The sequence below is a fragment of the Agrobacterium tumefaciens genome (assembly GCF_013337285.1).
Classification (GTDB): Bacteria; Pseudomonadota; Alphaproteobacteria; order Rhizobiales; family Rhizobiaceae; genus Agrobacterium; species Agrobacterium burrii.
Genome location: NZ_SUPW01000004.1, coordinates 1 through 382,199 on the forward strand (window position 1 = coordinate 1; position 382,199 = coordinate 382,199).

Here is a 382,199-nt window from a genome sequence, read left to right on the forward strand (position 1 = left end):
TGCGCGCGCATTGTGACTCAACCCCGTAGAGGCACGGTGAGCATAATGTCCAATTCCCAATCGTGTTTCTGCGGGAATTCCAGCTTTCGACATTGCGATGAAGCTGGATTTGGCCATGATGCGCAAACCGCTCAGTTCAGAAGAAGGCCGCCGTGACCGCCGACCCTTTGCAGATACTCAAGACCATTTATGGCTATGATACATTCCGTGGACGGCAGGGCGAGATCATCCAGCATGTCATGGCGGGAAACAATGCTTTTGTCCTCATGCCGACGGGCGGCGGGAAGTCGCTTTGTTATCAGATTCCAGCGCTTGCCCGTGCGGGAATGGGACTGATCGTATCGCCGCTCATAGCGCTGATGGTCGATCAGGTGGCTGCCCTGCGTCAGGCCGGTGTGCGGGCCGAGGCGCTCAATTCCGATCTCTCTCCGGAACAGCGCCGCGCCCTCTGGCAGGATATGCGGGCCGGCAATGTCGATATTCTCTATGCTGCGCCGGAGACCCTTCTCAAGCCGGATGTTCTAGACGCGCTTCAATGCATTGACCTGTCGCTGATTGCGGTCGACGAGGCACATTGCCTGTCGCAATGGGGGCACGATTTCCGTCCGCCTTACCGCCAGCTCGACACACTGATCGAGCGTTTCCCCGATACACCGCGCATGGCGCTGACGGCGACTGCGGACGAGCCTACCCGTGCCGAGATAATCGGCCATCTGGGCATTGATGAAAAAGATGCTTTCATCGCCGGGTTCGACCGTCCCAACATCCGCTACGCGATCATGGAAAAGGACAATCCGCGCTCCCAGCTCAAACGTTTTCTCAACGGCCGGGAAAATGAAAGCGGCATCGTTTATTGCCTGTCGAAACGCAAGGTGGATGAAACGGCTGCGTGGCTGCGGGAAGAGGGGCGGGATGCGCTGCCCTATCATGCCGGCATGGATAAGGCTGCGCGCGAGAACAACCAGACCCGCTTCCAGCACGGTGAGGCAGTCATCATTGTCGCGACCGTCGCTTTCGGCATGGGCATCGACAAGCCGGATGTGCGTTTCGTGGTCCATATCGATCTGCCCGGCAGCATCGAGGCCTATTATCAGGAGACCGGCCGTGCCGGTCGTGATGGCCTGCCGTCCGACGTACTTATGCTCTACGGCTATGAAGACATCGCCCTGCGCAACCGCTTCATTGAAGAATCGGATGCCGCGGACCAACGCAAATATATGGAGCGCCAGAAGCTTGATTCACTGCTCGGCCTTGCGGAAACAGCCGGTTGCCGTCGGCAGGTGCTGCTCTCCTATTTCGGTGACCGGTGCGAGCCCTGTGGTAATTGTGATACCTGTGCGGAGCCGCCTGATCTGTTTGACGGCGCGATAGCCGCGCAAAAGCTGCTCTCCTGCATTTACCGCACCGGGGAACGTTTCGGTCAAGCCTATGTTATCCGCGTCTTGCTGGGAGTTGAGGATGAGCGGATCTCGCGTTTCGGGCATGATCAGATCACTACCTACGGGATCGGCAAAGAGCATGATAATCGCACCTGGCGCGCCATCTTGCGGCAGCTGGTTGCGCTGCGTCTGATCGAGGTGGATCTGTCCGGGCATGGCGGATTGTCGATTTCCGAAGAGGGAAGGCGGTTCCTGCGCGAAAAGCAGTCTCTGATGTTGAGAATTCCATCCGCGCCGCGTTCGGCCCGGCAGCAGACGCCGCGCAAGGCCGCTTCCACAGCTTTGCCGGAGGCCGATCGTGGTCTCTTTGAGGCACTGCGTGCAAAGCGCATGGAAATTGCCCGCGCGCAGAACGTTCCGCCCTATGTGATTTTCCACGACAAGACCCTCATTGAACTGGCTGCTGCAAAACCGGCCTCGGCGAGGGAGATGGCACAGATCCCCGGCGTCGGGGACACCAAGCTGGAGCGCTACGGCCCCGCCTTTCTGGAGGCGATCATGCAGCACGCCGCTGGCGAGTGACTGACAGATAAATTCCGCGAAGAGTTACTTCAGGATAGTAAGGTGAAGCGTAAAAGCTCAGCCTGTCGTGTCCTTGAACAGAACGTTCTGATCGATGAGATAGCGGGAAAACAGGGGCAGACTTGCCCCGCCAATCGCCCGGGCCTGGCTGCCGACCGCGCCCTCGATGATCTCCGGCAGCGTGACGCCCTGAAGATCGTGGTGTTTGAGGGCAAGCCGGGTGGCGACGACGATCCTCGTTCTGACCCATTCGGGAAAACCGCCATCGATGATGACGCTTGAAAAATCGATGATGGAGGCGGCGGCGATGACGGCCTGCGCCAAGGCGGCGGCCGTCTTGTTGATCCAGCTTTCCAGCGGTTCGCCGAAATCGATCCATTCGTCGGGTGAGAACCACAGGGGACGTGGATCTATACCTTTTTCGCGGAGCATATTTTCCAGAACGAAGATCGATGCGATTTTCAGAAGCTGAACCGTATTGCCATCCTGCCCCTGTACCGGCAGGGGGCCGATAGCACCGGCAGTACCCGTTTTTCCGGAAAACAGCGCTGAATTCAAAACGACGCCGCCGCCGATGAAGGAGCCGATAAAGATATAGAGAAAATCGGCGTAGTTCTGGCCGGCGCCAAAAACCAGTTCTGCACCGCAGGCACTGGTCGCATCATTCTGCAAAAAGACCGGGTAGCTGACGCTTTCGGCAATTTTGGAGCGGATATCAACATCCCGCCACCGTTCCATTTCGGCCTGCGGGGCGCCCACTTCCTGGGCCCAGTTCCACAACTCGAATGGGGCGGCAATGCCAACTCCGGTGATTTTTTGCCGTTCCTCGGGGGACAATTTCGATTCAATCTCGGTTATGCCGTCGATCACGAACGGCAATATCCATTCCGGCATGGGGTAGGGGTAAGTCTTGCGAAGCTTCAGTCTTATCCGGCCGACAAAATCCATCAGCACAAGATCGACACTACGCCGGCCGATTTTCACGCCGAAAGAGAAGACGGCGTCGGGATTGAGGCGCATCGGCGTCGATGGTTGCCCGACTTTTCCGCGCAACCTTTCACCACGAATGAGAAGTCCGTCTTTTTCCAGCGAACGCATGATGACCGAGACTGTCTGCGCCGACAGGCCGCAAAGTCTGGATATTTCGGCTTTCGACAATCCGCCATGGCGGCGAACGAGCGACAGTACCAGCCGCTCATTATAAGCGCGGACCCCGATCTGGTTGGCGCCGCCGCTCATATCCATAATGGTGGACGGCGCAGGCGGCGCCGTCTCGACAGACTGTCTCATAATGTCATCCTCCCGCCCGCTATATCCCTCACGACCGATACCTGCAGGCTTTATGGCAATCTTGCTATCGCAACGTAAACAGCGGTGGCGATATTCCTCCTTGCCACATATTAGAATGCCATATGGAATTAATAATTCAATCGGATTTATTTATTGACAGACGTTTCCTTTGGTGGTTCCATCTGGCCAACGATCATTTGTTCTCGGAGGAGACTAGATCGTCGGGTAACCGTCACGGTGCTCAAATATCCATTGGGAGGATCTCATGAAGACCACTGTTTCCGCTCTTCTGGGCGCGCTTGCGCTTGGCGTTTCTTTCGCTTCCGTCGCATCCGCGGCAGACACATCGGTTTGCCTCATTACCAAAACCGACACCAATCCCTTCTTCGTCAAGATGAAGGAAGGCGCGACCGCCAAAGCGAAAGAACTTGGCGTGACGCTGAAATCCTATGCCGGCAAGATCGACGGTGATTCCGAAAGCCAGGTTGCCGCGATCGAGACCTGCATCGCCGATGGCGCCAAGGGTATCCTGATTACCGCATCGGACACCAAGGGCATTGTTCCGGCCGTGCAGAAGGCACGTGATGCTGGCCTTCTGGTGATCGCTCTCGATACTCCTCTGGAGCCCGTCGATGCCGCCGATTCCACCTTCGCCACCGACAATCTTCTGGCTGGTGAGCTGATCGGCAAATGGGCCGCGGGCACCCTCGGCGACAAGGCCAAGGACGCGAAAATCGCCTTCCTCAACCTCACCCCCTCCCAGCCGACGGTGGATGTGCTGCGCAACCAGGGCTTCATGAAGGGCTTTGGCATCGACGTGAAGGACATCAACAAGATCGGTGATGAAACCGATCCGCGCATCGTTGGCCATGATGTCACCAATGGCAACGAAGAAGGTGGCCGCTCGGCCATGGAAAACCTGCTGCAGAAGGATCCGACCATCAACGTCGTTCACACCATCAATGAGCCTGCGGCTGCCGGCGCTTACGAGGCGCTGAAAGCGGTTGGCCGTGAGAAGGACGTTCTGATCGTTTCCGTCGATGGCGGTTGCCCGGGTGTCAAGAACGTCGCGGAAGGTGTGATCGGTGCAACCTCGCAGCAATATCCGCTGCTGATGGCGGCTCTCGGCGTCGAAGCCGTCAAGAAGTTTGCCGACACCGGCGAAAAGCCGAAGCCGACCGAAGGCAAGAACTTCGTCGACACCGGCGTGACGCTGGTAACCGACAAGCCGGTCAAGGGTCTCGACTCGATCGACACGAAGGAAGGTCTCAACAAGTGCTGGGGCTAAGGCTTTAGCGTTGAAACTCGCGGGGGCATTTTTGCCCCCGCCATTGGACCGGAATAATTTCAGGGACGATCCGGGGGATCGGACAAAGGAACAAACGAGCGCGCCGCGCGTCCCGCAGACACGAGATTGGCCCGCTTCACAACACTTTGAATCTGCGCATCATTCTCTTTGGAGATAGACCCGGTTTCAGGGCGGATGCGATAGAGCGATCGGGAGGAAAATCCATGAGCGATCAGCCGGTGCGGGCTCAGCCGCACAATGAATTCGAAAAAGTGCTGTCGGATAGTTCGACACAGGTCGCTGCTTTCGATACGCACGACAAAAGTATTCTGGAAAAATTCCAGTACTTTCTGCATTCCAGCCCGGCGGCCGTGCCGCTGATCGTGTTGGTTCTGTCATTGACTGTCTTCGGCATTACCCTTGGCGGCAAGTTTTTCTCGGCCTTCACGCTGACCCTTATCCTGCAGCAGGTCGCGATCGTCGGTATCGTCGGTGCAGCGCAGTCACTGGTCATTCTGACGGCAGGTATCGATCTTTCGGTCGGCGCGATCATGGTTCTGTCCTCAGTGATCATGGGACAATTTACTTTCCGCTATGGTCTGCCGGCGGAACTTTCCATTCTCTGTGGTCTCGCCGTCGGCGCATTTTGTGGCTTTATCAACGGCATACTTGTGTCGCGCATGCGTTTGCCGCCCTTCATCGTCACGCTCGGTATGTGGCAGATCGTGCTGGCGACGAATTTCCTCTATTCCGCAAACGAAACGATCCGCGCGCAGGATATCGCCCAGCAGGCACCCATCCTGCAATTCTTCGGCTATAATCTCCGTATCGGTAGCGCCGTTTTCACCTATGGTGTCATCGCCATGGTTCTGCTTGTTGCTCTGCTCTGGTATGTGCTCAACCGCACCGCCTGGGGCCGCCATCTTTATGCGGTGGGCGATGACCCGGATGCCGCCGAACTGGCCGGCGTTAACGTCAAGCGCATGCTGACGACCGTCTACACGCTGTCCGGCCTCATCTGTGCCTTCGCGGGCTGGGCGCTGATCGGCCGCATCGGTTCGGTTTCGCCGACCGCCGGTCAATTTGCCAATATCGAATCCATCACGGCTGTGGTCATTGGCGGCCTGTCGCTATTCGGCGGACGCGGCTCCATCATGGGCATGATCTTTGGCGCCTTGATCGTCGGTGTCTTTTCGCTCGGCCTCAGGCTCATCGGAACCGACCCACAATGGACCTATCTGTTGATCGGCGTCCTCATCATCATGGCTGTCGCAATCGACCAGTGGATCAGAAAGGTAGCAGGCTGATGACAAAAGAACCCATTCTCACAGCACGCAATCTCGTCAAACGCTATGGTCGTGTGACCGCGCTCGACCGTGCCGATTTCGACCTCTATCCGGGTGAAATTCTGGCCGTGATCGGTGACAATGGCGCCGGCAAATCCTCTCTCATCAAGGCTATCTCCGGTGCGGTAACGCCCGATGAGGGAGAGATAAAGCTTGAAGGCCAGACCGTGCAGTTCCGCTCACCGATCGAGGCGCGCAAGGCAGGTATCGAAACCGTCTATCAGAACCTTGCGCTGTCGCCGGCGCTTTCCATAGCCGACAATATGTTTCTCGGCCGGGAACTTCGCAAACCCGGCATTCAGGGCAGCCTGTTCCGGGCGCTGGACCGTCCGGCCATGGAGAAGTTCGCCCGCGATAAACTGTCGGAACTCGGCCTGATGACCATCCAGAACATCAATCAGGCCGTGGAAACCCTCTCCGGTGGCCAGCGCCAGGGTGTGGCGGTGGCACGTGCTGCGGCCTTCGGCTCCAAGGTCGTCATCCTCGACGAACCAACGGCCGCACTTGGTGTCAAGGAGAGCCGCCGCGTTCTTGAACTCATTCTCGATGTGCGCTCGCGAGGGATGCCGATCGTGCTTATCTCACACAACATGCCGCATGTGTTCGAGGTTGCGGACCGCATCCACATTCACCGGCTGGGCAAGCGCCTGTGCGTCATCAATCCGAAGGACTATTCCATGTCCGACGCCGTCGCTTTCATGACCGGTGCAAAGGAAGCGCCGAAGGAAACGCTTGCCGCATGACGCTGAAGCTTGAGACGATCGCCGAAGACGTTCTTCGGCGGGCAGACGGTAAATTCCGTTTTATCATTGCCATTGCCGGTCCCCCTGGGGCCGGCAAATCCACGCTGGCGGATGCGCTTTGTGATGCTTTGCTGGCGCGGGGCGAAACGGCCGCCGTGCTGCCCATGGATGGCTTCCATATGGACAACGGCATCCTTGAAGAGCGAGGGCTGCTGTCGCGCAAGGGCGCGCCCGAAACCTTCGATGTGCGTGGCTTCCTCGATATCGTCTCCGCCGTCCGCAAGGGCGGGCAGGAGGTGCTTGTTCCGGTTTTTGACCGCTCCCGGGAAATCGCCATTGCGTCCGCCCGCGCTATCGTACCTGAGACACGCTTCATCCTGGCTGAAGGCAATTATCTGCTACTGAACGAGGCGCCGTGGACGAGGCTTTCCGAGAGCTTCGACCTCACCATTTTCGTCGGGCCGTCTGTCGCAGTCCTTGAAGAGAGGCTGCGGAAGAGATGGCAGGGTTACGGTCTCGATGCGGCTGCGATCCACGCCAAACTGTTTGAAAACGATCTTCCGAACGGCAAAAGGGTGATCGAGAACACCCGCCCCGCTGATATTCACATCGATATCTGGGAATAGATTAACGCTTTTCCGTCCTTCAGCGGCAAGGCGCATTTGCCGTTAAGCCTTTGTTGACCATGTGTTGAATCTTTTTGATCCACAGGGTGGGGCTTTTGTGTGTCTATTCATTGACGCAAAAATTTCCTCATATACTATATGTGGTGTTCAAGGTTCTTCCGATTCGCAAGGATTGGGAGCTAAGACGGGAATTCGGTGCGCAACGCCATCATGGTGGAGCAATGCCGAAACTGCCCCCGCAACTGTAAGCGGTGAGCATCGTTCCGATTTGAGCCACTGGAGTCAAAAACTCCGGGAAGGCCGGGATAGATGTTGTGACCCGCAAGTCAGGAGACCTGCCTTGAGCGCAAACGTCCACGGGCGGGGTGTCCGGAAGGAAGGTATGGCGCAAATGAATTGCGTTCGCCCTTTTCTGCCCCCTCCAGAACAAGCTTCGGGGTGAAGTCATGCCAGTGCATTTTTTTGAATTCCTGCGCTCGTCGGCGTAGAGAGTGATTTTTTGCGGCTGAGTTACAGGCCGTTCGCCTCACCTGAATGACAGACCCGTCGCCAGCCGATTGCGACTGCAATCGGCAATGTTGAGCCGTGCGTGAAAGCGGCTTCGAAAGAGGAAATTATGACCGTCACCGTTTACAGCAAGCCCGCCTGCGTCCAATGCACCGCCACCTATCGTGCGCTGGACCGCATCGGCGTCCCCTATGAAATCGTCGATATTTCCGAAGATGCGGATGCGCTCGATCATGTCCGGGGTCTCGGTTACATGCAGGTTCCCGTGGTCGTCGCCGGCGAACGCCATTGGGCGGGTTTCCGGCCGGATATGATCGGCGCGATCAGCTAAGGCGGCAGCGTGATGGGGCTGATCGTTTATTATTCCAGCCGCTCTGAAAACACGCATCGTTTCCTTCTGAAACTGGGGCGGCGATTGTTTCGCCTGCCGCTCGGCGCCGAGGAGGACGTGCCTCATGTGTCTGAGCCATATGTGCTGGTCACCCCCACCTATGGGGGCGGCGGCACCAAAGGGGCCGTGCCGAAGCCGGTCATCCGGTTTTTGAACGAGCCCTCCAACCGAAATCTCATTCGCGGCGTCATCGCGGCGGGAAATACGAATTTTGGCGCAGCCTTCGCATCCGCCGGAGATATCGTCGCGCGCAAATGCGCCGTGCCGTTTCTCTACCGTTTCGAGCTTCTCGGCACGGAGGAAGATGTCGCCAACGTCAAACATGGATTGGAACGATTTTGGACACGCTGACCTCGAGCGCCGCGCTCAACAAGGACGCCAAACAGCCGGCAGCCATAACCCAGAAACCGCTGGATGCGGGCCTGGACTACCACGCGCTGAACGCGATGCTGAACCTCTATGACGAGAACGGAAAGATCCAGCTCGACAAGGATCGCCTTGCGGCCAAACAATACTTCCTCCAGCACGTCAACCAGAATACCGTCTTCTTTCATAACCTACGGGAAAAGATCGATTATCTGGTGACGGAGGGATATTACGAACAGGAGGTGCTGGATCAGTATTCCTTCAATTTCGTCCGCGATCTATACGACGAGGCCTATACCCGGAAATTCCGCTTTCCGACTTTTCTCGGGGCGTTCAAATATTACACCTCCTATACGCTCAAGACCTTCGACGGAAAGCGTTATCTAGAGCGCTACGAGGACCGCGTCTGCATGGTGGCGCTGGCTCTGGCGCGCGGCGACGAACAGCTTGCCCGCGATCTGATGGACGAGATCATTTCCGGCCGCTTCCAGCCGGCGACCCCCACTTTCCTGAACGCCGGCAAAAAAAGCCGTGGCGAACTGGTTTCGTGTTTTCTGCTGCGCGTGGAAGACAATATGGAAAGCATCGGCCGCTCCATCAATTCGGCCCTGCAGCTTTCCAAGCGCGGTGGCGGCGTGGCGCTGTCCCTGACCAATATTCGCGAGTTCGGAGCGCCGATCAAGCAGATCGAAAACCAGTCTTCCGGCGTCATTCCCGTCATGAAGCTATTGGAAGACAGCTTTTCCTATGCCAACCAGCTTGGTGCGCGTCAGGGTGCGGGCGCGGTCTATCTGCATGCCCACCACCCGGATATCATGCGTTTCCTCGATACCAAGCGCGAAAACGCCGACGAAAAAATCCGTATCAAGACCCTGTCGCTCGGCGTGGTAATCCCTGACATCACCTTCGAACTCGCCCGCAACAACGAGGATATGTACCTGTTCTCGCCCTATGATGTGGAGCGGGTTTACGGCGTGCCGTTGACCGAGATTTCGGTCAGCGAAAAATATCATGAGATGGTCGCGGATAGTCGCATCCGCAAGAAGAAGATCAAGGCGCGCGAATTCTTCCAGGTGATCGCCGAAATCCAGTTCGAGAGCGGTTATCCCTACATCATGTTCGAAGATACGGTGAACCGCGCCAATCCGATCGCCGGCCGCATCAGCATGAGCAATCTCTGCTCGGAAATCCTGCAGGTCAGCGAGGCGAGCGAGTTCAATGCCGATCTTTCCTACAGCCATATGGGCAAGGATATTTCCTGCAATCTTGGCTCGCTCAACATAGCCTCGGCGATGGATTCGGCCGATTTCGGCAAGACGATCGAGACCTCCATCCGGGCGCTGACGGCAGTATCGGACATGAGCCACATTTCCTCCGTCCCCTCGGTGGAAAAGGGCAATGACGCCAGCCACGCCATCGGGCTGGGCCAGATGAACCTGCACGGTTATCTGGCACGCGAACGCATCTTTTATGGTTCCGAAGAGGGCGTCGATTTCACCAATATCTATTTCTACACCGTGACCTATCACGCCATCCGCGCCAGCAATCGTATTGCTGCGGAAAGGGGCGAAAGCTTCAAGGGCTTTGAAAATTCAAAATATGCCTCCGGCGACTATTTCGACAAATATACCGACCGGGAATGGCTGCCTGCGACGGAAAAGGTCCGAGAGCTGTTCGAAAAAGCCGGCATTGCCATTCCGACGCAGGAGGACTGGACGGCGTTGAAGCAGGATGTGATGGCATCCGGTCTTTATAACCAAAACCTTCAGGCCGTACCGCCTACTGGCTCGATCTCCTATATCAACCACTCCACCTCTTCCATTCATCCGATCGTCTCGAAGATTGAAATCCGTAAAGAGGGCAAGATTGGCCGCGTTTATTACCCGGCTTCCTACCTCTCGAACGACAATCTCGAATATTATCAGGACGCCTACGAGATCGGTCCTGACAAGATCATCGATACCTATGCGGCAGCCACCCAGCATGTCGATCAGGGCCTGTCGCTGACGCTGTTCTTCCGCGATACGGCGACGACACGCGATATCAACCGGGCGCAGATCTACGCCTGGAAGAAGGGCATCAAGACCATCTATTACATCCGTTTGCGCCAGATGGCGCTGGAAGGCACGCAGGTTCAGGGCTGCGTCTCCTGCACGCTCTGAATTGAGGGACTAAACAATGAACATTGCCGTAAAACCCGCGTCCCGCATTCGCGCGGTCAACTGGAACCGCATTGAGGATGACAAGGATCTTGAAGTCTGGAACCGCCTGACCTCGAATTTCTGGCTTCCGGAAAAAGTGCCGCTTTCCAACGACATTCCCTCATGGGGAACGTTGAAACCGGAAGAGCAGAAGCTGACGATCCGTGTCTTCACCGGGCTGACCTTGCTCGACACCATCCAGAACGGTGTCGGCGCCGTGCGGCTGATGGCGGATTCGGCAACACCGCATGAGGAGGCGGTGCTTTCCAACATCTCCTTCATGGAGGCCGTGCATGCTCGCTCTTACTCTTCGATTTTCTCGACGCTTTGCTCCACGCCTGACGTCGATGATGCCTATCGTTGGTCGGAGGAAAACGAGTTCCTGCAACGCAAATCCGCGCTCATCATGCGGGAATATGACAGCGGTGATCCGCTGAAAAAGAAGATCGCCAGCGTGTTTCTGGAAAGCTTCCTGTTCTATTCCGGCTTCTACCTGCCGATGTTCTGGTCAAGCCGCGCCAAGCTCACCAACACGGCGGATCTGATCCGTCTGATCATCCGCGACGAGGCCGTGCACGGCTATTATATCGGCTACAAGTTCCAGCGGGCGCTGGATCGTCTGGGCGAGGCACAAAGACAGGAGATCAAGGACTTCGCCTTCGATTTCTTGCTCGAGCTTTACGACAACGAAGCGAAATATACCGAAGACCTCTATGACGGCGTCGGTCTGACCGAGGACGTCAAGCAGTTCCTGCATTACAATGCCAACAAGGCCTTGATGAATCTGGGTTACGAAGCGCTGTTTCCGGCCGAGGCCTGCCGGGTCAACCCGGCGATCCTCTCGGCACTCTCACCCAATGCCGATGAAAACCACGACTTCTTCTCCGGTTCCGGCTCGTCCTATGTCATCGGCAAGGCTGTTGCCACCGAAGACGAAGACTGGGATTTCTGAAACCAGAGGCCGGGAAGAACCCGCAGAAGCTACTGCGGGTTCACCACCTGGCTTGCAAGGCGGAAGGGGCTGGACACGGTTGCGCCGATCGCATCGAAAACGAAGGCACCCGCACTGTTGATATCGCCCCCGCGCCTGCTGGATTCCAGCTGCGGCACCATTGACGCCAGCGCGGCATAGCGGTCGTGATTGAGCGGGTCCGACGCCTCCAGATTGGAAATGTCGATGAACTGTACGCCCTCCTTCAGGGCGGCTTCCTGTACCTGTGGGTCGGTCACATCCAGCGCGCCGATGCGGGTAACATCCGCGCCCAAAATGGAGGATGCCTTCAGGGCGCGGTCGTCCTTGGAGACGAGAACGGTGAGCGGCGGGTTGAGCCGGCCGACCACCTCGATCTGTTTGCGAAACACATCGGCGTCGATGTCAGGTGCTGCCAGCACCACCTGCAGCTTGGCGAGCACGTCGTTCCTGCCCTGCAAGCGCAACTGTCGCAGCGCCTCCATGACCAGCCAGCCACCCATGCTGTGGCCAAACACAACAACGCTTTTTCGCGGGGTCTGCCGGGTAAGGTCGATCAGCACACCCGCCAGCGCATCACGCGAGAAGGTCGCCGATTCCTTGTCGGCCACGTAACCGGTGACGTTGGCCTGCGATGGCCAGGAGAACACCAGCGGCACGCCATCCATCTTGGCATCGGCAGCCATTTGCGCGGCGCGGAACAGGGCTTCCTGATAGCTGTAATTATAACCATGCACAAAAAGCGCGATCTGCTTGCCGGACCGGGCGACGTCGCCAAGATCGGCATTGAAGCTCGGCTTCGTCAGCATATCGGCGCGGGTAACGACAAAATCCTTGTTCGGATCCGGCTTGCCGCTGGCCCACTCGATTTTTCCACTTTTATGAGTAGGAGGAATAGAAATGTCGAAGCTTGCATAATTCGGCTCCATTGCCCGCTCCGTGCCAAACCCCTTTTTCGCGTCGGTGTTTTTCTCCCGCGTGCTCACCACATAGGCCGTCACGATTTTCGTGCCGTGAGCCTTGGTGTTTACGGCCTGCAGCACGTCCGCCCCCGGCCTGCCCGCACAGGATGAAAGAAGACCGAGAGTGAGAAGCAGCGAAAAGATCAGGCGCATGAATGGGCTACCGATGATAAGGAACGGCTCATAAATAACCGGCCGTCCGAAAAGTTGCTACTGGAGAATGAATTGCCTTGCTGTGACGGTCTTCGACGCGGATGGACATTCCACTGCTTGCCATCCGGCCATGTTCGTTTTAGGCCGTACAGATGACGAACAAGGTGTCGCTTTTACGGCTGAAACTCACGGACTTCCGCAACTATACGGCGGCGTCGCTCACACTTGATGATCGCCATGTTGTGCTGACCGGCGATAATGGCTCAGGCAAGACCAATCTGCTGGAGGCCGTCTCGTTTCTTTCACCCGGCAGGGGCCTTCGCCGGGCCACCTTGTCCGATGTTACCCGCGTCGGCGCGGACGCCGGGTTCTCGATCTTCGCCGATGTCGAAGGCATGGATGGCGAAGTGGCCATCGGCACCGGGATTGAAGGTGATGGCGACGTGGTGTCGCGTCGCTTGCGGCTGAACGGCACATCGGTAAAATCCGTCGACGAACTGACCGATCATCTGCGCGTGCTGTGGCTGACGCCCGCCATGGACGGCCTCTTCACCGGCTCGTCATCGGACCGCCGGCGTTTTCTCGACCGGCTGGTGCTGTCGCTCGATCCCGCCCATGGCAGGCGGGCAAGCGATTTCGAAAAGGCCATGCGCGGCCGCAATCGCCTGCTGTCGGAAGGCCGTTTTGATCCGGTCTGGCTGGACGGCATCGAAAAACAGATGGCCGAACTCGGCATTTCCATGGCGGTTGCCCGTTATGAAATGCTTGGCCTGTTGAAGACCCTGATTGAGGGCCGGGCCGGCAACGCAGCTTTCCCCTCTGCGGCGCTTTCGCTCTCCGGCTTCATGGATGACGGGCTTCATCGGCCGGCCGTCGATCTGGAAGACGAATATGGTCTAATGCTGCGGGAGGGCCGGTATCGGGACGCGGCGGCAGGCCGCACGTTGGACGGCCCGCATCGCGTCGATCTCTTCGTGCGCCATGCGGAAAAGAATATGGAAGCCGAACGCTGTTCAACGGGGGAGCAGAAGGCGCTTCTTGTCGGGCTGGTGCTTGCCCATGCGCAGCTGACCGCGAATATGACCGGACATGCGCCCATTCTGCTCCTGGACGAAATCGCCGCCCATCTGGACGAGGGCAGGCGGGCCGCTTTGTTCGATCTCATCCACGCGCTCGGCGGCCAGAGTTTCATGACCGGAACGGATGCGGCCATGTTCTCCGCCCTTGGTGAGCGGGCGCAGTTCTTCAATGTTTCCCACGGGAGCGTCACAGTATGACGGCTAAGAGATGGAGGACGACATGGACCCGCTGAGCCCGGAAGAAATCGAACGCTACAAACGCCACATCCTGTTGCCCGAAATCGGCGGTGCCGGTCAGCAGCGGCTGAAGGCAGCGCGCGTGCTGGTCATTGGAGCAGGTGGGCTCGGAGCGCCCGTCCTTCATTATCTTGCCGCCGCGGGTGTCGGCACGCTCGGCATGATCGACGACGATGTGGTCTCCCTGTCCAACCTCCAGCGGCAGGTGATCCACGATACCGGCACGATCGGTGAGCTGAAAACGCAAAGCGCCCGCAAGGCCATTGCCCGGCTCAACCCGCAGGTCCGCACGCTGGCTTATGAGGAACGTTTTTCGCAGGTCTGGGCGCATGACCACCTGCCATCCTTCGATCTCCTGATCGACGGCTCGGACAATTTTGAAACGCGTTATGCCGCCGCCGATGCGGCGGAAGCTGCGAAAAGGCCGCTGGTGACGGGCGCGGTCGGTCGTTTCGATGGGTCGGTCACGGTGCTGAAGCCCTATGAGACCAATGCGGAAGGCACTCTGTTGCCGGGTTACCGCGATCTGTTTCCGGAACCGCCGCCGCAGGGTCTCATTCCCAATTGCGCGGAAACCGGCATCGTCGGCGCGCTGACCGGGGTTATCGGCACCCTCATGGCCATGGAGGCGATCAAGGTGATCACCGGTGCCGGTGAGCCGCTGATCGGTCGCCTGCTGCTCTATGACGCACTGTCGGCCCGTTTTGAAACCGTGCGTTACAAGCGCCGGCCAGCCGGAAAGAAGTTATGATCGAGATCGCAAAAGTTGGGGAAGAATTCGATCGCTGGCGGGAATTGCTGGCGCTCATCATGGCGTCCTTTGCCTATATGGATGGCGTCATCGACCCGCCATCCTCGGCCCATCGCCTGACACTGGAAAATCTTGCCGAAAAAGCGAGGGCGGAGATTGCTTTCGTGGCGCTTGATGGTGATGAACTGTTGGGCTGCCTGTTTTGCCGGCCGGAGCCGCCGGCCTGTCTTTATGTCGGCAAGCTGTGTGTTTCCCCGAAAGCGCAGGGAAAGGGCATCGGCAGGATGCTGCTTGAAAGAGCTGAAGCATTGGCCAGCGAATTGGCACTGCCGACGCTACGCTTGGAAACACGCATCGAACTTGGTGCCAATCATGCCAAATTCGCCGCCTGGGGTTTCGTCAGGACCGCTGAAAATGCCCATGCCGGTTATGATCGAATAACTTCGATTGAAATGACGAAATTTCTTGGCTGAGGCTGCCTAATTCTGCCCTGCGCTAATCCGGTCCGGGACGGCCGAAAAAGCCCGTGGATAGAGGCATGACGCCCCTATCGTAAAAGGCCGGACTGAAGCATCTGCGAGAGAAAGACAGAAGAGACGCGGTCAGCGCCGGTCTGTGGCTGGACTTCGGTTGACCCCACCCGCCAGATGCCTTTATCCGGCCCACTGAAGAGCTGCATTTCCGTCGTGACCTTGTAGGTGAGTGGAGCCGCCTTCGTGGCCTCGACCATCTGCTTCATAAGTTTCGCGGAAGGCATGCGGGTTTTATCGCCAATATCGTCCGCATTTGCGTTGGCCTTCAGCCGCTGGAACGCAGGCCCGACATCCGGCAGGGAGCAGTTCATCTTTATCCGCGCTACAAAGAGGCCCGAGGGCGATTGGGAACCGATACGCGCAGGCTCGGCCTCACAGCGCACCCGCTCCGTGCTCGCCACCCAGAGCCGTGCAAACTGGTCGGACTGCTCGTTTGTGGTTCCCTTGGGAGCGTGCATGCCCTTGTATTTGCGCTGCCACGCGACCGGATTGGTAACCAGATCCATGTTGATGTAGCGCGGGCCATTGCCCGAAGCTCCCCATTCCTTGTTCAGGCGAACCATGCTGGCGCGATCAAAATTCAGCCAGGCGCGATAATAGAGTTCCGCGGTTTCTTCGGGTGAGGGCGAAGCCGCCTGGGCCGGGCCGCTGACCAGAACGAGCATGACGGATATGAGCAGCAAAAACTTCGCCTGAATTCTCATGGAATTCTCCCTCACACGTGAAAATCGGACAACGCTTGCCTTGGCCAGCTCAGCTCCGCCCCGGCAGCACCCGGTTCGGCGGGCGGTGCCCGTCGAAGAGCGTGCGGATGTTGATGATGACCTTGTCGCCCATCTCGATGCGGCCTTCGATGGTCGCGGAGCCCATATGCGGCAGCAATACGACCCTGCCTTCCTTGGCGAGCTTGATGAGCTTGGGGTTCACCGCAGGCTCGTTCTCATAGACATCGAGGCCGGCGCCGGCGATCTTTCCCTCGCGCAGGCATTGGATCATCGCCGCTTCGTCGATGATATCGCCACGCGCGGTATTAACGATGTAGCTGGTCGGCTGCATCAACGCCAGGCGCCGCGCCGAGATCAGGTGATAGGTCGCAGGTGTCGAGGGGCAATTGACGGAAACGATATCCACCCGCGCCAGCATCTGGTCGAGGCTGTCCCAATAGGTTGCCTCAAGCTCCGCCTCCGTCGCCGGGCTGACGCGTTTGCGGTTGTGATAATGAATGGAAAGCCCAAAGGCCTTGGCGCGCCGCGCAACCGCGGTTCCGATCCGGCCCATGCCGACAATGCCGATACGTTTTCCGGAAATGCGCCGCCCGAGCATCCAGGTCGGCGACCAGCCCAGCCATTCGTCCGAGCCATTGGCAAGCACGCGCGTGCCTTCGATCATGCGGCGCGGCACGGCCAGCACCAGCGCCATGGTGATGTCGGCGCTATCCTCGGTCAGCACATTCGGCGTATTGGTGACAGTGATACCTTTTCTGGCGGCGGCATCGACATCCACATGGTCTATGCCGTTGGAAAAGCTGGCGATCAGCTTCAGTTGCGGCCCGGCCTTCTCGATCATGGCGGCAGTGATGCGGTCGGTCACGGTCGGCACCAGCACATCGACCCGCTGCATGGCGGCGACAAGCTCTTCCTCGTTGCGCTGCGTATCGTCGATATTCAGTTCGGCATCGAAGAGTTCGCGCATTCTGGTTTCGACGACGTCAGGCAATTTGCGGGTGATATAAACTGTCGGTCTCTTCTTGTGGGTCATCGTTTGCCGCTGCCTTGTTCAGAAGTCATTAACCAGAAAGAGCGATAATTTCTCTCAATCAGGGCGTTTCTACCAGACCCGCCGGCGAAGACAAACAAAACTCGCCGAGGCTCGAGGCATGTGGAAACGAGCCTCCTCGAATATCATCCGGTTTGCAGAAGGCGGGAAACGGAAATGGGCATGCGCAGTGTGGTTTTTATCGTTTGCATTGCATTGTCTTTGGGCCTCTTTGGTACGGCAACCGAAGCCATGGCGCAGGGTGCCGCCAAGGGCGCAAGCGGCTTGCCCTTGCCGCGTTTTGTCAGCCTGAAATCCAGGCGCGTCAATATGCGCATCGGCCCCAGCACGGATTATGCCGTGTCGTGGATGTATATGAAATCGGGAATGCCGGTCGAAATCATCCAGGAATATGAAAACTGGCGGCGCATCCGTGACGCCGATGGCACGGAAGGCTGGGTCAACCAGGCGCTGCTGTCGGGCGAGCGCACGGCCGTTGCCGCGCCGTGGATGCGCGGCAAGGGCAAGGACGTTTACGTCAACATGCGCCGCGATGCGCAGTCGGGCGCTTCGGTCATTGCCCGGCTGGAGCCGGGCGTCGTCTTCAGGATCGGCGAATGCAATGGCGACTGGTGCCGTGCCGAGGCCGGTCAGGCCTCGGGCTGGGTATCACAGGGCGAAATCTGGGGTGCTTATCCCGGAGAGGCCTTTAAATAAGGCCGTGCTTTGCGCCAAGCGCCTTGAGCGATGACATCGGGCGCGGCCCGACCTGCTGAATGACGGCGGCGGCCGCAAGGCAGCCGAGCTTGCCGCAATCTTCGAGCGAGCGGTCCTGCGTATAACCGAACAGGAAGCCGGCGGCGAAAAGATCACCTGCACCTGTCGTATCGACCACATCATGCACGGGATAGGCCTCTACCTTCACACGCTCAGTGCCGCGCAGGATAACAGCACCTTCTTCGCTCATCGTCACCGCCGCGATCTTGCAATCGGCGGCGATTTTCGTCAGCGCCAGCTCGAAATCGTCGGTTTCGTAAAGCGAAAGCGCTTCCTGCTTGTTGGCGAAAACGATGTCCACCGTGCCGGAGCGCATCAGGTCGAGAAATTCCTCGCGGTAACGGCCGACGCAGAAACTGTCGGACAGCGTCATGGAAACTTCGCGGCCATTTTCATGCGCAATGCGGGCGCATTCGCGAATGGCGTCCTTGGCGCGCGGCGGATCCCACAGGTAACCTTCGAAATAGGTGACCTTGGTCTGCGCCACGACGTCGTCTTCGACGTCTTCAGGGCCAAGATCGACGCAAGCGCCAAGATAGGTGTTCATCGAACGCTCGCCGTCTTCGGTGACGAAGATCATCGAACGGGCGGTCGGCGGAAACGTGCCTTCCGGCTTCGTTTCGAAATAGACGCCCTGCGCGCGGATATCGTGCTGGAAGATTTCTCCGAGCTGGTCTTCGGCGACCTTGCCGAAATAGGCGGCCTTGCCGCCGAAATTCGCAACGCCCGCGGCCGTGTTGCCGGCACTTCCGCCAGAGGCTTCGAGAGCCGGCCCCATCAGCGAATAAAGCAGCTCGGCCCGTTCCGCATCGATGAGGTTCATCGCGCCTTTGGTAATGGCATTGTCGTTGAGAAAGCGATCATCGCAGCGAGAGATGATGTCGACGATGGCATTGCCGACAGTCAGTACGTCGAATTTCGTCATAGGCCCTATCCGGTTCGCACGAGGTGTGTGCGTATTTTTTAAACGGTCTTAAACATTTCTGGCGGCAAGAAAAGCCCAAAGGGAAAATATGCGGTTCTCCCCCCAAGAAGACGAAACACGTCATTTGCCTGTAATGTGGTTAAGCTATTGCTCCTTTCAGAGCAAAAGGTGTGTGAATGCGTACCGGAATGGAAGACATGATGGTCTTCTGGCTCAACCGTTATCTCCGCCACGGATGTACTGGCGGCGTATAACGGACATAAAAGGCGGGGGAAACCCCGCTTTTTCTTTTGGTGTGACACCACGGAATGCGGTTTGCACGCAGCGGCGAGCCCTCTCGGTGAAGGCACTCAATCGGTCTGTCTCCTGCGTTGCAGGCAATCCGCAATTGGGCGAAAACAAGGAAGTGCCGCGTTTTCGCGATTCCATTTCGGTGGAAAACGCTCTAAAGCGGGGTATCTCCCGAAAAGCCGCGAAAGCTTTCCCTCCATGTCTGCCGTTGCCGCTAACGTCGCTCCAATTTTCATTCTCATCCTGATCGGCTGGCTCACCGTCAAGGCCGGTCTGTTCCGGGCCGATGCCGGTGAGATTCTCAGCGATTTCGTGTTCAAGATCGCCGTGCCGACTTTGATCTTTCGCACGCTCGCGGAAGCGAATTTTCACGGTGCATCGCCTTTCCGGCTCTGGATCACCTATTTCGCCGGCGTGGCCGTGACCTGGACAATCGGACATATCGTCACCCGTTACGCCTTCAAGCAGGATGTGCGTATCGCTGTGATTGCCGGGATTTCCTCGGCCTTTGCCAACAATATCTTCATCGGTCTGCCGCTCGTCGGTCGGTCCGTGGGGGATGAGGGGCTGGTGGCTCTCTCCATCCTGCTGGCCATCCACCTGCCGGTCATGATGATCGCCGGCACGATCTTGATGGAGAACGCCACGCACAAGGCGGTCGGCGGCGAAAAGCGAAGCATGGCTGCGGTCTTCAAACAGGTAGGTCGTAATCTCGTCACCAATCCGCTGGTGATCGGCCTGGCGATCGGGCTTTCGACCAATGTTTCAGGTGTGACGCTGACGCCCATCCTCAAAACCGTGGTCGATCAGATTGCTTCGATGGCAGGGCCAGCGGCACTCATCTCGCTTGGCATGGCGCTGACGAAATATACCATTCGCGGCAATTTGGGCATTGCCGTCACCATGACGGTGTTCAAACTGCTGCTTCTGCCCGCCTGCGTGTGGGCCATGGGTCATGCTCTCGGCCTCAGCCACGAATGGACGGCGGCACTTGTGCTCACCTCGTCGGTGCCGACGGGGGTGAATGCGTGGTTGATCGCCAACCGCTTCGGCATCGGCCACAGCGTTGCGGCCTCCACCATCAGCATTTCCACGGCGACCGGCGTTCTTTCCGTGTCGCTGTGGGCATGGCTGCTGAGCTGATGACTCTGCCGAATTGATTATTTCTGGGCGCTGAGGATCTTGAAGCGGGCGTTACGGCACACCTCGGCGCTGGTGCGGAATTCCGCTGCCAGCACCGGCTCATAGGGCATGCCGCGATTGGCGACCATCAGCAGCTTTCCGCCACTGCGTAGCGCGCCTGCAGCCGTCTTGATGAAGGCCTGACCGAGTGCAGGCTCCGCCGCCTGTCCCGCCGCATGGAAAGGCGGATTCATGATGATGAGGTCATATTTTTCCTTCGGCGGCTCGTTTGCCAGATCCTGCCAGAAGAAACGTGCCGTCAGTCGCGGCGTGTTTTCAAGAAGATTGGTTTTCGCAAATTCCAGCGCGTTCCAGTCGGCTTCGAAAAGGTCGATACGGGCCGTGCGCGGCGATTTTTCCGCCAGCATGACCGAGAGATAACCCCAGCCCGCGCCGAAATCGGCAGCATTGCCGTCAAAATCGGTCGGCAGGCGCGATGCCAGAAGCTCCGAACCGTCATCGACGCGGTCATGTGAGAACATACCGGGCAGGGCGGTGAAACGCCCTTCAACCGTTACGGGCTTTTGGGCAAGTTTGGAGACTGCAAGGGCCACATCGTCGGGGCGTCGGAACCAGAGTGCAACGCCGTGGTATTTAGGTGTGGAGTCGGCCTCGATGCCAAGCTTCGCAAGCGTCTTGCGCAGCGTCACGATACCGTCTTCCTTCGATCCCGCTGCGACGATCAGGCCGCCGGCTTTCACGCGCGACAGCGCTTCGGCAACACGGTTTTCGTTCTCGCCACGATGTTTGCCGCACAGCAACAGCGCCGCATCGTAGTCTTCGCCTGAAATGTCCGGGGTGACCTGCGCGCCTTGCGCCTGCAGAGCCCGGTAAAGCGGCCGAAGGTGTTGGACGGCAATAATCTCCGCGTCAAAACCATCCAGCTTCGGGCCGGCCTCCGCTCCCAGAAACAGAACGCGTTCGCCCTCTTTCGGCATGTCGAGCATTTCTGCGGCAAAGGGGTGGAACAGGGTTTTAACAGCGTCGCGGCTCATGGGAGCGTCCTTAAGATGAAATAGAAAAAAGGCGCGGGCAAAACCCGCGCCTCGATAGGGTCTGGCGACGCTGCCTTATTCGGCAGCGGCTTCGCCATCTTCCTTCTTCTTGTCGGCAGCGACTTCCTGACCGGTTGCCTGATCGACAACCTTCATGGACAGGCGAACCTTGCCACGCTCGTCGAAGCCCATCAGCTTGACCCAGACCTTGTCGCCTTCCTTGACGACGTCGGAGGTCTTGGCAACGCGATCAGATGCAAGCTGCGAGATGTGAACGAGGCCGTCACGCGCGCCGAAGAAGTTGACGAATGCGCCGAAGTCGGCGGTCTTGACGACCGTGCCTTCGTAGATTGCGCCGACTTCCGGTTCAGCAACGATCGAGTGGATCCACTTGCGGGCCGCTTCGATTTCCTTGCCGGAAGCAGAAGCGATCTTGACGGTGCCGTCATCCTCGATGTTGATCTTCGCGCCGGTCTTTTCGACGATTTCGCGAATGACCTTGCCGCCGGAGCCGATGACTTCACGGATCTTGTCGACCGGAATGTTCATGACTTCGATGCGCGGTGCGAATTCGCCGAGCTGACCACGGCTCTCGGTGATGGCGTTGGCCATTTCGCCGAGAATGTGCTTGCGGCCACCCTGTGCCTGCTCCAGAGCGATCTTCATGATCTCTTCGGTGATACCGGCGATCTTGATGTCCATCTGCAGCGAGGTGATGCCGTCGGCCGTACCCGCAACCTTGAAGTCCATGTCGCCGAGGTGGTCTTCGTCACCGAGGATGTCGGAGAGAACCGCAAAGCGCTCGCCTTCGAGGATGAGACCCATGGCGATACCGGCAACCGGCTTAGCCAGCGGAACGCCAGCGTCCATCAGGGCGAGCGAGGTGCCGCAAACCGTTGCCATCGACGAAGAGCCGTTGGACTCGGTGATTTCGGAAACGACGCGCAGCGTGTAGGGGAACTGTTCCGCCGTCGGCAGCATCGGGCGAATAGCGCGCCATGCGAGCTTGCCGTGACCGATTTCGCGGCGGCCCGGGGAGCCCATGCGGCCTGTTTCACCGACCGAGTAGGGCGGGAAGTTGTAATGCAGCAGGAAGCGTTCCTTGTACATGCCGGTCAGGCTGTCGACATACTGTTCGTCTTCGCCGGTGCCGAGGGTGGCAACAACGATCGCCTGCGTTTCACCGCGAGTGAACAGTGCCGAACCATGCGTGCGCGGCAGAATGCCGACTTCAGAGACGATCGGACGAACGGTCGACAGATCGCGGCCGTCGATACGGCTCTTGGTGTCGAGAACGTTCCAGCGAACGATCTTGGCCTGGAGGTGCTTGAAGACAGCGCCGATTTCTTCAGGGCTGTACTTGGCTTCGCCTTCTTCCGGCAGGAAGTGAGCCTTGACCTTTGCCTTCACGGCATCGACGGCGGCGTAACGGGCAGCCTTTTCGGTGATCTTATAGGCAGTGCGCAGTTCGGTTTCGGCAAGGCCAAGCATTTCGTTTTCGAGCGCGGAGAAATCTTCCGGTTCGAATTCGCGCGGTTCCTTGGCGGCAACTTCGGCGAGCTTGATGATCGCGTCGATAACCGGCTGGAAGCCGCGATGGCCGAACATGACGGCGCCGAGCATGATGTCTTCGTTGAGTTCCTTGGCTTCCGATTCAACCATCAGGACGGCGTCCTGCGTGCCGGCGACAACCAGATCCAGAACCGACTCGTCCATCTCATCAAGATGCGGGTTCAGAACGTATTCGCCGTTGATGTAACCAACGCGCGCGCCGCCGACCGGGCCCATGAAGGGAATGCCGGACAGTGTGAGGGCTGCGGATGCGGCAACCATCGACAGAACGTCCGGGTCATTTTCCAGATCGTGCTGAATGACGGTGACGACAACCTGTGTGTCGTTCTTGTAGCCTTCAGGAAACAGCGGGCGGATCGGACGGTCGATCAGGCGGGAAACCAGTGTTTCCTTTTCGGAAGGACGACCTTCGCGCTTGAAATAACCGCCGGGGATCTTGCCGGCTGCGTAGGTCTTTTCCTGATAGTTGACCGTCAGCGGAAAGAAGTCCTGTCCCGGCTTCGGAGACTTTGCGGAAACCACGGTCGCGAGAACCATCGTCTCGCCGTAGGTTGCGATGACGGCGCCGTCAGCCTGACGGGCAACCTTGCCGGTCTCGAGCTTCAGCGGGCGGCCTGCCCATTCGATTTCCACGGAGTGTTTATTGAACATATCTTGTCCTTGTTTGTACTTGCCCGCCTTATGGGGGCAAAGAACGACGCGATCACGGGCAAGACAGCGGGAGGCTTTCGAGGTGCAAGCATCCGGCAATCCTGCCCCATGACAGGTCTGCGGTTGAAAAGGCGACACCGGCCCATCCGGTTCTACCTTATCGCCCGGTGGGCCGCATTTGCAGCAACCGCCCGGAAATTCGTGGGCTTCATAAGGCCCGATATAAAAACCGGCGGGTATCGTTGTGAAACCCGCCGGATAAAATTTTAGCGGCGGATGCCGAGAGCACCGATCAGCTTGGTATAACGGCCTTCGTCCTTCTTCTTCAGATAGTCGAGAAGCGAACGGCGGGTCGAAACCAGCGTCAGAAGACCACGACGGGAGTGGTTGTCCTTCTTGTGGTCCTTGAAGTGACCGGTCAGGTTGTTGATCCGCTCGGTCAGGATTGCGACCTGAACTTCCGGAGAACCAGTGTCACCTTCCTTGGTGGCATATTCCGTGATGAGGGCGGCTTTGCGCTCTACAGTAATCGACATCGTGCGATCCTTTCTTGTTTTAAGGAAAAACGGGGACGCCTAGAGCCGGGATGTCGTCCAGCTCTGGCCATTCAGTAGCATAGGCAAAGCCCAAGCTGGCGCTGCCTATAAACTATTCCGGGTACAATTGAAAGAGGCGATTGACTGCGCCGTTTCAGCCAAAAACCCGCTTCGGCCGAAACTCTCCTTCGCCGATCTCGCCAATGGCGACGAGCTTGCCCTGCACGGTGGCATAGGCTTCCGGATGATTGGCTGGCGCATCGCGCCCGCGCAGCAGGATCGGATTGCCCATCTTCAGCCGATGTGCCTGATCGTCGTTGATGATCAAATGAGGAAGTGACGAAAGCGCCTCCGCCGTGTCGATCAGATAGACATCCAGCGCCTCGAGCCGCTCGTCGCGGTCTTCGATGGCCTCTAGCGCCGTCAACGTCTCAAGCGGCACCATCATGTCTTCGCCGAAGGGGGCGACCATGGTGCGGCGCAACTGCGAAATATGGCCGAAACAGCCCAGGTCTTGACCCATGTCGCGCGCCAGTGCCCGCACATAGGTTCCCTTGCCGCATTCCACTTCGAAATGCGCGGTATCGGCGTCGGGGCAAGCGAGCAGCGTCAGGCGATGAATCTCCACCTCGCGTGCCGGGATTTCCACCGTCTCGCCTTCGCGCGCCAGATCATAGGCGCGCTCGCCGGCGATCTTGATGGCTGAAAATTGCGGCGGTATCTGCTCGATTACACCGGTGTAGTTGGGCAGAATATCGCGGATTGCCTGTTCATCCGGACGCTGGTCGGAGGAGTTGATCACCTCGCCTTCCAGATCGTCGGTCGCGCGTTGTTCGCCCCAGGTCACGGTAAATTCGTAGATTTTTCGGCCGTCCATGACGTAAGGCACGGTCTTGGTGGCGTCACCGAGCGCAATCGGCAGCATGCCGGAAGCCAGCGGATCGAGCGTGCCGGCGTGGCCCGCCTTCTGGGCATTGAACAGCCACTTGATCTTGGAAACGGCTTCGGTGGAACCGAAATCGAGCGGCTTGTCGAGAATGAGCCAGCCCGAGATCGGGCGGCCCTTGGGTTTGCGGTGCTGCTGTTTGCGTGGTTTGGACATGCTTCAGTTCTGTTCGTCGTCTTTTTCGTTTGAAGGTCCAAGATCGCGCTGCACCTCCGGTGACCGCAGGAGTGCGTCGATCTTCTGGTAGTTGTCGAAACTGGTATCGTCGCGAAAGCGCAGTTCCGGCATGTATTTCATTTGCCGCAGTTGCGGGCCGAGGCGGCCCCGCATGAATTTCGCGTGGCGGTTCAGCGCGCTGATGATGTCGGTGTGATCGGCAACGCCAAGCGGCGTCACATAGGCAGTCGCGATCTTGAGATCGGGCGACATGCGCACTTCCGAGATGGAAATAACGGCGCTTTCGATCAGATCGTCGCGGACTTCGCCGCGCTGGAGAATTTGCGTCAGTGCGGCGCGCACCTGTTCGCCAACGCGCAGCATGCGTTGCGAAGGGGCCGATGATGTTGCTTTTGCCATGGGTAATGCCTCAAACAAAGCGAGCGCCGGTTAAGCCGGCGCCCGACAGTAAAGTCCTGTTTTGCGACGAGACGCTTAGAGCGTTCTCGTGATGTGCTCGACGCGGAAGCACTCGATGGTGTCGCCGGCGCGGATGTCTTCGTAGTTTTCGAATGCCATACCGCACTCCTGACCAACAGGCACTTCGTTGACTTCGTCCTTGAAGCGCTTGAGGGTCTTGAGCTTGCCTTCGTGGATGACGACGTTGTCGCGTACCAGACGCACACCCGCACCACGTTCCACCTTGCCTTCGACGACGCGGCAACCCGCGACCTTGCCGACCTTGGTGATGTTGAACACCTCGAGGATTTCGGCATTGCCGAGGAAGGTCTCGCGACGTTCCGGCGAAAGAAGACCCGACATGGCCGCCTTAACGTCATCCACCAGATCGTAGATGATGTTGTAGTAGCGGATTTCGATACCGGCGCGCTCAGCCGCCTGACGGGCCTGCACATTGGCACGCACGTTGAAGCCGATGATCGCGGCGTTGGATGCTTCGGCAAGCGAAATATCCGATTCCGTGATACCGCCGGCGCCCGAATGGACGATGCGGGCACGAACTTCGTCGGTGCCGAGCTTGTCGAGTGCGCCGGCAATGGCTTCGATCGAGCCCTGCACGTCGCCCTTGATCAGCAGCGGGAATTCCTTCATCCCCGAAGACTGTAGCTGGCTCATCATCTGTTCCAGCGAACCGCGCTGGCCCGTCTGGCGGGCGACAGCCTTGTCGCGTGTCAGACGCTGGCGATACTCGGAAATCTCGCGGGCGCGGCTTTCGTTTTCGACGACCGCAAAACGGTCACCGGCCGAAGGCGTGCCGGAAAGGCCGAGGACCTCGACCGGCATGGCCGGACCGGCTTCCTTGACGTGTTCGCCCTTGTCGTTGACGAGCGCGCGCACGCGGCCCCACTGATCACCGGCAACGATGATCTGACCGGGCTTCAGCGTACCCTTCTGAACCAGAACGGTGGCAACCGAGCCACGGCCACGGTCGAGTTCGGCTTCGATGACCGTGCCTTCTGCGGTACGGCTCGGATCCGCCTTCAGATCGAGGATTTCGGCCTGGAGCAGGATCGCTTCGAGCAGCTTGTCGAGGTTGAGCTTGTTCTTGGCCGAAACCTCGACATCAAGAACTTCACCCCCCATCGATTCCACGAAAACTTCGTGCTGCAGCAGCTGCTGGCGAACCTTTTCAGGGTTTGCCTCGTGCTTGTCGATCTTGTTGATTGCAACGACGATCGGAACACCGGCCGCCTTGGCGTGATTGATGGACTCGATCGTCTGCGGCATCACGCTATCGTCTGCGGCAACAACCAGCACGGCAATATCGGTCGCCTGTGCGCCACGGGCACGCATGGCCGTAAAGGCGGCGTGGCCGGGGGTGTCGATGAAGGTGATCTTGTGACCGTTCTTCTCGACCTGATAGGCGCCGATATGCTGGGTGATGCCACCGGCTTCACCGGAAACGACATTCGCCTGACGGATGGCGTCGAGCAGCGAGGTCTTGCCGTGGTCGACGTGACCCATGATCGTGACGACCGGCGGACGGGAAACCATTTCGCCTGCGTCATCCGCCTGGTTGAAGATGCCTTCTTCCACATCGGATTCGGAAACGCGCTTGACGGTGTGGCCGAATTCGACGGCGATCAGTTCCGCCAGATCGGCGTCGATCACGTCGCCCGGCTTCATCATCTGGCCTTCCTTCATCAGGAACTTGATGACGTCGACGGCGCGTTCGGACATGCGCTGCGACAGTTCCTGAATGGTGATGGTTTCCGGCAGGATGACTTCGCGCATAACCTTTTCGCGGGTTTCCTGCATCTGGCTGCGACGGAACTTCTCCTGGCGGCGGCGCATGGATGCCATGGAGCGGCCGCGCTGGGTGCCGTCTTCTTCCAGATTGGATGTGACGGTGAGCTTGCCGCGACGACGCTCTTCTTCTGTCTTGAGGCGGGCAGCGGGCTTGGCCGGAACCGGAGCCGTGACCTTGCCGCGAGCCGGAAGGCTGCTACTGCGACGCACGGCACCACGATCTTCCTCTTCGTCACCACCGGTACGACGTCCGCGCGGAGCAGCGGCGTCAGGCGTGGCGGGAGCGGAACGGGGAGCAGCCGTGGCAGACTGAGGACGGGCGTCGGTGCGTGGCGCCGGCGTAAAGGCCGCAGCCGGCCTTTCGCCGGTCGGTTCGGATTTCGCCGCAACAGCAGGCTGGCTTGCCGCTACCTTGGCAGCCGCAGCCTCTTCGGCAGCGCGGTTTGCGGCCTCGACCTTTTCGGCCGCGATGCGCTGTTCTTCCTCGACCTTGCGGCGGGCTTCGTCTTCGGCGCGCTGCTTGGCTTCCACCACGTCACGAGCCTGCGCTTCCATCAGCGCACGGCGACGGGCTTCCATCTCACCTGCGGAAAGATCGTGCAGAACGTTGCCGCGCGGACGGTCAGGCTGGCGCTGCTGGGGTGCGGACGAGCCGGGACGCTGCTGCGACTGGGAAGAACCCGGACGCTGCTGCTGGCCGCCTGGCTGATGAATGCGCGGCTGGGGAGCCTGCGGACGCGCTGCCACGGGGGCAGGGGCAGGTGCCGCGGGCTTCGGCGCTGGTGCTGCTGCCACGACGGGCTGAACCGGCTTCTCGTCTTCGGGACGTAGGGGGCGGCGCTTGCGTGTTTCCACGACAACCGCATTTGTGCGACCTCGACCCATATCCTGCCGCACGGTACCCTGATTCATCCCGCCCGGCTTGAGGGTGAGAGTCTTCTTGGCCGGCGCGTTAAGTGTCTTGTCGTCGTTGTTGTCGGTCATTCGTTCCCGTTCCTTCGGACGAGAACCGGATGACGTCCATCAGGTCTCGTCGTTCAATTGCTGCATCGGAACGCGGCGACCGTTCATGTCGGTTAACCGCGTCATTGTTCTGTCCGGGCAGCGTCGCGTTCCGCCTGAGATCGACCGCCAAGGCGGTACTGCTCAAGCATCGTTGCGCGCTTCACTACACCCTCACCCGCCTGCCCCGCAAGCGCGCAAGCATGGATAAAAGCATTCTGGCCCATCAACTCGTCCATTTCGGCGCTACTGAAGAGCCGGAAGGACGGAATTTCATTGCCGGCATCGCTGCCGAACGCCCAGGCCCTGCGGGCCTGGTCCAGTTTTCGAACGCCGTCTGCCGCGGCATCGGTTGCGTGGAACACGGCAATCGCGTTCCCGGACCGGACGGCGGCATCGACCTTCGTTGCGCCGCTGATGAACTGGCCCGCCTTGCGCGCCATGTTCATCATTCCGGCAAGCTGCTGCGCCATCAGCCGGTCGAGCAAAGCAAGAAGCTCCGGTCCGGCCTTGACGTCGCGTTTGAGTGCCCGTGCGAAGATCTTCTTCGCAATGGCTTTCTCGATCAGGGCGCGCTCGGGTGTTACCCAGCAGCCGCGCCCCGGCAATTGGCGTTTCAGATCCGGAACGACGCTGCCGTCCGGGCCTGCGACGAAGCGGATCAGCTCATCCGGCGATCCGCTTTGCCGTGTCACAATGCACATACGTCCATTGACGTTGCCTTCCAGCCGCCCGTCCTCATCGGTTTCGGGCAACTCGTCCGGCTCATGCGCCTGCGATGTCATTCCTGTTCGGCGGTATCCGCCTCCTCGGTAGCTTCGGCATCGGCTTCCTCTTCGGAAGCGAGATCTTCGGCCGTGATCCAGCCAGCCAGAAGACGGGCCTGTACCACCATGTTCTCAGCCTCGACGCGCGAAACGTCGAGCTTGGAGAAGATGCCTTCGAACTTCTTCGTCTCGCCGTCCTTGCGCTCGCTCCAGCCGACCAGATCGTCCGCCGCACAACCGGCAAAGTCTTCGATCGTCTTGATGCCGTCTTCACCCAGCGCGACCATCATCTGCGATGTCAGGCCGTCGATCTGGCGCAGCTCGTCGGCAACGCCGAGTTCCTTGCGCTTGGCGTCCATTTCGGCTTCCAGACGTTCCAGATATTCGCGGGCGCGGGTCTGGATTTCATCGGCGGTGTCTTCGTCGAAACCGTCGATCGAGGAAATTTCGCCAAGATCGACATAGGCAAGTTCTTCAACCTGCGCGAAGCCTTCGGAGGCCAGAACCTGGCCGACCATCTCGTCGACGTCGAGAGCATCCATGAACAGCGCCGTGCGCTCGTTGAATTCCTTCTGGCGGCGCTCGGACTCTTCCTGCTCGGTCATGATGTCGATATCCCAGCCGGTCAGCTGCGATGCCAGACGCACGTTCTGGCCACGACGGCCGATGGCAAGCGACAGCTGCTCGTCGGGAACCACCACTTCGATACGCTCGGACTCTTCATCCAGAACGACCTTGGCCACTTCAGCGGGCTGCAGGGCGTTGACGATGAAGGAAGCCGGATCCTGGCTCCACGGAATGATGTCGATCTTCTCACCCTGCAATTCGCCGACGACGGCCTGAACGCGCGAACCGCGCATACCGACGCAGGCGCCGACCGGATCGATGGAGCTATCGTTCGAGATAACGGCGATCTTGGCGCGCGAACCGGGGTCACGGGCAACCGACTTGATCTGGATGATGCCGTCGTAGATTTCCGGAACTTCCATGGTGAACAGCTTCACCATGAACTGCGGATGGGTACGCGACAGGAAAATCTGCGGGCCGCGCTGTTCGCGGCGAACGTCGTAAACGTAAGCGCGCACGCGATCACCGTAACGCATGTTTTCGCGCGGGATCATTTCGTCACGACGGATGATGCCTTCGCCACGGCCGAGATCGACGATGACATTGCCGTATTCGACACGCTTGACGGTGCCGTTGACGATTTCGCCGATGCGATCCTTGAATTCGTCATACTGACGGTCACGCTCGGCTTCACGAACCTTCTGCACGATCACCTGCTTGGCGGACTGTGCGGCGATACGGCCAAAATCCATTGGTGGCAGCGGATCGGCGATGAAATCGCCGAGCTTGGCGTCCGGGTTGCGGTCGCGGGCCAGTTCGAGCGGAATCTGGGTCGAATAGTCTTCGGCTGCTTCCACCACTTCCAGAAGACGCTGCAGGCGGATTTCGCCGGTCTTGGAGTTGATGTCGGCGCGAATGTTGGTTTCCGAACCATAGCGCGAGCGGGCGGCTTTCTGGATAGCGTCGGCCATTGCGGCAAGCACGATTTCGCGGTCGATGACCTTTTCGCGCGCCACAGCATCGGCGATCTGTAGAAGCTCAAGCCGGTTAGCACTCACTGCCATTTTTATGTCTCCGTAAGTCGCATAATTGCGGGGATGCCCGTTTTCGGGCCTTTTTACGTTTCAATTAGTCTTCGTCTGCTTCGTTTTCGTCGTTCTGGTTTGCGGCGGCGGCCTTTGCCGCCTTGTCTGCCCGCAACGCATCACGAATAAGATCGTCCGTCAGAATGAGCTTCGCATCGGAAAGCGCGCTGAACGGAACGGTGACTGTCGGTTCTTCGCCATAGGCGATCTGGTCACGTTCCAGCTTGAAGCCGTCCGCATCGACCTCGACGATCTTGCCGCGAAACCGCTTGCGGTTCTCGACCAGAATGGAGGTTTCGACCTTCACCAGATGACCTTGCCAGCGGGTGAAATCCAGTTTGCGAACCATCGGCCGATCGATGCCGGGCGAGGAAACTTCGAGATGATACGCTTTTTCGACTGGATCTTCCACATCAAGAACCGGTGAAATCGCCATCGAGATGGCTTCACAGTCCTGAACGTTCATCGTTCCGTCTTCGCGCTCGGCCATCACCTGCAACGTCATGCCGTTCTGGTTGGAGAGCCGCACGCGCACCAGAAGATATCCCATGCCCGTCAAAACAGGCTCGATGATCTCGGCGATGCGCTGGTCGATGCCCGTTTCGGTTATCAGTCGCGGTTCGTGTGCGGTGTCTGCCATCTGGCCTTCCGGTCTTTGATTTTCACCGGGCTCCTGGCCCGTGGTTTCCGGTTCGCCTAACGAAAAAGAGCGGAGCCTTGCGGCCCCACTCTTCATCAAGCGATCAAGAATTTCAGGGGTCATATAGACCCATCGGGGCAGGATTGCAAGGTTTTCGCGGCGCTCCTGCTTCAATGGCGATGGTAGCCACATTTTCACCTTCCCCGTGTCGGAAAGGCTGGCATGATTTCCGGCACTGTCTATAGTTGCCGTTTGATAGATCGCAGTTGCATCAAGTGGACTGATCGTGCCTGACCGTAAATCGCCGCTCGCGCCTTTAAGGCATTTGACTTACAGACGAATCTGGATCGCCAGCCTTGCCTCGAATTTCGGCGGGCTGATCCAGGCGGTGGGTGCGGCATGGATGATGACCTCGCTGTCGAGTTCGGAAAACATGATAGCGCTGGTGCAGGCTTCCACCTCGCTGCCGATCATGCTGTTCTCGCTGATTTCAGGCGCGCTGGCCGATAGTTTCGACCGTCGACGCATCATGATTTCCGCGCAACTCCTGATGCTGACGGCCTCCGTGCTGCTGACGGTTTTTGCCTGGTGCGGCTGGCTTACCCCCTGGCTGTTGCTGTTCTTCACTTTCATGATCGGCTGCGGCACGGCGCTCAACAATCCGTCCTGGCAGGCTTCCGTCGGCGAAATGGTGCCGCGCGAGGATTTGCCCGCCGCCGTGACGCTGAACAGCGTCGGCTTCAACATTACCCGCAGCGTCGGCCCCGCCATCGGCGGCATCATCGTCGCCGCCGCAGGGGCTGCCGCCGCGTTTTTCGTCAACGCGCTGAGCTATTTCACCCTGCTTTACGCCCTGTTTCGCTGGCAGCCGCCCAAACACGCCTCGACCTTGCCGCGCGAGCAGCTTCTTGCCGCCATATCGGCCGGAATGCGCTATGTGGCCATGTCGCCCAATATCGGCAAGGTGCTGGTGCGCGGCTTTCTCTTCGGCCTTTCCGCCAGTGCCATCCTGGCCTTGATGCCGGTCGTTGCCCGCGATCTGGTCGAGGGCGGCCCGCTGACCTATGGCGTCATGCTGGGTGCATTCGGCGTTGGCGCCATTGGTGGTGCGTTGATCAGCGCCCGGCTGCGGGAAGTCATGTCCAGCGAATGGATCGTGCGTGTCGCCTTTTTAGGTTTCGCCTTCAGTTCCGGCATAACGGCAATCAGCACGAGTGCGATCATCACCTCGCTTGTTTTGACGGTCGCCGGCGCCTGCTGGGTTCTGGCGCTTTCCCTGTTCAACACCATCGTCCAGCTTTCCACGCCGCGCTGGGTGGTGGGCCGGGCGCTGTCGCTTTACCAGACACTGACCTTCGGCGGCATCGCGGTCGGCAGCTGGCTGTGGGGCGAACTGGCCGAAGACTATGGCATTTCCTATTCGCTTCTCTGTTCCTGCGTGCTGATGCTGCTCGGCGTCGTCGTTGGCCTCAAGCTCGCCATGCCTGCTTTCGCCTCGCTCAATCTCGATCCGCTCAACCGCTTCGTCGAACCGCCGCTGAGGTTGGATATCAAGCCACGCAGCGGCCCGATCGCCATTCTCATCGACTATGAAATTCATGACGAGGATCTCGGTGAATTCCTGCCGCTGATGGCCGAACGCCGTCGCATCCGCATCCGGGATGGCGCGCGCAACTGGAACCTGATGCGCGACCTCGAAAACCCTGACATCTGGACCGAAAGCTACCATGTGCCGACATGGGTGGAATATGTCCGCCATAACCACCGCCGCACCCAGGCGGATGCGGAGGCCTGGGACCGGTTGCTCGAGCTTCATCGTGGCAAGACACGGCCGCGTGTGCACCGGATGATCGAGCGGCAGACAATTCCACCGACCGACGATATCTTCCACAAGCCGCATACCGACCAGCATTGAGAGGCTGGGGGGAGGAGAGTGGTGGCAACATTTGCCAAGCGCTGCCCGTCATCCTCGGGCCTGTCCCGAGGATCCAATCACGTATCGTAAAATCAATAGGTTGCAGATGCTCGGCACAGGTCCGACCATGACGGAAGAGAGTTTAGCGCTTCGCCGTCAACCTGCTATTTCAGCTTCGCCTTCAGTGTGGCGTCAGGAAAGCACGTCGGGGCCAGCCCATTTTTCGCCTGCCAGTCGCCGAGCGAACGGCGCGTTTTGAAGCCGGCCAAACCGTCCGCCTTGCCGACGTCGTAACCCTTGGCGACGAGCGCCTTCTGCATGGCCAGAACATCCGATCGCAGCATCGATCCGACACTGCCCCATTCCGCCTTGAACGGCCCCGCCCCATGGGCGATGCGATCGGCGAGATTACCGATGAACAGGGCGTAGAGGTCGGAATTGTTATATTCCTTGATGACGTAGAAATTCGGCGTCACCACGAATTCCGGCCCGTGCCGTCCGGCCGGCACCAGCATCATGCCATCGGCAGTAAGGTCATTGGCCGGAAAGGCTTTTCCGGAAATGCGGGTAATGCCCATCTTCGCCCAGTCGGCCACCGGCCTCGCAAGGTCCGGGCCTTCCTGCGCGCAGGAGACATTGGCCGGGATCGAGGCTTCGAAACCCCAGTCGCGGTTGCGCTGCCAGCCGCGCTGAGAAAGATAGTTCGCTATGGATGCCAGCGCGTCCGGTACGGAATTCCAGATATCACGCCGGCCGTCGCCATCGAAATCCACCGCATATTTGAGGTAGCTCGACGGCATGAATTGCGGCTGGCCGAGCGCGCCGGCCCAGGAGCCCATCATGCGCGAGGCTGCAATATCGCCGCTCTCGATGATCTTTAGCGCATCAATCAGCTCGGTGCGGAACATCTCCTTGCGAGTTGATATATAGGCCTTCGTGGCCAGCACATCGACTACGGAATGCGGCAGTTTCGCACGGCCGAAACCGGATTCGCGGCCCCAGATCGCCACGATGATATCGCCGGGTACGCCATATTTCGCTTCGATGCGGCGAAGGGTGGCGGCATGTGTTGCTGCAAGCGACCGACCGGTGCCGGCAAGCCCCTGCAATCGCTTCTCGGAGAAATAGGCGCCCGGTGAAGAGAATTCCGCCTGGCTCTGGCTTTGTTCCTTCGGCGGTTTCTGGCCGGGGATGATGAGATCAGGCAGCTTCCAGTTGATGGAGAGACCGCTGAGAGCCGCCTCGAGCGTCTTTTGCGAAATGCCCGCCTTGCGCGCTTCCGACCAGATTTCCTTTTTCAGCCACGTATTGAATTCGGCGTCGTATCGGGCAGCAGTCGCCCCTGTCGGCACGGATTGCGCCAAGGCCGCCGTCGCTGAAAATACGGAAAGAATGGCGGCCAGCGCCGTGGGTGCAAATCGGTTTCGCATTCGGTCTCCTCTTTGGGTCGTGCGGAGTGAGGGAAGGCGTCAGATCGTCGTGCGGGCTCGAAGCGCTGCCGTCAATGTGCCTTCGTCCAGATAGTCCAACTCGCCGCCCACCGGCACGCCATGCGCAAGCCGGGTGATCTTGACGCCGAGATCGGAGAGGCGGTCGGTGATATAGTGGGCGGTTGCCTGCCCCTCCACCGTGGCATTGACGGCGATGATAAGCTCACGAATACCACCGGCACTGACGCGGTCGATCAATCCCTTGATATTCAAATCTTCCGGCCCGACGCCATCCAGCGGCGACAGCGTGCCGCCCAGCACATGATAGGCGGTGTTCATGGCGCTCGCCCGCTCCAGCGCCCAAAGATCAGACACGTCTTCCACCACGATGATGATAGACTGATCACGCCTGTCGTCGGCGCAGACGGTGCAGGGGTCGATGGTATCGACATTGCCGCAGCAGGAGCAGATCTTCACCTTGTCATAGGCTTCACCCATGGCATGTCCGAGAGGACCCAGAAGCTGCTCCTTCTTCTTGATGAGATGCAGCGCCGCCCGCCGCGCCGAGCGAGGGCCAAGCCCCGGCACTTTTGCGAGAAGCTGGATCAGTTTTTCGATTTCGGGGCCGGTGACTCGTTTTGCCATGAGCGCTTTCTACTGCATAAATCGAGAAACGGGAATCATGAAGCGCGAAGGGCAGTCCATGAAAATACGGGCGGTGTGCCGCGGTGAGGCAAAGTCTTTGCCGGGAAAGACAACGAAGACGGGTATTTTCAAATATGCCGTGCAAGGCCCGGTCATGGTGGATGGGGAAGGCATCGTCAGTGATGCCGTCTGCAATCGCAAACATCACGGCGGGCCGGATCAGGCGATTTACGTCATGGGCACGGTCGATCTGGATTTCTGGTCCCGCACACTCGGTTTTGTCATCGACCCCGGGTTTTTCGGGGAAAATCTGGTTCTGGAGGGTGTCGACAGCGCCAAATTGCATGTGGGCGACAGGTTTTTGGCAAAGGAAGTGGTGCTGGAGGTCACCGCCGCCCGCATTCCCTGCGCCACCCTGTCAGCCCGGCTCGGCGACCCCGGCTTCGCACCGCGTTTTCGCCAGGCCGGTCATCCGGGTTTTTATTGCAGGGTGCTGAAAGGCGGAATGCTCGCCGCCGGTGAGGGCATCGCCTTCGAACCCTATGAGGGAACGAAACTGCCCATACCGGTTATTTTGCAGCGCTTCCGCCCCATGCAATTGACGCGGGAGGAACGCGCTGCCTATCTCGACACACCGCTTGCAAGCCGCTTCCGCGCCATGCTGGAGGTATGAGCGCCAATATCAGAACGGCAGCTTCATGCCGGGCGGAATCGGCAGGCCGGCTGTGATTTCTTTGGTCTTTTCGGCAGTGATGGCCTCGGCACGTTCCTTGGCGTCATTATGGGCGGCAACGATCAGATCTTCGAGAATTTCGACGTCGTCTTCCCTAAACAGCGACGGGTCGATCTTCAGGCCCAGCAGGCTGCCCTTGCCGTTCAACTTCACGGTCACGAGCCCGCCGCCGGATTTGCCTTCGACTTCAAGCGCGGCGATATCCGCCTGCATCTTTTCCATCTTAGCCTGCATTTCCTTGACCTTGCCCATCATACCCATGATGTCACGCATGTGCCAAACTCCTGTTTTTGTTATATATTAGAATTCTATGTCGTCGCCGGGAAGGATGTCGCCGTCGCTCGATTCGGCGACCGATGGTGGGGCGATCTCGTCTGCCTCGTCCTGCTCAACAACGCGGATGCGAACGTCGGTGATCTTTGCGCCGGGAAATTGCTGGAGAATGGCGACGACATCCGGGTCCTGTCTTGCATCAACAAGGCGGGCGTCGCGGGCATTGCCCTCGGCCTCCACCAGCGTCGGCTGGCCCTCTTCCTTGCTGAGGCTGACGATCCAGTGGATACCGGTCCACTCCTTCAACCTCACACCAAGCTCACCCGGCAAGGAGCCGGGAGCGCCATCGCCGAGGCGCATATCGAGCCGGCCCGGTTCCAGCCGAACCAGCCGTACGAAATTGCGCACCTTCGCCCGCATGACGGGGTCGCGGTTTTTCTGGCAAAGGTCGGCAATATCCTGCAGGGAGTTGACCGGAACCTTTGGCTCGGGCCGCTCTTCGGTCTTCGGCGTGACGACCTGCATGTCGTGCGGGCGGCTGTCGGGAACGGCGCGCAGTATGGCAGACGTTTGCGGCGTCGCCGGGCGCTGGGCCGGAAGATCGACAGGTCTTGTGGCCGCCACGGTCTGCGCTGACGAATAGGCTCGTGCGCCGCCGCCATTGCCGCCGCCCGAAGGCGCGCCGTTGGCATAGCCACCATCGCCGGCAGAAAGTTCGAGCAGGCGCCGTGCCGCATCCTCCGGTGCCGGAAGATTGGCGGCATGCGAAAGGCGGATCAGCACCATTTCGGCAGCACCTGCCGGACGCGAGGCATTTTCCGTTTCCGGTATGCCCTTCAGCAACATCTGCCAGATGCGTGATAGCGCCGTCACCGCAATCGTCTCGGCAAATTCCGCACCACGCACGCGTTCGACCTCGGAAAGCGAAGGGTCTTCCGCCGCATCAGGTACATATTTCATGCGGGTAACGAGATGGGTAAAATCGGCAAGGTCGTTCAGCACCACGACAGGGTTTGCGCCCGCCTCATATTGCCCGTTGAATTCTGAAAGCGCGGCGGCGACATCGCCTTTGATAACGTGTTGGAAGAGATCGACGATGCGCGCGCGGTCGGCAAGGCCGAGCATGCCGCGCACCGCTTCTGCCTCCACGCGGCCGCCGCCATGGGCAATCGCCTGATCGAGCAGGGAAAGGCCATCACGGGCCGAACCCTCGGCCGCACGGGCGATCATCGACAGCGCCTGTGGCTCAGCCTCAAAACCTTCCTTGCCGGCAATAGCCGTGAACAGGCCAACGAGATCGGCGGCGCTGATGCGGCGCAGATCGAAGCGCTGGCACCGCGACAGCACGGTAATCGGCACCTTGCGGATTTCGGTGGTTGCGAAGATGAATTTCACATGCTCCGGCGGCTCTTCCAACGTCTTCAAAAGACCGTTGAAGGCCTGCGTCGAAAGCATGTGCACTTCGTCGATGATATAGACCTTGTAGCGCGCCGAGACCGGACGATAACGCACCTGCTCGATAATCTCGCGAATGTCGTCGATACCGGTGTGGGAGGCGGCGTCCATCTCGATGACATCGACATGTCGGCCTTCCATGATCGCCTGGCAATGCTCGCCGGGAATGCGCAGGTCGATGGTCGGCTTGTCGATCAGGTCGGTCTTGTAATTCAGCGCCCGGGCGAGAATGCGCGCCGTCGTCGTCTTGCCCACGCCGCGAACGCCGGTCAGCATATAGGCCTGCGCGATGCGTCCGGTCTCGAACGCGTTGGTCAGCGTGCGAACCATCGGCTCCTGGCCGACCATCAGATCGGAAAAATCCTTCGGGCGATATTTGCGTGCCAGTACCCGGTAGCCGGTCCCGCTCTGGGATTCGCTTGTTGTGGTGGGTACGGTATCGCTCATCGCCTCGCCAGTTTGTTTTGCCAGTTTGTTTCGGGGCTGAACTGGCCCGGCGAAAGCTGAGCGGCATTTTGAAAAAGGTGGGAGGCTGGCACGGCGACCCGTGCCTGGCTCGTTAGGGCTGCTTCCTTCCGGACCTGACCCGGTTGGCGAGTGGCTCGTCCACCACCAACCTCCCGGGGCCACATATCGGCAATATCGACAGCAAATGCAAGCCAAGCCTTCAAAAAACTGCTATCACGATGAAAACAAACAGGGAGGACACCTTGGAGACATTCCGGCTGGACGACAGGCTGGCGCGCGATAGTGTGCTTGTAACGCGTTTGGGACTATGTGAATTGCGTTTGCAGAACGATAACCGCTGGCCTTGGCTGGTGCTGGTGCCCCAGCGAGACGATGTCAGCGAATTGTTTGATCTGACCCCGCTCGATCAGGCTATGCTGACATTTGAGACCAATCTCGTCGCCGCCGCGCTAAAGGATGTCACGGGGGCCACCAAGATCAATGTCGGTGCGCTGGGCAACATCGTCCGGCAACTTCACGTCCATATTATCGCCCGCAATGAAGGTGACACCTGCTGGCCCGGCCCCATCTGGGGTCACGGAACGGCGGTGCCCTATGCGGTGGGCGAAAAGGAAACTTTCATGAAAAAAATCTCCGGCGCGCTCTGATGATGTCAATGACAATTTTTGAAACCAACGCTCCCCATCCCGAAGCAAGCCTGCTGACAGCCTTTTCAAAAAATGCCCTCGACCGTTTCGCCGAAAAGCGGACGGAAGAGTGCGTTGCCGATGCGCTGAAAATCGACGGCACCCATATTTTTGCCTTCTCGGGTAACCGGCTTGTGCTGAAGCACGATGATCAGGTCATCGATCCCCTGTTCTCCGCCTATGAGTTGGCCGAATTGCAGCCGGATTTCGACAATGCCGTGTTGCTCGGATACCGTGAAACCGGCGAACCGAGAATCGCCGTGCCGGTTGCCGTCGCCGAAGACCATCTGGCGAGCCATTACAAGCTCGCCGACGCCCGCACGCTTTACCGCGATCATCTGCTCGATGAGGAGTTACTCAGCGAGGTTGCCCAGGCTGTCAGCCTGACGCACTGGAATGCCGACAACCGGTTTTGCGGAAAATGCGGCGGGAGCATGGAGCTGCGGATCGGCGGTTACAAGCGGATCTGCGCTGCCTGCAATCACACTATTTTTCCGCGAACCGATCCTGTCGTCATCATGATGACGATCGATATCGAGCGTGATCTTTGCCTGCTTGGTCGTGGCGCCCATTTTGCGCCGGGCATGTATTCCTGCCTTGCCGGCTTCGTTGAGCCGGGTGAAACCATCGAGCAGGCCGTCCGCCGCGAAACGCATGAGGAATCCGGTGTCGACATCGGCCGCGTGCGTTATCACGCCTCTCAGCCGTGGCCGATGCCGCACACGCTGATGATCGGCTGTTACGCTGAAGCGCTCTCTTTCGATATCGCCCGTGACGAGATCGAACTGGAGGATTGCCGGTGGTTTACGCGCACTGAGGTGGCCACGATGCTGGAGACAGCGACGGGCGACGGCTTTTCCGCCCCTCCGGGCGGCGCCATCGCGCACCGGCTGATGCGCGACTGGGTGGAATGGACGAAATGAAACGCGTTGCGGCAGGCTCAGCTCTGGTTGAGCTTGCCGCGCATTGCATGGCCCTTGTAGACGCCGAGAATGCGGACTTTTTCTGAGAAGAAGCGCAACTCGTCGAGCGCATGCCGTACCGGCTCGTCATCCGGATGGCCTTCGATATCGGCGTAAAACTGCGTCGCCACGAATTTTCCGCCCAGCTGGTAGCTTTCCAGCTTCGTCATGTTGATGCCGTTGGTGGCAAAGCCGCCCATGGCTTTAAAGAGGGCTGCCGGAATATTGCGCACGTTGAATACGAAGGTCGTGACGACGACTTCGTCGGGAGATTCGTCGACAGGCTGGCGCTTGGTCCAGTTTTCATCGCGCGACAGCACGACGAAACGCGTGACGTTATTTTCCGAATCCTCGACATTTTCGGCGAGAATATCGAGACCATAGAGATCGGCCGCAAGGCGCGGTGCCAATGCCGCCATGCTGCGGTCGCCCTTTTCCGAAACCTGCTTGGCAGCGCCTGCGGTATCGCCGGCGATAACCGGTTTCCAGCCGTTGGAGCGGATGATCTTGCGGCACTGGCCAAGCGCATGAATGTGGCTATGGACGGTGCGGATCTCGTCTTTTTTCACACCCGGCATCACCATCAGCTGGAAGCGGATCGGCATGAAATATTCACCGATGATATGCAGGCGCGATTCCGGCAGCAGATGGTGAATATCGGCGACGCGGCCGGCCAGCGTGTTCTCGATCGGGATCATGCCGAGATCGGCTTCACCATTTTCAATGGCGTTGAACGCATCCTCAAAAGTGGGGCATGGCAGAGGCTCCATATCCGGGAACATGTCGCGGCAGGCCATGTCGGAATTCGCGCCGAATTCGCCCTGAAAGGCAATGCGATTTGTGCTCAAGGTCATGAAATTTTCCGTTAAAAGGTTCTGCTTGCAAGAATGGTGCGGGCTTTTTCGAGATCATGCGGTGTGTCGACGCCGAGCGGCACGGAGCGAACGATTTCCGCATCGATGCGCATGCCGGCTTCCAGCGCGCGCAACTGTTCCAGCCGTTCGCGTTTCTCCAGCGGCGAGGGCGGAAGGCTCACGAATGTCTCAAGTGCGGCGCGGCGATAGGTGTAAAGCCCGATATGGTGATAAAGCGGGCCGTCACCAGAAGGTGCGGTCGCACGCGTAAAATAAAGGGCGCGCAGCCGAGTTTCGGAGAGCGGGCTGCCCACGACTTTCACGACGTTCGGATTGATTTTTTCGTCTTCGTCAGTGATTTCCACCGTTAGAGTGGCGATGTCGACGGCGGGGTTCTCGAGCGGGCGCAGAGAGGCGCGGATCGTCTCCGCCTCGATGGTCGGGAGATCACCCTGCACATTGATGACGTATTCGGCGTTGCCGTAAGGATCGGCCTTTTGCAGCGCTTCGAAAATGCGGTCCGAGCCGGACTGGTGGTCGTCCCGCGTCATCATCACGTCGAAACCGGCGGTTTGAACAGCCGAAAAAACCTGTTCGTCATCCACCGCAACGACGATTCGTTCCGCACCTGCTTCTCGTGCACGCAACGCCACCTGAACGATCATCGGCTTGCCGCCAATATCCGCAAGCGGCTTGCCCGGCAGGCGTGTGGATGCCATCCGTGCCGGTATGAGGACGACAGCTTTCTCGAAATCCCGATTCTTCATCCGACACCCTTCAAATCCCCTCCGAAAAGTGTCAAAACGTCACGGAGTGGGGACCATTATTCAAGTTGCGCAGGCTGTGCAAAAGCCATAGCTTTCGAGTAATTTCAAGATGCCCGGTTATATGGAGCGGATGCGAGGGAGCGCATATAGATGAATTCTTATGTAAATATGGGCGTTGGGGCGTTGCTGGGTACGGTTTTTGTCCTGATGTCGGTGTCAATTGCGTCTGAGGGCATTTTTCATGCGCCCACGCCCGAGAAGGAAGGTTATGCTATTGCTGCTGCAGAAAGCGGCGGTGAAGCAGCCGGCGGAGAAGCCGCTGCCGCAGCGACACCAATCGCGCAATTGCTTGCGAGCGCCGACGCTGCCAAGGGCGAAACGGTCTTCAAGAAGTGTACGAGCTGTCATACCGGAGAGAGTGGTGGTGCAAACAAGGTCGGCCCCAATCTCTTCGATATCGTCAACCGGCCGATCGCCAGCCATGCAGGTTTCAGCTATTCCGCGGGCATGAAGGATTTCTCCAAGGGCGGTTCCGTGAATTGGGATTACGATCATCTCAGCTTCTTCCTCGAATCTCCCAAGAAACACGTTCCCGGAACGGCCATGGGCTTTGCGGGTGTGAAGAAAGAAACGGAAAGAGCCGATCTGATCGCTTATCTGCGCACGCTGTCGGCGAACCCTGCGCCGCTGCCGGATCCGGCAGCTGCTCCCGCGCCGACGAACTGAAGAAAAAATCTGATTCATGAAAAAGCCCGGCAGTGATGCCGGGCTTTTTCATTCTACGGCATGTCCGCTCTTAAAAGATCAGAAGCCCTTGCCGCCGCGCAATTCGGAAATCACGGTTCCGACCATGATCCTGATATCCAGCCAGACCGAGAAATTGTCGACGTAATAAAGATCGGAGACAATCCGCGCCCGCGCCTTGTCACTACGATCCGTCGGGCCGCGCAGCCCTCGCATCTGTGCAAGGCCGGTAATACCCGGCCGCATCTGGTGCCGCATATGATAATGAGGAACCAGCTCTTCGTAAGGGCGGCCGGCCGCCAGCATGCCGATGGCATGGCAGCGCGGGCCGACAAGCGACATGTCGCCCTTCAGTACATTGATAAGCTGTGGCAATTCATCGATGTTCGTGCGGCGCAGAACTGCGCCGATACGGGTTATGCGCGGGTCGTTCTTCACTGTTTGCGCCACGCCGGTGGCGTCGCCCAGTTCGGTCTGCATGGAGCGAAATTTATAGACGCGGATTTTACGCCCGTTCATGCCCCAGCGGACCTGCGAGAACAGGACTGGCCCCTTGCTATCGAATTTGACCAGCGCCGCAACCGTCAGCAATACGGGAGCGAGCGCGACAAGGGCGATGGACGCCCCTGCAATGTCGATTGTTCTTTTGAGCGCGAACTGGCCGCGCTGCAGCGTTGATGGGCTTTTTTCCGAAATGGAAGTTTGCATTTCCGCCGGTTCGAAACTGGCGGTCGCAGGATAGGGAGCACCGTAAAAAACGGCATGCGATGAGCCTTTAGTACCCAGCATAATATGGAACCCTGAAAAGTTATTATGAAACAAGAAAATTAATTTATATGATCGATTAATAATTCATTTACCGTAAAAGTCATCTGAAATTTAGCTATCACTGCGCAAATAGCAATCTACGGTTAATGCAGATGCACGCATATGTTGCGGAGCCAACGCCACGTCGGCTGCCGGCTGTGGTCGCAGATGATTAAGCTGCTGGAAAACGGATGGCGTCGTGGAGAAGATAGCAGGATCGACGCGCTTTACCGTTCGCCACCTAACTGGTCGGACGGCTACCAAAAAGGCGATTAATTACCCATCAGAATATCAAGCAGGGTCGTCTGTTTTGGCCTGGAATTCGGAGACGCCTCACCACCGATATCGGCAGGCGGAACGGGCCCATTGCCGGCCGCATAGCCGGGTTCGATGTCGCGGGACGGGATATTTGCGGGCGGCATAGCGACACCCGGCTGAGCAGGGTTCGGTGAAACCGGCGCTTCGGGATAGGCTCGGGTGTTCGTTGCGCCGCCGCCGAGCGCATTGGATATGATGTCGCCGATGGAGGAAGGTGCGTTTTCGGGCGCCGGTTGCTGCATTTCCCCAAGCGGCGGCACGGCACCCGCGCCAAGGCCGAAGAGCGGCGAAGGCGAAAGCCCGGAATGGGCGGCGGTCATGAAATCTTTCCAGGCCCTTGCCGGAAGCCCGCCGCCGGTCACCTTTTTCATCGAGGTGCCGTCGTCATTGCCGAACCAGACGCCTGTGGTGAGATTGCTTGTATAGCCGACAAAAAGTGCGTCGCGGAAGGATTGGGTGGTGCCGGATTTTCCCGCCGCCTGCCAGCCTTGCAGGCGTGCGGCCTTGCCCGTGCCTTCGGTGATGACGCGCGACAGCATGCCGTTCATCGTCGCGGCGATTTCCTCACTCAGCACACGTGGCGGATTGTCGTATTTGTTTTCGTAAAGCACCTTCCCGTCGGCGTCTGTAATACGCTTGACGATATGCGGCGTCGCCTTGTAGCCGCCATTCATGAAGGGTGCGTAGGAAGCGGTCAGCTCCATCAGCGACACTTCCGAGGTGCCGAGAGCGATGGAGGCGTTGTTCTGCAACTCCGATTCGATGCCCATGCGATGCGCCACCTGCGTCACACGGTCGGGGCCAACTTCCATAACCAGTTGCGCGGCGATCGTGTTCAGAGAGTTGGCAAGCGCGGTGGCAAGCGTGACTTCGCCGCGATATTTCTTCTCGTAGTTTTCCGGGGTCCAGTTTCCGATGCGGACCGGCCCGTCATTGCGAATGGTGTAGGGGGTAAGCCCCGATTCAAGCGCGGCCACGTATACGAAGGGCTTGAATGCCGAGCCGGGTTGACGTTTCGCCTTGGCGGCGCGGTTGAACTGGCTTTCGGCATAATCCGCCCCGCCCACCACGGCCCGGATCGCGCCCGTGCCATCGATGGAAACCAGCGCCGCCTGCGAAGCGCCCTGCTTCTTGCCGTCACCCTGTAACACATGGGTAAGCGCCTTTTCGGCGTCACGCTCGAGATTGGGGTCGATGGTCGTATCGACAACGATATCCTGCTTGACATCGCCAACCAGGCTGCGCACTTCCTCCAGAACCATATCGGCAGCGTAATGTTCGGCGCCGGACCAGAAACGTTTGGCTTTGGTCGGCGGCTGCGACATGGCCGTCTTGATTTCATCGTCGGTGATGAAGCCGACATCGCGCATGGATTGCAGCACCACCTGCGCCCGCTCTTCCGCCGCCTGCGGATCCCGTGCCGGTGAAAGGCGCGAGGGCGCTTTAAGAAGCCCGGCAAGCATCGCCGCTTCGCCCAGATTGACGTCGCGCGCGGATTTGTTGAAGTAACGCCGGGAAGCCGCCTCGACGCCATAGGCGTTGGACCCGAAATAGACGCGATTGAGATACATCGCGAGAATCTGGTCCTTGGTGAATTCATGTTCCAGCCAGAAGGACAAAAGCACTTCCTGAACCTTGCGCTCCAGCGTCCGGTCGGGAGAGAGGAACAGGTTTTTCGCCAGCTGCTGCGTCAGCGTCGAGCCGCCCTGCACGGTTCGCCCCGTCAGCACATTCGTCACGATCGCACGGCCGAGACCGAGCGGATCGATGCCGAAATGCGAATAAAACCGCCGGTCCTCGATCGCCATGACGGCCTGCGGAATATAAGGCGACATGTCTTCCAGCGCGAGCGCCTCGCCGCCTGTCGTGCCGCGATTGGCAAGCACGCTGCCATTGACCGAAACGATCTTCACATTCGGCGGGCGTTCGGGAATGGACCAGCTGCTGGCGCTGGGCATGCGTGCGCCATAATAGAGGACAAGGCCGGCAACGCCGATACCGCCCCAGATCCCGAGTACGACGCACCAGTAAACCAACGAACGGACAATGCCCGTCGCGCCGCGGCCGGAGGAATTGCGGATGCGCTTTTCTTTTTTCTGCGATTTGGCGCGACCGGTGGTGGCCTTCGGTTTTCTGGCGGGCTGCTTTGCGGTCCCGCTGATGCGCTCGCTGGCGTCGAGGCGCAGATCATCACCGGACTCGTGGAAATCCCCGAAGGAAGGTTCTACCCGATCGCGTGATTTGCCCTTGCCTGCCATTCAGCCGAAATTGCTCCTTAATTCACGACGCCGCGCACCCATATGACTTTCAGGCTTCTATGCCGGCGCGATCCTTAATCCAGGATGAAGAGTTTAAATGCGGCAATTTAAGGCGGGGTTAAGTTCAGACGGGATCAAATCGCCGTCATTGGCAGACGTCGACCCATTTCGCTCCCGTCAATTCAGCCATGGCATCGGGCGAAATCCGCACCGCCGCATTGGTGGCGCCGGCCGCCGGCACCACTTCATCATAATTTTTCAGCGATATGTCGCAAAATACCGGAAGAGGTGAGGGCAGCCCGAAAGGGCATACGCCGCCGACGGGATGGCTGGTCACCGTAACGACCTCTTCCGGCCCCAGCATGCGCGGCTTGGTGCCGAAATGATCGCGGAATTTCCGGTTGTCGAGCCGCTTCGTACCCGCGGCGACGACGAGAAGAATGGTGTCGCCAGCCTTCAGGCATATAGTTTTGGCGATCTGGTCGGGGGCGACGCCATGTGCTTCGGCGGCCAGCGAGACGGTTGCCGAACTGGCTTCCGTTTCGATAACGGTCACTTCCGGCAATTTCTCGGTGAAGAAGGCTCTCACGGATTCGATAGTCATGCGTATTTATTAGGCGGTAACCGAGCGAGCTTCAAGACACCAGGAGATAGCTATGCATTTTATGCAATGCTGCGCTGCGATGAAGTGTCTGTTTTTTGAGCTGATATCCTGTATGTTCAAACCATCGAAGCGACGCACTCCTCCTCCCAGCGTCGCCCGATTGGACTGACAATACTCCTCCTCCCAATTGTCAGTCAGTTTCAAGAACCCGGCGCACCTCCTCCCGCGCCGGGTTTTTGCTGTTTCAGGCCCTGTTTTCAGCGGCTTCGGTTTGCTCGTGCTTCATAAAGATCACGCTGTTTTCAAAGAAACTTGACTTTTAGCCCTTGCCAACCTAGGTGTTCGCCCATCGATATTTGTTTGACGACCAGAGCTTCGGCGCCTTTTCGGGTGCACACGACGATCTTTCCTTCAAATTCGACCCAAGACCGCACTGCTTGCAGTGCAAATACAATTTGCCAACGGAAGGAAATCGTTATGGCGACTGGTACAGTAAAGTGGTTCAACGCAACCAAGGGCTACGGCTTCATTCAGCCTGACGACGGTTCGCAGGACGTATTCGTGCACATCTCCGCTGTTGAGCGCGCTGGTCTGACCGCCCTCAACGACGGTCAGAAGCTCTCCTACGAGCTGATGCAGGATCGCCGCTCGGGCAAGATGTCCGCAAGCGATCTCGTCGTTTCCTGATAAGCGCTCTGGCCCCCACGGGCCACTGACATGAATGGAAAGGCCGGATTCTTCCGGCCTTTTTCTTTTGAAAGATGGTCCTGAACGGGCCGACCTTGAATAGAACGGATCGCATACCAATATAGGGTTCAACAGTGTTTCGGATGAAAACTGTCAGGCGGGCATTTTAATAGTGCCGTTGTTGTCGTGTTAACCAAAGATTAACCGAAACAGCTGATCCTGATCGTGAAAGCAGCGTCGACATGATCGACGCGCTCTGAAGCATCAGACCGTTGAACGCTTTGACCACGGATGTACTGGCATTGACGAAAACGGATGGAAAGGTCGGGCTTGCCCCGGCCTTTTTGTTTTTGAGCACCAAACAAAAAGGGGGGAGGAGCCGGGTAGCCGACGCCTCCTCTTTTTTTGATTATTTCGCCGCCAGCGCGTCGAGGATGCGGACCCAGGAGCGGATGCCCTTGTGGAAGGACTGCAGGTCGTATTTTTCATTGGGCGAATGAATGCGGTCGTCGGTAAGGCCGAAGCCGACAAGCAGCGAATCCATGCCCAGCATCTTCTGGAAATCACCGACGATCGGGATCGAGCCGCCCATGCCGATGACGACCGCGGGTTTTGGCCACTCGTCCGAAAGCGCGTTTTTGGCCTTGGTCAGTACGGGTGAATCATAGGAAAGCTGGATGGCCGGCGATGCGCCATGCTCATGAAACTCCACCGAGCAATCCGCCGGGATTTTCGAGCGCACATAAGCCCGGAAGTTCTCACGAATGGCCGCTGGGTTTTGTTCGCCAACCAGACGGAAAGACACCTTGGCGGAAGCTTTTGCGGCGATTACGGTTTTGAAGCCGTCGCCGGTATAGCCGCCGATGATGCCGTTGACTTCCGCCGTCGGCCGCGCCCAGGTCTGCTCCAGCACGGTGCGGCCCTTTTCGCCTGAGGGAACCGAAAGGCCGACCTCACCGAGGAAGGCTTCCGCCGTGCGCCCCAGCGTCTCCCAGGAGGCCTTGATGTTGGCAGGAGTTTCCTCCACGCCGTCATAAAAGCCGGAAAGTGTGACGCGGCCGGTCTCGTCATGCAGGCCAGCCAAAATATCCGTCAGAATGTGGATCGGATTTGCGGCCGCACCCCCGAAAAGACCCGAATGCAGATCGCGGTCGGCTGCGGTGATGACAATTTCTTCACCGACGAGGCCGCGCAGCGCAGCTGCGATGGCGGGCGTATCGCGGTCCCACATGCCGGTATCGCAGACCAGCGCATAATCGGCCTTCAGCTCATCCGCATTGGCTTCGAGGAACGGCTTCAGCGAGGGTGAGCCGGATTCCTCTTCGCCCTCAAAGAGAATGGTGACGCGCAGCGGCAGGCCGCCATTGACGCCCTTGTAAGCCCGGCACGCTTCCACGAAGGTCATCAGCTGGCCCTTATCGTCAGCCGTTCCGCGTCCGGTAATCACCTGACGACCGGCACCGATATCTTTCACGGTCGGCTCAAACGGGTCGTTTTCCCAGAGATTGAGCGGATCAACGGGCTGCACATCGTAGTGGCCGTAAAAAAGCACATGTGGTGCGTCTTTGGTGGCTGCATCGTGATGCGCCACCACCATCGGATGACCGGCCGTATCGCGAACGGAAGCCTCAAATCCCAGTGAGGAGAGCGTTCTGACCAGCCATTCCGCCGCCTTGCGGCACTCCGCCTTATAGGCCGGATCCGTGGAAATCGACGGAATGCGCACCAGTTCGAACAGCCGCTCGAGGCTGGATGTAAGATTGTCGTCGGCGGTGGAAAGAATGGGGGAAAGGTCTGTCATCGCTGATCCTGTCATGTCTGTCGTGACCCGGCGATGGACGAGGCATCCGGGCATCGCGCATCGCGTGGGAACAAGGGGCCGACGTGTCGTGAATCGCCAAACGTGCAGCCGCCGGAACGATAGAGCAGTTCAGGAAAACTGCGAAGCGGTTTTACATCCGAAATTACGCATAAACAAAACCCGGAGCCCTCAGCAATGACAGGTCGCGGACCAAATAAGCAGCGGTTTCAAAGTGCAAATGCTATTTCGCTTTTTTCGCGCTTTCGATCGCCCGGCGCATATATTCCAGCAGGAGCTGTCTTTCGAAACGACGGAAATCCTTAAGCAGCGTGTCTTCGGTGGCCTCGGACGCTGCAATGGCATTCGCCTCCAGATCCCTGCCGCGCTGGGTCAGTTCAATGATCTGGGCGCGGCGGTCGCTGGGATGGGATTTGCGGATGATCAGCCCGTCACGCTCCATACGTGAGAGGGTATTGGCAAGCGTTGCCTGTTCGACGTCGATTCTATCAAGCAATTGCCGCTGCGTCAGGCCTTCCTCATGCCATAGCTCGATGAGAATGGGGAATTGCCCGGGGGAAAAACCCAAGGCAGCGGCTCTTTTTTGCAGCGCCATGGTGAATTCCCGCGCCATTTTCGTGGCGAGATAAATTGCCGATTCGTCCCGGGAAAATCCCATTCTACCGTCCGTAGAGCATTTCCGCCGGCACATTCCGGCAATTCGATAGCGCGATATATATCGTATGATATGTTTATGCCAGCCCGGCACCCCGCACAAAATAAAACCGCCATGGCCGGGAGGGATCGGCCATGGCGGTCATATTGGAGGACAAAGGCCCGGAGAGGGGGAAAGGCCTTTGTCCGGTCTGATGCGGCGGGGGACGAGCCGGCAATCAGACTACGGCGTGATCAGGCGCCGTCCCTTATGAAATGTGTCTGCAAATGCGGCTTTTCAAGGGAAGGGCTGATTACAAATCGGTAACGTTCAGGTGAATTTTCCGGCCGATTCGCGCCGCCTCGTTTCCAGTGCTTTGCGGTGTGTTGTGCGAAGTTTCGGTGGACGCCAAAACGGCCCCGCGCTATCCATATCGCCATGAAAAAAGGCGATCATCTCTTCCTCGTTGACGGTTCCGGTTTCATTTTCCGGGCCTTCCATGCCATTCCGCCGCTGAACCGCAAGTCGGACGGGCTGCCGGTCAACGCCGTCTCCGGCTTCTGCAACATGTTGTGGAAGCTGTTGAAGGATGCGCGCAACACCGATGTCGGCGTCACGCCCACGCATTTCGCCGTGATTTTCGACTATTCGTCGAAAACATTTCGCAACGAGCTTTATGATCTCTACAAGGCCAACCGTTCTGCACCGCCGGAAGATCTGGTTCCGCAGTTTGGCCTGATCCGCGAGGCGACACGCGCCTTCAACCTTCCCTGCATCGAGACGGAAGGTTTCGAGGCGGATGACATCATCGCCACTTACGCCCGGCAGGCGGAGGCGATCGGCGCTGACGTCACCATCATCTCTTCCGACAAGGATCTGATGCAGCTCGTCACGGCCAATGTGCATATGTACGACGCCATGAAGGACAAGCAGATCGGCGTTCCTGATGTCATCGAAAAATGGGGCGTCGGCCCGGAAAAGATGATCGACCTGCAGGCGATGACCGGCGATTCCACCGATAATGTTCCCGGCATTCCCGGCATCGGGCCGAAGACGGCGGCGCAATTGCTGGAGGAATATGGCGATCTCGATACGCTGCTGGAACGGGCGGGCGAAATCAAGCAACAGAAGCGTCGGGAAAACATCATCGCCAATGCGGAGCTTGCCCGCCTTTCCAGACAGCTCGTGGCGCTCAGAACCGATGTGCCGCTGGAGCAATCTCTCGAGGCGCTGGTGCTCGAACCGCAGAACGGCCCGAAGCTCATCGCTTTTCTGAAGGCGATGGAATTCACGACGCTGACCCGCCGCGTTGCCGAAGCGACCGACAGCGACGCCTCTGCCATCGACCCCGCCAATGTGCCGGTGCAATGGGGCGCCGATGCCCATGGTCCTGATCTCGATGCGCCCGCTGCCGCCGTTAGGGCGGGTGACGTAGCCGCTGGCGCAACTGCCGCCTCGACCTCGCCCGCTGCTCCGGCGAGAAAGCTGACCGGGGAAGGCAGCGCGCCTGCCGACCTCACCGCCGCGCGCCAGGCGCTTTTTTCAGCCGCCAAAATCGATACGACCGCTTATACGACGATCAGAGACCTTGCAGAACTGGACCGCTGGGTTGCTGCGGCCCGTGAGACCGGCGTCGTCGCATTCGACACCGAAACGACCTCGCTCGATCCGATGCAGGCGGAACTCGTCGGGTTTTCGCTGGCCATTGCCGATAATGGCAAGGACGCCTCGGGCACCGATATCCGCGCTGCCTATGTTCCCTTGACGCACAAGACCGGTTCCGGCGGCGATCTTTTCAGCGATGGTATTAAGCTTGCCGAAGGGCAGGTGCCGTTTGCCGAGGCGCTGGCGCGTTTGAAAAACCTCCTTGAGGACCCGGCGGTTCTGAAAATCGCCCAGAACCTCAAATATGACTATCTGCTGATGAAACGCCATGGCGTCGTCATGCAGAGCTTCGACGATACGATGCTGATTTCTTATGTCCTCGAGGCCGGCAAGGCCACGCATGGCATGGATTCGCTGTCTGAACGCTGGCTGGGCCACACACCTATTGCTTACAAGGACGTGGCAGGTTCGGGCAAGTCGAGCATCACCTTTGATTTCGTCGACATCGACAAGGCGACGGCGTATGCAGCGGAAGACGCGGATGTCACCCTGCGCCTCTGGATGGTGCTGAAGCCGCAGCTTGCCGCAGCTCGCCTCACCAGCGTCTACGAGCGGTTGGAGCGCCCATTGGTGCCGGTCCTCGCGCATATGGAGGAGCGAGGCATCACGGTGGACCGACAGATCCTGTCGCGTCTTTCCGGTGAACTGGCGCAGAAAGCGGGGGCCTTCGAAGAGGAAGTCTACCAGCTGGCGGGCGAACGCTTTAATATCGGATCACCAAAGCAGCTTGGTGATATTCTGTTTGGCCGGATGGGCTTGCCCGGTGGCTCGAAAACCAAGACCGGCCAATGGTCGACATCGGCGCAGGTCCTGGAAGATCTGGCGGCGGAAGGTGCCGAACTACCGCGCAAGATTGTTGACTGGCGGCAGCTGACCAAGCTGAAATCGACCTATACGGATGCGCTGCCGGGATATATCCATCCTGAAACGAAACGCGTGCACACCTCCTACGCGCTCGCGTCGACCACGACGGGGCGTCTGTCATCCTCGGAGCCTAATCTTCAGAACATCCCGGTGCGCACAGCCGAAGGCCGCAAAATCCGCACGGCCTTCATCTCCACGCTCGGCCACAAGCTACTGTCCGCTGACTACAGCCAGATCGAGCTGCGCGTGCTGGCCCATGTCGCCGATATTCCGCAGCTGCGCAACGCCTTCGAAAACGGCATCGACATCCATGCGATGACCGCATCGGAAATGTTCGGCGTGCCGGTGGAGGGCATGCCCTCGGAAGTGCGCCGCCGTGCAAAGGCCATCAACTTCGGCATCATCTACGGTATTTCCGCTTTCGGTCTTGCCAACCAGCTCAGCATCGCCCGCTCGGAGGCCGGTGAATATATCAAGAAATATTTCGAACGTTTTCCCGGCATTCGTGACTACATGGAGGCGACCAAAGCTTTCGCCCGCGAAAACGGCTATGTCGAAACGATTTTCGGCCGCCGCGCGCATTATCCGGAAATCCGCTCCTCCAATCCTTCGGTGAAAGCCTTCAACGAACGTGCGGCCATCAATGCCCCGATCCAGGGTTCTGCCGCCGATATCATTCGCCGTGCGATGGTCCGTATCGAGCCGGTACTGGAAGAGCAAAAGCTCTCCGCCCGCATGCTCTTGCAGGTGCATGACGAACTCATCTTCGAAGTCGAAGAAGCGGAAATCGAAAAGACCCTGCCCGTCGTCGTCTCGGTGATGGAAAATGCCGCGATGCCTGCAATTTCCATGAAGGTGCCGTTGCAGGTGGATGCGCGTGCTGCGGAGAATTGGGACGAGGCGCATTGACCGGCCATCTGATCGGTCAATGTCATTGATTTGTTGCGTGCGCGGACTAGGGGAAACCTCTCACAAGGAGTTCCCCGATGCACGCCCCGCTCGTCTCGAAAGATCTGGAATATTTCTCCGCCAACAGCCACGATAAGCCACCGCGCCATCTCGGCAGCCGTTATAATTTGGATGGCGAATTTCTGCCCGAGCCGGGCAATACGGTAGTTTGCCATTTGCTCGAAGCATCGCAGAGCGAAAGCGCTATCATCAAGACGCGCCAGCGTTTCCTGGATATGCCCGAGGCATCGCAGCTTGCCTTCACGCCGGTTTCCAGCCTGCATATGACGGTATTTCAGGGCATCATCGAGTTCCGGCGCGCGCTGCCCTATTGGCCGGAGAACATGCCGCTCGATACGCCGATCGACACGATGACGGACCATTATCGCGACCGTCTTTCGGCCTTTCCCGCCCTTCCGGTTTTCAACATGCAGGTGACTGGCCTCAAGCCCACAGGGCTGGTGATGCAGGGTGTTACAGCCGAAGACGACCGGATCGTTGCATTGTGGCGGGATGCATTTGCCCAAGCCTTCGGTTACCGGCATCCCAACCATGAAAGTTATGAGTTCCACATTACGCTGTCTTACGTCACACGCTGGTTCGATCCGGAATGCCTGCAGCGCTGGCAGGCGATGCTTGATGAAGAACTGGAAGAACTGCGGGCGGCAGCGCCGGTCATTGAGATGCGCCCACCGGCTTTCTGTGAATTCAAGGATATGAACCACTTCAAGGAGCTTGTTGTTTTCGATAAGAGGTGAGGCACGATTTGCTACGCCTGACGGCGGCCCTTCGCACCAATTCCGCTGAATCGGAAAAAATGCGTGTCAGGGCTGGTCAAAGCCCGTTTGGGCATGTATAAGCGCGCCAAATTTCCGATATCGAGACACCCGACATTCGGCCTTTGGTTCTGGCCGGTTACGTTGTTTCGCCGCTAAAGTGGAGTAACAAAAATGGCTGTACCTAAAAGAAAAACAAGCCCGTCCAAGCGCGGCATGCGTCGCTCGGCTGATGGTCTCAAGTCTGCAACCTACGTTGAAGACAAGAACTCCGGCGAACTGCGCCGTCCGCACCATATCGATCTGAAGACCGGTATGTATCGCGGCCGTCAGGTTCTGACGCCGAAGGAAAGCGCATAAGCTTTTCTGAAATCTTATTTGCAAAAAACCGGCCCTCGTGGCCGGTTTTTTGTTTTCTGAAGGTGGCGTCAGTCAAAGGCGGGTCACTTGGAAAATAAGATAACACCTCTTACACTCTCTGTGGGAGTTAGCGGGAGCCTGATGTGGGAGAGGAGCTTCGGTGAAATATCGCTGGATTTTGCTGATATTTCTCAGCCTCGGCCTCGGTTATGGCGCCGTTACAAGGGGCGGCGGCATCATCGCGGAAAGCTATTTCGGCGAAGTCTCCGATCAGGGCCGCACCACTCTGCGGCTGGCCGTCTCGGCCCTCGGCGGGCTTTTGAGCCGTTATGAGCCGCTGCCGGCTTTGATTGCTGACCACGACGACATTGAAGAGCTGGTTGCGCATCCGAAGGATGAGACGCTGCGCCAGCGTGCCAATGTCTACCTCAAATCCATCAACACCCTGCTGGAATCCTCCGATATCTACATCATCACGCTGGATGGCGAGACTATCGCGGCCAGCAACTATGATGGACCCACGAGCTTCGTCGGCGAGAATTTCAGCTATCGTCCCTATTTTCAGGATGCGGCCAAAGGCTTCAAGTCACGCTTCTTCGCGCTCGGCACCACCTCTCACAAACGCGGCTATTATTTTTCTGCGCCGATCCTCTTTAATCAGGAGATCAAGGGCGTCATCGTCTTCAAGGTCGATATTGAAGGCATAGAGGCCTCCTTCGGTGATGGTGAAAACCGTATTCTGGTCTCCGATCCGGAAGGCATCATCTTCATGACCGGAACGCCGCAATGGCTTTATTCCGGCCTGATGCCGCTGACCCCTGAAAGGTTGGCGCGCACGGAGACATCGCGCCGTTACGCAAACGCCGGCTTGAAGGAACTGCCGCTGAAAAACGGCAATTTCGGCTCCCATCAACTGATGACGATCGCCCAGAATGACGGTGAGAGGGAATATATGGTCCTGTCGCAGCCGATGGCGGATGCCGGCTGGACTGTCAGCGTGCTGATGGATACGGGTTCAGTCAGAACACAGGTCAAGACGGCGATGATCGCGATCATCCTTTGTCTGTGCCTCGCTGCTGCCCTCATTGCCGCCATGCTACAGAGACGGCGGCGTCTGCGTGAGCGACTGACCCATCAGGCGGAGGCGCAGGCGGAACTGGAGCGCCGGGTGGAGGAGCGCACGGCTGATCTGGCGCGGGTCAACCAGGAGATCAAGCACGAGATCGCCGAACGCCGCCAGACCGAGAAACAATTGCGCAAGATGCAGAATGATCTGGTGCAGGCGGGCAAGCTTGCCGCACTCGGTCAGATGTCGGCCGCGCTGTCGCATGAGTTCAACCAGCCGCTTGCTGCTGCCAAGAACTATGCGGAAAACGCCTCGCTTCTGGTGGAGCGCGGGCGTCTGGACGACGTGACGGAAAATCTCAGACGCATTTCGGGCCTCATCGATCGCATGGCGTCCATCAGCAAACACCTGAGAAATTTCGCCCGCAAGCCCAACGAAAAAATGGCGGCGGTCGGTCTGGAGGCCGTGCTTCGCGATACGCTGGAAATCGTCGGTGCGCGGCTGAATGCCGCCAATGCGGTGCTGGAGGTCGATCTCGGCCCGGTGCCGCTTGCGGTGAAGGCAGGCTCAGTGCGGCTGCAGCAGGTACTCGTCAACATCATTTCCAATGCCGCCGATGCCGTGGAAGGGCGAGAGGATCGCCGCATTGCCCTCAAGGCTGTGCAGCATGACCAGACGGTGTCGATCTTCATTCGCGACCGTGGCCCCGGCGTGCCGCCGGCGATTTCCGAACGCATCTTCGATCCCTTCTTCACCACCAAGGGGGTAGGGCGCGGCCTCGGCCTTGGCCTTTCCATCTCCTACAACATCATCAAGGATTTCGGCGGCCAGTTGCGTGTCCGAAACCATGAAGAGGGCGGGGCGGAATTCGAGATCGAATTGCCGGCAGCCGTCTGGCGTATGGAGGCGGCTGCGGAATGACCATGTCGCGGGTTCTGTTGATCGATGACGAGGAGGAGTTGCGCTTTTCCACCGCACAGGCGCTGGAGCTTTCCGGTTTCGCCGTCACCATGCTGGCGAGTGCCGAACATGCGCTCGAACTCATCGGTTACAGCTTTGATGGGGTCGTGGTCAGCGATATCCGCATGCCCGGCATGGATGGCATGACGCTGCTGCAGAAGGTGCGGGAGCTTGATGCGGAAATACCTGTGATCCTTATGACGGGCCATGGCGATGTGCAATTGGCTGTCAACGCCATGCGCAACGGCGCCTATGATTTCATCGAAAAGCCATTCACGCCGCAATATCTCGCCGGGATCATCAAAAGGGCCAATGATCGACGCGCGCTGGTACTGGAAAACCGCCGCCTGAAGGCGGTTGCGGGCAAACATGACGATCTCGAAACGCGTCTGCCCGGCCGAACCCAGGTCATGGTCGATCTGCGGTATCGTATCCGCGCCATCGGCGCGACGGATGCCGATACGCTGATCGTCGGCGATACCGGGGCGGGCAAGGAGGTGGTGGCGCGGGCGCTGCATGATATCAGCGCCAGAGCCAACCGGCCCTTCGTGGCGATCAATTGCGCCGCCCTTCCGCAGACGCTGATCGAAAGCGAACTCTTTGGCCATGAGGCCGGTGCTTTTCCGGGTGCGCTGCGCCCGCGCTACGGTAAGTTCGAGCATGCCCGCGGCGGCACGATCCTGTTGGATGAGATCGGCTCCATGCCGTTCGAATTGCAGGGCCGGTTTCTGCGTGTTTTGCAGGAGCGGGTGATTACCCGCCTCGGCTCCAATGAAACCGTTGAACTCGACGTCCGTTTCATCGCCACCAGCAAGGTCGATCTGGAACAGGAAGTTGCCGCAGGCCGGTTCCGCGCCGATCTTCTTTATCGCCTGAACGTCGCGACAATCCTCGTGCCCTCCCTGTCGCAGCGCAGCGCCGATATACCGCTGCTGTTCCTGCATCTGGTGCGGGAGGCTGCCGCCCGTTACGGGCGGGAGGACATGGACGTGCCGCAACAACTGCTCTCAGTCGTTTCCCTTCGCGAGTGGCCCGGTAACGTGCGTGAACTGCGCAATGCGGCGGACCGCTTCGTCCTTGGCCTGGAAAGCGATGCTTCCGAAGCCTCGCCGCCGTTTCAGGATGATGGCAGGGAAGGGCTTGCCACGAGGGTCGCAGCCTATGAAAAAAGCCTGATTGCGCGCGCGATAGCCGTCCATGGCGGCAATCTGAAATCCGTCTATGAGAGCCTCGGCATTTCCCGCAAAACGCTTTACGAAAAAATGCAGAAATACGAGCTGCACCGGCATATGACAGAGGTGTGATGGGTGGATTTCCACCCACGGATGAACCCCTATGGGTAGAAATCCACCCATTACCGTTTGTGACGGCGATAAAAGCGCATCTCTCGGCAAGACCGCCGTTGCTGAACGACAATCCCGGATCGCAAATAGCTCACCCCGGCCGCCATAGAGGAGTATGCGCGGCTGAAGTGGCGAAAATTTTCATCCGGGAGGAATCGATGAAAATACTGAAGACAGTCACCGGCCTTGCTGCCGCCGCTGCCGTATCCCTTTTTGCGCTATCCGCATCCGCTCAGAATTATCCCGAGCGTAACATCACCATGGTCGTGCCTTTTGCTGCCGGTGGCCCGACGGATACGGTTGCGCGCCTTGTTGCCGAATCCATGTCGAAGGATCTCGGTCAGCAGATCATCGTCGAAAATGTCGGCGGCGCGGGCGGCACGCTCGGCGCTGGCCGCGTGGCGGCGGCGGACCCGGACGGTTACACCGTTCTCTTGCACCATATCGGCATGGCGACGAGCGCCACGCTCTATCGCAAGCTCGCTTATGATACGACAAACGCATTCGAATATGTCGGTCTGGTCACCGAAGTGCCGATGACCATCCTGTCGCGCAAGACCCTCGAGACCAAGGACCTTAAGGGTTTGATCGACTATGCCAAGGCGAACAAGGACAAGGTGACCGTTGCCAATGCCGGCATCGGTGCCGCCTCGCACCTCTGCGGCATGCTGTTCATGAGCGCCATCGAAACACCGCTCGTCACCGTCCCTTACAAGGGCACCGGCCCGGCCATGACCGACCTGCTCGGCGGCCAGGTGGATATCATGTGTGACCAGACCACCAACACCACCAAGCAGATCCAGGGCGGAACCGTGAAAGCCTATGCCGTGACCTCGGCCAAGCGGCTCGACGTGCTTCCGAACGTGCCGACGGTCGCCGAAGAAGGTCTGCCGAAACTCGAAGTTGGCATCTGGCACGGCATCTATACGCCGAAGGGCACGCCTGCCGAAATCAACGAAAAGCTCTCCAAGTCGCTGCAGGTCGCGCTGAAGGACAAGAACGTCGCGGCTCGTTTTGCCGAACTCGGCACGACGCCTTCTTCTGAAAGCGATGCGACGCCGGCGGCACTCAAGGCCAAGCTCGAAAGCGAAATCGCCCGCTGGAAGCCGGTGATCGAAACCGCCGGCCAATATGCCGACTGATGATCAGGACGTGACCGGCGGCACCTTGCCGCCGGTTTCCTGCTATCATTTTAACGCGCGGAACGGTGTGTTACCGGCCGCAGTGGAGGGGCATCTTTCATGAAGTCGTTTTTCATTGACCCTGCCGAAGCAGCCTGCGGGGCGATATTCATCGGTTTTGGCGCTTTTTTCGCGCTGCAGTCTTTCGGGCTGGATTTAGGAACCACATTTCGCATGGGGCCGGGGTATTTTCCGCTTGTGCTGGCCATCGTGCTGATCCTGCTGGGCAGCGTCATATTCTTTCGCGCCACCCGCGTGCAGGGTGATGTCATCGGGGCCATCGCCTGGCGAGGGATTTTTTTCATTCTGCCCGCGCCGATCTTTTTCGGCTTCACGGTGCGGGGCCTGGGTTTTGTCCCGGCACTGTTTTTCAGCGCGCTTATCGCAGCCTTCGCCTCGCACAAGATGAGCCCACTGATGGCCGTCGTAATTTCCGCCGCCATCACGGTCTTTTCCGTTGCTGTGTTCAATTATGGTCTCGGCCTGCCGTTCCAGCGCTTCGGCCCCTGGCTTAAATTTTGAGGCGCCCCGATGGATTTGCTTAATAATCTCGCTCTCGGTTTCGTCACCGCTTCGTCGCTGGCAAACCTTTTTTTCTGCCTGATCGGCGTGCTGCTCGGCACCCTCATCGGCGTGTTGCCGGGCATCGGCGCAACGGCGACCATCGCCATGCTGCTGCCGATCACCTTTCAGCTTGAGCCCGTGTCGTCGCTGATCATGCTCGCCGGCATTTATTACGGCGCGCAATATGGCGGTTCCACCACAGCCATCCTCATCAACATGCCGGGGGAGTCCTCCTCCGCCGTCACCGCCATCGATGGTTACCAGATGGCGCGCAAGGGCAAGGCTGGTGCTGCACTTGCAATCGCCGCCATCGGCTCGTTTTTCGCGGGTACGGTTTCCACCTTCCTGGTGGCGATCTTCGCACCGCCTTTGACGGCGATCGCGCTGGAATTCGGTGCCGCTGAATATTTCTCGCTGATGGTCGTCGGCCTTGTCTCGTCCATAGCGCTTGCCAATGGCTCCATCGTCAAGGCGCTGGCTATGGTCGTGCTCGGCCTGTTGCTCGGTCTGGTCGGCACGGATATCTACAGCGGCACGCCGCGCTTCACCCTCGGCATCCGCGAATATGCCGACGGGCTCAATTTCGTGGCGGTTGCTGTGGGCGTCTTCGGTATCGCGGAAATCCTGCGCAATCTCGAGAACGAACGCACCCGGTCGGTGCTGATCGCCAAGGTCAGCAGCCTGATGCCGTCGAAGGAAGATTTCAAGGCCATGATCGGCCCGGTGCTGCGCGGCACGGCCATCGGTTCGGCTCTCGGCATCCTGCCGGGTGGCGGAGCGATCCTTGCGGCTTTTGCCTCCTACACGGTGGAAAAACGCGTCTCCAAGAACCCGGAAGAATTCGGGCATGGCGCGGTGGCCGGTGTTGCCGGTCCGGAATCGGCCAATAACGCCGGCGCGCAGACCTCCTTCATCCCGCTGCTGACGCTCGGCATTCCGGCCAACCCGGTCATGGCGCTGATGATCGGCGCGATGATCATTCAGGGCATCGTGCCGGGTCCAAACGTAGCGACCGAACAGCCGGCGCTGTTCTGGGGCATCATCGCCTCCATGTGGATCGGCAACCTGATGCTCGTCATCCTTAACCTGCCGCTGATCGGGCTGTGGGTGAAGCTGCTGACGGTGCCCTATTATGTGCTGTTCCCCATCATCATGGCCTTCTGCGCCATCGGGGTCTACAGCGTCAATTCCAACGTCTTTGATCTTTACGCCGTCGCCTTCTTCGGTTTCATCGGTTACGTGTTGGTGAAACTGCGCTGCGAGCCGGCCCCGCTGCTTCTGGGCTTTGTGCTTGGGCCTCTGCTGGAAGAAAACCTGCGCCGCGCCATGATCCTGTCGCGCGGCGATCCGACCACCTTCGTCACCCGCCCGATCAGCGCCACCCTGCTTTTCATTGCTCTGGCCGTGCTGATCATCGTCTTCCTGCCCAGCGTGAAGAAGAAGCGTGAAGAGGTTTTCGTGGAAGAAGACTGAGCAATATCAAAACGTCATAAGCCGGCGATGGAAACATCGCCGGTTTTTTTGTGTTTGGATCGATCGGAACGAATTCGCTTCACGAAAGCGACATATGGTTGACTCACGCGCTTTTAAGCCCAAGGAAGGGCGGGAAAGAGAGGTCGATATGACGTCGGAAACCGAAAAACGGATCATTGCGCTCGAGGAAACGATCGCGCATCAGGCAAAGACCATCGAGGAACTGTCCGACCAACTGACGGAACAGTGGAAGGTGGTGGAGCAGACGCGCGCCAAGCTCGACCGGTTGACGGAAAGGTTCCTGAGCCTCGAGGAGCAATCGCTGGATGCGCCTGCCATCACCCGGCCACCGCATTACTGACAGGGAGTACCCGATGAAAAACGACACAGCCGCACTTGCCGCCGAAATCACCAATTTCTGGAAAAAGGCCGGCCCGGACAAATGGTTCGACAAGGACGCCGCCTTCGACAATCACTTTCATGACCGTTTTCGCGACGCCCATTTCGCTGCCGCAAGGCGCGAGCTGGACGGCTGGCTCGCGGGTGCGGAAAGCAGTCTTGCGCTGATGCTTCTGCTGGATCAGTTCCCGCGCAATTGCTTTCGCGGCACCGCCCATATGTATGCCACCGATCCGCTGGCACGCCTGTTCGCCGATGAGGCCATCCGCCGTGGCCACGATCAGGCGGTGAGTGAGGATTTGCGCGTTTTCTTCTACCTGCCTTTTTCCCATGCGGAGGATATCGCGGCCCAGCGGCGTGCCTGCGACCTCAATCAGCCGCTTGGCGGGCTTTATCTCCATCATGCCGAAGAACATCGCGATATCGTCGAGCAATTCGGCCGCTTTCCGCATCGCAATGACATATTGCTGCGGGAGACGACGCCGGAAGAACTGCAATATCTGGAGGAAGGCGGCTTTTCCGGCTGAGCGCGAAATGAAAACGCCGCCAGTCCCGAAGGATGGCGGCGTTATTAATGGACGTAATCGGTGGCAATCAGCCGTCGAAGAATTCTTTCATCCGGGCAAAGAAGCCGGTTGATTCCGGATTGTTCTCCTTGGAGGAGAGCTGTTCGAATTCCTGCAACAGCTCGCGCTGACGCTTGCTGAGCTTCTGCGGCGTCTCGATCTGGATCTGGATATAGAGATCACCGGTCTGCGCCGAACGCAGCACCGGCATGCCCTTGCCCTTCAGACGGAACTGCTTGCCCGGCTGGGTGCCTTCCGGAACCGTGACGCGTGACTTCGTACCGTCGAGCGTCGTGACATCAAAGGTGCCGCCAAGCGCTGCCGTCGTCATCGAAATCGGCACGGAGCAATAAAGGTCGGCACCGTCGCGCTGGAAGAACTCATGCGGTCGCACAGACAGGAAGATATAAAGATCGCCCGCCGGGCCGCCACGCATGCCGGCTTCGCCTTCGCCCTGCAGGCGAATGCGGGTGCCGTCCTCAATGCCCGAGGGAATGTTGACCGAAAGCGAACGCTCTTCCGTCACGCGGCCCTGACCGTGGCACTTGCCGCAGGGATCGGAAATCGTCTGTCCGCGTCCGTGGCAGGTGGGGCAGGTGCGCTCCACCGAAAAGAAGCCCTGTGCCGCGCGCACACGGCCGGAACCCTGGCAGGTGCCGCAGGTCTTGGGCTGCGTGCCGGGTTTGGCGCCAGAGCCGGAACAGACGTCGCAGGTGATCGATGTCGGAACCCTGATCTGCGCCGTCTTGCCGGCGAAGGCTTCCTCCAGCGTGATTTCCATATTGTAGCGAAGGTCGGCCCCGCGCTCCCGCCCGCCCGAAGAGCGGCGCGCCCGTCCACCGCCCATCATCTCGCCGAAGATGTCTTCGAAGATATCGGAGAAGCCGCCATTGGCGAAACCGCCGCCACCGCCACCGCCGCCCATGCCGCCATTTTCAAACGCGGCGTGGCCGAAACGGTCATAGGCCGCGCGCTTCTGCGGATCCTTCAGCGTTTCATAGGCTTCGTTGATTTCCTTGAACTTCCCTTCGGAATCGGCATCATCAGGGTTTTTGTCCGGATGGTATTTCATCGCGAGTTTGCGGAAGGCGCTTTTCAGCTCTTTTTCGTCCGCGGTCTTGCTGACGCCAAGTGTTTCGTAAAAGTCTGCTTTCGCCATTAAGATAACAAGCCTCGCAAATGGATTTCCGGCTGCACGTCGGCAGCCGGATGTCTTGCATATATAGACAGGAGACTAGAAGTCACGCGATTAGGCGGACTTCTTGTCGTCCTTGATTTCCTCATAGTCGGCGTCGACGACGTCGTCCTTACCGTCTTCGCCAGCATCGCCGGCTTCGGCCTGCTGCGCTTCGTAGATCGCCTGCCCGAGCTTCATGGACACTTCCATGAGGGTCTGGGTCTTCGCCTGAATGTCATCGGCGTCAGGCTCGGAAGCCTCAACCGATGTCTTCAGGCTGGCAATGGCGTCTTCGATGGCCTTACGGTCGGTCTCGGAAACCTTGTCGCCATATTCCTTCACCGACTTCTCGGTGGAGTGGATAAGGCTTTCGGCCTGGTTCTTGGCTTCTACACCGGCGCGACGCTTCTTGTCTGCTTCGGCATTGGCTTCGGCGTCCTTGACCATCTTCTCGATGTCGGCGTCGGACAGACCACCGGAGGCCTGGATGCGGATCTGCTGCTCTTTGCCGGTGCCCTTGTCCTTGGCGGAAACCTGCACGATGCCGTTGGCGTCGATGTCGAAGGTCACTTCGATCTGCGGAACGCCGCGCGGCGATGGCGGCAGGCCGACGAGGTCGAACTGGCCGAGCAGCTTGTTATCCTGCGCCATTTCACGCTCGCCCTGCGAAACGCGGATGGTCACGGCCGACTGGCTGTCTTCGGCGGTCGAGAAGGTCTGGCTCTTCTTCGTCGGGATCGTCGTGTTGCGATCGATCAGACGGGTGAAGACGCCACCCAGCGTTTCGATGCCGAGCGACAGCGGGGTCACATCAAGCAACAGAACGTCCTTGACATCGCCCTGCAGAACGCCCGCCTGAATGGCGGCGCCCATGGCAACCACTTCATCAGGGTTCACGCCCTTGTGCGGCTCCTTGCCGAACAGCTGCTTGACGACTTCCTGCACCTTCGGCATGCGGCTCATGCCGCCAACCAGAACGACTTCGTCGATCTCGGCTGCGGTAACGCCGGCATCCTTGAGCGCAGCCTTGCACGGTGCAACGGTGCGCTGCACCAGATCGTCAACCAGGCTTTCGAACTTGGCGCGGGTCAGCTTCAGCGTCAGATGCTTCGGACCGGTGGCGTCAGCCGTGATGAACGGCAGGTTGATTTCGGTCTGCTGCGAAGACGAAAGTTCGATCTTCGCCTTTTCGGCAGCTTCCTTGAGGCGCTGCAGAGCCAGCTTGTCGCCCTTCAGGTCAATGCCCTGATCCTTCTTGAACTCGCCGGCCAGATATTCGACCAGACGCATGTCGAAGTCTTCACCGCCGAGGAAAGTGTCGCCGTTCGTCGATTTCACTTCGAAGACGCCGTCGCCGATTTCCAGAACGGAAATATCGAAGGTGCCGCCGCCAAGGTCGTAAACGGCAATCGTCTTGCCGTCCTTCTTGTCGAGACCGTAGGCGAGTGCGGCAGCAGTCGGCTCGTTGATGATACGCAGAACATCAAGACCGGCGATGCGGCCCGCATCCTTGGTTGCCTGGCGCTGGGCGTCGTTGAAGTAGGCCGGAACGGTGATGACGGCCTTCTCGACCTTCTCGCCGAGATAGGATTCAGCCGTTTCCTTCATCTTCTGAAGGATCATCGCGGAAATTTGCGAAGGGGAATAATTCTTGTCCTGTGCCTTCACCCATGCGTCGCCATTGTCGCCATTGACGATTTCGAAGGGGACGAGGTGCTTGTCCTTTTCGACGGTCGGGTCTTCGTAACGACGACCGATGAGGCGCTTGACCGCAAACAGGGTGTTGGTCGGGTTGGTGACCGCCTGCCGCTTGGCCGGCTGGCCGACAAGGCGTTCGCCATCGTCGGAAAATGCCACCATGGACGGCGTGGTGCGTGCGCCTTCCGCGTTTTCAATGACTTTGATGTCCTTGCCGTCCATCACTGCGACGCAGGAATTGGTCGTGCCAAGGTCGATACCGATTACTTTTGCCATGCTCTTCTCTCCTTGAAGCGAGCTGCCGGAACCCCGTGAGGCATTCTTGTGGCAACTCCTTGACTTGGATTTGCAACATTCGCTGCAGTTCTGCGGCGTATATAAGGAGCGATTTTTCCTGCTGCAAGGCGCAAGAGAGGGGGAAGCGCAGCAAAAAGCGCAGGAAACCTCAGTATGTGCAGAAGCATAGGCGTCAACGCTTGCGGAAGCGGGAAAACGCGACTTTGACGTTACGCGTGGCCGGATATCCTGAAGATAGATCCGGTAATGGCTTGGAGCAACGCCGGCGGCTAAAGATGAGGTGAAATGGCGGACAGGGTGGGATTCGAACCCACGGTACGCTTTCACGCACACACGCGTTCCAGGCGTGCGCCTTAAACCACTCGGCCACCTGTCCTTTTTTCAAATCTGCATGTTTTGAAGAATGCAAATCACTGGAACGGCGCGATATATACCGATGAATTCGCAGGGATCAACACGAATCTGACAGTTTTTTGAAATGTCGGCAATTTCCTGCATTTAGATGCGGTTGCAAACGGGTTTTACCACCTTTATCGATGCGCTATATGTTTCAAAACATGTTCGTTGAAGAGGCGGACCATAACCGAGGTGTCCCGATGAAAGCTTTTTTGCGGTTTTTGAGCTTTCTTCTCCTTCTCGCGGCGGTTTTTCTGGGTGTGCTTGATTCGATCCGCTCGGTTTCCACATCCTCGGTCAATATTACCGGCATCCTGTCCGTCTGGAATTATTTTCTTCCTGCCTCGCGCACCATGGTGGAAGCCGCCGTGGGTCACTATATTCACCCTGAAGCGTGGCGCTTCATTGAAAATGCGCTGTCGGCGCTGCCCGCATTTGCTTTTTTCCTCGTCCTGTCGCTGCTTTGCTGGATGGCCGGTTACAGGAAGCACAAGGTGATGAGGCGCTTGCCGGTCTGATTTGTCAGCCTGAACGACGTTGGCGCCCGCAGATGTGAACCATGAGAAGCGGCGATATTGGCCGCACGGAGGTCCCGATGTTCCTGTTCGATACGCTTTCAAAAAAGACGACGATGCCGACCGAAGAGACTGCTTTGCCGGGTCGTGAAGAGGCGCTTGTCGTGCCGGAGAACCATTTCGTCAATGGTCGGCCGTTGAAGGGGCCTTATCCCGACGGTCTGGAAATCATCTATCTCGGTATGGGTTGTTTCTGGGGCGCGGAACGGTTGTTCTGGCAGACGCCGGGCGTGTGGGTAACGGCGGTGGGTTATGCCGGCGGCTTTACCGAGAATCCGACCTATCAGGAGACGACGACCGGCCAGACAGGCCATGCTGAAGTCGTCAAGGTCGTCTATGATCCGGCTGTGATCTCTTTGTCGGGCCTGCTCAGGATATTCTTCGAGGAGCATGATCCGACCCAGGGGATGCGGCAGGGCAACGATGTGGGTACGACCTATCGTTCGACCATTTATGCAACGACCGAAGGCCAGCTGCAGCAGGCGCAAAAGGCGCGCGACGCTTTTCAGCAGGCTCTGGAGGCGGCAGGCCATGGCCGGGCCATTACCACCGAAATCGGGCCGCTTGAAACATTTTATTATGCTGAGGACTATCATCAGCAATATCTTGCCAAGAACCCGGGTGGTTACTGCGGCCTGCGCGGAACCGGCGTAAGTTGCAATATCGACTAGATTTTTTGCAGATTGACCCGGTGGAAAGACCAAAAAAGCGCCAGATAAAAGTTTTTCCACCGGGTCAAAAAAACCGGATGAATTTTTCATTGAGCCATGCAAGGATATGAGGCAAGCACAGCCGGTATAACGGCTGGCGGTTCCGCAGACATTCCCGGTAAACGGGTTTGCGGGAGGACCCTTATAATATCAATTGCAACAACAGGGCTGCACAATGAAAAAATCCCTTCTGACGCTTTTTGCGCTTGCCGCAATGTCGGCTTCTGCGCTCGCTGCGGATGTCAAGCCGGCGCTGGTCTATGGCACGGGCGGCAAGTTCGACAAGTCGTTCAATGAAGCCGCTGCGGCCGGCGCTGAAAAGTTCAAGGCGGAAACGGGCATCGAGTACCGTGACTTTGAGCCGACCAGCGACACGCAGGGTGAACAGGCCATCCGCAACTTCGCCAGCAAGGGCTTCAACCCCGTCATCGCCGTGTCCTTCGCTTGGACCTCGGCCATGGAAAAGGTTGCAGCCGAATTCCCAGACACCAAATTCGTGATTGTCGATTCCGTTGTCGAGCTGCCGAATGTCCGCTCCGTCGTCTACAAGGAGCATGAAGGTTCCTACCTCGTCGGTCTTCTGGCGGGAATGGCTTCCAAGACCGGCAAGGTCGGCTTCATCGGCGGTATGGATATTCCGCTGATCCGTAAATTCGCCTGTGGTTATGCACAGGGCGCCAAGGCGGCCAACGACAAGATCGAAGTCTTCCAGAACATGACCGGCACCACGGGTGCTGCCTGGAACGATCCGGTGCGCGGCGGCGAACTCACCAAAAACCAGATCGACCAGGGTGCGGACGTGATCTACGCGGCAGCCGGTGCGACCGGTATCGGTGTGCTGCAGACCGCCGCCGACAACAAGAAGTTCTCGATCGGCGTCGATTCCAACCAGAACCACCTGCATCCGGGTTCCGTTCTGACATCCATGGTCAAGCGTGTCGATCTGGCCGTCTATAATGCCTATAAGGATACCAAGGACGATAAGTTCACCCCCGGTATCGTGGCGCTCGGCGTCAAGGAAGACGGCGTGGCCTATGCTTTGGACGACAACAACAAGGCGCTGATCACGCCTGAGATGATTGCCGCCGTGGACAAGGCGAAGGCCGACATTATCTCCGGCGCAGTCAAGGTCCACGACTATATGGCGGACAATTCCTGCCCGAAATGATATGATATGCAACTGGGGCGCATGATGAATTTTCATCTTGCGCCCTTTTCATATCCAGCCTTCGGAGAGGTTTCGGTTTGAATATGGACCCAGCAATTGAACTCGTGGGCATCGACAAGAAATTCGGTGCCGTTCACGCCAACAAGAATATCAATCTGACCGTTGCCAAGGGCACGATCCACGGCATCATCGGGGAAAATGGCGCCGGAAAATCGACCTTGATGTCGATCCTCTATGGTTTTTACCAGGCAGATGCCGGCGAAATCCGCGTGAACGGCGCACCCGTTACGATCCGTGACAGTCAGGCCGCGATCAGTGCCGGTATCGGCATGGTCCATCAGCATTTCATGCTGGTGGAAAATTTCACCGTGCTTGAAAATGTGATGCTGGGTGCTGAGGGCGGCGCATTGCTGGCCAAAGGCCGGGCCGGTGCACGCAAGGAGCTGAAGCGCCTGGAGGATGATTACGGGCTGGAAGTCGATCCGGATGCGGTGATCGAGGAATTGCCCGTTGGTCTGCAGCAGCGCGTCGAAATCCTCAAGGCCATGTATCGTGGCGCTGAAATCCTGATCCTCGACGAGCCGACCGGCGTTCTGACGCCGGCTGAGGCCGATCACCTTTTCAAGATCCTCGGTGTTCTGCGTGAGCAGGGTAAGACCATCATCCTCATCACCCACAAGCTGCGCGAAATCATGGCGATCACGGACTCCGTCTCCGTCATGCGCCGCGGTGAAATGGTGGCAACCCGCAAGACCTCCGAAACCAGCGTCGAGGAGCTGGCCGAACTGATGGTTGGCCGCCGGGTGCTGCTGCGGGTGGAAAAGGGCGAGACGACGCCGGGCGAGGTTCTCCTCTCCATCCGCAATCTCACAGTAAAGGACAGCCGCGGCGTCACCATGGTGGACGATGTTTCGCTGGATGTCCGCGCCGGTGAAATCGTCGGCATCGCCGGGGTCGCCGGCAATGGACAATCGGAACTGCTGGAAGCCATCGCCGGCATACGCAAGCCCTCTTCGGGCGAGATATGGGTGGATGGCCAGAAGGTGGATCGTCCCGATCCGGCGATCCTGCGCAAGCTCGGCCTCGCGCATATCCCGGAAGACCGCCATCATATGGGGCTGGTGCTGAAATTCGAGGAATATGAAAACTCCATCCTCGGTTATCACCATGACGAGCGTTACGGCAGGGGGCTGTTCCTGAACCCCGAGGCCATCCGCAAGGATGCGATCGAAAAGATCGAGAAATACGATATCCGCCCGCCGAACCCCCATTTGAAGACCGCAAATTTTTCAGGCGGTAATCAGCAGAAGATCGTCGTCGCCCGTGAAATCGAGCGCGATCCGAAGATGCTGATCATCGGCCAGCCGACGCGCGGTGTGGATATCGGCGCCATCGAATTCATCCATCGGCGCATCATCGAAATGCGTGATGCCGGCAAGGCGATTTTACTGGTTTCGGTCGAACTCGATGAAATCCGTTCCCTTTCGGACCGGATCATGGTCATGTTCGCCGGCCGGGTCGTTGGAGAAAAAACGGCGGAAGCCGAAGAACAGACGCTGGGCCTGATGATGGCCGGCATCGCCGCATGAGGCATGAATGAGCACCGCTTCCGCACCCCTACCAAACTGGATCAGCTACGGCCTGTTGCCGCTGCTGAATGTCATAACCGCCTTTCTGATTTCCGGGCTCGTCGTCTGGTCCATCGGCGAAAACCCGCTGGCAGCACTTCGTCTGCTGATCGAAGGCGCGCTCGGCCGCGGCGATGCCATCGGTTTCACGCTGTTTTACACGACGAGCTTCATTTTCACCGGCCTCTCTGTTGCGGTCGCCTTTCATGCCGGCCTGTTCAACATCGGCTCCGAAGGTCAGGCCTATATTGGCGGGCTGGGTGCGGCGCTGGTGGCGCTGGCGCTTGATCGGTATGTACCGTGGTATGTGACGATGCCCTTCGCCGTCATCGGCGCTGCGGTTTTCGGCGCGGCCTGGGCCTTTATTCCGGCCTGGCTGCAGGCCAAACGCGGCAGTCACGTCGTCATCACCACCATCATGTTCAACTTCATCGCTGCGGCCTTAATGGTTTACCTGTTGGTGAATGTGCTGATCGTGCCGGGCAAGATGGCGCCGGAAACGCGCACCTTCCTGCCCGGTGGCCAACTGCCGAAGCTGGACTGGCTGATGGCGTGGTTCGGCCTCAAGCTCGGGCCGGCGCCGTTCAACGTCTCCTTCCTTATCGCGCTGGTCATGTGTTTTCTCGTCTGGGTGCTGATCTGGCGCACCAAGCTCGGTTATGAGATGCGCACGCTCGGCGTCAGCCCTTCCGCCGCCATTTATGCCGGCATTCCCTATGCGCGCACCGTCATCATCGCCATGCTCATTTCCGGTGGTCTGGCGGGCATGATGGCCCTGAACCCGGTCATGGGCGCTTCAGCGCGCCTGCAGGTGGAATTCGTCGGCGGTGCGGGCTTCGTCGGCATCGCCGTATCGCTGATGGGGCGAAGCCATCCTCTCGGCATCATCTTCTCGGCATTACTGTTCGGCATCCTCTATCAGGGCGGTGCGGATCTTTCCTTCGAAATGCCGAACATTACCCGCGAGATGATCGTGGTCATCCAGGGTCTGGTGATCCTGTTCGCCGGTGCGCTGGAATATATGTACCGGCCGACGATCGTCCACATCTACCAGCGTTTGGCAAAGGGGTGAGCTGATATGGATTTTTTCGATATGCTGGTCAGCATTCTCGGCTCGACCGTCCGTCTCACCATCCCGCTTCTGTTCACCGCACTTGCCGGGCTGTTTTCCGAACGCGCCGGCGTGTTCGATATCGGTCTTGAAGGCAAGATGCTGGCGGCGGCCTTTGCGTCCGCCTGTGTTGCCTATCTTACCGCAAACCCGTGGGCCGGTCTTCTGGCGGGCATTGGCGTCTCCATCGCGTTTTCGCTGATCCACGGCTTTGCCGTGATCACCAATCGCGGCAACCAGATCGTGTCTGGCGTCGCGCTCAATTTCATTGCCGCCGGTCTGACGGTGGTGCTGGGCCAGGCGTGGTTCGGGCAGGGCGGCCGCACGCCGCAATTGCCGGGCGAGGGCCGTTTTACACCGATTATTCTGCCCGGCGCGGATGCGATGCGCGAAGTGCCGTTCATCGGCCCGCTTTATGCCAATGTCATTTCCGGCAATAATATCCTTACCTATCTTGCCTTCCTGGCGGTGCCGCTCTCCTGGTGGGTGCTTTACCGCACTCGCTTCGGCCTGCGGCTGCGCGCCGTCGGTGAAAATCCGGGTGCTGTCGATACGGCTGGCATTTCGGTGACGTGGATGCGTTACCGCGCCGTCATCGTCGCGGGTTTCCTCTGCGGTTTCTCAGGCGCCTATCTGGCTGTCGCGCAGTCGGCAGCCTTCATCGCTAACATGTCGGCAGGCAAGGGTTATATCGCGCTTGCCGCCTTGATTTTCGCGAAATGGAAGCCGGTGCCGGTCATGTTCGCCTGCCTGCTGTTCGGTTTCCTCGATGCCTTCGCCAATTTCATGCAGGGCAAATCCGTGCCGGGTATTGGGGAAGTACCGGTGCAGATTTTCCAGGCCATGCCCTATATCCTGACCTGCATCCTGCTTGCCGGTTTCATCGGCGTCGCCAAGCCTCCCAAGGCCGGTGGCGTTGCCTATGCGAAGGAGCGTTAAACTCATGTCCTCCGACCCGAAATCCCATGCCCTGTTCGAGGCTGCGGTGGAGGCCATGGCCTTCGCTTATGCGCCCTATTCGAAATTTCCGGTCGGCGCGGCGATCCGCGCCGAAGATGGAAAAATCTACAAGGGTGCCAATATCGAGAATATCTCCTTCCCACAGGGCTGGTGCGCGGAACCATCAGCCATCAGCGCCATGATCATGGGCGGGGCGAAAAAGATCAGCGAAGTCGCCGTCATCGCGGAAAAGCTGCCGCTCTGCTCGCCCTGTGGCGGCTGCCGCCAGAAGATCGCCGAATTCGCCACGCCGGAGACGAAGATCTATCTTTGCGACGAAACCGGCGTCCAGAAGGTCATGACCATGGAAGAGCTGTTGCCCTCCGTCTTCAAGACCGAGCTGCCCTGATGACGGATGGTTTGATCGATATTCTGGTGGAGCGCCTGAACGGCCTGATGCCACGCGTCGCCATCGTTCTCGGCTCCGGCCTGGGGTCACTTGTGGAAGAGGTGAGCGACCCCGTCCGCGTGCCCTATGCCGATCTTCCCGGGTTTCCCGCCGGTGGCGTTTCCGGCCATGCTGGAGAACTGGTCGCCGGTTATCTCGGTGGCGAGCCGGTCATGATGCTGTCCGGTCGGGTGCATTTCTACGAAAAGGGCGATGCGGCGGCGATGCGTCCGGTCATCGAGGCACTCGCCGGTCTCGGCGTGCAGTCGCTCATCCTCACCAATTCGGCAGGGTCGGTCAGGCAGGATATGCCGCCCGGCTCCGTCATGCAGATCACTGACCATATCAATTATTCCGGCATGAACCCGCTGATTGGCGAGGAAAGCGACCGCCGCTTCGTCGGCATGACCACGGCCTACGATCCGGACTTGATGCTGGCCATGCGCAATGCCGCGATCCGGGCGACGGTGCCTTTGTTCGGCGGCGTCTATATGTGGTTCTCCGGCCCGAGCTTCGAAACGCCCGCGGAAATTCGCATGGCGCGGCTTCTCGGGGCGGATGCCGTCGGCATGTCCACGGTCCCGGAAGTCATCCTTGCGCGCTTTTTCGGGATGCGCGTTGCCGCCGCATCGGTTATTACCAATTACGGTGCCGGCATGACTGGCGCGGAACTGAGCCATGAAGAAACCAAGGACATGGCTCCCGTGGGCGGCAAGCGACTTGCCGCTATTCTGAAGGAAATGATCGCAGGAGGAGCGTGACCATGGAACTCCAGCGTCCGCGCGAAGCGGCTGCCCTCACTCTGTCCTTGCTGGACTTGACCAATCTTAGGGAAGACTGCACGCCGCAGCAGATTGCCGCTTTGTGCCAGCGGGCGCATACGGACTATGGCAACACGGCCGCGATCTGCATCTGGCCGCGTTTCGTGGCGCAGGCACGCGCTGCTTTCGGAAAAGAACACGCGATCCGAATTGCCACTGTCGTCAACTTTCCCTCTGGCGATCTGGATGTCGCCACTGTCGTGGCGGAAACCGAGTCTGCGATCCGCGACGGTGCCGACGAAATCGATCTGGTTATTCCCTACCGCAAATTCATAGACGGCGATGAAAAGGCAGTTTCAGAGATGGTAGCGGCCGTGCGTCAAGCCTGTGCCGCGCCCGTATTGCTCAAAGTCATTCTGGAAACGGGTGAGTTGAAAGACAAAGCCCTGATCCGCCGCGCCTCCGAACTCGCCATTGCCGAAGGGGCCGATTTCATCAAGACCTCGACCGGCAAGGTTGCAATAAACGCCACGCTGGAAGCCGCCGACATCATGTTGCAGGCCATCCGTGACAGCCGCCAAAAAGTGGGCTTCAAGCCCGCCGGCGGCATCGGTACGGTGGAAGACGCCACGCTTTACCTGCGGCTGGCGGAAACCATCATGGCACCCAACTGGGCCATGCCATCAACCTTCCGTTTCGGCGCTTCGGGCGTTCTTGACGATGTGCTGAACGTGCTGGCTGGCGGCGAACCGGCCAAGGCCGCCAGCGGGTATTGAGCTTGATCCCGCAGGAGATCATCCGCCGCAAACGCGATGGCCTGTCACTGGCGCCGCAGGAGATTGCGGCTTTCATCGCAGCGCTGTCGAAAGATGGCATATCGGAAGGGCAGGCGGCCGCCTTTGCCATGGCGGTGTTTTTCCGCGGCATGAACCGCGACGAAATGGTAGCGCTGACGCTCGCCATGCGCGATAGCGGCGATGTCCTCTCATGGAGCGATATTGGCAGGCCGGTGGCGGACAAGCACTCGACCGGTGGTGTTGGTGATAACGTCTCCCTGATGCTCGCGCCGATCGTCGCCGCCTGCGGTCTCGCCGTGCCGATGATTTCCGGCAGGGGCCTCGGCCACACCGGCGGCACGCTCGACAAGCTGGAAGCCATCTCCGGCTACAATGTCATGCCTGACGAGGCTTTGTTCCGCCGGACGGTGAAGGCGGTCGGTTGCGCCATCATCGGCCAGACGGGTGATCTCGCACCCGCCGATAAGCGCCTTTATGCCATTCGCGATGTGACCGCGACCGTCGATTCCATCCCGCTGATCACTGCCTCCATCCTTTCGAAGAAACTTGCGGCGGGGCTTGAGACGCTGGTTCTCGACGTGAAGGTCGGCAACGGTGCTTTCATGCAGAGCGTGGAGGATGCCCGCAATCTGGCCCGTGCGCTGGTCGATGTGGCGAATGGTGCAGGTCTTCCGACGACGGCCCTGATAACCGACATGAACCAGCCGCTTGGCGATGCCGCCGGCAATGCGGTCGAAATCGTCAACTGCCTTGATTTTCTGGCCGGTCGCAAGACCGGAACCCGTCTTGAAAAGGTCGTCCTGTCCTTCGCCGCAGAAATGCTGGTACAGGCTCAAAAGGCTGCCACGCTGGAGGAAGGCGAGGCGCTGGCTGCGGTCGCTCTGTCCTCCGGTCGGGCTATGGAAATCTTTGCGCGGATGGTTTCAGCACTGGGCGGGCCTTCGGATTTCGTTGAGGATCCAACCCGTTATCTGCCGTCCGCGCCGGTCGTTCTCACGGTTCCGGCTGCGCGAAGCGGCTGGCTTGCATCCTGCAATACGCGTGATCTTGGCATGGTTGTCGTCGAGCTTGGTGGGGGAAGGAGAAAGCCGTCGGATATGATCGATCCGGCAGTCGGTATTTCGAACATCCTGCCACTTGGCGTTAAGGTGGAAAAGGGCGAGCCGATTGCCATTGTCCATGCGGCTTCAAAGGAAGAGGCGGAACGTGCCGTCAAAAGCATAGCTGCCTATTTTGAGATCGCTGACAGCGCACCGGAAACCAGCGCGCCGATCCTCGAGCGGATCACCTGACAAGCCGCAATTCGCCGCCCGATACCTTGAAGGACGACAATTGTTTCAGAAAGCTCATGCCGATCAGCATGTTGCTCAACGCATTGTCTTTCAGAACCATGGCATCGACATTCTGAACGCGGATCGGGCCGATTTCCACGCGGTCCAGCTTCACATGCGCCGCCATGGTCTGGCCGTTCGCCGTTGAGATCGCATATTTGAAATCGAGGCTGTTGACGCCAAAACCCAGACGCCTCGCGATCGTCTCGTTGATGGCGACCATGGAAGCGCCGGTATCGACAAGGCCGTCGAAAGACTTGCCGTTGATGCGGAAGGCAGCGTTGAAATGGCCGCGGGAATCTGCCTTCAAATTAACGCCGCCCAGCGAAATCGGCTCCGGCTTGGCGGGTTCGGGTGTGGCTTCCGATTTTTCCACGCTGGTTTCGGGGCGCGGCTGAAACTTTTCCACCAGCGCCGGAATTTGCGTGGCGCTGACCGAAAGACCGATAAGCAGAAAAATCGTGCGCGCCAGCAAGTCGTTGCTCCTCAAAGTCCAAGGTTATCCTCGGACAGAATAGGCGCAAAACATGCTGAAATCTTAAAAGAAAAAGCCATTCGCCGCGTATCGGACGGCGAATGGCTCAAACGGTTAAGCGAAGATGAACGGCGTTATTTGGTGCCGTACATGCGGTCGCCGGCGTCACCGAGGCCGGGGACGATATAACCCTTCTCGTTCAGATGTCTGTCGATTGCGGCGGTATAGATCGGCACATCGGGATGCGCCTCGCGGAAATTCTTGATGCCTTCCGGTGCTGCCAGCAGACACAGGAAGCGGATGTTCTTTGCGCCGCGTTCCTTCAGCTTTTCGACAGCGGCAATCGAGGAATTGCCGGTCGCCAGCATCGGGTCCACAACGATGACCAGACGAGCGTCGAGACTTTCGGGAGCCTTGAAGTAATATTCGACGGCCTCCAGCGTATCGTGGTCACGATACACACCGACATGGGCAACGCGCGCCGAGGGCACCAGTTCGAGCATGCCTTCCAGAAGGCCGTTGCCAGCGCGCAGGATAGAGGCGAAAACCAGCTTCTTGCCTTCCAGAACCGGAGCCTGAATGGTTTCGAGCGGCGTGTCGATGGTTTCCATCGTCATTTCAAGGTCGCGCGTCACTTCATAGCAGAGCAGCGTCGAAATTTCCCTGAGCAGGCGACGGAAGCCGGCCGTGGACGTTTCCTTCTTGCGCATGATGGTAAGTTTGTGCCGCACCAGCGGATGTTCGATGACTGTGACGCCGTCCATGAAACTGGCCTTCCTTTTTGATCTTGTGCCCCTGTCATTCACCGAAAGTGGGCTTTTCGCAAGCCTTCTTCGCGGTTTTACCCCGCCAACCGCCGCGTCAGGCGCGATCCAGTCTCGATAGCAGCTGCTCGCGCGTCGTCTCGTCCACGAAGGCGCTTTCCAGCGCGGTTCGGGTCATGCGGTTGATCTCGGCATCGCTGCAACCGAACGTGTCTGCGGCCAGCTCGTATTCCCGCACAAGCGAGGTGAAGAAGAACGGCGGGTCGTCGGAATTGATGCAGACGCGCACCCCGGCGTCACGCAACGCCTTCAGCGGATGGCTGGCGAAATCCGGATAAACACTGAGCGCGATATTCGACCCGGGGCAGACTTCCAGAACCGTGCCCGTTTCGACAAGCCGGGCCACCAGAGCGGCATCTTCGATGGCGCGCACGCCATGGCCGATGCGGGCCGGTTTAACGAGATCGAGTGCATCGGCAACGCTTTCCGGCCCGCAGACCTCGCCCGCATGGATGGTGAGCCCGAGGCCCGCATCACGGGCGATATCGAAGGCACGCGCATAATCGGCAACCCGACCCATACGCTCTTCGCCTGCCATGTTGAAGCCGGTCACCAGCGGATGTTGCGCACGCGCCGCATATTCGGCCGCTGCGATAACCCGTTCAGGACCGAAGTGCCGCTCGCCTGTGACGATGATGCGCGTTTCAATGCCGGTCTTTTCCTTTGCGATCCGGATGCCTTCGGCAATACCGGCGAGATAGGCGTCTGCACCAAGTCCGATACGGTCGCCATGGTCGGGCGAGATGATCAGCTCGCTATAGATCGTGTTGGCTTGCGCCAGTTCGGTCAGATAGGTCTCGGTCAGGACCGCATAGTCCTCATCCGTCTTGAACACCTGCGCCACCGCATCGTAGCACTGGATGAACTCGGCGAAATCCGACCAGACATATTGGCCGTCACGCAGGAAGCGGCTGGTGTCTATGCCGTATTTCTCCGCCTGTTTCGCGACGAGGGCAGGCGGTGCCGCACCTTCAAGATGGCAGTGGATTTCCGCTTTCAGCAAATGCGATGTCAAATGAAGCTCCTGCCGTGTGAACCGGCCTCGATGCCAAGATGGTGGGCGATGCTTTCGCCGATATCGGCGTAGCTTGAACGGATGCCGACATCGCGGGAACGGATGCCCGGCCCAAAAACCATGATCGGCACCCGTTCGCGTGTATGGTCCGTGCCCCGCCAGGTGGGGTCGCAACCATGGTCGGCGGTGAGAATGGCGATGTCTCCCGGTTTCATCTTGCGATGAATTTCCGGGATGCGCGCATCAAAAGCCTCAAGGGCAGCCGCATAACCGGCAACGTCACGACGGTGGCCATAAAGCATGTCGAAATCGACGAAATTGGTAAAGACGAGATCGCCATTTTCGGCCTCGTCGATGGCCTGCAATGTCGCATCCATCAGGGCGGCGTTGCCATTGGCCTTGATGATGCGCGAGACGCCCTGATGCGCATAGATATCGCCGATCTTGCCGATCGCGTGCACCTTGCGCTCCGCCTCTACCAACCGGTCGAGCAGCGTCGGTTCGGGCGGTGGCACGGAGAAGTCGCGGCGGTTGCCGGTGCGTTCGAAGGAGGCGACTGTCTCGCCGATGAACGGGCGGGCGATGACGCGGCCGATATTCAGCGGATCGAGCAGTTTCCGCACGGTCTCACAGAGCGCGATGAGGCGTTGTAACCCGAAATGGGTTTCATGCGCGGCGATCTGAAACACGGAATCGGAAGAGGTGTAGCAGATTGGTTTGCCGCTCCTGATATGTTCTTCGCCGAATTGCGCGATGATGTCAGTGCCGGAAGCATGGCAATTGCCGAGAATACCGGGAATATCGGCTTGCTTGCAGATGGCCTCAACCAGTTCCGGGGAAAAGGCGTCGCCCTCCGTGGGGAAATAACCCCAGTCGAAGGTCACAGGCGTACCGGCAATCTCCCAATGACCTGATGGTGTGTCCTTGCCCTTCGAGACTTCGCTGGCTGAGCCATGCAGGCCGAAAATACGTTCCGGGGGCTCCATGCCGGCGGGAATGTCGCCACTTGCCTGACGCGCGATCTCCAGAAGGCCAAGCGAGCACATGTTAGGCAGCTTCAGCGGCCCGGATCGAAGCCCCGCCCTGTCGGCAGCACCTGCGGCACAGAACTCGGCGATGTGACCGAGTGTGTTCGCGCCGAGATCGCCATAGTGCTCTGCGTCAGGCGCACCGCCGACACCGAAGGAATCCAGAACGAGAAGAAATGCTCTTGCCATAACTCACCGAAACAAAATGCGCCGACGGGCAATGTCAGGCCGAACTATCGTTATAGATCAGCAAAACGTGAAGAAGGAAGCGCTTTTATGAACCATCCGGTAAAACCAGTGGTTCAATCAGCATCCCGTTTCGATTTCGGTGCGTTGAGGTTGCGCAGCACGTACCAGCCGGCCGCAACCACCATGGCGGCGAGAATATACCAGGTGACGGCATAGGAGAGGTGGCTGTTCGGGAAGGTGAGCATGGTTTTGCCACCAACCGGCAGGCCGCCGGGATTGGGCGTGGCATCCGCATCGACGTAAAACGGCGCCACGTCAGAGACGCCGGATGCCTGCGTGATCTGGGGAATATTGCGGGAATACCACCGGCCATTTGCAGGATCGTTGGTTCGAAGGAAAAGCCCGCCGGTTTCCGGCGCGCGCATCAGCCCGACGATCTCGACGTTTCCGGCCGCTTCACCTTCCGGCCGCAAGGACGGATCGCGCCTGTCGGAGGGTACGACGCCGCGATTGACGATGATGCTTGAGCCATCGGCCCGCCGTAGCGGGGTCATGACCCAGTAACCGGGGCCAAGATCCGTGACCGTGTAGACCTGAACCTCCTTGTCGTTGAGAAACGTGCCGGACAGTTTCACACGGCGATATTCATAATCGGCGGGATCGGTGAGGGCCGGCCATTCACTGGGGGCAGGCGCATCGACAGGCTCGGCATGGGCGCGGGCCTCGACACGCTCAATCAGGTCGAGCTTCCAGAAAAGGCGCTGGACCTGCCATGTTCCAAGTGCCAGCAGGCAGCCCGTCAGGACAACGGTCAAAAACAGAACGACGATTGCCGCAGGGCGGATACGCCGGTTTTGGGGTGCGATTTCGCTCATCTCATGGTCCTTGCGAAGCGCCTCTGGCAGCAGGATCGTCGGCTCCGGCGGGCGCTTGGCACCCGCATGCGCTTCCTCCAGCAAATAACCCCATAAATCGCGCCAGGATTCATGGGGTTATGTGTTGGCGCGGAACGGCCTGTCGGAGGTCCGGCAGGCCGCTGATTATGGCTGCTCAGGGCAGGTTTTTCACATCCTCGATGTGCAGCGGCATCATGTTCTTGTTCATGTTGTACATGACCCAGAGCGAACCCGAGAGCGTGATCAGCAGCACCACAACGGTGAAGATCAGCGCCATGAAGGTCCATCCGCCTTCTGACTTGGTGTCCATGTGCAGGAAGTAGATCATGTGCACGAAGATCTGGATGACGCCGAGACCCATGATCGCGATGACCAGAAGCGTCTTGTTTTCCAGAGCGTCGCCCATGACCAGCCAGAACGGGATCGCCGTCAGGATGACCGACAGGACGAAGCCGATCATGTAGCTTTTGAACGTGCCGTGGCTTGCGCCATCATGATGATGGTCGTCGTCGCCATGCGCGTCGTGATGTGCGTGTGCTTCGGAACTCATCAAAGAACTCCCATGAGGTAAACGAAGGAGAAGACGCCGATCCAGATGACGTCAAGGAAGTGCCAGAACATCGACAGGCACATCAGACGGCGCTTGTTCGCCGGGATGAGGCCGTGTTTGCCGACCTGAACCATCAGCGTGACGAGCCAGATGACGCCGAAGGTGACGTGCAGACCGTGCGTGCCGACCAGCGCGAAGAACGCGGACAGGAAGGCCGAACGCTGCGGGCCGGCGCCTTCCGCGATCAGGTGATGGAACTCGTAAATTTCGACCGCGAGGAAGGCGAGGCCGAAGAGGCCGGTAACGCCGAGCCATATCAGCGTCGTCTTCACCTTCTTCTTTTCCATTTCCAACATGGCAAAGCCATAGGTGATGGAGGAAAAAAGCAGGAAGCCGGTGTTGATGGCAACGAGCTTCAGGTCGAACAGGTCGGCACCCGAAGGGCCGGCCGCATAGTTGCGGCCGACAACGGCATAGGTGGCAAACAGCGTCGCGAAGATGAGGCAGTCGCTCATCAGGTAGAGCCAGAAGCCCAGCGACGTGCCGTTCTCCGGGTGGTGGTCTTCCTTCAGGTAGAAGACCGGTGGTTCAGCGCCATCGACGCTTTGTGCAGGTGCATGAGCCATATTCGTTACGCCTGTTCCGCAAGCAGCTTGCTACGTTCAGTCTCGACGATCGAAACGTCGGAGGCGGGAATGTAGTATTCGCGGTTGTAGTTGAAGGTGTGGGCAATCGAGACTGCGATGATGGCGAGCATCGAAAGAGCCGCAAGCCACCAGATATGCCACACCAGAGCGAAGCCAAGGACGACGCTGATGGCGCTGATGATGACGCCCGTGCCGGTATTCTTCGGCATATGGATAGGGATGTAACCTTCCAGAGGACGGCTGTAACCGCGCTTCTTCATGTCCGCCCAGGCATCCACGTCATGAATGACCGGCGTGAAGGCGAAGTTGTAGGCGGGCGGCGGCGATGATGTCGACCATTCCAGCGTGCGGCCATTATAGGGATCGCCGGTCACGTCGCGCAGCTGATCGCGCTTCAGGTAGCTGACGATGAGCTGGATGACAAAGGAGGCGATGCCGAGCGCGATCAGGAAGGCGCCGAAGGCGGCAATCAGGAACCAGATCTGCAGCGAATTGTCCTCGAACTGGCTGATACGGCGGGTGATGCCCATCAGGCCGAGAATATAGAGCGGCATGAAGGCGAAGTAGAAGCCGATGAACCAGAACCAGAAGGACAGCTTGCCCCAGAACGGATCGAGACGGTAACCGAAGGCCTTCGGGAACCAGTAGACGATACCCGCGAGCACACCGAACACCACGCCACCGATGATGGTGTTGTGGAAGTGGGCGATGAGGAACAGCGAGTTGTGCAGCACGAAATCCGCAGGCGGAACAGCAAGAAGAACGCCGGTCATGCCGCCGATGACGAAGGTGATCATGAAACCGATCGTCCACAGCATCGGAACGTCAAAATTGATACGGCCCTTATACATGGTGAAGAGCCAGTTGAAGATTTTTGCGCCCGTCGGGATCGAGATAATCATCGTGGTGATGCCGAAGAAGGCGTTGACGCTCGCACCCGAACCCATGGTGAAGAAGTGGTGCAGCCACACGATATAGGCGAGGATGGTGATGACACCAGTTGCATAAACCATCGAGGCATAACCGAAGAGACGCTTGCGGGAGAACGTCGCAACGATTTCCGAGAAGACGCCGAATGCCGGCAGCACCAGAATGTAAACTTCGGGATGGCCCCAGATCCAGATGAGGTTGACGTACATCATCGGGTTGCCGCCGAGATCGTTGGTGAAGAAATTGGTGCCAACGTAACGGTCGAGGGTGAGAAGCGCGAGCGTGCCGGTCAGGATCGGGAAGGACGCCACGATCAGGATGTTCGAACACAGCGATGTCCAGACGAAGATCGGTAGGCGCATCATGGTCATGCCAGGCGCGCGCATCTTGATGATCGTCACGATCAGGTTGATGCCTGAGAGTGTCGTTCCCACACCGGCGATCTGCAGACCCCAGATGTAATAATCCACCCCGACGCCCGGACTGCCATCGATGCCGGAAAGCGGCGGATAGGCGAGCCAGCCGGTCTGCGCATATTCACCCACGAACAGCGAGATCATGGTGATGACGGCGCCAGCCGTGGTCATCCAGAAGGAGAAGTTGTTGAGGAAGGGGAACGAAACGTCGCGGGCGCCGATTTGCAGCGGCACAACGAAGTTCATCAGACCCGTGATCATCGGCATGGCCATGAAGAAAATCATGATGACGCCGTGGGCCGTGAAGATCTGGTCGTAATGGTGCGGCGGAAGATACCCTTCCGATCCGCCCGACGCGATCGCCTGCTGGACACGCATCATGACGGCGTCGGCGAAACCGCGCAGCAACATGATGAGCGCCAGAATGATGTACATGATACCGATCTTCTTATGATCGATGCTCGTGAACCATTCGTTCCAGAGATAACCCCACAGCCGGAAATAGGTGAGGGCGCCGACGACGGCGATGCCGCCCAGAGCCACAGCCGCGAAGGTGGCGACAAGAATGGGCTCGTGAAGCGGGATGGACTCCCATGTCAGCTTCCCGAACAGGAACGACGTTTGATCGGAATTGACGATCATTTTCAGCCTCTTGCGATTCTAAGACGTAAGGTCGGCGCAGCCAGGCCGCGCCGAAGAATGCCGGGACGTATCGTCAGCCAGCGACTTGTTTCGTTTCAGGCAGCGCCGCAGGTTCGAAAATCTGACCCTTGATGGCAGCCGGAGTGGATTGCGGGCCGCTGGCCATGCCATAAGGCGCAAGCGGCGTGCAGATGACGGAGTTCAGCGCCTTGGCGATGTCGATGCCTTCCTTGCCGCCGCCGCCGTTGGCGTCGATATGCATCATGTCGCGCATGCAAAGCTTGTTGGGCTCGACACAGCGGTTGAGGATGGCGCTGTAAAGCTGCGGATCGACCGAGGCGAAATATTGCACCGGCTCACGTTCCGAAGGCTTGGCGAATTCCAGATACTCCTGACGGCCGAAGCCCTTGCCGCCTTCCTTCGCCTTGGCAACCCACTGGTCGAAGCCCTGTTGGCTGAGGCCATGGAACTTGAAGCGCATGTGCGAGAAGCCGGGGCCGGAGAAGTTGGCCGAGAAGCCGTCATAGACGCCTTCCTTGTTGATGACGGCGTGCAGCTTGGTCTGCATGCCGCCCATGGCGTAGATCTGGCCGGCGAGTGCGGGAACGAAGAAGGAGTTCATCGCGGTCGTGCCGGTGATCTTGAAATTGATGGGCACATCGACCGGGGCTGCGAATTCATTGACGCTGCCGATGCCGAGTTCGGGATAGAAGAACAGCCACTTCCAGTCCATGGCCACCACTTCCACCGTGATCGGCTTGATATCGGCGGAAACCTGACGGTTCTCGTCGATGCGCTCCAGCGGACGATAGGGGTCGAGACGGTGGGTGGCAATCCAGGTCACGGTGCCGAGCATCAGGATGATGGCGACCGGGGCCGACCAGATCACCATTTCAAGGCGCGTGGAGTGGTGCCACTCGGGATCGTAATCCTCGGCTTTCGCCGATTCACGGTACTTCCATGCGAAGAACAGCGTCAGGACGATCACCGGGACGATGATCAGCAGCATCAGCACCGTGGACGTGATGATGAGGTCGCGCTGCTGGATGGCGACGTCACCTGAAGGGTTCATCACCACGAGGTTACAGCCGCTGAGCAGCAGCAGTACCGGGATTGCCAGAAGGGCAGACGGGAATTTTTTGATCATGCGCACGTTCTCTGAACTCGTACAGTTTGGATTATGCTGCGATTAATTGCCGAACATCATTTTTTGAATGAGGTATATTGTCGCGGTGCAGCGAAATTTTCGCGATGCACCATGTGCGGGGCAGAGCTGCGTTCGTAGGCGGAGCGGGTGCATTATCGCATAGCGCGCTTGCGGGGCAAGCCTTTCTTATCAAACTTCAATTGACGTTACGGAGGGTGCGTGTGACAATCCGTCGCATCGTAACGCAACGGAAGAGGAGCCGGAGCGTTACAGGGAATGGTTCGTCCATGACGCAGGAGGAATATTATGAGTTATACCAATGCTGCCCCATCTTTTGGGCAGGCGCCGGAAGCGAACAGAAATGGAACCGATCCGGTCAAGGTCGATCCGGATCGCATCACCATTGCGGTCATTCTTGCGAGAATGACGGAGTTTTTCGACTTTTTCATCTATGCCATCGCCTCCGCGCTCGTTTTTCCGCATGTCTTCTTTTCCTTCGTCGATCCGCTGACCGCGACGCTTTATTCCTTTGCGGTGTTTTCTCTGGCCTTTATCGCAAGACCGATCGGCTCGTTGATCTTCCTCCAGATCGACCGCAAGTTCGGCCGCGTCGTCAAGCTGATGGCGGCTCTGTTCACGCTCTGTGGCTCCACGATGGCGATCAGCTTCCTGCCGTCCTATGCGGAAGCCGGCATGCTCGCTCCCGTCCTTCTGGCGGTTTTCCGCATCGGTCAGGGTCTCGGCCTTGGTGGTGCCTGGGATGGTCTCGTTTCGCTGCTCGCCATGAACGCCCCGCAGAAGCAGCGCGGCTGGTATGCGATGATGCCGCAGATTGGCGCAGCCATGGGCTTCGGTCTCGCCAGCGCCTTCTTCATCGTTTTCGTTACACAGCTTTCCAATGCGGAATTCCTCGCTTGGGGCTGGCGTTTCCCCTTCTTCGTGGCGCTGGCGCTCAATGTTCTCGCGCTTTTTGCCCGCCTGCGCATGATCGTCACGCCGGAATTCCAGGCCATGCTGGAACAGCATGAGCTGGAACCGCGCCCGATGTTCAAGATGCTGCGCTCGCAGTTTCCGGTGGTGGTCACGGGTGCCTTCGTGCCGCTTGCAAGCTTTGCGCTCTTCCACCTCGTCACGGTATTCCCGCTGAGCTGGGTCTCCCTCAACACCAATCAGCGCGTTTCGGACTTCCTGTTTGTGCAATTCGTCAGCGCCATCATTGCTGGCGGCATGATTGTCGTGTCGGGCATTCTGGCCGACAGGATCGGCCGGCGGAAGCTTCTGGCCATTGCGGCCGTCCTTATCGGTCTTTTCAGCCTCGTGGCGCCCGTTCTTCTCGGCTCGGGCGATATCGGCCGCTATTTCTTTGTTCTGATCGGCTTCGCGTTGCTTGGCCTCTCCTTCGGTCAGGCGGGCGGCGCACTCGCATCCCGCTTCAGCCGCGAATACCGTTATACCGGCGCGTCGCTTACCTCGGATATTTCCTGGCTAATCGGCGCGGGTTTCGCGCCGCTCGTCGCGCTTGGATTTTCGTCCAAATTCGGACTGATCGCGGTCGGAATTTACCTGATGTCGGGCGCGCTCTGTACGTTGGTTGCCCTATGGTTCAGCCGAACGCTGGAGATGCCTTCGGAGTGAACCGGGCAATTTAACAATCCCTGCAGCCATCGCGCCGCGGAATCCTGTCGGATTTCGCGGCGTTTTTGTTTTTTTATTGCGCGCGGCCGATTTTAATCTTGACTCGACCCATCATGAAATATTATGTAAGCAATGCTGACGTAATTCAGTGTGTCTCATTGCCGGAAATGCCGGTCACCAGGGAACGCGATGCGAACGACGACGATCATTATTTGCGAAAAAGCGGCCATTGCCGCCACGCCGTTTGACGGCCGCAAAACGACCGTTCGCGCCATTAAACGCCGATAGCCAAAAAAAGAGGAGCAGCCAGGTCGCCTGCGGCTCCGCCCGCAGAGTGCCGGCTGACGCGCCGGGTTTCGGGAAAAGAGGGCGATGCCGCGCGGAATGCGCAACGAGAGGAGAGTGCCTTGAGTGTGACGGAGCAAAAATTCGGCCTTTACGATGCGGCTTTTGAAAAAAGCAGCTGTGGCGTCGGTTTCATCACCCGCAAGGACGGCGTGCAGACGCATGATGTGCTCAAGCGTGGTCATGAAGCGCTCTGTGCCGTGCCGCATCGCGGCGGCATGTCGGCGGAAGGTGTGGGGGATGGTGCGGGCGTGTCGCTCGATCTGTCGCTCTCATTTTTCCGCGAGCTGACGGGGTACGATACGCTGCAGGCCGGCCGCTTCGGCGTCGGCAATTTTTTCCTGCCGCAGAACCCCGCTTTCCACGATGAGGCCGTCGGTATCATCGGCAGCGCTCTGAAAGAGCAGGGCTTTTCGGTCCTGCTGGTGCGCGATGTGCCGGTGAATGATACGGCGATCCGTCCCGCCGCTATTCCTTATCAGTTGCCGATCCGCCAATGGGTCTTTTCGGCACCAGTGGAATGCGCAACCCTTGCAGAATTCGACTGGCGCATCCACAAGGCGCTGCTCGCCATCGAAGCGCTCGCTTACACCGTGCCGGAGCTTGCCGGTTTTTACCCGCTGTCGCTCAGCGCGCGCACGCAGGTTCTGAAAGGCCGTCTGAACGCCCAGGAGGTCATGCCCTATTTCTGCGACCTGACCGACCCGCGTCATGAAGTGCATACAATGTATTTCCACACGCGGTTCTCTACCAATACCGATCCGCACCCTTCCATGGCGCAGCCCTTCCGCCTGATGGCGCATAATGGCGAACTCAACACCGACAAGAAGAACCGATTGTCTGAAGCGGCCGTGGCGCTGGCGAAAAATGCCAGCATCGTCAGGCCCAAGGGCCAGTCGGATAGCTGCCGTCTGGACCAGACATTGCAGGCGCGGGTGATGGAGGATGGTCTTGACCTCGTGACCGCCGTGGTCTCGATGATGCCGCCGGCCTGGGAAAATGACGACACGCTGTCGCCGGACGTCAAGGCGATGCTGGAATATTTCTCGCTCTATGAGGAAAAGAACGACGGCCCGGCCGCGCTGATCTTCGGCAACGGCAGCATCATCGGCGCGCGTCTCGATCGCCTCGGCCTGCGCCCGCTGCGCACCGTCGAGACGGAAGAGTATCTCTGTGTCATGTCTGAGGCCGGGCAGATCGCCTTTCCGGCTGAAAGCGTCATCCGCCGTGGTCGTATCGAGGCCGGCGGGATGCTTTATTACGACCACGCCGAACGTCGCGCCTTTTCCACCGTCGAGGCGCTGGAGCTTCTGGCGTCGCGGCGGGACTATTCGTCGCTGCTATCTGAAGCGCGCGTGATGCTTGGCGATCTGCCGGAGGTGCCCGCCGACAAGCAGGGCTCACCACTTCGCTACAATGGCGATCTGGAACGACATCAGCGTTATGTCGCCTATTCGCACAATCAGGAGAGCTTCAAGTTCCTGATGGATCCGATGCTGGCATCCGGCGCGGAAAAGATTTCGGCGATGGGTTACGGCAATGCCATCAATGCGCTTTCCGATCAGGAAGGTGGCGTCGCGAAGTATTTCTCGCAACGTTTCGCACAGGTCACCAATCCGCCGCTCGACAGCATCCGCGAGGCTGACGGCATGACGCTGCGTGTGGCCCTCGGCGCGAAGCCGAACAGCGGCGCGGCCAAGGCCCGCCAGATCGTCGTGCGGTCCCCGATCCTCACCCACCTCGATATGCTGCGCCTTCGCGAACAGCCCGAGACACCCGTTCTTCGTTTCGAGATGCTCTATACGCCGGTCTTCGATGCACCGGACGCCAATGAAGCGGCCTTGCGGCAGGCAATAGATGGCGTCTGCGACAAGGTTGCAGCTTTCGCAGCTGAGGAGGGCGGCATTGCCGTCATCACCGACCGCCATGTTTCGGCAAGCCGCGCCGCTCTGCCGATGATCATGGTCGTTTCCGCCATCAACCAGCGGCTGATCGAGGAAGGTCTGCGACTGCGCGTGTCCCTGATCGTCGAAAGCGGGCAGTTCTCCTCCTCGCATCACATCGCGGCAGGCCTCGGTTTTGGTGCTTCGGCTGTCTATCCGCTCGGCGTGCAATTCCGTGCAGAGGAGAAATTCGGCGCCGATGCCGACAAGGCGTTTAAGCGTTTCGCCAAGGCGGCTGAAAAGTCGCTGATGAAGACCATGGGCAAGGTGGGCCTGTGCACCGCGGAAAGTTATATCGGCGGCGAATTCTTCGAGCCGAACTTCCTCGATACCAGCGATCCGGTGCTGAACCGTTATTTCCCGAATGTGAAAACGCCGGTCGGCGGCGTCAACTTCGCCGTCATCGCACAGGCGGTGGCCGACTGGCATCGCAAGGCGCTGTCGGTGAAGGGTGAAAACGACATTCCGCTGCTCGGTCTCTTCAAGGAGCGCGCCGAAGGTGCTGGCCATTCCTATGGCACGACGGCCGTTCGCGGCTTCGTTGATATGACCGAGGAAAAGATCGCTTTTGACAAGGGAACCGAAAACGAGGAGGCGCTGCGCCTCCTGCCGCTCAACCGGCTGGAAGATGCCTTCGGGCTTACCGATTCTGCCTATTATCACAACAGCTTCGACCGGCTGACCCCGGAGGCGATCGATAAATTCGAGGTCACGCCCGGCTACCGCGCCTTCGCCCGCATGATGGCGGAAGAACGGGCGCGCCGCCCCGCCGCCCTGCGCGATGTTCTAGAACTGCCGGCCGATGTGACCTTTGCCGGTTCGGCCGAAGAATTCCGCCGGGAAATGGGCCGTTTTTCCAGGCATGGCAATAACAGCTTCATGGTGCGCGGATTGCGCTGCGAAGAGGCGGGCGACGGCTCGTTCCGGGTGCAGCTGACCGGCCCGCACGGTCATGAACTTGCCCGCCTCGCCGCACTAGGCCAGTCGCTGCTCGACCGCTTCGGTGGTGATATCCCGGGCCATTGGCTGGAAGGCGGCGCGCTGCTGGTTCAGACGCAGGGTGAGGCATTCGCCTATCTGTCGCTGATGCGCACCGCACCGGACAGCATTCCGCTTGATGCCGTTCAAAAGGCAAGCGAGATCACCAAGACGCTGGCATCGGGCGCAATGAGCCATGGCGCACTGGTCGCTGCCGCCCATGAGGCGGTGGCCCACGGGACCAACATGGTCGGCGGCATGTCGAATTCGGGCGAGGGCGGCGAGCATATTTCCCGTTACGGCACCATCCGCGCCTCGCGCATCAAGCAATTCGCCTCCGGCCGCTTCGGTGTCTGGGCCGGGTATCTTGCCGATCCGATGCTGGAAGAAATCGAGATCAAGATCGGCCAGGGCGCAAAGCCGGGCGAGGGCGGGCAATTGCCGTCTCCCAAGGTGACGGTGGAAATTGCGGCGGCACGCGGCGGCACGCCGGGCGTCGAGTTGGTCTCACCGCCACCTCATCACGATACCTATTCGATCGAGGATCTGGCCCAGCTTATCCATGATGCCAAGGCGGCGCGGGTGCGCGTCATCGTCAAGCTGGTCTCGTCGGAAGGCATAGGCACGATTGCGGTTGGCGTCGCCAAGGCGGGGGCAGATGTCATCAACGTCGCCGGTAATACCGGCGGCACCGGTGCCGCAGCCGTCACCAGCCTCAAATATACCGGCCGCGCTGCGGAAATCGGCATCGCAGAGGTGCATCAGGCGCTCTGCGCCACCGGCCTGCGCGCCAAAGTGCTGTTGCGCTGCTCCGGCGCGCACCAGACGGCAAGCGACGTGGTGAAATCAGCGCTTCTCGGCGGTGACAGTTTCGAATTCGGCACGACGGCGCTGATGATGCTGAAATGCGTCATGGCGAAGAATTGCAACATCAAATGCCCGGCCGGTCTCACCACCAATCAGGAAGCCTTCAACGGCGATCCGCGCGCTCTGGCGCAATACCTCATGAACATCGCCCATGAAACGCGCGAGATTCTGGCAGGGCTTGGGGTCGCTTCGCTGCGGGAAGCGCGGGGCCGTTCCGATCTTCTTCACCTCCTCGATCATCCGGCGAGCGTCGGCCAGCTTGACCTGCGTGCAATGCTTGCCGTGGTCGAAGAGGTGAAGATCGACAGCCCGGTCTATATGGAAAAGGACTTCGCGCTGGACGATGCCTTCATCGATCTCGTGCGTTCGGCTCTGGTCGATAGCCGCCGCGAGAACATCGAGCTTGGCGGCAATCGTTTCCTCAACAATTGCAACAAGAGCGTCGGCGGTCAGCTTGCCGTCGATATCGAACGCATGTTGAACCACGAGCTTTCCGACGAGCAGCTGGATGCGCTTCCGGCTGTGAAGCGCGATGCGCGTGGTCGCCGGTTCCTGGAGGCGGGTTCGGTGCGCATCGATACATCAGGCTCCGCCGGACAGTCCTTCGGCGCTTTCTGCAATGACGGCATGGTTATGGTCCATACCGGCACCTGCAATGATGGCGTCGGCAAAAGTGCCTGCGGCGGCACCATCGTCGTGCGCTCGCCCGGCGGCGGCTCGCAAGAGGCTGGCGGCAATGTGCTGGTCGGTAATTTCGCGCTGTTCGGCGCAACCGGCGGCCGCAGCTTTGTAGAAGGGCAGGCGGGTGACCGTTTTGCCGTGCGTAACTCCGGTGCGACCGCCGTGGTCGAAGGTGTGGGCGATTTCGCCTGCGAATACATGACCAACGGCGCGGTTCTCAACCTCGGCAGTTTCGGCAAGGGGTTCGGCAACGGCATGAGCGGCGGCTTCGTTTATCAGTACGATCCCTATGGCGATCTGCCGAAGAAGGTCAGCCACGATTCCATCCTGCTCGGCTCAATCACCGGTGAAGATGAACAGGCAGCGATCCACAATCTGGCCGTTCACCAGCTTCTGACCTTGCATGTCGCGGAAACCGGCTCGGCCAAGGCCGCATGGCTGCTGGAAAACTGGGAGAGCGAAAAGCATAATTTCGTCTACGGCATGCCGCGCGCTTTGCTGCTTTATCAGGACAGCGACGAAATTCTGAAAGCCAAGCCCCGCAAGGAACTGCTGGAGGAACTGGCCTCTGCGCTTGCCGCCCATCAACTGCGCAAGTTCAAGCTCGCCTATCGCGACCGCAAGGCCGTGTTGAACGGAACGGTGCCGGGTCATAGTGAGACCGACACGGAAGACATGTATGCGCTCATCAACAATTACACAGTGTTGAGCATGGCGCAGACCATCGCCCTGCAACGGCTGCCGATGGCATCCGGCCCCTCTGATCCGGCAGTAGAAAAAGCCGTGCGCAATCTCATCCTCACGGAAGATTACGCGCTGATGCAGCGGCTGCTGAAATATGCCCGCGAGGCGCTTTCCGACCACAGTGACGAACAGCTTGCGGTGATGATCGCCGCCAAGCGGCTCGATGATTATAAGCAGGCGCTGGCGCGCCGGAACATCTGGTCGGTGGACAGCCCCGGCACCTATGGCTGGATCATTCAGCAGAACCGCAAAAACATCGAGAAGATCGGCCGACTGCCGGGCTTCGAGGAGCTTTTCGCCGCCCGCGCCATTCCGGACCTCGCCACCGCATCCAGCCAGAACAGGGCAGCATGATGAAGATACCTTACATTCCACAGGATGCGCCCTTCAATGGCGACCAGCGCGTCTGGCTCGCCGGCTTTTTGGCCGGGCTCCACTCCCGCGCGGCCATGGGTCTGGAGACATCGGTGGCCGCTGCTACCCCCAAAGCGGCGGCCAGCGTGCTGAACATCCTTGTCGGCACTCAAACCGGCAATGCCGAGGCCTTGGCGATGGATATCGCCGCCGCCGCTCGTGTGCAGGCAATGCAGCCCGTTGTAACGGCGCTGGACGACGTTTCCATGGATAGTCTCAGCTCCATGAAGCGCGTCATCGTCGTCACATCGACCTATGGCGAAGGCGAGATGCCGGATAATGCCCAGCTGTTCTGGGAGGCGCTTGCCACTGACGCCGCGCCGCGTCTCGACGAGATGAATTTCGCTGTTCTTGCGCTCGGTGATACCGGTTATGACGGCTTCTGCCAGGCGGGCAAGCTCATCGATACGCGTTTCGAGCAACTCGGCGGCAGGCGCATGAAGACGCGTATCGATTGCGATATCGATTTTGAGGATGCGTCCGCCGCCTGGATCGGCGAGACGCTGCCGCTTGCCCTCGCCATCGGTGGGGACAATGCAGCCATTGCCGCGCCTGTGGTCGCCGAGCCGCCCGCGCGGGCAAAACAGGGCTGGGGTCGCAAGAATCCCTATTCGTCACGGGTGAGCGTCAATCGCCTTCTTTCCAGCCCGGCCTCGTCCAAGGAGATTCGCCACTACGAATTCGAACTTGGGGCAAGCGGCCTCGACTATGAGGCCGGTGACGCCCTTGGTGTCGTCCCTCTTAACGACCCAAAACTGGTCGGCGCTCTGCTCGAATGCTTTGGAGCGAGTGCGGATGGCGAGGTCGCCGGGCTCGACCGGCCGATCGGCGATGCACTTCTGAACATGTTCGAGATATCGACGCCTTCGCGTGAGTTGGTGGCCGAAATCGGCAAGCGTGCAGGACATGACGAGTTGAGCTATATCCTTGCCAATGGAGACAGGGAGCAGCTTGCCGCCTTTCTCTGGAGCAAGGACATTCTCGACCTGCTCAATCTCGGCGGAAAACCCGTATTCAACATCGCCGAATTCGTGACCTTCCTGAAGCCGCTGCAGCATCGCGCTTACTCCATCTCATCCAGCCCGCTGGTCGCGGAAAACAGCGTTCATCTGACGATCGCCAGCGTGCGTTATCGTGCCGAGGGCCGCGAGCGTGGTGGCGTATGCTCCACCTATCTGGCGGACCGGGTGGAGGCGGGTCAGAATGCCGGTATTTTCGTTTCACCCAACAAGGCGTTTCGTGTACCGCAGGACAATGATGCACCTGCTATCATGGTTGGACCGGGCACCGGCATCGCACCTTTCCGGGCATTCTTGCAGGAACGGCAGGCAAGGGGTGCTGCCGGCAAGAACTGGCTGTTTTTCGGCGATCAGCACCGGCAGTCGGATTTCATCTACGAAAGCGAGCTTGGTGAAATGAGCCGTGATGGCGTGCTGACGCGCCTTGATCTCGCTTTTTCGCGGGATCAGGCAGAAAAAATCTATGTCCAGACCCGCATGCGGCAGAATGGCAAGGCGCTTTATCAATGGCTTGAAGAGGGCGGCTATTTCTACGTCTGCGGTGATGCGACCCGCATGGCGAAGGATGTCGATGACGCCCTGCATCAGATTGTCGCCGACGAAGCCGGCATTTCTGCCGAAGCGGCAGCCGATTATGTGAACCGCCTGAAGCGCGAAAAGCGTTATCTGCGTGACGTTTATTAGAAACGGATTATGCGGGTGGTCACCCTTGCCGCGCCTTATGGCTCAGCAATTGGTACAGGTGACCTCCGCATCGCGCTGCTTGAAGAAATAATCACGGCCGATGGTGATCGATCTTACGCCTGACGAAGCGATGTCGGGCATGAACATCAGCAATTCATGCGGAATTGAAAGTTCGACGTGAATGAGAAAGCTGTTTTCGATGAGCAGGCGGTTAGGAACCGTCACTGCCGATCCCACCGCATATGGTCTCTGGTCTTTCTCATCCCAGGACCAGGCAATTTTTGCCTGTTTCTGCTTGTCGATCGTTATGCCGCTGATCTTTAGCTTCAAACCGGTGGTGCTGTAAGGCGCGAAGACAGCCGCCGCAACATTCTGCATGTTTTTGAGGTAGGCCTTGTCGACGGAGCCCGTTTTGGAGATCAGGTCGTTGATCGTCGCCGAAGCGCTGCTTGCCCGCTTATAGGTATTGTAGCCTATGGTGAGTTCGAAGGATGTCACATAAAGGGCGAGCAATATCGGGAAGAGAATTGCGAATTCCACGGCGCCCACACCACGGCGATCTTTTACGAAGCGTGTGACGAGCGCGGTAAAATGAAGTCTGCCGTTCGCCACGGCGGCTATCAGCCCTGCCATCATGAGCCCCCGCTTGTAGTATATTTCTCGTTCACGAAAGCGTCGGTCGCGACAATAAGGAAATGCGAGGGCATGGACCCGTCAGCTGGACGTATTTTTGTGAGATACGGGCGGATGATATCGGCGATGACACGCCAGCGATAATAAACGCGCAGCATATTGATTGTTTCCGGCCCGCCCGGCTTGAAGCCGAATTGCGCCGTATCGAGATCGTAATATTCACCATAAGCTTTCAGGGGTACCGTGGTCGGAATATCCTTGAAGGCGGTGAAGGAGCGAAGGTCGATATAAAGTTTCTGTTCGGTTTTGATCTCATCCAGCGAGCAGGTGATCATGACCGAAACTTCGTCGCAGAAGCTCTTGCGAAAATCCTCTTTCGAAATCGAACTGCTGATTTGTCCGGTGCGCAGACGCCGCGCCATGGTTTCCGTAGCATTCACGACGACCTGTTCCGCCATCAGGGCGATGAAGGTCTCGATAATCGCAAAAACGACGAGGAAATAGGGAATGGCGAGGATCGCGAATTCAATAGCCGCTGTCCCTTCGCGCGAGACCCCGAGTTTTTTCAGCAATGGCGTCAGTCTGGCCAGTCGCATATGTGTCGATCTCTAGAATATGCGGCAAGCGCAACCGTTGAATTTGTTGCAGACCATAACCAGCCGGTGTTTAAATTCAGTTACCCGGACAGTTTCTACTTTAGCAATTCACGAAAATGACACAGGCTCCAAATGTAAAAAAGCCCGGCATATTGCCGGGCTTTTTCGAAGGGAAGAAACGGGTTATTATTCCGCGTCAGCTTTTGACAGAACCTCGAGTGTAGGTGTCGAGGTGATATTGAAGCCGCAATCCACATAGTGGCACTCGCCGGTTACACCGCGCGACAGGTTGGATAGCAGGTAAAGCGCCGATCCGCCGATATCCTCGATATCCGCCGTCCGTCTCAGCGGCGCGTTCTTCTGGTTCCACGCGTAAATCGCACGTGCATCAGAAATACCGGCACCCGCCAGCGTGCGGACCGGACCGGCCGAGATGGCGTTGACGCGAATATCGCGCGGGCCGTAGTCGGCAGCGAGATAACGCACGGACGCTTCGAGTGCCGCCTTGGCGACGCCCATGACGTTGTAGTTCGGGATGACGCGTTGCGAACCATTATAGGTCAGCGTCAGCATCGAGCCACCATTCGTCATCAGTTCTGCGGCGCGCTTGGCAATTTCCGTAAATGAGAAGCAGGAAATGACCATGGTGCGGCTGAAATTGTCGCGGGTCGTGTTTGCGTAAAGACCCTTCAGCTCGTTCTTGTCGGAAAAGCCGATGGCGTGCACGACGAAATCCAGCGAGCCCCATTTTTCGCGGATCGCCGCAAACAGCGCGTCGACCGAGGCGATATCCTCGACATCGCAAGGCACGATGAAGTCAGACCCCAGTTCTGCGGCGAGCGGCTTTACGCGCTTGCCGAGCGCTTCGCCCTGATAGGTGAAGGCCAGTTCTGCGCCCTGCGCCGCAAGTGCCTTGGAAATACCCCAGGCGATAGAGTGATTGTTTGCGACGCCCATGATGAGGCCGCGTTTACCCTGCATGATGCCGTTCATTGGCAATTATCCGTTGTGACGCTGGAAGACCAGCGTGGCGTTGGTGCCGCCGAAGCCGAAGGAATTGGAAAGGATGGTGTCGATCTTGGCGTTGTCGATGCGGCTGCGCACGATCGGAACGCCAGCAAATTCCGGGTCTAGCTCGGAAATATGCGCGCTTTCGCCGATGAAACGTTCCTGCATCATCAAGAGGCCATAGATCGATTCCTGCACGCCGGCAGCGCCCAGCGAGTGGCCCGTGAGGGACTTGGTCGACTGGATATGCGGGATTTTGTCGCCGAAGACTTCGCGGATGGCGCCGATTTCCTTGCTGTCGCCAACCGGCGTCGAGGTGCCGTGGGTATTGATGTAGTCGATATCGCCCTTAACGGTGGCAAGCGCCTGCCGCATGCAGCGGATCGCACCTTCGCCTGATGGAGCCACCATGTCGTAACCGTCGGAGGTTGCACCGTAACCGACGATCTCGGCGTAAATCTTGGCGCCGCGTGCCTTTGCATGCTCCAGCTCTTCGAGAACCAGCACGCCCGCACCGCCGGCGATGACGAAACCGTCGCGGTTGACGTCATAGGCCCGCGAAGCGAGAGAAGGTGTTTCGTTATATTTGGACGACATTGCGCCCATGGCGTCGAAGAGGTTGGACATCGACCAGTCTAGGTCTTCGTGGCCGCCTGCAAACATCACATCCTGTTTGCCCCACTGGATCATCTCGGCGGCGTTGCCGATGCAATGCGCCGAGGTGGAGCAGGCCGACGAGATCGAATAGTTGACGCCGTGGATCTTGAACCAGGTGGCGAGCGTTGCAGACGCGGTGGACGACATGGCTTTCGGCACGGCGAAGGGGCCGATGCGCTTCGGGCTGTTGTTCTTCAGCGTGATATCGGCAGCTTCGACGATGGTGCGGGTGGAGGGACCGCCCGAACCCATGATGATGCCGGTGCGCTCATTGCCGCTGATGTCGCTCTCTTCGAGACCGGAATCGGCGATCGCCTGCTTCATGGCGACATGGTTCCACGCACCGCCCTGTGACAGGAAGCGCATGGCGCGGCGGTCGACCAGCTCGGTCGGGTCGAGAGACGGCTTGCCCCATACCTGGCACTTGAAACCGTGTTCAGCAAAATCCGGCGAAAATGAAATGCCGGATTTGGCATCGCGCAACGATGCGGTGACTTCGGCGGCATCACCGCCGATGGAAGAAACAATACCGAGGCCGGTGACAACAACTCGTCTCATGAAAGGGACCTTTTCTTAAGATTTCGGCTGGACGACCGAAGCCGCCCAGCCTTGCCAAGACTTATTCCGTCTGTTTCAGGCGGTCTTTTCTTTCGACAGTCCTACACGAAGGTCTGTCGCCTGATAAATGGTTTCTCCGTCGGCTTTCAGCCATCCATCGGCGGTGCCGAGGACGAGACGTCCGCGCATCACGCGTTTGAAATCGATGCCGTATTGGAGGAGCTTGGTCTCGGGGCGAACCATGCCCTTGAATTTCACTTCGCCGGTGGAAAGCGCCATGCCGCGGCCTTCCTCACCCAGCCAGCCGAGGAAGAAGCCGGTCAGCTGCCACATGCCGTCAAGGCCCAGGCACCCCGGCATGATCGGGTTGCCCTGGAAATGGCAGGGGAAATACCAGTCGTCGGGGCTGACATCGTATTCCGCACGGATGAAACCCTTGTCGAACGCGCCGCCGGTCTCGGAAATTTCGGTGATGCGGTGAACCATGAGCATGGGGGGCAATGGGAGCTGGGCATTTCCCGGGCCGAACAATTCGCCGCGACCGCAGGACAGGATCTCCTCGTAATTGTAACTTGATTGCCTCGTTGCCATACCGCTTTCACTTCCCCAGTTACTGGTGTTGATTGACTCCACTAGAGCAAGTTAGGTTCAAAATGAAGCGCTGCAAGGGCAAAGGCCGTTTCGCCCCCATTCTTTGTCTTCAGAACCTTCTTTGCAGAAGTCATTACCTCAATGTGCCGTCCGCATACAGGAACCATCGGGAAGGAACCAGAGGAAATTTGCAAGAATGGCCGGTTTGCAGCCATTTGCGACACTCGGCGACGCTGAAACTATTGAAAGCATTCGCTGCAAAAGATATATGCTAATGCAATTGGTGAATTTCACCCCTGTGCTTGGAATGGGATTGCATGGCATTTGACGCCACATTGGATATCGGAACAAGGCTGCGGCGCTCGGGGCTGCGGCCCACGCGCCAGCGTGTGGCTCTGGGCGATCTTCTTTTCGCAAAGGGTGATCGTCACCTGACGGTTGAGGAACTGCATGACGAGGCGGTTACCGCTGGCGTGCCCGTTTCTCTGGCCACGGTTTACAATACCCTGCATCAGTTCACAGAAGCCGGTCTGATCCGCGTTCTGGCCGTAGAAGGTGCCCGCACCTATTTCGACACCAACGTGTCCGATCACCACCATTTCTTCGTTGAAGGTGAGAACGAGGTTCTCGACATTCCCGTCAATAATCTCCACATCGGCAATCTGCCGGAAGCGCCCGAAGGCATGGAAATCGCCCATGTGGACGTGGTCATCCGCCTTCGTCGCAAGCGCGGTTGAGGTTTCGGCAGAGACTGGAAATGAGAATGGCGCCCACGGGCGCCATTTCTGTTTCAGAGGTTTTGGTAGCTTACTTCATTATATCTTCCGGCCGTCTGCCGGGCTTGCCCTTGTAGGGCGGGAAAGTCCATCCGAATATCAGCGCCCCGGACCGAACGCCGAAAGCCGTCAATACACCGACGGCTGACGCGGCATAAAGCGGTGCGCCGAGGAAATAGACGACAATGAAGGTGGAAGACCCCAGAAGTGCGCAGGTGATGTAGATTTCCGGTCGTAGAAGCACGGAAGGTTCTCCGGCGAGAATATCGCGCAGCACGCCGCCGAATGTGGCCGTCAGAACACCGGTGACGATGGCAACGGTTGCGGAGCCGCTGGCGGCCAGACCCTTGGCCGCCCCCATCACGCAATAGGCTGAAAGGCCGAGGGCATCGAGCCAAAGCAGCACCCGGTAACGGGATTCGAAAAGATGAGCTGTAAAGAACAGCAGGACCGCGACCGATACGCAGACCAGAATATAGGTTGGGTTCACCACCCAGAATACCGGCGCCCTGCCCAGCACGAGGTCACGCACCGTGCCGCCGCCGATCCCGGTCGCGGCTGCGAAAAACAGGAAGCCGATCAGGTCGAGCTGCTTGCGGGAGGCGGCCAGAGCGCCGGTTGCGGCAAAGATGGCGACACCGGCATAGTCGAGAAAACCCAGAAGTGTCATGAAAAGGTTCCCCCCGGAACAACGGGCCGCGAACACGTCAGTGTCGCGCAAGCACTAAACTCTAGGCTGGCCGCCCGGATGATCGCAACATCCATAACCGAAACGGATGCAAAGGAAAATGCCGTGCGAATCGCTATCGTTGTCGCTCTTCAGACACTGGTGCTCCTGATGTTTCCGGTGGCGCTGGCAGCACAGCAGCAGCTGGTGAACGATCCCGAGATTTATGAAAAGGACCATTTCCGCAAGGAGTGCAAGGTGGCTGCCTTCGGCGATGATTTCGTCACACGGCTGGATATCAATAATGACGGCTTGATGGATGCCGTCGTCAATCACGGAGTTCTGGATTGCGACGGCGAAAAAGGCCGCGCCTGTGACGACGAGGGATGCCCCTACAATTTCTACGTCCAGGTAAAAGAGGGCGGCTATCTGATGATCGCCACGGCCCGGATTTACGGCTACGATTTCATCAAGCGTTTCGGCAACATGGTCTTCGTGCTGAAAATGCATCCGCGTTATTGCGAACGCACCGACAAGGAGCCCTGCCTGATGACGGTGCGCGTGCGCGGCACGAAATTCGTCACCATTTCGCGAAAGTAATGGTGGGAGCCTTTACGGCGCAATCCGCCGGATTTTGACCCTCTGATTATAGCGTTGGCGAAGCGAGCGCGGAATGACGAGGGTAGCGCAGGCTATGGCGAAAACCGAAGCCGCAACCACCCATAGCGCATCCGAATGCAACGTGGCGCCTAACACGGCGCCGCAGATTGCGCCGGTGATCATGCCGAGCCATGGCACGATCTGGATGCCCCAGTCGAGGCTGCGTTCGCCAAGAAGAAAACGCCCAATGCCGCGACCAAAACGGGAAAGGGCGCCGGTCACATAGGTGAGGCCGATCGGCAGGCCTTCAATATGCTCCACGGCGGCATTGACCATGCCCATGGCGAAAACGACGAGATAAAATTGCACGAGACCGGAAGCCTCGTCGCGCAGCAGTGCCGCAATCGCCACCAGCCCGCCCACCGCCATAAGAACCGCAAAGATGCGCCGGTCGAATTTATGCGCCACCACGATGCCGCCGGCGTTGCCCGCCACGAAGGCGACGATGGCGAAAAGCAGTTTGACGGCGTGGGAGTATATGCCTGACTCCATCGAGACTGCGGCGCGCGTCGTGTTGCCGGTCATGAAGGAAACGAAATCTCCAGAAACGTAAAGACCCACCGCATCCGTCATGCCGGCGATGAAGGAAATGGCGGCAACCAGCGCAATGCCGGTTCCGGTGCGCCTTGCCTTGATGATGTTACGACGTCTTTGTCTGGTCATGGAAAGCTCGAGAGGAAAATAGCGGGCCAATGCGGTTCCGTATCATTCTATGTGTAGGATGGCGGACGACCTTTTTGCAATCCTTCCGCAAGCGCCCAAGTGCCTCTACTTTGTCTAGACAAATCTAAAAACCCTGCCTACGATGCCTCAAATAAAGCGATAAAAAATGTCGCACAAAAATAAATCAAAAGGGGTCAGATCATGAAAAATACCTGGGTTATCGCCGCAATTGCAGCGCTTGTCTCATCCGCTTCCGCCCATGCGGAAACATCGGTGACCATCGGCATGTCCGGCTGGACTGGTTTTGCGCCGCTGACACTTGCCAAGCAGGCGGGCATTTTCGAAAAGAATGGCCTGAAGGTCGATATCAAGAAGATACCGCAGGCGAGCCGCCATCTGGCTCTCGCATCAGGTGATATCCAGTGCGCCGCCACCACGGTGGAAACATGGATCGCCTGGAACGCCAATGGCGTGAAGTCCACCCAGATTTTCCAGATGGATAAATCGCACGGTGCCGATGGTATCGCGGTGCGCAGCGACGTCTCAAAGGTCGCCGACCTCAAGGGCAAGACGATTGCTGCTTCCACACCGGGCACGTCCCCCTATTTCTTCCTTGCCTGGATCCTCAAGGAAAACGGCATGACATTGAAAGATGTGAAGGTCGTCAACCTTGAGCCGGGTCCGGCCGCGCAGGCATTCGTCGCCGGCCAGAACGATGCGGCCATGACCTATGAGCCATATCTCTCCACCGTGCGCGCCGCGCCCGACAAGGGTAAAATCCTTGCCACGACGCTGGATTATCCCGCCGTCATGGACACGTTCGGTTGCACGCCGGATTTCCTGAAGGATAATCCGCAGGCGGCGAAAGCACTGGCGGACAGCTATTTCCAGGCGCTCGACCTCATCAAGGCAGACCCCGAGAAATCCTATGCGACGATGGGCGCGGATGTGAAGCAGGCAGGCGAGGCCTTTGCGGCTTCGGCAAAGTTCCTGGAATGGCAGGACAAGGCTGCTAATCAAAAATTCTTCGAGGGTGAATTCAAGACCTTCTCTGAAAAATCGGCCGATCTGCTTCTGGAAATCGGCGTGATCAAGTCGAAGCCCGATCTTTCGACGCTCGCGGATACGACCTTCATCAAGTAACGCGCCCAGGCGGCTGCGCTCCTTGCCGGGAGTGTTGCCGCCAATGACAAACACGTATCTTCTACGTCATGAAAGGCGTGAAGGCGCTTTGAGGGCGCGGCGCAGTTGCCGCGCCAATTCTCCCAGACAGGCGACAGAATGCAACCTCTTCAACCCATCAGGAACAGTACGAGAATTGCCCTCGGCATTCTGTTCTTCGTGCTGTTTTTCTCCGCCTGGGGCCTTGCCACGCTGGGCGGCTTCGTATCGCCGACCTTTCTGGCCGACCCCATCACCATGCTGAAAGACGGCATCTATCTGCTGACCGATCAGGGCTTTGCCGGCGATATCGGCATGACGATCTGGCGTGTCGTTGGCGGTTTTGTGCTGGCATCGCTCGTCGCCGTGCCGCTTGGCATCGCCATGGGGGCGTATAAGCCGATCGAAGCGTTGCTCGAGCCCTTCGTATCCTTCGCACGCTACCTTCCCGCGTCCGCCTTCATACCGCTGCTTATTCTCTGGGCCGGTATCGGCGAAATGCAGAAACTGCTGGTGATCTTCATCGGCGCGGTCTTCCAGATCATCCTGATGGTGGCCGTGGCGGTTGCCGGCACGCGGCGTGATCTGGTGGAGGCCGCCTATACACTCGGCGCAAAAGACCGGGGTGTCGTTCGCCGTGTCCTCATTCCCGCCAATGCGCCTGACATTGCCGAAATTCTCCGCCTCGTTCTTGGCTGGGCCTGGACCTATGTCATCGTCGCCGAACTCATCGGTGCTTCCTCTGGCATCGGTTATATGATCATCAACAGTCAGGCGCTGATGGCGACCGGGCAGATCATCTTCGGCATCATCGTCATCGGTGTTATCGGCCTCATTTCCGATTTCGCGTTCAAATCGCTGAACCGGAAGCTTTTCGCCTGGAGGCTTGCCTGATGAAAGAACTCGTTATCAAGGGCGTCAGCCGCACCTTTCCGGGCGTGCAGGGCGGGCAGCCGACGCTGGCTTTGCAGCCGACCAATCTGGAAATCCCGCGCAACGATTTTGTTACCATTCTCGGCCCGTCGGGCTGCGGAAAATCGACTTTGCTGCGCATCATCGCCGGGCTTGATCGTCCGACGACCGGCGAGGTTCTGCTGTCGGGCCGGGCGGTGACCGGACCGGGAGCGGATCGCGGTATGGTATTCCAGTCCTACACGCTGTTTCCCTGGCTGACGATCCGCCAAAACGTCGCCTTCGGCCTTCGCGAACGTGGCGTGGCCGAAAAGGAAAAATGGGAGATCGTTGATAGTTATATCGATAAGGTCGGCCTCAACGGTTTCGAGAACCATTGGCCGAAACAGCTGTCCGGCGGCATGCAGCAGAGAACGGCGATTGCCCGCGCCCTGGCGAACGGCCCGAAAATCCTGCTGCTCGATGAGCCTTTCGGCGCGCTCGACAATCAGACGCGCGGGCTGATGCAGGAATTGCTGCTCGGCATCTGGGAGCGTGAGCAGAAGACCGTCATTTTCGTCACCCATGACATCGAAGAAGCGGTCTTCATGGCGTCGCGTGTGGTGACCATGTCCGCAAGGCCGGGCCGCATCAAGTCGATCACGACGGTCGACCTGCCGCATCCGCGTCACTACACCGTCAAGGCCAGCCCGGAATTTTCGCAGCTGCGCGCGAAGCTGACGGAGGAAATTCGCAGCGAGGCGATCGCCGCCGCTGCTCATGGATAGTTGATCCAGCGAACCGGGAGGAGAGAAGCATCGGGATGAGGAGTACAGGTGCCGATCTTCAGGAGAAATCACTGCACGAGCGCATCCGCAACGATGTCGAGCGCCACATCATGTCGGGCGAATGGCCGCCGGGATACCGTATTCCCTTCGAACACGAGATGACCCGGCAATATGCCTGTTCGCGCATGACGGTGAACAAGGCGTTGGGTGAGTTGGTGCAGCGTGGCCTGATCGAAAGACGCCGACGCCTCGGCACCTTCGTTCGCCAGCCCCATGCGCAATCGGCCGTGCTGGAAATCCATGATATCGAGCGGGAAGTTCAGGCGCTCGGCCTCGTTTACGGATACCGTCTCGACAAGCGACGTCTGCGCCCCGCGGGTGAAAAAGACGGTGCGGCAATGGCGCTTGCCGCCGATGCCCGTGTGCTGGAACTCACCTGCACGCATTTTGCCGGCGGCGTTCCCTTTTGCCTTGAAGAACGCATTATAAATGTCACTGCCGTCCCGGAGGGGGAAGTTGCGGATTTTTCGCAGACCGGTCCGGGCACCTGGCTGTTGAAGATGGTGCCCTGGAGTGCTGCCGAACATCGCATCAGTGCTGTCTCCGCCGATCGCAAGAATGCGGTGGCGCTGGGCATCGCATCCGGTGCGGCCTGTCTGGTCATAGATCGCCGCACCTGGCACGGGACGGACTATGTTACGAGCGTTAGGGTGACCTATCCCGGCGACCGGCATGCCCTAGTGGCGCAATTTTCGCCTTCGCAAAACACCTGAAGCCACCCGAGCGGTCACTTTTTTGTAAAGAAGAGTTTACGGGTCGTCTTTTGATAATATAATAGTTGTCAAAAGAACTCAGGTTTATTATCGGAACGTCAAGCTTTCACGACGGCATCCGTTCATGACCCCGGCTTTCAGGAACCGGCCAATCTGCGGATGAGTTCATCGACGGAATCCGGGATAAAAATTATGTCAGCTGAGACCTTCACTTCTTCCGCATCCTTCAACAGGGCAAACAAAACACGGCACGTTTCCCTTGCTGCGGCAGTTACCCTGCTGGCCGGGCTGAGTGCCGGCGCGGTTTTAGCTCAGACAGTATCCGAACCCCAGGCCCAGCCTGCACCTCAGGTGGAAACGGTTCAGCCCGCCCAGCCGCCGGTGGAAACGCCCGCGACGCCAAGCGCTCCGGCACTCCAGTCTGTCACGCCGCCGTCCGCAACCGCACCGGAACAGCCGGCTGCCGCACCCGCCCAATCACCATCGAACCAGCCCGCGCCTCTTCAGTCCGCAACTGAAGGTGCTGCGCCGCAGCCGACGCAGACCGAGCAGCCGCCTCAGGCGAACGGAACACTTGCGCCGAACGAAGTCTCCACTCCGGTAGAGCCGGTCAGCCCCGAGCCCACCAGCGCCCAACCCGCTAGTGCCCAACCCACCAGCGCCGAACATCGTGCGGATATCCCGCACAACCTGTCGCCATGGGGCATGTTCATGGCTGCAGACTGGGTCGTGAAGGGCGTGATGATCGGCCTTGCCTTTGCGTCGCTCGTCACCTGGACGGTCTGGGTGGCGAAGTCTATCGAGCTTGCGGGTGCGCGGGTGCGCGCCGGTGCAACGCTCAAGGTCATTCGCCGGGCAAAAACCCTGACTGAAGCGACCGATGCCGTCGAAAACAAGGGCGGACCGGCTGCACTCATGCTGCGCATGGCAACCCATGAAATGCAGCTTTCCGATGCGGTGGTCGAACACACGGACGGCGGTGGCATCAAGGAGCGTGTCTCCTCGGCGCTGTCGCGTATTGAAACCCACGCGGGTCGCCGCATGTCGCGCGGAACCGGTGCTCTGGCGACGATCGGTTCCACCGCTCCTTTCGTCGGCCTGTTCGGTACGGTCTGGGGCATCATGAACTCCTTCATCAGCATTTCGGAATCGCAGACCACAAACCTCGCCGTCGTGGCGCCGGGCATTGCCGAGGCGCTGCTCGCCACCGCCATCGGCCTCGTTGCCGCTATTCCGGCGGTGGTGATCTACAACGTCTTTGCCCGCTCCATCACCGGTTACCGTCATCTGCTGGCGGATGCCGCCGCTGGCGTGGAGCGCCTCGTCAGCCGCGATCTCGATTTTCGCCGCATTCCGCCGGGCAGCACCAGCAAGCCCGCAGTGTCGCTGGTAGGACGGTGATCGGTCATGGCTGGCGGTATTCGCGAAAATAGCGGAGACGATCTCTCCGAAAACCACGAAATCAACGTTACGCCCTTCATCGACGTGATGCTGGTTCTGCTCATCATCTTCATGGTGGCTGCGCCGTTGGCCACGGTGGATGTGAATGTCGATCTCCCCGCATCCACCGCCAAGCCGGCGGAGCGTCCGGAAGAACCGCTTTATCTGACGGTCAAGGACGATCTTTCACTCAACCTCGGCAATGATGTCGTTGCCCGGGAAGCGCTGGCAGCCGCAATCGACAGGCAGACGGGCGGCAAGAAGGATACGCGCATTTTCCTGCGCGCCGACAAGGCCGTTGACTACGGTCACTTCATGGAAATCATGAACCTGCTCAGGGATGCCGGTTACCTGAAGATCGCCCTGGTGGGTCTGGAAAATGTCGGTGCGGCGTCGTCGCCCGCCAATGCCGCCCAACCTGCCGCGCCGACGGCGCCAGGAACCGCGCCATGACTGAAAACGGCTACCCGCAGTCCCGACATTCCCGTCTGGGGGAAGTGACGCTGTGGTCCGCCGCGGCGCTGCTCATGCTGAGCGTTCATGCCGGTTTTGCCTATTATCTGATGCAGGAACCGGAAGAACTCGATGCCGGCGGGCCGCCGCCAGCCGCGATCATGATCGAAATGGCGGCGATACCGGAAGCCGTCAACACCGAAGAAACGACGCCGGCGCAGGATGTCGAGGACGCCGAAGAGGTAAAAAGCGACAACAGCCAGCCGATGGAGGAACCTACTCCGGAGGAGCTGCCGCCACCGGAGCCGGTTGCGGAAACGCCGCCGCCGGAACCCGTGCAGCCGCCGGAACCGCCGGTTGAGGAGATTGTCGAGCCGCAGGAAATTCCTGAGCCGGTGGAGCAGATCGACCCCGTGCAGGAACAGATGATGGCGGAACTCGAAAATATCGAGGTTCCCTTGCCTGTCATTCGGCCGCCACCGCCGCCCGTTGAAAAGAAGGTCGAAAAGAAAGAACCGGAAGAGAAAAAGAAGGTCGAGCGCCAACGCCCCAAACCGCAGCAGGCATCGGAATTGCGCGAAACGGCGAAGGCCGAGGCGCAGCAGTCCGACAGGACAGCGGCATCGCGCAACAACGCCGGTTTCTTTTCTTCGTCTTCCGCCTCACCGGCGAAGTGGGGATCGAAGGTTCGTTCCCATATCCAGCGGCGCAAGCCACGTTCGCTTCGCAGTGATGCAATGACGGCAACGGTGCGATTCAGGGTCAATGATGCAGGCGCGATCAGCGGGGTCAGCGTGGTCCAGTCCACCGGCGATTCCTCAATCGACCAGCAGATTGCGGCCTGGATCCAGAGCGCGTCACCCGTGCCTGCTCCGCCTCCGGACGCAAGCAAGACGATCACGCTGCCGATCAGCATCCGCTAGAACCCGCTTAAATCAAATGGACATGTCCACTATTCCTCACGCGCCGATCCGTTTGCGCGTGAATAAGATTTCGCGAATGTTTTCGATGGTGTAGGTCTTTGTCGACGTTACCAAGCAGAGGCATTCCGGAATGAAATTCTCAATCGCAGAGGCGGAGGATCTCGTCTCCTCTATCTTTGAGCGCAACGGCGTTCTGCCGCAGAACGCCCGCTCAGTGGCGAAGGCGCTCGTCGCATCCGAAGCGGCAGGCCAGAGCGGCCACGGTTTTCGCCGTATCCCCGTTTATGTCCGCCAGGCGCGGGTGGGAAAAGTTGATGGCAAGGCGCGGCCGGTGGCGACACGCGTCAAGCCGGGTGTCCTGTCCATCGACGCCAACCACGGCTATGCCTATCCGGCGATTGATTGCGCGCTGGAGCAGTTGCCTGAAATGGCCCGACAGCAGGGCATTGCACTTGCCGCCATCCATCGTTCCCATCACGCCGGCGTCATGGCATTAACTGTCGAACGTTTTGCCGAGATGGGTCTTGTCGCGCTGATGTTCGCCAACGCGCCGGCATCCATGGCCCCGTGGGGTGGCAACAAACCCCTCTATGGCACCAATCCGATCGCATTCGCTACCCCGGTTGGCAACGCCGATCCACTGGTGATCGATCTGGCTCTGTCCAAGGTCGCGCGCGGAAAGATCATGGCGGCCCGTCAGAAGGGCGAGACCATACCGGGGGACTGGGCGCTTGACAGGAACGGCCGGCCAACGACCGACCCTGAAGAAGCCATCGAGGGAACCATGGTGCCCGCAGGCGAGGCGAAAGGTGCCGCACTGGCGCTGATGGTGGAGATCATGGCTGCCGCGCTGACCGGCGGAAATTTCGCGTTCGAAGCCTCTTCCCTTCTGGATGACAAGGGGGCACCACCGTCACTTGGCCACACGATTATCGCCATCGATCCCGTATCCTCGGGTGGTGCAGTCTTTACTGAACGACTGGCGCTCATCGCCGGCGAGATAGAAAAGCAGGAGAATGTGCGTTTGCCCGGCCGCCGTAGCCAGGGCGTTCGCCGGCAGGCGCTGGAAAGCGGCATCGTCGTCGAAAGCGATATTCTCGCTGAAATCCAGTCGCTTTAAACAGTTGTAAAATGAAAAACCCGGCGGACCTGATGATCCGCCGGGCAAACCGTTTATGGCCGCTTTGCATTTGCGTCGATATGGACCGGAAATCATTTCCGGTCCGCTTTTGGTCCGCCATCCCGCCATCGAAATGAGGGGATTTTGACGCATAAAGCCGCTCATCCGGTTTCGGCTTACGGGAAGGGGACGTTTCCACATAAGCCTCTGGAGCGAAAAAGCCTTAGATATCCTGCTCGATCAGGCCGCGCAGCAGGGCAATGCTGACGGCATTCAGCAGATTGGTGGCACCCAGCCGGTTGCGCACCACTTCCAGCGCGTCCTTCACCTCTGCCTCGGTCGCTCCGGTCACAAGGGCGATGTGGGAGGGGTGTTTACCCCGCGCCACCAGTCCCAGATAGTGCCGTTCCCGGTCCGATAGGGCGATCTCGCGCGTCTGGCGATGTTCATGCGGCGTTTTTAAAGACATGTTCTTTTTGCCTCAAAAGAGATTGACCTTCCCGGCGGTGCGATCAGGTAATAATTTCGTTCCCTGAGGGCCGCCCGCGAACGTTCTGTCTGCACGCGAACGGAAACGTCAGTTTCGCCAATAGGTTTCATCTGGCATCAGGAATATGCAATAACGGCTACTTTCGCAGCCAGTCGGCCCCGCATCGACGTTGTTCCTGGGCATGACGCTGCCACACTGATATTCGCAAAACCGGGCTCGGTTCTGGATCAGAACAATGTGCAGATTCAAAGCTTTGGAATGTTTTCCGTCACACCCGAAGGGCCACGCGGCGCTCTAATAGGCGATATACTGCGCCGATAGAATAACATCTCGCGCCAAGTTTTACGTTTTTAGTGTTATGTTTCGGCACAGGAGCCGGAAAAAGCCGACATAATTCTGAATTTTAATGTGTAATTTCGAAATATTGGTGCTGCAAATCTGTCTTATTCGGCGGAATGATGCGCGTGTTTCTTGCGAATATCCGTCGGCGTTGCCCCAAACCAGCGCGAAACGGAACGCGAAAACGCACCGGGCGTCGAATAGCCCAAGCGATAGCTTATGTCGGAAACCGAAAGGTCGCTTTCCACCAGCAACTTGAAGCCGGCATTTTTGCGTATGGCGTCTTTTATCTCGTTGAGATTGGTGCCAAGTTCGGCAAGCCGTCGCTGAAAACTCCGTTCGGAAAGATTGAAGTAGGGTGCGATTTCGCCAAGCGAAAGCTCCGCATCCGACAGCCGCATCTGCATATACCGTTTTACCTGATCGATGAAATGTGTTGCATCCGCTGATGTTTCCGGTCGCAGCATCCGGCATTGCAGGTTCATCAGTTCGAACAGCCGCTCATCTGCGTTTGGATTGGCCACGTCGAGGAGCGATACAGGAAGACGCATCGTGTGGATCGCCTGGGAGAAGCTGATCCGCTTGGTCATTCTTTCTTTAAATAGCTGAATATTATTCGGTTTCTGCCGCTCCAGACCGATTTCGACCTGATTGATGCGCTCACCCAGAATATCGCGAAGGCGCTGGATCAGAACTGTCAGGGATAGATCCACATATTGATCACGCTTGGCGATAACAGGCGCGAAGGACCACGAAAGCGTTACATGCGCGGTATCCGCAACCATGGTGAAATTGCTGTTGTTGGTCGCGTAATAAACGTGGTCCTGAAGAAACCGCAGGAAAGCCCGCACCGTCGGCGCGCTGATCAGGCCGTAACCAAATGCGCCGGATGCGCCGGCCGGAAAGGCGGAGGCGCATTGCAGACCAAAGGCATCGTCACCGGAAATCAAGGCGCAGGTTTCGAGCAATCGGCATAATCTGTCGAGGCTGATGCGTTCTGTCAGACTGTCGAAAGTGGCGGGATCAATATCGAGAGCCTTACAGATGGGGACGATATCGATGCCCCGCGACCGCGCATAGTTGCTGACGCCGGCGGCCAGACCAGCCACCACAGTTATCTCGTCACTGACCCTCTTTTCGGGCATCCCTCGCCTTGGCGTACCATGTTTGGAAATTGTCGCCTGATGGTAAGCTTTGCGCGGCCATTTGTCGAGCAGTCCAAGCCGGGGATTTTAAGATCGGTCGGGGCCGGCGCTTTGTTCCAGCACCCGCATGATGGTCTTGCCCGCATCTTCGATCGCGCCGCTATTATCGACCGTCGTCACGTCAAAGTCTCCGACGACGGTAAGCGAGCTGCGTTCCAGGCGCCGCAGAATATCCTCGCGGCTTTCCCGACCGCGCTGTTCCAGCCGCCGCGCCAGCACCTCCGGTCGGGCGACGATGTTCACCACCCTGAGGCGGGAAAAGGCGGAGCTGAACTCAGGCAAGGCCGAGCGGGAGCCGTTGGCGATGACCACGTCTCCCGCCTCAAGCTGGCGATAGACCGCAGCCGGAATGCCATATTTCAGCCCATGCGCCTGCCAGGAGACGGCGAATGCGCCCTCTTCCTGCAGCCGGTTGAACTCCTGCATCGAAACGGCATCGTGATTTTCGCCGCCCGCATCACCGCTGCGGGTAATGACCCGGCGGGTGAAGTGGAAGCCGGGCCGCCCGGACAATTGCGTTGCCGCATAGTCCATCAGCGTATCCTTGCCGGCCCCGCTCGGGCCGACAACCACGATCATCGTGCCAGGCGTTTTCTCGCGCCGGCTGTCTTCTCCGTTGCCGGTCATGCCACGCGCTTGCCCTGACGCCAGACCGAGCGGGTGACGGGCACGCCATCTTCGCGGTGAACCCGAACCAGATCGGCCCGCAATCCCGTCGCGATACGGCCGCGATCAAGAAGACCAACCGTCCGAGCTGGCGTCACAGTGACCATACGGAGCGCTTCCGGCAGGGTGATGGCTTCCACCTGATCAGCGAGCAGGAACGGTGCGAAAAGCAGGCTGAACGGCACGTAATCGGAAGAAAGAACATCCAGCACGCCGATTTCGGCGAGATCGCGGGCGGCGATGTTGCCGGAGTGGGACTTGCCGCGAACGATGTTCGGAGCGCCCATCAAGACACTCATGCCGGCGCTGTGCGAGGCTTTTGCAGCCTCGACGCTGGTGGGGAATTCCGCCAGTTTCACGCCGTGGCCGATGGCTTCGCCCACATGTGCTTCGGTGGCGTCGTCATGGCTTGCGACGGTGATGCCGCGCTTGGCGCAGCTGGCGGCCAGATAATCACGGTGCTTGGCGGAATATTCAGCCGATGCGGCCTGCCGCCGGCGCACGAACTCGGCAAAAGCCTCGTCGCTCAATCCGCGTTTCTTCTGATAATAGAAGATATATTGGTCCATCGACTGGAACTGGCGCTGACCCGGGGAGTGATCCATCAGCGAAATCAGCCGCACGCGCGGATCGGTTTCGAAGTCTTCGAAATGTTCCAGCACATCGGCGGAAGCGACCTCACAGCGCAGATGCAGCAGGTGATCGGCGCGCAGACGGTTCTGATCCGCCGCCGCTTCGATGGCATCAGCCATTTCCCGCATCTCGCCCTTTTTGAAGCCGCCATCCTCGTCCGAGCCGAGCCGCAGGCAATCGAACACGGTGGTGATGCCTGATGACGCAACCTGTGCATCATGGGCCTGAATGGCGGCGATCTTATCCCAGATCACGCCGGGGCGCGGTGAGTAGTGCTGTTCCAGATGGTCGGTATGCAGTTCCACCAGACCCGGGATCAGAAAATCGCCTTCGAGATCTTCTCCGGTTTTGGAGGCTCCTTCGCTGATATCAGCAATCTTGCCGTCACGGATCAGAACGGATCCCAGAATAATATCGTCTTCCAAAACGATACGGGCATTGGACAGGGCGTGCTCGGTCATGGGTTCGCATCTTTCTTTGGGTGCTGGCCAAGCGGGTGCCAGCGGTGAACGGTAAAGGGCGCGCCGCGCGTTTCTTCAATGAACAAAGCGAGGCCGGAAATGGTGAGAGGCTGATCGACGAATTCGGCAAAACGCGCCGAAAGCACCTCATGCATGGCGGGCTGGTCGCCCTCGTTGATACGGCCGGTCAGCGTCATGTGAAAACGGAAGTCGTCCATGACATGCGGATAACCCCAGAGCGACAGATTCTGCCGCTGGCTTTCCGTCAGCATTTGTGGCCGCCGGCGGGCAATATCGGTCTCGGAAAGAGGCGCGCGAAACCGGTCGAAATGGTCGACGATCTCGGCGGCAAAATCCTGCAGCGGCTGGTAGGTCCGGTCTGGAATCAGCGCGAAAAACGGCCCGAGAGCGCCAACGACGACACGCGGAATATCGAAGGCCGACTGGCTTGCGGCAAAACCTTCGACAGCGGCGAGAAGCTCGGCCTCGCTGTATTTTTCGGCAAGCTCGAAAGGGGCTTTCAGGGTTGCGTGGAAACCGTAACGGCGGGGTTCTTCCGTCGTTTCCGCATAGGCGTCATGGTCATCATGCAGCGTACCGGAAAATGCATTGCGCCCAAGCCAGCGCGACGCTGCTTCAGTCAGCGGATGATCTTTAGCCGGAGAAAAATAGATGGCGTAGCGCACGGCAAGCACTCTTCAGTGTCATGGAAACCAAGGATGAGAAGCTATTTGGCGTGACTCGCCCGCTTCCCGCAAGGTCAGGAGTGCGAGGTAATCGCTTTCCGTGACAGAATGATGATGCATACGGAAAAATGCACATCCGAAATGTGGTTAAACTCCCGAGTGCACCTTGGGGGCCGACATCTGGGCGAATGCGTCAGAGATAAAATCCGTCTTTGGGCTGGTGGTTTAGCGGGCGGGGAAAGGAAAGCCGTTACGGCCTTCGCACACAATCCAGCCCCTCTTAATGTCCTAGTGTTGCGTTTTTCCGATCAGGCGCGAACGCAGCGAATTGGAGATATGGTCGAACAGGAAAACGACGAAGAGGATGAGCAAAACCATATAGGCAACCTTGTCCCAGTCGGCATTGGTACCCATCGCTTCCAGCAGCTTCAGGCCGATACCGCCCGCACCCACCGCACCGATGATCGTGGCGGAGCGGGTGTTGCTTTCCCAGAAATAAAGCGACTGGGAAATGAAGACCGGCAGGACCTGCGGAAGCACGCCGAAACGATTGACGGCAATCGGGGATGCACCGACCGATTTGACGCCCTCGCGCTGCTTGTCATCGACATTCTCCAGCGCCTCGGCATAGACCTTGCCGAGCGCTCCGGTATCGGTGAAGAAGATCGCGGCGATGCCGGGGATCGGTCCGGGACCGAAGCTGCGGGTGAAGAACAATGCCCAGATCAACATGTCGATCGAACGCAGGAAGTCGAACAGGCGTTTCATGCCCCAGTTGGCGGCCCTGTTGGCTGTGATATTGCGGGCGGCGATGAAGGCGAGCGGCAGGGCAACGAGCGTGCCGAACAGCGTGCCAACAAAGGCCATGACCAGCGTCTGCATCAGCTTGGAAAGAATATCGGCATGCTGCCAGACGCTGTTATCGAGGAAATCATCGCCCATATGGCTGATATTGGAGCGCTCGGGATCGAGCCTTTCTCCCCATAGCGCCAGAGCCGCGAGTTCCCCATAGCCTTTGCCCCAGAATTCCGACTTGGTGTCGAACAGGAAGTTTGCCCATCCGAGGAAACGGCGCTGTACATAGACCTGACTGGTGCGGATTTCCGCCTGTCCGGCAAAACCATAATGGACGAGAACCTTGTTGCCGTCCTGCTGAATTTCTTCCGGTAGTTCCTCAGGCGCCCGCGCCTGCTCGCCATTGATGATGACGGGATAGTTCTTGCCGTCGACATAGACATCCACCCGGGTCGGCGTCACGTCGAGGCGGTTTTCCATGCCCGCATAAACCACGCTGTAGCCGCCATCCGGAAGAGGCTGCAGCCAGTCGATCTTTGAGTCGACCGGATATTGACCGCGGCTCGACCATTGCGGCGCTACTTTGCCATCTTCGAAGCGCAGGCGCGGCTGGGCACGCCAGGAATACCAGTCCTGAATATAGCTTGAGGCACGATCCCAGCGGCCTTGCATGAAAGCCGGCCCGACGTTGAAGAAGAAAAAGCAGCTGATGAGATAAATGATGGCAGCGAGAATACCGACCAGCAGACCATAACGCTGCATGAAGCCGCGTTTGAAAATCGCGGGATGCGCGGCCGTCAGCCTTTCGCGCTCGGCAGTGTTGAGAATGAAGCTGGAGGACATCAGGCCGCTCCCCGTCCGAATTCGAAGGATTGATGGCCGATCAGTCTGCGGCGCAGCCAGCTGGAAAACTGGTCGACGGCGATGATGGTGATCAGCAGCAGGATGATGATGGCATAGGTCTTGGAGGCGTGATCGTTGCCGATCGACAGCCGGAACACCTCGCCGATGCCGCCGCCGCCGACCGCACCGATGATGGTGGAGGCGCGCACGTTGATTTCGGCGCGCAGCAGCGCGTAGGAGACGAAATTGGGCAGAACCTGCGGCACGATGGCGAAGCGAACGCGCTCCAGCCAGTTGGCGCCAGACGCGCGAAGGCCTTCATCCGGCTTCATGTCGGCATTTTCCACCACTTCGAAGAACAGCTTGCCCAGAGCGCCGATCGTGTGGACTGAAATCGCGATGATCGCGGCGATCGGACCGATCGAGAGAATGGCGGTCAGCAACCCGGCAACGACGATTTCCGGAAAGGCCCGCAGGACTTCCATGACCCGGCGCACGACCCAGCGCACGATACCGGCGCCGACGAGGTTGGTGGAGGCGAAGAAGCAGAGCACGAAGGCAAAGCTGGTGCCGATGATTGTCGAGACCAGCGCAATATTGAGCGTGATGATCAGCTGATAGATGAAGTGCGGGATGTAAAAGCTGTCGGTGATGTAAACACGATCCGCGACGTAGTTATATTTCAGCGAACCATTCGCATAGGGCGACGGCAGGTCGAACATCGCCCGGAAGATTTCAAGCGGACTGTCCGGCACGAAGGTTTTCATGAAGTCGAAGAAATAGGGCAGGCGCTCGAAAAACTTGCCTGAATTGGCCGCGTTGGCGAAATTCAGTGAAGCGGCGAGGATGACGAGGAAGATCACGAGCGAAATGACGGTATAAATCCGCCTTGTCGCAAGCTGCTGTTGATAATGACGCATGACCGTTTGGGACGATGCGCTCAATCCCTTGGTCGATGGGGTGCCATGATGCAGTGTGGTCGCCATGCCGCTTTTCCTTTATTGGCAAAAGCGGCGGCGCCGCAAGGCACCGCCGCTTCCGGGTATGATCGCAGGGATCAGCCGCCGATAACGGACTTACGGGCGTCGATGATCGTCTGGTAGAAGGACGGGTCGACCTTGATGTAAGCGGTGTTCTTGCCCTGGGTGAAACCCTGGAAGCAGGCGAGGTCCTTCTTCGGCAGTTCCATGAAGAAGTCTTCCACCTTCTGCTTCATGGCGTCGCCGAGCTTGTTGGTGACCATGAGCGGGCCGTTCGGGATTAGCGGCGACTTCCAGACTTCGACGATATCGTCCATGTCGAGGTTGCCCTTCTTGACCATCTGGTAGAGGTTGCCGGCCGTGTAGCCTTCTTCCCACTTGCCGACGCCCGAACCGAAGGTCGTGCCAACGTCGAACTTCTTGTCGAGAACGGCGAGAACGAGGTTTTCATGACCGCCACCGAAGCCGGTTTCGGAGAAGTATTCCTTCACCGGAGTGCCGGTTTCCTTCGGGATAGCCACGTTCGGGACGAGGAAGCCAGAGGTGGAGTCAGGATCGGCAAAGCCGATCTTCTTGCCCTTGGCGTCTGCCAGCGTCTTGATGCCGCTGTCTTTGCGGGCAACCATGATCGTGTAATAACCGGTCGAACCGTCAGCGCCGGCCGTTGTCAGGATCGGGTCAACGGCCTTCGGATCGGCAAGAGCGATCTTGGCGTAGGAGGAAGCGCCCATGGAAGCGATGTCGATGGTGCCGCCGAGCAGACCCTGGATGACGCCGTTATAGTCCGGCGACGGGAAAACCTGAACTTCGGAAACGCCGGTCGCAGCCTTGAGGCCATCGGCAACGCACTTCGTGTTGCGGATCTGGTCGGCTTCGTTTTCCGAACCGTCGAGACCGATACGCAGGACCTTGACGTCCTGAGCCATGGCGGAACCGGCCAGAACGCCAAGGGCGACTGCCGAAAGAAGGATTTTCTTCAACATGGACTTTCTCCTGTTTCCCGGCGAGCCGGAGTTTGTTGTGAAGTACCGGCCCTTGACGCGGGCACAAACGATGCTGAGCGGTTCCTCAGAGCCCGGCGAGAGCGAGCGGTTCGGGACCGGCAGATTGCTGTACCGGACGTGCGGCAAGCTGCGCGCCGGGAATGTTGATGCTGGTCGAGGTCATGGTCTCGTCAATGCCGGAGCCTTGAGAATCGGTTCCGTAAATCTCCGTGACGGCCGCAGCGGTCAGCTCCGCCGGCGTTCCGTCGAAGACGACACGGCCCTGAGACATGCCGATGATGCGTTCGCAATAATTGCGCGCCGTATCCAGCGTGTGCAGATTGGTGAGGACGGTGATGCCTTCCCGCTCGTTGATGTCGCGCAGCGCGTCCATCACGATCTTGGCATTAAGGGGATCGAGCGAGGCGATCGGCTCGTCGGCCAGAACCATCTTCGGAGACTGCATCAGGGCGCGAGCGATGGCGACGCGCTGCTGCTGGCCACCGGAAAGCGTGCCCGCAGCCTGCATGGCCACATGTTCGATGCCGAGCCGCTCAAGGGCGGCGATCGCCATCAGACGCTCATCATTGGTGAAGATATTAAACAGGCTGAGTGCCGTCGAACGGTGGTTGAGACGGCCGAGCATGACATTGGTGAGCACGTCAAGGCGCGGCACCAGATTGAACTGCTGGAAGATCATGGCGCAGTCGCGCTGCCAGTTGCGCAGCGCCGCACCCTTCAGCGACGAAACTTCCATGTCGTTGAAATGGATAGAACCCGAGGAGGGATCGACGAGGCGGTTGATCATGCGCAGCAGCGTCGATTTGCCGGCGCCCGAGCGTCCGATCACGCCGACCATCTGCCCCTGCGGTATCTCGACATTCACGGCATCGACCGCAGTGTGGTTGCCGAAACGGCGCGTGACTTGCTTCAGGTGAAAGCTCATTTCCCCGTCCAATCTTCTTATGACGGGGTTCGACCTAACAGCGGTCCATGAACTGTGAGTGTCAGTTTAATGAAGAAAATATTACAGAATTCGCAGATACGACATCCTGGGGTTCGCCGACAAACCTTTCGTCAGGCATGTCATCAGCCGGGCATATCTGGAGCCGACAAACAGAAATCCCGGGACGTGGCCCCGGGATTTGCAATCGCTTCGGTATGAGCGGAGTTCATCCACCATATTTCGCCACGAAATCCTCGGCGGCGAGCGCGCGGAAATCATCGAGTGCGCCGCGCAGTCTGGCATGGTCCCAATCCCACCAATTCAGATCGTCCATGCGCCGGCCAAGCTCCGCCGGAAAACGCTCTCGGATCAGCCGGGCGGGCACGCCACCGACGATGGTATAGGGCGCGACATCTTTCGATACGACCGCGCCAGCCCCGATTACCGCACCGTTTCCAACCGTCACACCGGGCAGGATGGTTGCGCCATGGCCGATCCACACGTCGTGGCCGATCACCACGCGCTTGGCGCGGCGGGCAGCGAAGAAGTCCGTTTCATCCTCGGCGTCGTCCCAGTAGCTGCGGGCGCGGTAGGTGAAATGGTGCAACGTCGCCCGCTGCATCGGGTGATTGGTGGCGTTGATGCGGACGGAGGCGGCGATATTGACGAATTTGCCGATGGTGGCGCACCAGATCGCGCCGTCCTGCATGACATAGGAGTAATCGCCCATCTCGACCTCCTCAAGGCGGCAGCGCTCCGAAACCTCGGTATAGCGGCCGATCGAGGAATTGGTGACACGGGCGGTGTCGTGAATGACAGGTTCGAGACCGACCTTGACACTCATGCCGCTGCCTTCCGGGGAGAGAATTGCGAGACGTCGAGAATGCGGTCGGCAACGGCTTCCCGCACTTCCTCGTCGTGGAAGATACCCAGCAACGCCGTGCCTTTCGCTTTTTTCTCGATGATCATGTCAACGACCACCCGCCGGTTGGCGGCATCCAGCGATGCCGTTGGCTCATCGAGAAGCAGGATCGCATGATCGGTGATGAAGCCGCGCGCAATGTTGACGCGCTGCTGCTCGCCGCCCGAAAAGGTCGCCGGCGGCAGGGACCACAGTTCGCGCGGCAGGTTGAGTTTCGACAGCAGCATGGCCGCCTGCTCGCGCGCCTCCTCGGCGGCAACCTTGCGCGCGAAGAGCGGTTCGGCGACGACGTCGATTGCCGGAACACGCGGCACGGTGCGCAGGAACTGGCTGACATAACCGATGGTGCGATGGCGAATTTCGAGGATCGTGCGCGGCGAGGCATTGCCGATATCAACGACTTGATCCTGGTGGCGGATGAGAATCTGCCCGCTGTCGATGGCGTAGTTGCCATAGAGCATTTTCAGGATCGAGCTTTTGCCGATACCCGAAGGGCCGCCGAGCACGACGCATTCGCCGCCGGAAACGGAGAAATTGACATCGCGCACGACCGGCAACTCGATGCCGTCGCGCAGATGCATGGTGAAGCTTTTGAAAACTTCCGAAACGATAAGGGGCGTCGCCATGGCGTCAAACCTGCAAAATGGAGGAAACAAGCAACTGCGTGTAGGGCTCGCGCGGATCGTCCAGCACCCGGTCGGTGAGACCATGCTCAATGACGTCGCCGCCCTTCATCACCATCATGCGATGAGACAGCAGTCGTGCCACCGCCAGATCATGGGTGACGACGACGACGGCAAGCCCGAGATCGTTGACGAGACCGCGCACCAGATCGAGCAGGCGCGCCTGCACGGAAACATCGAGGCCGCCCGTCGGTTCGTCCATGAAGACGAGGCGCGGCGAGGTGACGAGATTGCGGGCGATCTGCAGGCGCTGGCGCATGCCGCCGGAAAAGGCGCGCGGCTGATCGTCGATACGGTCGGTGCCGATTTCCACCCGTTCCAGCCACTCGCTGGCCGATTGGCGAATGTTACCGTAATGCCGGTTGCCCACAGCCATCAGCCGCTCGCCGACATTGGCGCCGGCCGAAACCGCCATCCGCAACCCGTCCGCCGGGTTCTGGTGTACGAAGCCCCAGTCGGTGCGCATCAGGAAACGACGTTCGGCCTCGCCCATGTGGTAAAGGTCGCGTACCGAGCCGTCGCGCATGCGATATTCCACGCTGCCCGCCGTTGGCATCAGCCGGGTGGAAATGCAGTTGAGGAGGGTGGTCTTGCCCGAACCGGATTCACCGACAATGGCCAGAACCTCGCCCGGGTAGAGTTCAAAGGAAACGTTGCGGCAACCGGCGCGGTCGCCGTAATATTTGGAAACGTCCCGGACTTTCAAAAGCGGTGCGTCGCTCATTCTGCGGCCTCCTTCACATCCGCAAGCATGTGGCCCTTGTGGCCATGGGCGCGGCGATCCTCGCAATGGTCGGTATCGGAGCAGACGAACATTCGTCCGCCCTTGTCATCAAGCACCACCTCGTCCAAGTAGACGTTCTCGCCGCCACACAGCGCGCAGGGCTTGTCGAAGCGCTGGATTTCAAACGGATGGTCCTCGAAATCGAGGCTCACGACGTCAGTATAGGGCGGTACGGCGTAAATGCGTTTTTCGCGTCCTGCGCCGAACAGTTGCAGGGCGTCCGACATATTCATTTTCGGATTGTCGAATTTCGGTGTCGGCGAGGGGTCCATTACATAACGCCCGGCAACCTTTACCGGATAGGCATAGGTGGTGGAGATGCGGCCGTTGCGGGCGATGTCCTCGTAAAGCTTGACGTGCATCAGGCCGTATTCCTCCAGCGCATGCATGACGCGGGTTTCGGTCTCGCGCGGCTCGAGGAAGCGTAACGGTTCGGGGATGGGAACCTGATAGACCAGAACCTGTCCCGAATGCAGCTCTTCTTCGGGAATGCGGTGCCGCGTCTGGATGATGGTCGCGTCCCCGGTGCGGGTGGTGACGGCAACATTCGCCACCTTCTGGAAAAAGGCACGAATGGACACCGCATTGGTGGTGTCGTCGGCTCCCTGATCGATGACCTTCAGGACATCATTGGGACCGAGGATGGAGGCCGTCACTTGCACGCCGCCGGTGCCCCAGCCATAGGGCATGGGCATTTCACGGGAAGCGAAGGGAACCTGATAACCGGGAATGGCAATGGCCTTCAGGATCACCCGGCGGATCATCCGCTTGGTCTGTTCGTCCAGATAGGCGAAGTTGTAGGCAGCCAGCCCGTCGTCAAATGAAACTTCTTTAAGCATTGCGCGTTAACCTTGCGAAAAAAGGAGTACAAGCTCATGGAGATTGGAATTCTTGCAGCCGTGTTTTTTGCTGTGTTTGCAGCATCGACCGTCTTTTGCGCTTACTGGTTTGGGGAGCAGCACAGCCGCTGAGCTATTCGGCTGCATCGCCCATCCATTCCGCGCCATCAGTATTGATCGCCTCGAAATCGGCGCGCATCTTCCTGACCAGACCGAGTTCGGCCTGAAAATCCACATAATGCGGCAGCTTCAGATGTTCGACGAAACCCGTCGCCTGCACATTGTCTGCATGTGAGATGACGAATTCCTCATCCTGCGCCGGGGCGACGACATCTTCGCCGAATTCACCGGCGCGAAGCGCGCGATCCACCAGCGACATGGCCATCGCCTTGCGTTCGCTCTGGCCGAACACCAGCCCGTAACCGCGGGTGAATTGCGGTGGCGCCTTGGCAGAACCCTTGAACTGGTTGACCATCTGGCATTCGGTGACCTTGATATCGCCAAGCGAGACGGCAAAGCCGAGTTCGGGAACATCCAGCTCCACTTCAACATCACCGATGCGGATTTCACCGACGAAGGGATGCGTGCGGCCGTAACCGCGTTGCGTCGAATAGGCGAGTGCGAGAAGAAAGCCCTCGTCACCGCGCGCCAGCGATTGCAGGCGCAGGTCGCGTGGCATCGGAAACTCCATCGGCTCGCGCGTCAGATCGCCGGCAACATGATCGTCAGGCATATCGCCATCGCTTTCGATCAGCCCTTCTTCCGCCAGAATGTCGGAAACCCGCATGACATAATCCGGTTCGCCTTCACGAATGGCAGCGGTTTCGACAACCTCGTCCTCGAGGAGCGAGGGATCGAGCAGACGATGGGTATAATCGAAGGTCGGCCCCAGCAATTGCCCGCCCGGCAAATCCTTGTAGGTCGCGGAAACGCGTCGCTGCACCGTCATGTCAGCCGTATTGACCGGCAGCGAATAGCCGAACCGCGGCAACGTGGTGCGATAGGCGCGCAGCAGGAAGATGGCCTCGATCATGTCACCGCGCGCCTGCTTGACGGCAAGGGCTGCAAGCGACTGGTCGTAAAGCGAGGCTTCCGCCATGACGCGGTCGACCGCGAGTGAAAGCTGCGAAACGATCTGCGCCACGGTCATGGTGGGCAGGCCACGGTCTCCGCGCCTTTTGTCGGCCAGAAGTCGGTGGGCGTTGGCGATGGCGGTTTCGCCGCCTTTGACAGCAACATACATCTTATGCCTCCACGGATTTAATGCGCGTCGTGCGCGGCAGGCAGACGAATTTGTCGGCGCAGGTCAAAATGACATCAACGCCGCGCGGGAAAATGGCGTTGTTCTCCGCCCAGAGCCTCGGAAATATCTCCGGCAGGCCGGAAGGGCTGATGATATTGATGTGGCGGATGCCGGGGCCGGACAGTGACAACTCCTGTCCGCCATCAAGATCGGGCAATTCGATGATGACCGTCGTCGAACGGTCGGGATATTCCTGGCTTCCCTGAGCGAAGAGGCCGAAGGAGGCGATGGTGCTGCCCGCCTCGATCACGGCGAACTGCGCAGCACCCTTTTCTTCCGTCGCAATCGCGCCGGTGTGAAACCCAACCCAACCCGGCACGGCAGTTTTTCGCAGCGTGCTGCTCAGCCAGACCGGCGTGTCGTGGTCGCAAAGCGCCAGCAGAACCGCACCCGTTGCAGTGGCAAGCGGCGCCGGCGGGGCGACTGCGGTTTCGATCGTCTGCGGTGTGCCCGGACGGGCCATGCCGTCCATCAGCTTTTTAAAAACCCGTTGGGAATCGAAGACGGCGTCGGAAAAGCCGCCCGTCAATGCTTCGGCTTTGACACCCATCAATCTTCTCCTCGAACCATGGTGAAGAAATCGACCCGCGTGGCGGCGGTCTCTTTTGTTTTCCGCTGCTTTTCTTCGGCCAGTCTTTTTTCGACCGGCGAGAGAAGCTCGGCTTCGATGAAGTCGCGGGTGGGGTTTTCCTGCCAGAGCGCGTCGAAAACGGCCGCGTACCAGGCCTTCTTGCGGCCGGTACCGAGAACATGCGCATGGCCGACAGTGCCGGAAGCAAGCTTGATCGTCGCGCGGGTAACAGTGGTTTCACCCAGGTTGAAAGGCGCGCCGCCACCGCCGATACGGCCCTTGACCATGACGAGGCCGGTTTCCGGTCCGCGCACATTTTCCGTCTGCGGGCTGGCGTCCTGCCGGTTCCAGACCGTTTCGAGTTCCTGAACGGTGGCGCGGGCAAGAAGTGCCGCCACCCGCTTCCTTTCCGTCTGTATATTCGCAGCTTCGTTATTCATCGCTTGACCTCTAATGTCTATTGATATAGACAACTATACAATATAAGCTACAATTAACGTCGATGAATGACAAGCGTGTGACATGAGCCCTGCAGCAGCAATGAAAAGAAAGAACGGCGTAGCGCTCTGGCGGCAAATCGCCGACCGGATCAGAGGCGAGATTGCAGCGGGCGATCACGATGAAACCGGCATGTTGCCGCCTGAAATGACGCTGGCCGAAAAATTCGGCGTCAACCGCCACACCGTCAGAAGCGCCATTGCCGCATTGGCGAGTGAAGGCATCCTTGAGCCGAGGCAAGGGCGTGGCACGATGATCGCCCGCAAGGAACGACTGAGTTTTCCGATTTCACTGCGCACGCGGTTCACGGCAGGCATCGGCGATCAGGTGAAGGAAATGGAAGCGCTGCTTCTTTCCCATACGACCGAGCCGGCAACTGCCGATCTGGCGGCGCGGTTGCAACTCCAGACCGGTGCACCGCTCGTGCGTCTGGAGACCCTGCGCAAGGCTGATACCCGGCCGGTGTCCCGTTCGACCACATGGTTTCCGGCGGATCGTTTTGCCGGAATAGGCGAGGCCTATCAGAAAAGCGGCTCGATCACGGCTGCTTTCAAGGCGCTCGGTGTGGCGGACTACGTGCGCATCTCGACCGTTATTTCAGCCAGCCACGCCGATACGCAGGATCTGGCCGATCTCGAATTGTCGCCGGGTGCCATCCTGCTCGTCACTCAGGCGCTGAATGCCGATATGGATGGCGTGCCGGTGCAATATGCCGTCAGCCGATTTTCGGCCGATACCGTCGAATTCACGGTCGAAAATTAGGGTACGGGCTTATTCCGCCTGCGAAAGACCGAGCACATCCAGCATGGAATAGAAGCCCGGCTTCTTGTCGAAGGCCCAGACAGCCGCCGTAATCGCACCGCGTGCGAAAATAGAGCGGTCGCCGGCGTAGTGGGAAAGCTCGACGCGCTCACCCTCGCCGGCAAAGATCACCGAATGTTCACCGATCACCGAACCGCCGCGCAGTGTGGCGAAACCGATGGTGCCGGTCTCCCGAGCACCCGTATGGCCGTCGCGTACGCGCACCGAAGAGGTGGTGAGATCGACCCTGCGGCCGGCTGCCGCCGCCTCACCGAGCAGAAGTGCCGTGCCAGACGGCGCATCCACCTTGTGCTTGTGGTGCATTTCCAGAATTTCGATATCCCAGTTCTGCGCGTCCAGCGCCTGCGCCGCCTGCTGCGTCAAAACGCTGAGCAGGTTGACGCCGAGGCTCATATTGCCCGACTTGACGATGCGCGCATGGCGCGATGCCGCCTTGAATTTGTCCTCATCTTCCGGCGAGCAGCCGGTGGTGCCGATGACATGCACGATGCGGGCCTGCGCGGCGAGACCGGCAAAGGTGACGCTGGTTGCCGGTGAGGTGAAATCGATTACCCCTTCGGCATGCAGGAAGGCCTGCAACGGATCGCTGGTGATTTCGATACCGATCGGGCCGAGACCGGCAATCTCGCCGGCATCGCGGCCGACAAAGGCGGAGCCCTCGCGTGCGACGGCGGCATGCAGCATCACGCCGGGTGTCTGGTGAATGAGGCGGATCAGTGCCTGTCCCATGCGGCCCGCCGCGCCGACCACCACCAGTTTCATGTCGCTGCTGCCCATGTTTTCACTCACTTTTCATGTCGGGCGGATCGAAACCCGCCGGTATCGGACGTTTGATGTTTGCAGCGGCGACGTTAAAGACCGCCCGCCCGCTTCGCAAGCATCACATGGGAAGGGCTGATCAGGCTCTCCAGCGCCGACCATCCAGCGCCAGGCCGAAATCGGCAGGTGTTCTCGCATAGGTGGCAAGACCGGAAAGCGCTGCCTGTGGGTGGGTGACGACGAAGGTCGGAATGGTCCGCATCAGCGCGCTGTGTGGCGCCTTGTCTTCAAAGGCGGCCCGGAATTCCGGGCTCTTCAGCGCCGGGATGATCTTCTGCGAAATGCCGCCGGCGAGATAAACGCCGCCCTTGGCCATGAAGATCAGCGCGAGATCGCCAGCCACACGGCCGAGATAGGCGCTGAAAAGCGAAAGTGTTTCTTTTGCCTGCGCATTCTGGCCCGAAAGCCCCTGCGAGGTGATATCGGCCGGATCGGAAAAAACGGGTTCGATGCCATCGGTCTTGCAGACGGCGCGGTAAAGATTCACCAGTCCGCGTCCGCACAGGATCTGTTCGCCGGCAACACGGCCCTCAATGGTTTCGATATGCGGGAAAACCGCATAGTCACGTGCACTTCTTGGGCCGACATCGATATGGCCGCCTTCGCCGGGCACCGGGAACCACATATGGCGGGCGTAAACCAGACCGGCGACCCCGAGGCCCGTGCCCGGCCCAAGAACGACGCGCGACGCCAGCATGTCTTTCTTGCCGGCGCCGATAGGTTCGCGGTTGTCGTCGTCAAGCGCTGCAATCGCCAGAGCCTGCGCTTCGAAATCATTGATGACGATGACATCCTTGAGGCCGAGTTTGGCCAGCATGTCCTTCGGCTTGACGACCCAATGGCAGTTGGTCAGCGGAATCTCGTCGCCTTCGATAGGGCCGGCAATCGCAAGGATGGTCGAGACCGGCTGAAGCGAGGTCTTGTCCAGAACCGCCTGCTGGATGGCGTCGTCGATCGTCGGATATTCCGCTGTCTTCACGGTGGTGAGGTGCACGGGTTCCGCAAAGGAATCGATCAGAATGGAAAAGCGGGCATTGGTGCCGCCGATGTCGCCAAGAAGGATCGGAAAGGACAGATATTCGGTATCGGACGTCTTCGGCATTGCCTGTTCCATATTGGTGGGTGCGGGTCAGTCGGCGGAATTGAAGTCGATCAGGTTTTCTGCGGTGGCGCGGTTGAGCGCCATGGGAATGTCATAGACCGTGGCCAGCCGGGTCAGCGCCTTCACATCCACATCATGCGGCATTGCCGTGAGCGGGTCGGTGAAGAAGATCAGCATGTCTACCGCGCCGGTCGCGATCATCGCGCCGATCTGCTGGTCGCCGCCAAGCGGGCCGCTCTTGAGGCGAATGACGTCGAGCCCCAGACAGGCTTCCTGGACGCGGCCGCCGGTCGTGCCGGTGGCGACGATCTTGAAACTGGAGAGCGCTTTTTGATGCTGACGGGCGAAATCCGCCATATCGTCTTTTTTCTCGTCGTGAGCGATGAGCGCGATACAGCGTTGCCCTTCCATGGTCCCAGCCCGTCCCCGTAAAGAATTAAATCGATTTGAAGCCTTCTATAACAGCTTGCCGCCATTTGAAAAGGGAAGCTGTTGAATGCCTCATTTCTGTATCAGTTCAATGTCGGGCGCTGGGTCGGCAGTGGAATATCCGAAGGCGGCTGGAGGGTCGGAGCGTTCTGAATAACCTGTTCCACGCTTTGCTGGCGCACTGCCTGAACCGGCGCGGGGGAATAGGCCTGCGCCGCAATACCCTCGGGGTTGACGGAAGGGGCGGCAGCCACGGCGGCGCAGGCGGCGGGCAGGTCGGAGACCATGACGGGGCGCGGTTTCACCGGTTTGGCATTGGGGTCTTTTTTCGGCGGCGCCCATGGTTCTTTGGTAAACCACCAGGCTAGCGACTTGTCGCAGCCATCGCCCTTGCCCACGGCCGCCTGCGGTTTGCAGTTCGGCGCGCCGGGCGGGCATTCGAGGCGAATGTGGAAATGTTCGTCATGCCCGTAGATCGGCCTGATCTTGCCCATGAAGGTGCGGTCGCCGGTCCATGTCTGGCAGAGTTTCTGCTTGATGGCCGGGTTGACGAAGACGCGTTCCACCTGCGGATAGCTCGCTGCCATCATCACCAGCCGGGCATTGAGCGGCGACCATTTGCGATCATCGACTGTCAGGAATTTGCCCTTGTCCAGCATGGAGATGAACGGCACGGTTTCGCGCTGCTCCACGCTCAGCCGGGGGTTAGGCATTGGCCGCCACCAGACATCGACATCCAAGCCGATTTGGTGCGAGGCATGGCCGGTCAGCATCGGCCCGCCGCGCGGCTGGGAAATATCGCCGAGCAACAGACCCGGCCAGCCGATTTTCTGGGCATCCTGCGAAAAGCGCTCGAGGAAGGAAATCAGCTGCGGCTGGCCCCAGCGCCGGTTGCGCGAAAGCCGCATGGCCTGCCAGCCGGGACCGTCGGTCGGCATGGCGATCGCGCCGGACTGGCAGCCCTTGGCATAGGAGCCGATGGGCTGCGAGGCCGCTGCGGAAGGCAGGGCCGTATGGCCAAACACTTCCTTCGCGGGCCTGTCCTCGGCCGATGCGGTTTCCATCTGCAACTGCAGCGCGGAGACGACCGAAATCGCCAGCATGGCCGCCTTGAAAACTCTCGATGATCCCGCCGTCATATAGCCGTGCCCGTCCGATCAGATGATTCTCTTCCCCTTAGAGTAAACTGGAACGGGATTTTGTTGAAACCATGTTTCGCCCGGTTTGTGCAAAGCAGACAGATTAAGGGTGCCGATAAAGAGCTTGTGAGCCGAAGCATCTGTTTTTTGCCAATCTTTGTTTTATGCTCTCTCCAACAAACACGAAAACAGGGACATTCCCCCGATGATATTGGCACCACTGAAATCCCGCCTTCTGATCGCCCTTGCGGCATCCGCCATGCTGATGCCGGCAGCGGCCTCCGCCCAGTCGGGCGGTGTCTGGCGAAAGGGGATTTCGACGGTCGGGGAACTGAAACATCCTGATGGCTTCGATCATTTCGACTATGTGAACACCAAGGCGCCGAAAGGCGGTGCGCTGCGCATGTCGACGACGGGAACTTTCGACACGCTCAACCCGCTGCTCGCCAAGGGCGAGGCGGCGACAGGACTTTCGCTGGTCTTCGACACGCTGATGAAATCAACGGAAGAGGAACTCTCGGCATCCTACGGGCTTCTGGCTGAGGGCGTCAGCTATCCCGACGATATTTCGAAGGCAACATTCCGGCTGCGGGCGGAGGCCAAATGGGCTGATGGCAAACCGGTGACGCCGGAGGATGTGGTTTTCAGCTTCGAAAAGGCCAAGGATCTGAGCCCGCAGCTTGCTACCTATTACACCCACGTCACCAAGGCGGAGGTGAGTGGCGAAAGGGACATCACCTTCACCTTCGATGAAAAGAACAATCGCGAATTGCCGCAGATCGTCGGGCAATTGCTGATCGTTCCGAAGCACTGGTGGGAGGCTGCAGGTCCAGACGGCAAGCCGCGCGACATTTCCCGTGGCACGCTGGAGCCGGTGATGGGCTCTGGGGCCTACAAGATCGCCTCGCTGTCTCCCGGTTCCACGATGACCTATGAGCGTCGCGACGACTATTGGGGCAAGGACGTCAATGTGAATGTCGGGATGAACAATTTCAAAACCATCACCTACAGCTTCTTTTCCGATCAGGATGTGGAATTCCAGGCCTTCAAGTCCGGCACCGTCGATTTCCGCCAGGAAGCCTCATCCAGCCGCTGGGTCACGGGTTATGATTTTCCGGCAGTCAAGGAAGGCCGCGTCAAGAAAGAGGAACTGCCGAATATCTATCGCTCCGTCGGCATCATGCAGGCCTTTGTGCCGAACATGCGCCGCGAAAAGTTCCAGAACCCCAACCTGCGCAAGGCGCTCAATTACGCCTTCGATTTCGAGGAGCTGAACCGCACGCTGGCTTACGGCCAGTTCCAGCGTATCAACAGCTTCTTCATGGGTAGTGAGCTGGCCTCTTCCGGCCTGCCGACCGGGCGCGAGCTGGAACTGCTGCAGGAGCTGAAAGATCAGGTGCCGCCGGAAGTCTTCACTACTGAATACCGCAACCCGGTGGCAGGCGATCCTGCCAAGCAGCGCGACAATCTGCGTGAGGCGGTGAAGCTGATGAAGGAGGCCGGATACGAGCTGCGCGGCAACCGCATGGTCAACGCGGCAACCGGGCAGCAGCTTGATATGGAATTCCTGATCGATTCCTCCGGCATGGAGAGAACCATCCTGCCCTATGTCCAGAACCTCAAGAAGATCGGCATCAACGCCACCATCCGCACGGTCGATGCCTCGCAATATACCAACCGCACCCGCAGCTTCGATTTCGACGTTGCGGTCAAGCTCTGGGCGACATCGGCCAACCCCGGCAATGAACAGGCAGATTTCTGGGGCTCTGCCGCGGCCGACCGGCAGGGGTCCAACAATCTCGCCGGCATCAAGAACCCCGCCGTCGATGCTCTTGTCAGGAAGGTCATATTTGCGCCCAACCGGGATGAACAGGTGGCTGCGGCGCGCGCACTCGACCGGGTGCTTCTGGCAAACAGCTACGTCATTCCGCAATTTTACCGCGGCGAGATGTTCATCGCCTACTGGAACACACTCACCCGCCCTGAAAACCTGCCTGAATATGGCATCGGTTTTCCGGATGCATGGTGGTCCAGCCAGGCCGGAAACTGACGCCGGCCTTGCTTTCGCGGCGAAGGCTTGATTCACATAGGGCGAAACGAATCGCTTGGAGCGCGCGGGCCGCGCTTTCATGAAAGGACCGGGTTTGACTGAAACGAAAACCGCTGACGTATCTCCCGGGAGCAGAGGCTGATGGGCGCCTATATCCTCAGACGTCTGGCGCTGATGATCCCGACCATCATCGGCATCATGGGCATTTCGTTTCTCGTCATCCAGTTTGCGCCGGGCGGGCCGGTGGAGCAGGTCGTCGCGCAGCTGACGGGGCAGGGCGACAGCGCTTCCGACCGGCTTTCGGGCGGCGGCGATCTTATGGGCCAGTCCGGCGGTTTTGATGAAAGCGGCTCGAAATATCGCGGTGCGCAGGGTCTCGACCCGGAGCTGATCGCCAAGCTCGAGAAGCAGTTCGGTTTCGACAAGCCGCCGCTCACCCGTTTTCTCGAAATGATGTGGAATTACATCCGCTTCGATTTCGGCGACAGCTTCTTCCGCAATTCCTCGGTCATCGATCTCATCATCGACAAGCTGCCGGTGTCGATGTCGCTTGGTTTCTGGATCCTGATCATCTCCTACATCATCTCCATTCCCCTCGGCATCAAGAAAGCCGTCTCCGATGGCTCGACTTTCGATGTCTGGACATCAGGCATCATCATCATTGGTTATGCGGTGCCGAGCTTCCTGTTCGGTATCCTGCTCATCGTGCTTTTCGCCGGCGGATCGTTCTTCGACTGGTTCCCGCTTCGCGGTCTGGTGTCGGATAATTTTGACCAGCTGAACTGGTGGCAGAAGATCATCGACTACTTCTGGCATCTGACGCTGCCATTGATTGCGCTGTCGCTCTCGGCTTTCGCAACAACGACGCTTCTGACGAAAAATTCCTTCATCGACGAGATCAAGAAGCAATATGTCGTTACCGCCCGCGCCAAGGGTCTCTCCGAACGCAAGGTTCTCTATGGCCACGTCTTCCGCAATGCGATGCTGATCGTGATTGCCGGTTTTCCGGGCGCCTTCATCTCGGCCTTCTTCACCGGCTCGCTGCTGATCGAGAACATCTTCTCGCTGGATGGTCTCGGCCGCCTCGGCTATCTCTCGGTCGTCAATCGTGATTACCCGATCGTGTTCGGCACGCTGTTCATCTTCTCGCTGATGGGCCTTGTGGTCGGTCTCCTTTCCGACCTTATCTATACATGGATCGATCCGCGTATCGACTTCGAGCGGAGGGACGTGTGATGACGCTCGCCAACACCGCCGCTGCCGAGACACTGGTAAAGCCGAAGCGCCCGTGGTTTTCGCCGACGACCAAGCGCCGCTGGCAGAATTTCAAGGCGAACCGGCGCGGTTACTGGTCCTTCTGGCTGTTCCTGATCCTGTTTTTCCTGAGCCTGATCGCGGAATTCATCGCCAATGACAAACCCATTCTCGCTTCCTACAAAGGCGAGATACTGGTGCCGGTCATGGTCGATTATCCGGAAGAGAAGTTCGGCGGCTTCCTTGCCCAGACCGACTACAAATCCTCCTTCATCCAGGACGAGATCAACGCCAATGGCTGGATGATCTGGCCGCCGATCCGTTATTCCTACCAGACGGTCAACTCCAATATTCCGCATTCGGCACCCACCGCGCCCTTCTGGCTGATGGATGAAAAAGACCGCTGCTCCGCCTATCCGCAGGGTAATGCCGATCCCGGTTGCACGCTTGGTAATCTCAACTGGCTCGGAACCGACAATCAGGCACGCGATGTCACGGCGCGGATGATCTATGGTTTTCGCATCTCCGTGCTGTTCGGCCTGACGCTGACCATCGCGTCGGCTCTGGTCGGCGTCACCGCCGGCGCCATTCAGGGCTATTTCGGCGGCTGGACTGACCTGCTTCTGCAGCGTTTCATCGAAATCTGGTCATCCATGCCGGTGCTCTATATCCTGCTCATCATCGCGGCCATTATGCCACCCGGCTTCTTCGTGTTGCTCGGCATCATGCTGCTGTTCTCATGGGTCGGCTTTGTCGGCATCGTGCGGGCGGAATTCCTGCGCGCCAGAAACTTCGAATATGTCCGCGCTGCCCGTGCGCTCGGCGTCGGCAACTGGACGATCATGTTCCGGCATCTTCTGCCCAACGCCATGGTGGCGACGCTGACCTTCCTGCCGTTCATCCTCTCGGGTTCGATCACGACGCTCACCTCGCTCGATTTCCTCGGCTTCGGCATGCCGCCGGGCTCACCGTCGCTGGGCGAGATGATCGCGCAGGGCAAGAACAACCTTCAGGCCCCCTGGCTTGGCCTCACCGCGTTTTTCACCATGTCCATCATGCTCTCGCTGTTGATTTTCGTCGGTGAAGCGGTGCGCGACGCCTTCGATCCACGCAAGACGTTCCGGTGATCGCCATGACGGAAAAAACCATCCAGCCACTTCTCTCCGTCCGTGACCTTTCGGTTGCCTTTCATCAGGGTGGGGCGACCAGCGTCGCCGTGGATCACGTCTCCTTCGACCTGATGCCGGGCGAAGTCGTTGCTCTCGTTGGCGAGTCCGGTTCCGGCAAGTCCGTGACCGCGAATTCCATTCTCAAATTGCTGCCCTATCCGGCAGCAAGCCATCCGTCGGGGAAAATCCTGTTCGACGGCAAGGACATGCTCACCCTTCCGGAACGGGCGTTGCGCGCGGTGCGGGGCAACGACATCACCATGATTTTCCAGGAGCCGATGACCTCGCTCAATCCGCTCCACACCATCGAGCGGCAGATCGGCGAGATCCTCGAACTGCACCAGGCAATCACCGGGGCTGAGGCGCGGGCGCGCACGCTGGAACTATTGTTGCAGGTCGGCATCCGCGAACCGGAAAAGCGCCTCAAAGCCTATCCGCATGAATTGTCCGGCGGCCAGCGGCAGCGTGTGATGATCGCCATGGCGCTTGCCAACCGGCCGAAACTGCTGATCGCCGATGAGCCGACCACGGCGCTCGACGTGACGGTGCAGGCGCAGATCCTTGAGCTTCTGAGTGATCTGAAGACGAAACACGGCATGTCCATGCTGTTCATCACCCACGACCTCGGCATCGTCCGCAAATTTGCCGACCGCGTCTGCGTCATGACCAAGGGTAAGATCGTCGAGACCGGCACCGTGGAGCAGGTGTTTACCGATCCGCAGCACGCCTACACGCGCCATCTCCTTGCAGCAGAGCCGAAGGGCGAGCCCCCGCATTCCGATGCGAGCAAACCCGTGGTCATGCAGGGCGACGACATCAAGGTCTGGTTCCCGATCAAGGCGGGGCTGATGCGCCGGGTTGTCGACCATGTGAAGGCGGTGGACGGCATTGATATTACCCTTCGCGCCGGGCAGACTGTGGGCGTGGTGGGCGAATCCGGTTCCGGCAAGACCACGCTTGGTCTGGCGCTCTCCCGGCTGATCGCATCTGAGGGGCGGATCAGCTTCATCGGTCAGTCGATCGACCACTATTCCTATGAGATGATGAAGCCGCTCAGAAACCGGCTCCAGGTGGTGTTTCAAGATCCTTACGGTTCACTCAGCCCGCGCATGTCGGTGGGCGAAATCGTCGCCGAGGGCCTGAAGGTGCACGAGCGGTCTCTATCCGCCGACGAGCGCGATACGCGTGTCGCCACCGCGCTGGAAGAGGTCGGCCTCGACCCGGCCACCCGCTGGCGGTATCCACATGAATTTTCCGGCGGCCAGCGTCAGCGCATCGCCATCGCCCGTGCCATGGTGCTGAAACCGCGTTTCGTCATGCTGGATGAGCCGACATCCGCGCTCGACATGAGCGTGCAGGCGCAGGTGGTCGATCTGCTGCGCGATCTCCAGGCCAAGCACGAACTCGCATACCTCTTCATCAGTCACGATCTGAAGGTGGTGAAGGCGCTCGCCAACGACCTGATCGTCATGCGCCACGGCAAGGTGGTGGAGAGCGGTGCAGCGGCGGAGATTTTCGCCAGCCCGCAGCAGGACTATACCAAGGCGCTGCTGGCTGCGGCCTTCAATATCGAGGCTGTCGAAACCAAAGCGGTGAGCCAGTAGGCGCATCGCTGTTTCTATTAAGGTGATGATTTTTCTGTTGCTTCGCGGAAAATGCCGACCCATGTTGCGAGAGACGTGATGCGGAAACGGATTGATTGCCATGGCAGCGGATGTGATTGTTCTGGGAGCGGGGATCATCGGGGTCTCCGTCGCTTTGCAACTGGCCCGAAGGGGCAAATCGGTGGTGCTGGTTGACCGGCGCGGACCGGGCGAGGAGACCTCCTTCGGCAATGCCGGACTGATCCAGAGAGAAGGTGTCGTGCCTTACGCCTTTCCGCAGGACCTTGCACTGCTGCTCCGCTATTCCCTGAACAACAGCATCGATGCCCGTTATCACCTTTCTGCCCTGCCAAAGATCGCGCCTTTTCTCGGCCGTTACTGGTATAATTCCGCAGCCACGCGCCACGCGGCGATTGCGCGCGCCTATGCGCCGCTGATTGAGCATTCGGTTTCCGAACACAGTATTTTGATCGACGAGGCGAAGGCCGGCGATCTGATCGTCAAGAACGGCTGGATGGAGGCTTACAGGACTGCCGCAAGGCGGGATGCCGACTATGCCTTCGCTGAGCGGCTTACGCGTGACCACGGCATTTCCCACACGAAACTCGACGCCGAAGAACTCGCAACGGCCGAACCGCATCTCAGCCGTGATTTCGTCGGCGGCCTGAAATGGAACGATCCCTGGTCGGTGCTCGATCCGCACGCGCTGACGCTCGCCTATCTCAAACTGTTCGAAAACCTCGGCGGCACCTTTATCCGGGGCGATGCATCGACGCTTAGCCAGACAGTAAGTGGCTGGACGGTGCGCACCGAAACCGGCGCGGTCGAGGCCGAACATGCCGTCGTGGCGCTTGGTCCGTGGGCAGATACGGTGACAGAGAGGCTGGGTTATCGTTTCCCGCTCGGGGTGAAGCGTGGCTATCACATGCATTATGCGCCGCAGGAGGGGACAAAGCTCAACAGCTGGCTGATCGATGCCGAGCGCGGTTATTTCCTGGCACCGATGCGCAAGGGCATCCGCCTCACGACAGGTGCTGAATTTGCCGAACGCGATGCGCCGAAATCCCCCGTGCAGATCGAGCGGGCGGAACGGGTGGCCCGCACCGTCTTTCCTCTGGGTGGCCGGTTGGATGCCGAACCGTGGATGGGCGCACGTCCCTGCACGCCGGATATGATGCCGATCATCGGCAAGGCGCCGCGCCACAGAACCCTGTGGTTCTCGTTCGGGCATGCCCATCACGGTCTCACGCTGGGGCCGATCACCGGCCGCGTTCTGGCGGAAACGATGCTGGGAGAAACACCTGTTATCGCCATTGACGCCTATCGCCCGGAAAGGTTCAATCCCTGATAGCCGAATCCACTGGCCTTCCTGCGGCCGCCCACGTAACATGGGCTTATCAAGAGGGAAAAGGGGCAAACGTCATCATGGTGGCGAGGTTTCTCATCTATCAGCAGCAGGATGATTTTCGTTAGCGAAGCGCTTCCGCGCGCGACACAGAAGAGAAACGGCCTGCTGGTGCACGATGTATGATATTGAAAACGCAAAGAAATTTTTCGCCGATAACCCCGATATCGAAATTCTCGAAGCCTTCGTCATAGACGCGAACGGCGTTCCGCGCGGCAAATGGATTCCGCGGGAGAGGGCAATCGACGTGCTCGAAAAGGGAATGGCAATCCCCCGTTCCGTTTATGCGCTGGATATCTGGGGCCGGGATGTGCATGCCGCAGGTCTCGCCGAAGGCACGGGTGATCCGGATGGGTTCTGCTTTCCCGTTCCCGGTACGTTATCGCGGGTAACATGGCTTGGCCGTCCGACAGCTCAAGTCCTGCTCGCGATGAAAAACCCGGATGGAACCGGCTTTTACGGCGATCCGCGCAATGTGCTGGCGCGGGTTCTGGAAACATACAAAAAGGCCGGCCTCACGCCGGTGGTCGCCACGGAACTGGAGTTTTACCTGATTGATCCAGTCCGCTCTGCACTTGATCCCGTGCGCCCGCCGCACAGCCGTGAGGGACGCTGGCACACGGGCCAGACCCAGGTTCTGTCGATTTCCGAATTGCAGGATTTCGAGGATGTCTTCCACGATATCGCCACGGCCTGCCGGGCGCAGGGTGTGCTTGCCGATACGACGCTGCGGGAAAACGGCCCCGGCCAATATGAAATCAACCTCAACCATGTGCCGGACGCGCTGCAGGCCGCTGATTTCGCCGTCTTCCTGAAACGCATCGTCAAGGGCGTGGCGCGTCGGCATGAACTCGACGCTACCTTCATGGCAAAGCCTTATGGGTTGCAGGCCGGCAACGGTATGCATGTGCATTTTTCCGTTCTCGATAAGGACGGCAGGAATATCTATGCTGGCGAAAACGGCCCGTCGGATGCGCTGATGCATTCGGTCGGCGGCCTGTTGGAAAATATGGGGGAAAGCATGGCGATCTTCGCCCCCCATGCCAATTCCTACCGCCGTCTGACGCCGAGTGAACATGCGCCGACCTACGCCTCCTGGGGCATCGACAACCGTTCGGCGGCGGTGCGCGTCATCGTTGCCAGCAAGGCCGCAACGCGTATCGAACATCGTGTCGCCGGTGCCGATACCAATCCCTATCTCGTCGTGGCGATGATCCTGAGTGCGGCACTTGCCGGCATGAAAGAGAAGCGCCAGCCCGGCGGCGCGATTGCGGGTGACAGCCATGCCATCAATCACGAACCGCTGCCTACCAACTGGGATTATGCCCTGCAGCGCTTCTCGCGCTCCAGCTTTGCCTATGCCACGCTCGGCCAGCGTTATCGCACGCTGTTTTCCGCCTGCAAGCAGCAGGAGCTTTCCGAATTTTCCCTGCGTGTAACTGACGTCGAATATGACGCCTATATCAGGACGGTGTGAGATGGCTGAGGTAACGACTATTCCCAATCCCGGCCACACATCGTCGTGGTATGCGGCCTCCGCCAATGTCAAATCCGTGCGGCCGACGCTCGAGGGTGCGCTGGAAGCCGATATCTGCATCATCGGCGGCGGGTTCACCGGCATTTCCGCGGCACTTGAACTCAGTGAACGCGGTTATTCGGTCATCGTGCTGGAAGGTGTGCGGGTTGGCTTCGGCGCTTCGGGGCGCAATGGCGGCCAGATCGTCAACGGCTACAGCCGCGACCTCGAAACCATCGCCGGGCGTTACGGTAACGAAAAGGCAGTGAAACTCGGGGAAATGTCGCTGGAAGGCGGCGCGATCATCCGCGAGCGCATCGCCAAATATGCCATCGATTGCGATCTCGTCGATGGCGGCTTTTTCGCGGCCTTCACACCAAAACAGATCCGCGAAATGGAGGCTCACAAGGCCCATTGGGAAAAACACGGCCATGGCGGGCTTGAGATGGTCGCCAAGGGCGATGTTGGAAAATATGTAAAGACTGAGCGTTATGCCGGCGGCATGATCGACCGGTTCGGTGGTCACATTCACCCGCTCAATCTGGTGCAAGGCGAAGCGGCGGCGGCGGAAAGCCTTGGTGCCCGCATATTCGAAAATTCGCGGGTCATTTCGCTGGAGCAGGGTTCAAACCCCATCGTGCGCACGGCAACGGGCAGCGTCAAGGCGAAATACGTCCTCGTCTGCGGTAATGCCTATCTCGGCACATTGCTGCCGGAAATCGGCGAGCGGATGATGCCGGTGTCAAGTCAGGTCATGGCGACGGAGCCGCTCGATGTCGATCTGATCGAGGCGCTTTTGCCCGCCGATTATTGCGTCGAGGATGCCAATTACATTCTCGACTATTATCGTCGCACCTCGGATAACCGCCTGCTTTATGGCGGCGGCATCGGTTATGGCGGCAGCGATCCGGCCGACCTGACCGGTGTGATCCGCCCGAACATGCTGAAGACCTTTCCGCAACTGGAAAAGACCAAGATCGACTTCGCCTGGAGTGGCAACTTCGCGCTGACGCTGACACGCATCCCGCATGTGGGCAAACTGTCCGACAATGTCTATTTTTCGCATGGCGACAGCGGCCACGGCGTCACCACCACGCATTTGCTCGGCAAGATATTGGGTGAGGCCGTTGCCGGCCACGCCGAACGTTTTGATATCTGGAGTTCGTTGCCGAACTATCCGTTCCCCGGCGGAAAGACGTTCCGTGTACCGCTGACCATGCTTGGTGCATGGTGGTACGGCATGCGGGACAAGCTCGGGTTTTAGAACGTCACCGTCTTCAAACCGGAAAGCGCATTTTTCGCGATTTCTTCCGGTGTGGTGTCGATGCTGACGGTCACGACGCCCGGTTCGCCGGTTGGCACTTCCAGCGTGGCGAGCTGGGTCTGAAGCAACGAGAGCGGCATGAAATGGCCCTTGCGTTCACCCATGCGCCGGCTGAGAAGTTCCAGGCTGCCATCCAGATAAACGAAAACAAGCGGCCCGCCGGTAGCCGTGCGAAGGCGGTCGCGATAGATTTTCTTGAGTGCGGAGCAGGAAACGACGACACCGTTGTTTTCGCTGCCCTTACGCAGTTCCGCGCCGATCAGGTCAAGCCAGGGCCAGCGATCATCGTCGGTCAGGGGAATGCCCTCGGACATTTTATCGACGTTGGATTTCGGGTGAAGCTTGTCGCCCTCTATGAAGGCAATGCCCAGTTTTTCGGCCAGTTCCTCTGCGACCGTGGACTTGCCCGAGCCGCTCACTCCCATCACGACGATTGCCTGTGTCACCCGAACCTCTGATGTTTCTGTTTCGACGGTCAGCCCCTAACATGTGTGGCAGGTATCGGGAATATAAAAATGCGGAGCTTGCCCGTGTCAGTGCCCGGTTTTGCGGGCTGCGGTCCTTTCCAGCGCGGAAAAGGCAGCGTGGATCAGGATTGCCAGTGCGGCGACAATCAAGCCGCCCTGCAGGATGAAGGCGAGATTGTTGGATTGAAGGCCGGCGATGATCACTTCGCCAAGCGTGCGCGCGGCGACGGTGGAGCCGATGGTGGCGGTTGAAAGGCTGATGACTGCCGACAGCCGTATACCTGCAAGAATGGCCGGCAGAGCAAGCGGTAGTTCCACTTTGACAAGCCGCTGCCAGCCGGTCATGCCGCTCCCCCTGGCGGCATCCATCACCGTGGCGGGCAGGGTCGTAAGCCCCGTCAGCGTATTTTCGAACACGGGCAGCAGCGCGTATAAAAACAGCGCAATAAGCGTCGGTTTCTCTCCAAAACCGATCATCGGCACCGCCAGCGCCAGCACCGCCACGGGCGGGAAGGTCTGGCCAATATTGACGATGCTACGCGACAGCGGCAGGAAATCCGCCCCGAAAGGCCGGGTGACGAGAACTGCGAGCGCGCCCGCTACCAATGTGGCCAGCCCCGTGGCGATCGCCACGGTGGTCAGATGCGAGAGAGTGAGGGAGAGCAGATTGGCCTGCGTGTAGATCGCCGGTGCATTGGCCTGCACGAGAGGGCGGAATATCGGCGCGAAGATTTGCGGCGCTGCAAGAAAGACGATCAGCACCAGCACCAGAAATCCGATTGCAAGGAAAGAGGCCGCGTTTTTCATGAGGCTCCGGCAGCACGCTGGAGGAGAACGTCCCGCCGCACCCGGCCGGCGATTTGGCCATCGTCTTTAACGACCGGCAAGACATCACAGCCCGCCCATAACATCGCTGACAGGGCATCGCGCTGGCTTGTATGTTCGGTGAGCGGTTCTCCCTTGGCGCTTCCCGGCTCCACGATGTCAGCAATGGAGAGAACCGAAAGCAGTTTCAGCGCGCGTTCGTTTTCGCCGATCATGGTGCGCACGAAATCAGTTGCCGGTTTCAGCACCAGTTCGGCCGGTGGGCAGTCCTGCACGATGCGGCCCTTGTCCATCACGGCAATACGGTCCGCCAGATGAAAGGCCTCGTCCATATCATGGGTGACGAGGACCACGGTAACGCCGAGCTTTTTCTGAATATCGAGAAGATCATTCTGCGCTTTGGCGCGGATCACCGGGTCGAGTGCGCCGAAGGGTTCGTCCATCAACAAAATGTTCGGCTCTGCGGCGAGCGCCCGCGCCACACCGACACGCTGCTGCTGGCCGCCGGAAAGCTCATGCGGAAAACGGTCGGCATAAAGCGCAGGATCAAGCTGAAAGAGGTGCATCAGCGCATCGATTTTCGCCTCGATACGTTTGCGGTCCCAGCCGACCAACTGCGGAACGGTGGCGATATTCTCCGCCACGGTCCTGTGTGGAAACAGGCCATGGCCTTGAATGGCATAGCCGATCTGTCGGCGCAGTTTGTAACCCGGCATCGTGCTGACATCCTCGCCGTCGATCCGGATCGTGCCGGAGGTCGGTTCCACCAGCCGGTTTATCATCCGCAGCAGCGTGGTTTTTCCCGATCCTGATGTGCCGACGATGACGGTGACGGTGCGCGGCGCAACCGTCAGCGATACCTGATCAACTACGGCTGCATCGCCATATCGTTTCGTGATGGTGTCGATCTCGATCATGACTGTTGCCTTCCGCCTGCGCTGAAGAGATTACTGTCGATGAGGGCGTCGAGCGTGATCGCGGCGGCAAAGCCGAGGAGAACGGTCGGCACGGTGCCGAGCAGCACGAGGTCCATGGCCGTCTGTCCGATGCCCTGAAATACGAAAACGCCAAAACCGCCGCCGCCGATCAGTGCGGCGATCGTCGCCAGCCCGATATTCTGCACCAGCACGATGCGAATGCCGGTAAGGATGACCGGCATGGCGAGCGGAAACTCCACCCGCAGCAGCCTTTGCACCGGCGTCATGCCAAGCCCGCGCGCCGCTTCCCGGACCGCCTGCGAGACGCCGGAAAGGCCGACAACCGTGTTGGAAACGACCGGCAGCAGCGAATACAGAAACAGCGCCACAAAGGCGGGCGCCATGCCGATGCCGGCAATGCCGATCTTTGCCGCGCCCGGCACAGTGGCGGCGATCCATCCGAGCGGCGCGATCAGAAGGCCGAAAAGAGCGATGGACGGGATGGTCTGGATGATGTTGAGGCTGTTCAGCAGGCCGGCACGCAACCGTTCGACCTTGTAACAGAGTATTCCCAGCGGAATTCCCGCGACGGTCGCCGCGATCAGCGAACCGATGGCCAGCTCCACATGCCGTAGCGCCTCTGTCCAGAATATGTCGGCCCGGCCGGTATATTCCTTGATGATGGAGAGATCGCTCCAGAGACCGCTGGTTAAGATCCCTGCAAGCGAGGCAATCGCCAGCAGCAACAGCAAAATGCGCAAGGCGGGTTTCGGCTGGAGACGGGCAATGCAGTCCGTCGCAAGCAATGACAGCCCGGCAAACATCAGCCAGAAACCGCTGGCAGGCGAAACGCGGGCAAAGCTGTTGCCTTCAGGTGTCAGGACGGACGCGGCCTGCCCGACGAAGATCGCCAGCGCCGCAAGGCCAACCAGTGCGGCTGCGAGTTTCAGCAGCACCGGAAAGCGGAAAAAGGCGACGAAGGTGGCGAGAAGGATGAGGGCGACGAGGAGCATTGAGGCCGTAGCCGGAAGCGCCTCGAAAATCGTCCGTGTTTCACCCTGAACGATCCGGTTGGCGCGGAATATCATGAAGGGCGACGCGAAAAGCGCATAAAGGAGAAGGCAAGAAATCAGCACGCCCACCTTGTCAGGCCATTTCGACAAATTTCGCTCCCCTTGGATATTAAGTGCGAGCGGGATGACGAAAGCGACATATGTTCTCGTCATCCCGATCTACCATTTCACAAGCTATTACTTGAGGAAACCGTTCTTTGTCAGGAAGTCGGTTGCCACGGCCTTGGCTTGTTCGCCGCCCACCTGCACACGGGCATTCAGATCCTGCAGCGTTGCCAGATCAAGTTTTTCGAACACGGGTTTCAGCAATTCCTCGATATTGGGGTTCTTTTTCAGAACCTCTTCGCGAATGATCGGCGCGGGCTGATAGACCGGCTGCACGTGCTTGTCGTCTTCCAGAACGACAAGCCCCGAAGGCGCGATGCCCCCATCGGTGCCGTAAACCATGGCGGCATTGGCGTTGTTGGTCTGATTGGCGGCAGCGGCGATCGTGGCGGCCGTGTCGCCGCCGGACAGCGTGATCAGCTGCTCCGATTTCAGGGTGAAGCCATAGGTCGTCTGAAACGCCGGCAAGGCGGCGGCGGAATTGACGAATTCGGAGGAAGCGGCAAGAACCACCTCGCCGCCACCGGCGACATATTTGCCGAAATCCGAAAGCGACTTCAGATTGTTCTTGTCGGCGACATCCTTGCGCAGTGCGATAGCCCAGGTGTTGTTTGCCGGCGAGGGTTGCAGCCAGACGATCTTGTTGGCGTCGTAATCGAGCGTTTTAGCCTCTTCATAGCCCTTTGCGGCATCCTTCCACAGCGGATCATCTGCCTTGGAGAAAAAGAAGGCGGCATTGCCGGTATATTCCGGGTAGATATCGATTTCGCCCGCCGTGATCGCCTTCCTCACCACCGGGGTGGCGCCAAGCTGGATGCGATCGGTTGTCTCGATATTATTCTTGTTCAGCACGGCAAGGATGATGTTGCCGAGAACACCGCCCTCGGTGTCGATCTTCGACGACACCACCACCTGCGCCTGAGCGATGGAAACAGAAAAGGCAAGCGCAAGTCCGGCGCCCGTCAACGTCATCAAGCGATTCATGAATGTTCCTCCGGTGGGTCAGCCTGCCGAACAGGCGAAAGATCGCCGCCGCAATTGCGGCCAAACAGGAACGGCCGGGAGGAGAAATGGTTGCATGCCCTCCGGATTTTTCGCGCTGGTCATCCGGTCTGCTGCCGTCAGGTCCTGTCGTTCCGTTTGCGGGCGTCCTTGCCCATGACGAGCGGCATGAGAACGGAGAGGAACAGAAGCCTTATGACGTGGTGGGAGCCGACATAGGCGGTATCGGCATGCATCATCACCGCCATGGCCGCCATGGTTTCGAGGCCGCCCGGCGCATAGGCGATCATCACGGCATTGAGCGGAACGCCGGTGACGCTGGAAATCATCCAGGCGATGCTGCCGGCGATCACCATTACGGCGATGGTGACGACGAAGCCGGCCAGAAAACCCTTGCGCACTTCCATCAGCGATACGTTGGAAAAACGCGTGCCGATGAGACAGCCGATCAGCACATAGACCGGCAGGCTGAGCCAGGTGGGAACACCGCCCTGCGTGAGGCCGGTAATGTGCGTTCCGATGGAAACGGCCACGCCGCCGAGCAGCAGGGCTGCCGGAAATCTCCAGCGCAGGAAAAGCCAGCCGGTCAGAAGCGATGCGGCGATGGTTAGCGCCAGCGTTAGCAGACCCATTGGCGGATTGGTGATCAGCGGTTCGGTGCTGACCAGATCGAAATATTCGACGATCAGCGGCACGGAAAGCGTCAGCGCCAGCACTCTGACACTTTGCACGATGCTGACGGTCGCAAGGTCGCTTTTCGTTTCCGCCCCAAGGCTGATGATATAACTGAGGTGACCGGGGGAGGCGCCCAGCATCGCCGTCGTCCGGTCGTATCCGAAGCCGTAATGCAGAATCCAGTAGGCGACATAGAGCATGATGACGACGGCGACGAGCACCACGACGAAGCTCAGTGGCCATGTCTTTGCCGCATCGATGACCGAGGGCGTTACGCTCGTTCCCATCGATATGCCGACGACGACGAAACAGGCGTTGCGTATGAAGGAGGGAACTCCAAGCCTTACGCCCGCCAGTCCGGTGATAGTTACGGCAAGCGCCGGCCCGGAAAGGAAGGGGGCGGGAACATGGAGAAGGCTGGCAAGCAGTGCGCCCATGCTGCCGACAAGGGCGGTAAGCGCAAATGTATGGAATTCAGGCTTGATGATCATTGCGACGCTGATTGTTTGCTTCAAAAAAGCTCGCGACCAAATGCGCCGCTTCGTCTGGCGGCGTCAACCTGCCTCGCCAAAAATATTATATTTCAAGAGTAGTTTATAAAAGAAAAGCCCGCGACCTGTGGGCACGGGCTTTGGCTTTCGCTGTTCTGCTATTCGCGTGATCAGGCGGCGGGAAGGGTCATGGCCTTCGGCATTTCCGTATCGATTCCGAGCAGGAAATTGATCTGCGGGCGCGCCTTGACGAGATCGTCGATCGAATATTCCGCGAGAACATCGAAGAAGGCATTGAGCGCCTTGCGCAGCGCCGAGTTCAGGCCGCAGCTATCCACAAGCGGACACTCAACGGCGCCGTCCTCGAAGCATTCTGCCATGGCAAAGCTGTCTTCGGTCACGCGCACCACGTCGAACAGGCTGATCTTTTCGGCAGGCTTGCCGAGCCGCACGCCGCCATTGCGGCCACGCACGGTTTCCACGAGGCCCGCCTTGTTGAGCGGCTGCAGGATTTTGAAAAGGAACAGCTCAGATACGCCGTAAGCTCTGGCGATCTCTGGAATGCGGCTCAGCTTGCCTTCATTCGCAGCGCAATACATCAACATGCGAACGGCATAGTTGGTCTGTTTGGTCAAACGCATGCTGGTCTCCTAACTCTCAATGTGGAGTTATATAGTCTCTTTTTCAGTTTAGAACAATTCCAGAAACCGAAAAAACTGGCGGCCATTCGATATTTCTCGAACAGCCTTGTTGACCGCCTCAATGATTCATGAACAAACAAGTCAAGAATCTGAATGTAATGGAGGCATTCGTAATGGCAAGCTTGAAATCGTATTTTTCCGCTGCCGTTTTTTCAGGGCTGACGATCTTTTCCGGTGCGCCCGCAGCTTTTGCGGAAGGCGAGGTGAATGTCTATTCCTACCGCCAGCCTGAGCTGATCCAGCCGCTGCTCGATGCCTTCACGAAAGAAACGGGCATAGAGGCCAATGTTCTTTTCCTCGATAAGGGGCTGGTGGAGCGCATCCAGGCCGAGGGTGTCAATTCGCCCGCCGATCTGTTGCTGACGGTTGATATCGCCCGTCTCGTCGAGGCGAAAGAAGGCGGCGTCACGCAGTCGGTTCTGAACGATCCAGTGATCGAAAAGGACATCCCCGCCAATCTGCGCGATCCGCAGGGCGAATGGTTCGGCCTGACGACGCGCGGCCGGGTGGTCTATGCCTCGAAGGAGCGGGTGACCCAGAAGGACATCACCTATGAGGAGCTTGCCGACCCGAAATGGAAGGGCAAGATCTGCATTCGTGACGGCCAGCATTCCTACAATATTGCCCTGATCGCCTCGATGATCGCCCATCATGGCGTTGATTACACCCGCACATGGCTGACCGGGCTGAAGAACAATCTCGCGCGCAAGCCGGATGGAACCGACCGCAGCCAGGCGAAATCGATCTTTTCCGGCGAATGCGACATCGCGCTCGGCAACACCTATTATGTCGGCCTGATGCTGACCAATGATCAGGAGCCGGAAGAAAAAGTGTGGGCGGGATCGGTGCGGGTGATCTTCCCCAATGCCGGCGACCGCGGCACGCATGTGAATATTTCCGGCATGGCGCTAACGAAATATGCGCCCAACAAGGACAATGCGCTGAAGCTGATGGAATTCCTGGCGTCCCGCGAGGCGCAGGAAATCTACGCCAAGCAGGTCTTTGAATATCCGGTGCTGCCGGGTGCCGAGCCGTCCGATGTCGTCAAGGGCTTTGGCCCCATCAATCCGGACAAGCTGCCGCTGACGGACATTGCCGCTCATCGCAAGCAGGCGTCCGAACTGGTGGACGAAGTGGGTTTCAACGACGGTCCGACCAACTGACGCCATTCTCAAGGCATTCAACTCAAGTACCGGGATTATCGGGGGGTCAGTTGCCCGCCGGTTTGTTATCGAGTGAAGCGTTGTAATCGAGGATTGCTTTACGCCTTTCCGGTGTTCCCGGATGGGTGGAGACGATGCTGGTGCCGCCCTTGTCGCCCAGTTTTTCCTCAAGCAACGCGAAGAAGCGCTCGATGGCGGTGGGGTCGAGCCCGGCCTTGCGCATCAGTTCCACCGAGCGCTCGTCCGCCTGCCGCTCGGCATCGCGCGAATGGGATAGCGCCAGAAGACCGCCACCCTGTGTGAGAATATCTTCCATGGCTGAACCCACATCGCCGGCAATCAGCATGACGAGACCGGCGACACCGGCTGCGCGGTAAAGCTGTCGCAGGCTGTGCTCATATTCCACATGGCCGATTTCATGCGCGAGAACGCCGGTGATCATCTGCCTGTCGTCACCTGCCAGCTCCACCAGCTCATCCGTCAGTACCAGCGTTCCATCCGGCAGCGCGAAGGCATTGGGGCCGATATAACCGCCCTTGCGGAAATTCAGCTTGTAGTCCTCGGGCGAACCCTGCGCATGGGCGACGATCCGGGCAAATTCCGCGCGGATGGCATCCTGCTCCTCCTGCGGTAGTTCGCTTGCGGAGAAGACTGTCTGGTCGAAGGCCTGCATGGTACTGGCAGACATGATCTGCGGAACGATCGGCGGGGTGACCGCGACTGCCAGTTCGACGAGCGCGGGAAGCGCCAGCTTGTAGGTGCCATAGGCCAGAAGAACGGCGGTGGCGGTGATGCCGATCAATCGCGGGCGGAACTGTTCCAGCCAGTGCACGACGCCGGTACGTCTGGCGATATGCGCGTGCAGCAATCTGTCCACGCCGTCATTGTCACGTGTTTCGAACAGCGAACCATCGGGAAAATGCAACTCCCGGGGAATGGCGCCGACCCGGTGGCTGATCTCGACCGTTTTTATCTCGGCCTGGGTTCTGACGTGTTTGTCCTTCGCGTCGAGCACGAGAAGGACCGTGCCGCCAAGTTTTAGCCTGGCGGCGCTGGAAAGGCTGGAGCGAGCGGCATGCCACTCGCCCGAAACGGTCTCTCCGGTATCAGAAACCAAATTCGAAACCTTCCATATCCATATATTCGGCGCTGACGGCGGCCCCCGTCGCTTCCATCGAAGAAAGGACCTCGCCCACATCGCCGTTGAAGCGGATCGCGGTGCGCTCCACGGTGTAACGCGCTTCGCGCACCGCCGCCCATGGCCGCATCAGGCCGAGTGTGAAAACGGTGACAACAAGGTTGGAGATGACGATCCAGAGGTAGCGCCCGCGATGCAGGTCGCTGTGCAGGTCGTGCTTTCCATCCAGCAGCATGGACGAAATAACGACGTTGCGAACGCCGGTGCGATAGACGACGCCCGCGAGGCCATAAACCAAAAATGCGCCGAAAAGGCCGACATAGAGGGAGGCAAGCGCGGTAACCATGGCGGCCGTCTCGTCTTCGAGGATCGCACTATTGGCCGCAAAGGCGGCAATGCCGAAGAAACCGACCACGATGCTGCCAATCACCACCATGATCGCAGGAATGATCCAGACCCGGTAAAGCGCGCTGAGCTTCGGATCGGCACTGAAAGGCCGGTCACCGTAACGCAGGTTGCTGAAAATGTAGCGGTTTGCCCAGCGGCTGGACAGTGGCGCCAGAATGCCGAAGGAGAAAAGCGCGACGAGGCTGCCGAGCAGAATGGAGACGAAGGCGCCTCCCGCAGTGCCGACGAAATCGAAACGGACATTGCGATAGCTCGTCACCCGCGCATTGAAACGAATGCTGCGCGTGATTAGCCAGGGAAAGAAGATCATCAGCAGGATCGCCGGCACGAAGACCAGAAACGGATGGATGAGGCCAACAAGCTGCGAGACGACGATGAAGGCAAATGCAATCAACCGACCCTTGAAGATTTGCCCGCCGGTGGCGTGATAACCGAAAGCGCGGCCGGCCAGCACGGTATTGCCATTGAAATAACGCTTGCGGCGTACCTTTGCCCAGGCGGAGTAGATGCCGATCGTGACGATCGTCAGCAGTATATTGACGATCCAGATTCCAAAATATTCCTTGGCATTTCCACTGAACGAGCCACGTTCGAGTGCACGCTGATCCGCGCTGACTGAGATTTCACTCATAGTAGTCCCTCATGACATGCCCCTCTCCGGGCAGATTGAGTTTGCAGGCTTCCCCGTAGTCGTCGATTGGCAGCGTCCCCACGCCGCAACGGCTCTCTTACGCGATAACAGCTTTAAGTGGAATTATTTTGACGAAAGAAACTTGATTTTTTTAGTAATCTTTTTAATCAAAAAAGCCCCGCTGTTTTCGCAGCGGGGCTTTTTGTTTTGGTTACAGGCTTTTCGGCTTATTTCATTGTCGGCATGACGAATTCCGCACCCGACTTGATGCCGGAGGGCCAGCGTGAGGTGATCGTCTTGGTTTTGGTCCAGAACTTGATCGAATCCGTACCGTGCTGGTTAAGGTCACCGAAGCTCGAGGCTTTCCAGCCGCCGAAGGAGTGGTAGGCAAGCGGAACCGGGATCGGAACGTTGATGCCGATCATGCCGATGTTGATGCGGCTTGCGAAATCGCGGGCGGCATCGCCGTCACGGGTGTAGATCGCGACGCCGTTGCCATATTCATGCTTCATCGGCAGTTCCAGCGCATCTTCGTAATTCTTGGCGCGCACGACGGACAGAACCGGTCCGAAGATTTCCGTCTTGTAGATGTCCATATCAGGCGTGACGTGGTCGAACAGGCAGCCGCCGACGAAGTAGCCGTCTTCATAGCCCTGCAGCTTGAAGTCGCGGCCATCGACCAGAAGCTTCGCACCCTGCTCGACGCCGCTGTTGATCAGTCCCTGAACGCGTGCCTGCGCTTCCTTGGTGATAAGAGGACCCATATCGGCCTTGTCGTCGGTATAGGGGCCGATCTTCAGCGCTTCGATCTGCGGGATGAGCTTCTCAATGAGACGGTTGGCCGTCTCTTCGCCGACCGGAACCGCAACGGAAACGGCCATGCAGCGCTCGCCGGCCGAACCGTAACCCGCACCCATCAGTGCGTTCACCGCCTGATCGAGATCGGCATCCGGCATGATGATCATGTGGTTCTTCGCGCCGCCGAAGCACTGCGCGCGCTTGCCGTTCATCGCGGCAGTGCCATAGACATAGCGGGCGATCGGCGTCGAGCCGACGAAGGAAACCGCGCCGATATCGGGATCGGTGAGGATGGCATCGACAGCGCCCTTGTCACCATTGACGACGTTGAGGATACCGGCGGGAAGACCGGCTTCGATCATCAGTTCGGCAAGGCGGATCGGCAGCGACGGATCGCGCTCGGAAGGCTTGAGGATGAAGGCGTTGCCGCAGGCGATCGCCGGTGCGAACATCCACATCGGGATCATGCCGGGGAAGTTGAACGGCGTGATGCCGGCACCGATGCCGACTGGCTGGCGGATCGAATACATGTCGATGGCTGGGCCAGCGCCCTCGGTGAATTCACCCTTCTGCAGATGCGGAATGCCGCAGACAAATTCGCAGACTTCAAGGCCGCGAATGATATCGCCCTTGGAATCCTCAACAGTCTTGCCATGTTCGCTGGAAAGCAGCACAGCCAGCTCGTTCAAGTCCCGGTTCAGAAGTTCGACGAATTTGAAAAAGACGCGGGCGCGGCGCTGCGGGTTGGTGGCAGCCCATTTCGGCTGTGCAGCCTTGGCGCTTTCAACGGCGGCGCGCAGTTCGGCGTCGCTCGCAAGCGCAACGGTTGCCTGCACTTCGCCGGTCGCCGGGTTGTAGACATCAGATGTGCGGCCGCTGGTGCCGGGCACATGCTTGCCGTTAATGAAATGACCGATTTCCTTCATGGGTAATCCTCCGCGATTTTTTGATGGGTGCAGCATTGCACTTGAATTTGTACAAAGCAATGAACTCGGATAAGAAACCGTTGTGCGTAAATTAAAGCCCGATGAGCATTTTGAGGCGTTTCCTGATCCGGCATGGCGAGTTCGCCAGTCAAAAAAGAAAGTCAAAAGATGGCAAGCGATGAACCTGTCGTGAGGATGGCTGAAATAGAAATCGATCCGACCCATCTGGAAGCCTATCGCAGATTGCTTGCAGAGGAGATCGAGGTTTCTGTCCGTCTTGAAAATGGCGTGCTTGCATTAAATGCGGTGGCGATCAAAGGCAGCCCGGAAAAGATTCGCATCCTCGAAATCTATGCGAACCAGGCGGCATATGAGGCGCATCTGCAGACGCCGCATTTCCTGAAATATAAAGAGGGGGTGGCGGGAATGGTGACATCGCTGACTTTGATCGAAGTTGAACCCGTAATGATGCGCAGCAAGCCATGAATTGGGATGACGTCCGCATATTCCTTGCCGTTGCCCGCTCCGGGCAGATTCTAGCCGCATCGAAACGGCTCGGTCTGAACCATGCGACGCTTTCTCGGCGGCTGACGCTGTTGGAGCAGGCGCTGAAGACCCAGTTGTTTATCCGCCGGACGAATGGCTGCGAAATGACCGAGGAGGGTCAGCGATTTTTGGGCGCTGCCGAGCGCATGGAAACCGAAATGCTGAATGCGCAGGCCAATCTCGGCCGTGTCGACACAGCGGTGGCTGGAACGGTGCGCATCGGCGCGCCGGATGGTCTTGGTGTCTCCTTTCTCGCGCCACGGCTTGGTCGCCTGACGGCCCGTTATCCAGACCTGAAAATCCAGCTTGTACCGGTGCCGCGCTCCTTCTCTTTGTCGCAGCGCGAGGCCGATATCGCGATCACCATCGAGCGGCCGGAGCAGGGCAGGCTGATGTTTTCGAAGCTCACCGATTATTCGCTCGGGCTTTATGCTTCCGCGGATTATCTGGCCGAATATGGAACGCCGGCGGATGTCGAAGCGCTCAAGCGCCATCGTCGGATCGGTTACGTGGAGGACTTAATCTTCTCGCCTTCCCTGAACTTCACTGGTGAGATCATGCGCGACTGGGATGCCGCCTTTGAAATCTCCAGCGCCACCGGCCAGACGGAAGCGGTCCGGTCGGGGGCGGGCATCGGCATTCTGCACAATTACATTGCCGGGCAGTATCCTGAACTTCTGCGGATCATGCCGCATCTCGGTATCATCAGGTCCTACTGGACAGCCTATCACGAATCCGCCCGCCAATTGGTTCGTGTCCGCACCGTCGTGGATTTTCTTCAGGAACTCGTTGCCGAAGAGCGAGGAATCTTCACCTGAGGTCGATAGGCCGATCTATTAGTAATATTATTGCTCACGGCAGGCGCTCCGGGCTTGACAAATGATGGCCGGCTGGACGACCAATGCAGCCAATGGGAGAGGACGGAACCTGACATGCCGAATATGATACGAAAGCTTTCGCCGACTGGCCTCGGCGTGGCCGTCATGCTGCTTGGAATGCTGCTTTTTGCGCTGAACGACGCCATGGGAAAATGGCTGGTATCGACCTATAGCCAGGGGCAGGTCATCCTGATCCGAAGTGCTGCGGCCCTTGTCATCCTCGTTCCCATCGTCTGGCGAGCAGGCCTTTCCGGCCTCGTAAAGGTCGAGCGGCCCGGACTGCAGGTGGCGCGTGTCTTCTTCTCCACCGCAGAGCTTTTCTGTTTCTATTTCGCGGTTGCCAGCCTGCCGCTGGCAGATGTCATGACCTACTGGCTGGCAGCGCCGATTTATGTAGCGGCTCTGGCACCATTTCTGCTCGGGGAAAAGGTTGGCTGGCGCCGGTGGACGGCCATCGCCATCGGTTTCGTCGGCGTTCTCATCGCGCTGAAACCCAGTTCGGCAAGCCTGACCTCCGCCGCGCTGTTCTCCATTCTCGGCAGTGCGGCCTTCGCTTTCATGATGTTGTCCGGACGCCAGCTACGCAACACGCCCGATACCGTGCTCGCCTTCTGGCAGATCATCGGCGCGGCCATTGCGGGGATTGTCGCGGTTTTCCTGACGCCGTCTGGATGGTTGCCGGTGCAGTCCAGCTTCGATCTGGCGTTCCTCAGCCTGCTTGGCGTTGTCGCCATGGCGGCGCACGTGCTGGTCAACCGGGCTCTGAAGCTTGCCGATGCTGCGACCGTCGCGCCGCTGCAATATACCTTGCTGCTCTGGGCGGTTATCTTCGGCTGGCTGTTCTTCGGCGACGTACCGCAGGCGAGCATCGTCGTCGGCGCAGGCCTGATCGTTCTATCCGGTCTCTATATTTTCTTTCGCGAAAATACCATCAAGCGCCGCCGCGAAATCGCTGAAAGACTGGCTGCAGAGCAGGTCTGATCCTGTTTTGTCTGCCGCGGCAATCATCACAGGACTTGACGAAGACGTGATCTTCAGGGAGTAAGAGAAGGTCCTGCGATCATATGTCTCGCATGGACAGAGGAAACAAAGGTGCCGGGCCCCTCTGGCGAGAGTTTTACGGCGCTCTCGCGATGTCGGTACCGCCTGCAAAATTGGCCGGCGGATTAAAAACTATGAAAAACCTGAATGTGCTTCGCGCGCGTGCTTTCTGCGTGCGGGCTGATGCTCTGCATCTGCCCGTGAACGTCCTCGTTATCGGAGGTGACCGGACATGAGCGCCGCCCAGAAAACCACGCTTTCCTACTTCAAGTGGGCTTTTATCGTCACCATCGTCGGTTTGATCCTCGGCGGTTATCTCGGCTGGGAAATGACCGGAACGGTCAGTGGCACAGCGACGATCTTTTTCATCTGCGCGGTGCTTGCCGTGCTGGAAATTTCGCTGTCCTTCGACAATGCCATCGTTAATGCCAATAAGCTCAAGGATATGACGCCGGTGTGGCAGCACCGCTTCCTGACCTGGGGTATCCTGATTGCCGTTTTCGGCATGCGTATCGTCTTCCCGCTGTTGATCGTGGTCGTTGCCGCCAATGTCGGCCCCTGGACGGCAATCGTCATGGCGGCGACGCAACCGGAACGTTATGCGGAAATCATGCGTGACGCCCATCTGCCGATTGCGGCTTTTGGCGGCACCTTCCTGATGATGGTCGGTCTCAACTTCTTCTTCGACCATGAAAAGGACGTGCACTGGGTGCGTTGGATCGAGGAAAAGGCTGCGACCTATTCCTCCGTCAAGGGTATCGAAATCGCCTTCGTGCTGGTCGTCATGCTGGTCTTCTCCCGCATCATCGGCGCCAGTGACAATCCGGAACTCGGTCCGGTCGCGGCCAACACCTTCTTCCATTCGGCGGTTTGGGGTCTCTTGACCTTCCTCCTGGTGGAAGTCGTCGGCGGTATTCTCGACCGTAGCCAGGAAGTGCTGCAAGGGGCTGCAAAAGGTGGCTTCGGTGCGTTTCTTTACCTCGAAGTGCTGGATGCCAGCTTCTCCTTCGACGGCGTGATCGGTGCTTTCGCACTGACCCAGAACCTCTTCATCATCGCCATCGGCCTCGGCATCGGCGCCATGTATGTGCGCTCGATGACGATCATGCTGGTTGAGAAGGGAACGCTTGCCGAATACCGCTATCTGGAACACGGCGCTTTTTACGCGATCCTTATCCTGTCGGTCATCATGTATGTGCAGACCATGTTCCATATACCGGAGGTCATCACCGGTCTTGGCGGTGCGACCCTGATCGGTATTTCGCTCTGGTCGTCGATCCGGCATAACCGGCAGCAAGGTGCGAATGCCGCTGATGCGGCCCGTGGGGCGGAAATCTGATCCCGAACGATCCTTGCCTTCCGCTGTTGCGGCGGAAGGCAGTTTTTAAGCACTGAATTCCTGTTTGCTTATTTCTATTGCAAATCGTCGTTTGCAGAAAATCTAGCCATGGCACCGCTATTGCACGGCAAGTGGTTGTTTTTTCTCGTATTTGTGCGCCGCAATAAAACTGGCACGCTTCCTGCTTCTCTTGTTTTAAGTCCAGAGGGGACGTGGGAAGCCCGAAAAACGGGTCCAAAAACACCGCCGCGCTGTTCGACCTGTCAGGTCCACAACAGCGCGGCGGTTTTGTTTGTGGCCGTATGGTTCTTGAGTTTTGCCTTCCGTTGCTGGAAAACGATAGGACAACGACTGGAAGGTTGACCGGCTTGCCTGCAGAACTTTCGCCCACGGAGGCCCTGGGGCTTTGGCATCGCCTCTCCATGGCGCAGGTCAAAGCCGATGCGCCGGATTTGACCTTGCGTCAGACCGCCATTCTGCTGCAGATTTATCTTGTGCCGCCGCCGCACACCGTTCGCGGTCTCGCAGCAATGCTGGGCGTGACCAAGCCGGTCATCACCCGCGCACTTGATAGTCTCGGTGCGCTCGGGCTGGTCGACAGGGTGAGGGATGAGCGGGACAGACGCAATGTTGTGATAAAACGCACCGTCACAGGTGCGCTCTATCTGGAAAAATTCGGCGATCTGATTATTGATCAGGCGCGTAAGATCTAACTTTGGACGTGAAACCCATGATGCTTGACCGCCGCCTGAATGTCTTCCGCTCTGACCTCGCCGATGAAAAACTGCAAGGTGTGGTGCAGGCCGACCGTTTCGTCAGTGGTTCTCCCGCGCAAGTCGCCGTTCCCGTCATTGGCCTGCGACCGACGCCAGACTTAGCCTCCGGTATCGATACGGAGCTTTTGTTTGGCGAAACTGTTCGTGTTTTCGACAAAGCGAACGGCTGGGCATGGGTGCAGGCGGATGCCGATGGTTACGCGGGTTACCTGCCGGAAACCGCTATCGGGGATGTCGTTGCCGCCACCCATCGTGTCGTCGCGCCGCGCACCTTTCTCTATCCTGCCGCTGAACTGCGCAAGCCGCCGGTCGCGGCGCTTTCCATGGGCAGCCTTGTTCGCATCGTCGGCGAGGCCGAGACGCGCGGTACCCGCTATCTGATGACTGAAAAAGGTGAGGGCATCATCGCCGCCCATTGCCGTGCAGTCGGTGATGCTCTCGAAGAGGATTATGTGGCGATAGCACTGCGCTTTATCGAGACACCCTATCTGTGGGGCGGACGCTCCGGCCATGGCATCGATTGTTCCGGCCTCGTGCAGCTTTCCATGGCAATGGCGGGCCGGCGGGTTCTGCGCGATACCGACATGCAGGTGAAGTCGCTCGGCGTGGAGATAGAGCGCGACGAATTGCGCCGCGGTGATCTTGTTTTCTGGAAGGGCCATGTCGGCCTCATGGAAAACGAGGAAACGCTGTTACACGCCAATGGCCATACGATGAATGTCGCACGCGAAAATCTCGATGCGGCCATCGAGCGTATCGGCTGGCTTTATGAAAAGCCGACGGCTTTTCGGCGTCTGGAAGGCTGAGAAAGCCGTTTTCACGAAATCGTGCCCGCCCCGCCCTTTGTAGGAAGGCCGTCAACGGCCTACATCGGATGAAGGATGGTACGGGATCGGCATCGATGAAGACAAAAACGGCGACAAAATTGGCAGCGTTTCTGACGGCGGTTCTATTGAGCGCCTCGGCGCAGGCGCAGACCGTTTTCCAGAATGGCTTTGCCCCGGCGCCCGATGCCTATGCGAACCTGCCCGGCGTCAAAGACCCACGCACGCTGCAGCCCAAGGTCCGTTATACCTGCCACAGCGAACTTGGAAGAACCGGATATTCCCGCGGCGCCTACCGCGATGTTTTCGGCAGCCGGGGACTTCCCGTTCAGGGTTATCGCTGCACGGATGAAAACGGCATTTCCAGCTTCGGTGGCAGAAATCCGGTCTCGAAGGACTGGTATCCCGGCATCAATCCCGTCGACCCGACCTTCTGAGGCAAAGGGATTGAGCGCCTCTGCTCGAAAAGTGCAGTACGCTTTTCGAAAAATCTGATGCGCGAGCAAAACTAAGGCCCTCTGCCGTCGGTGCTCTGGACTTGTTGTCGCTTTTTCAGATAAGTCTTTGCCATGACAGGTTGAGACCTGCCGAGGTACGGGGTGACGTCGGGTCTCGGCCGATGTTGGGGAATGCGAGCATGACGAAGACCGATATAGCCACCCGTGTCCACAATCACACCTGGAAGCTCGATCCGATCGTCCGCAGCCTGATCGATACGGATTTCTACAAGCTATTGATGTTGCAGATGATCTGGAAACTCTATCCGGAAGTCGACGCGACATTTTCCTTGATCAACCGCACAAAGACGGTGCGGCTGGCCGAAGAGATCGATGAGATGGAACTGCGCGAGCAGCTCGATCACGCGCGCACCCTGCGTCTCTCCAAGAAGGAAAATATCTGGCTCGCGGGTAACTCCTTTTACGGTCGTTCGCAGATTTTCGAGCCGGAATTCCTCTCCTGGCTTTCGAGCTATCAATTGCCGGAATATGAGCTTTTCAAGCGTGACGGGCAGTATGAGCTGAACTTCCATGGCCGCTGGATGGATACGACGCTCTGGGAAATTCCGGCGCTGGCGATCATCAATGAACTACGCTCACGCAGCGCCATGCGCTCACTCGGTTATTTCACGCTGGATGTCCTTTATGCCCGCGCAAAGGCCAAGATGTGGGAAAAGGTCGAACGGCTGCGGGAGCTGCCGGGCCTGCGCATTTCCGATTTCGGCACCCGCCGTCGCCACAGCTTCCTGTGGCAGCGCTGGTGCGTCGAGGCGCTGAAGGAAGGCATTGGACCGGCTTTCACGGGTACGAGCAATGTCCTGCTCGCCATGGATTCCGATCTCGAAGCCGTGGGTACCAACGCGCATGAATTGCCGATGGTCGTTGCAGCACTTGCCCAGACGAACGAGGAACTGGCCGCCGCCCCCTATCAGGTTCTGAAGGACTGGAACCGGCTTTATGGCGGCAACCTGCTGATCGTGTTGCCTGATGCCTTCGGTACGGCAGCGTTTCTGCGCAATGCGCCGGAATGGGTGGCTGACTGGACTGGTTTCCGTCCAGACAGCGCGCCGCCCATCGAAGGCGGCGAAAAGATCATCGAGTGGTGGCAGAAGATGGGCCGCGATCCGCGCAAGAAGATGTTGATCTTCTCCGACGGTCTCGACGTCAACGCCATTATCGACACCTACCGGCATTTCGAAGGCCGGGTGCGCATGAGTTTCGGCTGGGGCACCAATCTGACCAATGATTTTGCCGGCTGCGCACCGAAGACCATCGCCAGCCTCAAGCCGATCTCCATCGTCTGCAAGGTCAGCGACGCCAATGGCCGGCCGGCGGTCAAGCTTTCGGATAATCCGCAAAAGGCGACGGGCGAACCGGCCGAAGTGGAGCGTTACCTGAAGTTCTTCGGCGAGGAAGACCATAAGGAACAGAAGGTTCTGGTTTAATCGAGACTGGGCGGTCCGGTGAACGAAGCGCCCGTGGAAGCAAATTACTTCGCGAATTGATGGGCGATGTAATGGAACAGCGCCCGGATACCCTGCGCCTCGCCGCCGATCGACGAGTGATGCCTCTCGCTCAACGACCAGCCGTAAATATCGAAATGCGCCCAGCGCTTGGTATTGGTCACGAAACGCTTGAGAAACAGGGCTGCGGTGATCGAACCGGCCATGCCGCCTGACGGCGCGTTGGTGATGTCGGCTGCGCGCGAGCGGATATCCTTGTCATATCCCATATAGAGCGGCATCCGCCACAGCGGGTCGTCGATATCGATGCTGGCTTCCGCGATGTCATGGGCCAGGTCTTCGTCATCGGTATAGAAAGGCGGCAAATCCGGGCCGAGAGCAACACGGGCGGCACCCGTCAGCGTCGCCATGTCGATCATCAGGTCTGGCGCGTCTTCATCGGCATAGGCTAGAGCATCCGCTAGAACGAGACGTCCCTCCGCATCGGTGTTGTCGATCTGCACCGTCAGTCCTTTGCGGCTTTTGTAGATGTCGCCGGGGCGGAAGGCATTGGAAGAGATGGAGTTTTCGACGGCTGGTACAAGCACACGAAGATCGACCGGCAGCTTCGCATCCATGATCATCAGTGCAAGACCGAGAACATTGGCCGCTCCGCCCATATCCTTCTTCATCAAAGCCATGGAGGCAGCGGGTTTGATATCGAGACCGCCGGTATCAAAGCAGACACCCTTGCCGACGAGGGTAAGACGCGGATTGCCCTTCTTGCCCCAGTTCATCTCAAGGAGGCGCGGCGCGCTTTCGCTGGCGCGGCCAACGGCGTGGATCAGCGGGAAGTTTTCCTTCAATAGATCGTCGCCGGTGGTGACGCTGACCTTTGCCTTATAGTGAGCGGCAAGGGCACGGAAGGCGATTTCAAGCTCATCCGGTCCCATGTCATTGGCTGGTATATTGATGAGATCGCGCGCAAGGAAAACGCCGGCCAGAATGCGCTTGATCTCACCGTCTTCCGCATCCTGCGGAATGAGAAGCTTTGCCCCATTGGTCTTGTTGGTTCTGTATTTGTCGAAGCGATAGCTGCCGAGGCCGAAGCCGAGCGCCAGGCGGTTGGCGGTCAAGGGCGCGGTTTCGATGTGCCATTCGCCTTCCGGCAGTTCACGGGCGAGTTTCCCGGTTATGAAGGGAATTTCGGATGGATTGCCGCCAAGCCCAAGAAGCGCGCCACCCAGCGAACCGTCGGCGGAAGGCACGAGCAGGATGGCGCCTGCTTCTGCCTTGAACCCCGCCTTTTTCGCCCAGTCCAGAGCGACAGGATCGATGGCGCCCTGTTCGATATGGGCTGGCGTGACGGCGAAAACCGGCAAGGTGTTACCGGCTTTTGAACTGAAGGGGGTGGGGCGTTCGATGAACTGATAGGGCGCCATTGTATGCTTCCGTTGGTGCATCGGCCCGAAAATCGGAATGATTTTCGACAGGAACGATGCGCAGTTTCAAAGTGCCGGAGCGGCCTTTTACGCCCTCTCGGACGCGGCGCTCCAGTGTCGTGAATCGGTGCGATTAACGCTCTGTTAGGGTTAACAGATTATTGCTTTAGTGAAAGTTGCGTCATGTGAGTCTGTCGTATGTCGGGCGCAAGATCGATCATTTTTGGGCGGGGGCGCTGCCATGACTGCTTTTTCTTTGGGCGAAACAGGACGGACCGGGTTGCTGCGGGGAACGTGTCTGGTAGCGCTGGTATTGGCCGTTTCCGGATGTGCGAGCACCAACAAGCCTGATCGCATGTCGACCGGCTCAATTCCCACGGCCACGCGTTCCTACGACCATTTGAACATGGACCAGCTGCGGCAGGCGGAAGAGACCGCCGGCAAAGCCTATGAACGCAGCCCCAAGGACAAGTCAGTTGGCATGAACTATGCCAGCGTTCTGATGATGACGGGCAAGAACACGCAGGCGCTTGCCGTCATGCAACAGATCGCCATCGCCAACCCGGCGGATCGCGATGTACTTGCCGCCTATGGCAAGGCGCAGGCGGCTGCAGGCCAGCTGGAGCAGGCGTTGTCGACCATACAGCGGGCGCAGACCCCCGACCGACCCGATTGGCGCCTTTATTCCGCCGAAGGCGCGGTGCTTGACCAACTGGGCCGCTCGAACGAGGCCCGCTCGAGATACCGTCAGGCGCTCGACCTCAAGCCGAACGATCCAAGCGTGCTTTCGAACCTCGGCATGTCCTATGTCCTGTCGAGCGATCCCCGCACCGCCGAGACATATCTGCAATCCGCCATCTCGCAGCCCGGCGCCGATAGCCGCGTTCGCCAGAACCTCGCGCTTGTTGTGGGTCTTCAGGGACGTTTCGCCGAAGCCGAGCGTATCGCGGTTCAGGAGCTTTCCCCGCAGCAGGCGCAGGCAAATCTCACCTATCTGCGTGCGATGCTCTCGCAGCAGAATTCCTGGCAGCAACTGGCGAAAAAAGACGCAAAGCCTGCAGGCTGATAGGGTTAGGTATGGCCGCCGGTATGAGCGGACCTGCGATCTTGCCAGCAGGGATCGGAATATACCGCCGCGCAAAATGCCGGCGGTTTTTCTTTATTTGAATGTATCCATAACCCGGATGATGGCTGGCCCGAGAATGACGGCGATGAGCACCGGCAGGAAGAATATGATCATCGGCACGGTCAGTTTCGGTGGCAGCGCGGCGGCTTTCTTTTCGGCCTCGTTCATGCGCTCGTCACGGCCTTCCTGCGCCAGAACGCGTAGCGCCTGAGCCAGCGGCGTGCCATAGCGCTCCGCCTGGATAAGCGCCTGCACCACGCTTTTGACACCATCCAGCTGTGTGCGCATACCGAAATTCTCGAGCGCAATGCGCCTGTCCTGAAGGAAGGAGAGCTCCGCTGTCGTCAGCATCATTTCCTCCGCCAGTTCAGGTGACTGCTCGCCCACTTCTTCCGCAACACGGCGCATCGCGGCTTCCATCGAGACACCGGATTCTATGCAGATCAGCATCAGATCCAGCGCATCCGGCCACGCACGCTTGATCGACCCCTGCCGCTTTGTCATGGCGTTGGAAACGTAGATATTCGGCGCGTAAAACCCGATATAACCGAAAAGCAGAACCGCCATCAGCCTGACGACAAAGGCCTTGTCGGCAAGGTTTCCCAGAATGAAAACCCAGGTAACGGCAATGGCAAGAAAGGCGAATGGCAGGACGAACCGCGCGGCGAGAAATGTGTTGAGCGCATTCTGTGAACGAAAACCCGCTGCACGCAGCTTGTTCATCGTATTCGCGTCCGCAAGTGCTTCCTGGAGATTGAACCTTTCGACAATGCGGCGCGCGGATTTGTTGTTATTGCCGCGCAACGAGGTTTTTCCGTCTCTGGAGGTCGTTGCGAGGCGCTCGCGTTCGCGGCTGCGGATAACATCGCGTTCCGTCGACACCGCTTTCATGCGCTTGTTGAAGTCCTTTCGCTCGAAGAACGGCATGATGAGGGTGTAAAGGGTGGCAAAAACCGCAAGCGTGACCAGAATGGCAATGATCGTCTGCGGATCCGTCAGGCGGGAAACGAGATTTCCTGTCATGGCCCCGCCCTCAAATATCGAAATTGATCATTTGACGCATGATGAAAATGCCAATCAGCATCCAGATGCCGGATGCTCCGAGAATGATGTGCCCGCGCAAGTCGGTGAAAAGCACAGACAGGTAATCGGGCGACGTGAAGTGCACCAGCGTCATGACGATGAAGGGCAGCGCCCCAATGATGACCGCGGAGGCTTTCGCCTCCATTGAGAGCGCATTCACCTTGGCGCGCATCTTCTTGCGGTCACGCAGGACTTTGGAAAGATTGGACAGCGCTTCGGAAAGATTGCCGCCCGCCTGGGCCTGAATGGTGATGACGGTGCCGAAGAAACTAACCTCGAACAGCGGCATGGTCAGCATCATACGCTCGATTGCCTGCGGAATGGAAATGCCGACCTGTTGTGCATCGACGACCCGCTGAAATTCCGTTTTCACCGGCTCCTGGCCATCCGATGCGATCAATCGCACGGCGTCGTTCAACGGAAGTCCGGATTTGATCGACCGGCACATGACGTCCAGCGAATTGGGGAATTCCTCCAGGAATTTCTTCTGCCGCCGCTTGAGAAGAAACCCCAATACCCATCGTGGCAGGCCCAATCCCGCGACCACTGCTATAAGCAGAGCGATAAGCGGCGACAGACCATAGAGAATTGCGACGAAACCAGAGGCAACCGCCGCACCTGCGCTCAGAAGGTAGAACTGGCGGATCGAAAGCTGCAGGCCAGCCTGAACCAGTTTGTCGCGCAAACCGACATTCTTTGCCTTTTTTGCCTTTTCACTCTGTTTTTTTTCCATTTCCCGCAGGCTGTCCTGCATGGATTTACGGCGTTTGCCGAGTTCCTGGACACGGTCGCGTGCGGCTTTGATATTGGCGTGATCCGTTTCGGCGGCCTTGACCCGCTTGAAGCGGCTGGTGGTCTTTTTTTCGACCTCTATCTGCTGGAAAAGGAAGGCATAAGCCAGCGCTCCTGCCGAAATGGCGACAAGCACGGCCAGTAACAGGATTGTAGAGTCCATGGCAGTCGCTTTCCCTTAGGCTGTCTTTTCCATTTCATCGAGCGCTGCCGCAAGACGTTTCTCTTCGCCGTAGTAGCGTGCGCGATCCCAGAAATGCGGTTTGCTGATGCCCGTCGAAACATGTCTGCCGATCAGCTTGCCCTGCGCATCTTCGCCTTCGATTTCATATCGCATCAGATCCTGGGTAACGATGACATCGCCTTCCATGCCAATCACTTCGGTGATCTGCGTTATCCGGCGGGAGCCATCACGCAGGCGCGCCGCCTGAACGACGATATCGATCGATCCGGAGATAATTTCGCGCACCGTCTTGGCCGGCAGGGTAAAGCCGCCCATGGCGATCATCGACTCGATACGGCTGAGGCATTCGCGCGGCGTGTTGGCGTGGAGCGTCCCCATCGAGCCGTCGTGACCGGTATTCATGGCCTGAAGCAGGTCGAAAACCTCAGGTCCGCGCACTTCGCCGACGATGATGCGTTCTGGGCGCATACGAAGGCAGTTCTTGACCAGATCGCGCATCGTGATCTCGCCTTCACCTTCGATGTTCGGCGGGCGTGTTTCCAGCCTCACCACATGCGGCTGCTGCAATTGCAGTTCAGCCGTGTCCTCACAGGTGATGACTCGTTCGTCCCTGTCGATGAAACTTGTCAGGCAGTTGAGCAACGTGGTCTTGCCGGAGCCGGTGCCCCCGGAGATAACGATATTGCAGCGGACGCGTCCGATGATCTTGAGCAAGGTCGCGCCCTCGGGCGTGATTGCGCCAAAACGCACCAGCTGGTCGAGCGTCAACTTGTCCTTCTTGAATTTTCGGATCGTCAGCGCCGGCCCGTCGATGGCGAGCGGTGGCGCGATGACGTTGACGCGCGATCCGTCCGGCAGGCGGGCGTCGCATATCGGGCTCGATTCGTCCACGCGTCGGCCGACCTGGCTGACGATACGCTGGCAGATGGACAACAGCTGACCATTGTCACGAAAGCGGATGTCGGATTCGATGGTCTTGCCGCCGACTTCGATGAAGGTCTGGCCGGATCCGTTGACCATGATATCGGCAATATCGTCGCGGGCGAGAAGCGGCTCCAGCGGGCCGTAACCGAGAACGTCATTGCAGATATCTTCGAGCAGTTCTTCCTGCTCGGCAATCGACATGGCGAAATTCTTGATCGTGATGATATCGTTGACGATATCGCGAATTTCCTCGCGAGCGCTCTCCGCGTCGAGCTTGGCGAGCTGCGAAAGGTCGATCGTATCGATGAGCGCGGAGAAAACCTGGCTCTTGGTATTGTAATAATCTTCCGTGCGGGCACGTTTTTTCTGCGGCGATTGCGATGCCGCGTTGACCTGTCGCGCTGCGGGCGACTGGCCGGGCTCCAGCGTGTCGATCGCAAGAGGCCGAGTTTCGGCCGCCACCGCCGCCTGCATGGGTACAGCTGCGGCCAGATCCGGCTTTGTGCTTCTGGCTGGGCCTTCAGACCCGCGTTTTCCGAACATCGGCGTTTCCGTCTAAAGGCGCAGGGGCACACCCTATTTGCGCTTGAGAATATTCTTGAGTTTGTCCAGGCCGCCGCGTCTGCTTTTGCGCAGCACGGTGCGGCCCGTAATCGTATGGGCGATCTGTGAGAAGGTTTCCGCGATTTGGGATTTTTCATCCATCTCGCTGATCATGCGTCCGCTGTTGGCGGCATTGCCGAACAGCTGGGTATCGAATGGTATGATTGCGATGGGCTCGATTCCCAGCGGCTCAAAGAAGTCCGTCGGGGCGATCTCCGGGCGCTTTGGCACACCCACCTGATTGAGAATGAGGTGTGGCAACTTGTCGTTGGGCCGCAGTTTTAGCAGTGCGTCGAACAGGTTCTTCGTGTTGCGCAGATTTGCGAGATCCGGAACGGCCGTAATCACCACCTCGTCTGCTTCCGCAAGGACTGCCCGCGTCCAATCGCACCATTGGTGGGGAAGGTCGAGGACTGCAACTGGGGCACTACGCTGTAGAACCTCGAGTATAGGCAGAAAAGCCTGACGATCGAGATCATAGGTCCTGTCGAGAAGCGAAGGCGCCGCCAGGAGCGACAGATGGTCGGAACATTTCGTCAAAAGGCGGTCGAGAAACACCTCGTCCAGCCTCTCCGGCGAAAACACGGCTTCCGCCATGCCTTGGGCAGGGTCCTGATCGAAATCGATATTGGCGGTGCCATAGGCAAGATCCATATCGGCCAGAATTGTTTCCGTAGCGAACAGCGTGGAAATGCCGAAGGCGCAATTGTGCGCGATCGTTGACGAGCCAACCCCGCCTTTGGCGCCGATGAAGGCGATGTTGCGGCCGAGCGGTTCCGCCTCCGGATCGACGAAGATCGTCGCGATCGAGGCAAGCAGATCGGCCATGGTGACGGGGGCGACAAGATATTCAGAAATACCGTTACGGATGAGATCGCGATAAAGCGTGATGTCATTGTGTCGGCCGATGATGATGACACGGGTGGTGGGGTCACAAACTTCCGCCAGGGGGGCGAGATCATCCAGCAGCGAAGCGGGTGCGCTTGCCGTCTCCAGAATGATGAGATTGGGTGTGGGTGAGGCGGAAAACATCGTGGCTGCCGCGTTGATATCCCCCTTGGTCACCCGAAGGGTCACCTTGCTCATGCGCCTGTCACCGGACAATGCGTCCATGACGCCTTGCATATTGTCGCTGACACAGAAGGCATGGACGGAAATGCGGGGCAGGGGCCGCAGGCGATCCATATCGCCGGCGCGAACGGGCGCTTCGGCGTCAGTGCCGCTGTTTGACTTGATATCGTATTCTACAGCGCTCATCGTCTATCCTGCCGTAACAAATGTTGGAACCGCATCAGTCCGTCGCCGCCGTCGTGCTCTTGCCGCGGTAGGCGTCAATGACCACCGCGCGGCGCTCGGCATCGATCGGACTCATGCCCCGCGGGCCGACCAGATCCATGGGATTGGCAATCTGCGCGGCGAGATTACTCTGCGAAGCGCATCCGAAATTGTACCAGTTCTTGTTGGCAAAGGTGTTGTCCGAAAGGTCTTCGGGCCACTGACCGCATTGCCCGGTCATGGCGGTGACGGCGACATAACTCAGACGGATGGGCGCGGCGTCGCCATTCGGGGATGCCGCATAACGCGTTTCCATGATTTTGCCCGAGGGTACGCCAGCACCGGAAAGCGTAGAGCGGATCTGCTTCGCCATTCTTGAGGCCGCCGCCGAATTGGCCGATCCCGACGGTGTCTGAATATTGATGATACCGGTCGACATGGAGGCATAATTCTGGGCGAAACCACGGACGTTATCCGCCACTGCGGTGGTCAGCCGGTTGTCGCCCGCCGAAACCGGAATATCCAGCGAATGCTCCGCTTCCGACAGGGTGATCGGATGGCGAGTGCGATAATCATCGGGAATGGCATTGGTCGTCAGCGGATCGCGTGCGCAGCCTTGCAGCAGGCCGGCGGCGAGCGCAACCATGGAGACGAGACCGGCCCGTCTGAGAGAAGAAGAGGGGGTTATTTCCGGCATGACGTTTCCTGCCCTGATCGGGCTTGCTCTGAAGAGGAGATTTCGCGCGCGTGTCGTCATTTGTAGATGAACCCCACTGATCCCTGATAGGGCGCTGCCTGGACCTGGTCTTTTCGGCCATAGACCTTGTTGACGCGGTTCATGAAATACATGGCGGCATCGTTTTCCGGGTTGAAGTTGTCATCCGGCCGGGCAATCTGGTTGCGCGCAACAGGCCGCACCAGATAAGGCGTGGCGATGATGACAAGCTCCGTTTCGTTGCGGATAAAGTCCTTACTGCGGAAAAGCGTGCCGAAAATCGGGATTTTCGACATGCCCGGAAGTCCGGACATGGCCTGACGGACGTTGTCCTGAACAAGACCCGCGATCACGATCGATCCGCCGGACGGAAGTTCGACGGTTGTGGAGGTTTCGCGCTTGCGGACCGACATATAGGTCGAGCCGGGAATGTTCCGCCCATAGTTGCCGGTTACCACGTTGCCTTCATAGGTCGGCTCGGAGACATTGGTCTCAATTTTGAGACTTATTCTTCCCGGTGAAAGCACCACGGGTTTGAAATTCAGGGTGATGCCGTAGTCGACTGTTTCCGTTTCGCGGGTGATGGTCGGAGTATTTGTATCCTTGTCGAGCGTAACTTCCTGGGTTCCGGCGATCCGGAAATCTCCCCCCACATAGAACTTGGCCTGTTCACCGGAGATGGCGGTGAGACTAGGTTCCGCAAGGGTACGCACGACACCGGCCTGCTCCATGGCGTTGAGATAGCTGGCAAAGTTCAGAGAGCCGGAACCTATTGAACCGCTGGCTATTCGCGAGGCAGTGCTAATTGCATTCCCAAGATTGGACGGATTTGAGAACTCAAATCCGTTATTGCTTGTCGAGCTGCCGATGGAACCATTGAAGCCGAGCTGTTTCAACACCTGCCGGCTGACTTCGGCGACAGTCACCTTCAGTGTTACCTGATCCTCGCCCTCGATCGTCAACATGTTGACGATTTGCGATAATTGGCGTCGTTCGGCAAAAATAGCCGCATCGCCGCCATTGTCACCGCCGGTGAGTGATATGTTGCGGGTGGTGGCTTCCCCGCCCTTCAGAAACGCGTCGGCGAGCTGCACGGCACGCGCAGAATCCTGCGGCGTGCGCACAGATCCGGTAAGGACGATGTTGTCCGAAACGATTTCCACCTTGATATCCGACTCGGGAATAAAACGGCGGATATTCGCCTCAAGACCGGAGATGTCGCGCTCTACTTCAAGATCGAGGCTGACGATTTCGCGACCGCCCTCACCGAAAATGAAAATATTGGTCTGTCCCACCGTTTTTCCGAAGAGGTAAATACGGCGCGAAGTGCGTGTTACGGCATCGGCAAGGCTTGGGTCCGCAACGAGAATGTCGTGGGCATCCTCAGGCAGATCAATGACCAGCGCCTTGTTGAGGCCGAGCTTCAGGCGTTTGCGGATGCCTGACCCACTCTCGGTAATCCGCACGATACTTGCACTTTGTGCCGCAGCTTCGCCAAGGCGCAGAAATTCAGGCGAATGCGGGCCTGGAATGCCTGAAAAAGCTACGCAGAATGCAAGCCCGCCCAGCATCGATGAACGCAGGTGTTTTTTAACACGCCTTGTCATGAACCCCCCGGTCATTGTGATGCTCCTTGACTGCCCTTGACGATCGATCCGGACTTGATCACCTGAATTTCCGGCTGACCGGAGCCGCCGTTGAGAAGATAGCCCGCTGAAAGCGTATCGTTTTCCTGCGCGTCGGCGATCGAGCGCAGAGCAAGAGTGAGGCGATCCGCCATCTGCTGCGCCACCGTTATGATTTTCGCCTGTTCTGGGGTCAGTTCCAGAGTTGCAGTCGCACCGACGACGGCGGAAATGCCGTCCTCGCCTTCCTTTATCTGTTGGTCGATTGCGAGAACCCGGACATTGTTCAAAACATTCTCAGTGAGGAAATTGCCGTTATCGCCCTTGCGAACCATGATGACATCGACCCGGTCATTCGGAAGCACGAAACCGCCGGCGCCGGTGGAGACGGAAATTTCCGTGGCGACGGCGCGTTTTCCAGCCGGCAGAAGCGAAGACATGATGCGGGTGCTGGAATCGACGACTTTTTCCGGTCGTACCGGTTCACCCTCGAACAGGGGCAACCGCACAACAGCGCCGGTGAGTTCGGTGATCGCATTCGGGTTTTTTGCTTCGGTTATGAAATTATCGACGACATTGCCCTGCGGCCATGGTGTCCAGCGCATTGAACTATCGTTCAGGCGGCTGCCGACGGGCAAGTTGACGGAGGAAACGAGAACATTGACCGTCGGTTCCTTCTGGATAATCGTCTCCGCTTTTTCGATGACCTGCTTTGCGCCGGAAATCTGCATGGCGACGAGACCGGCAAGACCGGCAGCGACCAGGGCAACGGATAGAATGACGATACGCGACGGTTTCATGCTCGATCCTTGAGGGAATCAGGTTGCTCTCCCCTCAGGATGGCGTGTGATTGGTATAATTATGGTTAATATTATGCTTGGATTTGTGGTTAATGGGCCTTTAATCCGTGAACACTGTAACTCGTTCAGGAAAGACTGGCGATGGCGGCCTTTACAAGCGGCGCCTCACCATAGGTCAGAAGGCCGGCAATGGCGATGCCGATGCCATAAGGGATTTTTTTTGCCACCAGCAGGGAATCCGGAATGGGAATGCCGATCGCCATGATTTCCTGCGAGCGTGATCGCAAAAGCAGGATACCAAGCGTTAATACGCCACCTATGACGGTAACCCCGAGCAGGAATTCGATAAGCGAAGAGTTGAATCCATACCAGACCGTAGCTGCGGTCAACAATTTGGCGTCCCCACCGCCCATCACATTGGCCGCGAAGAGCGTAAAACAGGCAAAAAAAACAGCCGCCGCCGCTGCAATGCTCATTGCGAAAGTTTGCCATTCCATGCCCGTAAACGGTGCGATCACAAGGAAGCAAACTAGCAAGATGAGCGGTATTCTGTTCGGTATGGTCATGCTGAATAGATCGTTCAGCGCAGCAAAAGCGAGGCACAAAGGCAAGGTCAGAAAAATTGCTGCTACGACCATCGGATTAATCCTACAGAGGATTTGGTAAAAGAGTGGCAACAACGCAGGGAGGTTGCCTGAAAATACCAAGATGGCCGCCCTTTTTTAGGGGCGGCCATCTACAAAATTATGCGGAAATTACTTTCCAGATGCAGTGGCGGCAGTCGTCATCTTCGTCCCAATGTTCTTGAAAAGTGTACCGATTTGGCTGCCGACGGTCGTTGCGCCACCGATGATTGCAACGGAAATAAGCGCGGCGATCAGGCCATATTCAATTGCCGTGGCGCCGGATTCGTCCTTGAGGAAACGAGCGAAAATCTTGGTCATGAGTATCTCCTAACTCTTGTTTGGTTCAGCACGCCGACAACTGTTTTCCGTTGTTCGGTTGCGTTCAAACTACATCCGAGCGATTTCCAAGCACTTAAAAAAAAGGCTTAATCTAAAGTAAACGGCATGATGAGTTTCTCTTGGTAAACAAAGATAAAAAGTATTGCCCGTATTTTTATATTTGCTGATAAACAAATATATTCCGCTGCGAGGGAATTCCCATTTTTGGAAAGCTACTCCCTCAATGGAACATATATGTCCAATTTTGATGCAGACCGGTTGGGGCGAAAAATGACTTCAACTGTGCATGGTTACTGCCCACATCGTGTACTCTCGCCATTTAACGCTTCATTCACTAAAACCGCGCATTCTGCGACGCAGTGAAGTGCAGTTTATGAACAAGGGCCAAAAGCGTGTCATCCGGAAAACTGGCGAAAATTGTGGTCGGCTTGTCCGTCATTATGGGAGGCTCGTCGCAATCTGTTTTCGCCCAGGAAGACATATTGCGCGTTTCGATGAACCACGCCCGTGTTCTCCGTCTCGATCGTCCCGTCAGCAAGGTTATTGTTGGGAATTCGAAAGTTGCTGATGCCACGGTCGCCGATGCCACAACCATTGTGCTGACCGGCCGCAGTTTCGGAACGACAAATCTCGTGCTTCTTGATGCCGACGGCAATCCGATCGTCGATGAGCGCATTCTCGTCTCCATCGATGAAGGCAATACGGTTCGCGTTTTCCGCCAGACGGAACGAACCGTGCTTTCCTGTACGCCGAATTGCGAACAACACTCGCAAAACAGTGGCGACAAAGACTCCCAGCCGTAAACTCGGCGAGGCCAGACGAGGCTTTCAAATACAATGATTTTGCATGAAGGAACGGCAGGCATTTTGTCGGCGTGACAAATGTTGCGTTCCCGCAGGCGGCAATCGTTTTTTTGGGGAAACGGGAGCCAGGAGTTGATCAGATCGAAAAAACACAACATGCGCCCCTGCGTTTCGCGGGAGGCCTGCATGTTGCTGTTTTTTCGTCTAAGTCATTGATCTGGCTAAGATCAAAAAAGGAATGGTGCCCAGAAGAGGACTCGAACCTCCACACCCTTTCGAGTACCAGCACCTGAAGCTGGCGCGTCTACCAATTCCGCCATCTGGGCGACGGAGAGCGATGTACGAGGGCAGCCGCCCGGTGTCAACAGGCTTTTTGAACTTTTATGACGATCATTGATTTTAAAGGGAAAAAACTTGGTTAGAGGCTGTTGAAACATGTCGCCGGGTCAGGTGTCGAGTCCGTCATGCTTCGTTCTGTCCACATGGCCGAGATCGCGGTCCGGATCGATGATATCGCGGATTCTCTGTTTGAGCTCTTTTGGGCTGGGAAAACCGCCATCGCGCTTGCGTTCCCATATGATGGCTCCGTCCACAGTGATCTCAAACAGGCCGCCGGTTGAGGGAATGAGGCTGACTTCGCCGATATCAGAAGCGAAGGTTTGCAAAATCTCCTGTGCCATCCAGCCCGCGCGCAGCAGCCAGTTGCATTGCGTGCAATAGCGAATGGTTATGTGAGGCTTGGTGTCACTCATGGTTACGTCTCCTTCAAGGTCCGGTCACGATAATGTCAACTATAACACTCATGTTTTTACCCGGCGCGTTCTTGTTCTTATCACGGAGCTTTGCGAACAGATAAGCCATCGAAGGCTGAAACGTGGAGATCCTATGGCCCAGTTCGACAATAACCGTCAGCGTCTTTTCGTTCCTGCTGTCGCACCGCTTTACAATTCGACGCATGATCTGGTGGAGACCATTCTGCGCGTCGCGGCGGGTGTTCTTCTTGTCACCCATGGTTTCGGCAAGATCGCCAACCCTTTCGGGGCGGTCGGCATGGTAGAAAGCCTTGGCTTTTATCCAGGCGTGTTCTGGTCGCCGCTTCTGGCCGCCACAGAGTTTTTCGGCGGCATTCTGGTGGCGATCGGTCTCTTCACGCGGCCTGCGTCCTTCGCGGCGATGATCGTCCTTTTGGTGACGGTCTATTTTCACGGCATCGTAAAGGCGGAGGGTCTGGGCGGCGCAGAAAAGTCGATCCTCTGGGCAGCAATCTTCCTGTTTTTCGCCGTTCGTGGCGGCAATCTGCATTCCGTCGACGCAAAACTGTCTCGGGAATTTTAAGGATTACCGGCGGGGCTTGCCTAACATCGCCCCGCCGTCGTTTCATGCCTCTTGAAAATCCGTTTTTCTCGTGGTGAAGCTTGGATTTGATCGGCAACTTCGCCGATTGGGTTTCCGCCATCATCAAGAGGCTGCATGCGCGTTGTAATTATCGAAAATATGGCGGGCACACCGCACGGACAACTCGGCGTCGCACTGGAAAAGGCGGGCGCGGAAACGCACATCATCCGCGCCTATGCGGGTGAGCCTCTTCCCGTCAGTGCCGGTGAGCATGATGCGCTCATCGTTCTGGGCGGTGAGCAGAATGCTCTTGATGACGCGCTTTACCCCTATCTTCCAGACCTTGCGCTTTTGATGAAAGCCTTTGGCGATGCCGATAAGGCCGTGATGGGTGTGTGCCTTGGCAGCCAGCTGCTGGCGCGCGCCTATGGGGGAGAAAATATTCTCGCCGGCCCACCTGAATTCGGCTGGGAAGATGTATCGCTGACGGAAGATGGTGCGTCCGATCCTTTATTGGCGGGGCTGGATGAAATATTCCCGATTTTTCAGTGGCATCGCGATACGTTTACCCTTCCGCCGGGCGCGATACGGCTGGCAACCAATGAAGCGACGCAAAATCAGGCCTTCCGTCTAGGTCGGGCGGTTTATGGCACCCAGTTCCATTTCGAAGCATCCACAGCCGTGGTGGATAGCTGGTGCGAGGCCTTTCCGGCATCGGTCGAAAAAATGGCGCCCGGCTGGCTGGAAAAATACAGCGACCATCGCGGCGCGCGCGCAGATATGGCTGACGCAGCTGGTCTGGAAATTGCATGCGCCTGGGTGGGGCTCATTTAAGCGGATTATTTTCGTTGTTAACATGACCTAGGCGATCAAGGTTGCGATCGTTTCACCATCATCACCAAGGAGATGTGAAGAACATGTACAAATTTGAGATTTATCAGGACAAGGCCGGCGAATATCGCTTCCGCTTCAAGGCATCCAACGGTGAAACGATGTTCTCGTCGGAAGGATACAAGGCCAAGGCCTCGGCGGTTCATGCGATCGAGTCGATCAAGAAAAACTCCCCCGGTGCCGATACCGTTGATTTGAGCACCATGACGGCCTGATCCTCGCCGCCTTGTGAGAACTCGAAGCATTTTGCCTGCCAGAAATGACAGGCGCATTGGCAGGTGCCGGCGTAAAGATAAGATTCAGTCTTTTTTGATAATCTTCCGTTAGCAATTGTATTTCGAGGTCTCCGGGCGGCGTTTGAGTGCCCCCGATTTGTTTTGCGTACGGGTTCTCATGCGATCATCGGCTGTGCCAGCACTTTTCTTCGGTTGCCTTTTGTTAGGTGGCTGCACCAGTTCCGGGCCGGAAAGCCTGGTGGCTGGCTTGCCTTCGAAGGAGACGACGAGTTCGGTCACGCCGTCGGCACCCGTGCCGCAGGCAAGTGTCGGCACGCAGGCCATCACCGCCCAGCCACGGCAGGAAGTGTTGGCATGGGGCGGGCCGGTGCCTGAAGAGCCCAAAGCCTTTTCCGCCGTCACGCCAAAAGCATCCCTGCTTCAGAATGCGCCCGAAATTGGCTTGCCAGCACAGTCACAGGCGGGAATGGTGCGGCCGGCGGAGCGCCCGATGGTTCGCGAAATGGAGCGTCCGGTGCAATTGGCCATGGCAGCCGCCCCGGCAGCAGGCGCTGGCGCACAAATCCGCTCGCGTATTTTCCGCTCCAGTTTCAGCGATGCCAAGCCAATCAATTTCGGCCGCGTTCAGCCGCGCCATTTTCAGGTTCACGGCGTGGATGTATCCCGCTGGCAGGCAAATATAAATTGGCCGCAGCTGCGCACTCGCGGCGCCAATTTCGCCTTCATCAAGGCGACGGATGGCGGTGATCATCTTGACCCGATGTTCCGCACCAACTGGCAGCGTGCGAAAGAAGCAGGCATCCGCCGCGGCGCCTACCACTTCTTTTATTGGTGCCGCTCGGCCAGCGAGCAGGCGGACTGGTTCATTCGCAATGTGCCGCGCGATCCCGATGCGCTGCCACCTGTCATCGACGTGGAATATAATGGCGAGTCGAGCTGCAAGATGCGCCATTCCCGTGAGCGCGTGCTGGAAAAGATGCGCGTCTTCATGACCAAGCTTGAGCGCCATTATGGACAGCGGCCGATCATTTATACGGCGCCTGATTTTTATAAGGACAATCTCACCGGCGAATTCCAGGATTATCCCTTCTGGCTGCGCGCCGTCGCCCAGCATCCGTCCGTGGTCTATCCCGGTCGTAAGTGGCTGTTCTGGCAATATTCCGGCTCCGGCCTGTCGCATGGTGTCGATGGCCGTATCGATCTCAATGTCTTCAACGGCAGCGAAGACGCATGGCATCGCTGGATCGACCGCCGTTCAAGCTGATCCGGGTGGGCGTCAGCGCGCGAATTTTCTGGCACCCGCAACGCACAGCACCACCACAAGCGTAACTCCGATCATGGCAGGGCTCACCTCCTCATGCAGCAGGGTTGCTGCAAGCACCAGCCCGAAGAACGGCTGCAGCAATTGCAACTGACCCACAGCGGCAATACCGCCGAGCGCCAGTCCGCGATACCAGAAGATGAAGCCGATCAGCATGCTGAACAGCGAGACATAGGCAAGGCCGCCCCAGGCCTGCGGATCGATTCCGGCAAGTGTTTCCGGTCCGGTGAAAAAGGCAAGCGGCAGCATCACCGGCAGCGAGAGAACGAGTGCCCAGGAGATGACCTGCCAGCCGCCCAGCTTACGCGACAGAGCGGCGCCCTCGGCATAACCCAGCCCGCAGACGACAATCGCGCCCAGCATCAGGAGATCGCCGGCAAGCGAAGCCCCAACTCCGGCTGAAAGCGAGTTCGACAGTGAAAAACCTGCCACGAGAGCACTGCCCAGGCAGGAAAACAGCCAGAAGGCGGGGCGGGGACGTTCACCACCGCGCAACACGGCGAAGACTGCGGTTGCGAGCGGCAATAGCCCGACGAAGACGATGGAATGCGCTGATGTCACGTGCCGCAGTGCCAGCGCCGTCAAAAGCGGAAACCCCACCACCACACCGAACGAGACGATGAAAAGCGATGTCATATCGTTACGTGCCGGGCGTTTTTGCTGGAACAGCAACAGCAGGGCAAGCGCCAGAATGCCGGCAATGCTGGCCCGGGCAACAGTCAGGAACACCGGATCGAAATCCGTCACTGCAAGACGCGTGGCCGGCAGCGAACCGCTGAATATCACTACGCCGATTAGGCCGTTCAGCCAGCCGCTTGTCGTCTTGTCCATTGTCATCTCCTGCATTTTGTTTTTCTTGATCCGGAACGGCTGGCAGGAACAGCAACAGTCGTATACAATTTGAAGAAACTGTTATGGTTGATGGCCCGGTACGGATGGAGAGCGGTTTGAACGAGCAGGTTGTTCCCGTCACGCGCATGGGGCCCGGAACACGCATAGAAAAGGTGATGGCGAGTATCCGCCAGCGCATCGCCTCACGCAGCCTCGTGCCGGGCGCACGTTTGCCTTCGGTGCGGGCGCTGGCAAAGACGATGCAGGTTTCCACCTCCACCGTTGTCGAGGCCTATGACCGTCTGGTGGCGGATGGCACAATAGGTTCGCGTCCGGGCTCCGGGTTTTTCGTGGCCGGTCCGCTTGCACCCCTGTCGCTCGCTGATATCGAGCCGCGGCTTGATAGGGCGGTGGATCCCTTGTGGGTGTCCCGGCAGGCGCTGGATGAGGCCTCGGTCCTTGCCAAGCCCGGTTGCGGCTGGCTTCCCGCATCTTGGATGCCGGAAGAAGCACTGCGACGGGCGATGCGGGGGCTTGCCCGTGCGGATACTGCCCTGCTGACGGACTATGCGAGCCCCATGGGGCTGCTGCAACTTCGCCAGCTTCTGTCGCGCAGGCTTGCGGAACACGGGGTACAGGCGGGCACCGGCCAGATCATGCTTACCGATTCCGGTACGCAGGCGATCGATCTTCTCTGCCGTTTCCTGCTGCAGCCGGGGGATGCGGTGATTGTCGACGATCCCTGTTATTTCAATTTCCATGCGCTGCTGCGCGCGCATCGCGTCAGGGTCATCGGCGTGCCTTACACTCCAACTGGGCCGGACCTGCCGCTGTTCGAGCAGGCGCTGAAAGAACACCAGCCGCGTCTTTATATTACCAATTCCGCGATCCATAATCCGACAAGCGCCAGACTTTCCGCCGTTACCGCCCATCGGCTGCTGATGCTGGCTGAACAGGCGGGACTGACCATCATCGAGGATGATATTTTTGCCGATTTCGAAACACAGGCGGCACCACGGCTGGCTGCTTTCGATGGTCTCAACCGTGTTGTCCAGATCGGCAGCTTTTCAAAAACCCTGTCGGCGTCCGTGCGGTGCGGTTTCATCGCGGCACCTCTGGCATGGGTGGAAGCACTGACCGACCTCAAGATCGCCACCGCTTTCGGCGGAGCGCATTTTTCAGCGGCGCTGGTGCTGTCGCTTTTGACGGATGGCAGTTATCGCAGGCATGTCGACGCACTTCGACTGCGTCTTGCGGCGGCAATGCCGGAGGCGGCGGCGCGTCTGAAGGCGATTGGTTGCGTGCCCTGGATCGAGCCGCAGGCGGGCATGTTTTTATGGTGCCGCCTGCCGGACGGAGTGGATGCGGGCGATGTGGCGCGCCGCGCGCTTGCGCAGCAGGTGGTGCTGGCACCCGGCAATGTCTTCAGCTCCTCGCAGAATGCATCCAGTTTCATGCGTTTCAACGTATCGCAAATGGGCAGCCCGCAGATCATGACGGTGCTGGCGGATGCGCTCCGGGAGGCGGCCGATCACCGCCCGTCCTGAAGGCTTAGGGATGAATCGGAACAAAATCGCGTGAACGCCGTTTTCTCCGCAGAGTGAAGAGGAGAAATACCATGACATTCGATCCCAACAACCCGCGCCCGGACCGTGATCTTCGTCCGGAACTGAATATCAGCAATGAACCGCGTGCCCGCACGTCCTCGTCCTGGGTACCGTGGCTGGCGATCATCGTCGTCGTCCTGGTGGGCGTTTTCGCGTGGTCGCAGATGAGCGGCCCGACCACTGATCCGGCCACGACATCGTCCACCACGCCGCCCGCGGCCACGGATCAGGCACCGGCACCGATGACACCGACCGCCCCGGCAACGCCGCCGGCAAACAACACGGCCCCGGCAAGCCCGAATACGGGTGGCACTCAGACCCAGCCATAATGGGCTGACTGACATGAAAAAACCGTCTGCCTTCGGGCAGGCGGTTTTTTCGTGGGTGCAATCAGCTTTCGCCTTTAAAGCTGCTCCATCGCCGAGGGGTTATTGGACACTCTTGACCAGCGGGCGATCGATTCTTCCGCCAGCGCCGCAAGCGTTATGCTTCCAAAACGCGACAGGAGAATGGTTTCCGCCTCGTTCATGGCGTCGAAAAGGGCTGCGTTGACGGCCTGTTCGATAACGCAGTTCGGATTGTCGCCCGCCAGCCCGATGGAAAACAGCTCCGGTGTGCCGAGCGCCCGGTAAATATCAAGCAGCGTGATCTCGCTGAGCGGCCGCGCCAGAACCCACCCGCCGCCATGGCCTTTTTCCGATGAGACATAACCATGCTCCCGCAGGCCCGCCATGGTCCTGCGCACCACCACAGGATTGGTCTGCAGCATGGCCGCGATGCTTTCAGAGGTGGCCGCTCTCTCGTGTTTTTCCATATGGATCAGAATATGCAGCACCCTTGAAAGGCGCGTGTCGTGTCTCATTGCGCAAGCCCATTTGTTTTTCGCAACGCTATCAGTTTCGAATTGACGTAACAATATAAGTTGCGTGACCCTTGACTCGAAAAATCACGTAACAATATAAGTATCGTGAAAATGAACGGGCGCTTCTGCCCGGTCCTGAACGATAGGTGCATCATGAAATTCGACGTCATCATCATCGGCGGCAGTTATGCCGGTCTCTCCGCCGCCCTGCAGCTGGGCCGCGCCAGAAAGAACGTTCTCGTTGTGGATGCCGGTAAAAGAAGGAACCGTTTTGCCAGCCATTCCCACGGTTTTCTTGGTCAGGATGGCAAAGCGCCGGGCGAGATCGTCGCCGAAGCGCGCCGGCAGATCGAGCGCTACAAGACAATTGAGTGGGCGGAAGGCAGTGTGACCGATGTCGAGGGGTCTTCTGGCGATTTCGTCGTCGAGATCGACGGTCGCCGCCGCGAAAGTGCTGCCCGGCTCATCCTTGCCATGGGCGTTACCGATGAGCTGCCGGATATAGCCGGGCTGAAAGAGCGCTGGGGTTCTTCGGTCTTTCATTGCCCCTATTGCCATGGCTACGAACTCGATCAGGGGAAAATCGGCGTCATTGCCGCTTCACCCATGGCTCTTCATCACGCCCTGATGCTGCCGGACTGGGGTGAGACGACCTTCTTTACCAATGGCATATTCGTACCGGATGAGGATCAGGCCGCACTTCTGTCCGCTCGCGGTGTCCGCTTGGAAAAAGATCGTATCGCGGAAATTGCCGGGCATGCGGATGTCGTTCTGGCCGACGGAAGCAACATTGCGCTGGCTGGTCTTTTCACCCAGCCGAAACTGCGGATTACCTCGGACTGGATCGGAAAACTCGGCTGCTCAGTGGAGGAGGGTCCCATGGGATCGAGCATTGTAACTGACGCCATGAAACAGACCACCGCCCGCGGCGTCTTTGCCTGCGGTGATGTCGCAAGACCGGCTGGCTCGGTCGCCCTTGCGGTGGGAGACGGTGCCATGGCAGGTGCGGCGGCTCACCGGTCGATCCTGTTTCCAGAGTGATCAGCTGGAGGTGAGGCTCAGCCAGCGCCCGGGCGGCATGCCGAAAGCATTCTTGAAATGCCGGGTGAAATGCGCCTGATCCGCGAACCCGCAGGCAAATGCCGTTTCAGCAAGGCTGGCGCCGGCCCGCATCATCTCCTTGCATTTTTGCAGTCGCCGCATGATGAGATAACGATGCGGGCTGGTTCCCAGCAGGCCGCGGAAATGCCGGAAGAGCGTAAAGCGGTCGAGCCCGCTTATTCGCTCCAGTTCCTCTGAACCGACAGTGTCGGCGCTGTTCTCCAGCAGATAGTCCCGACACCGCAAAACGGCGGCGTGATCAATCCGTTTAATGGTTGTAGCGCTACCGTTCGAATGTTTGGAAAGCAGATCCGCCAGTCTCGATTGCCAGTCGGTCAGGAGCAGATTGTCCGGCTCGCTTTCGAGATTGCCCAACGCCTCGATCAGACATTGCCGGAACGCGGGGTCCTCGATGATGGGATTTCTTGCAAAGGGCAGCGCCTGATATCCCGCCTGCGCGATTTTTTCCGGCGGAAGATAGAGCATGCGGTAGCGCAGGCCTTCATCCGTGCCTGCGCCGCCATCGTGCACTTCGTCGGGATGCAGCACGATGACATTTCCCGGCATGCTGAAATGCGAGGTGCCGCGATAGGAAAAGGTCTGGACCCCGGAAAGCGTGACGCCGAGCGCATAGGTGTCATGGCGATGCGGCGCATAGGCGTTGCCATGAAAGCGCGCTTCGATGCGTTCTATGCCCTCGCTTGCCGGCGCCTGCACGATCCCCTCGAATTTGCACGAACGTTCAAGATCGATGATGCGCGAAGGGTCTAGGGTTGCTTCTCTTTCGTAACCACAGCCAGATTGAGTTTGCATGTTTGATACCAAGATCGCCGTCATCCTTCGTGATGACCTTGCCGTATGGCAAAAACTGAACGTTACCGCATTTCTCATGTCGGGCATTGTCGCCCAGGCCGGAGAGATCATCGGGGAACCATACCTCGATGGAGCGGGCAACGTCTATAACCCCCTGTCCATCCAGCCGATCGTTGTCATGGCCACGGATCAGGAGGCGCTACGAAAGATCCATCAACGATCCCTCGAGCGCGATGTCACGACATCACTCTACATTGAGGAAATGTTCGCGACCGGGCACGATGTCGCCAACCGTCAGGTATTTTCGGAGTTCTCTCCTGACAATGCCAAGGTGGTTGGCATGGCGCTGAGGGCGGACAAGAAGATCGTCGACAAGATCACCAAAGGCGCAAAGCTGCACACTTAACGATAGGTCTTCAAATACGAAGGGGAGGCTGTAAGCCTCCCCTTCAACAGCGGCGATGGCAATATGATTGCCGCTTATTCGTCGTTCATCTTCAGAGCGGCGATGAAGGCTTCCTGCGGAATTTCCACCTTGCCGAACTGGCGCATGCGCTTTTTGCCTTCCTTCTGCTTGTCCAGAAGTTTGCGCTTGCGCGTCGCGTCGCCGCCATAGCACTTCGCCGTCACATCCTTGCGCAGCGCGCGCACGGTTTCGCGGGCGATGACCTTGCCGCCGATGGCGGCCTGGATCGGAATCTGGAACATGTGCGGCGGAATGAGTTCCTTCAGCTTTTCGCACATGCCGCGCCCGCGCCGGTCGGCCGCCGAGCGGTGCACAAGCATGGAAAGCGCATCCACCGGGTCGCCATTGACGAGGATCGACATCTTGACGAGATCGCCTTCGCGATAGTCGATGATGGTGTAATCGAACGAGGCGTAACCCTTGGAGATGGATTTCAGCCGGTCGTAAAAGTCGAACACCACTTCGTTGAGCGGCAATTCATAGGTGATCATCGCGCGGTTGCCGACATAGGTCAGCTCCGTCTGCAGGCCGCGCCGGTCCTGACAGAGTTTCAGGATGCCACCGAGATATTCGTCCGGCGTCAGGATCGTCGCCTTGATCCACGGCTCGCGGATTTCCTTGATCTTCACCACGTCGGGCATGTCTGCCGGGTTGTGAAGTTCTTTCTCGGTACCGTCAGTCAGCGTCATTTCATAGACAACCGAAGGTGCTGTGGCGACGAGATCGAGATTGAATTCGCGCTCGAGACGTTCCTGAATGATTTCGAGGTGCAGCAGGCCGAGGAAGCCGCAACGGAAACCGAAGCCGAGGGCGGCGGAGGATTCCATTTCGAAAGAGAAGGAAGCGTCGTTGAGGCGAAGCTTGCCGACAGCCGCGCGCAAATCCTCGAAGTCAGCCGCATCCACTGGGAAGAGACCGCAGAATACCACCGGCTGCGCGGGCTTGAAGCCGGGCAGGGCCTGCGCCGTCGGGCGCTTGTCATCGGTGATCGTATCGCCAACACGCGTATCGGCGACTTCCTTGATCGAAGCAGTGATGAAGCCGATCTCGCCGGGGCCGAGGCTATCGACATTGACCATCTTCGGGGTCAACACGCCAATACGCTCGACGCCGTATTTGGCGCCCGAACCCATCATGCGGATCTGCTGACCCTTGGTCAGCACGCCATCGATGACGCGCACGAGAACCATGACGCCGAGATAGGTGTCGTACCAGCTATCGACCAGCAGCGCCTTGAGCGGCCCGTTATCGCCGACATCGCTCTTCGGCGGAGGCAGCTTGTGGACGATGGCTTCCAGAACGTCCGGGATGCCGAGGCCGGTCTTGGCCGAGATCAGCACCGCCTCGGAGGCGTCGATGCCGATAACCTCTTCGATCTGTTCCTTGATGCGATCGGGTTCGGCAGCCGGCAGATCGACCTTGTTGAGAACCGTCACCAGCTCGTGATTGTTGTCGATTGCCTGATAGACATTGGCGAGCGTCTGCGCTTCCACGCCCTGCGATGCGTCCACCACCAGCAGCGAACCTTCGCAGGCCGAAAGCGAGCGGGACACTTCGTAAGCAAAGTCGACGTGGCCGGGTGTGTCGATGAGGTTCAGCACATAGATCTCGCCGTTATTCGCCTTATAGTGCAGGCGCACGGTCTGGGCCTTGATGGTGATGCCGCGCTCGCGCTCGATATCCATCGAATCGAGAACCTGTTCCGACATGTCGCGCTCGGCAAGGCCGCCCGTCGACTGGATCAACCGGTCGGCCAGCGTCGATTTGCCGTGATCGATGTGGGCAACGATCGAGAAGTTGCGAATATGGTCCAGGGGCGTGCGGGTCGAATTTGTGCTCATGCCCCGCGCTATAGCAGGGGCTTCTCATGCCGCAAAGCGGGAATTTGGTTAAAAGCCCTTTAAAATGGGCTTTTCAGCTCGCAAATTGCTCCGGCCAGTCGCGACGGGTGGCCACCTGTCCCTCGGTTCTGAGTCTTGCGACGGCGGTAAGATCGATATCGGCAATCAATAGCGTGCTTTGCGTCACCGCATCGCCGTCGCTTTCCGCAACGATGCCGGATGCCGGCATGCCGTAATCGGAGGGTACGTAAAGCGCCGCACGGCCACGATTTTCATCGACGGCGGGCGACCATGGGGCCTCACCGGCGGTGGGGGAGGAGAGAACGGCATATTGATTTTCCAGCGCCCGCGCCTGCGCGCCGATGCGCACCCGGTAAGCGCCGGCCAGCGTGTCGGTGCAACTGGGAGCGAGGACCAGTTCGACGCCCATCTCCGCCAGCCTGCGGCCCAGCATCGGAAACTCGTTGTCGTAACAGATGAGGATGCCGAGCTTGCCTATCGGCGTCTCAAAAGCCTTCAGTCCCTCGATACCGGCGTAGATGTTCCACTGTTCCCGCTCGAAACGGGTCATGATCTGCTTGTCCTGATAACCGATCAACCCGTCTGGCCCGAACAGCCATGCCCGGTTGCGGAACTTGCCGTCCGGGTCCTTCACCGGTGCGCTGCCCGGCTGGAACAGGATTTGGTGCTGTCGCGCCAGCTCCTCGCAAAGCTCCACCCATGAGGGGATAAGCGGCTGTATCTCTTCGATGGAGCGGTGCAGATCCGACCGTGCCTCGGGCGGTAATTGCCCGGTCAGCGCCATGGCCGAATATTCCGGCAGAAGCAGCAACTCGGCCCCCTTTTCTTTCGCCTCGCGCGCGATGGCGGAAAGATGCGCCGCATAGGCTTCCCATGTCTCGATCAGTTCGATGGTATATTGGCTGGCGGCTAACCGGGTCATCTGTTTCCCTCTCCAGCGGCGATGTTCTTCATCCAGAAGGACAGCGGTTTCGGGCTTTGAGTGCTCTCGTCGATATCCTGCCACGTAAAGCTGGTGCGCAGCTCGGGATGGTGGCGATAGCCCCGCTTTTCCCAGAAGGCGTTGAGCGGCACATAGTCGGCCGGGCGGCGCGGGTGATCGGCCGGTCGCTCGACCGCGCAAAAGGTGCACCAGTGGAAGCCCAGACGTTTTGCATGGGCCTCTCGCTCATCAAAGAAACGCACACCGAGGCCGTGACCACGATAATTCGATAGCAGCACGCTTTCGCCAAAATAAAACAGATCGGACGGGTCGTAACCGGCCGCAAGGAACGGCGCTTTCACCTCTTCGTTCTCCGCCGCCATCGGCATGCCGGTGGACATGCCCACCACCTGCCCATCATCCAGCGCCAGCACGAAAACCGCGCCTTCGGTATCGGCATAGGTTGCCAGATATTTCCGCTCATGGTCCAGCGAGCCGTCATAGAGATAGGGAAAGGCGCGGAACACCTCAATCCGCAGGCGCGCCAGGTCGTCAAAACAGGCAACGGCGTCGATGCCGGAAAGAGACTTGATTTCGACGGTCATGGGCATTTTCACTTTCGGTTGCACTGGTTATACCGTCATGGAAAACCCGCGCAAGCATTGAACGGAGAAGACGATGACCGCCACAGAGACCATCCGCGCCTATTACGATGCCTTCAACCGTCAGGACATGGATGCCTTTCTGGCGCTGCTTCACGATGAGGTGGTGCATGACATCAATCAGGGTGAGCGCCAGACCGGCAAGGCCGCTTTTGCTTCCTTCATGGACCATATGAACCGCTCCTATAAGGAAAACCTCACCGACATGGTCATCATGGTGAGCGAGGACGGCCAGCACGCTTCCGCCGAATTCATCGTCAATGGCGAATATCTCAAGACCGACGAAGGATTGCCCGAGGCTAATGGCCAGAAATACGTCCTGCCCGCCGGTGCCTTCTTCGACCTCAGAGACGGAAAAGTTAGCCGAGTAACAAACTACTATAATCTGAACGACTGGATTGCCCAGGTCGGCGCCTGAGGCCTTCGTCGCTTCCGCCACAATGGCCATCCGAGAGTAATCGTTGTTTCCACTATTGTGGATATTGACTCCATCATATGAGAATTATAATCATCATATGATGGAAAACGAAGATCATATTCTCGAACGTTCGATTGGTGAGCGGATCAGGGTACTGCGGGCTGAAAACGGCCTGACACTGGATCGGCTTGCCTCCGAATCCGGCGTCAGCCGTGCTATGATTTCCCGCATCGAACGTGGTGAGGCAAGCCCGACGGCGTCGCTGCTCGCCCGCATCTGCGCCGCGCTCGGCCTGTCGCTTTCCGGTTTCTTCGCGGAAAATGAACAGGCGGTTTCCCCGCTGGTGAAGAAGCGGGACCAGCAGCTCTGGAAAGATCCCGAAACCGGTTATCTCCGCCGCGCCATCTCCCCGCCGCGTGTGGGTTCCGCTGTCGATATTGTCGAGGTCGAGTTTCCACCCGGCGCGCGTGTCGGCTTTCCGCCACATGCGGCAAGCCGGGGCATGACGCAATATGTCTGGCTTTTCGAAGGAGTTCTGGAGATGACGAGCGGCGCTGCGGTGCACCTGATGGAGCCCGGAGATTGCCTTTTCATGCCGGTTGGTGAGGGACATGTTTTCCATAATCCTTCCGAAAAACCCGCCCGTTACGCCGTCGTGCTGGACCAAAGACAGCGCTGATTTTTCCCGACAGGAGTTTTTATGGCCACCATCCGAGTGCTGAACGGGCAAGAGACGCTCGACGTCCTACCGGAACTCTGCGAAGTCCTTTCCGCCTGCGTCAATGGCGGTGCATCCGTCGGTTTCATGTTGCCTTTCTCGCCACAGGATGCCGAACCGTTCTGGCGAGCCGTGGCGGAAGTGGCGGGTGAGGGCGGTACAATCCATGCCGTGGCGGAAGTGGATGGCAAGGTGGTGGGCACCGTGCAGGTGGGCCTTGCTTCCAAACCCAACCAGCCGCATCGAGGCGATCTGATGAAGCTTCTCGTACATCCGTTGGCCCGCGGTCTCGGGCTTGCCCGAAAGCTCATGCAAAAGGTGGAAGAGGAAGCTGCAGCCCGTGGCCGTACCCTGCTGGTGCTGGATACGGCCACGGGCAGCGATGCGGAGGCGATTTATCCCCGCCTCGGCTGGGAGCGGGTGGGGGTCATTCCGGATTACGCCCTGTTTCCAGATGGGCGCTATTGCGGCACGACCCTGTTTTATAAGCGGATCGGCTAGAGCATTTCCGCCGCTTATTGCCCCGGTTTCAGCGTGCGGTTGAAGGCGGCAACAATCATCTTTTCCAGTTCAGCATGAATATCTGCGCGCTCGCGCGGTCCGGCCGGTTCGCAGATTGGATCGCGCTCGCCGACGGATTTGAGAAACGCATCGGCATCCGGCTTGCATAGGGGCAGGAAGCTGAAATGGTTGGCCTCATCGACCTGCTGATAGGTCGAGCCAGGCACCTCGGCCGCCAGTCTGTCCGCCAGCACGGCCGGTGGAATTTTCCCCTTGCTGCCGAGATTGATGAAGGTCAGCGGAATATCGATTGTTTTCAGGCTGACCGGCTGGAAGGCGAGTGCGAGGCCAGGATCTACCAGCACGGCGGAGCGGATGCGAGGGTCACGGTTCTGCTGCTCGAAACGGGCCTTGTCGAGGGTTCCGAGGTCGAGCTTCGGCACGCTGACCGGCTCGTTATTGAGATAACCCCGGCCACCAGCGAACCATTGGCAATCCATCATCGTGGCATACTCTTCGCAATAACGCGCGTAGGCAGTGAGATCGGCGCGTGCGCCCGAAATCTCCATCGCCGCGCTGCCGCCGAGCGAAAAGCCGAGCACGCCGATCCTCTGCGCATCGATCGCGCCGGACCATTTGCCCTGCGTCGTCAGCGCTGTAAGGATCGTGGAAAGATCACCCGTCCGCTCCCAGATTTTCGGCGTATCGGCAGGTGTTGAATCGCCGCTGGTGGTGCCGGGATGGTTGGGGCCGGCGACGATGAAACCCTCGCTCGCAAGCTTTGCGGCGATCCAGGCCATGCCGCTTACTCTCGAGCCCGAGCCGTGTGACAGAAGCACCAGCGGCAGGCGACCCGATTGCACCGCACCGTCCTTGAAGACGGGCGTGCCTTGAAAAATCCGGTCCTCGCCGGAAAGCGTCTGCGTGCCGTTGCCCTCCGAAGGATACCAGACGGTAACGGCAAGGTCTTTGCCACGGTCGGGAGAATGGATGGCGATGTCGCTGACACCAACTGCTTCATTTGCAAAAGCCGGCTGGGTAATGAGAGCGGAAAACAGCATGGTGGTGATGGTGACGATGGGGCGCATGAAAAACCTCTTGCGGTCGGAAAGAACGAGACCCAATCTGCGCTGTCATCTGTTTTCCGCGTCCTTGATCGCGTTTGAGGTCGTACCGAAACGCGATCTGGTCCATGAAAAGACAGCAGGTCGTTGATCCGGGATATTTATTCGTGCTTTTCATTCCCCTGCCATTCGTCGTGGCGCTTCTGCTGGTCGTTATGTTCATCGTCTTTTTCCGAAGCGGAGACGACGTGCGGACGAACCGCGCCTTTCTGGCTCTGATTGCGCTTTGCGCGGTACAATCGGTTCTTGTCGGCCTGCGCTGGGGGTATGGCGTGAATGCGGTGCGTTATGTTTTGCCTGTCCTCGCCGCCTGCCTGCCGCCACTTGTCTATATCGCCTTCCGTGGCTTGATGAGGGTCGGGGCAGACAGCAGGAGGGCGATGCTGGCAAGTCTTGTGCTCTCGCCTCTGCTGATTATCGTTCTGGAATTCGCCCTGCCGGTGGCGATCGATCTTGCCCTGATCCTCATCTTTGTCGGCCATGCCACCGCACTGCTTCTTCTGGGAGGAAAAGGGCCGGATGGGCTGGACGAGGCGCAATTCGCCAGCGTCACCTCGGCGCACAGGGCACTGATCATCGCCGCCGTGGCGCTATGTGTTTCGGCGCTGTTTGATCTTCTCGTGTTCCTCGATTTTGAATGGGCGCATGGGGAAAATGTCGCCGCGCTCGTCAGTAATGCCAATCTTTTCGGGCTGTTGCTGATCGGGCTGATGGCCGCCCTGGCTGGAAAAAGCAAAGCGCCGCAAACGGCTGCGGAGCCGGCTGGTGAATTGCCGCCTGCCTCAGAGCCATCGGACCAGGACCGGGACATCGTCGCAAGCCTCGACCAATTGATGACAACACAGGCGCTTTACCGTGACGACAACCTCAATCTGACGCGGCTGGCCAGACGCCTCGGCCTGCCAAGCCGGCAGATTTCCGGTGCGATCAATCGTTCCCTCGGCATTAATGTCTCGCAATATGTCAATCAGCTTCGTATCCGCGAAGCCTGTCGTTTGCTGGAAGAGACGGAGCAATCGGTGACCGCGATCATGTTCTCCTCGGGTTTCCAGACCAAGTCCAACTTCAACCGGGAATTTCGCCGTGTCACCGGCATGAGCCCGGTGGACTGGCGTGAACGGGAAGTATGGAAACTGGTTTCGCCAAACAAAACGGCCACCCGGCAGATGCCGGATGACCGTCTGAAGATGGTCAGGAAATGATGAGGATCAGAGCGTGCCGTTGCGCTGCTGGATCATCATGTAGGTATCATAGGTATATTCGGCGATCTGCGCCCAGAGATAGGCGTCTTTCTTGAACGCCTGCTGGCTTTCGTAGATCTTCTTGAAGCTCTCGTTCTTTGCCGAAATCTCCGCATAGGTCTCCACCGCCGCCTTGTGGCAGACGTCGAGGATTTCCTGGCTGAACGGCCGCAGGATGGCGCCCTGCGCCACGAGTTCCTTCAGCGCCTTCGGGTTGTGCGCGTCGTAACGCTCCAGCATGCTGGCGCTGCCGGCGGCGCAGGCGTCTTTCAGGATGCGCTTGTAATTTTCCGGCAACTCGTTGAACTTCTGCAGGTTCACGAAGGCATGCACGGCCGGGCCGCCTTCCCACCATGCCGGATAGTAGTAGTACTTTGCGACCTTGTAGAAGCCGAGCTTCTGGTCGTCATAGGGGCCGACAAATTCGGTGGCGTCGATTGTACCCTTTTCCAGAGCGGCATAGACATCGCCACCGGCGATCTGCTGCGGGGTAACGCCAACCTTCTGCATCACCTGGCCGGTGAGGCCGGCAATGCGCATCTTCAGGCCTTTGAGGTCGTCGATGGTATTGATTTCCTTGCGGAACCAGCCGCCCATCTGAGCGCCTGTGTTGCCGAGCAGGATCGAGTAGATATTGTGCTGGGCAAGGAATTCGTTGAGCAGCTCATTGCCGCCGGCCTGATTGAACCAGGCATTCGTCTGACGCGCGTTGAGACCGAACGGAACCGAGGTTCCAAGCGCGAAGGTCGGGTCCTTGCCAACGTAATAATAGGCGCAGGTATGCGCCATTTCGACGGTTCCGGCCGTCACCGCATCCGCCGCCTGCAGCGCCGGCACGATTTCACCGCCGGCGAAATGCTGGATGACGAAGTTGCCGCCGGAAGCTTCCTTGACGTGATCGGCGACCATCTGGCCGGCACCGAAAAGAATGTCGAGGCCCTTGGTGAAGGACGACGTCATGCGCCAGGTGATTTTGGGGTTTTCCTGCGCAATGGCCGGAGCGGCCAGCGCGGTTGCGGTAACACCGGCGCCAAGAGCGCCCGCCTTGCGGATAAATGATCTGCGATCCATGTCGATAAGCCCTGATACGTCCGTATATTACAGGCGAACCGCACGGTACGCCTCCCAAGGGCTACTAAACATTTATCCTTGCAACCATCAAGAGGGAATGTTTCAAACTTGCGCGCTCTTTTGTAATGCCTGTCGATCGCCGTTTTGGCACGTGATCGCGTTCTTCTTGTGGTCTCTGCCCCGCCGTGGTCAGGGTTGCGTGCGTTTTAACGCCGGATCGTCCAGCGCAGGGTTATAAAACAGCGAGAGCGTCAGGCTTCTGGCGATGCGTTCGGCCGTTTCCATGAACCAGTCATGGGCCTCTCTGCTCGGCGCGATATCGTCAAGCGTTGCCGAAAACAGCGCCAGCCATTGCGGGAAAAGTTCGGCTGTCATGTTTTTGACGCCCAGATGCGCCTGCACCGGCTTGCCACCGTAACTGCCATTCTTGAAGGCGACAGCCGACCAGAACTGCTTCATTTTGGCCATGTGTTCCGGCCAACGCCCGGACAGACGCGCATCGAAGACCGGTCCGAGCGTCGGATGTTTTAGAACGCGGCCATAAAATGTCTCCACCAGCAGATCGATGAAACCGGCATCGACGCCGATCTGCGCCATGGCGCTTTCCGCCCGGTTTTGAATTTCCGCGTTATGGGCGGCCCTTGCCGCAATCGGATCCTGCATCGTACTTCCTTTTCCGCGAATTTACGCTGCTTGGCCGCGCTCGGCAATGCGACGCATTGCCGTATTAGAATTGTTCTAAAAAGCTTGATTGTGATGGTGCGTCGCTGTATTTAGAATTATTCTAAAAAGGTTTCAGCCATGTTCCACAGTCTTTTTTCCCTGTCCAAGCGCCCCTTCTCCTCGCTCGGCGAGCAGGAAATCCTGGCACTCGCCATCTCGTCGGAAGAGGACGATTCCCGTATTTACCGCTCCTACGCCGATCACCTGCGCGGGCAATATCCGCAATCGGCAAAAGTCTTCGATGACATGGCCGAAGTCGAGCAGCAGCATCGAAATGTGCTGATCGATATGCATCGCCGCCGCTTTGGAGAAACCATCCCGCTGATCCGCCGCGAACATGTGCGTGGTTTTTACGAGCGCACGCCGGACTGGCTGGTGAAAAACCTGTCGCTGGAGAAAATTCGTGCCCAGGCCGAATTGATGGAAGCGCAGGCGATCCGGTTCTACGATGAAGCGGTCAAGCGCACCACCGATGCCTCGACGCGCCAGCTGCTCGGTGATCTGGCTGAGGCGGAGCGGGGTCACGAAGACGTCGCGCATATGCTGCAAGAGAAGCATCTCGATGAAGATGGCAAGACCGAAGAGGCTGAAACCGCAAAACGCCAATTTCTGCTAACCTATGTGCAGCCGGGCCTTGCGGGCCTGATGGATGGCTCCGTCTCGACGCTTGCGCCGATCTTCGCGGCCGCCTTCGCAACGCAGGATACCTGGCAGACTTTTCTGATCGGCCTTTCGGCTTCCGTCGGCGCGGGTATTTCCATGGGCTTTACCGAAGCCGCCCATGATGATGGCAAGCTTTCGGGTCGGGGTTCTCCGCTAAAGCGCGGCCTTGCCTCCGGCATCATGACCGCGATCGGCGGGCTTGGTCACACATTGCCTTATCTTATCCAGCACTTCTGGGTCGCCACAGCCATCGCCGCCATCATTGTTTTCGTGGAACTCTGGGCCATCGCCTTCATTCAGAACCGCTTCATGGAAACGCCGTTCCTGCGGGCAGTGTTTCAGGTGGTGCTGGGCGGTTCGCTGGTGCTGGCGGCTGGTATCATCATCGGCAATGGCTGAGGAATAAAAAAGCCCGCAGCGTCTGCTGCGGGCTTTTTGCGTCAAGTCTATGATCGCTGTCGATCAGCGCAACGCGCCGACCAGAACGTCGCGGCCATCTTCGATGGAGACCCAGCGGCCCGTATTGAAGGACGCCTGCCGCTTCAGATAGGTGTAATTGGTATCTGTCCAGAGCTTCACGTCGTCGGTCAGGTTGTCGAGAATATAATCGCCATCGGTGGTGCGAAGCGCCAGCACGGCATGGCCTTCACCGTCCGGCTTGCGCACGACCGTGATCAGCAGGTCGGCCACGGAGAAACCGCGCTCGATCAGCTTCTTACGCTTCAGCAGCACGAAATCTTCGCAGTCACCGGCGGTCGTCGGATATTCCCAGACTTCGTCCTTGCCGTAGATTTCCAGATCGGTCATCGCCACGATGGTGGTGTTGACGGAGGTGTTGATCTCACGAATGACGCCCCAGCCATATTCCGTGACACGCGGCGGCGGCGTCATCTTGTTGCGAATGTTGCATTCATCCGCATATTTCTGACAGAACTCGTAATGGCCGATCGGCTGGGAGGTAATCCCGCCCGTCACCATGGAAGGGCTTCCCTTGGTTTCCGCCGTGGCGGAGGCAGCAGTCATTAGCCCGGCAGCAACTGCAAACAGCAGTGCACGCGCCAGCGGTGCGTTCATCATGAAACCCGTCCCTTAATTCTTAACGAAAAGTTAAGAGGGATGGGGGGTGTGAGTCAATCGCTACCAATGGGTGGCACGCAAGACTCGTTGAATATGGTTAAGAGCGTTGCGCAAATGCCTATATTGCAAGGGCTCTGACGGCAGCCAGCATCCGGTCGATATCCTGCGGTCGGGAAAGCCGGTGGTCGCCGTCGCGGATCAGCGTCAGGACGACATCGTCGGCGGGAAGATGTTCAACAAGCTTCAGCGTATGCTGATAGGGAACATCGGGGTCGCGCATGCCCTGCAGGATGTGAACGGGGCAGCCGGTGGTGATGATGCCGGTGAGCACGCGGTTCTGCTTTCCGTCCTCCATCAGCGCCCGGGTAAAGATGTTGGGCTCGGGGCTGTATTCCGAATGTTCCTCGAAATAGCCTCTCTCCACCAGCGAGGTCTTTTCCGCTTCCGTCAGGCTGGGTTCTATCAGTTCTGCCGTGAAATCGGGAGCGGGGGCAATCAGAACCAGACCGGCGACGGAGGGCGCGTCGCCCGCCTTGCGCAGCTCCTCGACCATGCGCAACGCGATCCACCCGCCCATGGACGAACCGACGAGCACGACGCGCGACGGTGCCTTGGTGCACACCACGGCGAGCGCTTCTTCCAGCCACCGGGAAATCGTGCCTTTGTTGAAATCGCCGCCAGAAGCTCCGTGGCCGGAATAATCGAGCCGCAGGCAGGCAAGACCGTTTTCCTCTGCAAAGCGGTCGAGCTCGACCGCCTTGGTTCCCGTCATGTCGGAGCGGTAGCCGCCGAGCCAGACGAGCAGGGGTGCATCCGGCTGTGATGTCGCGCGGCGATGTAGAAAAGCAATGTTGCGGGCGTCGTCACCCGTTCCTATATGCAGGAATTCCGCGGCTTGTTCGGTCATGTATATGCAATTCTCCTGATTTTCGTGCAATATCGGCGACGTATTTGCAAAAACCGTGGCAAGAGGTGATCTTTTCGGGCAGATATGCTATTGACTTCGCCACGGCAATAACGACATTTCCGCCGCTTGTACCAAACAAGCTGTTTTTTGCTGACGTGATCCAGAAACAGATCAGGAGAATACGACCATTCGCAGACCTTTCAAAGCCGATGCCCCCGTCAAGGAGGGCCCGCGCTCCAACCGGGAAATTCGGGTTCCCAGAGTTCAGCTTATTGATGAAGAGGGCCAGAACCTCGGTAGCATGCCGACGGATCAGGCTTTGAAAATGGCGGAGGATTCCGGTCTCGATCTCGTTGAGATTTCGCCGAACGCCGAACCGCCTGTATGCAAGATCCTCGATCTCGGTAAGCTTAAATACTCGACCCAGAAAAAGGCCGCCGAAGCGCGCAAGAAGCAGAAGATCGTCGAAGTTAAAGAAATCAAGATGCGCCCCAACATCGACACGCATGACTATGACGTGAAGATGAAGGCGATGAACCGGTTCTTTGACGAAGGTGACAAGGTGAAGGTGACGCTGAAGTTCCGTGGCCGTGAAATGGCCCACCAGGAACTTGGCATGAAGCTTCTCCTCCAGGTGAAGGAAGATACCCAGGCGATTGCCAAGGTTGAAGCCGAGCCGAAGCTGGAAGGCCGTCAGATGATGATGGTTCTTGCCCCGAGATAATTTGCGCCAGTCCTGAAAGCTGCGTAAATCACCGCCGCAAGGGGAAATTTTCTTTCCCCGTTGCGCTTTTAGCCTACTGCGGTTATAAGCGCGCGTCCGAACGGTCCGGCAGGGCATGCCGAGGCCGTTCCTGAATAGCTTGAAATAGGCCTCGTCTGCCTGTTTCGATACAAAAACACGGAGTAGCAAAATGCCCAAGATGAAGACGAAGTCCGCTGCAAAAAAGCGGTTCAAGATCACCGCTACCGGCAAGGTTGTTGCAGCCGCCGCCGGTAAGCGCCACGGCATGATCAAGCGTACCAACAAGTTCATTCGCGACGCGCGTGGAACCATGGTTCTCGCCGAAGCTGACGGCAAGAAAGTCGTCAAGAACTACCTGCCGAACGGTCTCTGAGACTTTTCCGCACTTTTGGACACTTTAAGGAGATCATGACATGGCACGCGTAAAACGTGGCGTAACTTCCCGCGCCAAGCACACCAAGACACTCAAGGCAGCCAAGGGCTTCTACGGCCGCCGCAAGAACACCATCCGCGCAGCAAAGGCTGCCGTGGATCGTTCCAAGCAGTACGCTTACCGCGACCGCAAGGTTAACAAGCGCAACTTCCGCGCTCTGTGGATCCAGCGTATCAATGCTGCTGTTCGCGAATTCGGCCTGACCTACGGCCGCTTCATCGACGGCCTGAACAAGGCTGGTATCGAAGTCGACCGCAAGGTTCTGTCCGACATGGCTATCCATGAGCCGGCAGCATTCGGTGTACTCGTCGAAACGGCGAAGAAGGCTCTTGAGTACCTCAAGGATGCCGGTACGACCAATGAGTTTGAAACCGCTGTAAAGTAATTACGGCGCGGACAATCTGTTGTTCATTTAAAACCCGCGCCGGTCCTCCGGCGCGGGTTTTTCGTTTTAGACGTTCATGGCAATTCCGGCAAAAGCGTCAGGCGCTGTTCACCGGATTTGTCGGAGACAAAAGGGTGGGGCATCGGCCGGTATTTGTCCGGGGAGGCTCCCGGGGGCAAAAAATGCTGGTTGCCGCAAGCGAAGTGGAAAAGGCAAAGGGTTTCCGCGTCCATCTTGAGGATGGCGATATCGCGGCCTTGATGCGGGCTTTGCTTCAGAGCGAGCGCCGTGTGCAGAAACTTGAGCTTTCCACCGCCACAGTCTGGATCAAGCGTCAGGGCACGGAAACGCCGTCCTGGTGGATGAAGCTGCAGACTTTTCTCGCAAAACTCCTTCCCTACACCTTCATGCGGCCTTCGCCGCCGCTAGACGGTGTCGGACTGATGCGCCGCGAACTCGAAACGCTGGAGGTCTTCAAGGCCCGTGGTTTTCCCGTGCCACCCATCATCTATTCCTCGCTGACGGCCGTCGTTCTGGGCGATGTCGGCCCCACCATCATGGAGCGGATGGATGTGATTAAGGCAGCGCGACCGGCCGAGCACGATGCCCTGCTCGTGAAATCTGCAGAGGCGCTCGGTGAATTGCATGCGGCGGGTCTGTGCCATGGACGCCCGCATGTGCGCGACTTCTTTCTTGAAGAGGGCCGTGTCGGTTTCATGGATTTCGAGGAGCGCCCTCAGGAGGTCATGCCACTGGAAACGGCGCAGGCGCGCGATATCTGGCTACTGTTTTTACAGGTCGCGACACGCGCCTGTGACGCGCCGGAAACCTGTGACGCCGCCTTTTCCCGCTGGCGTGAAAACGCCCCGCCCCGGGCGCTGGAAGAATTGTGCCGCCTCACCGGCATTCTCGGGCGATTTTTACCGCTTGCCCGGTTGATCGGGCGCGTGCGGATGGGTAGTGATCTGCGACGCTTTATCATGGCGACCGACTATCTGATGAATGCTGTGAACCCCGAAGCCGCTCTCAAAAAAACCGGCAAGGCAGGAAAAGATGACTGAACTTGATACCTTGAAATCGCAACTGATGTCGGAGATCGCCGCCGCTGCCGATGAGCCGGCCATCGAAGCCGTGCGCGTTTCCGCACTCGGCAAGAAGGGCTCGGTTTCGGAGCTTCTGAAGACGCTGGGATCGATGACGCCGGAAGAGCGCCAGACGCGCGGCGCCGCCATCAACCAGCTCAAGACCGAAATCACGGACCTGATCGGCGAACGCAAGACCGGCCTGAAGGATGCCGCGATTGCCGCCCGCCTGAAGGCGGAGACGCTGGATGTCAGCCTGCCGGTTCGCCAGTCGCCGGCCGAGCGTGGCCGCATCCATCCGATCAGCCAGATCGTCGATGAAATCACCGCGATTTTTGCGGATATGGGTTTCTCGATCGCCGAAGGCCCGGATATCGAAACCGACTATTACAACTTCACGGCGCTGAATTTTCCCGAAGGCCATCCGGCCCGCGAGATGCACGACACTTTCTTCTTGCCTGCGAATGAAAAGGGCGAGCGCAAGGTGCTGCGCACCCATACCTCGCCCGTGCAGATCCGCACCATGGAAAGCCAGAAGCCGCCGATCCGCATCGTCATTCCCGGCAAGACCTATCGTCAGGATTCCGACGCTACCCATTCGCCGATGTTCCATCAGGTCGAAGGTCTTGTCATCGACAAGAAAGCGCATGTCGGCAATCTGCGCTGGGTGCTGGAAGAGTTCTGCAAGACCTTCTTTGAGGTCGACAGCGTCGTCATGCGCTTCCGCCCGTCCTTCTTCCCGTTCACGGAGCCGAGCTTCGAGGTGGACATCCAGTGCGACCGTTCCGGCCCGATCGTCAAGTTCGGCGAAGGTAACGACTGGATGGAAATCCTCGGCTGCGGCATGGTGCACCCGAATGTGCTGCGCGCCGGCGGGCTGGATCCTGATGAATATCAGGGCTTTGCCTGGGGCATGGGCCTCGACCGCATCGCCATGCTGAAATACGGCATGCCGGACCTGCGCGATTTCTTCAACGCCGATGTCCGCTGGATGAACCATTACGGCTTCCGCCCGCTCGACATGCCGACGCTGTTCGGCGGTTTGAGCGTTTAATCCGGTTAGCCAAGGAGCAAAGACATGAAATTCACTCTTTCCTGGCTGAAAGAGCATCTCGAAACCGATGCGACGCTGAACGAGATTTGCGAACGGCTGACGGCGATCGGTCTCGAAGTCGAGGACGTTGACGACAAGGCGGCCTATAAGCCTTTCGTCATCGCCAGGGTCGTTTCCGCCGAAAAACACCCCGAGGCCGACCGCCTCAAGGTGCTGATGGTGGATGCCGGTGATGGCAAGCCGGTGCAGATCGTCTGCGGTGCGCCGAATGCCCGTGCCGGCCTCGTCGGCGCGTTGGCGCGTCCCGGCATGTATGTTCCGGGTATCGATGTCACGCTGGCTATCGGTAAGATTCGCGGTGTCGAAAGCCACGGCATGATGTGCTCCGAAAAAGAGCTCAACATTTCCGACGACCATGACGGCATCATCGATCTGCCGCAGGATGCGCCTGTTGGTACGTCCTTCGCCACCTATGCCGGTCTCGATGATCCGGTCGTCGAAATCAACCTGACGCCGAACCGTCCTGACTGCACCTCGATCTATGGCATTGCCCGTGATCTCGCCGCTTCCGGTCTCGGCAAGCTGAAGACGAGACCCGCGCCATCCTTCAAGGTTGAAGGTGCAACGCCTGTTGATGTGAAGCTGGAACTGGATGATGCGGCGCTTTGCCCCGGCTTTTCACTGCGCATCGTGCGCGGTGTGAAGAATGGCCCAAGCCCAAAATGGATGCAGCAGCGCCTGATGGCGATCGGCCTGCGCCCCATCAACGCGCTCGTCGACATCACCAACTACATGACCTTCGATCAGGGCCGGCCGATGCACGTCTTCGACGCTGCCAAGGTCAAGGGCGACCTTACGGTTCGCCGCGCGAAGGAGAGTGAAACCATCCTCGCGCTCGACCAGCGGGAATATAAGCTCGGCCCGAACAATGTCGTCATTGCCGATGAAAAGGGCCTCGAGTCCATCGGCGGCGTCATGGGCGGCGAACATTCCGGCTGCGATGAAAACACCGTCGATGTGCTGATCGAGTCCGCTCTTTGGGATCCGATCAATATCGCCAAGACCGGCCGTTCGCTTGGCATCATCACCGATGCCCGTTATCGTTTCGAGCGCGGCGTCGATCCGGACTATATGGTTCCGGGTCTGGAACGCACCACAGAACTGGTTCTGGAACTGTGCGGCGGCGTTGCCGGCGAAGCCCGCGTCGTCGGTTACAAGGGCCACCAGCCCAAGATCGTTGATTTCCCGCTGGCGGAAGTCAAGCGCCTCACGGGCCTTGAAGTCTCTTCGCAGGAGAGCATCGCCATTCTCAAAGGTCTCGGTTTCGGGGTCGAGGGTACGGGCGAGCGCGTTTCCGTTACCGTCCCGTCCTGGCGACCGGATGTCGATGGCAAGGCCGATCTGGTGGAAGAAGTCATGCGCATCCATGGCGTCGACAACATCAAGCCAGAACCGCTGGAAAACTTCGGCGCTGTCAACGGCCGAATCCTGACCACGCTGCAAATCCGCACCCGCATTGCGCGCCGCGCGCTTGCCAGTCGTGGCATGCTCGAGGCCGTCACCTGGTCCTTCATTCCGGAAGCGCAGGCAAAGCTCTTCGGCGGCGGGTCGCCGGCCCTGAAGCTCGCCAACCCCATTGCAGCCGATATGTCGGACATGCGGCCCTCGCTGCTGCCTGGTCTGCTGACTGCGGCACAGCGCAATGCCGACAAGGGCCATGGTGATGTCGCGATCTTCGAGGTCTCCGGCACCTATGAGGGCGATACGCCGGAAGCGCAGCGCCGTGTCGCAGGCGGTGTGCGCCGTGGTACGGCCTCGCTCGCAGGCAGCGGCCGCATGTGGTCGAATGCCGCAAAGGGCGGCGGCAAGCCGGTGGATGTCTACGACGCCAAGGCCGATGCGCTCTCGGTGCTCGAAGCCTGCGGCTTGCCCATGGCCAATGTGCAGATCGAAGCAGGCGCTCCCGCCTGGTATCACCCCGGCCGTTCCGGCACCATCAAGATGGGGCCTAAGGTCGTGCTCGGATATTTCGGTGAGTTCCATCCGAAGACGCTGTCCGAACTCGATGTTTCCGGCGCTTTTAGCGGTTTTGAAATCTATCTCGATGCCATGCCGGAGCCGAAGAAGAAGGCGACCCGCACCAAGCCTGCGCTCGAGCTTTCGCCTTTCCAGGCGGTCAAGCGTGACTTCGCCTTTGTGGTCGACAAGTCAGTGGAAGCAGGCGCGATCATCAAGGCCGCAACCAGCGCCGACCGCAAACTGATCACCGGCGTCAATGTCTTCGACATCTTTGAAGGCGCATCGCTTGGCGAAAACCGCAAGTCGGTCGCCATCGAGGTCCAGATCCAGCCGGTCGACAGGACGCTGACGGATGAGGATTTCGAGGCGCTGACGGTCAAGATCGTCGGCAATGTCGAGAAGTCGACGGGCGGCGTTCTGCGTGCCTGAAAGCGGATGATGGAATGAAAGAAGCCGCGGCGGTTGCCGCGGCTTTTTTGTTTTTAGCGGTTGGCCATCTGCGACATGCGTTCGGGATATCGTTCCCCCGCAACCTTTGCCGGCGAGAGCAGCGCACCGAGGCTCGCGACTTCGTCCGCCGTCAGTGAAACATCCGCTGCAGCGGCATTTTTCTCCAGATTGGCAATTTTTGTGGTGCCGGGGATCGGAACGATGAAGTCGCCCTGCGCCAGCACCCAGGCAAGCGCCAGTTGCCCGGCAGTAACGCCCTTGTCAGTCGCCATGTCTTCCAGAAGCTTGATGAGCGCCAGATTGGCGTCGAAATTTTCACTTTGGAAGCGCGGCAGGCCGCGGCGGAAATCATCGGAGGCAAGTCCGTCGAGTGACTTCAGCGCACCCGTCAAGGCGCCGCGGCCGAGCGGGCTGAAGGGTACGAAGCCGATGCCGAGTTCACGGCAGGTATCCAGCACGCCATTTTCTTCGGGATCGCGGGTCCAAAGCGAATATTCGCTTTGAATGGCCGCAATCGGATGAATGGCATGCGCTTTGCGAAGCGTTTCGGCACTGGCTTCCGACAGGCCGAGATGTTTCACCTTGCCCTCTCGGACCAGATCCGCCATAGCGCCCACCGTATCTTCGATCGGGACATCAGGATCGACGCGATGCTGGTAGAACAAGTCGATGACATCGACGCCAAGGCGTTTGAGCGAGGCTTCGGCGACGGCGCGCACATTTTCCGGCCGGCTGTCGGTGCCCACCATCATCTGGCCTGCGGGTTTGCTGGCGTCGATCCGGAAACCGAACTTGGTGGCGATGACCACCTTGTCGCGATAGGGCTTCAAGCCTTTGCCGACGAGAATCTCATTATTGTAAGGCCCATAAACCTCTGCCGTATCAAAAAAGGTAACGCCGAGTTCGACGGCGCGGTGCAGCGTCGCTATTGCACTGCTTTCATCGCCGGTCGGGCTATAGGCATGGGTCATTCCCATGCAGCCGAGGCCAAGCGCCGAAACGGATAGGTTGTTTCCAAGGGTTCTTTGTTTCATCTGTTCGTCCTTCCATAAGGAACCGCCCGTCATCAGGGCGTGATCAGAAAATAGCGTCTCATGGCGGCAAAAATAATCGCTGCAAATCCGCTTGGGTTGTTCTATCATTTAGAACAATGAACCGTGTGCAACTCTCCCAACTGGCCGTTCTCGCCGCCGTTGCCGAAGGCCGCAGCTTCCGCAAGGCCGCGGCCGAACTCGCGATAGCGCCCTCTGCCGTCAGCCATGCGGTGTCGTCGCTGGAGGCAAGCCTTGGCCTGCGCCTGCTTCATCGTACCACCCGCAGCGTCTCGCCGACAGAGGAGGGCAGGCGGCTTCTCGAAACACTGGGTCCGGCGCTCGCCGATATCGATGCGGTCATCGAGACGCTTGCCGAGCATGGTGGGAGACCGGCCGGTCCCTTGCGCATCACCCTGCCGCGACTGGCGGCCGAGGATCTCATCGTGCCGCGGTTGGGCGAGTTCCTGCGGCTATATCCCGATATTTCGCTCGAAATCTCAACGGATGATCGTTTCGAAGATATCGTCGCAAAGGGGTTCGACGCCGGTCTGCGGCTCGGGGAACACCTCGATGCGGATATGATTGCGGTGAAAGCCAGCGGCGCGTGGCGCGGCGCGATTGTTGGTTCTCCGTTCTATTTTGCGGAAAATCCACCGCCACGCGATCCCAGGGAGCTCATCCGGCATCGCTGCATTCGCCGGCGTTTCGCCAGCGGGCTTATCTACCGCTGGGAGCTGGAGAAGGACGGCAAGCCGCTGGTGGTCGATGTCCAGGGACCCTTGATCCTGTCGGACCAGAGCCTCATTCGTCGGGCGGCAATCGACGGGGCAGGGCTTGCCTTTGTTTTCGAGCAGCGCGTCGAGGACGATATCAGGGAGGGCCGGCTCATCCGTGTGCTGGACGACTGGTGCGCGCCGTTTGACGGCTTTTACATCTATTATCCCTCGCGCCGGCAGATGCGCCCGGCGCTGAGGGCTTTCGTCGATTTTTTTCGCTTCAAAGCATGATCAGAACTTGATGCGATAGCGTATATGGCCGTCGCTCTTCACGTAGCTGTCATAGAGCTTCTGAGCACGGTGATTGTGCTCGTCGGTGTTCCAGTAAAGCCGTGACCAGCCCTTTTCCTTGCAGATACCGATGAGGTCGTCCATCAGCGCCCGGCCTGTCCCCTTGCCACGGATTTCACCATCGACATACAAGTCTTCCAGATAGCAATCCGGTGTCTTCACCCAGGTGGAGTCATGAAAGTGATGAATGGCGAAACCGGCCATCTGGTCGCCCAGCGAAGCCACACGCATGGACACGCGTGATGCAGGATCAAGGATGCGTGCCCAGGTGTGGTCGGTCACGTCATCGGCAAGTTCAACCTCATAAAAGGCGAGATAATCGTTCCACAGTCGCAGCCATTCCGCCCGGTCAGCCGGCTGCGCATCACGAATTATAAGCTCCATCTTATGCGCCTGCCTTGTCGAGAAGGGTCATCATTTCATCGGTCAGTTTCAGCTCGACGGCACGTTTGAAGCTTTCAAGCTGCGACAGGCTGGTGGCGCTGGCAATCGGCGCGGTTATCGCCTTTTTCCGCAATAGCCAGGCGAGCGCGATATCGGCAAGCTTGGCCCCTGTCTGCACCGCTACAGCATCCATCGCGCCCAGAAGGGCAAGGCCGCGCGTGTTGACATATTCGCCGACGCGATAGCTGCGGGCGACGCCTTCCGTATCGGCCTTGGCGCGGTACTTCCCGGTCAGGAAGCCGGCGGCGAGGCTGTAATAATTGATGACGCCAATCTCTTCTTTCACACAAAGATCGGCAAGCGGACCTTCGAAATCCGCGCGGTTATAGAGATTATATTCCGGCTGCAGCACGTCATAACGCGGAAGATTGTTTTTCGCAGCCGTATCAAGCGCATCCTGAAGCTGGCTGGCGGAATAGTTGGAGCAACCAATCGCCCGGATTTTTCCCTGTTCCTTCAGCTTTGCAAAGGCGGCAAGCGTCTCTTCCAGCGGCACGTCGGCATCCGGCTTGTGGGCGAGATAAAGGTCGATATAGTCGGTTTGAAGCCGTTTCAGCGAAGCATCGACAGCCTCTGCGATCCACTTGGCGCTGAGGCCGGTCTTCTGGCCGCGATTGTCGAAACCGACCTTGGTGACGATCACCGCATCCTCGCGCTTGATGCTCGATTGCTTCAGCCATTTGCCGATGATGGCCTCGGACTCGCCGCCCTCATGCCCGTCCACCCAGGCGGAATAGACATCCGCCGTGTCGATGGCGTTGAACCCTGCATCGAAAAAAGCGTCGAGCAGGGCAAAGGAAGTCTTCTCATCCGCTGTCCAGCCGAACACGTTGCCGCCGAAGACGATCGGGGCGATGGAGAGGCCGGTGCGGCCGAGGTTTCGTTTTTCCACGGGGAATGCTCCTGTTGCTGACTTTGTGGCAAGGTTAGCAACTGCTCATCCGCATAACCATTCAATTCCTTTGATGGCACTCATCAGGCAATGGACGGAAGTTGACGAGATCAGCTCCGGTAGCCTCGATAGTGGCTGGGCGGGAGGCGATTATGCTGTTGCCACACACGCCGCAAATGCCGGGCGGAGGCAAAACCCGCCCGTTCGGCGATGGACTCCATATCGAGGCGGCTGTTGGCGAGAATATCGCGGGCGAGATTGACCCGCATCAGGTTCACATAGTCGATGACGCTGATGCCGGTATGTTCGCGAAACAGGCGAGACAGGTGCCTTTCGCTAAGGGCCGCAATATTGGCCAGATTTTCCAGCGACCAGTCCCGTGCGGGTTCGGCCATCACCCGGTCCTGCACGCGGTGAATGGCGGGGTGCATGTGGTTACGGCCTGTCAGCCACGGCGAAATTTGCGGATCGCTGCCGTTGCGCCTGAGATAGACAACCATGGTTTTTGCTATGCGCGCCGCAACGGCCGGGGATGTCAGCCGGGAAACCACATGCAGCATGAGATCGATGCCGGTGGAGATGCCCGCACTCGAGAAGCGGTTGCCATCCTCGACGAACAGTCGGTTTTCGGCCACCTGGGACAACGGCGCGATGCGTCGCAGCGCCTCGATGCAATCGGCATGCGTCGTGCAGCTTCGCCCGTCGAAAAGTCCGGCCTCTCCCGCCAGCAACGCGCCGGAGCAGATGGAAATGACGGTGGTGTCGATACGCGCGACGCGACCCAGCCATGCCGTCAATGCCTGCCGCTCCCGCCGCGTTTCCGGTTCACTCTCGGAACGCGATGTGCTGCCGGAGATCAGCAGGAACGCATTTTCCGGAAGTGCCGTCGGCAGGGGCTCCAGCCCGCAAAGGTCAAGGCCGATCGAGGATTGTTGCTTGTCCCTTGCAGCAATGTAGCGGCAGTCGAAAAATATGTCGCTCTGCTCGTCGTTGGCATAGCCGATTACCTGCAAGGGGCCGGCAATATCAAGCAGCAGTGCGTGCGGCGGCACAAGCGTATAAAAGGGAATAATGCGTGTGCCGCCTCTATCCATCAGGCTGCTTCTTTCAGGGTTGTAAGCGCGTCCTTCACTGTGGCGATGCGTGCGAAGCGGCCGGCCAGCACCAGCTCGGTGCGTTTGCGAATATCGTCGGCGCTGAACACTGTGCCGGAGACGTGCGTCATCGGAAAGGTCAACGTCGCCTCGGTGACGTAATCGACGCTATAGCCGAGATCGGAAGCGTGCCGCGTGGTCGTTTCGCAGCATTGTTCGGTGCGGATGCCCGAGACGATCAGCCGATTGATGCCCCTCTGTGTCAGCCAGATTTCAAGGCCGGTGCCGGCAAAAGCCGAATGACGGTTCTTGTGGAAGGTCACGTCGGGCACGATTTCCACACCCTCCAGCGCACGGACATAGCCGCTGTCTTTCGAGAAGGCCTTGTCGCCATCAACATGGAAGATTTGCACAACGGGAATTCCCGCGGCCATGGCGCCGTCAATCAACCCCTGCTGTTTCTCCAGATAGGTAGCAAGTCCGCTGTCCTCGAAATAAGGGGTGTGCCGAAAGGATTCCTGAACGTCGATAACGAGCAGTGCGGTGTGAGAAGAGGACATTTCATGTTTCTCCGTTGGGTTTATTCATAGCATAATTCCCCTTTCTGACTTTCGATAAAAGCAACAACGCTGACAAAGGCAGGACACATCCGGCCATATTTTATAGTGATCGGACTTTGCCGGCTTGCCCCACGGTGCCGGGGTGGTAAGTTTCCGAAGAAATGGCAGAGTGGGAGAACGGGAATGCTGCGCTTCGGTATAATCTCAACGGCGAAAATCGCTCAGGATCACGTCATTCCGGCAATACAGGATGCGCAAAACTGTGTTGTAAGCGCTATCGCCAGCCGCGATCACGCCAAGGCGCGTGCGGTCGCAGACCGTTTTTCCGTGCCGCATGCCTTTGGTTCCTATGAGGAGATGCTGGCGTCGGATGTCATCGATGCGGTCTATATTCCGCTTCCAACCGCGCAGCATGTGGAATGGAGCATCAAGGCGGCCGATGCGGGCAAGCATGTTCTGTGCGAAAAGCCGATTGCGCTGAAAGCGGACGAGATCGATACGCTTATCGCCGCGCGCGACCGCAACGGCGTTATTGTGTCCGAGGCGTTCATGGTCACCTATGCGCCGGTCTGGGCCAAGGTGAAGGAGTTGCTGGCAACGGGCGCCATCGGTAAGCTGAAACATGTGCAGGGCGCTTTCAGCTATTTCAATCGCGATCCCGGCAACATGCGCAATATTCCCGAACTGGGTGGTGGCGCCCTGCCGGATATCGGTGTCTACCCGACCATCGTGACCCGTTTTGCCACCGGCGCGGAGCCGAAGCGGGTGCAGGCCACGGTTGAGCGCGACAGGCAATTCGGCACCGACATCTATTCCAGCGTTAGGGCAGATTTCGGCGATTTCGAACTGAGCTTTTATCTCGCCACACAACTTGCCGCCCGCCAGCTCATGGTCTTCCACGGCACGGATGGTTACATCGAGGTCAAATCTCCCTTCAACGCCAATCGCTGGGGTGCGGAAGAGATCGAGCTGACCAATCAGGCCCATAACCAGTCGCAAGTCTTCAGGTTTCAGGATAGCCGTCAATACAAGCTGGAGGCGGAGGCTTTTGCCCGGGCGGCGAAGGGTGAGGGCGAAGTCGTCACTCTGGAAAGCTCAAGGAAGAACCAGCTTTTCATCGACGCCATTTACCGGGCGGCTGAAAAAGACGGCTGGGAAACGGTTTAGTCGCGATCCAGCCGCTGCCTTTGAAGCCGCCAGTAGCCGTAAAGCGCCAGTGCCAATGCGGCGAGCGCTGAAAGGGCAAGCGGGATAAGTGGCTGCACCAGCGGATTGCGCCATTGTAGCAGGGCAAACAGCGCAACGCCGACGATACGGGAGGTAAGTGTAACGGCTTTCGTGAGAAATCCGCTCACCCTCCCGGATGTATCGCCCTTTGAACGGTTCAGCTGCCAGCTTGCCGCCAGCCCTGCCGCAGCACCGGGCAGGCGGGCGGCCAACGGATCGATACCGATATAAAAAATCAGCAGACAGGTCACGGCAAGGTCAACGGCCAGTCCGTAAATCTCCGTCAGCGCAAAGTGGGGAAGCCTCAAGGCCGTTAGCTTTTAAAGCGTCGGCTGAGTGGAGCGCGGGCGTTGCAGCACGAGAAGGCCGATGACGACACCGACGACGCCGAAATTATAACCGGCGAGCGCCAGGAGCAGCGACATCAACGGCACGGCTGTCGAAGAAAGCGCCATCGCTATGCCATAAGCGCCGATAATCATCATGCAGATGAAAATGATGCTGAAGACAGAACGCAACGCAACTGCGGTGACGCCAAGCACTGTGGCGGTAAGAAAAATCATGGATGCCGCCTCCTCTTTGGTTGCCGGGCCCGGGACAAGACCTAGCGTCTTCTTCCCTAACGAACCCTTGTTTTCTCCTCCGTTCCCTGTTTTCCTAACTCGTTAGTTGAGGATATGGTTTCATCGCCGTTAAAATCGGGCTGGCGAGCACCGGCATTTCCGAATCGACGGGTTTTGGTTACAAACGGTCATGAGCGATATCTTCTCCCACGCCGCATTGAGCAATCTTGCCGAGTTCTCGGTGTCCGAACTGTCGGGTTCCATCAAACGCACGGTGGAGACGGCTTTCGAGCAGGTGCGGGTGCGCGGCGAGATTTCCGGCTATCGCGGCCCGCATTCTTCCGGCCACGCTTATTTCTCGCTGAAGGACGATCGCGCCCGCATCGATGCGGTGATCTGGAAAGGCACGTTTTCGCGGCTGAAGTTTCGCCCGGAAGAAGGCATGGAAGTGATTGCGACGGGCAAGGTCACCACCTTTCCCGGTTCCTCGAAATACCAGATCGTCATCGAAAGCCTCGAGCCGGCCGGTGCCGGCGCACTGATGGCGCTGCTGGAAGATCGCCGCCGGCGTCTGGCGGCGGAAGGGCTTTTCGATCCGGCCCGCAAGCGCCGCCTGCCATTCATGCCGCATGTCATCGGCGTCGTTACCTCGCCCACGGGCGCGGTCATTCGCGATATTCTTCACCGCATTTCGGATCGGTTTCCGGTCCATGTCGTCGTCTGGCCGGTCAAGGTGCAGGGCGAAGGTTCTGGCGAGGAGATTGCGAACGCCATTCGTGGTTTTAATGCGCTGAAGATCGGTGGCGAGATTGCCCGTCCTGACGTGCTGATTGTCGCGCGTGGTGGCGGCAGTCTGGAGGACCTCTGGAGTTTCAACGACGAAATCGTCGTGCGCGCCGCGGCGGAAAGTGAAATTCCGCTGATTTCCGCCGTCGGACACGAGACGGATACGACATTGATCGACTATGCCGCCGATGTTCGCGCACCGACGCCGACGGGAGCGGCCGAAATGGCCGTGCCGGTGCGTGCCGAGCTTGAGGCGCAGCTTTCCGGGCTCGCTGCCCGTCTTTCCGGCTCGGTATCGCGGCAGATGGACAATCGCCGTCAGGGCCTGCGGGCGCTGGTGCGGGCGCTGCCATCGCTCGACCAACTTCTGGCCCTGCCGCGCCGCCGTTTCGACGAAGCGGCAAGCGGTCTCGGCCGTGGGCTTGAAATGACCACGCTGAACAAGCGTCGCGCCTTTGAGCGCTCCGCTTCGGGGCTTCGGCCGGAAACCCTTCTGAACGGTCTCAAACACCACAGGCAACGGATCACCGAGCGCATGCACCGGGCCGAAGCTTTGGTGGAACGCCGCCTGTTGCAGGGGAAAGGCCGCGTCGATGCCTTCGACTCCGCGCTGCGTTCACTGCCCGCCCGCCTGCTTGGCCAGCTGGAGCGGCAGAAGGAACGGGTCGTCACCGCCGCGCGCCGCGCCGATACCGCCGTCCTGCATCGCATGGCGCAGAACCGCGCGGGCCTTGCCGCCCACAACCGTATCCTGCAGTCGCTCTCCTACAAGAACGTGCTCAATCGCGGTTACGCTGTGATCCGCGATGAGGAAAACCGGCCGCTGACCCGCGCTGTCGCCATTGCCTCCGGCGCTGTCGTATCGATGGAATTTGCCGATGGCAGGGTCTCCGCCATCACGACGGGTGAGGGGACGCCGTTCCCGGATGCTGCCGCCGCACAAAAAAAGAAGCCGACGAAACCGGCTTCTTCAGGCCCCGGCAATCAGGGCAGTCTGTTTTGATCAGATCGATGCCGCATCCGAAAAACGGCGGCTGACGGTGAAGGTTTTTTCGATATCGGGATGCAGTTCCATGCCAAGGCCGGCCCCCGGCGGCACGGTGATCATGCCGTTTTTCACTTCCGGCAATGCGGTCACGAGATCGCGATACCAGGTCTTGTAGAAGGCGCGCACGCTTTCCTGCACCAGCGCATTCGGCGCATTGAGCGACAGATGCGTGGAGGCGCAAAGCACCACCGGCCCGGTGCAATCATGCGGCGCGACCGGCAGATGCCAGGCCTCTGCCATGGAGGCGATCTTGCGAGCTTCCGAAAGCCCGCCGCACCAGCTGATGTCAAGCATCACCACGCCGGCAGCACCGGTTTCCAGCAGGTCGCGGAAGGCCCAGCGGGAACCCAGCGTTTCGGATGCGGAAATCGGCGCGGGCGAGACGGCGGCATACCGCGTCAGGCTGGAAAGACTGTCCATCTTGATCGGGTCTTCATGCCAGAAGGTCTGGTATGGCGTGAGCGCCTTGGCGATCTGCATGGCGGGCAAAAGCTGCCACATGGAGTGAAACTCCACCATGATATCCATCTTGTCGCCGACTGCCTTGCGGATTTTTTCAAACGGCTCGAGCGCGCTTTTCAGGTCCGGCATCGAGATATATTGTCCGCGTGTCTTCTCCGCCGCCGCATCGAAAGGCCAGATCTTCATGGCCGTAATGCCGTCTTCCAGCAGCGAATGGGCAAGCTCATCGGCCCTGTGCAGGAAGCCGTTGAGGTCATCGTAATCCTTGCCGGCGGACAGGCCGTAATTGGCCGTCTGCTGGCCGGTGGCCTTCTTGATATATTCGGTGCCGGCGCAGGTATTGTAGGTGCGGATTTCCTTGCGGCTGAAACCGCCAAGCAGCTGGGCGATCGGCTGGTTGGTGGCCTTGCCGAAAATATCCCATAGCGCGATATCGAAGGCCGAATTGCCGCGCACTTCCGCACCCGATGAACGGAAACCCAGATACCCGACGAGATCCTGCGCCAGAAGGTCGATCTGCAGCGGATCGCGGCCGATCACGCGGGGCGCGATATATTCGTGCACATAGGTTTCGACGGTCTCGGCACCGTAGAAAGTTTCGCCAAGGCCGGTAATGCCCTCATCGGTATGGACCAGAACCCAGAGCAGGTTTGCCCGTTCCGCCACGCGGACGGTCTCGAGTTTCGTAATTTTCATGAAGTGTCTCCTCCAGAGGCAGGCAGTTTTCCGTCTGGAACTGCGTTGAAAAAATCAGGCGATGCCGGCGGCGAGAAGCGCATGCACGCTTTCATCGAAATGCCGCGCCATAAGCGTTGAAGCGGTTTGCGGATCGCCGGCGGCAATAGCCTGCCCGATGGCGACGTGAAGCTCGCCGGCTGCGTGACGCTGGGCGTCAGATGTCCGGCTTTTCCAGCCGATCGGCCATGTCTGGCGCGTCACATTCTGGAAAGCGCCGAGAATGAGCTCGAAAACCGGGTTCTTGGAGGCCCGGGCGACGGCGAGGTGGAAAGCAAGGTCATGCTCCATGACTTTGTCGTTGTCGCCGAAGTCCCGTTCCATATTATTGGCATGGTCGAGAATGGTGAGCGCTTCCGTATCGGTGCGCCTGAGTGCCGCGAGCGTCACGGTTCTGACCTCGATGGTACGGCGCACGTCGTAAATCTGCTGGATGTTGATCTGCTCGGTATGAATGCCATGCTCGAACATCAGCGACATCGCCCCATGATCGAGCGTTGCCACGGTGGCGCGCTTGCCGGCGCTGACATCGATCAGCCGCATGGCCGAAAGGGACCGGAAAGCTTCGCGAACGACGGTGCGTGAGACGCCTAGCTGCTGGGAAAGCGAAAGTTCGCTCGGCAGTTTCGCGCCGGGGGCCAGTTCGTTTTCGCGGATATGGCGGGTGATTGCGCCGATCGTGCTGCTGACGAGACCGGTTTCATGGGAAATGGCGTTATACATTTTTCCTCCAACCTGTAGTACAGGTTTATGGAAAATTGCTTACAGGAATTTTTATACCGAAACAAGCGGTCATCGCTGGTTTGATTGGATGTTTGTCTGATCCGTGAACCTATTGCTCGAAATCCTGCAAAAAACGCTTCAGCAAGCCGTTCAGCGCCGCACGCTCCTCTTCGCTGAGGTGAGCAACCAGACGATGCTGGTTTTCGACATGCGCGCCGACGGCGTCCTCGACAATGACAAGTCCACGCTCCGTCAGCGATATCAACACGCTGCGCCGGTCCTGCGGGTTGTGAATGCGCTCCACCAGCCCGGCCTTTTCCAGCTGGTCGATCCGGTTGGTCATGGTGCCGGAACTCACCATGGTCATGGCCAGAAGATCGCCGGGGGAAAGCCGATAGGGCGGACCGGCACGTCTCAATGTCGCCAGCACATCGAAAGCGGAGGAGGAGAGCCCGTGTTTCAAAAGCACGGCCTCAACCTCGCGGCCGAGATGCGTGCTAAGCCGGTGCAGGCGCCCGAGCAGGCCCATGGGGCCGACATCAAGATCGGGCCGCTCCTTGCGCCATTGCGCCAGAATATGATCGACGTGGTCTAGCGGTTCTTTACTCATCATCAAGGCATAACAATTGATATCTTGACGTCAAGATAAAATCGACTAGGATGGATTTATCTTGATGTAGAGATTCTTGAAATGAAGAAAAATCCGACCTACGCCGCCGATGTGCTGGTGACCGCGCTTGCCCCGGCCATCTGGGGAACCACCTATTTCGTCACCACGGAATTTTTGCCACAGGGCTACCCTCTGCATGTCGCCATGCTGCGCGCTTTGCCGGCGGGCATCCTGCTGTTGCTGCTCGTCCGGAAGCTGCCGGAAGGCATCTGGTGGCCGCGCAGCTTCATTCTTGGCGCGCTGAATTTTTCGTTTTTCTGGGCGATGCTTTTCGTGTCGGCTTATCGGCTGCCGGGCGGTGTGGCGGCAACGGTGGGTGCGGTGCAACCCCTCATCGTCATTGGCCTTTCCCGGCTGTTTCTGGCCGCACCCGTCAGGCCGCTTGCCATCGCCGCCGGACTGCTGGGCATCACAGGTGTAGCATTTTTGGTTCTGACGCCCGGTGCTGCGCTGGATGGTATCGGCGTTGCCGCAGGACTTGCCGGTGCCGTCTCCATGGCTTTCGGAACGGTTCTGACCCGCAAATGGCGACCGCCGGTCTCCAATCTCACCTTCACCGCCTGGCAATTGACGGCGGGCGGCATTTTGCTCCTGCCGTTTGCCTTTGTTCTGGAACCGGCCCTGCCAGCGCCGACCGCCGCCAATATTCTCGGCATGGCCTATCTCGGCCTCATCGGCGCGGCGCTGACCTATCTTCTGTGGTTTCGCGGGCTTGCCCGCATCGAGCCCTCGGCTGCCGCATCGCTCGGTTTTCTAAGCCCTGTCGTTGCAACTCTTCTGGGCTGGCTGGCGCTTGGCCAGAGCCTCACGCCAGCGCAGATCGCCGGGTTTGTCGCGGTGCTTTTCAGCATCTGGCTCAGTCAGCGCAGCCAGTTGCCGAGGTAAGCGCCCTCAGGCCCATTCGCCCTTGCGCATAACCGGAACCGTGGAGCCATCCGGCTTCACGCCGTCAATATCCACCTTGTCGGAACCGATCATCCAGTCGATGTGGATGAGGCTGGAATTGCCGCCCTGCGCCTTGATCTGATCCTGCGACAAGGACGCGCCATCAACGAAGCATTTCGAGTAGCATTGGCCAAGCGCAATGTGGCACGAGGCGTTTTCGTCAAATAGCGTGTTGTAGAACAGGATACCGCTTGCGGATATCGGTGATGAATGCGGCACCAGCGCCACTTCGCCGAGACGCCGTGCGCCCTCATCGGTGTCGAGCACCTTGTTCAGCACCGCTTCGCCCTTGGAAGCCTTGGCTTCGATGATGCGGCCGGCTTCGAACTTCACCTGAATATCGTCGATCAGTGTTCCCTGATGCGACAGGGGCTTGGTGCTGGAAACGTAACCGTCCACCCGCAGCGCATGCGGCGTGGTAAACACTTCTTCCGTCGGAATATTCGGGTTGCAGGTTACGCCGTTCTTGGCTGTGGAAGCGCCGCCATGCCATTCATGGCCGTCCGCCAGCCCGATCGTCACATCCGTGCCGGGACCGGTGAAATGCAGCGATGCGAAGCGCTCACCGTTCAGCCATGCCGAACGCTTGGCAAGATTGGCGTTATGCTCCGCCCATGCCGCGACCGGATCGGCCAGATCAACCCGCGAGGCGGCGAAGATGGCGTCTGCGAGCTTTCGGACTGCTTCGTCCTCGGCAATATCCGGGAAGACCTGCTTTGCCCAGGAGGGGTTCGGATAGGAGATGATGTTCCAGTTGATGTCGAAATTGGAAATCTTCTCCAGCGCCGGCTTGTAGGCCGTGGAATTGGCCTTGTTGGCGCGCGCCACCTTGGCAGGGTCCTGCTCCGCCAGCAGCATGGGGTTGTCACCGGCAATCGCCAGCCGTGCAGCGCCGTTGGCATAGGCTTTCGCCATGCCCTCATAGAGCCAGCCTGAAGCCCGGTCGAAATTTGCGTCGCTGGCGTGGCGATAGCGGGCAAGCGTCGTTTCCTCATCGGAATAGAAGGTGGTGACCAGCCCGCTGCCGGCAAGATAGGCATGTTTGGTCAAAAGCCGCACCAGCGGCAGCGCCGCCAGCGGTGCCGTGATCACCAGATCCTGATCCGTCTGCAATTGCAGGCCGACTTTTACGGCGACTTCGGCCAGTTTTTCGAGTTTGACGGGATCGATGGGAGAAACGGTCATGATCTGCCTTCGTATATTTCAATCGGAGGCGCCGACCATAGCCCATTCCTTTCGAAAGCCAAATGCTTTCAAAAGCGGTGGGAAAAGCGTCAGTCCGCCACCAGCGGAGCGATGACGGCCTTCAGTGCCGCCTGCGCATCGCGAGGCGAAAGTCTCACCTGCAACCCCCTTTGCCCGCCATTCACATAAACATACGCATGCGCCATGGCCTCGGCCTCAATGGCCGTCGGCACTTGCTTCTTCTGCCCGAAAGGGCTGATGCCGCCGACATGGTAACCGGTGGCCCGCTCCGCATCGACAGGCTTCATCATGCTGGCGGATTTACCTCCGAAGGCGGCGGCGAGTTTCTTCATGCTCACCTCACGGTCGGAAGGGACAACGACGCAGACCGGTTTGCCGTCCAGCTCCGCCATCAGTGTCTTCAGGACCAGATGCGGCGGTTCGCCAATCGCCTCGGCCGCCTGCAAGCCGATGCGGTCGGCATTCGGGTCGTAGTCATAGGTAACGGTGTTAAAGGCAATGCCGGCCTTGGTCAGTATCTGGGTGGCGCGGGTCGTTTTCGACATGGCGGCTGGGCTCAGGCGAAGAGGGTCTGGTAGGTTTCCGGTTTGAAACCGACGGTTATCTTGCCCTTGGCCTCAAGTACCGGACGTTTGATCATCGAGGGCTGCTCCAGCATCAATCCGATGGCCTTCTCACGGCTGAGATCGGCCTTCTGGCCATCATCCAGTTTCCTGAAGGTTGTGCCGGCGCGGTTGAGAACCGTTTCCCAGCCCGCGGCATCGCACCATGTCTCCAGATGGGCGCGGTCAATGCCGGCCGCCTTATAGTCATGAAAAGAATAGTCGATGCCGTTGGTTTCCAGCCAGCTTCTGGCCTTCTTCATCGTGTCGCAGTTCTTGATGCCGTAAATGGTGATCGTCATGCTGCCAGCCTCGTTGTCTTCAAGCTCTCCGGCATAACAAAATATCCACCTTATTCAACCCGCTCGCTGAAGTGCTCTGCGCCGTTTGAGAGGCGTGACATCTGAGCCATGCGGAATCGCCATGGCTGATATCCAAACGAGCGCGAGCAAAGCTGCATGGCTTCCCTGCTGCATCATGAGTTGTAGAAGAGGCCGAAAATACCCATTATTTGCATATCAAAGATGGAGAGAAAAATGCGTCAGGTTGCAAAGACATCGCGTAACTTCTTCGGCGAAACTTTCGCCGTTCTCGGTGCTGCGCTCTCGGTTTCGGCCGCTGTTCGCGCACATCGCAAGCCGGCCCGTGCCGATCTCGAAGCCCTCGGCATCGACGGCAAGGCTTTCGACAAGGTACAGCTCTAAGCTGGTTGTTACTTGTAGCGAGGCGGCATCGCCTCGCTTGCGCTTCGGGTCGAAATTCATATCGGTTTTCGACGCGCGAACTGGATGTGCTGCGAATGGCTCGAGAAGCGTTCCGTATTCACGCCGGAAGGTTCCCGCATTGTCCTCGAACGGCAGATGCGGGATAAATTGTCAGCACAGGATTGCTCCGCCGTTTTGAGCGCACGTCATCGCACCGCTGCACTCTGCTTCGGCCGCTTCGACGGGCCGATCACTCTTTCCGACAAATATAACTGGCTCTCAGGCCGCTCATAACGATCCGCTTTCGCTGAAAGCGCAAAGCGTGCCAGAGATTCGTGCCGTGTTTCGCCATTATGGCTGAAGACAAGCTCGAAATTGCCCGCCAGCCAGCTATAGGGTTTACCAGCCGGCATCGGCTCAATCTTTCCGCAGCCATAGATCATGGTGAGATGCGGCGTAAAGGATGATGCCGCAATAAAGGGGAGATTTGCCCGCCAAAGGGCACGTTGCAGCATCTTCACCAGAGCCTTGATCTCCGGCATGTCGCGGCCGCTTCGCAGCACCAGACTGTTGCGATTACCAAAAAGCGACGTTTCTTCGAAAGTGATAGGAACAGGCCGCGCCTCGATTTCCCCCAGTGCCGCCTTCAGCCTGTTTATCAGCCCGCGAGGCGCAGTCTCGAAACATCCGACACAGAGCAGGGTTATATGCAGAAGCTCCGCAGGATAGGCTGCACGCCTCGTCCGTCCTTCCGCATGGTGCGAGGCATCGGCAAAAATCCTCTCTGCCAAGGCTGCCGGCGGTTTCAACACGATCAAGACCTTGCTGCGCAATCGCGGATTGAAGCGCTGTATTTTCGGCGGCCCCAGCGCTTCAAAGAAAAGCTGCCTTACACCTCCTTTATCCGTCAACTCGAAACCCATGACGATGCTCCACGGCTTTTGCCAAGGCCGTGATATTATCATTGCCAGAGGGAATTGAAAGAACAAAAAGAGAACAATCGTCCCGACAGGCAGGGGGAATTCCCGGAAATAACAGTACGATGCGTTAAGTTGACATTCTACCTACTAGTTGGTAGATAATGAATATGAAAAACCCACAGACCAGAGCCGATGATATCCTTCGCTGCGCGCGCACCCTCATTGTAAGGGGCGGCTATAACAGTTTCAGCTACGCGGATATCTCCAATGTGGTCGGCATTCGCAATGCCAGCATTCACCACCATTTCCCCAGCAAGTCAGACCTGGTCCGCAAACTGGTCGAGCAGTACAGGCAGGAAGCTGAAGCCGGGATCGCCGAACTGGAGCGAAACATCTCTGATCCGCTCGAACAGCTTCGCGCTTATATCGGCTATTGGGAGGGCTGTATCGCTGACGCGACCCATCCCTTCTGCGTCTGCGCCCTGCTCGCCACTGAAATACCGGTCCTTCCCGAATCTGTCGTTCTTGAAGTGCGCGCGCATTTTCAAAGCCTCTCGGACTGGCTCACCACCGTGCTGGAACGCGGGGCTGCCCAACGGCGCTTTGCGCTGACCGGGACGGCGAGGGCCAATGCTGAAATGTTCATGGCCACTGTGCATGGCGCAATGCTCTCGGCCCGCGCCCACGGTGATGCCGCGACCTTTGGCGCGATAACCCGCCCCATGCTGGAACGCATCACCGCTTGAAAACGAAACGTCGCCAGGGAGGTGAATACATGACCTGAGCGACACCCAGACCCGGTAAATATTCAGCACTACGCTTGCAGATCAGTCGTCAACAGTCTGCTTCCTCAGGTCCGCCCTTATTTTAGGAAGAGAAAGGCAATCTCTCATGTTCGGAATTTCTCCGCTTGGCTGGGTCCACACACTCGGCAGCCTGCCGGCCATTCCCGTGGCCATTTACATGTTTGCCCGTCACGGTCGAATCGTTCCCCGATCCACGCCGGGCGCCATCTATTTTGTGTCCATGTTGATTGGCGCTGTGACGGCCTTCCTCGTGGCGCATCAGCCGGTCAGCTACGCCATTGGCGCGCTGACCATCCTGTTCCTGCTCGCAGGTTACGGAATCGAGCGCATTCTCGGCTCAACGCGCGTCGCCAGATATGTTGAAACCATCTGTCTCAGTGTCAGCGCGTTTCTCCTGATGGTACCGACGGCGACGGAGACCCTGCGCCGTGTTCCGGACGGTCATCCCTTTGTCACCGATTTGAAATCGCCGCTGCTTCTTGGTGTTCAGGCAGGGTTGCTGGCGATCCTCATTGTCGGTCTGACCGTCCAGATCATCTACCTCGCAAGACAAAACAGAAACGCCGCGAACTAGTCGCGGCGTTATCGTTTAAGCTGGGTCGATTGTCGTCTTTATTCCCACTCGATCGTGCCGGGCGGCTTGCTCGTAACGTCATAGACGACACGGTTGATGCCGCGTACTTCGTTGATGATGCGGGTCGCGGCGCGGCCGAGGAAATTCATGTCGTAGGGATAGAAATCTGCCGTCATGCCATCCACCGACGTCACGGCGCGCAGCGCACAGACGAAATCATAGGTGCGGGAGTCGCCCATGACGCCGACGGTCTGCACCGGCAGCAGTACGGCGAAAGCCTGCCAGATCGTGTCATAGAGACCTGCCTTGCGGATTTCGTCGAGATAGACCGCATCTGCCTTGCGCAGAATATCGAGCTTTTCGCGGGTGATTGCGCCGGGGCAGCGGATCGCCAGACCAGGACCGGGGAAGGGGTGTCGGCCGATGAAGCTTTCCGGCAGGCCGAGTTCGCGGCCGAGCGCGCGGACTTCGTCCTTGAAGAGCTCACGCAGCGGTTCGACGAGCTGCATGTTCATGCGCTCGGGAAGACCGCCGACATTGTGGTGGCTCTTGATGGTGACGGACGGACCGCCGGAGAAGGAAACGCTTTCGATGACGTCAGGGTAAAGCGTGCCCTGCGCCAGAAACTTCGGTGCACCCTTGCCATCCGAAGCGATCTTGGCCGCTTCGGCCTCGAAGACCTCGATGAACAGGCGACCGATGGTCTTGCGCTTTGCTTCCGGATCGGAAACGCCCGAGAGTTCGCCGAGGAACAGATCGGCTGCGTCCACATGAACAAGCGGAATATTGTAATGGTCGCGGAACATGCCGACCACCTGCTCGCTCTCGCCAAGCCGCATCAGGCCGTGATCGACGTAAACGCAGGTCAGCTGGTCGCCGATCGCCTCATGGATGAGGATCGCCGCAACCGAGGAATCGACGCCGCCGGAGAGCGCGCAGAGCACGCGGCCGGTGCCGACCTGATCGCGGATCTTGCGGATCATCTCGGCGCGATAGGCCGCCATTGTCCAGTCGGATTTCAGGCCAACGATCTTGTGCACGAAGTTGGACAGCAGCTTGCCGCCATCAGGCGTGTGCACCACTTCCGGGTGGAACATGGTGGTGTAATAGTGACGCGTCTCGTCGGCTGCGATGGCGAAGGGCGCGTTTTCCGAGGTGGCGATGACCTCGAAACCTTCCGGCAGCTTCGTCACGCGGTCGCCATGGCTCATCCAGACAGGATAGCTCTTGCCCTCATCCCAGAAGCCTTCGAAAAGCGGGCTCGCCTTTTTGATGTCGATATCGGCGCGGCCGAATTCCGCCGCATGGCCGCCCTCGACGACACCGCCGAGCTGCGTGCAAAGCGTCTGCTGGCCGTAGCAGATGCCGAGGATCGGAACCTTGCTGTCGAACACCGCCTGCGGCGCGCGCGGGCTGCCTTCAGCCGTCACGGATGCGGGGCCGCCGGAGAAGATCACGCCCTTGGGCTGAAGCTTCTCAAACGCCTCTGCGGCATTCTGGAACGGATGGATTTCGCAATAGACCCCGGCTTCGCGGATGCGGCGCGCAATCAGCTGCGTCACCTGGCTGCCGAAATCGATGATGAGAATGCTGTCGGGATGGGCTATCTGGGTCATGGCGAGCCTTTAAAGAAAATGGCGGCTTTAGGCAACCCGCAAGCGGGCATCAACCAGCGGAAATTTGCGAAAATCGCAAGGTTTCAAAGGGCGATCACGCCCTCCTCAATGGCGTGGCAAAGCCGGTCGATGGCATCCGCCAGCTTTTCATCGATGATGTGCAGATACTCCGTCCAGTCGTCCACGTGGTTCACATCGGCCTTGCCATCGGAAATACCGCGCAGGCCGATAAGCGGCACACCGAAGCGCTGGCAGGCTCTCAAAACGGCAAAGGTCTCCATTTCCACCATATCGGCATCGATCAAGCCATAGGCGGCGCCAGAAACCACATTGCCGCCGGTGGAAAGCCGTGCGTCGGCAATTTCGGGTATGCGGAAGGGCAAGGCCACCTCGGCCGGCAGGTCGAGAAACGGCGTGCAACCCTTTTCAAAACCGAAGGGGGAAGCGTCCATGTCGCGATAGGAAACTGAAATCGCCTGATAAATGCCCGTCTGTTCCAGCGTCCGCGAGCCGGCGGAACCGAGCGAAACGACGAGGTCGGGCAGATGATCCGCCGCATCGAGACCGGCAAGAACCGCCGTGACTGAAACCGCTGCCTCAACCGGGCCGACGCCGATCATGAGGGGTGAAATTCTCGCCTGCAGGTGAGGGCCGTATTCGGCGGGAGCCGCCATGACAAAAAGAACGGATTTATCCGCAACATGCAAAAGCCGATAGCTCATCCGGTAATGTCCTCGCGTCCCTTCACCACCATCATCGTGCCTGTCATGGAGGCGATCAGTTTTGCCGGTCCGTCGGCAAGCGCATAGGCGCGGCCGTCGGCAACGATCAGATTATTTCCGGGCTTGATGATCTCGCCACGAAACAGGAACCGATCGCCGCGACCCGGCGACATGAGGTTGACCTTGAACTCGATGGTCAAAAGCGAGGCTTCCGGCTCGATGATCGTATAGGCGGCATAGGTGCAGGCCGTATCCAGACCGGCGGCGATGACGCCGGCATGCAATATGCCATGCTGCTGCGTCAGCTTTTCATGAAAGGGCAATTCGATTTCCACCAGCCGGTGTTCGATACGGCTGATCTGCGCATCGATTGCCTGCACGACACCCTGCCGCGCAAAGCTTCTTTCTATCCGCTGACGAAAATCGCCGGGATCCGTGATCTCCATGGCCTACCTGCCTGCTCTAAGTCTCCACCGCAAACTGACATGGCGTGGGACGACGGGCAAGGCAAGGGTGCGGAAGTCATTTAGGTCAGGAGGCCGATACTCGCATTCAGCAGGGTGGCGAAGCCAACCCAGAGGGCATAAGGAACGAAAAGCCACATCGATATCCTGTCACGGCGATAGGTGAGTGCGATGAAGGCGAGGATGCAGATCAGCATCGGCACGATGATGACCAGTGCGCCCGCCGGGCTTTGCATGCCGAAAAAGATCGGCGACCACAGGAAATTCAGCACCATCTGGGTGAACCAGAGGCGCATGCGTGTCCCCATCCGCTTCCTGATCCATGTCCGTGCGCCGGCGATGCCGATCAGCACGTAAAGCGTCGTCCAGACCGGCCCGAAAATCCAGTTAGGCGGATTGAAGAACGGCTTTTGCAGTGATTGATACCATTCGCCGGGCACATTGTTGACGCCGATCAGCGCCCCAACGGCAACAACTGCAACCACGAAAACAATATACACGTTGAGGTTTTTCATGACGCTTCCAATGCGCCGGCCGCGCTTTGGTTCCCGTGCCTTTTCAGTATTTTAGCTGGCGATGCGCACGATATGCTGGTCCCATGCCACGTCACTGCGCAGGGTTTCGAAAAATCCATCATAGGAAGAAACCGCAATCCCCCGGGCGGAGGGTGCAACGCCCGCTGCGTCGCGCACGCTTACCTCTGAAACCACCCGCCCGGTTTTCGCATCCAGCGTCACCGCGGCATTGCCATTGGGCGACGTCAGACCCACCAGCCCCTCGCGCCGGTTGACGGCGATGGCGCCGACATAATTGGCAAGGCGCACCGTCGTTTCCTCCGGCAGGTCGACGAAGGCCAAATCCTCGCCCTTGGCGAAATGGCCGACCAGTGGCGGCAGATCGTTGCGTGGTCCCTCATATTGGCATGCGAACCAGACGCGACCGTCATTGCCAAGGTCTACATGGCGGGTGGAAAGCTGCCGCAGCCGGTCCGGCATCGTATGTTTCTGGATTAACTGGCCCGTTGCGGCATCCAGAAGCACGAGAGAGGGTTGCATGCTGTCGATATTGAGCTTGGTACGGCCGAAATCCGGGTGGGTTTCGATGCCGCCATTGGCGATCACGATCAGCCGCCCGTCATCGCTCACCGTCATATCATGCGTACCGACGCCGTGGGCATCGTATTCGCCGATACGGGCAAATCCATTTTTGGCGTCGTAAAGCCCGATAACACCGCGATTGCCGTCGAAGTCGTTTTCGCTGGCATAGAGAATTGCGCCATCGGGGGAAAATTGCCCGTGGCCATAGAAATGGCGGTTCTCCGGCGTGTGCATCACAATCGGTTCGCGGTGCCGCGCGGGATCGAAGGCCATGAAGAAGGTGCCGGGCCGGCGCGCAAAGGCCACGGTCGTGCCCGTGGCGTGGCTCGTCGCCATTCCATGCGCGCGGGCGGGAAGCGCAACACGGTCGATGATCTCGCCACGCTCGCTCACCGTCGCAATACCGTAGGAGCCGTCACGGGCGCGGAAGGCAGAAGCAAAGACGGCGTCTGTGCGTTCCAGCGCATAAAGTGAACGGGGAGCCAGCGTGGCGAGAAAGGGAATGCCCACCGCCTTGATGAAGCTGCGCCGATCTATCAGCATCCGTTTGGCGCCTGATATCATCGGCTCAGTCCCCGTCGGCGAAGGAAAAGCCGGAGCTGAGGCCGATCGCGCCGCCATATTGGTCATTGAGACGGTAGATCAGGTCTTTGCCGTTGAGGAGCAGGTAATCCACCTTGGCGCGCTGATCATCTTTTTCCAGCGCCTTTTCCACGTCCGTATCGATTGTTCCGGAAATGCGGATCATCGACTTGGCGATGAAGTCGATTGAATTAACGATGGAGCGCTGATCGGGCGGCACGAGTTCGACCATATCGGCGGTGTGCAGCAGGGTCTGAACGGCCTTGATGTTGGTGGCAATGCTCTTCCACGTCAGGCCGGAGCGCCAGTAAATGGCGGTACGGGGAAACCGCGCCTTGTCAGGCCTCTTATAGAAGGTTTCGATCCGCTGGTCACGGATCGCCTCTGAGCCATGCACGAGAATGCCGAGCAGGGCAACCAGGGCCTCGCGCTCGTCTCGAAAGACCGGATTGTCCGCTCCGGGCTGCGTCCAGTTTTTCTGCGCGCCATCAGGGGCGTTCCAGCTGTCGGAAAGCTCGGCCGCCACATTGGCGATATTGCCGGCGATGGCCGCGCCGAAGCGGCAGCGGAAATCCCCCATTTTGTCGAGCAGTTCTTCCGCGCCAGTGCCGTAAAGCACGAATTCCAGCGCGCCAAGCCCCTGCGCCGCGACACTCTTGCCCTTCAGGCCGTCGGCGCTGGTGACGCTCTCATCCTTTTCCGAGAGGTAACGCTGCACCTGTTTCAGCCCCAGCCCCTTCTTGTCGGGGTAATAAAGCACGCGTTCGAAACGGTTCTGCTCGATGACAGGGCCGACCCGCACGATCTCGATGGTCGACCAGTTCGCTACCGTATCGGCAAAGGCTGCCTTGGCCGCCTCATCCGTCGTTTTGGAGGGCGCTGCGCAGAAGGCCTTCATGCTGCCTTCGAGCCTGTCTGCCGATTGCCGGAAGTGGTCGTAACCGGGGCGTATGAAGCCGTTCACCGCCTTTTCCATAACGCTCCGTACCTGTGCGGGGTCGAGCGGTGGCGGCGGCATCAGTTCCACATCCTGCGCCATCGTCGGCTGATTGGTCAAAAGCAGCAGCACGGAAACGAGGCCGGATATTTTTCGCATGGCATTTTTCATCAAAGGGACTCCAGAAAAGCCAGCAAAGCCTGCCGGTCGGATTTTTGCAAGGCGGCAAAGGCGTCGCGCGCTTTTTGCCCTTCGCCGCCGTGCCACAATATTGCTTCTGTCAGGCTGCGCGCCCGCCCGTCATGCAGGTAAAAACCATTGCCATTGACGCTTCGCGTCAGGCCGATGCCCCAGAGAGGCTGCGTTCGCCATTGTCTCCCGCTCGCTTCGCCCACGTGCTGGCCATCGGCAAGCTCCTCTCCCATGTCATGCAGCAGGAAATCCGAATAGGGCCAGATCAGCTGGAAAGAATGCATGGGGTCGCTCGCATCACGGCGGGTGACAAATTTCGGCGTATGGCAGGCCGTGCAGCCGGAGGTGTAGAAAAGCTGCTTTCCCCGCAGAGCGGTCGGATCACCGGCGTTGCGGCGCTGCGGTACGGCAAGGTTTTCAGTGTAAAAGGCTACAAGGTCGAGAACGGGGTCAGAGGCCTCCACCGGCCCCAGCCGTGGCTGCACGCCGGTCGGCATGGCAAGACAGTCCTTCTGGGTTTCGGTGCAATCACCATAGGCGTTCGGTGCATCCGCCGTGGAGATGCCGATATCGTGGGAGAACGCGCTGGCGCTCTGATCGCGAACGCTTGCATTTTGGGCTTTCCAGCCGAACCGCCCAAGTTTCAACTCGCCGGTGCGATGATCCCTGACCCACGCAGGGCGGCCGGCAATGCCATCGCCATTCTTGTCATCGGGATCGGCTTTGACCAGAATATCGATATCGGCAATGGCCTCGATCAGGCCAAGCCCGAGGGTTGGCATGGCGATCCGCGCCGAAACCGTCGTGTCGGCGCCAAGCGGGCCATATTGGAGGTCCGCTACGGCATAGGCAGGCTTGCGCAGCATCGCCACCTCTCCATCTAAGAGGCGCACGGGCGTTTCAGAGTAGGAAATGACCGGCTTGCCCTCGGCTGGAAGGCCGGGAATGGCAAGGTTCTGCAATTGCCGGCCATAGGTCTCGTCGGGGAAGTTCAGCACCTCGTGGCGCGCAATCGCGGTACGTTCCGCCTCGTTTCGGGCCGGTCGCGCCAACCGCAGAAACAGGGAGACGGCGTCTTCCCCGGCAAGAGGCGGGCGGCCTCTGCCATCCTTCACATGGCAGGTCTGGCAGGATCGCGCATTATAAAGCGGCCCCAGCCCGTCCGATGCCTGTGTGGAGGAGGGGGAGGAGACCCAGAGCTTCTGGAACAGCGCATTGCCGAGCTTGAAATCCTGCTTCCGCTCGAATTGCATGGTGGCGGAAGGATGCGAAAACGCGCCGCTATCGGCTTTGTTGGTACTGGTCGTTGCGCCGCCGGACATGGCCTCGAAGGGCTCGGGCCTGGTAAAATCCGTCGTCGGCGCGGTCACGGCCTGAACACGGTTATGGTCTTTCTCCGTCAGATCGCCACGCACCGGTTCGGCAAGAGATATCGACGCCACGAGGCAGGCTGCCCCGGCGAAGAAGAACGGCGTGCGGATCGGCAACAGCAAAATTGTCATTGAATCGGAAGCGTCTGGAAATAACGGGCCGCAGCGGTCTGCGGCCCGTCGTAAAGCTTATTTGAAAACGGTATTGGGATTGTCGAGGCTGTCAGATCCTTCAAGCTCGATCTTGCCGAGATCAAGCGCAGCAATGACGCGTTCAACGGTTTTCGTCTGGTCGATAAGACCGTCGATGGCCGCCTGAACCACGGCATTGCCTTCCTTGTTGCCTTCGCCGATCATCTGGTCATAGGCTTCAACGGTCTGGGCGCGCTTTTCCATCGCATGCATGGCGTCGAGCGTCTTGTTCAGCTTCGCCGTCATTTCGTCGTTCAGCGCCTTGTCCTTGGCGCCGACGAGTTCCGCCAGCGAGGCGCCGGTCATCTTCGTGCCGTCCACGCGGGTATATTCACCGGTATAGGCCGAAGCGATGCCGATGGCGTCGTTCAGATGCGAATTATAGGTGTTGTCTGAGAAGCAGTCATGCTCCTCTTCCGGGTCGTGCAGCAGCAGGCCAAGCTTCATGCGCTCGCCGGCCAATTCGCCATAGGAGAGCGAACCCATGCCGGTGAGAATGGCGGTAAGGCCGGCTTTCGGGTCGGCTTCCACCGTCTTCGTGGCTTCGCCTTCCGGCGCCCAGGCGTCCACCATCTCCTGAAGATCCTTGATCAGCAGGGTGGAGGCGGATTTCAGGTAATCAGCGCGACGGTCGCAATTGCCATTGGTGCATTTTGCCTTGTCGTAATCGGTATAGGGACGGTTGCCCGTGCCCGGTCCGGTGCCGTTCAGATCCTGGCCCCAGAGCAGGAACTCGATGGCGTGGTAGCCAGTCGTCACATTGGCTTCGACATCGCCCGCCTCGTGCAGGCTCTCGATCAGTTCAGGGGTGATCTTGGAGGCGTCGACCTCTTCACCGCTGATTTTGATTTTCGGATTAGCGATAAGGTTGGCGACGTAAAGCTCGTTCTCGTCGCTTTCCGTGCCGTAGGAACCGTCAACATAATCGATCAGGCCTTCATCCAGCGGCCAGGCGTTGACCTTGCCTTCCCAGGCATCAACGAGAGGATTGCCGAAACGGTAGACTTCCGACTGCTGGTAGGGAACGCGCGCCTTGATCCAGGCTTCACGGGCGGCCTTCAGGGTTTCTTCGCTCGGAGTTGCGATCAATGCGTCGATCGCCTTGTCCAGCGCCTTCGCCGTGGTCAGCGAATCCTCGTATTTCGCGTGCGCGACATCGGCGTAATGCTTGACGACAGCCGCCGCGTCAGTGGCGGCCTGTGCGGGAAGCGCGGTGAAAGCCGCCGATGCGGCAAGAAGCGCGAAAGAGGCGCTGAGAATGGTTTTGCGGATCATGATCCCTCTCCTTTGGCGGCCATGAAATGACTTCACGCCACAGCAGGGGAGTTCTGACCCAATCACAAACTTGTGTCAAACATTCTAGTTTAGAATGCTTTGAAACAAGCTCGGGCGGTATTTCGCAAGTAAAATCACTGCGTGCAAATCGGCTTTTATGCTTTGCGCTTCATCAAGCAGAAGAAGAAACCGTCCGTATCTGTGGTTGCAGGCGTCAGCGTCACTGTCTTTCCGTCGGAGGAATGCGGTTTGTTCGCATTTGCACCGAAAGTCGTCTGCCAGCGCTCCAGCGCAGAACCGATGACAAATTCGGGATTTTCCTCGCAGAAACGCCTGACCTGCTGTTCGTTTTCCTCAGGCAGAACGGAGCAGGTGACATAAAGCAACTCGCCGCCCGGCCGCACGAAACCCTTGGCCTGCGACAGCGCCTCACCCTGCTGCTGCACGCGTTCTTCTAGGTTGCGTGCCGTCAGCCGCCATTTGGTGTCGGGGCGGCGGCGCCATGTGCCGGTGCCGGTGCAGGGCGCATCCACTAGAACGCGGTCGAATTTTCCCTGGAAGGGCACAAGCCCTGCTGTACGATCATGGACCTGCACATTGCGGGTGCCGGCCCGCTTCAGCCGCTCGATGATCGGCGCAAGCCGCTTGCGGTCGGCGTCGAAGGCGTGAACCTGGCCTTTATTATTCATGCTGGCGGCCATGGCCAGCGTCTTGCCGCCGCCTCCGGCGCAATAATCGAGTATCTGTTCGCCCTCATGCGCGCCGGCGAGATCGGCTACGATCTGCGAACCCTCGTCCTGCACTTCGAACCAACCCTTCTGGAAGGAGAGTTCGGCGGTGACGTTCGGCAGGCGGGAAGGGCCTTCGCCGGCGGGGATGCGAACACCCTGACGGGCGATCCGGGTGGCTTCCGCGCCGCTTTCCGCAAGCGCCTTCAGCACCTTGTCGCGGGTTGCCTTCAGCGTGTTGGCGCGCAGGTCAAGGGTCGGCCGCTCATTCAGCGCCTGCGCTTCAGTAAGCCAGTTTTCACCAAATGCCGTTTCGAGGGAAGATTGCACCCATTCGGGAATATCGCCCTGAATATGGGCCGGCGCGTCACCGAGAGAGCGGGAGAGAAAGGCCTGCTGCCTTTGTTCGTCTGGTGCGGCGGGGGCGAACTTGTCGCCATCGAATTCCGCCGCCAGTTCCGAAAAGCTTTTGCCCCATTGGCGCAGCAGCACGGCATAACCAAGCGAGGCGGCGCTGTCGTCATCCATCAGCCAGGCGTGCGACAGCTTCATGCGCAGCGCGTCGTAGACGATGTTGCCGATCGCAGCCCGGTCGCCGGATCCCGCGAAACGATGGGCAAGGCCCCAGTCCTTCAAGGCATCGGCGACGGGACGCCTGCGTCCCTCGATATCCGCCAATACTTCGATTGCTCCGGCCAAACGCCCGCCCAAACGCATTGTCTACCTCTTTTGCTGATAAGCCCGGTTGGTAGACGCGAATGGCGGCGAGGGCAAGGCTCAATCGGCCTTGACGATCTCGTAGCAGACCTTGGCTGTGCCAGAGCTGATCATGCCGATGTTCTTGGCGGCAGCCTTGGAAAGATCGAGAACGCGACCCTTGATGAACGGACCGCGGTCATTGATGCGCACCACCACGGCCTTGCCGTTGCGCGCGTTGGTAACCTTGACCTTGGTGCCGAACCGCAGCGAGCGGTGAGCGGCGGTCAGGTTGGCGGCGTTCATACGCTCGCCCGAAGCAGTCTTGGAGGTCAACGCATACCACGATGCGCCTCCACAACCATTTGCCGCATTCGCCTGAAGAGGCGCGATGATGGAACAGGCGGCTATAGTTGCAGCGGTGAAAGTTATACGACGGATATTCAACAAACTGTGCTTCCCTGAAAATCGGCCCCGCGCCGATTGATTGTGCCCTTGCTAAACGACCATGAACTGGCCTGAACGCCTTTTGATGCGAGATTGTAGGGCGAGGGAAAAATGGCGAAAAAAAGCTAAGCTCAAATCACGAAGTGTTACAGACTGTAATATTCGTGATCATTAGCCGGAAAGGTGTCCGTAGGGCGGACGGATAAGAAAATGGAAAAAATAACGCAGAATCAACGCGCAATCGAAATGCTGTTACAAGTCACGGCTTCGTGAATCCACTTCACGAAATGTGAGTGAAATATTTTTCTAATTGCTATGATTTTAGTGAATTTTGTTTGGTTAATAAAGTCCTAATTGACCAAAATGCGACGAAAACCATCCTCAAAAGTAGGTTTGGAAGGATTTTTCATCGCTTTTAACGGCTACGTCTTCAGCCTCGCCAGAGACCGTTTGCCCACAACTCCGTCAGCGAGATTTTGTACTCCGGAAAGTCGAAATTGAAGCCGAGACTGCGTATTTTAGCGTTGGAAACACGCTTGTTCTCGCCGTAGAAGGAGCGCGCCATAGGGGTCAGATCGGCGGTTTCGAATGCCTGTTCGGGCGGCGGCTCCACACCCATCAACGTCGCGGCGAAGCTCACCACATCCTGCGGCGGGCTGGGTTCGTCATCCGTGACGTTGAAGATGCCGTGCTCGTTTTTCCGTGCCAGAAAGGCAAGTGCCGCACCGATATCCTCGACCCTGATGCGATTGAACACCTGATCTTTCTTCACCAGCCTTCGCGCCGTTCCCTTTTCGAAATTCATGAAGGCATTGCGTCCGGGGCCATAAATTCCGGACAGACGAAGGGTGACAAGCGGCACATTTGCTTTTTGGGCGGCCGCAGTCCAGGCAGCTTCGGCAGCGACCCGCTCCACGGAACGGGCGGAGACAGGGCGACAGGGGCTTTCTTCATCCACCCAGGCGCCGTCATGATCGCCATAAACACCGACGGTGGAGAGATAGGTCATCCATTCCAGCTTCGGCAGAAACCGTTTCAGATCGTCGCCCAGCAGCGCCAGCAACGGATCACCTTGCCCGCCGGGCGCGATGGACTGGACGAGATGTGTGATATTGCCCATCGCTGCGATGAGATCGTCATTAAGATGGACGCCGTCAAAAAGGAACGGCGTCATGCCTGCGGCTTCGAGGTTCGGAAACTTATTCTGACTGCGCGTCGTACCGGAAATAGTATCGGCCACGGATTTCAGCGCGTTTGCGATGGCTTTTCCCGAATATCCCGCGCCAAAAATCATCACATGCATGCGTCACGCCTCTGCCAGTTGCCATTCCATTTCCGCCTCCGGATCGGTCTCCGGGGCGCGGGTGGCAGAGTATGTACGGAATTCTTCCCTGTCCATAAGTTGTGACAAAGCCCATGCGGCCATACCGCGCACCTCCGGTGAGGGGTCTGTTTCGGCAAGCGCCTTACATTGTTTCACGAATTGCCGGTCGGCGGAGTTTCCCGCCGCGATCAGCACGTTGCGGATAAAACGGTTGCGGCCGATCCGTTTGACCGGAGAGCCGCTGAAAAAGCTGCGGAAGGCGGCATCGTCGAGGGTCAGCAGAAAGGAAATGGAAGGTTCCTTCAGGTCCTCGCGCGCCTGCAATTTCATCTCGGAGGCGCTCGCTGCAAACTTGTTCCACGGACAGGCGGCAAGGCAATCGTCGCAACCATAGATGCGGTTGCCGATCATCGGCCGTAATTCGTGCGGAATGACGCCCTTATGCTCGATGGTGAGATAGGAGATGCAGCGGCGCGCATCGAGCTGATAGGGGGCGGGAAAAGCGGCCGTCGGACAGGCATCAAGACAGGCGCGACAGGAACCGCAATGATCCTTCTCCGCCTCATCAAGACAGAGCTCGGCGGTGGTGAACATGCTGCCGAGAAACAGCCAGGAACCATGTGTGCGGCTGACGAGGTTGGTGTGCTTGCCCTGCCAGCCAAGCCCTGCGGCGGCGGCAAGCGGTTTTTCCATCACCGGCGCGGTATCGACAAAGACCTTCACATCCTCGCCGGTACGTGCCGCAAAACGGGTGGCGATTTCCTTCAGCCGTCCCTTGATAATGTCGTGATAATCGCGATTGCGGGCATAGACCGAAATGGCTGCCTTGTCCGGTTTCGAAAGTACGCCACGCGGGTCTTCCTCCGGGCCGTAATTCAATCCGAACATGACGATGGAGCGCACATCGCCCCATAGCGTTTTCGGCTGAGCCCGGCGGGCCTCCGTTTCCTCCATCCAGGCCATCGTGCCGTGGTAACCCTTGTCGAGAAACAACCTCAGCCGTTCCGGGGCCAGCGGAATGCTGTCCGGTGCGGTGATGCGGCAGAGATCAAAGCCAAGCGAAAGCGCTTCCTGGCGAACGAAATCCGTCAGTTTGCGGGCGCGTATTCGCTGCTTGTCGCTGGCAACGTCGATGGTCGTTTCTCCCGAGGGTTATTCTGCGACTTATATATGCTCAACGCAGGCCGCAGCAAATAACCGGGAAGGCGAGGCTTAAAAATCCAGGTCGGCGTAGTGCGAGGAGGGGGCAAGGCGCGGAATACGCTCGCTCAGGAACGGCCGGAACGATGGGCGGGATTTCAGCCGCTGGTACCATTCCTTGGCGATGGGCGCTTCGAGCCAGTTGATCTCACCAAGATAGTCCAGCACCGAAACACCGGCTGCGGCGGCAAGGTCGGCATAGCTCAACCGGTCGCCGGCTAGCCATGTGCGCGAACCCGCCAGCCATTCCAGATATTTGATGTGCTGGCGGATATTGTTGCGGGCAGTGCGCAACAGCTTGGAATCCGGCGGCCCGCCACCCTGCGCGGTCGTCATCTGCAATTTATAAACTCGCTCCCGTACCAGCGGCCGGGTCACGTCATTTTCCATCTTCTGCAGAAACCACTCCGTCAGGCGGCGGATTTCCGCGCGCTGAAACGGGTCTTCTGCCAGAAGTCGCCTGTCGCGTTTCAAAACCCCATGCGTTTCATCAAGAAACTCGGCAAGCACGTAAGGCCCGCTGAGGGAACGCATATTGTCATCCAGATAGACAGGCAGGGTGCCGGCCGGATTGAGCGCCAAAAACTCCCGCCGTCTTTCCCACGGCTGCTCTTCCACGAGATCGGTTTGGAACCCGTATTCTGCGAGGATCAGACGAACGAACCGGGATGCGGTCGACATCGGAGAATGATAGAGAGTTGGCATCGGTACTCAATTTTTACAATTGGTTGTCATGATCGGCATTTGCCGGAAAACTTTTTCAGTTTCGCTTCATCAAGACGCTATAAGAGCTTGGCTACTTTAAAACAAGTTTAACGAAATTTCATTCCCTTCCCGCTTTCCCCTGAAAAAAAGGATACGTCATGGGTGACCAATCGATCATCAGCGCGCTTCTGCTGGGCATTATCGAGGGTCTGACGGAGTTTATTCCCGTTTCCTCAACGGCGCATGTGCTGCTGGCCGGGCACTTCCTCGGCTTCAAATCACCCGGCAATACCTTTGCCGTCCTTATTCAGCTCGGTGCGATCCTCGCGATCCTTCTTGTTTATTTTCAAAAGCTTGTATCGATCGCACTTGCCCTGCCGACCAGCGCCAAGGCGCGCCACTTCGTGCTGGCCGTCGCGCTTGCCTTCCTGCCGGCGGCGGTGATCGGCGCGTTGGCGCACGACTTCATCAAGACGGTGCTGTTCGAAACGCCGATGCTGATTTGCGTCGTCCTGATTATCGGCGGCGTCATATTGCTCGCTGTCGACCGCATGCCATTAAAACCGAAATATACCGACATCATGGATTATCCGCCGTCGCTTGCCTTCAAGATCGGCCTCTTCCAGTGCCTGGCAATGATCCCTGGCACCTCTCGCTCGGGCGCCACCATTGTCGGCTCGCTGCTGATGGGCACGGACAAGCGGTCCGCCGCCGAATTTTCGTTCTTCCTGGCGATGCCGACCATGCTTGGCGCTTTCACCCTCGATCTCTACAAGAACCGCGATGCGCTGAGCTTTGATGACGGCGCGCTGATCGCCGTCGGTTTCATCGCCGCTTTCGTCTCCGGCCTGTTCGTCGTGCGCTCGTTGCTGGACTACGTCTCGCGCCGGGGTTTTGCCGCCTTCGCCTGGTGGCGCATTGCTATCGGGTCGCTCGGCCTGATCGCGCTTCTGGTCTTCGGGTAATCCACTCGCGGACCTGCGAACCAAAAAGAAAAAGCGCCCCGGGAAACCAGAGGCGCTTTTTTTGAATCTTGTGAAAGCCGATCAGTTGGTGCTGATCGAAGCCGTTGCGCAGGGGTCGACGCCGTAGGCGGGAGCGCAACCGCTCTTGCCCGCTGCAACCGTTCCCGGCGCCATGAAAGAACCCGCCAGAACCACCAAAGCCGCACACGCAAAAAAGAGTGCGATAGATCTGCCCATTTTATGATTGCCTTTCAGACGTTCGTTCGCGCGGCTCATGCCGCCGTGTGTGAATTGAGGGTCCGGGATATGTTTGGAATGTGGCCAATATCAATAAAGCAGCTTGCTGAATACCGGGTTAATGCGAAGTCTTTTCCACAGTTGCGCTTGTGCCACGCTTACGTGTTGCGGCCGAAGGCCGTTAACTTTTACCCGGCTTTGCAAACCCGCCCCTGTCGATGCTGCACCTCCCCTTCAGTTGAGAGGGAAATGCACTCATAACGGTTTGGTTGCAATTCAATCGCGCAAAAAGAAAAAGCGGGAATGGCTCCCGCTTCCGTTCAGAATGGCGATGCCTGAAGCGAAGTTTCAGGCGGCTTTTCCGGCGTTGGAGAACTGACCGTGTGTGCGGTACTGCACCATGTAAGAGGGCAGAACCGAAGCGACACGGACGGGGTTGATGCCGATGCCTTCCAGTGTCAGGCCGTTCTTTTCCGCCTCGCTGGAAACGACATTGTCCTTTTTCAGCATGGTCACCTGATCGGCCGTCAGCGGTGGCGTGATGAGCGGCACCATTGAAGCGATCTTGCCGATCGTCGAAGCGATGCCGAAAGGCAGATTGACGAAAGGACGCTGACGGTAAGTTGCGGCAAGAACCGCCTCGAGACAGTCGCGGAACGTCATCACGTCCTGACCGCCGAGTTCATAGATAGCGCCGGGCTTCAGCTTGCCATCGACACTGCGGGCGACGGCTTCGGCGACATCCTCGACATAAACAGGCTGGAATTTGGTTTTTCCACCGCCGATCAGCGGCAGGAACGGCAGGCTGCGGGCCATCTTGGCGAATTTGTTGAAGAAATCGTCTTCCGGTCCGAAAATTATTGACGGGCGCAGGATCACGGCGCCGGGCAGAACGGAATGAATGGCGGCCTCGGCGCGGCCCTTGGTGCGGCCGTAGCCGGTCTGCGAACCCGCATCCGCGCCGATCGCGGAGATATGCGTCAGCGTCGCACCGACATTGCGGGCGGCTTCGGCAATGGCTTTGGCGCCGAATTCCTGCACGGCGTCAAAGGTGTTGCGGCCGCTTTCAGTGAGGATGCCGACGCAATTGACCACATGGTCAGCGTCTTCGACGGCTTTGATGATGGAGTCGCGATAACGCAGGTTCGCCTGGGCAAAGGAAATCTGGCCAACATTGCCGAGTGGCTGCAGGAAACCGGCAAGATCCGGGCGGCGCACGGCAACACGGATGCGATAACCGCGTCTCGCGAGCATTCTCACGACATGCCGCCCGACAAAACCCGAACCGCCGAAAACGGTGACGAGGGGTGGAAGGTTGGCCAAGGTCATGGGAGGCTCCTCAGAAGCTGTCGATAAAGTGTTTTTCAGTCTCTTAGCCCAAAGCCGCGCGCGCGTGAAGAGACGTTCTCGCAAGCTGTGGCCAGGGTTCTGGAAATCGGATTGAAGTTCGTCAAATTCCTTCGACGATCATCATATCGGTATCGGCGACGTCCTGACGGATTTTGGCCGCCGCCTGATATTCGGGCGAGTTGTAGCAATCGATGGCGTGCTGCACCGAGGGGAACTCGATCACGACGTTGCGTCCGCGCGCCTTTCCTTCCAGTTCGGTCAAAGCGCCGCCCCTAGCCAGAAAATTGGCACCGAACCGCTCGAAAGCGGGCTTCGCCGTCGCGACATAGTCCTTGTAGCGCTCGCTATCGCGCACATCGACGTGGGCGATCCAATATCCCTTAGCCATTTCGTCTCCTCCGATGGTTTTTACTGATTTGCGGGAAAGCTGGCGCGCAGCATGTCGTCCAGAATGGCGCGGGCCGCCGCCTTCGGGTCTTCCGCCCTGACGATGGGACGGGCGACGACCAGATGGCTCGAACCGGCTTTGATCGCATCGTAAGGCGTCATCACCCGCTTCTGATCACCGAGATCTGCACCCGCCGGGCGGATGCCGGGGGTAACGACGGCAAGATCGGGACCGAGAATTTCACGCACGGCGGTTGATTCCTCCGCCGAACAGACGATGCCGCCCATGCCCGCCTCGCGCGCCTGTTGCGCCCGGCGCAGCACCAGCGAACGGGCATCCGAGGCGTAACCGGCTTCCGCGAGATCACTGTCGTCCATCGAGGTCAGCACGGTGACGCCGAGCAGGCAGAGGCCTGAGCCTTCGGCCGCCTTGACTGCGGCACGCATGGCCTTTGGATAGGCGTGCAAGGTCAGCATCGACATACCCATGCGGGCGATGTTCTCGACACCGGATGCGACGGTATTGTCGATGTCCAGCAGCTTCATGTCGAGAAAGACCTTCTTGCCGCTTTGAACAAGGTCACGCGCAAATTCGAGACCGCCTGCGAATACCAGCTGATAGCCGATCTTGTAGAACAGAACCTCGTCGCCGATTTTTGAGACGATGTCTTCGGCCTGCTGCACAGTCGGAACATCCAGCCCGACGATGAGTTTTTCGCGCGCGGTCATTGTTTTATCCCTGCCATGTTTCCATTGCCGTCCAGTCGCATGGGGGGGACGCTGCTGCAAGTGAAAACTCGGCGATGGAAAAGCAGAAAAGATTGCCGCCGCCCGGCGGCTGGTCCTTGGCGCGGCTGATGCCGCGGCCTTCGACATGGCATTTCAAAAGCGTACCCACGCCGCCATGGCCAACAAAGGCGATAGGGTGTTGCGGGTCGTGCTGGTCGAGAACGGTTTTGACCGCGCCGACGATCCGCGCCTGCGCGTCGATCGCCCTTTCCCAACCGTGAAAGCTTTCGTCAGGATGGGCGAAGAACCAGTCCGCTGCCTTTTCAAATTCCGGCGGCGGCAGGAAGCCGGTGGCAGACCGGTCGTTCTCATGCATCGCTTCGATAATCTCTATCGCCGCACCGGAGGTTTCCGCGAGGATACGGGCGGTTTCGATAGCCTTGGTTTCGGCGCTGGAAACGATGTGCCGCAATGCCCGCGCCCAGGGCAGGCGACTTGCCTCCCGCGCCCGCTCGACACCCCTGTCCGAAAGTCCCCACTCAGGAACAGGAACCGTCGGATCGATCTTGACCTGGGGATGGGTGATGTAGAGCGCATGCATGGCAATCGGTCCTCAAGGGCAATGGAAAGGGCAAACCAACACCCTAACCATCCGTCACGACCGGGAAATGACGGCCTTGTCCATTCTGCCGTGTGGTCAGGCCCGCGTATAGGTCCACAATTGTGCCGGCGGAATATTGCGCACGATGAAATCAAAATGGCGGATGTGGTAAAGATGGGGCTGCGCGACGATCGGGGAAATCGGACCGTAGGATATCTGCATGACGGGGCGGCCGTGCGGTACGCGCTTCAGCAATTCGTCGAGAAGCTTGATGCGGGCGGCCATGGGGAAATTCAGCATCGGTACGGCGGAAATGACGCTGTCGAACATCTGGCCCTTGTGTTCGCCGAGCGTCGCATCGAGATCGAAAGCGTCGCCATTGACGAAGTTGACGCCGGGATAACTTCTGAGCAGCTGATTGTAGAAATCGGTCGAATATTCGATGGCCGTCAGGCTTTCCGGCTTGATGCCGCGCGCCAGAATGGCCTTGGTGATGACACCCGTGCCCGGGCCGAGTTCGAGAACCGGCAGGCCGGAATGGGGATTGATGACACTCGCCATTTTTTTCGCCGTGATCGACGATGTCGGAACAATGGCGCCGACTTTTTTCGGCTGGCTGACCATGCCCTTGAAAAAGCGGATTTCTTCCTCAAATTTCTGCTCAAGGCGTTGCTTCAGGTTAAGTGCCATAATTCCCCTCGGATACATTTTTGGTCATTGTCAAAAAACGGTTACGTACTGTTGATCTCATTTGGCGCAAAAACAAGGCAAAATGTCGTAACTGGAAAAATTCGCTTATCGTTTGAAACACACGGTAGCCGAATCAAAAAACGCCGGGGAAGCGATCCACCGGCGTTTTTGATTGAATTGGCAAAAAACAGCCGTTTAAACGCGCATCGGCATCAGAACATAGAGTGCATCATCGCCGGCAGTGTCGCGAACGAGCGTCGGCGATCCGGCATCTGCCAGCAGAAAAATCGCATCCTCGCCGGAAAGCTGCGACGTGATGTCGAGGAGATATTTGGCATTGAAGCCGATTTCCATCGAATCATTGTCGTAACCAACGGCCACTTCTTCGGTAGCACTTCCCGAGTCGGGATTGTTGACGGTTAACGTCAACTGCCCGTCTGTCAGCGCCAGCTTTACGGCGCGTCCGCGCTCGGAAGAAATCGTCGAGACGCGGTCGACGGCGCGTGCGAAGGTCTGGCAATCGACGCGCATTTCCTTGTCGTTGCCGGTCGGGATCACGCGCTGGTAATCCGGGAAGGTGCCGTCGATCAGCTTCGAGGTCAAAACCACCGAACCGATGGTCAGGCGGATCTTGGCGTCCGAGACCTCGACGGTGACTTCCAGTTCCGGATTGTCCATCAGCTTCTGCAATTCGCCAACGGTCTTGCGCGGAATGATGATGCCCGGCATGCCTTCGGAACCGGAAGGAGCATCCACATCGGCGCGCGCCAGACGGTGACCGTCCGTCGCGACAGCGCGCAGCTTCAGGTCGCCGCCGCTTTCGATGGTGTGGAAGAAGATGCCGTTCAGGTAATAACGCGTCTCTTCGGTCGAAATCGCAAATTGCGTCCGGTCGATCAGCATCTTCAGGTCGGTCGCCTTCAGTTTGAAGGTGTGGCTGAAGGTGCCGGCGGTCAAATCCGGGAAGTCGGTTTCCGGCAGGCATTGCAGCGAGAACTTCGAACGGCCGGAGGCAACCGTCATTGAAGAGCCGTCCGGGTTGGTCGCCAGAAGCACCTCGGAACCGTCAGGCAGCTTGCGCACGATTTCATAAAGCAGGTGCGCCGGCACGGTGGTGGCGCCCGCCTGTTCCACCATGGCTGGCGTCGCTTCGGTGATTTCGAGGTCAAGATCGGTCGCCTTCATGTCCAGATTGGCGCCGGATGCGCGCAAGAGGACGTTGGACAGGATCGGGATCGTGTTGCGACGCTCAACAACCCGGTGCACGTGGTTCAGCGATTTAAGAAGGTTCGACCGCTCAAGAGTAATACGCATGGACGCTACCGCTTTCAACCGTTGCGAACCGGCCACCGCCGGATCGGCAAGAAGAGTCTTGACCGGCAAAAAGCCGGATAATGTGGACGGGCAAAATGGCAGAGTTATTGCTGAAAATGCAAGAGCCGAGTGCATCTGCTTCCGCTCATTTTGCTGCTATACAGCATGATCCACAGGATGTGGCGGCCGATGGACCTTGTTCGGCGGTTTTCTATTGCCCATAAAGGGGGCAAAACCGGAGTGAACGGCCGGGATTGATCGGCCAGAATGATTGGAAGCCGTGTGACGGAAGAAATATCGAACAGCGAAACCAGACAGGCAACAAAGGAATTCAGGATCGGTACGGCCACCATTCCGGCACGGCCGCTGGAGCCGGCGCTCTATCTCGTGGCCACCCCCATCGGCAATCTGGGCGATATCACCATCCGGGCGCTGGAAACGCTGGCCTCTGCCGATGTCCTCGCCTGCGAGGATACCCGCGTCACCCGTATCCTGCTTGAGCGTTACGGCATACGCAACCGCCCGTTCGCCTATCATGAGCACAATGCGAACGAAGCGGGGCCGAAGCTCATTGCCGCGCTGGAGGCCGGAAAATCCGTGGCGCTGGTATCGGATGCCGGAACGCCGCTCGTTTCCGATCCCGGTTATCGTCTTGGTCAGCTGGCGCTTGAGGCCGGCCATCGCGTCGTGCCGGTGCCGGGCGCATCGGCGCCGCTTGCCGCCCTTGTTGGATCAGGCATGCCGAGCGACGCCTTCCTGTTTGCGGGCTTTTTGCCGGTGAAGGATCGCGGCAAGCGCGACCGCTTTGCCGAACTTGCGAAAATTCCCGCCACTTTGATCTTCTTTGAATCGCCACGCCGCATCAGCACCACCGTCAAGGTGGCGTCGGAAGTGCTCGGCCGCGACCGCCGCGCCGTGGTCTGCCGCGAACTGACCAAGACTTTCGAGGAATTCCGTCGCGGCACACTCGGCGAGCTTGCGGAATATTACGACGAGGACCGGGTGGTGAAGGGTGAGATTGTGCTGCTGATAGAGCCGCCCTCCTATGACGAAATTCCCGATATCGAGGATGTCGAGACGCTGCTGAAGGATCTGGTCGCAACCATGCCTGCCGCCAAAGCCGCGGGCGAGGCATCGAAACTGACCGGCTTGCCGCGCAAGGAGCTTTACCAGCGGCTGCTGGATATGAAGGGCAGGGATGGCGGCTGACGGGCGAAAGAACACTCGCCGCAAGGCCGAGCGGCGCGGCCACAACGCCGAATATTGGGCAGCGCTTTATCTGCTGTTCAGGGGATATCGCATCCTCGCGATCCGGTATCGTACCCGGCTTGGCGAAATCGATCTCATCGCCCGCAAGCGGGATGTGGTCGCTATTGTCGAGGTCAAGGCGCGTTCTTCCGGTGTCGCGGCTGTCGATGCGGTCGGCCTTCATTCGCAGCAACGCATCCGCGCCGCCGCCGATCTCTGGCTGTCTCGCCGCAGGGATGCCGAGCGATTTTCGCTGCGCTTCGATATCGTCGCCGTTCTGCCGCGACGCCTGCCGCAGCACTTCATCGATGCTTTTTGAGGGGAGGGAAGGCAATGTCCACCGAGCGCGAAAAAATGGCCGCAGGCGAATGGTACAGCTGCATGGATGCCGGGCTGGATGTGCTGCGCGGCCAGGCGCGCCGAGCCGTTCACCAGCACAATACCTTGCCGCCGGATGATCGTGGGGCCATGGCACCGTTGCTGCGAACGCTTTTCGCCTCCGTGGCGGAAGGGACATTTGTCGAAGCGCCATTTCATTGCGCTTACGGCTTCAACATCACCCTGGGCAAGAATGTCTATCTCAATACGGGCTGCGTCATTCTCGATTCTGCGAAGGTCGTGATAGGCGACGGCGCAATGCTCGGCCCCGCCGTGCAGATCTATTGCGCGGAACATCATCTCGACCCGGTTCCGCGCGCACAAGGCATTGAAATCGCAAGGCCGGTGACAATCGGCCGTGATGTGTGGATCGGTGGCGGGGCGATCCTGCTGGCCGGTGTTACCATTGGTGATGGCGCGATTGTCGGTGCTGGCTCGGTGGTGACGCGCGATGTGCCGCCGGGGGCGACGGTGGTGGGAAATCCGGCCCGGCCCATAAGGCGGAAGGACGCCTGAGACGTCCATTTTTGAAAGAACGGAGTCTATTAGCGGGCACCGTAACAAATCTGACATGAAACTGTTAAAGAGGCGTCATGGAACCCCTCTATTCGCATCCTCACCCCAATAAATGGTGGAGAGGATTTAGTAATGTTGAAGAAGATTTCCATGGCCGCAGTGGCGGTCAGCATTTCGGCAACGTCTTCCATGGCTGCGACCAACATCACCTGGTGGCACGGCATGGGCGGCCGTAACGGCGAAGTCATCAACGAAGTTTCGCAGAAGTTCAACGAAGCCCAGAAGGAATGCGCTCTGACGCCGGTTTCCAAGGGCTCCTACGAAGAAGCACTGGCCAGCGGCATCGCCGCCTTCCGTTCGGGCGAACAGCCGAACATTCTCCAGGTTTTCGATGCCGGCGCCGCCACCATCATCAACGCCAAGGGCGCGGTCATTCCTGCGGAAGACCTCATCAACAAGGCCGGCTACAAGTTCGATCGCGAAGCCTTCATCAACGGCGTGCGTTATTTCTATGCTGCCGCTGACGGCAAGTTCGTCGGCATGCCGTTCAACTCCTCCGCTCCGATCATGTACGTCAACGACGAAGCCCTGAAGAAGGCCGGCGTCGAGGCTCCGAAGACCTGGGAAGATTTTGAAAAGGTCGCGCCGAAGCTGAAGGAAGCCGGTTACATTCCGCTCGTCCAGTCGCAGCTGACCTGGCAGTTCACGGAGAACTTCTTCTCCCGCAATAACATCCAGTTCGCCACCAACAATAACGGTTACGACAGCGTTACCGACACCAAGCTCAAGCTTACCGACCCGAACCTCGTCATGATGTTCGACAAGCTGAAGGACTGGAAAGACAAGGGCCTGTTCGCCTATTACGGCGCTGGCTGGAACGACAACCAGAAGCCCTTCGAAGAAGGCAAGGTTGCTTTCTGGATCGGTTCTTCGGGTTCGTTCGGCGGCTTGCAGAAGACGGCGACCATGCCGTTCTCCGCAACCTTCCTTCCCTATTGGGGCTCCATCAAGGGCGCTGGCACCAACTCCTTCATCGGTGGCGCTGCTCTCTTTGCAATGTCGGGCAAGTCTGAAGCCGAAAACAAGTGCGTGGCTGACTTCTTCCAGTTCCTGACCTCGCCGGAAATCCAGGTCTTCTACCATAAGGCAACCGGTTACGTCGCCATCACCAAGGCTGCTTACGAAAAGGCCAAGGCTGAAGGTTTCTACAAGGAAAAGCCGGTCGCCGAAGTCGGCATCCAGCAGCTGTCGCTGCCGGGCGGCGAATGGTCCAAGGGTTATCGCCTCGGCTTCTACCCGCAGATCCGCGCCGTGATGGAACGTGAATACAACCGCATCTTCTCCGGCGAAGTCACGCCGAAGGACGCCTTCGACATCATCGAGAAGGAAGGCAACGACCTTCTGGCCCGTTTCGCCAAGACGGCCGGCTGATCGATCTTTTCGAAACCAATGATCGTTGTCGAGCCTCCTTTCCGACGGAAGGGAGGCTCGCTTCTGGATAAGGAGGCGCAAGCGTGGCCTATACATCGTCTCAACCACGCCGGTTTTTATCCGGCTGGTCCGCAAAGGCTGGAAAACCCGCCAAGCCAGCTGAAGCCGGCATGAAGCGCGTACAGTTCTCCTCGTCCTTCGTACCCTATCTGTTTCTGGCGCCGCAGCTCGCGGTGATTTTCATCTTCTTCTACTGGCCGTCCGTTCAGGCCGTGCATTCGTCCTTTTATATCGAAGATCCTTTCGGGTTCGGAGCCTCGTTCGTGGGGTTCGCCAATTATTCGGACGCGCTATTCAATCCGGAATATCTCAGCATCGCCAAGTTCACGGTCATTTTCACTGTGCTGGTGACCTTCTTCTCGCTGGCGCTCGGTCTGCTGCTCGCCGTCAAGGCCGATGCCGTCATTCGCGGCAGTTCGACCTACAAGACGGTGCTGATTTCCGTTTATGCCATCGCGCCACCGGTCGCGGGCCTGATCGGCATGATGTTTTTCGACCAGCATATCGGTCCCTTCGTCAAGATGGCCGCGATGCTGGGTTGGGACATGAAGGTCGGCCTCAATTATTTCGACACGGCCTTCGCCATGATCGTCGTCGCCGTCTGGAAGCAGATACCCTACAATTTCATCTTCTTCCTGTCCGGCTTGCAGGGCGTTTCCGTCGCCGTGCGTGAGGCCGCCGCTATCGACTGCCGCTCGGGCTTTCGCCGGTTCTGGACGGTCATCATGCCGCTTCTGGCGCCCACCGCCTTCTTCCTGCTCATCATCAACATCACCTATTCCCTGTTCGATACGTTCGGCGTCATCGACGTGATGGTGAAGGACAAGGCGGCGAACAACCCGATTACGCTGGTCTACAAGGTGTTTCTCGATGGTTTCCGCGGCAATGACATTGGCGGCTCTTCGGCCCAGTCCGTCATCCTGATGCTGGTCGTCTTCGTCCTCACCATCATCCAGTTCCGCTTCATCGAGAAGCGCATCCATTACAATTGAGGGAAAAGACGATGTACAAGACAAAACCCCTCGATCATCTGGTGCTGATAACAGGCGCGTTGTTCCTGATATTGCCGGTCGTCGTGGCCTTCATGACCTCCACCCATACGGCGGCGGAAATCCATCGCAGCGGCCTGACGATCGTTCCGGGCGACAATTTCGTCGAAACTTACGAAAAGGTCCTGACCCAGAAGGGCGGCTTCACCGGGCAGATTACCGGTCTCAACATGATCATCAATTCGCTGATCCTCGGTGTGGGTTTTGCCGTTGGCAAGATCGTCCTGTCGATGACGGCGGCCTATGCGATCGTCTATTTCCGCTTCCGCTTTGCCACACTCGCCTTCTGGATCATTTTTACGACCCTGCTCTTGCCGCTCGAAGTGCGCATCATGCCGTCCTACGAGGTGATGAGCAAACTTGGCCTGTTGAACTCCTATACCGGATTGATCGTACCGCTTCTGGCGTCTGCGACAGGCACCTTCTATTTCCGGCAATTCTTCAAATCCATTCCGGAGGAATTGCTGGAAGCTGCCCGTATCGACGGCGCCGGTCCGGTCAAGTTCTTTATCGACATCATCATCCCGTTGTCGCGCACCATGATGGCGGCGATCTTCATCATCATGTTCGTTTATGGCTGGAACCAGTATCTCTGGCCGATGCTGATGACGACGGATGAGAGTTTCTTCACCCTGATGCGCGGCATCAAGTCGATCCTGCAGGTCTGGGTCGGTTCGCAAATCCCCGATTATAACGAAGCTTTCGCGCTCGCCGTTTTGGCCATGCTGCCGCCGGTGCTGATCGTCATCATATTCCAGCGCTGGTTCATCAAGGGCCTCACCGAGAGCGATAAATAAGGAGACCGAAATGGCCGCTATAGAAATCAGTCAGGTCTGCAAGGATTATCATGGCGGCGTGCGCGCCGTGCATCACGTCGATATCGACATCAGGGACGGCGAGTTCATCGTTCTCGTTGGCCCCTCCGGCTGCGGCAAGTCCACGCTCCTGCGCATGGTTGCCGGGCTTGAGGACATCTCCGAAGGCACGGTGAAGATCGGCGACCGGGTGGTCAACCAGGCCGATCCCGCCGACCGCGATATTGCCATGGTGTTCCAGAATTACGCGCTTTATCCGCATATGTCGGTGCGCCAGAACCTGGAATATGGGCTTAAGAACCGCAAGACACCGAAGGCGGAGATCGATGCGCGTGTGGCCGAAGCCGCCCGTATGTTGCAGCTCGAACCCTATCTGGAGCGCAAGCCGCGCGCCCTTTCCGGCGGCCAGCGTCAGCGCGTCGCCATGGGCCGCGCCATCGTGCGCAAACCGGCGGCCTTCCTGTTCGATGAGCCTCTGTCCAACCTTGATGCCAAGCTGCGCGTTTCCATGCGCGGTGAAATCAAGCGTCTGCAAAAGCGCCTCGGCACCACCTCCATCTATGTCACCCACGATCAGCTTGAGGCCATGACGCTGGCTGATCGTCTGGTAGTGTTGAATGGCGGCCGCATCGAACAGATCGGTGCGCCGCTTGATGTCTATCACACGCCCGCCTCCACTTTTGTCGCCAGCTTCATCGGCTCTCCCGCCATGAACCTGCTGAATGCCGAGTTGCATGGCGATAGCCTCGCCATCGGTCCGTCACTGTTTGCGCTCAACGGTTTTGCCCCCGCTTCGGGGTCGGTGACGGTGGGCATGCGGGCGGAGGATTTCCGCATTGCTGCGGCGGGCGAGCAGGGCCTTGCGCTGCGCGTCGATTATATCGAGGAGCTGGGTTCACAGCGCCTCGTGCATGGCATGATCGGCGACCAGAACCTGACAGTGGCTTTCCCGCCGGATGTCGAGGTTCCGGCCGCATTGTCGGTGACGATAGCGCCGGAAAAACTGCACTTCTTCTCCAACGAAACCGGTAAACGCATCGCCGGCAAGGCGGAACAGGTCCAGGTACAGCCCGCTCAGCTGGCGACGGCCTGATCACGTCGGAAGAAATCGGCGCGATGACTAAAATTGCGCCGATTGTCAAAACCGCTTTGTTACGATCCCGATGATAGAAGACCTCCAATATTTCACGGGGGTTTTCTCATATGTCGTTCAAAATGATGTTCGCGGCGGCTGCAACCATGGCGATTCGCACGATGCCAATATTGCCGGCCTATCTGCGCGGAGCAAAAGACGAGGCTGTTGTCAGCGCATCCTGCACCGATCTGCGGCTTCAGCCGGCCCCCATCAATCCGGACTGGATCATTTCCGGCGATCCGAAGGCGCGTGCGGCCGATCATTCCCGAAGCGGCGACCGCGCGTCCAGCACCGCCATGTGGGATTGCACGGCGGGTGAATTCCGCTGGTTCTTCGGCTGGGACGAGACCGTCTATATTCTGGAGGGCGAGGTGCATGTGACGGCGGAAGACGGCTCGATCAGCATCCTGCGGGTCGGTGACGTCGCCTATTTCCGGGCTGGAACATGGGCCACATGGCGAGTGGATGACTATGTCCGCAAGGTCGCCTTCATGCGTCGTCCATTCCCAAGGGCGCTGGCGCTCGCCTATCGCGTCAAGAACAAGCTGTTTTCCGGCAGTTCCTACAAGCTGGCGGCCTGAACCAGTAAAACAGTCCAAACGACGGAGCCTCTCCGGCTCCGTCGGCGGAATTGTGAAGGTTCAATAAAACTCACACGAAGCACCGCTTGCAGCAGTTGCCTTTGAATGGTCGCTGCCCTACATCTTTCGGGCTTTCGGAAGCATTTCCGGGGTCTCTTCGGGTCTCCCGGGAAGCCTGAAACGACGGACAATGGGCATTGCGGGCCGGCAAGGCGTCCGTATGCTGCAAGAGGAACATGCGCATGGCGAAGATCAAGAACGTCGCGATCCAGATGGATCATGTCTCAGGTATCAACATCGCCGGTGACTCCACCTTCGCCATGAGCCTCGAGGCGCAGGCGCGCGGATACCGGCTGTTCCACTATACCCCCGATCGCCTTTCCATGCGCGATGGCAAGATTTACGCCACCGTCGAGCAGATGGAACTGCGTGACATCAAGGGCGACCATTTCTCGCTGTCAGAGCCGGAGCGCGTTGATCTTTCGACCATGGATGTCATCCATCTGCGTCAGGATCCGCCATTCGACATGGCCTACATCACCTCCACCCATCTGCTGGAGCGCATTCATCCCAAAACACTTGTTGTCAATGACCCCGCCTGGGTGCGCAATTCGCCGGAAAAGATTTTCGTCACCGAATTCGCCGATCTGATGCCGAAGACGCTGATCACCAAGGATGTGGCTGAGATCGCCCGGTTCCGCAATGAAATGGGCGATATCATCCTCAAGCCGCTTTATGGCAATGGCGGTGCGGGTGTCTTCCATTCGGCGCGTGATGACCGCAATTTCTCTTCGCTGCTGGAAATGTTCGGCCAGATGTTCCGTGAGCCCTATATTGCCCAGGAATATCTGCCTGACGTCCGCAAGGGCGACAAGCGTATCCTGCTGGTGGATGGCGAACCGGTGGGCGCGATCAACCGCGTGCCGGCGGAAAATGATGCCCGCTCCAACATGCATGCCGGCGGCCGGCCAGAACCGACGGAACTGACGGCGCGCGAGAAGGAAATCTGCCGCCGCATCGGTCCCGCCCTGCGCGAGCGTGGTTTCCTCTTTGTGGGTATCGATGTGATCGGCGATTATCTCACTGAAATCAACGTCACCTCACCGACCGGCATTCGTGAAGTGCAGAAATTCGGCGGTGCCGACGTGGCCAGCCTGTTGTGGGATGCCATCGAGAAAAAGCGCGAAGCTCAGGATTTCTGAGGCGATTTCCCGACCGAACCCCGTTTGTTCCGTGGGTACAACTAGACACAACTAAAATACATCGCCCGCGTGAAATTGTTCACTGGATGTTCTTGTTTTATTCTTTGCCTTGTGGCACGTTGCTTGCGGATGGCCGCCACAGGGCATGAGGCTTTGATGTCGCGGCCGGTTTGCGGGGGCGGGCCATGGTGGCAAAGGTCAATACGGTTGCATTTCAGGGCATAGAGGGTGTGCCCGTCGAGGTGCAGGTGATGGTCGCACCTGGAAAGGTTGGCATCCAGATCGTCGGCTTGCCGGACAAGGCAGTGGCTGAAAGCCGGGAGCGAGTGCAGGCGGCGCTACATGCTTCGGGTCTGGCGCTTCCAGCGAAAAAGGTGACCGTCAATCTCGCGCCCGCCGATCTGCCAAAGGAAGGATCGCATTTTGATCTTCCCATTGCTCTGGGGCTCATGGCCGCTTTGGGCGCCATACCGGCAGAGGCGCTCGGCCAATATGTGGTTCTCGGCGAACTCAATCTTGATGGCACCATCGGCATGGTCTCCGGCGCGCTGCCGGCGGCCATCGGCGCCAACGCTCTCGGCAAGGGCCTGATCTGCCCGGCTGAAAGCGGTCCGGAAGCGGCCTGGGCCGGAGCCGGCATCGATATTCTCGCACCGCGCAGCCTCATAGCGCTTGCCAATCATTTTCGCGGCACTCAGCTGCTTTCACGCCCCGTGCCCGCCATCCGGACCAGTCCGGTCAATCTGCCTGATCTTGCCGATATCAAGGGGCAGGAAAGCGCCAGACGTGCGCTGGAGGTGGCAGCGGCCGGCGGCCATAATCTGCTGATGGTCGGTCCCCCCGGCTCCGGAAAATCCATGCTTGCCGCGCGCCTGCCGTCCATCCTGCCACCGCTTGAGGCGGCGGAGCTGCTGGAAGTATCCATGGTCCATTCCATCGCCGGCCAATTGTCGGGCGGCAAGCTTTCGGACCGCAGGCCGTTCCGCACACCGCATCATTCCGCCACCATGGCGGCTTTGATTGGCGGAGGATTGCGCGCCAGACCGGGTGAAGCCTCACTTGCCCATCACGGCGTTCTTTTTCTGGATGAATTCCCGGAGTTTTCCCCGCAGGTGCTGGATGCTTTGCGCCAGCCGCTGGAGATGGGCGAATGTATCATTGCGCGGGCCAATCACCGCGTCAGCTATCCGGCGCAAATCCAGCTCGTGGCGGCAATGAACCCCTGCCGGTGCGGCATGGCGGGAGAGCCGGGCTTCACCTGCGCCAGAGGTCCTCGTTGCGTAACCGACTATCAGGGCCGCATTTCCGGGCCGCTAATGGATCGCATCGATATCCGCATTGATGTTCCCGCCGTTTCTGCGACTGATCTCATCCGCCCCGTCGCGTCCGAGCCGAGTGCGGTGGTTGCCGCCCGTGTTGCCAATGCCCGCCTCGCCCAGCAGGAGCGTTATGCGGCGGCGGGGTTTCCTGCCATCCGCACCAATGCCCGCTGCACGACGACCCTGATCGAAAAATATGCCGAACCGGATGCGTCCGGGCTGCAATTGCTGCGCGATGCCGCCGAACGGCTGAAGTTTTCCGCACGTGGTTACCATCGTATTCTGAAGGTCGCGCGAACATTGGCCGATCTGGACGGAAAGCAGATGGTCGGCCGCATCCATGTGGCGGAAGCGGTGTCCTATCGTATCGCGGGTGAGAGGCTGCCGACAGCGGCTTGAGCCGTGGGACTTGCGCCTTGTTGGAAGAGTTTGGAGGAATGCTTCCAGAATGCTCCGCCCTTTTGCTATAAGCAGATGCGATAGCAAGATCTGAAGCGCATCGCGTGAATTCGGTCGAATGCGAGGTAGTTCTGAAAACTGATATGCCGCCAGCGGTGCCGGCGGCATAGTGAACTTCAATTCTTTGCTCCGCGATCGTGTACCGGATGGGGCAGTTAGAGCCCAAGCCCTTCAAAAAGCGCCGTCGAGAGGTAACGTTCCGCAAAGGAAGGAACGATGACGACGATGTTCTTGCCGGCATTTTCCTCGCGCGCGCCGACCTTGATTGCCGCCGCCAATGCTGCACCCGAGGAGATGCCGACCGGCACGCCTTCGAGCCGCGCCGCAAGACGTGCGATTTCGAAAGCCTCGTCATTGGTGACGGTGACGATCTCGTCATAGATGCCAGTGTCGAGGATGGCCGGTGCAAAACCTGCGCCGATGCCCTGAATCTTGTGCGGACCGGGGTTGCCACCGGAGAGCACCGGGCTGTCGGCGGGTTCCACCGCAATGACCTTCACGTCCGGCTTGCGGGATTTCAGAACCTGACCCGTGCCGGTGATCGTGCCGCCCGTGCCGATGCCGGAAACGAGAATATCAACCGTGCCTTCTGTGTCGTTCCAGATTTCTTCCGCCGTTGTCTTGCGGTGAATATCCGGATTGGCGGGGTTTTCGAATTGCTGCGGTATGATGGCGTCGGGCAGCGTCTCGGCCAGTTCCTGCGCCTTTGCGATTGCGCCCTTCATGCCCTTGGGGCCTTCGGTCAGCACCAGTTCGGCGCCAAGCAGGGCCAGCATTTTCCGGCGTTCGACCGACATGGTTTCCGGCATGGTCAGGATCAGCTTGTAGCCCTTGGCGGCGGCGGCAAAAGCCAGCGCGATACCCGTATTGCCCGAAGTCGGCTCCACCAGCGTTGTCTTGCCGGGGGTGATCTTGCCTTGCGCTTCCAGCGCTTCGATCATGGCAACACCGATGCGGTCCTTCACGGAGGCGATGGGGTTAAAAAACTCCAGCTTGGCGAGCAGGTTGGCCTTCACGCCCTTTTCTTTTGCCAGCTTGTCCAGCCGCACGATCGGCGTATCGCCGATTGTTTCGGTGATGGAGGAATAGACGCGTCCGCGTCCGGGCTTTCTGGCTTCGGGCATGATGCTCTCCTGTATGAAGGCCACAGAATAGTGACCGCAAGATTTGAGCGGCAGAATAGGAGCAATCGCCCTGTCAAGCCAGCGAACGTTCATCCTTATATGGCCGGTTTACCGGAAAAATTTCACGATAAGCGGGGTAAATGCACTAAATTATTTTAGGTGCTGCGGATGGCGATCATGGTCGCCGTTCCGGCCAGAATGCCCGCCGCCGTGCGGTTGAGGATCGTCAGCGCGCTCGGCCGTTTCAAGAGGTTGCGCGCCTTGGCGGCAAGCAGGATGTAAGGCAGGAGAACGGCCATCAGCACGACGAAGGTGAGGGCGAGAAGTGTCGCATATTCTGACGGACCGATCATGCGGATATCGATCAGTGTCGGCACCAGCGCCACATAAAACAGCATGGTTTTCGGGTTGCCGAGGGTGATCAGCAGGCCGGACAGGAAGGACATCGGCATGCTGGTGCTTTTTTTCGCCTTCAGGTCCTGCGGCAAAAGGCCAGCGGTCCAGAGCTTCCAGGCGATATAAAGGAGATAGGCCGCGCCCGCGAATTTCAGCACCATGAAGGCTTCCTGAAAGGTCTGCGCCACGAAGGCCAACCCCAGTATTACGCCGGTCAGGTAGATCATGTCGCCCAGCACCAGCCCGAGGCCCATGAAGAAGGTTTCCCGAAAGCCCGAACCCAGCGCCCGCGCCACAATAGCCGTCATGCCGGGGCCAGGAATGGCGGCGGCAATGAAGAGGGCTGTGGCATAGGCCAGAAGGGTCGTCAGTGTCATGATCATGTTTCCCGGAAAATCCGCTCGATCAATAGCGAAATTGCCGGGTAAAAACAATCGATCATGCGGCTTGTTGGTCAGACCCCGGTCGAACCGAAACCGCCGGTGCCACGCGCCGTCTCAGAGGTTTCCGCCACTTCGCTCACGGTAACCTGCGTCACCGGTGCGATCACCATCTGCGCAATCCGCATGCCGCGCTCGATGGTGAAATTATCCTGTCCCAGATTGGCCAGAATGACCTTCACCTCGCCGCGATAATCGCTGTCCACCGTGCCGGGGGAGTTGAGGCAGGTGATGCCGTTCTTGATGGCAAGACCGGAGCGGGGGCGGATTTGCGCCTCGTAACCGTGCGGAACTTCGAAGATGAAGCCGGTCGGCACCAGCGCCCGTTCGCCGGGTTTCAACGTCAGCGGTTGATCTGCAGGCACTGCGGCGCGCAGGTCCATGCCGGCAGCACCGCCGGTCTCATAGGACGGCAATTCGAGGTCTGCGCCATTGGCGAGGCGGACGAGGCGAAGAGGGGGGCGATTGTCATTTTGAACGGTCATGCGGCATTAGTTTGCGCAGATCGCGGCAAGGTCAATTGCAAATGCGGGCCTGAAACGCTAGATAGCCCGCAATTCACAGGATTTGTCAGATGGCCGAAACACTTGCCGAGGCGGTCTCCCGCCGCCGCACCTTTGCTATTATCGCGCACCCGGACGCGGGTAAGACCACACTCACCGAAAAACTGCTGCTGTTCGGCGGAGCAATCCAGCTTGCCGGTGAAGTGAAGGCGAAGAAGGATCGCATCCAGACCCGTTCGGACTGGATGAAGATCGAGCGTGAGCGCGGTATCTCGGTCGTCACCTCGGTTATGACCTTCGAATATAACGACCGGGTCTTCAACATTCTCGATACGCCGGGCCACGAAGACTTTGCCGACGACACCTACCGCACGCTGACAGCGGTGGATGCGGCGATCATGGTCATCGATGCCGCCAAGGGGATCGAGCCGCGCACGCTGAAGCTCTTCGAAGTCTGCCGCATGCGCGATATTCCGATCATCACCTTCATCAATAAAATGGACCGCGAAAGCCGCGACCCCTTCGAGATTCTGGATGAGGTCGAAGAAAAGCTGGCGCTTGATACCGCGCCGATTACCTGGCCGGTTGGCCGGGCAAAAAGCTTCTGCGGCGCTTATAATCTCGCCGAAAATACCTTTCGCGGCAACGACACGCAGGTAGACGGCCTTTCGGTCAACGGTCCGCAGGCAGTTGCCGATCGGCTGCCGGAAAACGAACGCAAGGTCTTTGTCGAAGAAACGGAACTGGCGCTGGAAGCCTGCCGTCCCTTTGATCGTCAGGCGTTTCTCGAAGGCCACATGACACCGGTGTTCTTCGGTTCGGCGCTGCGCAATTTCGGCGTACGCGACCTCATCAATGCGCTCGGCGATTTCGCGCCGCCACCGCGCGATCAGGTGGCGGATACCCGCACCGTGCATGCGGCTGAAGACAAGATGACGGCCTTCGTCTTCAAGATTCAGGCCAATATGGATCCGAACCACCGCGACCGCATCGCCTTTGCCCGCATCTGCTCCGGCAAGCTGGAGCGCGGCATGAAGGCGCGCCTGTCACGCACCGGCAAGTTGATGGGGCTGACCGCGCCGCAATTCTTCTTCGCCTCGCAGCGCCAGCTGGCCGATACGGCCTTTGCGGGCGATGTGGTCGGCATTCCCAACCACGGCACGCTGCGCATCGGTGATACGCTGACCGAGGGTGAAAACCTCGTCTTCCAGGGCGTTCCGAACTTTTCACCGGAAATCCTGCGCCGCGTGCGTCTGGAAGACGCGATGAAGGCGAAGAAGCTGAAAGAGGCCCTGCAGCAGATGGCGGAAGAGGGTGTTGTGCAGCTCTTTTCGCCGGAAGACGGTTCGCCGGCCATCGTCGGTGTCGTCGGCGCGCTGCAGCTGGATGTGTTGAAAGAACGGCTGATGGGCGAATACGGCCTGCCGGTCTCCTTCGAAATGTCACGCTTTTCCGTCTGCCGCTGGATTTCCTCCGATCAGCCGGCGGAAATGGACAAGTTCCTCAACGTCAAGCGCGGCGATATCGCCCGCGATCTGGATGGCGATCCGGTGTTTCTGGCGCAGGACGCCTTCTCGCTGCGTTACGAATCCGAGCGGTTTCCGGCGATCAAGATGGTCGCGATCAAGGAATATCACGTCGCCAAGGCTGCGTGATATCAGCCGGATTGCACTTTGTATGCCAAGGGCTTAGTTTCCCCTGAAACGGGAAACTGGTCCGGCATCATGACGCTTTCAGGCAAACATATTCTCCTCATCATCTCCGGCGGCATCGCGGCCTATAAGAGCCTCGATCTTATCCGCCGCCTGAAAGAGCGCGGCGCGAAGGTGACGCCTGTCATGACGAAGGGTGCTCAGGAATTCGTCACTCCGCTGGCCGTCGGCGTGTTGTCGGCAACGCATGTCTTCACCGAGCTTTTTTCCAGACAGGACGAGCAGGATGTCGGTCATATCAGGCTGGCGCGTGACTGCGATCTGGTGCTGGTCGCGCCCGCCACCGCCGATCTGATGGCAAAGATGGCGCATGGTCTGGCCGACGATCTCGCCTCCACTATCCTTCTTGCGACTGACCGCAAGGTGCTGGTCGCGCCTGCCATGAACCCTAAAATGTGGTCGGCGAAGCCGACGGCACGCAATGTCGACGTGCTAAAAAAAGACGGCGTGGTTTTTATCGGACCCATGGCAGGCGAGATGGCGGAGAAGGGCGAAGCGGGTCTTGGCCGCATGGCGGAGCCGTTGCAGATCGTCGAAGCCGTGGAAACGCTTTTGGACGATGGCCCCAAGCCGCTCAAGGGCAAAACGGCCATCGTCACTTCCGGCCCCACGCATGAGCCGATTGATCCGGTGCGTTATATCGCCAACCGCTCGTCAGGCAAGCAGGGCCATGCCATCGCGGCTGCTCTCGCGGAACTGGGGGCGGAGGTCACGCTGGTGTCCGGTCCCGTCACCATCGCCGATCCTGCCGGTGTTGCAACGGTCCATGTCGAGCGTGCCGAAGAAATGCGCGATGAAGTGATCTCAAGGCTTCCGGCGGATATCGCCGTGATGGTCGCGGCCGTCGCAGACTGGCGGGTCGTTGGCTCGTCGGAGCAGAAGATCAAGAAGCAGCCGGGCGATGCACCGCCAGCGCTGCAACTGATGGAAAACCCCGATATTCTGAAAACCGTGGGCCACCACGAAAAGCGCCCGAAACTGGTGGTCGGCTTCGCTGCGGAAACACAGGACGTGGAGAAAAACGGCAGGGCCAAGCTCGAGCGTAAGGGCGCGGATTATATCGTAGCCAATGATGTCTCGGCTGAAACCGGCATCATGGGCGGAGACCGCAACAGCGTGAAGATCATTTCGGCGGAGGGCGTAGAGGCTTGGCCGGATCTCGACAAGACCGAAGTCGCCAAACGTCTGGCGGCCCTTATTGCGGAGAAACTCGCATGAGCCTGTTCGATCGCAAGACATTCGACAGAGTGCTGGGCGAATGGCCGGGCGTGCGTTTCGTCGATCAGTGGGATTCCCATGTCGCGAAGGTCGGCGACAAGGTCTTTGCCGTGTTGGGCGAGCGGGTCGACTGGCGGCTGGTGGTGAAATGCTCTGAGGAGAGTTTCGAAATCCTCACCTCGCTTGAGGGCATCGGTCAGGCGCCCTATTTCGCCAAACGCAAATGGATATCGATCGGTGACCATTCACCGCTCGAGCAGGAGGAACTGGAGCACTATGTGCGCCGCTCCTATGAACTTGTTTCAGCCGGCCTGACGAAGAAACTGCGCGCTGAACTGGGCATAGTTCTCGGTTGACATCATATGCCGGGCGTTTCGCCTGAATTGTCTTTCGTGTTTCGCCCGATGATCTGGTGAACGCCTTTCCTGGTGAAGGGCTGAAAAAGCTGGGGCAGAAAGCCCTTCGCAATTTGGCCCTTGATGCCGATATTGGTCGAGGATGGGCGATTAGGGTTAAAATAGCTGCCGAACAGCTGGTCGAATATGACGAGATTCTCCCCGTAATTGGTGTTTCCTTCGGGAAGCTCCTTGGAATGGTGCCAGCGGTGCAGCCTCGGCGTGCTGAACACGTAGTCCAGCGGGCCGGTTTTCATATCGACATTGCAATGGGTCAGAATGCCGATGAAGGCGGTAACGGCGCCAAGCCACCAGAAAACCTGCAAGGGTGCGCCCATCAAATAGAGCGGAAGCTGACTGAGCGCGATCTTGAAGAGCGAGTCCGCCACATGAAAGCGGCCGGTATTGACCACCCACAGCCGGACAACGCTGTGATGCAGGGCATGGAAACGCCAGAAGAACACGGTTTCATGTGCGATACGATGCGCCCAGTAAAGGCCGAATTCAGCGATAGTGACCGCAAGTGCGACCTGAATGATCATCGGCAGGTCGGAGGGCCAAAGATTGAACCGCATGGCCGCAAGCGGTTGCAGCACGTTGGCGGTCAACATCGGAAAGATTGCGCCTGCAACGGCGGCAAGCTGCACAAGACCCTTGGTCAACAGGGTGTGGCCGATGCTGGTTGCGGTTTCGCCATCGCCCTGAAGCCACTGAACCTCATAAGGGATATAGCGTTCCAGGAGAAACAGGCTCAAAACCGCGCCCGCATAGACGCTCAGAAACGCGCCTATGGGATGGCTGCTGTTGAAGGCGAAATAGGAGCCGGCAAGGCCGGAGAGGAACACCATCGGCCACGAACAATAGGCAAGGGCCTGTTTCACTGCGTGAGTTTTTGCCATGAATTTCAATTCCCGTCCGGCAATCATTTACCATTCAACCAGCGACGCAACTCTCCGCAGGATCGCGGTTGCCCGTCGCTGACGCGCCCGTCCCTGCATGGATCGGTGCGCATTGGCCGCATCGGCCGATAATAATCCCATTCCCTGCGATCATACCTGTCGCTGCGTCGCAATTCCCGTTTCAGCTCGTCGCAACTGCGTGGTATTCCATCGTTTAAGCTACCATCCGTACAGGGGTCGTAGACCCTGTGTTGCGCCATTGCTTCCGGCACTGCGACCGGTTGAAGACTGAAGAATAGCGAGCCAACCAGAAGTGTGAACAATCGCATCGGTCACCTGTTTCGTTGAGAAGATCAGGTCACTATTCTTCATTAGATTGCATGAGCATGGCATGCGGTCGTCACGTCGGCTGGACAGGCTTTTTTGGTAACTGAGGTGCCCAACCCTGACATCGCGCACCTCCAGGTTCAGATATGTCTTAGCTGATTCGGATGGCAATATAGAGAAGCGTCAGCGCAATCACCCACAGCGCAATCCGCCCCCATTTGGTATGGCGCGCTTCCGCCTTGCCGATGGCTTCGGCTGTCTGGGCATCAAAACGCAAGCCGTTTTCGCTCATATACATCAGTTCGGAATGCAGCTTTTCCGTCTTGGCGGCGATCTCGGGTGCCGCTTCAGCAAGCTTTAGAGCGGCCTTCATGCCGTCTTTCAGATCGGTGACGATGCGCTTCGGGCCGAGATTGTCCCTGATCCAGCCGCCGACGACCGGATCGGCCGCTTTCCACATGTTGAAGCGCGGGTTGAGCATGCGCGACACGCCTTCCACCACCACCATGGTCTTTTGCAGCATCACCAGTTCCGGCCGCGTTTCCATGTCGAAAAGCTCGGTCACTTCGAACAGCAGGGTCAACAGCTTGCCCATGGAGATCGTCTCGGCCGGCTGCCCGTGGATCGGCTCGCCAATGGCGCGGATCGCCTGTGCGAAGCTGGCTTTATCGTGATGGCCCGGCACATAACCGGCCTCGAAATGGACTTCCGCCACCCGCATGTAATCGCGCGTGATAAAGCCGTAGAGGATTTCGGCGAGGAAGCGGCGTTCCTTTTTGCCGAGGCGTCCGGCAATGCCCATATCGACAGCGACGATCATGCCATTCGCATCGACGAAGAGATTGCCGGGATGCATGTCGGCATGGAAAAAGCCGTCGCGCAGCGTGTGCCGCAGGAAGGACTGGATGAGCGTGTCGGCAAGCTGGTTCAGGTCGTGACCGGCGGCCTTCAGCCCTTCGATATCCGACATCTTGACGCCGTCGATCCACTCCATGGTGACGACATCGCGGCCAGTGCGCTCCCAGTCGACTTCCGGAACGCGGAAACCGGGATCATCCTTTGTGTTTTCGGCAAGTTCGGAAAGGGCGGCGGCCTCGAGCCGCAGATCCATTTCGATCTTGGTCGTCTGCTCCAGCGTGCGTGTCACCTCCACTGGCCGCAGACGGCGGGCTGAACGGACAAAGCGCTGCTGCAGGTCGGCAATCAGATACATCGCCTCCAGATCGTTCTGGAAACGCTGGCGCACGCCGGGGCGGATGACCTTGACGGCCATCTTTCGCGGTCCCTTCGGAGTATCCACCATTGCCGGGTGAACTTGGGCGATGGAGGCCGCCGCGATCGGATCGCCGAATTCCCTGTAGAGATCAGAAACCGAACGACCGAGCGAGCCCTCGATATTGGCCTTCGCCGCGGCGGCCGGGAAAAATGCCATACGGTCCTGAAGGCTTGCGAGATCGTCGGCGAAATCGGCACCCACCACATCCGGGCGGGTGGCCAGAAACTGCCCCATCTTCACATAAGACGGTCCAAGCCGCTCGACGGCTGTTGCCAGCCGATCGCTACGCTGCGCCCGTTTGGCCTTGCTGCGGGCGAAGGGTTTAAGCAGTGCTTTCAACGCTTGCGCGGGAGCAGGAAGGTCGTCGGACGGCAAGGCCAGCACGACGCCTTCGCGCACGAGAACCCAGCCAACCCTTGCGAGGCGGAAATATGCGCCCAAAGTGCTCATGCTTATGCCTGTCTCCTGCTTCTGCTGGCCATGCTCTTAAAGCTTCCAGCCGGAATGCAGGGCGGCAATGCCGCCGGTGTAATTGGTATAGGAGACGCGGGAGAAACCGGCGGTACGGATCATCGCCGCGAAATCCTCCTGATTGGGGAATTTGCGGATCGACTCGACCAGATATTGATAAGGCTCGGCGTCGCCGGTGATCATCTTGCCGAATTGCGGAATGGCGTTGAACGACCAGGCATCATAGACGCGGTCGAGCAACGGCATTTCGACTTCGGAAAATTCCAGCACCAGCAACCGTCCGCCGCGTTTCAGCACGCGATGGGCCTCCTTCAGCGCGACATCAATGCGTGGCACGTTGCGAATGCCGAAGGCGACGGTATAGGCATCGAATGTATTCGCCTCGAAGGGCAGATCCTCGGCATTCGCCTCGACAAAAGTCAGATTATCGGAGAGCTTCCTTTTGGCTGCGCGCTCTTCGCCAACGGCAAGCATCGAGCCGTTGATATCGAGAACGGTGGCATGCGCCAGACGATTGGAGGCTTCAACGATGCGAAACGCGATATCGCCGGTGCCGCCTGCCACATCAAGAACCTTATAGGAAGCATCCTTGCGCGGTGAAAGCGAAGACACCATGGCGTCCTTCCACAGCCGGTGCAGGCCGGCCGACATCACGTCGTTCATGATGTCGTAGCGCTTGGCCACCTTGTGAAAGACCTCGTTGACCATCCCCTGCTTCTGGCCTTCATTCACCTTGTGAAAGCCATAGGACGTTTCCATGCCGCCTTCGGCGGTGGTGCGGGCATCGGTCATCGTCTGTCTCCATATTATTGCGTGGCGGACCATAGCGGAAACGCCATGGCGACGCTATCTGTTGCCGCATCGCCTGGGCGCGACATTTCGCGTGCATTGTATAGACCACATGGTCCTAACGATAAACTGCCGGATAAGCCAGATGCCAGAATTGCCAGAAGTCGAAACTGTCAGACGCGGCCTCGCCCCCGCCATGGAAGGGGCAAGGGTCCGCAAACTCCACCTTGGCCGCCCCGATCTGCGTTTTCCATTCCCTGAGGATTTTGCGACGCTGATCGAAGGCAAAACGATCATATCGCTTGGGCGCCGGGCGAAATATCTTTTGATCGAACTGGAGGACGGGCTGACGATCATTGCCCATCTCGGCATGTCCGGCTCGTTCCGGGTCGAGGCGGAGGCGGATGAAGCCGGCAATACGCCCGGCGCGTTTCATTATGCCCGCTCAAAGGATGGCAAGCACGACCATGTCGTCTTTCATCTGGATAAGGGAGAGGAGCGCGTCTGCGTCATCTATAATGACCCGCGCCGTTTCGGCTTCATGCATCTGGTGGAGCGCAACAAGCTCGATCTCTATCCGGCTTTTGCGGAGCTTGGGCCGGAGCCAACAGGCAATGCATTGAGCGCCGATTATCTGGCAGGCCGGTTTGCGGGCAAGAGCCAGCCCTTGAAAGGCACGCTGCTGGATCAGAAGGTCATTGCCGGCCTCGGCAATATCTATGTCTGCGAGGCGCTGTGGCGCGCTCATCTTTCTCCTTTGCGGGCAGCGGGAACGCTGGTGACGACATCAGGCAAGCCCAAAGCACAGCTCACCGATCTCACGGAAAAAATCCGCGACGTTATCGCGGACGCCATCGCCGCCGGCGGCTCGTCTTTGCGCGACCATATACAGACGGACGGAACGCTCGGTTATTTCCAGCATTCCTTTTCGGTCTACGATCAGGAAGGCCAGCCTTGCCGGACACCCGGCTGCGGGGGTACGGTTGAAAGAGTGGTGCAGGCCGGTCGTTCGACCTTCTATTGCGCCGCCTGCCAGAAGTGACTGAGCCAAGAGTAATGGGCCGGAATAACGGAGAAGGGGAGATTGCCGTGGATTATGAAACGATACTGGTCGAGAAGCGTGATGAGGTGGGCGTCATCACGCTCAACCGCCCCAAGGCGCTCAACGCCCTCAACTCGGTGCTTCTGAAAGAACTGCGACACATTCTCTCTTCTTTCTCCGCCGATGATTCCATCGGTGCGATCATCATCACAGGCTCGGAAAAGGCATTTGCCGCAGGCGCCGACATCAAGGAAATGCAGGGGCTGGATTTTGTCGACGCTTATGTTGGCGACTTTCTCGGCGGCTGGGACGAGGTAGCCTCGACGAGGAAGCCGGTTATCGCCGCCGTTTCGGGTTTTGCGCTCGGTGGCGGCTGCGAGCTGGCAATGATGTGCGATTTCATCATCGCTTCGGAAACGGCGAAGTTCGGCCAGCCGGAGATCACCCTCGGCGTCATTCCCGGCATGGGTGGCTCACAGCGGCTGACACGGGCGGTGGGCAAGGCAAAGGCCATGGATTTGGTTCTGACCGGCCGCATGATGGATGCGGCGGAGGCCGAGCGTGCCGGTCTCGTCTCGCGCATCGTACCGGCCGCAAATCTGATGGAGGAGGCGGTGGAGGCTGCTACCCGCATCGCTTCGCTGTCACGTGCCTCGGTTCTTATGGCCAAGGAAAGCGTCAATCGCTCCTTCGAGGTGTCGCTGGCGGAAGGCTTGAGATACGAAAGGCGATCCTTTCAGTCGCTCTTTGCAACGGCGGATCAGAAGGAGGGCATGGCGGCCTTCATCGAAAAGCGCAAACCCGTTTTCCGGAATCGCTAGGGGCATCGGACCGAAAAGTGTAACGCGGTTTTCGGATCAACCGATGCCTGAGTAAAAATTAGAGCGGCGGAAGGATTCCGTTTTTGTCTCCGCCGCTCTAAGGAGTCGGAATATCGGCGTTTTCCGCCATTTGCGCGTTGACGGACGTGCGCTTTAGCGGTATATGCCCGCCCACGGTTAAGGAAAGCCATCCGGCTTGTCCGAAATTACTCCCGCATTCTTGGGTTAAGTGAGGTCGTCGAACGACCCGATCCTCTGGTTGCGGAATTTGGTTTGAATTCGAAGAGAGGCATACATGGCCAATACAACTTCGGCGAAAAAGGCGACCCGCAAGATCGCTCGCCGTACCGCAGTCAACAAGGCTCGCCGTTCGCGCGTTCGCGGCTTCATTCGCAAGGTCGAGGAAGCCATCGCTTCCGGCGATCTGGCAATCGCCACCGAAGCTCTGAAGGCAGCTCAGCCTGAGATCCAGCGCGCAGCTACCCGCGGCGTCCTGCACGGCAACACCGCATCCCGCAAGGTATCGCGTCTTGCACAGCGCGTTAAGGCTCTTTCCGCCTAATCCGGCTAATCACAAATAACTATTCAAAAAGCCTGGTCTTTTGACCGGGCTTTTTGTGATTCTAACCGCCTGTTAATCATTCCTGCCGTAACGTGACAAACGCGTGTCAGATGGACGACAGGAAATATTAAATAAAAACAATGACTTGCTGGAGGTCTCTCGGAAAATGGGAAGCTTTCTCTACGGAAGTCGTGACCAGTTTTGAGTCAAGAAGATTTTTATTTTTTTACCAAAACAGGCTCTCTAAAATTGCCAAAATTGAATCTCATTGATTCATAAGCGATTCTGCTTCGGGCCTTGCCGGTGATGCAAAACGGCCTTTGTGAGTCAATGGCCGTTCTGAGTTTTTGCAGAAAAAACGCCATTGATCTCTCCCCACGATCCTGCCTAAATGCATTTCAACAAGGGGTGCGGATCTCAGTCCACAGATTATCTCGATGATAATATCGACGATATTCACCTTCTTGCTGGCGGGTCTTTCGAGGCCCGTTTTCTCAGGTCATGGAGCTTTTTGCGCCGTTTCGGTCTCGGAACGGGCAGGGGTTTTTTGTCCTCAAGAATACGCCTTAGGGTTGTGGCGAAAGGAGCGTCTTTAGCGTGTCGCAGGCCTCTCCATGAGGGGGAGGGAAATGGGATAACCGGCTCGCAAACAAGTAGTAGCCTTTGATGCTCTTTCGAGGGGAGCGCTGAAGGCGGGAATAATACGAGGGGGATCTCTGGCGATCGATTTTTGATCGTCAGGCTATGATTGGCAATTTGAAAGGCGGCAATATGCAATTGAATTTGGCGATGGGTGCGGTGGCCGATGGGGACCGCGCACCGAAGGCTCGTGATGCAGCTTGCTCAGAAGCGGCAGGGGACAAATCGGCAATGAAGCACGATGCGCTGTTTGAACGTTTTAGCGCGCGGCTCAAGGCACAGGTTGGTCCCGAGGTCTATGCAAGCTGGTTTGCACGGCTTAAACTCCATACCGTTTCGAAAAGCGTCGTCCGCTTTACCGTTCCGACGACCTTTCTGAAGTCCTGGATCAACAACCGTTACATGGATTTGATCACCAGCCTCGTCCAGAGCGAGGATCCGGATGTGCTGAAGGTGGAAATTCTTGTCCGCTCGGCCAGCCGTCCGGTTCGTCCGGCGCAGACTGACGAACGGGTGCAGCCCGCACCTGAAGTCGGGGCGGCTCCGCGTAACAAGTCCTTCATTCCGTCGCAGCCCGCGACAGCGCCTTCCGCACAGCCTGCGGCGGCGCAGGCGACCCTGCGTCAGGGTGGCTCCGGGCCGCTGTTTGGTTCGCCGCTCGATACACGTTTCACCTTCGATACCTTTGTCGAAGGCTCGTCCAACCGTGTCGCACTTGCGGCGGCAAAGACGATCGCCGAAGCCGGTGCCGGCGCCGTGCGCTTCAACCCGCTGTTCATCCATGCGGGTGTCGGCCTTGGCAAGACGCATCTTCTGCAGGCCATCGCCAATGCCGCCATCGACAGCCCGCGCAATCCGCGCGTGGTCTATCTGACGGCTGAATATTTTATGTGGCGTTTTGCAACTGCGATCCGCGACAATGATGCCCTGACGCTGAAGGACACGCTGCGCAATATCGATCTGCTCGTCATCGACGACATGCAGTTCCTGCAGGGCAAGATGATCCAGCACGAATTCTGCCACCTGCTGAACATGCTGCTCGACAGCGCCAAGCAGGTCGTGGTGGCGGCAGACCGTGCGCCGTGGGAGCTGGAATCGCTCGATCCGCGTGTGCGTTCCCGTCTTCAGGGCGGCATGGCGATCGAGATCGAAGGTCCCGATTACGACATGCGCTATGAAATGCTCAACCGTCGTATGGGTTCTGCACGTCAGGACGATCCGTCTTTCGAGATTTCGGACGAAATCCTGACCCATGTGGCCAAAAGCGTGACGGCGAGCGGACGCGAGCTTGAAGGCGCCTTCAACCAGCTGATGTTCCGCCGCTCTTTTGAGCCGAACCTCTCGGTTGACCGTGTCGATGAGCTGCTGTCGCACCTCGTCGGAAGCGGTGAGGCCAAGCGCGTGCGCATCGAGGATATTCAGCGCATCGTCGCCAGACACTATAATGTGTCGCGACAGGAGCTGGTTTCCAACCGCCGCACCCGCGTCATCGTCAAGCCGCGCCAGATCGCCATGTATCTGGCCAAGATGCTGACGCCGCGCTCCTTCCCCGAGATCGGTCGCCGTTTCGGCGGTCGCGACCACACCACGGTTCTCCACGCGGTGCGCAAGATCGAGGAACTGATTTCCGGCGACACCAAGCTCGGCCACGAGGTTGAGCTGTTGAAGCGGCTGATCAACGAAAACAACGCATGAAAAAAGCGGCCTCCGGGCCGCTTTTTTTTGGCTTCTCATCTGTCGATTGTCTCAGGGTCGGCAAGGCTGCCGGTCAGCAGGCGAGATCGGCGACCACGGCATCCAGAATAAGCATGCCCGAAGGTGTGCAGCGCAGGCGGGAATTGCCAAGCCTCTCCACGAAACCGTGCTGCAGAAGGAATTCCTCCTTCTCCGGGTCGAGATCGCGGCCGGAAAGATCGCTCCAGCGGGCCAGATCGATGCCTTCGCGCAGGCGAAGGCCCATCAACAGCAATTCGTCGGCCTGTTCATCTACGCCCAGCATTTCCTGATCGACCATGCCATGCCCTTCCCGCTCGACGGTCTCGAGCCAGGTTTCCGGATGACGCTCGGTGGCGGTGGCGAGCTTGGCGGCGCCCCTCGTCAGGCGTCCATGTGCACCGGGGCCAATGCCGGCATAATCGCCATAACGCCAATAGGTGAGGTTATGGCGGCTTTCTGCGCCGGGGCGGGCGTGATTGGAAACCTCATAGGCCGGCATGCCGTAACGCTCGGTGATTTCCTGCGTCGCTTCATAAAGCACAGCCGAATGCTCACCATCCGGCACGATCAGTTTGCCGGCCTTATGCAAGCCGTAAAAGGGCGTGCCCTCCTCAATGGTCAGCTGATAGAGCGACAGGTGGTCGACGGCGTATGAGACCGCTTCCTTCAGTTCGGCGTCCCATTCGGCCACCGTCTGTTTCGGGCGGGCGTAAATCAGATCGAAGGACATGCGCGGGAAAATCTCCCGCGCCAGCCGGATGGCCTTCAGGGCATCGGCAACATCATGCAGGCGGCCGAGGAACTTCAGGTCACGGTCGTTCAGTGCCTGCACGCCAAGTGAGACGCGGTTGACGCCCGCTGCGCGATAACCGCGAAACCTTTCCGCCTCGACGCTGGAAGGATTGGCTTCCATGGTAATCTCGATACCATCAGGCACGTGCCAGAAACGCGCGACGCCATCAAGAATTGCGGCGACCGTCTGCGGGTCCATCAGCGATGGCGTGCCACCGCCCATGAAAATGCTGGTAACGACCCGTGGTCCGCTGAGCGCCCGCATATGTTCCATTTCACGCAGAAAGGCCGCGGTAAACCGCTCCTGATCCACCGGCCGGTGGCGGACATGGCTGTTGAAATCGCAATAGGGACATTTGGCCGCACAAAAGGGCCAATGCAGATAGATCCCGAAACCGGGATCGCCCGTATCCGGCAGAAGCGATGCGCCGGGGGCAGAAAAATGATGCTCCCCGACCATAGGGTTCATGCCTCCAGGCAGGTTTCTACGAATTTTTTAAAGGCGCGGGCGCGATGCGACAGCGCAAACGCGTCACCATGTTTCCAGCCGTGTTTCGCATCGGCCGTCATCTCGCCAAATGTAGTGTCATAACCTTCCGGTTTGAAGACCGGATCGTAACCGAAACCGCTCGTTCCGCGCGGCGGCCACACCACCGTGCCTTCCACTTCGCCGCGGAAATATTCGACATGACCGTCCGGCCAGGCAAGGCAGAGTACGCTGACGAAACGGGCCGTGCGATCTTCGGCTTTCGACGCACCGCGCTCGGCAAGCGCATCCTCGACCTTTTGCATAGCCATTGCAAAATCGCGCGTGCCGTCGGCCGTCTCCGCCCAGTTGGCGGTATAGACGCCCGGCGCGCCGTCCAGCGCGTCGATCACCAGACCGGAATCGTCGGACAGGGCCGGCAGGCCGGATGCCTTCGCGGAGGCAAGCGCCTTAATGGCGGCATTTTCCTCGAAGGTGGTACCCGTCTCGTCCGGCTCTTGGAAGTTCAGCTCGGCAGCCGACTTGGCGGAAAAGCCGAAAGGTCCGATGAGGTCGGCGATTTCGGCGATCTTGCCCTTGTTGTGGCTGGCGACGACGATCGTTCTGGTATCGAGCTTGCGCATCACGGTTTCCTGTCGGCTCAGGCGATCGTCTGTTTCTGAAGGGCGACCAGTTCACTGCATCCGGCCTTGGCAAGGCCAAGCAGCGTCAGGAATTCTTCCTCGGAGAATGGTGCGCCTTCCGCCGTCCCCTGAACCTCGACGATGCCGCCGGAGCCGGTGATGACGAAATTCGCATCGGTCTCGGCGGAAGAGTCTTCCAGATAGTCGAGATCGATGACCGGCTGTTTCGCGAAGATGCCGCAGGAGATAGCGGCGATATGATCTTTCAGGACCTTCTCGACCTTGATCATGTTGCGGGTTTCCATCCACTTCAGGCAATCATGCAGGGCGATCCATGCGCCGGTGATGGAGGCCGTGCGTGTGCCGCCATCGGCCTGGATGACGTCACAGTCGATGCTGATCTGGCGTTCGCCGAGTGCCTGCAGATCAACGACGGCGCGCAGCGAGCGGCCGATGAGGCGCTGGATTTCCTGCGTGCGGCCGCCCTGCTTGCCGGAAGCGGCTTCGCGCTTCATGCGCTCATGGGTGGAGCGCGGCAGCATGCCGTATTCGGCGGTCACCCAGCCCTTGCCGCTGTTGCGCAGCCATGGCGGCGTCTTTTCTTCAAGGCTTGCGGTGACGAGCACATGCGTGTCGCCGAATTTGACCAGACAGGAGCCTTCCGCATGTTTCGAGAAATTGCGCTCAAAGGAAACCTTGCGCATCTGATCGGTTTTTCTGCCTGAAGGCCGCATTTGATCTACTCTCCATGTTGGTTCCTGCCTTCTAAGGCGCGCTCCGGGCTTTTGCAAAGCCAATTTCCATTTTGCCGCAGCGGCGCAACGCATTATATTGGCTCAGAGTAGATTTGGACGACAAAGAACGGACGTGATGGGTTTTTCAGCACCGCTTTCAAAAGATCAGGCATCGCTGTTGGATGAACGGTCGCGGGAAATTTTCCGGCGCATCGTTGAAGGTTATCTCGACACTGGCGAACCCCTGGGATCGCGCAGCCTGTCGCGGCTGCTGCCGATGTCGCTTTCACCCGCCTCCGTTCGCAATGTCATGAGCGATCTCGAAGAGTTGGGCCTCATCTATTCGCCGCATATCAGCGCCGGACGCCTGCCCACCCAGACGGGGCTGCGTTTCTTCGTGGATGCCTTCATGCAGGTGGGCGATCTGCCCGCCGACGAGCGGGCAAATATCGATCGGCAGATCGGTCCTGTCGCCGGCCACGAACAATCGCTGGAAGGGCTGCTGACCGAGGCAAGCCGCATGCTGTCGGGCATGTCGCGCGGCGCCGGCCTTGTGCTGACGGCCAAGAACGATGTCATCCTCAAACATGTCGAATTCATCCGGCTGGAGCCCACCAAGGCGCTCGCCGTTCTGGTGGGCGATCATAATCAGGTCGAAAACCGCATCATCGAATTGCCGGCCGGTATATCCTCATCGCAATTGACCGAGGCGGCCAACTTCATCAACGCCCACCTCTCCGGCCAGACGCTGCAGGAACTGCGCGGCCAGTTCCAGACGCAGCAAGCGCAATTGCAATCGGAACTCGGCACGCTGGCGCAAGACCTCATCGAACGCGGTCTTGCCGTCTGGGCGGGTGACAATGAGGAGGGCAAGCTCGGCCGCCTCATCGTTCGCGGACGTTCCAACCTGCTCGAAGGCCTGGCCGGCGAAGAAGACATTGACCGTGTGCGTCTGCTGTTCGACGATCTGGAGCGCAAGGAAAATCTCATCGAAATCCTCAACCTTGCGGAAAGCGGTTCGGGGGTCAGGATTTTTATCGGCTCGGAAAACAAGCTCTTTTCGCTGTCCGGTTCATCGCTGATCGTTGCGCCCTATCGCGATGAGGACAACCGGGTCGTGGGTGCGGTTGGTGTCATCGGGCCGACAAGGCTGAATTACGCCCGTATTGTCCCCATGGTCGACTACACCGCGCAGATCATGGCCCGCCTTTCCCGAAAACAGAGATAGGACAAGCCCGCAAGGTTGGAGAATGCGGCAAGCTTTTCGCCGCAAGCCTTGATTTTTGCCCGCCAAAGCTCGATATCGGGCGCAACCAACAATATTCAAATCTGGAGAACGTCATGACCGACGATACAAAAAAGCCCGGACCTGACGCGGACATCGCCGAAGAGTTTCTCGATCCAGCACTTGCCGGGGAAGAGCCGACTGATGCTGCCGAACCCGATCCGGTCGAGCTGCTGAAGGCTGAAAATGCCGATCTGCGCGACAAGTTCCTGCGTCTCGCCGCCGAAATGGATAATCTTCGCCGCCGTACCGAGCGCGACGTCAAGGACGCCAAGGCCTATTCGCTGGCCGGTTTTGCACGCGACATGCTCGCCGTTTCCGACAATCTTCGCCGCGCGCTCGAGGCCATCCCGGATGAGCTCAAGACCAATGGCGAAGCCGGTCTCAACGGCCTGATCGAAGGCGTCGAGATGACCGAACGCTCGATGTTGTCAACGCTCGAGCGCCATGGCGTCAAGAAGATCGACGCCGAGGGCCAGAAGTTCGATCCGAACTTCCACCAGGCCATGTTTGAAATCCCCAATCCGGCAGTTCCGAACAACACCGTGCTTCAGGTTATTCAGGCCGGTTTCACCATCGGTGACCGCGTCCTGCGCCCCGCCATGGTTGGCGTTGCCAAGGGTGGCCCGAAGGTGGAAACCGCCACATCGGCCGAACCCGGCACGGCGTCTGTCAATGAGAAGGATGCCTGAGGCATTCCTGCCTGTGTAATAAAAAACGCGCCCTTGAGGCGCGTTTTTTATTGTCATGAAAACCTGAGATCAGCGGCGACGGATCAGGCCGCCGTCGCCTGTTCCTGATTGAGGAAAGCGTAGATTGCCGTGTCGGAATCGGTGGCGCGCAGCTTGGCCACCAGTTCAGGGTCGCGCAGGGCGCGCGCAATTCGAGACAGCGCCTTCAGGTGATCCGCGCCGGCGCCCTCAGGCGCAAGCAAAAGGAAAACCAGGTCGACCGGCTGGTCGTCCAGCGCTTCGAAATCGACCGGCGTTTCAAGACGTGCGAAGACGCCCGTAATCTGATGAATGCTGGCGAGCTTGCCATGCGGAATGGCGATGCCGTGGCCGACGCCGGTGGAGCCGAGCTTTTCACGCTGGAGGATGACGTCGAAAACTTCCCGTTCCGAAATCCCGGTAATTCTGGCTGCCTTTGCGGCCAGCTCCTGAAGCAATTGCTTTTTGGAATTCACCTTGAGGGCGGGAATAATCGCATCTTGTTGCAGCAAATCTGCCAACGCCATTCTCTTTTTCCTTCATGCCATCGAGACGATGCAGAAGGCAGATGCGCTTTCGCGCTCTGCCTCCCACGTCTTGTCAGACTGTTCAGCTCTTGATCGTTTCCGCGTCGATCCAGCCAATATTGCCGTCATGACGTCGGTAGACGATGTTGAGATATTCCTTGCCCGGGCTGCGGAATAGCAGAACCGGTTCGTCCGTCATGTCGAGCGCCATCACGGCGCTGGCAACGGACATAGTCTTTATCTGTTTCGAACTCTCCGCAACGATGGTGGGCGCGTAATCCTCGGGAACCTCATGGTCCTCATCGGGAACAGCATCCATCACCGTATAGGCGATTTCCTGCGACACGCCATTCGAACCACTGTGATGGTCCTTAAGCTTGCGCTTGTAGCGACGCAGGCGCTTCTCGATCCGCTCTGCGGCGGCATCGAAGCTTGCCTGCGGATCATTTGCCTGACCCGCTGCATGCAATACAACGCCGGTATCGAGATGCAGCTTGCAATCGGCGGCAAAACGCGATCCGGACTTCTCCACGGTTACCTGGCCTGAATACCCCCCATCGAAGTATTTGGTAACTGCCAGACCTATATTGTCCTCAATCCGCTGACGGAAAGATTCACCGATCTCCATATGTTTACCAGATACACGCACACTCATGGAAATTTTCCTTTTTGTAGTGATTTGCGAGTACCAGCTTACGTCAAGCCGCGCGCGCATCCAAGCGTTTCGAAGACCTTAAAAAGCCTCCATTCGAATTTTACGCCCATGGACGGTGGAGATTATTCCGTTACAAATGACCTTGCTTACGTGTGCGGCGGGCTTCTAGCCCCTGGCGTGATAAGAGTCAATGGTGCGGCAAAAAAGCGCCCCAAACGTGATCACATGCACCGCTCAGAAGACTGACAACCTGGCGAGCGCCTTCTTTTCCCGGCGTCTCTGCACGGAGGAGGGGATGTTCATCGCCTCGCGATATTTGGCGACAGTGCGGCGGGCTAGATCAACACCGCTCTTCTTCAGATTGTCGACGATATCGTCATCGGAAAGCACCGCCTCGGCGGCCTCCTGTGCGATCATGGCCTTGATGCGGTGACGCACCGCTTCCGCCGAATGGCTGTCGCCGCCCTCAACGGCGCTGATCGAAACGCTGAAGAAATATTTGAGTTCGAACAGCCCGCGCGGCGTCAGCATGTATTTCTTCGAGGTCACCCGGCTGACGGTGGATTCGTGCATCTTGATGGCGTCGGCCACCGTCTTGAGGTTCAGCGGGCGCAGGTGATCGACGCCATTGACGAGGAAGGCGTCCTGCTGGCGCACGATTTCCGTCGCCACCTTCATGATCGTCCGGGCGCGCTGGTCGAGGCTGCGAGTCAGCCAGTGGGCCGTCTGCATGCACTCGGAAAGGAAATCCTGGTCCTCTCCTGCGCGCGTCTTATGTTTCGAGACCTCGGCGAAGTAGCTCTGGTTGATGAGGACCCGCGGCAGGGTGTCGGGATTGATCTCCACCAGCCAGCCGCCGGAGGAGGAGGGCCGAACGATGATATCAGGGACGATCGTCTCCGAAACGGTCGAATCATAACCTGCGCCGGGACGCGGATTGAGCGTCCGGATTTCCGCCAGCATGTCGAGAAGGTCCTCTTCATCGACCCCACAGAGTTTTTTCAAGGTCGCGAAATCGCGTTTGGCCAAAAGCTCCAGATTGTCGATCAAGGCCCGCATTGCCGGGTCGAGCCGATCCCTCTGGGCGAGCTGGATCGCCAGACATTCGCTCAAGGAACGGGAAAACACGCCCGGAGGATCGAAGCCCTGAAGCGTCTTCAAAACGCTCTCCACCACTGACGGGGCCGCTCCCAGCCGTTCGGCGACATCATCGACGGCGTCCGTTGCAATATACCCGGTCTCATCGAGCTGGCCGATCAACGCGTCAGCGATCATCCTGTCCTCCGGAGAGGAGATGGCGAACGGCAATTGCTGATTGAGATGGTCGCCGAGGCTTTGTTTCGCGGCGACGAAGTCGTCGAGATCATAGCTTTCGCCGGACTCCTGCCCGGGCATGGATTTCCATTGGCTTGCCAGTTCGGGCGCATCGGCCTTTCTGGGCTCGGCATCATCAGGAAAGACGTTTTCGAAGCTGGTATCCAGTTGCTCGCCAAGATTTGCGGCGCGGTCGCCGTACCAGTCGTCGCTATCGGCCGTTACCGGGGTGTTTTTATCCGAGGCTTCGCCGTCAGCATCGCTGAAACTATCCGCACTATCAGGGATATCGCCGCCCAAATCGCCATCGTTTGCTGCAATTTCGAGCAGAGGATTACGCTCCACCTCCTGCGCGATAAACTGCGTCAGCTCGAAATGCGTCATCTGAAGCAGCTGGATGGACTGCATCAGTTGCGGTGTCATGACGAGAGACTGGTTTTGACGCAGCAAAAGGCTGGCAGACAATGCCATGGCGGACGCGAAACTCCCCTTACAGCTTCTCCATTGCCACAGTTTTCATAAATTTTGAGAAGGCAAAGAAACTTGGCCCAAAAATTGCTTTTTTATCTTGTTTGGTCAAGCGTCAGCGCGGGGCGCGATGAAGAATCTTTCGTGCCCGTAAGCTTAAAGGCTGAAATTATTGCCGAGATAGAGCCGGCGCACATCCGGATTGTTGACGATATCGTCCGCGCGGCCATGGGTCAGAACCTCACCGGCATGGATGATATAGGCGCGGTCGATGAGACCGAGCGTTTCACGGACATTGTGGTCAGTGATGAGAACGCCAATCCCGCGTGCGGTCAGGTGCCTCACGAGATTCTGGATGTCGCTGACCGAAATCGGATCGACACCGGCGAAAGGTTCGTCGAGCAGCATGAAAGTCGGATCGGTCGCCAGAGCGCGGGCGATTTCCAGACGACGACGTTCACCGCCCGACAGCGCAACGGCAGGCGACTTGCGCAGCTGGGCAATATGGAACTCTTCCAGCAGTTCATCGAGCTTGCGGTTGCGTTTGACGCTGTCCGGTTCGTGGACTTCAAGCACGGCGCGGATGTTTTCCTCGACCGTCAGGCCGCGGAAGATCGAGGCTTCCTGCGGCAAATAACCGACGCCGAGGCGCGCACGCCTGTACATCGGCATCCCGGTCACATCATTGCCATTGATGGCGATCTTGCCGCTGTCGACGGGTACGAGGCCCGTGATCATGTAAAAACAGGTTGTCTTGCCGGCGCCGTTCGGACCCAGAAGCCCTACGGCCTCACCGCGGCGCACGACCAGCGACACGCCGTTGACGACCCGGCGCGTATCATAGGTCTTCGTCAGGCCATGCGCGATCAGCGTGCCTTCATAACGGGCCTTGTCGGCCTGTGATGTCGCTTCCACGGATGGGTTGCGCCCACCGCCAAACATTTTTGAGATCGAAGGTATCTTCACGAGGTGAGACTACTGTTTTTTCTGCGATTTCGGATCGAGCATGATCCGAACGGGGCCGCCGCAGCTTTCGAGCTTCGCCTGTCCCGAGTTCATCAGGACAGTGAGCTTGCAGCCGGTGAAGACATTCGTGCCCTCGGACAGAACGACCTGCTTGCCCGTGAGGATAAATGTCTGCGCCGCCATGTCGAATTCGCCGTGATCGGCCGTGGCCTTCTGGGTCTCGGACGTCAGATAGACATTATTATCAACGAAGATTTTTTCGATATTCGCGTCACCGCTGGTGAGAGAGGAGCCCTCGCCCTTATAGTTGACCGTCATCTTGCCGGCCTGAAGGGTGGTCGTGCCCTGCACAACTTTCACGTTTCCGGTGAAGTAGGCCTTGCGCTCCTGATCCCGGATTTCGAGCTGGTCGCTTTCAATCGCGATCGGCTGGTCGCTGGAGAGCTTCACACCCTGCATATTGCTGGTGGTGCTCTGGGCGAAAGCCACGGTTGCGAGACAGGAGAAAACAAGACCTGCGGCTGCAACGCCTGCGGATCTGCCAAGGGAAACGGGACGGGAAACTTGCATCATCTGGACCGGGCTCTCACTTGGCTTCATTTTTGATATTGGATGCAGCGATACGTGCCCGTACCTGCCCCGAAAATGTAATCGTCTTGCCATTATCGGCGATATCAATCGATTGCGCAACAATGGCACCGTCGTTTGTTTTGATCGAAACGGGCTCTTTGCTACTCATTTTTCCGGCCTTCAGATCAACATCCGCAGACTGGAACTTCGCTTGTATGCCATTGCTGAGATTGATGTCAAAAGGTGCAGTCATCTTCAGCGTATTGGTGGCGCGGTCGAAAATGCCTTCCTTGGCAATTACCTGCGCGATGCTGTCATTAACAGGCACAGCGGCCAGAACTTTCTCGAGCGTCATCAGGTTGGGATTGGCGATATCCTGCAACGCACGCTCGGCGTTCATGGAATAGTCGATCCCCTTTTCGTTACGGCCGGCAACGGCAGGTTTTTCCATCACGATCTTGCCGTCTTCGATCCTGGCGCTTTCCAGTGAAACCTCGTCGGGCGCCCAGGTTCGAATGAGCGAAACGGCGATGAAGGCGAGCGAAATCACTGCGGCACTGAGCGGCAGGATGATTTTCAGCCGCTTGACGCGCGCGGAATGCCGCAGAGCGCGCTCGTAAGCGCCGTTCTGGTCATTCGGCAGCGGAAATGCTGGCGCGGGTTCGCGGAGTCGTTCAAGCATAAGAGTGGGTCCGGAAGCTCCCTGGGCGCCATTTTGGCGCGCAATTGAAGCTTGTATGTTTATCTTGATGTGTTTGGCACGAGTGCTTTGTCCTGCCAATATGGTTTTTGTCTGGAAAGGTGCAAGGGAAATACGAATTTTATCGTAATTCTGGTTTCCTTATTGTTTCCTTGCGGCTTCGCGCTAGAAGAACCATATGGCCGTGAAGCACACGTGGCGTCAAAGGCCGGATGGCAGAGGTTTTCGATGGATAATATGGCGATAGCGGATCGCAGGCGATTGCGCCGCAAGCTGACTTTCTGGCGGGTTGCCGCTGTTTTGCTGTTTGTCGTCGGTATTTTCGGCCTTTACCGGTTTTTCTGGACCGAACCGCAGCAAAGCACCAAGCCCCATATCGCCCGCGTCGAGATTTCCGGTCTGATCCAGGACAATACCGAACTCCTGGAACGGCTCGACAAGATCGCCAAAAGCGACAATGTCAAAGGGCTGATCGTGTCGATCTCCTCGCCGGGCGGCACCACCTATGGCGGTGAGCGCATCTTCAAGGCCATTCGCGGCGTTGCGGAAAAGAAGCCGGTCGTTTCCGACGTCCGCACTTTGGCGGCCTCCGCGGGCTATATGATCGCGTCGGCAGGCGATACCATCATCGCCGGTGAGACATCGATCACCGGCTCTATCGGTGTGATCTTTCAGTATCCCCAGGTCGGCCAGCTGATGGACAAGCTCGGCGTCTCGCTACAGGAAATAAAGTCGTCGCCCATGAAGGCGGAGCCTTCGCCGTTCCACGAGGCCCCCGAAGAGGCCAAGACGATGATCCGCTCCATGGTGATGGACACGTATAGCTGGTTCGTCGACCTTGTGGCCGATCGTCGCAAGCTGCCGCGTGAAGATGTGCTGAAACTGGCGAATGGCTCGATTTTCACAGGCAGGCAGGCGCTCGCCAACAAGCTGGTCGATACGCTCGGCGGCGAAAAGGAAATCCGCGGCTATCTCGAAACACACGGCGTCGCCAAGGATTTGCCGATCGTCGAATGGCGCGCGCCGTCGTCCCGCTCGCCGTTTTCGCTTTTCAGTGTTGCGCAAATAGCGAAGTTTCTGGGATATGACGATTTAATTCCCTTTGCGGGACCCGGCCAGCTCGGCGCGGACAAGTTGTTTCTTGACGGTCTTGTTTCCGTTTGGCAGGTTGGGCCACGTTAAAAATCCAATTCTTTCAGGGGGCAACCGTGATCAAGTCTGAACTGGTGCAGATCGTTGCTGCGCGTAACCCGCACCTTTATCACCGTGACGTGGAAAACATCGTCAATGCGGTGCTGGATGAAATCACCGATGCCCTGGCGGGTGGAAATCGTGTCGAGCTTCGTGGTTTCGGCGCATTTTCGGTGAAAAACCGACCTTCGCGTTCGGGGCGGAACCCGCGCACGGGCGAATCGGTTTTCGTTGAGGAAAAATGGGTGCCTTTCTTCAAGACGGGCAAGGAATTGCGTGAGCGCCTGAACCCCGGAATGGGTGACGAAGACGAGGACGATTGATCGTCTCTTCCGCCCGACGCCGGAAACGGAGCCGGCGGAACCCCGCAGCGATGGAGTAATGTCGGATGTCAAAAAAAATCATCAACCTCATCATCCTGCTTCCGCTGGCGATCATCCTCGTCATTCTATGCGTGGCCAACCGCCAGGCCGTAACGCTTGCGCTCAATCCTTTCCGGCCCGATGACGGCGTTCTGTCCTTTACAGCGCCGTTTTTTGTGTTCCTGTTTCTGGCCGTTATTTTCGGCGTGCTGCTGGGATCGTCGGCGACGTGGTTCGCGCAGGGCAAACATCGCAAACGCGCCCGTATCGAAGCCAGGGAAGCCGTTCGCTGGCACGATGAGGCGAACCGCCAGAAGGCGACTGGGGCCGCTCAGCTTCCGAATGCGGGCCAACTCCCGGCAAAGTGATATAGCCGACAGTCGTTCCGGCTCTAGTCGAGCGGCGTGCGGAATGCTATTTGCTGCGCCATAAGACGCGGGCAGAAGCGGGAAGATTTCCATTGAAGAAAAAAGACAGCCGGCCGGGCAATCGCGCACGTGCCGGGAGCGAGAAAAAACAGGTTCATGCCGCAAAGCCGGCGCGACGCGCGGAGGTAGCGCCGAAAAAGCGCGAACCCGATACGGTTCGCAGCGTGCCGAAACCTGCACCGAAGGAGAAGGTTGCTGCCGCACCGGCGATTGAGCAGGCGCCTGCACGGCCCCTCAAGCAACGCACCGGTGAACGTCCCGCAGAACAGGTTCCGGTCATTCTGGAATCGAGCGGTGCGGGCGATTTTCACTTGATCGACAGCGGCAATGGCCTGAAGCTCGAACAATATGGCGACTACCGCGTCGTCCGTCCCGAGGCGCAGGCGCTGTGGCAACCGTCGGTCCCCGACCGGGTGTGGCAAAATGCCGATGCCATTTTTACCGGCGATACGGATGAGGACGGCATGGGCCGCTGGCGCTTTCCGAAGACGGCGCTTGCCGAAACCTGGCCCTTGTCTCTGCTCGGCGTTGAATTTCTTGGCCGCTTCACGGCCTTCCGGCACGTCGGCGTCTTCCCGGAACAGATCGTCCATTGGGAATGGCTGAAACATGCCGTCGAGACGGCCGACCGGCCTCTGAAAGTGCTGAACCTCTTCGGTTACACCGGCGTCGCCTCGCTGGTTGCGGCCGCCGCGGGTGCTGAAGTCACCCATGTCGATGCTTCCAAGAAAGCGATTGGCTGGGCCAAGGAAAATCAGGAGCTTGCCGGGCTGGAACAGGCGCCCATCCGCTGGATCTGCGAAGATGCGATGAAATTCATCCAGCGTGAGGAGCGTCGCGGCAGCACTTACGACATCATCCTCACCGATCCGCCGAAATTCGGTCGCGGCACCCATGGTGAGATCTGGCAATTGTTCGACCATCTGCCGCTGATGCTGGATATCTGCCGGGAAATCCTCTCACCCAAGGCGCTCGGCCTGGTGCTGACGGCCTATTCCATCAGGGCCAGTTTTTATTCGATGCATGAGCTGATGCGCGAAATTATGCGCGGCGCCGGTGGCGTCGTCGCGTCAGGCGAACTCGTCATTCGCGAGGCAGGGCTTGACGGCAAGACACCCGGCCGGGTGCTTTCCACATCGCTGTTCAGCCGTTGGGAGCCGAAATGATGAAAGATATGCGCGAAAACACGACGCGCCGGGTTGGTCAGGTGAAGGAAGTGACCAGCCTTGCCAATCCCATCATCAAGGATATCAAGGCACTCACCCAGAAAAAGGGCAGGGAAGAGACCGGCACCTTCATGGCGGAAGGCCTGAAGTTGGTCATCGATGCTCTCGAACTGGGCTGGACGATCAAGACACTGGTTTACGCCAAGGCCGCCAAAGGCAAGCCACTGGTGGAGCAGGCCGCGGTAAAGACCGTCGCGTCCGGCGGTCTGGTGCTTGAAGTCAGCGAAAAAGTCATCGCCTCGATCACTCGCCGCGACAATCCGCAAATGGTCGTCGGCATTTTCGAACAGAAATGGGCGTCGCTCAGAGATATTCGCCCGGAAAAGAGCGAGACCTATATTGCGCTCGACCGTGTCCGCGATCCAGGTAACCTCGGCACGATCATCCGCACCGCCGATGCGGCGGGCGCATCGGGCGTTATTCTGGTCGGTGATTGCACCGACCCCTTCTCGCTGGAAACCGTTCGCGCCACCATGGGTTCGGTCTTCGCCATGCCGGTGGCCCGCGCCTCGGTTGACGAATTCCTGTCCTGGAAGAAATCGGCGCAGGTCAGCATCGTCGCCACCCATCTTGCCGGTTCCGTGGACTATCGAAAGATCGATTATGCCGGCAAGCCGGTCGTGCTTTTGATGGGTAACGAGCAATCCGGCCTGCCGCCGGAACTGGCCGCTAAGGCGGATCAGCTGGCGCGCATCCCCCAGCAGGGCCGTGCCGACAGCCTCAATCTCGCCATCGCAACCGCCGTGATGCTTTTCGAAGCACGGCGACATCTCCTCGAACTGGCACCGGTGAAGTAATGGCCAAAGCGGCACTGTTTTCGAAATTCGGCCCGGCTTTCGCGTTGATCGTCGCCGCGCTGGTGCTGGACCAGATCGTCAAACAACTGGTCGAAGCCTATCTGCCATTGCAGGAGATGGTGCCCGTCATTCCGTTTCTGGCGCTTTACCGCACCTATAATCTCGGCGTCGCCTTTTCGATGCTATCGGACATGCAGGGCTGGTTCATCGTCAGCATGCGGCTCGTTATTGTCGTCTTCGTGCTCTGGCTGTGGCGCAAGACGGCGGCGGACCGCACCTTCGCCCATCTCGGTTTTGCCTTCATCATCGCAGGTGCTGCCGGCAACCTTCTCGACCGTTTTCTTTATGGACACGTCATCGACTACATCCTGTTTCATACGCAGACATGGTCTTTCGCGGTCTTCAATCTGGCTGACAGTTTCATAACCATCGGCGCGGCCTGCGTCATTCTTGACGAATTTCTGCACGCCCGGGCGGCAAAAAAGTAAAATTTTAGGGTTTGCACCAAACATATCAAAACCGCTGCCGTGGTAGCGGTTGCATATGAGCGAACTGGCAAAACTTCGGGAAAAAGTTTCAGACGGCCTTGGGCTGGCGCCTGTAGCGCCGCAGCCGGGGGATCGTGTCGACGCGACAAGGCATAATGCCGGCGCAGAGCACGAGATCGGCTCAGGGCCGATTTCCTCGTACATTGCCATTTCGTTGTCGGTCGGTGCATTTTCCGCCGCGCTGATTGCGCTTGCGGTGCCCTATGCGGTCACCGTTGCCCTGGCCTCCTTCTTTGGCGCCGTGCTCGTCGGTGTCCTTCTCTACGCGCTGTTCGGCAAAACTGTCCCACTTAAAGACGCGTTGGCCGAGGATTTGGATGTTCGGCTGCGACAGACGCAGAACCGCTCGCTGATTGCCGAGATGCAGGAATCCATGGGTGATATCGTCGTCATCCGTAATCTGGATCGGCGTATCGTCGAAGCGAACAGGATCTTTCGCGAAATGACGGGATGCGCAACCCCCGAAGGGTTGAGTTGCGAGGAAATCGGCATTGCCTTCCGTCCGGGCGACAAGGTTCACGCCTATGATGTCGAGATCGCCACCCCTTTCGGACAGCGCATCTTCTCCTGGCACGATGTGGTCACCCGCGATCTGGCCAGCAGCCGCCTTCTCATCAGCAGCATCGCCAGAGACGTGACGGAAGAGCGGCTTGCGCTTGCCGAAAGGGAAGACGCCCGTTTGCGCGCCGAAAAGGCCGATGCCGAAAAGGCAAGGCTACTTGCCACCGTAAGCCATGAAATCCGCCTGCCGCTTTCCGGTATGCTCGGCATGAACCATCTCCTGTCGCAAACGAAGATCAACGAGGAGCAGCGCAATTATCTTGACGGCATGAAGCAGTCCGGCCAGTCGCTGGTGCAGCTGGTCGAGGATCTGCTGGATTATTCGACCATGGAGGCGGGTCGTTTCAGGCTCAATCCGCGCGCGGAAAACCTGCGGCGGCTGATCGAGAGCATTGTCGAGATGCTGGCGCATCGCGCCCACGAAAAAGGGATTGAAATCACCTCCTTCGTCAGCCCTGACGTGCCCGATTATCTCGATTTCGATCCGGCAAGGCTGCGTCAGGTGCTGTTTAATCTCCTTGGTAACGCCGTCAAATTCACGCAGGAGGGCGGAGTCGTCATCCGCGCGCGTATGGCCGATGGTGAATTGCAGATCGCCGTCGAGGATACCGGTCCGGGCATGAGCCAGACGGAGCAGGCCCGCATCTTCGGTGAATTCGAGCAGGCAGGGCCGATGTCACAGCGAAGCGCCGGTACGGGCCTCGGGCTTGCGATCTCCGCCCGCATCGTGCGGGAATTCGGCGGCAGCCTCACGGTTTCGAGCCGCAAGGGCAGCGGCAGCACCTTCACGCTTTCGTTCCACCCGGGCAGCGCGCCTGCCGCAATGCCGGATCCCGGCCGACGCCGCTGTCTGCAACACACCAATGTCCTGCTGATTGCGCCAAAGGGTGTGGCCGCGGCGGTGACGATGGAGGCGATAGAGGCCTTTGGTGGCAAATGTGTTCTCATTCATCAGCCGGAAGATTTGCAAAGACTGCGGGATGGGGCAGCTGACCTCAGCGCCGATCTCACCGATATCATCGTCGACCGGCGCGTTTCACTCCTGTTCAGGGACGCCCTAAAGGACTGGCCGCAGCAGAATGTTCGCCTCACCCTGCTGGTAAGCCCCGAGGAGCGGCCTTCGACCATGCATGTCTCCTTCGACGCCTGGCTGATCCGGCCGCTGCGCGAAAAATCGCTGATCGACGTCCTCTGCGGTCGCCTGCGCGGCATAGAGCGCCGCGACGCGCTGAACGACAACCACCCCGATGTGGGCTTTTCATCACGGCTGAAGCAAGTGGCAAGTGGCGTCGATATTCTCGTGGCCGAGGATGATGCCGTCAATGCGCGCATCATCCGGGCGGTTCTGGAGAAAAGCGGTTACATCGTTCGTGCCGTCGATGACTTTCAGGCCCTGCGGCAGTCGTTGGCGCCGGGTGCTGCCCGTTTGCCGCACCTCATCATCTCGGACCTCAATATGCCGGGTGGTGAGGGGCTTGAGGTGCTGCCGGAACTTCTCGGCACGTTGGAGGGCGAGAGAAATATTCCCCTCATCGTGCTCAGTGGCGATGCCAGTGCCGACACCGCCGAAATCCTGCTGAAAGCCGGTGCAGCCAAGGTTTTGACCAAGCCCACCGACCCAAGACAGCTGGTCGAGGAAATCCGTCGCATGCTGGAGGCGAAACGCCTTTCCCCATAATAGCTTGACAGACTCGCGCTGGCGTCATTTTGTCACTATTCTGTCGTCAATTAGTGATTTATGACAGGAAAATTCTTTGGTGGCGGAGCGATTCCCCATGGTGGCCGAAATCTTCAATCACGACATTTGTGAAAACAATGTTGTCATTCATCCTCGTTCGGAGTCCGCTCAGGGCAATGAGGGTCTTTTCGGTCGTATCGGCACATTGGAAACCCGGCTTGCGAGAAATGAGCGCGAGATCGATGCTGCACAATCCGTGCGTTACAAGGTTTTCGTTGAGGAAATGAATGCGCGGCTTCCCGCTGACGCGATGCGCCGCAAGCGCGATATCGACGCCTGGGACAGTGTCTGCGACCATCTGCTCGTGCTCGACAAGGCCATCGAAGGCGATAGTGAAGACCAGATCGTCGGCACCTACCGACTGTTGAGGCAGGAAACGGCGCTCGCCAACAACGGGTTTTATTCGGCCAGCGAATTCGACATTGCAGGGCTGGTTGCGCGCCATCCGGGCAAGCGCTTCATGGAGCTTGGCCGTTCCTGCGTGCTGCCGGAATATCGCACCAAGCGTACCGTTGAGCTTCTGTGGCAGGGCAATTGGGCCTATGCGGTGAAACATCGTATGGACGCGATGATCGGCTGCGCCTCCTTCCCCGGCGTGCAGCCGGAAACCCATGCACTGGCGCTGTCCTTCCTGCACCATAATTGTGTTGCAAAGGGCGAATGGGAGGCTTCCGCACTTCCCGAGCTTTATCGCGAGATGGACCTGATGCCGGCGGAGGCGTTGAATACCCGCAAGGCGCTGAACGCCATGCCGCCGCTGATCAAGGGCTATATGCGTCTAGGCGCCATGTTCGGCTCTGGTGCTGTGGTGGACCATGCCTTCAACACGACAGATGTTCTGGTCGTTCTGCCGGTCACGTCCATCGCCGGCCGCTACATCAGCTATTACGGCGGCGAGGCCGAGCGCATCAACGGCTGATCAGCTTTTGACTGGATCTTGCCGGATGTTCCTGTGGGCAGCGGCCCTGCGCGTGTTGTGTCGGGGCGGGCATTGCCGCTAGTGTCGGCGCTCCTTTTCCGCAACACGATATGACATCGGCAGGCCATTGACGGACGTTCTGACAACCGCTTCCCTGATAACGGAGGAGAGCCGCGCTTCGGCCACTCCGATGATGGAGCAATATATCGAGATCAAGGCGAACAATCCCGGTTCGCTGCTGTTCTACCGCATGGGCGATTTCTACGAATTGTTCTTTGACGATGCGGTCGAAGCCTCCCGGTCGCTCGGCATCACGCTGACGAAACGTGGCCAGCATATGGGGCACGATATTCCCATGTGCGGCGTTCCCGTGCATGCGGCGGACGATTATCTCCAGAAGCTCATCCTGCGCGGTTATCGCGTCGCCGTCTGCGAACAGGTGGAAGATCCCGCCGAGGCGAAGAAGCGCGGCTCGAAATCCGTGGTCAAGCGTGATGTGGTGCGGCTTGTCACGCCTGGCACACTGACCGAAGAAAAACTGTTGTCGCCGACGGAGTCCAACTATCTGATGGCGCTGGCCCGTATTCGCGGCAGTGCCGAGGCGCAGTTCGCGCTCGCCTGGATCGATATTTCCACCGGCGTCTTCCGTTTGGCGGAAACCACGCTGACGCGGCTTCTCGCCGATATCTGGCGTATCGACCCGCGCGAGCTGATCGTTGCCGACAGCCTGTTCCATGATGAGGAATTGCGGCCGGTTTTCGATGTTTTGGGTCGCGTGGCGGTGCCGCAACCTGCCATCCTGTTCGACAGCGCCACGGCGGAAGGGCGTATCGCCCGTTATTTCAATGTCGCGACGCTGGATGGTTTCGGCAGTTTTTCTCGCATTGAAATGGCTGCCGCTGCCGCTGCCGTCGCTTATGTCGAAAAGACCCAGATTGCCGAGCGCCCGCCGCTCGGCGCGCCGGAGCGCGAAAGTGCTGCCTCCACCCTTTTCATCGATCCCGCCACCCGCGCCAATCTGGAACTGGTGAAGACGCTATCCGGCGACAGGGATGGCTCGCTGCTGCATGCCCTGAACCGCACGGTCACGGGTGGCGGCGCAAGGATGCTGGCCGAGCGCCTGATGTCGCCGCTTACCGACCCGGAAAAGATAAACGCCCGCCTCGATGCTGTGGGCTATCTCATCGACGATGTCTCGCTCTCCGACGGGCTGCGCGATGCCTTGAAACATGTTGCTGATATGCCGCGTGCGCTTTCACGTCTGGCTCTGGAGCGCGGTGGCCCGCGTGATCTCGGCGCCATCAGGCAGGGACTGGTTTCCGCTGAAAAAATCGCGACTATTCTCGACGGTGGGTTGCTGCCAGATGAGTTGGCGACGGCTCTCAAGGATTTAAAAGCCTTGCCGGGCGGGCTGGAAGCAATGCTCGGCTCGATGCTGGCCGATGATCTACCGCTTCTGAAACGCGACGGCGGTTTCCTGCGTGACGGCGCCAATCCGGAACTTGACGAGGTTCGGGCGCTACGCGATCAGTCCCGCCGGGTGATCGCCGGTCTGCAACTGAAATATGCCGATGAGACCTGCATCAAGTCGCTGAAGATCAAGCACAATAACGTTCTCGGTTATTTCATCGAGGTCACGGCCGGCAATGCCGATGTCATGATGGCGACGGATGAGGCCAAGGCGCGCTTCATCCATCGCCAGACGATGGCCGGCGCCATGCGCTTCACCACCACCGAGCTTGCCGATCTGGAAAGTCGCATCGCCAATGCTGCAGCGCAGGCTCTGACAATGGAGCTGGAAGCCTTCGCCCGCATGGTTGAGGCTGTGGTGCAGCAGGCGGAAGCAATCAAGGCCGGTGCTTCAGCACTCGCCGTCATCGACGTCGCCTCAAGCCTTGCCTATCTGGCGACCGAACAGGCCTATTGCCGCCCGATTGTCGATGCCTCCATGACCTTCGCGATCAAAGGCGGGCGTCATCCGGTCGTAGAACAGGCGCTGCGGCGGCAATCGGCCGGACCCTTCATCGCCAATAATTGTGATCTGTCGGCGGTCAACGGCGGCAAGAACGGCGCAATCTGGTTGCTGACAGGCCCGAACATGGGCGGTAAATCGACCTTCCTGCGCCAGAATGCGCTGATCGCCATCCTTGCGCAGATCGGCTCCTTCGTCCCGGCGGAGGCAGCCCATATCGGCGTCGTCGACCGGCTGTTTTCCCGCGTCGGCGCGTCCGACGACCTGGCGCGCGGCCGCTCGACCTTCATGGTGGAGATGGTGGAAACCGCTGCCATCCTCAATCAGGCGACGGACCGTTCGTTGGTCATTCTGGACGAGATCGGCCGTGGCACGGCAACCTTCGACGGGCTTTCGATCGCCTGGGCGGCAGTCGAACATCTGCATGAGGTTAATCGTTGCCGTGGCCTCTTCGCCACCCATTTTCATGAGTTGACCGTTTTGTCGGAAAAACTTGGCCGCCTCTCCAATGCCACGATGCGGGTGAAAGAGTGGGAAGGCGACGTCATCTTCCTGCACGAAGTCGGGCCGGGTGCCGCAGATCGTTCCTACGGTATTCAGGTCGCACGGCTTGCCGGGCTTCCGGCATCGGTTGTGGAGCGCGCCCGCGAGGTGCTGACGAAACTGGAAGATGCCGACCGCAAAAACCCGGCGAGCCAGCTGATCGACGATCTGCCGCTGTTCCAGATCGCCGTGCGCCGCGAGGAGACCCGCAAGACCGGGCCATCGAAGGTGGAGGACGCTCTGAAGGGGATTAACCCTGACGAAATGACACCGCGTGAGGCATTGGACGCGCTCTATGCGCTAAAGAAAGAACTTGGCAAGGCTTGAACTTTTTTGCGCATCGAATTTTCCGAAAACCGCTGACACTTTTCGGTTCGATGCGGAGACTGCCTGTCCATCGCCTTTAAAACTCGCTATAGGACACTCCCATCGCAAGCGGTGGGATTTCCCACAGGACATGGATACCGGCATAGATGGCCATCAAGGACCTGGATTTTTCCGAAATTCTCGATGTCTCGGCGCTGAAGCGCGACTGTGACATCATCTTTAAGGAAGATGGCAAGCGCATCGCCGATATCAGGTCCGACCTGCTGCCACTGTTTCGCAAGGCCAGCACGGAAGGCCGGGAAAAGGTCCGCGAACTGCTGAAGACCGATGGCAGCGGCATTGATTGCGCCCGCCGCATTTCCTGGCTTCAGGATCGGCTGATCGAGACGCTTTATGATCTTGCCTGCCAATATGCCTATCCGAAGGATGCCCCGCAGATCGCGGTGGCGGCAGTCGGCGGTTACGGTCGCGGCACGCTGGCGCCGGGATCGGATATCGACCTTCTGTTCCTGCTGCCGGCCAAGAATACGCCTGACATGCACAAGGCCGTGGAGTTCGTGCTTTATCTGCTCTGGGATCTCGGCTTCAAGGTGGGCCATGCTACCCGCACAGTGGATGAGTGCATTCGCCTCTCCAAATCCGATATGACCATCCGAACCGCCATTCTGGAAGTGCGGGCGATCTGCGGCAAAAAATCCCTGACCGACGATCTGGAAAAACGTTTCGAGGCGGAAGTCGTCACCGGCACCGGCCCGGAATTCATCGCCGCCAAGCTCGCCGAGCGTGACCAGCGCCATCGCAAGGCGGGCGATACGCGTTATCTGGTGGAGCCGAACGTCAAGGAAGGCAAGGGCGGCCTGCGCGATCTGCACACGCTGTTCTGGATCGCCAAATATTATTACCACGTTCGCGATACCGCCGATCTCGTCAAGCTCGGTGTTCTGTCGAGGCGTGAACTCAGGCTGTTCGAAAAGGCCGATGATTTTCTCTGGGCCGTCCGTTGCCAGATGCATTTCATCACCAACAAGGCGGAAGAGCGCCTTTCCTTCGATATTCAGCGCGAGATCGCCGATGCGCTGAACTATCAGCCGCGGCCCGGCCTTTCCGCCGTCGAGCGCTTCATGAAGCATTATTTCCTCGTGGCGAAGGACGTGGGTGACCTGACGCGCATCGTCTGCGCTGCGCTGGAAGACCGGCAGGCGAAGGACGTGCCGGGCCTCTCCGGCGTCCTCAGCCGATTCGCCCATCGTGTCCGCAAGATTCCCGGTTCGGTGGAATTCGTCGAGGACCGGGGGCGTATCGCACTAGCCAAGCCTGACGTCTTCAAGAACGACCCGGTTAATATGATCCGGCTTTTCCACATCGCCGATATCAACAATCTCGAACTGCATCCGGATGCTTTGCGCGTCGTCACGCGCTCACTGTCGCTCATTAATGATGCGCTTCGCGAAAACGAGGAGGCGAACCGGCTGTTTCTGTCGATCCTCACCTCGCGACGCGATCCGGCGCTGACACTCAGGCGGATGAACGAGGCAGGCGTACTCGGCAAATTCATTCCCGAATTCGGCAAGATCGTCGCAATGATGCAGTTCAACATGTATCATCACTATACCGTGGACGAGCACCTGATCCGCTCCGTGGGTGTGCTGTCGGAGGTGGACAAGGGAACGGCTGTCGATGCCCATCCGCTGGCCAACCAGCTGATGCCGGGCGTTGAAGAGCGCGAGGCGCTGTATGTCGCCGTGCTGCTGCACGACGTGGCGAAGGGCCGGCAGGAGGATCACTCGATTGCCGGCGCGCGGGTGGCCCGCAAGCTCTGCCAGCGTTTCCGCCTGACGGGCAAGCAGACCGAAACCGTCGTCTGGCTCATCGAACAGCATCTCTTGATGTCCATGGTCGCCCAGACACGCGACCTGCATGACCGCAAGACCATCACCGATTTCGCCGACAAGGTGCAGTCCATGGAGCGGCTGAAGATGCTGCTCATCCTGACGGTTTGCGATATCCGAGCCGTCGGTCCGGGTGTGTGGAACGGCTGGAAGGGACAGTTGCTGCGCTCGCTTTATTACGAGACGGAACTGCTGCTTTCCGGCGGCTTCTCGGAAGTCTCCCGCAAGGAACGTGCGCAGATCGCCCGGCAGGCGCTTTACGACGCCCTCGATGACTGGGGCCAGAAGGCGCGGCGCAAATATACCAAGCTGCATTACGAGCCTTATCTGCTGACGGTGGCGCTGGAAGACCAAGTGCGCCACACCCGCTTCATCCGTGAGGCCGACAAGCAGGAAAAGGCGCTGTCGACCATGGTGCGCACGCATTCCTTTCACGCGATTACGGAAATCACCGTGCTGGCGCCCGACCATCCGCGCCTGCTGTCGATCATCACCGGCGCCTGTGCGGCGGCCGGCGCCAACATCGCGGATGCGCAGATATTCACCACATCCGATGGGCGGGCGCTGGATACGATCCTCATCAACCGCGAATTCCCGATCGACGAGGATGAGACACGGCGCGGCAACAATGTCGGCAAGCTCATCGAAGAGGTTCTGTCGGGCCGCCAACGCCTGCCGGAAATGATCGCGACGCGCACCAAGAGCCGCAAGAAGAAAAGCGCCTTCATCATTCCGCCCTCGGTCATCATTTCCAACGGGCTGTCGAACAAGTTCACCGTTATCGAAGTCGAGTGCCTCGACCGGCCGGGCCTGCTGGCGGATATGACGGCTGTCATCGCCGATCTGTCGCTCGATATTCACTCCGCCCGTATCACCACCTTCGGCGAAAAGGTCATCGACACCTTCTACGTGACTGATCTCTTCGGGCAGAAAGTGACGAACGATAATCGGCAGGCCAGCATCGCCACCCGCCTGAAGGCGGTGATGAGCGAGCAGGAAGACGAATTGCGCGACCGCATGCCGAACGGCATCATCGCCCATCCCGACGTGGCCGCACTGCCGGCCGCGCGCACGGCAAAGGCTTGAAGCGCCCATGAGTCTGATCGGCAAGTTCGCCACCGTCGGCACCGCCACGCTCGGCAGCCGCATCTTCGGCTTTCTTCGAGAAACCCTGATGGCGGCCGCCGTCGGCACCGGCCCGGTGGCCGATGCCTTCAACGCCGCTTTCCGTTTTCCGAACACCTTCCGGCGACTTTTTGCCGAAGGCGCGTTCAACTCGGCTTTCGTGCCGCTCTTCGCCAAGGAAATCGAGGCGAACGGCATGGAGGGCGCAAGGCGCTTTTCCGAGGAAGTTTTCGGCGTCCTGTTCACCGTGCTTCTCGCCCTGACAATTCTGATGGAATTGTCGATGCCGTTCATCGTGCGCACCATTATTGCGCCGGGCTTCCTCGAAGATCCGGTGAAGTTCGATAACACGGTGCATCTTGCCACCATCATGTTCCCCTACCTCGCCTGCATGTCTCTGGCGGCGATGATGGGCGGCATGTTGAACTCGCTACACCGTTATTTCGCAGCGGCAATCGCTCCTGTTTTCCTCAACATCATCCTCATCGGTGTGCTCGCCTGGGCATGGTGGAAGAATTACGATCCGCTTCAGGTGGGTTATGCCCTTTCCTGGGGGGTGATGGTGGCGGGTCTGGTGCAGCTTGCCATCGTCTGGATCGCCGTGCGCAATGCCGGCATGCGCATTGGCTTCCGCAGGCCGCGGCTGACGAAGAATGTGCAGCGGCTTCTGGTCCTCGCACTGCCGGCGGCAATAACCGGCGGCATCACCCAGATAAACCTGCTGATCAACACCAATATCGCCTCCGCCGGCGAAGGGGTGATCTCCTCGCTCGCCTATGCGGACCGGATTTACCAGCTGCCGCTCGGGGTCGTCGGCATCGCTGTCGCCACAGTGCTTCTGCCGGAGCTGGCGCGCGCCTTGCGCGGTGGCCATATGGTGGAAGCCGGAAGCCTGCAGAACCGTTCGGTCGAATTCGTCTTGTTCCTGACCTTGCCTGCTGCAGCCGCCCTTTTGGTAATGGCGGAACCGATTGTCCGTTTCCTCTACGAGCGCGGCAATTTCTCGCCTTCGGCCACCATCACGGTTGCGCAAATCCTCGGCATATATGGGCTTGGCCTGCCGGCTTTCGTGCTGATAAAGGCCTTCATTCCAGGCTTCTTCGCCCGTGAAGACACCCGCACACCGATGATTTTCGCGGCAATTTCCGTGGTGGTAAATGTCACCCTGGCGCTGACGCTGTTTCCGCGTCTCGGCGGCCCGGGCATCGCCATTGCTGAAATCACCGCCGGCTGGGTCAATGCCGCCTTGCTCTTCGCCATGCTGTTGTGGCGCGGCCATTGGCAGGTGGATATTCCGCTGCTTACCCGTATTCCGCGATTGTTGCTGGCGGCGGCGTTGATGGCCGGCTTCGTCCACTATGCGCTGACCTGGCTGAGTTTCGAGCTGTCTTCGGCCTCGTCGATTTTCGTTCGGGCCGGCACCATCATGGCCCTCGTTTTCGCGGCCATGCTGGTTTATTTTGTGCTGGCCTTCGTGTCGGGCGGTGCCGATATCGGCATGGTCAAGCGCGCCATTCGCAAGCGCGGCAAAAAGAACGTCGAGACGGAGGCAGGCTGATGTCATTTGCTGAAAACCGCCGCATCGCGCTCGTCACCCTCGTGGTCGATGACTACGATCGGGCAAAGGCGTTTTATTGCGAGGTTCTGGGGTTCGAATGCGTCTCCGATCAGCCGCTTGGCGATGGCAAAAGGTGGCTGGTGGTGAAACCTCAAGGCACCGATGGCTGCGCCCTGCTGCTTGCCGAAGCGGATGGCGAGCCGCAGCGTCTTGCCATCGGCAACCAGACCGGCGGACGTGTCGGATTTTTCCTGAATACTGACAATTTCCAAAGCGACTATGAGACCATGCTGGCGCGCGGCGTGCGCTTTCTCGAAGAACCGCGCCATGAGGTTTACGGCTCCGTCGCGGTCTTTGCCGACCCTTACGGAAATCGCTGGGACCTTCTTCAGCCGCGCGGCTGACATGCCCTGAAACTGCTTGATTGCGAGGGGCTGCGGGTGCATAAGCGCGTGCAATTCAAATCACGGGGCGAGGCCCTCCACAAGCCTTTTCGAGGACGACAATGAACGAATTCAAGCCGCTGGTTTTCTCGGGCGTCCAGCCGACCGGCAATCTGCATCTCGGCAATTATCTCGGCGCTATCCGCAAGTTCGTGGCTTTGCAGGAAGATAACGACTGCATCTATTGCGTCGTCGATATGCATGCCATCACCGCCCAGCTCGTTCATTCCGACCTGAAGGCGCAGACCCGTTCGATTGCGGCCGCTTTTATCGCTGCGGGCATCGACCCGGTGAAGCATATCGTCTTCAACCAGTCGGCCGTGCCGCAGCATGCGGAACTGGCATGGGTGTTCAACTGCGTGGCGCGTATCGGCTGGATGGAGCGCATGACGCAGTTCAAGGACAAGTCCGGCAAGAATGCCGAACAGGTCTCGCTCGGTCTGCTCGCCTATCCGAGCCTGATGGCCGCCGATATTCTCGTCTATCGCGCCACCCACGTTCCTGTCGGTGACGACCAGAAGCAGCATCTGGAACTGGCCCGCGATATCGCCCAGAAATTCAACATCGATTTCAGCGATCATATCCGCAACGCCGGTCTCGGCCTCGATATCAAGGTGGGCGACGAGCCGGTACATGCCTATTTCCCGATGGTGGAGCCGCTGATCGGTGGCCCCGCGCCGCGTGTCATGTCTCTGAAGGACGGCACCAAGAAGATGTCGAAGTCCGACCCGTCCGATCTGTCGCGCATCAACCTGATGGACGACATCGACGCGATTTCGAAGAAGATCAAGAAGGCGAAGACCGATCCCGACGCGCTTCCGAGCGAAGTGGAAGGCCTGAAGGGCCGCCCCGAGGCGGAAAACCTTGTCGGTATCTATGCCGCTCTCTCCGACAAGACGAAGGCGGATGTTCTTGCCGAATTCGGCGGACAGCAGTTCTCGGCCTTCAAGCCGGCACTCGTGGAGCTTGCGGTCAATGTGCTCGCTCCGGTCAACAACGAGATGCGCCGCCTTCTCGATGACCCGACCCATATCGACGCCATCCTCAAACAGGGCGGTGAGCGGGCGCGTACTATTGCTGAAAAGACGATGAACGAGGTGCGCGACATCATCGGCTTCCTGCGCTGAGAAGTCGCTGCCGCGATGATGCGGCGGGCGGTTTGCGCCTACCGTGATTTGATATAATCTCCGCCCGAACCGTCGGGCGGTTTCTCGGATCACGGCGGACCTAAGGGAGTGCGGAATGGTTTCAAAACGGCTGTCGCGTCTGGAAGGGCATCGTCGCAAATTTCTCGCTGTTATCGATGACACACCGGAATGCGAAAGGGCCGTGCATTATGCCGGTCGTCGCGCCAAGAACTCCAATGGTGGGCTTGTGCTGCTCTACATGATCCCGGAAGGTGATTTCCAGCAATGGCTGGGCGTCGAACAGATCATGCGGGCGGAAGCCCGCGAGGAGGCGGAAGCCACGCTCGCGAAAATCGCCCAGAAGGTGCGGGAGACCATCGGCATCGAGCCTGAAGCGGTGATCCGCGAAGGCAGCGCCACCGAGCAGATCCACGGGCTGATCGAGGAAGACCGCGATATCGCCATTCTGATTTTGGCGGCGGGATCGACGAAAGAAGGACCGGGACCGCTCGTTTCTTCCATCGCCGGGCGAGGGGCAGCCTTCCCCATTCCCGTCACTGTCCTGCCGGATACGCTGACGGATGAGGAAATCGACGCGCTCTGCTGATCCGGGTTTAGGGCAAGATTTAGGGGCTGACGATTTCTTGAATGTAATTATCATGTCAGGGCTTGAAGTGAAGCTTCGCCGGGCGTATTTTGGAAGAATTCTAAATTACGGGGCGTGAACCGCGACCTCGAAGGAGACGATGATGTTCATTCAGACGGAAGCCACGCCCAACCCCGCCACGCTGAAGTTTCTGCCCGGCAAGGTGGTGCTGGAAAGCGGGACAGCTGAGTTTCTCAATCCTTCGCAGGCGCAGGCTTCTCCGCTGGCGGAGCGTCTCTTTACGATTCCCGGCGTCACCGGCGTTTATTTCGGCTTCGATTTCATAACCGTCACCAAGGACGATGCGGAATGGCAGCACCTGAAGCCTGCCATTCTGGGCTCGATCATGGAACATTTCATGTCCGGTCGCCCGATCATGGGCACGGCAATCGCTGCCGAAGTATCGGACGAAGAGGACGAGTTTTTCGAAGAGGGTGACGAGACGATCGTCGCCACGATCAAGGAACTGCTGGAAACCCGCGTGCGCCCCGCGGTGGCGCAGGATGGCGGCGACATCACTTTCCGCGGTTTCCGCGATGGCACCGTGTTTCTGAACATGAAGGGTGCCTGCTCGGGTTGCCCGTCCTCCACCGCCACGCTGAAGCACGGCGTTCAGAACCTGCTTCGCCATTTCGTGCCGGAAGTGCGCGAAGTCGAAGCGGTATGACATTGTAAGCCAGGCCACGACATGATTGTTCTCGCACTCGACACGTCAGGTGTGGATTGTTCCGCCTGCGTTTATGACGGCGCCGCCGACAGGGTGCTCGGCGAGGTGTGCGAAATGATCGGCAAGGGTCATGCCGAGAGGTTGATGGCCGTGATCGATCGCGCCCTGCAGCAGGCGCGACTTCCGCTGCAGAAGGTTGAGCGCATCGCCGTGACCATCGGTCCGGGGTCCTTCACTGGCATCCGCGTCGGTGTTGCCGCCGCGCGTGGCTTTGCCCTGTCGCTTGGCGTCGAGGCAGTCGGCGTCACCACGCTTGAAACGCTCGCCCTGCATCATCTGCTGACAACTCCCGGCCGGCCCGTGGCCGTCGGGCTGGATGCCAAACGTGGCGAAGCCTATCTCCAGACTTTCGCGGCAGATGGATCGCCGCTGGCTGAGGCGACGCTTTTGTCTCTGGATGACGCCAGGGGTGTTCTCTCCGGTTTCGATGGTGCCGTGATTGGCTCGGCCGCACCGCTGTTTGCAGGAGAGGAAATCGGCTCCGGGCCGGACCATTTCCCGATTGCGTCTGTTGCGCGCTCTGCGGCGCGCAAGCCCGCGGGTCAGCCGAAACCTGCACCACTTTATCTGCGCGGTCCGGATGCCCGGCCGCAAACCGGTTTTGCGCTGGCACGTCAGGACGTTGCCTGATAGGGCATTTGCCCATGCCCGTGACTGATTCCTGTAATGCCCGATTCTTGTGATGCCAGATTCCTATTATGTTTGACGAATATCTGAGCTGGAAACCCTATTTCGAGATCGTGCCGATGCAGCATGAGGATTGCGCCGCGGTGGCGGAACTGCATGCGCTGCGTTTTCCGCGCCCTTGGAATGACGGTGAATTTTCCGGGCTATTGACGCAGGGCTCGGTTTTCGGCGCGGTAGCGCGCCAGACCAACGCGTTCTTCAGCAAGCCACTTGGCGGTTTCGTGCTGGCGCGGGAAGTGGCGGGCGAGGCGGAAATCCTGACCGTCGCCGTGGCTGACAAGTTCGGACGCACCGGTCTCGGCTGGCGCCTGATGCAGTCGGCGGTACGTGAAGCGATGATGCGCGGCGCTGAAACCATGTTTCTCGAGGTGGACAACGGCAACGCCTCCGCTCTCGGGCTTTATAAAAAGCTCGGCTTCAAGACGGTTGCGGAGCGCAAGGCCTATTACACATCCAGGGATGGAACCAAGTCGACGGCGCTTGTCATGCGCCGCGATCTTCGCTAGTTCCCTGCGACAGGCATTTTTTCGGCGAAAGCCGCAAAATTCAACCGGAATACTCAAAAGGCCAGAAGACGTGATAGACCTTTCGAAAACGCTGGAGGAGCTTTGTGCCGAACGCGGCATGCGGATGACGGACCAGCGCCGTGTCATTGCCCGCGTCCTGCAGGAGTCAGCCGACCACCCCGATGTCGAGGAGCTTTACCACCGCTCCTCCGCTGTTGATCCGCGTATCTCCATTTCCACCGTTTACAGAACGGTGAAGCTGTTCGAGGACGCCGGCATCATCGAGCGTCACGATTTTCGCGATGGCCGCTCGCGTTATGAGACGGTGCCCGAAGAGCACCACGATCATCTGATCGATCTGAAGAACAGCGTGGTCATTGAGTTTCACTCGGCGGAAATCGAAGCGCTTCAGGAAAAGATCGCCCGCGAGCACGGCTTCAAGCTGGTGGATCATCGGTTGGAACTTTACGGCGTGCCGTTGAAGCCCGACGAACGCTGAGACGCCGGTGACAAAACGGGTGTTTCACTCATGATGTGGCTGCGCACAGCCTATATCGCGATCGTTCTCCTGATCGTCACGCTCATCCTGCTGCCGGTGCAACTCCTGGGCCTTGCCTTCGACTGGCGGCTGCGTCGCCGTATTCCGCGCATCTGGCATCGCATTGCCTGTCATGTTCTCGGCATTCGTGTGCATGTCCACGGAGAGGTGGAGCGGGCAAAACCGCTGATGCTGGCGGTCAACCACGCCTCGTGGAAGGACATCCTCGTTCTCGGCAGCATTGCCGACGTGGTGTTCATTGCCAAGACGGAAGTGCGGGACTGGCCCGTCTTCGGCTGGCTCGCCCGTCTGCAGAAAAGCATCTTCGTTCAACGCGAGCAGAAGCGCAGCACCGGTGCGCAGGTCAGCGAGATCGCCGCCCGCATGGCGGATGGCGAGATCGTCGTGTTGTTCCCCGAAGGAACCACTTCGGATGGCAACCGTATGCTGGCGGTGAAATCATCGCTGTTCGGTGCCGCTTCCACCGCCGCTGAACAGGTGCCGGGCAAGCTCGTTTACGTGCAGCCGGTTGCGATTGCCTATACGCGGGTGCATGGCATGGCCATGGGCCGTTACCACCGGGTTGTTGCCGCCTGGCCGGGCAGCATAACGCTGGTGCCGCATCTGCTTGGCATCATCAAGGCCGGCGCCATTGATGTGGACGTGACCTTCGGCGAGAGTGTCCCATTCCACAGCACGGATAACCGCAAACGACTTTCCACCGATATCGCCGCTGCGATCCGTAACATGCTGGCGTTCAGCCTGCGCGGCGGCTGGCGGAAATAGCGCCATCATAGCTTTTCTGGCATTTTTCTATTTAATCTGGCTCGGAAAGACACTAGATAGCCGCCATGACCCAGGAAACCATTAGCCTCGACGTCCCCGAATTGATCACCCGCGAGGGCTCGAATAGCCGCAAGGTCTTTATCAAGACCTATGGCTGTCAGATGAACGTCTACGATTCCGTCCGCATGAGCGATGCGCTGGCGAAGGACGGTTACGTTCAGACGGAGGATATGGGCGAGGCGGATCTGGTTCTCTTGAACACCTGTCATATCCGCGAAAAGGCGGCTGAAAAAGTCTATTCGGCGCTCGGCCGCCTGCGCGACATGAAAAAGTCGCGGCAAGAGCAGGGCCGTGAACTCATGATCGGCGTTGCCGGCTGTGTGGCGCAGGCGGAAGGGGAGGAAATCCTTCGCCGCGCGCCCGCCGTCGATGTCGTCATCGGCCCGCAGACTTATCACCGCCTACCGGAGGCTCTGAAGCGGGTACGCGGCGGCGAACGCGTCATCGAGACCGAATATGCGGTCGAGGACAAGTTCGAGCATCTGCCGATTGCCGAAAAGGCGACGCTGCGCACACGCGGCGTTACCGCGTTTTTGACGGTGCAGGAAGGCTGCGACAAGTTCTGTACCTTCTGTGTCGTGCCTTACACGCGCGGCTCCGAAGTCTCTCGCCCGGTGCGCCAGATCGTCGATGAGGCGATGAAGCTGGTTGATGCCGGCGTGCGCGAGATCACGCTGCTCGGCCAGAACGTCAATGCCTGGCAGAACGAAGGCCCGAACGGCGCAAAATGGGGTCTCGCCGAACTTCTCTACCGGCTGGCGGAAATTCCGGGGCTTGCAAGGCTTCGCTATACCACCAGCCACCCGCGCGACATGGACGATCGCCTGATTGGCGCCCATCGCGATCTGCGTATTCTCATGCCCTATCTGCATCTACCGGTGCAGTCAGGATCGGATAGCATTCTGAAAGCGATGAACCGTCGCCATACGGGCGAGGAATACATCCAGCTTATCGAAAAAATCCGCACCGCCCGCCCTGATATCGCCATGTCGGGGGACTTCATTGTCGGCTTCCCCGGTGAAACGGATCGTGATTTCGAAGACACGATGGCGCTGGTTGAGACGGTGAAATATGCGCAGGCCTTCTCGTTCAAATATTCCACCCGTCCGGGCACGCCGGGTGCTGATCTTAACGATCAGGTTGGGGAAGAGGTGAAGGCCGAGCGGCTGGAGAGATTACAGGCTCTGTTGCTGCGGCAGCAGAAGGAATTTGCGGAATCGCTAGTCGGAAAGACGATGGATGTGTTGCTGGAAAAGCCCGGCCGCATGCCTGAACAGTTGATAGGTCGTTCTCCCTGGCTGCAATCCGTGAATCTTGATGCAAAGACTTTGAAAATCGGTGACATTGTTAATGTACGAATCACCGCAACGGGTCCAAACAGCTTGTTTGCCGAGGTGGCAGGGAGTTAGAGTGAGGAGCCGACACTGATTGGGACAGGAGCCTGACCGCTTGAACGCACATGAATTGGTATCACCTTCATCGCGCCAGCCACGCCAAGCCGCGACCGACGCCAATCACTTCGTCCTCACGTTCGAGAATAACAGGATAGCGGGAGAGCTATTCGGTCAGTTCGATCAGAACCTGAAGCTGCTGGAGCAGCGCCTCAACATCGATGCCCGCCCGCGCGGCAATTCCGTTGCCATTACCGGCGATGTCGTCGCCACCAATCAGGCCCGCCGGGCGCTGGATTTCCTTTACGAACGCCTGCTCAAGGGCGGAACCGCCGAAGTTTCCGATGTGGAAGGGGCGATCCGTATGGCCATGGCCGCCGACGACCAGCTGACCTTGCCGACGATGGAGCGCAAGGCAAAGATTTCCATGGCGCAAATTTCCACCCGCAAGAAGACGATCGCTGCCCGCACGCCGACGCAGGATGTCTATATGCGGGCGCTGGAACAATCCGAGTTGGTTTTCGGCGTTGGCCCAGCCGGCACCGGCAAGACCTATCTTGCCGTTGCGCATGCGGCGCAACTGCTGGAGCGCGGCGCGGTTGACCGTATCATCCTGTCGCGTCCTGCCGTCGAAGCGGGTGAACGTCTCGGCTTCCTTCCGGGTGACATGAAGGAAAAGGTCGATCCTTATCTCCGCCCGCTTTATGACGCGCTTTATGACATGATGCCGGGTGACAAGGTGGAGCGCGCCATTCAGGCGGGCGTCATCGAAATCGCACCGCTCGCCTTCATGCGTGGCCGGACCCTTGCCAACGCCGCCGTCATTCTGGACGAAGCCCAGAACACCACGACCATGCAGATGAAGATGTTCCTGACCCGTCTCGGCGAAAACGGTCGCATGATCGTGACCGGGGATCCGAGCCAGGTGGACTTGCCGCGTGGTGTGAAATCCGGCCTTGTCGAGGCGCTGCAAATCCTCCCCGATGTGGAAGGTGTGTCCGTCGTGCGCTTCAAGGACGTCGACGTTGTCCGTCATCCTATGGTGGCGCGCATCGTCCGGGCCTACGAGTCCCACACCGCGGTGCCGGATGAGAGCCTTCCGAAGGGCAACTGACGTAAAGACAATGACAGTTCTTGATATTCAAATCAGCGTCGAGGCCGAAGGCTGGTCCTCGGAAGAGGACTTGGCTGCCTTCGCCACCAAGGTACTGGATGCGGCGGTCGATTATCTGAAGCGGGAAGAGGAGCAACCCTTCCCGAAAATGCCGGTGGAACTGTCGCTGGTCTTTACCGATGATGAAAATATTCGGGAAATCAATGCCGAATGGCGCGACAAGGACAAGGCGACCAATGTCTTGTCTTTCCCCGCTTTTCCGCTGGAACCGGGCGGTATGCCCGGCCCGATGCTGGGCGATATCGTCATCGCGCGCGAGACGGTTGAGCGCGAGGCCCTTGAACTTGACAAGAGTTTCGAGGATCATCTGACCCATCTGCTCGTTCACGGGTTCCTGCATTTGTTTGGTTATGACCACATGGACGAGGAAGAAGCGGAAGAAATGGAGTCGCTTGAGACTCGCATTTTGGCGGTGCTTGGCCTATCTGATCCATACGCGGGTCAAGAACCGCTTTGAATATTGTCTGGAGCCATGAACGAACATTCTGCACGACCTGCCAATGAGGGCAGAGAAAACGGCGAGCAGTCCTCTTCGGAGGAAGGCAGTAGTCACTTACGTCAAGACTCTCCTGCAAAGCCGAGATCGACGATCTGGTCGCGCATATCACGGTTGCTGAAACCGTCACAGGGCGAGCGCCTGCGCGAGGATTTGACCGACGCGCTGATGGCCGACACCGAAATCGGTGCTGCCTTTTCGCCCGAAGAGCGGGCGATGCTGAACAATATCCTGCGTTTCCGGGAAGTTCGGGTCGAAGATATCATGATCCCGCGGGTGGATATCGACGGTCTCGACCAGAACATGACCATCGGCGAGGCGCTGATCCTCTTTGAGGAAACCGGCCGCTCCCGTATGCCGGTCTATGATGAAACGCTGGATGACCCCAAGGGCATGATCCACATTCGCGATCTCTTGGCCTATGTCGCCAAGCAGGCGCGCAACAAGCGGCGGGCCGGCTCGCGCAGCGTGGCTTATGGCGAAGCGAAAGCGCCGCGTTCGCCGCGCCCGAATTTCGACCTGGCGCGGGTCGATCTGGAACAGACGGTTGCCGATGCCGGGCTGGTGCGTAAAATTCTGTTCGCGCCGCCCTCCATGCTCGCCTCCAATCTCTTGAAGACCATGCAGGCGCAGAGAACACAACTCGCTCTCGTGATCGATGAATATGGCGGTACGGACGGCCTCGTCAGCCATGAGGACATCGTTGAGATGGTCGTGGGCGATATCGATGACGAGCACGACAAGGACGAGACGATGTTTTCGCGTCTTTCCCCCGACGTGCTTGTGGCCGATGCCCGCGCCGAACTCACCGAGCTTGCCGAGGCGATCGGCCCGGAATTCGATGTCCGCGAACATCTGGAAGAAATCGATACGCTCGGCGGTCTCATCTTCTTCGCGCTCGGCCGCATACCGGCCAAGGGCGAGGTGGTCAGGGCCGTGCCCGGTTTCGAGTTCCAGATTCTCGATGCGGATACAAGGCGTATCAAGGGTGTTCGCATCGTCCGTGATCACGGCTCGGAAGGGCAGGATGATCGCGCACCGGGCGATGCCCGCGACAATGAGGTGATTGCGCTGCCCGCGCCGGATGTTCGTCTCATCACGCACCAGCAGAATGCCGACTGAAGAGGACCGGCGGGGTAATCCCGTCGGTTCGCTGCTTGAATGTCGGTCCGGCGGCTTTGAATGCTTCTGTTGGCCGACGAAAAGTACACCCGGTCATCAGGGCTTTCTCCACTCCTGTGGACTGCGAATCTTTTTTCCGTTACTCCGGGTCTGAGGGAAAATTCCGTGGCGCGGCCTTGTCGGGGCGGGCTTTTCCGGGCGCGCATAAAACGGAGATGGCATGGAGCGTCTTGCAGGCAGGGTAATGCTGGCGGGTGGCAAAAGCCGCGCAGTGATGGCAATTGCCGCAGGCGCGGTCGGAGCGCTGGCATTGCCTCCATTCGGTTTTTTCGCGGCGCTGTTTTTCTCTTTCACCCTGCTTGTCTGGCTGGTGGATGGCTGCACCGGTAAGCCGGGCGGCGGCATCTTCAGCCGCATCCTGCCCGCTTTTGGCATCGGCTGGTGTTTCGGCTTCGGCTATTTCGTGGCGGGTCTTTGGTGGTTGGGCAATGCCCTTTTGCTGGAGGCAGACGAGTTCGCCTGGGCGCTGCCGCTTGCCATCATCGGCCTTCCGGCTCTTCTTGCGCTGTTTTACGGTTTTGCGGTCGCAGCCGCCAACATCGTCTGGTCGGATGGTCTCGGCCGTATTGCCGCCCTTGCCGCCGCATTCGGCTTGTTTGAATGGCTGCGCAGTTTTCTTGCGACTGGATTTCCCTGGAACGCCATCGGTTACGGCATCATGCCTATCCCCGTCATGATGCAGTCCGCCCATCCGCTCGGGCTTTTCAGCGTCACCACGCTTGCTGTCTTCATTTTCGCCGCGCCGGCCCTGATTGGCACGAAAAAAGGCATGTGGCCGGGCCTAGCTCTGGCGGGCCTGCTGCTGGCCGGCCATTTCGGTTATGGCTTCTATCGCCTTCAGACACCGGTGGAGACACCGGCGGATGCGCTGACCGTCAGGATCGTACAGCCCTCGATCGATCAGTCCCGTAAAATGCTGAACGCCGACAGGGCAGAGATTTTCGGCGAACATCTGCGGCTGACGGCGCTGCCGCCCGGTGAAGGGAAAAAGCGCCCCGATATCGTCGTCTGGCCGGAAACCTCCGTGCCCTTCATCCTGACGCAGAACCCAGACGCTCTGGCGGAAATCGCAAAGACGCTGGAGGACGGGCAAATCCTGTTCACTGGCGCTGTCCGAATGGAAGATCAAGGTGCTGGCCGACCGCCGCGTTATTACAATTCAGTCTATGCAATCGACAGCCAGGGCGAAATCATCGCCGCAAGCGACAAGGTTCACCTGACACCCTTTGGCGAATATGTTCCCTTCGAAGGCATTTTGCGGGAATTCGGCATCGACAATGTCATCAGCCTGCCGGGTGGTTTCTCCGCCGCCTCGTCGCGCACGCCCCTGACGCTGCCTTCCGGCAAGACCTTCTATCCCCTGATCTGTTACGAGATCATTTTTCCCGGTGAGATGACGCCGGGTCTGGCGGGTTCGGCAGCAATCCTGAACGTGACAAATGACGGCTGGTTCGGCAACACGCCTGGTCCTTATCAGCACTTTTTGCAGGCGAGAGTCCGGGCTGTGGAAACGGGAGTGCCGGTGATTCGCGGCGCCAATACCGGAATTTCCGCCGTCATCGACCCCTATGGGCGCATTATTGCCGGGTTGGATTACGGTCGGGTCGGAATTGTTGACGCCACTTTGAGTGGTGGGTCAAACGACGCATTTACTTACGACACACATCGGACGTATTTCTGGTTGATTTTTTCAATCATGCTAATCGTTGCGGTATTTCCTGCCTGGAGTTTTGCCCGGCGTCAGAATTGACCGGGAACTCCCGCAATTGCATAGTGAATACGTCAGTCGTAAAACAAGTTTAGACGCTGTCGAAATGCCGGCTCATTTCTTCGAATAGTAATGAAGCGAGATATCAACCCTTTCCGAGTGTCAGGACCGCATGATGACCGAGAATAAGAAAAAGCCTAACCCCATCGACATTCATGTCGGAAGCCGAATTCGTCTCCGCAGAACCATGCTCGGCATGAGCCAGGAAAAGCTGGGCGAAAGCCTTGGAATTACCTTTCAGCAAATCCAGAAATATGAAAAGGGCACGAACCGCGTCGGTGCGAGCCGCCTTCAGAATATTTCCGCGATCCTCAACGTTCCGGTGTCCTTCTTTTTCGAAGACGCTCCTGGCGATCAGGTTGGCGGCGCTACAGGCATGGCGGAAGCCTCCAGCTCCAACTACGTGGTTGACTTCCTGTCCTCGGCTGAAGGTCTGCAGTTGAACCGCGCTTTTGTGAAGATCGCCGATCCCAAGGTTCGCCGCCGTCTCGTTGATCTCGTCAAGGCGCTCGCCGCCGAAGGAGACGCAGAGTAAGTCTCGACAGCGATGCCCATAATTTCCGGCAAGGGCGCCGGACACTCAACGGTCCGCAAGGGCCGTTTTTTTGTGCCAGATTAGAAAGGAATTCTCACATAAAGATATATTTATGTGGTTGTGTCCTTGTCTTTCGTGGCCGAAATGACTAACAAACTCGAAGACCGTTCTTTGAGGGGAATCCCGCATGCGTGCCAATTACCTGTTCACCAGCGAGTCCGTGGCCGAAGGTCATCCGGACAAGGTTTGTGACCGTATTTCCGATGAAATCGTAGATCTCATTTATCGTGAAGCGTCCAAGACGGGTGTTGACCCATGGACCGTGCGCATCGCATGCGAGACGCTTGCGACGACCAACCGCGTCGTTATCGCCGGTGAGGTTCGGGTTCCCGATACCCTGCTGAAGAAGGACAAGGACGGCAAGGTCGTCAAGGACGCCGCCGGCCATCCAGTCATCAATCCTTCCAAATTCAAGTCCGCTGCCCGCAAGGCGATCCGCGATATCGGCTACGAGCAAGACGGTTTTCACTGGAAGACGGCCAAGATCGACGTTCTCCTGCATCCGCAGTCGGCGGATATCGCGCAGGGCGTCGACAGCGCTTCCGACAAGCAGGGCGATGAGGGTGCTGGCGACCAGGGCATCATGTTCGGTTATGCCTGCAAGGAAACGCCGGACCTGATGCCGGCCCCGATCTATTATTCGCACCGTATCCTGCAGCTTCTCGCTACCGCCCGCAAGAGCGGCGAAGGCGAAGCGGCAAAGCTCGGGCCGGATGCCAAGAGCCAGGTGACCGTTCGTTATGTCGATGGTAAGGCTTCGGAAGCCGTGTCCATCGTTCTTTCAACGCAACATCTCGATGCAAGCTGGGATTCGAAGAAGGTTCGCGCCGTTGTCGAGCCCTATATCCGCGAAGCCTTGGGCGACCTAAAGATCGCCGACGATTGCCAGTGGTATATCAACCCGACCGGTAAGTTCGTCATTGGCGGTCCCGATGGCGATGCCGGCTTGACCGGCCGCAAGATCATCGTCGACACCTATGGTGGCGCTGCCCCGCACGGTGGCGGTGCATTCTCCGGCAAGGACACGACCAAGGTCGACCGTTCTGCCGCCTATGCCGCCCGCTACCTCGCCAAGAATGTGGTTGCTGCCGGTTTGGCCGAGCGCTGCACCATCCAGATCGCCTATGCGATCGGCATCGCCCAGCCTTTGTCGATCTATGTCGATCTGCACGGCACGGGCAAGGTCAGCGAAGATCAGGTCGAAGGCGCGATCCGCAAGGTCATGGACCTGTCGCCGTCGGGCATCCGCCGTCATCTCGATCTCAACAAGCCGATCTATGCCAAGACGTCCTCTTACGGCCATTTCGGCCGCAAGGCCGGCCGTGACGGCTCCTTCTCTTGGGAGAAGCTCGATCTGGTAAAGCCGCTCAAGGAAGCTTTGAGCGCTTGACGCATTTCCAGTAAAAGTGCATCGCGGTTTTACGTCCGGAAAATGCGGGGGCTTGTTCCAAGCCTTGTCATTCGACGGCGATTGAGAGATACCGTTTGCACCATTTGTAACCCGAACAGCGGCCATTCACGTGGCTCTGTGCGGGTTAAGTCTATTTGTTCTTGAGAGTATGAGATGACGGAAGAGCGGCGCTCACGCGCAACGGAAGCGTTTTTTGGCAGACGCAAGGGCAAGCCTTTGCGCAACCAGCAAATCGACACGATCGAAAACCTGCTGCCTTTGCTGAAAATCGATCTGGAGAGCGCGCCACCGCAGAATCTCGTGGCTCTCTTTCCGGCGGATGTGAAATCTGTCCGTCTTGAGATCGGTTTCGGCGGCGGTGAGCATCTTGCCCATCGTGCGGTTGAGAACCCGGAGACGGGTTTCATCGGGGTCGAACCATTCGTCAATTCCATGGCCAAGCTCTTGGCAAGCGTGCGCGAAGGCGAATTGATGAATATCCGCCTTTACGATGATGACGCGACGCAACTGCTGGACTGGCTGCCGGAAGGGTCGATCGATCACATCGATCTTCTCTATCCCGATCCCTGGCCGAAGAAGAAGCACTGGAAACGCCGTTTCGTCTCCGACGTCAATCTCGCCCGCTTCCACCGGGTGCTGAAACCCGGCGGCAAGTTCTGCTTCGCATCGGATATCGATACCTACGTCAACTGGACGCTGCAGCATTGCGCTCGCCATGGCGGTTTCGAATGGACGGCGACGAGCGCTGACGACTGGCGCACGCCCTATGCCAACTGGCCCGGGACGCGTTATGAGAACAAGGCGAAAAGAGAAGGCCGCAGTTCGGCCTATCTCACTTTTATTCGTCGCTGAGCGGCTGAAGTCTTAGATATTCGCATCCACTTCCGCCGCAAGCGGAATGGAAGGCTGGGCGCCGGCGCGGGTGCAGGCGAGCGAACCCGCGACAGCGGCGCGCTTCAGCGCCTTTTCGAAATCCATGTCCTGATCGAGGCTGGCGGCGAGATAACCGCAGAAGGTATCGCCCGCGCCAACCGTATCGACTGGCACGATTGTCAAACCGGCCGCCCGGTAAAGCTTGCTATTGCGAATGGCGATGACGCCGTCCGCACCAAGCGTCACGATCAATGTCTGGCCGGTCTTCTCATGCAGGGCCTTGAGTTCGTTTTGCCGCTCCGAATCGGAAAGCCCCTTCTTGCCGATCAGCAGCTCGAACTCGGTTTCATTGGCGATGACGATATCTGCAAGGCCAGCGAGGCGTGGTCCGTCCGCGGTCAGCGGCGCGGTATTGATGACGGTGGTGATGCGTTTCGCCTTTGCGGCCGCCAGTGCGGCTTCGATGGCAGGCGCTGGTATCTCGAACTGCAGCATCAGAATATCGCCCGCCGACATCTCCGCCACGACCTTTGCTGCGTCGGATGCGGAAACTTCGCCATTAGCGGCAGGAATGACCGAGATCATGTTTTCCCCGCCTTCACCGATAAGGATCATCGCCGTACCAGTCGGGCCGGGCGCGGCCTTGACGAGCGAGAGGTCGGTCCCGGCATCACGCAGCAAGGTCAGTGCCGGTGCGGCAAACGTATCGTCGCCCGCAGCGCCAGCCATTTTGACCGTGGCGCCTGCCCGCTTTGCGGCAAGCGCCTGATTGGCTCCCTTTCCGCCCGCCGCGGTGGAGAAGCTCTCTCCCGTCACGGTTTCACCGGGCTTGGGAAGGCGCTTGGCGGTGGCGATGAGGTCCATGTTGATGGAGCCAAAAACAGTAATCATGGGTGGCGTGTCCGTATGAAATTCAAGCAAGGCGGCGACTTTGCCCGAGACGATCACTCGTCGTCAACCACCCGCAACTTTGCAGCACCGGCTCTGTTCTCCGCAAAGCGACGCGCCTGCTCGATTTCCCCATGTGAAGCTTCTTTCTCCGTCGGAGAAAAATCGAGGCCTTCAATCTTCTGGCCGCGCGCCAGCACTTTGTCGGAGGAAATCAGCATCATGTCGACGTCCTTCTGCGCCAGCCCGAAATGGGCCTGCAGCTTGCGTGTGCGGTCGTCCAGCCGCCGCACATCGTCCATCAGCAGCGCCACTTCGCCCTGAATGAGATGCGCCTGCTCCCGCATGCGCTGATCTTTCAGTACCGACTGGATGACCTGCACCGACAGCATCAGAAGCGACGGCGAAACGATGACGACGCGGGCACGGTGGGCGCGCTGCACCAGATATTCGAAATGCTGGTGAATATCGGCGAAGATAGATTCGGAGGGTACGAAGATGAAGGCCGTATCCTGCGTCTCGCCGCGAATGAGATATTTCTCCGCCACGTCGCGAATATGCACCTCCATATCGCGGCGGAATTGCTGGGTGGCGGCGCGCTTCGCGTCTGGCGATTCATCTGCTTTCAGTGCGTTCCACGCTTCCAGCGGAAACTTGGCGTCGATGACGAGGGATGGTGCATTATTCGGCATCTTGATCGTGCAATCCGGCCGGTAACCGTTCGAAAGCGTCGGCTGAAGCTGGAAAGCGCCGGCGGGGAGGGCATCGGCGATCAGTGCTTCCATGCGCGCCTGTCCGAAAGCTCCGCGGGTCTGTTTGTTGGAGAGGATCGCCTGCAGCCCGACGACATCCTTGGCCAGATCCTGAATATTGCCCTGTGCGGCATCGATGACCGCGAGGCGTTCCTGCAGGCGGCTCAGATTTTCGTGCGTTGATCGTGTCTGTTCCGTCAACGTTTCGCCCAGCCGCTGCGACATGCCGTCGAGACGCTGGTTCAGCGTCTGGCTCATCTCGGTCTGGCGTGTGCCAAGCGTCTCCGCCATGGCGGCGATACGGCCGTGCAGTTCGGACTGGGTTTTCAGCAGATCGGAGATTTCACCATCGGCTCCCGGCTTTTTCACGCGGTTTGACGTGATCAACCATGTGATCGTCAGACCGAAAACCAGAGCCGCGAGCAGCGCGCCGAAGCTGATATCGACGGAACCGGCCCGCAATGCTGGATCGAGGAGAACGGATAAATCTATGCTCATGATTAAATCTAGCAGATTTCTTGTGATTCGTAAGATCAAAACAAGAACATTCCTGCGGCGGAAATGAGTCCGGGAGAGCGGAAGCCCGGCGCAGTTTGACCGCTCGTGTTTTTTATTTCCTCCGCGCAAGAGATACGTTATGGGAAGCCATGACTATCAAACCGCTTATCATTCTGCCCGATCCCGTGCTGCGCCAGCAATCGAAGCCCATCGAACAGGTGGATGCCGAAGTGCTGCGTCTCGCCGACGACATGCTGGAAACCATGTATGACGCGCCGGGCATTGGTCTTGCCGCTATTCAGGTCGGCGTCGCGCGGCGGATGCTGGTGATCGACGTTGCGCGTGAAGGTGAAGAAAAGACCCCCGTCGTCTTCATCAATCCGGAAATCCTCAAGGTGTCGGATGATATCTCGACCTATGAGGAGGGTTGCCTTTCCATTCCCGATTATTACGCCGAGGTCGAGCGCCCTGCGGCGCTGACGGTGCGATATGTCGGTCGTGACGGCAAGCAGGTGACTGTCCAGGCGGATGGTCTTTTGGCGACTTGTTTGCAGCACGAGATCGATCACCTGAACGGTGTTCTGTTCATCGACCATATTTCGCGGTTGAAGCGCGACATGGTCATCAAGAAATTCACCAAAGCGGCCCGCGCAAAGGTCTGATTCGTCCTCCTTAGCATGAGACGGAACGGCAGAAAGGGCAGGGGGCGACGATGGCTCTTCGCATCATCTTCATGGGTACGCCGGATTTTTCCGTTCCGACCTTACGTGCATTGGTGGAAGCGGGTCACGAGGTCGTTGCCGTTTATACGCAGCCGCCGCGTCCCGGTGGTCGCCGTGGCCTCGACCTGCAAAAGTCGCCGGTGCATCAGGCTGCCGAATTGTTGGGGCTTCCCGTTCTGACGCCGGTGAATTTCAAGGCGGAAGAAGATCGCCAGCAGTTCCGGGACTTCAACGCCGATGTTGCGGTTGTCGTGGCTTACGGCCTGCTCCTGCCCGAAGCGATCCTCTCCGGCACGCGCCTTGGCTGCTACAATGGCCACGCCTCGTTGCTGCCGCGCTGGCGCGGTGCGGCTCCGATCCAGCGGGCGATCATGGCCGGCGATGCCGAGACCGGCATGATGGTCATGAAAATGGAAAAGGGGCTGGATACCGGCCCCATCGCACTGACGGCGAAGGTTGCGATCGGCGAGAACATGACCGCCGGCGAATTGCACGACAGTCTCATGCTCGCCGGCGCGCGGCTGATGCGGCAGGCGATGGACAGACTGGAAGCAGACGACCTGCCCCTCGTCACACAGGCGGAAGAGGGCGTTGTTTACGCTTCCAAGATTGACAAGGGCGAGACCCGGATTAATTTTTCCCGGCCGGCACAGGATGTGCATAATCATATTCGTGGCCTTTCGCCTTTTCCGGGCGCGTGGCTGGAGATGGAAATCGGCGGCAAGGCGGAGCGCGTGAAGGTTCTGGGCTCCGAACTGGCGAGCGGCATGGGGGAAGCGGGCGCGGTGCTCGACGACGCTCTCACCATCGCCTGCGGCAGCGGTGCGGTGCGGCTCACCCGCTTGCAGAAGGCGGGGGGCAAGCCGCTGTCGGCTGCCGATTTCGTTCGCGGCACGCCGGTTCCCCCCACAACGAGGCTTGGCTGATGCCACGTTTCCGCATGACCGTCGAATATGACGGCTCACCCTATTTCGGCTGGCAGAGACAGGAGAACGGCCCCTCTGTTCAAGGCGCGCTAGAGGCAGCGATCCGCTCGCTGACCGGTGAGACCGTTTCCATTCGCGGCGCGGGTCGCACCGATTCCGGCGTACACGCTGTCGGGCAGGTGGCCCATGCCGATCTTTCGCGCGATTGGGAGCCGTATAAGCTTCGCAATGCTATCAACGCTCATCTGGCCATGGCGAAAGAGGCCGTTTCGGTTCTCGACGTCGCTGCCGTGACGGAAGATTTCGACGCCCGTTTTTCCGCCACCCGCCGCCATTATCTCTATCGCATCATTTGTCGGAAATCGCGGCTGGCGCTGGAGCACAAACGCGCATGGTGGGTGTCGAAAGACATGGACCATGAGCGCATGCATGCAGCTGCGCAGATGCTCGTCGGCCGACATGATTTCACCACCTTTCGCTCGGTTCATTGCCAGGCGAACAGCCCGATCCGGACACTCGACCGGCTGGATGTGACGCGCAACGGCGACCTCATCGAAATCCACGCGACGGCGCAGAGTTTCCTGCATAACCAAATCCGCTCTTTCGCCGGTACGCTGAAAATGGCCGGTGAAGGCGCCATGACCCCGGAAGACGTGCGTGCGGCACTGGAGGCGCGGGATCGTAAGGCCTGCGGCCCCGTCGCCCCGCCGGACGGTCTTTATTTCATGCAGGTCGATTATCCTGATGTCATTCCGCCGCGTGTCTATTCAAAAGTCGAAACGGCCGAGGACGCAGACTGACTTGGAAGTCCATCTCAATGCTCAGGCCGGATAAACGCCGAGAAAGCGCTGCAGCGCCTCCGACAGAAGCATGGCGGGAACGAGCAGTGTCATGACGATGGCCGAGGCGAGCAGCGACTGGTCGCGGATGAAAAACCGCACGATCCGTGAAAAAGCGAAGACCAGCGACAGGAGCAGTGCCAGCCATAGAATGGCGATCAGCCCCTGCAAGGGCGGCAGGAAGAATGCGATCAGGATCAGAACCGCATAGGCATAGGAAAATGGCAGCGACAGCCAGTTCATGGTGGTAACCAATGGCGCGAATTTTTCCCGTGCGCCGAAGGCGAACAGCAGCATGCCGATCAACAGCAGCGGCACGATCCAGCAGATGGCCTCGACCATCGCCAGGCGGAAGAAAAAGATGAACCCTGTTCCGGTTCCGGGCGGATAGCTGGCCAGGAACGCAGCACGCAGCCACAGCCAGGACACCAGCATGGCGGGCAGGCACCAGAGGGCGGAATAGAAGGAGCGCCACATGCCGCGCTCGGAAAGATCCAGATAGCGCGCACCGGTGTGGTCGCCGAGCAGCAGCAGCCACAGGCCCTTCAGATAAAGCCTTATTTCACTTGCCGTCGGCATGGGCGAACCAGCGTTCGATAAAGGTCGCGTAAATACGCGTCAGCGTCTCGAGATCGGCAACCGCCACACGTTCATCGACCATATGCATGGTCTGTCCGACGAGACCGAACTCCACCACCGGGCAATAATCCTTGATGAAGCGCGCATCCGAGGTACCGCCGGTGGTCGAAAGCTTCGGTTCCTTGCCAGTCACGGCCTCAACCGCGCCTGATAGCGACGAGATGAGCGCGTTGTTGCGCGTCAGGAAAACGTGAGCCGGTCGGTCGGCCCAGACGATCTCATATTTGACCGGGCTGCGATCAGGGCGAAGCTCGCCCTCGGCTGCGGCGGCATCTAGACGGCGGATGATTTCTGTCCGCAGGCTTTCCGCGGTCCAGGTATCGTTGAAACGGATGTTGAAGGCCGCCGTCGCCCGTGCCGGAATGACATTGGTGGCAGCATTGCCTGTATCGACGGTCGTGACTTCCAGATTGGATGGCTGGAAATTATCCGTGCCGTGATCGAAAGGCGGATGCATCAGTGCATGGGTCAGTTGCAGCAGTCCGCGAATGGGATTGTCGGCGAGATGCGGATAGGCGGCATGCCCCTGCACGCCGTGGACCGTGATCCGACCGGAAAGCGATCCCCGCCGGCCGATCTTGATCATGTCGCCCAGCTGGTCGGGATTGGTTGGCTCGCCCACCACACAGGCATCCCATGTCTCACCCTTGGCGGCGGCCCATTCCAGCAGCTTGGAGGTGCCGTTGATCGACGGGCCTTCCTCATCGCCAGTGATGAGGAAGGAAACCGATCCCTGCGGTTTGCCGTGTTTTTCGATATGGCGGGCAATGGCGGCGACGAAACAGGCGATACCGCCCTTCATGTCCACCGCACCGCGACCGTACATTTCCCCGCCAGCAATGTTGGCGGCAAAGGGCGGATGGCTCCACGCGGCCTCGTCGCCCACGGGGACGACATCCGTATGGCCCGCAAACATCAGATGCGGACCCTCGCTACCGAGCCGGGCGTAGAGGTTCTCCACGTCAGGCGTTCCCTCTTCCGTTGCCATCACGCGCTCTACCGCAAAACCAAGCGGTGAAAGCAGCGTATCGAGCAGCGAAAGCGCACCGCCTTCGGCGGGCGTCACCGAAGGGCAGCGAATAAGGGCGGCGAGGTTGGAAACGGGATCGGTCGTGGTCATGGTATCAGCTTTTATCAGTCGCGCAGAAGCTCGTTGATGCCGGTCTTGGAGCGGGTCTTTTCATCGACGCGTTTGACGATGACGGCGCAATAAAGGCTCGGGCCCGGCTCGCCGTTCGGGAAAGGCTTGCCCGGCATGGTGCCGGCAACGACGACGGAATAGGGCGGCACTTCGCCATAGGTGATCTCGCCGGTGGCGCGGTCGACGATTTTGGTAGACTTGCCGATGAACACGCCCATGCCGAGAACCGCGCCTTCGCGCACGATGCAGCCTTCGACGACTTCCGAGCGGGCGCCGATGAAGCAATTATCCTCGATGATGGTCGGGCCGGCCTGAAGCGGTTCCAGAACGCCGCCAATGCCGACGCCGCCGGAGAGGTGCACGTTCTTGCCGATCTGCGCGCAGGAACCAACGGTTGCCCAGGTGTCGACCATCGTACCTTCATCGACATAGGCGCCGAGATTGACGAAAGACGGCATCAGCACGACGTTCTTCGCCACGTAAGCAGAACGGCGCACGACAGCATTCGGCACGGCGCGGAAGCCGGCCGCACGGAACTGGTTTTCACCCCAGTTTTCGAACTTCGACGGCACCTTGTCCCACCAGCTGGATTCGCCCGGTCCGCCGGTCACGATCTCCATGTCGTTGAGGCGGAAGGAAAGAAGCACGGCCTTCTTCAGCCACTGGTTCACCTTCCAGTTGCCATCCGCCTGCTTTTCAGCGACGCGCGCCTTGCCGCTGTCGAGAAGTTGAAGAGATGTGTTCACCGCGTCGCGAACCTCGCCCTTCGTCGATACGTTCACACCATCGCGGTTGTCGAAGGCGGTTTCGATGATGGTTTCGAGGGAGGTGAGATCCGTAAGGCTCATGGAAAATTCCTTAAAGTCGCGTGTGGTCTTGGTCACGGAAGGTCCCGCGCCGCTGGAAGGCTTTGGCCATTTGATCTAAGGGAGTGTTGGAAAGGCGTCAATGTGATTTGGGTGATTTGGCGCGTCAGACGAAAGGCATGGAAATGACACGACTGAAAAATGGCAAATTGCGGCGTAAGGACGGGGTGTGGGATCCCCTGAAACGCAGCTCTGCGGACAAGCAGCAGGCCGAGGTCGTTCAAAAGACGCCGCAGTCGGACTCTCCGTCCTACCGGCTTGCCTATGTGGACATGGATTTCCTCTGCCGTGAGGAATTGCGCCCCGTCCGACTGCAGCTGGAACTTCTGAAGACGGAAATGGCGCTCACCGAGCGTGGGATCAAATCCACCGTCGTCATGTTTGGCGGTGCCCGCATTCCCGAACCCGGCGGCGAGGCCTGGGCGGCGCGTAACGAGACGCAGAAGCACAATCTCGAACAATCATCGGTCTATTACGATGAGGCGCGCAAATTCGCCCGGATTTGCACCGACTACGGCGCGAAATCCGATCATCTCGAATATGTCGTGGTCACCGGCGGCGGTCCCGGTGTCATGGAAGCGGGCAATCGCGGTGCTGCCGATGTGGGCGGCCCGTCGATCGGCCTTAACATCGTTCTGCCGCACGAGCAGGCGCCCAACCCCTATGTTACGCCGGAGCTGAGCTTCAACTTCCACTATTTCGCCATCCGCAAGATGCATTTTCTGATGCGGGCGAAGGCCGTGGTAATTTTCCCCGGCGGTTTCGGCACGCTGGATGAACTTTTCGAAGCGCTGACCCTCATTCAGACCAAACGTATGGAGCCGATTCCGCTTATCCTGTTTGGAGAGAAATTCTGGCGATCCGTGATCAATTTCGAGTTTCTGGCGGATTTCGGCACCATCGCGCCGGAAGATATGAAGCTGCTGAATTTCGCTGAAACGGCGGATGACGCGTGGAAAATCATCTCGGACCACTACGAACACTGATTTCTGCTTGGTGCGACGAAGTAATTTTAGGGCTTAATTAGCAAAGATACTCTAATTTTGCCTCGTCGCGCTGCAGCGCACTGTCCATGTGGACGGGCCTCCATGACGGAGATTTATCATCCGTTGACGTCAGCCTCCCGGCAGACGATTTGATCGAGGCCAAAATGTTCAATTTCAAAGTGAAGTCGCTTGCGACCAAGCTTATTCTCGTAACCGGCTGTGCCATCACCACGGTCTTGGTCGCATCGAATTCCTTCCTCATTTCCCAGACCAGCGACCGTGTGCATGCGCTGACTATGGATCAGGCGAATACCGAGGCGCGCGCCATCGCCAACGTCATCGCCGCCGATGTGGGCGAACTCGGCAGCGCCGCGCGCTCCATGGCCGGTGTCATCGGCCGCGCGCATCAGGCGAAATCGATGGATCGCCCCGGCATCGTCAACATCCTCAAGGCCAATGTCGAACAGAATACTTTCGCTTTCGGAAGCTGGTTCTGCGAGCAGCTCGGCCTTTTCGACGGCCAGAGCACCGAGATTGCCAACAGGCTCGATCTCGGCACCAATAAAAATGGCGTCTTCGCCCCCTATTGGTCGAAGACCCAGAAGGGTGACATCCAGTTCTCGACTTTCGATAATGACTACGCCGCTGAATGGTGGGCGCTTGCCGCCAAGACGGGCAAGGGCGCCATCACCCAGCCCTATCTCGCGCAGGGCACGGAAGTGCCCACGACCATGACCTCGCTTGCCTATCCCGTCATGTCGGACGGCAAGATGATCGGCGTCGCCGGCGTCGATATTTCTCTTGCCGCGCTGTCGCAGAAGCTGCAGGCGCTGCGTCCTTTCGAGACCGGCCGCGTGACGCTCGTGTCGCAGGGCGGCCAGTGGCTGGTGCCGCCGACGCCCGAGCAGAATATGAAGGCCTATGACGGAGACGGCGTCAGCGCTGTTCAGGCGGCGCTCGCTTCCGGCAAGCAGGGTCTCATTGAAAATCTCGGCCTCGATACCGACGCGCCCTATAACCGCCTCGTCTATCCCTTCGCGGTTCCCGGCCTCAACGCCACCTGGGTCGTGCTGGTGGATATTCCGCATCAGGCACTGAACGCGCCGGTGGAAGAGCAGACCTACATGATGATCATCGGTGCGCTCGTCATTCTCGCCGCCGTCATCACCGCGCTTTATTTCGCCGTGCGTCACTTCGTCGGCAACCCGCTCGCCTCGCTGGTCAAGGATGTTCGGACGCTGAGCGAAGGCCGTTACGATGCGCCGGTATCCGGGCAGGACCGCAGGGATGAAACGGGGGCCGTGGCCACCGCGCTGGAAGGCTTCCGCGCAAAACTCGCCGGCATTCGTGAAATGGAAGCGGATGCCGCTGTCCAGCGTGGTGATGCGGAAACGGCGCGTCAGCGATCGGAATCCGAGCGCACGGAGAACAGCCGCATGCAGCAGCATATCGTCAGCGTGCTTGGCTCCGGTCTCAACGCGCTTTCGCAGGGCAACCTGACCTACCGGATTGAGGACGAGTTCCCCGGCGACTATGCGAAACTACGTAGCGATTTCAACTCGGCGCTGGCAAGCCTCGAGGAAACCGTCTCCACGGTCAATGCGACGGTTGTCACCATCGGCAATGGCACCGGTGAGATCACCCGCGCCGCCAGTGACCTTTCGCACCGCACGGAACAGCAGGCCGCAAGTCTGGAAGAAACCGCAGCCGCCCTCAACCAGCTGACAGCGCAGGTCAATTCCAGCGCGGAAAATGCCGCGCAGGCCGCCGGAGCCGTCAGCCATGCCTGCGATGATGCCGGCACGTCGGGCGAAGTGGTACAGCAGGCCGTCAACTCCATGCAGGGCATCGCGCAATCCTCGGCGGAAATTTCCCGCATCATCGGGGTGATTGATGAGATCGCCTTCCAGACCAACCTTCTGGCGTTGAATGCCGGTGTGGAAGCGGCCCGTGCGGGTGATGCCGGTAAGGGCTTTGCGGTAGTCGCGCAGGAAGTGCGCGAACTGGCGCAACGGTCTGCAACCGCCGCCAAGGAGATCAAGGGACTGATCAACACCTCGGCAAGGCAGGTGGGCGAGGGCGTCCAGCTGGTTGGCAAGGCCGGTGAGACGATGAAGAATATCGCCGATCAGGTTTTGCAGATCAACCAGCTGATACGGCAGATTTCCGCTTCCGCCAGCGAACAGGCGGTAGGTCTGAAGGAAATCAATTCTGCCGTTACCCAGATGGATCAGGTCACCCAGCAGAATGCGGCGATGGTGGAAGAAACCACGGCGGCCAGCGTGACGCTGAATGGCGAGGCCGAAACGTTGAAATCGCTTGTTGCCGGTTTCGCCGTGTCCGGTGGTCAACCCAGCCAGCAGTTGCGCTCCGCGGCTGCTGCCATGCGTGCCCCCTCGGCTCTGGCCGCAGCACCGGCCCGCTCGACGGCATCGCGTCCCCGCCCAAGAACCAGCGGTGCAAACGCACTGGCGCAGGATGACTGGACGGAATTCTGAAGGGTTTTCCCACTTCAAATAAAAAGGGCCGCTGGCGATACCAGCGGCCCTTTTTTCATGCCCGCGTTCCGTTCAGAGCCGGGCAAAACGTTCCGTCAGCAATTCGAAGAAACCGTCCGCGTCCACAGTGCGCATGACACGGGCATTGGCGGGACGCTCGGTCACATGCCACCAGTCCACCACCGTCATGCCCATGGTCAGTTCGGAAGTGGCCTCGATTTCGACGTTGCACTCGCGACCCTGAAACAGCTCGGGTCTGATGAGATAGGCAATAACGGACGGATCGTGCAGCGGGCCGCCGTCCGAACCGTATTTCTCGATGTCGAAACGTTCGAAGAATTCCAGCATTTCCGCCATGGCGATGGCCGGACGTGTGCCGATGTCACGAATGCGGCTGACCCGCGCCTTGGTGGTCAGGAGCTTATGGGTAACGTCGAGCGGCATCATGACAACAGGAATACCGGCACGGAAGACGATATCGGCTGCCTGCGGATCGACATAGATGTTGAATTCGGCCGCGGGCGTGATGTTGCCGCCCTCGAAGAAGCCGCCGCCCATCATCACCAGTTCCTTGATGCGGTCGGCGATCTCAGGCGCTTTCAGCAGCGCCAGCGCCACATTGGTGAGCGCGCCGAGCGTGCAGAGCGTCACCGTGCCCGCGGGTTCCCGCATCAGCGTTTCGATGATGAAATCGACCGCGTGCTGCTTCTGCGCCTCCATTGTCGGCTCATCGAGATCAGGGCCGTCGAGACCGGTGCTGCCGTGAACATGCTCGGCGGTGATGGGCTTTCGCACCAGCGGCTTTTCCGCGCCCTCATAAACGGGAATATCGGTGCGGTTGCATAATTCGCAGATGATGCGGATATTACGGCTGGTCAGTTTCAGCGGGACGTTGCCGGCAACGGCGCACAATCCGAGAATGTCGATTTCATCAGGGCTTGCGAAAGCGAGCATGATTGCCGCTGCGTCGTCCTGGCCCGGATCGGTGTCGATGATGATTTTTCTGCGTTCTGCCATGTCTTGCCCGCCGTTGAGATGAGTGCTTTTTTCGAGCGGCGGATACTCACTTGTCAAGCCTCATTCCTCGGGACCTGCCATTGCGTCGGCTGTCCGTCTTGCGCATCGCGGCTTGGCTTCCCATATTGTTTCAGCCGGTGCGATTAACCGGCAAGGTTGCCGAAAGCGGGACCGGGAAACGTCGCTTGGTTGCAAGGACAGAAAAGATATGAGCCGCATGACGCCATTCACCCACCCGCTTCTGCTGGGTTTTGATGCCATGGAAAAAACGCTGGAGCGTATGGCGAAGGCCAATGACGGCTACCCCCCCTATAATATCGAACGACTACCCGGCGGCGAAGACGTGCCGGAGCGGCTGCGTATCACCATCGCGGTTGCCGGGTTCTCGCAGGACGATCTGGATGTGACGACGGCCGACAACCAGCTTGTCATTCGCGGTCGCCAGCAGGAGCAGGAAAAGCGCGATTTTCTCTATAGGGGTATCGCGGCGCGCCAGTTCCAGCGGGTCTTCGTGCTTGCCGATGGCATGCAGGTCAGGGAAGCTCGCATGCGCAACGGCCTCCTTTCCATCGATCTGGTGCGGCCTGAAATTTCGAACGTGGTAAAGAAAATTAATATTTCCGTCTCAGAGTAGAACGTGAACGCCGGAATCGGACATGAATCTCTCGGCGTGAAGAAGGAGGCTGAAATATGCTTTTAAAAGAAGCGCATGCGCGTCTCACCCGGTCCCAGCTCGCCCATATCGGCGAGGGAGAAGTGGGATATATCCGCAAGATCCGTGCGGAAGACGTCAGCCGCTGTTTCCCGGAAGCGCCTGATCTCGATCCGCAGCTGGATCTCTGGGCGCTGTTTGGCGCGGATGGCACGCCGATCCTCCTGACCGATAACCGTTCCAGCACGTTCTTCAAGGCGGCTGAAGACGATCTCAAAACCGTCAGCCTGCACTAGAGCATTTCCAGGAAAAGTGCGTAGCGGTTTTCCGTCCGGAAATGCGTAAAAACAAACAGTTGAAGCATTTCCAGTAAAAGCGCATAGCGGTTTTACGTCCGGAGATGCGACAAAACAAAGATAAAAGCCCGCCTTTTGAGCGGGCTTTATCATTATCGGATCAAAGGAACGGGCGGTCCGGCATGTCATCAATGGAGATGACGCCGTCCTTGTTCTTGTCCAGCCGTTCGAACATTTTCTCGCCGGCTGCGGTGAATTCGGCCTTGCTGACCTGACCGTTCTCGTCGGTATCGGCCCAGCGAAGCATCCCCAGGCCTGCACCCTTGCCGCCATGCTTGCCCCAGCCCTGATGACCGGAACGGCCGCCATGTTCGCGTTCGGCGCGCTTGCCTTCGGGGCCTTTGCCTTCGTCGGCTTTGGCATTCTCACGCTCGGGGCGCGGATTGGCGGCGCGGAAAGCTTCCATTTTCGCCTGGCGATACTCACGCATTTCCTTCGGCGTGATCGAACCGTCCTTGTCCTTGTCGATCTCGGTGAAAAGCGCATCCTGCCGTGTGGCGAATTCCTCCTTCGAAATCTTGCCGTCCTTGTTGGTATCGGCAATCTTCAAGAGGTGAACGAAGGCAACTTCCTGGCGGATCGGCATGCGATCCTTGTGGCCTTTGCCGGGTGCGGCAAAACTGGCCGTCGCGGCCGTGCTGAGCACAAGGGCTGCGCCAAGAGCAGAGAGGGCGATTTTTCGCGTGGTCATCATCGTCATTACCTTTCTTTGGTGTCCCTGAAGAAAAGATAGTGACCTCCACCGAGCCTCACCACTTAAACATCGGTAAGGTGGATGAAGCTTCGGTAATGTTGCGATGTAACTCCGCTACCGCGGTCAGCCGGCGATTGTTCGCGTCAGGAAGCCGGTCAGATTGTCGGTGATGTAGTCGATATGCGCATCGGTCTCGACGGGAATTTCCCAGCGCTCCATGATGACACCCTCGAGATTGGAGGGAACGAGCAGCACGGTCTTCATGCCGAGCGCCTTGGGAGCCGCAAGATTGCGCGGCAGGTCTTCGAACATGGCTGCTTTTTTCGTGTCGAGTTTCGCAAGTGCTGCGAACTTCTCATAGGTCGCGCTGGCCGGCTTCGGCAGATAACCCGCAGCAACGATATCGAAAATATCCTCGAACTGGTCGAGAATGCCGAGTGCGCCGGCGGCCGCCTGTGCATGCTTGACGCTGCCATTGGTCAGGATGAACTTGCGGCCAGGCAGCGCCTTGATTGCCTCGCCAAGTTCCGGATGCGGTTGCAGCGCCGAATAATCGATGGCATGCGCGCGTTCCAGAAACTCGTCCGGACTAATGCCGTAATTGATCATCAGCCCCTGAAGCGTGGTGCCATGATCATGGTAATAACGCTTCTGCAGCACTCGAGCCTCTTCCGGATCGAGCTTTAAAAGCTCCGCCACATAGGCCGTCATGTTGCGGTCGATCTGGGAAAACAGATTGACGTGATGCGGATAGAGCGTGTTGTCGAGATCGAAGACCCATTCGCTCACATGGGCGAAATCGGCGGCATCGGGCAGGTTTTTCGGCTTTGTGTCCATGGCCTGCTTTATGCCCGTTTCGAATGCCGAAGAAAATCGAAAAGACGACGATTGCTGAGAAAATCGGACTTGGCTGGGGCCTGCAGCGCATGATACCGCCAAGGGCATGGAACTCTGGATAGGCATAACCTTCGCAAGCGCGTTCTTGCAGAACCTGCGCTCGACCCTGCAAAAGCACCTCAAGGGCATGATGGGCACTACGGGCGCAACCTTCGTGCGCTTCCTGTTCGGGATGCCTTTTGCTCTCGCCTATCTCGCCTTTCTGCATCTCGGTTTAGGCCGGCCGCTGCCGGTGCCGAACATGTCTTTCACTGTATGGGCAACGGTCGGAGCCATGGCGCAGATCGCCGCCACCTTCCTGCTGGTCCACCTGTTTTCCTTCCGCAATTTTGCTGTCGGGACGGCTTATTCCCGCACGGAGCCAGCGCAGGCAGCGCTGTTTGCGCTTATTTTTATCGGTGAAAGTGTCAATGGCGGGACATTGGTGGCTATCGCCGTCTCGGTCGCCGGCGTCATGCTGATTTCGGTTGCGCGCACGGAAGTGACCCCTGCTTCCATTCTCACCTCCATCTTCAGCCGCACCGCTGGTATAGGCCTCGCTTCGGGCGCATTTTTTGGCCTGTCATCGGTTGCCTATCGTTCGGCATCGCTGTCCCTCGCGCCCAGCCTGCCAACGCCGGATGCGGTGGTGCAGGCGGGCTATACCCTCGTCATCGTTATCGTGATGCAGACGGTGTCGATGTTCTTGTGGATCGTCTGGCGGCAGAGGGACGAATTGCGGCGCATTGCAAAGGCGTGGAAACCGTCGCTTGCGGTCGGTTTCGTGGGTGCCACGGCGTCTTTCGGCTGGTTCACGGCGATGACCTTGCAACAGGCCGCCGTGGTCAAGGCGCTGGCGCAGGTGGAAATGCTTTTCGCCTTCGCCTCGACAGTGCTGTTCTTCAAGGAAAAGATCAACAGGCTCGAACTTTCCGGCTGCCTGCTGATTGTCGTCGGTGTGCTGTCGCTTCTGGTGTTCGGCTGAAACCTCGTTTGTGGCGGACAGGCTGGCCGTCCGCCACATTAAATCGCATCAGGGCACGATCAGCGTGCCGGCGCCTTCCGTGAAGATTTCCAGAAGCACGGAATGCGGGGTCTTGCCGTTGAGGATTACCACGCCCTGCACGCCGGCCTTGATGGCCTCGATGCATGTCTCGACCTTCGGGATCATGCCGCCGGAAATCGTGCCGTCCTTGATGAGCGCGCGTGCCTGCGAAACCGTCAGTTCCTTGATGAGTTCCTTGTTGCGATCAAGAACGCCCGGCACATCGGTCAGGAACAGCAGTCGCGTCGCATTGAGCGCGCCGGCAATGGCCCCGGCAAAGGTATCCGCGTTGATGTTGTAGGTAGCGCCATCTCGGCCGGGAGCGACGGGGGCGATGACCGGGATCATTTCCGACTTGGCGAGCAGGTCGAGCAGTGTGCGGTCAACTTCCACGACTTCTCCGACGAAACCGAGATCGAGAACACGCTCGATATTGCTGTCGGGATCGATGACGGTCTTTTTCGCCTTTTCGGCGAAGACCATGTTGCCGTCCTTGCCGCACAGGCCGATCGCCCATTCGCCCGTCTGGTTGATGAGCGCGACGATTTCCTTGTTGATCGAACCGGCCAGAACCATTTCGACAATCTCGACCGTCTTGGCGTCTGTGACACGAAGGCCGCCTTCGAATTTCGATTCGATGCCCATCTTGGTCAGCATCGCGCCGATCTGCGGGCCGCCGCCATGGACGACGATGGGGTTGATGCCGGACTGCTTCAACAGGGCGATATCTTCCGCGAAAGCCTTGCCGAGTGTCGAATCCCCCATGGCGTGACCACCATATTTTACGACGATGGTCTTGTTCTCATATTTCTGCATGAAGGGCAGAGCCTGTGCAAGCAGCCGCGCCTGAGTTTCGCTTTCGGAAGAAGTCATGGAAAAACCTCGGTCTGTGGTTGCGGCCCAAAAGAGCCTTTCATCGCTCTACAGCATCGGTGCAGAAATCGGAATCGATTTTTGCAGTGCAGGATGCATGGATCGGACATGCCGGCGCGTTTGCAAGGACAGGCGGATGTCTGCTTTTGACGAATGAAATAACCTCCGGGCCACATTGTGTCGGCCCCTGGTAAAATTCTGTTTTTGGGCGGCTCAAAGCGCGTAATAAGATTGACATAAAGCACCAATCGGACCAGCCTTGTTTGCGGCAGGGGAGGGGTTATTCAGCAGGGCGACAGGGACGTGTCGCGCATCGTGAAACGATGCTGCCTGGACGACCGAGGAGTTTGAAGACCTATGACGGCACCGGATCGAGACAAGCAAAGCGGTTTGCGGGACGAAGTGCTCGCTGGCGAATATGTGCTGGGCGCGCTGCCGCCGGAAAGCATGGCGGAGCTTGCCAAACGCGTCAAACGCGACCGCCAGTTCGCCGCCATGGTCAGGCGCTGGCGGGATAATCTGGCTGAAACCGAGTATCGGGAAAAGGCGACCGTCGCCGCATTGCTTGAAAGGGATCCGGCCCGGTTAGGCCTGCCCTTCAGAGCCCAACCGCTGCGCAATGGCAGCATGTTCGCCGCCATGCTTCTGGAGGTCTGGCATTCGGTGCGCTTCTGGCGGCTTCTGGCGTTGACGGCGATGCTGTGGACCGCCGTTCTGCTTTTCACCATCGCCTGAAGATAAGGGCCGAGCCTCTTAAAGCGAGACGGTTCTGACGATCTCGGCGCGCAGGCTGTCCAGCCCGAAGGATTTTTCCGACGAGGTGGCGAGAACCTCCGGATAGGCGGCGGGGCGCTTGCGGATTTTCTCCAGTGTCTCACCGATCAGCCGGGGAACGCCGACATCCTTGATCTTGTCGGTCTTCGTCAGCACGACCTGATAGGATACGGCTGCCTTGTCGAGCAGGCTCAGAACCTCTTCGTCGTTCTTCTTTATGCCATGGCGGGAATCGATCAGCACGTAAACGCGCTTCAGCGTTGCACGGCCGCGCAGATAATCGAAGACGAGCTTCGTCCAGGCATCGACATGGTCCTTGGGTGCCTGCGCATAGCCGTAACCGGGCATGTCAACCAGCGCCATCGGCGGCAGGTCGCCCGGCTCGCCGGAATACCCTTCCGGAACGAAATAGTTCAGTTCCTGCGTGCGGCCGGGTGTATTCGAGGTGCGGGCAAGCCCCTTGTGGCCCACCAATGCATTGATGAGCGAGGACTTGCCGACATTCGAACGTCCGGCAAAAGCAATCTCCGGCGGGCCTTCGGGCGGCAGGAACTTCATCGCGGGAACGCCGCGAATGAATATCCAGGGTCGCCCGAAAAGGGGCTTTTCGGTTGCCGGGCCGGTGTCACTCATTTCGATTGCACCGACTTTCGCTTGAACAGCCCTTTGAGATTATCGAACAGTTCGATCTTGGCGCCGTGGCGCTTCATGATGAGGGCCTGCTGGCTGATGGACAAGGTGTTGTTCCATGCCCAGTAGATAACCAGACCAGCCGGGAACGAAGCCAGCATGAAGGTGAAGATCAGCGGCATCCAGGTGAAGATCATCGCCTGTGTCGGATCGGGCGGTGTCGGGTTCATGCGCATCTGCAGGAACATGGTGATGCCCATGATCAACGGCCAGACGCCGATCATCAGGAAGTGCGGCACGTCATAGGGCAGAAGGCCGAACAGGTTGAACAGCGAGGTCGGATCGGGCGCGGAAAGGTCGTGAATCCAGCCGAAGAACGGCGCATGCCGCATTTCGATGGTCACGTAGATGACCTTGTAGAGCGCAAAGAACACCGGGATCTGCAGCAGCATCGGCCAGCAGCCGGCCACCGGATTGATCTTCTCTTCCTTGTAGAGCTGCATCATCGCCTGCTGCATGGCCATGCGGTCGTCGCCATGCTTGGCCTTCAGTTCTTCCATCTTCGGCTGCACGCGCTTCATGTTCGCCATGGAAGCATATTGCTTGCTGGCGAGCGGGAAGAAGAGCGCCTTGACGACGATGGTGGTGAGCAGGATCGCCACGCCGAAATTGCCAAAATAACGGAAGAAGAAATCCATCATTTTGAACATCGGCTTGGTGATGAAGTAGAACCAGCCCCAGTCGATCAGAAGGTCGAACTTCGGAATGGAATATTCGGTTTCATAACGGTCGACCAGCGGCACTTCCTTGGCGCCGGCGAAGACAAGGCTCTTCAGCTCGATGGACTGGCCGGGTTCGACCGTCATCGTGTCGCTCTTGAAATCGGCCTGATAGCTCGGCTGATTGCCCGTAATATGCGAATAGCGGGTTTCAAACGGCGTCGTCTGCGGCGGAACGATGGCCGCGGCCCAGTACTTGTCGGTGATACCGAGCCAGCCGCCGGTCGCCTTGGCAACCGTTACCGGCGCCTCTTCAACGTCCTTGTATTTCTCTTCCGTCAGGCTGCCATCTTTGCCCGAGACACCGAGAAAGCCTTCATGGATAACGAAGACGGGCGGGATCGCCGGCTTGTTGTTGCGCGTCACGCGGCCGTAGGTGGCGAAAGAAATAGCCGCCTGACCGGGGTTCTCGACCTTGTCGGCGACCGAGATCATGTAATGCGGGTCGATCGACACGGTACGGGAGAAAACGACGCCCTTTTCGTTGGTATAGGTGAGCGTGACGGGTGTGGTTTCCGTCAGCTTGTCGCCGCTCGCAAGCGTCCAGACCGTCGTCGGGCCGGGAACGCCACCGACTTCGGCAGCGCCGACATAACCAAGCTCGGTGAAGTAACCGTCCTTGGTGTCGGAGGGCGAAAACAGCGTGATGATCGGGCTCGAGTCATCGACGGTCTCATGGTAGCCCTTGAGCCGGATGTCATCGAAGCGGGCGCCGGTCAGGTTGATCGAACCGGCGATAGCGTTGGTGTCGATGGCGACGCGCTGGGTCTTGGCGATCGCTTCCTCACGGGTCGCCGTGGCGGCGGCCTGCGTGGAGGATGCGGGCGGCGCGCCTTCTACAGTTGCGCCTGGTGCGGCACCGGGTGCCGGCTGTTGCTGCGTCGTCTGCTGCTGCGCCTGGCGGGCCTCTTCGGCGCGGCGCTGCTGCTCGATGCGCGGATTCATGTAAAGAAATTGCCAGGCGAGGACGATGACAACCGAAAGGGCTATCGCGATGAAGTAATTGCGGTTCTTTTCCATCATTCTTTCCTGGAGCGGGTCTCCTGGGACCGTTTCGGTTTCGCCGTTCCTTCAATGCGCTCGGTAAGGAGAGACTGAAGTTTCGGGAAGGCCGTATTGAGCACGTCCCTGCGGGCGACAATCACATAGTCATGACCGGGCTTCATTGCGACCCCGGCGGAAAGCCTGACGGCTTCCTTGAGACGGCGGCGCATGCGATTTCGCTCGACCGCGTTGCCTTGTTTTTTTGTTACGGTAAAACCGACCCGAGGTTCGGTTTCCGGGGTTTTCCGGTCAAGCACTTCCAGAAGAAAGGTGCCTCCCCGCCGTTTTTCCCCCGCCTGAACGGCAAGAAACTCCGACCGGTTTTTAAGCCGGCCGGGCTGTTTTTTAGTCTCGCTCATGTGCCCGCGACTTTCATCGGGCCACAGGCTCGGCAATTAAGCCGACAGACTTGCGCGGCCGCGTGCGCGGCGAGCTGCGAGAACCTTGCGGCCGCCGGCAGTAGCCATGCGGGCACGGAAACCATGACGGCGCTTGCGAACAAGCTTGGACGGTTGGTAAGTACGCTTCGACATTTATTTAATACCGCGGTGTGCGGCCCTTCTTGAATTTGCAATTATTTGCAAGAGCGTTTCGTTTTTTGCACGGCTAACCCCGCCTGGGCGAGCTTTCAATGGCCGAGCGTGCGCGGCTTATAAGGGCATAGGCCGAGCAAAGTCAATTGCCGAAGGGGTTTTCGCAGTTCACCTTTTGCGGAAAACACACCGGCATCTCCTTCGCCGACTGTCAATAGAGATTGATTCCAACGCGCAATCGGTAAAATCCGAAATTCTTTCTTAACGCAGCATTGATAAATGTTGTGATGCGAAAAGTTATGCCAGCTTCCTGTTTTTCGTCGTGCGGCTGGCGTGTGTTGGGGGAATGAAATTGAGAATTCGCGGTCGTATCAATCTTCTTGTCGGGCTGATGAGCCTCGTGGCCTGCACCATCGGTGGACTGTCCATCTATGCCGTCAGCGAATTCCGGGTGCGTACGGTCGCATATGAAAAGGCGGCGGAGCGCGCCTATAAGGGCGAGGCCCTCAACCGGCTGGTCACCGCGGTCGTGATGGAGGCGCGCGGCGTATATGCCGCCCCCGATATAACAAAGGCCGCGCCCTTCGCGGATGGCATCGTCAAGAACCTCGACGCCATGGAAAAGCTGATCGGCACATGGACCCCTCTCGTTCCGGCGGAACAGAAGGCGACCTTTGATAACCTCTCCAGTCGCTTCAAGGAATTCAAGACGTTTCGCCTGGAAACCGCGCGGCTTGCCCGTGAGGCCAGCCCACAGGCGGCCAACCTGCAGGGCAACAACGACGCAAACCGGGCCAACCGCAAAGCCTATCAGGCGGAAATCGATGCAGTCGTAAAGAATGACATTGCCGAACTTGAGGCCGTCGAGGCCGGCATCGATGGTTTTGTAACGACGACATTCTGGCTGGTCATCATCGTCACCGGCAGCGGCATATTGGCCGGCGCGGCCTTCGGTCTTTATATCGGTACGCGGCAGCTGAGCGCGCCCATCCGCAGTGTTTCGGAAGTGATGAACGCCGTGGCGGACGGAAATCTGGATGCGGATGTGCCCTATCTCGGCCGGAACGATGAAATCGGCGAAATGGCGGCGGCCGTTGAAGTCTTCAAGAAGAATGGCCTCGAAATGCGCCGCATGAACGCGCAGGAAACCGCCATGCGCGCCAAGAGCGACGATCTTCAGGCTGGCATGGCCATCGTCGTCGATGCGGCTGCGGGAGGCGATTTCAGCCGCCGCATCAACAAGGATTACGGCGACGAAAATCTCAACCGTTTCGCTGCAACGATCAACGCGCTGCTCACCGGCGTAGACAATGGCGTCTCCGAGACCAGCCGTGTCATCGAAGGTCTGGCGCGCGGCGACCTGACGGAAAAGATGGACGGTGAGTTCCGCGGCGTGTTTGCCGAACTGCAGGCCAACGTCAACCAGACGCTATCCAAGCTGCGTGAAACGATGCGCGAGGTGCGTAGCAGCACGGAAGGCATCAGCGGTAACGCAAACGAGTTGCGCTCTGCGGCCGACGACCTGTCGAAGCGGACGGAACAGCAGGCTGCAGCGCTGGAGGAAACTTCCGCCGCTCTGGACGAGATTACCGCCGTTGTTCGCAATTCCACTGATCGTGCGCAGGAAGCCAGCACCATGGTGGCCGAGACCAAGCAGAAGACGGAAGAATCCGCCAATGTCGTGCGCGATGCCGTCTCCGCCATGGATCGTATCGAGCATGCTTCCCGTGAGATCAGCCAGATCATCAACGTTATTGACGAGATCGCCTTCCAGACCAACCTTCTGGCACTGAATGCGGGCGTGGAAGCCGCCCGCGCTGGCGAGGCGGGCAAGGGCTTTGCCGTTGTCGCCCAGGAAGTGCGCGAACTGGCGCAGCGTTCCGCAACTGCCGCAAAGGATATTAAGGCGCTGATCACCAAATCCGGCCAGGAAGTGGGACGCGGCGTATCGCTGGTGCAGAAAACGGGTAGCGCCTTGAGCGAGATCGAGACCCGTGTCCTCGCCATTAATGACCACATCCATTCGATTGCCACGGCGGCGCGGGAACAGTCCACCGGCTTGCATGAGGTCAATACGGCGATCAACCAGATGGACCAGGTGACACAGCGCAATGCCGCCATGGTGGAAGAAACGTCGGCCGCAACCCACAAGCTGAGCAATGAAGCAGGGCATCTCGTGACGTTGGTGTCGCGCTTCAAGGTTGGCGCTGAGGATGCTCCGCTCCGCACGCGGATCGAGCAGCCGATGCGACCTGTGGCGGTATCCGGCAGAGCGGCGGCCGTGGCCTCTCCGGCCCGCAAATTGATGAACAGCGTCAGCCGCGCCCTCAATGCCCAGCCGGCCGCCACGCCGGCGCATGGCGACTGGCAGGAATTCTGAGAAAGCCGATATGCGGCTTCTCCTTAGACCCGCTATATTTAAAACGCCGCCTTTGGGCGGCGTTTGTTTTTTTGCGACGATGAAAACGTTTATTTTGCAGTGCATTGGAAAAATGTCAGTTAGGTCCTATTATCATGCGTGCATATAAACCCAGCCGTTCAACCGAAGCGGCGGCGCGCATAGGATCAGGGCCAGGTGTTATCTAAAGGCGTAGACAGCTTGGACCGCACGGAGGAAAATCCGGTGCACTGCATGCCGGGGTTGACCGCTGGTCTTTCGGGGCGCCTGCTGTTGCTCACGGTCATTTTCGTGATGATCGCCGAAGTGCTGATCTTTGTGCCTTCCGTCGCCAATATGCGCCTTTCATGGCTGCGCGACCGCCTGAACACGGCGGCTGCCGCCGGCGCGGTGATTGACGGCTTGCAGGCCGAATTGCCACGAAGCGTGCAGAACGACACGCTGATGGCAACCGGGGCAAAGCTTATTGCGCTGCGCAAGGACGGCACCTCGCGCCTGCTGGCAGTGGCGGAAACGCCGCCCGGGGTGGACGAGCAATATGATCTTTCCGATGTTTCGCAGCTGGCAGCGGTGCGGGATGCGTTTTCCACATTGCTGTTCGGCGGCAACCGCGTCATCCGCGTTTTCGACGTCGTCGGCGATAGTGACACCATCATCGAACTGGTGCTCGGTGAAAACAAGCTGCGGGCGGCCATGCTCGCCTATGCCCGCAATGTGTTCCTGATCTCCATCGTCCTGTCGCTCGTCACCGCCGGCCTCATCTTTATCTCCATCAACCGCATCATGATCCGGCCTATACGCCGGCTGACGCTTGGCATGCAGCATTTCTCGGAAGATCCGGGCAATCCGGAGCGCATCTTCGTGCCGGAAGAAGGAACCGACGAACTGTCGGTTGCGGGACGTCACCTCGCCGACATGCAGACGGAACTGCAGAAAACCCTGCGTCAACAGAAGAACCTCGTCGATCTCGGCCTCGCCGTTTCGAAAATCAACCACGACATGCGCAATATCCTCTCTTCCGCGCAGCTCATGTCGGACCGTCTGGTGGATGCCAAGGACCCGATGGTCCGCAGTTTTGCCCCGAAACTGCTGCGCACCATCGACCGCGCCGTGGCCTATACGGGTGAAGTTCTGGCCTATGGGCAGGCAACGGAGGGTGCGCCGAAACGCAAGACGGTTCATTTAAGCCTTCTGGTCAGGGATGTGCGCGATATTCTGGCGCTCGAGCCGGAAAGCGGCATCGAGTTTCACGACAGCGTGCCCACCGATCTGACCGTCGACGCGGATGGCGAGCAACTGTTCCGGGTGATACACAATCTCTGTCGCAACGCCGTTCAGGCCCTGCAATCGGATGCGACAAACGCCGCGCCACGACATCTGTCCATTGCTGCTCAAAGGGCCGGCAGTGTCGTCAGCATCGTCATCGACGACAACGGGCCGGGAATGCCGCGTAAAGCAAAAGAGAACCTGTTTTCCGCTTTCCGCGGGTCTGCCCGCTCCGGCGGTACCGGCCTCGGCCTCGTCATCGCCCGCGAACTGGTGCTTGCCCATGGCGGCACCATAGCGCTTGTCGAGAAGCCCGGCCCAGGCACGCAGTTCCGCATTGAGATCACTGACCGCGCCGCCACTGTGCAGGCGGCCAGAACCGCCTGAAAACTCCCTGAGCCAACGAGTCTCAGTCATCGGCGCGCTCGCTGGAAAAAGGTCGGTGTGCGCCGCTTCAAAAACGGTCCCTATGGAATTTCATTTATAATCAATGACATAAATGAATTGCTGCGGAAAAATGACAATTTCGAAACGAAATCGCTTGCAATCGGAATGAGGACGTTTTAGAGGATCGCCACGCCACCGGAAACGACCGGAACGGCACGCACCCGTAGCTCAGCTGGATAGAGCACCAGACTACGAATCTGGGGGTCAGGAGTTCGAATCTCTTCGGGTGCGCCATTTCTCTTCCCATAAAATATAATGATACGCCCGGTGCCCGCTGGTACTTTGTCGCATGGCGCAGGACCGGCATCTTCGTCACCGTCTTAGAAGCTCGCAGATTCCGAATTTCCCGAAAATGTGCTAAAGTCGCAGGTCGCTAGATGACCTCAGGTGAAAGCCATGTTGGAAACGGACAAGGTATTTACCGGCTCTATCCCGGAAAACTACGACCGCTATATGGTGCCATTGATTTTCGAGCCATTCGCCCGTGATCTGGCGCGGCGGGCGGCGGCATTGATGCCAATCGATATTTTGGAAGTCGCTGCCGGTACCGGGGTTGTCACCCGCGAACTGGCGCCCAGATTGCCCCCCGCCGCAAACTATGTCGTTACAGACCTTAACCAGCCGATGCTTGATTTTGCCGCGGCGCGACAGCCGGCCGACAACCGCATTCATTGGCGGCAGGTCGATGCTCAGGCGTTGCCATTTGAAAACGCGGCTTTCGATCTCGTCTTCTGCCAGTTCGGCGCGATGTTTTTCACCGACCGCCTGTCCGCCTACCGCGAAGCGATGAGAGTGCTGAAGCCAGGCGGACATTATTTATTCAACGTGTGGGACCGCATTGAGGAGAATCATCTGGCGAATGACGTGACGAACGCCCTTGCGGAGATGTTTCCCGACGATCCGCCGCGTTTCATGGTCCGCACTCCCCATGGTTATCACGATACGGCCTTGATACGTAGCGAGCTGGAAAAAGCCGGTTTTTCTCGGGTGGCGATCGAGACGATAGCAGCGCAAAGCCGCGCCTCGTCATCGCGTATTCCGGCCATGGCCTATTGTCACGGAACTGTTCTTCGCACTGAAATAGAAGCCAGAGCGCCGGGACAACTGGACGCTGCGACAGACTGCGCCGCATCTGCAATCAAAGCACGGCATGGCAGCGGCGAGGTCGCCGCTAAAATTCAGGCACATGTGATTCTCGCCACGGTTTAAACGCCGGGCACACGGGCGCGGCGAAGCTGGTTTTCAGCGGGATAATCTACGAATTCGGATATTTGGGAATAAACCCCTAAATATTAGTGGTTTTAGTGAAAGCCTATACTGCAAGGCTTGGCGGTGACCCGAGTTTGCCGGGCTTTTTAATGTCACCGAACTTTCGGTAAACCTTCGTCATATTGTCATACAATATAAGCATATGCGCTCCAGAAAAGGAGCGCAGAATGACGCCACAATCACTTGAGCTTTCAGGAATCGGCAAAGGCTTCGGGGCTGACGATGTTCTGAAAGAGATCGATCTCTCCATCCGTCCCGGAGAGTTTTTGTCCCTCGTCGGCATGTCTGGCTGCGGCAAGTCCACGCTGCTGCGCATCATCGCGGGGCTGGAAACGCCGGATCGCGGTTCGGTCTCGATCGGCGGGCAGGACGTGACGGAGATCGATCCGAGCGACCGCAATCTGGCAATGGTGTTCCAGTCCTACGCGCTTTACCCCCATATGAATGTCCGCCAGAATATTGCGACGCCGCTGCGCATGCGGCGTCTGCCTTTCGCCGCTCGCCTGCCGCTGATCGGACGGCTGGTAGCACCGGCTGAAACGCTCCGCGAGATCGATACCGCTGTCGAACAGGCGGCTGAGACCCTGCAGATAGCGCATTTGCTGGAGCGCAGACCGGCGCAGCTTTCCGGTGGTCAGCGTCAACGCGTGGCGCTTGCCCGGGCGCTGGTGCGTTCGCCTGCCGCATTCCTGATGGACGAGCCGCTTTCCAACCTCGATGCCAAGCTTCGCGCCCATATGCGTGAGGAACTTGCCGGGCTGCATCGGAGGCTGGGTGCGACCTTTATCTACGTCACCCATGACCAGATCGAAGCCATGACCATGTCAGACCGCATCGCGCTGATGTCGGAAGGCCGGATTGAGCAGCTCGGTACGCCGGATGAGCTTTACCGGAAGCCTGCAACGCTGACCGTCGCTCGCTTCATCGGTACGCCGTCGATCAACCTGCTGCCGGTCGAAATCGATACGCTCGGCAAGATTACCGCTTTCGGACGTGATCTGGGCATCGACACCGCAGGTCGCGACGCTGGCCCGGCCACCCTCGGCCTGCGCGCCGAAGATCTGCGTCCGGGTGCCGAAGGTTTTGCCGTGCGCGTGGTCCGCAGCGAAACCCACGGGGCGGACCGCTTCGTCAGCTGCCGTCTTCTCAGCGACGAGACGGTCGCCATCACCCTGCGTCAGGGTGCCGGTGAGGCGCTGGAGGCCGATGCGCATGGTGTGCTGAACCTCGGTTTTGCGCCGGAACGCGCTCATCTTTTCGCCGCCGATGGCCTGCGCCGCAAGACGACGGTGCGTGAACGGGTGCCGGCATGACGGTTGTTGATGCTTCCACGACCGTGCGTGCCAAATCCCGTCCGAGCCTGTCGAAGGCGGACCGGCGGATGATCTGGCGTGGCCTGATGTTTGCCGCCCCCGCAAGCCTGCTGCTTCTGACCATCTATATTGTTCCGATGCTGGTTCTCGCCGGTTTTTCCGTCACGGATTACCAGCTCGGCGCGCTCTCCACGCGTTTCGTCGGCCTCGACAACTTCGTAAAAGCATTTCAGGATCCGGTTTTCCTGCGCGCTCTGACAAACACGGCCATCTACGCGGTCATCGTCATCCCCTTCGGCGTGTTTCTGGCGCTTGGCGTGGCCCTGCTCGTCTATAATCGCAAGCGCAGCCGTGCCTTCTGGGAAGTCGCCTATTTCCTTCCCGTTACTGCAACCCTCGTCGCCATGGCGACCGTGTGGCAATTCCTGCTGCACCCTTCGCTTGGCCCGGTGAATGCGGCGATCAAATGGCTGGGCTTCGAACCCGTCGCCTTTCTTTCCAATCCCGTCCTCCTCATTCCCACCATGGCGCTGATCGGTATCTGGCAGGTTCTGGGCTTCAACATGGTGCTGTTCCTTGCCGGCCTCACCGCCATTTCGAAGGATCTGCACGAGGCGGCGCGGCTTGACGGCGCGAAAAACCCCATAGACCGGTTCCTGACGGTGACATGGCCAATGCTTGGGCCGACGACCATGTTCGTGGTGGTCACCACATCCATCTCGGCCTTCAAGGTCTTCGAGACGGTGGCTGTGCTGACCAAGGGCCGTTTCGGTTCGGAAACCCTGCTGTTCGATCTTTATCTTGAGGGTTTTGAATATTCCAACACCGGTTATGCGGCGGCGCTGACCATTATCTTCCTCGCAATCGTGCTGGTCCTGTCGATAGGCCAGACGCTACATATGGACCGGAAGGTGCATTACTGATGGCCGCTCTCCGCAAATATTTCCCGCATCTGGTGCTGGCGCTCGGCGCATTCGTGATGCTCCTGCCGTTCTACTGGATGATGCTGACATCGATCCGCTCACCGGCGGAAATATTCAACGTCTCGCTCTGGCCGATCCCCGAAAAATTCGACGCGGTGGAAAACTATGCCCGGGCGGCGGGACAGGTGCCGATGGCCCGCTTCATGCTGAACGGCGTCATCGTTTGCGTCGGCATCCTCATTATTCAGGTGCTGACCTCGGTTCCGGCGGCCTATGCACTGGCGAAGCTAAGGTTTCCGGGCCGCAAGCTGCTCCTGGGCCTCGTCATCGCCGCACTCTGCGTGCCCATTCAGGCACTGGCGCTGCCGCTTTTCGTCGGGCTGGCGAAGACACAGCTCCTCAACACCTATTTCGCGATGATGATGCCGTTCTTCCTCTCGGTCTTCGCCATCTTCCTGTTCAACCAGTCCTTCCGCAGCTACCCGGATGAAATCATCGAGGCGGCACGCATGGATGGTTTTTCGGAAATGGAAATTTGCTGGGGGCTCGTCCTGCGTGGCTCGCTGCCTTCGCTTGCCGCTTTTTCGGTCTTCTCGCTCGTTGCCCACTGGAACGACCTTTATTGGCCGATGATCGTGGTCTCCGACACCAATCTCGCCCCGCCGCCGCTTGGCATGATGTTCTTTGCCGATGTTGAATCCGGCGCGAACTACGGCGCGCTGATGGCGGGCGCCACACTGATTACCGCGCCGATGGTGCTGTGCTTCCTCCTCGCACGGCGGCACTTCATCGCCGGTATTACCATGACCGGCGTCAAGTGACGCCGTTCACACTCCTCCTCCCAACCTTTCTGGAGACTGATATGAAACTCAACCGACGCGCTGTGGTAAGCGGTCTGGCCCTCGGCATGGCTTTTGCAGGCCTTGCACAGCCGGCTCTGGCCAATGAAATCACGCTGAACGTTCTCTACAACCTGCCGGGCTTCACCAAGTTCCATCAGCCGCTGGCCGATGAATTCATGAAGAAGAACCCGGACGTGAAGATCAACTTCCTTGCCCCGGCTGCCGGTTACAACGAAGGTCAGCAGCAGGTTCTGCGCTCTGCCGTCACGGGCAATCTGCCGGATGTTTATTTCTCGGGTTACAACCTGACGGCGGAACTGGTTCACACGCTCGCACTGCGCAACCAGATCACCGATCTCGGCCCGTTTATCCAGGCTGAAGGCGGTCAGGCCTTCCTCGACAAGAACTACAGCCCGAAGATGGCCGCTCTCGGCCAGATCGACGGCAAACAGTACGGCCTGCCAGTCAACGCTTCCTCGCCGATCATCTACATCAACGCCGACCTCGTCACCAAGGCCGGCGGCGACCCGGACAAGATGCCGACGACCTTCCCGGAGCTCATCGCTCTCGCCAAGAAGATCAAGGCTCTCGATGCCAAGTTTGCCGGCATGAGCTACGACATCAACGGCTGGCCGGATGACTGGTTGTGGCAGGCGCTGGTCTTCGAACAGGGCGGCAAGCTCGTTGACGAAAAGACCAAGACCGTTGCCTTCGACAATGAGATCGGTCTCAATGCCCTGAAGATGGCCCGCCAGTTCGTCACCGAAGGTGGCCAGAACCTGCTCGACTGGGATCAGTCCCGCCAGCAGTTCGGTGCAGGCCTCACCGGCTTCATCTTCTCGACCCCGGCCCACGTTCAGACGATCCAGGGTCTGGTTGGCGACCGCTTCAAGCTGAAGACGGCGACCTTCCCGCTCGACAACAAGGAAAAGGGCGGCGTGCCGACCGGCGGCAACTCTGCCGTTATCCTGACGCAGGAAAAAGCCAAGCAGGACGCTGCCTGGAAATACCTGAAGTGGATCACCGGTCCGGAAGCGCAGAACACCATCGTTCGCATCACCGGTTACCTGCCCACCAACAAGCTGGCAACGGGTCCGGACTTCCTCGCTCCCTATTATGTCGAGAACCCGAATGTGAAGACCGCTTCGCTGCAGGCTGACCGTTCGCTCCCCTGGGCCGGTTATCCGGGTGGCGATTCCGTCCGTATCTGGCGCACCCAGCGCGACATCATCGGCACCGTCATGCGCGGTGAGGTGACGCCGGAAGCCGGTCTCAAGCAGGTTGTCGAACAGACAAACGCCCTGTTGAAATAAGCCCCCAGAAAGAGGCTGCGGGGAAATCCGTTCCCGCAGCCATTTTGCGCAGAAAGACTGACAATGAAGATCATCCAGATCACAGACACCCATCTCGTACCCCCCGGCATCGCTGTAAACGGCGTCGATCCGGAAAAGCAGCTGCGCGCTGCAGTGGCCGATATTGTTGAAAAACACGCCGACGCCGATCTTCTTGTCATGACGGGCGATCTTTGCAATTACGGCGAGCCGGAAGCCTATGAGCTGCTGCGCGACATCCTCGCACCCGTCTCCGTCCCCGTGCGGCTGATGCTCGGCAATCACGACCGTCGTCCGGAATTCGTTGCAGCTTTCCCGGAACAGCCGCGCGACGATAATGGCTATATCCAGTCATTCATCGATACCGAATTCGGCCGCCTGCTGTTTCTCGACAGCCACGAAGCCGATGTCATCGGCGGCAGGTATGGCGCGGATCGTCTGGCATGGTTGGAGAGTGCGCTGGAAAGCGCGGGCGAACTGCCGGTCACGGTGTTCATCCACCACCCACCGATGGATTGCGGCATCCGCCATTTCGAACATATCGGCATGCATGATGATGGCGCCATCATGCGCCGCCTCGCGGCTCACCCGGCCGGTGTGCGTCATATCATCTTTGGCCATATCCATGTGCCTATGGCCGGCACGACAGCCGACGGCATAGCCTACAGCTCGGGTCAGGCCTGCGCCCACCGTTTCATCACCGATATCGACGTTCTCGATCCGCTGTGGACGGGTGGCAACCCCTGTTACCGGGTCATCACAACGGGTACATTCGGCCTGCGCGCCTATAATGCCGAAGTGGGGCAGGTTGTGCTTGGTCAGGCACCCATCTGCGAAGGCCCCTGATCGCGAGGGATTTTTGGCGACAGGACGGGGCGGTCGCCCGCCTCATCCTGTTTCGCCGCCGATACGATGCTGCGGAAGGCTCGCCGATTGGCGAGGCTGCGATGTCGCGAAGACCCCGCAGCCTGTAGCGCCGATGCACCACTTGCGGTTTGTTGCGCAAGATTGATGGACTAAGGCCGTAGTCCCGGCCGCGCCCTTGATCTATGTCAGTTTCATCGATGAAACTGCACGCCATAGTCGCCCAAGAGGTGGCCAGCTTGATGACGTGCCATCGTGAGTGCAGATCATGGAGAAGTGCATGCTTGAAAAGCGTATCCGCAACGCGTCCCTCTTGAACCGGATCGTCAGCGCTGAAGAGGCCGCCAGTCTCATTCAGGATGGCATGACTGTCGGCATGAGCGGCTTCACGCGCGCCGGCGAAGCCAAGGCGGTGCCGCTGGCGCTCGCCGAACGCGCCAAGTCGCATCCCATGAAGATCACCCTGATGACCGGCGCTTCCCTCGGCAACGATCTCGATAAGACCATGGTCGAGGCCGGCATGCTGGCGCGCCGCATGCCGTTCCAGTCCGATCCGGCTTTGCGCAAGGCGATCAATGACGGGAGGGTGATGTTCATCGATCAGCATCTTTCCGAAACGGTTGAGCAACTGCGTGGGGGTCAGATCCATGGCGTCGATGTCGCCATTGTCGAGGCCGTGGCAATCACGGCGGAAGGCGGCATCGTCCCCACCACCTCGGTCGGCAATTCCGCGAGCTTCGCCATTCTGGCCGATAAGGTCATCGTTGAGATCAACCTGTCGCAGCCCGAAGTGCTGGAGGGATTGCACGACATCTTCATTCCCGCCAAACGCCCGACCCGCATGCCCATCCCCGTCGTGGCGACGGATAGCCGTGTCGGCCTGCCATTCATTCCGGTGCCGCCGGAAAAGATCGCTGCCATCGTGCTGAGCGACAAGAGCGACAGTTTTTCAACGGTGCTGCCGCCGGATGACGAAACCAAGGCGATTGCCGGCCATCTCACCGAGTTCCTGCTGAACGAGGTACGTCATGGCCGCATGACCCACGAACTCCAGCCGCTCCAGGCCGGCATTGGCACCATTGCCAATGCGGTGATGCATGGTTTCATCGATACGCCGTTTCACGATCTCAAAATGTATTCGGAAGTCCTGCAGGATTCGACCTTCGAGCTTTTCGATGCCGGCAAGCTCACCTTCGCCTCCGGTTCGTCGATCACACTCTCCTCCGCCATGAACGAACGGGTCATGCCGCGGCTCGCCGATTACAAGAGCCGGCTGATCCTGCGTCCGCAGGAGGTCAGCAACCACCCGGAAGTCATCCGCCGCCTCGGCATCATTGGCATCAACACGGCGCTGGAATTCGATATTTATGGCAACGTCAATTCCACCCATGTCGGCGGAACGCACATGATGAACGGCATTGGCGGCTCGGGGGATTTCGCCCGCAACGCCTATATGTCGATCTTCGTCACCAAGTCGATCGCCAAGGGCGGGGCGATTTCCAGCGTTGTGCCGATGGTCAGTCATGTCGATCATACCGAACACGATGTGGATATTCTCGTCACCGAAATCGGTCTGGCCGATCTACGCGGGCTGGCTCCGCGTGAGCGGGCGGCGGTGGTCATCGAAAATTGCGTGCATCCCAGCTATCGCGATGCGTTGACGGATTATTACCAGCGGGCGGCGGCACGGGGCGGGCACACGCCGCATCTCATCGAGGAGGCGCTGTCCTGGCACAATGCGCTTCGGGAAAGAGGAACGATGCTGCCGCAGTAATAGGTCCCGCGCTCTTGCCGGCCGTCGAGTTTCCGGCCTGTCGGCCGGCAATTGGGTCTGTTTGGACACACCGGGGCGGAAAGTGTCCGCTGCTCCGCTTTGGTTGCTGGCGCGGCAGTTCCGCCTCCGGTAGAAAATTCTCTCCCCTTGGCTGTTATCCGGCTGCCTCTGGGTTGTAGGAGAGTGATGTGATGCCCATTCGCTTCGTGGCCGTAATTGCGATTGTCGCCCTGCTCGCCGGTTGCGGCGGGCGTCCCATCGGGGTCATGACGCCGACCGGGCAGACGGTGGCGGGAACTTCATCGGTGAACCTTCTGGTCGCCACCACGCGCGCACCTTCGGAAAACGCCGCCGTGCTTTTCGGCGGGGAGCGTGGGACCGGTTTGAAGGTCGATGCGGTAACGGTTTCCATTCCGCCCGCCGCCAACCGCAAGGTCGGGCAGGTGCAATGGCCGAAGAAGCTGCCGCCAAACCCGCTGAAGGACTTTACCACGGTGGCGGTGGAGCCCGTTCGTTCCGAAGCGGAGACGAAAAGCTGGATCAACAAACATATCCAGAAGGACCGCCGCGTGCTGGTCTTCGTGCATGGTTTCAATAATCGTTACGAGGATTCCGTCTACCGTTTCGCCCAGATCGTCCATGATTCCGGCACGGATGTCGTGCCAGTGGTGTTCACCTGGCCGTCGCGAGCCAGCATTTTCGATTATAATTACGACAAGGAAAGCACCAACTACTCCCGCGATGCGCTGGAAGAGATGCTGACGCGTCTGGCCAAGGACAAGTCCATCGGCGAGGTCACGGTCATGGCGCATTCCATGGGTACGTGGCTTGCAGTGGAAGCGCTGCGCCAGATGGCCATCCGCAACGGCCGCGTCGATCCGAAGATCAGCAATGTCATTCTGGCCGCGCCGGATCTCGATGTGGACGTGTTCAGCCGGCAGTTCACAAGTCTCGGCAAGACGCCACCGAAATTCACCCTATTCGTGTCGCAGGATGACCGCGCGCTTAGCCTGTCGCGCCGCATTTCCGGCAATGTCGATCGTCTCGGCCAGATCGATCCCTCCGTCGAGCCCTATCGTAGCCAGCTGGAAAAGGCCGGCATCACCGTTCTCGATTTGACCAAGCTGCAATCTGGCGACCGCCTGAACCACGGTAAATTCGCCGAAAGCCCCGAGGTCGTGCGCCTGATCGGCGACCGCCTCATCGCCGGCCAGACGGTGACGGATTCCGATGTCGGTCTGGGTGAGGCGCTTGGCGCGGTCAGCATCGGTGCTGCGCAAACCGTCGGAACGGCAGCCAGCGTGGTGGTCAGCGCACCGATTGCGGTCTTCGATCCGCGCACGCGGGAAAATTACGGCAGGCAGGTTGAACGGCTTGGACGCTCCGTCGAAAATACCGTCGGATCGGTGGGCGATACCGCCGGCTCCGTGGTGCATGATCAGACGGTTCAGAGTTCGAGAGTGAATTGCGATGCCGCCGCCAATCGCAATCGGACAGAGTGCCGGAACCGCTAAACTACGATGCGTGCGAGGGCGCGAAAACGCTAAGCGCTTTTTGTCGTTACGCTCCGCAGATTTGTATACAGCTTGTATTTTTATCTGTATGATCAGGTCAGCAGCTTAACTTCCGGAGTAAGACCCCATGCGTTGGAAACGCACCCTTCAGCTTCTCGATGTCCATTGCGAAGGCGAAATCGGCCGTGTCGTCACTGGTGGCGCACCGAAAATTCCCGGCAACACCGTCGCTGAGCAACTTCACTGGATGAATACGGACCCGCAGGGGGAGGCGCTCCGCCGCTTCCTGACGCTGGAGCCGCGCGGCACGCCAATGGGGTCGGTCAATCTTCTCCTGCCGCCGAAGCATCCGGATGCACATGCCGCATTTGTCATTCTCCAGCCGGATCAGGCGCATGCCAGCTCCGGCTCCAATTCCATCTGCGCCACCACAGCTCTGCTGGAAAGCGGCATGGTGGAGATGAAGGAACCGGAAACCGTCATCATTCTGGAAACGGCGGCCGGTCTGGTGAAGGCCACGGCCACCTGCCGCGACGGGCGCTGCGAAAAGGTCAAGCTGACCATGGTGCCGTCCTTCGTGCATGAGCTGGATGTCAGCATCGACACCCCCGAATGGGGCAAGGTGACGATGGATATTTCCTATGGCGGTATTTTTTACGCGCTGGTCGATGTTCGCCAGATCGGTCTCACCATCGAGAAGGCCAATGCTGCGAAACTCGTTGCCGCCGGCATGACTCTAAAGGACCTCGTCAACCGTGAAATGACGGTCGTTCATCCGGAAATCCCTGCCATATCAGGCGTTGCCTATGTGATGTTCCGCGATGTGGATGCCGATGGTTCGATCCGTACCTGCACCACCATGTGGCCGGGCAGGGCGGATCGCTCCCCCTGTGGCACCGGCAATTCCGCCAATCTCGCCACGCTTTATGCGCGCGGCAAGGTGAAGGTGGGAGACGAATATAAATCCCGTTCGATTATCGGTTCGGAATTCGACGTTGGCCTCTCCGCCGTCACCGAGGTGGCGGGCCGTCCAGCCGTCATTCCCACCATTGCCGGGCGCGGTTTCACCTTCGGCCTTCATCAGGTCGGTCTCGATCCCTTCGACCCCTTTGCGGACGGGTTCGCGATGACGGATGTATGGGGTCCTGAAGCGGGCGGCATCTGAGGCACGTTTCAAAAAAATGATATTTACAGCCGCCCGATGACCTCTGGCGGCTGTTTTCCCGCGACAAAAGATGCTAAGCGGGCGCAATTCCATCATGCTCCGAGGTATCCCGATGAAGTCGCTCACCCTGCGCCGCCCTGATGACTGGCACCTGCATCTGCGTGATGGCGCCATGCTGGAAGGGGTGATCGGGGATACGAGCCGTCATTTCGCCCGCGCCATCATCATGCCGAACCTGGTGCCGCCGGTCGTCACCACCGCCGATGCCCGCGCCTATCGCGAACGCATCGTCAAGGCGATCCCGGCGGGTGATCGTTTCGAGCCGCTGATGACCCTATACCTCACTGAGGATACTGTTGCCGACGATGTGGAAGAGGGCAAAAAAAGCGGCCTCATCACTGCCGTCAAACTCTATCCTGCGGGCGCGACCACCAATTCTCACGGCGGCGTGCGCGATTTCAACAGGGCGATGCCGGTGCTGGAACGCATGGCGAAGATCGGCCTGCCGCTCTGCGTGCATGGCGAGGTGACGACGCCGGAGGTCGATATTTTCGACCGCGAGAAGGCCTTCATCGATACGGTTCTGGAGCCCCTGCGCCAGCGCTTGCCGGAACTGAAGGTGACGATGGAGCACATCACCACCAGCGACGGCGTGGACTACATCAAGTCGTCCAAGGCCAATCTGGCCGGTTCCATCACCACCCACCATCTCATCATCAACCGCAACGCCATTCTGGTCGGTGGTATCAAGCCGCATTATTATTGCCTGCCGGTCGCCAAGCGCGAGGAGCACCGGCTGGCGCTGCGTGCAGCCGCGACTTCGGGTGATGCGCGCTTCTTTCTCGGCACGGATTCCGCCCCGCATGTCGATCCGCTGAAGGAATGCGCCTGCGGCTGCGCCGGTATCTATACCTCCATCAACACCATGAGCTGCCTTGCCCATGTCTTCGAGGACGAAAATGCCCTCGACAAACTGGAAGCCTTCGCCTCGCTCAACGGTCCCGCTTGGTATGGGCTCGCGCCGAATGAGGAGACGATCACGCTGGTGAAACGTGAGGAAGCGGTTTCCTTCCCCGAAAAGATCGAGACGGGCGCCGGGCCGGTGACCGTATTCGACCCGATGTTCCCGCTCCATTGGGACGTAAGTTGATTTATTGAAAACCGCCGGCATTGCCGGCGGTTTTGTTATGGTCCTCTGGCATCCGCCCATAAATTCCGGTGCCGCCCGAGGATGCTTGCAATGCTGAACCGAGATGTTGTGCTTCCGAAAACCAGCCCCGGTTTTCGGAGCGATAAACCAAGGCCGAAAAGGAGAACGCCCATGAACCATTTCACATTCACCGACCGCACCGTCGTCGCGGAACTGGTTGCGAAGATGTTGTGGGAAATCAAGGCGGTCCACTTCAATTCCGAAAGCCCCTACACCTTCGCTTCGGGCATGAAGAGCCCTGTCTATATCGACATGCGCAAGCTCATCTCGTTCCCGCGTATCCGCTCGGCGGCCATGGATTTCGCGGCGGCAGCCGTGATGCGCGAGGCCGGTTTTGAGAAATTCGACTGTGTCGCCGGTGGTGAAACGGCGGGCATTCCCTTTGCCGCTTTCCTCGCTGAGCGCCTTGGCCTGCCGATGATCTATTGCCGCAAGAAGCCGAAAGGCCATGGCCGCAACGCCCAGATCGAAGGCCACATGCCAGAGGGCGCACGCGTTCTCGTCATCGAGGATCTGACGACGGCCGGCGGCTCAATGTTCACCTTCATCGACGCCATTCGCGCGGCGGGTGGCATTGTCGATCACGGCATTGCACTGTTTTATTACGGCATCTTCGAAGAGGCCGAAGCGCGCTTCGCCAATGGCAATGTCAAGCTGCACTATCTGACCACCTGGCGCGATGTTCTGGCGGTCGCACGGGCTGAAAAACTGTTCGATGAAAAGACGCTGTCGGGGGTTGAAGCCTTCCTCGATAACCCGCTGCCCTGGTCTGCCAAGCACGGCGGCGTCAGCGAATTGCCGCAATCTTAATTTCGGATGCGGCCAGTCGGCTTGTGGCTGGCCTTCCGATCGATCTTCGTCTAAATCGATTTAAGTTCATTTGATTTGCTGTTTTGAGGAGGACCGTAATGATCCTGTGTTGTGGTGAAGCCCTGATTGACATGCTGCCCCGGCAGACGACGCTGGGTGAGGCGGGTTTCGCACCCTATGCAGGCGGAGCGGTCTTCAACACGGCAATTGCGCTGGGGCGTCTCGGCGTCCCATCCGCTTTCTTTACGGGTCTTTCCGATGACATGATGGGCGATATCCTGCGGGAAACCCTGCGGGCAAGCCATGTCGATTTCAGCTATTGCGCAACGCTGTCGCGGCCGACCACCATCGCTTTCGTCAAGTTGATCGATGGCCATGCCACCTACGCATTTTATGACGAGAATACCGCCGGCCGGATGATCACCGAGGCGGAGCTTCCGGCATTGGGTGCCGATTGCGAGGCGCTGCATTTCGGCGCGATCAGCCTCATTCCCGAACCCTGCGGCAGCACCTACGAGGCGCTGATGACGCGCGAGCGCGAAAGCCGCGTCATCTCGCTCGACCCGAATATCCGCCCCGGTTTCATCAAGGACAAGCAGTCGCATATGGCCCGCATCCGCCGTATGGCCGCCATGTCGGATATTGTGAAGTTCTCGGATGAGGACCTCGCCTGGTTCGGTCTGGAAGGCGATGAGGATACGCTCGCCCGCCACTGGCTGCATCATGGCGCGAAACTGGTCGTCATCACCCGGGGTGCCAAGGGGGCTGTGGGTTATGCTGCCAATCTCAAGGTGGAAGTGGCCTCCGAACGGGTCGAAGTCGTTGATACCGTCGGTGCCGGTGATACTTTCGACGCCGGCATTCTCGCCTCGCTGAAAATGCAGGGCCTTCTGACCAAGGCGCAGGTTGCCGCGCTCAATGAAGAGCAGATCAGGAAGGCTTTGGCGTTGGGTGCAAAAGCCGCTGCGGTCACTGTCTCGCGGGCTGGCGCAAATCCGCCTTTTGCGCATGAAATCGGGCTTTGAGCATGGCTGTCTAACGCTTGATCTGCGTCCGGAATATTGTGGTTCTGAGGACGGGGGCGTATTCTCGTCCCAATTGCATCGCCGCGGATGAGACTATGGCTCCGTTGACCCCACCACCCAGGATCAGGCTTTCGCGGTTGCGGGATATTGGTTGGTCCGTGTGGGACCCAATTGGACTTATGCCGGCGGGAGAAAACTGGAACGACGCCGGCAACCTGTGTTTTGCGGATGAATACGACAACTACCTGATTGCGGCCGCAGGCCAATTGCGCAGAGGTATCGCTGCCGCTGAAGTCGCCGATTATCTGGTGGGAATCGAGGCCGAACATATGGCCCTTGGTGAAACGCCCGGATGCCGCGAAAGAGCATTGGCGGTTGTAGCCGCAATCAATGCGGACCCGCAGCTTTGGACCTTGCCCGAAGGTCAGGATGTCGCTGTTTGAGGCGGGGCATTTTCGGCAGAGCCGCTGCGCGCGCGGTCAATACCCTAAAAAACCGGTATTCGAAGATCAAAAACCTTGTGTCCGCCGGTTTTTCGCGAAACATGCGTCGCATGAGTGTTCCCAATATCCATCCTTTCGATTTCGACCCCAGCTACGGCATGCAGCGCGAACAGTTGCTGGCCATCACCCCGCCCGAAGCGCCACCGGGTTTTGATGATTTCTGGCAGAAGCGTTATCGTCGCGCGCTCGCCACGGACCCGCGGCCGGTGCTGCGCAAGAGCAGGCTCAGCCATCCGCGCTGGCATGTCCTTGATGTCAGCTACACCTCCACCGGCGGTTTCCGCATCGGCGGGTGGATGCTTTTGCCGCGCGAAGGCCAGGTGCGCCGCGGCCTCGTCGTCGGCCATGGTTATGGTGGGCGCTCCGAGCCTGATTTTGAAGTGCCAGTGGAAGAAACGGCAGTCCTTTTTCCCTGTTTTCGCGGTCTCTCGCTAAGCGCCTGTCCGCCGATTTCTTCGGAATCGGCCCTCCATGTTCTCTACAATATCGACAGGAAAGACGATTACATCATCGGTGGCTGTGTCGATGATCTGTGGGTTGCCGTTTCGACGCTCGTGAGCCTTTACCCCTGGCTGGAAGGGCAGGTGGGGTATAGCGGCATCAGTTTCGGCGGCGGCATCGGAGCGCTGGCGATACCGTTTGATGAGCGCATCGACCGCGGCCATCTGGTGGTGCCGACATTCGGGCATAGGCCGTTCTGGCTGACATTGCCCACCGTTGGCAGTGCGAATTCGGTTCAGTCATACCAGAAGGCCCATCCGAATGTCCTCGAGACCTTGCGTTTCTTCGATGCCGCCTGTGCCGCCGCCCGCATAAAAGTGCCGATGCTGGTTGCGCCGGCGCTTTTCGATCCATCGGTGGCCCCTCCCTGCCAGTTCGCAGTGGCCAATGCGCTGCCGCACTCAAAATTTAATGAAATCTTCATCCTCGACGCCGGGCATTTCGATTACCCTGACAGCGCATCGCAAGATGCGGTCCATAAGGACAAGGTCAGACGGTTTTTCAAGGTGCCATGAAACGCGAATATCTCCGTTGGTTTAGTCACAGGCTCCATCGCGACATGGAGCTCCTGATATTCGGTCATGCCGGCGCCAAGGTGCTGATGTTTCCCACCCGGGACGGGCGCTTCTTCGAATATGAAGAACTGGGGCTTGTCGGCAGTTTGACCGACAAGCTGGAGGCAGGCCATCTCCAGCTTTATTGCATTGAGGGGCTGGCCACAGAGACCTTTTATGCGGCCCATCATCACCCGGCCGACCGCATCCGCCGCCATGCCGCCTTCGAAGACTATATTCTCAGCGAAGTGCTGCCACTGATGGCCGAGAAAAATTCCCATACCGATACCATCGTTCATGGCTGCAGCCTCGGCGCGTTTCAGGCCGCCAGTCTCGTTTTTCGCCACCCGCATCTGTTTCGCAAACTCGTCGCCTTTTCCGGCCGTTACGACCTGACGATGAAGGTGGAGTCCTTCGGCGACCTGTTCGACGGCTATTACGACGATGACGTCTATTTCCACATGCCAAGCCATTTCCTGCCGGGACTTGCCTGCCCGCGGCGGCTCGAACACCTGCGCCGCATCGACATGGTTTTCACCATCGGCGATGCAGACCCGTTTCTCGACAACAACCATCATCTGAGTCGGGTTCTATCCGACAAGCAGGTGGGCCATCAGATGCATGTCTGGGAGGGGCGCGCCCACCGGGCGGGTGCGTGGCGCAAGATGGCGGCGCTTTATATTTGAAGCCGCCGCATTAAAAAAGCCGGAAGTGTCCTCCCGGCTTTCCTTAGATCGAGGTGCGGATATTTTACCCGGCCAGACCCGCCAACGCCTTTACCAGGCCCTGTGTCGAGCTGTCATGTCCGGCAGCGCTTTCCTTACCTTCCACGACCGGAAGTAGGCCGGTCGCCAGTTCCTTGCCAAGCTCCACACCCCACTGGTCGAAGGAGTTGATGCGGAACAGCACGCCTTCCACAAAGACGCGGTGCTCATAAAGCGCGATCAGGCGGCCAAGCGCGAAAGGCGTCAGTGTGTCGTAGACGAAGGTGATGGAGGGGCGGTTGCCCGTGAAGACGCGGTGCGGCGCGATGAAATCGGCCTTTTTGTCGTCCATGCCCTTGGAGGTGAGCTGCTCCTTGGCCTCGGCCAGCGTGCGGCCCTTCATCAGTGCTTCCGATTGCGCCAGGCAATTGGCGATGAGAAGCTGGTGCTGGTGGCGCAACTCGGGCTCGAAACCGTTGGCGGCGATCATGAATTCCGCCGGAATGACGCTCGTGCCCTGATGGATCAGCTGGTAGAAGGCGTGCTGGCCGTTGGTGCCGGGTTCGCCCCAGACAACCGGGCCGGACTGGCCTTCGACCGGCGTGCCGTCGATGGTAACACCCTTGCCGTTCGATTCCATGTCGAGCTGCTGCAGATAGGCGGGGAAACGCGACAGCCGCTGGTCATAGGGCAGGATCGCCCGTGTCGAATAATTCAGCACGTTGCGGTGATAAAACCCGATGAGACCGAGCAGCATCGGCAGGTTTTCGCGGATTGGCGCCTCGCGGAAATGCTTGTCCATCGCATGCGCGCCATCCAGGAACTTGCCGAAATTGTCCGGCCCGATGGCGATCATCAGCGGCAGGCCGATGGCCGACCAGATCGAATAACGACCACCCACCCAGTCCCAGAAACCGAAGATGCGGTCGCTTTCGATACCGAAGGCGGCGACTTTGTCCAGCGCGGTGGAAACAGCGGCGAAGTGGTGCTTTACGGCCTCTTCACCCAGCTTCTCGGCGATGAAGCGGCGCGCGGTGGCGGCATTCGTCATCGTTTCGATGGTGGTGAAGGTCTTCGATGCGACGATGAAGAGCGAGGTTTCCGGGTCGAGCAGCTTCAGCGTATCGGCAATATGTGCGCCGTCGATGTTGGAAACGAAATGTGCCCGAGGACCGTCATGGAAAGGCGCAAGCGCCAGCGTCACCATGACAGGGCCGAGATCGGAGCCGCCAATGCCGATATTGACGATGTCGGTGATCTTCTTGCCGGTAGCACCTTTCAGGGAGCCGGAGCGGATTGCATCGGCAAACTTGCCCATGGCGGCGAGAACGCCGTTCACGTCAGGCATCACATCCTTGCCGTCAACGAGAACGGGCGTGTTGGAGCGGTTGCGCAGGGCGGTGTGGAGAACCGCGCGGCCTTCGGTGAAGTTGATCTCCTTGCCGGAGAACATCTCCTCGCGCTTGGCCTCGACGCCGCCGTCGCGGGCCAGCTGTTCGAGAAGCGTCACAATCTCCTCGTTGACGGCGCATTTGGAATAATCCATCAGCAGGTCATCGAATTTGGCGCTGAAACGGCTGAATCTCTTGTCGTCGGCCGCAAACGCGGCGCGAAGATCGGTTGCGGCTGTGCTGCTTGCCGTTGCTTTGAGTTTTTCGATGGTGGCCTGCATCATGTGCTCCTCGGCTTCCGTGGAAGGATGAGGAAACTATTCTTTTTCAGGCGGCCAAATCAAGGCGACTTTGATAAAGAAAAGGGCGGGCATAAAAGAAAAGAGCCGGTCGCCCGGCTCTCGTCATTCGCTTCAAGCGCTCAGTTCAGATTGCGCAATTCGCGCCGCAAAATCTTGCCGACATTGGATTTCGGCAGCTCGGTGCGGAACTCGATGATCTTCGGCCGTTTGTAGTTTGTCAGGTTCTTGGCGCAGAAGGCCTTGAGTTCCGCTTCCGTCAGCGACTGATCCTTCTTGACGACGAAAAGTTTGACGGTTTCGCCGGAATGTTCGTCCGGAACACCGATTGCGGCGCATTCCAGGACGCCGGGATGGCTGGCGGCCACTTCTTCCACCTCGTTTGGATAGACGTTGAAACCGGAGACGAGGATCATGTCCTTCTTGCGGTCGACGATCTTGGTGTAACCGCGCTCGTCCATGAACCCCATGTCGCCGGAACGGAAGAAGCCGTCGGCGGTCATGGCTTTTGCGGTTTCATCCGGCCTTTGCCAATAACCGGCCATGACCTGCGGGCCGCGAATACAAATCTCGCCAACTTCACCCATAGGCAGGCTGTTGCCATCATCGTCGCGAATGTCGATCTCCGTCGATGAAAGCGGCAGGCCGATTGTGCCGCTAAACTCCTGGGAATCGAGGCGATTGACCGTCGCCACCGGCGATGTTTCGGAGAGACCGTAGCCTTCCGCAATCGGGCAGCCCACCACCGAAAGCCAGCGTTCCGCGACCGGTCTTTGCACGGCCATGCCGCCACCGAGAACGAGAATGAGCGACGACAAGTCGAGCTTGCGGAAATCCTCATTGTTCATCAGCGCGTTGAAAAGCGTGTTGATGCCCGGAAAAATATGCGGCTGATAATGCGACAGTTCTTTGACGAAGCCGGGAATATCGCGCGGGTTGGCGATCAGCAGATTGTGGCCGCCCAGCGCAATGCCCATCAGCGAATTCACCGTCAGCGCGAAAATGTGGCATAGCGGCAGCGCGCAGATGAAGTTGAGAACCTCGGGACGATCGTTGCGGCTGCTGAAGGCGGCGTCCAGCCACAGGCTGATCTGCGCCTTGTTGGCCAGAAGATTGGCGTGGGTAAGGATCGCTCCTTTGGAGACGCCCGTCGTACCGCCGGTATATTGCAGGAAGGCGATATCCTGAGCCGTGAGGCCGACGGACTTCAGGGAAAATCCCTGGCCTTCCTTCAACACCGCCTTGAAGCTGATCGAGCCGGGGATCGCATAGGCGGGCACGAGCTTCTTCACCTTGCGAACGACAAGATTGACGATATGTCCCTTGAAGCCGAGAAGATCACCCATGGCTGCGACGACGACATGCCGCACGGCGGTTTTCGGCACCGCCTGCTGCGCCACATGGGCGAAGTTTTCCAGCACGAACAGCGCCTTTGCGCCGGAGTCCTTCAGCTGGTGTTCCAGTTCACGCGGTGTGTAGAGCGGATTGACGTTGACCACGATCATGCCCGCCCGCAGGATTCCGTAAACCGCGACGGGATTTTGCAGGATGTTCGGCATCATCACCGCAACCCGATCGCCCTTTTCCAGCCCTCTGGATTGCAGCCAGGCGGCCACGGCGCGGGTTTGAGCGTCCAGCTCCCGGTAGGTCAGCGATTTCCCCATGCTGGAAAAGGCTTTGCGGTCGGCAAATTTTACGCAGCTCTTTTCAAGAAGGTCTACAAGCGAGGCGTTGGCCGATACGGGGATCTCGGAAGGGACGCCCGGCGGATAGGACGACAGCCAACGCTTTTCTACGCTGACATTTTCCGGCTGTCCCAGGGACAATTCACTCATGCTTCTCCTCCCAGAGTCTTTTTCGCGCCGTGCATTCGGTGGAATGCATCAAGGGCGCTTTAGGCTTCGTGATGATCATGAAGCTCCCGCAACCAGCCGCATATCGGCGAGATAGAAGGAACCACATGTGCGCCACCGGATCGACCGCTCCTCCCGCTCCCCGGTGACGAATGATAGACGCGGAATCCCCTGACGTCCATCATATCGGTAAAGCCTATTTAACTCTAACGTAAACGTCAATATTGCTGCCGCACATCTCGCGCCCTCGTGAATGGAAAGGGGTTATCTGCGATTTTTTGACTTTAATCCTGATTTGAGCGATCAACATAATTCGCAAAGCAGGGCAGGATTGGAAATGGCAGGCAGCGCAGCGCTTGAACTGAAATCGATTGGGAAAAGATTCGGTGATACGGAGGTCTTGTCCGATATCGACCTGTCCGTCGAACGCGGCGAAATTATTTGTCTGGTTGGACGGTCGGGCTGTGGAAAATCGACCTTGCTGCGCATCGTTGCGGGTGTGGAGACGCCAGACCATGGCAGCGTTTCTTTGAATGGTGCGGTCGTTGCCGGTTCGACTGCTTTCGTTGAGCCGGAAAAACGCAATATCGGTTTTGTCTTTCAGGACTATGCGCTGTTCCCGCATCTCACCGTCGAGCAGAATGTGATGTTCGGCCTCAGAACCCTGCCCAAGACGGAGGCCCGTCGCCGTGCGGCAGAGATGATCGAGCACGTGCATCTGCAGGAGTTAGCCAAGCGCTATCCGCATACGCTTTCGGGCGGTGAACAGCAGCGTGTGGCGCTTGCCCGTGCGCTCGCCCCGCAGCCCGGCCTGTTGCTGATGGATGAGCCTTTCTCCAATCTGGACAGGGGATTGCGCGACAATGTCCGTGAGGAGACGCTGAGCCTTCTGCGGCAACTGGGCACGACGGCGATCATGGTCACTCATGATCCGGAAGAGGCGCTGTCCGCAGGCGACCGTGTGGTGCTGATGCAGCGCGGGCGTATCGTGCAGAGCGGCACGGGTTACGAAATCCACGACCATCCCAAAAGCCGCTATGCCGCCGATTTTTTCTGCGCCTTCAACAAGATCGAAGGCCGGGTGAGGCAGGGGCGCGTTGAAACGCCGCTTGGGCCTTTGGGCGACGCTTCCGACCTGCCGGAAGGTCTTGCCGCCGTCGCCTATGTACGCCCCAACGCAATTTCGATCATCGAGGACAGCGCGGCGAAAGAGGGGATCGCGGGTGAAATATCGAGCCGCGTTTTTCTCGGCGAGATCGAGCAACTCGGCATCGCCGTGCCAGGCCTGCCGGGAGACCTGCGTGTCAGGACGATGCAGCGCACGCCCGCCAAAACGAGCGCCGTGCGTTTCGGCATCGATCCCAAGGGCGTCCTGATATTTACTTGAAGTTGAATGAGCGGATTTGCATGTTTATTTCCGCTCTATTTTCAACTCTTGGTGATCAAATCCCGCCTGAAAACGGCTAAATAAAACTTGATTTGATCCATCATGTATGATGTTTGCTCCCTCTATATTGCCTGCCATCGAAGAGGGAGACGACCATGACGAAATTTGCCAAACTTGCTTTGCTTGCCAGCACCGCTGCTTTTGCAGCCGGTTCGGTCAGCGCTGCGGAACTCAACATCTACACCACCAGAGAGCCGGGCCTGATCCAGCCCCTGCTGGAATCTTTCACCGCGTCGAGCGGCGTCAAGGTCAACACCGTGTTCCTGAAGGACGGTCTGGCTGAGCGCGTTCTGAGCGAGGGCGCAAGCTCGCCTGCTGACGTCCTGATGACGGTTGATGCCGGCAATCTCGTTGATCTCGCTGAAAAGGGCGTTACCCAGGCGGTCGAATCCGAAACCCTGACCAAGGCTGTCCCGGCTGAACTTCGCGACGCCAAGGGTCACTGGTTCGCGCTTTCCATGCGCGCCCGCGTTCTTTATGCGGCGAAGGATGTCGATCTCGCATCCTTCAACTATGAAGATCTCGCCGACGCCAAGTGGAAGGGCAAGGTCTGCATTCGCGCCGGCCAGCACCCTTACAACACAGCACTGTTCGCCGACTACATCGCCCATTATGGCGCAGCCGACACTGAAAAGTGGCTTGCCGGCGTCAAGGACAATCTGGCCCGCAAGGCAGGCGGCGGCGACCGTGACGTTGCCAAGGACATCCTCGGCGGCATTTGCGATATCGGCATCGCCAACTCCTACTACGTCGGCCTGATGCGCTCGGGCAAGGGCGGCGAAGAGCAGGTGAAGTGGGGCGACGCCATCAAGGTGGTTCTGCCGACGTTCAAGAATGGCGGCACGCAGGTCAACATCTCGGGCGCGGCTGTGGCCAAGAACGCTCCGAACAAGGCTGAAGCCGTCAAGCTTCTGGAATATCTCGTCTCTGACGAAGCCCAAAAGATCTATGCCGAAGCCAACTACGAATATCCGGTCAAGCAGGGTGCGGCTCTCAACGAGATCGTCGCCTCCTTCGGCACCCTGAAGATCGACAACAAGCCGCTGACGGAAATCGTCTCGCACCGCAAGCAGGCGAGCGAACTGGTCGACAAGGTCGGCTTCGACAAGTAAAGGCCAATTGGCAACAATAAGCTGGAAGGCGTTCGCACCCGCGGGCGCCTTTCCCTGTATTTTCAAGAAGCTCATGAATCCACACGCCGTCCAGCCATTGACGTCCCGCGCGAGACCAAGGTTTTCATCCGCCTTCTGGTGGCTGTTCCTGTCCATGGTGGCGGTCTGCGGCGCCATGGTGCCGGTTGTTGCGCTCGTCTCCCAGGCTGTGCAGGGTTCGGCAGGCCTGTGGGCGCATCTTGGCGCAAGCGTTCTTTTGACCGCCCTGCCGGACACGGTCATCCTTCTGGCCGGTGTCGGCCTGCTGGCCGGTATCATCGGAACCTGTTCGGCCTGGCTGGTCACCGCTTATGATTTTCCCGGTCGCCGGATATTGGAATGGGCGTTGCTGCTGCCGCTGGCCATGCCCACCTATATTGTCGCCTATGCCTATCTGGATATTCTGCACCCCATCGGGCCGGTGCAGGGGGTGATCCGTTGGCTGCTCGGTTATTCCAGCCCGCGTGAATTCCGCTTGCCCGATATAAGGTCGATGACGGGCTGTATCATCCTGCTTGGCTTCGTGCTGTTTCCCTATGTCTATATCCCCGTCCGCGCCATGTTCCTCACACAGGCTGGCAATCTGCTGGAGGCCGCCCGAACGCTTGGCGTTTCCAGACAAAGGGCTTTTTTTAAGGTCGCGGTGCCGTTGGCGCGCCCGGCAATCGCGGTCGGCGTCAGCCTTGCCCTTATGGAAGCGCTGAACGATATCGGCGCTTCGGAATTTCTGGGCGTCCGCACCCTCACCGTTTCGGTCTATACCACCTGGGTCACGAAATCCGATCTGCCGGGTGCGGCGCAGATCGCACTTTCCATGCTGTTCATCGTCGTCGCCCTCGTGGCGTTTGAACGCTGGGCGCGGCGCAAGCAGCGTTATTCGGTTTCCGCGCAGAAAAGCCGGGAGCTGGAGCCGGTGCGCCTTACTGGCCTCAAGGCCTGCGGCGCTTTTACACTCGGCAGCCTGCCGGTCCTGATCGGTTTTGTGGCGCCGGCGAGCTATCTCGTCATCGAAGCATGGAAACGATTCCGCTTCAGCGGCCTGTCGGCCCGTTTTACCGAGGAGGCTTTGAACACCATCGTCTTTGCCGGGTTGGCGACGATAATCACCCTCATTCTCGGCCTTGCTGTTGCTTACGCGATGCGCCTTGCTCCGGGGCGTCTCTCGCTCTGGTCCTTTCGCCTCTCCACGGTGGGATATGCAGCCCCCGGCACGGTCATTGCCATCGGCGTATTGATTGCGCTCGGTGGTTTCGACAGGTTTGTCGACCAGACCATGCGCGACTGGTTTGGCATCTCCACCGGCCTTATTTTCATCGGCAGCGGTGCAGCCCTGATCTATGCCTATTCGGCGCGTTTCCTCACCATTGCAGCCGGCGGCGTCGATGCGGGCTTGAGCCGTATCCCGCAATCCTTCGATCATGCTTCGCGAACACTCGGGCGATCCGCAACCCAGACATTCCGCCAGATCCACCTACCACTCTCGAAGGCATCGCTTGCGGCAGCGGCGTTGCTGATCTTCGTGGACTGCGTCAAGGAACTCCCCGCCACGCTGTTATTACGGCCGCTCAATTTCGAGACCTTCGCGACCCATCTCTACGGCGAAGCGGCGCGCGGCACCTATGAGGAGGCGGCAATCGCCGCACTGGCGATTGTCGTCATCGGCATCCTTCCCGTCATGCTGCTTGCGAGGATCGGCCGACGCAAAGGTTGATGGCTGGGTCTCGCCACATAAAATGACGGGCACAAAACAGTGCGAGAGGCCAATAAGCTTCAAATACTCCCGGAAAACGACAAGCATCCCGCCTTAATCCTGATGTAAATACTCAGCTTAATTGAAGTGCTGCGGCCTGCCGGCTATGACCGTCGTCCGCGATCTGTTTCGGGGCATATCTTGAAAAATTTGCATGGGATGTTTTTGGGCCGTCTGGCTTTGGGAACGGCTGCCGTTGTTTTGATGGCGCCGGTGATGGGCCACGCACAGGAAACGACCGTTCTGCGGGAAATCACCGTCGAAGGGCAGGGGGCGGAAAGTGCCACGGGTCCGGTCCGGGGTTACGTCGCTAAGAAAAGCGCCACCGGTTCGAAAACCGACACGGAAACGAAAGACATTCCGCAATCCGTATCCGTCGTCGGCCGCAAGGAAATGGATGATCGCGGCGCCGTGACGAAAATCGACGAGGTGCTGCGCTATACGCCCGGCGTGACGGCGGAGCCCTTCGGCACCGATCCGGATACCGACTGGTTTTACATTCGCGGTTTTCAGGCCACCCAGACCGGCGTTTTCCTCGATGGGCTGAACCTGTTCAGCTATGGTTTCGGCGGTTTCCAGATGGACGCCTATGGTCTGGAACGGGTGGAGGTGCTGAAAGGGCCTGCCTCGGTGCTCTATGGCGGCGCCAATCCCGGCGGTATCGTGCAGCTGGTCCGCAAGCAAACTCAGGATACGCCGGTTCGTGAAACGGAAATCGGCATCAACAATTTCGGCAATGCCTTCTTTGGTTTCGATCTCGGCGACAAGGTAGATGCTGAGGGCGTGTGGAAATACCGCGTCACCGGCAAGGTTTCCGGCGGCGATAATTACACCGATTACTCAGAGGATCTGCGCGGCTTCATCATGCCGCAGATCACCTTCGAGCCGGATGCGCAGACCAGCGCCACACTCTACGGATATTTCTCGGCGCTTGATCAGGTCCATGTCGGCAATGGCTTCCTGCCCTATGTCGGCACCGTCGTCGATGCGCCCTTCGGCAAGCTCGACCGCAAGGCCTTTTATGGCGAGCCTGATATCGACAATGGCCGCGTCTACCAGTCGATGGTGGGTTACGAAGTCAGTCATGAATTCGATAATGGCTGGAAGATCAGCCAGAACGCCCGTTACGGCCACCTCTACAAACACGAAACCGGACCTTATCCGGGCGGTTGGGCCAATGCCGACGCTAACGGCCAGCCGATCCTCGATGCCACCACCAACGACTATATGTTGACCCGCTTTGGTTATGACGGCCTGTCGAAGGCGGACAGCTTCGGCGTTGACAACCGCATTGAAGGCCAGTTCGAAACCGGTGCGGTCAGCCATTCGCTGCTCGTTGGTCTCGACTATAAATATTACAAGCTGGATCAGGTGCAGGCCTGCTGCGGATCGAATGCGATCGGCGCGCTCAAGCCGGTCTATGGCTCGACGCAGGGAACGAATTTCGTTTATGCAGACAATGTCGTGACCCAGCAGCAGATCGGCATCTACGCGCAGGACCAGCTGCGTTTCGGTGATGGCTGGCTGGTGACGCTCAACGGTCGTTACGATTATGTCGATACGGAGCTTAAAAACAGGCTGCCGGCAGGCGCTTCTTTCCGCTCCAATGACGATGCGCTGAGCGGCCGGGCCGGCCTCGCTTATGAATTCGACAATGGCCTGACGCCCTATGTCTCGGCGGCCACCTTCTTCAATCCGCTGATCGATACGCTTGCGGATGGCACCCCGGCCGCACCGGAGGAGGGGCACCAGTTCGAAGCAGGTGTCAAATACGAGCCAACTTTCTTTGATGGCAGCATCACTGCCTCCGTCTTCAAGCTGGTCAAGGACAATGCCATCGTGTCCTATACGGCTGGCGGCGTGACCACGAGCGGGCAGTTCGGACAGGTGGAATCCACCGGCTTCGAGCTGGAAGCCAAGGCCAATCTTTCCGACAACTGGAAGGCCCTTGCTTCCTATTCCTACACCGATCTTGAGATTACCCGTGATGCCAATCCCAACCTGATCGGCAAATCCCCATGGATCGTGCCGGCCAACACCGCGTCCCTGTGGGTGGATTACGCCTTCACCGATGATACGTTTGAAGGCCTCAGCATCGGCGGCGGTGTGCGCTATCAGGGTAAATCCTGGGCGGATGCGGCAAACACGTTGCGCGTTCCGGATGCGGCGGTCTTCGATGCCGCAATCCGCTACGAGAAGAACGACTGGACGGCATCCGTCAACGTCGCGAATGTCTTCGACAAGGAATATGTCAAGAGCTGCGCCGGTGTCTCGGTCTGCGGCTGGGGCGACAGCCGTACCATCACCTTCAAGCTTGCCAAGAAGTGGTAAGCTACCTCTTCAACGGCGGAGAGTTGCGGGAAATATAGTTTGCCTCTATAAACATGAATAGATTTATCATGTTTATAGAGGCGCCTTTGCGCCTTGCGGGATCAAGAGGCCATGGCTTTCCGCGTGCGGATGGAAAATGAGATCGAGGGCTTTGCCGTCATCGGCGGCCCGCGCTCGAGGGTATGGAACGGCATCGTCGCCGATCTCTGGGACGTGCGCTGCGCCCCGAAAGCGGGCGGCCGTTATGTCGGCAAGGACCCGCGGTTTGTTTTCCTGCTGGATATGGACGGGAGCGATGACGGCCGGTTCATGATGAACCGCTCCCGCCGCGACAACTACGGTTCCTCCAAGGCGAACCGGATTTCCTTCGTGCCCGCCGATCTGGATGTGCATGCGGAACTTAGCAATGTATCCTTCGTGCGCCATCTCGATCTGCATTTCGATGCGGGTTTGCTGGGTGCGCGGCTGGTGCAGGGGTTTGACCCGCACGGCCTGCTCGATCCGAATCTGATGTTCGAGGATGAGCGCCTGCTGGCGCTGGCGCGGTTGATCGCGGCCGAATGCGATAATCCCGATCCGCTGCACGACCTCTACGGCGAAAGCCTTGTGCTGGCGCTGTTGACGGATTTCCTTAAGGTGAAGCGGGAGCCGGTCAAGAAACGCAGCAAGCTTGCCGCCTGGCAATTAAGGGCGGCGACCGATTACATCCGCGAACATTGCCTGCGGTCGATCCGGCTGGAGGAGCTGGCGGAACTCACCAACCTGTCGCAATCTCATTTCAGCCACGCCTTCAAGGCGTCTACCGGCGTGCCACCGCATCAATGGCAGATGCAGGCGCGCATTGATCGCGTCAAGGAACTGATGATGCGAACCGACATGGCGCTGACCGACATCGCCATTGCCAGCGGGTTTTCGGATCAGGCGCATTTCTCCCGCGTCTTCCGCAAGATGGTCGGGGTTTCCCCCTCAGTTTGGCAAAAAATCCGCCAATAGCGGCCTTTTTGTTCCGTCCTCCTTCAAAAAAATACCTGCCGCAGCGCTTGAAACGCCTCGGAACGATTCCCCCGTCGCAGGGTTTACAGGACGTGACACCAACGAGGAAAATCAAGGAGGAAGAGATGACATTGCATCAGGAACCCCGCGCCGGACAGGACCCCTATGTCAAGGATACGCCGAGCCTGATCGCCAGCGACAAGGTTGAAGGCACCCGCGTTTATGGTGCTGACGGCAAACATATCGGCTCGATCCAGCGCATCCTCCTGGAAAAGCGCGGCGGCCGTGTTGCCTATGCGGTCTTGAGCTTCGGCGGTTTCCTGGGCATTGGCGACGATTATTATCCGCTCCCCTGGGAAAAATTGCACTATGACGAGGAGCTTGATGGCTACCGCATCGATCTCACCAAGGAAGAGATCGAAAACGCGCCGCATTTCGCCAATCTCGATGATAACGATCTGCTGACCGCCAAGGACCGCAAGGTTCATGACTATTACGGCGTCGCGCCTTACTGGATGTAAGAAGCAGCGGCTTTTGATCGCACCCAAGACAAAGCGTTTCCGGACAATTTCCGGAAGCGCGACATACGGAAAAACGGCTCCATGACGGAGCCGTTTTTCGTTTTATCTCAATTTAATGCGGGTTTTTCTGCATCTCGGAAACCGCATCTGTGAAACATTTGCGCGCTTCCTCCGGCGATTTGCGCCCGTCAAGGGCGGCGCGGCAGGCGCTTCTGGCTCTCACGAAGCTCAATCCACCAATCTTCGGCCAGCCTTCCGTCAACAACGTCAGTGCTTCAGAGGGGCCGGCGATGACACTCTTGCCGTTCGCCTCAAGATTGACCTCGACCGGTTCTGTCCATCTCTCGTTCTTCATCGTGCACCTCCCAGAGCAACGCGATCCCGAAATACACCCGGCAGCGGAGCAACCCATGAGCGCGGCCGTGTGTCACTGCTGTTTAGAATATGCGCAAGCGAGTGAATTGACAACGGGGATCAACGAAAGCCGAAAAACGACAGGATCGCGAGGACGATAACGACGAGGCCGACGATGTAGATGATCTGGTTCATGATTTTCTCCTTGGCTGCTTGTCATCACCTTAACGTGAGGAAGAAGACGAGGTTCCGGAGATCATGAGAATTTAATCATGTACTAAAATGTTGAGGACGCCCCATCGCGGGCCGGAATTTCACTTCCGCAGGATCACCCAGATGGCGTGAATGATGCCGGGGACATAACCGCACAGCGTCAGGAGAATATTGAGCCAGAACTGCAGGCCAAGCCCGACCTGAAGGAACACACCGACGGGCGGCAGAAGGATGGCGATAAGAATGCGAATGACGTCCACGATATCTGGCTTTCTGGTTGAGAGTGACTTGCCGATCAACGTGTGGCGGGCTGTTTGGTTTCAAACACTTTTGCCGTGACGATCGCACGTCAGCCAAACGGACCTACCGATGATCGTCGCGGCTTGCGTTCGACATCTCATGTTTAGCTGCCCGCGCCAGGAAGCCGGACCGCGTCAGCCCTTTGGCCTCCGCGAACGCGTCAATTTCTTTCAGAACGTCTTCCGGGAGTGTGATGTTGAGACGAACAGACTTCTTGCTCTCCGCCTTGAGAGCGACCAGGATGGCGACGCTATTACTGTTTTCCGCGTTAGCCATGACGGTATCGAGAGAAGATGGTTCGGGAATGGCTTCACCGTCGTCGATCATACCTTCAACATGGAGCGCCAAAGCTTCTTCCGCCATACGGCGCGCATCATCAAGATCGGTGCCTGCGGTCACAACGCCCGGAAAGTCAGGGAAAGAAACGCCGTAATCGCTATCACCGTCCTTGTGGATCAGTCCGATATAATTACTCATGGTTCTACCTCAGTTTCAGCCCGGATTGTTTTTCAATGCTTTTGAGTGTGCCGATCGGCAAATCCCTCTTCGGGTGAGGAACGGTCACGCGGCCTTGTTTGGTTGGGTGTTTGAACTGGACGTGGCTACCTTTGGTGCTCACCTCATACCAGCCATCTGCCGCCAATGCCGAAATGATATCGCCACTTTTCATATGTGTATTGATACACATCGTCGGACCGGCAGTCAATAATTGGCTGAAGAGGTCTGAGTGACAAAATCCGACGGGCGACAATCCTCAATGGTCATCGAACTTCTGAGCAGCCTCAATCGCCACGTGAAGCCGTGCGAAATCGGGGCCGTCGAGCCTATCGATGGGATAAGGTTTCTTGTTTATTCGGAAAATGGTGCCGCTTAGGTGACTCGAACACCTGACCCCGTCATTACGAATGACGTGCTCTACCGACTGAGCTAAAGCGGCCCGATTATGACCCGTTTGTTACGGATCAGCTTCATGGCGGGCTGATACAGGCAATGCTGACGGATTTCAAGCCTTGAATGTGCTGGTTTTGAAAATTCCGAGAAAAAGCTTTGCCTGTCCGTTGTTTATGAATGCCTCAGGCTTTCGCGCAGATGCGGTGTCTGGCCGCCTCATATTCGCGTGCCAGTCGATCGACGAGATCCGCCACCGGTTCCACCGCCTTGACCGCGCCAATGCCCTGGCCGGCGCCCCAGATGTCCTTCCAGGCCTTTGCGCCGCCGGTTGCCGTTTCGAAATCCATCTTGGAAGGGTCCGCTTCGGGCAGGTTGTCGGGATCCATGCCAGAGGCGACGATGGAGCTTTTCAGGTAGTTGCCGTGTATGCCGGTAAAATAATTCGAATAGACGATGTCCTTCGCTTGGGCATCCACGAGCGCCTGCTTGTAGCCGTCGGAAGCGCGTGCCTCCCGCGTGGCGATGAAGGGCGAGCCGATATAGGCCATGTCTGCGCCCATCGCCTGTGCGGCAAGGATGGAGCCGCCATTGGCGATGGCGCCGGCCAGCAGCAGCGGGCCATCGAACCATTCGCGGATTTCCTGCACGAGGGCGAAGGGCGAAAGCGTGCCGGCATGTCCGCCAGCGCCGGTCGCCACCGCAATCAGCCCGTCCGCACCCTTGCGGATGGCGGAGCGGGCGTGGCGATCATTGATGATGTCGTGCAGCACGATACCGCCATAGGAATGTACGGCCGCATTAACTTCCGGCACGGCGCCGAGCGAGGAGATCACCACCGGCACCTTATATTTGACGCAGAGGCCGAGATCATGCTCCAGCCGGCGGTTGGACATATGCACGATCTGGTTGACTGCGAAGGGCGCCGCTGGACGATCGGGGTTGGCGCTGTTGTGTGCGGCAAGCTCTTCGGTCATCATCGCCAGCCATTCGTCCAGCTGGCTTTCGGGCCGCGCGTTCAGCGCCGGGAAAGCGCCGATGACACCCGCCTTGCATTGCGCCAGCGTCAATTGCGGATGCGAAATAATGAATAGCGGTGATGCTATGACCGGAAGACGCAGATTGTCTTTCAGCACGGACGGCAGCATGTTTCCTCCCACGAATTACGTTTACGCGCACGTAAGCTAATATCGTGTTCGGCAAAGGATTGAAAGCGAAAACAGCGTCGTACCAGCGTCGCAAACCTGCGGTCGCAGCGCCACAATGGATCGATTTTCCCCAAGGCAATCCGGTCTTTATATCAAACGATGCTTGCGGAGGCGCGGCATAGCCGTTACCGAATCGTAAACCAATGACGCAGCGCCGCATATTTTTGCAAAGCGCATAGAACAAGGATCGGTCGTGAGCGGACTGGAAACGGCAATCAGAAATGCTCTGGAAAAATCGGACAGATCGAACGCCGAAGTTCGTGCACGGATTTACCAATCATCCCGCCAGGCGCTGGAAGCGGGCCTGCGCAAGCAGGGCATAGACGAACCACAGGTCGTCGCACAGCAACGCCAGCGGCTCGAAAGCCTCATTCATGTGATTGAAAATGAAGAGCGCAACCGGCTTCTGGACAGGGTGGAGCAGCAATTGCGGCCGCCACTGCCGGAAAGTGTCGCCCATGATGAACCCTCGGTCGATCCCGTTTTGCAGCCGCAGCACCACGGCGATATGGCCATCGAGCCGGAACTGCGTGGCGAAACGCGTGATGCGCAGCCGGGCGCCACCGGTGCCGGGGAGCCTCCAAGCGCCGGTCGGCGCAATGCAAAGCCATCAAAGAGAGGCTCCAGCGCAGGCGATGCCTCGCTTGCTTTCCGCCCGGAAGGCGCTGTCGGCCGCCGCAAGCGTCGCGGGCTTTTTGCAAGGCTTTTCATTTATCTGACGCTTCTCGCCTTTATCGGTTTGGGCGCCTGGTGGGTCTATTCGTCCGGCCTGCTGTTGTCGCCCGCGCAGCGCGATACCAGCGTGCCCAATCCGCCGGCCCAGGTCCAGGCAGAGGACTTCAACGGCGCGGAGCCCGCACCGAGCCTCTCCGCCGGCCGTGGTTTTTCCGACGACTGGGTGGAACTCTTTAATGCCGAGCGCGGCAGTGCCGGAGTTTCGGCAGGCCCGCGTGCGACGGTCGAAAACATCGCCACACCTGCCGGCAAGGCGATAAAAGTAACGTCGAGAAGTGTTTCGCAGGATGGTGCGGTCAGCGTCGAGGTTCCGGTGGAAGTCATGCGTGACATGGCGGGCAAGTCCTCGACCATATCCATTACGCTGCAATCATCCAGCGACCGGCAGACGCAGGTTTCCGTCGCCTGCGATTTCGCCACGCTTGGAGATTGCTCACGCCACCGCTTTACGGCCACGGCTGAACGGGCGGATATGCTGCTGAACGCGACATTCGAGCGCTCGCTCGCTCCCAATGCGCCCGGCAGAATCTTCATCAACAGCGACATCGACGGCAACAGCCGCCCGGTCAATCTTTATTCCGTGCGGATTCTGCCTGGTCAGTAAGTTAGGATAGGATAGTCTTTATTATGATTCCAACTGAAATTCTTTCCAATACTATTAGATGTCATCGAGTGTATAATTTATATTTATAATTATTCTATTATTAGAAAATAAATTCCAAAACAATTAAAAATTAAACATAAAATATTAATTGGAAGCGAAAATATTAATCTTGATTTGTTTGAAGTCTGCTTATCTGACTCCCCTTCGTACAACTTCCATTTCGGCTGGCTATCAATACTAAAGTCCCAATTGTGCTTCCTGTAAAACATAATATCTCGAATGTCAGATATTGTAATGGATACAAAAAAGTACGTGTTCACACATACATAAAGTATCAATAAAATAATATTTTCCATCGAAAACACCGATCAATGTATAAAAACACCGATCAATGTATAACTTATAGGAAGAATGGCAAGCGCCGCCGTCAGGAGCGCTTGCCATCGTGTTCCTGTTCTATTTAAGAAACTCCGGACCCGACCCCAATATCTTGCCGTCGATCTCGCCGATCACCTTCTTGTCCTTGCCGTCATAATCGAGCGCGTTGAGAATATGGCGGATGAGGTTCACCCGGGCGCGGCGCTTGTCATTGGCGCGCACCACCGTCCAGGGGGCGACATCAGTGTGGGTCTTTTCCAGCATCTCGTCACGCTTTTGCGTGTAGTCGTCCCATTTTGTCAGCGCCGCTATATCCATATCCGAAAGCTTCCAGCATTTCAGCGGGCTGTGGCGGCGATCATGGAAGCGTTCGATCTGCGTCTCGCGGCCGATGTCGAGCCAGAATTTGAAAAGATGGATGTCCTCATGCACCAGCATCTTTTCCAGCCGCGGTGTTTCCTTGAGGAAGCGCTTGTGTTCTTCCGGGGTGCAGAAGCCCATGACCGGCTCGACGCCAGCGCGGTTATACCACGAACGGTCGAAGAGAACGAATTCACCGGCAGTCGGAAAATGTGAGATATAGCGCTGGAAATACCATTGGCCGCGTTCGGTTTCCGTCGGTTTGGTCAGCGCCACGACGCGGGCGTAGCGCGGGTTGAGATAGGCCCGGGCCGCGAAGATCGCGCCTCCCTTGCCCGCCGCATCGCGGCCTTCGAAAACCGCCATCACCCGTTTGCCGGTGGCCTGCAGCCAGAACTGCACCTTCACCAGCTCCACCTGCAGCGCCTCCAGCGCGGCATCGTAATCCTCCCGTTTCATCTTCTTGTCGTAGGGAAAGTCGCCGGCGGAGAGCTTCTTGTCCTCCACCCAGTCGGGAAGAACCGGATCGTCGATGTCGAAGCTGCGCGGTTTGCCGCCAATGGTAAGCTCCACCGATCGCTTCTTGGTGTCTTCGGCCATATTTGTTCTCCGGCTATTGTTGTGTAAAGGCAACTCACCGCCAATGAGTTCATATCCACCGGCAGAATTCAAGAGAAAGAGCAGGGGCTGGCCATGGTGCGGCATCGGCGACGATTGCGGCACAGATTTTGCGCATATACGTTGTGAAAAATGCGCGGTGATGAATCTCTGTCATGAAGCTGGCCTATGAGAATTCGATGCGCTGTCAGGTGAAAGTGGAAAGCAGGCTGAAATGGCAGTCATGGAAGGCGATCGTGGATTAAAGCTTTTGGGACGAAAGCTTGGCCGAAACTGGTTGCCCGTTCTCGTCGTCAGCATGCTGGCCATCGTGGCCGTTTCGGAACTGCATACGCCCTATATGCCGGCCGTCCTTTGGCTCTGCGCCATCATCGCCATTCTGGCCGTTCGGGAGCGGCCGGTGGGCCCGAAGACGGATGAAACTGCCGTTGCGGAAACGGATGAACCGGAAGCGCCGGCGGAGAGTGTCATTTCCGGCGTCAGGGCTGGCCTTGCGGTGCTGGATACGCCGGTCTTCATTCTCGACAAGAATGCCAGCGTGCTGTTTCAGAACGGTGCGGCGGAACGGGCTTTCGGCCAGCTTCCGCCCGGCGCGCATATTTCCGCCCGCCTGCGATCTCCGGGCCTGCTGGATGTCATCCGCGAAACCATCACCACCGGCCAGCCCAATCAGGTCGAGCATTCGGAGCGTTTTCCATCCGAGCGGGTCTTCATCGTTCGCATTGCCCGTGCGGATGCGGGGGAGGTGGCCGGCCCGCCATTTTACATATTGTCGTTCCGCGATGTGTCGGAGCTTCGCCGCATCGACCGGATGCGCAGCGACTTCGTCGCCAATGCCAGCCATGAATTGCGCACGCCGCTCGCCTCGCTGCGCGGATTCATCGAAACCATGCAGGGTCCGGCTCGCAACGACCCGAAAGCACAGGAACGTTTCCTCGCCATCATGCTGGATCAGGCAACCCGCATGAGCAGGCTGGTGGATGATCTGATGTCGCTTTCACGGCTGGAGCTGCGAGCGAATATCGCGCCGGACCAGAAGGTCGATCTGGTCTCGGTGATCGGTCATGTACGGGACGCGCTGTTGCCGCTCGCCAATGAACTGGATGTCGAGATCACCCTGCATCTGCCCGACCGGCCGGCGGAAGTACAGGGCGACCGCGACGAACTGGTGCAGGTATTTCAGAACCTCGTTGAAAATGCCTGTAAATATGGGCAGGAGGGCAAGGTCGTGGATGTCTGGCTGCGCGCCGAACCCGGCAAGCCGGTGGAAGTGAGCGTCATCGACAAGGGGCCAGGCATTCCCGCCGAACATGTGCCGCGTCTGACGGAGCGGTTTTATCGCGTCAGTGTCGCCGATAGCCGCTCCAAAAAGGGAACGGGTCTGGGGCTTGCCATCGTCAAGCACATCCTCACCCGCCACCGCGCTCGCCTCATCATTAAATCGGAATTGGGCAACGGCACGGACTTCACGGTCAGATTCTGACATAAAATATCTGTCTGCTTTTAATGTCGTAAAATTCTATAAATTAAATCAATAATTTAGACTGTCACAAATCTTTCACGGAAGTGACATAAAAGGATGTGGCTACGGTGGTTAAGAAAAGATCGCCGAGCGCATGCTTTGAGCGAGTGCCGCTATCGGCCGCGTCCACAAACAAGCCCACGACGGGAGAGACAAATGAACATCCTTAAATTTTCCGCAGCAGCTCTGGTGGCTTCTGTCGCCTTCGCTGGCGCCGCCGCTGCTCGCGACCAGATCCAGGTTGCCGGTTCTTCCACGGTTCTGCCCTATGCCAAGATCGTTGCTGAAACCTTTGCCGAAACCTTCCCGAACTTCAAGGCTCCGGTTGTTGAGTCCGGCGGCACGGGCGGTGGTCTGAAGGCGTTCTGCTCCGGCGTTGGTGAAGGCACCATCGACATCGCCAACGCTTCGCGCCCGATCAAGAGCGACGAACTGGCCGCCTGTAAGGCTGCTGGCGTTGCCGACGTTCAGGAAGTGAAGATCGGTTACGACGGTATCGTCTTCGCAATGGACTCTTCCAACAAGGACATCAAGCTTGAGCCGAAGGACCTGTACCTTGCGCTCGCCGCTGAAATCGTCAAGGACGGCAAGCTCGTTGCCAACCCCAACAAGAAGTGGTCGGAAGTCAACAAGGAACTGCCTGATGTAGCGATCGCCGCTTACATCCCGGGTTCCAAGCACGGCACCCGCGAAGTCTTCGAAGAGAAGATCATGGCTGACGGCTGCAAGGAAGCCGGCGCCACCGACGCCATCAAGAAGATTGTTACCGATGCCAAGCAGGCTGCTGCAAAGTGCGTTGCAGTCCGCAAGGACGGCGCTGCAGTCGACATCGACGGCGACTACACCGAAACGCTGGCCCGCATCGACGCCAACAAGACCGGCCTCGGCGTTTTCGGCCTTGCTTTCTATGAAAACAACGCTGACCGTCTGAAGGTTGCAACCGTTTCGGGCGTCGTTCCGTCCACGGAAACCGTTGCCAGCGGCAAGTACCCGGTTTCGCGCCCGCTGTTCTTCTACGTGAAGAAGGCTCACCTGGGCGTTATCCCGGGCCTCAAGGAATATGTCGAATTCTTCGTTTCTGACGCGATGATCGGCCCTGAGTCCCCGCTCGCCAACTACGGCCTGGTTGCCGCTCCGGACAAGGAGCGCGAAGAAATCCGCGCCAAGTTCACGGCCGGCGCTTCCATGTAATAAAAATGAGGGGCGCGGCTTGCCGCGCCCCTTGTTCCGCCCGGTGCCTCTCCGCTTCGGCGATTGTCTCCGGTTGACAGTTCCGATTCATCGCCATCCACATAATTGTTTATGGATTACAGATGGATAGGATGTATCAACCTTGACGCTTGCCAGACTTTGATACAGTCAAAAGGCAGGCATCTCTGGATGGTCCAGCGGTCTCGTTTTGATGACTTTTTGATTTGCCCGATATCGCACCGTGCTCTTGAGGCACGCCGAGGGAATTCTAATGAACACATCGATCCTTTTGCTGATACTGGCGCTGATCGGCATCGGCAGTTATCTGCTCGGTAGCCGCCGCGCCATTGCTTTGTCTGGCGGGCGTCCCTCCAGCATGCATTCCCGTGCCGGTTATCACGGTTCTTACGCTGTCGTCTGGGCGGTGCTGCCCGCGGCGTTCATTCTCTGTATCTGGCTTGTTATCAGCCCGTTGGTCGTCACTTCGGCGGTACGAGGCGATTTCCCTGAAGACGTGCGTGCCCAGTCCGAGGCGCAGCAGAGCCTGACCTACGGCATGGTGAGCTCCATCGCCCGTGGTCTTCAGCGCCTGACAACGGAAGAAACCGCGCAGGTCGATGCGGATACGGCTGCGGTAAGGCCGCTTCTGGCATCGAAGGGTGTGGCGATTGCCGGCGATCCCGAACGCTTCATGATCGAGGCCGCCCACACGCTGAATGCAATGACCTCCACCAGCCGCATTGCGATGATCGCCGTCGTGCTGGCGGCCGCGTTCGGTGGCGCCGCTTATGCGCTGCGTTCGATCGCTCCGCGCTTCCGGGCGCGAAACAAGGTCGAAAGGGTCATTCTTGCCTCTCTGCTCGTCGCATCGTCTATCGCGATTTTGACGACGATCGGTATCGTCCTGTCGATGCTGACGGAAGCCATCCAGTTCTTCAACATGGTTCCGGCACACCAGTTCTTCTTCGGAACGGTGTGGGATCCGCGTTTTGCGGCGGCTGGCTCAACGGATTCCTCCGGCCAGTTCGGTCTGATCCCGCTGCTCGCCGGCACGCTCTATATCGGTCTCGTCGCCATGGTGGTCGCCGTGCCGGTCGGACTGTTCGCGGCGATCTACATGTCGGAATACGCGACGCCGCGCGTTCGCTCCGTGGTCAAGCCGCTGCTCGAGGTGCTCGCCGGTATTCCGACGATCGTCTATGGCTTCTTTGCGTTGACGACGGTCGGTCCTTTCCTGCGAGACATTTCCACGCAGATCAGCGGCATCGCGACCGGTAACTACGCCAACTTCATCCAGGCGCAGAGCGTTATCACCGCCGGCTTCGTCATGGGCATCATGCTGATCCCCTATGTCTCTTCGCTGTCGGACGATATCATCACCGCCGTACCGCGCTCGCTGCGCGACGGCTCTCTCGGTCTCGGTGCCACGCGCTCTGAAACCATCAAGAGGGTCATTGTTCCCGCGGCACTTCCCGGCATCGTCGGTGCTGTGCTGATGACGGCGTCGCGTGCGATCGGCGAAACCATGATCGTGGTTCTTGCCGCCGGCGTTGCTGCCCGCCTGCAGATCAACCCCTTCGAACCCATGACCACCGTGACGGTCAAGATCGTCAGCCAGCTGACCGGCGACCTTGAATTCACCTCGCCGCAGACGCTGGTCGCCTTCGCACTGGGCATCACGCTTTTCGCCATCACGCTTTGCCTGAATATCTACGCGCTTTACATTGTGCGCAAATACCGGGAGCAATATGAATGACCGACATCGTTTCTCCCACAACCGGCGCTGCCGCCGCGAACCGGGCCACGCGCCGTGATATCGGCATCAAGCGCCGCTACGCCGCCGAACGCCGTTTCCGTGCTTATGGAATGGCAGCTATCTCGTTCGGCCTTATCTTCCTGTTTCTTCTGCTCTTTTCGGTTGTATCCAAAGGATACACCGCCTTCCAGCAGACGATGATCACCGTTCCGGTAGAATTTTCCGAACAGATCATCGATCCGAAGAATGAACGGGCCGCAAATCCCGCAAAGCTGATGACGGCCAATTATCCCGTCCTCGCCCGCGATGCGGTCGCCAAGGTTCTCGGCGTCGCGCCAACGGACCGGGCCGGACTTCGCGCCGTTAACGTCATGATCTCCGACAGCGTCCGCACCCAGCTGCGCGACATCGTCATTGCTGATCCTGCCGTCATCGGTACCACGCGCACTGTCACGCTTCTGGCATCGGGCGATGTCGACAGCGCCTTCAAGGGCCAGGTCGATCTGACGGTGGATGAAGCCAACCGCCGTATCTCGAACCAGCAGCTCGGCTGGATGAACCAGCTCGCTGAAAGCGGCCAGCTCGGCAAGCATTTCAATACCGGCATCTTCGTCAACGGCAATTCGAGCCGTCCGGAAGCGGCGGGTGTCGGCGTTGCCCTCATCGGCTCCTTCTACATGATGATGATCGTGCTGGTGCTTTCGCTGCCGATCGGTGTCGCAGCCTCGATCTATCTCGAGGAATTCGCCCCGAAGAACCGCCTGACTGACCTTATCGAAGTGAACATCAACAATCTGGCGGCTGTTCCCTCGATCGTCTACGGTCTGCTTGGCCTTTCCGTCTTTATCAACTTCATGGGCTTTCCGCGCTCGGCCTCTCTGGTCGGCGGCCTCGTCCTGACGCTGATGACGTTGCCAACGATCATCATCGCGACCCGCGCCGCTTTGAAGGCCGTGCCGCCGTCGATCCGCGCTGCAGCACTCGGTCTTGGCGCCTCGAAGATGCAGACGATCTTCCATCATGTCCTGCCGCTTGCCATGCCGGGCATTCTGACCGGTACCATCATCGGCCTCGCCCATGCGCTGGGCGAAACGGCGCCGCTGCTCTTGATCGGCATGGTGGCATTCGTCGCGAACTATCCGACAACGCCGATGGACCCGTCCACGGCGCTGCCGGTGCAGATTTACATGTGGGCGAACGAAGCTGAACGTGCCTTTGTCGAAAGAACATCCGGCGCTATCATCATCCTGCTTTTGTTCCTCATCGTCATGAATGTTGGCGCAATCCTGTTGCGTCGCCGCTTCGAACGGCGTTGGTAGAGGGAGATTGAGCAATGAACATGTTGTCGGAAGCAGCAGTTGAAAAGGCGCTGGACAAGAAAATGAATGAAGTTACATACAAGATGATCGGCAAGGACGTTTCGGTTTTTTACGGCGAAAAGCGCGCGCTTTACGACGTTAACCTCAATGTCCGCGAGAACACGGTGACTGCGCTCATCGGTCCGTCCGGTTGCGGTAAATCCACCTTCCTGCGCACCTTGAATCGCATGAACGACACGATCGATGGCTGCCGGGTCACCGGCAAGATCACCCTCGACACCGACGATATCTACGACCAGGCGATCGACGTCGTGGAATTGCGTGCCCGCGTCGGCATGGTGTTCCAGAAGCCGAACCCGTTCCCGAAGACGATTTACGAGAACATCTCCTACGGCCCGCGCATCCACGGTCTTGCCCGCAACAAGGCGGATATGGACCAGATCGTCGAACAGAGCCTGCAGAAGGCTGGTTTGTGGAATGAGGTCAAGGACCGACTGCATGAATCCGGCACCGGCCTTTCCGGTGGTCAGCAGCAGCGTCTGTGTATTGCGCGCGCGGTTGCCGTCAGCCCGGAAGTTATCCTGATGGATGAGCCCTGCTCGGCGCTCGATCCGATCGCAACCGCCAAGGTCGAGGAACTGATCCACGAACTGCGCGCCAACTATACGATCGTTATCGTCACGCACTCCATGCAGCAGGCAGCACGTGTTTCCCAGCGGACCGCCATGTTCCACCTTGGTCATCTTGTCGAAGAAAACGAAACGGACAAGATGTTCACCAATCCGGACGACCAGCGCACGCAGGACTACATCATGGGCCGCTTCGGCTGATTTCCGGCCGGCGCTTTATCGAAACCGAACAAGACTGGTGCCTTTGCCGTGCCCCGCTGGCGTGTACGTGCATGAAGGCCAAGCCGGAGGATTAGACCATGACACAGACAACGACCCATTCGCATATTCTGTCCGCTTATGACGACGAATTGAAGTTCCTGACCCGCCGCATCGCCGAAATGGGCGGTCTTGCCGAGCAGATGTGCGCGGATGCCGTGCGCGCACTGGTCAATTCCGACGCTGCGCTGGCGCAGAAGGTTATTTCCGACGACGCGATCCTCGATCATTCCGAGCGCGAGATCGGCGACAAGGCCATCATCACCATCGCCAGACGGCAGCCTGTCGCGGCCGATCTTCGCGAAATCATCGGCACGCTGCGTATTGCCGGCGATCTCGAGCGCGTCGGCGACCTTGGCAAGAACACTGCCAAGCGCGTTATCGCGGTTGCCGGCACCGGCGTGCCACGCAAGCTTGCCCGCGGTCTCGAACATCTGTCGGAACTGGCGCTGGTGCAGCTCAAGGAAGTACTTGACGTCTATTCCACGCGTTCCGCCGAGAAGGCCAACGCCATCCGCGAGCGTGACGAGGAAATCGACGCCATGTACACGTCGCTCTTCCGTGAGCTTCTGACTTACATGATGGAAGATCCGCGCAACATCACCACCTGCACGCACCTCTTGTTCTGCGCCAAGAACATTGAGCGTATCGGCGATCATGCGACGAATATCGCTGAGACAATTTATTACATGGCCACCGGCAGCCAGCCGGAGGGCGAGCGTCCGAAGGACGATAGTTCCAACACACTCGGTTCTGTGACCGAATAACAGACAAGCAGAAGCTTGCGGAGTTCAGCATATGGTGCCCAAGATTGCAGTTGTGGAAGACGAGGAAGCGTTGAGCGTCCTCCTTCGTTACAATCTCGAGGCTGAGGGATATGACGTCGACACGATACCCCGTGGGGACGAGGCGGAAATCAGGCTGCAGGAGCGTATTCCGGATCTTCTCATCCTGGACTGGATGTTGCCCGGCGTTTCCGGCATCGAGCTGTGCCGGCGCCTGAGAATGCGGCCCGAAACCGAACGCCTGCCCATCATCATGCTAACGGCGCGCGGCGAAGAAAGCGAGCGGGTGCGCGGTCTTGCCACCGGCGCCGACGATTATGTCGTCAAGCCGTTTTCGACACCGGAACTTATGGCCCGGGTCAAAGCGATGCTGCGTCGCGCCCGCCCCGAGGTTCTTTCATCGGTGCTGAAATGCGGCGATATCGAACTGGATCGCGAAACCCATCGCGTTCACCGCAAAAGCCGCGAAGTCCGTCTTGGGCCGACGGAATTCCGCCTGCTGGAATTCCTGATGACATCTCCGGGTCGGGTGTTCTCCCGCTCGCAGTTGCTGGACGGCGTCTGGGGTCATGATATCTATGTCGATGAGCGCACCGTTGACGTTCACGTTGGACGCCTACGCAAGGCGCTTAATTTTTCGCACATGCAGGATGTCATCCGCACCGTCCGCGGTGCCGGGTATTCGATGGAAGCTTGAGCGAAGCCGGGTTTACAGCTTCAGTGAGCACAAAATCCGACCAAAAATCAAAAGGCCCGACACCATTCCGGTTTCGGGCCTTTCGGTTTTGAACATTCCCTAAAAATGAAACTCCATCCGTTGAACGGGCAATCGACGGCCCGCCCGGTATCCGGATTGTGTGGCAAGGCACGGCGGTGATGGAGGAAACGGTCAGGCGCGCCACTGGCGTATTTCCCAACCGGCCTGATTTTGTCAAAAAAAACGGGCCAGAAGGCCCGTAGTTTTTGAGTGCTGAATGCGTGCCGCAACACTCAAGCCTTACGGCGCTCACTGACCGGCTGATAAGCGAGCTTCGCATGGAACTTGCAATAGGGCGAGGATTCCAGCGCTTCGCAACCGCAGAAGTGGAAGTCATCCTTCAGCGGGTCACCGACCGGCCACTTGCAGGTGCGCTCCGTCAGTTCCGTCAGCGTCAGGCGACGGGAAATCGGCGTAACGACATTTCTGGAAGAAGGAACGTAGTCGAGTACTTCGGCGGTCTCGATGCCGATTTCTTCGTGCAGCGCTGTTGCCGCGTTCGAACGGGTGAGAATTCGGGCCGGCGCCGCGTTGACGCGGCCCGCGAAATTTGTCGCGCGCGGGGCAGGTGCTGCTGTGCGCTTGGGCGCGGAGCGTGCCGAAGTGACCGGTCCGCCAGCCTTGACGCGTCCCGGCAGATTGAGACGGTGGACCTTGCCAATCACGGCATTACGGCTGACGCCGCCCAGCTGTGCTGCTATCTGGCTGGCGCTAAGTCCTTCGGCCCACAATTTCTTGAGTTTCTCGACCCGCTCGTCTGTCCAGTTCATGCCGCTTCTCCGCTTGTCGCGTATATTTCGGCAGAATCCATCTCCGTCTCGCGGGTGTGCCGCAAGCGTGGTTCCTACCGGATTTTAGGTGACTAGTTCCGCCGCAATGCAGTCTAGTAATTAGCGATTAACCTAGTGCCAGCCCGACTCCGTGGCAAGAGTCGCGGGAATCATCTGGAATCGATTTTCCGGTTTTCCCCAACTTGCTGGGGTGTTGAGTCAGAAAGGCAACACCTTGGGGCTCTCTGGCGGCTGCCTACTAGTGCTTGAGAAGCCCGGGAAACGCGGACTTTTGTTGACATCGGCAAACGAACTGACAATAGTGCCCCTGCCGCCGCGAGGCGGCATTTTTGATTTTCAGGCGAGGGATAACCCCGCGAGCCTATTGACAACCTTATGACAGCGCATCCGCGCAAGGAGTGATACAGCCATGGCCGAAGCCGGCGCGCCATTGTTTGATACGTTTTCAAGAGCCCCCCTGCGCTTTGAGCGCGGTGAAGGCGTCTGGCTGTTCACGGAGAGTGGCGAACGATATCTGGATTTTGCAGCCGGTGTTGCGGTCAATTCGCTGGGCCACGCCCATCCGCACCTCGTGGAAGCAATCAAGACGCAGGCCGAGAAGGTCTGGCACGTCTCGAACCTTTATGAAGTACCGGGGCAGGAAAAGCTCGCCAAGCGGCTGACGGAGGCAACCTTCGCAGACAAGGTGTTCTTCACCAATTCCGGTGCTGAAGCGCTGGAATGCGCCATCAAGACGGCGCGCCGTTATCATTATTCAAAGGGTCATCCGGAAAAGTTCCGCATCGTCACCTTCGAAGGCGCCTTCCATGGCCGCACGCTGGCGACGATCGCTGCCGGCGGTCAGCAAAAATATCTCGAAGGTTTTGGCCCCAAGGTCGAAGGTTTCGATCAGGTTCCTTTCGCCGATATCGATGCCTTGAAGGCCGCCATCACGACTGAGACGGCGGCGCTTTTGATCGAGCCTATTCAGGGCGAGGGCGGTATTCGCGCGCCGAGCAAGGAATTCCTGCAAATCCTGCGTGGATTGTGCGACGAGCACGGCCTGCTCCTGATTTTTGATGAAGTCCAGACAGGTGTCGGCCGCACAGGTAAGCTGTTTGCCTATGAGCAGACCGGCGTTGCGCCGGATATCATGGCGGTTGCCAAGGGTATCGGCGGCGGTTTCCCGCTAGGGGCCTGCCTTGCGACAGCGGACGCCGCCTCTGGCATGACGGCCGGTGTGCACGGCACCACCTATGGCGGCAATCCGCTGGCTATGGCGGTTGGCAATGCCGTGCTGGATGTCGTTCTGGCCGACGGTTTTCTGGAAAAGGTTCGTGATGTCGCGCTGGTCTTCCGTCAGGGGCTGGCGTCGCTCAAGGATCGTTATCCTGATGTGATCGAGGAAATCCGTGGCGAAGGCCTGTTGATGGGCATCAAGGCGAAGGTTCCTTCGGGCGATTTGCTGCAGGCCATGCGCGCGGAGCACCTGCTCGGCGTGCCGGCAGGTGACAATGTCATCCGTCTTCTGCCGCCGCTCGTCACCACGGCGGAAGAGGCCCGCGAAGGGCTGGCGCGAGTGGAAGCGGCTGCCGCCTCCCTGACAGCGAAACAGGCGAAAATCGCCTGAAACCAATCAAGGGCGGGCCTCTTTCCGGAGGCTCGCGAGCATGGGACTGTTTGAAATGGCTTCACCAAAACATTTTCTAGACCTTTCGGCCGTCGGGTCGGAGGATTTGCGGGCGATTCTTGATGATGCGCACACGCGCAAGATTGCCACCAAGGCCGGCACGGCTGAAAAGCCGCTTGCCGGCAAGATGCTGGCGATGATCTTTGAAAAGCCGTCCACCCGCACCCGCGTCTCCTTTGATGTCGGCATGCGCCAGCTCGGCGGCGAAACACTCTTCCTGTCGGGCACGGAAATGCAGCTCGGCCGCGCCGAAACGATCGGCGATACGGCCAAGGTACTGTCGCGTTATGTCGACGCCATCATGATCCGCACCACGGATCATTCGCGCCTGCTTGAGCTTGCCGAACACGCGACCGTGCCTGTTATCAACGGCCTGACGGATGACACCCATCCCTGCCAGATCATGGCGGACATATTGACGTTCGAGGAACATCGCGGCCCGGTCAAAGGCAAGACAATTGCCTGGACCGGTGACGGCAATAACGTGCTGCATTCTTTCGTTGAAGGCTCGGCCCGCTTCGGTTACCGCATGAATATGGCGGTACCCATGGGGTCTGAGCCGCACGACAAGTTCCTGAACTGGGCGCGCAACAATGGCGGCGAGATCGCGCTTTATCATGATGCCGACAAGGCGGTTGCCGGGGCTGATTGTATCGTCACCGACACCTGGGTGTCCATGAATCAGGAACACAAGGCGCGCGGCCACAACATCTTCCAGCCGTATCAGGTGAATGAAGCGCTGATGGCCAAGGCTGATAAGGATGCGCTGTTCATGCACTGCCTGCCGGCGCATCGTGGCGAGGAAGTGACGGATGGCGTCATCGACGGGCCGCAATCGGTGGTCTTCGATGAGGCGGAAAACCGGCTCCATGCACAGAAGTCCGTTATCGCCTGGTGCATGGGCGTCATCTGACGACCAGCGCCGGTTTCGACCGACGCTTGGCCGGGTGCTTGAACTTGGCCGCATACATTACCATTTGTGGGACTTCGAAGAGGCTCGTCGGTTTTTTGCTGGCGGGCCATCATCAAGATTTGCACGATTTCCCCCGGAGGCGGTTTCGCTTCCCGGATCTCTGTGCGACAAGCGAAAAAAGCACATTCAAAAAGCCGGACTTTTGGACGGTAGCGGCGCAACGGCTGCGCCAGGGAGTTATGATATGGCAGATGTAACGGTTGAACTGGACGATCTCGTTCTTGCTGGCGACGACAAGGTCGTACCCTTTCAGGTCGAAGGTCTTGATGTGCGCGGCCGCGCCGTGCAGGTCGGGCCGCTGCTGAACGCCATCCTCGAACGGCACGACTATCCCACGGTGGTCGCCCGCCTGCTGGCGGAAGCGACGGTTCTGACGGCGCTGATCGGCACATCCCTGAAGTTTTCCGGCAAGCTGACCGTTCAGACCAAGGGAGACGGCCCGGTTGATCTTCTGGTGGCGGATTTTACCGCGCCCGAGAGCATGCGCGCCTATGCCCGTTTTGACGAAGAGCGACTGGCCGAGGCAATCGCTGCCGACGCCACCTCGCCCGAACAATTGCTGGGCACCGGCATTCTGGCATTCACGATCGATCAGGGTATGGGTATGCAGCCCTATCAGGGTATCGTGCCGCTGGATGGCTCGTCGCTGGAAGAAATCGCCGGGGTTTATTTCCGCCAGTCGGAACAGCTTCCCACCCGCGTGCGCCTCGGCGTTGCCGAGTTCTTCGACCGTGACGGTGAAGGCAAGCCGCGCCATGGCTGGCGTGCCGGCGGCGTGATTGCCCAGTTCCTGCCCCAGGCGCCGGAGCGTCTGCGCATGCGTGACCTTCACGGAGGCGACGGCGACGAGGGCAATTACGACGTGGCGGAGGACGATGCCTGGACTGAGGCGGTGTCGCTGCTGAACACGGTGGATACCGACGAGTTGACCGATCCGCAGGTGCCGGTGGAGCGTCTGCTCTACAGGCTTTTCCATGAGAGTGGCGTGCGCATCTATGATCCGCAGGTCATTTTCGATCGTTGCAGCTGTTCGCGGGACAAGATCAAGGGCGTTCTGTCCGGCTTCACCGCTGAAGAGATCAAGGCGAGTGAGGAAGACGGCGCAATCGCGGTGACCTGCGAGTTCTGCTCCACCACCTATCGCTACGATGTCAGCGAGTTTGAAAACGTCTGAATTAAAAAGCCGCGCCTTTAAAAGGTGCGGCTTCTCAACTGCTCGGGAGTCTCAGTTCAACACCCGCAAAAGCCCGGGCGAATCCAGCGAAAAGGCGGGTATGGTGACATTGAACACCTCGCCCTTTTCCGTTTCCATTTCATAATGGCCGAACATCAGGCCTGAAGGCGTATCCAGCGGACAGCCGGAGGAGTACTCATAGCTGTCGCCGGGGTTCAGGTGCGGCTGCTCGCCGACGACGCCCGGTCCGTATACTTCATCCACCTGGCCGTTTTGATCGGTGATATGCCAATAGCGATTGACGAGTGTCACCGTCATGTCGGAGTTGTTCGAGATCACGACTTTATAGCCCCAGACGTAACGATCGTCATCCGGGTCGGATTGTTCTTCGAGATAATACGGATCGACCGTTACCTCGATATCCCTTGTCAGAGCACGATACATACGCGCCACACCTCGATATTATGCCTGTTGCCATTATCCTACACTATAGGCTCTGGCGATCGTCAAGAAAATGAATGGCTTGACGGGCAGGCGCCACCTGTTGTTGCGCCGTTTTCCACCGTTAGGGATAACGGTAAAGGTAAATATTGGTTGCCCGCCACAGGATTTTGCCCCTTGCGGTGCCGGCTGCACCATGGCCCGACGCAGGGTAGGGCCATGGCGCTTATGGATTGAATTTTCAGGCGGAAACGGCTGCCAGCCCCTTCGCCAGATCTTCCAGCAGGTCGTTCGTATCTTCGATACCGCAGGAAAGACGCAAGGTTCCACCGGAAATGCCCAGTTCGGCGCGCGCCTCATCGGAAAGGTTCTTGTGCGTCGTGGTGCCGGGGTGGGTGATCAGGCTCTTGGCATCGCCCAGATTGTTGGAAATCTTGACGATCTCCAGCGCGTTCTGCAGCGCAAAAGCCGCATCCTTGCCACCCTTCAGTTCGAAAGCGACCAGTGTCGAGCCGCCGGACATCTGCCGCGCAATAATATCGGCCTGCGGGTGATCGGCGCGGCCGGGATAGATGACCTTGGCGACCTTGCCGCTATCGGCGAGGAAATCGGCGATCTTTGCGGCATTTTCCGTCTGCTGTTTGACGCGCAGTGGCAGGGTCTCGATGCCCTTCAGCAGCGTCCACGCGTTGAACGGCGACATGGCCGGGCCGGTGTGGCGGAAATAGTCCTGCAACTCTTCCTCGATCCACTTCTTGTCGGAAAGGATCACGCCGCCGAGGCAACGGCCCTGACCATCAATATGTTTGGTCGCCGAATAAACCACGATATGGGCGCCGAGTTCGAGCGGCTTCTGGAAGAGCGGAGTCGCAAACACATTATCGACCACGACTTTGGCGCCAATCTGGTTGGCAAGCTTTGCCACGCCGGCAATATCCACCACTTCGAGTGTCGGATTGGTCGGGCTTTCAAGGAAGAACAACTTGGTGTTCGGCTGGATCGCCTTTTCCCAATTGCCGAGATCGCGGCCGTCGATCAGCGTGCATTCGATGCCGTATTTCGGAGCAAGCGTCTCAACCACCCAGCGGCAGGAGCCGAAAAGGGCGCGTGCGGCAACGATATGGTCGCCGGCGCGCAGCTGGCACATGATGGCGGCGGTGACGGCGGCCATGCCGGAGGCAAGCGCGCGCGCATCTTCCGCACCTTCCAGCAGGCACATGCGCTTTTCGAACATGTCATTGGTCGGGCTTGCATAACGGGCGTAGATGAAGCCGTCCGTTTCACCCTTGAAGCGCGCTTCGGCGGCTTCGGAGTTTTCGTAGACGAAACCCTGGGTCAGATAGATTGCTTCCGACGTTTCACCATAGGGGGAGCGTAGCGTACCGCCGTGAACGAGCTGGGTTGCCGGGCGCCATTTATTGCTCATGTGATCACCTTCAAAACAAAAAAACCGGCCGCAAAAGCAGACCGGTTCCAAGCACCCGGTCTTTTTAGCCACTTATTTAACGTGGCTGCAAGCCGACCGGCCAAATCACCACGGGATAAGATTGCCATACTGCCGTTACCCGCTTGCGTCAATGCCTTCCTTTTGGTTTTGTCGCGGTCAAAAGGAATGATGACCATGACGAGAACCACGGGCATTTTGGCGGATGGCGCTATCCGGGCGCTGTTTGCGGGCGGCAAGCTGAAAAGCGAGGCCGAGCTCGATATTGACCAGGTGCAGCCCGCCAGCCTCGATCTGCGGTTGGGTTCAAAAGCCTATCGCGTGCGCGCCAGCTTCATGCCCGGCCCTGGAACCCGCGTCATCGACAAGCTCAACCGCTTCAGCCTGCACGAGATCGACCTCAGCAACGGCGCAGTGCTGGAAACCGGTTGCGTTTATATCGTTCCGCTGATGGAAAGCCTGGAACTGCCGGCGGAGATGTCGGCTTCGGCCAATCCCAAAAGCTCGACCGGTCGTCTCGATATTTTCACCCGCGTGATGACCGACAACGCGCAGGAATTCGACAAGATACCGGCGGGATATGCCGGCCCGCTTTATCTGGAAATCAGCCCGCGCACCTTCCCCGTGGTGGTGCGCCGCGGCTCGCGCCTGTCGCAGATCCGCTTCCGCATCGGCCATTCGCTGCTCAACGAAAATGAGCTTCTGAAGCTGCACGAGACGGAAACGCTGGTTGCCAGCGAAACGCCCAACGTCACCGGTGGCGGCATCGCCCTTTCCATCGATCTCAAGGGTTTTGGCGACAATGGGCTGATCGGCTATCGCGGCAAGCATCACACGGCGGTGGTGGATGTCGACAAAAAGGCCCAGCACGACGTGCTCGATTTCTGGGAGCCGCTTTATGCGCGCGGCCGCGCCGAACTGATCCTCGATCCGGATGAGTTCTACATTCTCGTTTCGCGCGAAGCCGTGCACGTTCCTCCGCTCTACGCGGCTGAAATGACCCCCTTCGACCCCTTGGTGGGCGAGTTCCGCGTGCACTACGCCGGCTTCTTCGATCCCGGCTTCGGCCACGCGCAGGCCGGCGGCACCGGCAGCCGCGCCGTGCTGGAGGTGCGCAGCCACGAGGTGCCCTTCATCCTCGAACACGGCCAGATCGTCGGCCGTCTGGTTTACGAGCACATGCTGCACAAACCAGAGGGCCTCTACGGCAGCGGCCTCGGCTCCAACTATCAGGCGCAGGGCCTGAAACTTTCCAAGCATTTCCGCGCGGAATAATGAGCCTGCCGGGTGCTTGACACCCGATGCGAACTGTCCGATGTCTTATTTCACGGTGCGGGTGTAGCTCAATGGTAGAGCAGCAGCTTCCCAAGCTGAATACGAGGGTTCGATTCCCTTCACCCGCTCCAGCGACCTTTCCAACAAGATCAACGACGTCCAACAAGCGCTGATTTTTCAGCGCTTTTGCCTCGTGTGCGCGTAAGATCGTGCAACGGTATGCAGTGACATCCAGCAATTTTGTCGGTAAAAATCACGGTATTCGTCATCGTGGTGGGAAGCCGATACCGTAAAATGGCACTGACAGACATTCAGGTTTAAGAATGCCAAAGCCGACAGCAAGCCGTGCAAGCTGTCTGATGAGAAGGGGCTTTACCTCTACATTTCGGTTGCTGGGGGAAAGTCTTGGCGCTTCGATTACGATTTTTTCGGAAAGCGAAAAACTCTTACGATTGGGGCGTACCCAACGGTTGGGCTGGCGGATGCCCGTCGATTGCGCGACGAGGCCAAGAAGAAGCTGGCTGAAGGTTTGGACCGGTGTCATTGCGGATGAATTCATTGAGAAGCTGAAACGCGACAAGCGTGCAGAGCCGACCATCACGAAGAATAAATGGATGTTGAAGGATCTCGCAGCAAAGCTTGGACCTTATCCGGTCACCCAGATTACCGCGCGTGATGTTCTTGCGGTGTTGACCACCATCGAAAAGAGCGGGCGAGTGGAAAGTGCATTGGCAACGCGCGCTGCCATTGGTCGTGTGTTCCGATATGCCATCGCAACGTCAAGGGCCGAGAACGACCCGACGTCGGCGCTACGGGGGGCTCTCCAACGCCACGTGCCGGTCAACCATGCCGCATTAACGACGAAGGCTGAGATGGGCGGCCTGATGCGTGCGATTTACGGTTACGAGGGCTGGCCTTCTTTGGTTGCCGCATTGAAAATCCAAGCCTTGTGTTTTGCCCATCCCGGTGAGACGCGCTCGATGGAGTGGACGGAGTTAGATTTTGATAAGTTAGTTTGGACCATACCCGCACAGAAAACCAAAATGCGCAGAGAGCATCATGTGCCGCTTTCAACACAAGCAGTGGAAGTTCTCACGGAGATGAAGGAGCTGTTTGACGATAAGCCCTATGTCTTCCCTTCAATGATGTCCGGCAAGAAGGTTCTATCCGAGAACTCCATGAATTCAGCTCTGCGGCGCATGGGGGTGACTGAGGCCCAGCATACCGCGCACGGCTTTCGTTCTTCCGCCAGCAGCATATTGAACGAGTCTGGAGAGTTCAGCATCGATGCTATCGAAGCTCAGCTTGCGCATCTCGATACGCGGGCCGTTAGACGTATCTACAATCGGGCCACATATTGGGACGAGCGAGTGAAGATGATGCAGTGGTGGGCCGACGTTCTCGATAAGGCGCGAGCGGACACTAAAAGCTCTGACCAATTGGCAAGTTTGCATCGTTGAATGTTTGAGAGGCCTTGCTGAGGGTTCAAGGCGAGAAAGTGAAAGCTACACCGACATTGATATGTCTCCGGTCGTAGTTGTAATTTCATCTGGCAGTCGAAAAAGTAAATTATATGTAGTCTTTTTCAACTCGATAGTTTTTCTCAATCATCTCGATGAGTAGTGGAGCGCTAGGAAGAGAAGGTCCTTCTGGATATTTCTTTTCCTCGTTCGTGAGAGGGCGTTTTACCCGCCATTCTTTTTCTCCATCCCAGAAAAACCAAAGAGTATCGTCCCCTTTGAGATTATTGGTTCCACGAAAAATCGGGAAATTCTCTAATTTTTCTGAAACCGGAACATTTGCGACTAGCGTAAATAGCCCTTGTCGAACTGCATCTTGTATAAGAAATGTTGTGATAAATTGCGGATCTTGGCAGACCAAAGAAGAAAAATCCTCCGGCTCTTTTGCAAAGAACTGTCTAAAGACAGCGACAACAAATTTCCATTTCGGATGGGTGTGGGTAACCTGCCCATAACAAATCCCTTCTGAAGTCAGAATTTGGAAGACATCGCCGATTTTCACTGTTTTACGTTGCAACATATCTATTTCGTCCATTGGTATTCGACTCTGTCGAGAAGCTCTTTGCCACGGACTAGGGCTTGCTCGTAGGCCGTTGGATTTTTTGTTTTCGAAATCGAGTTTATTTTGTTGAGCAGGTCGCCATTATTTTTGCCTAAACCGTAATAATTAATGAGGGTTTGCTCAACTGCTCTGGCATCATCCCGTGAAAGGTTCGACAAGCCGCGAATTTCCGTGATCTTTATTCCCTTTTCGCGCAGATGCTCTGCGCCTCGGCGCGCGATATCATCTGTGATGCCAACATATCTTGTCGCGCCATCTACAACGCAACTGTAAACGCATGTTTTACCCCCGATACTTGCTGACGCTGTTTCGGTTGCAGTTTCAATTGCTCTTACCGTATCGGCATCAGCATTTTTTCGAACCCATCGCAGTAGATCAGCACCCGCCTTCGACCCAGGAATGACGCTACCGATTGTTAGCTCTATGCCTGCATCTACCGCTGCCTGTTTTGCCATGGAGACGGCTTGATCGCATGCGGACTGGCTGCCAGCGTTGCACTGGTACGTTGCGACGGTGATATCAACGGCATCCGACGCCACAAGAACCTTGTCGGTCACCTCTAATATAACGCCAATTACGATTATGACAGGGATCCAGAAGGCGTTGTTTTCGGCGGCATTTCCGCCCGCGTCGGCTCCGGTATCAACATTACCTCCGGCAAGGGCGGCGGCAAGACCAGCAGCGACGCGTGCGACATCCACGCCGCTTGCACGCCAATTGTTGACGAGCACTATCGCTTCGTCACGCGTTAGATCGCGTTCTGTCAACGCATTGTGGATACTCTTTTCAATCAGCTCTGCGGTAACTTCACCGACAACGCCGCCGATCGCTCCAGACTTGCAGTCGCCAGCGGCAATTGCACCAGCCGCACAACCAAGCGCCGCATGTGCGATCATCTGGGAAACCTTATCGATTTCTCCTGTATGATACGCCTTGCCGATTTCCTGCGCGATGTTTTCGCTAAGAACCGCTGCGGCTTCGAGCCTGAATGCATCAAGCAGGTTTCGGTCGAGCTTGCCGCCTTCGATGGCGGTAGAAACACCCGCCTTGACGGTGGCGCGAATAAGGCCCTGCTGAATGTCCTGGGTGATCCGGTCGGCCAACGGTGCGTTTGCCGGGAGCTCATTCCCAAGACCAGCCATGTCGGCCAGCTGAACCGTCAGTCCTGCAGCCACCATGGAGGTGAGCAACGCGCGGATATTGGCAGACGAACCGAGTTCCTTTAGGGCCGCACCGATGTCGCCCTGATTGTTGACCAGTGCCACTGCGCTCTTGTTGATGAGCGTTTGAAGTCCCGCCTGAATAGCCGCTTCGGCAACTGCATTGCCGGCCAAGCCAAGTGAACCGGCAACGGAACTGGTAAGGCTTGACGTGAAGCCCGTCATTGGTCCTGTGAGAGCGGCCGTGATGAGTGTCACCAGCGCCGCACCGGCCTCAGTCAGTCCTTGAGACTTGTAGTCCCACTGTTGGAACTGAGCATCGACGGCCTTCCAGTCCACCTTGCCGGCGAGAGCCGGGTCGTTGCGGATATCTCCGACCCAGGAAAGGCCGGGGGACTGCGAGAGTTGCTCGAGCGAGGCTTCTAGATTGCCGGTCTTGTGGTATTCGATGACAATCCCGTTGCCGGCATCGATCTTCAGGCCGCCACCTGCCTCGATCTCGACATGGCGGATCGTTTCTTCGGCCTTGCCCTGATCACGCTCGTTCCACCAGAACAGATCTTCCTCACGCTTAAAATCCTGCTTGAAGCTCTGGTCGGTGTTTGTGAGAAGGGCGACCTTGCCTTCTTCCGCTTCGAGGCGGGTTTCTCCGCCGCTTTTTATCTGCGGTGCCTGCAACGTCACATCGCCGGTTTCCGAGATAACGGAGAGGTCACCTCCTGCCGTGATCGTCGTCGCTTCGGTGTCCACGGAAGAGGACTGGCGACGAATATTGGTTTCGGTGCCGAGGAAGCCGCCCGTCTTGATGTCGAGCTTCAGGTCGCGGCTTTCGCGATTCTGCACGGAGGCGATGGTCACGTCGCCATCAGCCTGAACGGTGACGTCTTCGCCACCCGTCACCGTCACGCCTCGAAGGGCGAGATCGTCACCGGCATCGATAAGGAGATTGCCGCCCGCCTGTAGTTCCGCCAGCGTGTTGGTCAGGCTATAGGCCCGGTCATACCCGCCCTTGATCTTGTCGTCGCGGGACCGTTCCAGTTCGAGCGCCGATATCTCGATCGCGCTGCCCGCATCCAGCGTCATGTCATCGCCGGCAACAAACTGTCCGCCTTCGGAAACGATCGACCCGGATGCCTTGAGAAGCAGGTCCTCACGTGCCTCGATACGAGCCGTTTGCTGGGCACGGTCGGCAAAACCGTTGGCATAGACATCACGAACCTTCGCCGTGTCGTTGACGACGGCGTCTGCCTCAACGGTGACGTTGCGGCCCGAAACCGTGCCGGAACGGTTAGAGAAGATGCTGCCGGCATCGATGACGATATCAGCGCCCGCAAACAGGCTTCCTCCATTGTTGAAGAGGGCCGCCGAGGTATCGATGGAGAGGTTGCCGACGGTGGAGATCGTTCCCGAGTTTGTCAGCGCCGCCGTTTCGATTGTCGCCTGACCGGCCTTGATCTGCGCGCTGGCCAGACTGGTGTTGGCCGCAGTCGAATGGGACAGATAGACGCGGGGGACCATGACCTCGTGCCCATTCACCGTCTGCTTTTCCAGCCAGACGATGTCCTTGGTCAGCGCACCAATCTGTGACGGTGTCAGCGCGACGCCGAAGGTAAGCCCCAATTCCTTTTGGGCATCGATGGCGTTGTTATAGAGCGCCTGTATGAGTTGATAGGGATCGAGGCTGGAACCGAAGGAGCGGCTACCGGTCAGATTGAATATCTGGTCGCGGATAAGGCGATATTCGACGTAAGCATCGCCCAGTCGCTTCAGTGGCAGGTCAGGATTGTAGCCGCCGATGTGGCTGAGGAAGTAATCGGAACCAAGGAACTTGGAAGCATCGATGAACTCGGATCGGGTTTCGATCAGGAACGGCATGTTGGGAGCCGCAATCGTCTGGAACGTGGCCTGCCGTCCGATCAACGAATTGACGCTGACATCAAGCGCCGAGATGTTTGCAAGATTGCTTGCCTGCGAGGCGAAAGCGACGTCGGCGACCGACAATGCCCGATCACCGGATGAAAGCCCGATCTGGCTTGCCTGACCGCGCACGGCGTTGTTGTTGAGATACCCGCTGACATTGGCGCTGAGAGTGCCGCCGGCCTCGATGGTCCCGAACACGGAATCGTAGGTGCGTGAGGATGTGCCTGACTCTGTGGTCGTCCAGTAACGCGTCTTGCGGTCGACGCAGACGCCGAGAATTCTTCGCGCGCAATAGCGTTCAGAGTGCTCTGTCACCGCCGTCGTTTCGATGGTTTCGATCAGGTCACGACCTTCGTTCATGATCGAAGCAGCCGTAATCGCGATATCACCATTGGCAGCGATCTGGCTGTAGCTGTTGGTCAGCGCTCCAGTGTCGATTTCGATCTTGCCTCCCGCCAGAAGCTGGGAGGCGGGTCCGTTCGCCGTTGCTTTTTCCCGTTTTGTAACGGTGGTCGTCGTGGTTGATCCGGATGCCGAGGATTGCGATGTCTCATCAATGGTCGCGGTCAGGCCCTCCCTCCGGTTGGTGAGCGAAGCGACGTTCAGGGCCATGTTACCGGACACCGCCTCGATTGTGCCGGAACGGTTGTCCAAAGCACCAGCGCGCAGGCCGGTCAGACCTTTGATGACAAGATCGGTCTCTGACAGCACATCGGCATTGATGTTGGTGAAGCTGCCATCCAGAGAATAGGTCGAGGAGGTGCCGGAATAGAGCAGTCCGGTATTGGAAAGGTTGCCCGCAAGCTCGGCGAGAAGTGGCCCGTTCGCTGAGCCGACCGAACCTGCATTGGCAAGGGATGCCGCCCGCAGCGCCAGCCCGCTGCTGCCGTTAAGCACCGCACCTGCCTGAGCATTGACGTTTCCAGCCCGGCCATCGTTTCGGCCCGTTAGTGTCAGCGCGCCATTTGATTCTATCTTGCCGGAAATGGTGGCATCGCCATCGATAGAAAGGCCGATCCCGTTCCGCGCGGAGATTTTCCCGGAGTTTTGGAAGTTGCCGGAAAGAGCGGCGACGATTGACTGGTCATGAGCGGTCAAAAGACCCTGATTAACAAGCCCTGCCGCCTCCATATCCACGCGTCCGGCGTTGATGGTGCCGTTGCTAGTGATCGTTCCACTGGCGGCTTGCAATGAAAGTGCATCCTCGACCAGCAATTCACCCGAACTGCCGATATTCCCGCCGGCTGAGACGGTTGCGGAGGCGGTGCTTAACAGCGTACCGGCATTGGTAATGTCGGTTTGTGCGGCGACGTCGAGCGTGCCTCCCTGTGCGGCAATGGAACCGTCGTTGATGATCGATCCGGCGGACGCTTTCACCCCTGCATTGGCGGCAACAAGTCCGGCCGTCGTGTTTCGAAGCGCGCCATCCGCCGTCAGTGTGACCTTGTCCGTGGAAACGACGCGCCCCGAATTCTCGATGTCCCCTTTTGACGAGAGGATGGCACCGTCGTTTCCGGCGATTTCGCCTGAATTTGCCAGATTGCCGCTTATAGTTCTGAGTGTTGCCGACGATTTCGCCGCGAGGCTGGCACTGGAGGTGAGGCTTGCAGCTTCTGCGAGAAGCGCGCCGCCCGAAACGTAACGGCCGCTATTGATCGTCAGACGGTCGACTGATGTAACGGTGAGATTGCCGCCAGCCGTGATGCGCCCGTTTACTGCAACAATGTTATCTGTCTCAAGCGTGATGTCAGAGAGTGACCGAAGCGTGTCGCGCCCGGTACCGGTTGTGCGCGTCAGATTGATGTTATCAGCCTTGATTGTCAGCAGACCCCCGGCAGCAAGTTGACCCTTCCCTGCCTCTAGTGTCGAAGCCACGACGTTCAGGGTGCCGGTGGCTGTTTGCTGCCCGGCGCTGTCAGTTCCCGATGCCGCGAGTGCATCCGTGCCGAGCGACACGGTCTCCCCCTTGAGTGAGACGTTGCCTTTGCTGATGACAAGGGCGTTATCGGCCAGTTTTACGCCGCTCAACCCTTCGAGCACGATGGCTTCGTCTGAGAACAGCGTGCTTTCAACCGTAACCGCCTGCTTGGCGGATCTGGCTGTGATTGCCTGCTTGGCTTGCGCTTTTCCGAATGTGAGCTTGCCGTCGGCGCTGAGCGTCATTGCCCCGGCATTGGCGGCCATATCGCCGGACATTTTGACGCCGGCACCTTTGTCGGTGGAAATGATCTTGATGCTGCCGGCATACATGCCGCCCAGCAGCGAGGAATCGATGGCGATTGCCGGTTCGTCATCATCGGATGCCATTGGTGTCACCAGCCCGGATTGATAGGCGTAGCTGTTGCGGCCCGCAACGAGATTGAGTTCGCCGCCAGCCCTGACCGGGCCATCGACGGCGATCTTGCGCGAAACGATATCGAAGATATTGACCGAGCCGAGGTCGGCACCATTTGCGCCGATGCGGACGTCACCGCCATTTACGCGTAGACCGGACAAAGATCCGTCTGGTCCCAGTTCCGGCGTGCCGGTCGATAGGGTCACGCGTGGTGTATTGATGAAGCCGCAGCCATTGCAGGTGAGCCCATTCGGATTGGCGATCACGACATTGGCACCGCCGCCGTGGACCTCCACAGCTCCTTGCAGAAGCGAGCGGTTGGAGCCGGTTACCTCGTTTAGAATGACACTGGCCGGGCCGGAATTGCGCAGATTGGCATTGCCCTGGACGAGGCCGCCAAGCTGTGAGCGCAACAAATCCTGATTGGAGTTGTTGAGGATGACACCATTCGGGCCGACATTGAAGTCGCCATACTTATTGTGAGACAGGCCGGCAGCGTTCGGTGTGACGATATCGATCAGCGGAACGCCATTGCCGGTTGCGCCGATACCGGGCTGGTTTGCGAAGCCCGCTGCCTGATCAGCCCGGATTTCCTGCGCTTTCAACATCAGCGGCTGTGTTGCAAGAATAGCGCTAAGTGTCAGCGCAACGGATTTGCGGGCGATGATACCAAACCGCAAACTACGCGAGTTCGGTTGTTCAACTCTGCGCTGCTTTTCGAGTTTCGATTTTGGCATGCCATTGCTCCATACTAAGGTGGCTAGTGAACGAACGCGCAGAGTTCGCAGTCTAAAATGAAACCGACAGGCGTGCCTGTACCAGTCCTGACGACGGGCGAAGGCTACTGGGCAGGTCGGGCATGGAAAGAATGTCGGCATAGGACACATCGAAATTGATGCGGCCGCCGCGATTTCGGAGACCGATCGCACCACCGATGATATTTCCGCCGAGTGCGGTTCCGGACGGGTCGGCAGCACTATGTCCCAGATCCAGCGCGACGTAAGGTTCCAATCGTCCGATGATCCGGGTGGCCTCGGCATCGTTGAGTTCCGGTAACAGAACCGAAAGTTCGTTGCGCATCAGGATTGCCTTGCCGGAATAGAGAATTGCCTCGCGCGCACCCCGTACTGTTGAATAACCGCCAAGCGACATTTGCTCTGAGCCAAACAGCAGGTCGTCGGTCCACTGGCCGGTAACGCTGGTGTTGAAGATCATCGTCGCCGCCCCGAGCTCCTGCGTCCGGAAATATCCGAGCGAAGCTGAAAGCGTCTCGAACTGGCCTTTCGGGGAACCTGCAGGTGCGGTGGAATCGTCGAATGCACCTAAAATATCCAGACCGCGATTATAGCCGAAGCTGACGCTTGCCTGTCCCCCGAGGAGCTGGCGGGAGTGGCCAAGCTCCACCGTCGCGACGGAAAGCACACGGCTTGAGACGTCGATGCGGCTACCGAGCAGGAAGTTTTCAGTTTCCTTCCATGTCAGACGCCCGGTCATCCACGTCTTCGATGTCTGATCCCGGTGAAGGACGCGCGAGACGTAGGGAGCCACCGAATGCGAACCACCGGATGTCTCGATGGCGGATAGCGGCCCTTGAAGGGTAGAGTGGTAGTTGCTCCAGGAACCATTGATCCCAAAAGTCCAATAGCCGTAAGGTACGGAAACGGCTGCTGTCAGCGTGTTGCTGTTGGGACGATCGCTCGACAGAAAAAGCGGATGGTGATCCATCGAGCGCTGGTAGCCGAAGAGCCATTCGTCGTTGACACCGAAGATGTTATCCAGCCCGAAATCCGCACGTGACTGATAGATGCCGGTCGCATTGCCGCCGAGATTGTCCGCCGACAGGCTTACATGCCATGGACGCGCCTGCTCTACAGCCACATCAAGAACCGAGCCCCCCTGACCCTTGCCGGATTGCAGCGCGATCTTGCCCTTGCTGGAGCGTAGCCGATTGATCTGGTCGAGGCCCTGTTCAATATCGCGCAGATTGGCCGGCTCGCCACGTATGCCGGGAAATGCGGTCGCGATGCGGTTATCGCTGGGTGCCTTGCCATTCAAGGTGATATCTTCGAGGCTCCCTTCGATCACGGAAATATCCAGTGAACCGTCGGACAAATCCTGTTCCGGCAGATAGGCGCGCGAGGCGATATAGCCGCGTTCGACGTAAAGGTAGGTCAGTGCCTCCAGCACGCTGTTTAGTTCGGCAAGCCCGAGGCATCGTCCTTCCCACCGGCGTATAGTGTGCGTAACGGTCGCGGCGGGGACGAGCGTTGTTCCACTTACCGAAATACGACTGACCGGCAGGCAAGTTTCGCCGGGGGCGGAGGAGGCGGTATCGGGAGCGGTTGTCGGCCTTCCCTGCGGCGCACGCGTGGTCTTGCGCAACATTTCTTCTTGTCGAAGCCGATCCTGTTCGGCCTGCTGTCTTTCGATCTGGTTCGCCTGACGTGCCGCGTCGTTTGTAACGCCTTGCGCATGGGCAGGCGCTGTTTTCACGGCGAGCGAAAGCAGCGCGGCGGATAACGCAAGGCCGGAAAAACGGCTGGAGCTACGCAAGACCTTCAATTGCCGCCATCCACGGCCTTGGAAGGAGCAGTCTTATCGTCATTCACCGCCTGTGTGCTAGGAATTGCTCCCGACGCCAGTGCATCGAATGCTTTGGTGAACCCCTTCAGTGAGAAAGACGCCTTCACGGTCTGGCTGTTGAGCAAGCGAAAATAGGCGGTTCCGTCGGCTGCTTTTTTCATCTGGGCGAGGCGGTCGCGGTCCAGCGGAACGATGACGAAACAACCAAGATGATTGCAGTTGCGGTATTTCAACAGGGAAGGTTTCGCTGTGCCGGCCGCGAAACCAAAATCCGATGCGAGATGAACATCGAGCGGCGTTAAAACCACCAGCGCCCAATCCGCTTTTCCTGCTTTGTCGTTGGCGCGGGAAACGGCAAGGTTTAGGACCTCAAGAGGCTTGCCATTCTGGCTGACCATGAGTGGCTGAGCGATTTCACAGGCGGGTGACGTTGCTGGTTTTCCATTTGTCGCAGGCGGTGCAACGCATCGCAACGTCCAGTCGTCGAAATGCTCGACCCGAACATCGGAAGGGGCACGAATGTCGGTTTGCCCTTTAGTCGTTGGTTCTTGCGCCCAGCTCGGAACGGTTGCGAATGAAATTGTACCCGCCATAACCAAGGTAAATGCGATTCGAGCGAAAAAGGAGGGAACCCTGAGTCCTGTCGTCAAACCCTTGTGATGATGGACGCAGGTAAAGCTTGTCTGAAAAGAGAGGGCGGGCAACTGAGAATTCATCCGGAACCTGTTTTTTTAGTAAACTAGCATCTTCAGGGTGTATTCTCTGCGGCCATAGCAAACAAATACAACCTTGAAAAGTACAAAAAAATAACAGGCACACTTTCTCGTTGCTTAACGGCATGCGTCTAGTTTTGCGGAACGGATTTGCCACCTTCAGAGGTGCACTAAAGACGATAGTATCCGGTATACCTGCATGCGTGAGCACTTTACCTCCCGCGCTATTGCAGTTGGCCCAGCGCCAAGTTTATGAAGTTGCACAACGAGGTTGCTGTCGATACGTGTCTTGCCACCTTTGTATATACCAAGATTCTTCGCGCGTTCGATGCCCTCGCGCTGTCGCTCTTTGATGAATCGTCGCTCCATCTGAGCCACCATGCCGAGCACGGTCAAAATAACTTTCCCATTTCGCCTTTTGTTGAGACGTGTGGCTCGAGGACAGTGACGTATGCGCCGCGCTGTTCGCATTCGTGGACGATATTCAAAACGTCACGGGTGTCACGGCCGAGGCGATCAAGGCGTGTGACGATCAGTTCGTCATCTTCGCGCAAGAACTCGATGATTGTTGCCAACTCGGTTCGGCCTTGACGGCTTTCACCGGAAACCTTTTCGCACCGGACGATTTGGCAGCCTTCGGCTATAAGCCGCTGTTGTTGAATTTCTAGATCCTGATCGAGCGTACTAACGCGGGCGTACCCTATACGAGCCATGTGTCACCTCAAGCTTTAGGCTTGACGCTACCCTGTCACAAATAGTCGCTGTCAACCCAGATGTTACATGGGTGGCTGTAACTACCGACTCGTCACATGAAGGTATACCCTTATGTGACCCGCTGTTGCACCTTGCGGACATGCACGTCCAGTTTATGAAACGAAGGTTTTGGTTTCGATTGGGAGGATGCAAACGTCCGACCAGCACCGACGTCAGTGCGGAGAAGAGGCACGGTGCTAGCGAACGATCATTGGCTTCTGACAGGCGGCAGGCAGCCTTTGCTGTCACCTCAAGTCTTTATTCCAGTTTTGTCGAACAGGCTTTTGCGGAAGTCGGTTGAATAAGCACTCGCAGCTACCTCCTTAACCAGATGGCCCTGCCATGTCGCCTTAAGGCCAAAAACGCTCTGAATCTTAGCCAGCGCGATTTTTCCGTCTGCCAGACGTCGCCTAGCCTTCTTCCGCTCCTCATCGCCGAGTTGGTTCAGATAGCCTTCCGTCCTATTGCGCATCTCTTTGAACCGGACCATGAAATCGCGCCAATCACCGTTCTTAGAAGTTACAGCATCCTTGATCGACTTCATCGATCGCCAGGAGGACGCATCTGCATAGAACGTGTTGGCAAGTGCGCCGCTCATTAGCTTCGCCTTGTGCCTCTCATAGCTGACGTATTTGCACAAAGCGGCCCAGTATTGCGGGTACACTATTTCTTCTATGCCGTCGTCGATGTCCGACGCCGAGCGTTTGCCCAAACCATGGAGTGACACGTCATTCTCGATATACGTCACGATGTCAGCGTAGTTAATCAGGATATTTTCGGCTTCGTGCTCAGCTAGGAACATAATTCCTTCGAGGTTTTCCACATCGAAAAACGGATCGATACATTCCCTAAACTTTTCGTAGCCATTGTAGGATACGGAGGCCTCGCCGTCGAGAAGTCCGAAAACCTGAACCGCACCGGGTTTGCCAGAGGCTCCAACTTCTGAGAGAGTGGAGCCGATATGAGCAAGACAACGAACAAGTTTTCACCTGAAGTCCGCGAACGTGCCGTCCGTATG

The 382,199-nt window shown here is 58.7% G+C and carries 363 protein-coding genes, 5 tRNA genes, 1 other RNA gene, 1 pseudogene and 2 riboswitches; of the genes and pseudogenes, 193 read left to right on the forward strand and 177 right to left on the reverse strand.

What is annotated here, in order from left to right:
- The first annotated feature begins 152 nt into the window (after positions 1–152).
- A complete protein-coding gene (gene recQ / locus FCH38_RS12870; RefSeq protein WP_174374025.1) occupies positions 153–1,961 on the forward strand; it encodes a DNA helicase RecQ in 1,809 nt (602 codons plus the stop codon).
- 57 nt (positions 1,962–2,018) lie between these two features.
- Here recQ and FCH38_RS12875 read toward each other — a convergent pair whose 3' ends face one another.
- Entirely contained in the window at positions 2,019–3,251 is a 1,233-nt protein-coding gene (locus FCH38_RS12875) for an ROK family transcriptional regulator (RefSeq protein ID WP_149898166.1), read from the reverse strand.
- A gap of 265 nt (positions 3,252–3,516) precedes the next feature.
- Between FCH38_RS12875 and FCH38_RS12880 the strand changes: the two genes are divergently transcribed.
- The 8 genes from FCH38_RS12880 to nrdF all read left to right on the forward strand — a co-directional run bounded on the left by FCH38_RS12880 (position 3,517) and on the right by nrdF (position 11,671).
- Complete coding sequence (locus FCH38_RS12880; RefSeq protein WP_149898167.1) at positions 3,517–4,539, forward strand: sugar ABC transporter substrate-binding protein; 1,023 nt, start codon at positions 3,517–3,519, stop codon at positions 4,537–4,539.
- A 224-nt stretch (positions 4,540–4,763) separates the two neighbouring features.
- Positions 4,764–5,846, forward strand: a complete 1,083-nt coding sequence (locus FCH38_RS12885) for an ABC transporter permease (RefSeq protein WP_153515352.1) — start codon at positions 4,764–4,766, stop codon at positions 5,844–5,846.
- The gene (locus tag FCH38_RS12890; protein ID WP_149898169.1) at positions 5,846–6,628 is read left to right on the forward strand and encodes an ATP-binding cassette domain-containing protein; all 783 of its coding nucleotides are present in this window, start codon (positions 5,846–5,848) and stop codon (positions 6,626–6,628) included. The genes FCH38_RS12885 and FCH38_RS12890 overlap by 1 nt, the downstream gene beginning before the upstream one ends.
- On the forward strand, positions 6,625–7,254 hold the full coding sequence (locus FCH38_RS12895) for a nucleoside triphosphate hydrolase (RefSeq protein WP_153515351.1): 630 nt from the start codon (positions 6,625–6,627) through the stop codon (positions 7,252–7,254). Before FCH38_RS12890 ends, FCH38_RS12895 begins: the two co-directional genes overlap by 4 nt.
- Before the next feature lie 133 nt (positions 7,255–7,387).
- A riboswitch (cobalamin riboswitch) is annotated at positions 7,388–7,611 on the forward strand.
- Positions 7,612–7,870: 259 nt separating this feature from the next.
- Positions 7,871–8,092: a glutaredoxin-like protein NrdH gene (gene nrdH, locus FCH38_RS12900; protein WP_046799096.1), complete on the forward strand. Its 222-nt coding sequence runs from the start codon at positions 7,871–7,873 to the stop codon at positions 8,090–8,092.
- Between the two features lie 12 nt (positions 8,093–8,104).
- Positions 8,105–8,503 (forward strand): class Ib ribonucleoside-diphosphate reductase assembly flavoprotein NrdI, encoded by a 399-nt coding sequence (nrdI, locus tag FCH38_RS12905; RefSeq protein WP_153515350.1) that lies wholly within the window; start codon positions 8,105–8,107, stop codon positions 8,501–8,503.
- The gene (nrdE, locus tag FCH38_RS12910) at positions 8,491–10,680 is read left to right on the forward strand and encodes a class 1b ribonucleoside-diphosphate reductase subunit alpha (protein WP_153515349.1); all 2,190 of its coding nucleotides are present in this window, start codon (positions 8,491–8,493) and stop codon (positions 10,678–10,680) included. The genes nrdI and nrdE overlap by 13 nt, the downstream gene beginning before the upstream one ends.
- A gap of 16 nt (positions 10,681–10,696) precedes the next feature.
- Complete coding sequence (gene nrdF / locus FCH38_RS12915; protein WP_153515348.1) at positions 10,697–11,671, forward strand: class 1b ribonucleoside-diphosphate reductase subunit beta; 975 nt, start codon at positions 10,697–10,699, stop codon at positions 11,669–11,671.
- 29 nt (positions 11,672–11,700) lie between these two features.
- Here the strand turns inward: nrdF and FCH38_RS12920 are convergent, their stop codons facing one another.
- Positions 11,701–12,804 (reverse strand): alpha/beta hydrolase, encoded by a 1,104-nt coding sequence (locus FCH38_RS12920; protein WP_153515347.1) that lies wholly within the window; start codon positions 12,802–12,804, stop codon positions 11,701–11,703.
- 152 nt (positions 12,805–12,956) lie between these two features.
- Between FCH38_RS12920 and recF the strand changes: the two genes are divergently transcribed.
- The 3 genes from recF to FCH38_RS12935 are packed head-to-tail and all read left to right on the forward strand — an operon-like array spanning position 12,957 to position 15,344.
- Complete coding sequence (gene recF, locus FCH38_RS12925; RefSeq protein ID WP_153515346.1) at positions 12,957–14,081, forward strand: DNA replication/repair protein RecF; 1,125 nt, start codon at positions 12,957–12,959, stop codon at positions 14,079–14,081.
- A gap of 22 nt (positions 14,082–14,103) precedes the next feature.
- A complete protein-coding gene (locus FCH38_RS12930; RefSeq protein WP_174374026.1) occupies positions 14,104–14,871 on the forward strand; it encodes a molybdopterin-synthase adenylyltransferase MoeB in 768 nt (255 codons plus the stop codon).
- Complete coding sequence (locus FCH38_RS12935) at positions 14,868–15,344, forward strand: GNAT family N-acetyltransferase (RefSeq protein WP_174374027.1); 477 nt, start codon at positions 14,868–14,870, stop codon at positions 15,342–15,344. The genes FCH38_RS12930 and FCH38_RS12935 overlap by 4 nt, the downstream gene beginning before the upstream one ends.
- 74 nt (positions 15,345–15,418) lie before the next feature.
- Here the strand turns inward: FCH38_RS12935 and FCH38_RS12940 are convergent, their stop codons facing one another.
- Together FCH38_RS12940 and FCH38_RS12945 are read right to left on the reverse strand one after the other, a co-directional pair.
- Entirely contained in the window at positions 15,419–16,108 is a 690-nt protein-coding gene (locus tag FCH38_RS12940) for a hypothetical protein (protein WP_174374028.1), read from the reverse strand.
- A gap of 49 nt (positions 16,109–16,157) precedes the next feature.
- A complete protein-coding gene (locus FCH38_RS12945) occupies positions 16,158–17,162 on the reverse strand; it encodes a 2-hydroxyacid dehydrogenase (protein WP_149898179.1) in 1,005 nt (334 codons plus the stop codon).
- A 180-nt stretch (positions 17,163–17,342) separates the two neighbouring features.
- Here FCH38_RS12945 and FCH38_RS12950 point away from each other — a divergent pair, with 180 nt between their 5' ends.
- Complete coding sequence (locus FCH38_RS12950) at positions 17,343–17,876, forward strand: SH3 domain-containing protein (protein WP_174374029.1); 534 nt, start codon at positions 17,343–17,345, stop codon at positions 17,874–17,876.
- Here the strand turns inward: FCH38_RS12950 and FCH38_RS12955 are convergent.
- Positions 17,869–18,861: an adenosine kinase gene (locus FCH38_RS12955; protein WP_046799104.1), complete on the reverse strand. Its 993-nt coding sequence runs from the start codon at positions 18,859–18,861 to the stop codon at positions 17,869–17,871. The two genes, FCH38_RS12950 and FCH38_RS12955, sit on opposite strands and share 8 nt — an antisense overlap.
- Positions 18,862–19,350: 489 nt before the next feature.
- Between FCH38_RS12955 and FCH38_RS12960 the strand changes: the two genes are divergently transcribed.
- Positions 19,351–20,295, forward strand: a complete 945-nt coding sequence (locus FCH38_RS12960) for an AEC family transporter (RefSeq protein WP_149898963.1) — start codon at positions 19,351–19,353, stop codon at positions 20,293–20,295.
- A gap of 17 nt (positions 20,296–20,312) precedes the next feature.
- Here the strand turns inward: FCH38_RS12960 and FCH38_RS12965 are convergent, their stop codons facing one another.
- The 9 genes from FCH38_RS12965 to rimP all read right to left on the reverse strand — a co-directional run bounded on the left by FCH38_RS12965 (position 20,313) and on the right by rimP (position 31,519).
- Positions 20,313–21,329, reverse strand: a complete 1,017-nt coding sequence (locus FCH38_RS12965) for a class I SAM-dependent methyltransferase (protein ID WP_174374030.1) — start codon at positions 21,327–21,329, stop codon at positions 20,313–20,315.
- A 75-nt stretch (positions 21,330–21,404) separates the two neighbouring features.
- Complete coding sequence (gene pnp / locus FCH38_RS12970) at positions 21,405–23,552, reverse strand: polyribonucleotide nucleotidyltransferase (protein WP_174374031.1); 2,148 nt, start codon at positions 23,550–23,552, stop codon at positions 21,405–21,407.
- A 266-nt stretch (positions 23,553–23,818) separates the two neighbouring features.
- Entirely contained in the window at positions 23,819–24,088 is a 270-nt protein-coding gene (rpsO, locus tag FCH38_RS12975) for a 30S ribosomal protein S15 (RefSeq protein WP_149898184.1), read from the reverse strand.
- A gap of 154 nt (positions 24,089–24,242) precedes the next feature.
- Entirely contained in the window at positions 24,243–25,190 is a 948-nt protein-coding gene (gene truB / locus FCH38_RS12980; protein WP_174374032.1) for a tRNA pseudouridine(55) synthase TruB, read from the reverse strand.
- 3 nt (positions 25,191–25,193) lie between these two features.
- Positions 25,194–25,610 carry a 30S ribosome-binding factor RbfA gene (rbfA, locus tag FCH38_RS12985; protein WP_149898186.1) on the reverse strand — a complete coding sequence of 139 codons (417 nt, stop codon included), beginning with the start codon at positions 25,608–25,610 and terminating at the stop codon, positions 25,194–25,196.
- A gap of 75 nt (positions 25,611–25,685) precedes the next feature.
- Complete coding sequence (gene infB, locus FCH38_RS12990; protein ID WP_174374033.1) at positions 25,686–28,442, reverse strand: translation initiation factor IF-2; 2,757 nt, start codon at positions 28,440–28,442, stop codon at positions 25,686–25,688.
- A 101-nt stretch (positions 28,443–28,543) separates the two neighbouring features.
- Positions 28,544–29,245, reverse strand: coding sequence for an RNA-binding protein (locus tag FCH38_RS12995; protein ID WP_149898188.1), 702 nt, complete (start codon positions 29,243–29,245; stop codon positions 28,544–28,546).
- Positions 29,242–30,858, reverse strand: a complete 1,617-nt coding sequence (gene nusA, locus FCH38_RS13000) for a transcription termination factor NusA (protein WP_174374034.1) — start codon at positions 30,856–30,858, stop codon at positions 29,242–29,244. The genes FCH38_RS12995 and nusA overlap by 4 nt, the downstream gene beginning before the upstream one ends.
- A gap of 64 nt (positions 30,859–30,922) precedes the next feature.
- A complete protein-coding gene (gene rimP, locus FCH38_RS13005; protein WP_149898190.1) occupies positions 30,923–31,519 on the reverse strand; it encodes a ribosome maturation factor RimP in 597 nt (198 codons plus the stop codon).
- Between the two features lie 286 nt (positions 31,520–31,805).
- On the opposite strand from rimP, the gene FCH38_RS13010 reads away from it, so the two are divergent.
- Positions 31,806–33,434 (forward strand): MFS transporter, encoded by a 1,629-nt coding sequence (locus FCH38_RS13010; RefSeq protein ID WP_174374035.1) that lies wholly within the window; start codon positions 31,806–31,808, stop codon positions 33,432–33,434.
- Positions 33,435–33,598: 164 nt separating this feature from the next.
- On the opposite strand, the gene FCH38_RS13015 is transcribed toward FCH38_RS13010, so the two are convergent.
- Positions 33,599–34,864 carry a lytic murein transglycosylase gene (locus FCH38_RS13015; protein ID WP_174374036.1) on the reverse strand — a complete coding sequence of 422 codons (1,266 nt, stop codon included), beginning with the start codon at positions 34,862–34,864 and terminating at the stop codon, positions 33,599–33,601.
- A 39-nt stretch (positions 34,865–34,903) separates the two neighbouring features.
- Positions 34,904–35,509, reverse strand: coding sequence for a recombination mediator RecR (gene recR / locus FCH38_RS13020; protein ID WP_174374037.1), 606 nt, complete (start codon positions 35,507–35,509; stop codon positions 34,904–34,906).
- 37 nt (positions 35,510–35,546) lie between these two features.
- On the opposite strand from recR, the gene FCH38_RS13025 reads away from it, so the two are divergent.
- Positions 35,547–36,182, forward strand: coding sequence for an MOSC domain-containing protein (locus tag FCH38_RS13025; protein WP_174374038.1), 636 nt, complete (start codon positions 35,547–35,549; stop codon positions 36,180–36,182).
- 9 nt (positions 36,183–36,191) lie between these two features.
- Here the strand turns inward: FCH38_RS13025 and FCH38_RS13030 are convergent, their stop codons facing one another.
- The 3 genes from FCH38_RS13030 to ffs form a co-directional block, all read right to left on the reverse strand.
- Positions 36,192–36,515: a YbaB/EbfC family nucleoid-associated protein gene (locus FCH38_RS13030; protein ID WP_149898194.1), complete on the reverse strand. Its 324-nt coding sequence runs from the start codon at positions 36,513–36,515 to the stop codon at positions 36,192–36,194.
- A gap of 27 nt (positions 36,516–36,542) precedes the next feature.
- The gene (locus FCH38_RS13035) at positions 36,543–38,417 is read right to left on the reverse strand and encodes a DNA polymerase III subunit gamma/tau (RefSeq protein WP_174374039.1); all 1,875 of its coding nucleotides are present in this window, start codon (positions 38,415–38,417) and stop codon (positions 36,543–36,545) included.
- A gap of 77 nt (positions 38,418–38,494) precedes the next feature.
- An RNA gene (gene ffs / locus FCH38_RS13040) (signal recognition particle sRNA small type) lies at positions 38,495–38,591 on the reverse strand.
- Positions 38,592–38,656: 65 nt separating this feature from the next.
- On the opposite strand from ffs, the gene FCH38_RS13045 reads away from it, so the two are divergent.
- Together FCH38_RS13045 and nudC are read left to right on the forward strand one after the other, a co-directional pair.
- Positions 38,657–39,085 carry an HIT domain-containing protein gene (locus FCH38_RS13045; RefSeq protein WP_174374040.1) on the forward strand — a complete coding sequence of 143 codons (429 nt, stop codon included), beginning with the start codon at positions 38,657–38,659 and terminating at the stop codon, positions 39,083–39,085.
- Between the two features lie 2 nt (positions 39,086–39,087).
- Complete coding sequence (gene nudC, locus FCH38_RS13050) at positions 39,088–40,047, forward strand: NAD(+) diphosphatase (protein ID WP_174374190.1); 960 nt, start codon at positions 39,088–39,090, stop codon at positions 40,045–40,047.
- Between the two features lie 17 nt (positions 40,048–40,064).
- Here nudC and FCH38_RS13055 read toward each other — a convergent pair whose 3' ends face one another.
- Both FCH38_RS13055 and FCH38_RS13060 read right to left on the reverse strand, forming a co-directional pair.
- On the reverse strand, positions 40,065–40,940 hold the full coding sequence (locus tag FCH38_RS13055; RefSeq protein WP_174374041.1) for a prephenate dehydratase: 876 nt from the start codon (positions 40,938–40,940) through the stop codon (positions 40,065–40,067).
- Between the two features lie 11 nt (positions 40,941–40,951).
- A complete protein-coding gene (locus tag FCH38_RS13060; protein WP_174374042.1) occupies positions 40,952–41,707 on the reverse strand; it encodes a 3-deoxy-manno-octulosonate cytidylyltransferase in 756 nt (251 codons plus the stop codon).
- 150 nt (positions 41,708–41,857) lie between these two features.
- Between FCH38_RS13060 and FCH38_RS13065 the strand changes: the two genes are divergently transcribed.
- Positions 41,858–42,433, forward strand: coding sequence for a c-type cytochrome (locus tag FCH38_RS13065; protein WP_149898200.1), 576 nt, complete (start codon positions 41,858–41,860; stop codon positions 42,431–42,433).
- Positions 42,434–42,511: 78 nt separating this feature from the next.
- On the opposite strand, the gene FCH38_RS13070 is transcribed toward FCH38_RS13065, so the two are convergent.
- The 3 genes from FCH38_RS13070 to FCH38_RS13080 all read right to left on the reverse strand — a co-directional run bounded on the left by FCH38_RS13070 (position 42,512) and on the right by FCH38_RS13080 (position 46,438).
- Entirely contained in the window at positions 42,512–43,240 is a 729-nt protein-coding gene (locus tag FCH38_RS13070; RefSeq protein WP_174374043.1) for a sugar transferase, read from the reverse strand.
- Positions 43,241–43,530: 290 nt separating this feature from the next.
- Positions 43,531–45,834 (reverse strand): transglycosylase domain-containing protein, encoded by a 2,304-nt coding sequence (locus FCH38_RS13075; protein WP_174374044.1) that lies wholly within the window; start codon positions 45,832–45,834, stop codon positions 43,531–43,533.
- A 145-nt stretch (positions 45,835–45,979) separates the two neighbouring features.
- A complete protein-coding gene (locus FCH38_RS13080) occupies positions 45,980–46,438 on the reverse strand; it encodes a YbaK/EbsC family protein (RefSeq protein WP_174374045.1) in 459 nt (152 codons plus the stop codon).
- 477 nt (positions 46,439–46,915) lie between these two features.
- Between FCH38_RS13080 and FCH38_RS13085 the strand changes: the two genes are divergently transcribed.
- Positions 46,916–47,125: a cold-shock protein gene (locus tag FCH38_RS13085; RefSeq protein WP_153515326.1), complete on the forward strand. Its 210-nt coding sequence runs from the start codon at positions 46,916–46,918 to the stop codon at positions 47,123–47,125.
- A gap of 409 nt (positions 47,126–47,534) precedes the next feature.
- On the opposite strand, the gene FCH38_RS13090 is transcribed toward FCH38_RS13085, so the two are convergent.
- Positions 47,535–48,926, reverse strand: a complete 1,392-nt coding sequence (locus FCH38_RS13090; protein WP_174374046.1) for a dipeptidase — start codon at positions 48,924–48,926, stop codon at positions 47,535–47,537.
- Positions 48,927–49,167: 241 nt separating this feature from the next.
- Positions 49,168–49,602 (reverse strand): MarR family winged helix-turn-helix transcriptional regulator, encoded by a 435-nt coding sequence (locus FCH38_RS13095; protein WP_153515324.1) that lies wholly within the window; start codon positions 49,600–49,602, stop codon positions 49,168–49,170.
- Between the two features lie 414 nt (positions 49,603–50,016).
- Here FCH38_RS13095 and polA point away from each other — a divergent pair, with 414 nt between their 5' ends.
- The 10 genes from polA to FCH38_RS13145 all read left to right on the forward strand — a co-directional run bounded on the left by polA (position 50,017) and on the right by FCH38_RS13145 (position 61,704).
- Positions 50,017–53,016: a DNA polymerase I gene (polA, locus tag FCH38_RS13100; protein ID WP_174374047.1), complete on the forward strand. Its 3,000-nt coding sequence runs from the start codon at positions 50,017–50,019 to the stop codon at positions 53,014–53,016.
- A gap of 77 nt (positions 53,017–53,093) precedes the next feature.
- Positions 53,094–53,813 carry a DUF1868 domain-containing protein gene (locus FCH38_RS13105; protein WP_153515322.1) on the forward strand — a complete coding sequence of 240 codons (720 nt, stop codon included), beginning with the start codon at positions 53,094–53,096 and terminating at the stop codon, positions 53,811–53,813.
- A gap of 192 nt (positions 53,814–54,005) precedes the next feature.
- Positions 54,006–54,191: a 50S ribosomal protein L32 gene (rpmF, locus tag FCH38_RS13110; RefSeq protein ID WP_003507205.1), complete on the forward strand. Its 186-nt coding sequence runs from the start codon at positions 54,006–54,008 to the stop codon at positions 54,189–54,191.
- Between the two features lie 160 nt (positions 54,192–54,351).
- A complete protein-coding gene (locus tag FCH38_RS13115; RefSeq protein WP_174374048.1) occupies positions 54,352–56,178 on the forward strand; it encodes an ATP-binding protein in 1,827 nt (608 codons plus the stop codon).
- A complete protein-coding gene (locus tag FCH38_RS13120) occupies positions 56,175–57,521 on the forward strand; it encodes a sigma-54-dependent transcriptional regulator (RefSeq protein WP_149898211.1) in 1,347 nt (448 codons plus the stop codon). Before FCH38_RS13115 ends, FCH38_RS13120 begins: the two co-directional genes overlap by 4 nt.
- Before the next feature lie 197 nt (positions 57,522–57,718).
- Entirely contained in the window at positions 57,719–58,702 is a 984-nt protein-coding gene (locus FCH38_RS13125; protein WP_153515321.1) for a tripartite tricarboxylate transporter substrate-binding protein, read from the forward strand.
- Positions 58,703–58,801: 99 nt separating this feature from the next.
- A complete protein-coding gene (locus FCH38_RS13130; protein WP_153515320.1) occupies positions 58,802–59,263 on the forward strand; it encodes a tripartite tricarboxylate transporter TctB family protein in 462 nt (153 codons plus the stop codon).
- A 9-nt stretch (positions 59,264–59,272) separates the two neighbouring features.
- Entirely contained in the window at positions 59,273–60,778 is a 1,506-nt protein-coding gene (locus FCH38_RS13135) for a tripartite tricarboxylate transporter permease (protein ID WP_174374049.1), read from the forward strand.
- Between the two features lie 148 nt (positions 60,779–60,926).
- Positions 60,927–61,139 carry a SlyX family protein gene (locus FCH38_RS13140; protein WP_013635242.1) on the forward strand — a complete coding sequence of 71 codons (213 nt, stop codon included), beginning with the start codon at positions 60,927–60,929 and terminating at the stop codon, positions 61,137–61,139.
- Between the two features lie 13 nt (positions 61,140–61,152).
- Complete coding sequence (locus tag FCH38_RS13145; protein ID WP_153515319.1) at positions 61,153–61,704, forward strand: DUF924 family protein; 552 nt, start codon at positions 61,153–61,155, stop codon at positions 61,702–61,704.
- Between the two features lie 67 nt (positions 61,705–61,771).
- On the opposite strand, the gene dnaJ is transcribed toward FCH38_RS13145, so the two are convergent.
- The 3 genes from dnaJ to FCH38_RS13160 all read right to left on the reverse strand — a co-directional run bounded on the left by dnaJ (position 61,772) and on the right by FCH38_RS13160 (position 65,291).
- Complete coding sequence (gene dnaJ, locus FCH38_RS13150) at positions 61,772–62,902, reverse strand: molecular chaperone DnaJ (protein ID WP_153515318.1); 1,131 nt, start codon at positions 62,900–62,902, stop codon at positions 61,772–61,774.
- Between the two features lie 90 nt (positions 62,903–62,992).
- A complete protein-coding gene (gene dnaK, locus FCH38_RS13155) occupies positions 62,993–64,894 on the reverse strand; it encodes a molecular chaperone DnaK (RefSeq protein WP_149898216.1) in 1,902 nt (633 codons plus the stop codon).
- Positions 64,895–65,201: 307 nt separating this feature from the next.
- Positions 65,202–65,291, reverse strand: a tRNA-Ser gene (locus FCH38_RS13160).
- A gap of 220 nt (positions 65,292–65,511) precedes the next feature.
- Between FCH38_RS13160 and FCH38_RS13165 the strand changes: the two genes are divergently transcribed.
- The 10 genes from FCH38_RS13165 to deoA all read left to right on the forward strand — a co-directional run bounded on the left by FCH38_RS13165 (position 65,512) and on the right by deoA (position 74,740).
- Positions 65,512–65,829 (forward strand): hypothetical protein, encoded by a 318-nt coding sequence (locus FCH38_RS13165; RefSeq protein ID WP_153515317.1) that lies wholly within the window; start codon positions 65,512–65,514, stop codon positions 65,827–65,829.
- Between the two features lie 77 nt (positions 65,830–65,906).
- Positions 65,907–66,557, forward strand: coding sequence for a peptide-methionine (S)-S-oxide reductase MsrA (gene msrA / locus FCH38_RS13170; protein ID WP_149898218.1), 651 nt, complete (start codon positions 65,907–65,909; stop codon positions 66,555–66,557).
- A 214-nt stretch (positions 66,558–66,771) separates the two neighbouring features.
- Positions 66,772–67,764 carry a BMP family lipoprotein gene (locus tag FCH38_RS13175; protein WP_149898219.1) on the forward strand — a complete coding sequence of 331 codons (993 nt, stop codon included), beginning with the start codon at positions 66,772–66,774 and terminating at the stop codon, positions 67,762–67,764.
- An 83-nt stretch (positions 67,765–67,847) separates the two neighbouring features.
- Positions 67,848–69,353, forward strand: coding sequence for an ABC transporter ATP-binding protein (locus FCH38_RS13180; RefSeq protein WP_174374050.1), 1,506 nt, complete (start codon positions 67,848–67,850; stop codon positions 69,351–69,353).
- A gap of 7 nt (positions 69,354–69,360) precedes the next feature.
- Positions 69,361–70,464, forward strand: a complete 1,104-nt coding sequence (locus FCH38_RS13185) for an ABC transporter permease (protein WP_149898221.1) — start codon at positions 69,361–69,363, stop codon at positions 70,462–70,464.
- Positions 70,465–70,470: 6 nt separating this feature from the next.
- On the forward strand, positions 70,471–71,442 hold the full coding sequence (locus FCH38_RS13190; protein WP_149898222.1) for an ABC transporter permease: 972 nt from the start codon (positions 70,471–70,473) through the stop codon (positions 71,440–71,442).
- A gap of 4 nt (positions 71,443–71,446) precedes the next feature.
- Entirely contained in the window at positions 71,447–71,851 is a 405-nt protein-coding gene (locus tag FCH38_RS13195; protein WP_174374051.1) for a cytidine deaminase, read from the forward strand.
- On the forward strand, positions 71,851–72,651 hold the full coding sequence (locus tag FCH38_RS13200) for a purine-nucleoside phosphorylase (protein WP_149898224.1): 801 nt from the start codon (positions 71,851–71,853) through the stop codon (positions 72,649–72,651). The genes FCH38_RS13195 and FCH38_RS13200 overlap by 1 nt, the downstream gene beginning before the upstream one ends.
- A gap of 2 nt (positions 72,652–72,653) precedes the next feature.
- Entirely contained in the window at positions 72,654–73,427 is a 774-nt protein-coding gene (gene deoC, locus FCH38_RS13205; RefSeq protein WP_174374052.1) for a deoxyribose-phosphate aldolase, read from the forward strand.
- Positions 73,424–74,740, forward strand: coding sequence for a thymidine phosphorylase (gene deoA / locus FCH38_RS13210; RefSeq protein WP_153515312.1), 1,317 nt, complete (start codon positions 73,424–73,426; stop codon positions 74,738–74,740). Before deoC ends, deoA begins: the two co-directional genes overlap by 4 nt.
- Here the strand turns inward: deoA and FCH38_RS13215 are convergent.
- From FCH38_RS13215 to cyoA, 9 genes are all read right to left on the reverse strand, one after another.
- Positions 74,733–75,254, reverse strand: a complete 522-nt coding sequence (locus FCH38_RS13215) for a TIGR02281 family clan AA aspartic protease (protein ID WP_174374053.1) — start codon at positions 75,252–75,254, stop codon at positions 74,733–74,735. The genes deoA and FCH38_RS13215 overlap by 8 nt on opposite strands.
- 134 nt (positions 75,255–75,388) lie before the next feature.
- The gene (gene upp / locus FCH38_RS13220) at positions 75,389–76,018 is read right to left on the reverse strand and encodes a uracil phosphoribosyltransferase (protein WP_004439188.1); all 630 of its coding nucleotides are present in this window, start codon (positions 76,016–76,018) and stop codon (positions 75,389–75,391) included.
- A 97-nt stretch (positions 76,019–76,115) separates the two neighbouring features.
- Positions 76,116–77,093, reverse strand: a complete 978-nt coding sequence (locus FCH38_RS13225) for an adenosine deaminase (RefSeq protein WP_174374054.1) — start codon at positions 77,091–77,093, stop codon at positions 76,116–76,118.
- The gene (locus FCH38_RS13230) at positions 77,090–78,310 is read right to left on the reverse strand and encodes a phosphopentomutase (RefSeq protein ID WP_153515310.1); all 1,221 of its coding nucleotides are present in this window, start codon (positions 78,308–78,310) and stop codon (positions 77,090–77,092) included. Before FCH38_RS13230 ends, FCH38_RS13225 begins: the two co-directional genes overlap by 4 nt.
- Positions 78,311–78,423: 113 nt before the next feature.
- Positions 78,424–79,185 carry an SURF1 family protein gene (locus FCH38_RS13235; RefSeq protein ID WP_174374191.1) on the reverse strand — a complete coding sequence of 254 codons (762 nt, stop codon included), beginning with the start codon at positions 79,183–79,185 and terminating at the stop codon, positions 78,424–78,426.
- Positions 79,186–79,360: 175 nt separating this feature from the next.
- Positions 79,361–79,756, reverse strand: a complete 396-nt coding sequence (gene cyoD / locus FCH38_RS13240; protein WP_153515309.1) for a cytochrome o ubiquinol oxidase subunit IV — start codon at positions 79,754–79,756, stop codon at positions 79,361–79,363.
- Positions 79,756–80,382 carry a cytochrome o ubiquinol oxidase subunit III gene (gene cyoC, locus FCH38_RS13245; RefSeq protein WP_149898232.1) on the reverse strand — a complete coding sequence of 209 codons (627 nt, stop codon included), beginning with the start codon at positions 80,380–80,382 and terminating at the stop codon, positions 79,756–79,758. The genes cyoD and cyoC overlap by 1 nt, the downstream gene beginning before the upstream one ends.
- 5 nt (positions 80,383–80,387) lie before the next feature.
- Entirely contained in the window at positions 80,388–82,391 is a 2,004-nt protein-coding gene (cyoB, locus tag FCH38_RS13250) for a cytochrome o ubiquinol oxidase subunit I (protein WP_153515308.1), read from the reverse strand.
- A gap of 73 nt (positions 82,392–82,464) precedes the next feature.
- Entirely contained in the window at positions 82,465–83,538 is a 1,074-nt protein-coding gene (gene cyoA / locus FCH38_RS13255) for a ubiquinol oxidase subunit II (RefSeq protein ID WP_174374055.1), read from the reverse strand.
- 306 nt (positions 83,539–83,844) lie between these two features.
- Between cyoA and FCH38_RS13260 the strand changes: the two genes are divergently transcribed.
- The 3 genes from FCH38_RS13260 to FCH38_RS13270 all read left to right on the forward strand — a co-directional run bounded on the left by FCH38_RS13260 (position 83,845) and on the right by FCH38_RS13270 (position 92,848).
- Positions 83,845–85,173, forward strand: coding sequence for an MFS transporter (locus FCH38_RS13260; protein ID WP_153515306.1), 1,329 nt, complete (start codon positions 83,845–83,847; stop codon positions 85,171–85,173).
- 407 nt (positions 85,174–85,580) lie between these two features.
- Positions 85,581–91,085 (forward strand): glutamate synthase-related protein, encoded by a 5,505-nt coding sequence (locus tag FCH38_RS13265; protein ID WP_174374056.1) that lies wholly within the window; start codon positions 85,581–85,583, stop codon positions 91,083–91,085.
- Positions 91,082–92,848, forward strand: coding sequence for a diflavin oxidoreductase (locus FCH38_RS13270; protein ID WP_174374057.1), 1,767 nt, complete (start codon positions 91,082–91,084; stop codon positions 92,846–92,848). Before FCH38_RS13265 ends, FCH38_RS13270 begins: the two co-directional genes overlap by 4 nt.
- A gap of 42 nt (positions 92,849–92,890) precedes the next feature.
- Here the strand turns inward: FCH38_RS13270 and FCH38_RS13275 are convergent, their stop codons facing one another.
- The 5 genes from FCH38_RS13275 to fabA form a co-directional block, all read right to left on the reverse strand.
- Positions 92,891–93,484 (reverse strand): TadE/TadG family type IV pilus assembly protein, encoded by a 594-nt coding sequence (locus FCH38_RS13275; protein ID WP_149898238.1) that lies wholly within the window; start codon positions 93,482–93,484, stop codon positions 92,891–92,893.
- Entirely contained in the window at positions 93,481–94,077 is a 597-nt protein-coding gene (locus tag FCH38_RS13280; RefSeq protein ID WP_149898239.1) for a TadE/TadG family type IV pilus assembly protein, read from the reverse strand. Before FCH38_RS13280 ends, FCH38_RS13275 begins: the two co-directional genes overlap by 4 nt.
- A 186-nt stretch (positions 94,078–94,263) precedes the next feature.
- On the reverse strand, positions 94,264–95,070 hold the full coding sequence (gene fabI, locus FCH38_RS13285; protein ID WP_149898240.1) for an enoyl-ACP reductase FabI: 807 nt from the start codon (positions 95,068–95,070) through the stop codon (positions 94,264–94,266).
- Between the two features lie 6 nt (positions 95,071–95,076).
- Positions 95,077–96,300, reverse strand: a complete 1,224-nt coding sequence (gene fabB, locus FCH38_RS13290; protein WP_149898241.1) for a beta-ketoacyl-ACP synthase I — start codon at positions 96,298–96,300, stop codon at positions 95,077–95,079.
- 75 nt (positions 96,301–96,375) lie between these two features.
- Positions 96,376–96,891, reverse strand: a complete 516-nt coding sequence (gene fabA / locus FCH38_RS13295; protein ID WP_003514441.1) for a 3-hydroxyacyl-[acyl-carrier-protein] dehydratase FabA — start codon at positions 96,889–96,891, stop codon at positions 96,376–96,378.
- 317 nt (positions 96,892–97,208) lie between these two features.
- On the opposite strand from fabA, the gene irrA reads away from it, so the two are divergent.
- Positions 97,209–97,628 carry an iron response transcriptional regulator IrrA gene (irrA, locus tag FCH38_RS13300; RefSeq protein WP_046799156.1) on the forward strand — a complete coding sequence of 140 codons (420 nt, stop codon included), beginning with the start codon at positions 97,209–97,211 and terminating at the stop codon, positions 97,626–97,628.
- A 70-nt stretch (positions 97,629–97,698) separates the two neighbouring features.
- Here the strand turns inward: irrA and FCH38_RS13305 are convergent, their stop codons facing one another.
- Entirely contained in the window at positions 97,699–98,337 is a 639-nt protein-coding gene (locus tag FCH38_RS13305; RefSeq protein ID WP_174374058.1) for a trimeric intracellular cation channel family protein, read from the reverse strand.
- Between the two features lie 78 nt (positions 98,338–98,415).
- On the opposite strand from FCH38_RS13305, the gene FCH38_RS13310 reads away from it, so the two are divergent.
- A complete protein-coding gene (locus FCH38_RS13310) occupies positions 98,416–98,934 on the forward strand; it encodes a hypothetical protein (protein WP_046799158.1) in 519 nt (172 codons plus the stop codon).
- A 12-nt stretch (positions 98,935–98,946) separates the two neighbouring features.
- Here the strand turns inward: FCH38_RS13310 and FCH38_RS13315 are convergent, their stop codons facing one another.
- Positions 98,947–99,657: a YoaK family protein gene (locus FCH38_RS13315; RefSeq protein WP_153515301.1), complete on the reverse strand. Its 711-nt coding sequence runs from the start codon at positions 99,655–99,657 to the stop codon at positions 98,947–98,949.
- 201 nt (positions 99,658–99,858) lie between these two features.
- Between FCH38_RS13315 and FCH38_RS13320 the strand changes: the two genes are divergently transcribed.
- The 8 genes from FCH38_RS13320 (at position 99,859) to FCH38_RS13355 (ending at position 107,206) form a co-directional block, all read left to right on the forward strand.
- On the forward strand, positions 99,859–100,800 hold the full coding sequence (locus FCH38_RS13320; protein ID WP_153515300.1) for an ABC transporter substrate-binding protein: 942 nt from the start codon (positions 99,859–99,861) through the stop codon (positions 100,798–100,800).
- Between the two features lie 138 nt (positions 100,801–100,938).
- The gene (locus FCH38_RS13325) at positions 100,939–101,712 is read left to right on the forward strand and encodes an ABC transporter permease (protein ID WP_149898245.1); all 774 of its coding nucleotides are present in this window, start codon (positions 100,939–100,941) and stop codon (positions 101,710–101,712) included.
- Positions 101,712–102,497, forward strand: coding sequence for an ABC transporter ATP-binding protein (locus tag FCH38_RS13330; protein WP_174374059.1), 786 nt, complete (start codon positions 101,712–101,714; stop codon positions 102,495–102,497). Before FCH38_RS13325 ends, FCH38_RS13330 begins: the two co-directional genes overlap by 1 nt.
- A gap of 35 nt (positions 102,498–102,532) precedes the next feature.
- Complete coding sequence (gene hutC, locus FCH38_RS13335; RefSeq protein WP_174374060.1) at positions 102,533–103,270, forward strand: histidine utilization repressor; 738 nt, start codon at positions 102,533–102,535, stop codon at positions 103,268–103,270.
- Positions 103,271–103,462: 192 nt separating this feature from the next.
- Positions 103,463–104,671, forward strand: a complete 1,209-nt coding sequence (gene exbB, locus FCH38_RS13340) for a tonB-system energizer ExbB (protein WP_174374061.1) — start codon at positions 103,463–103,465, stop codon at positions 104,669–104,671.
- Positions 104,672–104,677: 6 nt separating this feature from the next.
- Positions 104,678–105,163 carry a TonB system transport protein ExbD gene (exbD, locus tag FCH38_RS13345; protein ID WP_149898248.1) on the forward strand — a complete coding sequence of 162 codons (486 nt, stop codon included), beginning with the start codon at positions 104,678–104,680 and terminating at the stop codon, positions 105,161–105,163.
- The gene (locus FCH38_RS13350; protein ID WP_174374062.1) at positions 105,160–106,086 is read left to right on the forward strand and encodes a TonB family protein; all 927 of its coding nucleotides are present in this window, start codon (positions 105,160–105,162) and stop codon (positions 106,084–106,086) included. Before exbD ends, FCH38_RS13350 begins: the two co-directional genes overlap by 4 nt.
- 130 nt (positions 106,087–106,216) lie before the next feature.
- Positions 106,217–107,206, forward strand: a complete 990-nt coding sequence (locus FCH38_RS13355) for an Ldh family oxidoreductase (RefSeq protein WP_174374063.1) — start codon at positions 106,217–106,219, stop codon at positions 107,204–107,206.
- Between the two features lie 223 nt (positions 107,207–107,429).
- Here FCH38_RS13355 and FCH38_RS13360 read toward each other — a convergent pair whose 3' ends face one another.
- From FCH38_RS13360 to phnG, 16 genes are all read right to left on the reverse strand, one after another.
- Positions 107,430–107,675, reverse strand: a complete 246-nt coding sequence (locus tag FCH38_RS13360) for a LuxR C-terminal-related transcriptional regulator (protein ID WP_046799167.1) — start codon at positions 107,673–107,675, stop codon at positions 107,430–107,432.
- A gap of 464 nt (positions 107,676–108,139) precedes the next feature.
- On the reverse strand, positions 108,140–109,180 hold the full coding sequence (locus FCH38_RS13365) for a helix-turn-helix domain-containing protein (protein ID WP_149898251.1): 1,041 nt from the start codon (positions 109,178–109,180) through the stop codon (positions 108,140–108,142).
- 87 nt (positions 109,181–109,267) lie between these two features.
- Entirely contained in the window at positions 109,268–109,867 is a 600-nt protein-coding gene (gene phnN, locus FCH38_RS13370) for a phosphonate metabolism protein/1,5-bisphosphokinase (PRPP-forming) PhnN (RefSeq protein ID WP_174374064.1), read from the reverse strand.
- On the reverse strand, positions 109,864–111,000 hold the full coding sequence (locus FCH38_RS13375) for an alpha-D-ribose 1-methylphosphonate 5-triphosphate diphosphatase (protein ID WP_149898252.1): 1,137 nt from the start codon (positions 110,998–111,000) through the stop codon (positions 109,864–109,866). The genes phnN and FCH38_RS13375 overlap by 4 nt, the downstream gene beginning before the upstream one ends.
- Complete coding sequence (locus FCH38_RS13380) at positions 110,997–111,695, reverse strand: DUF1045 domain-containing protein (RefSeq protein ID WP_174374065.1); 699 nt, start codon at positions 111,693–111,695, stop codon at positions 110,997–110,999. Before FCH38_RS13380 ends, FCH38_RS13375 begins: the two co-directional genes overlap by 4 nt.
- A 279-nt stretch (positions 111,696–111,974) precedes the next feature.
- On the reverse strand, positions 111,975–113,324 hold the full coding sequence (gene phnE / locus FCH38_RS13385) for a phosphonate ABC transporter, permease protein PhnE (RefSeq protein ID WP_174374066.1): 1,350 nt from the start codon (positions 113,322–113,324) through the stop codon (positions 111,975–111,977).
- A complete protein-coding gene (gene phnE / locus FCH38_RS13390) occupies positions 113,324–114,310 on the reverse strand; it encodes a phosphonate ABC transporter, permease protein PhnE (RefSeq protein WP_174374067.1) in 987 nt (328 codons plus the stop codon). The genes phnE (FCH38_RS13385) and phnE (FCH38_RS13390) overlap by 1 nt, the downstream gene beginning before the upstream one ends.
- A gap of 71 nt (positions 114,311–114,381) precedes the next feature.
- Complete coding sequence (phnD, locus tag FCH38_RS13395) at positions 114,382–115,287, reverse strand: phosphonate ABC transporter substrate-binding protein (RefSeq protein WP_149898256.1); 906 nt, start codon at positions 115,285–115,287, stop codon at positions 114,382–114,384.
- An 85-nt stretch (positions 115,288–115,372) separates the two neighbouring features.
- Entirely contained in the window at positions 115,373–116,233 is an 861-nt protein-coding gene (gene phnC, locus FCH38_RS13400; RefSeq protein WP_174374068.1) for a phosphonate ABC transporter ATP-binding protein, read from the reverse strand.
- A 226-nt stretch (positions 116,234–116,459) separates the two neighbouring features.
- Positions 116,460–117,077: a DapH/DapD/GlmU-related protein gene (locus FCH38_RS13405; protein ID WP_174374069.1), complete on the reverse strand. Its 618-nt coding sequence runs from the start codon at positions 117,075–117,077 to the stop codon at positions 116,460–116,462.
- Positions 117,074–117,781 carry a phosphonate C-P lyase system protein PhnL gene (gene phnL / locus FCH38_RS13410; protein WP_149898259.1) on the reverse strand — a complete coding sequence of 236 codons (708 nt, stop codon included), beginning with the start codon at positions 117,779–117,781 and terminating at the stop codon, positions 117,074–117,076. Before phnL ends, FCH38_RS13405 begins: the two co-directional genes overlap by 4 nt.
- A 4-nt stretch (positions 117,782–117,785) precedes the next feature.
- Positions 117,786–118,562 (reverse strand): phosphonate C-P lyase system protein PhnK, encoded by a 777-nt coding sequence (phnK, locus tag FCH38_RS13415; RefSeq protein WP_003524419.1) that lies wholly within the window; start codon positions 118,560–118,562, stop codon positions 117,786–117,788.
- Positions 118,559–119,461, reverse strand: coding sequence for an alpha-D-ribose 1-methylphosphonate 5-phosphate C-P-lyase PhnJ (locus FCH38_RS13420; protein ID WP_174374070.1), 903 nt, complete (start codon positions 119,459–119,461; stop codon positions 118,559–118,561). Before FCH38_RS13420 ends, phnK begins: the two co-directional genes overlap by 4 nt.
- Positions 119,462–119,594: 133 nt before the next feature.
- Complete coding sequence (locus FCH38_RS13425) at positions 119,595–120,704, reverse strand: carbon-phosphorus lyase complex subunit PhnI (protein ID WP_153515292.1); 1,110 nt, start codon at positions 120,702–120,704, stop codon at positions 119,595–119,597.
- 1 nt (position 120,705) lies between these two features.
- Positions 120,706–121,314: a phosphonate C-P lyase system protein PhnH gene (phnH, locus tag FCH38_RS13430; protein ID WP_174374071.1), complete on the reverse strand. Its 609-nt coding sequence runs from the start codon at positions 121,312–121,314 to the stop codon at positions 120,706–120,708.
- On the reverse strand, positions 121,314–121,775 hold the full coding sequence (phnG, locus tag FCH38_RS13435; protein WP_174374072.1) for a phosphonate C-P lyase system protein PhnG: 462 nt from the start codon (positions 121,773–121,775) through the stop codon (positions 121,314–121,316). The genes phnH and phnG overlap by 1 nt, the downstream gene beginning before the upstream one ends.
- A gap of 82 nt (positions 121,776–121,857) precedes the next feature.
- Here phnG and phnF point away from each other — a divergent pair, with 82 nt between their 5' ends.
- Complete coding sequence (gene phnF, locus FCH38_RS13440; protein ID WP_149898265.1) at positions 121,858–122,595, forward strand: phosphonate metabolism transcriptional regulator PhnF; 738 nt, start codon at positions 121,858–121,860, stop codon at positions 122,593–122,595.
- A 9-nt stretch (positions 122,596–122,604) separates the two neighbouring features.
- Here the strand turns inward: phnF and dapB are convergent, their stop codons facing one another.
- From dapB to mepA, 4 genes are all read right to left on the reverse strand, one after another.
- Positions 122,605–123,432, reverse strand: coding sequence for a 4-hydroxy-tetrahydrodipicolinate reductase (gene dapB / locus FCH38_RS13445; protein ID WP_174374073.1), 828 nt, complete (start codon positions 123,430–123,432; stop codon positions 122,605–122,607).
- 121 nt (positions 123,433–123,553) lie between these two features.
- Positions 123,554–124,576 (reverse strand): glucokinase, encoded by a 1,023-nt coding sequence (locus FCH38_RS13450; RefSeq protein WP_174374074.1) that lies wholly within the window; start codon positions 124,574–124,576, stop codon positions 123,554–123,556.
- A gap of 27 nt (positions 124,577–124,603) precedes the next feature.
- Entirely contained in the window at positions 124,604–124,987 is a 384-nt protein-coding gene (locus FCH38_RS13455) for a methylglyoxal synthase (RefSeq protein WP_174374075.1), read from the reverse strand.
- A gap of 101 nt (positions 124,988–125,088) precedes the next feature.
- Positions 125,089–126,144, reverse strand: coding sequence for a penicillin-insensitive murein endopeptidase (gene mepA, locus FCH38_RS13460; protein ID WP_153515289.1), 1,056 nt, complete (start codon positions 126,142–126,144; stop codon positions 125,089–125,091).
- 205 nt (positions 126,145–126,349) lie between these two features.
- Between mepA and FCH38_RS13465 the strand changes: the two genes are divergently transcribed.
- From FCH38_RS13465 to FCH38_RS13495, 7 genes are all read left to right on the forward strand, one after another.
- A complete protein-coding gene (locus tag FCH38_RS13465; protein ID WP_174374076.1) occupies positions 126,350–128,194 on the forward strand; it encodes an extracellular solute-binding protein in 1,845 nt (614 codons plus the stop codon).
- A gap of 141 nt (positions 128,195–128,335) precedes the next feature.
- Positions 128,336–129,430, forward strand: coding sequence for a microcin C ABC transporter permease YejB (locus tag FCH38_RS13470; RefSeq protein WP_149898269.1), 1,095 nt, complete (start codon positions 128,336–128,338; stop codon positions 129,428–129,430).
- A complete protein-coding gene (locus FCH38_RS13475) occupies positions 129,430–130,575 on the forward strand; it encodes an ABC transporter permease (protein ID WP_153515287.1) in 1,146 nt (381 codons plus the stop codon). Before FCH38_RS13470 ends, FCH38_RS13475 begins: the two co-directional genes overlap by 1 nt.
- A gap of 5 nt (positions 130,576–130,580) precedes the next feature.
- A complete protein-coding gene (locus FCH38_RS13480) occupies positions 130,581–132,221 on the forward strand; it encodes an ABC transporter ATP-binding protein (protein ID WP_149898271.1) in 1,641 nt (546 codons plus the stop codon).
- Positions 132,222–132,321: 100 nt separating this feature from the next.
- Entirely contained in the window at positions 132,322–133,569 is a 1,248-nt protein-coding gene (locus tag FCH38_RS13485; RefSeq protein ID WP_174374077.1) for an NAD(P)/FAD-dependent oxidoreductase, read from the forward strand.
- A 175-nt stretch (positions 133,570–133,744) separates the two neighbouring features.
- Positions 133,745–135,103: a glutamine synthetase family protein gene (locus tag FCH38_RS13490; protein WP_174374078.1), complete on the forward strand. Its 1,359-nt coding sequence runs from the start codon at positions 133,745–133,747 to the stop codon at positions 135,101–135,103.
- A gap of 1 nt (position 135,104) precedes the next feature.
- Positions 135,105–136,406 carry an NAD(P)/FAD-dependent oxidoreductase gene (locus FCH38_RS13495; protein ID WP_174374079.1) on the forward strand — a complete coding sequence of 434 codons (1,302 nt, stop codon included), beginning with the start codon at positions 135,105–135,107 and terminating at the stop codon, positions 136,404–136,406.
- Here FCH38_RS13495 and FCH38_RS13500 read toward each other — a convergent pair.
- The 7 genes from FCH38_RS13500 to rirA all read right to left on the reverse strand — a co-directional run bounded on the left by FCH38_RS13500 (position 136,403) and on the right by rirA (position 142,662).
- Positions 136,403–136,891, reverse strand: a complete 489-nt coding sequence (locus FCH38_RS13500) for a gluconokinase (RefSeq protein ID WP_153515369.1) — start codon at positions 136,889–136,891, stop codon at positions 136,403–136,405. The genes FCH38_RS13495 and FCH38_RS13500 overlap by 4 nt on opposite strands.
- Positions 136,892–136,999: 108 nt before the next feature.
- The gene (locus tag FCH38_RS13505) at positions 137,000–137,740 is read right to left on the reverse strand and encodes an ABC transporter permease (protein ID WP_149898274.1); all 741 of its coding nucleotides are present in this window, start codon (positions 137,738–137,740) and stop codon (positions 137,000–137,002) included.
- A complete protein-coding gene (locus FCH38_RS13510) occupies positions 137,737–138,675 on the reverse strand; it encodes an ABC transporter ATP-binding protein (RefSeq protein ID WP_174374080.1) in 939 nt (312 codons plus the stop codon). Before FCH38_RS13510 ends, FCH38_RS13505 begins: the two co-directional genes overlap by 4 nt.
- Positions 138,672–139,838 (reverse strand): ABC transporter permease, encoded by a 1,167-nt coding sequence (locus FCH38_RS13515; RefSeq protein ID WP_174374081.1) that lies wholly within the window; start codon positions 139,836–139,838, stop codon positions 138,672–138,674. The genes FCH38_RS13510 and FCH38_RS13515 overlap by 4 nt, the downstream gene beginning before the upstream one ends.
- A gap of 87 nt (positions 139,839–139,925) precedes the next feature.
- The gene (gene osmF, locus FCH38_RS13520) at positions 139,926–140,837 is read right to left on the reverse strand and encodes a glycine betaine ABC transporter substrate-binding protein OsmF (protein WP_153515283.1); all 912 of its coding nucleotides are present in this window, start codon (positions 140,835–140,837) and stop codon (positions 139,926–139,928) included.
- Between the two features lie 137 nt (positions 140,838–140,974).
- The gene (locus tag FCH38_RS13525) at positions 140,975–142,021 is read right to left on the reverse strand and encodes an AbrB family transcriptional regulator (protein ID WP_174374082.1); all 1,047 of its coding nucleotides are present in this window, start codon (positions 142,019–142,021) and stop codon (positions 140,975–140,977) included.
- Positions 142,022–142,191: 170 nt separating this feature from the next.
- Positions 142,192–142,662 (reverse strand): iron-responsive transcriptional regulator RirA, encoded by a 471-nt coding sequence (gene rirA, locus FCH38_RS13530; RefSeq protein WP_142840815.1) that lies wholly within the window; start codon positions 142,660–142,662, stop codon positions 142,192–142,194.
- Positions 142,663–142,835: 173 nt separating this feature from the next.
- Here rirA and FCH38_RS13535 point away from each other — a divergent pair, with 173 nt between their 5' ends.
- Positions 142,836–143,885, forward strand: coding sequence for a Fe(3+) ABC transporter substrate-binding protein (locus FCH38_RS13535; RefSeq protein ID WP_174374083.1), 1,050 nt, complete (start codon positions 142,836–142,838; stop codon positions 143,883–143,885).
- A 46-nt stretch (positions 143,886–143,931) separates the two neighbouring features.
- On the opposite strand, the gene FCH38_RS13540 is transcribed toward FCH38_RS13535, so the two are convergent.
- The 3 genes from FCH38_RS13540 to FCH38_RS13550 form a co-directional block, all read right to left on the reverse strand.
- Positions 143,932–145,002, reverse strand: coding sequence for a M48 family metallopeptidase (locus FCH38_RS13540; RefSeq protein ID WP_174374084.1), 1,071 nt, complete (start codon positions 145,000–145,002; stop codon positions 143,932–143,934).
- Positions 144,992–146,062 (reverse strand): YjgN family protein, encoded by a 1,071-nt coding sequence (locus FCH38_RS13545; protein WP_153515279.1) that lies wholly within the window; start codon positions 146,060–146,062, stop codon positions 144,992–144,994. The genes FCH38_RS13540 and FCH38_RS13545 overlap by 11 nt, the downstream gene beginning before the upstream one ends.
- 227 nt (positions 146,063–146,289) lie before the next feature.
- Positions 146,290–147,786 carry a CoA-acylating methylmalonate-semialdehyde dehydrogenase gene (locus FCH38_RS13550; RefSeq protein ID WP_174374085.1) on the reverse strand — a complete coding sequence of 499 codons (1,497 nt, stop codon included), beginning with the start codon at positions 147,784–147,786 and terminating at the stop codon, positions 146,290–146,292.
- Positions 147,787–147,954: 168 nt separating this feature from the next.
- Between FCH38_RS13550 and FCH38_RS13555 the strand changes: the two genes are divergently transcribed.
- The 8 genes from FCH38_RS13555 (at position 147,955) to pncB (ending at position 155,132) form a co-directional block, all read left to right on the forward strand.
- Entirely contained in the window at positions 147,955–148,272 is a 318-nt protein-coding gene (locus FCH38_RS13555; protein WP_174374086.1) for a putative quinol monooxygenase, read from the forward strand.
- On the forward strand, positions 148,269–149,150 hold the full coding sequence (locus FCH38_RS13560) for a LysR family transcriptional regulator (RefSeq protein WP_149898281.1): 882 nt from the start codon (positions 148,269–148,271) through the stop codon (positions 149,148–149,150). Before FCH38_RS13555 ends, FCH38_RS13560 begins: the two co-directional genes overlap by 4 nt.
- 123 nt (positions 149,151–149,273) lie before the next feature.
- Positions 149,274–150,191, forward strand: coding sequence for a DMT family transporter (locus tag FCH38_RS13565; protein WP_236776613.1), 918 nt, complete (start codon positions 149,274–149,276; stop codon positions 150,189–150,191).
- A 292-nt stretch (positions 150,192–150,483) separates the two neighbouring features.
- Entirely contained in the window at positions 150,484–151,590 is a 1,107-nt protein-coding gene (locus FCH38_RS13570; protein ID WP_149898282.1) for a DUF475 domain-containing protein, read from the forward strand.
- Positions 151,591–151,958: 368 nt separating this feature from the next.
- Positions 151,959–152,303 carry a MarR family transcriptional regulator gene (locus FCH38_RS13580; protein WP_149898284.1) on the forward strand — a complete coding sequence of 115 codons (345 nt, stop codon included), beginning with the start codon at positions 151,959–151,961 and terminating at the stop codon, positions 152,301–152,303.
- A 17-nt stretch (positions 152,304–152,320) separates the two neighbouring features.
- Complete coding sequence (locus tag FCH38_RS13585; RefSeq protein ID WP_174374089.1) at positions 152,321–153,172, forward strand: C40 family peptidase; 852 nt, start codon at positions 152,321–152,323, stop codon at positions 153,170–153,172.
- Between the two features lie 95 nt (positions 153,173–153,267).
- Positions 153,268–153,627, forward strand: coding sequence for a hypothetical protein (locus FCH38_RS13590; protein WP_149898286.1), 360 nt, complete (start codon positions 153,268–153,270; stop codon positions 153,625–153,627).
- 200 nt (positions 153,628–153,827) lie between these two features.
- Positions 153,828–155,132 (forward strand): nicotinate phosphoribosyltransferase, encoded by a 1,305-nt coding sequence (gene pncB / locus FCH38_RS13595; protein ID WP_046799208.1) that lies wholly within the window; start codon positions 153,828–153,830, stop codon positions 155,130–155,132.
- Positions 155,133–155,176: 44 nt separating this feature from the next.
- Here the strand turns inward: pncB and FCH38_RS13600 are convergent, their stop codons facing one another.
- Complete coding sequence (locus tag FCH38_RS13600; protein WP_174374091.1) at positions 155,177–156,571, reverse strand: leucyl aminopeptidase family protein; 1,395 nt, start codon at positions 156,569–156,571, stop codon at positions 155,177–155,179.
- A 241-nt stretch (positions 156,572–156,812) separates the two neighbouring features.
- Between FCH38_RS13600 and FCH38_RS13605 the strand changes: the two genes are divergently transcribed.
- On the forward strand, positions 156,813–157,637 hold the full coding sequence (locus tag FCH38_RS13605) for a tetratricopeptide repeat protein (protein ID WP_236776612.1): 825 nt from the start codon (positions 156,813–156,815) through the stop codon (positions 157,635–157,637).
- A 93-nt stretch (positions 157,638–157,730) separates the two neighbouring features.
- On the opposite strand, the gene FCH38_RS13610 is transcribed toward FCH38_RS13605, so the two are convergent.
- From FCH38_RS13610 to FCH38_RS13650, 9 genes are all read right to left on the reverse strand, one after another.
- Complete coding sequence (locus tag FCH38_RS13610; protein WP_153515270.1) at positions 157,731–158,720, reverse strand: type II secretion system F family protein; 990 nt, start codon at positions 158,718–158,720, stop codon at positions 157,731–157,733.
- A 10-nt stretch (positions 158,721–158,730) separates the two neighbouring features.
- The gene (locus tag FCH38_RS13615; protein WP_149898290.1) at positions 158,731–159,735 is read right to left on the reverse strand and encodes a type II secretion system F family protein; all 1,005 of its coding nucleotides are present in this window, start codon (positions 159,733–159,735) and stop codon (positions 158,731–158,733) included.
- A gap of 15 nt (positions 159,736–159,750) precedes the next feature.
- The gene (locus FCH38_RS13620; protein ID WP_174374092.1) at positions 159,751–161,223 is read right to left on the reverse strand and encodes a CpaF family protein; all 1,473 of its coding nucleotides are present in this window, start codon (positions 161,221–161,223) and stop codon (positions 159,751–159,753) included.
- Between the two features lie 33 nt (positions 161,224–161,256).
- The gene (locus tag FCH38_RS13625) at positions 161,257–162,540 is read right to left on the reverse strand and encodes an AAA family ATPase (RefSeq protein WP_174374093.1); all 1,284 of its coding nucleotides are present in this window, start codon (positions 162,538–162,540) and stop codon (positions 161,257–161,259) included.
- 34 nt (positions 162,541–162,574) lie between these two features.
- The gene (locus FCH38_RS13630) at positions 162,575–163,255 is read right to left on the reverse strand and encodes a CpaD family pilus assembly protein (protein WP_149898293.1); all 681 of its coding nucleotides are present in this window, start codon (positions 163,253–163,255) and stop codon (positions 162,575–162,577) included.
- Positions 163,256–163,311: 56 nt separating this feature from the next.
- The gene (locus tag FCH38_RS13635) at positions 163,312–164,895 is read right to left on the reverse strand and encodes a type II and III secretion system protein family protein (protein WP_149898294.1); all 1,584 of its coding nucleotides are present in this window, start codon (positions 164,893–164,895) and stop codon (positions 163,312–163,314) included.
- Positions 164,892–165,698: a Flp pilus assembly protein CpaB gene (cpaB, locus tag FCH38_RS13640; protein WP_149898295.1), complete on the reverse strand. Its 807-nt coding sequence runs from the start codon at positions 165,696–165,698 to the stop codon at positions 164,892–164,894. Before cpaB ends, FCH38_RS13635 begins: the two co-directional genes overlap by 4 nt.
- 125 nt (positions 165,699–165,823) lie before the next feature.
- The gene (locus tag FCH38_RS13645; RefSeq protein WP_153515267.1) at positions 165,824–166,336 is read right to left on the reverse strand and encodes an A24 family peptidase; all 513 of its coding nucleotides are present in this window, start codon (positions 166,334–166,336) and stop codon (positions 165,824–165,826) included.
- Positions 166,337–166,453: 117 nt separating this feature from the next.
- Positions 166,454–166,642 (reverse strand): Flp family type IVb pilin, encoded by a 189-nt coding sequence (locus tag FCH38_RS13650; RefSeq protein ID WP_153515266.1) that lies wholly within the window; start codon positions 166,640–166,642, stop codon positions 166,454–166,456.
- Positions 166,643–167,103: 461 nt separating this feature from the next.
- On the opposite strand from FCH38_RS13650, the gene FCH38_RS13655 reads away from it, so the two are divergent.
- Positions 167,104–167,466 (forward strand): pilus assembly protein N-terminal domain-containing protein, encoded by a 363-nt coding sequence (locus FCH38_RS13655; RefSeq protein WP_153515366.1) that lies wholly within the window; start codon positions 167,104–167,106, stop codon positions 167,464–167,466.
- 239 nt (positions 167,467–167,705) lie between these two features.
- On the opposite strand, the gene FCH38_RS13660 is transcribed toward FCH38_RS13655, so the two are convergent.
- Both FCH38_RS13660 and FCH38_RS13665 read right to left on the reverse strand, forming a co-directional pair.
- Positions 167,706–167,792: transfer RNA gene (locus tag FCH38_RS13660), tRNA-Leu, on the reverse strand.
- Between the two features lie 120 nt (positions 167,793–167,912).
- The gene (locus tag FCH38_RS13665; protein ID WP_153515265.1) at positions 167,913–168,218 is read right to left on the reverse strand and encodes a SelT/SelW/SelH family protein; all 306 of its coding nucleotides are present in this window, start codon (positions 168,216–168,218) and stop codon (positions 167,913–167,915) included.
- A gap of 133 nt (positions 168,219–168,351) precedes the next feature.
- Here FCH38_RS13665 and FCH38_RS13670 point away from each other — a divergent pair, with 133 nt between their 5' ends.
- The 4 genes from FCH38_RS13670 (at position 168,352) to FCH38_RS13685 (ending at position 171,192) form a co-directional block, all read left to right on the forward strand.
- Positions 168,352–168,801 carry a DoxX family protein gene (locus tag FCH38_RS13670; RefSeq protein ID WP_174374094.1) on the forward strand — a complete coding sequence of 150 codons (450 nt, stop codon included), beginning with the start codon at positions 168,352–168,354 and terminating at the stop codon, positions 168,799–168,801.
- Between the two features lie 135 nt (positions 168,802–168,936).
- Positions 168,937–169,635 carry a type 1 glutamine amidotransferase gene (locus tag FCH38_RS13675; protein WP_174374095.1) on the forward strand — a complete coding sequence of 233 codons (699 nt, stop codon included), beginning with the start codon at positions 168,937–168,939 and terminating at the stop codon, positions 169,633–169,635.
- A gap of 83 nt (positions 169,636–169,718) precedes the next feature.
- On the forward strand, positions 169,719–169,907 hold the full coding sequence (locus tag FCH38_RS13680; protein ID WP_153515264.1) for a YegP family protein: 189 nt from the start codon (positions 169,719–169,721) through the stop codon (positions 169,905–169,907).
- A 178-nt stretch (positions 169,908–170,085) separates the two neighbouring features.
- A complete protein-coding gene (locus tag FCH38_RS13685) occupies positions 170,086–171,192 on the forward strand; it encodes a glycoside hydrolase family 25 protein (RefSeq protein WP_153515263.1) in 1,107 nt (368 codons plus the stop codon).
- Between the two features lie 12 nt (positions 171,193–171,204).
- On the opposite strand, the gene FCH38_RS13690 is transcribed toward FCH38_RS13685, so the two are convergent.
- Positions 171,205–172,080, reverse strand: coding sequence for a DMT family transporter (locus FCH38_RS13690; protein WP_174374096.1), 876 nt, complete (start codon positions 172,078–172,080; stop codon positions 171,205–171,207).
- Between the two features lie 146 nt (positions 172,081–172,226).
- Here FCH38_RS13690 and FCH38_RS13695 point away from each other — a divergent pair, with 146 nt between their 5' ends.
- Together FCH38_RS13695 and FCH38_RS13700 are read left to right on the forward strand one after the other, a co-directional pair.
- On the forward strand, positions 172,227–173,627 hold the full coding sequence (locus tag FCH38_RS13695) for a PLP-dependent aminotransferase family protein (RefSeq protein ID WP_174374193.1): 1,401 nt from the start codon (positions 172,227–172,229) through the stop codon (positions 173,625–173,627).
- Positions 173,628–173,698: 71 nt separating this feature from the next.
- Positions 173,699–174,016: a hypothetical protein gene (locus tag FCH38_RS13700; protein ID WP_153515261.1), complete on the forward strand. Its 318-nt coding sequence runs from the start codon at positions 173,699–173,701 to the stop codon at positions 174,014–174,016.
- A gap of 74 nt (positions 174,017–174,090) precedes the next feature.
- Here FCH38_RS13700 and FCH38_RS13705 read toward each other — a convergent pair whose 3' ends face one another.
- Positions 174,091–174,549 carry an Rrf2 family transcriptional regulator gene (locus FCH38_RS13705; RefSeq protein WP_174374097.1) on the reverse strand — a complete coding sequence of 153 codons (459 nt, stop codon included), beginning with the start codon at positions 174,547–174,549 and terminating at the stop codon, positions 174,091–174,093.
- Positions 174,550–174,702: 153 nt separating this feature from the next.
- On the opposite strand from FCH38_RS13705, the gene FCH38_RS13710 reads away from it, so the two are divergent.
- Complete coding sequence (locus tag FCH38_RS13710; protein ID WP_174374098.1) at positions 174,703–175,590, forward strand: NAD(P)/FAD-dependent oxidoreductase; 888 nt, start codon at positions 174,703–174,705, stop codon at positions 175,588–175,590.
- On the opposite strand, the gene FCH38_RS13715 is transcribed toward FCH38_RS13710, so the two are convergent.
- Positions 175,591–176,367, reverse strand: coding sequence for an AraC family ligand binding domain-containing protein (locus FCH38_RS13715; protein WP_174374194.1), 777 nt, complete (start codon positions 176,365–176,367; stop codon positions 175,591–175,593).
- 94 nt (positions 176,368–176,461) lie between these two features.
- Here FCH38_RS13715 and FCH38_RS13720 point away from each other — a divergent pair, with 94 nt between their 5' ends.
- Entirely contained in the window at positions 176,462–176,869 is a 408-nt protein-coding gene (locus tag FCH38_RS13720) for a DUF2000 family protein (RefSeq protein WP_174374099.1), read from the forward strand.
- 74 nt (positions 176,870–176,943) lie between these two features.
- Here FCH38_RS13720 and lepA read toward each other — a convergent pair whose 3' ends face one another.
- The 3 genes from lepA to FCH38_RS13735 all read right to left on the reverse strand — a co-directional run bounded on the left by lepA (position 176,944) and on the right by FCH38_RS13735 (position 180,318).
- Positions 176,944–178,782 carry a translation elongation factor 4 gene (gene lepA, locus FCH38_RS13725; RefSeq protein WP_174374195.1) on the reverse strand — a complete coding sequence of 613 codons (1,839 nt, stop codon included), beginning with the start codon at positions 178,780–178,782 and terminating at the stop codon, positions 176,944–176,946.
- Between the two features lie 61 nt (positions 178,783–178,843).
- The gene (locus tag FCH38_RS13730; protein ID WP_174374100.1) at positions 178,844–179,713 is read right to left on the reverse strand and encodes a carbon-nitrogen hydrolase family protein; all 870 of its coding nucleotides are present in this window, start codon (positions 179,711–179,713) and stop codon (positions 178,844–178,846) included.
- Positions 179,710–180,318, reverse strand: coding sequence for a GNAT family N-acetyltransferase (locus FCH38_RS13735; RefSeq protein ID WP_174374101.1), 609 nt, complete (start codon positions 180,316–180,318; stop codon positions 179,710–179,712). The genes FCH38_RS13730 and FCH38_RS13735 overlap by 4 nt, the downstream gene beginning before the upstream one ends.
- Before the next feature lie 73 nt (positions 180,319–180,391).
- On the opposite strand from FCH38_RS13735, the gene FCH38_RS13740 reads away from it, so the two are divergent.
- The 3 genes from FCH38_RS13740 (at position 180,392) to FCH38_RS13750 (ending at position 182,012) form a co-directional block, all read left to right on the forward strand.
- The gene (locus tag FCH38_RS13740; protein WP_149898324.1) at positions 180,392–180,793 is read left to right on the forward strand and encodes a ketosteroid isomerase-related protein; all 402 of its coding nucleotides are present in this window, start codon (positions 180,392–180,394) and stop codon (positions 180,791–180,793) included.
- A gap of 97 nt (positions 180,794–180,890) precedes the next feature.
- Complete coding sequence (locus FCH38_RS13745; RefSeq protein ID WP_423753169.1) at positions 180,891–181,472, forward strand: helix-turn-helix domain-containing protein; 582 nt, start codon at positions 180,891–180,893, stop codon at positions 181,470–181,472.
- A gap of 21 nt (positions 181,473–181,493) precedes the next feature.
- Positions 181,494–182,012: a GNAT family N-acetyltransferase gene (locus FCH38_RS13750; RefSeq protein WP_174374102.1), complete on the forward strand. Its 519-nt coding sequence runs from the start codon at positions 181,494–181,496 to the stop codon at positions 182,010–182,012.
- 14 nt (positions 182,013–182,026) lie between these two features.
- On the opposite strand, the gene FCH38_RS13755 is transcribed toward FCH38_RS13750, so the two are convergent.
- On the reverse strand, positions 182,027–183,100 hold the full coding sequence (locus FCH38_RS13755) for an alpha/beta hydrolase family protein (protein ID WP_174374103.1): 1,074 nt from the start codon (positions 183,098–183,100) through the stop codon (positions 182,027–182,029).
- 143 nt (positions 183,101–183,243) lie between these two features.
- Between FCH38_RS13755 and FCH38_RS13760 the strand changes: the two genes are divergently transcribed.
- A complete protein-coding gene (locus FCH38_RS13760; protein ID WP_174374104.1) occupies positions 183,244–184,338 on the forward strand; it encodes a helix-turn-helix domain-containing protein in 1,095 nt (364 codons plus the stop codon).
- Between the two features lie 6 nt (positions 184,339–184,344).
- Here FCH38_RS13760 and FCH38_RS13765 read toward each other — a convergent pair whose 3' ends face one another.
- Together FCH38_RS13765 and FCH38_RS13770 are read right to left on the reverse strand one after the other, a co-directional pair.
- Positions 184,345–185,448: a TRAP transporter substrate-binding protein gene (locus FCH38_RS13765; RefSeq protein WP_149898329.1), complete on the reverse strand. Its 1,104-nt coding sequence runs from the start codon at positions 185,446–185,448 to the stop codon at positions 184,345–184,347.
- Between the two features lie 189 nt (positions 185,449–185,637).
- The gene (locus FCH38_RS13770) at positions 185,638–186,111 is read right to left on the reverse strand and encodes a group III truncated hemoglobin (RefSeq protein WP_153515251.1); all 474 of its coding nucleotides are present in this window, start codon (positions 186,109–186,111) and stop codon (positions 185,638–185,640) included.
- 138 nt (positions 186,112–186,249) lie between these two features.
- Between FCH38_RS13770 and mbfA the strand changes: the two genes are divergently transcribed.
- Positions 186,250–187,233, forward strand: a complete 984-nt coding sequence (gene mbfA / locus FCH38_RS13775) for an iron exporter MbfA (RefSeq protein WP_153515250.1) — start codon at positions 186,250–186,252, stop codon at positions 187,231–187,233.
- Positions 187,234–187,296: 63 nt separating this feature from the next.
- Here mbfA and FCH38_RS13780 read toward each other — a convergent pair whose 3' ends face one another.
- Both FCH38_RS13780 and FCH38_RS13785 read right to left on the reverse strand, forming a co-directional pair.
- Positions 187,297–187,911: a transglutaminase-like cysteine peptidase gene (locus tag FCH38_RS13780; protein WP_174374105.1), complete on the reverse strand. Its 615-nt coding sequence runs from the start codon at positions 187,909–187,911 to the stop codon at positions 187,297–187,299.
- 118 nt (positions 187,912–188,029) lie between these two features.
- Positions 188,030–188,818 carry an alpha/beta hydrolase gene (locus FCH38_RS13785; protein ID WP_153515248.1) on the reverse strand — a complete coding sequence of 263 codons (789 nt, stop codon included), beginning with the start codon at positions 188,816–188,818 and terminating at the stop codon, positions 188,030–188,032.
- 187 nt (positions 188,819–189,005) lie between these two features.
- On the opposite strand from FCH38_RS13785, the gene infC reads away from it, so the two are divergent.
- The 6 genes from infC to pheT all read left to right on the forward strand — a co-directional run bounded on the left by infC (position 189,006) and on the right by pheT (position 194,965).
- The gene (gene infC, locus FCH38_RS13790; RefSeq protein WP_174374197.1) at positions 189,006–189,542 is read left to right on the forward strand and encodes a translation initiation factor IF-3; all 537 of its coding nucleotides are present in this window, start codon (positions 189,006–189,008) and stop codon (positions 189,540–189,542) included.
- Positions 189,543–189,732: 190 nt separating this feature from the next.
- Entirely contained in the window at positions 189,733–189,936 is a 204-nt protein-coding gene (gene rpmI / locus FCH38_RS13795; RefSeq protein ID WP_003493355.1) for a 50S ribosomal protein L35, read from the forward strand.
- Positions 189,937–189,976: 40 nt separating this feature from the next.
- Positions 189,977–190,381: a 50S ribosomal protein L20 gene (gene rplT, locus FCH38_RS13800; RefSeq protein WP_097101173.1), complete on the forward strand. Its 405-nt coding sequence runs from the start codon at positions 189,977–189,979 to the stop codon at positions 190,379–190,381.
- A 182-nt stretch (positions 190,382–190,563) separates the two neighbouring features.
- Positions 190,564–191,442 carry a phosphotransferase gene (locus FCH38_RS13805; RefSeq protein ID WP_174374106.1) on the forward strand — a complete coding sequence of 293 codons (879 nt, stop codon included), beginning with the start codon at positions 190,564–190,566 and terminating at the stop codon, positions 191,440–191,442.
- Positions 191,435–192,517, forward strand: a complete 1,083-nt coding sequence (pheS, locus tag FCH38_RS13810) for a phenylalanine--tRNA ligase subunit alpha (RefSeq protein ID WP_149898337.1) — start codon at positions 191,435–191,437, stop codon at positions 192,515–192,517. The genes FCH38_RS13805 and pheS overlap by 8 nt, the downstream gene beginning before the upstream one ends.
- Positions 192,518–192,541: 24 nt before the next feature.
- Positions 192,542–194,965, forward strand: coding sequence for a phenylalanine--tRNA ligase subunit beta (pheT, locus tag FCH38_RS13815; RefSeq protein ID WP_174374107.1), 2,424 nt, complete (start codon positions 192,542–192,544; stop codon positions 194,963–194,965).
- Between the two features lie 53 nt (positions 194,966–195,018).
- Here the strand turns inward: pheT and FCH38_RS13820 are convergent, their stop codons facing one another.
- Positions 195,019–196,020 (reverse strand): aldo/keto reductase, encoded by a 1,002-nt coding sequence (locus tag FCH38_RS13820; RefSeq protein ID WP_174374108.1) that lies wholly within the window; start codon positions 196,018–196,020, stop codon positions 195,019–195,021.
- Positions 196,021–196,136: 116 nt separating this feature from the next.
- Here FCH38_RS13820 and FCH38_RS13825 point away from each other — a divergent pair, with 116 nt between their 5' ends.
- Positions 196,137–197,027 carry a LysR family transcriptional regulator gene (locus tag FCH38_RS13825; protein ID WP_174374109.1) on the forward strand — a complete coding sequence of 297 codons (891 nt, stop codon included), beginning with the start codon at positions 196,137–196,139 and terminating at the stop codon, positions 197,025–197,027.
- Here FCH38_RS13825 and FCH38_RS13830 read toward each other — a convergent pair whose 3' ends face one another.
- The 4 genes from FCH38_RS13830 to FCH38_RS13845 all read right to left on the reverse strand — a co-directional run bounded on the left by FCH38_RS13830 (position 197,028) and on the right by FCH38_RS13845 (position 200,077).
- Complete coding sequence (locus FCH38_RS13830) at positions 197,028–197,471, reverse strand: GNAT family N-acetyltransferase (protein WP_149898341.1); 444 nt, start codon at positions 197,469–197,471, stop codon at positions 197,028–197,030.
- Position 197,472: 1 nt separating this feature from the next.
- Complete coding sequence (locus FCH38_RS13835; RefSeq protein ID WP_174374110.1) at positions 197,473–198,423, reverse strand: aldo/keto reductase; 951 nt, start codon at positions 198,421–198,423, stop codon at positions 197,473–197,475.
- Positions 198,424–198,533: 110 nt separating this feature from the next.
- Positions 198,534–199,517, reverse strand: a complete 984-nt coding sequence (locus FCH38_RS13840; RefSeq protein WP_174374111.1) for a GlxA family transcriptional regulator — start codon at positions 199,515–199,517, stop codon at positions 198,534–198,536.
- Positions 199,517–200,077, reverse strand: coding sequence for an isochorismatase family protein (locus tag FCH38_RS13845; protein WP_174374112.1), 561 nt, complete (start codon positions 200,075–200,077; stop codon positions 199,517–199,519). Before FCH38_RS13845 ends, FCH38_RS13840 begins: the two co-directional genes overlap by 1 nt.
- Before the next feature lie 183 nt (positions 200,078–200,260).
- On the opposite strand from FCH38_RS13845, the gene FCH38_RS13850 reads away from it, so the two are divergent.
- A complete protein-coding gene (locus tag FCH38_RS13850) occupies positions 200,261–201,244 on the forward strand; it encodes a Gfo/Idh/MocA family protein (RefSeq protein WP_174374113.1) in 984 nt (327 codons plus the stop codon).
- On the opposite strand, the gene FCH38_RS13855 is transcribed toward FCH38_RS13850, so the two are convergent.
- The gene (locus tag FCH38_RS13855; RefSeq protein ID WP_149898346.1) at positions 201,241–201,612 is read right to left on the reverse strand and encodes a hypothetical protein; all 372 of its coding nucleotides are present in this window, start codon (positions 201,610–201,612) and stop codon (positions 201,241–201,243) included. The two genes, FCH38_RS13850 and FCH38_RS13855, sit on opposite strands and share 4 nt — an antisense overlap.
- 12 nt (positions 201,613–201,624) lie before the next feature.
- Entirely contained in the window at positions 201,625–201,867 is a 243-nt protein-coding gene (locus FCH38_RS13860; protein ID WP_046799247.1) for a hypothetical protein, read from the reverse strand.
- A gap of 190 nt (positions 201,868–202,057) precedes the next feature.
- Between FCH38_RS13860 and xseA the strand changes: the two genes are divergently transcribed.
- Entirely contained in the window at positions 202,058–203,656 is a 1,599-nt protein-coding gene (gene xseA / locus FCH38_RS13865; protein WP_174374114.1) for an exodeoxyribonuclease VII large subunit, read from the forward strand.
- Here the strand turns inward: xseA and FCH38_RS13870 are convergent, their stop codons facing one another.
- From FCH38_RS13870 to FCH38_RS13880, 3 genes are all read right to left on the reverse strand, one after another.
- Positions 203,657–204,859: a mandelate racemase/muconate lactonizing enzyme family protein gene (locus tag FCH38_RS13870; protein WP_174374115.1), complete on the reverse strand. Its 1,203-nt coding sequence runs from the start codon at positions 204,857–204,859 to the stop codon at positions 203,657–203,659.
- Between the two features lie 54 nt (positions 204,860–204,913).
- Entirely contained in the window at positions 204,914–205,621 is a 708-nt protein-coding gene (locus tag FCH38_RS13875) for a FadR/GntR family transcriptional regulator (RefSeq protein ID WP_174374116.1), read from the reverse strand.
- A gap of 109 nt (positions 205,622–205,730) precedes the next feature.
- A complete protein-coding gene (locus FCH38_RS13880; RefSeq protein ID WP_174374198.1) occupies positions 205,731–206,231 on the reverse strand; it encodes a MarR family winged helix-turn-helix transcriptional regulator in 501 nt (166 codons plus the stop codon).
- A gap of 81 nt (positions 206,232–206,312) precedes the next feature.
- Here FCH38_RS13880 and FCH38_RS13885 point away from each other — a divergent pair, with 81 nt between their 5' ends.
- On the forward strand, positions 206,313–207,176 hold the full coding sequence (locus tag FCH38_RS13885; RefSeq protein WP_174374117.1) for an EamA family transporter: 864 nt from the start codon (positions 206,313–206,315) through the stop codon (positions 207,174–207,176).
- A gap of 6 nt (positions 207,177–207,182) precedes the next feature.
- Here the strand turns inward: FCH38_RS13885 and FCH38_RS13890 are convergent, their stop codons facing one another.
- From FCH38_RS13890 to FCH38_RS13900, 3 genes are all read right to left on the reverse strand, one after another.
- Complete coding sequence (locus FCH38_RS13890; RefSeq protein ID WP_174374118.1) at positions 207,183–208,421, reverse strand: aminopeptidase; 1,239 nt, start codon at positions 208,419–208,421, stop codon at positions 207,183–207,185.
- Between the two features lie 89 nt (positions 208,422–208,510).
- Positions 208,511–208,987 (reverse strand): Cys-tRNA(Pro) deacylase, encoded by a 477-nt coding sequence (ybaK, locus tag FCH38_RS13895; protein WP_174374119.1) that lies wholly within the window; start codon positions 208,985–208,987, stop codon positions 208,511–208,513.
- Between the two features lie 11 nt (positions 208,988–208,998).
- Positions 208,999–209,346, reverse strand: a complete 348-nt coding sequence (locus tag FCH38_RS13900; protein ID WP_174374120.1) for an ArsC family reductase — start codon at positions 209,344–209,346, stop codon at positions 208,999–209,001.
- Positions 209,347–209,580: 234 nt separating this feature from the next.
- Here FCH38_RS13900 and FCH38_RS13905 point away from each other — a divergent pair, with 234 nt between their 5' ends.
- Positions 209,581–209,748 carry a hypothetical protein gene (locus FCH38_RS13905; RefSeq protein ID WP_003503889.1) on the forward strand — a complete coding sequence of 56 codons (168 nt, stop codon included), beginning with the start codon at positions 209,581–209,583 and terminating at the stop codon, positions 209,746–209,748.
- A gap of 206 nt (positions 209,749–209,954) precedes the next feature.
- Here the strand turns inward: FCH38_RS13905 and FCH38_RS13910 are convergent, their stop codons facing one another.
- Positions 209,955–210,671 (reverse strand): 2'-5' RNA ligase family protein, encoded by a 717-nt coding sequence (locus FCH38_RS13910; RefSeq protein ID WP_174374121.1) that lies wholly within the window; start codon positions 210,669–210,671, stop codon positions 209,955–209,957.
- A gap of 164 nt (positions 210,672–210,835) precedes the next feature.
- Here FCH38_RS13910 and FCH38_RS13915 point away from each other — a divergent pair, with 164 nt between their 5' ends.
- Together FCH38_RS13915 and FCH38_RS13920 are read left to right on the forward strand one after the other, a co-directional pair.
- Positions 210,836–211,414 (forward strand): TetR/AcrR family transcriptional regulator, encoded by a 579-nt coding sequence (locus FCH38_RS13915; protein ID WP_174374199.1) that lies wholly within the window; start codon positions 210,836–210,838, stop codon positions 211,412–211,414.
- Between the two features lie 145 nt (positions 211,415–211,559).
- Positions 211,560–212,048, forward strand: coding sequence for a hypothetical protein (locus tag FCH38_RS13920; RefSeq protein WP_174374122.1), 489 nt, complete (start codon positions 211,560–211,562; stop codon positions 212,046–212,048).
- A 38-nt stretch (positions 212,049–212,086) separates the two neighbouring features.
- Here the strand turns inward: FCH38_RS13920 and guaA are convergent, their stop codons facing one another.
- The 13 genes from guaA to FCH38_RS13985 form a co-directional block, all read right to left on the reverse strand.
- Positions 212,087–213,664, reverse strand: a complete 1,578-nt coding sequence (guaA, locus tag FCH38_RS13925) for a glutamine-hydrolyzing GMP synthase (RefSeq protein WP_174374123.1) — start codon at positions 213,662–213,664, stop codon at positions 212,087–212,089.
- 83 nt (positions 213,665–213,747) lie between these two features.
- On the reverse strand, positions 213,748–214,386 hold the full coding sequence (locus tag FCH38_RS13930; protein WP_153515228.1) for a 5'-methylthioadenosine/S-adenosylhomocysteine nucleosidase: 639 nt from the start codon (positions 214,384–214,386) through the stop codon (positions 213,748–213,750).
- Positions 214,383–214,832 carry a PaaI family thioesterase gene (locus tag FCH38_RS13935; protein WP_153515227.1) on the reverse strand — a complete coding sequence of 150 codons (450 nt, stop codon included), beginning with the start codon at positions 214,830–214,832 and terminating at the stop codon, positions 214,383–214,385. The genes FCH38_RS13930 and FCH38_RS13935 overlap by 4 nt, the downstream gene beginning before the upstream one ends.
- Positions 214,833–214,912: 80 nt before the next feature.
- Complete coding sequence (locus FCH38_RS13940) at positions 214,913–215,365, reverse strand: TspO/MBR family protein (protein WP_174374124.1); 453 nt, start codon at positions 215,363–215,365, stop codon at positions 214,913–214,915.
- 51 nt (positions 215,366–215,416) lie between these two features.
- On the reverse strand, positions 215,417–216,511 hold the full coding sequence (locus tag FCH38_RS13945; RefSeq protein WP_153515225.1) for a DUF1513 domain-containing protein: 1,095 nt from the start codon (positions 216,509–216,511) through the stop codon (positions 215,417–215,419).
- 4 nt (positions 216,512–216,515) lie between these two features.
- The gene (locus FCH38_RS13950; RefSeq protein WP_174374125.1) at positions 216,516–217,637 is read right to left on the reverse strand and encodes an imelysin family protein; all 1,122 of its coding nucleotides are present in this window, start codon (positions 217,635–217,637) and stop codon (positions 216,516–216,518) included.
- Positions 217,637–219,160 (reverse strand): di-heme oxidoredictase family protein, encoded by a 1,524-nt coding sequence (locus tag FCH38_RS13955; protein ID WP_174374126.1) that lies wholly within the window; start codon positions 219,158–219,160, stop codon positions 217,637–217,639. Before FCH38_RS13955 ends, FCH38_RS13950 begins: the two co-directional genes overlap by 1 nt.
- A gap of 57 nt (positions 219,161–219,217) precedes the next feature.
- The gene (locus FCH38_RS13960) at positions 219,218–220,495 is read right to left on the reverse strand and encodes an imelysin family protein (RefSeq protein ID WP_174374127.1); all 1,278 of its coding nucleotides are present in this window, start codon (positions 220,493–220,495) and stop codon (positions 219,218–219,220) included.
- Positions 220,496–220,650: 155 nt separating this feature from the next.
- Positions 220,651–221,940 (reverse strand): RsmB/NOP family class I SAM-dependent RNA methyltransferase, encoded by a 1,290-nt coding sequence (locus FCH38_RS13965; RefSeq protein ID WP_149898365.1) that lies wholly within the window; start codon positions 221,938–221,940, stop codon positions 220,651–220,653.
- A gap of 60 nt (positions 221,941–222,000) precedes the next feature.
- Positions 222,001–222,369 (reverse strand): septal ring lytic transglycosylase RlpA family protein, encoded by a 369-nt coding sequence (locus tag FCH38_RS13970; RefSeq protein ID WP_035219318.1) that lies wholly within the window; start codon positions 222,367–222,369, stop codon positions 222,001–222,003.
- A gap of 427 nt (positions 222,370–222,796) precedes the next feature.
- Positions 222,797–223,669 (reverse strand): SDR family oxidoreductase, encoded by an 873-nt coding sequence (locus FCH38_RS13975; RefSeq protein ID WP_174374128.1) that lies wholly within the window; start codon positions 223,667–223,669, stop codon positions 222,797–222,799.
- Between the two features lie 3 nt (positions 223,670–223,672).
- A complete protein-coding gene (queG, locus tag FCH38_RS13980) occupies positions 223,673–224,824 on the reverse strand; it encodes a tRNA epoxyqueuosine(34) reductase QueG (RefSeq protein WP_174374200.1) in 1,152 nt (383 codons plus the stop codon).
- Between the two features lie 78 nt (positions 224,825–224,902).
- Positions 224,903–225,595: a glutathione S-transferase family protein gene (locus tag FCH38_RS13985; protein ID WP_142840881.1), complete on the reverse strand. Its 693-nt coding sequence runs from the start codon at positions 225,593–225,595 to the stop codon at positions 224,903–224,905.
- 158 nt (positions 225,596–225,753) lie between these two features.
- Here FCH38_RS13985 and FCH38_RS13990 point away from each other — a divergent pair, with 158 nt between their 5' ends.
- A complete protein-coding gene (locus FCH38_RS13990) occupies positions 225,754–226,560 on the forward strand; it encodes an undecaprenyl-diphosphate phosphatase (protein ID WP_174374129.1) in 807 nt (268 codons plus the stop codon).
- Positions 226,561–227,145: 585 nt separating this feature from the next.
- Here the strand turns inward: FCH38_RS13990 and FCH38_RS13995 are convergent.
- The 6 genes from FCH38_RS13995 to dnaN form a co-directional block, all read right to left on the reverse strand.
- Complete coding sequence (locus tag FCH38_RS13995) at positions 227,146–228,126, reverse strand: complex I NDUFA9 subunit family protein (RefSeq protein ID WP_153515218.1); 981 nt, start codon at positions 228,124–228,126, stop codon at positions 227,146–227,148.
- A 121-nt stretch (positions 228,127–228,247) separates the two neighbouring features.
- Entirely contained in the window at positions 228,248–228,535 is a 288-nt protein-coding gene (locus tag FCH38_RS14000) for a DUF1330 domain-containing protein (RefSeq protein ID WP_174374130.1), read from the reverse strand.
- A 20-nt stretch (positions 228,536–228,555) separates the two neighbouring features.
- Entirely contained in the window at positions 228,556–229,263 is a 708-nt protein-coding gene (gene pyrF, locus FCH38_RS14005; protein WP_046799272.1) for an orotidine-5'-phosphate decarboxylase, read from the reverse strand.
- A 4-nt stretch (positions 229,264–229,267) separates the two neighbouring features.
- Positions 229,268–229,864 carry a histidine phosphatase family protein gene (locus FCH38_RS14010; RefSeq protein WP_153515216.1) on the reverse strand — a complete coding sequence of 199 codons (597 nt, stop codon included), beginning with the start codon at positions 229,862–229,864 and terminating at the stop codon, positions 229,268–229,270.
- A 96-nt stretch (positions 229,865–229,960) separates the two neighbouring features.
- A complete protein-coding gene (pmtA, locus tag FCH38_RS14015; RefSeq protein ID WP_149898373.1) occupies positions 229,961–230,554 on the reverse strand; it encodes a phospholipid N-methyltransferase PmtA in 594 nt (197 codons plus the stop codon).
- Between the two features lie 195 nt (positions 230,555–230,749).
- A complete protein-coding gene (gene dnaN, locus FCH38_RS14020) occupies positions 230,750–231,868 on the reverse strand; it encodes a DNA polymerase III subunit beta (RefSeq protein ID WP_149898374.1) in 1,119 nt (372 codons plus the stop codon).
- A gap of 267 nt (positions 231,869–232,135) precedes the next feature.
- On the opposite strand from dnaN, the gene rsmI reads away from it, so the two are divergent.
- The 10 genes from rsmI (at position 232,136) to FCH38_RS14070 (ending at position 242,001) form a co-directional block, all read left to right on the forward strand.
- On the forward strand, positions 232,136–233,077 hold the full coding sequence (rsmI, locus tag FCH38_RS14025) for a 16S rRNA (cytidine(1402)-2'-O)-methyltransferase (RefSeq protein ID WP_149898375.1): 942 nt from the start codon (positions 232,136–232,138) through the stop codon (positions 233,075–233,077).
- On the forward strand, positions 233,067–233,435 hold the full coding sequence (locus FCH38_RS14030; protein ID WP_174374131.1) for a YraN family protein: 369 nt from the start codon (positions 233,067–233,069) through the stop codon (positions 233,433–233,435). The genes rsmI and FCH38_RS14030 overlap by 11 nt, the downstream gene beginning before the upstream one ends.
- A gap of 14 nt (positions 233,436–233,449) precedes the next feature.
- Entirely contained in the window at positions 233,450–234,010 is a 561-nt protein-coding gene (locus tag FCH38_RS14035; RefSeq protein WP_174374132.1) for a sugar O-acetyltransferase, read from the forward strand.
- A gap of 132 nt (positions 234,011–234,142) precedes the next feature.
- Positions 234,143–235,441 carry an extracellular solute-binding protein gene (locus FCH38_RS14040; protein WP_149898377.1) on the forward strand — a complete coding sequence of 433 codons (1,299 nt, stop codon included), beginning with the start codon at positions 234,143–234,145 and terminating at the stop codon, positions 235,439–235,441.
- An 83-nt stretch (positions 235,442–235,524) separates the two neighbouring features.
- Complete coding sequence (locus tag FCH38_RS14045; protein ID WP_174374133.1) at positions 235,525–236,493, forward strand: ABC transporter permease subunit; 969 nt, start codon at positions 235,525–235,527, stop codon at positions 236,491–236,493.
- 11 nt (positions 236,494–236,504) lie between these two features.
- On the forward strand, positions 236,505–237,347 hold the full coding sequence (ugpE, locus tag FCH38_RS14050; RefSeq protein ID WP_153515214.1) for a sn-glycerol-3-phosphate ABC transporter permease UgpE: 843 nt from the start codon (positions 236,505–236,507) through the stop codon (positions 237,345–237,347).
- A gap of 10 nt (positions 237,348–237,357) precedes the next feature.
- The gene (locus tag FCH38_RS14055) at positions 237,358–238,458 is read left to right on the forward strand and encodes a sn-glycerol-3-phosphate import ATP-binding protein UgpC (protein WP_174374134.1); all 1,101 of its coding nucleotides are present in this window, start codon (positions 237,358–237,360) and stop codon (positions 238,456–238,458) included.
- Between the two features lie 110 nt (positions 238,459–238,568).
- Positions 238,569–239,081, forward strand: coding sequence for a cupin domain-containing protein (locus FCH38_RS14060; RefSeq protein WP_149898380.1), 513 nt, complete (start codon positions 238,569–238,571; stop codon positions 239,079–239,081).
- A gap of 242 nt (positions 239,082–239,323) precedes the next feature.
- Complete coding sequence (gene gshB, locus FCH38_RS14065; protein WP_174374135.1) at positions 239,324–240,283, forward strand: glutathione synthase; 960 nt, start codon at positions 239,324–239,326, stop codon at positions 240,281–240,283.
- Positions 240,284–240,468: 185 nt separating this feature from the next.
- The gene (locus FCH38_RS14070; protein ID WP_174374136.1) at positions 240,469–242,001 is read left to right on the forward strand and encodes a YifB family Mg chelatase-like AAA ATPase; all 1,533 of its coding nucleotides are present in this window, start codon (positions 240,469–240,471) and stop codon (positions 241,999–242,001) included.
- A 215-nt stretch (positions 242,002–242,216) separates the two neighbouring features.
- On the opposite strand, the gene cysK is transcribed toward FCH38_RS14070, so the two are convergent.
- The 3 genes from cysK to dut all read right to left on the reverse strand — a co-directional run bounded on the left by cysK (position 242,217) and on the right by dut (position 244,506).
- Positions 242,217–243,185, reverse strand: coding sequence for a cysteine synthase A (cysK, locus tag FCH38_RS14075; protein WP_174374137.1), 969 nt, complete (start codon positions 243,183–243,185; stop codon positions 242,217–242,219).
- A 155-nt stretch (positions 243,186–243,340) separates the two neighbouring features.
- The gene (locus FCH38_RS14080) at positions 243,341–243,958 is read right to left on the reverse strand and encodes a LysE family translocator (protein WP_046799448.1); all 618 of its coding nucleotides are present in this window, start codon (positions 243,956–243,958) and stop codon (positions 243,341–243,343) included.
- 77 nt (positions 243,959–244,035) lie between these two features.
- Positions 244,036–244,506, reverse strand: a complete 471-nt coding sequence (gene dut, locus FCH38_RS14085) for a dUTP diphosphatase (protein ID WP_174374138.1) — start codon at positions 244,504–244,506, stop codon at positions 244,036–244,038.
- 89 nt (positions 244,507–244,595) lie between these two features.
- On the opposite strand from dut, the gene FCH38_RS14090 reads away from it, so the two are divergent.
- The 3 genes from FCH38_RS14090 (at position 244,596) to FCH38_RS14100 (ending at position 247,810) form a co-directional block, all read left to right on the forward strand.
- Positions 244,596–246,179, forward strand: a complete 1,584-nt coding sequence (locus FCH38_RS14090; RefSeq protein ID WP_097101319.1) for a peptide chain release factor 3 — start codon at positions 244,596–244,598, stop codon at positions 246,177–246,179.
- 69 nt (positions 246,180–246,248) lie between these two features.
- Positions 246,249–247,454 (forward strand): bifunctional phosphopantothenoylcysteine decarboxylase/phosphopantothenate--cysteine ligase CoaBC, encoded by a 1,206-nt coding sequence (coaBC, locus tag FCH38_RS14095; RefSeq protein ID WP_174374139.1) that lies wholly within the window; start codon positions 246,249–246,251, stop codon positions 247,452–247,454.
- Positions 247,451–247,810 (forward strand): MmcQ/YjbR family DNA-binding protein, encoded by a 360-nt coding sequence (locus FCH38_RS14100; RefSeq protein WP_149898386.1) that lies wholly within the window; start codon positions 247,451–247,453, stop codon positions 247,808–247,810. Before coaBC ends, FCH38_RS14100 begins: the two co-directional genes overlap by 4 nt.
- Positions 247,811–247,812: 2 nt before the next feature.
- On the opposite strand, the gene FCH38_RS14105 is transcribed toward FCH38_RS14100, so the two are convergent.
- The 3 genes from FCH38_RS14105 to ubiE all read right to left on the reverse strand — a co-directional run bounded on the left by FCH38_RS14105 (position 247,813) and on the right by ubiE (position 251,614).
- Positions 247,813–248,748 carry a sterol desaturase family protein gene (locus FCH38_RS14105; protein ID WP_149898387.1) on the reverse strand — a complete coding sequence of 312 codons (936 nt, stop codon included), beginning with the start codon at positions 248,746–248,748 and terminating at the stop codon, positions 247,813–247,815.
- Positions 248,749–249,226: 478 nt separating this feature from the next.
- Positions 249,227–250,801, reverse strand: coding sequence for a 2-polyprenylphenol 6-hydroxylase (ubiB, locus tag FCH38_RS14110; RefSeq protein ID WP_153515206.1), 1,575 nt, complete (start codon positions 250,799–250,801; stop codon positions 249,227–249,229).
- A gap of 36 nt (positions 250,802–250,837) precedes the next feature.
- Complete coding sequence (gene ubiE / locus FCH38_RS14115; protein ID WP_149898389.1) at positions 250,838–251,614, reverse strand: bifunctional demethylmenaquinone methyltransferase/2-methoxy-6-polyprenyl-1,4-benzoquinol methylase UbiE; 777 nt, start codon at positions 251,612–251,614, stop codon at positions 250,838–250,840.
- Between the two features lie 142 nt (positions 251,615–251,756).
- On the opposite strand from ubiE, the gene mutM reads away from it, so the two are divergent.
- The 4 genes from mutM to dnaA all read left to right on the forward strand — a co-directional run bounded on the left by mutM (position 251,757) and on the right by dnaA (position 256,370).
- Positions 251,757–252,653 carry a bifunctional DNA-formamidopyrimidine glycosylase/DNA-(apurinic or apyrimidinic site) lyase gene (mutM, locus tag FCH38_RS14120; protein WP_153515205.1) on the forward strand — a complete coding sequence of 299 codons (897 nt, stop codon included), beginning with the start codon at positions 251,757–251,759 and terminating at the stop codon, positions 252,651–252,653.
- 47 nt (positions 252,654–252,700) lie between these two features.
- A complete protein-coding gene (locus FCH38_RS14125; RefSeq protein WP_174374140.1) occupies positions 252,701–253,474 on the forward strand; it encodes an enoyl-CoA hydratase in 774 nt (257 codons plus the stop codon).
- 295 nt (positions 253,475–253,769) lie between these two features.
- Positions 253,770–254,036, forward strand: coding sequence for a 30S ribosomal protein S20 (rpsT, locus tag FCH38_RS14130; protein WP_149898392.1), 267 nt, complete (start codon positions 253,770–253,772; stop codon positions 254,034–254,036).
- An 870-nt stretch (positions 254,037–254,906) separates the two neighbouring features.
- On the forward strand, positions 254,907–256,370 hold the full coding sequence (gene dnaA, locus FCH38_RS14135) for a chromosomal replication initiator protein DnaA (protein WP_423753170.1): 1,464 nt from the start codon (positions 254,907–254,909) through the stop codon (positions 256,368–256,370).
- 73 nt (positions 256,371–256,443) lie between these two features.
- Here dnaA and hemW read toward each other — a convergent pair whose 3' ends face one another.
- The 3 genes from hemW to rph are packed head-to-tail and all read right to left on the reverse strand — an operon-like array spanning position 256,444 to position 259,027.
- Entirely contained in the window at positions 256,444–257,643 is a 1,200-nt protein-coding gene (gene hemW / locus FCH38_RS14140; RefSeq protein WP_174374201.1) for a radical SAM family heme chaperone HemW, read from the reverse strand.
- 5 nt (positions 257,644–257,648) lie between these two features.
- Entirely contained in the window at positions 257,649–258,293 is a 645-nt protein-coding gene (rdgB, locus tag FCH38_RS14145; protein ID WP_153515203.1) for an RdgB/HAM1 family non-canonical purine NTP pyrophosphatase, read from the reverse strand.
- Between the two features lie 17 nt (positions 258,294–258,310).
- Positions 258,311–259,027 (reverse strand): ribonuclease PH, encoded by a 717-nt coding sequence (gene rph, locus FCH38_RS14150; protein ID WP_149898395.1) that lies wholly within the window; start codon positions 259,025–259,027, stop codon positions 258,311–258,313.
- A 136-nt stretch (positions 259,028–259,163) separates the two neighbouring features.
- On the opposite strand from rph, the gene hrcA reads away from it, so the two are divergent.
- Positions 259,164–260,255: a heat-inducible transcriptional repressor HrcA gene (gene hrcA, locus FCH38_RS14155; RefSeq protein WP_149898396.1), complete on the forward strand. Its 1,092-nt coding sequence runs from the start codon at positions 259,164–259,166 to the stop codon at positions 260,253–260,255.
- A 113-nt stretch (positions 260,256–260,368) separates the two neighbouring features.
- Positions 260,369–261,004 carry a nucleotide exchange factor GrpE gene (grpE, locus tag FCH38_RS14160; RefSeq protein WP_153515202.1) on the forward strand — a complete coding sequence of 212 codons (636 nt, stop codon included), beginning with the start codon at positions 260,369–260,371 and terminating at the stop codon, positions 261,002–261,004.
- An 83-nt stretch (positions 261,005–261,087) separates the two neighbouring features.
- On the opposite strand, the gene ptsN is transcribed toward grpE, so the two are convergent.
- From ptsN to lptC, 6 genes are all read right to left on the reverse strand, one after another.
- On the reverse strand, positions 261,088–261,549 hold the full coding sequence (ptsN, locus tag FCH38_RS14165; protein WP_149898398.1) for a PTS IIA-like nitrogen regulatory protein PtsN: 462 nt from the start codon (positions 261,547–261,549) through the stop codon (positions 261,088–261,090).
- 82 nt (positions 261,550–261,631) lie between these two features.
- Entirely contained in the window at positions 261,632–262,204 is a 573-nt protein-coding gene (gene hpf, locus FCH38_RS14170) for a ribosome hibernation-promoting factor, HPF/YfiA family (RefSeq protein WP_149898399.1), read from the reverse strand.
- Positions 262,205–262,438: 234 nt separating this feature from the next.
- Complete coding sequence (rpoN, locus tag FCH38_RS14175) at positions 262,439–263,989, reverse strand: RNA polymerase factor sigma-54 (RefSeq protein WP_174374142.1); 1,551 nt, start codon at positions 263,987–263,989, stop codon at positions 262,439–262,441.
- Between the two features lie 153 nt (positions 263,990–264,142).
- Positions 264,143–264,928, reverse strand: coding sequence for an LPS export ABC transporter ATP-binding protein (lptB, locus tag FCH38_RS14180; RefSeq protein WP_153515200.1), 786 nt, complete (start codon positions 264,926–264,928; stop codon positions 264,143–264,145).
- 33 nt (positions 264,929–264,961) lie between these two features.
- Entirely contained in the window at positions 264,962–265,525 is a 564-nt protein-coding gene (locus FCH38_RS14185; protein ID WP_046799322.1) for an LptA/OstA family protein, read from the reverse strand.
- Positions 265,526–265,538: 13 nt separating this feature from the next.
- Positions 265,539–266,204, reverse strand: coding sequence for an LPS export ABC transporter periplasmic protein LptC (gene lptC, locus FCH38_RS14190; RefSeq protein WP_153515362.1), 666 nt, complete (start codon positions 266,202–266,204; stop codon positions 265,539–265,541).
- Between the two features lie 246 nt (positions 266,205–266,450).
- Between lptC and sppA the strand changes: the two genes are divergently transcribed.
- From sppA to trmB, 27 genes are all read left to right on the forward strand, one after another.
- Positions 266,451–267,404, forward strand: a complete 954-nt coding sequence (gene sppA, locus FCH38_RS14195; protein WP_153515199.1) for a signal peptide peptidase SppA — start codon at positions 266,451–266,453, stop codon at positions 267,402–267,404.
- Positions 267,405–267,406: 2 nt separating this feature from the next.
- Positions 267,407–267,736: an integration host factor subunit beta gene (locus tag FCH38_RS14200; RefSeq protein WP_336510801.1), complete on the forward strand. Its 330-nt coding sequence runs from the start codon at positions 267,407–267,409 to the stop codon at positions 267,734–267,736.
- Between the two features lie 65 nt (positions 267,737–267,801).
- On the forward strand, positions 267,802–268,143 hold the full coding sequence (locus FCH38_RS14205; protein ID WP_149898403.1) for a LapA family protein: 342 nt from the start codon (positions 267,802–267,804) through the stop codon (positions 268,141–268,143).
- A 92-nt stretch (positions 268,144–268,235) separates the two neighbouring features.
- The gene (locus FCH38_RS14210) at positions 268,236–269,369 is read left to right on the forward strand and encodes a class I SAM-dependent rRNA methyltransferase (RefSeq protein ID WP_153515197.1); all 1,134 of its coding nucleotides are present in this window, start codon (positions 268,236–268,238) and stop codon (positions 269,367–269,369) included.
- Positions 269,366–270,226 carry a TrmH family RNA methyltransferase gene (locus FCH38_RS14215; RefSeq protein WP_153515196.1) on the forward strand — a complete coding sequence of 287 codons (861 nt, stop codon included), beginning with the start codon at positions 269,366–269,368 and terminating at the stop codon, positions 270,224–270,226. Before FCH38_RS14210 ends, FCH38_RS14215 begins: the two co-directional genes overlap by 4 nt.
- Positions 270,226–270,714, forward strand: a complete 489-nt coding sequence (lspA, locus tag FCH38_RS14220) for a signal peptidase II (RefSeq protein ID WP_046799329.1) — start codon at positions 270,226–270,228, stop codon at positions 270,712–270,714. The genes FCH38_RS14215 and lspA overlap by 1 nt, the downstream gene beginning before the upstream one ends.
- Before the next feature lie 55 nt (positions 270,715–270,769).
- Complete coding sequence (locus tag FCH38_RS14225) at positions 270,770–273,013, forward strand: hybrid sensor histidine kinase/response regulator (RefSeq protein WP_174374144.1); 2,244 nt, start codon at positions 270,770–270,772, stop codon at positions 273,011–273,013.
- Between the two features lie 97 nt (positions 273,014–273,110).
- Positions 273,111–273,992 (forward strand): GNAT family N-acetyltransferase, encoded by an 882-nt coding sequence (locus FCH38_RS14230; protein ID WP_174374202.1) that lies wholly within the window; start codon positions 273,111–273,113, stop codon positions 273,990–273,992.
- A 190-nt stretch (positions 273,993–274,182) separates the two neighbouring features.
- Positions 274,183–276,834 carry a DNA mismatch repair protein MutS gene (gene mutS / locus FCH38_RS14235; protein ID WP_236776614.1) on the forward strand — a complete coding sequence of 884 codons (2,652 nt, stop codon included), beginning with the start codon at positions 274,183–274,185 and terminating at the stop codon, positions 276,832–276,834.
- Between the two features lie 146 nt (positions 276,835–276,980).
- Positions 276,981–279,809 carry a [protein-PII] uridylyltransferase gene (locus tag FCH38_RS14240; protein ID WP_174374146.1) on the forward strand — a complete coding sequence of 943 codons (2,829 nt, stop codon included), beginning with the start codon at positions 276,981–276,983 and terminating at the stop codon, positions 279,807–279,809.
- A gap of 7 nt (positions 279,810–279,816) precedes the next feature.
- On the forward strand, positions 279,817–281,406 hold the full coding sequence (gene murJ / locus FCH38_RS14245; RefSeq protein ID WP_174374147.1) for a murein biosynthesis integral membrane protein MurJ: 1,590 nt from the start codon (positions 279,817–279,819) through the stop codon (positions 281,404–281,406).
- A complete protein-coding gene (locus FCH38_RS14250) occupies positions 281,406–281,810 on the forward strand; it encodes a VOC family protein (RefSeq protein ID WP_174374148.1) in 405 nt (134 codons plus the stop codon). The genes murJ and FCH38_RS14250 overlap by 1 nt, the downstream gene beginning before the upstream one ends.
- A gap of 101 nt (positions 281,811–281,911) precedes the next feature.
- Positions 281,912–282,976, forward strand: coding sequence for a tryptophan--tRNA ligase (gene trpS, locus FCH38_RS14255; RefSeq protein ID WP_153515192.1), 1,065 nt, complete (start codon positions 281,912–281,914; stop codon positions 282,974–282,976).
- Positions 282,977–283,091: 115 nt separating this feature from the next.
- Positions 283,092–283,583: a universal stress protein gene (locus tag FCH38_RS14260; RefSeq protein WP_149898411.1), complete on the forward strand. Its 492-nt coding sequence runs from the start codon at positions 283,092–283,094 to the stop codon at positions 283,581–283,583.
- 142 nt (positions 283,584–283,725) lie between these two features.
- Positions 283,726–284,289 (forward strand): NifU family protein, encoded by a 564-nt coding sequence (locus FCH38_RS14265; protein ID WP_052820288.1) that lies wholly within the window; start codon positions 283,726–283,728, stop codon positions 284,287–284,289.
- 21 nt (positions 284,290–284,310) lie between these two features.
- Positions 284,311–284,979, forward strand: a complete 669-nt coding sequence (tsaB, locus tag FCH38_RS14270) for a tRNA (adenosine(37)-N6)-threonylcarbamoyltransferase complex dimerization subunit type 1 TsaB (RefSeq protein ID WP_153515191.1) — start codon at positions 284,311–284,313, stop codon at positions 284,977–284,979.
- A gap of 68 nt (positions 284,980–285,047) precedes the next feature.
- Positions 285,048–285,542, forward strand: coding sequence for a GNAT family N-acetyltransferase (locus FCH38_RS14275; protein WP_149898413.1), 495 nt, complete (start codon positions 285,048–285,050; stop codon positions 285,540–285,542).
- A 70-nt stretch (positions 285,543–285,612) separates the two neighbouring features.
- Entirely contained in the window at positions 285,613–286,041 is a 429-nt protein-coding gene (locus FCH38_RS14280) for a Fur family transcriptional regulator (protein WP_149898414.1), read from the forward strand.
- Positions 286,042–286,071: 30 nt separating this feature from the next.
- Positions 286,072–286,866 carry a lysophospholipid acyltransferase family protein gene (locus tag FCH38_RS14285; protein WP_174374149.1) on the forward strand — a complete coding sequence of 265 codons (795 nt, stop codon included), beginning with the start codon at positions 286,072–286,074 and terminating at the stop codon, positions 286,864–286,866.
- A gap of 65 nt (positions 286,867–286,931) precedes the next feature.
- A complete protein-coding gene (gene miaB, locus FCH38_RS14290; RefSeq protein WP_174374150.1) occupies positions 286,932–288,335 on the forward strand; it encodes a tRNA (N6-isopentenyl adenosine(37)-C2)-methylthiotransferase MiaB in 1,404 nt (467 codons plus the stop codon).
- A 40-nt stretch (positions 288,336–288,375) separates the two neighbouring features.
- On the forward strand, positions 288,376–289,431 hold the full coding sequence (locus FCH38_RS14295; RefSeq protein WP_149898416.1) for a PhoH family protein: 1,056 nt from the start codon (positions 288,376–288,378) through the stop codon (positions 289,429–289,431).
- Positions 289,432–289,441: 10 nt separating this feature from the next.
- Entirely contained in the window at positions 289,442–289,948 is a 507-nt protein-coding gene (gene ybeY, locus FCH38_RS14300) for an rRNA maturation RNase YbeY (protein WP_174374151.1), read from the forward strand.
- Positions 289,949–289,963: 15 nt separating this feature from the next.
- Positions 289,964–291,109, forward strand: coding sequence for a hemolysin family protein (locus FCH38_RS14305; RefSeq protein WP_149898418.1), 1,146 nt, complete (start codon positions 289,964–289,966; stop codon positions 291,107–291,109).
- A gap of 220 nt (positions 291,110–291,329) precedes the next feature.
- Positions 291,330–292,919 (forward strand): apolipoprotein N-acyltransferase, encoded by a 1,590-nt coding sequence (lnt, locus tag FCH38_RS14310; protein WP_174374152.1) that lies wholly within the window; start codon positions 291,330–291,332, stop codon positions 292,917–292,919.
- Positions 292,920–293,052: 133 nt separating this feature from the next.
- The gene (locus FCH38_RS14315) at positions 293,053–293,472 is read left to right on the forward strand and encodes a helix-turn-helix domain-containing protein (protein WP_046799453.1); all 420 of its coding nucleotides are present in this window, start codon (positions 293,053–293,055) and stop codon (positions 293,470–293,472) included.
- Positions 293,473–293,659: 187 nt separating this feature from the next.
- Positions 293,660–294,922 carry a methionine adenosyltransferase gene (gene metK, locus FCH38_RS14320; RefSeq protein WP_149898420.1) on the forward strand — a complete coding sequence of 421 codons (1,263 nt, stop codon included), beginning with the start codon at positions 293,660–293,662 and terminating at the stop codon, positions 294,920–294,922.
- A 174-nt stretch (positions 294,923–295,096) separates the two neighbouring features.
- A complete protein-coding gene (gene trmB, locus FCH38_RS14325) occupies positions 295,097–295,795 on the forward strand; it encodes a tRNA (guanosine(46)-N7)-methyltransferase TrmB (protein ID WP_174374153.1) in 699 nt (232 codons plus the stop codon).
- A gap of 12 nt (positions 295,796–295,807) precedes the next feature.
- Here trmB and FCH38_RS14330 read toward each other — a convergent pair whose 3' ends face one another.
- A complete protein-coding gene (locus FCH38_RS14330; protein WP_174374154.1) occupies positions 295,808–296,707 on the reverse strand; it encodes a ribokinase in 900 nt (299 codons plus the stop codon).
- A gap of 53 nt (positions 296,708–296,760) precedes the next feature.
- Positions 296,761–297,954 carry a DNA recombination protein RmuC gene (locus FCH38_RS14335; RefSeq protein WP_174374155.1) on the reverse strand — a complete coding sequence of 398 codons (1,194 nt, stop codon included), beginning with the start codon at positions 297,952–297,954 and terminating at the stop codon, positions 296,761–296,763.
- 149 nt (positions 297,955–298,103) lie between these two features.
- Here FCH38_RS14335 and def point away from each other — a divergent pair, with 149 nt between their 5' ends.
- From def to truA, 3 genes are read left to right on the forward strand one after another with little or no spacing between them, the layout of a single operon-like run.
- Complete coding sequence (gene def, locus FCH38_RS14340; protein ID WP_174374156.1) at positions 298,104–298,616, forward strand: peptide deformylase; 513 nt, start codon at positions 298,104–298,106, stop codon at positions 298,614–298,616.
- Between the two features lie 50 nt (positions 298,617–298,666).
- Entirely contained in the window at positions 298,667–299,602 is a 936-nt protein-coding gene (gene fmt / locus FCH38_RS14345; protein WP_174374157.1) for a methionyl-tRNA formyltransferase, read from the forward strand.
- Positions 299,602–300,402 (forward strand): tRNA pseudouridine(38-40) synthase TruA, encoded by an 801-nt coding sequence (gene truA, locus FCH38_RS14350; protein WP_174374158.1) that lies wholly within the window; start codon positions 299,602–299,604, stop codon positions 300,400–300,402. The genes fmt and truA overlap by 1 nt, the downstream gene beginning before the upstream one ends.
- A 21-nt stretch (positions 300,403–300,423) precedes the next feature.
- On the opposite strand, the gene FCH38_RS14355 is transcribed toward truA, so the two are convergent.
- Genes FCH38_RS14355 through dapD form a run of 3 tightly spaced genes read right to left on the reverse strand, consistent with a single transcriptional unit; the run spans position 300,424 to position 303,069 of the window.
- Complete coding sequence (locus FCH38_RS14355) at positions 300,424–301,020, reverse strand: hypothetical protein (protein WP_149898427.1); 597 nt, start codon at positions 301,018–301,020, stop codon at positions 300,424–300,426.
- A complete protein-coding gene (dapE, locus tag FCH38_RS14360; RefSeq protein ID WP_153515182.1) occupies positions 301,004–302,200 on the reverse strand; it encodes a succinyl-diaminopimelate desuccinylase in 1,197 nt (398 codons plus the stop codon). The genes FCH38_RS14355 and dapE overlap by 17 nt, the downstream gene beginning before the upstream one ends.
- Positions 302,201–302,214: 14 nt before the next feature.
- Positions 302,215–303,069, reverse strand: a complete 855-nt coding sequence (gene dapD, locus FCH38_RS14365) for a 2,3,4,5-tetrahydropyridine-2,6-dicarboxylate N-succinyltransferase (RefSeq protein ID WP_149898429.1) — start codon at positions 303,067–303,069, stop codon at positions 302,215–302,217.
- Positions 303,070–303,206: 137 nt separating this feature from the next.
- On the opposite strand from dapD, the gene FCH38_RS14370 reads away from it, so the two are divergent.
- Both FCH38_RS14370 and FCH38_RS14375 read left to right on the forward strand, forming a co-directional pair.
- Entirely contained in the window at positions 303,207–304,073 is an 867-nt protein-coding gene (locus tag FCH38_RS14370) for an LOG family protein (RefSeq protein WP_174374159.1), read from the forward strand.
- 164 nt (positions 304,074–304,237) lie between these two features.
- Entirely contained in the window at positions 304,238–306,571 is a 2,334-nt protein-coding gene (locus FCH38_RS14375; protein ID WP_174374160.1) for a methyl-accepting chemotaxis protein, read from the forward strand.
- A 72-nt stretch (positions 306,572–306,643) separates the two neighbouring features.
- Here FCH38_RS14375 and FCH38_RS14380 read toward each other — a convergent pair whose 3' ends face one another.
- Positions 306,644–307,588, reverse strand: coding sequence for a nucleoside hydrolase (locus tag FCH38_RS14380; RefSeq protein WP_174374161.1), 945 nt, complete (start codon positions 307,586–307,588; stop codon positions 306,644–306,646).
- A 208-nt stretch (positions 307,589–307,796) separates the two neighbouring features.
- On the opposite strand from FCH38_RS14380, the gene FCH38_RS14385 reads away from it, so the two are divergent.
- Together FCH38_RS14385 and FCH38_RS14390 are read left to right on the forward strand one after the other, a co-directional pair.
- Positions 307,797–308,222 (forward strand): Hsp20 family protein, encoded by a 426-nt coding sequence (locus FCH38_RS14385; protein ID WP_153515177.1) that lies wholly within the window; start codon positions 307,797–307,799, stop codon positions 308,220–308,222.
- 56 nt (positions 308,223–308,278) lie between these two features.
- The gene (locus tag FCH38_RS14390; RefSeq protein ID WP_003493591.1) at positions 308,279–308,536 is read left to right on the forward strand and encodes a DUF1150 family protein; all 258 of its coding nucleotides are present in this window, start codon (positions 308,279–308,281) and stop codon (positions 308,534–308,536) included.
- Between the two features lie 160 nt (positions 308,537–308,696).
- Here the strand turns inward: FCH38_RS14390 and FCH38_RS14395 are convergent, their stop codons facing one another.
- Together FCH38_RS14395 and FCH38_RS14400 are read right to left on the reverse strand one after the other, a co-directional pair.
- Entirely contained in the window at positions 308,697–309,287 is a 591-nt protein-coding gene (locus tag FCH38_RS14395) for an EF-hand domain-containing protein (protein ID WP_423753171.1), read from the reverse strand.
- Positions 309,288–309,413: 126 nt separating this feature from the next.
- On the reverse strand, positions 309,414–310,127 hold the full coding sequence (locus tag FCH38_RS14400; RefSeq protein WP_149898435.1) for a pyrimidine 5'-nucleotidase: 714 nt from the start codon (positions 310,125–310,127) through the stop codon (positions 309,414–309,416).
- Between the two features lie 106 nt (positions 310,128–310,233).
- Here FCH38_RS14400 and FCH38_RS14405 point away from each other — a divergent pair, with 106 nt between their 5' ends.
- Entirely contained in the window at positions 310,234–311,151 is a 918-nt protein-coding gene (locus FCH38_RS14405) for a DMT family transporter (RefSeq protein ID WP_149898436.1), read from the forward strand.
- A 48-nt stretch (positions 311,152–311,199) separates the two neighbouring features.
- Here the strand turns inward: FCH38_RS14405 and argB are convergent, their stop codons facing one another.
- Positions 311,200–312,084, reverse strand: coding sequence for an acetylglutamate kinase (gene argB, locus FCH38_RS14410; RefSeq protein WP_052820274.1), 885 nt, complete (start codon positions 312,082–312,084; stop codon positions 311,200–311,202).
- 357 nt (positions 312,085–312,441) lie between these two features.
- Between argB and FCH38_RS14415 the strand changes: the two genes are divergently transcribed.
- Entirely contained in the window at positions 312,442–312,819 is a 378-nt protein-coding gene (locus tag FCH38_RS14415) for a hypothetical protein (RefSeq protein ID WP_149898438.1), read from the forward strand.
- Between the two features lie 18 nt (positions 312,820–312,837).
- On the opposite strand, the gene yihA is transcribed toward FCH38_RS14415, so the two are convergent.
- The 4 genes from yihA to rpmH are packed head-to-tail and all read right to left on the reverse strand — an operon-like array spanning position 312,838 to position 315,844.
- Complete coding sequence (gene yihA / locus FCH38_RS14420) at positions 312,838–313,491, reverse strand: ribosome biogenesis GTP-binding protein YihA/YsxC (RefSeq protein ID WP_142840946.1); 654 nt, start codon at positions 313,489–313,491, stop codon at positions 312,838–312,840.
- Positions 313,488–315,287: a membrane protein insertase YidC gene (gene yidC / locus FCH38_RS14425; RefSeq protein ID WP_174374163.1), complete on the reverse strand. Its 1,800-nt coding sequence runs from the start codon at positions 315,285–315,287 to the stop codon at positions 313,488–313,490. The genes yihA and yidC overlap by 4 nt, the downstream gene beginning before the upstream one ends.
- Positions 315,287–315,670 carry a ribonuclease P protein component gene (gene rnpA / locus FCH38_RS14430; RefSeq protein ID WP_174374203.1) on the reverse strand — a complete coding sequence of 128 codons (384 nt, stop codon included), beginning with the start codon at positions 315,668–315,670 and terminating at the stop codon, positions 315,287–315,289. Before rnpA ends, yidC begins: the two co-directional genes overlap by 1 nt.
- Before the next feature lie 36 nt (positions 315,671–315,706).
- A complete protein-coding gene (gene rpmH / locus FCH38_RS14435; protein ID WP_052675362.1) occupies positions 315,707–315,844 on the reverse strand; it encodes a 50S ribosomal protein L34 in 138 nt (45 codons plus the stop codon).
- A gap of 352 nt (positions 315,845–316,196) precedes the next feature.
- On the opposite strand from rpmH, the gene FCH38_RS14440 reads away from it, so the two are divergent.
- From FCH38_RS14440 to FCH38_RS14525, 18 genes are all read left to right on the forward strand, one after another.
- Positions 316,197–318,224 (forward strand): methyl-accepting chemotaxis protein, encoded by a 2,028-nt coding sequence (locus tag FCH38_RS14440; protein ID WP_153515356.1) that lies wholly within the window; start codon positions 316,197–316,199, stop codon positions 318,222–318,224.
- Between the two features lie 252 nt (positions 318,225–318,476).
- Positions 318,477–319,895 (forward strand): sensor histidine kinase, encoded by a 1,419-nt coding sequence (locus FCH38_RS14445; protein ID WP_153515172.1) that lies wholly within the window; start codon positions 318,477–318,479, stop codon positions 319,893–319,895.
- A 217-nt stretch (positions 319,896–320,112) separates the two neighbouring features.
- A tRNA-Arg gene (locus tag FCH38_RS14450) sits at positions 320,113–320,189 on the forward strand.
- 162 nt (positions 320,190–320,351) lie between these two features.
- Positions 320,352–321,164, forward strand: coding sequence for a class I SAM-dependent methyltransferase (locus tag FCH38_RS14455; RefSeq protein WP_174374164.1), 813 nt, complete (start codon positions 320,352–320,354; stop codon positions 321,162–321,164).
- Between the two features lie 227 nt (positions 321,165–321,391).
- Positions 321,392–322,537, forward strand: a complete 1,146-nt coding sequence (locus FCH38_RS14460) for an ABC transporter ATP-binding protein (protein WP_174374165.1) — start codon at positions 321,392–321,394, stop codon at positions 322,535–322,537.
- Positions 322,534–323,460: a carbohydrate ABC transporter permease gene (locus tag FCH38_RS14465; protein WP_149898444.1), complete on the forward strand. Its 927-nt coding sequence runs from the start codon at positions 322,534–322,536 to the stop codon at positions 323,458–323,460. The genes FCH38_RS14460 and FCH38_RS14465 overlap by 4 nt, the downstream gene beginning before the upstream one ends.
- Positions 323,460–324,281: a carbohydrate ABC transporter permease gene (locus FCH38_RS14470; RefSeq protein ID WP_153515170.1), complete on the forward strand. Its 822-nt coding sequence runs from the start codon at positions 323,460–323,462 to the stop codon at positions 324,279–324,281. Before FCH38_RS14465 ends, FCH38_RS14470 begins: the two co-directional genes overlap by 1 nt.
- Before the next feature lie 41 nt (positions 324,282–324,322).
- Entirely contained in the window at positions 324,323–325,615 is a 1,293-nt protein-coding gene (locus FCH38_RS14475; protein WP_174374166.1) for an ABC transporter substrate-binding protein, read from the forward strand.
- Between the two features lie 63 nt (positions 325,616–325,678).
- Positions 325,679–326,479, forward strand: coding sequence for a phosphodiesterase (locus tag FCH38_RS14480; RefSeq protein WP_174374167.1), 801 nt, complete (start codon positions 325,679–325,681; stop codon positions 326,477–326,479).
- Between the two features lie 298 nt (positions 326,480–326,777).
- Complete coding sequence (locus tag FCH38_RS14485; RefSeq protein WP_174374168.1) at positions 326,778–328,271, forward strand: acetyl-CoA hydrolase/transferase family protein; 1,494 nt, start codon at positions 326,778–326,780, stop codon at positions 328,269–328,271.
- Positions 328,272–328,462: 191 nt separating this feature from the next.
- Positions 328,463–329,785: an alpha/beta hydrolase gene (locus FCH38_RS14490; protein WP_174374169.1), complete on the forward strand. Its 1,323-nt coding sequence runs from the start codon at positions 328,463–328,465 to the stop codon at positions 329,783–329,785.
- 127 nt (positions 329,786–329,912) lie between these two features.
- Positions 329,913–330,950, forward strand: coding sequence for a 4-hydroxyproline epimerase (locus tag FCH38_RS14495; protein WP_174374170.1), 1,038 nt, complete (start codon positions 329,913–329,915; stop codon positions 330,948–330,950).
- Between the two features lie 112 nt (positions 330,951–331,062).
- A complete protein-coding gene (gene pyrC, locus FCH38_RS14500) occupies positions 331,063–332,100 on the forward strand; it encodes a dihydroorotase (RefSeq protein WP_174374171.1) in 1,038 nt (345 codons plus the stop codon).
- Positions 332,101–332,271: 171 nt separating this feature from the next.
- Complete coding sequence (locus tag FCH38_RS14505; RefSeq protein WP_006310650.1) at positions 332,272–332,970, forward strand: orotate phosphoribosyltransferase; 699 nt, start codon at positions 332,272–332,274, stop codon at positions 332,968–332,970.
- A 98-nt stretch (positions 332,971–333,068) separates the two neighbouring features.
- Positions 333,069–333,995, forward strand: a complete 927-nt coding sequence (locus tag FCH38_RS14510; RefSeq protein ID WP_153515166.1) for a carbohydrate kinase family protein — start codon at positions 333,069–333,071, stop codon at positions 333,993–333,995.
- A 158-nt stretch (positions 333,996–334,153) separates the two neighbouring features.
- A complete protein-coding gene (locus FCH38_RS14515; RefSeq protein WP_336510800.1) occupies positions 334,154–334,438 on the forward strand; it encodes a hypothetical protein in 285 nt (94 codons plus the stop codon).
- A gap of 110 nt (positions 334,439–334,548) precedes the next feature.
- Positions 334,549–335,514, forward strand: coding sequence for an acetylxylan esterase (locus FCH38_RS14520; protein WP_174374172.1), 966 nt, complete (start codon positions 334,549–334,551; stop codon positions 335,512–335,514).
- Positions 335,511–336,239 (forward strand): esterase family protein, encoded by a 729-nt coding sequence (locus FCH38_RS14525; RefSeq protein WP_174374173.1) that lies wholly within the window; start codon positions 335,511–335,513, stop codon positions 336,237–336,239. The genes FCH38_RS14520 and FCH38_RS14525 overlap by 4 nt, the downstream gene beginning before the upstream one ends.
- Before the next feature lie 64 nt (positions 336,240–336,303).
- Here the strand turns inward: FCH38_RS14525 and pgi are convergent, their stop codons facing one another.
- Together pgi and FCH38_RS14535 are read right to left on the reverse strand one after the other, a co-directional pair.
- Positions 336,304–337,929, reverse strand: a complete 1,626-nt coding sequence (gene pgi / locus FCH38_RS14530) for a glucose-6-phosphate isomerase (RefSeq protein ID WP_174374174.1) — start codon at positions 337,927–337,929, stop codon at positions 336,304–336,306.
- A gap of 140 nt (positions 337,930–338,069) precedes the next feature.
- Complete coding sequence (locus FCH38_RS14535; RefSeq protein ID WP_149898455.1) at positions 338,070–339,782, reverse strand: long-chain fatty acid--CoA ligase; 1,713 nt, start codon at positions 339,780–339,782, stop codon at positions 338,070–338,072.
- A 355-nt stretch (positions 339,783–340,137) separates the two neighbouring features.
- Here FCH38_RS14535 and FCH38_RS14540 point away from each other — a divergent pair, with 355 nt between their 5' ends.
- From FCH38_RS14540 to FCH38_RS14565, 6 genes are all read left to right on the forward strand, one after another.
- Entirely contained in the window at positions 340,138–341,187 is a 1,050-nt protein-coding gene (locus FCH38_RS14540) for an ABC transporter ATP-binding protein (protein ID WP_174374175.1), read from the forward strand.
- A gap of 155 nt (positions 341,188–341,342) precedes the next feature.
- The gene (locus FCH38_RS14545; RefSeq protein ID WP_174374176.1) at positions 341,343–342,359 is read left to right on the forward strand and encodes an extracellular solute-binding protein; all 1,017 of its coding nucleotides are present in this window, start codon (positions 341,343–341,345) and stop codon (positions 342,357–342,359) included.
- A gap of 73 nt (positions 342,360–342,432) precedes the next feature.
- Positions 342,433–344,109: an ABC transporter permease gene (locus FCH38_RS14550; RefSeq protein WP_174374177.1), complete on the forward strand. Its 1,677-nt coding sequence runs from the start codon at positions 342,433–342,435 to the stop codon at positions 344,107–344,109.
- 180 nt (positions 344,110–344,289) lie between these two features.
- On the forward strand, positions 344,290–346,479 hold the full coding sequence (locus tag FCH38_RS14555; RefSeq protein ID WP_174374178.1) for a TonB-dependent siderophore receptor: 2,190 nt from the start codon (positions 344,290–344,292) through the stop codon (positions 346,477–346,479).
- 111 nt (positions 346,480–346,590) lie between these two features.
- Positions 346,591–347,472 (forward strand): helix-turn-helix transcriptional regulator, encoded by an 882-nt coding sequence (locus FCH38_RS14560; protein WP_174374179.1) that lies wholly within the window; start codon positions 346,591–346,593, stop codon positions 347,470–347,472.
- Between the two features lie 125 nt (positions 347,473–347,597).
- Complete coding sequence (locus tag FCH38_RS14565) at positions 347,598–347,993, forward strand: PRC-barrel domain-containing protein (RefSeq protein ID WP_149898460.1); 396 nt, start codon at positions 347,598–347,600, stop codon at positions 347,991–347,993.
- 112 nt (positions 347,994–348,105) lie between these two features.
- Here the strand turns inward: FCH38_RS14565 and FCH38_RS14570 are convergent, their stop codons facing one another.
- The 6 genes from FCH38_RS14570 to FCH38_RS14595 form a co-directional block, all read right to left on the reverse strand.
- Positions 348,106–348,348 carry a DUF982 domain-containing protein gene (locus FCH38_RS14570; protein WP_174374180.1) on the reverse strand — a complete coding sequence of 81 codons (243 nt, stop codon included), beginning with the start codon at positions 348,346–348,348 and terminating at the stop codon, positions 348,106–348,108.
- Positions 348,349–348,661: 313 nt separating this feature from the next.
- Entirely contained in the window at positions 348,662–348,820 is a 159-nt protein-coding gene (locus FCH38_RS14575; protein WP_149898461.1) for a YqaE/Pmp3 family membrane protein, read from the reverse strand.
- 103 nt (positions 348,821–348,923) lie between these two features.
- Positions 348,924–349,337, reverse strand: coding sequence for a type II toxin-antitoxin system HicB family antitoxin (locus tag FCH38_RS14580; protein ID WP_174374181.1), 414 nt, complete (start codon positions 349,335–349,337; stop codon positions 348,924–348,926).
- Positions 349,338–349,341: 4 nt separating this feature from the next.
- Positions 349,342–349,530, reverse strand: a complete 189-nt coding sequence (locus FCH38_RS14585) for a type II toxin-antitoxin system HicA family toxin (RefSeq protein WP_149898463.1) — start codon at positions 349,528–349,530, stop codon at positions 349,342–349,344.
- Between the two features lie 191 nt (positions 349,531–349,721).
- A tRNA-Thr gene (locus tag FCH38_RS14590) sits at positions 349,722–349,797 on the reverse strand.
- Positions 349,798–349,933: 136 nt separating this feature from the next.
- Complete coding sequence (locus tag FCH38_RS14595; protein ID WP_174374182.1) at positions 349,934–350,896, reverse strand: NAD(P)H-dependent flavin oxidoreductase; 963 nt, start codon at positions 350,894–350,896, stop codon at positions 349,934–349,936.
- 253 nt (positions 350,897–351,149) lie between these two features.
- Here FCH38_RS14595 and FCH38_RS14600 point away from each other — a divergent pair, with 253 nt between their 5' ends.
- The gene (locus FCH38_RS14600; protein ID WP_174374183.1) at positions 351,150–352,295 is read left to right on the forward strand and encodes a hypothetical protein; all 1,146 of its coding nucleotides are present in this window, start codon (positions 351,150–351,152) and stop codon (positions 352,293–352,295) included.
- Positions 352,296–352,751: 456 nt separating this feature from the next.
- Here FCH38_RS14600 and ppk2 read toward each other — a convergent pair whose 3' ends face one another.
- Positions 352,752–353,633 (reverse strand): polyphosphate kinase 2, encoded by an 882-nt coding sequence (ppk2, locus tag FCH38_RS14605; RefSeq protein ID WP_153515153.1) that lies wholly within the window; start codon positions 353,631–353,633, stop codon positions 352,752–352,754.
- Between the two features lie 232 nt (positions 353,634–353,865).
- On the opposite strand from ppk2, the gene phoR reads away from it, so the two are divergent.
- The 7 genes from phoR (at position 353,866) to phoB (ending at position 361,808) form a co-directional block, all read left to right on the forward strand.
- Positions 353,866–355,134 carry a phosphate regulon sensor histidine kinase PhoR gene (phoR, locus tag FCH38_RS14610; RefSeq protein WP_153515152.1) on the forward strand — a complete coding sequence of 423 codons (1,269 nt, stop codon included), beginning with the start codon at positions 353,866–353,868 and terminating at the stop codon, positions 355,132–355,134.
- Positions 355,135–355,329: 195 nt separating this feature from the next.
- On the forward strand, positions 355,330–356,364 hold the full coding sequence (locus tag FCH38_RS14615) for a substrate-binding domain-containing protein (protein ID WP_149898468.1): 1,035 nt from the start codon (positions 355,330–355,332) through the stop codon (positions 356,362–356,364).
- Positions 356,365–356,635: 271 nt separating this feature from the next.
- Positions 356,636–358,120, forward strand: a complete 1,485-nt coding sequence (gene pstC, locus FCH38_RS14620) for a phosphate ABC transporter permease subunit PstC (RefSeq protein WP_153515151.1) — start codon at positions 356,636–356,638, stop codon at positions 358,118–358,120.
- Complete coding sequence (gene pstA, locus FCH38_RS14625; RefSeq protein ID WP_153515150.1) at positions 358,117–359,439, forward strand: phosphate ABC transporter permease PstA; 1,323 nt, start codon at positions 358,117–358,119, stop codon at positions 359,437–359,439. The genes pstC and pstA overlap by 4 nt, the downstream gene beginning before the upstream one ends.
- Positions 359,440–359,453: 14 nt before the next feature.
- Entirely contained in the window at positions 359,454–360,269 is an 816-nt protein-coding gene (gene pstB, locus FCH38_RS14630; protein WP_149898471.1) for a phosphate ABC transporter ATP-binding protein PstB, read from the forward strand.
- A gap of 98 nt (positions 360,270–360,367) precedes the next feature.
- Positions 360,368–361,093, forward strand: a complete 726-nt coding sequence (phoU, locus tag FCH38_RS14635) for a phosphate signaling complex protein PhoU (protein ID WP_174374184.1) — start codon at positions 360,368–360,370, stop codon at positions 361,091–361,093.
- A 31-nt stretch (positions 361,094–361,124) separates the two neighbouring features.
- The gene (phoB, locus tag FCH38_RS14640; RefSeq protein ID WP_003493692.1) at positions 361,125–361,808 is read left to right on the forward strand and encodes a phosphate regulon transcriptional regulator PhoB; all 684 of its coding nucleotides are present in this window, start codon (positions 361,125–361,127) and stop codon (positions 361,806–361,808) included.
- A 293-nt stretch (positions 361,809–362,101) separates the two neighbouring features.
- Here phoB and FCH38_RS14645 read toward each other — a convergent pair whose 3' ends face one another.
- Positions 362,102–362,638, reverse strand: coding sequence for a GcrA family cell cycle regulator (locus tag FCH38_RS14645; RefSeq protein ID WP_149898472.1), 537 nt, complete (start codon positions 362,636–362,638; stop codon positions 362,102–362,104).
- Between the two features lie 430 nt (positions 362,639–363,068).
- Here FCH38_RS14645 and FCH38_RS14650 point away from each other — a divergent pair, with 430 nt between their 5' ends.
- The 3 genes from FCH38_RS14650 (at position 363,069) to FCH38_RS14660 (ending at position 366,475) form a co-directional block, all read left to right on the forward strand.
- Complete coding sequence (locus FCH38_RS14650; protein ID WP_153515148.1) at positions 363,069–364,268, forward strand: aspartate aminotransferase family protein; 1,200 nt, start codon at positions 363,069–363,071, stop codon at positions 364,266–364,268.
- Between the two features lie 55 nt (positions 364,269–364,323).
- Positions 364,324–365,241 (forward strand): ornithine carbamoyltransferase, encoded by a 918-nt coding sequence (argF, locus tag FCH38_RS14655; RefSeq protein ID WP_149898475.1) that lies wholly within the window; start codon positions 364,324–364,326, stop codon positions 365,239–365,241.
- A gap of 244 nt (positions 365,242–365,485) precedes the next feature.
- Positions 365,486–366,475, forward strand: coding sequence for an Hsp33 family molecular chaperone (locus FCH38_RS14660; RefSeq protein ID WP_149898476.1), 990 nt, complete (start codon positions 365,486–365,488; stop codon positions 366,473–366,475).
- 51 nt (positions 366,476–366,526) lie between these two features.
- Here the strand turns inward: FCH38_RS14660 and apaG are convergent, their stop codons facing one another.
- Together apaG and FCH38_RS14670 are read right to left on the reverse strand one after the other, a co-directional pair.
- Positions 366,527–366,919 carry a Co2+/Mg2+ efflux protein ApaG gene (gene apaG / locus FCH38_RS14665; protein WP_046799401.1) on the reverse strand — a complete coding sequence of 131 codons (393 nt, stop codon included), beginning with the start codon at positions 366,917–366,919 and terminating at the stop codon, positions 366,527–366,529.
- Between the two features lie 238 nt (positions 366,920–367,157).
- Positions 367,158–368,342, reverse strand: a complete 1,185-nt coding sequence (locus FCH38_RS14670) for an O-succinylhomoserine sulfhydrylase (RefSeq protein WP_174374185.1) — start codon at positions 368,340–368,342, stop codon at positions 367,158–367,160.
- Positions 368,343–368,385: 43 nt separating this feature from the next.
- Positions 368,386–368,464: riboswitch (SAM riboswitch) on the reverse strand.
- A gap of 73 nt (positions 368,465–368,537) precedes the next feature.
- Between FCH38_RS14670 and FCH38_RS14675 the strand changes: the two genes are divergently transcribed.
- From FCH38_RS14675 to FCH38_RS23640, 4 genes are all read left to right on the forward strand, one after another.
- Positions 368,538–369,635, forward strand: coding sequence for a 2'-deoxycytidine 5'-triphosphate deaminase (locus tag FCH38_RS14675; protein ID WP_149898478.1), 1,098 nt, complete (start codon positions 368,538–368,540; stop codon positions 369,633–369,635).
- Between the two features lie 57 nt (positions 369,636–369,692).
- A tRNA-Gly gene (locus FCH38_RS14680) sits at positions 369,693–369,766 on the forward strand.
- 251 nt (positions 369,767–370,017) lie between these two features.
- Positions 370,018–370,188, forward strand: coding sequence for an Arm DNA-binding domain-containing protein (locus FCH38_RS23490; RefSeq protein ID WP_336510802.1), 171 nt, complete (start codon positions 370,018–370,020; stop codon positions 370,186–370,188).
- Positions 370,118–371,095, forward strand: coding sequence for a tyrosine-type recombinase/integrase (locus FCH38_RS23640; protein WP_371418871.1), 978 nt, complete (start codon positions 370,118–370,120; stop codon positions 371,093–371,095). The genes FCH38_RS23490 and FCH38_RS23640 overlap by 71 nt, the downstream gene beginning before the upstream one ends.
- Positions 371,096–371,204: 109 nt before the next feature.
- Here FCH38_RS23640 and FCH38_RS14690 read toward each other — a convergent pair whose 3' ends face one another.
- From FCH38_RS14690 to FCH38_RS14715, 6 genes and pseudogenes are all read right to left on the reverse strand, one after another.
- Positions 371,205–371,690, reverse strand: coding sequence for an Imm26 family immunity protein (locus FCH38_RS14690; RefSeq protein WP_153515146.1), 486 nt, complete (start codon positions 371,688–371,690; stop codon positions 371,205–371,207).
- Positions 371,678–377,869, reverse strand: coding sequence for a DUF637 domain-containing protein (locus FCH38_RS14695; RefSeq protein ID WP_174374186.1), 6,192 nt, complete (start codon positions 377,867–377,869; stop codon positions 371,678–371,680). Before FCH38_RS14695 ends, FCH38_RS14690 begins: the two co-directional genes overlap by 13 nt.
- A gap of 52 nt (positions 377,870–377,921) precedes the next feature.
- Positions 377,922–379,694, reverse strand: coding sequence for a ShlB/FhaC/HecB family hemolysin secretion/activation protein (locus FCH38_RS14700; RefSeq protein ID WP_174374187.1), 1,773 nt, complete (start codon positions 379,692–379,694; stop codon positions 377,922–377,924).
- Positions 379,691–380,431: an invasion associated locus B family protein gene (locus FCH38_RS14705; RefSeq protein WP_174374188.1), complete on the reverse strand. Its 741-nt coding sequence runs from the start codon at positions 380,429–380,431 to the stop codon at positions 379,691–379,693. Before FCH38_RS14705 ends, FCH38_RS14700 begins: the two co-directional genes overlap by 4 nt.
- 156 nt (positions 380,432–380,587) lie before the next feature.
- Positions 380,588–381,141: pseudogene (locus FCH38_RS14710) on the reverse strand (recombinase family protein).
- Between the two features lie 290 nt (positions 381,142–381,431).
- Positions 381,432–382,004 carry a hypothetical protein gene (locus FCH38_RS14715; RefSeq protein WP_174374189.1) on the reverse strand — a complete coding sequence of 191 codons (573 nt, stop codon included), beginning with the start codon at positions 382,002–382,004 and terminating at the stop codon, positions 381,432–381,434.
- Between the last annotated feature and the right edge of the window lie 195 nt (positions 382,005–382,199).

Excerpts from the sequence above, each read along its gene's own strand:
- FCH38_RS12875 (WP_149898166.1), bottom strand. The coding sequence starts at position 3,251 with ATGAGACAGTCTGTCGAGACGGCGCCGCCTGCGCCGTCCACCATTATG.
- FCH38_RS12880 (WP_149898167.1), top strand. The coding sequence starts at position 3,517 with ATGAAGACCACTGTTTCCGCTCTTCTGGGCGCGCTTGCGCTTGGCGTT.
- FCH38_RS12885 (WP_153515352.1), top strand. The coding sequence starts at position 4,764 with ATGAGCGATCAGCCGGTGCGGGCTCAGCCGCACAATGAATTCGAAAAA.
- FCH38_RS12890 (WP_149898169.1), top strand. The coding sequence starts at position 5,846 with ATGACAAAAGAACCCATTCTCACAGCACGCAATCTCGTCAAACGCTAT.
- FCH38_RS12895 (WP_153515351.1), top strand. The coding sequence starts at position 6,625 with ATGACGCTGAAGCTTGAGACGATCGCCGAAGACGTTCTTCGGCGGGCA.
- nrdH (WP_046799096.1), top strand. The coding sequence starts at position 7,871 with ATGACCGTCACCGTTTACAGCAAGCCCGCCTGCGTCCAATGCACCGCC.
- nrdI (WP_153515350.1), top strand. The coding sequence starts at position 8,105 with ATGGGGCTGATCGTTTATTATTCCAGCCGCTCTGAAAACACGCATCGT.
- nrdF (WP_153515348.1), top strand. The coding sequence starts at position 10,697 with ATGAACATTGCCGTAAAACCCGCGTCCCGCATTCGCGCGGTCAACTGG.
- FCH38_RS12920 (WP_153515347.1), bottom strand. The coding sequence starts at position 12,804 with ATGCGCCTGATCTTTTCGCTGCTTCTCACTCTCGGTCTTCTTTCATCC.
- recF (WP_153515346.1), top strand. The coding sequence starts at position 12,957 with ATGACGAACAAGGTGTCGCTTTTACGGCTGAAACTCACGGACTTCCGC.
- FCH38_RS12930 (WP_174374026.1), top strand. The coding sequence starts at position 14,104 with ATGGACCCGCTGAGCCCGGAAGAAATCGAACGCTACAAACGCCACATC.
- FCH38_RS12935 (WP_174374027.1), top strand. The coding sequence starts at position 14,868 with ATGATCGAGATCGCAAAAGTTGGGGAAGAATTCGATCGCTGGCGGGAA.
- FCH38_RS12940 (WP_174374028.1), bottom strand. The coding sequence starts at position 16,108 with ATGAGAATTCAGGCGAAGTTTTTGCTGCTCATATCCGTCATGCTCGTT.
- FCH38_RS12945 (WP_149898179.1), bottom strand. The coding sequence starts at position 17,162 with ATGACCCACAAGAAGAGACCGACAGTTTATATCACCCGCAAATTGCCT.
- FCH38_RS12950 (WP_174374029.1), top strand. The coding sequence starts at position 17,343 with ATGCGCAGTGTGGTTTTTATCGTTTGCATTGCATTGTCTTTGGGCCTC.
- FCH38_RS12955 (WP_046799104.1), bottom strand. The coding sequence starts at position 18,861 with ATGACGAAATTCGACGTACTGACTGTCGGCAATGCCATCGTCGACATC.
- FCH38_RS12960 (WP_149898963.1), top strand. The coding sequence starts at position 19,351 with ATGTCTGCCGTTGCCGCTAACGTCGCTCCAATTTTCATTCTCATCCTG.
- FCH38_RS12965 (WP_174374030.1), bottom strand. The coding sequence starts at position 21,329 with ATGAGCCGCGACGCTGTTAAAACCCTGTTCCACCCCTTTGCCGCAGAA.
- pnp (WP_174374031.1), bottom strand. The coding sequence starts at position 23,552 with ATGTTCAATAAACACTCCGTGGAAATCGAATGGGCAGGCCGCCCGCTG.
- rpsO (WP_149898184.1), bottom strand. The coding sequence starts at position 24,088 with ATGTCGATTACTGTAGAGCGCAAAGCCGCCCTCATCACGGAATATGCC.
- truB (WP_174374032.1), bottom strand. The coding sequence starts at position 25,190 with ATGTCCAAACCACGCAAACAGCAGCACCGCAAACCCAAGGGCCGCCCG.
- rbfA (WP_149898186.1), bottom strand. The coding sequence starts at position 25,610 with ATGGCAAAAGCAACATCATCGGCCCCTTCGCAACGCATGCTGCGCGTT.
- infB (WP_174374033.1), bottom strand. The coding sequence starts at position 28,442 with ATGACCGACAACAACGACGACAAGACACTTAACGCGCCGGCCAAGAAG.
- FCH38_RS12995 (WP_149898188.1), bottom strand. The coding sequence starts at position 29,245 with ATGACATCGCAGGCGCATGAGCCGGACGAGTTGCCCGAAACCGATGAG.
- nusA (WP_174374034.1), bottom strand. The coding sequence starts at position 30,858 with ATGGCAGTGAGTGCTAACCGGCTTGAGCTTCTACAGATCGCCGATGCT.
- rimP (WP_149898190.1), bottom strand. The coding sequence starts at position 31,519 with ATGGCAGACACCGCACACGAACCGCGACTGATAACCGAAACGGGCATC.
- FCH38_RS13015 (WP_174374036.1), bottom strand. The coding sequence starts at position 34,864 with ATGCGAAACCGATTTGCACCCACGGCGCTGGCCGCCATTCTTTCCGTA.
- recR (WP_174374037.1), bottom strand. The coding sequence starts at position 35,509 with ATGGCAAAACGAGTCACCGGCCCCGAAATCGAAAAACTGATCCAGCTT.
- FCH38_RS13025 (WP_174374038.1), top strand. The coding sequence starts at position 35,547 with ATGAAGCGCGAAGGGCAGTCCATGAAAATACGGGCGGTGTGCCGCGGT.
- FCH38_RS13030 (WP_149898194.1), bottom strand. The coding sequence starts at position 36,515 with ATGCGTGACATCATGGGTATGATGGGCAAGGTCAAGGAAATGCAGGCT.
- FCH38_RS13035 (WP_174374039.1), bottom strand. The coding sequence starts at position 38,417 with ATGAGCGATACCGTACCCACCACAACAAGCGAATCCCAGAGCGGGACC.
- FCH38_RS13045 (WP_174374040.1), top strand. The coding sequence starts at position 38,657 with ATGAAAACAAACAGGGAGGACACCTTGGAGACATTCCGGCTGGACGAC.
- nudC (WP_174374190.1), top strand. The coding sequence starts at position 39,088 with ATGTCAATGACAATTTTTGAAACCAACGCTCCCCATCCCGAAGCAAGC.
- FCH38_RS13055 (WP_174374041.1), bottom strand. The coding sequence starts at position 40,940 with ATGACCTTGAGCACAAATCGCATTGCCTTTCAGGGCGAATTCGGCGCG.
- FCH38_RS13060 (WP_174374042.1), bottom strand. The coding sequence starts at position 41,707 with ATGAAGAATCGGGATTTCGAGAAAGCTGTCGTCCTCATACCGGCACGG.
- FCH38_RS13065 (WP_149898200.1), top strand. The coding sequence starts at position 41,858 with ATGAATTCTTATGTAAATATGGGCGTTGGGGCGTTGCTGGGTACGGTT.
- FCH38_RS13070 (WP_174374043.1), bottom strand. The coding sequence starts at position 43,240 with ATGCTGGGTACTAAAGGCTCATCGCATGCCGTTTTTTACGGTGCTCCC.
- FCH38_RS13075 (WP_174374044.1), bottom strand. The coding sequence starts at position 45,834 with ATGGCAGGCAAGGGCAAATCACGCGATCGGGTAGAACCTTCCTTCGGG.
- FCH38_RS13080 (WP_174374045.1), bottom strand. The coding sequence starts at position 46,438 with ATGACTATCGAATCCGTGAGAGCCTTCTTCACCGAGAAATTGCCGGAA.
- FCH38_RS13085 (WP_153515326.1), top strand. The coding sequence starts at position 46,916 with ATGGCGACTGGTACAGTAAAGTGGTTCAACGCAACCAAGGGCTACGGC.
- FCH38_RS13090 (WP_174374046.1), bottom strand. The coding sequence starts at position 48,926 with ATGACAGACCTTTCCCCCATTCTTTCCACCGCCGACGACAATCTTACA.
- FCH38_RS13095 (WP_153515324.1), bottom strand. The coding sequence starts at position 49,602 with ATGGGATTTTCCCGGGACGAATCGGCAATTTATCTCGCCACGAAAATG.
- polA (WP_174374047.1), top strand. The coding sequence starts at position 50,017 with ATGAAAAAAGGCGATCATCTCTTCCTCGTTGACGGTTCCGGTTTCATT.
- FCH38_RS13105 (WP_153515322.1), top strand. The coding sequence starts at position 53,094 with ATGCACGCCCCGCTCGTCTCGAAAGATCTGGAATATTTCTCCGCCAAC.
- rpmF (WP_003507205.1), top strand. The coding sequence starts at position 54,006 with ATGGCTGTACCTAAAAGAAAAACAAGCCCGTCCAAGCGCGGCATGCGT.
- FCH38_RS13120 (WP_149898211.1), top strand. The coding sequence starts at position 56,175 with ATGACCATGTCGCGGGTTCTGTTGATCGATGACGAGGAGGAGTTGCGC.
- FCH38_RS13125 (WP_153515321.1), top strand. The coding sequence starts at position 57,719 with ATGAAAATACTGAAGACAGTCACCGGCCTTGCTGCCGCCGCTGCCGTA.
- FCH38_RS13130 (WP_153515320.1), top strand. The coding sequence starts at position 58,802 with ATGAAGTCGTTTTTCATTGACCCTGCCGAAGCAGCCTGCGGGGCGATA.
- FCH38_RS13135 (WP_174374049.1), top strand. The coding sequence starts at position 59,273 with ATGGATTTGCTTAATAATCTCGCTCTCGGTTTCGTCACCGCTTCGTCG.
- FCH38_RS13140 (WP_013635242.1), top strand. The coding sequence starts at position 60,927 with ATGACGTCGGAAACCGAAAAACGGATCATTGCGCTCGAGGAAACGATC.
- FCH38_RS13145 (WP_153515319.1), top strand. The coding sequence starts at position 61,153 with ATGAAAAACGACACAGCCGCACTTGCCGCCGAAATCACCAATTTCTGG.
- dnaJ (WP_153515318.1), bottom strand. The coding sequence starts at position 62,902 with ATGGCGAAAGCAGACTTTTACGAAACACTTGGCGTCAGCAAGACCGCG.
- dnaK (WP_149898216.1), bottom strand. The coding sequence starts at position 64,894 with ATGGCAAAAGTAATCGGTATCGACCTTGGCACGACCAATTCCTGCGTC.
- FCH38_RS13165 (WP_153515317.1), top strand. The coding sequence starts at position 65,512 with ATGAAAGCTTTTTTGCGGTTTTTGAGCTTTCTTCTCCTTCTCGCGGCG.
- msrA (WP_149898218.1), top strand. The coding sequence starts at position 65,907 with ATGTTCCTGTTCGATACGCTTTCAAAAAAGACGACGATGCCGACCGAA.
- FCH38_RS13175 (WP_149898219.1), top strand. The coding sequence starts at position 66,772 with ATGAAAAAATCCCTTCTGACGCTTTTTGCGCTTGCCGCAATGTCGGCT.
- FCH38_RS13180 (WP_174374050.1), top strand. The coding sequence starts at position 67,848 with ATGGACCCAGCAATTGAACTCGTGGGCATCGACAAGAAATTCGGTGCC.
- FCH38_RS13185 (WP_149898221.1), top strand. The coding sequence starts at position 69,361 with ATGAGCACCGCTTCCGCACCCCTACCAAACTGGATCAGCTACGGCCTG.
- FCH38_RS13190 (WP_149898222.1), top strand. The coding sequence starts at position 70,471 with ATGGATTTTTTCGATATGCTGGTCAGCATTCTCGGCTCGACCGTCCGT.
- FCH38_RS13195 (WP_174374051.1), top strand. The coding sequence starts at position 71,447 with ATGTCCTCCGACCCGAAATCCCATGCCCTGTTCGAGGCTGCGGTGGAG.
- FCH38_RS13200 (WP_149898224.1), top strand. The coding sequence starts at position 71,851 with ATGACGGATGGTTTGATCGATATTCTGGTGGAGCGCCTGAACGGCCTG.
- deoC (WP_174374052.1), top strand. The coding sequence starts at position 72,654 with ATGGAACTCCAGCGTCCGCGCGAAGCGGCTGCCCTCACTCTGTCCTTG.
- upp (WP_004439188.1), bottom strand. The coding sequence starts at position 76,018 with ATGGACGGCGTCACAGTCATCGAACATCCGCTGGTGCGGCACAAACTT.
- FCH38_RS13230 (WP_153515310.1), bottom strand. The coding sequence starts at position 78,310 with ATGGCAAGAGCATTTCTTCTCGTTCTGGATTCCTTCGGTGTCGGCGGT.
- FCH38_RS13235 (WP_174374191.1), bottom strand. The coding sequence starts at position 79,185 with ATGAGCGAAATCGCACCCCAAAACCGGCGTATCCGCCCTGCGGCAATC.
- cyoD (WP_153515309.1), bottom strand. The coding sequence starts at position 79,756 with ATGAGTTCCGAAGCACACGCACATCACGACGCGCATGGCGACGACGAC.
- cyoC (WP_149898232.1), bottom strand. The coding sequence starts at position 80,382 with ATGGCTCATGCACCTGCACAAAGCGTCGATGGCGCTGAACCACCGGTC.
- cyoB (WP_153515308.1), bottom strand. The coding sequence starts at position 82,391 with ATGATCGTCAATTCCGATCAAACGTCGTTCCTGTTCGGGAAGCTGACA.
- cyoA (WP_174374055.1), bottom strand. The coding sequence starts at position 83,538 with ATGATCAAAAAATTCCCGTCTGCCCTTCTGGCAATCCCGGTACTGCTG.
- FCH38_RS13260 (WP_153515306.1), top strand. The coding sequence starts at position 83,845 with ATGAGTTATACCAATGCTGCCCCATCTTTTGGGCAGGCGCCGGAAGCG.
- FCH38_RS13270 (WP_174374057.1), top strand. The coding sequence starts at position 91,082 with ATGATGAAGATACCTTACATTCCACAGGATGCGCCCTTCAATGGCGAC.
- FCH38_RS13275 (WP_149898238.1), bottom strand. The coding sequence starts at position 93,484 with ATGATGGCAGGGCTGATAGCCGCCGTGGCGAACGGCAGACTTCATTTT.
- FCH38_RS13280 (WP_149898239.1), bottom strand. The coding sequence starts at position 94,077 with ATGCGACTGGCCAGACTGACGCCATTGCTGAAAAAACTCGGGGTCTCG.
- fabI (WP_149898240.1), bottom strand. The coding sequence starts at position 95,070 with ATGAACGGCATCATGCAGGGTAAACGCGGCCTCATCATGGGCGTCGCA.
- fabB (WP_149898241.1), bottom strand. The coding sequence starts at position 96,300 with ATGAGACGAGTTGTTGTCACCGGCCTCGGTATTGTTTCTTCCATCGGC.
- fabA (WP_003514441.1), bottom strand. The coding sequence starts at position 96,891 with ATGGCAACGAGGCAATCAAGTTACAATTACGAGGAGATCCTGTCCTGC.
- irrA (WP_046799156.1), top strand. The coding sequence starts at position 97,209 with ATGGCATTTGACGCCACATTGGATATCGGAACAAGGCTGCGGCGCTCG.
- FCH38_RS13305 (WP_174374058.1), bottom strand. The coding sequence starts at position 98,337 with ATGACACTTCTGGGTTTTCTCGACTATGCCGGTGTCGCCATCTTTGCC.
- FCH38_RS13310 (WP_046799158.1), top strand. The coding sequence starts at position 98,416 with ATGATCGCAACATCCATAACCGAAACGGATGCAAAGGAAAATGCCGTG.
- FCH38_RS13315 (WP_153515301.1), bottom strand. The coding sequence starts at position 99,657 with ATGACCAGACAAAGACGTCGTAACATCATCAAGGCAAGGCGCACCGGA.
- FCH38_RS13320 (WP_153515300.1), top strand. The coding sequence starts at position 99,859 with ATGAAAAATACCTGGGTTATCGCCGCAATTGCAGCGCTTGTCTCATCC.
- FCH38_RS13325 (WP_149898245.1), top strand. The coding sequence starts at position 100,939 with ATGCAACCTCTTCAACCCATCAGGAACAGTACGAGAATTGCCCTCGGC.
- FCH38_RS13330 (WP_174374059.1), top strand. The coding sequence starts at position 101,712 with ATGAAAGAACTCGTTATCAAGGGCGTCAGCCGCACCTTTCCGGGCGTG.
- hutC (WP_174374060.1), top strand. The coding sequence starts at position 102,533 with ATGAGGAGTACAGGTGCCGATCTTCAGGAGAAATCACTGCACGAGCGC.
- exbB (WP_174374061.1), top strand. The coding sequence starts at position 103,463 with ATGTCAGCTGAGACCTTCACTTCTTCCGCATCCTTCAACAGGGCAAAC.
- exbD (WP_149898248.1), top strand. The coding sequence starts at position 104,678 with ATGGCTGGCGGTATTCGCGAAAATAGCGGAGACGATCTCTCCGAAAAC.
- FCH38_RS13350 (WP_174374062.1), top strand. The coding sequence starts at position 105,160 with ATGACTGAAAACGGCTACCCGCAGTCCCGACATTCCCGTCTGGGGGAA.
- FCH38_RS13355 (WP_174374063.1), top strand. The coding sequence starts at position 106,217 with ATGAAATTCTCAATCGCAGAGGCGGAGGATCTCGTCTCCTCTATCTTT.
- FCH38_RS13360 (WP_046799167.1), bottom strand. The coding sequence starts at position 107,675 with ATGTCTTTAAAAACGCCGCATGAACATCGCCAGACGCGCGAGATCGCC.
- FCH38_RS13365 (WP_149898251.1), bottom strand. The coding sequence starts at position 109,180 with ATGCCCGAAAAGAGGGTCAGTGACGAGATAACTGTGGTGGCTGGTCTG.
- phnN (WP_174374064.1), bottom strand. The coding sequence starts at position 109,867 with ATGACCGGCAACGGAGAAGACAGCCGGCGCGAGAAAACGCCTGGCACG.
- FCH38_RS13375 (WP_149898252.1), bottom strand. The coding sequence starts at position 111,000 with ATGACCGAGCACGCCCTGTCCAATGCCCGTATCGTTTTGGAAGACGAT.
- phnE (WP_174374066.1), bottom strand. The coding sequence starts at position 113,324 with ATGTCCTCCAGCTTCATTCTCAACACTGCCGAGCGCGAAAGGCTGACG.
- phnE (WP_174374067.1), bottom strand. The coding sequence starts at position 114,310 with ATGGCGACCACACTGCATCATGGCACCCCATCGACCAAGGGATTGAGC.
- phnD (WP_149898256.1), bottom strand. The coding sequence starts at position 115,287 with ATGTTGAAGAAAATCCTTCTTTCGGCAGTCGCCCTTGGCGTTCTGGCC.
- phnC (WP_174374068.1), bottom strand. The coding sequence starts at position 116,233 with ATGAGCTTTCACCTGAAGCAAGTCACGCGCCGTTTCGGCAACCACACT.
- FCH38_RS13405 (WP_174374069.1), bottom strand. The coding sequence starts at position 117,077 with ATGAGTGTCAAGGTCGGTCTCGAACCTGTCATTCACGACACCGCCCGT.
- phnL (WP_149898259.1), bottom strand. The coding sequence starts at position 117,781 with ATGGCGACGCCCCTTATCGTTTCGGAAGTTTTCAAAAGCTTCACCATG.
- phnK (WP_003524419.1), bottom strand. The coding sequence starts at position 118,562 with ATGAGCGACGCACCGCTTTTGAAAGTCCGGGACGTTTCCAAATATTAC.
- FCH38_RS13420 (WP_174374070.1), bottom strand. The coding sequence starts at position 119,461 with ATGCTTAAAGAAGTTTCATTTGACGACGGGCTGGCTGCCTACAACTTC.
- FCH38_RS13425 (WP_153515292.1), bottom strand. The coding sequence starts at position 120,704 with ATGTATGTTGCTGTCAAAGGCGGCGAAACCGCCATCGCCAACGCCCAC.
- phnH (WP_174374071.1), bottom strand. The coding sequence starts at position 121,314 with ATGGGTGTCAAAGCCGAAGCATTGACGGGCGGCTTTTCCGACGCCGTC.
- phnG (WP_174374072.1), bottom strand. The coding sequence starts at position 121,775 with ATGAATAACGAAGCTGCGAATATACAGACGGAAAGGAAGCGGGTGGCG.
- phnF (WP_149898265.1), top strand. The coding sequence starts at position 121,858 with ATGAGCCCTGCAGCAGCAATGAAAAGAAAGAACGGCGTAGCGCTCTGG.
- dapB (WP_174374073.1), bottom strand. The coding sequence starts at position 123,432 with ATGGGCAGCAGCGACATGAAACTGGTGGTGGTCGGCGCGGCGGGCCGC.
- FCH38_RS13450 (WP_174374074.1), bottom strand. The coding sequence starts at position 124,576 with ATGCCGAAGACGTCCGATACCGAATATCTGTCCTTTCCGATCCTTCTT.
- FCH38_RS13455 (WP_174374075.1), bottom strand. The coding sequence starts at position 124,987 with ATGGAAGGGCAACGCTGTATCGCGCTCATCGCTCACGACGAGAAAAAA.
- mepA (WP_153515289.1), bottom strand. The coding sequence starts at position 126,144 with ATGACGGCGGGATCATCGAGAGTTTTCAAGGCGGCCATGCTGGCGATT.
- FCH38_RS13465 (WP_174374076.1), top strand. The coding sequence starts at position 126,350 with ATGATATTGGCACCACTGAAATCCCGCCTTCTGATCGCCCTTGCGGCA.
- FCH38_RS13470 (WP_149898269.1), top strand. The coding sequence starts at position 128,336 with ATGGGCGCCTATATCCTCAGACGTCTGGCGCTGATGATCCCGACCATC.
- FCH38_RS13475 (WP_153515287.1), top strand. The coding sequence starts at position 129,430 with ATGACGCTCGCCAACACCGCCGCTGCCGAGACACTGGTAAAGCCGAAG.
- FCH38_RS13480 (WP_149898271.1), top strand. The coding sequence starts at position 130,581 with ATGACGGAAAAAACCATCCAGCCACTTCTCTCCGTCCGTGACCTTTCG.
- FCH38_RS13485 (WP_174374077.1), top strand. The coding sequence starts at position 132,322 with ATGGCAGCGGATGTGATTGTTCTGGGAGCGGGGATCATCGGGGTCTCC.
- FCH38_RS13490 (WP_174374078.1), top strand. The coding sequence starts at position 133,745 with ATGTATGATATTGAAAACGCAAAGAAATTTTTCGCCGATAACCCCGAT.
- FCH38_RS13495 (WP_174374079.1), top strand. The coding sequence starts at position 135,105 with ATGGCTGAGGTAACGACTATTCCCAATCCCGGCCACACATCGTCGTGG.
- FCH38_RS13500 (WP_153515369.1), bottom strand. The coding sequence starts at position 136,891 with ATGGGAGTGAGCGGCTCGGGCAAGTCCACGGTCGCAGAGGAACTGGCC.
- FCH38_RS13505 (WP_149898274.1), bottom strand. The coding sequence starts at position 137,740 with ATGAAAAACGCGGCCTCTTTCCTTGCAATCGGATTTCTGGTGCTGGTG.
- FCH38_RS13510 (WP_174374080.1), bottom strand. The coding sequence starts at position 138,675 with ATGATCGAGATCGACACCATCACGAAACGATATGGCGATGCAGCCGTA.
- osmF (WP_153515283.1), bottom strand. The coding sequence starts at position 140,837 with ATGAATCGCTTGATGACGTTGACGGGCGCCGGACTTGCGCTTGCCTTT.
- FCH38_RS13525 (WP_174374082.1), bottom strand. The coding sequence starts at position 142,021 with ATGATCATCAAGCCTGAATTCCATACATTTGCGCTTACCGCCCTTGTC.
- rirA (WP_142840815.1), bottom strand. The coding sequence starts at position 142,662 with ATGCGTTTGACCAAACAGACCAACTATGCCGTTCGCATGTTGATGTAT.
- FCH38_RS13535 (WP_174374083.1), top strand. The coding sequence starts at position 142,836 with ATGGCAAGCTTGAAATCGTATTTTTCCGCTGCCGTTTTTTCAGGGCTG.
- FCH38_RS13545 (WP_153515279.1), bottom strand. The coding sequence starts at position 146,062 with ATGAGTGAAATCTCAGTCAGCGCGGATCAGCGTGCACTCGAACGTGGC.
- FCH38_RS13550 (WP_174374085.1), bottom strand. The coding sequence starts at position 147,786 with ATGAAGGAAATCGGTCATTTCATTAACGGCAAGCATGTGCCCGGCACC.
- FCH38_RS13555 (WP_174374086.1), top strand. The coding sequence starts at position 147,955 with ATGGCAAGCGATGAACCTGTCGTGAGGATGGCTGAAATAGAAATCGAT.
- FCH38_RS13560 (WP_149898281.1), top strand. The coding sequence starts at position 148,269 with ATGAATTGGGATGACGTCCGCATATTCCTTGCCGTTGCCCGCTCCGGG.
- FCH38_RS13565 (WP_236776613.1), top strand. The coding sequence starts at position 149,274 with ATGATACGAAAGCTTTCGCCGACTGGCCTCGGCGTGGCCGTCATGCTG.
- FCH38_RS13570 (WP_149898282.1), top strand. The coding sequence starts at position 150,484 with ATGAGCGCCGCCCAGAAAACCACGCTTTCCTACTTCAAGTGGGCTTTT.
- FCH38_RS13585 (WP_174374089.1), top strand. The coding sequence starts at position 152,321 with ATGATGCTTGACCGCCGCCTGAATGTCTTCCGCTCTGACCTCGCCGAT.
- FCH38_RS13590 (WP_149898286.1), top strand. The coding sequence starts at position 153,268 with ATGAAGACAAAAACGGCGACAAAATTGGCAGCGTTTCTGACGGCGGTT.
- pncB (WP_046799208.1), top strand. The coding sequence starts at position 153,828 with ATGACGAAGACCGATATAGCCACCCGTGTCCACAATCACACCTGGAAG.
- FCH38_RS13600 (WP_174374091.1), bottom strand. The coding sequence starts at position 156,571 with ATGGCGCCCTATCAGTTCATCGAACGCCCCACCCCCTTCAGTTCAAAA.
- FCH38_RS13605 (WP_236776612.1), top strand. The coding sequence starts at position 156,813 with ATGACTGCTTTTTCTTTGGGCGAAACAGGACGGACCGGGTTGCTGCGG.
- FCH38_RS13610 (WP_153515270.1), bottom strand. The coding sequence starts at position 158,720 with ATGACAGGAAATCTCGTTTCCCGCCTGACGGATCCGCAGACGATCATT.
- FCH38_RS13615 (WP_149898290.1), bottom strand. The coding sequence starts at position 159,735 with ATGGACTCTACAATCCTGTTACTGGCCGTGCTTGTCGCCATTTCGGCA.
- FCH38_RS13620 (WP_174374092.1), bottom strand. The coding sequence starts at position 161,223 with ATGTTCGGAAAACGCGGGTCTGAAGGCCCAGCCAGAAGCACAAAGCCG.
- FCH38_RS13625 (WP_174374093.1), bottom strand. The coding sequence starts at position 162,540 with ATGAGCGCTGTAGAATACGATATCAAGTCAAACAGCGGCACTGACGCC.
- FCH38_RS13630 (WP_149898293.1), bottom strand. The coding sequence starts at position 163,255 with ATGCCGGAAATAACCCCCTCTTCTTCTCTCAGACGGGCCGGTCTCGTC.
- FCH38_RS13635 (WP_149898294.1), bottom strand. The coding sequence starts at position 164,895 with ATGACCGGGGGGTTCATGACAAGGCGTGTTAAAAAACACCTGCGTTCA.
- cpaB (WP_149898295.1), bottom strand. The coding sequence starts at position 165,698 with ATGAAACCGTCGCGTATCGTCATTCTATCCGTTGCCCTGGTCGCTGCC.
- FCH38_RS13645 (WP_153515267.1), bottom strand. The coding sequence starts at position 166,336 with ATGGTCGTAGCAGCAATTTTTCTGACCTTGCCTTTGTGCCTCGCTTTT.
- FCH38_RS13650 (WP_153515266.1), bottom strand. The coding sequence starts at position 166,642 with ATGACCAAGATTTTCGCTCGTTTCCTCAAGGACGAATCCGGCGCCACG.
- FCH38_RS13655 (WP_153515366.1), top strand. The coding sequence starts at position 167,104 with ATGGGAGGCTCGTCGCAATCTGTTTTCGCCCAGGAAGACATATTGCGC.
- FCH38_RS13665 (WP_153515265.1), bottom strand. The coding sequence starts at position 168,218 with ATGAGTGACACCAAGCCTCACATAACCATTCGCTATTGCACGCAATGC.
- FCH38_RS13670 (WP_174374094.1), top strand. The coding sequence starts at position 168,352 with ATGGCCCAGTTCGACAATAACCGTCAGCGTCTTTTCGTTCCTGCTGTC.
- FCH38_RS13675 (WP_174374095.1), top strand. The coding sequence starts at position 168,937 with ATGCGCGTTGTAATTATCGAAAATATGGCGGGCACACCGCACGGACAA.
- FCH38_RS13680 (WP_153515264.1), top strand. The coding sequence starts at position 169,719 with ATGTACAAATTTGAGATTTATCAGGACAAGGCCGGCGAATATCGCTTC.
- FCH38_RS13685 (WP_153515263.1), top strand. The coding sequence starts at position 170,086 with ATGCGATCATCGGCTGTGCCAGCACTTTTCTTCGGTTGCCTTTTGTTA.
- FCH38_RS13690 (WP_174374096.1), bottom strand. The coding sequence starts at position 172,080 with ATGGACAAGACGACAAGCGGCTGGCTGAACGGCCTAATCGGCGTAGTG.
- FCH38_RS13695 (WP_174374193.1), top strand. The coding sequence starts at position 172,227 with ATGGGGCCCGGAACACGCATAGAAAAGGTGATGGCGAGTATCCGCCAG.
- FCH38_RS13700 (WP_153515261.1), top strand. The coding sequence starts at position 173,699 with ATGACATTCGATCCCAACAACCCGCGCCCGGACCGTGATCTTCGTCCG.
- FCH38_RS13705 (WP_174374097.1), bottom strand. The coding sequence starts at position 174,549 with ATGAGACACGACACGCGCCTTTCAAGGGTGCTGCATATTCTGATCCAT.
- FCH38_RS13710 (WP_174374098.1), top strand. The coding sequence starts at position 174,703 with ATGAAATTCGACGTCATCATCATCGGCGGCAGTTATGCCGGTCTCTCC.
- FCH38_RS13720 (WP_174374099.1), top strand. The coding sequence starts at position 176,462 with ATGTTTGATACCAAGATCGCCGTCATCCTTCGTGATGACCTTGCCGTA.
- FCH38_RS13730 (WP_174374100.1), bottom strand. The coding sequence starts at position 179,713 with ATGACCCGGTTAGCCGCCAGCCAATATACCATCGAACTGATCGAGACA.
- FCH38_RS13735 (WP_174374101.1), bottom strand. The coding sequence starts at position 180,318 with ATGACCGTCGAAATCAAGTCTCTTTCCGGCATCGACGCCGTTGCCTGT.
- FCH38_RS13740 (WP_149898324.1), top strand. The coding sequence starts at position 180,392 with ATGACCGCCACAGAGACCATCCGCGCCTATTACGATGCCTTCAACCGT.
- FCH38_RS13745 (WP_423753169.1), top strand. The coding sequence starts at position 180,891 with ATGATGGAAAACGAAGATCATATTCTCGAACGTTCGATTGGTGAGCGG.
- FCH38_RS13750 (WP_174374102.1), top strand. The coding sequence starts at position 181,494 with ATGGCCACCATCCGAGTGCTGAACGGGCAAGAGACGCTCGACGTCCTA.
- FCH38_RS13755 (WP_174374103.1), bottom strand. The coding sequence starts at position 183,100 with ATGCGCCCCATCGTCACCATCACCACCATGCTGTTTTCCGCTCTCATT.
- FCH38_RS13765 (WP_149898329.1), bottom strand. The coding sequence starts at position 185,448 with ATGGATCGCAGATCATTTATCCGCAAGGCGGGCGCTCTTGGCGCCGGT.
- FCH38_RS13770 (WP_153515251.1), bottom strand. The coding sequence starts at position 186,111 with ATGCAGGATCCGATTGCGGCAAGGGCCGCCCATAACGCGGAAATTCAA.
- mbfA (WP_153515250.1), top strand. The coding sequence starts at position 186,250 with ATGTTCCACAGTCTTTTTTCCCTGTCCAAGCGCCCCTTCTCCTCGCTC.
- FCH38_RS13780 (WP_174374105.1), bottom strand. The coding sequence starts at position 187,911 with ATGATGAACGCACCGCTGGCGCGTGCACTGCTGTTTGCAGTTGCTGCC.
- FCH38_RS13785 (WP_153515248.1), bottom strand. The coding sequence starts at position 188,818 with ATGACCGAACAAGCCGCGGAATTCCTGCATATAGGAACGGGTGACGAC.
- rpmI (WP_003493355.1), top strand. The coding sequence starts at position 189,733 with ATGCCCAAGATGAAGACGAAGTCCGCTGCAAAAAAGCGGTTCAAGATC.
- rplT (WP_097101173.1), top strand. The coding sequence starts at position 189,977 with ATGGCACGCGTAAAACGTGGCGTAACTTCCCGCGCCAAGCACACCAAG.
- FCH38_RS13805 (WP_174374106.1), top strand. The coding sequence starts at position 190,564 with ATGCTGGTTGCCGCAAGCGAAGTGGAAAAGGCAAAGGGTTTCCGCGTC.
- pheS (WP_149898337.1), top strand. The coding sequence starts at position 191,435 with ATGACTGAACTTGATACCTTGAAATCGCAACTGATGTCGGAGATCGCC.
- pheT (WP_174374107.1), top strand. The coding sequence starts at position 192,542 with ATGAAATTCACTCTTTCCTGGCTGAAAGAGCATCTCGAAACCGATGCG.
- FCH38_RS13820 (WP_174374108.1), bottom strand. The coding sequence starts at position 196,020 with ATGAAACAAAGAACCCTTGGAAACAACCTATCCGTTTCGGCGCTTGGC.
- FCH38_RS13825 (WP_174374109.1), top strand. The coding sequence starts at position 196,137 with ATGAACCGTGTGCAACTCTCCCAACTGGCCGTTCTCGCCGCCGTTGCC.
- FCH38_RS13830 (WP_149898341.1), bottom strand. The coding sequence starts at position 197,471 with ATGGAGCTTATAATTCGTGATGCGCAGCCGGCTGACCGGGCGGAATGG.
- FCH38_RS13840 (WP_174374111.1), bottom strand. The coding sequence starts at position 199,517 with ATGGATAGAGGCGGCACACGCATTATTCCCTTTTATACGCTTGTGCCG.
- FCH38_RS13845 (WP_174374112.1), bottom strand. The coding sequence starts at position 200,077 with ATGTCCTCTTCTCACACCGCACTGCTCGTTATCGACGTTCAGGAATCC.
- FCH38_RS13850 (WP_174374113.1), top strand. The coding sequence starts at position 200,261 with ATGCTGCGCTTCGGTATAATCTCAACGGCGAAAATCGCTCAGGATCAC.
- FCH38_RS13860 (WP_046799247.1), bottom strand. The coding sequence starts at position 201,867 with ATGATTTTTCTTACCGCCACAGTGCTTGGCGTCACCGCAGTTGCGTTG.
- xseA (WP_174374114.1), top strand. The coding sequence starts at position 202,058 with ATGAGCGATATCTTCTCCCACGCCGCATTGAGCAATCTTGCCGAGTTC.
- FCH38_RS13870 (WP_174374115.1), bottom strand. The coding sequence starts at position 204,859 with ATGAAAATTACGAAACTCGAGACCGTCCGCGTGGCGGAACGGGCAAAC.
- FCH38_RS13875 (WP_174374116.1), bottom strand. The coding sequence starts at position 205,621 with ATGTATAACGCCATTTCCCATGAAACCGGTCTCGTCAGCAGCACGATC.
- FCH38_RS13880 (WP_174374198.1), bottom strand. The coding sequence starts at position 206,231 with ATGAGTAAAGAACCGCTAGACCACGTCGATCATATTCTGGCGCAATGG.
- FCH38_RS13885 (WP_174374117.1), top strand. The coding sequence starts at position 206,313 with ATGAAGAAAAATCCGACCTACGCCGCCGATGTGCTGGTGACCGCGCTT.
- FCH38_RS13890 (WP_174374118.1), bottom strand. The coding sequence starts at position 208,421 with ATGACCGTTTCTCCCATCGATCCCGTCAAACTCGAAAAACTGGCCGAA.
- ybaK (WP_174374119.1), bottom strand. The coding sequence starts at position 208,987 with ATGTCGAAAACGACCCGCGCCACCCAGATACTGACCAAGGCCGGCATT.
- FCH38_RS13900 (WP_174374120.1), bottom strand. The coding sequence starts at position 209,346 with ATGACGATCACCATTTACGGCATCAAGAACTGCGACACGATGAAGAAG.
- FCH38_RS13905 (WP_003503889.1), top strand. The coding sequence starts at position 209,581 with ATGCGTCAGGTTGCAAAGACATCGCGTAACTTCTTCGGCGAAACTTTC.
- FCH38_RS13910 (WP_174374121.1), bottom strand. The coding sequence starts at position 210,671 with ATGGGTTTCGAGTTGACGGATAAAGGAGGTGTAAGGCAGCTTTTCTTT.
- FCH38_RS13915 (WP_174374199.1), top strand. The coding sequence starts at position 210,836 with ATGAAAAACCCACAGACCAGAGCCGATGATATCCTTCGCTGCGCGCGC.
- FCH38_RS13920 (WP_174374122.1), top strand. The coding sequence starts at position 211,560 with ATGTTCGGAATTTCTCCGCTTGGCTGGGTCCACACACTCGGCAGCCTG.
- guaA (WP_174374123.1), bottom strand. The coding sequence starts at position 213,664 with ATGACCCAGATAGCCCATCCCGACAGCATTCTCATCATCGATTTCGGC.
- FCH38_RS13930 (WP_153515228.1), bottom strand. The coding sequence starts at position 214,386 with ATGAGCTATCGGCTTTTGCATGTTGCGGATAAATCCGTTCTTTTTGTC.
- FCH38_RS13935 (WP_153515227.1), bottom strand. The coding sequence starts at position 214,832 with ATGGAGATCACGGATCCCGGCGATTTTCGTCAGCGGATAGAAAGAAGC.
- FCH38_RS13940 (WP_174374124.1), bottom strand. The coding sequence starts at position 215,365 with ATGAAAAACCTCAACGTGTATATTGTTTTCGTGGTTGCAGTTGTTGCC.
- FCH38_RS13945 (WP_153515225.1), bottom strand. The coding sequence starts at position 216,511 with ATGATATCAGGCGCCAAACGGATGCTGATAGATCGGCGCAGCTTCATC.
- FCH38_RS13950 (WP_174374125.1), bottom strand. The coding sequence starts at position 217,637 with ATGAAAAATGCCATGCGAAAAATATCCGGCCTCGTTTCCGTGCTGCTG.
- FCH38_RS13955 (WP_174374126.1), bottom strand. The coding sequence starts at position 219,160 with ATGACAATTTTGCTGTTGCCGATCCGCACGCCGTTCTTCTTCGCCGGG.
- FCH38_RS13960 (WP_174374127.1), bottom strand. The coding sequence starts at position 220,495 with ATGATCCGCAAAACCATTCTCAGCGCCTCTTTCGCGCTTCTTGCCGCA.
- FCH38_RS13965 (WP_149898365.1), bottom strand. The coding sequence starts at position 221,940 with ATGCGTTTGGGCGGGCGTTTGGCCGGAGCAATCGAAGTATTGGCGGAT.
- FCH38_RS13975 (WP_174374128.1), bottom strand. The coding sequence starts at position 223,669 with ATGCATGTGATGATTTTTGGCGCGGGATATTCGGGAAAAGCCATCGCA.
- FCH38_RS13985 (WP_142840881.1), bottom strand. The coding sequence starts at position 225,595 with ATGCCAACTCTCTATCATTCTCCGATGTCGACCGCATCCCGGTTCGTT.
- FCH38_RS13990 (WP_174374129.1), top strand. The coding sequence starts at position 225,754 with ATGGGTGACCAATCGATCATCAGCGCGCTTCTGCTGGGCATTATCGAG.
- FCH38_RS13995 (WP_153515218.1), bottom strand. The coding sequence starts at position 228,126 with ATGACCTTGGCCAACCTTCCACCCCTCGTCACCGTTTTCGGCGGTTCG.
- FCH38_RS14000 (WP_174374130.1), bottom strand. The coding sequence starts at position 228,535 with ATGGCTAAGGGATATTGGATCGCCCACGTCGATGTGCGCGATAGCGAG.
- pyrF (WP_046799272.1), bottom strand. The coding sequence starts at position 229,263 with ATGACCGCGCGCGAAAAACTCATCGTCGGGCTGGATGTTCCGACTGTG.
- FCH38_RS14010 (WP_153515216.1), bottom strand. The coding sequence starts at position 229,864 with ATGCATGCGCTCTACATCACCCATCCCCAGGTCAAGATCGATCCGACG.
- pmtA (WP_149898373.1), bottom strand. The coding sequence starts at position 230,554 with ATGGCACTTAACCTGAAGCAACGCCTTGAGCAGAAATTTGAGGAAGAA.
- dnaN (WP_149898374.1), bottom strand. The coding sequence starts at position 231,868 with ATGCGTATTACTCTTGAGCGGTCGAACCTTCTTAAATCGCTGAACCAC.
- rsmI (WP_149898375.1), top strand. The coding sequence starts at position 232,136 with ATGATTGGAAGCCGTGTGACGGAAGAAATATCGAACAGCGAAACCAGA.
- FCH38_RS14030 (WP_174374131.1), top strand. The coding sequence starts at position 233,067 with ATGGCGGCTGACGGGCGAAAGAACACTCGCCGCAAGGCCGAGCGGCGC.
- FCH38_RS14035 (WP_174374132.1), top strand. The coding sequence starts at position 233,450 with ATGTCCACCGAGCGCGAAAAAATGGCCGCAGGCGAATGGTACAGCTGC.
- FCH38_RS14040 (WP_149898377.1), top strand. The coding sequence starts at position 234,143 with ATGTTGAAGAAGATTTCCATGGCCGCAGTGGCGGTCAGCATTTCGGCA.
- ugpE (WP_153515214.1), top strand. The coding sequence starts at position 236,505 with ATGTACAAGACAAAACCCCTCGATCATCTGGTGCTGATAACAGGCGCG.
- FCH38_RS14055 (WP_174374134.1), top strand. The coding sequence starts at position 237,358 with ATGGCCGCTATAGAAATCAGTCAGGTCTGCAAGGATTATCATGGCGGC.
- FCH38_RS14060 (WP_149898380.1), top strand. The coding sequence starts at position 238,569 with ATGTCGTTCAAAATGATGTTCGCGGCGGCTGCAACCATGGCGATTCGC.
- gshB (WP_174374135.1), top strand. The coding sequence starts at position 239,324 with ATGGCGAAGATCAAGAACGTCGCGATCCAGATGGATCATGTCTCAGGT.
- FCH38_RS14070 (WP_174374136.1), top strand. The coding sequence starts at position 240,469 with ATGGTGGCAAAGGTCAATACGGTTGCATTTCAGGGCATAGAGGGTGTG.
- cysK (WP_174374137.1), bottom strand. The coding sequence starts at position 243,185 with ATGCCCGAAGCCAGAAAGCCCGGACGCGGACGCGTCTATTCCTCCATC.
- FCH38_RS14080 (WP_046799448.1), bottom strand. The coding sequence starts at position 243,958 with ATGACACTGACGACCCTTCTGGCCTATGCCACAGCCCTCTTCATTGCC.
- dut (WP_174374138.1), bottom strand. The coding sequence starts at position 244,506 with ATGACCGTTCAAAATGACAATCGCCCCCCTCTTCGCCTCGTCCGCCTC.
- FCH38_RS14090 (WP_097101319.1), top strand. The coding sequence starts at position 244,596 with ATGGCCGAAACACTTGCCGAGGCGGTCTCCCGCCGCCGCACCTTTGCT.
- coaBC (WP_174374139.1), top strand. The coding sequence starts at position 246,249 with ATGACGCTTTCAGGCAAACATATTCTCCTCATCATCTCCGGCGGCATC.
- FCH38_RS14100 (WP_149898386.1), top strand. The coding sequence starts at position 247,451 with ATGAGCCTGTTCGATCGCAAGACATTCGACAGAGTGCTGGGCGAATGG.
- FCH38_RS14105 (WP_149898387.1), bottom strand. The coding sequence starts at position 248,748 with ATGGCAAAAACTCACGCAGTGAAACAGGCCCTTGCCTATTGTTCGTGG.
- ubiB (WP_153515206.1), bottom strand. The coding sequence starts at position 250,801 with ATGAGCACTTTGGGCGCATATTTCCGCCTCGCAAGGGTTGGCTGGGTT.
- ubiE (WP_149898389.1), bottom strand. The coding sequence starts at position 251,614 with ATGACCGATGCCCGCACCACCGCCGAAGGCGGCATGGAAACGTCCTAT.
- mutM (WP_153515205.1), top strand. The coding sequence starts at position 251,757 with ATGCCAGAATTGCCAGAAGTCGAAACTGTCAGACGCGGCCTCGCCCCC.
- rpsT (WP_149898392.1), top strand. The coding sequence starts at position 253,770 with ATGGCCAATACAACTTCGGCGAAAAAGGCGACCCGCAAGATCGCTCGC.
- dnaA (WP_423753170.1), top strand. The coding sequence starts at position 254,907 with ATGAAGCACGATGCGCTGTTTGAACGTTTTAGCGCGCGGCTCAAGGCA.
- hemW (WP_174374201.1), bottom strand. The coding sequence starts at position 257,643 with ATGGTCGGGGAGCATCATTTTTCTGCCCCCGGCGCATCGCTTCTGCCG.
- rdgB (WP_153515203.1), bottom strand. The coding sequence starts at position 258,293 with ATGCGCAAGCTCGATACCAGAACGATCGTCGTCGCCAGCCACAACAAG.
- rph (WP_149898395.1), bottom strand. The coding sequence starts at position 259,027 with ATGCGGCCTTCAGGCAGAAAAACCGATCAGATGCGCAAGGTTTCCTTT.
- hrcA (WP_149898396.1), top strand. The coding sequence starts at position 259,164 with ATGGGTTTTTCAGCACCGCTTTCAAAAGATCAGGCATCGCTGTTGGAT.
- grpE (WP_153515202.1), top strand. The coding sequence starts at position 260,369 with ATGACCGACGATACAAAAAAGCCCGGACCTGACGCGGACATCGCCGAA.
- ptsN (WP_149898398.1), bottom strand. The coding sequence starts at position 261,549 with ATGGCGTTGGCAGATTTGCTGCAACAAGATGCGATTATTCCCGCCCTC.
- hpf (WP_149898399.1), bottom strand. The coding sequence starts at position 262,204 with ATGAGTGTGCGTGTATCTGGTAAACATATGGAGATCGGTGAATCTTTC.
- rpoN (WP_174374142.1), bottom strand. The coding sequence starts at position 263,989 with ATGGCATTGTCTGCCAGCCTTTTGCTGCGTCAAAACCAGTCTCTCGTC.
- lptB (WP_153515200.1), bottom strand. The coding sequence starts at position 264,928 with ATGTTTGGCGGTGGGCGCAACCCATCCGTGGAAGCGACATCACAGGCC.
- FCH38_RS14185 (WP_046799322.1), bottom strand. The coding sequence starts at position 265,525 with ATGATGCAAGTTTCCCGTCCCGTTTCCCTTGGCAGATCCGCAGGCGTT.
- lptC (WP_153515362.1), bottom strand. The coding sequence starts at position 266,204 with ATGCTTGAACGACTCCGCGAACCCGCGCCAGCATTTCCGCTGCCGAAT.
- sppA (WP_153515199.1), top strand. The coding sequence starts at position 266,451 with ATGGATAATATGGCGATAGCGGATCGCAGGCGATTGCGCCGCAAGCTG.
- FCH38_RS14205 (WP_149898403.1), top strand. The coding sequence starts at position 267,802 with ATGTCAAAAAAAATCATCAACCTCATCATCCTGCTTCCGCTGGCGATC.
- FCH38_RS14215 (WP_153515196.1), top strand. The coding sequence starts at position 269,366 with ATGATGAAAGATATGCGCGAAAACACGACGCGCCGGGTTGGTCAGGTG.
- lspA (WP_046799329.1), top strand. The coding sequence starts at position 270,226 with ATGGCCAAAGCGGCACTGTTTTCGAAATTCGGCCCGGCTTTCGCGTTG.
- FCH38_RS14225 (WP_174374144.1), top strand. The coding sequence starts at position 270,770 with ATGAGCGAACTGGCAAAACTTCGGGAAAAAGTTTCAGACGGCCTTGGG.
- FCH38_RS14230 (WP_174374202.1), top strand. The coding sequence starts at position 273,111 with ATGGTGGCCGAAATCTTCAATCACGACATTTGTGAAAACAATGTTGTC.
- mutS (WP_236776614.1), top strand. The coding sequence starts at position 274,183 with ATGATGGAGCAATATATCGAGATCAAGGCGAACAATCCCGGTTCGCTG.
- FCH38_RS14240 (WP_174374146.1), top strand. The coding sequence starts at position 276,981 with ATGGCCATCAAGGACCTGGATTTTTCCGAAATTCTCGATGTCTCGGCG.
- murJ (WP_174374147.1), top strand. The coding sequence starts at position 279,817 with ATGAGTCTGATCGGCAAGTTCGCCACCGTCGGCACCGCCACGCTCGGC.
- FCH38_RS14250 (WP_174374148.1), top strand. The coding sequence starts at position 281,406 with ATGTCATTTGCTGAAAACCGCCGCATCGCGCTCGTCACCCTCGTGGTC.
- trpS (WP_153515192.1), top strand. The coding sequence starts at position 281,912 with ATGAACGAATTCAAGCCGCTGGTTTTCTCGGGCGTCCAGCCGACCGGC.
- FCH38_RS14260 (WP_149898411.1), top strand. The coding sequence starts at position 283,092 with ATGGTTTCAAAACGGCTGTCGCGTCTGGAAGGGCATCGTCGCAAATTT.
- FCH38_RS14265 (WP_052820288.1), top strand. The coding sequence starts at position 283,726 with ATGTTCATTCAGACGGAAGCCACGCCCAACCCCGCCACGCTGAAGTTT.
- tsaB (WP_153515191.1), top strand. The coding sequence starts at position 284,311 with ATGATTGTTCTCGCACTCGACACGTCAGGTGTGGATTGTTCCGCCTGC.
- FCH38_RS14275 (WP_149898413.1), top strand. The coding sequence starts at position 285,048 with ATGTTTGACGAATATCTGAGCTGGAAACCCTATTTCGAGATCGTGCCG.
- FCH38_RS14285 (WP_174374149.1), top strand. The coding sequence starts at position 286,072 with ATGATGTGGCTGCGCACAGCCTATATCGCGATCGTTCTCCTGATCGTC.
- miaB (WP_174374150.1), top strand. The coding sequence starts at position 286,932 with ATGACCCAGGAAACCATTAGCCTCGACGTCCCCGAATTGATCACCCGC.
- ybeY (WP_174374151.1), top strand. The coding sequence starts at position 289,442 with ATGACAGTTCTTGATATTCAAATCAGCGTCGAGGCCGAAGGCTGGTCC.
- FCH38_RS14305 (WP_149898418.1), top strand. The coding sequence starts at position 289,964 with ATGAACGAACATTCTGCACGACCTGCCAATGAGGGCAGAGAAAACGGC.
- lnt (WP_174374152.1), top strand. The coding sequence starts at position 291,330 with ATGGAGCGTCTTGCAGGCAGGGTAATGCTGGCGGGTGGCAAAAGCCGC.
- FCH38_RS14315 (WP_046799453.1), top strand. The coding sequence starts at position 293,053 with ATGACCGAGAATAAGAAAAAGCCTAACCCCATCGACATTCATGTCGGA.
- metK (WP_149898420.1), top strand. The coding sequence starts at position 293,660 with ATGCGTGCCAATTACCTGTTCACCAGCGAGTCCGTGGCCGAAGGTCAT.
- trmB (WP_174374153.1), top strand. The coding sequence starts at position 295,097 with ATGACGGAAGAGCGGCGCTCACGCGCAACGGAAGCGTTTTTTGGCAGA.
- FCH38_RS14330 (WP_174374154.1), bottom strand. The coding sequence starts at position 296,707 with ATGATTACTGTTTTTGGCTCCATCAACATGGACCTCATCGCCACCGCC.
- FCH38_RS14335 (WP_174374155.1), bottom strand. The coding sequence starts at position 297,954 with ATGAGCATAGATTTATCCGTTCTCCTCGATCCAGCATTGCGGGCCGGT.
- def (WP_174374156.1), top strand. The coding sequence starts at position 298,104 with ATGACTATCAAACCGCTTATCATTCTGCCCGATCCCGTGCTGCGCCAG.
- fmt (WP_174374157.1), top strand. The coding sequence starts at position 298,667 with ATGGCTCTTCGCATCATCTTCATGGGTACGCCGGATTTTTCCGTTCCG.
- truA (WP_174374158.1), top strand. The coding sequence starts at position 299,602 with ATGCCACGTTTCCGCATGACCGTCGAATATGACGGCTCACCCTATTTC.
- FCH38_RS14355 (WP_149898427.1), bottom strand. The coding sequence starts at position 301,020 with ATGCCGACGGCAAGTGAAATAAGGCTTTATCTGAAGGGCCTGTGGCTG.
- dapE (WP_153515182.1), bottom strand. The coding sequence starts at position 302,200 with ATGACCACGACCGATCCCGTTTCCAACCTCGCCGCCCTTATTCGCTGC.
- dapD (WP_149898429.1), bottom strand. The coding sequence starts at position 303,069 with ATGAGCCTTACGGATCTCACCTCCCTCGAAACCATCATCGAAACCGCC.
- FCH38_RS14370 (WP_174374159.1), top strand. The coding sequence starts at position 303,207 with ATGGAAATGACACGACTGAAAAATGGCAAATTGCGGCGTAAGGACGGG.
- FCH38_RS14375 (WP_174374160.1), top strand. The coding sequence starts at position 304,238 with ATGTTCAATTTCAAAGTGAAGTCGCTTGCGACCAAGCTTATTCTCGTA.
- FCH38_RS14380 (WP_174374161.1), bottom strand. The coding sequence starts at position 307,588 with ATGGCAGAACGCAGAAAAATCATCATCGACACCGATCCGGGCCAGGAC.
- FCH38_RS14385 (WP_153515177.1), top strand. The coding sequence starts at position 307,797 with ATGAGCCGCATGACGCCATTCACCCACCCGCTTCTGCTGGGTTTTGAT.
- FCH38_RS14390 (WP_003493591.1), top strand. The coding sequence starts at position 308,279 with ATGCTTTTAAAAGAAGCGCATGCGCGTCTCACCCGGTCCCAGCTCGCC.
- FCH38_RS14395 (WP_423753171.1), bottom strand. The coding sequence starts at position 309,287 with ATGACCACGCGAAAAATCGCCCTCTCTGCTCTTGGCGCAGCCCTTGTG.
- FCH38_RS14400 (WP_149898435.1), bottom strand. The coding sequence starts at position 310,127 with ATGGACACAAAGCCGAAAAACCTGCCCGATGCCGCCGATTTCGCCCAT.
- FCH38_RS14405 (WP_149898436.1), top strand. The coding sequence starts at position 310,234 with ATGGAACTCTGGATAGGCATAACCTTCGCAAGCGCGTTCTTGCAGAAC.
- argB (WP_052820274.1), bottom strand. The coding sequence starts at position 312,084 with ATGACTTCTTCCGAAAGCGAAACTCAGGCGCGGCTGCTTGCACAGGCT.
- FCH38_RS14415 (WP_149898438.1), top strand. The coding sequence starts at position 312,442 with ATGACGGCACCGGATCGAGACAAGCAAAGCGGTTTGCGGGACGAAGTG.
- yihA (WP_142840946.1), bottom strand. The coding sequence starts at position 313,491 with ATGAGTGACACCGGCCCGGCAACCGAAAAGCCCCTTTTCGGGCGACCC.
- yidC (WP_174374163.1), bottom strand. The coding sequence starts at position 315,287 with ATGGAAAAGAACCGCAATTACTTCATCGCGATAGCCCTTTCGGTTGTC.
- rnpA (WP_174374203.1), bottom strand. The coding sequence starts at position 315,670 with ATGAGCGAGACTAAAAAACAGCCCGGCCGGCTTAAAAACCGGTCGGAG.
- rpmH (WP_052675362.1), bottom strand. The coding sequence starts at position 315,844 with ATGTCGAAGCGTACTTACCAACCGTCCAAGCTTGTTCGCAAGCGCCGT.
- FCH38_RS14445 (WP_153515172.1), top strand. The coding sequence starts at position 318,477 with ATGCCGGGGTTGACCGCTGGTCTTTCGGGGCGCCTGCTGTTGCTCACG.
- FCH38_RS14455 (WP_174374164.1), top strand. The coding sequence starts at position 320,352 with ATGTTGGAAACGGACAAGGTATTTACCGGCTCTATCCCGGAAAACTAC.
- FCH38_RS14460 (WP_174374165.1), top strand. The coding sequence starts at position 321,392 with ATGACGCCACAATCACTTGAGCTTTCAGGAATCGGCAAAGGCTTCGGG.
- FCH38_RS14465 (WP_149898444.1), top strand. The coding sequence starts at position 322,534 with ATGACGGTTGTTGATGCTTCCACGACCGTGCGTGCCAAATCCCGTCCG.
- FCH38_RS14470 (WP_153515170.1), top strand. The coding sequence starts at position 323,460 with ATGGCCGCTCTCCGCAAATATTTCCCGCATCTGGTGCTGGCGCTCGGC.
- FCH38_RS14475 (WP_174374166.1), top strand. The coding sequence starts at position 324,323 with ATGAAACTCAACCGACGCGCTGTGGTAAGCGGTCTGGCCCTCGGCATG.
- FCH38_RS14480 (WP_174374167.1), top strand. The coding sequence starts at position 325,679 with ATGAAGATCATCCAGATCACAGACACCCATCTCGTACCCCCCGGCATC.
- FCH38_RS14485 (WP_174374168.1), top strand. The coding sequence starts at position 326,778 with ATGCTTGAAAAGCGTATCCGCAACGCGTCCCTCTTGAACCGGATCGTC.
- FCH38_RS14490 (WP_174374169.1), top strand. The coding sequence starts at position 328,463 with ATGCCCATTCGCTTCGTGGCCGTAATTGCGATTGTCGCCCTGCTCGCC.
- FCH38_RS14495 (WP_174374170.1), top strand. The coding sequence starts at position 329,913 with ATGCGTTGGAAACGCACCCTTCAGCTTCTCGATGTCCATTGCGAAGGC.
- pyrC (WP_174374171.1), top strand. The coding sequence starts at position 331,063 with ATGAAGTCGCTCACCCTGCGCCGCCCTGATGACTGGCACCTGCATCTG.
- FCH38_RS14505 (WP_006310650.1), top strand. The coding sequence starts at position 332,272 with ATGAACCATTTCACATTCACCGACCGCACCGTCGTCGCGGAACTGGTT.
- FCH38_RS14510 (WP_153515166.1), top strand. The coding sequence starts at position 333,069 with ATGATCCTGTGTTGTGGTGAAGCCCTGATTGACATGCTGCCCCGGCAG.
- FCH38_RS14520 (WP_174374172.1), top strand. The coding sequence starts at position 334,549 with ATGAGTGTTCCCAATATCCATCCTTTCGATTTCGACCCCAGCTACGGC.
- FCH38_RS14525 (WP_174374173.1), top strand. The coding sequence starts at position 335,511 with ATGAAACGCGAATATCTCCGTTGGTTTAGTCACAGGCTCCATCGCGAC.
- pgi (WP_174374174.1), bottom strand. The coding sequence starts at position 337,929 with ATGCAGGCCACCATCGAAAAACTCAAAGCAACGGCAAGCAGCACAGCC.
- FCH38_RS14535 (WP_149898455.1), bottom strand. The coding sequence starts at position 339,782 with ATGAGTGAATTGTCCCTGGGACAGCCGGAAAATGTCAGCGTAGAAAAG.
- FCH38_RS14540 (WP_174374175.1), top strand. The coding sequence starts at position 340,138 with ATGGCAGGCAGCGCAGCGCTTGAACTGAAATCGATTGGGAAAAGATTC.
- FCH38_RS14545 (WP_174374176.1), top strand. The coding sequence starts at position 341,343 with ATGACGAAATTTGCCAAACTTGCTTTGCTTGCCAGCACCGCTGCTTTT.
- FCH38_RS14550 (WP_174374177.1), top strand. The coding sequence starts at position 342,433 with ATGAATCCACACGCCGTCCAGCCATTGACGTCCCGCGCGAGACCAAGG.
- FCH38_RS14560 (WP_174374179.1), top strand. The coding sequence starts at position 346,591 with ATGGCTTTCCGCGTGCGGATGGAAAATGAGATCGAGGGCTTTGCCGTC.
- FCH38_RS14565 (WP_149898460.1), top strand. The coding sequence starts at position 347,598 with ATGACATTGCATCAGGAACCCCGCGCCGGACAGGACCCCTATGTCAAG.
- FCH38_RS14570 (WP_174374180.1), bottom strand. The coding sequence starts at position 348,348 with ATGAAGAACGAGAGATGGACAGAACCGGTCGAGGTCAATCTTGAGGCG.
- FCH38_RS14580 (WP_174374181.1), bottom strand. The coding sequence starts at position 349,337 with ATGAGTAATTATATCGGACTGATCCACAAGGACGGTGATAGCGATTAC.
- FCH38_RS14585 (WP_149898463.1), bottom strand. The coding sequence starts at position 349,530 with ATGAAAAGTGGCGATATCATTTCGGCATTGGCGGCAGATGGCTGGTAT.
- FCH38_RS14595 (WP_174374182.1), bottom strand. The coding sequence starts at position 350,896 with ATGCTGCCGTCCGTGCTGAAAGACAATCTGCGTCTTCCGGTCATAGCA.
- ppk2 (WP_153515153.1), bottom strand. The coding sequence starts at position 353,633 with ATGGCCGAAGACACCAAGAAGCGATCGGTGGAGCTTACCATTGGCGGC.
- phoR (WP_153515152.1), top strand. The coding sequence starts at position 353,866 with ATGGCAGTCATGGAAGGCGATCGTGGATTAAAGCTTTTGGGACGAAAG.
- FCH38_RS14615 (WP_149898468.1), top strand. The coding sequence starts at position 355,330 with ATGAACATCCTTAAATTTTCCGCAGCAGCTCTGGTGGCTTCTGTCGCC.
- pstC (WP_153515151.1), top strand. The coding sequence starts at position 356,636 with ATGAACACATCGATCCTTTTGCTGATACTGGCGCTGATCGGCATCGGC.
- pstA (WP_153515150.1), top strand. The coding sequence starts at position 358,117 with ATGACCGACATCGTTTCTCCCACAACCGGCGCTGCCGCCGCGAACCGG.
- pstB (WP_149898471.1), top strand. The coding sequence starts at position 359,454 with ATGAACATGTTGTCGGAAGCAGCAGTTGAAAAGGCGCTGGACAAGAAA.
- phoU (WP_174374184.1), top strand. The coding sequence starts at position 360,368 with ATGACACAGACAACGACCCATTCGCATATTCTGTCCGCTTATGACGAC.
- phoB (WP_003493692.1), top strand. The coding sequence starts at position 361,125 with ATGGTGCCCAAGATTGCAGTTGTGGAAGACGAGGAAGCGTTGAGCGTC.
- FCH38_RS14645 (WP_149898472.1), bottom strand. The coding sequence starts at position 362,638 with ATGAACTGGACAGACGAGCGGGTCGAGAAACTCAAGAAATTGTGGGCC.
- FCH38_RS14650 (WP_153515148.1), top strand. The coding sequence starts at position 363,069 with ATGGCCGAAGCCGGCGCGCCATTGTTTGATACGTTTTCAAGAGCCCCC.
- argF (WP_149898475.1), top strand. The coding sequence starts at position 364,324 with ATGGCTTCACCAAAACATTTTCTAGACCTTTCGGCCGTCGGGTCGGAG.
- FCH38_RS14660 (WP_149898476.1), top strand. The coding sequence starts at position 365,486 with ATGGCAGATGTAACGGTTGAACTGGACGATCTCGTTCTTGCTGGCGAC.
- apaG (WP_046799401.1), bottom strand. The coding sequence starts at position 366,919 with ATGTATCGTGCTCTGACAAGGGATATCGAGGTAACGGTCGATCCGTAT.
- FCH38_RS14670 (WP_174374185.1), bottom strand. The coding sequence starts at position 368,342 with ATGAGCAATAAATGGCGCCCGGCAACCCAGCTCGTTCACGGCGGTACG.
- FCH38_RS14675 (WP_149898478.1), top strand. The coding sequence starts at position 368,538 with ATGACGAGAACCACGGGCATTTTGGCGGATGGCGCTATCCGGGCGCTG.
- FCH38_RS23640 (WP_371418871.1), top strand. The coding sequence starts at position 370,118 with ATGCCCGTCGATTGCGCGACGAGGCCAAGAAGAAGCTGGCTGAAGGTT.
- FCH38_RS14690 (WP_153515146.1), bottom strand. The coding sequence starts at position 371,690 with ATGGACGAAATAGATATGTTGCAACGTAAAACAGTGAAAATCGGCGAT.
- FCH38_RS14695 (WP_174374186.1), bottom strand. The coding sequence starts at position 377,869 with ATGCCAAAATCGAAACTCGAAAAGCAGCGCAGAGTTGAACAACCGAAC.
- FCH38_RS14705 (WP_174374188.1), bottom strand. The coding sequence starts at position 380,431 with ATGAATTCTCAGTTGCCCGCCCTCTCTTTTCAGACAAGCTTTACCTGC.